Raw genomic sequence first — 461,373 nt, forward strand, 5'->3', positions numbered from 1 at the left:
GGCCCGATATCCTTCACACAATGACAATAATATCGCCGAATTCGGCTCTTTTCTGGAGTCGCGTTGATGATTATAAGAAACAGTAGTGGTCGCCAAAGGTTAACTCTGGCGAGCGTCGTAGTTTGTGCGCTGTTCATCAATACAGCATATGGCTGGCAACAAGAATATATCGTTGATGCGATGTCAGGGCATACGGCTGAACGTTATACATGGGACAGCGATCACCAACCACGTTATAACGACATTCTGGAAGAACGTATTCGCTCCACTCAAAACGTGGCGGGTCCCGTGGTGAATCTGGCGGATGAAACGCCTATGGATGCGACCAGCGGCATGAGTATGGGCTGGAACTTTCCGCTTTCAAGGCAGGTGATGACTGGTCCGGTGGCCGCGCTGCATTATGACGGTTCGACCACGTCTACTTACAACGAATTTGGCGATAGCGTGACGTCGGTAACGCAGAACGATCCGCTGTGGCATGCCAGCGTCAGCACGTTAGGCTGGCGAGTCAATTCTCAGTTCGGTGATGTGCGACCGTGGGCGCAAATCAGCTATAACCAGCAGTTTGGCGAGAATATCTGGAAAGCGCAGTCGGGCCTCAGTCGCATGACGGCGGCGGGTCAAGACGGTAACTGGCTGGATGTTACCGTTGGCGCAGATATGCTGTTGAACCGGCACATGGCGGCTTACGCGGCGCTTTCGCAGGCGGAAAATAGCACCAATAACAGCGACTATATGTACACCATGGGAGTGAGTGCCAAATTTTAACGCAAACAATCATCATATAAACATCTCTGTTACATATTGAGATCAACAATCACACGCCCCTCAGCGATAGCGTGTACTAACTCTTACGATAAAATTCAGTAACCCGACTTTTTGTCTCGTCATTCATTCCGCATTCCAGGCATTTCATTCCGTCCTGGTGGCATTTCATGCCGTTTTCTCCTGGCCATAAAAGCGCTTCGGTATGGTTGTTGGCAGAGAATTTCCCATTTTGCTTATGCAGGAAGACTGCCATGAAAACTTCTGATTATCAGCGCACTCGCTGGCTAACACTGATCGGCACGATTATTACCCAATTTGCTTTAGGTTCTGTTTATACCTGGAGCCTGTTTAATGGCGCGCTCTCTTCTAAGCTCGATGCGCCGGTCAGTCAGGTGGCATTTTCTTTTGGCTTGCTGAGCCTCGGGCTGGCGATTTCCTCTTCCGTTGCCGGCAAGCTGCAGGAACGTTTTGGCGTGAAACGCGTCACCATGGCCTCCGGTATTTTACTCGGCGTCGGTTTCTTCTTAACTGCCCATTCCAACAGTCTGATTATGCTGTGGCTGAGCGCCGGTGTGTTGGTTGGTCTGGCGGATGGTGCAGGTTACCTGTTAACGCTTTCCAACTGCGTAAAATGGTTCCCTGAGCGTAAAGGGCTGATTTCCGCCTTTGCCATCGGTTCTTATGGCCTTGGCAGCCTCGGTTTTAAATTTATCGACAGTCAACTGCTGAGCACCGTGGGCCTGGAAAAAACCTTCATGATTTGGGGCGCGATCGTACTGGTGATGATCGTCTTTGGCTCCACGCTGATGAAAGATGCGCCGAATCAGGAAGTGAAAGCGAAGAATGGCGTAGTTGAGAACGACTACACCCTGGCGCAGTCCATGCGCAAACCGCAGTACTGGATGCTGGCAGTCATGTTCCTGACAGCGTGTATGAGCGGTCTGTACGTCATTGGCGTGGCGAAAGATATCGCACAAAGCCTGGCGCATATGGATGTGGCGACGGCGGCGAATGCGGTTACCGTCATTTCTATCGCGAACCTGTCGGGTCGTCTGGTGCTGGGGATTCTGTCCGATAAAATCTCCCGTATTCGCGTGATCACCATTGGTCAGGTCGTTTCGCTGGTCGGTATGGCTGCACTGTTGTTCGCGCCGCTGAATGACGTAACCTTCTTTATGGCCATTGCCTGTGTCGCATTTAACTTTGGCGGCACCATCACCGTATTCCCGTCACTGGTCAGCGAGTTCTTCGGTCTGAATAACCTGGCTAAAAACTACGGTGTTATTTACCTGGGCTTCGGTATCGGTAGCATTTGCGGTTCCATTATCGCCTCGCTGTTTGGCGGGTTCTATGTGACCTTCTGCGTTATCTTTGCGCTGTTAATCATTTCGCTGGCGCTTTCTACCACTATTCGTCAGCCACAACGTAGCGTCTATACCGAGGCGCACGCCTAAATCTATTAGTAGTATGATTAATACCTGGCGCATATATTTACAAAAATTTATGCGCCATTTTCATTCTCTATAAGCACTTTTGCTCCCTCCTGTGGTCTACTTACCCGCGCCCGTAGACATTTCACCTCTGCTGTTGTCGCATTTTTCCTCTGTCAGGTCTGATTGATCGCTGCTCAGGGTTTTTTATCCCGATTTCCAGGGTTTGTTTGCATGAGATACATTAAGTCGATGACGCAGCAGAAACTCAGTTTCTTGCTGGCAATCTATATCGGTTTGTTTATGAACTGTGCTGTATTTTTCCGTCGCTTTAGCGGATATGCGCACGATTTTACCGTCTGGAAAGGACTCTCCGCGGTTGTTGAATTGGCCGGCACTGTGCTGGTGACCTTCTTTTTACTACGCCTTCTCTCTTTGTTTGGCCGCCGCGCCTGGCGGGTCCTGGCAACCTGTTTGGTGCTGTGTTCTGCCGGCGCCAGTTATTATATGACCTTCCTGAACGTGGTAATTGGTTACGGTATTATCGCCTCCGTAATGACCACGGATATTGATTTATCGAAAGAAGTCGTCGGCTGGCATTTCATCGTGTGGCTGGTTTCGGTCAGTATTATTCCCTTGGTGCTGATTTGGAGTAACCGCTGCCGCTACACGTTGATGAGACAAATTCGTACACCGGGCATGAGGTGGCGTAGCGTAGCGGTAGTTTTACTGGCCGGCCTGATGGTATGGGCGCCGATTCGCCTGCTGAGCATGCAACAGAGAAGCGTAGAGCGAGAAACAGGTATCGATTTACCCAGCTATGGCGGGGTTGTGGCGAACTCTTACTTGCCGTCAAACTGGCTCTCTGCGCTGGGTTTGTACGCCTGGGCACAGGTGGATGAATCCTCAGACAACAAATCGCTGATGAACCCGGCGAAGAAATTTACCTATGTTGAGCCTAAGAACCTCGACGACACCTATGTGGTCTTTATTATCGGCGAAACCACCCGCTGGGACCATATGGGGATTTTTGGCTATGAGCGAAATACCACGCCAAGGCTCGCCCAGGAGAAAAACCTGGCCGCGTTCCGTGGATATTCCTGTGACACGGCGACCAAGCTTTCGCTGCGCTGTATGTTTGTGCGTGAAGGTGGGGCGGAAGAAAACCCGCAGCGTACCCTGAAAGAACAAAACGTCTTTTCCGTGCTCGGTCAGTTAGGGTTCAAGACAGACCTCTACGCGATGCAAAGCGAGATGTGGTTCTACAGCAATACCATGGCGGAGAACATCGCTTACCGAGAGCAGATTGGCGCTGAGCCGCGTAACCGTGGCAAGAACGTTGACGATATGCTGTTGATTACCGAAATGCAGCAGTCTCTGCAACCGACGGATGATGATGGCAAACGTCTGATTATTCTGCATACCAAAGGTTCGCATTTTAACTACACGCAGCGCTACACCCGCGAATATGCGCAGTGGAAGCCGGAGTGTGTCAATGTGGATAGCGGTTGCTCGAAAGCCGAGATGATTAACTCTTTTGATAACTCGGTAACCTATGTTGATCACTTTATTACCAAAGTGTTTGATCAACTGCGGGATAAGAAAGCGATAGTGTTCTACGCCGCCGATCACGGTGAGTCGATTAACGAGCGTGAGCACCTGCACGGTACGCCGCGTAAAATGGCTCCGCCAGAGCAGTTCCGCGTTCCTATGCTGGTGTGGATGTCAGACAAATATCTGGAAGACCCAGACCATGCGAAGGCGTTTGCACACCTGAAGCAAGAAGCTGATATGAAGGTGCCGCGTCGTCATGTGGAACTGTACGACACTATCTTGGGTTGCCTCGGTTATACCTCGCCAAATGGCGGTATTAACGAGAATAACAACTGGTGCCGTATCCCGGACGCGAAGAAGGTTACGGCTCAGTAATTGGGCTGCTGACTTTCTCGCCGATCAAATGGCATTTTGATACTAAGGGATTGACGGGGGCGCGGCTGAGCAGTAAGATGCGCCCCGCATTCGGTGATTGGCGCAGCCTGGTAGCGCACTTCGTTCGGGACGAAGGGGTCGGAGGTTCGAATCCTCTATCACCGACCAAATTCAAAACCCTGCTCAACGAGCAGGGTTTTTTGCATTTGAAACCCACGAGGATGAGAACCTCCGGGGGTAAGAGGTTCGACTCGAGCGCAGCGAGAAAACGTTGCGTTAGCAACGGCCCGTAGGGCGAGCCACGTCAGTGGCGAGTAATCCTCTCTCTCCGACCAAAATTGACCTTCCTTTTATCTGCAAAAATTGTGCACCACTTCCCACTGACTGTTAACGATTCTGTGACATATTCCATTGCCTTTTTTTATATTTGCTTGAAACTTTTTTTGCGCTACTTATGGCTGAACCTGGCATTTTCCGCTGTGCGCTTTAGCGTTCATGGCATTAATCGCTCAGATATGCAGCATTAATTTAGAAAGTTTTAATAATTTGCATAAATGTTAATCACCAAATGTTGCGAAATATGAAGATGTTTATTCTGGCATAGTGCGCGTAGCACAAATTTCCCTGCTGAAAATGTCCTTCTGCACTTTTTTTAATCTTTGTTTGCGAATTCTCACCGTTGGTGTAAATCACGGTTACCTGTATTGACGTTTTCACATTCTGTTGACAGATTGTAGGGCATGAGGGGCATTTCATGGAGAATCCGCACTGCAACTCAGTCGCTTATGTGAACGGAATCCCTATCCTCTTAACGCCGACCCGGCCGGGTAAAAAACAAAAAAGGCCAGGCGGTGCAAACCCACTGCAAAGGGTAAAACAACAAACATCACATTTGGAGCAGAAGAATGAGTATTTCCTTGAAGAAGTCAGGGATGCTGAAGCTTGGTCTGAGCCTGGTGGCTATGACCTGCGCCGCAAGCGTACAGGCTAAAACTCTGGTTTATTGTTCAGAAGGATCTCCTGAAGGCTTTAACCCACAGCTTTTCACCTCTGGCACGACCTATGATGCCAGCTCCGTACCGATCTATAACCGCCTGGTCGAGTTCAAAACCGGTACAACTGAAGTGATCCCGGGCCTTGCTGAGAAGTGGGAAATCAGCGAAGACGGTAAAACCTATACCTTCCACCTGCGCCAGGGCGTGAAGTGGCAGGACAACAAAGATTTCAAACCGACGCGCGATTTAAACGCCGATGACGTGGTGTTCTCTTTCGATCGTCAGAAAAATGCCCAGAACCCGTACCACAAAGTCTCTGGCGGTAGCTATGAATACTTCGAAGGGATGGGTCTGCCAGATCTGATCTCCGAAGTGAAAAAAGTGGACGATAAAACCGTTCAGTTCGTGCTGACTCGCCCGGAAGCGCCTTTCCTGGCTGACCTGGCGATGGACTTCGCTTCTATTCTTTCCAAAGAATATGCAGACAACATGCTGAAAGCCGGTTCCCCGGAGAAAGTGGATCTGAACCCAATTGGGACCGGTCCGTTCCAGCTGCAGCAGTACCAGAAAGACTCCCGTATTCTGTATAAAGCATTCGAAGGTTACTGGGGCACCAAGCCACAGATTGACCGTCTGGTCTTCTCCATTACGCCTGACGCTTCCGTGCGTTACGCCAAACTGCAGAAGAACGAGTGCCAGGTGATGCCGTACCCGAACCCGGCAGATATCGCGCGCATGAAGCAGGATAAAAACATTAACCTGATGGAGCAGGCCGGTCTGAACGTTGGCTACCTCTCTTTCAACACCGAGAAGAAACCGTTTGATGACGTGAAAGTCCGTCAGGCGCTGACCTACGCGGTGAACAAAGAAGCCATCATTAAAGCGGTATATCAGGGCGCTGGCGTTGCCGCGAAAAACCTGATCCCACCGACCATGTGGGGCTATAACGACGACGTTAAAGACTACACCTACGATCCTGAAAAGGCTAAAGCGCTGCTGAAGGAAGCGGGTCAGGATAAAGGCTTCACCGTTGAGCTGTGGGCCATGCCGGTACAGCGTCCTTACAACCCGAACGCCCGCCGTATGGCGGAAATGGTTCAGGCTGACTGGGCGAAAATTGGCGTTCAGGCCAAGATTGTGACCTACGAGTGGGGCGAATATCTGAAACGCGCCAAAGCGGGTGAGCATCAGGCGGTGATGATGGGTTGGACCGGTGACAACGGGGATCCGGACAACTTCTTCGCCACCCTGTTCAGCTGTGCGGCAGCGAAAGACGGTTCCAACTACTCTCGCTGGTGCTACAAGCCGTTTGAAGATCTAATCCAGCCGGCGCGTGCGACCGACGATCACAACAAACGTATTGAACTGTACAAGCAAGCTCAGGTTGTTATGCACGATCAGGCCCCGGCTCTGATTGTTGCTCACTCCACCGTGTATGAACCAGTGCGTAAAGAGGTGAAAGGCTATGTGGTTGATCCATTAGGCAAACATCACTTCGAAAACGTCTCTGTCGAATAATTAAAAGCAAGCCAGGCAGCGCTACGGACCGTTAAGTCGGGTCACCGTAGCGCCACCTGACAGTAATGCTTTATCTCCCTCTCGCTGGAGGGGGAGATAAGATTTGTGAGCAATACAGATTCACGGTTCCAGGCCGTGCGTCATTAGAGAGAATCCGGGTTATGTTGCAGTTCATTCTCCGACGTTTGGGACTCGTCATCCCCACGTTTATCGGTATCACTCTTCTCACCTTTGCTTTCGTTCATATGATCCCCGGCGATCCGGTAATGATCATGGCGGGTGAGCGTGGAATTTCCCCTGAGCGTCATGCTCAACTGTTGGCTGAACTCGGTCTGGATAAACCGATGTGGCAGCAGTACCTCCATTACATCTGGGGGGTTATGCATGGTGATTTAGGTATCTCGCTGAAAAGCCGATTACCGGTGTGGGAAGAGTTCGTTCCTCGCTTTAAAGCAACGCTGGAACTTGGCGTCTGCGCGATGATTTTCGCCGTTGCGGTGGGTATTCCGGTGGGTGTACTTGCTGCCGTTAAGCGCGGCTCCATTTTCGATCACACTGCCGTTGGCCTGGCGCTGACGGGTTACTCCATGCCGATTTTCTGGTGGGGCATGATGCTGATCATGCTGGTTTCCGTGCAGTGGAACCTGACGCCGGTTTCCGGTCGGGTGAGCGACATGGTGTTCCTTGATGATTCCAATCCCCTGACCGGTTTTATGCTGATTGACACCGCCATTTGGGGTGAAGAGGGCAACTTTATCGATGCGCTGGCGCATATGATCCTGCCGGCAATGGTGCTTGGTACCATTCCTCTGGCGGTAATTGTGCGTATGACTCGTTCATCGATGCTGGAAGTACTGGGTGAAGATTACATTCGTACCGCACGCGCCAAAGGCCTGACCCGTATGCGCGTCATCATCATTCACGCTCTGCGTAACGCGATGCTTCCCGTTGTGACCGTTATCGGCCTGCAGGTCGGTACGTTATTGGCTGGGGCGATCCTGACCGAGACTATTTTCTCGTGGCCGGGACTGGGACGCTGGTTGATCGATGCGCTACAACGCCGTGATTATCCAGTGGTACAGGGCGGGGTGCTGCTGGTCGCGACGATGATTATCCTCGTCAACCTGCTGGTAGACCTGCTGTACGGCGTGGTGAACCCGCGTATTCGGCATAGGAAGTAAGGGGCCATCATGTCACAGGTTACTGAAAATAAAGTTATTGCTGCACCGGTGCCCATGACCCCGATGCAGGAGTTCTGGCACTATTTTAAACGCAACAAAGGTGCGGTTGTTGGGCTGGTGTACGTTGTCGTGATGATCCTGATTGCGGTTTTTGCCAACGTCCTCGCGCCGTACAACCCGGCAGAGCAGTTCCGCGATACGCTGCTGGCCCCTCCTGCGTGGCAGGAAGGCGGTACCATGGCGCATCTGTTTGGTACTGATGATGTGGGCCGCGATGTGCTGTCCCGCCTGATGTACGGTGCGCGTTTGTCTCTGTTGGTCGGCTGTCTGGTGGTGGTGCTCTCCCTGCTGATGGGCGTGATTCTCGGGCTGATTGCCGGTTACTTTGGCGGGATTGTCGATAACGTCATCATGCGTGTGGTCGATATCATGCTGGCACTGCCGAGCCTGCTATTGGCGCTGGTGCTGGTGGCGGTATTTGGGCCCTCGATTGGCAACGCCGCGCTGGCGCTGACGTTCGTGGCATTGCCGCACTATGTGCGTCTGACGCGCGCCGCCGTCCTGGTGGAGGTTAACCGCGACTACGTTACCGCATCCCGCGTGGCCGGAGCCGGTGCGATGCGCCAGATGTTCGTCAATATTCTTCCTAACTGTCTTGCGCCGCTGATTGTTCAGGCGTCGCTTGGCTTCTCTAACGCCATTCTCGATATGGCTGCCCTCGGCTTCCTGGGGATGGGCGCACAGCCGCCTACGCCGGAATGGGGCACCATGCTCTCTGACGTGTTGCAATTTGCCCAAAGCGCCTGGTGGGTCGTGACCTTCCCGGGGCTGGCAATCCTGCTGACGGTGCTGGCATTTAACCTGATGGGTGACGGTCTGCGTGACGCGCTCGATCCCAAACTGAAGCAGTAAGAGGTTCGAGATGGCGTTATTAAATGTAGATAAATTATCGGTGCACTTCGGCGATGTGGGGTCCGAATTTCGTGCCGTAGACCGCATTAGTTACAGCGTGAACCAGGGTGAAGTGGTTGGCATTGTAGGGGAGTCCGGCTCTGGTAAGTCCGTCAGCTCGCTGGCGATCATGGGACTGATTGACTACCCAGGTCGCGTTATGGCCGAAAATCTGGAATTTAATGGTCGTGACCTGAAGCGCATCTCTGAGAAAGAGCGTCGCCAGTTAGTGGGCGCGGAAGTGGCGATGATCTTCCAGGACCCGATGACCAGCCTTAACCCGTGCTACACCGTCGGCTACCAGATTATGGAAGCCATTAAGGTGCACCAGGGCGGCAACAAAAAAACGCGTATTCAGCGGGCGATTGACCTGCTGACGCTGGTGGGGATCCCCGATCCGGCCTCGCGTCTGGATGTCTATCCGCACCAGTTGTCCGGTGGGATGAGCCAGCGCGTGATGATCGCGATGGCGATTGCCTGTCGTCCAAAGCTGTTGATTGCCGACGAACCGACAACAGCGCTGGATGTGACCATTCAGGCGCAGATCATCGAGCTACTGCTGGAATTGCAGCAAAAAGAGAACATGGCGCTGGTCCTAATCACGCACGACCTGGCGCTGGTGGCCGAAGCGGCGCACAAGATCATTGTGATGTACGCCGGGCAGGTAGTGGAAGCCGGGGCCGCGCAGGATATTTTTCGCGCGCCGCGTCATCCGTATACCCAGGCGTTGCTGCGCGCGTTGCCGGAGTTCGCTCAGGATAAAGCGCGTCTGGCTTCGTTACCGGGCGTGGTGCCAGGTAAATATGACCGCCCGACCGGCTGTTTACTGAACCCGCGCTGCCCCTATGCGACTGACAAATGCCGCGCTGAAGAACCTGAACTGAACCTGCTGGAAGGCGGTCGTCAGTCGAAATGCCATTACCCACTTGATGATGCCGGGAGGCCTGGGCTATGAGTACGCAAAAGGCCGCTTTGCCACAGCCGCTGTTGCAGGCAATTGACCTGAAAAAACACTATCCGGTGAAGAAGGGGATGTTCGCCCCGGAACGCCTGGTGAAAGCGCTGGACGGCGTCTCCTTTACCCTGGAACGCGGCAAAACGCTGGCGGTGGTAGGCGAGTCGGGCTGTGGGAAATCCACCCTTGGCCGCCTGCTGACGATGATTGAAGTCCCGACCGGCGGCGAGCTGTATTACCAGGGGCAGGATCTGCTTAAGCACGACCCGCAGGCGCAGAAGCTGCGCCGGCAGAAAATCCAGATTGTGTTCCAGAACCCTTACGGTTCCTTGAACCCGCGCAAGAAAGTAGGGCAGATTCTGGAAGAGCCGCTGCTGATCAACTCCACGCTAAGTAAAGAGGAGCGTCGTGAAAAAGCGCTGGCGATGATGGCGAAAGTGGGGCTGAAAACCGAGCACTACGACCGCTATCCGCACATGTTCTCCGGCGGTCAGCGTCAGCGTATTGCTATCGCTCGCGGGCTGATGCTTGATCCAGACGTGGTGATCGCCGACGAACCGGTCTCGGCGCTGGATGTTTCTGTTCGTGCGCAGGTGCTGAACCTGATGATGGACTTGCAGCAGGAACTGGGGCTGTCATACGTCTTTATCTCGCATGACCTGTCGGTGGTAGAGCACATTGCCGATGAGGTGATGGTGATGTATTTAGGCCGCTGCGTGGAAAAAGGAACGAAGGATCAGATATTCAATAATCCGCGTCATCCGTATACGCAGGCGCTGCTCTCCGCGACGCCACGCCTGAACCCGGACGATCGCCGCGAGCGTATCAAGCTGACCGGTGAGCTGCCAAGCCCGCTGAATCCACCGCCGGGCTGTGCGTTCAATGCCCGCTGCCGTCGGCGTTTTGGTCCGTGTACCCAGCTTCAGCCGCAGTTGAAGGATTACGGTGGACAACTCGTGGCCTGTTTCGCTGTTGACCAGGATGAAAATCCACAGCAATAAACGTGGGTTATGACCTGATAACCGGAGCCTTGTGCTCCGGTTTTTTTATATTTTGTTTTTACGTCCACAATGTGAGTCCTCTGGCAGAACATTATTCCACAGCGTCTAAAATGTAGTCAGATTTCCTCTCGTCACAGAAATATCTATTTCGCAGTTGCTAACTGTCAGGAGCAAATGTGGTCACGATACGCTGGGATATTAAAACAATTGATCGTCTGTCGATGGTTGAGGATGTCCTGAAGGAATTTTCCTGCTGCGATATCAATATCATCTCCATGAAAGTCACGCCTGGACGGATCCTGATTAAATCCTGGTGCCGCCAGTTACAGGATATTTCCTGCGTGCAATCCTGTTTAGGCCGGCGCGCCGATATTATTAACGTCGCTTACCTGTGTGAAGAGATAAGCGAACTGTCAACGCCTGAGCCGGAACGCCCGCGCTATTTCTCTGACATTATTTGTAGCAGCCAGAGCATGCACTCGCTTATCGAAAAGGCGATAAAAATTGCCGACAGCAAATATACCGTTTTGATCCGCGGCGATACGGGTACTGGCAAAGAACTTCTGGCCCGAGCTATCCATAATTCCGGGCAGCGACGTTTTTATCCGTTTATTCCGATCAACTGCTCTGCGCTACCTGAGTCGTTGATGGAGAGTGAATTCTTTGGCTATGAGAAAGGGGCTTTTAGCGGTGCAGATTGTAAAGGCAAAAAAGGGCTGTTTGAAATGGCCGATAAAGGCACCCTTTTTCTCGATGAATTTGGTGAAATGTCGCTGAGCTTACAGGCTAAATTACTGCGCGTACTTCAGGATGGCGGGATCCGTCGCGTTGGCGGGGCGCAAATTATTCCGGTCAATGTGCGCATTATTGTGGCAACCAACGCCAATCTGGAAGAGATGGTGGAACAACGTCTGCTGCGCGCCGATCTCTATTACCGCATTAATGTACTTTCACTGACCATTCCGCCCCTGCGGGAGCGCCCGCAGGATATCAGCCTATTGATTCGCCACTTTGTGCAGAAATACGCGAAGGAATTCCAGCGACGGATCATTCTGGATAAAGCCTGCTTTGATGCCCTGCATCATCACACCTGGCCGGGAAACGTTCGCGAACTGGAAAATACCATCATTCGCCTGATGCTGATGGCGGAATCCGATGTCATTACGCGGGAAGAATTAGGGATGGTGAATTTGCCTACCGTTGAGCTGACGCCGACAGAGCGTCCTTTTAAAGAACAGGTTTTGTGTGCTGAACGCCAGCTTATTGAACAGATGGTGGAAGAGAATGTGTCGTCGCGGCATATCGCTAAAGCGCTGGGGGTGTCACATACCACGGTACTGAATAAAATTCGCAGCTATCAACTGGAGAGTGTGAGTTAAGCGCCGTCAGTGACTGACGGCGCTGTAAACGGATTATTCAATCAGCTTCAATAATGGCGACAGGCACAGCAGGATCCCGTACAACAGGATTAGCCAGGTTTTCAGCCCGCGTAGTTTTTCCAGTTGCGTTACTTTATAAATCAGGAAAAACGGAATAATACACGACACAATCCCGTAAAGTGGGCTACCCAACTGGAAGAACACCAGTACCGATACACGAAATGACACCCAGATTACCAGGGTGATAACAATAAAGGTGCAAATACCCAGCGTAAGCACCAGGGGATTAATTTTCTCCACATCAATAACGCGGCTCAGAACATTAAGAATAATACCCTTAATCGCCTCGTGGAACCCCAGATAAATACCAAAGAATGCGGTTAATACGGCGAAGATATTTAGCACCGTTGAGGTGATATGAATAATTTGCCCAGGAATGACTTGCGCTGCCAGCGCCAGTGCGGAAATATTTTGTTCGAAGGCCGAAACGGCCTCTTCATGACTAATAGAAAAGGTAAAAGAGAATGAGAAAAACAGAATGACCGCAATCAGCGTAATGTAACTGATGCGATGTGTGCGTATTGCCATGCGGGTGGCCAGAACCCGGTCCGCTACCCGCTTGCGGTAGGCGATGTTCATTGGGTTCAACACCTGAATAAACACCGCCGAGAAGAAGCAGAACGGGATGGTCAGCAGCACGTCGCGAAAGAAGACCGATGCTTCAGGGAATGCGCTGATATTAGCGAAGTTCCAGTGCGGAACCATCGCAAAACCAAACACGATGATGATCCCCACTTTGACTACCACCATCGGGCCGGAGATTTTAAACAGCAGCTTTTCTCCCCCGGAAGCAATGGCCACCAGCACGGCAAAAATGGCCACTTTATAGATTATCGATTGTGAAAGATCGGCATCGGTTAAGCCGAAGGTTTTGATATATGAGGCACTGTCAAAAACCACGGATAAGGAATAGATAAATATGCCGTGAATAATCATCAAAAAATAGATGACGCCAAGAAATACACCCCAGTTTTTTCCCAGGTAATGACTGATAATATCGGTATAGTCATTACAAGTTTCACTTTCTGATAATGTTTTTAAATAAATATCCTGCACAATATAGGTTGCTGGATAGGCAATAATAAAGGCGACGATAAATACCCAAATGCCTGTTAAGCCTATTTGTACCGGCATCAGTACCGTTCCGGCACCAATTGCCATACCGATACACAGTAATACCCAGCCAAAGTCATATTTCGTAAACGGTATTTTCTTTGAGAATGGTACGGTGGTTGCTGTATTGTTGCTTAGTTGTAATGTGTCGTCCTGCATAGAACCCCCTGCCCAAAATACGCGCTCTCCCCGAAACAGGATTGCGCGTATTACCAGACTGTTGTGCCTTGATTCTCAACAACCTGAACCGATCGGCGTCGGTTCAGGTCATAATGGTCAGAATGTTGCCTTTCTGATGGCGTGTTCAAGGTCGTTAATAATATCTTCTGGATCTTCAAGACCCACAGAAAGACGGATAAGCCCGTCGGTAATACCTGCTTTAAGCCGTTCCTCTGGCGCAACGGGCGAATGTGTCATAGACGCTGGGTGCTGAATGAGGGTTTCGGTATCACCGAGACTGACCGCGAGGAGGCACAATTCTACAGAATTGATCATCCGTCTGCCAGCCTCGAGGCCGCCAGCGATTTCGAAGCTGATAATTCCTCCTGGCAGGCTCATCTGTCGCTGGCCCAGCTCATACTGCGGGTGTGAAGACAAGCCAGGATAATAAACGCGGGTAATGGATGGATGCCCCTCGAGGAAGCGGGCGATTTTCAATGCGTTTTCACAGTGGCGTTCCATACGTATACCCAGTGTTTTAACGCCGCGTAGCGTCAACCACGCGTTGAAAGGACTCATGCAGCCGCCGGTGATATCTTTCAGACCAACAAACCGCGCCTGGTCAATAAACTCCTGCTTACCAACAATGATCCCGCCAATCACGTCTCCGTGACCGTTGATATATTTAGTGACGCTGTGCGCCACAATATCCGCGCCTAGCTGTAAAGGCTGCTGGCAGTACGGTGACATAAAGGTGTTATCCACCACCAGCAATGCGCCTTGTTGATGGGCGATACCGGCTACCGTTTCAATGTCGACCAGCGACAGCGTCGGGTTAGCGGGTGTTTCGATATACACTACTTTGGTTTCCGGGCGCATGGCGGCGCGGATTTCTTCAGGCTTTGCCGCATCGACGAAGCTGACGTTAATCCCAAACTTCGGCATGCTGTGCGACAAAAACGCGTGGGTGCAGCCGTAAATCGCGCTGGCGGAAACGATATGGTCGCCCTGCTGGCACAACGTCAGCAGCGTGGTGGTGATGGCAGAAATACCGGATGCGGTTGCCAGCCCGGCTTCACCTCTTTCCAGTACCGCCAGCTTTTTCTCCAGCGCATCGGTGGTGGGGTTACCCAAACGGGTGTAAATGTACCCGGACTCCTCGAGCGCAAAGCGGGCGGCACCTTGTTCGGCGCTGTCAAAAACAAACGTTGAAGTCTGGAAAATAGGCGTACTGAGCGCGCCAGTAGAAGGGTCGGGTTGTTGCCCCGCGTGAACGATCTGGGTGTTGAATCCGTAAGTACGACAGTCAGACATGATATCTCCTTTGATTCGGAACAGAACAGCTCACAGTCAAATAGCAATCGCTGTGCCAGAAAATGAAGGTATAGATATCAATGAGATATGTCTTTTTCTGTATTGAAGAGTGGCAGGAATGTTGCCAACTGGCAAGAATCTTTCCAGCGCAATGGTGAGAAAACAGGTGAAGTGCGAGGCGCTACGCAGAGCCGTATATTGCGCAGTGATATGGCAAGTAGGCTACCGTAGAATCAGCGGCAAGCCGGGAATTCCCGGTGAGGCGCAATGTTGCGGGGGCTTGATCCCCGGCGGCATAGGTTGCTGGAAAGAGAAAACCCCCGCACGTTGTTCGGTATAAACCTGGCAACAAAACGGGGGCTAACTTGAACCTGAACAACTCAAGAATAGCCGCGAACAGTTGCCATTGCAACACAGGCGGCTATATGACGCTCGCACAGTTAGGCGTGGCCTTCTGGCACGATTTAGCGGCTCCGATCATCGCTGGCATTATTGCCAGCCTGATTGTGAGCTGGCTGCGTAACAGGAAGTAATGCACCTTGCGGGCGTCTGTCTGCCGTGATGGCAACATGCGCCCGAACCAGGCCGCAGGGGGAAACCTTGCGGCCTTTTTCGGCTTAAATGCAGATAAATCTCGTCGCCAGGTGCCTATCCTGTCGGGATAATGCATGCTGGGAAGTTTTCAGATACCGCCTCTCTTAATACCGCTACGATCGGGTATACTCTGACGGCAGTTTCGTCTATCCGTGGAGAGTCAGTTTGCGTGTCAGTCGCTCGTTAACAATTAAGCAGATGGCAATGGTTGCGGCCGTTGTCATGGTGTTTGTGTTTATTTTTTGCACCGTTTTGTTGTTCCATCTGGTCCAGCAGAATCGCTACAACACGGCTACGCAACTGGAAAGTATCGCTCGCTCCGTCCGTGAGCCTCTGTCGGGCACGATCCTGAAAGGGGATATTCCCGAAGCAGAAGCTATTTTAAGAAGTATTCGACCAGCAGGCGTGGTCAGCCGCGCCGATGTGGTGCTTCCCAATCAGTTTCAGGCGCTGCGGATGAGCTTTATTCCTGAACGCCCGGTTCCGGTTACGGTGACTCGCCTGTTTGAACTTCCGGTACAAATTTCGCTGCCGGTCTATTCTCTTGAGCGTTCAGCGAATCCGCAACCGCTGGCGTATCTGGTGCTACAGGCGGATTCGTACCGTATGTACAAGTTCGTGATGAGTACGCTCTCAACGTTAGTGACCATTTACTTACTTCTCTCGTTAATACTCACGGTAGCCATCTCATGGTGTATTAACAGATTGATTTTGCATCCATTACGTAAAATAGCGCGTGAGCTGAACGACATTCCCCAGCAGGATCTGATTGGCTATCAGCTGGCATTGCCGCGTTTGCATCAGGACGACGAGATTGGCCTGCTGGTGCGTAGCTACAACCTCAATCAGCAACTGATTCAGCGCCGCAGTGAAGAGCAAAGCGACCATTCAATGCGGTTCCCGGTTTCTGAGCTGCCCAACAAGTCGTTTCTGATGGCGCTGCTGGAGCAGGTTGTGAACCGCCAGCAGACAACGGCGTTGATGATTGTCACTTGCGAAACCCTGCGTGACACCGCGGGTGTGTTATCCGAGACCCAGCGGGAAATCCTGCTGCTTACGCTGGTTGAAAAGCTGAAGTCAGTATTGGCCCCCAGAATGGTGCTTACCCAGGTGAGCGGCTATGACTTTGCCATCATCGCACATGGTGTGAAAGAACCCTGGCACGCTATTACGCTAGGTCAGCAAGTGCTCACTATCGTTAACGAGCGATTACCGATTCAGGGCATTCAACTCCGTCCAACCTGTAACATTGGGGTGGCGATGTTTAATGGCGATTTGACCGCAGAACAGCTTTACCACCGCGCACTCTCAGCCGTGTTAACGTCGCGTCACAAGGGTAAAAACCGGATTCAGTTCTTTGACCCGTTGCAGATGGAAGAGGCGCAACAGCGTTTGACGGAAGAGAACGATATTCTTACCGCGCTGGATAACCATCAGTTTGCGCTCTGGATGCAGCCGCAGGTGGAGATGTCCAGCGGTAAAGTATTGAGCGCAGAAGCATTATTGCGAATGCAGCAGCCAGATGGAAGCTGGGAGCTGCCAGAAGGGTTAATCGACAGGATTGAGTCCTGTGGCCTGATGGTGACGGTCGGTTACTGGGTGCTGGAGGAGACATGCCGCCAGCTGTCAGCCTGGCAGGAACGCGGCCTGATGCTGCCGCTCTCGGTGAACCTGTCTGCGCTACAGCTGATGCATCCGAGTATGGTGTCGGATCTGCTGGAATTGCTAAACCGCTATCGCATCAAGCCTGGGACGTTGATTCTGGAAGTGACCGAAAGCCGGCACATTGATGATCCTAACGCCGCCGTGGCTATTTTACGCCCGCTGCGCAACGCGGGCGTGCGTATCGCGCTGGACGATTTTGGTATGGGGTATGCGGGCCTGCGGCAGCTGCAGCACATGAAGTCGCTCCCGGTGGATGTACTCAAAATCGATAAGATGTTTGTTGATGGCGTCCCTGAAGATTGCAGCATGATCTCCGCCATCATTCAGTTGGCGCATAGCCTCAATTTGCAGATGATCGCTGAGGGCGTCGAAACCGAAGCGCAACGCGAATGGTTATCACAAGCGGGGGTAGAAGTGGCACAAGGGTTCCTGTTTGCCCGGCCGGTTCCGGCGAATATCTTCGAAGAACGTTATCTGACGCCGAAAAACGCTGATTACAAAAGTTAAAAAAGGTCTCGCTTGTGCGAGCCAGCTCAAAATTTTTAACATTTCTGTATCAATTATGATCCAGGCGCATTTCTGTCATGTTGTGTGGGTGTTACTTTAAGGCCGCAGGTTAAACAAAACCTTACAAGACCTGTGGTTTTTACTTTAAGGACACCCTATGAAAACCTCTATATTCAAAAGCCTTTACTTTCAGGTCCTGACAGCAATTGCCATAGGTATCCTCCTTGGCCATTACTACCCTGAATTAGGCGCCCAAATGAAGCCACTTGGTGATGCTTTCGTGAAGCTCATCAAAATGGTCATCGCACCTGTCATCTTCTGTACTGTCGTCACCGGCATTGCAGGCATGGAAAGTATGAAAGCCGTAGGCCGCACCGGTGCGGTTGCACTGCTTTATTTTGAAATTGTCAGTACGATTGCGCTGATCATCGGCCTTATCATCGTCAACGTGGTGCAACCCGGTGCCGGTATGAACGTCGATCCGGCGACGCTGGATGCCAAAGCGGTTGCGATTTACGCCGAACAGGCAAAAGACCAGGGGATCGTAGGCTTCCTGATGGATATTATCCCGGGTAGCGTCATTGGCGCGTTCGCCAGTGGCAACATCCTGCAGGTATTGCTGTTTGCGGTTATGTTTGGTTTTGCGCTGCATCGTTTAGGTAGCAAAGGCCAGATGATTTTCAACGTGATTGAAAGCTTCTCGCAGGTTATTTTTGGCATCATCAACATGATCATGCGCCTGGCGCCGATCGGTGCTTTCGGTGCCATGGCCTTTACCATCGGTAAATATGGCGTCGGGACGCTGGTGCAGTTGGGTCAGTTGATCATCTGTTTCTACATCACCTGTATTCTGTTTGTGGTTGTGGTGTTGGGCTCGATTGCGCGCGCAACCGGCTTCAGCATTTTCAAATTCATCCGCTATATCCGTGAAGAACTGCTGATCGTTCTGGGCACCTCTTCTTCTGAGTCCGCGCTGCCGCGTATGCTCGATAAGATGGAAAAACTGGGCTGTCGCAAGTCGGTTGTCGGGTTGGTTATACCCACGGGCTACTCGTTTAACCTCGATGGGACATCAATCTATCTGACGATGGCAGCGGTGTTTATCGCTCAGGCCACCAACAGCCATATGGATATCTTCCATCAGATAACCCTGCTGGTGGTGCTCCTGCTCTCTTCAAAAGGTGCTGCGGGTGTGACCGGGAGTGGCTTCATTGTTCTGGCCGCGACTATCTCCGCTGTGGGCCATTTGCCGGTTGCTGGTCTGGCGCTGATTCTCGGTATTGACCGCTTTATGTCTGAAGCCCGTGCGCTGACTAACCTGGTCGGTAACGGTGTGGCAACTGTTGTAGTAGCGAAATGGGTGAAAGAACTGGACCATAAAAAGCTGGATGATGTGCTGAATAATCGTGCGCCGGATGGCAAAACGCACGAAATATCCTCTTAATCTCTCCACTTATGCCCGTAGTCCCTTCCAGGACTGCGGGCGTTTGCGCATAATTAACCCCTGTGCCTGAAACCGCCGATTCGGCGGCGTCGGGATTTTTTCACTTCCTCCGTGACATTTTTATGTTCTTGCGGTCTAACACGAAGTGTTTTTAACGTCATATTCAGAGAGTCCTCTCGCGGGCTGTCTTTTTATTTCCAGGATAGTTGATCAGGGGTTCACATGCAGGGCACAAAAATTCGACTTTTAGCGGGCGGCTTGCTGATGATGGCCACTGCCGGCTATGTGCAGGCAGATGCGCTCCAGCCTGACCCGGCGTGGCAACAGGGCACGCTGGCAAATGGTTTACAGTGGCAAGTCTTAGCCACTCCCCAGCGCCCCAGCGACCGTATTGAGGTTCGCCTGCTGGTCAATACCGGTTCACTCACCGAAAGTACACAACAGAGTGGTTTCAGCCATGCGATCCCGCGTATCGCGCTGACGCAAAGCGGTGGCCTCGATGCTACGCAAGCCCGTTCTCTGTGGCAGCAGGGGTTCGATCCCAGTCGTCCCATGCCGCCCGTTATCGTTTCCTATGATTCCACGCTGTATAACCTCAGTCTGCCTAACAGCCGCAACGATCTGCTGAAAGAGTCACTTTCTTATCTGGCGAATATTTCCGGTAATCTGAGCATCACCCCTGAATCGGTCAATCATGCGCTGAGTAGCGAAGATATGGTTGCAACCTGGCCGTCAGATACCAAAGAGGGATGGTGGCGCTATCGTCTGAAGGGATCGACTCTGCTGGGTCACGATCCTGCCGATCCGCTGAAAACGCCTGTTGATGCGACGAAAATCCAGTCCTTCTACCAGAAATGGTATACCCCGGATGCGATGACGCTGATTATCGTCGGTAACGTAGATGCGCGCAGCGTGGCTGATCAAATCAATAAAACCTTTGGCGAATTAAAAGGTAAACGTGAAACGCCTGCGCCGGTACCCACGCTCTCTCCGCTGCGTGCAGAGGCCGTAAGCATAATGACCGATGCGGTACGTCAGGATCGCCTGTCTATTATGTGGGATACGCCGTGGCAGCCGATCCGTGAATCTGCCGCGCTGTTACGTTACTGGCGCGCTGATTTAGCCCGTGAAGCGTTGTTCTGGCACATTCAGCAGGAGCTCACCAAAAACAATGCCAAAGACATTGGCCTTGGCTTTGACTGTCGGGTGCTGTTCCTGCGCGCGCAATGTGCCATTAACGTTGAATCACCGAACGGTAAGCTGAACGCGAACCTCAGCACGGTTGCGCGTGAGCTGGCCAAAGTGCGCGATAAGGGGCTGCCGGAAGAAGAGTTTAATGCGCTGGTGGCGCAAAAGAATCTGGAACTGCAGAAGCTGTTTGCCACCTATGGTCGCACCGATACCGATATTTTGATCAGCCAGCGTTTGCGCTCGCTGCAAAACCAGGTCGTAGATATTGCGCCTGAACAGTATCAGCGTTTACGTCAGAGCTTCTTGAACAACCTGAGTGTTGAGATGCTGAATCAGGACCTGCGTCAGCAACTGTCGCAAGATATGGCGTTAATTCTGTTGCAGCCGAAGGGTGAACCTGAATTCAATATGAAGGATCTGCAGGCGACGTGGGATAGCATTATGGCGCCGGTTACCGCCGCGGCAACGTCGGTAGAAACGGATGAATCACATCCTGAAGTGACGGACATCCCGCCGGTGCAATAAGGGAATCGTGACCTGCAGGCCGGACGCGACGTTAACGTCTAATCCGGCCTGCCAGAACGCCAGATTACTGCGGCATGGCGTCGCGAGGAATAATCGCCCCGCGATGCTGAATAACGGTGCTTGCCGTCAGGTGCCCGCGTTTTGCGGCATCAGCGGCATCGCCACCGGTCAGACGTACCGCCAGATACCCGGCGCTGAAGGAGTCTCCCGCAGCGGTCGTATCGATAACCTTCTCTTTCGGTAGTTTTACGGCCGGAACGTCGATGAGTTCTTCGCCTGCGATGGAAACCAGGCAAGAGTCTGCACCGCGTTTCACAACCACTTCCTGTACGCCAGCCGCGTGAGTACGGGCAATCACCTCGGCAACCGGTTTTTCACCCCACAGCGCGTCTTCATCATCCAGCGTCAGAAACGCGATATCGGTGCATTCCAGCATTTGCTGATACACCTGCTGGGTCTCTTCTTTACTGCTCCACAGACGTGGGCGGTAGTTATTGTCAAAAATGACCTTTCCACCGTTGGCGCGGCATTCTTGCAGCAGCGACAGCAGCTTGTCACGACTTGCCGGGCTTAAAATAGCCAGGCTGATTCCGCTCAGATACAGATAGTCAAATGTCGCCAGTTCTTCGCAAATAGCGGCGGACTGTTCGCTCTCAAGCCAGAATTTTGCGGCGGCTTCATTACGCCAGTAATAGAAGGTGCGCTCGCCGGTGCTATCGGTTTCAATGTAATAGAGGCCCGGCAGGCGGTTTTCCATGCGTTGGGTTAATGAGGTATCCACATTTTCGCTCTGCCAGGATTCCAGCATTTGTTGGCTAAAACTGTCGGTACCCAGCGCAGTCACATAGTGTACGGAAAGTGCCGCAGCATCGACCTGACGGGCGATATAAACGGATGTATTCAACGTGTCGCCACCGAATCCGCGCTGAACGTCAGCGCCTTTCTGTGACAGCTCAATCATGCATTCGCCAATCACGGCAATCTTTCTGGACATAGTCGTAACCTGCTCTGAAAAAAATTAGCGTTAGTGTGCGCTGTGGGTGTTAAGTGGTCAACTATATTAAAACATCGTTCCATTATTTTTTTGAGCCAGCACGTGTTCTGCGTCGTTTTTTGCCGCTTAGTTTCTATTTTGCGTAGGGCTGAACGTAAAGTTCTTCGCCTGAGCGCCGATAACCTTTGACGAGTCCGGTCAGTCACACTCTTATTTACAGGACATCTCAGATGATAAAGCAGGTTACCCAGCAGCTAATTACGCTCGATGCGAGTATTGAAAACTTGCAGGAGAGACGCTATTGGCTGCAGTGCGAGCGTGCTTACACCTACCAGCCGATTTATCAGACCAACGGACGGCTGATGGCCGTTGAGCTGCTGACCGTCGTGAGCCATCCTGAAAACCCCTCCCAACGTATCGCGCCGGACCGCTATTTCGCCGAAGTGGCCGTACGACATCGTGTAGATGTGGTGAAAGAGCAGCTTGTACAGCTTGAACAAAAAGGGGCGTTTTTCAAAGCCCACGATCTGCTGGCATCCGTGAATGTCGACGGGCCAACGCTGATTGCAATGCGCCAGGATCCCGAAATCCTGAAAATCATCGAATGTCTGCCGTGGCTGCGCTTTGAACTGGTGGAGCATATCCGCTTGCCGAAGGGATCGTCGTTCGCCTCAATGTGCGAGTTTGGCCCGCTCTGGCTGGATGATTTTGGTACCGGAATGGCAAACTTCTCGGCTCTGAGTGAAGTGAGTTACGACTATATCAAAGTGGCGCGGGATCTATTTGTCATGCTGCGCCAGACGCCGGAGGGCCGCAATCTCTTTACGCTGCTGTTACAGCTGATGAACCGCTATTGCCGCGGTGTGATTGTCGAAGGCGTTGAAACGCTGGAAGAGTGGCGTGATGTGCAAAACTCACCGGCTTTCGCTGCGCAAGGCTATTTTCTCTCTCGTCCAGTGCCTCTGGATACCCTTGAAGACGTAATTCTGTCGCTTTGATAAGGATGTAGAACGCCTCCTTTTCCTCTGCTGGACTATCTTTAGGACAGGCAAGGAAGAAAGTAAGGAGGTTAAACATGACGAGAACAGGCAAAATAACCACTTCAGTAATAGGGGTTTTCTTGTTGTTGATCGTCGTACTCATCATCGTGATTGCGACATTTGACTGGAACCGGCTCAAACCGACCATCAACCAGAAAGTCTCTACAGAACTCAACCGGCCCTTCGCCATACGGGGTGACCTGGGCGTGGTTTGGGAACGCCAAAAACAGGAAACCGGCTGGCGTAGCTGGGTTCCGTGGCCGCATGTTCATGCTGAGGATATCATCCTCGGCAACCCGCCGGACATTCCTGACGTCACCATGGTGCATCTCCCGCGCGTTGAAGCCACGCTCGCCCCACTGGCATTGCTGACAAAAACCGTCTGGCTCCCGTGGATCAAGCTGGTCAAACCCGATGCACGGCTTATCCGCCTGTCGGAGAAAAACAATAACTGGACCTTTAACCTGGCAGGGGATGAAAACCGCGATCCCAAAGCGCCGCCATCAGCCTGGTCTTTCCGGCTGGATAACATTCTGTTCGACCAAGGGCGCATCACCATTAACGATAAGGTGACGAAGTCAGAGATTGAGATCCTGGTCGATCCGCTGGGTAAGCCGTTGCCCTTTAGCGAAGTGACTGGCGCAAAAAGTAAAGAGAGCAACGCCCACATTGAGGACTACGTGTTTGGTCTGAAAGCGCAAGGCCGATATAACGGCGAACCGCTAAGCGGTCGCGGGAAGATAGGCGGAATGCTGGCGCTGCGCGGTGAAGGAACCCCTTTCCCGATTCAGGCTGATTTCCGTTCGGGTAATACGCGTGTGGCGTTTATGGGTACGATAAACGATCCGATGAATATGGGCGGGGCGGATCTGCGGCTTAAATTCTCGGGAGATTCGCTAGGGGATTTGTACGATTTGACCGGCGTGCTGCTCCCGGATACGCCGCCGTTTGAAACCGACGGACATCTGGTCGCGAAAATTGACCCGGAAAAATCCTCTGTTTTTGATTACCGCGATTTTAATGGCCGAATTGGCGACAGCGATATTCACGGAACGCTGGCCTATACCACCGGTAAGCCGCGCCCAATGCTGAAAGGGGATGTTGAGTCACGCCAACTGAGGCTGGCTGATTTGGGGCCGCTGATCGGTGTGGATTCAGGCAAAGGGGCGGAGCGGGCCAAACAATCTGAACAGCGCAAAGGTGAGAAGAGCGTCCAGCCCGCGGATAAGGTCTTGCCGTATGACCGTTTTGAAACCGACAAATGGAACGTGATGGACGCTGACGTACGTTTCAAAGGACGGCGTATTGAGCACGGCAGTAGCCTGCCAATCAGCGATCTCTCCACCCATATCATCCTGAAAAATGCCGACCTGCGCCTGCAGCCGCTGAAATTTGGCCTCGCGGGAGGCAGCATTGTCTCCAGCATCCATCTGGAAGGGGATAAAAAGCCGATGCGGGGGCAGGCGGATATCCAGGCTCGCCGCCTGAAGTTAAAAGCGCTGATGCCGGATGTGGAGCTGATGCAGAAAACGCTCGGTGAAATGAACGGTGACGCCAGGTTTAGCGGGAGCGGAAACTCGGTAGCGGCGCTGCTTGGTAACAGCAATGGCAACCTGAAGCTGCTGATGAACGACGGTTTGATCAGCCGGAATCTGATGGAAATTGTTGGCTTGAATCTGGGCAACTATCTTGTTGGACAGATATTTGGTGATGACGAGGTGCGGGTGAACTGCGCGGCAGCGAATCTGGATATTGTTAACGGCGTAGCCCGCCCGCAGATTTTTGCCTTCGACACGGAAAACGCGGTCATTAATGTCACTGGTACGGCGAGTTTTGCGTCGGAGCAACTGGATTTAACCATCGATCCGGAGAGCAAAGGCATTCGTATTATTACCCTGCGTTCGCCGCTGTATGTTCGCGGCACCTTTAAGAATCCGCAGGCCGGTGTGAAGGCCGGGCCGCTGATTGCGCGCGGTGCGGTTGCTGCCGCGCTGGCAACGTTAGTGACGCCCGCGGCGGCCTTGCTGGCGCTGATTTCACCTTCTGAAGGAGACGCTAATCAATGCCGGACCATTTTGTCGCAAATGAAGAAGTGATTTTTGCCGTTGTCGGATGGTGCTAACGCGTCTCCGGCCTACATACATTTCATGCTCAACGTAGGCCGGAGACGGTGGTTACAGCCAAAGAATCACAATGACTGATGGCGGGTTTCGTGGGTTAACAGCAGCGCAATCAGCGTTAACGCCGCCATTGATGCCAGATACGTACCGACCGCCGCCAGGCCGTAATTCGCCTGCAGCCATGCGGCAATGTAAGGGGCAACGGAAGCACCAAGAATCGATGAAACGTTGTACGAGAACGACGCCCCCGTGTAGCGCACTTCGGTCGGGAACAGCTCCGGCAATAGCGCGCCCATCGGACCAAATGTCAAACCCATCAGGCTCAAACCAAGCAACAGGAAGGCGAACACCAGCACCGGATTGCCAGAGCCGAGCAGCGGTTTAAAGGCAAACAGCGCAAACAGAATAATAAGCGTGGTGATGATGAGCATGCTCTTGCGACGACCAAACGCATCGGCCAGCAGGCCCGCCACCGGCACCATGACGCCAAAGCCAATAACCGCCATCATCAGCATCCACAACACTTCATTACGCGGTAGGCCAAGCCCTACAGGCGCCGCGGCGGTGCTGAACGTCATGGAATAGACGGTCATGATATAGAACAGCGTATAGGTCGCCAGCATGATGAACGTGCCGAGGATCGTCACGCGGACATGTTTTGTCAGCAGGGTACCCAGCGGGATTTTCACCTGTTTTTTCGCCGCAGCCACTTTGGCAAAGACCGGGGATTCATGCAGCGAAACGCGAACGTACAGACCGATAATCACCAGCACCGCAGAGAAGATGAACGGTACGCGCCAGCCCCAGCTCATAAACTGCTCGTCGGTCAGCAGCCAGGAGAGCAGCAGGAAAGTGCCGTTGGCGAAGAAGAAGCCGATAGGTGCGCCCAACTGCGGGAATGATCCGTACAGCGCGCGTTTACGCGGCGGTGCGTTTTCCGTCGCCAGTAACGCCGCGCCGCCCCATTCCCCGCCCAGTCCTAAACCCTGACCAAAACGCGCCAGCGCCAGCAGCAGCGGGGCGAAAATACCGATAGTTTCATAACCCGGCAGCAGGCCAATGACAACCGTCGAGATCCCCATAGTGAGCAGTGAGGCAACCAGCGTGACTTTACGCCCTACGCGATCGCCAAAATGCCCGAACACAGCAGAACCGATAGGCCGTGCCACAAAGGCGATGGCAAAGGTGGCGAGGGACTGCAGCGTTGCCGCGGTCGGATCCCCCTGCGGGAAGAAGATATGGGGGAACACGATCACCGCGGCGGTGGCGTAGATATAGAAGTCGAAGAACTCAATGGCAGTGCCAATGAGTGAGGCGACGACGACTTTATTGCGCGAGTTGACCGGGGTGTGTTCCTGTTCGTTGTCGAGCGTTGTGGCTGTTGCTTGCATAATATTTTCTTATTTTTGGTCGAACGAAAGGTCATATTACGCACAGCAAAAGAGACATTTCAATCTGTAACAAACCTTGCGATTGGTCAAAAACAGAGCAAAAAGGGGATAATTTTTAGGCTGGAGATTTCACTTCCATGAAATGCTTCACATAATTTAAAACTTGGATGATAAAACTGGTTTTGGGTTAAACAAAAGTTACGGGCTGGATTTTAATTCTGATAATGCGCAGAATTTCGACGTAAGCATTGGGTTGGCCGGATAAGCGCAACGTTATCCGGCAGTTAACAAAGATTAGCGGTGGGTTTTCCCCGGCATACGCGGGTCGTCTTTGTATTCTGCTGTGGCAATCCAGGCAGCGCAAAACAGAGTCAGACGGGCGAAGAAGTAGAAGAACGCCATTAAGCCAAGTACGGAACCAAACGCCGCGCCTGACGGCGATTGCACCAGTGATGGCAGCGTGTACGTCATGATCATTTTGATGACTTCAAACCCCAGTGCCGCGATAAATGTGCCGCGAATGAGCGCTTTTTTGCGCGGTCGGTGACGCGGTAGCCGCCAGAAAATCCAGAAGAACAGCAAGTAGTTGGCGAAAATAGAGATGGTCAGGCCGATCAGCCGCCAGGCGGGCTTCAGCCATTCGATGCCGTCGAGATACAGCGCAGAGATAATCATCTGCTGGGCGGAACCGGCGATGGAGGTAATGGACAGCGTAACAATCAGCGCAATCAGTAAGCCAATCAATGAGACAAAATCACGCAGATATTTGACCCAAATTTTTTCCTGATCCTGTGGGGTCCGCTCCCAGACATCCCGCGACTGGGCACGAATAGCTTCGCGCAGGTTTCCCATCCAGTTAATTCCGGAATAGAGCGCGATGGCAAGACCCACCAGACCGACGGTGGTTCGTTGCTGAACGGCGGTATTGATGGTGTTTTTCAGCGTGGAGGCGAGCGTCGGATCGCTGACGTTGAGCAGGATTTTGCTGAAGATATCCTGCAACAGCGTAGGGTGCGAAGCGAGAATAAAACCCGCGGCGGCAAACGACACCATCAGGATAGGGATCATCGACAGAAACGAGAAGTAGGTAATGGCGGCGCCAAACTGATTTCCCATACGATCGTTAAATCTCTCCGCGGCGCGAATCAGATGGGCAATCATGGGCTGGCGTTGAATTTTATCGGCGAAGGTCAGGGCGGTTTTCAGCGCCTGGTTGGTCTTACCGTTGGTTTCTGTATTCTTACGCTCCAGGGTCTCAATTTTTGGGATTGGTGCGTGCTCAAGTTCCTGAATGGGGCGTTTAATCTCTTTTTCCTGCGTCATCAGGGCAGTAATCCTTGTTCTGTTCATTCTCAGGACAGTATAGCTTGTCAGTCCACATAGTCTTTCATCACGCCGGTCAGCCATTCCATAAACAGATGTACGCGGCGGGAGAGGTTACGGCGATGCGGATAGATCAATGAAACCGGTAATGGTTCGGCGCGATATTGCGGCAATACTTCAATCAGCGTACCGGCGCGCAGGGCATCACGCACGCCCACGCGCGGTACCTGAATAATGCCCAGACCGGCAAGACATGCCGCATGATACGTTTCGGTACTGTTCACCGTCAGCATGCCGCCGGTTTTAACCCATTTAGCTCCGTTGTCTGTCGCCACTTCAAAGCCTTGCGCACGCGTTCCCAAATTGACTGAGTAGTGCACCACCGCATGCGAGGCTAAATCCTCCAGGCTTTCCGGATAACCAAATCGGGCGAGGTATTGCGGGCTGGCGCAGTTAATCTGCGTGAGTTTCCCCAGCGGGCGCGCAATCAGCCCTGAATCTTTCAGAGTCCCCACGCGTACCACACAGTCGAAGCCTTCGCGGATCAAGTCCACCAGGCGGTCGCTGCTGCTAAGTTCGAGCTCAAGCCCCGGATACTGATGCAAGAAGGCCGGTAAGCGGGGCATCACCAGATTTCTCGCCACACCAACCGGCATATCGACGCGCAGCTTGCCGCTGATGCTGGCCGGGTCATGATGGAATAACCCATCCAGTTCATCGAGATTGCTCAACAAATCTTTCGCTCGTTCGTAATAGATCATGCCGTCTTGCGTGAGCTGAACGCGGCGGGTTGTGCGGTGCAACAACTGTGTGCCCAGGTGATTTTCCAGGGCCTGGATTTGACGCGATACGCTACCTTTAGGAAGTCCGAGGGTGTCTGCCGCGCGCGAAAAGCTCTCCAGTTCTGCGACGCGGATGAACAACTGCATTGCGTGAATTTTATCCATTCTCATGCCCTATTGTTGTTCTAAATGAAACAGTAATGCGCAGTTAGCGGTATTTATTGTTTTTCTACCACCTAATAAGCTTTGTCTCAATCTTCACAACACCTGAAATGAGGTTTCTTATGACGCAACGTATCGCATTGGTGACCGGCGGCGGCCGTGGACTCGGTAAAAACGCGGCGCTAAAGCTGGCGAGTAAAGGCATTGGTGTCATCCTGACGTGGAACAGCAATGAAAAAGAAGCGCAGCAAGTTGTGGATGAAATTCGCCAATCTGGCGGTAAAGCTGTAGCATTACCGTTGAACGTCGGAAATATTTCCACTTTCCCTCAGTTTGTCAAACAGGTGCAGGAAACCCTACAAACGCACTGGCAAAGCGACACCTTTGATTATTTATTGAACAATGCCGGAGTTGGCATTAACGCGCCTTATCCGGCGTTCACTGAAGCGCAATTTGACCAGCTTTTGGACATCCATTTTAAAGGACCTTTTTTCCTGACACAGAACCTGCTGGCGCTGATCAACAACGGCGGACGCATTCTTAATGTCTCAACCGGATTGTCGCGCTTTGCGCTACCGGGTTACAGCGCTTACGCTGCCATGAAAGGGGCGATGGAGGTGTTAACCCGTTATCAGGCGAAAGAGCTGGGAGAGCGCGGCATTACGGCGAATATTATTGCGCCTGGGGCAATCGAGACGGATTTTAGCGGCGGAAACGTGCGGGATAATGCGCAATTGAATGCCTACATTGCATCGCAGACGGCGCTGGGGCGTGTTGGGTTACCGGATGATATTGGCGACGCCATTGCTGCGTTGCTCAGCGATGAGCTGGCCTGGATGACGGCACAGCGTATCGAAGTCTCTGGCGGGATGTTCCTGTAATCGACTGCCTCTTACTTAGCCTTTTGAGCAATCGAAAACTGGCGCGCCATCAGAGGTCAAAATATAGCTGATGGCGTTTGCCGGTATTATTTGGAATCTGATACCGCAATCGCGGTGCTGAAAGAGATCGGGGATAAACGTTCTGAAGAGTTCATTCTTCTTCGGGAGTGGATTTGTTGCATCAGAAACTATGATCACCTCCCCATTCTCATGCCCGAATGATCATTTAATGCGATATTTTGTTTTGTAACATATTTGTCTGTTATCGTGAGTTTCTTATTTTTAGCTAAGAATATAAACTCCGGGTTATTAATATTAGTAATCCAGGGTTGAACATCAAATATTAAGGATTTTCTGAACATTTAACCCCGATTTTGATCCTTTGTGTGATTCTTTGGTTTCAGCTGTAACTATTTATAACGTCTGCTTCTTTCTTCTCCGTCTATCGGTAAAATGGCCTCCGCCAAATGGTGACTTCATATTTTGCCCCTCGGATAATACCCTTCCGCGTGTTAAGGCTAATATCTTATTCAGACGGAGATAAATAATGCAGTTAATAATGTTTGACAGGCAGTCAATATTTATTCATGGAATGAATGTAATTTTACAAGAGCGTATTCCAGGAGTGAATGTTCAGGGTGTCAGTCAGGCAGATGATCTTTGGCGGACGCTGGAAGACAATCCTGATGCACTGGTAATGCTGGATGGAGATTTTGACGCTGAGTTCTGCCGTAGCTTGCTGCAACAGATAGCAGAGCGCTTTGCGAAGGTAAAAGTGCTGGTAACCGCAACGGACTGCCGTAAAAAATGGCTACAGGAAGTCACGCAATTAAACGTGCTGGCCATTGTTCCGCGCGATTCTGATGCGGAAACCTTCACGCTGGCACTCAATAGCGTCGCGATAGGTATGATGTTTATCCCCAGAGATTGCATCGCAGCGACCGAATGTGGCGGGCAAAATATTAGATTGCTCAGCGCGCGTCAGCGGGAGATTCTGACGATGCTGGCCGCCGGAGAATCTAATAAACAAATTGGTCGATTATTAAATATCAGCACTGGAACGGTAAAAGCCCATCTTGAATCGCTGTATCAGCGCCTGGAGGTAAAAAACCGTACGCAGGCGGCAATGATGCTAAACGACACCCTATAATGGGAAAATATTTCACAGTCAGACTGTTTCTGGCTGTGAAATAGCCCCAGGCCAGAATTCAGCAGTGCAAAACCGGCTAATCCCCACGCTGAGCATCCATGCAATTAACGCTTCCTGTTGAAACCGATCTTGTATTTGCGGCATTTCCTTATGGATGAATGCCTCGCAGATATTTATATCCGCGAGCAGCAATGTTTCGGCCTGCATCAGCATAATTGGGGCATCAAAGGATTCATCTGCGGTGATTTCGTGCCCGTAGCCAATGACCCAGATCCCCTTTTTGTCCTGATACTTTTCCAGCGACAGGCCCTGCCATTGCTTAATAAATGCGATACAGGCGGGCGTGAAATGCGTCGAATGCAGCTGCATAATAATCTCTGTACAAAAAGACCTATTTTAAGAAACACACCCCGTTACGCCAGCCGCCATCCAGCCATTTTTTACAGCAAAACGCCTGATGGCGCGGGCGGCTGATATTCCTGTTTTAACAGGCCGAAAATCCAGTCATCATGCCAGGTTTGATGTAGCCAGTAGCTTTCTCGCAGCGTGCCTTCGAGAATGAACCCGACCTTTTCCAGTAGACGCCGTGAGGCATCGTTTCCTGCGGTGACGCAGGCCGTCAGTCGGCGTAGTCCTCCGGCGGTAAACGCATAATCGCAAACGGCATGCAGGGATTCAGCGCCATAACCTTTGCCCTGCGCCTCGGGAGTGAGCAGAAAGCCGACCTCGGCACATTCATTTTTATCCTGAATATATCCGGTTACCCCAAGCGGTACGCCCGATGCCTTATCGCACAGGACCAGGCACAGCCAGTGTGGACTGCCGGGAGACCATTCAGGCAAGCGGGAGTCAAAGACTGTCCGTATCTCCTCTTCGGTACGCGAGTCAGCGACAAAGCGCATCACATCTGCGTTCTTCTGTAACGTTAAGAAAAACGCCCAGTCGTCATGTGTGAGCGGGCGGCAGATCAAACGCGAGGTTTTCAGTACAGGCACAGGCTTATCTCCAGAATAATTTTCAATGATTGTGCGGAAGTCACTGTAAAACATATTTATTTGCTATATGAATGTGTTTTAGTCTATGGCGGCACAGCGCTGCATTTAAAAAAGATAACTACACACCATTGTGAGGCCGCACTTTTTGGGTCCTTTTAGGGAAGATAATGACCAATAGCGCGTTACAGGCGACATGTACACCATTCGAACATTGTTTGGGGATAATCCGGCAGGCCTCGGTAGAAATTTTACTGATGCTTGGCGTGCGCGTCGCAGAGGGTAAAGATCCACGCTGGTTTCTCGAGCAGCTTGACCAGGCGCGATTGAATCTGGGAGGTTGGGGTGTTGTCGCCAGGCGGTTGCAGATGAATGACGCGCAATTGAGTCAGTTCACGTTGCGGCTACGCCATCTTCAGCAGAGCGTGCCGCAATATGAAAATGGCCAGGACGTCAGTGAAAACCAGCTGATTTCTGCGCTGCGCTTTGTCGCTTCTCTGGAACAGTTGCGCCAGCAACAGCCCCTCCTGAAGTATCCAACCGAGATTGAACGTGCAGAGCCGGATGCGCAGATGCGGGCGCAGCGTCAGCTTCGCGCAATAGAATTAACCCTCAAATCGCTGATTGCGCGAGTATGGCCGGATCAACATCCGCTCAACAGCTTCCTGAAACAGCACTTTGGCGGTGAACGTCTGCGTCGCTGGTTAAAGCTGGGGGAAAGTCGGGATGCGCTGGACGGCATGATGTTTAGCGAACTGGCGCTGATGGTTGTCGATAAGAAGTTATTCGTTCGGCATTTTAGCGAGATTTTTAACGATACCTCGGTGCTCATGTCGTTTGTTGAGCCACGTATCACGCTGAGGATGTTCCTGGATGACTGCCGCCTGGCCCGTAACTGCGTTATCGCGCAGCAGCCGCTAACCTCAGTACAACTGCTGTTGCTGGATTGCCAGTACCGACAGATTACTCACCCTGTGCAGCGGGCATTTGAAGAACGGCGTACGCGCATTAATCCTGCGTCGTATCTGGCGTCCGATGAGGCGACGGTTCGCCAGTTTTGGGAAAACGCAAAGCAAAAAGACGAGCAGGCAGGGGGCGATAAACAGGAAATCGCAGACAGTATCGATCCGCCGGAGAAGCGGGCCAGGCGCACGGCGGAAGAACGTGAACAGCTGATTTCCGGCATGTTGTGGGTAGCGGTCGGTGTGATGGTGCTGGTGATTTCGCTGGGCGCGTTCTGGTTATTCACTTCGCCAGCGCCACAAGCGTCTTCCGGGCTATCCGTTGAAATCGTGCAGGAGGAGCCACGGCGTGATGCCCCTGGTGCGCGGGAGTCGGTGACCCGAATGGGCATCACCTGGGATGCCTTTAACATGCGCGCGGCTATCGAGCGCAACGACACCCGTGTGACGTCACTTTTCCTACAGGGCGGGATGGACTGGAAGCTGGCGTGGACGGAGCAGGCATTCTCGGCAGGCAATACCGAGGTGTTGAGGCTGCTGCTGCGTTACCCTTCGCAGATGAGTGAGAGTAAGCCATGTCGGCAGTTTATGACCACGGTCAGCCATGCGATGGCGAATGGGGCGTCACTCACATCGCTGCATAAAAGCTATCTGCAAAGTTTTTGTTCGGTGCCGGCGGTTGTCGCGCGTCAGCAGTATGACCTTGAACAGGCCGAGCTACGCGTTCGCGCGCAGCCAAGCCCAGAGAACAAGAAATGGCAGAAAATTCACGCCGAACTGTACGATGCGATTAACTGACCGTCTGATAATTCAGACCGTCAGCTGCTAGGGTTCGCCATACAGACCGATGAGTCGGCGCACCACGCCATTGGTCCAGCCAAAGCCGTCCTGCAACGGATATTCTCCGCCGCCGCCTTCGCGCGGCGCGGCGTCGGCGATGTGGTATTTTTCGATAAGCTTGTGGTGTTCCTGATAAAAGAGATTCACCGTTTTCAACCAGTTACGGGCGATTTCATCCCCGAGATGGTCGTCGCCGTAAAGTTTGAAACCTTGGATCGCCATCCACTGCAGCGGCGCCCAGCCGTTGGGTTTATCCCATTGCTCACCCGTTTCATGCTCCGTGGCTAAAATCCCTCCGGGGGTTAGCAGGCGACTGCGGACCGCATTGGCAAGTCGGTCGGCTTGTTCATGTGTTGCCATGCCGACATACAGCGGCACAATACTGGCGGCAGAGAACAGGGCCATTTGTTCGCGCCGCCAGTCGTAATCGCGATAGCAGCCGTTTTCATCGTCCCAAAGATAGCGATTCACCGCATCGCGGCGGTCATTGGCTTTCTGGCGAAACTGCGCTTCAGTGTCTTTGTCGCCTTTCAGTGCGGAAATATTGGCGATAGTGCTCTCCAGCTTGTAGAGGAACGCGTTCAGGTCAATAGGGATGAACTGAGTGGTGCGTATGCTGGCAAGACGGCCTGCATCGCGTAGCCAGCGCGAGGAGTAATCCCAGCCGGAGGCCGCGCCCGCGCGCAAATCCCGATACACTTCATTGGGTGGGCGACCCGAATGCTTGGCGGTCTCGACGTCTTCAAGCCACGACTCATCGCGCGGCGTATCACGATCGTCCCAATAGCGGTTGAGCAGGGAGCCGTCCGACATTCTGATCACGTGACGGTAGGCCTGGTTGAGTACCAGGGAATCTGCGCCATCCATCCAGAACGCGTACTCCATTTTTAGATGATCAAGGTAACGACGCGCGCCGCGTACGCCATCCTCTTCAAACAGTTCGACCATTAGCGCAAAGACCGGCGGCTGCGAGCGACTCAGGTAGTAAGTACGGTTACCGTTCGGGATATGACCATAGTTTTCAATCATCCAGGCAAAGTTATCCGCCATACATTTCAGCAGATCTTCGCGACCGCTCTCCGCCAGACCCAGCATGGTGAAGTAGGAATCCCAGTAGTAGGTTTCACTAAAACGCCCGCCGGGCACAATATATGACTGCGGTAACGCCAGCAGCGAGGACCAGGGAATGTGATCCTGTGGCTCGCGCGTCAGCACCGGCCACAGTTGATCGATATGCTCTTTCAGCGAATTTGCCGGGTCAGAAACATATTCACTGGAGGGCGTTTCCGGGAGCCAGAAGTGGTTCTCGACGAAGCGTCGCAGATCAAAGTCGCGGTGGCGTTTAACCTTGCGATAGCGGATCAAAATATCCAGCGGATCCATTTTCGGCGCACAGTCGGGGAAGGTTTTGCTATCGGCAAACAGTTTCGACGACTGAACGTGTTCGAACAGCTCGAGGTAACGATCGGCGGGAGTTAACGCATCTGAGGCGGGTAACCCTTCAATCATCTCCGGTTCAGGCTCCGCCTCAATCATTTCATCCAGCTTTAACTCGCACGGATCCATTTCATAAAGCAGATCGATGTCGATCGTCATTTCTTCAGAAGGGGCGTGGGGTAGTTTCTGGTTGAGCATAATGCGAAAGACCTCCGATGGACGTTGAAAGATTAAGGCTATTGCCCGCTCGTCAATTAAGCGTAGACATTCGCTTCGGTATCTGGTGAGTAAAGCGTGCGGTCGATCACATTTTAGTGCTGCGCAATATCCAAAAAATAAATCTATCCCAATGAAAATAATGAATAATTCCGAATTCTGCACAACCTGAGGATATTCCATTTTCAGAACATTCGATTGCAACGAGGTGTGAACACAACCTGGTAACGTTTAACTCTATAATAGGCACAGGCTATTCTATCGATAGTTCTCCTCCATGTAATTGCTTGATACTTATCAAAATAGTAATCCCCTCATTTCCTATGATGGTCAGGTCTGACAAAGACTGTCTATTAATTATTCTAATTTTCTGGGTCACAATAACTCACAACGGTGAGGGTAAAATAATGAAAATCATTACCCGTCTTACCGTGATTGCCATAGCTGGCGTCGCGATTTGTTATTTTGGATTATCCGGTTATGTGTGGTATCACGATAATCAACGGAGTAAACAGGCTGATGTTCAGGCCTCTACGCTGGAAGAAAATAATAAAGTACTAGGGTTCTTACGTGAAAAAGGATGCGATTATTGTCACACTCCTTCGGCTGAATTACCTTTCTATTCTTCTTTTCCCGTCGCTAAGCAGTTGATGAATTACGATATTCAACTGGGATACAAATCATTCAATCTGGAGGCCGTTCGTGCGGCGCTGGTCGCGGATAAACCCGTTTCGCAAAGCGATCTGAATAAAATTGAGTGGGTGATGCAGTACGAGACCATGCCGCCGACGCGTTATACCGCACTGCACTGGGCTGGCAAGGTAAGCGATACGGAGCGAGCAGAGATCCTGGGCTGGATTGCGAAACAGCGTGAGCAGTACTACGCCAGTAACGATACTGCCACGCAGCATCGTAATGAACCTGTACAGCCGATACCGGAAAGCATCCCGACCGATGCCCGCAAAGTAGCGCTTGGTTTTACGCTTTACCATGACCCGCGTATTTCTGGCGACAGCACGATTTCTTGTGCGCACTGTCACGCCCTGAATGCGGGCGGCGTGGATGGCCGGAAAACGTCAATCGGTGTCGGCGGCGCGGTTGGCCCTATCAATGCGCCAACGGTATTTAACTCGGTCTTTAACGTTGAGCAATTCTGGGATGGCCGTGCGCCAACACTGCAGGCGCAGGCCGGTGGTCCACCGTTGAACCCTATCGAAATGGCGTCAAAATCCTGGGATGAAATTATCCAGAAACTGGACAAGGATCCGCAACTTAAGCAAGAGTTCATTGCCGTTTATCCGCAGGGATTCAGTGGGGATAATATTACCGATGCGATTGCTGAATTTGAGAAAACGCTGATTACGCCAAATTCGCCGTTTGATAAATGGCTGCGTGGTGATGAAGCGGCCTTAACTGCTCAGCAAAAACATGGCTATCAGTTGTTTAAAGATAATAAGTGCGCGACCTGTCATGGCGGTATTATTTTAGGCGGACGGTCATTTGAGCCATTGGGTCTGAAAAAGGACTTTAATTTCGGTGAGGTCACTGCCGCAGATATTGGCCGCATGAACGTCACCAATGAATTACGTGACAAGCTGCGTCAGAAAGTCCCTGGATTGCGTAACGTTGCGCTGACTGCGCCTTATTTCCATCGCGGTGATGTGCCTACGCTCGACGGTGCGGTAAAACTGATGCTGCGTTATCAGGTGGGTAAAGAACTACCGCAGGAAGATATCGACGATATCGTGGCATTCCTCGAAAGCCTTAATGGGGTATATACACCGTATATGCAGGGTAAATAATTTCTCTCTAGTCCAGATTCGGACGTAAAAAAACCGACTTCGCGTCGGTTTTTTTACGCTTCAGCCCGAGTTGGTGGTTCTGGCCGAAGTGAGAGTTCCATCATCTAACGCTTCAATCGTATTACCTTACCGGTAGTATTGCAAGAATACGCTGGTTGTTTTGATTAAAACAACTGTATACTTATCCAGTTAGCTCTGAAGCATTTTCATTCCGGACGCGCGCTAAACGCTTTCTAAGTCCTGATCGGCTGTACGGGTGGTGCCGTTGGCCGATGCTCTGGCCGGAGTGAGAGTTCCATCATCTAACACTGGGACATGCGCCGTGACAGGCAATGGATGAGTAAGCGGATGCATTCTCACTCCATCTGATGGAGAAGACGGGTGATTGATAAAGCAATCATCGTTCTGGGAGCGTTAATCGCGTTGCTGGAGCTGATCCGCTATCTGCTGCAACTGCTGAACTGATAGCGGAAACGTAACTAAGGGCAAAGAGCTAACCCCTCTTTGCCCTTTAACATTCCTGAAGTGCGATTAACGCATGGTCACGAACTCTTCAGATGCCGTTGGGTGAATGGCAACGGTGTTATCAAAGTCTTTCTTGGTTGCACCCATTTTCAGAGCGACCGCGAAGCCTTGCAGCATTTCATCCATCCCAAAACCAATGCCGTGAATACCGACAATCTTCTCTTCCGGGCCGACGCAAACCAGCTTCATGCGGCACGGCTGACGGTGGGTGGTGACAGCGGTATACATCGCGGTAAACGATGATTTATACACTTTCACCTGATCATCGCCGTGCTGTTCGCGAGCCTGCTGCTCGGTCAGGCCCACGGTACCAATAGGCGGATGGCTGAAGACCACGGTCGGGATGTTGCTGTAGTCCAGATGTTCGTCCGGCTTATTGTTAAACAGACGCTCGGACAGACGACGGCCCGCGGCAACGGCAACCGGCGTCAGCTCAACGGCCCCGGTGTTATCGCCGACGGCATAAATACCCGGCACGCTGGTGTTCTGGAATTTATCAACGACGATGTAGCCTTTTTCGTTGGTTTTCACGCCAGTAACCGCCAGGTTGAAGTTGTCGGTGGCAGGTTCACGACCGATCGCCCAAATCAGGCAATCTACCGTTTCGCTACGACCATCTTCCAGTTGCAGGGTCAGGCTACCATCAGCGTTTTTAACGACCGCTTTTGGAATCGCGTGAGTATGCAGAGTCGGGCCTTCGGCGTTCATCACCTCAACGAGCGTGTCGACGATCATTGGGTCGAAGCTGCGCAGCGGCGCGTGTTTACGCACGAACAGATGCGTTTCTGCGCCCAGACCGTTAATTACGCCCGCCAGTTCAACGGCGATGTAGCCTGCGCCAACAACGGCTACGCGTTTTGGCAGCGCGGGCAGCTCAAAGAAACCGTCGGAGTCGATACCGTATTCCACACCCGGAATGCTCGGATGGCTCGGGCGACCACCGGTAGCAATCAAAATATGATCGGCAGTAATGGTTTCACCGTTCACTTCAATGGTTTTGGCATCCACAAAGCGGGCAAAGCCTTTAATCACATCGACATTATTTTTGCCCAGCACGTTGTCGTACGAGGTATGAATGCGATCAATATAAGCGGTGCGCGTGGCGATCAGTTTATCCCAATCGAATTTATTGATGGTGGTGTCGAAACCGTAATCCGGCCCGTACATGTGGATTGCTTCGCGGACCTGTGCGGCATGCCACATCACTTTTTTCGGTACGCAGCCAACGTTAACGCAGGTGCCGCCTAGCTCTTTAGCTTCAATCAGCGCGCATTTCTGGCCGTACATTGCTGCACGGTTAATGGAGGCAATACCACCGCTGCCGCCGCCAATAGCGATGTAATCATAGTGCTTGGTCATGACCGCTCCTTCATGTTCATTGTAGGGCGGAGAAGCGTTACGCCATCCGCCAAAATATTCGCGATTGTATACCTGAAATTAAAAGGTTCCACCGATGACTGCGATTACTCCGGCACGATCCAGCTTACCGACGTATGACCGGTTCCTGCCGGAACCAGTTTGCTGTGCAACCACGGCAGGACACTGTTCATCTGCTGCTCCAGCTTCCACGGCGGGTTTATTACAATCATACCGGACGCCGTCATGCCGCGCTGATCGCTGTCCGGACGCACCGCCAGCTCAATCTGCAGAATTTTGCGGATACCGGTGTCTTCCAGGTCGTGGATCATGCGTTTGATTTGCTGGCGCAGAACTACCGGATACCACAGCGCATAGGTGCCGGTTGCGAAACGCTTATAGCCTTCGTTAATACCGGTCACCACCGCCTGGTAGTCGCTTTTGATTTCGTAGGGGGGATCGATAAGGATCAGCCCGCGACGGGAAACCGGCGGTAATTTTGCTTTTAGCTGCTGATAACCATCGGCTTTGGCCACGCGTGCGCGCTCATCTTTCTGGAATTCGCCGCGCAGCAAAGGAAAGTCGCTCGGGTGCAGTTCCGTTAATTGCAGGCTATCCTGTTCTCGCAGCAGCTGGCGAGCAATTAATGGAGAGCCGGGGTAGTAGCGCAGTTGGCCGCTACGGTTGAAGTGCTTCACCACGCCAATGTAGGGTTCCAGTTCGGCAGGCAAATCGTCCTGCTGCCAGATACGGGCGATCCCTTCCAGATATTCACCGGTACGTTCGGCATGCTCACTGCTCAGCTGATAACGGCCTGCGCCAGCATGGGTATCCAGATAGAGAAACGGTTTTTCTTTCTCTTTAAGCGATTCGATGATCAGGCTCTGGACGGTGTGTTTAAGGACGTCGGCGTGGTTGCCAGCGTGATAACTGTGGCGATAACTCAGCATGGGTAAACGTGTTCCAGGTTATAAACGTAGGCCCGAAAACAGCGCAATATCGGGCGAAAATAAAGCGTATCACCACAGTATACAGAAAAGTCGTCACTGCCGCGAAAGCGCAACGCCTGGCATTGAAATCCTCTACACTTAACCCCATTGTACAAATTAATATGCACAGCGCCGGATACGCGCTTCATTCACTCTTTTCAACAGGACCGCGCTAATGACCAATCCATTGCTGACCCCCTTCGAACTGCCGCCATTTTCTAAAATTCAGCCTGAGCACGTCGTGCCTGCCGTGACTAAGGCGCTGAACGATTGCCGCGAAAACGTTGAGCGAGTGGTTGCGCAGGGCGCGCCGTACACCTGGGAAAATCTTTGCCAGCCGTTGGCGGAAGTTGACGATGTGCTGGGGCGTATTTTCTCTCCGGTTAGCCACCTGAACTCGGTGAAGAATAGCCCGGAATTGCGCGAAGCCTACGAACAAACGCTGCCGCTGCTGTCTGAATACAGCACCTGGGTTGGGCAACATGAAGGTCTGTACAAAGCGTACCGCGACCTGCGTGACGGCGATCATTACGCCACCCTGAACACCGCACAGAAAAAAGCGGTCGATAACGCGCTGCGCGATTTTGAGCTTTCTGGTATTGGTCTGCCGAAGGAAAAACAGCTGCGCTATGGTGAGATTGCCACCCGCCTGTCTGAGCTGGGCAATCTCTACAGCAATAACGTCCTCGATGCCACGATGGGCTGGACTAAGCTGGTGACTGATGAAGCGGAACTCTCCGGCATGCCGGAAAGCGCGCTGGCGGCTGCAAAAGCCCAGGCTGATGCTAAACAGCAGGAAGGCTACCTGTTAACGCTGGATATCCCAAGCTACCTGCCGGTGATGACCTACTGTGATAACCAGGGGCTGCGTGAGGAGATGTATCGCGCTTACTCCACTCGCGCGTCTGATCAGGGGCCAAACGCTGGTAAATGGGACAACAGCCCGATAATGGAAGAGATCCTCGCGCTGCGCCACGAGCTGGCACAGCTGCTGGGCTTTGAAAGCTACGCTTTTAAATCTCTGTCCACCAAAATGGCGGAAAACCCGCAGCAGGTACTCGACTTCCTGACGGGCCTGGCGAAACGTGCCCGTCCTCAGGGCGAGAAAGAGCTGGCTCAACTGCGCGCCTTCGCGAAAGCGGAATTTGGTGTCGATGAGCTGCAGCCGTGGGATATCGCTTACTACAGCGAGAAACAAAAACAGCACCTCTATAGCATCAGCGACGAGCAGCTGCGTCCATACTTCCCGGAAAACAAAGCCGTTAACGGCCTGTTTGAAGTGGTTAAACGTATTTACGGTATTACTGCTAAAGAGCGCACTGATGTTGACGTCTGGCACCAGGAAGTACGTTTCTTCGAACTGTATGACGAAAACAACGAACTGCGCGGCAGTTTCTATCTTGACCTGTATGCCCGTGAACATAAACGTGGCGGGGCGTGGATGGACGACTGCGTCGGCCAGATGCGTAAAGCCGACGGTACGCTGCAAAAGCCTGTTGCCTACCTGACCTGTAACTTTAACCGCCCGGTGAACGGCAAACCCGCGCTTTTTACCCACGATGAAGTGATCACCCTGTTCCACGAGTTCGGCCACGGTCTGCACCATATGCTGACCCGTATCGAAACCGCCGGTGTTTCAGGTATCAACGGCGTGCCGTGGGATGCGGTCGAACTGCCGAGCCAGTTTATGGAAAACTGGTGCTGGGAGCCCGAAGCGCTGGCATTTATCTCTGGTCACTTTGAGACCGGTGAGCCGCTGCCCAAGGAGTTGCTGGATAAAATGCTGGCGGCGAAAAATTACCAGGCGGCGCTGTTTATTCTGCGTCAACTGGAGTTTGGCCTGTTTGATTTCCGTCTGCATGCGGAGTTTAACCCACAGCAAGGGGCGAAAATCCTCGAAACGCTGGCGGAAATTAAAAAGCAGGTCGCCGTGGTGCCGGGACCAACGTGGGGCCGCTTCCCGCATGCCTTCAGCCACATTTTTGCTGGTGGCTATGCGGCGGGTTACTACAGCTACCTGTGGGCCGACGTGCTGGCGGCGGATGCATTCTCTCGCTTTGAAGATGAAGGGATTTTCAACCGTCAAACCGGACAATCGTTCCTCGATAACATTCTCACCCGTGGTGGTTCTGAAGAGCCGATGGAACTGTTCAAGCGCTTCCGTGGCCGTGAGCCGCAACTGGATGCAATGCTGGAGCATTACGGGATTAAAGGCTGATTATTCACGTGAAAATCTGCTTAGTAGATGAAACAGGCGCCGGAGACGGCGCCTTATCTGTTCTTGCCGCCCGCTGGAATCTTACGCACGATGAAGATAACCTGATGGCGCTGGTGATGACACCGGAACATCTGGAACTGCGCAAACGTGATGAGCCCAAACTCGGCGGTATCTTCGTGGATTTCGTTGGCGGTGCGATGGCTCATCGGCGGAAATTTGGCGGTGGTCGCGGCGAAGCAGTGGCGAAGGCGGTTGGCATCAAAGGCGATTACCTGCCGGATGTGGTTGATGCGACTGCAGGGCTGGGGCGCGATGCGTTTGTGCTGGCCTCAGTAGGCTGCCGCGTGCGAATGCTGGAACGTAACCCGGTCGTGGCGGCGCTGTTGGATGATGGCCTGGCGCGAGGGTATGCTGACCCGGAAATCGGTCCGTGGCTGCAGGAACGTTTGCAACTGATCCACGCTTCAAGCCTGACGGCGTTAACCGATATCACGCCGCGTCCGCAGGTGGTGTACCTCGACCCGATGTTCCCGCATAAGCAGAAAAGCGCGCTGGTGAAAAAAGAGATGCGCGTGTTTCAGTCGTTGGTGGGGCCGGACCTGGATGCGGATGGGCTGCTGGAGCCTGCGCGTCAGCTAGCCACTAAACGTGTGGTAGTGAAGCGCCCGGATTACGCACCGCCGCTGGCGAATGTCGCCACGCCGAACGCGGTAGTTACGAAAGGGCATCGGTTTGATATTTACGCGGGGACTCCTGAATAGCCTTTCCACTTAACTCGATCATGGGTGGTGGTCATCATAATGCTCCCAAATCTTCGGATGTTGGCGCTTATTTAAAAATAAGCGCCAATGATATTAGCTTATTCACCTAAACCATTTTCGATTTCGGCGCTAAGTTTTTGTAATGCAATTTGGGCATCTTCACCCAGGAATACGATATTGACTTCATGGCCTTTTTTTATACCCAGGGACATGAGAGCCATTAGACTCTTTGCATTTACGTATTTATCACTTCTTGCAAGATTTGCGATCTTAACTTCACATTTAAAGGGTTTTAATGTCGCAACCAGGTTTGCTCCTGGACGAGCATGTAGACCATGCTCATTTTTTATGATGAAACGAGCATTGCAATTGGCATCAGGCATCATAATTAACACTGTGTCGTTGGAATTAAATTTTCAGCATCCAGCGCTAAATATTGCTGTGCAACATTAAGCGTCACAGGGTGATTTTTAGGTAAGCCAATGATTTCGGCAGCGGTAGTCAGCAATCCCATTCGTTGCATTTTCTGTTGCAGTTTGACAGAGGCTTGATCGTCTTCGGCATAATAAGCAAGGCCGCAAGCGATCGCTTTTGTGAGGGGGGTGTAATCGAGGTCGTGTTTAAGACAAAGTTGCACGACACCCATTAAGCGATCCTGATAAGCCAATTTCCGAATAGGATCATAGGCGACACGATGAATCGAATCCGGGAGTTCGTTTTTAGCTTTAGGTAAGTACTCCAGATCTTTTAATGCTTCACGCGTGATTTGTGGGTATTCGGTCATTACCGCAGTAATTGTGACATCGTGTACCGCATTGGCCAAATCTGAAACCTGAGGATCGGCTGAGGCATCAGGAATGGTTTTGTAACCTTTCAGGTGTCCATACCAGGCGGTAGTAGCGTGAGGGCCATTGATGGTAAATACTTTGATGTCTTTAAGCATTTCCAGATGTTCGCGTGGCTCTAGCCATTCCACACCACTGATGTCGTTATAAAGAGGAGTTTGAATGATCAATGAGGCAACGGCGGTGCTGTCTATCTGGGTTGCGTAGTGCGTTTTGGCATCGGTGGAGCGTCTGACAATTGAGTCGCGGATCGCTACGTGGGTGTCGAACCATTGACGCGCTTCAGCAGATGGGATTGCGTCACGGTACCAGCCTTCAATATCTTTAATAATATGATTTTTATTTGTCAGGCAAATTAATGACATTTTTTTGTTTGGGTCGATATGATATTGATGCTCAAAACATTTGCCAAGATACTGAGCGGATTCTGCAAAATCCTCTGGATAAAGTGGACACATAATGACAGACGACTCAAGAAAGTCATTCATGACAGAATAGTTGTCATCGGTCAAAAAAGCATTAAAGTTGGTGATCTCGTGTAAAATGATGTCATCAGTACGAAAAACCTGAACGGTATATTTGTTTTCACGGTTCAGTTCATCAATAACTCTTTGGTCTTTATCCAGAAATGTTATATCCCAGCCAGCATTGTCAAATGTTTCGCCCACAAAGCCTTTACCAAGGCGGCCAGCGCCTATAATTAATACGCGTTTCATTATAACTCCTCATATTATTAGATATCCTTGCTCGTGAATATATGATTTATATCCTTGAGTGAGGACACCACGAAATTAGATCTGGTCTCAAGTTTTTCTTCGGTTACAAGAATGGCAACTTCATTAGAGACTTCAGCCATTTTTTGTTTGGTATAACACTCATCCAGATCGGGAATAGTTACACCGACTTCACTGTCAACATGCGCAACACCCATAAAGTATATATCCGGGCGAATAGCATTTAATTCGCGAATAGTTTCAGCACCAATTAAAACCAAAGAGTTTTTATAAAGCCTGCCCCCTAATCCTATAACCTCTACATTCTTGTAATCACTTAATAAATGCAGAATAGGGATGTTATTAGAAACAACAGTGCATTTTAAATCTTTGGGTATTAGCTTTATGAGTTCGTAGTTAGTTGTTCCTCCGTCAATTAAAATGACGCTATTTTCTTTAATTAAATGTACGGCTTTCTTTGCCAGCTTTACTTTCTCATTGGTGTTCAGATCCTGCCGGACATTAAACTCAGTGATGGCAGGCCCGACGCGTATTGCGCCACTATGAACACGATGAATTACTCCTTGATTCGCAAGCTCATTTAAGTCGCGTCTTATGGTGTCCTCAGAAACCTTAAGACGCTCACTTAATTTACTGACAACAATCTTTTTCTCTTTCTCAAGTATTTGAAGAATAATATCTTGTCTTGCCGCTTTCATCGTAATGACTCATTTTATTCAGAGAATAATGAGTATATCTTAGATGTTTAGCACTTGTAAAATATATTCTATAGAGTTAGCGGTTCGTAATGCCTGAACATTCTTTTCTTCAATGCAAATTAAGGCGATTTTATTTAACAAGTCCATATGTTCGCCTTCTTTACCCGCGATACCTATGGTTATATAGGCAGTATTTCCATCACCAAAGTCTATACCGTCAGGAAACTGTACTAAAGAAATGCCTGACTTAATGATTTCGCAATCTGAACCATCCGTACCATGTGGTATTGCTAAACCATTGCCTAAATAAGTTGAAACAATCTCCTCTCTGAGTTTCATTCTCTGAACGTATTTATCTGTCACATAGCCATTCATTTTCAGAATATTTCCAGTAAGGGTTATAGCTTCAAATTTATCGTTGGCATGTGCATTAAGAATAATGTTCTCGGGGATAAAGATGTCACTCATGCTGGCACCTCTTCATGGTTTTCATGATTATGCGATTTTATAAACGCAACTGTTTCGTCATAATCACTCAACTTAATAAAGTTATTAACGGTCATAAACACAGTATCGGTGTTTTCACAGCTTAATTTTGCGCGCTCAAGGAGCCCAGATAAAGTAATTACCATATCGTAGTCTCTACCCACTCGGTTTGCTGAATCGTTAATAACCTTAATATAGCCGAGCCCTTCTTCTTGTAGTCGTTTACGTAGAACAGAAGCGCCCATTGCGCTAGAACCCATCCCGGAATCACATGCGACCAATATACGTTGCACCTTTTTTACGCTGGTATTGGATAAGCCTGGGACAAAATCAGCCACAGATTTAACCTGACGCCCGCCGACAGTCACTGGGCTTTCATCATCATCTTCTGAACCGGGGCTGATTTTAAGTATTAACCAGCCCAGCGCGCATGACACGATAAATCCTGCGCTGATGGACACCAGATTGGCAACGATGGCGCTTTTCGGCGTCATCATGGCGATAGCGATTAAACTGCCTGGAGATGCAACGCCGATCAACCCGCCTTCCATGATGACTTGTAAGAATAAGGAGACGGCAAGTCCTCCCATTGTGGCGAATACCAGTAATGGATTTGCCAGCACAAACGGAAAATAGACTTCACCGATCCCCGCTATACCTGCAATAAACATCGCCATCGGTGCTGTTTTCTTCGCGCGTCCACGTCCAAACAGGGCTATCGCCATTAATGTTCCGAGCAGTGGGCCATTATTGGTATCTACCAGGAACATGATTGATTTACCCAGTTCGGGAACCTGGGCGAAACCAATTGGTGCGAGAATGCCGTGGTTAACCACATTATTCAGGAACAGAACCTGAGCGGGCGCCATAAACACTGACAGTAAAGGGAGTAAATTATTGCTGGTACACCAGTTTACCCCTGACGTGATAATGACAATCAGCAGGCGGATAACCGGCCCAACGGTCATATAGGCGAAAATAGCGCAGATCAGGCCAATAATTCCGAGACTGAAATTATTGACGAACATTTCAAATCCCGGCTTAATTTTGTCCTGCACTTTTTGGTCAAATTTCTTCAACAGCCAGGAAGAGAGTGGCCCCATGACCATCGCCCCACTGATCATCGTGATTTCTGACCCGACGATAACGCCCATTGTCGCGAATGCAGCAATGACCCCTCCACGTTGACCGTGGATGTTATATCCTGCGGTATAGCCAATCAGTAATGGAAAAAGGTAATTTAGGATTGGGCCAACCATTTCACCTAATTTTTCATTAGGGAACCAGCCATTAGGGATAAAGATGGCGGCCATTAAACCCCATCCCACAAACGCTCCCAGATTCGGCATAACCATGCCGCTCATAACTCCACCAAACTTTCTAATTTTTGCTAACGCAGGGCTATTGGCAATTCGACTGTTCCCCATGGTCGGCTCCATTCTTATATTGATGAGTGATTAATGATGCGATTTACCGCCGGTAATATTGATTACGGACCCGGTGATATAAGAAGAATGATCGGAAACCAGGAAAGAGATCAGGTCGGCAATCTCTTCAAGTTTCCCCGGACGACCAAGAGGAATAATGCCTTTATAGTCTTTATGAACATGATTTGGATCGGTTCCTCGTGTGTAAGCCAGCGCCCGGAAATTGGCTTCGCTGTTCATTGGCGTTGGTACATTGATGGCTGGCTCAACGCTAACAACGCGCACATTGTGGGGGCCCAACTCTTTCGCCCATGAAAATGTGAAGGCGTTAACGGCGGCTTTCGTTGCGGAATAGCAGCTCTGCCCGCGTGAACCCTGAACACCTGCTTCGGAAGTCATATTGATAATGACGCCTGATTCTTGTTCGACCATCTGGCGCCCAATGGACTGCGATACCAGAAAAACAGCTTTCTGGTTAACATTGACCATAAAGTCGAAATCATCTTCGCTCAGTTCATATTCTGGTTTTTCTTTAAATACATCGACTAACAGGCGTGGACGGCTGACACCAGCATTGTTGACTAAACCGTCTATATGACCAAACCTCTTTACCACTGAGGCCGTGAGCTGCTCAACTTCTGTTTTTTTGGTCACATCGCATTTGATGAAGATGATGTCGTCGAACTGGCTGAAGTTTTTATTGGGTGATAAATCGGCATAAACCACGGTTGCACCGTTGGCGTAGAGATTCTCAACCATTTTTTCACCCAGGCCCATACTGCCACCCGTCACGACCACGACTTTACCGGAAAGATCCAACCACTTTGTTGCTTGATCCATTTACGTTCTCCCACTTTTCACGATTGACTGACAGCAGCTGCCTGGGTATTTGACATTCGATGCCCGCAGCATATTGTTTACATGTTGATGCGGTTTTTTGCGTGTTTATAATCTATGCGCAGAAAAACGCATTGCCTACGAAGATCGTTGATTTTTGCGATGCTAATCACAGGATACATTTTAAATTCTTTTAATTCAGTTGGTTGCTTATATTTCTTGTGTTTTGCGTAAAGGATCGCATTTCTGGCGTGTACGATTGTTAATCGATTCATTAATGCGTTTATTTGCACGTTTGCTTTTTTAATGCGTCTTTATGCGTGATTAAAATTGAGGGGAATAATTGATAAAGAACCATGTATATAAATGATGGGGCATTGCTGGGGAGGTTGTATGGCACTGGCGACTTCCTGACAGAGTGATTGTCCGTCAGGAAGACTATGTTTACTGGAGGTTAGACAAACGGTGCGTATGGGTCAGCCATCTCAAATGCGACGGCTCTTTCTGCTTTCGGCGGATAAATCAGTTCACTGACAATCGAGACTTTCAGTTTCTTCGCTTCTGCGCGAGTGAGTTTGACCTGCTGATCCCATCCTTCGGTATACACCGCGCCCCACGCGCCGAGATCCAGACAGGTGACGTACATCTCCTGACGGTACGGTGAAGGTTCTACACCCAGCAGGCTTGCAGCGGCGTTATTACCGGCAAATTTACCCAACAAAATAGCGTGCTGGCAGGTCATTAACGCATGGTTGCCTTTGTCATCGGTGGCGGCGTAGGCCACATCGCCAGTGGCGTAGATATCATCATGACCCACGACCTGCAGATTGGCATTCACATGCAGGCGGCCCTGTCGATCGCGCGGGGCGTTAATCTGTGCTGTCAGGCTATTGGCCTGCACGCCGACGGTCCAGATAACTGTTTGAGAGGCAATAACCTGCCCATCTTTCAGCGTTACGCCCCCGGCATCCACGCTTTCTACTTCTGCATTTACCAACCATTCGATGCCCAGTTCAGCGGAGGCTTCGATTATCACGTCGCGTAATTCCTGGCTCCAGCGCCCGGCAGGCTGAGCACCGCGTTCAACTACGACCACTCTGGTCTTAGCATCGGCACCCAGAATCTCACGCAGACGACCAGGTAATTCCAGCGCCATCTCAATCCCGGTAAAGCCGCCGCCACAGACCACCACCGTATTGCGAGCCTCACTTTCCGGCTGTAATGCCAGGTCTGTAATGTGCTGCTCCAGTGCGGTGGCGCTCTCGAGCTGGTCGAGGTCAAACGCATGCTCGGCTGCACCGACAACGGCGTCGCGGTTAACGTGACTCCCGCTGGCGAGTACCAGGCGGTCGTAGCGGCGCAGATGAATTTCTCCGTTGGCATCTTTCCAGCTCACCTCTTTAGAGTCCGGGATGATCTGCTCGACGTGACCTTGCAGGAAGTTGACGCCGGTAACGTCAAACAAGGGTTGCAGCGGGGCGACCAGGGTTTGTACGGCGCGTTCATAAAAGCGTGGGCGGACACGCAGCTCTGGCTGTGGTGCAATTACTGTAATATCAATGGCCTGCTGATGTTTATCCGCCAGTCGTGCGGCGCTTAATGCTGCCCACATACCGGCAAAGCCGGCGCCCACGATCAGAATTCGTTTACGCATTGGGGGGTTCTCTCTGGTGACTACGAATAATTTACTCGGATTTTATTTGTCGTAGTTAAGAATTGCAATGCGATCAGGATCCTTTTTGTCCTGATGTCGTAGGGTGTTTGATTATCTATTTGATAAATATATGATTAAAGTTTTTATATAAATATGGGTTGTGCTGCTGTCTGGAATGAATGAGACGAAAAAGCTACAATTAACTCAGATTCATTTTGGCTGAGATAAGAGAATGGCATTTTACAGTTCCGGGGTTGAGTACGGCATTCATAGCCTGATGTGTATGGTCGACAGCAAGGGCGACGCGCGGGATATGAGCGTGCGGGAAATTGCCGAGCTGCAAAGCGTGCCGTACGACTACCTGGCGAAAATTTTCACCCGTTTGTCGAAAGCGGGCCTGGTGCGCAGCATTGAGGGAAAGGGCGGCGGTTTCCAGTTGGCTAAACCTGCTGAACACATTACGGTGCTGGACGTGGTGAATGCCATTGATGGCGATAAGCGCATCTTTGAGTGTCGTGAGATTCGCCAACGGCTGGCGGTATTTGAGGAGCATCCGCCGGAGTGGGCCTGTGAAGGCATTTGTGGTGTGCGCTCGGTAATGGATATGGCTCAGCAGCGAATGGAAGAAGCGCTCGGTCAGCATACGATTCTGGATTTGGCACGCAAAATGTACCGTAAAGCGCCGGACACTTTTGTGGTCGAAGTTCAGGAGTGGATTAACGCGCGCAAAGGGTAGCGATTGAAAATGCCCGGTGCTTATCCTCGGTGAGAAGCGTTTTCCACTGGCGTGATAAAACTGAAGTCTTAATCAACGCAATATCGTTCATGGTCATGTCCATGCATGATGACCTGTTTGTATAAACTACGCTCTTACAATGCAGGACTTAAAAGGCAAAAAAAACCGCGATGTGACTCGCGGTTAATGATAAAAAAAGCTTATTTACTGCTATCTGGCGTATTAATCATTCGGTTCAGCCAGGGCACCATAATCGCCATCACCACCGTGACAGCCAGGGTGACCAGGCCTATCTTACTGAAGACGTTGGTGTAGATCGGCAGCGTTTGCAGCGGGTCGGTGATGTTCTCCGGTACGGCAGTAAACGTGGCGACATACCCGCCCATCAGGAAGGCGGCGGCTTGCGTCAGGAACCACATCCCGAGAATAAAGCCCATCAGGTGCTGCGGCACGAGAGCGGCGACCATCGCCAATCCCAGGGCACTAATCAGCAGTTCACCCAGGCTCTGGAACAGATATACCAGCACGATAAACCACGGCGACGTCAGCCCCTGCGCATCCGCAAACCACATCCCGGCAGCGGCTGCCGTCAGGAAGCCCAACGAGCACAGGAACATACCGAGCGTAAATTTCATCGGCATAGTCAGGTCTTTGCCTTTGTTTCCCAGACGGGTATAGATCGCGGCCAGTACCGGACTTGCCAGCACCACCCAGAACGGGTTCAGCGCCTGGAAGCTCACTGGGTTAATGGCGAAACCGAGAATTTCATGGTGCACGTTATTGATAGCAAAGAAGTTCAGCGATGTCGGCATCTGCGCGTACAGCACGTAGAACACAACCGCTTCCAGCATCAGGATGAAGGCCACGAACATCTTGTTGCGCCCGGTTTTATCCAGTTTGAATGCCTGACGGAAGAAGATGATAGTCACGGCAATCGACAAGACGATCAGCACCAGGTTGGCAATCTGCACGTTGTGCATCAGCCAGGCGCAGATAAATACCATCACTACCGTACCGGCCAGCACGTACAGTAGGTTACGGAAATTCAGCGGTTTATGGTCTGGCTCAGAACCGATATTTTTTACCATCCCACGGCAGGCAAAGTAGACCAGCAGCGCGACGATAAGCCCGGCCCCGCACAGGTTGTAGGTCACCGCGTAGCCAAACTTATCGGCAATCACCGGCGCCAGCGACAGCGACAGCAACGAACCGATGTTAATCGACATATAAAACAGGGTGAAAGCACCGTCCAGACGGGCGTCTTTTGGTGGATAGCATTTTGACAACAGGCTTGCCGGGTTGGCTTTAAACAGCCCGTTACCGACGGCAATGGTACCCAAAGCAATAAAGATCAGATCGGGCTTGAGCAGCGACATCCCGGTCATGAAGTAGCCGATTGCCAGCACAATGGCACCGAGAACCAGCGTGCGCTTGGTGCCTAACAGGTGGTCGCCGACGTAGCCGCCGATCGAGATCAGGCCGTAGACCAGCGCAGCAAAGGCACCAAAGGTGACAAATGCCTGTTCCTGTGAAAATCCTAGCTGCTTAACAAAGAATACCGCCAGGATGCCCTGAACGCCGTAATAGCCAAATCGTTCCCATAATTCCACAAAGAAGATCATGAAGAACGGACGAGGTTGCTGCAGCAAGCCCGTAGGTGCAGTTTTATTCATATTCCATCGCCTTTCAAAGCCATCCCGAAAAGTATGAACGCGTATGCTTAAACGCGCCGAAAAAGTCTTATTTTGTTATAGACTGCGGCTATTGGCCGCGAGAGTAGAGTATTATAGAGATGGTTTTCGATCCAATTAGTTGATCACACTAATTATGATTTGTTTGTTGGATTGATGTACTAATTGTGTCCGAATAATAAAAACAAAAACGCCCGCACAGGCGGGCGTTTACAGGCTTAACTACTTGCAGCAGGCCGGGCTATATCCCGGCGGCAAGTATTTTATGCTTCTTCGTCGTCACGCAGCGGAACAATCAACATGTCGACGTGGACGGTGTTGATCAGTTGGCGCGCGGAGGACATCAGTTTGCTCCAGAAATCCTGGTGGTGACCACAAACGACCAGATCCATGTCGTATTTTTTGATGGCATCAACCAGAACCTGACCCAGGTCGCCGCTACCGCTCAGGGTTTCGGTGATAGGGTAGCCTGCGTTGGTGGACAGCTCGGTTAACGCGTGGTGGGTTTCTTCAGAAATGCGTTTCTGCATGTCGCCCAGATTCACGTCGATAAGGCCGGTGTACAGGTCGGAATAGTTTACGTCAACGTGGATAAGGGAAACTTTAGCATTGTAAGGCCGCGCCATAGAGACCGCTTTTTCAACCAGAACTTTGCTTTCCGGAGAAAGATCAACCGCGATAAGAATGTGTTTATAAGCCATAGTGTTACTCCTTCCATAAGTTGTCGATGACTAGCCTGCTGGCGTTTCTCTGCCGCCGCGTCATCCGCGTCCTGCGAACCTTGTGCGCGGGGCTAGCCCAGTCGTAAAAACGTACCATATAAGGACTATCCTTACATTATAGCGACCAGAATAATCCGTCAATCCGCCTTGCTTGCCAAGCAGTTAAACAAATTTTTTAGTTAATTGCATTGATAGCGATTAACCTTCTGGCAAAAAAATTAACTAATCTCCTACACTATCTAGAGGGGCGTTCGAATGCGTGATACTAATACGAACGGTTTCTTCAGTACTCTTCACTGAATGGTTTGGCAGGGTATCGGGGAGCGGTAGTCCCGGAAAGGAGTTCCGTGGGCGGGTCGCCGGGGAGGGGGTATGATAAGCACCATTGCATTGTTCTGGGCTTTATGTGTCGTTTGCATTGTTAATATGGCGCGCTATTTTTCTTCGCTACGCGCACTGCTAGTAGTACTTCGTGGTTGCGATCCATTGCTTTACCAGTATGTAGATGGAGGGGGCTTTTTTACCTCGCATGGGCAACCGAACAAGCAGATGCGTCTGGTGTGGTATATCTACGCTCAGCGTTACCGCGATCATCATGATGATGAATTTATTCGCCGCTGTGAGCGGGTTCGCGGTCAGTTCATTCTCACCAGCGCGCTATGCGGCCTGGTGCTAATCAGCATGGTTGCGCTGATTATCTGGCACTGATTCCAACGACAGATACAAAAAAAGCGGGCCAGTTTCCTGACCCGCTTTTTTACCGCGCATTCGCTTAGATAAGCTTCAGGGAGAGCCAGTACAGCCCGCCGGAAAGAAGAATTGCTGCTGGCAGGGTGAAGACCCAAGCCATCAGAATGCTGGTCACCGTTTTACGCTGCAAACCGCCGCCATCAACAACCATCGTTCCCGCAACGGAAGAGGAGAGAACGTGTGTGGTGGAAACGGGCATACCGGTGTAGCTGGCAAGACCGATAGAGACTGCGGCGGTCATCTGCGCCGACATCCCCTGGGCATAGGTCATGCCTTTCTTACCGATTTTCTCACCGATAGTGGTTGCCACGCGACGCCAGCCAATCATCGTACCAATACCCAGCGCCAGTGCGACGGCCATAATGATCCAGATAGGCGCGTACTCAATGGTGCTCAGCATGTCAGATTTCAGTTTCTTCAGCAGACGCTGATCGTCAGCGCTTACGCCAGGCAGCTTAACCACTTTATCGGTGGTATCAGAGATGCACAGCATAATACGGCGCAACTGACCACGCTGTTCGACGCTTAACTTGTCGTAGGTTTCCAGATTCGCCAGCATACCTTTCGCACGTTCCAGCGCGTTGATGGTATTCGCCGGGTGGCAATGGAACTCGGTCGGCGTCGCTGGTGCCGCGTCCGTCGGGGACGGAATCAGCTGGTCTACGCCTGTGGCCTGTTTAAGCAGGTCAGGGCGCTGCTGGAAGAAGACTTCGACGTTATTGATTGCATCGCGGGTACGGGTAATTTCGTAACCGGAAGCATTCATATTCACCACGAAACCTGCTGGCGCTACGCCAATCAGCACTAGCATCACCAGACCAATGCCTTTCTGACCATCGTTCGCGCCGTGAGAGAACGCCACGCCGATAGCGGAGAGGATCAGTGCAATACGCGTCCAGAACGGCGGCTTTTTCTTTCCATCTTTCTTTTCACGTTCTGCCGGCGTCAGGTGGATACGGGCACGTTTTTTCGTACCGCTCCAGTAGCGACGCAGAATGAAAATAAGACCACCTGCAACCACCAGACCGACAATGGGTGAGATGATAAGCGAGGCAAAAATACCGATAACTTTCGGGATGTTAAGTGCATCCACAACCGAGGTGCCGTTCATCAGCGCATTGGTTAAACCAATACCGATAATGGCGCCAATCAGCGTGTGGGAGCTGGATGCAGGCAGACCAAAGTACCAGGTACCCAGGTTCCAGATAATTGCCGCCAGCAACATGGAGAACACCATGGCGAGGCCATGTGACGATCCCATATTAAGCAGCAGATCCGTTGGTAACATATGCACGATGGCATACGCCACGCTGAGACCACCCAGCAAAACACCAAAGAAGTTGAACACCGCAGCCATGACCACCGCCAATTGCGAACGCATTGCACGGGTATAGATCACAGTTGCGACAGCATTGGCTGTATCATGGAAGCCATTAATTGCTTCGTAGAACAGCACGAAAGCCAGAGCAAGCAATAGTAAAAGCCCGGTATGTAAATCCAGGCCAGCAAACAAATGTAGCATAGGACGTTACGCCATTTTGAGGACATGAACGCGGCGCATTATCAGTGACTTTGGCGGCGCGGGCAAAGTGAAATATAGAGTTTTTTTGATTTGTCTCCTGCTTTGTTTTACACCACTAAAGAATTATCCTATATATTTCAGATAAATACCCTTTATCGGTAGTTTGGTGCTGGTGCGACCACTGAGGAATCTTTACAATTCACTCCCGCTTTTTAGAGAGGATCGCAACGTGGAAAGGTTTGATACCGTTATTATAGGCGCTGGCGCAGCGGGTATGTTTTGTGCCGCGCAGGCAGGACAGGCAGGTAGTCGCGTACTGCTGATTGATAATGGTAAAAAGCCCGGGCGCAAGATTCTCATGTCTGGCGGGGGCCGCTGCAACTTTACCAACCTTTATGTCGAGCCGGCTGCGTATTTGAGTCAAAACCCGCATTTTTGCAAATCGGCGCTGGCGCGTTATACACAGTGGGATTTTATCGATCTGGTGGGTAAGCACGGTATTGCCTGGCATGAAAAAACGCTAGGCCAGCTTTTCTGCGATGATTCCGCCCAGCAAATTGTCGATATGCTGGTGGATGAGTGTGAAAAAGGTAACGTAACTATGCGGTTACGTAGCGAAATCCTGAGCGTTGAGCGAGATGGTGACGATTTTATCCTGGAATTGAATGGGATGAGTGTCGGCACGAAAAAGCTGGTTATCGCCTCCGGTGGTCTCTCTATGCCGGGTCTGGGCGCGACGCCGTTTGGTTATAAAATTGCGGAACAGTTCGGCCTGAACGTTTTGCCTACGCGCGCAGGGCTGGTGCCTTTCACCTTACATAAGCCGCTACTGGAGCAGCTTCAGGTGCTCTCTGGCGTATCCGTTTCTTCCGTTATCACCGCCGAGGACGGCACCGTATTTCGTGAAAATCTGCTCTTTACGCACCGCGGGCTTTCTGGCCCGGCCGTGCTGCAAATTTCCAGTTTTTGGCAGCCAGGTGAATTTGTCAGCATTAATTTGTTGCCGGATGTTGACCTCGCGAGCTTCCTCGATGATCAACGTAGCGCACACCCTAATCAAAGCTTAAAGAACACCCTGGCAATGCAGTTGCCAAAGCGTCTGGTGGAATGCTTACAGCAGTTAGGGCAAATCCCGGATGTCTCGCTGAAGCAGCTTAATGTGCGCGATCAGCAAACGCTGGTTGAGACGCTGACCGAATGGCGGGTGCAGCCGAACGGTACGGAAGGGTATCGTACCGCTGAAGTCACGTTGGGCGGCGTCGATACCAACGAGCTGTCATCGCGCACGATGGAAGCGCGCAAAGTGCCGGGACTCTACTTTATCGGCGAAGTCATGGACGTCACCGGCTGGCTGGGCGGCTATAACTTCCAGTGGGCGTGGTCGAGCGCCTGGGCATGCGCGCAGGATTTGACACCTGCCTGACCGTGGTGCCCGACAACCTGGGCTGCCGGGCGTTATCATTAGTTCAGACCAAGAAAATACTGGGCGATTTTAAAGTAGATAATCAACCCGGTACCGTCGATAAGCGTGGCGATAAACGGGGCGGAAACCACGGCGGGATCAATGCCGATACGCTTGAGCACCATGGGGATCACTGATGACACCACGGCGCTCCACAACGTAATGCAAACCAGCGTCAGGCTAACGATTAGCGTGATTTCCACTCCGATACCCATCATCCACGCGCGCAAGCAGCCTGCCAGACCCAGCGTCAGGGCGATCAGCAGCGAAGTTGAAACTTCTTTGCGGATCACCCGACCCATATCGCGCAGCCGTACTTCTCCCAGCGCCATTGAACGTACCAGCGTTGAGGTGATCTGCGTACCGCTGTTGCCGCCAGTACCAATTAATAGTGGAATAAAAAAGGCCAGTGCAATAGCAGATTCCAGCGCCTCTTCAAAATGTTGAAGAACGCTGCTGGTATAGGCCTCTGCGACAAAAAGTAGCAGGAGCCAGACAGAACGTTTTTTCCACAATGTCCACGGGCTAATCTCCAGGTAGGGTTTTTCCAGCGGCAACGTTGCCCCCTGAAGCTGAACATCTTCGGTAACATCATCTTCCTGTAGATGAGCGATCTCTTTTTCCATCAGACAACCGACCAGCTCACCTTTCTCAACGACAGCCACCAGATCGAGTTCGCGTTCGGCTAACTCGGCAACGACCTGTGCCCGTTCATCATCAGGCTTTACATGAAACAAACAACTGTCCGTAAGATGGTTGATGCTCAACGATGTATCTTTTTCCTGCAATAAGCGCTTGATGGATAACACCCCGCGCAGCGCTTTTCCAGCTACAACAAAGACCTGGCCTGGAATATCATCCGTTGTGAGCTGGGAGACAAAGTATTCGCGAGCGCCGTTCACGCTGAGATGATCCGGCAGGGTAATAAAATCGGTGCGCATATATTGCGCGATAGCATCGCCATTGAAATCCGGCATAGGATGATGGGCGGCGCAGAGTGGCATAGATGACATGGTGTAATTCCCTATAAAAATCTCTCATAGGGGCGAACAAGACAGGGTTAGCGCAGGCGGATCCCTACGTCCTGGTTTTAGCACTGAACAACGTATCTGCCCGATGGTGAAATCGTCAGAAGTTACCTTGGCAACACCTTGATTCGATGGATGCCTGTATTTCCCTGAGTGGCCTCTCTCGATACCAGCAGGGCGGTAACTTGTATTTGTACAGGAGCCTCGCCATAACGAGATCGGTAAATGAGCCACTATTATAGCGATGTCTAATTATTGATTATGTTTATAGTTGTGAATGTTTATCAATCGTTGATATACGAAATATTCCCTATGCCAGAGCGCGATAGGGCTGAAGTGGAAACTACAACCGAATAGACATATTGAATCCAGGTGTTAGTATTCAATAGACAGCAGTTATGAGTATGCGTGTTTCATTTCCGGCCAGGAACGCTGATGATGACAACATTACTACCCGATTTCACAGCATTTTCGTCATTCACTTCCTGCGCGGCGCAGGTTGCCTTAACGCCTGTCCGCTCTCTGGCCATGGTTTCTTATTCCTTCTCATCCCGGATGGAATCTCCCGCTGAATAGCTATTCAGTGGGCTTTGTGACACGCATCGTTTGATAACAGGGATTACGGCGGGTCGAATATGGATAAGTTTAAGCGTCATGTGATGTGGTGGGGGGCGGGCACCCTGGTCGTGGTGGCTGCGATAGCATGGTGGATGCTCCGTCCTGCCGGAATACCGGAGGGGTTCGCAGCCAGCAACGGCAGAATTGAAGCCACCGAAGTGGATATTGCTACCAAGATTGCCGGGCGAATTGACACGATCCTTGTGTCGGAAGGGCAGTTCGTTCGTCAGGGCGAGGTGTTGGCGAAAATGGATACTCGCGTGCTGCAGGAGCAGCGGCTGGAAGCGATCGCGCAAATCAAAGAGGCCGAAAGCGCGGTGGCGGCGGCGCGAGCGCTGCTGGAACAGCGGCAAAGTGAAATGCGCGCCGCGCAGTCGGTAGTAAAACAGCGCGAGGCGGAGCTGCAGTCGGTTTCTAAACGCCACGTGCGTTCCCGTTCGCTATCCCAGCGTGGGGCCGTGTCTGAGCAACAACTGGATGACGATCGGGCCGCGGCAGAAAGCGCACGCGCCGCGCTGGAATCCGCAAAGGCGCAGGTCTCAGCGGCAAAAGCCGCAATTGAAGCCGCTCGCACCAGCATCATTCAGGCGCAAACCCGTGTAGAAGCTGCGCAGGCCACCGAACGTCGTATTGCGGCTGATATTGATGACAGCGAGCTGAAAGCCCCGCGCGATGGTCGCGTGCAGTACCGCGTTGCTGAGCCGGGTGAGGTGCTTTCTGCGGGTGGGCGCGTCCTGAATATGGTCGATCTCAGCGATGTCTACATGACGTTCTTCTTGCCTACCGAACAGGCTGGCTTACTGAAGATTGGCGGCGAAGCGCGCCTGGTGCTGGATGCCGCAACGGATCTGCGTGTTCCGGCGACCATCAGCTTTGTGGCAAGCGTCGCGCAGTTCACACCGAAAACGGTCGAAACCAGCGATGAGCGGCTGAAGCTGATGTTCCGCGTTAAAGCGCGTATCCCGCCAGAGCTGTTGCAGCAGCATCTCGAGTACGTGAAAACCGGTCTGCCGGGCATGGCGTGGGTGCGTATCGATGAAAATCGAGCCTGGCCTGACGACCTGATGGTGAGGTTGCCGCAATGACGCATCTGGCGCTGGTTCCCGTTCCTCCCGTGGCGCACCTTGACGGCGTGAGTCAGCATTACGGGAAAACGGTAGCGCTGAACAATATCACGCTGGATATCCCCGCCCGCTGTATGGTGGGGCTGATTGGCCCGGATGGCGTCGGAAAATCAAGCCTGCTGTCGCTCATCTCCGGCGCGCGAGTCATTGAACACGGTAACGTGATGGTGCTGGGCGGCGATATGCGCGACCCGAAACATCGCCGGGATGTCTGCCCGCGCATTGCCTGGATGCCGCAGGGGTTGGGGAAAAACCTGTACCACACGCTGTCGGTGTATGAGAACGTCGATTTCTTTGCCCGGCTGTTTGGCCATGACAAAGCGGAGCGCGAAGCGCGGATTACCGAGCTGCTGAACAGCACCGGACTGGCGCCGTTTCGCGATCGTCCGGCCGGGAAACTCTCGGGTGGGATGAAGCAAAAGCTGGGGCTGTGCTGCGCGTTAATCCATGACCCGGAACTGTTAATTCTCGATGAACCTACCACCGGGGTCGACCCGCTGTCCCGCGCCCAGTTTTGGGATCTGATTAACAGCATTCGCCAGCGGCAGACCAACATGAGCGTGCTGGTTGCGACCGCCTACATGGAAGAAGCCGAGCGCTTTGACTGGCTGGTGGCGATGAACGCCGGGGAGGTGCTGGCCACCGGGAGCGCGCAGCAGCTACGCGAAAAAACCAACTCCGACACGCTGGAGCAGGCGTTTATCGCGCTGTTACCCGAAGCCCAGCGTCAGGCGCATAAGCCAGTGGTGATCCCGCCGTATCACGCTGAGCAGGAAGAGATTGCCATCGAGGCGAAAGATCTGACCATGCGCTTCGGCAAGTTCGTGGCCGTTGACCACGTTAACTTTCGTATTCCGCGCGGGGAAATCTTCGGTTTTCTCGGCTCCAACGGCTGCGGTAAATCCACCACCATGAAAATGCTCACCGGGCTGCTACCCGCAAGTGAAGGTGAGGCGTGGCTGTTTGGGCAAGCGGTTGACCCGAAGAATATCGATACCCGTCGCCGGGTAGGCTATATGTCGCAGGCGTTTTCGCTCTACAGCGAGCTGACCGTACGGCAAAACCTCGAGCTACACGCGCGGTTGTTCCATATCCCCGAAGCAGAAATCCCGGGGCGGGTACAAGAAATGAGTGAGCGCTTTTCGCTGACCGATGTCGAAGACGCGTTGCCTGGCGCGCTGCCGTTGGGGATCCGTCAACGCCTGTCGCTGGCGGTGGCGGTGATCCATCGCCCGGAGATGCTCATTCTCGATGAACCAACCTCCGGGGTCGATCCGGTGGCGAGAGACATGTTCTGGCAACTGATGGTCAATCTGTCGCGTCAGGATAAAGTGACCATTTTTATCTCCACCCATTTTATGAACGAAGCGGAGCGCTGCGACCGTATGTCGCTGATGCACGCCGGAAAAGTCCTGGCCAGCGGTACGCCGCAGGAGCTGGTGAAACAGCGTGGTGCCGCCAGTCTGGAAGAAGCGTTTATCTCCTGGTTACAGGAAGCGGCAGGTCCGGCGCCGGAGGCTCAGTTACCGCCAGCCAATGTCCCGGCAGTGCATGAAAACAGTCAGCCGCCGCACCAGGGATTTAGCCTGCGGCGCTTGTTCAGCTACAGCCGCCGCGAAGCGCTGGAGCTGCGACGTGATCCGGTACGTTCAACGCTGGCGCTGATGGGCACGGTGATCCTGATGTTGATCATGGGCTACGGCATCAGCATGGATGTGGAAAACCTGCGTTTTTCGGTGCTCGATCGTGACCAGACAGTCAGCAGCCAGGCGTGGACGCTGAATCTGGCGGGATCGCGCTATTTTATCGAGCAGCCGCCGCTCACCAGTTATGACGAGCTGGACAAACGGATGCGCTCGGGCGAAGTCGCGGTAGCCATAGAGATCCCGCCTAATTTTGGCCGCGATATCGCGCGTGGAACGCCGGTGAAGATTGGCGTCTGGGTCGATGGCGCAATGCCGAGCCGTGCGGAAACGGTCAGAGGTTACGTGCAGGCGATGCACCAGACCTGGCTGCAGGATGTGATGGCGCGTCAGCCAAATAGCAGCGGGCAAAACGGACTGATGACCATTGAAACTCGCTATCGTTACAACCCGGATGTGAAAAGCCTGCCAGCGATTGTTCCGGCGGTGATCCCGCTGCTGTTGATGATGATCCCCTCCATGCTCAGCGCTCTGAGCGTGGTGCGTGAGAAAGAGCTGGGGTCGATTATCAACCTGTACGTGACGCCCACTACCCGCAGCGAGTTTTTACTCGGCAAACAGTTGCCTTACATCGTGCTGGGCATGCTGAACTTCCTGCTGCTGTGCGCGCTGTCGGTGTTTGTATTCGGCGTCCCGCATAAGGGGAGTTTTGTGACCCTGACGCTGGCCGCGCTGCTGTACGTCACCATTGCCACCGGGCTGGGATTGTTAATTTCCACGTTTATGAAAAGTCAGATCGCCGCCATTTTTGGTACGGCGATTATTACGCTGATCCCGGCGACGCAGTTTTCCGGGATGATCGACCCGGTCGCCTCGCTGGAAGGGCCGGGACGGTGGATTGGCGAAATTTACCCGACCAGCCATTTTCTGACCATCGCGCGCGGGACGTTCTCTAAAGCGCTGGATCTGACCGATCTCTGGCCGCTGTTTATTCCACTGGCGGTAGCCATTCCAGTGGTCATTGGTCTGAGCGTATTGCTGCTGAAAAAACAGGAGGGGTGATGCGCCGATTACGGAATATTTATAACCTCGGCATCAAAGAGTTACGCAGCCTGCTGGGTGACAAAGCGATGCTGACGCTGATCGTCTTCGCCTTCACGGTCTCGGTTTACTCTTCCGCGACCGTTCTGCCAGGGTCGCTGCACCTGGCGCCGATTGCCATTGCCGATATGGACCAGTCGCAGTTGTCGAATCGCATTGTGAACAGTTTTTATCGTCCGTGGTTTTTACCACCGGAGATGATTACCGCCGATGAGATGGATGCCGGGCTGGATGCCGGGCGCTATACCTTCGCCGTGAACATTCCGCCTGATTTTCAGCGCGATGTACTGGCCGGGCGGCAGCCGGATATTCAGGTTAACGTCGATGCCACGCGGATGAGCCAGGCCTTTACCGGCAACAGCTATATCCAGAATATCATCAGTGGCGAGGTGAACAGCTTTGTGTCGCGTTACCGCGATAACAGCGAGCTGCCGGTGGCGCTGGAAATGCGTATGCGCTTTAACCCTAATCTGGAACCCGCCCGCTTTGGCGCAGTGATGGCGATTATCAACAACATCACCATGCTGGCGATTGTGCTTACCGGGTCGGCGCTGATTCGCGAGCGTGAACATGGGACCATTGAGCACCTGCTGGTGATGCCGGTGACGCCGTTTGAAATCATGATGGCAAAAATCTGGTCGATGGGGCTGGTGGTGCAGGTGGTTTCCGGTCTGTCGTTGATGCTGATGGTAAAAGGTGTGCTTGGCGTACCGATTGAAGGCTCGATACCGCTGTTTATGCTGGGAGTGGCGCTGAGCCTGTTCGCCACCACGTCAATCGGCATTTTTATGGGCACGCTGGCGCGCTCCATGCCACAACTGGGGTTGCTGATGATTCTGGTACTGCTGCCGTTACAGATGCTCTCCGGCGGCTCTACACCGCGTGAAAGCATGCCGCAGGCGGTGCAGGACATTATGCTGACGATGCCGACTACCCATTTTGTTAGCCTTGCGCAGGCGATTCTTTACCGCGGCGCAGGATTTAATATTGTCTGGCCGCAGTTCCTGACGCTGCTGGCGATTGGCAGTACGTTCTTCGTGATAGCGCTGCTGCGTTTCAGAAAGACGATTGGCACGATGGCGTAAATATTATTGCCGGAAGGCGGCTGCGCCTTACCCGGCCTACAAACGGGAACGAATGTAGGCCGGGCAACAAAACAAGCAATTACTCTTCTTTCGGCAGGCACTGCAGATGACCGTGGCGCACGCCGCGCTGGGAAATCACGTCATCGGCAAAATGCTGCACATCGCCCATGTCACCTTTTAGCACAGCGATTTCCAGACAGTCGTCATGGTTGATGTGCACGTGCAGCGTGGCGACTGATAAATCGTGGTGGTGATGTTGGGTGGAAACAATACGGCTCGCCAGGTCACGCTTCTCATGCTCATAAACATACGAGAGCACTGCGAATCCCTGAGTGCCGTGCTCCTGGGTGGTTTCCTGCGCCAGTGCGCCGCGCAGAATATCGCGGATCGCTTCGGAACGGTTGTTATAGCCACGGCGCTGGCTCAGGCTGTCGAGCGTTTCCAGTAAATCGTCATCGAGGGTAATGGTGACTCGTTGCATCTGCAATTAACCTTTCATGTGGCGCGTGGGCGCACAGGGAGTAAGGGGAATAGCGTATTTTGTAACACACGTCCGGCATCCGGGGAAAAGGTTAATGTTCTCGCAATAAACGCAGCAGGGTTGTTACCTGTTCATCCAGCGGCGCGAGCGTGTCTTTGACGATCAGATGCAGCGGGGTGGCACGGCGAGCGCCATGGCTTAACGGCAGCAGTCGTAATAGCCCCTGCTCAAGCTGCTGCTGAATTCGCTCCTCAGGCAACCAGCCATAACCGACCTGATGCATCACCGCCTCAATCGCGGCATCAATGGTCGAGAAGGTCCAGGCATCGCGCACCGCTTGCTGCGGGTTGTCGCGATCGGCAATGCGAATCAGCGGCCACGCGCGTAACGCGTCTTCATCCAGCGGCGCATCCAGCATGCAGAGCGGGTGATCGCGGTGGGCAACGGCCACGAAGTCAATATTCATCAGCCATTCGCCGCGGCCGGTGATATCCTGGCGTCGGGTCAGGACCATCACGTCCGCATCGGCATGCGCCGCCAGTCGATCGTCAGCATTCTCCAGTACTTCGGTCAAACGTACCTGCGTCTGCGGCCACGCCTGCTGAAACTGCTTGAGGATCGCGAACAGGCGTTTGCGTGGGAAGATGCTATCTACCATGAAATCCAGCCGCGTTCGCGTGCCGTTTTGCAACGTTGCTGCCCGGGTTTCTACCCATAAAAAGGCCTTCAGTAACGGTTTGACCTGGCCCAACAGTAGCTCTCCCGCAGGGGTTAATACCGCCCTGCGACCTTCCGGCGTCAGCAGCGTCACGCCAAGCCGCTCCTGCAGTAGCGCCAGATTGTAGCTCACCGAAGACTGGCTACGGTTGGTCTCTTCCGCAGCTTTAGCAAAGCTGCCCAGCTCCACCACTTTCTCCAGTAAGGCCCATTGCTCCAGCGTTGTCTTGTGCATAACTCATCTAAAAATTGAATGAATATGATGTAAACATAGCGTTATTCATCCAATTTTTGAAGCGGTAAGATCCTCGCATCAAGTAAGAGGAGAACGAATATGAGCACTTTTGATAAACATGATTTGAGCGGCTTTGTCGGCAAACATCTGGTCTATACCTACGATAATGGCTGGAATTACGAGATCTACGTGAAAAACGACACCACTCTGGATTACCGTATTCACAGCGGCATTGTGGGGAATCGTTGGGTGAAGGATCAGCGGGCGTACATTGTGCGGGTTGGCGAGAGTGTTTATAAAATTTCATGGACCGAACCGACCGGGACCGACGTCAGCCTGATCGTAAATCTGGGCGACAAACTCTTTCACGGCACCATCTTTTTCCCACGCTGGGTGATTAACAATCCGCAAAAAACGGTCTGTTTCCAGAATGACCATATTCCGCTGATGATGTCATATCGCGATGCGGGTCCGGCATATCCAACTGAGGTGATTGACGAGTTTGCGACCATCACCTTCGTGCGTGACTGTGGGGCGAATAATGACAGCGTTATTGCCTGTGCGGCCAATGAATTGCCGGAAAACTTCCCGGAAAATTTACGCTAAGTCTTCCAGACGCTGCACGGCGTCGGCGGTCAGGGTAAACGGCGTGGGGGTACACACCGCCAGGCTCAGGGTATCGAGCTGGCACTGGCTGACTGAGAGTGAGGAGGTTAGCGCGGTGCTGTCGACGCTGACAATTTGCCAGGCGCTGCCGCCACGCTGTTTCACGATAGCTTCTTTACGCGTCCAGATGCGCCAGAACGCCGCCAGCTGTTGCTCCGGGCGTTCGGCCTCAACTTCGGCATGTTCCCTGAGACTGAACACCGTATTTGCCAGTGTCTGCCAGTTATCGCGCGGGCGAACGACTTCAATATCACAGCCGACTTCCCCTTCGTCGCTGAGCAGCAGGGCAATATCATCACCGCTGTGGCTGAGATTGAACCACAGCGGTGTGTCGGCGGAAAAGGCCGGTTTTCCTTGCTCGCTGTAGACGATGTCCGGTAATGGCGAAAGAGTATGGGAAAGCAGCACGCGACCTGCCAGCCAGCGCGCACGACGAGCGCCTTGCGGGGCCTGCTCACGCAGTGCGGCAGGCAGTGTGCCAGCGCTTAAAACAGAAACTTTCCCAAGAACGATCCGGTACATATCAGGGCCAACGTTTAATGATGATAGAAGTATTTATGCCGCCAAACGCAAAGTTATTGCTCTGCAAAAATTCGCAATCAATCTTGCGGGCTTTACCCATAATGTAATCCAGCGCTCCACAATTAGCATCTGGCTGACTCAAATTTAGCGTAGGCGCAAACCAGCCTTCTCGCATCATTTGCAGACTCATCCAGGCCTCTAGTGCGCCACAAGCGCCAAGGGTATGTCCAAAATAGCTTTTAAGCGAGGATAGCGGCACATTATCACCATAAATTGCAGCGGTTGCCTGACTTTCTGCAATATCACCGCGATCGGTTGCGGTACCGTGCGCTGAAATATATCCGATATCGCGGGCGCTAATACCGGCCATATTCAGCGATTTTTCCATGCAAATCTGCATTGTTTCGCGCTGTGGCTGGGTGATATGGGCAGCATCGCAGTTAGTGGCAAAGCTAACGATTTCACCATAAATCGTTGCTCCGCGCGCTTTAGCGTGTTCCAGCTCTTCCAGCACCAGCGTACCTGCGCCTTCTCCGATGACCAGACCATCGCGATTTTCATCGAACGGGGAGGGGGTGGTTTTCGGCTCGTCGTTGCGCTGGCTGGTAGCGAACAGTGTATCAAACACGGCGGCTTCGGAAGGACACAGTTCTTCTGCACCGCCGGCGACCATCACTGTTTGATAACCGTGCCGAATGGCTTCCCATGCGTAACCAATTGCCTGGCTACCGGATGTGCAGGCGCTGGATGTCGGAATGACTCGCCCCCGCAGCCCAAAAAATAATCCAGTGTTAACGGCAGTGGTGTGCGGCATCATTTGCACGTAGGTCGTGCCGGTGATGTTATTAGTATGCTTCTCGGTCAGCATGGTCGCGAACTCGCTCACTGGACCGGTACTACCGGTTGATGAACCATAAGCGATCCCGGTTTCACCATTAGTCAGTACCCGATCGCCAATCAGCCCAGCCTGCTCAAGCGCCAGCTCTGTTGCGCGGGTGGACATCAGCGATACGCGACCCATGGCGCGAATTCGCTTGCGGGTATAGTGTTCCGGTAGAGTGAAGTCGTCGATCGGCGCACCCAGCAGTGTGTGCAGTCCGTCATAAACCTGCCACTCCGGCATTTTGCGTACCGCATTTTCATATGCCAATAACCTGGCGGAGACAGCCTGCCAGTTTTCCCCAAAGGCGGTGACGCCGCCCATGCCTGTAATCACGACACGACGTGTCATAACATCCCTCCATTGATGGAAATCACCTGGCGAGTTACATAGCCCGCCACATCCGACATTAAATAACTGGCAAGCCCGGCCACTTCTTCAGCCTGACCTATCCGTTTCATGGGGATCATCGACATCGCCTCTTTCAATGCGGCTTCTTCCATCTCGATCATCCCGGTATCAATGAGTCCCGGTGCAATGCAGTTTACGGTAATTTTGCGTTTTGCCAGTTCGATGGCCAGCGCTTTAGTGGCACCAATAATTCCGGCTTTTGCCGCACTGTAATTGACCTGACCGCGGTTGCCCATCACGCCCGAAACCGAAGACAGTGTGATGATACGGCCCCCCTTGCGTGCGCTGATCATCGGCATAATGCACGGATGAATGACGTTGTAAAAGCTGTCGAGGTTGGTATGGATCACCGCATCCCAGTCGTTATCACTGAGCGCAGGGAAAGCGGCATCACGAGTGACCCCAGCGTTGCTAACAATGCCGTACCATGCGCCGTTTGCCTCAATATCTTGCGACAGTATTTCACGGCACTGCTCGCGATTGGCAACATCAAATGTCAACAGGCGCCCTGCGCCGCCAGCGGCGAGGATAGCATCCAGCGTTTCTTGTGCTCCTTGCACATCGCGATGATAGTGTATGCCGACCACAAAACCGTCCGCGGCCAGTTGTCTGGCGATGGCGCGACCGATACCTTTGCTGGCACCCGTAACTAAAACTGAACGGCTCATGTGGACGCTCCTTGTTGAAATAGCGTGTTAATTTCTTCTGATGTCGGCTGGAAGGTGTTGACGCGACCGGTCGCCAACGTCTCGTTGTCTGCCTGGATGGCACATTCAAAGCTACCGAATCGTGCATCCTGCATCAGCAATTTGACATGGATGCTCAGCTTCTTCCCTGCAGGCAGAACACCTGTGGCACAGACTAACTCACGTGCGCCCAGTACCATGCCTAACGTAATACTCGCCTGACCTTGTTGCTGGCGGTGCCAGCCAGACCAGACGCCAATGGTCTGCGCCATCAGTTCCAGTGCGAACCAGCCAGGTAGATTGCCATCGGGGTCGAGGAAAGGGGCCAGTACGCTGTTTGCTGATACCGTCACGTGGCAGATGGCGGTTTCGTCCGCCACACTGACGACCTCTTCAAGGAGCAGCATCGGCGCATCATGCGGCAAATAGTCGCCCGGTGATAAATAGTGGCTCATGAGATTCTCCCGAGCAGGATGCTGGCATTATTACCGCCAAAGGCAAACGAATTTGACAAGATAACCGGGCGAGTCAGCGACTGCGGCTGTTCAATGATGCCGCAGGCTGGCAATGTTTCATCGCGTGGTGACTGGCTAAAATCCTGCGGTGGTAGCGGCAGGTCGCGTTGCAGAATCAACACACCGATAGCTGCTTCGGTGATCCCCGCGGCGCCCAGTGTGTGCCCGGTCAGGTGTTTGGTTGAACTGCACGGGACCGTTTCGCCAAATAGCGCGCTCACGACGTTGGACTCAATCTGATCGTTTAGCGGTGTAGCGGTACCGTGCAGATTGATATAGCCCACATGTTCCGGCGTCATTCCTGCGTCGTTAAGCGCCTGGCCGATGGCGCGAATGGCACCTTCCCCCTGTGGATGGGGAGCCGAAATATGGTACGCGTCGCTGGATTCGCCGACGCCAAGGAGCGCGATAGGCTGTGGCTCGCGGGTTAATACCATCAAGGCGGCGCCTTCGCCAATGGTGATCCCACAACGGTCGCGGCCAAACGGCTGACACAGTGTTGGGGAGAGTGATTCCAGACTGTGGAATCCGTTAATTGGCATTCGGCTTAGCGTATCCGCACCGCCGACAATGGCGATATCGACCAGACCAGATTCGATCAAACGACGTCCGCTCATGATAGCCCTTGCACTGGACGAGCAGGCGGTTGAGAGCGTAAAGGCCGGGCCATCCAGCGCCAGCCAGTGGCTAAGAAAACGCGACGGATCGCCCAGTTCCTGTTGCGGATAGCGCCAGTCAGTGCTCTCTTTGCCGTTGAGCATCAAATCAACGTGAACGTCACCCTCATCCAGGCCGGAGGTGCTGGTGCCGAGAACAACAGCAATACGATCGCGACCAAATCGGGCGATAGCGTCGTCCACCTGCGGCTGGATTTGCATCAGTGCTGCCAGCAATAGCTGGTTGTTGCGCGAACGATGAGCGCTAAAGTGCTGAGGAATAGCGGGTAACTCACCGTCAACGCCTGCTAACACGGCGGATGGGTGTCCTTGCAGCCAGCCCGTGCGCGGGCGCATTCCCGGCGCTATGCCACGAGTGAGGTTGGCTGCGATTTCATCAGTGTTATTGCCCAACGCGTTAATCATGCCAACGGCAGAAATGTAGATCATCTCAGTCACCCAGATATTGAATGGTGATGTGGTATTTAAAAACGTGCTGCTCAATGCTGATCGGTTCGCGTTTTCCTCTTCGATTCAGATACGTGATTTCCGTGACCACTTTGCCGCGTGCATTGCGCAGCTCACGCTTATCACCCGTATCGACGAGCGTCCAGCCTGTGGGTAATTGCGGTTGCCAGGTGCTAATCGGCCAATGGCTAAGCATCACGTCAGCCAGCACCTGGCTGGCTGGCGGCAATTGTGGAACGATGATCGATTGCTCGGTGTGCAGTCCTTTTTCATCGTAAGTCACGAGGAACAGGCGAATGCCGACTGATGACAGCCCGGCAAGTGTGATTTTCTTGTCATCAGCATTGAGCATGACCAACAGTGACTGAGTTTTGCCGTTAAAACTACCGGTTAGTAGTTGTTGCGAATTCACCGCGGGAGAAATCCCCGGAGCAGGTAGCGTTACACGAATACCCGGCTCTAACCAGGCTTGCGGGCGGCCTTTCTGTTCCGGCTGTGAGTGGCTGCAACCTGCCAGCAGCAACGTGGCGACGAGCAGGCCCTGTCGGATGGCGCTGCGCTTATCCGGTCTACAAATGGTGTGCTGACGTAGATCGGATAAGGCAATGCCGCCATTCTGCAAAAGCCCACTCAACCAACGAAATATCGGTTTACTCATCGTTTTTTCTTCTCTCTTTTCGTTGGCATCGCCAGCGGTGACAGCAAAAATGCGGTGAAAATACCGCTTACTAGCACAATGCCAAAACTGCTGATTGCCTGAGTGGCACTAAAGACCAGCATGCCGAGCGTCAGGAGCGTGGTCATCATCGCCAGCGTGATAGCCAGCAGCGACGTCAGTGGCGTACCGCGTGGATTACTGAAAAACAGCGTGTAGTTAATGCCAATTCCCAGTACCAGCACCAGTGCCAGCAGCGAGAACAAGTTGAGCGCATGACCGCTCAGGGCCAGTACTGCCAGACCACAACCTAAAGACAGCACTGAGGGCACCAGGCTAATTAAGCCCTTACGCCAGCCAAGCCGAATGACAGCGCCACAGGCAATCACCGCCAGCGCAATGCACAGCAGGCCGGTCAGAATATGGCGATAAAGGGCAAACAGGTTGTCAAAGCTGCTCTTGCGATCCACCCACGCCACGCCGGAATATTTCGCGCTGAGCGTATTTAAAGCATCACTTTGTTTCACCCCTTCAACGGGAACCAATACGCTGCTTTCGCCATCAGCCAGAGACAGCCATAGCAAGCGCCAGCCTTCACTGGCTGGGCTGGCAAGCCAGGCATCGACGGTTACAGGCATGGCGCTAAGATCGGGGTTCACCGTTGCCAGCCCGGCGTTGTTTAGGGCTTTCGTGATGGCGGGAGAAGCATCTTTTAGCAGAGAGAGATCCTGGTGTTGCCGGGCGAGTGAATTGAGCGGAATAGTGCGATATCCGCTGAGTAATCCGTCTTTTTTTGCCTGTTCCAGCGCGGGGGTAAAGGTTTCCAGCCGCTCCAGCGTTTGCTGAGCGGATTTGCCGTACACCACAAACCACTTCTGGTCGACGCTTTGCCCGGTCAGGGCGGTAATCGCTTTTTCCTGAGCGAGAATTTCCTGCGGCAACGCCTGTAACTGGGAGATATCATCATCTACGCGCAGCGTCGCTATTCCTGCCAGCGAGAACAACGCCAGTGCCAGCGGCAGGCCAACGGAGAGTTTTTTATTGCGTCGCCATGCAGCAAGCCAGCGTAGCATGAGTACCATTGCCGGCACCGGGCGTACCGGCAACCGACGACACAACCACGGGTGCCAGAAAATGACCGTCAGGCAGGAGGCGCTCAGACCTACCGCCGCGAATACCGCCATCTGGCGAATACCGGGGAAGGGGGCCAGCATCATAATCAGATAAGCCGCTACGGTGGTGAATAGCGCCAGGAGCAGGGCATTGCGCACTTTGGCAAGGCTTTGCCATGGCGATGTTTCCGCACCGTGCACCATTCGTTCGGTCAAATAGTAGAGCGTATAGTCGGCGGAAATACCGATGATGCTCATGCTCATCACCAGCGTCATCAGATGGAGCTCGCCAAAAATCAGCAGCGTGACGACGGTCCCCGCCAGCGCACCAATGCCAATCGAAATCAGGCACAGCAGCAGCGGACGCAGCGAACGAAATACAGCCACGATGAGCAGGATCACCCCGAGCACAGTGGCTATGCCGAGAGTAGAGATATCTTTTTTCGCCTGCTGGCTGGCGTAATCGCTATAGAACAGCGTCCCGCGAGACAGCAGTTGAGCCTGTGGATAGTGGGCTTTGAGCTCACCTTCCAGCGTATTCAACGTGGTGACCAATTGGTGCGTCTGTTGCATATCAAACGATGAACCGGTCAGTTCGCCATGTAACAGATACCAATAGTTGCCTTGCTCATCCTGGGTGACCAGCCAGCCGTCCATCAGGCGCAGACGCTGCCCAGTTTTGGCCATGGCCAGCTGCGAGCCACGCATCAGCATGAAGGGATCGTTTTGTAGCTCTTTGCCACTGACGCCGGAGAATGCGGAGTAAAGTTGGGACAGGATCCACTGGCCCTGCGCTTCGCCGCCGTTTTGCAGCCGGGCGCGGGTCTCGTTATCTATCAGGCCGTTACGATGTTGCCAGAAGAATGCCCCCCAGGCCTGCTGGCTGTCGGCATCCATTGGACCTTTTACCTGGGCTAGCGCGTGCGATTTTTGCAGTAAAGCCAGCCAGTCCCGGGCTATCGCTGGGTCCGGTTGCTTACCGGGACTCACCAGCCAGACCACCTGACGGTCAAGGCGCTGCATAAATCCCTCGTTCAGACCCGGAGGTATAGCGCCCAGCGTCTGCTTTGGCAACATGGCCAGCACGCTGCTGTTAAGGCGGGCCTGAGGTAGCAGCGTCAGAAAGATGCCCAGCAGAAGCAGGCAGATGACTCCCCATAACAGCGCGGGACGTTTACTGGGCGGCAAAGCGTTGGCGTTCGTCATCGGTCAGTTGCGCTGGCGTTAGTTGGTGTTGGGAAAGCGCGATATCGGTGCGATCGCCCTGTTTATCATTGAGCTGAATGCTCTCCAGGTAGGTCTTTCCTGCTAAATCAATCGTCGCAAAAATCTTATCCAGTGGTGTGGTGATTGGCGTCAGGCGTAGCGTCCAGCGACCTTCTCCTAAGTCTGCGAACTCCACGCGGAAGTTTTGCTCCAGCACTTTACGATCCGCCTGGAATAACGCCCGTAGCAGATGATTAAACTGGAACATTTGCGGGTTATTCTCAGCGGTAACGGTCTGCGGTGGTTGACCGTTAATTGCCTGAACCATCCGTTTGTCATCCAGCAGCAGCTGCATCGGGAACGGGGACGTTTGATCCCACAGCAACCCCTTGTCGCGGGCGATCAACATCTTGCCCTGAGATCGCAGCGGTTGTGGTAGATCCTTTATCGTCCGGGTTTGATCGAAGTGGGCGCGAACCACCGGTTGTTCGGTAAAACGCTGTTGTAGGGAGTCGAGCGTCAGGGCACTGACGAAAGGGCTGACGAGCAGCACGAGCAATGGCCATAATTTCATGGTGTCACTCCCATCCGTTCAAACAGAATATCCGGGCTGACAAAGCACAGTTCACGGCTTTTTTCGTCGACGGCGACCTGGATGGTGTAGCCTGTTGTAGCACGTTTACCTGTTTCGGCATCAAAAATTTCGTAGCCGATTCGCAGGCGATTTTCGTACTCTTTAATTTGGGCGCGTACACGGATACGCTGCTCGAAAGTCAGCGCATTGCGATACTTCACCCGAGTGTCGACCACGGGCCACAGATAGCCAGATTCTTTCATCTGCCGATAGCCATAATCGAATTGGTTCAGCAGTGCCTCACGGGCAATCTCGAAGTAACGGAAGTAGTTACCATGCCACGCTACGCCCATCATATCGACGTCGTGAAACGGAATAGTTAGCTCGACTTCAGCCGTAAAACGGGGATCGTTAAGCACCCTTTACTCCTTGTCATTGGTGTCCGGCAGTTGCCAGAAATCGAAAAAGTTAAACCAGTCGAGGGGCGACTGAAGCGCATAGTGCTCAAGGCGTTCGGCGTATCGATCGACAGTATTCTGTAATGCCTGTTGTCGTGTGGCGCGCGGTAAGAGCAGCGGGTCGGCAAACGGTTCGCAGTAGATGTGGAGTTTATCCTGCTGGCGCAGGGCAAAAATCAGATCTACAGGGCAGCGTAAAATAGACGCAAGAATAAACGGGCCCTGAGGGAATGGCGCGTTTTGCCCCATAAAGCGGCTCCAGCACACACGCCACTCGCCGCCGCGTTGGGGATTGACTGCGATGCGATCGCCTACGATGGCTACCCATTCACCGCGCTCCAGTTTCTCTTTGAGCAGAATGGCAGTATCTGGACCAATACTGTTCACCGGGAGCAGATTTAATCCAGCCTGCGGCGCCATCTCTTGCATGATCTGTTTAAAGCGTTGGGCGTTATCGCTAAATACCAGCGCATTGATTGTTTTACTGCCCTGTAGCTGGGCCAGTGCCCGACAGGCTTCGACATCGCCAAGATGTGAAGCCAGCAGCAGTTTTCCCCGAGGATCGCTGACATTTAGCGTTTTTTCTGCGCCTGGTGCAAAAATCACATCGCGACCGAAGTGCAGTTCACCGCGCCAACTGGCAATCTTATCCAGCATCGCGCCGCCAAAACGCAGGAAATGCTGATAACTGGTCAGGTTTGGCGGTACTGGCATCCGGCGTGTGATCAGTTGCGCTCTTACGCGGCTAATCCAGCGTTGAGAGGCTTTTCGGGCAGTTGAAGCGCTGAGCCAGTATACGCCGACGACCGGATACAGCAGCAGGGAGAAGGCTTTGCGACCCAGTACACGCCAGACCAACAGCATCAGACGCATTCCCCACAACCCTTTGACTTCCTGCTGCTGCGCCCAGTGTGTCGATGAACGACGACACAGCAGGGAGGGGATGCGCGGCAACATGCCAAAGAACAGGCGAGTGTGCATCAATGAAATGTGCAGATTGTCTTTAAGCGCGTCGAAATGGGATAGCCCGTCCTGCGGATAGGTGACTCGCGTGGGGATAAAATAGCTGGTGTTGCCTTGCCAGTAGAGGCGCACCATCACTTCAGTATCAAAATCCATCCGTTTGCCGAGCGTTACGCGCTGTGCCAGTTGCAGCGTGGGAGCCACCGGATACACCCGGAAGCCGCACATACTGTCTTTGAGCTGCAACGAGAGCGTTTCTATCCACACCCAGATATGGGTTACCCAACGACCGTACAGGCGCGAGCGAGGAACCGAATCATCGTAAATCGGTTGTCCGGAAATCAGTGCTGTCGGATGTTCTTTTGCCAATGCAAGCAGCCTGGGAATATCTTCAATGGCATGTTGCCCGTCGGCATCGACCTGCACTGCATGACTGAACCCGGCATCTGCTGCCGTCTGCATTCCGCGAATAACCGCCGCGCCTTTGCCTGCGTTGATGGGCAGGCGAATTAACGTCAAATTGCTGTATTCTGCCGCCAGGCGTGCCAGTTCATCTCGTGTAGTCTCGTCGCTGCCATCGTCCACCACAATGCAGGGGAGATTGAACGGCCGAAGACGATCCAACACGTCCGACATCATCGCGCCGTGGTTGTAGCAGGGGATCAACACGCATGGGGAAAAGGTCAACGGCATAACCGAATCTTCCCGCTGCTGGCGGTATGGCGCACGTCACCGTCGTGGCGCTGGTAGCTAAAAGTGAGCATCTGACGCGCTTCCTGCCAGCTCAGACTCAGGGTGACGGTGGCCTCTGGCAATAGTGGTGACTGGAACTTCACGTTTTGAATACTGTGGAAACGCCAGCCAGGGACCAGCAGCGTGGTGGCGTAATCCATCGCCCAGTTTAGCTGTGCAACGCCCGGCAGCAGTGGCTGTACGCTAAAATGCCCGCTGAACCAAAACAGAGAAGGGTCGAGTTGTAAAACAATCTCAGCCTGATGAGGCAGTGCCTGATGGCGCTCGATTTCATGGGGTTTCATGAAATAACTCCTGTAATTGCGCATAGACACGCTTGTTCATACTGTTGACCGGAATCTCATCAATCACCCGCCAGTAGCGGGGAACAGCGACCGGCTCCAGCCAGGGCAGCAGCGAACGTCGCCAGGTCAGTTCTTGCGGTTTACCACCGCACTCAAGCCAGCGTTGCCGGGCTTCGTCATCCAGTACCAGCAGGACACCAACGCCCTGACGTCCTCCGCGTGAGACGGGCAATGCTGCGACTTCACGGATACCGTCCAGTGCCAGTAAACGTTGCTCCACTTCGCTGAGTGAAATGCGTTTCTCTTCAATCTTGACCACCCGCCCGCGTCTGCCCATCAGGCGGAACTGTCCGTTTTCGATAAACTGAAGAATATCATCGAGTAACAGGCCATCATCAGCTGCAATTAGTGGTGAAAACACACGAAACGCGTCGTCTTCTGACTGGAATCTGACTCCGGGAAAAGGCAGCCATGTCACATCATCCTGATGGCGATAGCGCCACGCGAGGATTCCGGTTTCAGTGCTGCCGTAGATCTCATCGGGCCAGACATTCAGCCAGTCAGCAGCCTGCTTGACGTCCTGCCAGGACAGCATGCCGCCCGCGGAAAGAATCAACTCGATTGGCGGCGGTGTCAGGTGGTGGTCGAGGCGTTTCAGAAACGCCGGACTGCTGATAAACGCATACCGATGATCAGGGCTCAGTGCCGCCAGTTGTTCGGCATACCAAAGCATCGCCGCATGCAGCGGGAGGCCTAAAGCCATCGGCAAGAAGATACGAAACGTCAGACCATACAGGTGTTGCGGTACCACTGACGCGACGACCCGGCAACCTGCCAGACGATCAGCAAAACGCGTAGCGAGCAATGCTGCTTCGCTATCCAGACGAGCAATCGGTTTGATTACGCGTTTCGGCTGGCCGGTCGAACCGGAAGTGAATAGCTCCACAAAGGCGTCACTGCGTATTATCGGGAACGTGATGTCGTGGGCCACAGATGTCATGGCAGAGCTGACCACTCGCAGCGTTCCCTGCCAGTCCAGCGCTTTATCGCTCAGTACGCCATCAAACAGCAAGTGCTGCTCGTTTAACAACGAAACGCGACAATGTCCCGGGATCACCGGTGTTTTGCCAGCATGGAGCGTTGCCAGCAACGCGACGATGAATAAATAGCTGTTCTCGAAGCATAATGCCCAGCGTTCACCTTCCTGCTGCTGCAGTTGCGTTATCAACTGGGCCACATCATGGCGCAGATGGCCAAGTGTCCACGTATGATCTTCTTGCCACGCAACAGGAATGTCGTCCGGTCGTGGGGCACAGAGCCATTGAGCAAGTGTGAGGGGCTGCTTCATTGGGTATCTCGCTTTATCACCAGTTGGCGAACTAACCACTCGCCTACCATCAATGTTCCCATCAGCAGATAGGAAACCATACCGTTCCAGGTCGTCCACAGGGTCATATCGCCATTCAGTGCAGTAAAGAGCGCAACGCTGCCATTGATGATGAAAAAGGCGCACCAGATTAGTGTCACAAGGTACGTGTAGCGCACGCCTGCTTCGGGCAGATTTGGTTCGCGCAGCCGCGCCAGACGTTCAACGATGGGCATCGCTGACCACAGAGAACCACCAAAAACCGACAGCATGACGGCGTTTACCACTACGGGATAAAACAGCAGCAGTTGGTGTGTTTTGAGCAGATAACTGGCAATGCATAAGGTGATACCCGCGATCACCACCATCTGTGTCACGACGCGCAACGGTCCCGCCTGTCGCCGGACCTGGCGAAAGCGTAAAAAAAGGAGTAGCGCCATTAACGGCAGCAACCAGTGCAGACTGTTATGCGCCAGGCCAAACCAGATCAAAAACGGCCAGGCCAACAACAGTAGACCTGTCAGCAGTTGTACGACTGGCAGGGAGCGAGTGCCTGACACGGTGAATTACGCTTCTATGAGAAGGCGTTCAACCGCATCGACGACATCTTGTACGGTGCGTACTGCTTTGAACTCTTCCGGCTTGATTTTCTTACCGGTTTTCTTTTGAAGATGCACGATCATGTCGACTGCGTCGATGCTGTCGAGTTCCAGATCTTCGTACAGGCGCGCCTCAGGCTTAATATCTTGCGGGTCAACTTCAAACAGCTTGACCAGCAGTGAGGAGACTTCTTCGTAAATGGCTTTTTGTTCGGTCATAACGGACTATCCTCAGGCACGTTGCGCGTGAATGAAAGATGCCAGCGTGGCGACGGAGAAGAAGTGCTGACGCATTTCTTCGCTCTCCGCTGAGAGGACCACGCCATACTCGTTTTTCACCGCCAGACCCAGCTCCAGGGCATCGATTGAGTCCAGGCCTAAGCCATCGCCAAAGAGTGCCGCTTCGGTTTCAATATCGTCAGCTGTTAGTTCGTCGAGATTCAATGTCGTTATAATGAGATTTTTGATTTCAAGATAAAGCGCTTGCATCATTAATTCCTGAAAGAGGTAAAGTACCTGGTTGTAATTGAAGCAAAAGATGCCGGTTCAACTGCCTTGCGGCCAGCGCCGGTTCTTGTGAATTTGCGTCGTAAAATTGGTCGATCTTAACCCGCTCGTGTACTGAAATGGTAAACATGGGTTTTACCGATGGGACGTCGTACCATTGGCTTTCTTTGTTCAGCATTTGTTCGCTGCATTTAATGGTCACTATGCGTAAATCACTGCTGCAGCGCACGGCGATATTCGCCGCACCACGCTGTAACGTCATTTCCTCTCCGGGGCGTGTACGGGTTCCCTCGGGGAAAATTAAAATAGTATCGCCTTGTTCCAGACGTTGCTGGCACGCGGGCAATAGCGCGTCAGCCTGGCTGTTAATCAGATAATCTGCCGCCCGGACCACGCCGCTGAGGAACGGATTTTTTAGTAGTGCACTTTTCACCAGACAGTCGGTTTCGGGCATTACCGATGCCAGTAGCACGTAATCGATGAGCGTCGGGTGGTTGGCGACGACCAGGCATCCTTGTTCATTGCGTAAAATATCTCGTCCTTCAATTTGGTAGTCCAACACACCAAGCCGTTTCGCCACCGTTAAAAAGAGGCGAAAACTGGCGGCGATGCTGCGTCTGGCGATACGCCGACGTCGGGCTTTATCCCATATCGCGATCAGCAAGACGTTAAACCAGAACGTAGAAAGAAGGAGTCCGCCGAGGCCAAACAGGGCAAAGCAAAGACCGGTCATCACCAGTCGCCATACCCGGTTAAGCCGCAGGAGCATCGTGTTCATCCCTGACTCCACTGCCATTGTACGCGTTCGCCAGACAGGGTAAACGCCTTGGTATCTTGCAAGTAATGTTGTAAAAACAATAGGCTTTGCGGCAACGTTGTCTCACCCCGCCCGCAGTGCGGACGGGTTTCACATTGCCAGCTATCACCGGATTCAATGACCAGCGCGACGGCAAACGGCCATGTTGGCATGTCAGGTGGTAACTGTGGGTGATAAAACTCGGGCAGAAAACCGTCGAAATCGACCATCAATACGCGCTGATATCCCGCCTGCAACAGCCCGATGACTTCACATAGCCCTTGCTGGAACGTATCCCTACCAGCAGAAAGCGAGGAGGAGGCAATCGGTTTTTTCGCAGCGATCGTCAGGTTACCCACAGCAGAGTTATGTACAGAGAGGGCAAAATCGGTTGGTGAGAGTGCCTGCCCAGTCGCCAGGGCGTGCAGGATCCTGTAGTTACGCTCCAGTTCACCATGGCGGCTTGTATACAAAACAGCATTGATATCATGGCGGCGTAGCATCGCCAGCCCACAATCGACGGCCAGTTTGCTGCCGGAACTGAGGCGGCGAGCCGTCATCATCGGTAACTCGTTGAGCTTAGCCAATGGCGCAGTGGGATCGATGGCGTGCGAAAGCCGTGACCATTCATGCCACTGTTCTGTTTCGCTTAACCCTGGCGCCCTGGCCTGCCAGTCTATAATGTTGAAAGCAAATTTCATCAACGCGTATCCGCGGTAAATCGGTTGTTCCGATTGTTTCTTATTTTTTCTTCTGACATATCAATAAAGTATGCCCAACACCTAAGTTGTCGTGGCGTTCATCTACCTGAAAACCTGCCAGATTCAGATAGTGATAAAACCTCTCTACGCTGTAGAAACGGCTGTTGCCATTCGCCATACAGGTAAAATAAAGCGAAGACGCATTCAGGCTAAATGAGGCCGCTTCAAATTTTTGGGCATCCCAAAACAGTTCCATAATGAACAGCTTCGCGCCCGGTTTCATCACCCGGGCAACGTTGCGCAGCATAGCGATAATTTGTTCCGGAGAAAAACAGTCCAGAAATTGACTCATCCACCAGATATCAGCGCCGGCAGGTAAAGGCGAGTCGCTAAGCATATCCACAGCATGGAAATTTATGCGATGAGATAATCCTGCATTTTCTATATTTTCGCGGGCAAGTGCAATTTGTTGCGGCAAATCTAATAGGGTGACAGTAATATTGTCATCATGTTGACAACAACGTAATGCCCATTTCCCGGTATTTCCGCCGACATCGTACAGGGTTGCAGGGGCGCTGGCGAATACATATGGCAATGCGGCATCAAATGCTCCATCTGAATAGTAATGATCGAAAGCAAACCAACTTTCACGCGCAGCCAGCGGTAATTGTGATAGTGCAGGATAGATTGTTGACCAGTCGCCAAAAGTTTTTAACCCTGCGGGTTTTCCTTCTTTCAGTGCATTTTCCAGATAGAACAGCCCCTGATAACAAACATCCTGGGTGAAGTCCATATTCACACGCGTCATCGTGTCATGTAAAAGAAAATGACCGACTTTAGCGAGGTAATAATATCCCTCTTTGTGGGTAATGATGCGCCCACTTAACCCCATATCCAACAGGATGCTGGCGGCATATTCGTTGATGGTGCTGTTTTCGGTAATCTCGTCGAGCGTGGCGCCGCGTTTACCTTGCTTGTCCAGCCAGGTGAGTACTCCAGCATTTCGCAGACACAACGCGGTTTGAAATAGCATAGGGGCAAAGGCGATACGTTGTGCTTCAGTAATGGCATCCAGTGCGCTAAGCGAATCCTGTTCGTACATGTGGGGACAACCTGTTAAATGGCAGATAGTAAGAGTATCGGGCCTTTTCGGCCCGACTTTAGGCGTAATTACAGATTGGCGCCGGCTGACAGATTAAGCTGGATGTCTTTATCCAGATTGCGTACCCAGCGGTTGTAGTTTTTGTGAATCTTTCCACCAGAAGCCTGCAGGTTGAGGCTGCTGTCATATTTGATGTCATAGCTGGTGGCGGTATAAGTGATACGGACTTCAGCCACATGATCGCGGGTTTGTTGGCGAGCTTTAATAATACCTGGTCCGGCTTCGGACATGACCCATTGGCGTTGAATACCGGCTTTCAGGATCGCGGTTTTAACCTGGTCCTGAGTATGTCCCGCGCTCACACTGGTGTGAACTTGATCAATCGGCGCAGTACGTGCACAACCCGCCAGTGCACCGACAACGGCAATGGCTGCAAACCACTTAATATACTGTTTCATTAAAACTCCCTCTCAAAGTACCGTTTATACATGTTAACTTATAAGCTCCGGAATCATGATGCACCCTTTATCACCTGCAATTTTATTTAAACTAAATTAGCGTTTTATTTCACTCTGTTGATAGCGAGGCAATGAGATGACCGGATGATAATATTCTATCACTTTCTTCAACAGAAACTTTTCAGCATCATCATCGGCGAGAAGTATAGATTTTTAGAGAAAACGTATCAAATAAAATAACCTTTAAATCTAAGTGGATAGTTTAAGTTAAATGCTTTGGATGTGTTCATTACTTTTATGTTTTTTGGCAAAGAATAATGCATGTGGATTATATATTTCCTTTATAAAAGAATGAATTCCTTTTCACTCTTTATTTAAGATAAGCCACTGTATATAGCTGTGTTGACGTCATTTTAACGTCAATATGGAAATATAATAACTACCTCGGTTGGTAGTTTTCAGGGTAGCCGACTTTTGGGCCTGCCGGGTCCCAGCAAAATTGCCAGTTTGCTACCGCCTGTGGTGGTTTCCATCCAGATTTTACACACGCTGGTTAACGGCACGGAGAGCAGCATACCTACCGGACCAAGCAGCCATCCCCACACCAACAGAGAGAGAAAGACGATTAGCGTCGATAATCCCAGCCGGTGCCCCATCATGCGGGGCTCAAGGATGTTGCCAATTACCATATGCACCACCAGAAACAGCGCCCCAACCAGCACGCATTCGTAAACGCCGTTGAACAGCAGCGCCTGGATCATGGGTGGAACGGCGGAAATGACCGAGCCAATGTTGGGCACGTAGTTTAGCAGGAATGCCAGCACACCCCACATCAGAGCAAACTGAATACCCATTAGCGCCAGCCCCAGCCAGACGATGGCTCCGGTCCATAAGCTGAGCAACGTTTTCAGCGCCAGATAGTGAGAAACACCTTTCAGTGCCCGATGCAGCCCCGCAATATGGATTTGTGGGTTGTTCAGCGCAAAGCGCAGCTTATAGGGGACATGACGCACCTCAAACAACATAAAGACCACCGTCATCACCAGCAGAACGACGCTGGCCATGGCACCGGAAAGACTTGTCATCAGCGTGGTTGTGAAGGTCATCAGCTTGTCGGAGTCCATACGTTGCAGCATGCGCTCCGGGGACATATGCAGATTTAGAAAAGGCACCATCTCTTGCAGATACAGAACCTTGCGCGTCAGCTCCTTATTGTATTTTGGCAGCATGGCCATGAATTCAGTGATGGATGACGCCAGAACGCCGATTAACGCCGTAAGAACGATCAGCATCACCACCACGACTAACGTTATCGCGACCGGCCGACGTACACCCCGGCGAATAAACCAGATGACCAGCGGATTCAATACAATGGCAAAAAAAAGGGCCAGCAGAAGCTGTACGATGATATCCGCCGCGGCATGAATACCCGCGAGGATCACCACCAGAGCGGCCAGTTTGAGCAGAATGTGCAAACCCGTTTTATCGGGCTGGGCGGTTGTCATGTCGTCTTCCTGTTTGCGTTTTTGCATTAAGTGTAGCGGCTGGCTTGCGACTGATATTCCGAAACTGACTACTGATTTCTGCCCGGCAACATGGTAGAAATGAAACACTGTTGTGAAAACGTGGTGATCCTCCATGCCCGAACCCGTCGCTGAACCGACGCTTAGCGGTTTACGCCTTAATCTGCGTATTGTCTCTGTGGTGATGTTTAACTTCGCCAGCTACCTGACCATTGGTCTGCCGCTCGCTGTATTGCCAGGCTATGTCCATGATGTGATGGGATTTAGCGCTTTTTGGGCAGGGCTGGTCATCAGCCTGCAATATTTCGCTACGCTGCTGAGCCGTCCACATGCCGGTCGCTATGCCGACCTGCTGGGGCCAAAGAAGATTGTGGTATTCGGACTGTGTGGCTGTTTTTTAAGTGGTCTGGGCTACTTCCTGGCGGGCTTCACGAATGGCTGGCCGCTGGCCAGCCTGCTGCTGTTATGCCTGGGGCGCGTGATTCTAGGGATCGGGCAAAGCTTTGCCGGGACTGGCTCTACGCTGTGGGGGGTTGGGGTCGTTGGTTCAATGCACATCGGACGGGTGATTTCGTGGAACGGCATCGTGACCTATGGCGCGATGGCGATAGGCGCTCCGCTGGGCGTTCTGTTTTATGCCTGGGGTGGCTTACAGGGATTGGCGCTGACCGTGATGGGCGTGGCGCTGTTGGCAATACTGCTGGCGCTCCCTCGTCCGGCGGTGAAGGCCAGCAAAGGCAAACCATTGCCGTTTCGCGCGGTGCTTGGGCGTGTTTGGTTGTACGGCATGGCGCTGGCCCTGGCCTCAGCCGGATTTGGCGTGATCGCCACTTTCATTACCCTGTTTTATGATGCCAAAGGCTGGGACGGCGCCGCTTTCGCGCTGACGCTTTTTAGCTGCACGTTTGTGGGGACCCGCCTGTTATTCCCAAATGGTATCAACCGTTTAGGTGGACTAAATGTGGCGATGATCTGCTTTAGCGTCGAGATTGTTGGGTTGCTGCTGGTCGGGATGGCTTCCATGCCGTGGATGGCGAAAAGCGGCGTCCTGCTGGCCGGTGCAGGGTTTTCGCTGGTGTTCCCGGCGCTGGGCGTGGTGGCGGTAAAAGCCGTCCCGCAGCAAAATCAGGGCGCTGCGCTGGCGACGTATACGGTGTTTATGGATTTATCACTGGGAGTTACGGGGCCGCTGGCTGGGCTGGTCATGACCTGGGCGGGCGTGCCGGTTATCTATCTGGCGGCGGCAGGGCTGGTGGCGGTGGCGTTATTGCTGACCTGGCGATTAAAAAAACGGCCTCAGGTGGTGTCACCGGAGGCCGAGTCATCGTCTTAACCGTTACTGGATAACCAGCGTGTTAATGATGTTTTCTGCGGTAGTCTGCGCTTTTTGCTGATCGTCAGCAGGCAGCGTGATTTGCAGAGTCAGCAGTTGGTTATCGACTTTACCCAACACCACGGAAGAGTAAGCGGTCTGGCCTTTGGCCGAGATGATGCTGTCTAACTGCTGCAGCGTGTGGCCTTTCAGCTCAATCGATTTATTGGTGACGACCTGCAACTGCGGGTCGCGGCTACGCTGCTGATCTTCCAGGCGTTTTGCCAGCACAGCCAGGTCTTCGTTGGTATTGTCGCCAACAATCACAATCACCGCTTTCTGGCCGGTTGCGTCAGAATAAACGTGCATATTGTTCGCCTGGGTGCCCAGTTTGCCGCTCTGATCGGTCATATCCGCTGGCAGGGAAAAACTGAGTTTACCGTCCAGCAAGCTGACCGGTTGTCCGGTGGCGCTACTTTCTGCGGCAGCACCCTCTGCTGGCGCTTTTGTATCGCTATTATCACAGGCCGCAAGCCCCATAACCAGCAGGCCAATACCGACATATTTAACCAGATTGCGCATTGACTTCTTCCTTTCGATAAACGGCCATAACGGCTCATTCGTCCATCTTATCACAACTCGGAAAATGAACCTTTAACTCGTCTGCAATGCAGCGATTTCGGATTTATCTGCCAGCCTTTTCAGTAACATATTCAGCAGCACGCCGTACATCGGCAGGAAGAAAATAATGCTGATCAGCACTTTGAAGCAGTAGTCAACCAGCGCGATTTCCATCCAGTGCTCGGCCATAAAGGCATCTGGGCTGCGCCAGAAAGCGATAAAGAAGAAGGCTAACGTATCGCTGATGTTGCCAAACAGCGTGGAAGCCGTTGGCGCCAGCCACCAGCGACGGTTCTGACGTAGGCGGTTAAAGACATGCACATCCAGAATTTGACCCAGCGCGTAAGCCATAAAGCTGGCGGCGGCGATACGGGCGACAAACAGATTAAAGTGCAGCAGTGCGCCGAATCCCTGCCACGATCCCATATAGAACAGTGATGAAACGACATAGGAGATCAGCAGCGCGGGGATCATTACCGCAAAGATGATACGTCGTGCCAACGGTGCGCCAAAAATACGCACGGTCAGATCGGTCGCGAGGAAAATAAACGGAAAGCTGAAAGCGCCCCATGTGGTATGGAAACCAAAAATGGAGATCGGTAGCTGCACCAGATAGTTGCTGGAGGTGATCACCAGCAGATGAAATAGCGATAGCCAAAACAACGCTTTTACGCGTTGAGATTGTGTAAACGGAGTCATATTGTGACCTTTTTGTTGGATGGGGTGAGGGAACCCAATAAAAAACCGTCGCATGATACTGCTTTAAGAGCACATTGCAATGGTTGTTTTTCACGCAATCGTTAACCTGATTGGCTTACGCCACAACAGAGCGTAAAATAACGCCGTTTTTGAATGAACGAGACTACGATGAGCGATCTGTTTACCTCTCCCGACCATACTCTTGATGCCCAGGGGCTGCGCTGCCCGGAACCCGTAATGATGGTGCGTAAAACCGTGCGCGGCATGCAAGCGGGTGAAACGCTGCTGATTGTCGCCGACGATCCGGCGACAACCCGTGACATTCCTGGCTTCTGTACCTTTATGGAGCATGAGCTGGTGGCAAAAGAGACAGACTCTCTGCCGTACCGCTATCTGGTGCGCAAAGGCCAGTAATCTTAGCCGGATGGCGCTAATGCAACTGCCGTCCGGCACAGACGCATTATCCTTTACGTAGTAACCGCAGCGCGTTAGCGGTCACCAGTACCGTCGCCCCCGTATCTGCCAGCACCGCCAGCCACAGTCCGGTTATCCCGAGCAGCGTGGTGACGAGGAAAATCCCCTTCAGGCCTAGCGCAATCGCAATGTTCTGGCGAATATTGGCGTGGGTGGCGCGGGCTAACTGAATCATTTGCACCAGACCACGCAGGCGGTTGTGGGTCAGGGCGGCATCGGCGGTTTCCAGGGCGACATCGGTCCCGCTTCCCATCGCAATGCCAATGGTGGCTGCTTTCATTGCCGGAGCGTCGTTGATGCCGTCGCCGACCATCGCCAGCGGCGACTGTTGGTTAAGATGAGTAACGGCCTGTACTTTATCTTCCGGTAATAGACCCGCTTTGAATTCGAGACCCAATTCACTGGCAATAGCTGCCGCCGCTCGCGGGTTATCACCCGTCAGGATCACCCCTTTCACGCCAATCTGATTAAGCTCGCTGATGGCGCTACGGGCATCGTCGCGCAGCGTGTCCTGTAGGGCCAGCACGCCGAGAACGGCATCGTTACGCAGCACCAGCACCACCGTTTGACCCGCGCTTTCCAGCTCGCTTATCTGCTTGGCAAAAGCATCGGCAGGCTGCTTACCGGCGGCGCAAATCAGCACGCGTTCGCCGTTGACCAGTGCTTCAATGCCAGAGCCAACCAGCGCCCGCTGATCTTTTGCGACAGGGATAGTCAGTTCGCGCGTTTGGGCTTCCCGAACAATCGCCTGCGCCAGCGGGTGCGTCGCGCCTTGCTCTACTGCTGCCGCCAGCGCCAGCAGTTCTGCCTCGCCAATACCGCTTGCCGGGTGAATCGCCGTGACGCGCGGTTTACCGACGGTCAGGGTGCCGGTTTTATCAAACGCGACCTGCGTTACCCTACCCAACTGCTCCAGCGCGGCCCCGCCTTTGATTAACGCGCCACGACGTGCCGCGGCGGCAAGGCCAGAGGTAATGGCGGCGGGTGTGGAAATCACCAGCGCACATGGGCAGCCAATCAGCAGCAGCGTCAGCCCTTTATAAATCCACTCCTGCCAGGATGCGGCAAACAGCAGCGGTGGTACAAGGGTGACCAACAACGCAACCGCCATAATGGCTGGGGTGTAAATCCGGCTGAAACGGTCAATAAAGCGCTCAATGGGGGCGCGGCGTTCTTCCGCTTCTTCAATCAATTTCAGAATACGGTCAATGGCGCTGGCACCCGGTTCGGAGAGTACTTCCAGCGTTACCAGACGGTCCACGCTGGTGGCGCCCGCCGGGACTTTCTCGCCGGTGGCGCGCTCAACCGGTATCGATTCGCCGGTCAGGGCGCTTTCATCAAAGCTGGCAAACCCGGAGACCAGCTTGCCATCGGCAGGTAAACGCCCACCCGCGGCAACCTCGATAACATCGCCTGGCTGGAGAGTATTGATAGCAACCTCTTCGCGCTCGCCGTTACGCAGGCGCGTGGCGGTTTCCGGCTTGAGCGCCATCAGTGCGCTGACCCCTTTACGGGCGCGGCTGGCGGCCCATCCTTCCAGGCGTTCGCCAATTAAAAACAGCAGCAGCACCATGGCGGCTTCTGCCGTCGCGCCGATAAACAGTGCGCCAATGGCGGCCACGCTCATCAACGTTTCAATGGCAAAGTAGCTGCCGGTTTTCATCAGACGCAGGGCCTGACGGGCAATGGGATACAGACCTACCAGAGTGGTGGCGATAAATGCTATCTGGCCAAAGGGGTGATTGAACTGCTCCAGCCCCCAGCTAATCGCCATCAAGATAATCAGCGAAATCAGCGGCAGGTTCTCTTTAAACCGCGACTCGGGGGCGGCGTCTGGCGCTTGCTCATCGCGCAGGGTATAGCCTGCCTTTTGCACTGCGCTTTCAACTTGCAGGCGGATATCGGAACCCGCGTCGACTACCAGTTTTTCGGTGGCGAACAGAACCTGGACCTGGTTGACGCCGTTGACCTGGCGGACCGCATTCTCCACTTTTCGGGCGCAGGCTGCACAGTCCATGCCTGCCACTTTCCAGGAGTAGCGGGTACCCATTACGGTACCGGATACGGGTGGTGGGGTGGCGCAACTTCCTTCGCAGCAGCAGTCGTCAGTCTTTTGTGGCGCAGGCGCTAGCTTGAAAGAAGAAAATTGTGGGGCTTTTTTGCCACTGGAATTGGGTGTCGACATGGCATCCTCCGGTTGATAATCATTTCATATTAACCGGAGGATACACTCTGGAGTCGACTCCAGAGTCAAGCGTTTTAAAGATACAACGAACGAACAATCAGGAAATGTCCGGCGAAGTAGCAGGCGGCAGCAATTGCGTTATCGGCGCGGAAGCGGCGACGGTAATGGCTACCCAGCCAGACAATGTTGCCGATGAACAGGAGTGATGCGCCCATAAAGGCCGACAGCGCCGGAGCGGTCGGGCGGAAGAACCACAGCTCACCAGCCATCCAGACCATCATCAGCGTGATACCAATAAAGGTACAGATAGCGATGCGTAGCTCTTCCAGTCGCGTCCAGATCACGGCAATCAGCAACGCCCCCAGCACCACCAGCACCAACGGCAAAGGCCAGAAGAACGACAGCGTCATTTGGCTGGCGAAGTAAATGGTATACAGCAGATGCGACAGGAAGAATGCCCCCACGGCATACAAAAGGCGTTGGCGTGGTAACAGCGTCAGCGCATCGCCCAGCAGCGAGGCAAGCAGGCCAGCCAGCACCAGATAGCTGACAGCATTAAACATTGGCGCCTGCCAGGCCAGCAGCGCCAGCAGGAGTAAGGTTAGGGGTTTAAAGACCCAGCGTTGCCAGGCGGGCCCACGATAAGAAGCATCCACGAACAACCATGCGGAAAGGCAGACAGCGATAAACGACCAAAGCATCTTAGTTCCTTGAATTCGTTATTTTTTCGTAAGCGGGGTGCTCACGGCTCTACTGTTCAGTGTAGAGGTCGACACTGCCAGATGACAACACCATAACAGGCAATGTATGCTTATTTCCGCATTTTCTGATGGGTTAATAATATGAGCAAACCACCACTTTTCTTCATTGTTATCATTGTATTAATCGTTGTTGCTGCGTCGTTTCGCTTCGTTCAGCAGCGGCGTGAAAAAGCCGATAATGATACTGCGCCGTTAGTGCAAAAGCCGGTGGTGGTGAGTAACAAACGGGAAAAACCGCTTAACGATCGGCGATCCCGCCAGCAGGAAGTGAGCCCGGCGGGGACCAGCATGCGCTATGAAGTCAGTTTTAAGCCACAAAGTGGTGGCTTCGAGCAGACGTTTCGTCTGGATGCCCAGCAGTACCATGCGTTAACGGTCGGGGATAAGGGAACGCTGAGTTACATAGGTTCGCGTTTTGTTGATTTTACAGTGAACGCTAAGGTTTCATCTGACTGATGCCGGATGGCGGCTTACGCTTTGTCCGGCCTGGAGATTTTGTCGCCCCGGCCTGCTAAGCGCCGCCGGGCGAAAAGATTACAGTTACTTTTTCAACTGATCTTTAATCTTCTTCTGCCAAATCAGTAACTCAAAGACGCCGAACAGAAAAATACGGATTTTCTCTCCGCGGGTCATCTGCGGGCCATCTTTAGGCATGGTGCTTTTTAACAGCGCCAGTTGCATGCCATGCATCAGCACCATAAAAATCAGTGCGACGTTAACGAAGATGTTAAGCGGGCGTGGAAAGGGTTGGAAAATATTGAGTAGTAAAAATGCCCAGACGCACAACATCAGCAGGCGTCCCAGGTTAATCAGCATCGTGTTCTCCTCGTGCTTCACGTTGGTAAAGGCGATAGGCGACCTGTCCGGCGACTTTTTCACGGTACAGCGACCAGTTCACCGGAACCGGCGGCAAACCGTTTTCTACTTCGCTTTCAACGTAAATATACGCTTCATTTGCCAGCCAGCCATGAGTTTCCAGAAGAGTTAATGTTTCTTCCAGTAATCCTTTGCGAAACGGCGGGTCAACAAACACCACGTTATGCGGCGTACCCGTCTGGGCCAAAAATGTCAGGGTATTGGTGTTGACGACCCGGGCATGGGGAGCTTTCAGCGTGGCGAGATTGTTTTGTAGCTGCTGTGATACCGCGCGATCCATTTCCAGAAGCGTCGCATTTGCCGCATAGCGAGAGAGGGCTTCCAGCCCCAGCGCGCCGCTGCCGGCGAAGCAGTCCAGGCAGTGAGCATCGACCATTACCGGGGCCAGCCAGTTAAATAAGGTTTCGCGTACGCGGTCGGTGGTTGGGCGCAGACCGGGACTATCCGGAACCGGGAGTTTACGGCCACGCCATTGACCACCAATAATGCGGATCTGGCCGCTACCAGAGTGATTCGGTTTTTTCATTTCAATTATTGCTCAATCCGCTGCTGACGTGTCATTCCAGGCGGTGATGTGAGTTAAGTTAACCCGTCGCCTTTCAAGTTACCTCTTCGTTGGCTGTACTTACTCACCCGAATCACTTACTAAAAGTAAGCTCATCGGGATTCGTGCGCTTGCCGCCTTGACGTAACTCGAAATTCATTGGGTATAAGTGATAGACTATTTCATCATTTTTTTAGCTGCTATGTACATAGCGTTGACGCTGTGCCATGAAGCAACAGCGGGGGAGTGTAGTCGCAAATGGCGAAAGAGAAAAAACGTGGCTTTTTTTCCTGGCTGGGCTTTGGTCAAAAAGAGCAGGCACCGGAAAACGAGACAGAATTAAAAAACGAAGAACAACAACCGGTTGCTGAAGAAACTACCGTCGTTGACGAACCGCCGCACGCCGAGGAAACCCGTAGCGAGGCGGAAACGGAAGCTTTTGCAGCTGAAGTTGTTGAAGTGACTGAACAGGTTGCGGAAATCGAAAAACTGCAGCCGGAAGCAGAACCTGTTGCCAAACAACCGCAGCCGGAGATTGAGCGGGTTGCTGAACCTGCAGCTGAACCCGTTGTGGAAACGCCAGCGGCGACGGTTATCGAACGCGAAGAATTGCCGCTGCCGGAAGAGGTGAAAACCGAAGAGGTTTCTGCCGAAGAGTGGCAGGCCGAAGCGGAAACCGTGGAAATCGTTGAGGCGGTTGAAGAAGAAGCCGAAAACGAACCGCACCTGACTGATGAAGAGCTGGAAGCGCAGGCGCTGGCTGCTGAGGCTGCTGAGGCTGCTGAAGAAGCTGTGATGGTGGTGCCGGTAGAAGAACCTGCCGTAGAAGCACCGACAGAAGAAGGGGGAGTCCAGGAGCAGGAAAAACCAACGAAAGAAGGTTTCTTTGCGCGTCTGAAACGCAGCCTCCTGAAAACAAAAGAAAACCTTGGTTCCGGATTTATCAGTCTGTTCCGTGGTAAAAAGATCGACGATGATCTGTTTGAAGAGCTGGAAGAGCAACTGCTGATCGCCGACGTGGGCGTAGAAACGACCCGCAAGATTATTGCGAATCTGACGGAAGGTGCCAGCCGTAAGCAGCTCAAAGACGCGGAAGCGCTGTACGGCCTGCTGAAAGAAGAGATGGGCGAGATTCTGGCGAAGGTGGAAGAACCGCTGAATGTTGATGGCAAGACGCCGTTTGTTATCTTAATGGTTGGCGTCAACGGCGTGGGTAAAACCACCACTATCGGAAAGCTGGCGCGTCAGTTTGAGCAGCAGGGTAAATCGGTGATGCTGGCGGCGGGCGATACCTTCCGTGCGGCGGCGGTAGAGCAGCTGCAGGTCTGGGGTCAGCGTAACAACATCCCGGTGATTGCTCAGCATACCGGCGCGGATTCCGCGTCCGTCATCTTTGATGCTATCCAGGCGGCGAAGGCGCGTAATGTAGATGTGCTGATCGCTGATACCGCAGGGCGTTTGCAGAACAAATCGCACCTGATGGAAGAATTGAAAAAAATCGTTCGCGTCATGAAGAAGCTCGACGAAGATGCGCCGCATGAAGTTATGCTGACTATCGACGCCAGCACCGGGCAGAATGCGATAAGCCAGGCCAAACTGTTCCATGAAGCCGTGGGCTTAACCGGTATCACCCTGACTAAGCTGGACGGTACAGCGAAGGGCGGGGTCATCTTCTCGGTTGCCGATCAGTTTGGCATCCCTATCCGCTATATCGGTGTGGGCGAACGTATCGAGGATTTACGTCCGTTTAAAGCGGACGATTTTATAGAGGCACTTTTTGCCCGAGAGGATTAACAATGATTCGCTTTGAACATGTCAGCAAGGCCTATCTCGGTGGGAGACAAGCGCTGCAGGGAGTTACCTTCCATATGCAGCCTGGCGAGATGGCATTTCTGACCGGCCACTCCGGCGCGGGGAAAAGTACCCTGCTGAAGCTGATTTGTGGAATTGAACGGCCCAGCGCCGGGAAAATCTACTTCAGCGGGCATGACATCAGCCGTTTGAAAAACCGTGAAGTGCCGTTTCTGCGTCGTCAGATTGGCATGATTTTTCAGGATCACCACCTGTTGATGGACAGAACCGTGTTTGACAACGTGGCAATCCCGCTGATCATCGCGGGCGCCAGCGGGGACGATATTCGTCGTCGCGTGTCAGCGGCGCTGGATAAGGTCGGACTGTTGGACAAAGCGAAAAACTTCCCTATTCAGCTCTCCGGCGGTGAACAACAGCGCGTGGGCATCGCCCGTGCGGTGGTGAATAAACCGGCGGTATTGCTGGCGGATGAACCAACAGGGAACCTGGATGACGCGTTGTCGGAAGGGATCCTTCGCCTGTTTGAAGAGTTTAACCGCGTCGGGGTCACGGTATTAATGGCCACGCACGATATTGGCCTGATCTCCCGTCGCTCCTATCGCCAAATGGTTCTGAGCGATGGACATCTGCATGGAGGCCTGGCCCATGAATAGACGTGACGCTATTAATCAAATCAAACAGTTCGGTGGCCGACTGGATCGCTTCCGTAAATCGGGCGGCGCGCCGGGAGATGGCGGTCGTAACGCGCCAAAGCGGGCGAAAGCCGCGCCAAAGCCGAACTCGCGTAAAACCAATGTCTTTAACGAGCAGGTACGCTACGCGTTCCAGGGCGCGTTACAGGACCTGAAAAGCAAGCCGCTGGCGACGTTCCTGACGGTGATGGTTATTGCCATCTCCCTGACGCTGCCAAGCGTATGCTACATGGTTTATAAGAACGTCGACCATGCGGCAAGCCAGTATTATCCTTCTCCGCAGATCACCGTTTACCTGCAAAAAACGCTGGATGATGATGCAGCGGCGCGGGTGGTTGGTCAGTTGCAGGCCGAGCAGGGCGTGGAGAAAGTGAATTACCTTTCCCGCGATGACGCGCTGGGCGAATTCCGTAACTGGTCCGGCTTTGGCGGCGCGCTGGATATGCTGGAAGAGAACCCGCTACCGGCCGTGGCGGTAGTTATCCCGAAACTGGACTTTCAGGGTACGGAGTCGCTGAACACGCTGCGCGACCGTATCGCACAAATCAACGGTATTGATGAAGTGCGCATGGATGACAGCTGGTTTGCCCGTCTGGCGGCTCTGACGGGCCTTGTCGGACGCGTCTCCGCGATGATTGGCGTGCTGATGGTAGCGGCGGTCTTCCTCGTCATTGGTAACAGTGTGCGCCTGAGTATTTTTGCGCGTCGCGATACCATTAACGTGCAGAAACTGATTGGCGCGACGGATGGGTTTATCCTGCGTCCGTTCCTCTACGGCGGTGCGCTGCTCGGTTTTTCCGGCGCATTTCTTTCACTGATTTTGTCAGAAATTTTGGTGATGCGCCTGTCGTCAGCGGTTACTGAGGTGGCGCAGGTTTTTGGAACTAAGTTTGATATCAACGGCTTATCATTCGACGAATGCCTGTTATTGCTGCTGGTGTGCTCGATGATTGGCTGGGTGGCAGCCTGGCTTGCCACGGTTCAACATTTACGCCACTTTACCCCCGATTAAAAAATCTCTGGTATAATCTTTCCCTGCACTGAGTAGTTCGCTCTGCAGGGAAAGAGTCCCTGTTATCTCTTCCCAGCGTATTCATTGTGATGTCACATTTTGTGCGTAATCTATACACATTACGACATGGAACTTGTGGATAAAATCACTGTCTGATAAAAGATTGAATGATATTCTCGTTGCTCATAAGCTCTGGCATGGTTGTTGCTATTGGTTTTAGCCAACGCGTCAGATGAAAAGATTGAGAGGATTTGAATGACCAAAGAAATGCAAAATTTAGCTTTAGCCCCTGTTGGTAACCTGGAATCTTACATCCGGGCTGCGAACGCGTGGCCGATGTTGTCGGCTGACGAGGAGCGGCTACTTGCTGAAAAGCTGCATTACCAGGGCGATCTGGAAGCAGCTAAAACGCTGATCCTGTCTCACCTGCGCTTTGTTGTTCATGTTGCTCGTAATTATGCGGGCTATGGCCTGCCGCAGGCGGATCTGATTCAGGAAGGTAATATCGGCCTGATGAAAGCCGTGCGCCGTTTCAACCCGGAAGTGGGTGTGCGCCTGGTTTCTTTCGCCGTGCACTGGATCAAAGCTGAGATCCACGAATACGTTCTGCGTAACTGGCGTATCGTAAAAGTCGCGACCACCAAAGCGCAGCGTAAGCTGTTCTTTAACCTGCGTAAAACCAAGCAGCGTCTGGGCTGGTTCAATCAGGACGAAGTTGAAATGGTTGCTCGTGAGCTGGGTGTTTCCAGCAAAGACGTGCGCGAAATGGAATCCCGTATGGCGGCGCAGGACATGACGTTTGACATGTCTTCAGACGACGAGTCTGACAGCCAGCCGATGGCGCCGGTTCTGTACCTGCAGGATAAATCATCTAACTTTGCCGACGGCATTGAAGAAGATAACTGGGAAGATCAGGCCGCGAATAAACTGACCCACGCAATGGAGGGTCTGGACGAGCGTAGCCAGGACATCATTCGCGCCCGTTGGCTGGACGAAGACAACAAGTCGACGTTGCAGGAACTGGCCGATCGCTACGGCGTCTCTGCTGAACGTGTTCGTCAGCTTGAAAAGAACGCCATGAAAAAACTGCGTGCGGCGATCGAAGCGTAATCTTCCGCCGACCTGGAAATGCTGATAAACCCTGGATGAAAATCCGGGGTTTTTTGTTTTTATCTCTCCCTCTCCTCTGACGTTTATGCTATTTGTCATCAGGTTGTTATCTGCATGTCAAATTTAGCTATTCCAAAATAATAAAAATCGGGTATGTTTTAGCAGAGTATGCTGCTAAAGCACGGGTGGCTATCCAATAATCGAAATAAAGTGCTGAACAACAACATCACAACACACGTAATAACCACAATAATGGGGATTGTCAGGATGAATATGAAGGGTAAAGCGTTATTGGCAGGATGTATCGCCCTGTCTTTGAGCAATATGGCGTTTGCTAAGGATATTAAAGTTGCCGTCGTCGGGGCGATGTCTGGCCCGGTAGCACAATATGGCGATCAGGAATTTACCGGCGCAGAGCAGGCAATTGCGGATATCAACGCCAAGGGCGGCGTGAAAGGTGACAAACTGGTCATGGTGAAATATGACGATGCCTGTGACCCGAAACAAGCGGTAGCGGTTGCGAACAAAGTGGTCAACGACGGGATTAAATACGTAATCGGTCACCTTTGCTCTTCTTCCACTCAGCCTGCGTCAGACATCTATGAAGACGAAGGTATTCTGATGATCACTCCAGCGGCAACGGCGCCGGAGCTGACCGCGCGCGGCTATAGCCTGGTAATGCGTACCACTGGTCTGGATTCCGATCAGGGCCCAACGGCCGCCAAATATATCGTTGAAAAAGTGAAGCCGCAGCGCATCGCGATTATTCATGATAAGCAGCAGTACGGTGAAGGTCTGGCCCGCGCGGTGCAGGATGGCCTGAAAAAGGGTAACGCCAACGTGGTGTTCTTTGACGGGATCACCGCCGGGGAAAAAGATTTCTCTACGCTGGTAGCGCGTTTGAAGAAAGAGAACATCGATTTCGTTTACTACGGCGGTTACCACCCGGAAATGGGGCAAATCCTGCGCCAGGCACGCGCCGCGGGTCTGAAAACCCAGTTTATGGGGCCAGAAGGTGTAGCGAACGTGTCGCTGTCTAATATCGCTGGTGAATCTGCAGAAGGCTTACTGGTAACGAAACCGAAGAACTACGACCAGGTTCCGGCGAACAAACCCATCGTAGATGCTATCAAAGCCAAGAAACAGGATCCGAGCGGCGCATTCGTATGGACCACCTACGCCGCGCTGCAATCTTTGCAGGCCGGTCTGAACCAGTCTGACGATCCGGCTGAAATTGCCAAGTATCTGAAAGCAAACTCGGTGGAAACCGTCATGGGACCACTGTCCTGGGATGCGAAGGGCGATCTGAAAGGTTTCGAATTCGGTGTGTTTGACTGGCATGCTAACGGGACGGCGACCGACGCCAAGTGATCGAGTGCCGGGTAAGCGTTAACGCCACCCGGCTTTTTTTAGCGCTTTTCCCAGCCATTCTCCTGGGCCGTAAACCCTAACACCTGCATAAATGCGGCCATCACGCTGCGGTCTTCAACGCCGACGTCGGCCATCCACCACGAACTCACGTCAGGGTTTTCCCGGATCACTTCTTCGATCAAATACTGCCCGACGCCGCGACGGCGGGTGATATCGCGCACGCGCAATGAATCCAGTGCGCCTTGTGTGCCGCTCAGGGTTACCCGCACGGCGCCTAACAGACGCTCGTTAAAGCGTGCGGCGTAGATCCGGTGCGTTTCATCTACGCTTAATGATGAGGCGGAATATTCCGGCCAGATTTTGCCCAGATCAATCAGGTCCTGGTCGCTAAAGTTATCTAAACGAACGATGGTCAGCTTCATTAACAGCATGTCCAAATCACAAAAGATGGAATCAGTGTACCGAAATAATTCGCCCGGATGCTTTCTCTTTTTAATGCGATTAACCAGGTTAATAGTTTTGTAACAACGACAATGACAGATTGAAACAGTAGAGATTGAAAAACAGGCAGGATAATACCCTGGAATGCAGCATTTTATTCCGCTCTTTGTGCCGTTATTTTATGCTGACAAATGCACTTTTTTTTGTTTATCTATAGTGAAAAGCAGAATATTATCTTTTCTTAATCGACTGAAAAATAGAGATTTTAGCCGTAATTTGCTTAAAAAACTGCGCTAAACCATTAACGAGACTGGTAAAAATAGTACAGTTCAAAAAAAGCACAGTCTGCTTTTTAACCACATAAATACAAAATATATACATCATCACGAATGGGGATTCAGGAAAATGAAACGGAATGCGAAAACAATCATCTCAGGGGTGATAGCACTGGCAATGTCACACGCGGTCATGGCGGAGGATATCAAGGTCGCTGTTGTCGGGGCGATGTCAGGTCCGGTCGCGCAGTGGGGTGATATGGAGTTTAATGGCGCACGTCAGGCCATTAAAGATATCAATGCCAAAGGCGGGGTCAAAGGCGACAAACTGGTTGCCGTCGAATATGACGACGCCTGCGATCCGAAACAGGCCGTTGCGGTAGCGAACAAAATCGTCAATGACGGCATTCAGTACGTTATTGGTCATCTGTGCTCATCTTCCACGCAGCCCGCATCAGATATCTATGAAGACGAAGGCATTCTGATGATTTCCCCGGGCGCGACCAACCCGGAACTGACCCAGCGCGGTTACGCACACATTATGCGTACAGCGGGCCTGGACTCCTCTCAGGGGCCGACCGCCGCGAAATACATTCTGGAGAAGGTGAAGCCGCAACGCATCGCCATCATTCACGATAAACAGCAATACGGTGAAGGCCTGGCGCGTTCAGTGCAGGAGAGCCTGAAAGCGGGCAAAGCCAATATCGTCTTCTTTGACGGGATCACTGCCGGGGAAAAAGATTTTTCTGCGCTGATCGCCCGCCTGAAAAAAGAAAATATCGATTTTGTTTATTACGGCGGCTACTACCCGGAAATGGGACAAATGCTGCGCCAGGCACGCTCCGTCGGGCTGAATACCCAGTTTATGGGACCTGAGGGCGTGGGCAATGCGTCGCTGTCTAACATTGCCGGTGATGCCGCGGAAGGCATGCTGGTGACCATGCCAAAACGCTATGACCAGGATCCGGCGAATAAAGCTATCGTCGATGCGCTCAAAGCTGACAAGAAAGATCCAACCGGACCGTACGTGTGGATCACTTATGCAGCCGTCCAGTCATTGGCGACAGCAATGGATCGCAGCGGTAGCAAAGAGCCGTTGGAGCTGGTGAAAGATCTGAAAGCACACGGGGCTGACACCGTGATTGGGCCGCTGAAATGGGACGAAAAAGGCGATTTGAAGGGATTTGAGTTTGGTGTCTTCCAGTGGCACGCGGACGGATCATCGACCGTCGCGAAGTAATAGCTGAAGACGAGTTATCCCACCGCCCGTGCAAAACGGGCGGGTTAAGAAAGGTTACCTTATGTCCGAGCAGTTCCTCTATTTCTTGCAGCAGATGTTTAACGGCGTCACGCTGGGAAGCACCTACGCGCTGATCGCTATCGGTTACACGATGGTGTACGGCATTATCGGCATGATCAACTTCGCCCACGGCGAGGTGTATATGATCGGCAGCTATGTCTCCTTTATGATCATCGCTGCGCTAATGATGATGGGTATTGATTCCAGCTGGCTACTGGTCGCGGCGGGCTTTGTCGGCGCGATTGTGATTGCCAGCGCCTACGGCTGGAGCATTGAACGCGTAGCGTATCGGCCCGTGCGCAGCTCTAAGCGCCTGATCGCGCTGATTTCCGCTATCGGGATGTCCATCTTCCTGCAAAACTACGTCAGCCTGACGGAAGGTTCGCGCGATGTGGCGCTGCCCAGCCTGTTTAACGGCCAGTGGACCGTCGGCAGTAGCGAAAACTTCTCTGCTTCCATCACCACCATGCAGTTGGTTATCTGGATTGTAACCTTCCTGGCGATGCTGGCGCTGACGCTGTTTATCCGTTACTCCCGTATGGGCCGTGCCTGCCGTGCCTGCGCGGAAGACCTGAAAATGGCCAGCCTGCTCGGCATAAATACCGATCGCGTGATTGCGCTGACCTTTGTGATTGGCGCGGCAATGGCGGCGGTAGCGGGCGTACTGCTCGGCCAGTTCTACGGCGTAATTAACCCCTATATCGGCTTTATGGCCGGAATGAAAGCCTTTACTGCGGCGGTACTGGGCGGCATCGGCAGCATTCCTGGGGCGATGATCGGCGGTCTGATTCTGGGTGTCGCGGAAGCGCTCTCCTCTGCTTATCTGAGTACCGAATACAAAGACGTGGTTTCATTCGCGCTGCTGATTCTGGTGCTGCTGGTGATGCCGACCGGTATTCTGGGTCGCCCGGAGGTAGAGAAAGTATGAAACCGATGCATTTTGCAATGGCGCTGCTCTCTGCCGCTATGTTCTTCATCCTGGCGGGCGTCTTTATGGGCGTCCAGTTGGAGCTTGACGGCACCAAACTGGTGGTGGATACCGCCGCGGATATCCGCTGGCAGTGGGTGTTTATCGGCACTGGCGTGGTCTTTCTCTTCCAACTGTTGCGTCCAGCTTTCCAGAAGGGCCTGAAGAGCGTCTCCGGACCGAAGTTTATTCTGCCGGCGATTGATGGCTCCACCGTTAAACAGAAGCTGTTCCTGGTCGCGCTGCTGGTGATTGCCGTGGCGTGGCCGTTTATGGTGTCGCGCGGTACGGTTGATATTGCCACGCTGACGATGATTTATATCATCCTCGGCCTCGGCTTAAACGTGGTGGTGGGGCTTTCCGGTCTGCTGGTGCTGGGCTACGGCGGCTTCTATGCCATCGGTGCTTACACCTTCGCGCTGCTGAACCACTATTACGGACTCGGCTTCTGGACCTGTCTGCCGCTGGCGGGGCTGGTTTCCGCTGCTGCGGGCTTTATGCTCGGCTTCCCGGTACTGCGCCTGCGCGGTGACTATCTGGCGATTGTGACTTTAGGCTTCGGCGAAATCGTCCGTATCCTGCTGCTCAACAACACCGAAGTGACCGGTGGTCCGAACGGTATCAGCCAGATCCCGAAACCGACCTTTTTCGGTCTGGAGTTCAGTCGTACTGCCCGTGAAGGTGGCTGGGATACCTTCAGCAACTTCTTTAACGTGAAGTACGATCCCTCTGACCGCGTGATTTTCCTCTATCTGGTGGCGCTGCTGCTGGTGGTCTTCTCGCTGTTTGTCATCAACCGTCTGCTGCGTATGCCGTTGGGTCGTGCGTGGGAAGCGCTGCGCGAAGATGAAATTGCCTGTCGCTCGCTGGGCTTAAATCCTACGCGTATCAAGCTGACCGCTTTTACCATCAGCGCCGCGTTTGCCGGTTTTGCCGGTACGTTGTTTGCCGCGCGTCAGGGTTTTGTCAGCCCGGAATCCTTCACCTTTGCCGAGTCGGCCTTTGTGCTGGCGATTGTGGTACTGGGCGGAATGGGCTCACAGTTTGCAGTGATCCTCGCGGCCATCCTGCTGGTGGTGTCACGCGAGCTGATGCGTGATTTCAATGAATACAGCATGTTAATGCTGGGTGGTTTAATGGTACTGATGATGATCTGGCGTCCGCAGGGCTTGTTGCCGATGACCCGTCCGCAGTTGAAGCTGAAAAACGGGGAAGCAAAAGGAGAGCAGGCATGAGTCAGCCATTATTATCCGTCAACGGCCTGATGATGCGCTTCGGCGGTCTGCTGGCGGTAAACAACGTTGAACTGGAGCTGAGACCACAGGAGATCGTCTCGTTAATCGGGCCAAACGGCGCGGGAAAAACCACGGTCTTTAACTGCCTGACCGGTTTTTATAAGCCGACGGGTGGGACGATTAAGCTGCGCGACCAACATCTGGAAGGGCTGCCGGGTCAGCAAATTGCGCGGATGGGTGTGGTGCGTACTTTCCAGCACGTGCGTCTGTTTCGCGAGATGACGGTGATTGAAAACCTGCTGGTGGCGCAACATCAGCAGCTGAAAACCGGCGTCTTCTCCGGCCTGTTGAAAACCCCGTCGTTCCGTCGCGCGCAGAGTGAAGCGTTGGATCGCGCCGCCACCTGGCTGGAGCGTATTGGTTTGCTGGAGCACGCCAACCGTCAGGCCAGTAACCTGGCCTACGGCGACCAGCGCCGTCTGGAGATTGCACGTTGCATGGTGACCCAGCCGGAAATCCTGATGCTCGACGAACCCGCCGCAGGCCTCAACCCGAAAGAGACCAAAGAGCTGGACGAGCTGATTGCTGAACTGCGTAACCATCACAACACCACCATTTTGTTGATTGAGCACGACATGAAGCTGGTGATGGGTATTTCCGACCGTATTTACGTGGTGAATCAGGGCACGCCGCTGGCGAACGGGACGCCGGAACAGATTCGTAACAACCCGGACGTGATCCGCGCCTATTTAGGTGAAGCATAATGGTGGTGACGCATAATATGGAAAAAGTCATGTTGTCCTTTGACAAAGTCAGCGCCCACTACGGCAAGATACAGGCGCTGCACGACGTCAGCTTGTATATCAATCAGGGTGAAATCGTGACGCTGATCGGCGCCAACGGCGCGGGAAAAACCACGCTGCTTGGTACGCTGTGCGGCGATCCGCGAGCGACAAGTGGGCGAATTGTCTTTGATGGTAAAGACATTACCGACTGGCAGACGGCGAAAATCATGCGCGAAGCGGTAGCGATTGTTCCGGAAGGGCGTCGCGTGTTTTCCCGCATGACGGTGGAAGAGAACCTGGCGATGGGCGGCTTCTTTGCCGAAAAGGACCAGTTTCAGGAACGCATCAAGTGGGTGTATGACCTGTTTCCCCGCCTGCATGAACGTCGAATTCAGCGTGCGGGCACGATGTCCGGCGGTGAACAGCAGATGCTGGCGATAGGCCGTGCGCTGATGAGTCAGCCGCGGCTGCTGCTGCTTGATGAACCGTCGCTGGGTCTGGCGCCGATTATCATCCAGCAGATCTTCAACACCATCGAACAACTGCGCGAGCAGGGGATGACAATCTTCCTCGTCGAACAGAACGCTAACCAGGCGCTGAAGCTCGCCGATCGCGGCTACGTGCTGGAAAATGGTCATGTGGTGCTGGAAGACACCGGTGATGCGTTACTGGCTAACGAAGCAGTGCGCAGCGCGTATCTGGGCGGTTAACATTCTCTGAATGGACAAGGGGGCCTGATATGGCCCCTTTTTATTGCTCTATGTTATTATTGAGAATAGTTATCAATAATAACAGTGAACATGGAGAAAGGATGATACGTTCCGGTATCTGCATGATGATTGGCGGTTTGTTTTTGACGCTTTCATCAAATACCCTGGCCTTAACACCGCCAGCGTTCGACCCGCGCGACCCTTCAATCTGGGAAGAGAAACCGGACAACTCGTTAGCGCAGTCCAGCTCGCCCTGTGAAGTGTTCACCTCCTCTGTCTGCCCGGGCTGGGAAGATGAGAAATCGGATATTCAGCGCGAACGTGAGCGGCGGGAACAGCAGCGTTTACAGAATGAATATGAACGACGCTGGCGTAAAGATTAATGTTCTTTGCTGGCTGCAACAGATAACGTCATCCTGGCCGGGTAAGACATAGCGTTACCCGGCTTTGTTGTGCACCACCCCGCATTTTCCTGTCACTACGCTTTCACCGCCTTGCCATCTGTTTGTCGCCTTACTATCTTTTTTTTGTAATAAAAAAGTTATTTTTCTGTCATTCGAGCATGTCATGTTACCCCCGCGAGCATAAAACGCGTGATATCGCGCATCCGGCACAACAAGAGAGATAACCGATGATATCGTTACGACATACAGCTTTAGGACTGGCACTTAGCCTGGCGTTTGCAGGTCAGGCTCTGGCCGTCACCACTATCCCGTTCTGGCATTCAATGGAAGGTGAACTGGGTAAAGAAGTTGATTCACTGGCGCAACGTTTTAATGCCGCCAATCCCGACTACAAAATTGTTCCGCAGTACAAAGGCAACTACGAGCAGAGCCTGAGCGCAGGTATTGCGGCTTTCCGTACCGGAAACGCACCTGCGCTACTGCAGGTTTATGAAGTGGGCACGGCAACGATGATGGCCTCGAAAGCCATTAAACCGGTCTATGAAGTATTCAAAGAGGCTGGTATTAACTTCGATGAGTCTCAGTTCGTGCCGACGGTTTCCGGTTATTACACCGACTCTAAAAGCGGACACTTACTCTCCCAGCCGTTTAACAGCTCCACGCCGGTGCTGTACTACAACAAAGATGCCTTCAAAAAAGCCGGTTTAGATCCTGAGCAGCCGCCAAAAACCTGGCAGGATCTGGCGGAATACACCGCGAAGCTGAAAGCAGCAGGCATGAAGTGCGGTTACGCCAGCGGCTGGCAGGGATGGATTCAGATTGAAAACTTCAGCGCCTGGAATGGTCTGCCGGTGGCCACCAAAAACAACGGCTTTGACGGTACTGACGCGGTGCTGGAATTCAATAAACCGGAACAGGTGAAACATATCGCCCTGCTGGAAGAGTTGAACAAAAAAGGGGATTTCAGCTACTTCGGGCGTAAAGACGAGTCTACCGAGAAGTTCTATAACGGGGATTGTGCCATTACCACCGCCTCTTCCGGTTCTCTGGCTGACATCCGCCACTACGCCAAATTCAACTATGGCGTCGGCATGATGCCGTACGATGCCGATGTGAAGGGCGCGCCGCAGAACGCGATTATCGGGGGAGCCAGCCTGTGGGTGATGCAGGGTAAAGACAAAGCAACCTACGAAGGCGTGGCGCAGTTCCTCAACTTCCTGGCGAAACCTGAAATTGCTGCTGAATGGCATCAGAAGACCGGCTACCTGCCCATTACCACCGCCGCGTACGACCTGACACGCGAGCAGGGCTTCTATGATAAGAACCCTGGGGCTGATATCGCCACCCGCCAGATGCTGAACAAGCCACCGTTGCCGTTCACCAAAGGGCTGCGTCTGGGCAACATGCCGCAGATCCGCACCATCGTAGATGAAGAACTGGAAAGCGTCTGGACCGGGAAGAAAACCCCGCAGCAGGCGCTGGATGCTGCCGTTGAGCGTGGCAATCAGTTACTGCGCCGCTTTGAGCAATCGACTAAATCGTAATGTGAAATGCCGGGTGGCGGCTGCGACTTACCCGGCCTACAAATGCGTGTAGTTTGTAGGCCGGATAAGGTGTTTGCACCGCAATCTGGCACCTTCCAGGAAAAGAACCTACATGTCTTCATCCCGTCCGGTGTTCCGCTCGCGCTGGCTTCCCTATTTGCTGGTGGCCCCGCAGTTGGTTATCACCGTTATTTTCTTTATCTGGCCCGCCGGTGAAGCGCTGTGGTACTCACTACAATCTGTTGATCCGTTTGGTCTTTCTAGCCAGTTTGTCGGACTGGAAAACTTTATCGCGCTGTTTCATGACCCGTACTACCTTGATTCATTCTGGACCACCATTAAGTTCAGTACGTTAGTCACGGTAAGCGGTCTGCTGGTGTCGTTATTTTTTGCGGCGCTGGTGAATTACGTGGTACGCGGCAGCCGTTTTTACCAGACGCTGATGCTGTTGCCTTACGCCGTCGCGCCCGCCGTCGCCGCCGTATTGTGGATCTTCCTGTTTAACCCAGGGCGCGGGCTGATTACCCATTTTCTCGGTGAGTTTGGCTATGACTGGAACCATGCGCAAAACAGCGGTCAGGCGATGTTTCTGGTGGTGTTTGCGTCGGTCTGGAAGCAGATTAGTTACAACTTCCTGTTCTTCTTTGCCGCACTACAGTCTATTCCGCGGTCGCTGATTGAAGCCGCCGCGATTGATGGTGCGGGACCGGTTCGCCGCTTCTTTAAGCTGGCGCTGCCGCTGATTGCACCGGTCAGCTTCTTTCTGCTGGTGGTGAATCTGGTTTATGCCTTCTTTGATACCTTCCCGGTGATCGATGCCGCCACGGCGGGTGGGCCGGTACAGGCGACCACTACGTTGATTTATAAGATCTATCGCGAAGGCTTTGTCGGGCTGGATCTCTCCGCCTCGGCCGCCCAATCGGTAGTGCTGATGTTCCTGGTCATTATTTTGACGGTGGTGCAGTTCCGCTATGTGGAAAGTAAGGTACGTTACCAATGATTGAGAATCGTCGTGGGCTGACAATATTCAGCCATGCCATGTTGATTATGGGGATCATGGTGATCCTGTTTCCGCTGTACGTCGCGTTTGTCGCGGCGACGCTGGATAACAAAGCAGTCTTTGAAACGCCGATGACGCTGGTTCCCGGCACACAGCTGCTGGAAAACATGAAATACATCTGGGTCAACGGCGTGGGCGTTAACAGCGCGCCGTTCTGGCTGATGATGCTCAACAGTTTCATCATGGCGTTCAGTATTACAGTAGGGAAAATCACCGTCTCTATGCTCTCCGCATTCGCCATCGTCTGGTTCCGCTTTCCACTGCGTAACCTGTTCTTCTGGATGATTTTTATCACGCTGATGCTGCCGGTCGAGGTGCGTATTTTCCCGACGGTGGAAGTGATCGCCAACCTGAAAATGCTCGACAGCTATGCGGGTCTGACGCTGCCGTTAATGGCATCGGCGACTGCGACGTTCCTGTTCCGGCAGTTTTTTATGACCCTGCCGGATGAACTGGTTGAGGCGGCGCGTATTGACGGCGCGTCACCGATGCGTTTTTTCCGCGATATTGTACTACCGCTGTCAAAAACCAATCTGGCGGCGCTGTTTGTGATCACCTTTATCTACGGCTGGAACCAGTATTTGTGGCCGTTGTTAATTATTACCGATGTCAATTTGGGCACTGCGGTGGCAGGTATCAAAGGCATGATTGCTACTGGTGAAGGCACCACGCAGTGGAATCAGGTAATGGCAGCCATGCTGCTGACGCTCATCCCTCCGGTAATCATCGTGTTAGCCATGCAGCGTGCCTTCGTACGTGGCCTGGTCGATAGTGAGAAATAAAAATGGCTGGTTTAAAACTACAGGCAGTAACCAAAAGCTGGGACGGCAAAACCCAGGTGATTAAACCGCTGACGCTGGATGTCGCGGACGGAGAATTTATCGTGATGGTTGGCCCATCCGGCTGCGGTAAGTCAACGCTGCTACGGATGGTAGCCGGGCTTGAACGGGTGAGCGGCGGCGATATCTGGATTGATAATAAACGCGTCACCGAAATGGAGCCTAAGGATCGCGGCATTGCGATGGTCTTTCAGAACTACGCGCTCTACCCACATATGAGCGTGGAAGAAAATATGGCCTGGGGGCTGAAAATCCGTGGGATGGGCAAGGAGCATATTGCCGAACGGGTGAAAGAGGCGGCGCGTATTCTCGAGCTGGGTGAACTGCTCAAGCGTCGTCCGCGCGAGCTTTCCGGCGGTCAGCGCCAGCGTGTGGCGATGGGGCGGGCGATTGTCCGTGATCCAGCGGTGTTCCTGTTCGATGAGCCGCTGTCTAACCTCGATGCCAAGCTGCGCGTACAGATGCGTCTGGAGTTACAACATCTGCATCGCCGACTGAAAACCACCTCACTGTATGTGACGCACGATCAGGTAGAAGCGATGACCCTCGCCCAGCGGGTGATGGTGATGAACAAAGGTATTGCCGAGCAGATCGGCACGCCGGTTGAGGTATATGAAAAGCCGGCCAGCCGCTTTGTGGCGAGTTTTATCGGCAGCCCGGCGATGAATCTGCTGGACGGGCGCATCAGCGCCTCGGGCACCCATTTTGAACTGGATGACGGCATGACGTTGCCCCTCGGCAGAAGCGCGAGGGAGTCTGGTGGGCGCAACATGACGTTGGGTATCCGCCCGGAGCATATTGCGCTAAGCTCGCAGGCCGAAGGCGGCGTGCCGTTGGTCGTCGACACGCTGGAAATGCTGGGAGCGGATAACCTGGCACACGGACGTTGGGGTGAGCAAAAGCTGGTGGTGCGACTGGCGCATCAGCATCGCCCGACGGCAGGCAGCACGCTGTGGCTGCATCTGCCAGAAAATCATCTGCATCTTTTTGATGGCGAAACAGGACAACGCGTATGAGTAACTGGCCTTACCCCCATATCGTCGCCCATCGCGGCGGCGGTAAGCTGGCACCGGAAAATACCCTGGCGGCGATCGACATGGGGGCGCGATACGGGCATACCATGATTGAGTTTGACGCTAAATTGTCGAAAGACGGTGAGATCTTCTTGCTGCATGACGACAACCTGGAACGCACCAGCAATGGTTGGGGTGTGGCAGGCGAGCTGAACTGGCAGGATTTATTGCGCGTGGACGCCGGTGGCTGGTTTAGCGGTGAGTTTAAAGGCGAACCGCTACCGCTGCTCTCGCAAGTGGCCGAGCGCTGCCGTCAGCACGGTATGATGGCGAATATTGAAATTAAACCCACCACCGGCACCGGAACGTTAACCGGCAAAGCCGTAGCGCTGGCCGCTCGGGAACTGTGGGCGGGAATGACACCACCGCTGTTGTCATCCTTTGAAATTGACGCGCTTGCAGCGGCGCAGCAGGCGGCGCCTGAACTGCCGAGAGGCTTACTGCTTGATGAGTGGTGCGAAGACTGGCGTGAGCTGACAACGCGGCTGGGTTGCGTCTCTATTCATCTTAATCACAAGCTGCTGGATGAAGCGCGCGTGGATGCGCTGCGCGACGCAGGACTGCGTATTCTGGTGTATACCGTCAACCGACCCCAGCGCGCGGCGGAGCTGCTACGCTGGGGAGTGGACTGCATCTGTACCGATGCCATTGATACGATTGGTCCGGATTTCCAGCCCTGTTAAGGCCCAATTGTTTTTAACGGAACGTTAGGCTGCGGCGTGCTGGAGGGCTTCAGCATGTCGCCGTTCTTTTTCTCCGACAGCATATGTTGCTTATTCAGCGAGCTGTCCGGGTTACGGGGTCCACTTAACATCCCACCGTTGCTGTTGGGCAGCATTTGCTGCTGGCTGGAATTAAACTCGCCAGGCTGAGACTGAAGGACGCGCTGGGAGTTGGAATTGATTTGGTTTTCCATATGCTGTTGTTGCATACGCGTCTGCGTTTGCAACTGCTGATTGAGCATCCCTTTCTGCTGAATCTGCTGCGATTGCATTTGGGTTTGCATACGCTGCTGGCTCGGGATCTGATAACCGGGTTGATTCGGGTTATTCATGGTGTTGATGGGCTGTGCAAAGCCTGCAAACGGCAACAGCATGGCTAAAAGTAAGAGTCGTTTCATCGCTTTTCTCCTCTCGGGGATCTCTTAAGTTTACTCCTTTCTCGCCGTTACGATGATTATTTCAGAGTTATGCACCAGGCTTAGTGGGGGCTGACCCCCATACATCTGGAGAATAACGATGATAAAACCGACGTTTTTACGCTGGGTAGCCATTGCTGCTCTGCTCTCAGGAAGTTGTTTTAGCGTTGCTGCCGCTCCGGCTGCACCGCCGCCGGTATCATACGGTGTTGAGGAGGATGTGTTCCATCCCGTGCGTGCGCAGCAGGGGATGGTGGCCTCCGTGGATGCGCTTGCCACTCAGGTGGGGGTGGATATTCTTAAACAGGGTGGGAATGCCGTCGATGCCGCCGTGGCCGTTGGCTACGCGCTGGCGGTGACGCATCCCCAGGCGGGCAATCTGGGTGGTGGCGGTTTTATGCTGCTGCGTACCAAAGACGGTAACACCACGGCGATTGATTTTCGCGAAATGGCCCCTGCTGGCGCGACCCGCGACATGTTCCTTGATGAGCAGGGCAACGCCGATGCGAAAAAGTCCCTGACGTCGCATCTGGCATCCGGTACGCCGGGTACCGTCGCGGGTTTCTCGCTGGCGCTGGAGAAATACGGCACGATGCCGCTGAACAAAGTGGTACGTCCGGCGATGAAGCTGGCGGAAGAGGGCTTTGTGGTTAATGACGCACTGGCCGACGATCTGAAAACCTATGGCAGTGAAGTGCTCCCTAATCACGAGAACAGCAAAGCCATTTTCTGGAAAGACGGCGAGCCACTGAAAAAAGGCGATAAGCTGGTACAAAAGAACCTGGCGAAAAGCCTGGAAATGATTGCCGAAAGCGGCCCGGATGCGTTTTATAAAGGGGCTATTGCCGATCAGATCGCCGGGGAAATGCAGAAGAACGGTGGGCTGATGACCAAAGAGGACTTAGCCAGCTATAAAGCCGTGGAGCGTACGCCGATTAGCGGTGACTATCGCGGGTATCAGGTCTTCTCCATGCCGCCGCCGTCCTCTGGCGGTATTCACATCGTGCAGATCCTCAATATTCTTGAAAACTTTGATATGAAGAAGTACGGGTTTGGCAGCGCCGACGCCATGCAGGTCATGGCTGAAGCGGAGAAATATGCCTACGCTGACCGCTCGGAGTATCTGGGCGATCCCGATTTTGTGAAAGTGCCATGGCAGGCACTGACCAACAAAGCCTATGCTAAAACGCTTGCCGATCAGATTGATATCAACAAGGCTAAGCCTTCCAGCCAGATTAAACCTGGCAAGCTCGCCCCGTATGAAAGCAATCAGACCACTCACTTCTCGGTGGTGGATAAAGACGGCAATGCCGTGGCGGTGACCTATACCCTGAATACCACCTTCGGGACCGGTATTGTGGCGGGTAACACTGGCATTCTGCTCAATAATGAAATGGACGACTTCTCTGCCAAGCCGGGCGTACCGAATGTATACGGTCTGGTAGGCGGCGATGCCAACGCGGTCGGACCGAAGAAGCGTCCGCTGTCATCTATGTCGCCGACTATCGTGGTAAAAGATGGGAAAACCTGGCTGGTTACCGGCAGCCCAGGCGGGAGTCGAATTATCACTACTGTGCTGCAAATGGTGGTCAACAGCATTGATTTCGGGATGAACGTCGCCGAAGCGACCAACGCACCACGCTTCCATCATCAGTGGTTGCCGGATGAGCTTCGTATTGAGAAGGGCTTCAGCCCGGATACAATTAAGCTGCTGGAGCAAAAAGGACAGAAAGTGGCGCTGAAAGAAGCGATGGGCAGCACTCAGAGCATTATGGTTGGACCGGATGGCGCACTGTATGGCGCATCCGACCCGCGTTCCGTGGATGATTTAACGGCGGGTTACTGAGGATAATGGCCCTCTTCGCTGGAAGAGGGCCGGTTTGGAAGGCCCAATGGCAGTTATTATAATTCATTGTCTCCAGGTAACCTTAGCTTCGTGTTGTTTTGCTCTCTTCATAGTCTTGTAAATATTTCTCCAGCGGCCAGGCAGTGCCTAAACCAACGATTTACCGCTATCTTTTATCGATGATGAATGGCGCATATCGCTGCAGCGATTCAGACCAGCGGAATATTTGGCTGCTTTTATCCTGCAGGTTTACGCGCTCTAAATCATAAAACCCGTGCGTTTTTGCCGAACGCATTTTGAGGATATATTTACTCTCGCTGATGTCGTGCTGTCTTGTACCGTCTTTATTCCACTCTCCGGCGATGTCCGTATATTGATAAACAAGGTCGGAATACACGTTGATTATCCTGTTATCTTTGATCGCATAGAGCTCCAGAACTTCATAAAATGCGCCGCCGCCGGAATACGCCTCAGAGTATCCACCGCGCACCCCAAACGCCAGCGTATCGGGTGCGATCCGGTATGGTGCCAGATCCAGTTTTGTGTAATAGGCCAGTGGTCTGACGGACTCATCATCGCTCTCTTTTTCGGCGGTTTTATTCCACTCAGAGAGTTGGTTTAATGGTTTTTCCGAGCGTGCAATCGGCGTTAGCTGTTGGTTCTGCCAGGAAAAAACGCCGAGATATAATTTATTGGCGCGCCCGTTGCTGTAGTTTTCCGGACAGTTGTTATCCGCGTATTTCTTTGCCTGCCCGGCGTCGGCCGGATTGGCGGCGAAACAGGCGACACCGATATATTTGCCGTCTTTGCCCCAGGCTTTGGCACCCGTGAGGATCAGGTTGTCAGGATCTTCATTCGGCGCAACCCAGGCAATCCACGCGTTCTCAGATAATCCCTGTGGAAGCTCGCCAAATCCTTTGGCTGGGGTTGCTCCCGCCATTTGCTCAGCAAAAATCTGTTTACCTTCCGGGTGTTGAATAGCGCTGGGCACGGAATCGAGATTTTGTACGGTAGTGGCGAAAGCAGGGGAGAGTGCTGCCAGCAACACCAGGAGAAGGTACTTTTTCACTCTTGCGTCCTTTCAATAAGAAGGGCGATAAAACTCGCCCTTAATTTTATTTCACGCGAGCCATAAAGTAGGCATCAACGTATTCACCGTTGCGCAGGCCGTATTTCTTACCTGTGCCTTCGATTTCAAAGCCGTATTTCTTATACACCGCCACGGCCGGCTCATTATCAACAAATACCGTTAGCTCAATACGCTCGACGCGCAGCCAGTTGTCGCACATGTCGATCATCGTGCGAATCAACGCGCTGGCAACGCCGCGATTGTGCCACCGTGCATCCACGCAGATACCAAAATCAGCCACGTGGCTGCGACGCGGGCGTTGCGCGACCTCAATACAGAGATGCCCCACGACGATATCGTCAATACAGGCAACCAGTTGTTTGACCCCGGCTTGCTCGGTTAGCCTCGCTTGCCACATCTCGAGGGAAGGATGAGGAACCTGTAGCGTGTTGTGGTACACCTCCGGCTGGGCGTGGATCTGACGAATTGCGTCGTAATCTTTCGGTTCAGCGTGGCGTATCACTATCTCACTCATTCCTTATCTCCAGCAGGGTTAATTGTGTATTTACACTCGCTGAGAAAGAAAATTCCGTCAACTGCATTTTTTTGCAAAAAGAAGTAGACAAGTGCGAATGAGAATGATTATTATTGCTCTGCGTTCAGGGGAACCCCTACGGAGAACCTGAAAGCACGACATTGCTCACATTGCTTCCAGTATTACTTTAGCCAGCTTTTGCTGGCTTTTTTTTTGAGGTTTTGTGTCTGCCTGGCTTACTTGCCATTTCGTCCCCGGGAAGTGCTCGTGCTCCTCACGTACATTTAGTACGCTCCGGGCCCTGCGCGCTTGCCGTGAACAAACTGCCTGCGACGCCGACGGCCGATCCTGTCGCCCTGTGGTGCAGTTCAAGCGCCATCCGGCAAAGAATCCAACATTCAGTCTCCAGCCGCTTTGCGCTATGGTGTAGACAATCACCTTCGAAAGGATCGTCTCATGACCTTACACTGCGCATTTATTGGTTTTGGTAAAAGCACCACTCGCTACCATTTGCCGTACGTCCTCAACCGCAAAAATAGCTGGCATGTCGCGCACATTTTTCGCCGCCACGCCAAGCCGGAAGAGCAGGCGCCACAATATTCACATATTCACTTCACCAGTGACCTTGACGAGATCTTAAACGATCCGCAGGTGAAGCTGGTGATCGTCTGTACCCATGCTGACAGCCATTTTGAATACGCCAAACGCGCGCTGGAAGCGGGTAAAAACGTGTTGGTTGAGAAACCTTTCACGCCGACGCTTGCGCAAGCAAAAGCACTGTTCGAACTGGCGCAAAGCAAAGGACTGACCGTTACGCCATATCAGAACCGTCGTTTTGATTCCTGCTTCCTCACCGCTAAAAAAGCGATTGAGAGCGGCAAGCTCGGTGAAATTGTTGAGGTTGAAAGCCATTTCGATTACTACCGCCCCGTGGCGGAAACCAAGCCGGGACTGCCGCAGGACGGCGCATTCTATGGTCTGGGCGTACACACCATGGATCAGATTATCTCGCTGTTCGGTCGTCCCGATTGCGTGGCCTATGACATCCGCAGCCTGCGCAACAAAGCGAACCCGGACGATACCTTTGAAGCACAGCTGTTCTACGGCTCTCTGAAAGCCATTGTTAAAACCAGTCACTTGGTGAAAATCGACTATCCGAAGTTTATCGTTCACGGTACCAAAGGCTCGTTTGTGAAGTACGGCATCGACCAGCAGGAAACCAGCCTGAAGGCCAATATCATGCCAGGTGAGCCAGGTTTCGCTGCTGACGATTCCATTGGGATGCTGGAGTACGTCAATGATGACGGCCTGACGGTAAAAGAAGAGGTGCAGCCGGAAGTGGGGGATTACGGTCGCGCCTATGATGCGCTTTACCAGACGCTAACAGCCGGTACGCCTAATTACGTCAAGGAATCTGAAGTTCTTACCAATCTGGAACTCCTCGAACGCGCCTTTGAACAGGCTTCTCCGGCGACGATAACTCTCGCCAAATAGCCTGCGCAGACTCCTCTGGGCTTGTTCATTTTTTTTGAACAGAGGAGTCAATTTTCACCCTCTATGATCCCCGGCGGATTGAGTCCACACTTACTCCATCGAAAACATCTGGGGGTGAACACAATGATCTACTTACGCAAAGCTAATGACCGTGGCCACGCTAATCATGGCTGGCTCGATTCCTGGCATACCTTCTCTTTTGCCAACTACTATGACCCAAACTTTATGGGGTTCTCGGCACTGCGCGTGATTAACGATGACGTGATCGACGCAGGTCAGGGCTTTGGTACTCATCCCCATAAAGACATGGAAATCCTGACTTACGTGCTGGAAGGCGCGGTGGAACATCAGGACAGCATGGGGAATAAAGAGCAGGTTCCGGCCGGTGAGTTCCAGATAATGAGCGCCGGGACGGGGATCCGTCACTCGGAGTACAACCCGAGCAATACTGAGAAGCTGCATCTGTATCAGATTTGGATCATGCCGCAGGAAAACGGTATTACCCCACGCTATGAGCAGCGCCGTTTTGATGCCGCTCAGGGTAAACAACTGGTGCTGTCGCCAGATGCCCGTGATGGTTCGCTGAAAGTGTACCAGGATATGGAGTTGTACCGTTGGGCACTGGTCAAAGATGAGCAGTCGGTGCATCAGATTGCCGCTGAACGCCGCGTCTGGATCCAGGTAGTAAAAGGTAACGTGACAATTAACGGGACCAAAGCGACCACCAGTGATGGTCTGGCAATCTGGGATGAGCAGGCCATTTCTATTCATGCCGACAGCGACAGCGAAGTGTTGTTGTTTGATCTGCCGCCAGTATAAAAATACACGGCATCCTTCAAGCTGCATCTGTGTTGGCTTTCCTCGCTCACCCCGGTCGCGTACTTAATGTACGCTCCCGGGGATTTACTGCGTCGCCGCCTTGATGCAACTCGAATGATTTTGTGTATTTCTCACAATAAAAAACTCCTTTTTTTCTCTGCGAAGGTTCACGCACGTCCGTGGTAAACTGGGTGAATCTATCCCTTTTTAACGCTTCAGGACGATGAAAAAGAAAAGACCCGTACTTCAGGATGTAGCCGACCGCGTGGGCGTGACCAAAATGACGGTTAGCCGCTTTTTGCGTAACCCGGAGCAGGTCTCCGTGGCGCTGCGGGGCAAAATTGCCGCTGCACTTGATGAGCTGGGTTATATTCCCAATCGCGCTCCTGATATCCTTTCTAACGCCACCAGCCGCGCTATCGGCGTGCTGTTACCGTCTCTCACCAACCAGGTTTTTGCTGAAGTGCTACGCGGCATTGAGGCTGTCACTGACGCTCATGGTTATCAAACCATGCTGGCGCACTACGGTTATAAGCCTGAGATGGAACAAGAGCGTCTGGAATCGATGCTGTCGTGGAATATTGATGGCCTGATCCTCACCGAACGTAGCCATACGCCCCGTACGCTGAAAATGATTGAGGTTGCCGGTATCCCGGTGGTTGAGCTGATGGACAGCCAGTCCCCATGCCTTGATATTGCCGTGGGCTTCGACAACTTCGAAGCCGCGCGTCAGATGACAGCCGCTATCATCGCCCGCGGGCACCGTCATGTTGCCTATCTTGGCGCACGCCTTGATGAACGTACTATCATCAAACAGAGAGGCTACGAGCAGGCAATGCGCGATGCCGACCTGGTGCCGTACAGCGTGATGGTGGAGCAGTCTTCTTCCTACTCCTCCGGTATTGAACTTATCCGTCAGGCGCGGCGTGAATACCCGCAGCTCGATGGTGTCTTTTGTACCAACGATGACCTGGCGGTAGGGGCGGCCTTCGAATGCCAGCGTTTAGGGCTGAAAATCCCTGATGACATGGCGATTGCCGGATTCCACGGTCACGACATCGGGCAGGTGATGGAGCCGCGTCTGGCGAGCGTGCTCACGCCGCGTGAACGCATGGGCAGCATTGGCGCAGAACGTCTGCTGGCGCGCATCCGCGGTGAGGCCGTCACACCTAAAATGTTAGATTTAGGTTTCACCTTGTCACCGGGCGGATCTATTTAAGCCAACAAGTTTGAAGTAGCTCACACTTATACACTTCGAGCACGAATGGATATTGCTTCTCTATTTATCCGGCTGGACAATGTTACCGATAACAGTTACCCGTAACAATTTCCTGATTCTTGTACCAGTGGGGGCAACGCTTTGAGCACGACTAATCATGATCACCACGTTTACGTTCTGATGGGCGTATCGGGCAGCGGTAAATCTGCTGTCGCCAGCGAAGTGGCGCATCAACTGCAGGCCGCGTTTCTTGATGGCGATTTTCTCCATCCGCGCAGCAACATCATGAAAATGGCTTCTGGTGAGCCACTCAACGATGACGACCGCAAACCGTGGTTACAGGCGTTGAATGACGCCGCCTTTGCGATGCAGCGTACCAACAAGGTTTCGCTGATCGTCTGTTCCGCCCTGAAAAAAGTCTACCGCGACCAGCTACGCGACGGTAACCCGAACCTCTCTTTCATCTATCTGAAAGGGGATTTTGACGTTATCGAAAGCCGCCTGAAAGCGCGTAAAGGCCACTTCTTCAAAACGCAGATGCTGGTAACCCAGTTTGAAGCGCTGGAAGAACCGGGTGCGAATGAAAACGATGTACTGGTGGTCGATATCGATCAACCACTGGACGGTGTGGTCGCCAGCACCATTGAGGTTATTAACCAGGGCAGTAAGTAGTGAGTACATTAACGCTTGTTTTAACAGCAGTAGGGTCCGTTTTATTACTGCTGTTTTTAGTGATGAAGGCGCGTATGCACGCCTTCGTTGCTTTGATGGTGGTATCCATTGGTGCAGGTCTCTTTTCCGGTATGCCGCTCGATAAAATCGCGGCGACCATGGAAAAAGGAATGGGAGGCACGCTCGGTTTCCTGGCGATTGTTGTGGCGCTGGGGGCGATGTTCGGCAAGATTTTGCATGAGACCGGAGCTGTCGATCAGATTGCCGTCAAAATGCTGAAATCCTTCGGTCACAGCCGCGCACATTATGCGATTGGCCTGGCCGGTCTGATTTGCGCGCTGCCGCTATTCTTTGAGGTGGCGATTGTGCTGCTGATTAGCGTGGCATTCTCAATGGCGCGCCATACGGGGACAAACCTGGTTAAGCTTGTGATCCCGCTGTTTGCGGGCGTAGCGGCTGCTGCGGCATTCCTGCTGCCTGGGCCTGCGCCGATGCTGCTGGCCTCTCAGATGCACGCCGACTTTGGCTGGATGATCCTGATTGGCCTGTGTGCCGCGATTCCGGGCATGATTATCGCCGGGCCGCTGTGGGGGAATTTCATCAGCCGTTACGTCGAGCTGCACGTACCGGAAGATATTTCCGAGCCGCATTTGGGCGAAGGCAAAATGCCATCCTTTGGCTTCAGCTTATCGCTTATCCTGTTGCCGCTGGTTCTGGTGGGGCTGAAAACTATCGCCGCACGCTTTGTTCCGGTCGGTTCTACAACCTATGAATGGTTCGAGTTTATCGGTCACCCGTTTACCGCGATTCTGGTTGCCTGTCTGGTGGCGATTTACGGTCTGGCGGTGCGCCAGGGCATGCCAAAAGACCGCGTGATGGAGATCTGTGGCCATGCGCTGCAGCCGGCGGGGATTATTCTGCTGGTGATTGGTGCGGGCGGTGTGTTCAAACAGGTTCTGGTTGATTCTGGCGTCGGTCCGGCGCTGGGCGAAGCGTTAACCGGTATGGGCCTGCCGATTGCCATCACCTGCTTCGTGCTGGCGGCGGCGGTGCGTATCATTCAGGGTTCCGCGACTGTGGCCTGCTTAACGGCGGTTGGTCTGGTGATGCCGGTGATTGAGCAACTGAACTACTCCGGTGCCCAGATGGCGGCACTGTCTATCTGTATCGCGGGCGGCTCTATCGTGGTCAGCCACGTTAACGACGCTGGTTTCTGGTTGTTCGGTAAATTTACCGGTGCGACCGAAGCGCAAACGCTGAAGACCTGGACGATGATGGAAACCATCCTCGGCACGGTCGGTGCGATTGTCGGTATGATTGCCTTTCAGCTGTTGAGCTGATGGCATTGCCCGGTGGCGCTTGCGCTTACCGGGCCTGGAAACGAGCACACATCCACATCGTAGGCCGGGTAAGCGCAAGGATGCGCGGCGAGGGCGCCGTTTGCATGGACGCTACCTGCGCCCGTCCCCGGAAGCGGGAAGGAATAAGGCGAGGGAACCGCGACGCGGCGATTTTCATGCCGGAGAGCCTGGATTGTTAAGGGGGCTGCGTAGCCCCCTTAACACGTTCACTGGTGACGAGATCTCAGAGAAGCAATGAGCATGACGTGAACGGAACTGTTCTCCGGGTAACATGCTATCTGAGCCAAAAAGGGGAGATTACCCCTTCATCCACATCCTTACGCCGTCGAGGAACATCTGGGTAGCCATCATCACCAGAATCAGCCCCATCAGGCGCTCCAGTGCGTTCACCCCTTTCTCGCCCAGCAGACGCAAAAACAGCGACGACTGCAGCAAAATCACAAAAGTACCACCCCAGGCGATCAGCAGCGCAATCACCAGATGCCCCATCTGGTTCGGATACTGATGTGATAACAGCATTAATGAAGCCAGGATTGTTGGACCCGCTACCAGCGGGATCGCCAGTGGCACGATAAACGGCTCTTCGCCTGCCGGAAGCCCGGTGCTATTCCCGGTGGCGCTGGGGAAAATCATCTTAATGGCGATCAGGAACAAAATGATGCCCCCGGAGATCGAAACGGTTTCCGCGCGCAGGTTAAGAAATGCCAGTATTTTCTCGCCAGCAAACAGGAATATCAGCATCACCAACAGCGCAATAAACAGCTCGCGAATCATAATCGCGCGGCGGCGTTTTGGTTCGGTATGTTTCAATACGGACATGAAAATGGGCAGATTTCCGAGCGGATCCATAATAAGGATCAATAAAACTGCCGCTGAAATGATTTCATTCATAACTCAAATTCCCTGATAATTACTGCGGACTTTCTGCTTGCTTGCGCAGCGGGATAAGTCGCATTACTGATGGCTTCGCTATCATTGATTAATTTCACTTGCGACTTTGGCTGCTTTTTGTATGGTGAAGGATAGGCCAGTAGGATACTGGTTAGCATACACAGCACACATCTCTGCAGGAAAAAAACGCTATGAAAAATGTTGGTTTTATCGGCTGGCGCGGTATGGTCGGCTCTGTTCTCATGCAACGCATGGTTGAGGAGCGTGACTTCGACGCCATTCGCCCTGTTTTCTTTTCTACTTCCCAGCTCGGGCAGGCGGCACCGACATTCGGTGGAACCGCGACCGGCACGCTTCAGGACGCTTTTGATCTGGATGCGCTGAAGGCGCTCGATATCATCGTGACCTGTCAGGGCGGCGATTATACCAACGAAATCTATCCAAAGCTTCGTGAAAGCGGTTGGCAGGGTTACTGGATTGACGCGGCCTCTTCGCTGCGTATGAAAGACGATGCCATCATCATTCTCGATCCGGTTAACCAGGATGTCATCACTGACGGCCTGAACAAAGGTATTAAGACCTTTGTCGGCGGTAACTGTACCGTTAGCCTGATGCTGATGTCCCTCGGTGGCCTGTTTGCCAATGACCTGGTTGACTGGGTTTCTGTGGCGACCTATCAGGCGGCCTCCGGCGGCGGCGCGCGCCATATGCGCGAACTGCTTTCCCAGATGGGTCATCTGTATGGCCATGTGGCCGATGAACTGGCAACCCCTTCCTCTGCTATTCTCGATATCGAACGTAAAGTGACGACCCTGTCCCGCAGCGGTGAACTGCCGGTTGATAACTTTGGCGTACCGTTGGCCGGTAGCCTGATTCCGTGGATCGACAAACAACTTGATAACGGTCAGAGCCGCGAAGAGTGGAAGGGACAGGCTGAAACCAACAAAATTCTTAACACCTCTTCCGTGATCCCGGTTGATGGTCTGTGCGTGCGCGTCGGTGCGCTGCGCTGCCACAGCCAGGCGTTCACCATTAAACTGAAAAAAGATGTGTCTATTCCGACCGTGGAAGAACTGCTGGCAGCGCACAATCCGTGGGCCAAAGTCGTGCCAAACGATCGGGATATCACCATGCGTGAGTTAACCCCGGCGGCCGTTACCGGCACGCTGACCACGCCAGTAGGCCGTCTGCGTAAGCTGAATATGGGACCGGAGTTCCTGTCAGCCTTTACCGTGGGCGACCAGTTGCTGTGGGGTGCTGCAGAGCCATTGCGCCGTATGCTGCGTCAGTTGGCGTAATGTGGGACGGCCTGATGACGCCACGTTAATCAGGCCTACAAACGACGCGAATCACCTGGCCGGATCAGTCAATACGGCTTTCCGGCAGAGGGATTGCGTGTTTTAACAATGGGTGCTGAGTCACCCATTTTTTTGCGTAATACAGGAGTAAGCGCAGATGTTTCATTTTTTACCAGGAGTAAGATAAAGCATTGGCTATTCTTTAAGGGTGACTTAGTACCGGAGGTATTAAGTTGTTGCCTGAAGGTGGGACGACGCAGAGAGGATGCACAATTGTGCTGCGCCGTTCAGGTCAAAAAAAGTGTCACTACCTGATGTCGAAGATCAGTTGGAAGGCGTGACACCATAAAACAGGATGACAACCATGTCCGTTCGTATCGATAGAGACGTGATTAATGCGCTAATTGCAGGCCATTTTGCGGATCCTTTTTCCGTACTCGGTATGCACCAAACTGACGCTGGACTTGAAGTCCGCGCCCTATTACCTGACGCCACCGAAGTGTGGGTGATCGAACCCAAAACCGGACGCAAAGTCGGCAAGCTGGACTGCCTCGACTCTCGCGGTTTTTTCTGTGCTGTACTTCCCCGCCGTAAAAATTTCTTTCGCTATCAGTTAGCTGTTGTCTGGCATGGACAGGAGAATCTGATTGATGACCCTTATCGTTTTGGCCCGCTGATCCAGGATATGGATGCCTGGCTGTTATCTGAAGGTACGCACTTGCGACCTTACGAAACGCTGGGCGCGCATGCGGATACCATGGATGGCGTAACCGGTACGCGCTTCTCCGTCTGGGCGCCTAACGCTCAACGCGTGTCAGTGGTTGGGCAGTTCAACTACTGGGATGGCCGTCGCCACCCGATGCGCCTGCGTAAAGAAAGCGGTATCTGGGAGCTGTTTATCCCCGGCGCGCAGCATGGTCAACTGTATAAATACGAGATGATCGATGCGAACGGTAAGCTGCGAATCAAAGCGGACCCTTACGCCTTCGAAGCGCAAATGCGTCCGGAAACCGCGTCGCTTATCTGCGGTCTGCCGGAAAAAGTGGTGCAAAGCGAGGAGCGAAAAAAAGCCAACCAGTTTGATGCGCCGATCTCTATCTATGAAGTGCACCTGGGCTCATGGCGTCGTCATACCGATAACAACTTCTGGCTGAGCTACCGCGAACTGGCGGATCAACTGGTGCCTTACGTCAAGTGGATGGGCTTTACCCATCTCGAACTGTTGCCGATTAATGAGCATCCGTTCGACGGTAGCTGGGGCTACCAACCTACCGGTATGTATGCGCCGACCCGTCGTTTCGGGACGCGTGATGATTTCCGCTATTTTGTGAATGCCGCGCATCAGGCCGGACTGAACGTCATTCTCGACTGGGTGCCGGGCCATTTCCCGTCGGACGACTTTGGTCTGGCAGAGTTTGATGGCACCAATCTGTATGAGCACAGCGACCCGCGCGAAGGGTATCACCAGGACTGGAACACGCTGATTTACAACTACGGTCGCCGTGAAGTCAGTAACTATCTGGTAGGCAATGCCTTGTACTGGATTGAACGTTTTGGTATCGATGCGCTGCGCGTAGATGCCGTGGCGTCGATGATTTATCGCGACTACAGCCGTAAAGAAGGGGAGTGGGTCCCGAACGAATTTGGCGGTCGTGAAAACCTCGAAGCCATTGAGTTTTTACGCAATACCAACCGTATTCTTGGCGAGCAGGTGCCGGGGGCCGTGAGCATGGCGGAAGAGTCCACCGACTTTGCCGGCGTTTCAAGGCCACAGGATATGGGCGGTTTAGGGTTCTGGTATAAGTGGAACCTCGGCTGGATGCACGACACGCTGGACTACATGAAGTTGGATCCGGTTCATCGTCAGTTCCATCACGATAAGCTGACCTTCGGCATGCTGTACAACTACACCGAAAACTTTGTCCTGCCGCTGTCGCACGATGAAGTGGTACACGGTAAAAAATCAATTCTCGATCGCATGCCGGGGGACGCATGGCAGAAGTTTGCCAACCTGCGCGCCTACTACGGCTGGATGTGGGCCTTCCCGGGCAAGAAACTGCTGTTTATGGGCAACGAGTTTGCTCAGGGGCGTGAGTGGAACCATGACGCCAGCCTCGACTGGCATCTGCTGGAAGGCGGCGATAACTGGCACCACGGCGTACAGCGTTTGGTGCGCGATCTGAACCTTACCTATCGTCATCACAAAGCGCTGCACGAGCTTGATTTTGACGCCTATGGCTTCGAGTGGCTGGTGGTAGATGACAAAGAACGTTCGGTGCTGGCTTTCGTTCGTCGTGACAAAGTCGGTAATGAAATCATCGTTATCAGCAACTTTACGCCAGTGCCTCGCCACGGCTATCGCTTCGGTATCAATCAGCCGGGCAAATGGCGCGAAATCCTCAATACCGATTCGATGCATTATCACGGTAGCAATACCGGTAACGGCGGCGCGGTGCACAGCGATGAAATCGCCAGTCATGGTCGTCAGCACTCACTGAGCCTGACGTTGCCACCGCTGGCAACGATCTGGCTGGTGCGGGAGGGATAATGACGCAACTGGCAACCGGCAACGCCACCCCCCATGGTGCAACGTATGACGGCCATGGCGTCAATTTCACCCTCTTTTCGGCCCACGCTGAACGCGTTGAATTATGCGTATTCGATGAGCAAGGCTGCGAACTCCGCTACGACCTGCCGGGGCGTAGCGGCGATGTCTGGCACGGCTATCTGGCCAACGCCCGTCCCGGTCTACGCTATGGCTATCGCGTACATGGTCCGTGGCAACCGCAGCAGGGCCACCGGTTTAATCCGGCGAAACTGCTGCTTGACCCTTGCGCGCGTCGGGTGGATGGCCAGTTAAAAGATAACCCACTGCTGCACGGTGGGCTGAATGAACCGGATCATCATGATAATGCCGCCATCGCGCTGAAGGGCGTGGTGGTGTCCGACCATTATGACTGGGAGGATGATGCCCTGCCGCGCACGCCGTGGGGCAATACCGTAATTTACGAAGCGCATGTCAAAGGGCTGACGTATTTGCATCCTGACCTGCCGGAAGAAATTCGCGGGACCTACAAAGCGCTGGGTCATCCAGTGATGATCGACTATTTCAAGCGCCTCGGCATTACCGCACTGGAGCTGTTACCGGTGGCGCATTTCGCCAGCGAACCGCGGCTTCAGCGACTGGGCCTGTCAAACTACTGGGGCTACAACCCGGTGGCGATGTACGCGCTGCATCCGGCCTATGCCAGCTCGCCGGAGAGTGCGCTTGATGAGTTTCGCGACGCGGTAAAAGCGCTGCATAAAGCGGGTATTGAGGTCATTCTCGACATCGTTTTAAACCACAGCGCCGAGCTGGATCTCGAAGGACCTGTCTTCTCGCTGCGCGGAATTGATAACCGTAGCTATTATTGGATCAGAGATGATGGCGATTACTACAACTGGACCGGTTGTGGGAACACCATCAATCTGAGCCATCCTGGCGTTGTGGAATACGCATGCGAGTGTCTGCGCTACTGGGTTGAAACCTGCCATGTGGATGGTTTTCGTTTTGATTTGGCTTCCGTCATGGGGCGTACGCCTGAGTTTCGTCAGGATGCTCCGCTGTTTACCGCGATCCAAAACTGTCCGCTGCTCTCACGCGCCAAGCTGATTGCGGAACCGTGGGATATTGGTGAAGGCGGGTATCAGGTGGGGAATTTCCCCCCGCCGTTTGCCGAGTGGAATGACCATTTCCGCGATGCAACGCGACGTTTTTGGCTCCAGCGTAATCTTTCGTTGGGCGAGTTTGCCGGACGTTTTGCTGCATCCAGCGACGTGTTTAAACGCCCGGGCCGCAATCCCAGCGCCACGGTCAATCTGGTGACCGCGCATGACGGTTTTACGCTACGCGACTGCGTTTGCTTCACAAATAAGCACAATGAAGCGAATGGTGAGGAAAATCGCGACGGCACTAGCAATAACTACAGTGACAATCATGGTAAAGAAGGATTAGGCGGCTCGCTGGACCTGATTGAGCGGCGGCGCGACAGCATTCATGCGCTGTTAACCACGCTGTTGCTCTCCCAGGGGACGCCGATGCTGCTGGCGGGTGATGAGCATGGTCATAGCCAGCACGGTAATAATAACGCTTACTGCCAGGATAACGCCTTAACCTGGCTGGACTGGCAGCAGGCAAACAGTGGGCTAACCACATTTACCGCCGCGTTGATTCATCTGCGTCGGCAAATACCTGCATTAACAGGCGATTGCTGGTGGGAAGAGGGCGATGGCAATGTTCGTTGGCTGAATAAGTACGCACAACCCTTAAGTGCGGATGAGTGGCATAACGGCCCGAGGCAGATGCAAATCCTGCTTTCAGATCGTTTCCTGATTGCAATAAACGCCACGCTTGAGGTGACAGATATCGTTTTACCTGAAGGGGAATGGCACGCCATTCCCCCATTTGCCGGAGAGGATAATCCGGTGCTTACGGCGGTCTGGCAGGGACCTGCGCACGGACTGTGTGTGTTCCAGAGAAGATAAAAAGGAGTTAGTCATGGTAAGTTTAGAGAAGAACGATCGTGTAATGTTGGCGCGCCAGCTGCCATTAAAATCTGTTGCCCTGATCCTGGCCGGTGGCCGCGGTACTCGCCTGAAAGATTTAACCAATAAGCGTGCCAAGCCTGCCGTGCACTTTGGCGGTAAGTTCCGCATTATCGATTTTGCCTTATCCAACTGTCTTAATTCCGGGATCCGCCGTATCGGCGTGATCACTCAGTACCAGTCACACACGCTGGTGCAGCATATTCAGCGCGGCTGGTCGTTCTTTAGTGAAGAGATGAACGAGTTCGTCGATCTGCTGCCTGCCCAGCAGAGGATGCAGGGTGAAAACTGGTATCGCGGTACGGCGGATGCGGTGACCCAAAACCTGGACATCATTCGACGCTATAAAGCGGAATATGTGGTGATCCTCGCGGGCGATCATATTTATAAGCAGGACTACTCACGCATGCTGATCGACCACGTTGAGAAAGGCGCGCGTTGCACAGTGGCCTGTATGCCAGTGCCTATTGAAGAGGCCAGCGCGTTTGGCGTAATGGACGTGGACGACACCGATAAAATTATCGAGTTCGTTGAAAAACCTGCCAACCCGCCAGCGATGCCTAATGATCCGACCAAATCGCTTGCCAGTATGGGGATCTACATCTTCGACGCCGATTATCTGTATGAACTGCTGGCGGAAGATGACCTCGATGAAAAATCCAGTCACGATTTTGGCAAAGACATCATCCCGAAAATCACCGAAGCTGGCATGGCATATGCACATCCATTCCCATTGTCCTGCGTACAGTCTGACCCGGAATCCGAGCCGTACTGGCGCGATGTGGGAACGCTGGAAGCCTACTGGAAAGCAAACCTCGATCTGGCTTCGGTGACGCCTGAACTGGATATGTACGACCAGGACTGGCCAATCCGTACGCATATGGAATCACTGCCGCCGGCGAAATTTGTTCAGGACCGTTCCGGTAGCCACGGAATGACGCTGAACTCGCTGGTTTCCGGCGGCTGTATTATTTCTGGTTCGGTGGTAGTGCAGTCCGTTCTGTTCCCGCGAGTGCGGGTGAATTCATTCTGTAACATTGATTCGGCAGTGTTGTTACCTGAAGTGTGGGTGGGACGTTCGTGCCGCTTACGTCGTTGCATTATCGACCGCGCCTGCGTTATTCCTGAAGGCATGGTGATTGGTGAAAACGCGGAAGAAGATGCTCGTCGTTTCTACCGTTCAGAGGAAGGTATTGTACTGGTCACGCGTGAAATGCTGCGCAAACTGCAGATCAAACAGGAGCGATAATGCAGGTTTTACACGTTTGTTCAGAGATGTTCCCTTTGTTAAAAACCGGGGGACTGGCGGATGTTATTGGGGCGTTACCCGCAGCGCAAATCGCGGACGGTGTGGATGCCCGCGTGCTGCTCCCGGCGTTTCCTGATATCCGTCGCGGCATTCCCGATGCGCAGGTAGTGACGCGTCGCGATACCTTCGCCGGACGTATTACGCTGTTGTTCGGGCATTTCAACGGTGTGGGCATTTACCTGATTGACGCGCCGCATCTCTATGACCGTCCCGGTAGCCCGTATCACGACACTAATCTGTTTGCGTATACCGATAACGTGCTGCGTTTTGCGCTGCTGGGCTGGGTCGGCAGTGAAATGGCCTGTGGCTTTGACCCATTCTGGCGCCCGGATGTGGTGCATGCGCACGACTGGCATGCCGGTCTGGCCCCGGCGTATCTGGCGGCGCGCGGCCATCCGGCGAAATCGGTGTTCACCGTGCACAACCTGGCGTATCAAGGCATGTTTTATGCAAAGCATATGGATGACATCCAATTGCCATGGTCGTTCTTTAACGTGCACGGACTGGAGTTTAACGGGCAGATTTCTTTCCTGAAGGCCGGGTTGTACTACGCCGACCACATTACGGCGGTCAGTCCGACCTACGCGCGGGAAATTACCGAGCCGCAGTTTGCCTACGGCATGGAAGGTCTGTTGCAGCAGCGTCATCGTGAAGGACGTCTTTCCGGTGTGCTGAACGGCGTTGATGAAAAAATCTGGAGCCCGGAAACCGATCTGCTGCTGGCGTCGCGGTATACGCGTGAAACGCTGGAAGAGAAAGCGGAGAACAAACGCCAGCTACAGATCGCGATGGGACTTAAGGTTAACGACAAAGTGCCGTTATTTGCCGTAGTCAGCCGCCTGACCAGTCAGAAAGGGCTGGATCTGGTGCTGGAAGCGCTACCGGGGTTGTTAGAGCAGGGTGGACAGCTGGCATTGCTTGGTGCGGGCGATCCGGTTTTACAGGAAGGTTTCCTCGCCGCGGCGGCGGAACATCCTGGACAGGTGGGCGTACAGATTGGCTATCACGAAGCCTTCTCGCACCGCATCATGGGTGGGGCCGACGTTATATTGGTTCCCAGCCGTTTTGAGCCGTGTGGCTTAACGCAGTTGTATGGACTGAAGTACGGCACGCTGCCGCTGGTGCGGCGCACCGGTGGGCTGGCTGATACGGTCTCTGACAGTTCGCTGGAAAACCTGGCGGATGGTATCGCCAGTGGGTTTGTATTTGAAGATAGTAATGCCTGGTCGCTGCTACGCGCGATTCGGCGTGCTTTCGTATTGTGGTCCCGGCCTTCGCTGTGGCGGTTTGTACAACGTCAGGCCATGACCATGGATTTTAGCTGGCAAGTCGCGGCGAAGTCATACCGTGAGCTTTACTATCGTTTGAAATAGATATCCAGGAATCACCTATATGAATGCTCCATTTACTTATGCATCGCCCACACTCAGCGTAGAGGCACTTAAGCATTCTATCGCCTACAAGCTGATGTTCACGATTGGTAAAGACCCGGTCATTGCCAATAAACATGAGTGGCTGAACGCCACGTTGTTCGCGGTGCGCGATCGTCTCGTGGAGCGCTGGCTGCGTTCTAACCGTGCGCAATTATCCCAGGAAACTCGACAGGTTTATTATCTGTCAATGGAGTTTCTGATTGGCCGCACACTTTCCAATGCACTGTTATCGTTGGGTATTTATGACGATGTCAAAAATGCGCTGGAAGGTATGGGGTTGGATCTTGAAGATCTGATCGATGAAGAAAACGACCCTGGTCTTGGCAACGGTGGCCTCGGGCGCCTGGCGGCCTGCTTCCTGGACTCACTGGCTACGTTGGGTCTGCCGGGACGCGGCTACGGTATTCGTTATGACTACGGCATGTTCAAACAGAACATTGTTGATGGCCGACAGAAAGAGTCTCCGGACTACTGGCTGGAATACGGTAACCCGTGGGAATTCAAACGCCACAATACGCGCTACAAAGTGCGCTTTGGCGGGCGTATTCAGCAGGAAGGCAAGAAAACGCGCTGGATAGAAACTGAAGAGATCCTCGCGGTAGCCTACGACCAAATTATTCCCGGTTATGACACAGACGCCACCAATACGCTGCGCTTGTGGAATGCCCAGGCCAGTAGCGAAATCAACCTCGGTAAATTTAACCAGGGCGACTACTTTGCGGCGGTGGAAGATAAAAACCACTCCGAGAACGTCTCCCGCGTGCTGTATCCGGATGACTCCACCTATTCAGGACGCGAGCTGCGTTTGCGCCAGGAGTATTTCCTGGTCTCCTCCACGGTGCAGGACATCCTGAACCGTCATTATCAACTGCACAAAACCTACGACAACCTGGCAGATAAGATCGCCATTCACCTCAACGACACCCATCCGGTACTGTCGATTCCTGAGCTGATGCGTCTGCTGATCGATGAGCACAAATTCAGTTGGGATAATGCGTTTGAGGTCTGCTGCCAGGTCTTCTCGTATACCAACCACACCTTGATGAGCGAAGCGCTGGAGACCTGGCCTGTCGATATGCTGGGCAAAATTCTGCCGCGCCATCTGCAAATCATCTTTGAGATTAACGACTACTTCCTGAAGACGTTGCAGGAACAGTATCCGAACGATACCAGTCTGCTGGGACGGACGTCGATTATCGATGAATCCAACGGCCGCCGGGTGCGTATGGCATGGCTCGCAGTGGTGGTGAGCCACAAGGTTAACGGCGTTTCTGAGCTGCACTCCAACCTGATGGTGCAGTCGCTGTTTGCTGACTTTGCGAAGATTTTCCCGACTCGCTTCTGTAACGTCACCAACGGCGTGACGCCGCGCCGCTGGCTGGCGCTGGCTAACCCATCGCTCTCTGAGGTACTGGATGAGAACATTGGCCGCACCTGGCGAACCGATCTCAGCCAGCTAAGCGAGCTTGAACAGCACTGCGATTACCCGCTGGTAAATCAGGCGGTGCGCCGTGCGAAACTGGAGAATAAAAAGCGTCTGGCAACGCTCATTGCCCAGCAGCTTAACGTGGTGGTGAACCCGAAATCGCTGTTTGATGTGCAGATCAAGCGTATTCACGAGTACAAACGCCAGTTGATGAACGTGCTGCATGTGATCACCCGCTACAACCGCATTAAGGCCGAACCTGATGCCGAGTGGGTGCCGCGCGTGAATATCTTCGCCGGTAAAGCGGCTTCGGCCTATTACATGGCGAAGCACATTATTCACCTGATCAACGACGTCGCGAAAGTGATCAACAACGATCCGCAAATTGGTGACAAGCTGAAAGTGGTGTTTATTCCTAACTACAGCGTCAGCCTGGCGCAGGTGATTATTCCTGCTGCCGACCTGTCTGAGCAGATTTCGCTGGCCGGGACCGAAGCCTCTGGTACCAGTAATATGAAGTTTGCCCTCAACGGCGCGCTGACCATTGGGACGCTGGACGGTGCCAACGTCGAGATGCTGGAGCATGTGGGCGCAGAAAATATCTTTATCTTTGGTAATACGGCGGAAGAGGTCGAAGCCTTACGCAGCCAGGGCTACAAGCCGCGTGAGTATTACGAGAAAGACGAAGAGCTGCACCAGGTGCTGACGCAGATTGGCAGCGGTGTATTCAGCCCTGAGGAGCCGGGGCGCTATCGTGACCTGGTTGACTCGCTGATCAACTTTGGCGACCACTATCAGGTTCTGGCGGATTATCGCAGCTACGTTGACTGCCAGGATAAGGTTGACGAACTGTATCGCCACCCGGAAGAGTGGACCACCAAGTCGATGATTAATATCGCCAACATGGGCTACTTCTCGTCGGACAGGACGATCAAAGAGTACGCCGAAAACATCTGGCATATCGACTCGGTGCGGTTGTAACAAGGGCAGGACGATCTGTAGGCCGGATGGATAAGGCGTTAGCCGCCATCCGGCAAAAGGCCCGGTAGCGCTGACGCTTACCGGGCCTACAGTTTTATATCGAGTGTCTTAAGACGCCAGCGACAGCTGCTGTTTCTCAATGTACTCCACCAGCCACTGGGTCATGCGCGACTGCTGTTCAGCGTTCAGCCACATACCTTCTTTCGTGCGACGCCACAGCGCATCTTCCGCACGGCGCACCCATTCGTGATCGACCAGATATTTCAGCTCGGCCTCATAGAACTCATGGCCGAAGTCTTCACCTAACTCGGCAAGCGAGGTGGCTTCCCCGATAATCCATTCGGTGTTACTGCCGTAGGTGCGCGAATAATGGCGCGCCAGCGACTCGGTCAGGAACGGGTAGCGACGGCGCAGTTTGGCCGCGTAATCTTCACGATCGCCGCCGATGTCACCGCCTGGCAGAATGCAATCTTTTGTCCACGCCGGACCGATTCCCTGATAGTACGACGCCAGTTTTTCCATCGCGTGTTCGGCCAGCTTACGGTAGGTCGTCAGCTTACCGCCAAAGACCGACAGCAGCGGCGCTTTGCCGTTTTCATCGTGGATATCCAGCGTGTAATCACGGGTGATAGCCTGCGGCGAGTCGGACTCGTCATCGCACAGCGGACGTACGCCCGAGTAGGTCCAGACGATATCGTCACGGCCCAGCTGTTTCTTAAAGTGCGCGTTGTAGACCTTCAGCAGGTAATTGATTTCACTCTCATCAATTTTTACCGCTTTCGGGTCGCCTTTGTATTCGACGTCAGTCGTCCCGATGATCGAGAATTCGTCCATCCATGGGATGACAAACACAATACGTTTATCTTCGTTTTGCAGAATATAAGCTTGCTTCTGGGTATGGACGCGCGGCACTACGATGTGGCTGCCTTTAATCAGACGAATACCGTACGGCGATGGCAGATGCATGCCGTCGTCGAAGAACTCTTTCACCCATGGGCCGGTGGCATTGACCAGACCACGCGCCTGCCAGGTGTGCTTTTTACCGGTATCGATATCTTCAGCTTCAACAATCCACAAACCGTTTTCACGGCGAGCGGAGGTAGCGCGAGTGCGGGTTAACACCTCTCCGCCTTTGCGTACGACCATTTGGGCGTTTGCCAAAACCAGTCGCGCATCGTCTACCCAGCAGTCAGAATATTCGAAACCGCGCACAATCTCAGGTTTCATTACGGAATCTGCGCCAAAACGCAAACCGGTCGAACTCGGCAAACTGGTGCGTTTGCCCAGATGATCGTACATAAACAGACCAATGCGGATCATCCACGCTGGACGCAGGTGCGGGCGATGGGGCAGACGAAAGCGCATCGGGAAGGCGATATGCGGTGCCATTTTCAACAACACCTCACGTTCGGCCAGCGCTTCGCTCACCAGGCGAAATTCGTAGTGTTCCAGGTAGCGCAGGCCACCGTGGATGAGTTTGGAGCTAGCGGAAGAGGTGGCGCAGGCTAAATCCTGCGCTTCCAGCATCAGCACGGATAAACCGCGTCCAGCGGCATCTGCCGCGATACCGGCACCGTTGATGCCTCCACCTATCACAATCAGATCTTTGGTTTCCATGCTGGCCTCTCGCACTTTCGTTATAGCTCATTAATGTTCGTTATCGAGCATAATAGCAAAGAATCGCGCCATTGGTAACATCGGATAAACAATTTACAGTGATACATATAACATTATGGCGTTTAACTGCCGTCGGGACGTACACTAAGAAGTAACATGTCTGAAAAGCGTCACCTGCAATATAAAGAAGAGAGAGCAATGGATCAGTTTGAATGTATTAATGTCGAAGAAGCGCATCAGAAGCTGCACCAGGGGGCCGCGGTGTTAGTGGATATCCGCGACCCGCAAAGCTATGCGATGGGTCACGCCCCGCAGGCGTTTCATCTGACGAACGACACGCTGGGGTCATTTATGCGCGAGCATGATTTCGACACCGCCGTGTTAGTAATGTGTTATCACGGCAACAGCAGTAAAGGCGCGGCGCAATATCTTCTTCAGCAGGGCTATGACGCGGTTTACAGTGTTGACGGCGGCTTCGACGCCTGGCATCGACATTTTCCGGCAGAAGTGGCATACGGTTCGTAAGACTATACCCAAATTAATTCGAGTTGCATCGCGACGGCGACGCAGCAAATCTCCGGGCGCGTACGAACAGTATGTGACCGGAGTGAGTGAGGAAAGCCAACAAAGATGCAGCTCGAAGTAAGAAGGGTATATATACTGTCCTCTTTTGTGTGGAATAAGCGACAGCAACCATGTTGATGATTACCTCTTTTGCTAACCCCCGCGTGGCGCAGGCATTTGTTGATTATATGGCGACACAGGGCGTTATCCTGACGATTCAACAACATCAGCAAACGGATGTCTGGCTGGCGGATGAGTCCCAGGCTGAGCGCGTGCATGCTGAGCTGGCGCGGTTTCTGGAGAATCCAGGCGATCCGCGTTACCTCGCGGCAAGCTGGCAGTCGGGTCATACCGACAGCGGTCTGCGCTATCAGCGTTATCCGTTCCTGGCAACTTTGCGCGAACGCGCAGGCCCGGTAACCTGGGTGGTGATGGCCGCGTGTGTGCTGGTGTTTATTGCGATGAACACGCTGGGCGACCAGACTGTGATGCTCTGGCTGGCATGGCCGTTTGACCCTTCGCTGAAATTTGAATTCTGGCGTTATTTCACCCACGCTTTTATGCACTTCTCGCTGATGCATATTCTGTTCAACCTGCTGTGGTGGTGGTATCTCGGCGGTGCGGTAGAAAAGCGTCTGGGCAGCGGAAAACTGATTGTAATTACCGTGATCAGCGCCCTGCTAAGCGGCTACGTTCAGCAGAAATTTAGCGGTCCGTGGTTTGGTGGGCTGTCTGGCGTGGTATATGCGCTGATGGGTTATGTGTGGTTGCGCGGCGAGCGCGATCCACAAAGTGGTATTTTCCTGCAGCGTGGTTTGATTATCTTTGCTTTGATCTGGATTGTTGCCGGCTGGTTTGATGTGTTCGGCATGTCGATGGCGAACGGCGCACATATCGCCGGGCTGGCCGTGGGTCTGGCAATGGCGTTTGCCGATACTATGAATGTACGAAAACGAACGTAATTTCAGGGAACAATAATGAAGCAAACACAACGACATGACGCGATCATCGAGCTGGTAAAGAAACAAGGATACGTCAGTACTGAGGAGCTGGTGGAGCATTTCTCCGTCAGTCCGCAGACGATTCGCCGCGATCTTAACGATCTGGCCGATCAGAACATGATTTTGCGCCATCACGGTGGCGCGGCGCTGCCCTCCAGCTCGGTCAACACCCCGTGGCATGACCGTAAAGCGACACAGACGGCGGAAAAAGAGCGCATTGCCCGCAAAGTTGCCACGCAGATCCCGAACGGTTCTACGTTGTTCATTGATATCGGCACCACGCCGGAAGCGGTGGCTCACGCGCTGCTCAATCACAGCAATTTACGCATTGTGACCAACAACCTCAATGTGGCGAATACGCTGATGGCGAAAGAGGATTTTCGCATCATACTCGCCGGTGGCGAACTGCGTAGCCGCGACGGCGGTATTATGGGCGAAGCGACCCTCGACTTTATTTCTCAGTTCCGCCTGGACTTCGGCATCTTAGGGATTAGCGGTATCGATAGCGATGGCTCCCTGCTGGAGTTTGATTATCACGAAGTTCGCACCAAGCGCGCGATTATTGAGAATTCACGGCATGTGATGCTGGTGGTGGATCACTCGAAGTTTGGGCGTAACGCGATGGTGAATATGGGCAGTATCAGCATGGTGGATGCGGTGTATACCGACACGCTGCCGCCAGCTGGCGTGATGCAGGTTATTGCGGACCATCATATTCAGTTAGAGCTGTGCTAAGTTAATTCCAGGCCTGATAAGCGTAGCGTATCAGGCATTAACTAAACCCCATACCCCATCATTTTCAGCAGTTTCTGCGCATGTTGCACTGCATCCTGGCGGTGTGCGACGCCGAGCTTTTGATACAAATTGCGGATGTGCGTCTTGATGGTCGTTGCCGCGACGGCCAATTCTCCGGCGATCTGCTCGTTGCTGTAGCCCGAATAAATCAGTCCCAGAACCTGCCATTCGCGCTGGGTCAGCGGGCTGGTCCGGATAAGCTCCGGTACTTCCGGGTGAGTAAGCAGACGCTCAACGAACCCTTCATCGAAGTGGGCGAATTTATGGCGGTGATGCTGGTTAATCTCACGCAAAATACGCTGGGCGCGGTGCTGATCGAGTTCCGGTAAGGTATTGAGCTGAATCAGCTGACGCAGTTGCTGCGCCATGGCCTCACCTTCAATGACAAAGTGACTGATAAATCCGGTGCGGTTCGCCAGCTGTAGCGCGTCGAGTAACACACGCTGTGCGTCATTTTTGCGCCCTGCCTGCCAGTAGAGCTGATTAAGCAGCAGCAGGTTACGGTTCAGATCGCTCATCAGGCGCAAATTGCGCGCATTTTCATTCAACTCTTCCAGCACAATCTCAGCCGGTTCAAACTCGCCCAGCAGGATCTGCGCGCGGGCGATGTTGCGCCACTGGCTTTGCAGAAAGTGGTTATTGGCGAATTCCGGTTTCGGCGTGTGGCGCAGCCAGTTGGCGGCCGAATTTTTGTCGCCCACCATTTGCCAGTAAATCACCCGTACTTTATCGGCGTTCGAGATCCAGTCACTGTGATAGTGACCGTTACCCAGCAGGTTTTCCAGGCGGTTGAGCAGGCTACGCGCATTGTCCAGATCCCCCCGGGCCAGCGAACATTGAATCAGCAGCGCCAGGCACTGTAGCTGTTGCTGCGGCTGGAATGTGGAAAGCAGTTCAATACCCGCGCGGGCAGACGCTTCCGATTCGTCCAGGCGCGCCCATGCCCACAGCAGTTGCGCGCGAATACGCACCAGGAACTCGTGCATCGGCAACTGTTCCAGATGCTGCTCTTTGATCAGCTGAAACGCTTTTTCCTGAGTCTCCCAGGCGGCCTGTAAAAAGCCCTGGGCAAACAAAATTTCGCTTTGCTGGATTAAACTCCACAACGCGTAATGCCAGACGTCATGATGGCGCGCCATTTGCTCGGTTTGCTGCATCAACGCCAGAGAACGCGTGAGATCGCCCTTACAGTGCAGGACTTCACCATGTACCGACGTGGCGACGATACGGCTATAGAACCAGGCGATGGGTAACTCATCCAGCGCCAGCTTTGCCAGGCGCTCGGCTTCGTCAGGATTTCCGTCGTTAATCGCGACCTGCGCACGCAGGGCGTTAAATTCGGCGTGCAGCGTCGGTTCCATGTCGCCTTTCATTTCCTGCTCAGCGCGCGCCAGCAGGGTATTAACCTCGCCGTAGCGGTGCTGGCTTTGCATCAGCCAGGCTTGCAGCAGAACCAGACGCGGATTTTCCAGCAGACTTTCCCACGGCAGGGCTTTCAGCGACTCTTCCAGTAATGTCAGTTCGCTGTGGTTAAACAGTCCCCACGCATGGTTAAGCAGGATATCGCGTAGCATATGGGCGTCGCCGGCCGCCAGCGCGTGGTGGATAGCTTCGCTGGGGAAGCCTTGCGCCATCCAGCTTTCAGCGGCGGCGCGGTGTATTTCGGGCAGTTCGCTTGCCAGCTCCCACTGACAGCGCTGGCGTAAAAAGCTGCCAAACAGCGGGTGGTAGCTGAACCACTCACCGACGTCATCCATCCGCTGCAAGAATAATCCCTGGCGCTCAATCTCCTCCAGCCGCATCTGGCCGTTTTCTTCCCCGGTGACCCGGACGATAAGTGCGTCGTTCATTGAGCGCAGAATGGCGCTTTTCAGCAGGAAGTGACGGGTGCCGAGGTCGACGCTGTCCAGCACTTCATCAACCAGATAATCGGACAGATGGCTGGCGTTGATCCCGGCGAGGCGGCGTGCGGACTGGTGTGCAGAGTGGTTGTTCTGGCGGGCGGAGAGGGCAATCAGCTGTAACGCCGTGGCCCAGCCAGCAACGTCATCGCACATCCGGCTGCTTTCTGCCGCTTCGATAGGTGAGGACAAACGTCTATCGAAAAATTGTTTGGCTTCCTGGTGGTTAAACGCCAGCTGTTGGCTGCCTATCTCCAGCAATTGATCGCGTACTCGCAGGTTGGCAATACCCAACTGCGGCAGGTTGCGCGACAGCACGACCAGCGTGAGGTTCTCAGGCTGATGACGCAGGAAGAAACGCATCGCTTCGTGAATTGCCGGATTGGAGATGAGATGATAATCATCCACTACCAGGTAGAGCGGGCGATGCCACTCGGCCAGTTCAATAAATAGCTGCGCAAACAGTGACGTCAGGCTGGTGTATTGGCGCTTTTGCACCATCGCTTCGCTGGTGGTGCAGTGTCCACCGGTTGCCTGCTGGATAGCGGCGATCAGATAGCTGGCAAAGCGCTCTTGCTGATTATCGCCTTCATCCAGAGAGTACCAGCCTAAGTCGTTCTTCCCCGCTGCCCATTGTGAAACCAACGTTGTTTTTCCATAACCAGCAGGACTTGTTATCAGGGCAAGCCTGAAATTGTTCGCGCCGGAAAGTTTAGCCAACAGGCGCTCACGAACCACCGTATGGTCGAGTCGAACCGGACGACTTAATTTAGACGGAATCAACATAAGTTAGTCACTTCACTGTGTGAAAATGGGGAAAAATGATTTTTTTTGCGCTTCGTAATTAATAGATATAAGGTCGGCCAGATTAGTGTTTTATGCAAGCTAAGCGGACTTTTTGTGTGTCTGATTTTGCACTATGTCACAAATCTATACATCTATTACATTAATTGCTTTAAAGAGTCACAACAGGCGTGGCGACTGGATCCGTCGGTATTTTGGCTGAGCCGAAAAATACCTCCCTTTTTATAAGGTTACTCAGTTGCTTAATGTAAAGAGCCGAATTTTGTGGCCGACTTAAAAGTTTTATGTGAATTATCTTATCCACCTTGGATATTTCAGGTTAGAAACTATTTCTCTGTTTACAGATTGTTTCCCATCGTCACCCCTCTATTTGATATTGTCGATTTATCTCTTGTTATTAATGCGCCGTCCGTTGGGCATTACAGGGGCGTTATGCCGGGTTTACGCGAATTTACGGGCGATAACACCCCCTTTAAGTGGCAGCGATCACACTTTTATGCTCATCCCCGCTCCTCCTCCCTGCCTAATCCGTGCCAGGATGAGGAAGGTCAACAACGAGCCTGGCAAACTAGCGATAACGTTGTTTTATTACCTAAGGATCTGGAACCCCTATGTCACAGCCTACTTTCAACAAAGATCAATTTCAGGTTGCCCTGACGCGTCAGTGGCAGCGCTTCGGTTTACTGTCGGCTCAAGAAATGACGTCGCGCCAGTGGTGGCAGGCAGTGAGTGGGGCGTTGGCTGAGTTACTCAGCGCCCAGCCTGCGGCGAAACCGGCAAAAAATCAGCGCCATGTTAACTACATCTCGATGGAGTTTTTGATTGGCCGTCTGACCGGCAACAACTTACTCAATCTCGGCTGGTATCAGGCGGTGAGCGATGAGCTGAAAGCGCATGACGTTAACCTGACCGACCAGCTGGAAGAAGAGATCGACCCGGCGCTGGGTAACGGTGGATTGGGGCGCCTGGCGGCCTGCTTCCTTGATTCGATGGCGACAGTCGGTCAATCGGCGACGGGCTATGGTCTCAACTACCAGTACGGCCTGTTCCGTCAGTCGTTTGCCGATGGGCAGCAGATGGAAGCCCCGGATGACTGGCATCGCGGCAGCTATCCGTGGTTCCGTCACAACGAGGCACTGGATGTGCAAGTAGGGATTGGCGGCAAGGTCACCAAAGAAGGGCACTGGGAGCCGGGGTTTGTTATCACCGGCCAGGCCTGGGATCTACCGGTTCTCGGCTACCGTAACGGCGTGGCGCAACCGCTGCGTCTGTGGCAGGCCAGTCACGCGCATCCGTTTAACCTGACCAAATTTAATGACGGCGATTTCCTGCGCGCAGAGCAGCAGGGCATCGACGCTGAAAAACTCACCAAAGTGCTGTACCCGAACGACAACCACACCGCGGGTAAAAAGCTGCGCCTGATGCAGCAATACTTCCAGTGCGCTTGCTCCGTAGCTGACATTCTGCGCCGCCATCATCTGGCAGGGCGTAAACTGCATGAGCTGGCTGATTTTGAGGTGATTCAGCTCAACGATACTCACCCGACCATCGCCATCCCTGAGCTACTGCGTGTACTGATTGATGAGCACCAGATGAGCTGGGACGATGCGTGGGCTATTACCAGCAAGACCTTTGCTTATACCAACCACACTTTGATGCCAGAGGCGCTGGAGTGCTGGGACGAGAAGCTGGTGAAAGCACTACTGCCGCGCCATATGCAAATCATCAAAGAGATTAACGACCGCTTTAAGAAGCTGGTCGATAAAACCTGGCCGGGTGACGCTGAAGTTTGGGCGAAGCTGGCGGTGGTGCATAACAAACAGGTGCGTATGGCCAACATGTGTGTGGTCAGCGGCTTTGCGGTTAACGGCGTGGCGGCGCTGCACTCCGATTTGGTGGTGAAGGATCTGTTCCCGGAATATCATCAGCTCTGGCCGAACAAATTCCATAACGTCACTAACGGGATTACTCCGCGTCGCTGGATTAAGCAGTGCAACCCGGCACTTGCCGCGCTGCTGGATAAATCGCTGAAAAAAGAGTGGGCCAACGACCTCGATCAGTTGATTAACCTGGAAAAATACGCCGACGACGCGAAGTTTCGTCAGCAGTATCGTGACATCAAGCTGGCGAACAAAGCGCGTCTGGTGAAGTTTATTAAAGCGCGTACCGGTATTGAGATAACGACTAACGCTCTCTTTGATATTCAGATTAAACGCCTGCATGAGTACAAGCGTCAGCACCTCAACTTGCTGCATATTCTGGCGTTATACAAAGAAATCCGTGAGAACCCGCAGGCCGATCGCGTGCCGCGCGTATTCCTGTTTGGCGCGAAAGCCGCTCCGGGTTACTACCTGGCGAAAAATATCATCTTCGCCATTAACAAGGTTGCAGAAACCATCAATAACGACCCGCAAGTGGGCGACAAGCTGAAGGTCGTATTCCTGCCGGATTATTGTGTCTCGGCGGCGGAAATGCTGATCCCGGCGGCAGATATCTCTGAGCAAATCTCCACCGCAGGGAAAGAGGCTTCCGGCACCGGTAACATGAAGCTGGCGCTGAACGGTGCGTTAACCGTCGGTACGCTGGATGGCGCAAACGTCGAAATCGCCGAGAAGGTCGGTGACGAGAATATCTTTATCTTTGGTCATACCGTGGAAGAGGTGAAGGCGCTCAAGGCCAAAGGGTACGACCCGGTGAAATGGCGTAAGAAAGATAAAGTGCTGGATGCTGTTCTGAAAGAGCTGGAAAGCGGGAAGTACAGCGACGGCGATAAACATGCCTTCGACCAGATGCTGCACAGTATCGGCAAGCAGGGCGGTGACCCGTATCTGGTAATGGCGGACTTCGCGGCCTACGTTGAAGCCCAGAAGCAGGTTGACGTGTTGTATCGTGACCAGGAAGCCTGGACCCGGGCGGCGATTCTGAATACCGCGCGTTGCGGCATGTTCAGTTCGGATCGCTCCATCCGCGATTATCAGACTCGTATCTGGCAGGCGAAACGTTAAGGAATCGCGATGGAAAGCAAACGTCTGGATAATGCCGCGTTGGCGGCGGGGATCAGCCCCAATTACATTAATGCCCACGGTAAACCGCAGTCTATTGGCGTCGAAACCAAGCGGCGTTTGCTTGACGCTATGCATCGCTCCACCGCCACCGCTCAGGTGGCGGTGACCCCGGTGCCGAATGTCATGGTTTATACCGCTGGTAAGAAAATGCCGCTGGCAGTTGAGGGACGCGGAGAGTTTACCTGGCTGCTGACCACCGAAGAGGGCGTGCAGCACAAAGGGCATGCCGTCGGCGGTAAATCGTTCAACCTTCCGGCGAAGCTGCCGGAAGGGTATCACACGCTTACCCTCACCCAGGGGGAGTTGCGTACCCATTGCCGCATCATCGTCGCGCCGAAACGCTGCTATGAGCCGCAGGCTCTATTAGCCGGGCAGAAGCTGTGGGGCGCATGCGTTCAGCTCTATACCCTGCGTTCAGAAAAAAACTGGGGGATTGGCGACTTTGGCGATCTCCGTGCCATGCTGGTGGATGTGGCGCAACGCGGCGGCGCGTTTATCGGCCTGAATCCGATTCACGCGCTGTATCCGGCGAACCCGGAGAGTGCCAGTCCGTACAGCCCGTCGTCACGCCGCTGGCTGAACGTTATTTATATAGATGTGAACGCAGTAGACGATTTTCGCCTGAGTAAAGAGGCGCAGGCCTGGTGGCAGAAACCCGCGACTCAGCAAGCTCTGCAACGCGCGCGTGATACCGAGTGGGTTGATTATTCTGCCGTTACCGCATTGAAGATGACAGCGCTGCGTATGGCGTGGAAAAGCTTCTCTGCACGTGACGATGAACAGATGGCGGCATTTCGCCAGTTTGTGACTCAGGAAGGGGATAGCCTGTACTGGCAGGCGGCCTTTGACGCGCTGCATGCGCATCAGGTGAAAGAGGACGCACTGCGCTGGGGCTGGCCGGTGTGGCCGCAAGCTTTCCAGTCGGTGGATTCGCCAGAGGTAAAACGCTTTTGCGAAGAGCATCGTGATGAAGTGGATTTCTACCTGTGGTTGCAGTGGCTGGCGTATACCCAGTTTGCTGATTGCTGGAAAACCAGCCAGGGCTTTGCGATGCCGATTGGATTATATCGCGATCTGGCTGTCGGCGTGGCCGAAGGCGGGGCGGAAACCTGGTGCGACCGCGAGTTGTATTGCCTGAAAGCCTCGGTTGGCGCACCGCCGGATATTCTCGGTCCGCTCGGGCAAAACTGGGGATTGCCGCCGATGGATCCGCATATCATCACGGCACGCGCTTACGAACCGTTTATCGAACTGCTGCGTGCCAATATGCAGAACTGCGGTGCGTTGCGTATCGACCATGTTATGTCGATGCTGCGTCTGTGGTGGATCCCTTACGGTGAAACTGCCGATCACGGCGCCTACGTGCATTATCCGGTCGACGATCTGCTTTCAATTCTGGCGCTGGAAAGTAAACGTCATCACTGCATGGTAATTGGTGAAGATCTGGGGACTGTGCCGGTAGAGATCGTCAGCAAGCTGCGTGACAGCGGCGTGTACTCATACAAAGTGCTTTATTTTGAGAATGACCATGAGAAAAACTTCCGCGCGCCGAAAGCGTACCCGGAACAATCAATGGCAGTCGCGGCGACGCATGACCTTCCTACGCTTAAAGGTTATTGGGATAGTGGCGATCTGACGCTGGGTAAGGCGCTGGGTCTGTACCCGGATGAAGTCGTGCTGCGTGGGTTGTATCAGGACAGAGAACTGGCGAAACAGGGGCTGCTGGACGCGCTGCACAAATACGGGTGCCTGCCAAAACGTGCTGGTCACAAGGCGTCACTGATGTCGATGACGCCGATTCTTAATCGCGGCATGCAACGCTACATCGCTGACAGCAACAGTGCGCTGTTGGGCCTGCAACCGGAAGACTGGCTGGATATGGCTGAGCCGGTCAATATTCCGGGGACCAGCGACCAGTACAAAAACTGGCGGCGTAAGCTCACCGCCACGCTGGAGCAGATGTTTGCCGATGACGGTGTGAACAAGCTGATTAAGGATTTGGATAAGCGCCGAAAAGCGGCCGCGAAGAAGAAGTAAAAAAGCCGGGGATTTCCCCGGCTTTTTTAGGGTGATAGCAGGTAGGCCGGGTAAGCGAAGCGCCACCCGGCACAGTTTTATCAGACCACCATACCCAGCAGCAGACACCCTACCAGACCGCAGACGGAGATAATGGTTTCCAGCATTGACCATGACTTGATGGTTTCACCGATGGTCAAGTTGAAGTACTCCTTGAACAACCAGAAGCCTGGATCGTTCACGTGGGAGAAAATGACGGAACCGGAACCAACCGCAATAACCATTAGCTCAGGGCTTACGCCGGTCGTTGCAATCAGCGGTGCCACAATCCCACCAGCGGTGATCGCTGCAACGGTTGCGGAGCCCAGTGCGATACGCAGTACCGCAGCGATAGACCATGCCATCAGCAGCGGAGAAACGTTTGAACCGTGCATCATTGACGCGATGTACTTGTCCACGCCGCTATCCACCAGGACCTGTTTGAAGGCACCGCCACCACCAATGATCAACAGCATCATCGCGATGATTTTGATGGAGGACACCAGCGTGTCGTTGATCTGATCCATCGAACGTCCACGGTTCAGACCAAAAGTGAACATCGCAATCAGCACCGCGATAAGCGTTGCCATAACCGGGTCACCCAGGAATTCTGCCACCGTCAGGAAAGCGTGGCCTTTTGGCAGAATCATCTCCGCCACGGCGCGCATCGCCATCAGGATAACCGGTACCAGGGAGGTCCAGACGCTGACGCCAAAGCCAGGCATCTCTTCTTCGGTAAACGTTTTCGCGCTGTACAGACCTTCCGGGATTGGCTTATCGATACCTTTCAGGAAGCGAGCGTACACCGGACCGGCGAGAATAACGGTCGGGATTGCCAGAATCGTACCAAACAGCAGGGTTTTACCCATATCTGCGTGGAAAATGGTGGCAATAGCGGTCGGACCTGGGTGCGGCGGCAGGAAGCCGTGAGTTACGGACAGCGCAGCAGCCATCGGCACGCCAACATACAGCAGCGGGATGTTGGCAGCAGCGGCGATGGTGAACACCAGCGGCAGCATCAGCACGAAGCCGACTTCGTAGAACAGGGCAAAACCGACGGTGAAGCCGGTTAATACCACCGCCCACTGAATATGTTTTTTGCCGAATTTAGCAATCAGGGTGGTTGCGATGCGCTGTGCGCCGCCGCAGTCCGCCAGCATTTTGCCCAGCATGGCGCCAAAACCCATAATCAGGGCGAGGCTGCCAAGGGTTCCGCCGACGCCGGCTTTAATCGAACCGATGACTTTATCCAGTGGCATCCCTTGCATCAATCCGACAGCAAGCGCCACCAGGACGAGAGCGATGAAACCGTTCATTTTGAAACGGATCATCAGGAGGAGTAACAAGATTACACCGATAGCAACGATGACTAATGGCATGATTTACCTGGCCTTTACTTTGTTATGGGTAACGTCAGTGTTTAGATGACAAATTCCGATTGTCCCGACCGGGAACAGAGCATTCTCAGCACCAATGCTGGTTGCCTTCAAAACTAATCAGTTTAGCTGGCTGTTATGTGTGTGTTAGGTGCTGATGCGAATGATACGGGTAACATACGGCGCTTGAAAATCACCTGGGCAGGCAAAATTTAAATTATGAGAGGCTGGTCAAATTATGAGGGGGATTGTTGCAGGAAATATGCGGAGAAATGCAAGGTTGTAGGCCGGATAACGCGATTACGCTGCCATCCGGCATCAATGCCCGATGGCGGCGCGGATGCGTCTTAACGGGCCTACGGAGATTCTACAGGTTGAGGCGTTAGTAGTAAGAGTGCTCGCCGCGCTGGTGTTCGGTTAAATCGCGAACGCCTTTCAGTTCAGGGAATTCAGCCAGCAGCTGCTTCTCGATACCTTCTTTCAGCGTTACATCCACCATTGAACAGCCGTTACATCCGCCGCCAAACTGCAGAATAGCGTAGCCTTCATCGGTGATTTCCATCAGAGAGACGCGACCACCGTGACCTGCCAGCTGTGGGTTGATCTGCGATTGCAGCATGTACTCCACGCGTTCCATCAGCGGCGCATCATCGGCAACTTTACGCATTTTGGCGTTTGGTGCTTTCAGGGTCAGTTGGGAGCCTAACTGGTCGGTAACGAAATCGATTTCTGCATCTTCCAGATACGGTGCGCTCAGTTCATCAACATATGCGGTCAGCAAGTCAAATTTAATGGCGGTGTCGGTTGCTTCCACGGCGTCCGGCGGACAATAAGAAACGCCGCATTCAGCGTTAGGCGTGCCGGGATTAATCACAAATACGCGGATTTGTGTCCCTTCTTCCTGATTTGCCAGCAGTTTGGCAAAGTGCGCTTGTGCAGCATCGGAAATATGGATCATAGTAATGGCCTAATAGTTGACTATTTTACTTGGTTATAATACGCCCATCATCGAGGCTCTACAAGGTTCGACACAGGCACCATACCTGGACAGTCGCCGCGCCGTTGCGTAAAAGCAGCTGCGCGATTTCCGCGACGGTACTTCCGGTAGTGACGACATCATCCACAATGACCATATGGAGTCCCTGCACTGGCAATTCAAGGCGAAAGGCGTTTTTCAGGTTACGTTTACGTAATCGGGCGCTGAGATGGTGCTGTGTGGCGGTTGCCCGAACCCGCGTGATGGCCCGGCTGTCCCAGTCGCAGCCTAGCCAGCGTGCCAGGGGACGACACAGTAAGTCGCTCTGATTAAACCCTCTGCGCCAGTGCCGGCGTTGCCAGAGCGGGACGCTGACGAGCTTGTCCGGCAGAGGAAGACCGCTGACGCGCCGGGCCTGTAATACCTCCAGCAACAACAAGCGTGAAAGAGCGGGGGCCATTTCGCCACGTCGGGAAAACTTGAGCTGGTGGATAAGCCCGCTCAATGGCGGAGCATAGTCGCTGACGGTAACTAGTCGCTGCCACGGCGGTGGTTTTTGCAGACAGCGCCCGCAGGGAACGACGGTATGTGCGGCAGGGAGTCCACATTGAGGGCACCGGCTGACGTGCTGATGCGTTGCCCGTGTGCAGACTGAACAGATCCCCCAATGCCCTAACGTCAGGGGCATTCGGCATAGCCAGCACAATCCCGGTACTGTTAGCATAGAAGCATCCTTTCAGGCTAAAAGAGAACAATAACTGATGAATGACATCTGGTGGCAGACCCAGGGTTCGGGAAATTGCCATCTTGTGCTGCTGCACGGATGGGGACTGAATGCGCAAGTGTGGCATTGCATAAGCGAGGAATTGAGTTCGCATTTCACGCTGCATCTTGTCGACTTACCGGGATTTGGTCGCAGCCAGGGGTTCGGCGCAATGTCGCTGGAAGAGATGGCTGAGCGGGTAGTAAAACAGGCACCGGAGAAAGCCATCTGGCTCGGCTGGAGTCTGGGCGGGCTGGTCGCAAGCCAGGTGGCGTTAACCCATCCTGAACGTGTTCAGGCGCTGGTGACCGTGGCGTCTTCCCCTTGCTTTAGCGCGCGTGACGAGTGGCCGGGTATCAAGCCAGAAGTGCTGGCAGGTTTCCAGCAGCAGTTGAGCGAAGATTTCCAGCGTACGGTGGAACGTTTTCTGGCGTTGCAGACGATGGGCACGGACACCGCGCGTCAGGATGCGCGAGCACTGAAGAAAACAGTGCTGGCGTTACCCATGCCGAAGGTCGAGGTGCTCAATGGCGGACTGGAGATCCTGAAAACGGTCGATCTGCGTGAGCCTCTGTGCGCTGTGGACATGCCTTTTCTGCGGTTGTACGGCTATCTCGATGGACTGGTTCCGCGCAAAGTGGTCCCAATGCTCGATGCCCTGTGGCCGCATAGCGAGTCATTGATATTTGCTAAAGCGGCGCATGCACCGTTTATCTCGCATCCTGCAGAGTTCTGCGCAGCGCTTGTAGCGTTAAAAAAACGCCTATAAATCTGTTGTGTTGCCCGGTAGAGCCGCGCTTACCGGGCTTGAGATTAATGGCTGCGCGTAGCCAGATCCTCAGCGGTCAGTCCGGTAATTCTGAAGATGGTCAGCGGGTCGATACCATCAGCCTGCAGGGTTGATGCAATACGTAAAGCTTCCTCTCGTTTACCTTGTTGCAAGCCCGTTTGTAGCCCTTCTTGTAATCCCTCTTGTAACCCTTTCATATGACCTTCCTGAAGACCATTAAGATGCCCTTCTTGTCGTAATCTTTCGGCGATAGTCATCAACTTTTCCTTATGTTGGGGTAAACGTTCGGCGACCTCATGAAGAAACTCGGTAAAATGTGCGGTGTCCCCGACCTGCATTAGATAATTAAACAAGGCTTTCAACTGGCTGTCATTAGCGTGTCCTTTAATAATCAGGATGGCCAGTTTTTCTACCAGCCCCATCAAATCGCGTTTACGAATATGTTTTTGGATGAGTTCCAACAGCGCCATCCGGCGATGCTGCATGATCTCGTCATCGGGAACCACGGTGATATCGATCAGTGGAAACGCTGCGGTATAAAGTTGTCTGGCAGCCTTTGGGTCGTCAAATTCGTCCAGCCAGCAGAGTGAGTAGGGGTATGGACTAGCCGCGCCATGATAAAAAAGCATGGGTATCACCAGCGGGAGTTTCTTGTGACCTGTAGCCAAATGACGATGCATAACCGCAATAGCATAACGCATCAGCCGAAATGCCATATGGGTATCGGCGGTGCTCTGATGCTCAATGATGGTGTAAATATAGCCATCGCCTTCGCGGGTTTTTAATGACCACAGCACATCGGAATAGTACGCGCGCAAATCGTCCTCAATAAAGCTGCCCGATTCCAGTTGTAGCGTGTTCAAATCGCACAGTTTTTGCAAAGAGGCTGGAAGATGGAGCCGAAGAAAGTCGCGTGCGGTAGCAGGGTGGTTTAAGAACGTTTTAAAAATCGCGTCATGCGGCGTAGCAGTCGTGTCAGTATTCATGGCGATCCGTCACCTGAGAAACAAGATGACGAGACTCTACTTCCCTGGTCGCCAGTAATCATCCACGAGTTGATAACGATGCGCGCCAGGCTGGAGGATAGATCTGCTTTGCTGAAACAGAGACATCTTTGTGGAATCCATTACGCAAAAAGCCGGATATCAGCATAAACGCTTTATCCGGCCAGGACGTTTGCAGTCATTTTTAGACCGGAAGCGTAGCGCCATCCGGCATCGAACTAGCGCAAAGCCCACCACTCGCGCAGGCAGGCTTTACCTTCCGGGCAGCTCTTGCAGCTTCCGGAAAGACACCCGTCGGCATCTTCCTGAATCCGCACCGCTTTGCCCATCTTTTCTAACTGATTCAGCATGGCGTCAATCATGGGCTGCGGGGTGTGCAGCGTGTGGCTAATTTGAGTTGCCTCCATGCGTCCCCGCAAAGCCAATAAATCACGAACCTGAATAAGCGATGCCATTGTCGATAACCTTAGTGGCAGTCGCCAGTGGTGCTGGAACAGCAGGAGCTTGCCGTCCTGTTGGTCGCCAGCAGTGCGAGATCCACGCGACTGCGAGCTCGACGCAGCAGGCCCAGCAACACAATGTTAAACAGGATGACAGCTAAAATGCACACCAGGCTGTAGGTCGGGTGCTCTTTGTAGCTGACCGCCTGATAAAACAGCGTCGACAGAGAGTAGGCGATGTTCAGGCCCCACAGAATCGAGAAGCTCATCCAGCCACGGCTGGATTCACGTGCAATAGCGCCCATTACCGAAATACACGGCACATACAGCAGCACGAAAATCAGGTAGCTGTAAGCGGCGGCAGCGCTGCCAAATTTTTCGCCCATCACGCCCATTGCACCCGTAGCCATTTCACCGTCGCCCTTGCTGGCTTCAATAGGGTTAGCCAGTACGCTCAGGCTGAAGGTGTCTTTCAGGCTTTGCCAGGTCTCATCTACCGCGCCGAGCAGCTCGTCACCGAGGTGGAAATCTGCCGGGTTGAACTCTTCTTCCTGAATGTTTTCTGCGGTATAGAGCGTGTTCAGCGTACCGACAACCACTTCTTTCGCCATCGCGCCGGTGAACAGACCTACGGTTGCCTGCCAGTTATCTTCGTGAACGCCAATCGGCTTGAAGACCGGCGTGATTACGCGGCTGACGGAAGCCAGAGCAGAGTCGTTGATGTTGTCGACGATTTTTCCGCTCAGCGAGAAACTGTTAAACGCGCTGAGGAAAATGCTGACGATGATGATGACTTTACCCGCACGCAGAACGAAGCCTTTCAGGCGTTGCCAGGTCTGAATAATCAGACTCTTAATGTGCGGCACGTGGTACACCGGCAGCTCCATCACGAACGGCGTTGCTTCGCCACGCATGATGGTGTGTTTGAGCATCAGGCCGGTCAATACCGCCATAACGATGCCCAGTACGTACAGTGAGAAGACCGCCAGCGCACCGTTCTGACCAAAGAACGCAGCGGCAAAGACGGCGAAAATCGCCAGGCGAGCGCCACAAGACATAAATGGCGCCATCATGATGGTCATCAGACGTTCACGCGGGGCGTCCAGCGTACGTGCGCCCATCACGGACGGTACGTTACAGCCAAAGCCGACGATCAGCGGGACAAACGATTTGCCCGGCAGTCCCAGCGCCTGCATCAGACGGTCCATTACAAACGCGGCGCGCGCCATGTAACCGGAGTCTTCAAGGAAGGAGAGGAACAGGTACATCATGCCGATTTGCGGTACCAGTGGCAGCACGGTGTTAATCCCGCCGCCAAGACCTTGCGCCAAAAAGATAGTGAGCCAGTCCGGGAAGTGCAGCGTGTAGCCAATCCACTGAATCCCATGGATAAAGAGCGCTACGGAGCCGACGTCAAACAACGGTTGCAGCGCGCCGCCAATGTTGATGGCGAGCAGGAACATCAGGTACATCACGAACAGGAAAATCGGCAGCCCGAGGAAGCGGTTGAGGACGATTTTATCTACTGCGGTGGTGAAGCGGCTCGGCTCTGCCGTCAGGGTGTTGCTGACGGTATCGCAGATAGCGGCAATGCACTGATAGCGCGCATCGGCGATATGCAGTGCCGGATCGTCCATTGTCTCGCTCAGACGTGCAATGGCGGCATCAAGGTTTTGCGCGGCATCACCCGCGTAGGCCCGGCTGTAGATATCGCCTTCCAGCATCTGCAGGCCCAGCCAGCGGCGCTGTTTTAACGGCATATCTTTGGCCATCGCATCGGCGAGGGAATCCGCTTCCTGCAGCAGCGGCTGGGCATAATGAACCAGCTCGACGGTGTCGTTTTCTTTGTAGCGATCGATAGCCAGCTTTAGCGCTTCAATGCCGCGGGCGCGGGTGGATACCAGCGGAACCACCGGGCAACCAAGGCGAGCGGAGAGGGCATCGATATCGATACGGATTTGCTGCTTCTCGGCAATATCCAGCATATTCAACGCGACGATGCAGGGGATGCCCAGCTCAAGCAGTTGCAACGTCAGGTAGAGGTTGCGTTCAAGGTTTGAAGCATCGACCACGTTGATCAACAGATCCGCGTCGCCGCTTAAAATATAGTGACAGGCGATCTGCTCATCGAGAGAGGTCTGGGATGAGATTGTCGTCAGAGAATAGGTGCCGGGTAAATCAACCAGCGTGACCTGGTGGTCCGTCGTTGCGAAATGACCTTCTTTACGCTCAACGGTAACGCCTGCCCAGTTGCCTACACGCTGGCGTGCGCCGGTAAGCTGGTTGAATAAAGTTGTCTTGCCGGAATTAGGATTGCCAATTAAACCAATGGTTAGTTTTTTCATTTTTATAGACTCACTGTATTAACAGGAAACCGCTTCCACTTCTAATAACGCCAGATCTTTCTTACGCAATACCAGACTTACGCGACGCGTTTCGATATGGATAGGATCGCCGAGTGGGGCGACGCGTACCACGTTGAAAGAGGAGCCGGGTAGCATGCCAAGTGACAACAGTTTCTGACGATAAGCCGGGCTGATTTCACGGGCAAAACCGGTAATTTTCCACGCACTGTCAGGAGTGAATTGCATAGGGACCTACTTATATCTCGCTAACTGGATGATTACCTCATGGGGCGGCAAGGCGGCATGAGGCCAGATGATTAGCCAACGTAAGGAAAGAGTAAATAATCAACAGATCAATGATAATGAGAATGGTTTCTATCATCAATAGAATAAATGTGACGGAATGTACAATTGGATAATAATTTGCGCCAATTTTGATATTCCTCAATATTTATTCTGGTTGAGAACGAATGATTCGCGGAAATAATTAGTGAAGATCTTAATGTTTAATTAAGGTTTCATCTGTTAATGAAGTGATAAATATATGGCGGTAGAAAGCGGGAAATAGACTAAATATGCCGGATGGCGACGCTCACGCGTGTTATCCGGCTTACAAATTAATTGCAACAAGTTAGCCGGATAAGGAGGTTACACCCCCCATCCGGCACAAAAGTCACACTAGCGTTTTTTACCCATTGCCGCCGCCAGCGCATCCATCATGGCGCTGTTACCCGCAGGCTGTGCGTCACGACCACGAGGTTTCGCGGCTTTTGGCGCCGGGCGATTGCTTTGAGTGCGATCGTTATTCCCGCCGCCGCGACGCGCATTGGTTTCACCCGGCTGCTCGTCCAGACGCATGGTCAGTGCGATACGCTTACGTTGTAGGTCAACTTCCAGCACTTTCACTTTCACAATGTCGCCCGCTTTCACCACGGTGTGTGGATCTTCGACGAACTTATTCGACAATGAAGAGATATGCACCAGACCATCCTGATGAACGCCAATATCAACAAACGCGCCGAAGTTCGTGACGTTAGTGACTGCCCCTTCCAGAATCATTCCCGGCAGCAGATCGTTCATGGTTTCTACGCCATCAGCAAACTGCGCGGTTTTAAATTCAGGACGCGGGTCGCGGCCTGGTTTTTCCAGCTCTTTGATGATGTCGGTGACGGTCGGCACCCCGAAGCGTTCGTCGGTAAAATCGGCTGCTTTCAGATTGCGCAGTTCGTTGCTGTTGCCCATCAGGTCACGCAGCGATTGCTCGGTTGCGGCCAGAATGCGTTCCACAATCGGATAAGCTTCCGGGTGAACGGTAGAAGCATCCAGTGGGTTATCGCCATGGTTGATACGCAGGAAGCCCGCGCATTGTTCAAAGGCTTTTGGCCCCAGGCGGCTAACTTTTAGCAGTTGCTGACGGTTCTGAAACTGACCGTTCTCATCGCGCCAGGCGACGATGTTTTGCGCCATCATGCGCGTCAGGCCGGCAACGCGGGTCAGCAGCGGCACGGAAGCGGTATTCAGATCGACGCCGACGGCGTTCACGCAGTCTTCCACCACCGCATCCAGCTTGCGCGCCAGTTGCGTCTGGCTAACATCGTGCTGATACTGGCCCACGCCGATAGATTTCGGATCGATTTTCACCAGCTCCGCCAACGGATCCTGCAAACGACGGGCGATAGACACCGCGCCACGCAGCGAAACATCGAGATCCGGGAACTCCAGCGCCGCCAGCTCGGAAGCAGAGTAAACCGATGCCCCGGCTTCGCTGACGATCACCTTCTGCGCGGTCACTTTCGGGAATTGTTTCTGCACGTCGAGGAAGAAACGCTCGGTTTCGCGCGACGCCGTACCGTTACCAATCGCGACCAGCTCAACGTTGTATTTTTCACACAACGCCGCCACGGCAACGGCGGCTTTGGCTGCCTGGCCGGTATGCGGATAAATAGTGTCGGTCGCGACCAGCTTGCCGGTACCGTCAACCACCGCCACTTTTACACCGGTACGCAGACCCGGATCGAGACCCATTGTGGCGCGCAGCCCGGCCGGGGCGGCCATCAGCAGGTCATGCAGGTTACGGGCAAAGACGTTGATTGCTTCATCTTCCGCACGTTCACGCACGGTACCCATCAGCTCAGTTTCAAGGTGCATCAGCACTTTGATGCGCCACGTCCAGCTAACAACGCCTTTACGCCAGCTGTCAGCGGGGGCGTTGTTCAGGCGCAGTCCCAGGTGATCCTGGATAATCTGCTCGCCGTGGCTCTCTTTTGGCGGCTCATCGAATTGCGGATCGGCATTTAGTGAAAGCTGCAACACGCCTTCGTTACGACCACGGAACATGGCCAGCGCACGGTGGGATGGAACGGTAGAAATAGGTTCGTGGTGATCGAAGTAATCGCGGAACTTAGCGCCTTCCTCTTCTTTCCCACTAACCACGGCGGCAACCAGATGGGCGTTTTTCCACAAATAATCACGCACTTTTGCCAGCAGCGCAGCGTCTTCGGCGAAGCGCTCCATCAGAATGTAGCGTGCGCCATCGAGGGCGGCTTTGGTATCGGCCACGCCGTTTTCGGCGTTGAGATATTTTGCAGCTTCGGTTTCCGGGTCATGGGACGGTTCGTTCCACAGCAGATCTGCCAGCGGCTCCAGTCCGGCCTCAATGGCTATCTGCCCACGAGTGCGGCGCTTAGGTTTGTACGGCAGATAGAGATCTTCGAGTTCGGTCTTACTTAACGTGCCGTTGATCGCGTTCGCCAAATCGTCGGTCAGTTTGCCTTGCTCGCCGATAGATTTCAGGATTGCCTGACGGCGGTCTTCCAGTTCACGCAGATATCCCAGACGGGTCTCCAGATTACGCAGTTGCGTATCGTCCAGACCGCCGGTGATTTCCTTACGATAACGTGCGATAAACGGCACGGTGTTCCCTTCGTCAAGCAGGCGAACGGCAGCTTCTACCTGTTCAGCACGAGCCTGAATTTCACCTGCGATAATGCGGCAGAAAGAATCATTCATCATGGATAGCTTCGTCTATAGGATAAAAAATCAGGGGATAGTTATACGGATTGACTGGCAAAAATGCCAGTCATCTACCGGGGCTTCGGATTGTTCCGGTCTCACTTAACATATTCAATTTCGTTCACGTACCAGCTGGCTTCACCACCAGGGGTGTTGACTATCGCGAGATCGCCGACCTCTTTTTTCAGCAGCGCCCGCGCCATCGGTGAGTCGATAGAAATGTAATCTTTACGACCGAAGATCTCATCGTAGCCGACAATACGGAATTTACGGATGTCGCCATCGTCATTTTCAATCTCGACCCACGCGCCAAAGAAGACTTTGCCCTCTTGCTGCGGGGAGTAATCGACGATTTTCAAATTCTCCATGCACTTGGTCAAATAACGGACACGGCGGTCGATCTCACGCAGACGCTTTTTATTATACTGGTAGTCGGCATTTTCGCTGCGGTCACCCAGACTTGCGGCCCAGGTAACCTTTTTAGTGACTTCCGGGCGCTCTTCACGCCAGAGGTAATTCAGCTCTTGTTTGAGTTTTTCATACCCTTCGCGGGTTATCAGGGGCGTTTTCATCTTATTGTTTTACCTTCGACTCTGTGATGATGCGCACAATTAGTATTACGCGAGCATATCAACAGAATAAATAATGTATTGCGAGAAACATTGTATACTTAAGCTGCTGTTTAATATGCTTTGTAACAATTTAGCCTGGAATTCATACCAGAATTCGCTGGTGACTCACGTTAGCTTTCTTAAGAATATACACTTAATTGTTGCGAACCTTTGGGAGTAATAACAATGCAAGAGAACTATAAGATTCTGGTGGTCGATGACGACATGCGCTTGCGTGCGCTTCTGGAGCGTTATCTGACCGAGCAGGGCTTCCAGGTTCGAAGCGTCGCTAACGCTGAGCAGATGGATCGTCTGCTGACCCGTGAGTCCTTTCACCTGATGGTGCTGGATTTAATGCTGCCGGGAGAAGATGGCCTGTCTATTTGCCGTCGCCTGCGCAGTCAAAGCAACCCGATGCCGATCATTATGGTCACGGCGAAGGGTGAAGAAGTCGATCGTATCGTTGGGCTGGAAATCGGCGCTGACGATTACATTCCGAAACCGTTTAACCCGCGAGAACTGCTGGCGCGTATTCGCGCTGTACTGCGTCGTCAGGCGAACGAACTGCCGGGCGCGCCTTCTCAGGAAGAAGCGGTCATTGCTTTTGGTAAGTTTAAACTGAACCTCGGTACGCGTGAAATGTTCCGTGAAGATGAGCCAATGCCGCTCACCAGTGGGGAATTTGCGGTACTGAAAGCGCTGGTAAGCCACCCGCGCGAGCCGCTGTCCCGCGATAAGCTGATGAACCTGGCCCGTGGTCGTGAATATTCGGCGATGGAGCGTTCTATCGATGTCCAGATTTCTCGTCTGCGCCGTATGGTGGAAGAGGACCCGGCGCATCCGCGCTACATTCAGACCGTGTGGGGTCTCGGCTACGTCTTTGTTCCGGACGGTTCTAAAGCATGAGGCGAATGCGCTTCTCGCCACGAAGTTCGTTTGCCCGCACGTTATTGCTCATCGTCACCTTGCTGTTTGCCAGCCTGGTGACGACTTACCTGGTAGTGCTGAACTTCGCGATACTGCCGAGCCTCCAGCAGTTTAATAAGGTCCTGGCCTACGAAGTTCGTATGCTGATGACCGATAAACTGCAGTTGGAGGACGGTACGCAACTGGTGGTGCCGCCCGCATTCCGCCGGGAAATTTATCGTGAGCTGGGTATTTCCCTCTATTCCAACGAGGCCGCTGAAGAAGCTGGACTGCGTTGGGCGCAACACTATGAATTCTTAAGCCATCAGATGGCGCAGCAGCTGGGCGGTCCGACGGAAGTCCGCGTTGAGGTGAACAAAAGCTCGCCGGTCGTATGGCTGAAAACCTGGCTGTCGCCCAATATCTGGGTACGCGTGCCGCTGACGGAGATCCATCAGGGCGATTTCTCACCGCTGTTCCGCTATACGCTGGCGATTATGCTGTTGGCTATCGGTGGCGCGTGGCTGTTTATCCGTATCCAGAACCGACCGCTGGTGGATCTTGAACATGCGGCGCTGCAGGTGGGGAAAGGTATCATTCCGCCGCCGCTGCGTGAGTATGGCGCTTCAGAGGTGCGCTCCGTTACCCGAGCCTTTAACCATATGGCTGCGGGTGTGAAGCAACTGGCCGATGACCGTACGCTGTTAATGGCGGGCGTGAGCCACGATTTACGTACTCCGCTGACGCGTATTCGCCTGGCGACCGAAATGATGGGCGAAGAGGATGGTTATCTCGCGGAGTCCATCAATAAGGACATCGAAGAGTGTAATGCCATTATCGAGCAGTTCATCGATTATCTGCGTACCGGTCAGGAGATGCCGATGGAGATGGCGGATCTGAACTCGGTGTTAGGCGAAGTGGTCGCAGCGGAAAGCGGCTATGAACGTGAAATCGAAACTGCGCTGCTGCCGGGCAGCATTCAGGTGAAAATGCACCCGCTGTCGATCAAGCGTGCGGTTGCCAATATGGTGGTTAACGCCGCCCGTTACGGCAACGGCTGGATTAAGGTCAGCAGCGGTACGGAAACGCATCGCGCCTGGTTCCAGGTAGAAGATGATGGTCCGGGCATCAAGCCGGAGCAGCGTAAACACCTGTTCCAGCCATTTGTCCGTGGCGACAGCGCACGTAGTACCAGCGGCACGGGCCTGGGTCTGGCGATTGTGCAGCGTATTATCGATAACCATAACGGTATGCTGGAAATTGGCACCAGTGAACGAGGAGGGTTGTCGATCCGCGCCTGGCTTCCGGTTCCCTTCACTCGCGCGCAGGGCATCACGAAAGACGCATAAGAAAGGGAGGCGAAATGCCTCCCTTTTTTTGCTGTAGGCCGGATAAGGCGAAACCGCCATCCGGCTCTCTTTGTTACAGCTTCGGTCCGGCGCTAACCAGCGCTTCACCTGCAGGGGTATCGGTGTATTTCTCGAAGTTCTCGATAAACAGTTTTGCCAGCGCGTTGGCTTTTTCCTGCCACTGCTCCGGAGAAGCATAGGTATTACGCGGATCGAGAATGCGAGTATCCACGCCCGGCAGCTCGGTTGGGATAGCCAGGTCAAACATCGGCAGACGGAACGTTTCTGCGTCATCCAGCGAACCGTTCAGGATAGCGTCGATAATCGCGCGGGTATCTTTGATAGAGATACGCTTGCCGGTACCGTTCCAGCCGGTGTTAACCAGATATGCCTGCGCACCTGCCGCCTGCATACGTTTCACCAGTACTTCTGCGTACTGCGTTGGGTGCAGTGACAGGAATGCTGCGCCAAAGCAGGCTGAGAAGGTTGGGGTCGGTTCGGTGACGCCACGTTCGGTACCGGCCAGTTTGGCGGTGAAGCCAGACAGGAAGTGGTACTGGGTTTGGTCTGCCGTCAGGCGAGAGACCGGCGGCAGCACGCCAAACGCATCGGCGGTCAGGAAGATCACTTTGGTGGCGTGACCCGCTTTTGACACCGGCTTAACGATGTTATCGATGTGATAAATCGGGTAGGACACGCGGGTGTTTTCGGTTTTGGAACCGTCGTCGAAGTCGATGGAACCATCTGCGCGCACGGTGACGTTTTCCAGCAGCGCGTCACGACGGATTGCGTTGTAGATTTCCGGCTCGGCATCTTTAGACAGTTTGATGGTCTTCGCGTAGCAACCGCCTTCAAAGTTAAACACGCCGTCGTCATCCCAGCCGTGTTCGTCATCGCCAATCAGGCGGCGTTTCGGATCGGTGGACAGCGTTGTTTTACCTGTACCGGACAGGCCAAAGAAGACTGCCACATCACCTTTTTCCCCGACGTTTGCCGAGCAGTGCATGGAGGCAATGCCTTTCAGCGGCAGCAGGTAGTTCATTACGGAGAACATACCTTTCTTCATTTCGCCGCCGTACCAGGTGCCACCAATCAACTGGATACGCTCAGTCAGATTGAAAGCCACGAAGTTTTCGGAGTTCAGACCCTGCTCTTTCCACTGCGGGTTAGTGCATTTAGCGCCGTTCATCACGATGAAATCAGGTTTGAAATCAACCAGCTCTTCGTCGCTTGGGCGGATGAACATGTTTTTAACAAAATGCGCCTGCCAGGCTACTTCGGTAATGAAGCGTACGGAAAGGCGGGTATCGGCGTTAGCGCCGCAGAATGCATCAATGATAAACAGACGCTTACCGGAAAGCTGCTGGGTGACTAATCCTTTCAGATGCTGCCAGGTTTCCGGGGAGAGCGGTTTGTTGTCGTTCTTACCTTTACCTTTGTCGGACCACCAGAGCGTGTCGCGCGTGGTGTCGTCACGGACAATATACTTATCCTTTGGCGAACGTCCGGTAAAGATACCGGTATCAACGGCAACGGCGCCCAGGTTTGTTAACACGCCACGCTCATAACCTTCCAGGTTTGGATCAAGTTCCTCCTGGAAAAGCGTGTCGTAGTCTGGATTGTAAACGATATCCTGAACGTCATTGATACCATAAGCCTTGAGATCTTGCGGGGTTAAACTGTTGTTCACACGCATTTCACTGCTCCTTAGCCAATATGTATTACCTGGAATAGTAAGGTTTTTTAGGGATTGCTAACCGCGACAAGGCTCATAGATTTACGCATCCGGGAAAATCACGGATAACCGAATGCGCTGCGACTCCTGTCACAAAGAGGCGGATATTATGGCAGGAAACCCTTTTTTGTTGTGGAAAATGTTCTTAAAACGTTAATAGAGAGTGTTTTTGGCGGGAAACTTGTGAGTGTAATCGCATTCACGTAAGAAAATAACGTAACTCATTCATAAACAATATCGATTCACTTCCCGTCGCAGTGGTCCGGGATCGGCCTATCAATGCTCAAAATTGTGAAGTTGATGCAATAATTACCTTTTCTCTTCATTCTGGGTGACGACATGGATAGTGTTGAACTTTCACGTACTACTCGCTGGGGCATGATATCTATCGGCCTGTTACAGGGGATATTGTGCTACCTGCTGATGACATATCTGGTGCCGCATAATGACGGCTGGCTGTTCTATGGCATGCCCGCGACAATTGCTCTCTCCTCGGCGCTTTTGCTCACCGTTGTCTCTTTTAAACAACGTGCGCTGTGGTACTGGATGGCGCTGATCTTTGTTGTCGTGCTGGCGATGAGCGTCTGGCTAAAGTGGCAAGTCGAGGGCAGTGATAAGTGGCGGCAAAATGATATTTTTATGTTGTACGGCTGGCGCTTACTGCTGATGGCGATGCTGGCATTGCCATGGATTCAGTACTCGCTCCACGCATCCCGCCAGCAGGCGCGCTATGCGCAGTTTTATACGAGTTTGTGGCTTAATGCGCTGACGTTACTGATTGTCTTTGTCGCCAACGGTCTGTTCTGGATGGTGCTCCTGCTATGGAGCGAGATGTTTAAGCTCGTTGGTATTACCTTCTTCGACACGCTTTTCTTTGATACCGACTGGTTTGGCTACGTGGCCTTTGGCCTGGTTACCGCACTGGCGGTGGTACTGACCCGCACGCAGTCGCGTTTGGTTGCGGCGGTCCAAAAGTTACTGACTTTGATCGCCACCGGTCTGTTACCCCTGGTCGCGCTGCTGGCGCTGATGTTTGTACTGACCTTGCCCTTCACCGGCCTGGAGGCTATCTCGCAGCGGGTATCTGCGGCTGGGTTGATGTCAACGCTGGCGCTGCTCCTGCTGCTGTTGATGGCTATCGTTCGCGAGCCGCAGAAAGAGGCGCTTCCCTATCCAGCCGCGTTACGCTACCTGATCAAATGCGCCCTGGTTGTCGCGCCCATCTATATGCTGATTGCCGGTTGGTCACTGTGGGTGCGAATTCAACAGTACGGTTGGACGCCCGAGCGCTTATATGGCGTGCTGGTGGTCTGCGTGCTGCTGCTCTGGTCGTTTGGCTATCTGGCGAGTATTTTACGCCGTGGGCGCAATCCGCTTGAGCTTCAGGGGAAGGTGATTCTTTGCGTGTCGTTGCTGGCGTTGGGGCTGTTGATTTTGCTGTCGTCGCCGGTTATTGATGCCTGGCGCATCAGCGTCAACAGCCATATGGGGCTGTATCACAGCGGCAAAATTAAGCCGGATCAAGTCAGCCTGTATATGTTGGGTAATAGCGGAAAACCGGGACGTGCGGCGTTGGAGGCATTACAAAAAGATGCGGCGTTTAACCAAGACAGTAAGCGTCGGCGCGACTTAAATTCTCTGCTGCAAGGACGTCGCGATCCCATGCAGAACCTGACTGCCACTCAACTAGCGCCGAAAGTGATGATAGCTCCAGGTAGCAGGCAACCCGATGAGACCTTCTGGGCGTTTGTCAAAGGGCAGAGCTACCGCATTACATCCTGCGTTGAGCAGGATGCTTGCGTCCTGGTCGATCAGGACCTCAATGCGGATGGTAAGCCTGAGCAGGTGCTGTATGCTTTTGGCGATGGTGAGAGTCTGGTCTTTGCCAGGAAAGAGGATAAATGGGAACTCATCGCATCAGGTCAGCTACCTGCAGAATTCAATAAGGATAAACTGCTGCAGGCGGTGGCGAATCATCAACTGGATTCAGCCCCCAGAGTTTGGCGTGATATCACAATTAATGGCACTCGATTGCCGATGAATTATTACAACGAGTGAGCGTGTTCCGGATAGCGTTTTGATGGATGGCGGTGCGAACGCCTATCCGGTCGACGATTGTGGGCCGGATAGGCAGTGGTGATTAATGTACCTGCGGGTCCGCCGGGGAAGCGTTGCTGCGGATCTCAGCAATGTCCATGGCATTAAACAGATAGTGGCTCCCGCAGTAATCGCAGTGCATATCGATCTCGCCTTCTTCCGCCAGAATGCTGTCCACTTCTTCGTCCGGCAGCGTTTTCAGTGCGCCAGCGCAGCGTTCGCGTGAACAGGTGCATTTGAACTCAACGTCCTGCGGATCGTAGAGAGTAACCTCTTCTTCGTGGTACAAGCGCCACAGCACTTCGTTGGCCGGGAGCGTTAACAGCTCTTCAGTTTTGATGGTTTCGGTCAGGGCTGTCAGGTGATCGAAATCATCTGCCTGCGCGTTTTGCGCCGGCATTACCTGCAGAAGCATCCCGCCAGCAGCGGGTTTGCCATCGACGTCGCCAGTACGGATAAACAGACGTGTCGGCAGCTGTTCAGAACGCATGAAGTAATCTTCCAGACAGGCGGCCAGCGTGTCGCCTTCCAGACCAACCACGCCCTGATAGCGCTCGCCTTCTTCTGGGGTAATGGTGATCACCAGGTAGCCGTTGCCTACCAGCGTTTTGAGATCAGCGCCTTCAGGGATATCGCCCTGCATACGGGCCACGCCGCGCATCTGCTGATTGTTGTTGCCGTTAATGACGGCCAGGCTCAGCGGACCATCGCCCTGCAGCTGTACGGTGATATCACCGGCAAACTTCAGCGTGGCGGTGAGCAGGCTGGTGGCGACCAGCAGTTCAGCCAGCACGTTCTTGACCGGCTGCGGGTAAGTATGATTTTCGAGGATCTGTTGCAGGGTTTCCGAAACGGTCACCAGCTCGCCGCGCACGGCAAAGTTTTCAAACAGATAACGATGTAATTGGTCATGTTGCGGCATAATCATCTCTCTTGCAGGTGACAGTCACTCGCTGTCGCCATGTTTAAATCGTAACAGGTCGCGGCGCTCTTTCTTGTCCGGTCGCCTGTCCGGGTGCGGCATGGTTAACGCGTTAAGTTTACGCGCCAGCGCCACTTTTTCGCGTTTTTCTACGCTTTCCGCGGTTTCTTCATACAGCGTAACGGCTTCCGTGGCTGGGCGACGCTGCTCGGTAATAGCCTTGATAATGACCGTTCGCTCGTCATTTCCCTGGCGCAGGGTGAGGGTGGCGTTCAGCTCGACAATCTTGCTCGGTTTGCTGCGCTGGCCGTTGTAATGCACCTTACCGCCTTCAACCATTTCGCGGGCTAGCGCACGCGTTTTGTAAAAGCGTGCAGCCCACAGCCATTTATCCAGCCTGACTTCAGCAGAGGGCTTTTCTTTCATGGCGTCTCCTTCACATCAGTGAGGGGATCAGTCGGCGGTAGTCATTCAGTGACGGATGGCGTGCGTACTGTTTTTCCGCGATGCCTGAGTCGGGATTGGTCACGCCGAGGCAGTAACGAATACCGTACAGAGCAGCGGCGTCGAGAATGGGTTCGCTGTCGTCAATAAACAGCGTCTTCTCTGCACTCATTCCCGTTTCTTCAGCCACAGCGTGCCATAACCGCTGATCCTCTTTGGGATAACCAAATGTGTGGGTGGAAAGTAATAAATCAAGGTGTGAGGCCAGACCGGTATGCTCCAGCTTCACCGCCAGGTTATGGGGATGCGCGTTGGTGAGCAAAATACGGCGCTTGCCGCTGGCTTTTAAGGCATCAAGAAACGGTACAGTATCTTCACGCAAAACGGCGCGCGGTCCCTGTTCCGTTGTCATGGCGCAAATATCAAGATCCAGGCATTCGCTCCAGTAATCCAGGCAGTACCAGTTTAGCGTATGCTGCACGGCATGATACTGCTGACGAATATAGTCCTGGGCTTCCTGGGGAGAGATACCCTGTTTCGCGCCATAGGTTTCCGGCACCAGTTTTTGCCAGAAATAGTTATCGAATGCCAGGTCGAGCAGCGTGCCGTCCATATCTAACAACACGGTATCGACATCGTGCCAGGCAATATTGATCTGCATGGAAACTCCCCAGAAGAAAACATGATGCGCGACAGGGTAGCATATCCTGTCGCGCGAGCGTGTTATCGAATCAGGCTTTCTGGGTTGTCAATCAGCGTTGGATTCAGGCAACTTTCGTAGTAGCTCTGAATTTCCGTGATGCGGGAGCGGTGACGCTGGTAGCGTCTGAAAGCCTGTATGCTGTTGTAGACAGCACATCCGAGCATGGAGAACATCAGCAGCGTTGTGCCAAGGTAGCGCCATAATCCTGAACGATCCGGGATACGGTGCAGGCCAATGTGCTGGGTGCCATTGGCGTCGGTCGAAATATTGGTGACGATCCCCTCCGCGCGAAACGGCGTCTGCATCAGCATCTGCGCCAGACGCTGGAAGGCGTTCCACTGTTCCTGTGGGGGATAGTCATATAGCGAGGTTGTCGGCCACGGCTGATCGACCAGATCGCTGCCTTCGTCGCTGATAATCAGGAAACCGCCAGGGGCTGGGCTATTCAGCGTCTGGGCCGCTCGCGCAGTCTCGCGTGAAATAAACGGCGCCGTAGAGGTATTCACCAGATTATCCAACGACTCCGCGCTTACCGGACGCAGCAGCACGTTCACGCCATCCAGTTTGCCTGCGTTTGCCCGTTTCACCAGTGCCGTCCAGTCTTTACTGTTACCAAGGTTAACCAGTGCATTTTTTAAACGTACACATTCATCTTTGGCCGCGCACAGATCAGCCGTTTTCAGGACGATCTCGCCAAAATCGTCCAGTAACACCATTCCGGACTTTTGGATTGCCGAGCGTAACGATGCGCTGACGCGAGAGTCATCATCCGCTTTGGGGTGCAGTTGGCGGTTCACCGCCTGCGTGAGCGCGGTGGCTTTATTCACCAGATCGGACTCAGGCAGCGGTAATGCGCGCGCGTCATTCCAGATAATTTGCGTGCAATCGAAAGGCATAAACGGCGCGGAAGGCTGCGCATTCCAGCTCCCTTGGGTATGAATGTTACACATACCCGTACCGCTCAGATGCAGCGTGTCACCCACGCGAACGCCCGCGTTTTCAAGCTGTTTAACGCTGGTGGCTTCGATAGTTTGTGCGCCCTTCATCCAGGAAAGCGTAAGCTTTATCGGCATATCCAGCGGGATCCAAAACAGCAGCATCAGCAGCACCAGCAACGAGCCGCCCGCGATGACGGCGTTGCGCAGCCAGTGCTGTAACGGGAAGTTTTTGACTTCGTCATGCAGCGATAAAAAACGTCCCTGGCGAACAACGTGGCGATCGAGATAAATATCAATATCCGTTTGCTGGCCAAGATCTTGTGCGATGTAAGGTTGCCAGTGCGGTGGATAAATCAGATCAATAATACCTAGCGAGATATTATTAATTTGCTCCTGGTCGTTTTCGCCAAACAGCCCCCAGCGACGCGGCGTACCGCGCAGACAATGAATTTCCCGCAGGGCGGTTTTAGACGGTGGGGCAAACAGCCCCCACAGACCCGCAGCCAGTAGCAGCACCGCGCCACCAACTGTCCACGGAACAAACGTATCCGGGATTATCAAACAGAAAAAGAACAGCAGGAACGATGCGGCAATCAGTAACGCCTCGCGCAATCCCGATGGGCGGCTAAGCGCATATTCTTCATGGGTTTCCTGGCGAATATTCAGCAGTTCAATCTGCTCGCTTTCTTCACCGCGAATAGACGCCTGGGTAGAGGCGGTGTGCTGTAACGCATAGCCACGCGCTTCCTGCATATATTCCTGCAGCGTATGGCCGTTCAGGGAGATAACCAGCGGTATCGTATTGGTGTGGATTAGCTCAACGCTGTTTTCGTCATTGATGTATTGTTCCCAGAAAGGGGGAAGATGTACCTCAACGGAATCAAGATAGTAACGCCATTTGTTAGGATCGTCGGTAGTAATGCCGTAACGTGTAATCGCGTGCGTAAGTACGATGACGCTATTACTTTGGGCATTCAGCGTTAATGACACCGGCGCGGAGCTGGCGCCCGTTGGACCAGGTACCTGCTGAATTTGACTAAGGCTTTCGAGATAGTTTTCGACTGCACTGCGCTCTTCAGGCGTGAGTTTACGCTTCGAGGCGTCTGAGAAGACGTTGCTCAAGGGTAAATTTTTCCGTCTGGATTTCGTTCTGAGTAGCCATCCTGCAAGCAATGAGCAGGCCAGCAAAGCAGCTAAAAAAATCAGAATGGTGCTCATGCTTTCCCCATCTTACTTAGTCTGTCAGGCGTGGTCAGTCGCACCCTGTTCAATATTCGTGATTCTGTGGTTGGCTATCGGCAAGTGTGGAGTCGAACTTGAGCATCTTTAAGTACAGCCCAGTAAATGCGAATCATAGCAAAATCACTAAAAATGGAATATCAGCAAATTCCTGGAGTTATTTCAACCTATTGACTTTTAATTTGAAATAGGGATTAACTTTTAGTACGTTACATAAATGTAAATAAACGGCAATTCACATTGCCGAAACCGTGCGGTATATCGCACAATAACCCCAGATTTCACAGCAAAGATCCTCACAATGAGCAAATCATTACAGAAACCCACGATTTTGAAAGTGGAAACCGTCGCCCAATCCCGGCTGTTTAAAGTCGAAAGCGTGGACCTTGAGTTCAGCAATGGCGTACGCCGCGTTTATGAACGTATGCGCCCGTCCACGCGTGAAGCGGTAATGATTGTGCCGATTGTGGACGACCACCTGATCCTCATCCGCGAATACGCGGTCGGGACCGAATCTTACGAACTGGGTTTTTCCAAGGGGTTAATCGATCCTGGCGAAAGCGTGTACGAAGCGGCGAATCGGGAGCTGAAAGAAGAGGTGGGGTTTGGCGCAAAAGATCTGACGTTTTTAAAGAAACTCAGCATGGCGCCGTCCTATTTCTCCAGCAAGATGAACATCGTGGTGGCGGAGGACTTATATCCTGAATCGCTGGAAGGTGATGAGCCTGAACCATTACCGCAGGTGCGCTGGCCGCTGGCGCATTTGATGGACCTGCTGGAAGATCCTGATTTTCACGAAGCGCGTAATGTGAGTGCGCTGTTCCTCGTACGCGAATGGCTGAAAGGACAGGGGCGGCTTTAATTTCTCTTCACGAATAATAAAAAAGGCGCCGAAGCGCCTTTTTTTGAACGGTCAGGGATCAGAACAGTTCGTGCGTCTCACCATTATCGATAATGGTCGTCCCCACCTCATGCACCGCCTGTTGCGTCGGCTGAGTGCCTTCAATGAAGTATTCTGCGCGGCTGTTGCCACCGCTTGCCAGTTGACCGGTGCTGCGATCGATATTGACCGTCACGATACCCGGCGGCGGCGTCAGAGGCTGCTCAGGCACGCCTTCCAGCACGGACTTCATATAGGCATCCCATGCAGGCTGTGCGCTCTTTGCGCCGCCTTCGTAGCCGGAGATCTGGTCTTTGATCGCCCCTGAAGCCGTCGTGTGTCCGAGATTGCGGCGATGGTCATCAAACCCGATCCATACCGACGTCACCACGCCTGGCCCGTAGCCGGAGAACCATGCATCTTTAGAGCTGTTGGTGGTCCCGGTTTTCCCGCCGATATCATGGCGCTGTAAATCGCGACCTGCACGCCAACCGGTTCCCATCCAGCCCGGCTCACCAAAGATATTGGTGTTCAGGGCGCTTTTAATCAGGAAGGCCAGCGGCGTGTTGATCACGTGTGGAGCGTACTCCTGCGTTCCGCTTTGCGCGACCAGCGCCTGGTTTGCCTGCTCAAGCTGAGGCATAGGCACGGCGGCATTCTGCTGTTCCTGCGAGACGGCGACATCTTCGACGTTACTGTTTTCCAGCACGTTAGATTTCTGGGTATCACCATAAATCACCGGAATATCGCATTCCGGACAGGCAATTTTCGGCTTCGCCTCGAAGATAACGCCGCCCATATCGCTTTCGATTTTACTGATGAAATACGGATCGACCAGGAAGCCGCCGTTAGACATCACTGCATAACCGCGCGCCACCTGCAACGGCGTGAATGAGGCAGAACCCAGCGCCAGCGACTCGGTGTGCACAATGTTCTGTGCCGGGAAGCCGAAACGTTGCAGATACTCTGCCGCGTAATCCACGCCCATCGCGCGCATGGCGCGTACCATCACCACGTTTTTCGACTGACCCAGCCCCTGACGTAAGCGGATAGGACCGGCGTATTGCGGCGGTGAGTTCTTCGGCTGCCAGTCGGAACCCGCGCCGGCATCCCAGCGGGAGATCGGCACGTCGTTGAGCATGCTCGCCAGCGTCAGACCTTTATCCATCGCGGCGGTATACAGGAATGGTTTGATGTTGGAACCCACCTGGCGTAACGCCTGGGTTGCACGGTTAAACTTGCTCTGGTTGAAGTCAAAACCACCGACCAGCGCCAGCACCGCGCCGTTTTGCGGATTGATGGAGACCAGTGCGGAGTTGACGTCCGGTACTTGCGCCAGCCACCAGGCATCGCCAACCTGGCGTACCCAGATTTGCTGCCCGGTTTGCACCACATCAGTCACTTTGCGCGGCGTCGGGCCTTGCTGGGTATCCGAGCGGTAAGGACGCGCCCAGCGCATGCCATCCATCCGTAATGACACTGACGTACCATCCGCCAGCGCGGCAATGGCTTCCTGCGGATTGGCGCTGGTAACAACCGCCGGTAGCAGGGGACCATAAGTCGGTAGCGCTTTCAGCGTATCGGTGATTTTCTTGCTGTCCCAACTGCTTTCGCCCACTTTCCACAGCACGTTCGACGGGCCGCGGTAACCGTGGCGCATGTCGTAATCCATTACGTTGTTACGTACTGCCTGCTGAGCAGCCTGCTGTACTTTGCGCGTAATGGTGGTGGTGATGCGATACCCGTCCTCATAGGCTTTCTCACCATAACGGTTATACATCTCCTGGCGCACCATCTCAGAGAGATACGGCGCGGAGAAGGCGATTTCCGGCGCGTGGTAGTTGGCGTCAATGGCTTCGCCGCGCGCCTGATCGTACTGGGCCTGCGTGATGTAGTTTTCGCTCAACATACGCGACAGTACGACGTTACGTCGCGCGGTTGCCCTTTCCATCGAATAGAGGGGGTTGAAGGTTGACGGCGCTTTTGGCAGACCGGCAATCACCGCAATTTCACTTAAGCTGAGCTGATCAACTGTCTTACCGAAATAGACCTGCGCGGCAGCACCTACGCCATAAGCGCGATACCCCAGGTAAATCTTGTTCAGATACAGTTCGAGGATCTCATCTTTACTCAGCAGTTGTTCAATGCGGATCGCCAGGAACACTTCTTTGATCTTACGCATCAGCGTACGTTCCGGGCTCAGGAAGAAGTTTCTCGCCAACTGTTGGGTGATGGTGCTGGCCCCTTGTGATGCATGGCCGGAGAACAGCGCGACGCTGGCAGCACGGAAGATCCCCACCGGGTCTACCCCGTGGTGCTCATAAAAACGACTGTCTTCGGTAGCGATAAAGGCTTTAACCATTACCGGCGGCATCTGATCCAGGGTGACCGGGATTCGACGTTTCTCGCCATATTGCGCGATCAGCTCGCCATCAGCGCTGTAAACCTGCATCGGGATCTGTAAACGCACATCTTTGAGCGTCGCGACGTCAGGTAATTGCGGCTCAATATAGCGATAGAGGCCATAAATCGAGCCTGCTCCCAGCAGGATGCAACATACTGCAAGGATTAATAAATACTTTACGAACTTCACTGGAGATTTCCCATTTAGTGGCATTTGGGCAGTTTATAAACAAACGCGCGGTAGTATAAAGGCAAGCCAGACGCATTGATATACCCGTTAAAGCAACGGGTGATAAGGAGATCATCAGCAATGGCTTTCAATATCTGGAAAATTGGTCTGCATATTCAGCAACATGAAGCGCTGGCTGTCGCCGTAGTTCACGACGCATCCGGTTGGTTTCTCCAGCGCTGGTGGCGTATACCGCTGACGCCTCAGGTTATCGTCGATGGCCACATTCGCGAGCCTGAACAGCTTGTCGCAGCGCTACTGCCGTGGAGCCGGGAACTTCCTCGCCGACACCATATTCATCTCTCTTTTCCTGCCAACAGGACGTTACAAAAAAAGTACCCTCGTCCGGAAATGATGCTGCGCGAGCCGGAGCAAGCCGCATGGTTATCCGGCTCGATGGCGCGTGAACTGGATATGGCGCCGGATGCGCTGCATTTTGATTATAGCGAAGACACGTTAAGCCCGGCGTTTAACGTCACTGCCGCGCAAAGCAAAGAGATTTCAGCGCTTCTGACGCTTATCCAAACGTTGAAGGTACAGGTTACGGCGATTACGCCGGATGCCAGCGCGTTACAGCGATTTATACCTTACCTGCCAGAACGTCATCAGTGTCTGGTATGGCGTGATGACACCCAGTGGCTATGGGCGACCCGTTCGGCATGGGGGCGTAAATCAACGGGCGATATTGGCTGTATCGACGAGCTTGCCGCGACATTATCGCTTTCCACGACAGCCATTGCGCTATGCGATCCCAGCGGCTTCGATCCTTTAAGCGTGGTGTCTGTACGCCAGCCGCCAATTCCAACGCAAAGCCATCGCTTCACCATTGCACTGGGACTCGCTATGGGAGGCACATGTTGATGATAGCGACCATCAATCTTCTGCCCTGGCGCCAGGCGCGACGTCGCGCCTGCCTACGCTTCTGGAGTGTTTTATTTGGCGCTTCGCTACTGCTTAGTAGCGGCGTGTTGTTGCGCTATTACAGCGTTTTGAGCGTAGAAAACCAGGTCGAATTGTTGTTAGCGGATGCCGAAAAGACGCGGGCCGAGGCTTTAATGGCGCTAAAGCCGCGTGTGCAGCAGCGCCAGCAACGATGGCAACAGGTTCAAGCGCGGAACAAACAGCGTGAGCAGACCCGAAGCTGGCAGCGGGTTTTGCAAGGGCTGGCGGAATTACTGCCGGAGCAGGCGTGGTTAACAAAAATAACCTGGCAGCAGGAGACACTGGAACTGACGGGAAACACGCTGAGCTTTGCCGCGCTGAAGGCGCTGGAAGCGCAATTACGCCAGCTGCCGCTATTTAAATTGGGTAGCCCTGGCGAAACGCAGCAGGATGCGCAGGGACGCTGGCAATTCCACTATCGACTGATGTGGAGCGGTGCGCATGAAAACGCTTTGTGATAGCTGGTTAGCGCAGTCGCCGCGCTTTCGGCTCATCTGCGGCGGTGGCTGGATGCTGGGACTGCTCATCGTCGTCATGTTATGCCTCAGCTCCACTGCGCAGAAACGAGTTATGCAACAAGAGGCGCTAAATCAGCAACGAGCGGCCATTCAGGCACAATGGCGAAATTTATATCTGCTGGTGGCATCGCCAGAAGAGCCTGAAGAGACGCTGATTCCGTTCTCTCCACTGCTGTTTCAGACTCCTCTTGCACATCTTATCCACTGGCAACCCTCCGCACAGGGCGGAGAAATGACGCTGAAGCCAGGCTGGGATGTCATCCCGCCGATGTTTGACCAATTGGCGGAGCAAGGGATGAACGTCAGCCGGTTTTCTCTTTACGCAGAAGGTGCGGAGCTGCTGTTAACACTACAACTGGAGCGCCTGAATGATGGTTGAACGCTGGCTGTTGGCGTGCGTAAGCGTACTGATACTCACCGGTATGCGTAATCCCTTCCTGCCGCCGGAGGACCGTTGCCAAATTGCTGAGCTGTCGGCATGGCGCTATCAGGGAATATTGAGCCAGGGCGCGCGACCCATTGGCATTGTTCAGGATAGCCAGAAAAAATGGCAGCGGGTTGAGCGAAATGATGTCCTGAAAAACGGTTGGACGGTTACGCAGATAACGGCCCAGAGCGTAACCCTCGACACAGGGAAAAACTGCGAGCCGTCGCAGTGGCAGTGGCAACGACAAGGAGCGATAAATGAAGCGATGGATGGCATGGATAGTACTCGTACTGGTGGTCGGGATTCAGAGCGTACTGGCGGCGAAATCACAAAACGTGACGCTGGTGGTCGATGATGTGCCGGTTGTGCAGGTATTGCAGGCGCTGGCCGAACAGGAAAAGAAAAACCTGGTAGTTTCACCGGATGTCAGCGGTGTGCTGTCACTGCATTTGACGGATGTGCCCTGGAAGCAGGCATTGCAAACGGTGGTGAAAAGCGCCGGGCTGGTATTACGCCAGGAAGGCAACATTCTGCATGTGCATTCTGTTCAATGGCAGAGTGAAAATGCGGCTCGTCAGGACAATGAGCAGGCACGGCTTCAGGCCAGCCTGCCGTTGGAACATCGCAGTATCATTTTGCAATATGCTGATGCCTCCGAGCTGGCAAAAGCCGGAGAAAAGCTGCTCAGCGCCAAAGGAAGCATGACGGTGGATAAACGCACCAACCGCTTACTGCTGCGTGATAATAGCGTTGCGCTTAACGCACTGGAAACGTGGGTGGCGCAAATGGATCTGCCGGTTGCACAAGTCGAACTGGCGGCGCATATCGTGACGATTAATGAAAAAAGCTTGCGTGAGCTGGGGGTGAAGTGGTCGCTGGCTGACGCACAGCAATCGGGGGCGGTGGGGAACGTCACAACGCTTGCCAGCGATCTTTCTGTACCCACAGCCACATCCCGTGTGGGATTTAACATTGGCCGTATTAACGGTCATTTACTCGAGCTGGAGCTGTCTGCGCTGGAGCAAAAACAGCAGTTGGACATCATCGCCAGTCCACGCTTACTGGCTTCTCACCTGCAACCTGCCAGTATTAAGCAGGGTAGTGAGATCCCTTATCAGGTCTCCAGCGGTGAAAGCGGCGCGACATCCGTCGAGTTCAAGGAAGCTGTATTAGGGATGGAAGTCACGCCCACCGTATTGCAGAAAGGACGAATCAGACTGAAACTGCATATAAGCCAGAATGTTCCCGGGCAGGTGCTACAGCAGGCGGATGGCGAAGTTCTGGCTATTGATAAGCAGGAGATTGAAACCCAGGTCGAGGTAAAAAGCGGCGAGACGATTGCGCTGGGCGGGATTTTTTCACATAAGAATAAATCCGCAGCCGACAGCGTGCCGCTGTTAGGCGACATCCCCTGGCTTGGCTCTCTCTTTCGCCATGATGGTAAAGAAGACGAACGGCGTGAATTAGTGGTTTTTATTACGCCCAGACTGGTTTCAACGCAATAACTTATGCATGAAAAGCCGTTGTTTTTGCACTGAACACGTTTCAGAGATTTGACGTGCGGGTGTATTTAGCATACAAGGAGTACCGATTTGAGTGTCGGTACTTTTCTTTACTTATGCGGCAGTAAATACGCTTTGCCTTTCTGGTGGTGTGTCATAGGCTTATTTGGTGTCATTTGGCTGCGCGATACGTCGCCAGGTCTGATGTTTGCAGGGTAGCATGCCTGCCACGACCAGAAATGCGTAAGGTTTGGTGATTTATTCAGTTGCCAAACCCGCTTGAGTATTGAGATAATTTTCAGTCTGACTCTCGCAATATCTTATGAGGTTTCAGTTCATGTCCTGCTGCGCTGAGTGTCTGCGAAGCGGGTTTACCATTAACGAATAGTCTTAGTAGTACCGAAAAAATGGCAGAGAAACGCAATATCTTTCTGGTTGGGCCTATGGGTGCCGGAAAAAGCACTATTGGGCGCCAGTTAGCTCAACAACTCAATATGGAATTTTACGATTCTGATCAAGAGATTGAGAAACGAACCGGAGCTGATGTGGGCTGGGTCTTCGATGTAGAAGGTGAAGACGGCTTCCGTGATCGCGAAGAAAAAGTCATCAACGAGTTGACGGAAAAACAGGGTATTGTGCTGGCAACTGGCGGTGGCTCTGTTAAATCACGTGAAACACGTAACCGTCTTTCCGCGCGTGGCGTCGTGGTCTATCTTGAAACGACAATTGAAAAACAACTTGCGCGAACTCAACGTGACAAGAAACGCCCGCTGCTGCAGGTAGAATCGCCGCCTCGTGAAGTTCTGGAAGCGTTGGCTGACGAACGCAATCCTCTGTACGAAGAGATTGCTGACGTGACCATTCGCACCGACGATCAGAGCGCAAAAGTCGTAGCAAACCAGATTATTCATATGTTGGAAAGCAACTAATTCTGGCTGAATACACACTCGTCTGCGGGTACAAGTAACTAAGGTGGATGTCGCGTAATGGAGAGGATCACAGTCACTCTCGGGGAACGTAGTTACCCTATCACCATCGCGGCTGGTTTGTTTAATGAGCCAGCTTCATTCTTACCGCTGAAATCGGGCGATCAGGTTATGTTGGTGACCAACGAAACCCTGGCTCCCCTTTATCTCGATAAGGTTCGCGGCGTACTTGAACAGGCGGGTGTTAACGTTGATAGCGTTATCCTTCCCGATGGCGAGCAGTATAAAAGCCTGACGGTTCTGGATACGGTTTTCACTGCGTTACTGCAAAAACCGCACGGTCGTGATACCACGTTAGTCGCACTTGGCGGCGGCGTGATAGGCGATCTGACCGGTTTTGCGGCAGCCAGCTATCAGCGTGGTGTTCGTTTTATTCAAGTCCCGACAACCCTGTTGTCGCAGGTCGACTCCTCCGTTGGCGGCAAAACCGCCGTAAACCATCCCCTCGGTAAAAACATGATTGGCGCGTTTTACCAACCGGCGTCCGTGGTGGTGGATCTCGATTGTCTGAAAACGCTTCCTGCGCGTGAGCTGGCATCGGGGCTGGCGGAAGTGATCAAATACGGCATCATCCTTGACGGTGAATTTTTCAGTTGGCTGGAAGAAAATCTGGATGCGTTATTGCGTCTGGATGGTCCGGCGATGGCGTACTGTATTCGTCGTTGTTGTGAGCTGAAAGCAGAAGTTGTCGCAGCGGACGAGCGTGAAATGGGCTTACGTGCTTTACTGAATCTGGGACACACGTTTGGCCATGCGATCGAAGCTGAAATGGGTTATGGCAATTGGTTACATGGTGAAGCCGTTGCAGCAGGTATGGTAATGGCTGCTCGTACGTCAGAACGTCTTGGACAGTTTACCTCCGCTGATACGCAGCGCATCATTACGCTGCTGCAGCGAGCGGGCTTGCCGGTCAATGGACCGCGTGAAATGTCCAGCGAGGCTTATCTGCCGCACATGCTGCGAGATAAAAAAGTGTTAGCGGGAGAGATTCGTTTAGTGCTTCCGCTGGCATTAGGGAAGAGTGAAGTGCGCGGCGGAGTGTCGCACGAGGTGGTTCTTAACGCTATTGCTGATTGCCAGCCGGCGTAACAACAAGAAAGGTCTGGCTTGCGTTGCGAAACGTAGGTCTTTTAGCTTCAGGTTATGTGCAAAGTCGTAAGCATTAACCTTTGAGTGGGGTGTTAAATGGATGAATTCAAACCAGAAGACGAGCTGAAACCCGATCCCAGCGATCGTCGTACTGGTCGTTCTCGTCAATCGTCTGAACGCGATAATGAGCCGCAAATCAATTTTGATGATGTTGATCTGGATGCTGACGATCGCCGTCCTGCGCGCGCACGTAAAGAGCGTGAAGAAGAACGGGACATTGAAGAAGAGTATGAATCTGATGACGATGACGTGGATGAAGAGCGTGTAGAACGCCGTCCGCGCAAGCGTAAGAAACCCGCCAGCAAGCCTGCCTCTCGTCAGTATATGATGATGGGTGTCGGTGTCCTGGTGCTGTTGCTGCTGATCATCGGTATCGGTTCCGCGCTGAAAGCCCCATCATCATCTCCCAGTGAGCAGGCTGGATCTGGCGAGAAGAGCATCGATCTTTCTGGCAATAACGCGACGGATCAGGCGAGCACGACTACGCCTGCAGCAGGCGCTGAGCAGACCGCTGGCAATACCCAGCAGGATGTTTCCCTACCGCCGATTTCCTCTACCCCAACTCAAGGTCAGACACCTGCGGCAACTGAAGGCCAGCAGCGTGTTGAAGTGCAGGGCGATCTGAACAACGCTCTGACGCAACCGCAAGGCCAGGAGCAGGTTAACAATGTAGTGGTTAACTCTACGCTGCCGACCGAACCGGCGACCGTTGCGCCAGTTCGTAATGGTAATGCTGTGCGCCAGACTGCGAAAACGGAAACGGCTGAACGCCCTGCTGCGACACACCAGGAACGTAAACAGGCCGTTATTGAGCCGAAGAGCAAACCGCAAACTACGGTGAAAGCGACGCAGACAGAGCCGAAACCTGTTGCTCAGGCAAAACCAACTGCAACTGCGCCGACGACCACAACCAAAGCACCTGTGGTTACCGCTACGCCGAAGGCGACCGTTGAGCCGAAAGCAACCGCGACTACAACGCCTGCGCCAACTGCGACGGCAACAACGTCAACACCTGTTGCTGGTGGAGCGAAAAGTGCAGGAAATGTCGGAGCGTTAAAATCTGCGCCGTCCAGCCATTACACGCTGCAGCTCAGCAGTTCTTCTAACTACGACAACCTTAACGGTTGGGCGAAGAAAGAAAACCTGAAAAACTACGTGGTGTATCAGACGACGCGTAACGGTCAACCGTGGTATGTTCTGGTAACAGGCGTGTATGCGTCTAAAGAAGATGCGAAACGTGCAGTGTCTACGCTACCCGCCGATATTCAGGCGAAAAATCCGTGGGCAAAACCGCTGCACCAGGTTCAGGCCGATTTGAAGTAAGATAGGATATGTTCTGCAATGGTTTGCTGTTTCGCCCAATTGCGGGACAAAGACTAAAGCGCAGGATGCTGTCGGAGCTTTCTCCACAGCCGGAGAAGGTGTAATTAGTTAGTCAGCATGAAAAAAAATCGCGCTTTTTTGAAATGGGCAGGGGGAAAATACCCCCTGCTTGATGATATCAAACGGCATTTACCTCAGGGTGAATGCCTGATTGAACCTTTCGTGGGTGCCGGGTCGGTGTTTCTCAACACCGACTTTTCTCGTTATATTCTTGCCGATATCAACAGCGACCTCATCAGTCTCTATAACATCGTGAAGACACGTACCGATGAGTATGTGCAGGCTTCGCGTGAGCTGTTTATGCCTGAAACTAATCAGGCTGAGGTGTACTATCGGTTCAGAGAAGAATTTAATGCCAGTCAGGATCCGTTCCGCCGTGCAGTGCTGTTCTTGTATCTGAACCGCTTTGGTTACAACGGATTGTGCCGTTATAACCTGCGCGGCGAGTTTAATGTACCGTTTGGTCGTTATAAAAAACCTTACTTCCCGGAAGCCGAGTTGTACCATTTTGCTGAAAAAGCGCAGAATGCGGAGTTCCATTGTCTCTCCTATGAAGAGTGCATGGACCGTGCGGATAGCAACTCTGTGGTCTATTGTGACCCGCCTTATGCACCGCTTTCGGCGACGGCAAATTTCACCGCGTATCATACCAACAGCTTTAGCCCAAAAGAGCAGGCACATCTGGCCGAGATGGCAGAAAAGCTGGTCAGTAAGCAGATCCCGGTGTTAATTTCGAACCATGACACGCCCGATACCCGCGAATGGTACCGATCGGCGAAACATTTTCAGGTCAAAGTGCGGCGCAGCATTAGCAGCAATGGCGGCACGCGTAAAAAGGTGAACGAACTGCTGGCACTGTATAAACCAGGAGTTGTAACGCCTGCGAAGAAATAATTCTCAAGGAGAAGCGGATGAAACAGTATTTGATCGCCCCCTCAATTCTGTCGGCTGATTTTGCCCGCCTGGGTGAGGACACCGCGAGAGCGCTGACTGCCGGTGCCGACGTCGTGCACTTCGATGTCATGGACAATCACTACGTACCAAACCTGACCATCGGCCCGATGGTACTGAAATCGCTGCGTAAATATGGCATTACTGCCCCGATTGACGTTCATCTGATGGTGAAACCGGTCGATCGTATTGTCCCGGACTTCGCCGCCGCCGGCGCGAGCATCATTACTTTTCACCCGGAAGCCTCCGAGCACGTCGATCGCACTTTACAGCTGATCAAAGAGCATGGCTGTAAAGCGGGCCTGGTGTTTAACCCGGCAACACCGCTGAGCTATCTGGACTACGTCATGGATAAGCTCGATGTGATCCTGCTGATGTCCGTTAACCCAGGCTTTGGCGGGCAGTCCTTTATCCCACAAACGCTGGATAAGCTGCGCGAAGTGCGTCGTCGTATTGATGAATCTGGCTACGATATCCGCCTCGAAGTGGACGGCGGCGTCAAGGTGAACAACATTGGTGAAATCGCGGCGGCGGGTGCAGATATGTTTGTCGCAGGCTCTGCTATTTTCGACCAACCAGACTACAAAAAAGTCATTGATGAAATGCGCAATGAACTGGCGAAGGTAAGTCATGGATAAGTTTCAGGATATTCGGGGCGTGGCATTTGACCTCGACGGTACGCTGGTCGACAGCGCGCCGGGATTAACCGCAGCGGTGGATATGGCGCTGTATGCGCTGGAACTGCCGATTGCCGGTGAAGAACGCGTTATCACCTGGATTGGCAACGGTGCAGATGTACTGATGGAGCGCGCGCTGGCGTGGTCGCGTCAGGAGCGCGCCACACTACGTAAGACAATGGGTAAACTGCCCGTTGATGATGATATCCCCGCTGAAGAACAGGTGCGTATTTTGCGTAAGCTGTTCGACAGATACTACGGCGATGTCGCAGAAGAGGGGACATTCCTGTTCCCTGATGTTGCCGACACGCTGGGCGCGATGCATGCGAAAGGATTGCCGCTGGGTCTGGTGACCAACAAACCGACCCCGTTTGTCGCGCCATTGCTTGAGGCGTTAGATATCGCCAAATACTTTAGCGTGGTCATCGGTGGTGACGACGTGCAGAATAAAAAACCGCATCCGGATCCGCTACTGCTGGTAGCAAGCAAGCTTGGCATTAAGCCTGAGCAATTGCTCTTCGTAGGGGATTCACGTAATGATATTCAGGCGGCAAAAGCTGCTGGCTGTCCGTCCGTTGGTCTGACTTATGGCTACAACTACGGCGAGTCGATCGCGCTGAGCCAACCCGACGTTATTTACGACCGTATTAATGAACTACTGCCCGTTCTCGGGCTTCCGCATAGCGAAAATCAGGAATCAAAAAATGACTAAGCCCATCGTTTTTAGTGGCGCACAGCCCTCAGGTGAATTGACCATTGGCAACTATATGGGTGCGCTGCGTCAGTGGGTGAGCATGCAGGATGACTACCATTGCATCTACTGCATCGTTGACCAACATGCCATCACCGTTCGTCAGGATGCTCAGCAGCTGCGTAAAGCAACGCTCGATACGCTGGCGCTGTATCTGGCATGCGGTATCGATCCTGAAAAAAGCACCATTTTCGTCCAGTCTCATGTACCGGAACACGCACAATTAGGTTGGGCGCTGAACTGCTACACCTATTTCGGCGAGCTGAGCCGTATGACCCAGTTCAAAGATAAATCCGCACGCTATGCGGAGAACATCAACGCCGGTCTGTTTGATTATCCGGTGCTGATGGCGGCAGACATCCTGCTGTATCAGACCAACCAGGTACCGGTTGGCGAAGATCAGAAACAGCATCTGGAACTAAGCCGCGATATCGCCCAGCGCTTCAACGCCCTGTATGGCGACATCTTCAAAGTGCCTGAGCCGTTCATTCCTAAATCCGGTGCGCGCGTGATGTCGCTGCTGGAGCCGACGAAGAAAATGTCCAAGTCGGATGACAACCGCAACAATGTGATCGGCCTGCTGGAAGATCCGAAATCCGTGGTTAAGAAAATCAAACGTGCGATGACCGACTCCGAAGAGCCGCCTGTTGTACGCTACGACGTGCAGAATAAAGCGGGTGTTTCCAACCTGCTGGATATCCTCTCTGCCGTCACCGGCCAGAGCATTCCGGAGCTGGAACAGCACTTTGAAGGCAAGATGTATGGTCATCTGAAAGGTGAAGTCGCAGAGGCCGTTTCCGGCATGCTGACCGAGCTTCAGGAGCGTTATCACCGTTTCCGTAACGATGAAGCTTTCCTGCAGCAGGTGATGAAAGATGGCGCGGAAAAAGCCAGCGCACGCGCGTCTGTTACGCTGAAAGCGGTTTACGAAGCGATTGGTTTTGTCGCCAAGCCGTAATGCGCTCTGCGTTGCTGAAGAAACCGGGTTCTACCCGGTTTTTTTTCGCCTGTTCGCTGGTGAATCTCAAAAAATATGAAGCGCCTCGCCGTTTGCATATTTCCTTATATCAATCACTTTAATGAAGATATAAATATTCAATTTACTGAAGATATAAAATGCGTCGGATATTTAAAAGAGGAGGGGACTGACAACCCTGGCCCGCTACCTGCTCGGCGAGAAGTGCGGTAACGTGTGAATGAGCATTTAACCTATAAATATAAAAACCGGGGATTTCCCGGTTTTTTTGTATCTGCGCAATCGCTTCTGTTACAGATCTGCAGCCGGGCCACAGCCACCAATAATTTTAGAAATAGAAATTGCCGGATGCAGGAAGTAATCGTAGGTGCAGTTATCTTTTTTGTTATCGACATGACCAGTACACGCGGTCAGCGTAGCCAGAACACCAGCAACGATAGTGATTTTTGCAAATTTCAGCATGTTAAAATCCTTGTAAGATATCTATTTTTAAATGGATGAAATCCATTTCTCGGCGGTTAAGATATCAACTAAAATAAACTTAAAGTAGTCCGGATTAGGACATAACAAGTTTTATATAAAATATTATTTCAATGAATTTAAATGTTTTAAAGATATATTTAATTAATGATTAACGGTTGGGCTACTGAGGCGAGTATATAGCGTGTATCGGTTTTTGATTTATTTCTATCGGAAGATAAATAAATGCCCTGAATATGAACTGTCCAACTTTATAGGGGCAGTCCAATATCAGGGCATTTTTGAGCATTCAATTAATGGTTCGAGAACCAGTTCAGCTTATCGCGTAGTCCAACCACGCGGCCGACGATAATCAGCGCCGGGCTTTCAACCTGCTGCGCCAGTTCGCCGAGTTGCGAAAGCACCCCGTTAACAACGCGTTGCTTCACGGAGGTACCGTTTTCTACCAGCGCGACAGACATATCGGGTTGCATGCCAAATTCGATCAGTTTTTCCTGGATAGTAGCCGCCTGATTGAGGCCCATGTAGAACACCAGCGTCTGTTTCTCTGCCGCCAGGTTTTCCCAGTCCAGCTCGCCGCCGGTTTTCAGGTGCCCGGTGACCAGACGTACACTCTGGGCGTAATCTCGATGGGTCAGTGGAATGCCGGAATAGGCGGAACAACCGGATGCTGCGGTAATACCTGGCACAACGGAGAATGGAATACCGGCATGACACAGGGTTTCCAGCTCTTCGCCACCACGGCCAAAGATGAACGGGTCGCCACCTTTCAGGCGCACGACGCGTTTGCCCTGTTGCGCTTCACGCAGCAGGATCTGGTTAATTTCTTCCTGCGGTACACAGTGGTAGCCCGCGCGTTTACCGACGAACACCCGGTCGGCATCGCGGCGTACAAGGTTCATGATGTCGTCGGATACCAGACGGTCATAAACCACGACATCCGCTTGCTGGATCTGCTGTAGACCTTTCAGCGTCAGCAGCCCGGCATCGCCAGGACCGGCGCCAACCAGCACTACTTCGCCTCGATGGTCCAACGGTTCACTGAGCAACTGCTCGGTGGTTTCCTCGACGGCTTTCTGGTCACTGTTCGCCAGCGACTGCGCCAGGCGGTCATTCACGAACAATTTTTCCCAGAAGCGGCGACGTTCACCCATGCTGGCAAACTGTTCTTTCACTCGGGCGCGTAACTTGCCTGCATATTGCGCGACCTGGCCCAGATGCTGAGGCAGCACAGATTCAAGTCTTTCACGTAGCAGACGGGCAAGCACCGGCGATGTACCGCCGGAGGAGACCGCCACCATCAGCGGCGAGCGGTCGATAATGGAGGGCATGATAAAACTGGCTGCTTTTGGCGCATCGACCACGTTGCAGAAAATACGACGTGATTCTGCGGCGGTGCTGACGCTTTGGTTGACGGCATCGTCATCGGTGGCGGCAATAGCCAGCCAGCAGGTGTCGAGCAGGGACTCGTCGAACGGTCCCTCAACCAGCGTCAGCATGCCTTCATCTGCCCATACGGTGAACTGCGGAATAAACGCCAGCGCATTAACCGTTATACGGGCGCCCGCTTCCAGCAGTAACCGCGCTTTGCGTTCTGCGACATCACCACCGCCGACGATCAAGCAGTCGCGGTCACGTAGTTGACAAAATATAGGCAAATGATCCACGACATTACCCCTTAATTATTGGCAGTAGCCTCTGGCTGGTTGATTTTTGCCGGAGCAGGACGCTCCGATTTTGGCGTAGCATACCAATAACCCAATCCCATGAATACGACACCGGACAAAGTATTACCGAGTGTCACCCACAACAGGTTATGACCAATTCCTGACAGGGTATAGGCTTCGCTGTGGTGGCCGAACCAGGAGAGGGCAAACAGCGTCATGTTGGCAACCGAGTGCTCGTAACCGGAAGCGATAAACGCCAGTAGACACCACCAGATAGCGAGGAATTTTGCTGCGCCCTCGGTACGAATTGCCATCCAGATTGCCAGACAAACCAACCAGTTACACAGCGCGCCTTTAAAGAACAGGACCGTTGCTGGCGCGGTCGTTTTCGCCAACGCCACCGAATGGACGATGCTGGTATCGACCGGCAGCAGGCTACCGCCGCCCCAACTGTAAAGCAGAGCGACAAACACGGATCCGACCAGGTTACCCAGCCAGGTTTTTGGCAGGATTGCCCACATCTGACCGTGACTGATGGTGCCCGCTTTAACGCCAAGCGTCAGGAACATGGTGTGACCGGTAAACAGTTCCGAACCGGCAATAATGACCAGCGTTAAAGCGATACCAAAGGTTGCACCCATTACCAGAGGACGAACGGACGGGTCGAGCAGATTACCGAGGGTGAAAATAAGAATGATGCCGAGACCGACGTAGGCCCCTGCCATTGCCGAACTGACCCAGAATCCGAGCGGGTTATTAGCCGAGAGGCGTGCGATGCGCGCAGCGTTAGCCGCACACTTATTAATAGTGTCTGTGAACATGTGTTGATTATCCTTGAAGTACAAACAATAAAAAGAAATCGTAACCGTAGGCCGGATAGCGCTACGCTTATCAGGCCTACAAATAAAAGACCTACAAATACGTCAAAAAAGGGGAGGCGTTGCGCCTCCCAAAAAGTTATTAACCGCGCAGTTGCACCGTGCCGTCTTTCACTCGCGCTTCGTAATGTTTCACGGAGAACTGTTCGTCTTCCATGCACAGACCATCGCTTAAGCGAAAGCGCTGTTTTTTCAGCGGGCTGGCGACCCACAATTCGCCCTGATGTTCAGCAATCAGTCCACGAGAAAGCACGCTGGACTCGAAGAACGGGTCGATGTTGCTGATCGCAAACACCTGGTCGCTGTGATACGGGCGGAAAATCGCAACTTGCTCGCTACCTAACAGGGCGCAGACGCCTGTTGCAGGCAGAATGTCATCGATTTTGCAGATGTTTTTCCACTGGCTCATGCGTTTTCCTCCACCAGAGTCACCGGGATACGCTCATAGGGCGTGGCCGGGCGATGTTGTTCACGTTCAGGCACAACCTGGACATTCGGATCGCGTTGATCGCTGTTGATAAAGTGTTTGAAGCGAACCTGTGCGGATGGGGTGTTAACCGTCTCTGTCCACTCGCAGACCACCGCTTCACGCAGACGGGCCATCTCTTCTTCCAGGTGCTGGTTTAGCCCCAGTTTGTCGTCGATGATGACCGATTTCAGATATTCGATACCGCCTTCCAGGTTGTCTAACCATGGTGCGGTTCGGGTCAGTTTGTCGGCGGTACGGATGTAGAACATCATGAAACGATCAAGGTATTTGAGCAGCGTTTCGCGGTCGATATCCGCTGCCAGCAGGTCTGCATGACGAGGTTTCATCCCGCCGTTACCGCAAACGTACAAGTTCCAGCCTTTCTCAGTGGCGATGATACCCACGTCTTTGCCCTGTGCTTCCGCACATTCACGGGTACAGCCGGAGACGCCGAATTTCATTTTGTGCGGGGTACGAATGCCCTTGTAGCGGTTTTCCAGCTCCACGCCGAATCCGACGCTATCGCCGACGCCATAACGGCACCAGGTACTGCCTACGCAGGTTTTCGCCATACGCAGCGCTTTGGCGTATGCGTGACCGGTTTCAAAGCCCGCTTCAATCAGCTGACGCCAGATTTCCGGCAGGTCATCTTTTTGCGCGCCGAACAGGCCGATACGCTGAGAACCGGTGATTTTGGTATACAGGTTAAATTCACGCGCGATACGGCCCACGGCCACCAGGCCTTCAGGAGTAATTTCTCCGCCCGCAGAGCGCGGGATCACGGAGTAGGTACCGTCTTTCTGGATGTTCGCCAGGAAGTTGTCGTTAGTGTCCTGCAGCGGCGTGTGCTGTGGTTTGAGGATGTACTCATTCCAGCAGGAGGCCAACAGGGAACCTACGGTTGGTTTACACACTTCACAGCCGTAGCCTTTCCCGTGTTTTGCCAGCAGCTCTTCGAAGGTTTTAATTCCTTCTACACGGATCAGATGGAACAGTTCCTGACGCGAGTACGGGAAGTGTTCACACAGGTTGTTGTTAACTTCGATCCCCTGTTTCGCCAGTTCAGCGTTCAGGACCTGCGTTACCAACGGGATACACCCGCCGCAGCCGGTACCAGCTTTGGTTTCAGCTTTCAGCGCCGCAACGGTGTGGCAGCCTTTGTTGATAGCGGCGATCAGCATGCCTTTGGTGACGTCGAAGCAGGAGCAAATCTGCGCGCTGTCCGGCAGTTTATCGACACCGATAGACGGCTTACCGCTGCCCGCGTGAGCTGGCAGAATCAGTGAGTCTGGGTTTTCCGGCAGTTCGATGGCGTTCAGCACCAGCTGCAGCAGGTTGCCGTAATCGCTGGTGTCACCGACTAAAACCGCCCCGAGCAGGGTTTTGTTATCTTCGCTAACGATGAGGCGTTTGTAGACTTCTTTGCTTTCGTCGAGATAGACGTAGCTACGGGCGCCCGGCGTGCGCGCATGCGCGTCGCCAATCCCGCCGACGTCAACACCAAGTAGCTTCAGCTTGGCGCTCAGATCCGCGCCTTCAAAGGCGTTTTCGGTTTCGAGAATATGGTCAACGGCAACCTGCGCCATTTTGTAGCCTGGAGCGACCAGACCATACACGCGGTTGTTCCAGCTGGCGCATTCGCCGATGGCATAGATGTCCGGATCAGAAGTCTGGCAGGTATCGTTAATCACAATACCACCGCGCGGCGCAACGTCGAGACCGCATTGGGTGGCCAGTTTGTCGCGTGGGCGAATACCGGTAGAAAAGACGATGAAATCGACTTCCAGTTCGCTACCGTCGGCAAAACGCATAGTTTTGCGCGCTTCGGTGCCTTCCTGGACGATCTCTTTAGTGTTTTTGCTGGTGTGGACACGCACGCCCATGCTTTCAATTTTGCGACGTAACTGCTCGCCACCCATGTGATCCAACTGTTCGGCCATCAGCATCGGGGCAAATTCAATCACGTGGGTTTCAACGCCGAGGCTTTTCAGCGCACCGGCGGCTTCCAGACCCAGCAGGCCACCGCCGACGACGGCACCGCGTTTGCTACGGCGCGCGCAAGACTCAATGGCGTTGAGGTCTTCGATGGTGCGGTAAACGAAGCAGTCTTGGGTTTCCGAACCTTTAATCGGCGGGATCCACGGATAAGAGCCTGTCGCCATGATCAGCTTATCGTAATAGACCGTACGACCCGCGCTGGAGTGGATCACCTTCTCCTGGCGGTTGATGGTGATTGCGCGCTCGCCCACTAACACCTTAACGCCATGCTTCTCGTAGAATCCTTCACGCACCAGAGAAAGTTCTTCGGCGGTGTGGTGGGAGAAGTAGGACGACAGGTGGACACGGTCGTACGCTTTGCGGGGTTCTTCACAGAAGACGGTAATATCAAAATTGGCAGCGTCGGATTTATCAAGAAGATCCTCAATAAAGCGATGGCCGACCATACCATTACCGATAATAGCGAGTCTGACTTTGCTCATTTTTGCCTCGATTTCTTTTCTATTACTGCCTACCTTAACGATTCAGCAACCCCGCTTATTGATGCAAATCAAATTCGCCTTTATATACTCCTTAAGAGGTATATGGCTGATTTAACTGCATTTTTATAAGTTACGGAATTAACAGGCTTTTCGTATTTGTATAAATAGCGTACAAATTAAGGGGTTTTTGTAAGAATTGGCCTACAGCACCAGAGAAAGAAGAGGGCGCGGGAATAGGCCGGAGAAGATACGTTAGCATCGCCATCCGGCACTCAGATTAATGCGTTGCGGGTGCGTTATGCTGGCGATGACGCGTGACGAACCCAAGAATAAAGCACATCACGAATACGACCGCATACAAGCCGTTAGCCGTCTGCAATGCCGCCAGCGGACCGCTGTGCGCCACGATAGGGCCAGTGACCACGAAGGTGAGCATAGTACCGATGGTGCCACAGGTCAGAACGAAGTTAACCAGTTTAGGTGATGCGACCTTCGTCTGCTGGGAGCCGAGGGTAATGATGGTGGTATAAATCGCGCTGGAGAAGAAGCCCAACGTCAGAATGAACCACGGCATATGCTCCGGCGTACCGGTGATAAACAGATACATCAGGACGGTAGCCACACCCGCCAGTACGGTCAGGATGCGCTGCAAATCGAAGAAACGCAGGATAAAGCTAAATGCCCACATGCCAACCATGTAAGACATCCAGAAGTCACTGACCAGTTTACCTGCGTCGTTCAGGCTCATGCCCAGACTTTTGGCGTATTCCGGCACCCAGGAGATAAAGCCCAACTGACCGAGGATGTAGCACAGCGCGGCGATCGCCAGGAACAGCACGCCAATGCCCCATTTTTCTTTTACCACAGGCGCGTCCGGTTGCTGCGCGTGTTTACCCAGCGCCGGGAATTCGCAACCGAAGGTCAGCAGGAAAATGGCGACGTATACCAGGCCGATGCAGGCATAAACCCAATACCATTCGATGCTGCGCGCTAACAGGAATGCTGCCACCATCGGAAAAATCATGCCGGCCATGCTGAAGAAGGAGTCAGTAAACAGCAGGCGGGAACCGCGCTGGCGACCTTCGTACATCTGAGTCACCAGGAACGTACCAATCGACATGGTGATACCGCTCACCAGACCCAGTACAAACATGGCGGCTGAGAACAAGGCCAGGCTATGGCTGAGCATCAGTCCGGCGACCGCCAGAACCATCAGGATAAAGCCAAAGCGCAACTGGGTTTTCAGTGGCACAATTTCCATCAGCCATGCATTCAGAAAAATAGAGATCAGAATGCCGGCATTCAGAAAGGTGAAGGTGTTACTCATACTGGAAACGGGCAAATGGAAGTAATCTGCGATGTTTCCCATCACCATCCCGGTGACAATTACCAACGCGCCTGTCAGGGCGTAGGAGAGAAAGCTAATCCATGTGAGCTTGATGCGATTGCTGTTAGTCATGACTGGCCTGTATAGAAGTGTTAGGCGCATTGACTGCGCCGTGAGCGGGCAGATTTTAGGCGCTTTAGTGATGCATTTAAATGTTTATTGGTAATTACTTGCTACGTTACATTTTTTTATGTGATCTAGATCGCATTGAATCTTGAGGCTATAAGGTTACATTTGTTTCAAGTACGTAAAATTAAGTAAAGGGATGGCCTTGTTCTTGAAGGCTCTTTAGAATCAATTCACTTGCTTCATTTCTGCTCTTGTTAAGGAATTCTCATGCTCAAATCGACTCTGGCGGCTGTTGCAGCTGTTCTCGCTCTTTCTGCTCTTTCTCCCGCAGCACTGGCAGCAAAAGGTGACCCGCATGTCCTGCTGACAACCTCTGCCGGTAACATTGAGCTGGAGCTGAACAGTCAGAAAGCCCCAGTTTCAGTGAAAAACTTTGTCGATTATGTCAACAGCGGTTTCTATAACAACACCACGTTCCACCGCGTGATCCCTGGCTTCATGGTGCAGGGCGGCGGTTTTACCGAGCAGATGCAGCAGAAGAAACCTAACCCGCCAATCAAGAATGAAGCTGATAACGGACTGCGTAATACCCGCGGCACGATTGCCATGGCGCGTACAGCAGATAAAGACAGCGCGACCAGCCAGTTCTTTATCAATATTGCAGACAATGCGTTCCTCGATCACGGCCAGCGCGACTTTGGGTACGCGGTCTTCGGTAAAGTTGTGAAAGGTATGGATGTCGCGGATAAGATCTCTCAGGTGCAGACCCATGATGTTGGTCCTTACCAGAATGTCCCGTCAAAACCGATTGTTATCCTGTCTGCCAAAGTCCTGCCGTAAACGTCTTTTACGCGGGCAGTTCCTGTCCGCGTTCTTTCCCTTCTCTGCGTAACCTGAAATTGCCGCTTATACTTGTGGCAAGTGTCGGCTCATTCAGGGAGGTCACGTGAAAAAACTCACCGATAAACAAAAGTCCAGACTCTGGGAACAACGGCGAAATGCCAATTTCCAGGCCAGTCGGCGGCTGGAAGGCGTGGATATTCCACGGGTGACTTTGAGCACGGAAGACGCCCTGGCGCGTCTTGAAGAGTTGAGGGGGCACTATGAGCGATAAATTCGGTGATGGACGCGATCCCTATTTGTATCCGGGCCTGAATGTCATGCGTAACCGTCTGGGGATTCATCAGGCACAGCGCCTGGCGCAGGCGGCGTATGAACTGACGGCGCTGCGTGCGGCCACTATCGAATTAGGCCCGCTTAAACGGGGCTTGCCGCATCTGTGCGCCATTCATCGCCAACTGTATCGGGATATTTTTGACTGGGCGGGACATCTGCGAGAAGTGGATATTTACCAGGGCGATACCCGCTTTTGTCATTTCGCTTATATCGAGAAAGAGGGCAATGCGCTGATGCAGGACCTGGAAGACGAGTCCTGGTTGGTGGGGTTACCGGAAGATAAGTTTGTGGATCGTCTTGCGCACTATTATTGCGAAATCAACGTGCTGCATCCGTTTCGTATTGGCAGCGGTCTGGCACAGCGAATTTTTTTCGAACAGTTAGCGATTCATGCCGGGTATATATTGAGCTGGGATGACATTCCGGTTGAGGAGTGGAACCTGGCTAATCAGAGTGGGGCGATGGGTGACCTGTCTGCGCTTAGGGCGATATTTCGTAAAGTGGTAAGCGAAGCCCCGGAAACTGAGTAGAATAGCGCGGTTCTTATGTACCGGAGCCGCCATGATCCTGCTTATCGATAACTATGATTCTTTTACCTGGAACCTGTACCAATACTTCTGCGAACTGGGCGCTGATGTCCTTGTCAGGCGCAACGACGAACTGACGCTGGCGCAAATCGACGCGCTAAGCCCGCAAAAAATCGTAATATCCCCAGGCCCCTGCACGCCGGATGACGCTGGGATCTCATTGGATGTTATTCGTCATTTCGCGGGCAAGACGCCCCTGCTGGGTGTTTGTCTGGGACATCAGGCTATGGCGCAGGCCTTTGGCGCGACAGTGGTTCGGGCAGCTAAAGTGATGCACGGTAAAACCTCGCCAATTACGCATAACGGGCAGGGTGTTTTTCAGGGGCTCGCCAACCCATTAACGGTGACGCGCTACCATTCTCTGGTGGTTGCCCCCGCGACGCTTCCTGACTGCTTTGAGGTGACAGCCTGGAGTGAAACGCAGGAGATTATGGGCATTCGTCACCGCGAGTGGGATATGGAAGGGGTGCAGTTTCACCCGGAGAGTATTCTCAGCGAACAGGGGCATCAACTGCTGGCTAATTTCCTCAACCGGTGATTTGTGGTTGCTATTCAGTGATTTTTTATTCATATTTTGTGATTATAATTTCACTAACATTTCTGCTTAACAGGGTGGCAATGACATGGCAACTGAACAAACTGCAATTACGCGCGCGACATTCGATGAAGTGATTCTGCCGATTTATGCACCGGCTGAGTTTATCCCGGTAAAAGGGAAAGGGAGTCGAGTCTGGGATCAACAGGGCAAAGAGTATGTTGATTTCGCGGGCGGCATTGCAGTTACTGCACTAGGGCATTGCCATCCGGCCCTGGTGGAGGCGTTAAAAACCCAGGGTGAAACCCTGTGGCATACCAGCAACGTTTTCACCAACGAACCGGCGTTGCGCCTGGGTCGTAAAATCATTGATGCGACCTTCGCCGAGCGCGTGCTGTTCATGAACTCGGGTACCGAAGCTAACGAAACCGCCTTTAAGCTGGCGCGCCACTATGCCTGCGTGCGCCATAGCCCGTTCAAAACCAAAATCATTGCCTTCCATAATGCGTTTCACGGCCGTTCGCTGTTTACAGTGTCCGTCGGCGGGCAACCGAAATACTCTGACGGCTTTGGACCAAAACCAGCGGATATCATCCATGTACCGTTTAACGATCTGCATGCGGTCAAAGCGGTGATGGACGATCACACCTGTGCGGTGGTGGTTGAGCCTATTCAGGGGGAAGGTGGCGTCACTGCGGCAACGCCGGAATTCCTGCAAGGTTTGCGTGAACTTTGCGACCAACACCAGGCGCTATTGGTATTGGATGAAGTGCAGAGCGGGATGGGCCGTACCGGCGATCTGTTTGCCTATATGCACTACGGCGTGACGCCGGATATCCTCACCAGCGCGAAGGCTCTCGGCGGCGGCTTCCCGGTGAGCGCGGTGCTGACCACCCAAGAGATTGCCTCCGCATTTCACGTGGGTTCGCACGGTTCCACTTATGGTGGCAATCCGCTGGCCTGCGCAGTTGCGGGGGCCGCGTTTGATATCATCAACACGCCGGAAGTGTTGGAAGGTATTCAGGCTAAACGTCAGACGTTTGTCCAACATTTGCATAAAATTGATCAACAGTTCGACATTTTCAGCGATATTCGCGGGATGGGGCTGCTGATTGGCGCCGAGCTGAAGCCGCAGTTTAAAGGCCGGGCGCGCGATTTCCTGTATGCCGCCGCGCACGAAGGGGTGATGGTACTCAACGCCGGACCGGACGTGATGCGTTTCGCGCCGTCGCTGGTAGTTGAGCAGGCGGATATCGATGAAGGGATGCAGCGTTTCGCACAAGCGGTAGCGAAAGTCGTTGCCTGATTACCTGTTGACGGATAAGCACAGCGCATCCGGCAGTCGATCTTAACCTTTCATGTCCCGCAGACGGCGGCTCAGCCAGATTCCGTGGTGCGGTCGCTGACGCCATGCTACCGACGAAATGGTGTGCATGGTGTTCAGATGCCCCAGTATCCGTTGCAGATGCTGCTCAAGGGTGCTTAACGGACCGTGGGACAGCATCTCTGGCGCTTCGAGAATATTCACATCGCCTGAGCTTCCCGGTCCGTCATATTCCAGCCGCTGCTGACAGCGCTGGAGCGCAATTTCACAGGATTCCAGATACCGCTGCGCTAAATCCGGCGTCAGCATTGTGTGTTCCCTTGCCAGTGTGGTCATCGCGTTGATGTGCTCGACGATGAACTGGCTGTGCGTGACCCACAGTTTCATGTCCGCCAGGTAGTGCGAGTTGAATCCTGGCTCCTGCATCGCCTGGTTCAGTGAGTTGAACAACGTGTTATGTGCCTGATTGACCCGCATGCGTTGATACGCCAGCGGCGTGGCCTGCGGATCGTTGCTGAGGATCAGTCGAATGGCCTCCTGATCGGCTTCTAACGCATCATGGGCGTTCTTACGCAGCAGGCCGCTCTGCCACTGCGGCCACAGCCAGAGTGTACCGCCAAAGGCGATTAAGCAGCCAATAACCGTATCGACAAACCGCGGCACGATAAACTGTTCTCCGTTCAGCGTCAGCAGTTGCAGGGTGTATACCGCCGTGACCGTAAAGCCGACGGTAGCCCAGCCGTAGTTTTTGCGCATGATCAGATAGCTACCCAGGGTAATCAGCAGCATGCCTGCCAGCGTGTAACCTTCCTGAATATGAAAGTGCAGGGTGACTCCGGCAATGACCAGTCCAACGAGCGTTCCTGCTGAACGGTGTAAAATACGTACCCGGGTTGCTCCGTAGCCATTTTGCGTGACGAACAGGATCGTCATCAAAATCCAGTAAGGCTTTGGCAGGTGTAAAGCGCTGCCCATCAGGCTGGCGATACTTAGCATGACACTGATGCGTCCGGCATTACGCAGCGCCGGCGATTTCAACGACAGATAGTTTTTCAGGGCCGGGATCAGCGGCAACCGACGCTGCTTGTCCGCCATTAAATCTCGGGCGTACAGCGGTCGCTGGGTGCGTAGCACGCGGGCAATACGGCTGAAGTGCCAGTAGCAAAATTGTCCCACCGGATTGTCCGGATGCTGGTTGGCGATTTTCTCCAGCGTGCCAATCTGCTTGTCCATCGAGAAACGGGTCGGCAAGCGGTGATACAAAATATCATCGGCCAGTACCCGGAGGCGTTCGGCGACGGTGCGCGCATTCCAGCGAATCACCTGTTCGGCGTGGCTGCGTTCGACCAGCTTTTGCACCTCTTCCGGCTGGTGAAGGCTGACGGAAATATGCTCCTGCAAGTCCAGCGCCTCCTGAAAGGCACGCAGCAGGCGCTTGTAATCGTTGTTGCGATGCGCCGACAGCATATGCATTTGCTGGTAGCACTGGGTTATCAGATCCACCGCTTTCTGCTGGCGAACCAGCAGGGGAGGCAGCGCTTTTTCCGGATCGGCATGCTGGGTCAGCAGGCTGTACTTGGCCTCACAGTAATCGGCTAATTCACGGTACAACAAGCTGAGCGATTCACGGAGCGGCTGCTCGCGCCACATCCAGAACCAGAACCAGTTGAACAGGCCGTACCATAACGTGCCCAGCGCATAGATCAGCAACGGTTCCCAGACGGGCATGTTCCCGACCAGGCTTAGCGTGAAAATCGCGGCGATAAGTGAGGCCGGTAACAGTCGGGCATGCAGAGGGCTTAGCTCGGCGGTTACGCCAAGAATCAGCGTCAGTCCGGTGAGGATAAGCGGCAGCGGTATGGCCTGTGCCAGCAGCAACTGCATGATCAGACTGCAACCGGCAAACAAAGACGCGCCAATAGCTAAACGTTTGAAAAAGCGCTTATGCGGGGTATCAAGACCGGCAATGTTGCAGCAGGCAGGGACCAGGGAGAAGAGGAGTCCCAGATGAAGCTGACCGATGATCAGACCAACAGCCACAGGTAAACATAGCACCAGCGTCTGCCGTAGTGCGTAGTTGATCTCTGGGTGGTATATCAGTCTTCGCCACATCGGTGTAAACAAAAGTGGCGCATCACTGAGTAACGCGCCACTTCGATGGGGTTAACGGGTGCCGTAGACGACGATGGTCTTACCGTGTGCGGAGATCAGGTTTTGATCTTCCAGCATCTTCAGAATACGACCAACGGTCTCACGGGAGCAGCCAACGATCTGGCCGATTTCCTGACGGGTGATTTTAATCTGCATGCCGTCCGGGTGGGTCATCGCATCAGGCTGTTTCGCCAGATTCAGCAGAGTCTGCGCGATACGACCCGTTACGTCGAGGAAGGCTAGGTTGCCGACTTTTTCAGACGTGACCTGCAGGCGACGAGCCATCTGTGAAGACAGGCGCATCAGAATATCCGGGTTGACCTGGATTAATTGGCGAAATTTTTTGTAGGAAATTTCAGCGACTTCACATGCGGTTTTGGCACGTACCCAGGCGCTACGTTCCTGACCTTCTTCGAAGAGGCCTAATTCACCAATAAAATCGCCCTGATTCAGATAAGAAAGGATCATTTCTTTCCCTTCTTCATCTTTGATCAGCACTGCCACTGAGCCTTTAACGATGTAATACAACGTTTCCGCTTTTTCACCCTGGTGAATCAGCGTGCTCTTCGATGGGTACTTATGAATATGGCAATGAGACAAGAACCATTCGAGAGTCGGGTCTGTTTGCGGTTTGCCAAGCACCATGCGCGGTTATCCTCTGTTATAAGCTGTCTCCAGAGCCAGAAAACGACGCTGCCTCTGGGTTTGCAAAAATATGCTTCCCGCTACCTGGGAAAGGGGCTGTCAAAAATTAACTGCAGCCTGTAATGTGATGTCCTCTGCATACATGCAGTACGTCAATGTATTACTGTAGCATCCTGACTGTTTTAGCATAGCTTTCGCCGTGTGTCTCCTGGTGTCTCGCTTCAGCATGACGCAGGTCGCCTTCCGTTGCGAGAATTGTTATGTACGCGTAATCTGTCAGGAAAATTGAAACATTGGAGTTACGAAATATGCAAGCGCGTGTAAAGTGGGTTGAGGGGTTAACCTTCCTCGGTGAGTCCGCCTCTGGTCACCAAATTTTGATGGACGGTAACTCCGGTGATAAAGCGCCGAGCCCGATGGAAATGGTATTAATGGCTGCGGGTGGTTGCAGCGCAATTGATGTGGTTTCGATCCTGCAAAAAGGTCGTCAGGATGTGACCAACTGCGAAGTGAAACTGACCTCAGAGCGTCGTGATGAAGCGCCGCGCCTGTTTACCCACATCAACCTGCATTTCATCGTAACGGGTAACGATCTGAAAGATGCGTCCGTTTCGCGCGCAGTCGATCTCTCTGCGGAAAAATATTGCTCTGTGGCGCTGATGCTGGAAAAGGCGGTGAACATTACCCACTCCTATGAAGTGGTTGCTGCTTCGTGATGTCATACCTGATGGCGTTTCACTTATCAGGCCTACAGGATATAAACGCGTAGGCCGGATAAGGCATCAGCCGCCATCCGGCAAAATAACACCTTACTCTATCTTTTTGCCTTCCATCAGTCGCTGGACCAGCGGCAGCATAATCAATTCCATCGCCAGACCCATTTTCCCGCCCGGAACAACCAACGTATTGATATGGGAAATGAATGATCCCTGCAGCATGGCCAGTAGCCACGGGAAGTCGATCCCTTCCAGGTTCCGAAAATGAATCACGACAAAGCTTTCATCCAGGGATGGAATACTTTTGGCGGCAAAGGGGTTGGAGGTATCAACGGTCGGTACGCGCTGGAAGTTAATATGCGTACGGGAAAACTGCGGCGTAATGTAATTGATGTAATCGTCCATTGAGCGCACCACCGAGTCCATCACCGCTTCGCGCGAGTGTCCTCGCTCGCTGGTATCGCGGGTCAGCTTCTGAATCCATTCCAGGTTCACGATCGGCACAACGCCAACCAGCAGATCGACATGCCGGGCCACGTTTTGCTGTGGGGTTACGACGCCGCCGTGCAGTCCTTCATAGAACAGGACATCCGTCGGTTCAGGCAGCGGCTGCCAGGGCGTAAATGTACCCGGAACCTGATTCCACGGTACGGCCTCATCGTAGGTGTGCAGATATTTTCGCGACTGACCTTTGCCCGTCTGGCCGTATTCGATGAAGGTTTGCTCCAGCAGACCGAAGTCATTAGCTTCGGGGCCGAAATAGCTGATATGCCGCCCGGCATCGCGCGCTTTGCGAATCGCCATGTCCATTTCCGGACGGGTATAACGATGAAAACTGTCACCTTCCACCTCGGCGGCGCGCAGATTTAACTGCGCGAAAATTTTACGAAACGCGAGGCTGGTGGTGGTGGTCCCCGCGCCGCTGGACCCTGTTACCGCAATCACCGGATGTTTGGCAGACATAACAACTCCATGAATAGGTTGAATTTTTATTATAGTCGGCCGTCGGCTACGGATTACTCGTGAATCTGCTTCCTCGGCATAATGTTGACCGTTTCATGCAGTTCGGACCATACCAGCACGGCTTCACCAGATTGTAGTTGGCGTTTGACGTCGGCGACTTTTTGTTCGAGCGAGCGTTCATGTTCACCATAATCGGTGCCTTCGCGCAAGACAAAGCTTTCAATCAGATTGTCCAGTGCGTCCGGGGAGATATCTTGCCAGGGGATGATCATGATGATGCCTCCAGATACGTTGTCAGCCAGTCCGGGATTCTGGATTCCAGCCACATCTCAGGACGGCGCACCGTGCCGCCAATGAATCCGACGTGGCCGCCGTGTTCCGTCAGTTGATACTCTACCTGTGAGGGCAGATTTTCCGGTTTAGGGATCACGTGATGATCCATAAACGGATCGTCTTTGGCATGGATAATCAGCGTGGGTTTGGCGATCTGGTTGAGCAATGGCATAGCGCTACACTGACGGTAATAGTCTATAGCATCGGCAAAACCATGGATTTTGGCGGTGATCAGATCGTCAAAATCGCGAATGCGACGCAGAGATTTCAACTGGCCCAGACTCACCGGCAGCGATCCTGGATACGCCTCTAGCTTACGCGAGGCATTGGCTTTCAACAGGTTTAGCAGGTAGCGCTGATAGACCCGGGAGAATCCCTTGTCCATATGGTAACTACAGGCTTCCAGCACGAAAGGCGCGGAAACGATAACCGCGGCATCAATTGGAATCTCAGTACCTTCTTTTGCCAGCAGACAGGCCAGCATGTTTCCACCGAGCGAATAGCCTACCGCCGCGGTCGGCACGCGACCGAACTCACGTGCCAGCCAGTGTAAAAACCAGGTGCCATCTTCTGTTTCACCGGAGTGATAAATACGGTTCAGACGATTGGGTTCGCCGCTGCAGCCGCGAAAATGCATCACCACGCCCAGCCAGCCGCGCTTTTGCGCTGCTTCAATCAGGCCATGTGCGTACGGGCTGTTCAGACTGCCTTCCAGACCGTGAAAAACCACCAGGCGCGGTTTATGTTTCGCCTGCTGCGGATCTTCACTCCATGCCAGATCGACAAAATCACCGTCGGGCAATTCCAGACGCTGCCAGTGGGCGTCGAACTTCACCTTGCGGCGAATTAAACGCGGCAGCATCGTCTGCAGATGGCGGTTACTGATACCGCGCATCGGGCGGAATTCTCGCGAATCGTCGGTAGGTGGAGTTATTTCTGTGGACGTGATTTCAACCATAACACCAGAGCAATTAATAATCGGAAAGAATAACTATACCGCGCACAGCGCGTGCGGGTTAGCCAATATGTGATTTTGTCGCGAGTCAGTCAGCAGGCAATCATCGGCTATAGTGCCGGATGGCGGCTTCGCCTTATCCGGCACTCATGATTACTCGGCCAGCATCTGCTCAAGCTGTTCCTGAGCCTCCAGCCAGGCCATCTCGCACTCTTCCAGTCCGGATTTCGCACTGGCCTGCTGCTGCAAGCATGCCGTGAGTTCGGCTTTGCGGCTTTGGTCGTACAGCTCGCTATCGCCGAGTTTTTCTTCCGCCTGTGCCAGCTGTGCGTGCAGTTTCTCCATCTCTTTTTCCAGACGGGTAATCTCTTTACGTAGCGGTTGCGTCAGGGTGCGTAGTTCAGCTTCGCGACGCTTCTGGTCTTTACGTGCCTGGGCGCTGTTAACGCTCTCTTTTGCCGGTTCGTCGCTCTGGTTTTCCTGTTTTTGCACATCGCTCAGCCACTGCTGATAATCCTCAAGATCGCCATCAAACGGCTCGACTTTCTTGTCGTGCACCAGATAGAGGTCATCGGTAGTGGAGCGAATCAGGTGACGGTCGTGCGAGACCACAACCAGTGCGCCTTCGAAATCGATCAGCGCTTCGGTCAGCGCCTGACGCATATCCAAATCCAGGTGGTTGGTCGGTTCATCAAGCAGCAGCAGGTTCGGGCGCTGCCAGACGATCAATGCCAGCACCAGACGCGCTTTTTCACCTCCGGAGAAGCGGCGAGTCTCTTCGCTGACTTTATCGCCCTGGAAGCCGAATCCGCCGAGGTAGTCTCGCAGTTTCTGCTCCAGCTCCTGCGGCGCCATGCGCGCCAGGTGCTGAATCGGTGATTCATCGGCGCGCAAAAACTCCAGCTGGTGCTGTGCGAAGTAACCCAGCTTGATGCCTTTTGCCAGGCCAATCTCGCCGTTGATGGGGGCCAGTTCGCCGGCCAGCAACTTAATCAGCGTAGATTTACCCGCGCCGTTGCGTCCGAGCAGGCCGATGCGAGACCCCGGTACCAGATTCAGTTTGATCGAATCGAGAATGACGCGGTCGCCGTAGCCGGCGCTGACCTTTTCCATCTTTAACAGCGGGTTCGGCAGGCTTTCCGGCTCGCGGAAGCTGAAGTGGAACGGGTTGTCCACGTGCGCAGGGGCAATCAGCTCCATGCGTTCCAGCATTTTGATACGGCTCTGCGCCTGCTTTGCTTTGGTGGCTTTAGCGCGGAAACGATCGATATAGCTTTGCAGATGCGCCACGCGCTCCTGCTGGCTTTCGTACATTGCCTGTTGCTGTGCGAGGCGGGTCGCTCGCTGGATTTCAAACGCACTGTAGTTACCGGTGTACTCGAACATCGTTTGCTGTTCGATATGAATAATTTTATCCACCACCGGATCGAGGAAGTCGCGGTCGTGGGAGATCAAAATCAGCGTGCCCTGATAGCTTTTCAGCCATCTTTCCAGCCAGATCACCGCGTCGAGATCGAGGTGGTTGGTCGGTTCATCGAGCAGCAGCAGGTCTGAACGGCAAATCAGCGCCTGAGCCAGGTTGAGACGCATACGCCAGCCACCGGAGAAATCGCTGACGGGACGTTCAAGCTGTTCGTTGGAGAAGCCGAGGCCATGCAGCAGGCTGGCGGCGCGTGAGCGCACAGTCCAGGCGTCGATGGCATCCAGCTTGCCATGGACGGTGGCAATGGCGTGTCCATCGTTACGTTCGTTGGCATCGTTCAACTGTGCTTCCAGTTGACGATACTCGCGGTCGCCGTCAATCACATACTCCAGCGCCGGCTGTGGCAACGCAGGCGTTTCCTGATTAACCCACGCGAGCTGCCAGTTTCCCGGATAGGTAAATCCTCCAGCGTCGGCGCTGAGTTCATTTTTCAGCAATGCCAGCAGGGTAGATTTACCGCAGCCATTTTTACCTACCAGGCCAACTTTCTGCCCTGGATTAATGGTGGCCGTGGCATTTTCCAGCAAGACGCGCACGCCGCGACGAATTTGTAACGATGAGAAAACAATCATAAGGCGCCGTATGTTCAGACTATGTTAATTTATCATTATGATAATGTAATGTGTGGGCCATTTGCCGCACCGAGGCGCAATGGTAGCCCAAAACGTCGAAAATAGACAAAAGACAAAACCGGGAGGGGGATGATGTTCCAGCCAGCGAAAGTCTTGCTGCTGTATGCCCATCCGGAATCTCAGGACTCGGTCGCGAACCGGGTACTGCTTAAACCGGCCATGCAGCTCAGCAATGTTACCGTGCACGACCTGTACGCGCACTATCCTGACTTTTTTATCGACATTCCGCATGAGCAGGCGCTGCTGCGCGAGCATGATGTGATTGTTTTTCAGCACCCGCTCTACACCTATAGCTGCCCGGCGTTGTTAAAGGAGTGGCTTGACCGCGTACTGAGCCGAGGATTTGCCAGCGGCCCCGGGGGGAATCAACTGGCGGGAAAGTACTGGCGGAGCGTTATCACTACCGGCGAGCCGGAAAGCGCCTACCGCTATGACGCGCTAAACCGTTATCCAATGAGCGATGTACTGCGCCCTTTTGAGCTAACGGCCGGTATGTGCCGCATGCACTGGATGAGCCCTATCATTGTCTACTGGGCCAGACGGCAAACGAAGCAGGAGCTGGACAGCCATGCGAAAGCGTATGGTGACTGGCTGGCGAATCCGATCCCTGTGGGAGGCCACTGATGGAAGGTTCTGATTTATTGACTGCCGGCGTGTTGTTCCTCTTCGCGGCGGTGGCTGCAGTTCCTCTGGCCTCAAAACTGGGTATCGGTCCGGTGCTGGGTTACTTGCTGGCGGGGATTGCTATCGGCCCATGGGGATTAGGGTTCATCAGCGATGTGGATGAAATCTTACACTTTTCCGAACTGGGCGTAGTTTTTCTGATGTTCATCATTGGGCTGGAACTTAATCCAGCCAAACTGTGGCAATTGCGGCGTTCAATTTTTGGCGTCGGTGCCGCGCAGGTGATGCTAAGCGCGGTCGTGCTGGCAGGGCTACTGATGCTTACAGCGTTCTCCTGGCAGGCGGCAGTGGTTGGCGGCATTGGTCTGGCGATGTCATCGACCGCTATGGCGCTACAGTTGATGCGCGAAAAAGGCATGAATCGCAGTGAATCCGGACAACTGGGCTTTTCGGTGCTGCTATTTCAGGATCTGGCGGTGATCCCCGCATTGGCGCTGGTTCCGCTGCTGGCGGGGTCTGCTGACGAACATTTTGACTGGATCAAAGTGGGGATGAAGGTGCTGGCCTTTGCCGGCATGCTGATTGGCGGGCGCTATTTGCTGCGTCCGGTTTTCCGCTTTATTGCGGATTCTGGCGTGCGGGAAGTGTTCACCGCCGCCACGCTGCTGTTAGTGCTGGGTTCTGCTTTATTTATGGATGCGCTGGGTCTGTCGATGGCGCTGGGGACCTTTATCGCGGGCGTTCTGCTGGCGGAAAGTGAATACCGACATGAGCTGGAAACGGCAATCGATCCGTTTAAAGGCCTGTTGCTTGGCCTGTTTTTTATCTCCGTAGGTATGTCGCTTAACCTTGGCGTGCTCTATACCCATATTTTGTGGGTGGCGGCGAGCGTGATAGTGCTGGTGGTAGTAAAAATGCTGGTGCTGTATGTACTGGCGCATCTTAACGGCATGAGAAGCTCAGAACGGATGCAGTTTGCCGGGGTTTTAAGCCAGGGCGGTGAATTCGCTTTCGTGCTGTTTTCAACGGCCTCTTCTCAACGGCTGTTTCAGGGTGACCAAATGGCGCTGTTGTTGGTGACCGTCACGCTATCGATGATGACCACGCCGCTGGTGATGAAGTTGATTGATAAATGGCTCTCTCGCCAGTTTAACGGTACGGATGAAGAAGATGAAAAACCTTGGGTGGAAGATGATAAACCGCAGGTGATTGTGGTGGGTTTTGGGCGCTTTGGTCAGGTTATTGGTCGTCTGTTGATGGCCAATAAAATGCGTATTACCGTCCTGGAAAGAGATATCAGCGCAGTGAATCTAATGCGCAAATATGGCTATAAGGTCTATTACGGTGATGCCACGCAGGTGGATCTGTTGCGTTCAGCGGGTGCAGAAGCCGCACAGTCTATTGTTATTACCTGTAATGAACCTGAAGACACTATGAAGCTGGTGGAGCTGTGCCAACAGTATTTTCCGCATTTGCATATTCTTGCGCGTGCGCGCGGACGTGTAGAGGCGCATGAGTTATTACAGGCTGGTGTGACGCAGTTTTCCCGCGAAACGTTTTCCAGTGCGCTGGAGTTAGGGCGAAAAACGCTGGTTACGTTAGGCATGCATCCGCACCAGGCTCAGCGCGCTCAGCTGCATTTTCGGCGGCTGGATATGCGCATGTTGCGGGAACTGATCCCCATGCACACGGATACGGTACAAATCTCCCGAGCCAGGGAAGCCCGGCGCGAGCTTGAGGAGATTTTCCAACGAGAGATGCAGCAAGAGCGACGTCAACTGGATGGCTGGGATGAATTTGAGTAGAGGTAACCATGGCAATTCGTAAACGTTTTATCGCAGGCGCAAAATGTCCGTCCTGCCAGGCGCAGGATACGCTGGCGATGTGGCGCGAAAATAATATCGATATTGTTGAGTGTGTTAAGTGCGGTCATCAGATGCGGGAAGCCGATAAAGAGGCGCGCGAGCACGTTCGCAAAGAAGAGCAAGTGATCGGGATTTTTCATCCGGACTAGCGATATGGCGCAGCTTTTTTTAAGCTAGAGGGTACACGGGTGCAGAATTCCGCTACAATCTGCGCCACTATTCTTTCCATGCTCAGGAGATATCATGAAAGTAGCAAAGGACCTGGTGGTCAGCCTGGCCTATCAGGTACGTACAGAAGACGGTGTGTTGGTTGATGAGTCTCCGGTGAGTGCACCGCTGGACTACCTGCATGGTCACGGTTCCCTGATTTCTGGCCTGGAAACAGCGCTGGACGGTCATGAAGTTGGCGACAAATTCGATGTTGCTGTTGGCGCAAACGACGCATACGGTCAGTACGACGAAAACCTGGTGCAGCGCGTTCCTAAAGACGTCTTCATGGGCGTTGACGAACTGCAGGTTGGCATGCGTTTCCTGGCTGAAACTGACCAGGGTCCAGTACCGGTAGAAATTACCGAAGTGGAAGACGACCACGTTGTGGTTGACGGTAACCACATGCTGGCTGGCCAGAATCTGAAATTCAACGTAGAAGTTGTCGCTATCCGCGAAGCGACCGAAGAAGAGCTGGCTCATGGCCACGTTCACGGTGCGCACGGTCACGACCACGATCATGACCACGGTCATGACGGTTGCTGCGGTGGTCACGGTCACGACCATGGTCACGAGCACGGTGGCGAAGGCTGCTGCGGCGGTGGCGGTAAAGGTAACGGCGGCGGTTGCGGTTGCCACTAATCGGTATATGGCATAAAAAAAAGCGGGAATATCCCGCTTTTTTTATGTCTCAATAATGTGGCGGCGGGGTCTCTTCAGACTGCGACGCGATGTGGGACGGCTGCGTTGCCTTGAGCTTCTCCGTCAATAAACGCAGATGGTCGCGGAGTTTTGCCATTTCCAGTTCATGCGCGGTCACCGTCACGTTGAGCTCTTCAATGGTTATCTCCTGAAATGCCAGGCGACTTTCCAGTTCAGCCAGGCGAGTTTCCATTGTTGTATCCTGCATGATTCACCTCTTTCTTTTTTCTCCGGCAGATCGCGGACTGCGGCGAATTCTACTTAACTTTGCCTGTTTGCACAGCACTCAATCTTCGGTCACGAAACTAATTTAAACAAAAAGAGTCTGAAAAGTGGTGATAATAGGGCGTGCCCGTATGTTGATTTGTTCTGCAACGCTTTATAGTACATTTTTATGTTAGCTAACCTTGGGGTGAGATGCCCCGGCCCTGGAGATATGGATGAAATCACTGTTTAAAGTAACGCTGCTGGCGACCACAATGGCTGTTGCTCTGCATGCCCCGATCACCTTCGCTGCTGACGCTGCGAAACCAGCCGCTACTGCTGACAGCAAAGCAGCATTCAAGAATGACGACCAAAAAGCCGCTTACGCGCTGGGCGCGTCCCTGGGTCGTTATATGGAAAACTCTCTGAAAGAGCAGGAAAAACTGGGCATCAAACTGGATAAAGATCAGCTGATCGCTGGCGTTCAGGATGCGTTTGCAGACAAGAGCAAACTGTCTGACCAGGAAATCGAACAAACTCTGCAGGCGTTTGAAGCACGCGTGAAGAGCTCCGCTCAGGCGAAAATGGAAAAAGACGCGGCTGACAATGAAGCCAAAGGTAAAGTTTACCGCGAGAAATTTGCTAAAGAGAAGGGCGTTAAAACCTCTTCTACTGGCCTGGTCTATAAAGTAGAGAAAGAAGGTACCGGCGCTGCACCGAAAGATAGCGATACCGTGGTAGTCAACTACAAAGGTACGCTGATTGATGGTAAAGAGTTTGATAACTCTTATACTCGCGGTGAGCCGCTCTCTTTCCGTCTTGACGGTGTTATCCCGGGCTGGACCGAAGGCCTGAAAAACATCAAGAAAGGCGGCAAAATCCAGCTGGTTATCCCGCCGGATCTGGCTTACGGCAAAACCGGCGTACCGGGCATTCCGGCTAACTCTACGCTGGTCTTTGATGTTGAACTGTTAGACATCAAACCGGCACCGAAGGCCGATGCGCAGCCAGATGCTGCACCGGCAGCTAAAGCTGCGGACAGCAGCAAAAAGTAAGTAACCAGATACCGCCGCCCACAGGGCGGCGGTTTTTTATTATCGACAGGATATAATTAATACTGGAAAGCGCCTTGTGCGCTGTATTACTTTAGATGCCCCTATAATAGTGATGAGCCTGCCCTGACAACATAACGACAGGCTCCTGAAAAGGAGTGCTTTTTTTCATGTCCAGGTCGCTTTTAACCAACGAAACCAGTGAGCTAGATTTACTGGATCAACGTCCTTTCGATCAAACCGATTTCGATATCCTCAAATCCTACGAAGCGGTTGTGGACGGGTTGGCGATGCTCATTGGTTCCCATTGTGAAATCGTATTGCACTCTTTGCAGGATTTGAAATGCTCGGCCATCCGCATTGCTAACGGTGAACACACGGGCCGCAAAATTGGCTCGCCGATTACTGACCTTGCGTTGCGTATGCTGCATGATATGACGGGTGCGGATAGCAGCGTGTCGAAGTGTTACTTCACACGTGCGAAAAGCGGTGTCTTGATGAAGTCGGTGACGATTGCCATTCGCAACCGTGAGCATCGCGTGATTGGTCTGCTGTGCATCAACATGAACCTAGATGTTCCATTCTCGCAGATAATGAATACCTTTATTCCACCGGAAACCCCGGAAGTGGGTTCTGCCGTTAACTTCGCTTCTTCGGTGGAAGACCTGGTTACCCAAACGTTGGAATTCACGATTGAAGAAGTGAATGCCGATCGTAATGTTTCCAACAATGCCAAGAATCGCCAGATTGTCCTGAATCTGTATGAGAAAGGTATCTTCGATATTAAAGATGCCATTAACCAGGTCGCCGATCGGCTGAACATCTCCAAGCACACGGTTTACCTCTATATTCGTCAGTTCAAAAGCGGCGATTTCCAGGGGCAAGACAAGTAATGCGTTTTGCCATTATGGTGACGGGGCCAGCTTATGGCACGCAGCAGGCGAGCAGCGCGTTGCAATTTGCTCATGCGTTACTCAAAGAAGGGCATGAGCTATGCAGCGTCTTTTTCTATCGTGAAGGTGTGTATAATGCCAACTTCCTGACTTCGCCCGCCAGTGATGAATATGATCTGGTGCGGGCCTGGCAACAGCTGAACCAGCAGCATGGCGTGACGCTGAATATCTGTGTAGCTGCGGCGCTGCGTCGCGGCGTCGTTGATGAAACAGAAGCGAAGCGACTGGGACTGGCAGGGGCTAATTTACAATCAGGTTTTAACCTCAGCGGGCTGGGTTCGCTGGCTGAGGCATCCCTGACCTGCGATCGCGTGGTGCAGTTTTAATGAAACGTGTTGCTTTTGTCTTTTCTACCGTGCCGCATGGCAGTTCGTCTGGCCGCGAAGGGTTAGATGCCTTACTGGCGACATCGGCGTTAACGGAAGACCTCGGCGTATTTTTTATCGGCGATGGCGTTTTTCAAATCCTCCAGGGACAACAACCGGATGTCGTGCTGGCTCGCGACTATATCGCAACCTTCAAGCTGTTAGGGTTGTACGATATCGATCAATGTTGGCTTTGTGCCGCCTCATTACGCGAGCGGGGCCTCCAGCAGGGGGGTAATTTTGTGGTCGATGCGACAGCGTTAGAACCGGAAGATTTACGCCGTGAGCTAGGCAACTATGACGTCATTTTAAGGTTTTGAGATACTCATGCTGCACACATTACATCGTTCCGCGTGGCTTACCGATTTCTCCTCTCTTCTTCGCCTGATTGATAAAGACGATGAACTTTTATTGCTTCAGGATGGCGTGACCGCGGCAATAGAAGGAAGCCGTTTCCTTGAAAGTCTGCAAAATGCCTCCATTAAGGTCTATGTACTGGAAGAAGACATTAAAGCTCGCGGCTTAGGTGGTCAAATTTCAGACAGTGTCGTCAGGGTTAGCTATACTGACTTCGTCAGACTTACGGTGAAGCATCCCAGCCAGATGTCCTGGTAATTGTGGGATCGTTGTATATTTCTTGACACCTTTTCGACACCGACCTAAAATTCTGCGTCCTCATATTGTATGAGGTCGTTTTATTACGTGTTTACGAAGCGAAAGCTACAACCAGGAGCTATTTAATGGCAACAGTTAACCAGCTGGTACGCAAACCACGCGCACGCAAAGTTGCAAAGAGCAACGTGCCTGCACTGGAAGCATGCCCGCAGAAACGTGGCGTATGTACTCGTGTATATACTACCACTCCTAAAAAACCAAACTCCGCACTGCGTAAAGTATGCCGTGTGCGTTTGACTAACGGTTTTGAAGTGACTTCCTACATCGGTGGTGAAGGTCACAACCTGCAGGAGCACTCCGTGATCCTGATCCGTGGCGGTCGTGTAAAAGACCTCCCGGGTGTTCGTTACCACACCGTTCGCGGTGCGCTTGACTGCTCCGGCGTTAAAGACCGTAAGCAATCACGCTCCAAGTATGGCGTGAAACGTCCTAAGGCTTAATGGTTCTCCGTTAAGTAAGGCCAAACGTTTTATATTAATGTCAAACTAAACTCGTAGAGTTTTGGACAATCCTGAATTAACAACGGAGTATTCCCATGCCACGTCGTCGCGTCATTGGTCAGCGTAAAATTCTGCCGGATCCTAAGTTCGGATCAGAGCTGCTGGCTAAATTTGTAAATATCCTGATGGTAGATGGTAAAAAATCTACTGCAGAAACCATCGTATACAGCGCGCTGGAGACCCTGGCTCAGCGTTCTGGTAAAGATGGCCTGGAAGCTTTTGAAGTAGCCCTTGAAAACGTGCGTCCGACTGTCGAAGTTAAGTCTCGCCGCGTTGGTGGTTCTACTTATCAGGTTCCAGTTGAAGTCCGTCCGGTTCGCCGTAATGCCCTGGCAATGCGTTGGATCGTTGAAGCTGCTCGTAAACGCGGTGATAAATCCATGGCTCTGCGCCTGGCGAACGAACTTTCTGATGCTGCAGAAAACAAAGGTACTGCAGTTAAGAAACGTGAAGACGTTCACCGTATGGCAGAAGCCAACAAGGCGTTCGCACACTACCGTTGGTAATCCCTTCGGAGTTTTAGTCACCAGGCGGGCGCTTCTAGTAAGCAGCCCGCTTTGGGCTACTTAAATTGAACGCCTAAAAGATAAACGAGGAATCAAATGGCTCGTACAACACCCATCGCGCGCTACCGTAACATCGGTATCAGTGCGCACATCGACGCCGGTAAAACCACTACTACCGAACGTATTCTGTTCTACACCGGTGTAAACCATAAAATCGGTGAAGTTCATGACGGCGCAGCCACCATGGACTGGATGGAACAGGAGCAGGAGCGTGGTATTACTATCACCTCCGCAGCGACTACTGCATTCTGGTCTGGTATGGCTAAGCAGTATGAACCGCATCGCGTAAACATCATCGACACCCCGGGGCACGTTGACTTCACTATCGAAGTAGAACGTTCCATGCGTGTGCTTGATGGTGCAGTAATGGTTTACTGCGCAGTTGGTGGTGTTCAGCCTCAGTCTGAAACCGTATGGCGTCAGGCAAACAAATATAAAGTTCCACGCATTGCGTTCGTTAACAAAATGGACCGTATGGGTGCGAACTTCCTGAAAGTTGTTGGTCAGATCAAAACCCGTCTGGGCGCGAACCCTGTTCCGCTGCAGTTGGCGATTGGCGCTGAAGAAGCGTTCACCGGTGTTGTTGACCTGGTGAAAATGAAAGCCATCAACTGGAACGAAGAAGATGCAGGCGTAACCTTCACTTATGAAGATATCCCGGCTGACATGCAGGAACTGGCTGAAGAATGGCACCAGAACCTGATCGAGTCCGCTGCGGAAGCTTCAGAAGAGCTGATGGAGAAATACCTGGGTGGTGAAGAACTGACTGAAGAAGAGATCAAAAAAGCTCTGCGTCAGCGCGTTCTGAACAACGAAATCATCCTGGTAACCTGTGGTTCTGCGTTCAAGAACAAAGGTGTTCAGGCGATGCTGGATGCGGTAATTGATTACCTGCCATCCCCAGTCGACGTACCTGCGATCAACGGTATTCTGGACGACGGTAAAGATACTCCGGCTGAGCGTCATGCTAGCGATGAAGAGCCGTTTGCTGCTCTGGCATTCAAAATCGCTACCGACCCGTTCGTGGGTAACCTGACCTTCTTCCGCGTGTACTCTGGTGTGGTTAACTCCGGTGACACCATCCTGAACTCAGTGAAAACTGCACGCGAGCGTTTTGGCCGTATCGTACAGATGCACGCTAACAAACGTGAAGAGATCAAAGAAGTTCGCGCGGGCGATATCGCTGCTGCTATCGGTCTGAAAGACGTGACCACTGGTGACACTCTGTGTGACCCGGATCACCCGATCATTCTGGAGCGTATGGAATTCCCTGAGCCGGTAATCTCCATCGCGGTAGAACCGAAAACCAAAGCTGACCAGGAAAAAATGGGTCTGGCTCTGGGCCGTCTGGCTAAAGAAGACCCGTCATTCCGCGTTTGGACTGACGAAGAATCTAACCAGACCATTATCGCCGGTATGGGTGAGCTGCACCTCGACATCATCGTTGACCGTATGAAGCGTGAATTCAACGTTGAAGCGAACGTCGGTAAACCTCAGGTTGCTTACCGTGAAGCGATTCGCGCGAAAGTTACCGATATCGAAGGTAAACACGCTAAGCAGTCTGGTGGTCGCGGTCAGTACGGTCATGTTGTTATCGACATGTACCCGCTGGAGCCGGGTTCAAACCCGAAAGGCTACGAGTTCATCAACGACATCAAAGGTGGTGTAATTCCTGGCGAATACATCCCGGCCGTTGATAAAGGCATCCAGGAACAGCTGAAATCTGGCCCGCTGGCTGGTTACCCGGTTGTTGATCTGGGCGTGCGTCTGCACTTCGGTTCTTACCATGACGTTGACTCCTCTGAGCTGGCGTTTAAACTGGCCGCTTCTATCGCCTTCAAAGATGGCTTTAAGAAAGCGAAACCAGTTCTGCTTGAGCCTATCATGAAGGTTGAAGTAGAGACTCCGGAAGAGAACACCGGTGACGTAATCGGTGACTTGAGCCGCCGTCGTGGTATGCTTCGTGGTCAGGAATCCAACGTCACTGGCGTTGTTATCCATGCTGAAGTTCCGCTGTCTGAAATGTTCGGATATGCAACCCAGCTGCGTTCTCTGACCAAAGGCCGTGCTTCTTACTCCATGGAGTTCCTGAAGTACGACGATGCGCCGAACAACGTTGCTCAGGCCGTTATTGAAGCCCGTGGTAAATAAACCACAGGATTAAAACCTAAGTCCCGTGCTCTCTCCCCAGGGGAGAGCACTATAGTAAGGAATATAGCCGTGTCTAAAGAAAAATTTGAACGTACAAAACCGCACGTTAACGTCGGCACCATCGGCCACGTTGACCACGGTAAAACTACCCTGACCGCTGCAATCACCACCGTACTGGCTAAAACCTACGGCGGTGCTGCTCGTGCATTCGACCAGATCGATAACGCGCCGGAAGAAAAAGCTCGTGGTATCACCATCAACACTTCTCACGTTGAATATGACACCCCGACTCGCCACTACGCACACGTAGACTGCCCGGGCCACGCCGACTATGTTAAAAACATGATCACCGGTGCTGCGCAGATGGACGGCGCGATCCTGGTTGTTGCTGCGACTGACGGCCCGATGCCGCAGACTCGTGAGCACATCCTGCTGGGTCGTCAGGTAGGCGTTCCGTACATCATCGTGTTCCTGAACAAATGCGACATGGTTGATGACGAAGAGCTGCTGGAACTGGTAGAAATGGAAGTTCGTGAACTTCTGTCTCAGTACGATTTCCCGGGCGACGACACTCCAATCGTTCGTGGTTCTGCTCTGAAAGCGCTGGAAGGCGAAGCAGAGTGGGAAGCGAAAATCATCGAACTGGCTGGCTTCCTGGATTCTTACATCCCGGAACCAGAGCGTGCGATTGACAAGCCGTTCCTGCTGCCTATCGAAGACGTATTCTCCATCTCCGGTCGTGGTACCGTTGTTACCGGTCGTGTAGAGCGCGGTATCATCAAAGTTGGTGAAGAAGTTGAAATCGTTGGTATCAAAGAGACTGCTAAGTCTACCTGTACTGGCGTTGAAATGTTCCGCAAACTGCTGGACGAAGGCCGTGCTGGTGAGAACGTTGGTGTTCTGCTGCGTGGTATCAAACGTGAAGAAATCGAACGTGGTCAGGTACTGGCTAAGCCGGGCTCTATCAAGCCGCACACCAAGTTCGAATCTGAAGTGTACATTCTGTCCAAAGACGAAGGCGGCCGTCATACTCCGTTCTTCAAAGGCTACCGTCCGCAGTTCTACTTCCGTACTACTGACGTGACTGGTACCATCGAACTGCCGGAAGGCGTTGAGATGGTAATGCCGGGCGACAACATCAAAATGGTTGTTACCCTGATCCACCCAATCGCGATGGACGACGGTCTGCGTTTCGCAATCCGTGAAGGCGGCCGTACTGTTGGTGCGGGCGTTGTTGCTAAAGTAATGAGCTAATTATTGATTAATTAGCTTTGAGCTTAAAAAGGGCGCTTCGGCGCCCTTTTTGCTGTCCGCGATTTAGCAGTTGTCATATTTATTCGCATTTTTCATTCATTCTCCCGCTGCGTAAATAGCGTTGTGCTATTGTAATCATAACTATTCTCATTTACACTTTGCGCAGAAATTGAACGGGAGCGATCATGTACGTTTGTTTGTGTAATGCGATAAGTGATAAAAAAATACGTCAGGCTGTTCGCCAGTTTCATCCTCAGTCCTTTCAGCAATTGCGTAAATTTATTCCTGTTGGAAATCAATGTGGTAAGTGCATTCGTGCTGCCCGCGAAGTCATGCAGGATGAATTAACGCAAATGCCAGAATTTAAAGAGATCGCCTAAGTCACACTCTTTTTTTTGACATCCCTGTAGCCCCATCTACGCTCTAAGAGTGGAAGCGGAGGGACTATAAAATGAAAGGTGATGTTAAAATCATAAATTATCTCAATAAACTATTGGGAAATGAGCTTGTCGCAATCAACCAGTATTTTCTCCATGCTCGTATGTTCAAAAACTGGGGACTGACTCGCCTCAATGATGTTGAGTACCATGAATCTATCGATGAGATGAAACACGCTGATAAATATATCGAGCGTATTTTATTCTTAGAAGGGCTCCCAAACTTACAGGATCTTGGTAAGTTGGGTATAGGCGAAGATGTTGAAGAGATGCTGCAATCCGATCTTCGACTCGAACTCGATGGAGCTAAAGATTTACGTGAAGCCATTGCCTATGCCGACAGCGTCCATGACTACGTTAGCCGGGATATGATGATCGAAATCCTTGCTGATGAAGAAGGTCACATTGACTGGCTGGAAACGGAACTGGATCTGCTCCAGAAGATGGGACTCCAGAACTATCTTCAGGCACAGATTCGCGAAGCGTAGACGCAAACTTTGCAGAGCGGCAGGCCTGCCGCTCCTTTCAGTACCCGATAACACCTGAGCTTTGCGCGCTGAAAATCAACCAGCCTGCCAGTCCAAGCCACGGACCGAACGCGATAAGCGGTATCGACGTCCTTCGGGTAAGGCGTAGGATCAGCCACCAGACAATGCCCAGCAATGATGCAGCGAGTAAAATGGGCGGTAGCGCTGGCCATCCACACCAGGCACCCATCGCCGCCAGTAGCTTAGCGTCACCCAGGCCGATGCCCTCTTTTCCCGCGAGTATTTTGCATCCCCACCAGACCAGCCATAGCGTCAGATAGCCAGCGACAGCGCCGTACAGCGCGTCGGGTAACATCTCTCTGTCGTAAACGCTGTGATATAGCAGACCGAGCCAGAGCAGCGGCTGCGTCAGCACATCCGGCAGCAGGTACGTCCGGAGATCAATTTGCGCCAGCGCGAAAATAAACCAGAACAGCGTCATGATGGCAATCGCATCTGATATTGAAGAGACAAACGCGGCGCTAAGCGCAAAAACACAAGAACACGCCAGTTCAGTCAGTGGGTAACGCCATGAAATGGGCTGAGCGCAGGCCTGGCAACACCCCCGCTGCCACAGCCAACTGAATAGTGGAATAGTGTTACGCACCGATAGCCTGTGCTGGCAGTGCGGACAGTGCGACGGAGGCCAGGCGATATTCCATGTTTCGCTGTGCCGATGCTCAATCATGATCGGCAGTCGATAAACCACTACATTCATAAAGCTGCCGACTATCAGCCCGACAAGCGCCATTGCTGCAATGTTAATGAGTTCCGTCATTTTCCCACCGGATAGAGTTCAAGGGCTTCCACCGCAATCTCCCCGGCGACCGGGCGGGCGCTAAACGTGAGTTGCGAAACCTGTATTCCCTCATTTTGTAGGGCATTAAGCCACGCAAATAATGGTTCGGTTTTAACAACGGGAAGCGAGATCGCAAAATGATCGGGAGTGGATGTCACAACGCTGATATTCAGACCTGCCTGCTGCGCGCTATGTTGTATCAGTGCCGGATCGGTCTTTGTGCCCGGTCTACTGGCAACTAATCCGCGACGCTGAATCGCCTCATTTACCCAATGGATCTCACTCCTGAGACGATCATTTTCCTGCCTCTGCTGTGCAATAGCGTTATCCAGGGGCTGAACCACGCCGTACCAGAATCCCGCCAGCAGACAGAAAATGGCGAGGAATATCAGACTGCGTTGCTCTCTGCCGTTTTTTTCGCTCCACCAGCTATTCATATTCATTTGCGCTCCTTCAGGGTCAGCCGGACGCTATCTGTCGTCCCTTCTGGCGGTTGAGTCAGGATAAATTCGTCGTTTGTCTGCACCATAAAGCGGCGAAGATGTTCCGGATCGCGAACGTTGAGCGTCAAGGTAAAAAGGCGTTGTTCGAGCCGGTAGCTGACCTCGCGGATGGTAAGCCCCGGCAATGTGCTTAATCGGGCCTGAAGCTGAGTCAGTAACGTCAGCACATCCGGATAGCGATCCCTCGCGGACGATTCGAAGAAATATTTAAAATTGCTGTTGCGGTTATCACCTGGGAAATAGCGGTTCCACAGGGTGGCACCTTCCGCTGAGAGCGCCTGTTTCTGTTGATGAAGCTGCCAGAGCATCACCCCTTTCAGCCCTGAGAAGAGCGCTATCGCCAGGGCAAATGTTGCTATGGCGGCATATTTCAGCAGACGCGGGGTCGGTTGTGTCGGGGGCAAAGGGCGGAAGCTGCCGTGTAATACGTTAATGTCCTGAATATTATCGCCATTGCAGGCGCACGCCAGCGGCGGCTGCCAGTCAAGGTATTCGACATAAGCGTGAGGCACAGGAAGCGGGCTGGCGCTGATGATTTTTTGCTCTGTATGGCTGGCGAGTAAATGCGTGAGCAGTGCTTCACTCAGCACGCCTGTTTTCCACGCGTCGTAACGGATTAACCATCGCTCATCTTGTTTTAGCAGACTCCAGCTATCCGTGACATACGGCAGCCAGAAACCATCCGGAACGATATACGTCAACGTCACGCCAGCTGTGCGGAAAGTCGTCAATAGCTCGTTCAGCGTGGTCCTGGCGATCCCGGCGAGATGGAGCGTGTTTTCTTCTCTGGCGAGAACCGTCCAGTGCAGGCTATCTGTATCACCGACAACGGCGTCCTCCACCAGCCAGCCCAGCGTTTGTTCACTGATTTTGTAGTTTTCCGTCGGTAATTCGACGCGACGAAAACAGAAATAATCAGGTGACAGGAACAGGCAGGCGTTACCGGCATCCGGCAGGTCGGCCAGCGCGTTTGGCTGGAGGTAATCCGCCTGTTCAACAATAACCGGAAGTTGTGCCTCGTTGGGGCAGCACCATTCCAGTTTTCCCGGCAGCGGACGTAGCAGTAATGTGTCTGGCGTCATTTAGTTCCCTTTAATGGTCGCGCGCCACGCTTTTGCGGGCTGTAATAAACAGAGCCTTTCTTTTGGGATCGTATTCCAGCTGGCTGATGGTGCTCCCGGCGCTATCGCCCTGTTCGATAGTCGTTTCAAGGCGGAAGTAACGACTGGTCGCCACCGCAATGCTTTTGAATGTGGACTGCGACAGCTTATGAGCTGGATTATCCTTATCGAATGTCTTTAACAGCGTCTCAATGCTGATTTTGCGTCCTTTGCGCGGGGTATCAAAAAAGCGCTCAATCTCGCGTGGCGGGACAGCATTACTGAGCATCGCCGCAATCAGCGGTGCATCCCGGCGCGTCAGGGTGTTGATGTTGATTTTTAGCTCATCATCAGGCAGCGCGCAGAGTAGCGGGGAGATTTGCTGGTAAAGAGAAAGCGTCATCCCTTTGATTTGTTTGAGCTCACTGATTGAACAGATACGTCGTCCGCCAATGGTGTGGGGGTCGTTACTTGTCTGGTAATACTCATTTTCGGCACCGGAGGCGCGTGGAATATCGTCGTTATCGACGTAGTCGGCGATAGCGTCAACCAGCGCCTCAGCCTGGGCATTGGTGACGCCAACATTGTCCAGCAGTGCCAAAAAGACGCTCACGCTGGCGGGCGGCTCTTTCATTCGATCGGTCGGGACGTTAATCAGCGCATTAATGTTGTAACAGGCCTGCTCGTCAGATAGCTGCCAGCTAACAACATCGCCGCTGGCGAGCTGAATACGCTGCGGCTGCGCCCAGAGCTGCTCGTGAGTGAGGTATTTCTCATTATCCCGCAGATCCTGTTCAAGAATGCGCATGGCCTGGCTTTCAGCCAGCTCTGCCAGCCAGTTTTGCTGTAGCCGCATCCGGGTGTAGCTGGTGCGTTTGAGGTTGATCTGGTAGCGCACGGTCATTTCGCTGGCCAGCGCTGCCATAATCGCCAGGATCATCAGTACTACCAGCAGCGCCACGCCCTTTTGCCGGGTCATTGCTGTTCTCCTGGCTGGCGGTTCTCTGGCAACAGCGTCAGACGAGTTATCGTGCCGGAATCAGCAAGTTTAAGAGTGACTTCCATCGCGCCAGGAGATGGGGTTGTCGCCGTGTCCATCCACGCTTTCTCTTTACTGTTGTAATAACGCAACGTGAAGGCGTTCACACCATTGAGCATCGGCTGAGTGATGGCCGCGGTTGCATCTTCCGGGTAGCGCCAGAGCGTGCGGTATAAAGTATGATCCTGCAGATACCACTGAACTCGCTGGATATCGGGCGCGCAGCAGGCGCCAGGATAACTGTTACTGCTGGCTGTCGTCAGCATCAGCGTCTCTTTTTCGCCCTGCAATTGGGTTACTGGCACCCGCTGTCGGATATCTTTATCCAGCAAATTGACGGTACGCACGATGGCGGAAAAACGCTGCTGATGCTTTTTGGTCTGTTCGTTACTGTCAATTGTTGTCGTCAGCATCTGCGCCGTCAGCAGGCTGAGCATGGCGAACAGGGCAATAGCCAGTAAAACTTCCAGCAGGTTAAAGCCGTGCTGTTTCTCAGGGCCGGGAGACATTTTGCGGTCCTCCTTGTGGCGAGGGAATAAAGCGCTGCAGGCGGATCTTCTGCTTGTCCTCAAGGGCGACGTCAACTGTCCAGGTGCTGAGGCCAGAAGCATCGGCGGGTGAGACTGTTAACAACCAGTCCCAGCGGCGTTTACCCATAATGCTGCTGCCTGTCGCTGTTTTAGCGGGGCTCTGCCCGGCCAGTTGATAGGTTTTGAGCACATTATCCGCTACCCAACCGGCAAGCACCTGTTCTTCCATTTTTGCGGTGGCACTAACCTGACCGTGCAGGCTGTTGAGTAGCGCGAGAGAGCAGGTGGCGAAAATGAATATCGCCAGTAGCACTTCCAGAAGCGTCATTCCTGATTGCCTTTGGCTCATCGGCTTTCGCCTCGGGTGAGCACCAGCGGCAGCCCGCCGGTACTGGCGAGCGTGAACAGCAGCGTATTATTTTTACGGCTGCGGATGTGTAGCGTAAACGGCGTAATTTCACCGTCCGGGTGAATCAGAATTTGCGGCGTGCCGACGGATTGCCTGGCGAGCGACGCCGGGAACAGAGCCACCTGCCAGTCACTTTCCCACTTGCCCTCGGTCGCCAGGCGATAGAACTGGGTTGGCGTCTGCCAGCGATCGCCAATCGGTGTGACGATGCGCCAGCCTTGTTCGCGGATCTCAATACCGGTACTGCGGTCCTCCATGGTTGACCAGTCAGCGGCATATTCAGTCAGCGCCGCCAGCTGTTCGGCTGCAGTAATAGCTTTCGCGGTATCATTTTGTCGCCCGTAGGTCATCATCACCAGCGAGGCGCCAAGCGCGATAATCGTTATCACCAGAATGACCTCCAGTAGCGTGAATCCCTTCTGCCTCATTCCGATTATTTCGCTTTACCCAGTTCCCAGTTAGTAATGTCGTCAGCGGTGCCGGGTTCACCGTCCTGACCTGCGGAGAGAATATCGTAATCGCCGTGTTCGCCAGGGCTTACCAGCAGATACTCATTACCCCAGGGATCCTGTGGCAGACGCTTGATATAGCCCTTCGCGTTGTAATTTTCCGGGATTGGGCTGGCGGTCGGTTTTTCGACCAGCGCCTTTAGCCCCTGCGCCGTCAGCGGATAGCGATAGTTATCCAGTTTGTACATATCTAGCGCATTCTCCAGCGCCACGATGTCGCTGACGGCTTTCTGGTGATCGGCTTTGTCTTTATTGCCCATTAAACTGGGGACGACCAGGCTTGCGAGGATGCCCAAAATAACCAGCACCACCATCATCTCCAGCAGCGTAAATCCTCGCTGCTTATGTGTATCACTATTCACGTTTTATCCTTAACTTACCAATGAGTTGAGTTGCAAAATGGGTTGCAGAACCGAGACGATGATGAACAGCACAATCATCGCCATCGTAATAATCAGCGCGGGTTCAAACAGCGCCAGCGTCAGCGCAATGCGGTTTTGTAGCAGTGTTTCCTGCTGGTCGGCGGCGCGCGCCATTAGCTCGCTGAGCTGGCCGCTTTTTTCCCCGGAGGCAATCATGTAGAGCATCATCGGCGGGAAGATATCGCATTTTTCCAGAGCGAGATGAAAGCCTGAGCCCTGGCGCACGCGCTCCGCGGCCTGACCCAGCCGCTGACTGATTTCTCGGTTACCGATGCCTTCGGTTGCCAGCGTCATCCCTTCCAGCAGCGGAACGCCGCTGATATTAAGAATGCTCAGGGTGCGCAAATAACGGGCGCAGTGGATAGCGCGCAGCAGGGCGCGACTGAGTTTGAAATCAAGAAGCCAGCGGTCAAGCAGATGCCGTTTGCCGGGGCGGGTGAGCCAGTGGCGAAACAGGAAAAAGGCAATCAGCAGCAATGCGATTACCCACAATCCGTAGTGGCGCATGGCACCACTGATTGCCAGCAACACGCGCGTGGACATCGGCAGCGCTTCTTTCATATGCAGAAACTGCTCCACGATTTTGGGCACTACTGTGGTGAGCAGGATAGCGACGACGGCGATCGCCACGCTGGTCAGCAGAGAAGGATAAATCAGTGACTGGATGAGTTTACTGCGTGTTGCCTGGCGTAACTCATTGTAGTCAGCCAGCTTTTCCAGCACACAGCCGAGCTGTCCGCTTTTTTCACCGGCTTTCACCAGCGTGCGGTAAACGGAATCGAAGATCCGCGGCCAGGCGGCCAGCGATTCGGAAAGCGTATGTCCGGCGAGGATCCGTTCGCGCAGGTCGTGTAGCACCAGCCCCAGTTTATTATTTTTGTTCTGCCGGCCAATAACGAACAGCGCCTCTTCAAGCGGTAGTGAAGCGTTGGCCAGTGTGGCGAGCTGGCGGGTGAACAGCGCCAGTTCACTGCCGCTAAGCCGTAAACGAGGCGTTTTTTTTATCGTCCGGAACAGCGAAATGACCTTTTTCTCATTTAACACCAGCGGGTGCAGACCCTGGGCGCGCAGCGCCTCGCGCGCCTCTTTGCTGCTGGCGGCATCCAGCGTTCCATGGTGAGTCGTGCCGCTGTCATCCATTGCCTGCCACTGATATTTCATCGTGTATCCTCTTGGGCAGAGGTGACGCGCATGACTTCCTCAAGCGTGGTTTCGCCTGCCAGCACGCGCAGCAGGCCGTTCTCCCGCAGGCTCCGGCTTTGCTGGCGCAGGCACTGCTCCAGGGCGTGTTCATCGGCGTCGCGATGGATGATGCTGCGCATAGTTTTATCCACCAGCATAATTTCATGAATCGCCAGTCGCCCCTGGTAGCCAGTTCCCCGACATTCGCCGCATCCGCAAGCCTGCCAGATTGTCTGAGCGGTGGGATCGAGCGCGTGCAGGGGGGATTTCTGAGAGTCAGGAATGGGAGCATGCGCGCGGCAGGCCGGACAGAGGCGACGCACCAGGCGTTGGGCGATAACGCCGCTTAGCGATGATGAGAGCAGGAACGGTTCGACACCCATATCCCGTAATCGGGTAATTGCACCGCAGGCGCTGTTAGTGTGCAGGGTGGAAAGCACCAGGTGTCCGGTGAGCGATGCCTGAACCGCTATCTGCGCGGTTTCGGCGTCACGAATTTCGCCGACCATGACGATGTCCGGATCCTGGCGCAGGATGGCGCGCAGTCCCCTGGCGAAAGACATATCCACCCGGCTGTTTACCTGGGTTTGTCCGACGCCTTCCAGCTCGTACTCGATGGGATCTTCGACGGTCAGGATATTACGCTGGGGGGAATTCAGCTCGGCGAGAATCGCATACAGCGTGGTGCTTTTTCCCGACCCCGTCGGGCCGGTGACGAGAATGATGCCGTGCGGCTGCTGTACTAAACCCTTCAGCCGCAGGCTATCCACCGCCGATAGCCCCATATTCTCCAGCGTCAGGCGCAGACTGTTTTTATCCAGCAGACGCAATACAGCTCTTTCGCCGTACTGCGAGGGCAACGTCGAAACGCGGACGTCAATATTTTTGCGTCCGAGGCGCAGGGAAATACGCCCATCCTGCGGCAGTCGTTTTTCGGCAATATCCAGTCGCGCCATGACTTTGATACGCGAAATCAGCAGCGGCGCCAGTTTTTTAGCGGGCTGAAGGACTGGCTTAAGGACGCCGTCGATACGAAAACGCACCACCAGAGATTTTTCGAAGGTTTCGATATGCACATCCGACGCGCCTTCCCTCACGGCTTCATGAAGGACCGCGTTGATCAGGCGGATAACCGGTGCGTCGTTTTCATCACTGAGCAGATCGGCGTTGTCGGGTAACTCCTCGCTCAGCGCCGTCAGGTCGATCTCCTGATCGATATCCTGGGCAATCTGCCGGGACTCTCCGGCGCCGTGCTGGAAAAGTTGCTCCAGGTGGTCGTCAAATTGCGCTGGCGTCAGGCGGCTGAAGCGCTGACAGGCAACGCTGGCCTCAAGCACGTTTTCCAGCGGCGTGTCGGTGCGGTAGAACAATTCATCCACCGCGACCGCGATACCAAATTTTTGCCCCTGTGCGTAATTAAGCGGCAGAGGATGCTGGGGAGGAATGCGCGTCCATAAGTCAGTCATGTTGGATCATTCCCGGAAGGGATTGCGCGATGGCTGGTCGTTGGGCGCGTCGGTCGGCACATCGAAATTCAGCTCTTTAAGCATCGGGCGTTCTTCGTCCTTCACGCCGACCAATCCACTGGATTGCTTATCAATACGCTGCTGCTGTAAATCACGAAATCGGGTGTACTTATCCTTTGAGAGCGAACGATAAACCTCGTCGTCGCGAATAATGGTCGGCCTGATAAAGACCATTAAATTACGCTTCGCATTTTCCGTTGAGGTGTAGCGGAATAGCTGTCCGAGAACAGGGATATCGCCCAGCAGCGGTACTTTGGAAACCTGCTCTTTGCTTGAATCATCCAGCAGGCCACCCAGCACCACGGTTTCGCCACTTTTGACCAGCACGGCATTCTGGATAGTACGGGTGTTGAACGTCGGACCGAGATCGCTGGCGTTACCGGAGGCGGTATCGACGCTCGACACCTCCTGCTCGATCTCCATCAGCACCGCGTCGCCTTCGTTGATTTGCGGTGTGACCTTCAGTTTGGTGCCGACGGTTTTACGTTCGACCGTATTAAAGACGTTGTCGCCGGAGGTCGTTTGCGAGCCGGAAAGCACCGGCACATCCTGGCCGACATTAAACGATGCTTCTTTGTTATCCAGCGTCACAATGCTGGGGGTGGCGAGGATATCGTTTTTGTTGTCGGAGGAGATCGCGGTGAGCAGGACGCTCCAGTCCCCCTCAAAGAAGCCCGTCGCCAGGCCGTTAAAACTGCTTAACGCGCTGGCAATAGGGTTGTCACTGGTCATCGAACCGTTTTTATCAAACTGGCGCGCGCCTCTTGAGGCGTCGAAAATCGGCAGCCCCGTTTTAGTAAACTGCTGACCGCCGACGTTGCTGTTGGCCCATTGCACGCCAAGATTCAGGCCGTTGCCATCCTGGACTTCCACAATGATGGCTTCAACCAGTACCTGTGCGCGGCGAATATCCAGACGAGCGATGACTTTTTCCAGCTCCTGCATGGTGCTCTGGTCTGCGGTAATGACCACCGAGTTGGTTTGTTCATCGGCGTTAATCGAGACATCCCGGGAAGGGGTAGCCACGCTCTGCGAAGACGACTGCTTGTCTTCCGTCAGTTTGGTTGACACGCCGGTCAGCACTTCAACGATTTTAGTGGCTTTGGCGTATTTCAGATAGAACACGCGGGTATTGCCCTGCGTGGTCTGTTCGATATCCAGTTTAGCGATTAAAGATTTCATCCGCTGGCGCACATTGTCCGGCCCGCTGATAAGAAGGGCGTTGGTGCGCTTGTCGGCGACAATTTTAGGCAGCAGGATCTGCGTTGGGTTTTCCTTTGACTCTTCGCGAATCAGGCTGTTAATTACGTCAGATAAATCAACTGCCGAGGCGTAGCGCAGTTTGATAAGCTCACGTTCCTGAGTACCGATAACATCGACCCGCTTCACAACCTCAAGGATGCGATTGACTATATTGGCTTTACCGGTGATCAACAGCGCATTAGATGGATCATAGTGTACGACGTTGCCGATGCCGCCGCTGTCCATCATCTGGCGTAATAGCGGAGCCAGATCGCGTACCGGGACATTTTTCAGCGCCACAACGCGGGTGATAAATTCATCGCCGACCGCCGGTTGCGACTGTGCCAATACTTTTCCCGGCGCGGTCTTAAGCGTTGCGGAGCGAACAACCTTCAGCAGGCCGTTATCCAGGGTGATAACCGAGTAGCCGTAGATATCGAGAACGCTGAGAAAAAACTGGTAGTATTCCTCCTCGTTGAAACTGTCAAAGCTGCGAACGGAGATTTTTCCCTGGACGGACGGATCGATCAGAATGGTTTTGCCCATTTGCTTACTGACCGAGGTAATAAACTCCCGGAGATCCGCATCCTGGAAGTTTGCCGAATATTGCGCTGACATGGTTTGAAATGGAAAGGAGCAAAACTGTAGCGCCAGTATCCATGCAGCCGTTTTTTTAATTCCTTTGCGCAATTTTGTCGTCCTTAAGGTTAATCATTCTCAGTAACGGATACATTCACCAGCGCTTCCTGACCGTTTCGTATTACGGTGAACTGGGCAGAGTTTAAGGTTACAAATTCCTGTAGTGCCGCTTTTGCTGACGCTTCCTGAGTTAGCGGATGGTTGTTCATTTTGATCGCAATATCGCCAGGCCTGAGTCCGGTTGCTATAAAACGTTCAACCGGACCACGGGCGTTTAATCTGACGCCCTGTAGCGCTTCCTGCTGATAGATAAAGTTAGTAATAATGATGTCGCTGAGGGAATGTGGCGCGCTGTCATGTGGCAGCGATGGTGCCGGTGCCCTGGAGGATATATCAGGCTCATCAATAAAAACGATGCGTTGCCGGGCTCCATTGTTATCAATCGTCACGCTATTATTATCAATATCCGTAATTTTTACGTCAGGGAGGTCGTCAAGCTTATCTCCGGTACTGTAAAATTTTGCTTTCTCATTAATGGTGATAATAGCCTGTGAACGTGTTTTTAGCGTGCTCGCAATAATGCCATTTAGCTGGAGATCGAGCATCGAATTTTTAATTGAGACATCTTCTTTATTATCAGTCGCGTTTTCCCTACTGTTTTTCGGTAAATTCATTGGCAGCCTGAGGACAACGGACGTTATTGATTGACTGGTTTTGTTTTTTGTATTGATAAAATCAATAAATAATCTATAGGCATATAACGAATGAATAATAACAATGACACCGACAAAAAACATAACGCAGTACAGCACATCGTTACGCTTTCTCTTAAATATAAAGGTAAATTGCTTCGCGATAACATCCATTGTTAATAGCACGCCTGTTCTTTTCGGGAGAAGCATGATATAGGCTTACTTTCAGGTTTTCAATTTAATCGTCGGAACATGTCGTTTAATTCAAATATAAAAAATTGATAATATTTACCTGGCATATAATAAGTTAAATACCCGCATCAATTACTGGAACTTATCGATGACTGAACGCGAATTACCGTATGCAATTTACTCTTTTTCGCAACATACCCTTATCAAGAATATCTTTATTCATGAGTTGGGCGCTGGCGATGTGGGCGTATTATGCGGCAAACCGGGGTGTGGTAAATCGACGCTTATTTATCAGTTAGGTAAGAATTTTCCCGGCAGGGTAGTGGTGTTTACCGCCACCGGTTTCTCTGGTTTCTGTCAATTGACACACACGGCGTGTACGCACGGAAAACTCCAGCCAGACTGGCGAGATGTGAGAATTAGCCGTTTCTGGTCAACGCTGATGCCTGCCCTTAGTCCGGCAGCGCAACCAATAATAATTGTCATTGATAATGCTGACGCACTCGCCAGACATCTTCCGGCATTTGTCGATAATTTCCGTCATCTGGCGGCTTCATTTGACGCTGGCGCCAGCTTGCTACTGGTGGGGGGCGAAGCGCTCAGGCGTAACCGACGACTTAAACGGCGTATTACGCTGTCGGCGATCATCGCTGCGCCGACGGACGATGAATATCTTGATTTTATGCATCAACAGCAACTGCGTGAGGCGGATGGCGAGCCTGTGCGGATGCGTCATGAATTTGTGCGCAAAGCGGTTCGGGCAGTGCAGGGAAACCTGCCGTTGTTGGGGCGCATCGCCCGGGCGGCGAGAAAAATGGCAACGGACAGGCAAGCGGATGTGTTAACCGCTCAACAGGAAAAATTGTTGCTGGAAACATTTACTCTCCGCTCTTGCGTATTGCGCAAGGGAATATTGCCCGGACTTTACGCTGCGCTGGCTTTGACGTTCGGCTGGCTGGCGGTCGATGTTTTTCCCCTTCAACTTCCTGTGCCCGCCGGGTTAACGGTGGCGATGACGCAAAAAAAGGAAAACCTGCCGGATATTAGCGATGCACGGGGAGGATTACGCGACGCCATGCAGCAATTATTCAGCGTCTGGGGATTCGACACAGCGCATGACGAGGCATGGTGTGACCAGGCCGATCGCGCTGAGTTGGTGTGCGAAAGCGGTAAGGAACGTTTAGATAACCTCATCAGGCGCGGGTTGCCGTGGATCGCGCATTTGAATATCGATAAACAACCGGTCTACGGTGTTGTGATGCGTGTATCAGGAAACGAGCTGGATCTTATCATTGATAATAAAACCTGGATCGTCAGTCAGGAGTGGCTGGCGAAGCACTGGCAGGGAAATTATACCCTGATGCTCAATTTAACGCCTGACAGGAAAATGCAGATCGGTGAAAAGAGTCCGGCGGAAACCATCATCTGGTTTGATACGATGCTGAGCCGCGCGCTGGGCGTTCCCGGCGATAAATCAGGCTCATGGACGCCATGGTTAATCGAAAAGGTCAAAGCATTCCAGCAGCGGGAGAATTTGCCTGTGGATGGTAAGCCGGGAAAAGAGACGCTGATAAGGCTACGTCAGAGTCTTGGAGACGCGCCGGTATTAATCAATGAGGCGGCACCTGTGCTCACACATGTGTCATCTAAGGAGCGTATGTGATGATGCACATCTATCAACCCATTGATGCGAAAACAGTGTCGAGTTGCCGCTGGCGGCAGGCGCTGCATTCCTGTTGCTGGCTGTTGTGGGTCAGCCTGATGCTAATGTGCGGCTACTACGGACATTATGTCTGGTTGGTGCGCCATCCGACAACCGCCACGCAGGGAGTGCCCGATTCTCAGGCGTATCGACTCTCGGATGTGCATTACATTTTTAAGCGGAAACCTCTGCCGATACGCATCGATTTACCCACCCAGAACGAAGAGGGTGACAGTATGCTGGAAGAGATACCCTATGATGAAGCATCCGGGCAGGAAGCGCCGGATGGCGAAGTATTGCGCTCACGTGTGCAACAAGCGCTGAGAGAAATCGATGGCAAATAGCCATAATCACTTGCATCCGTACCGGCTATACGTATAATACGCCAGCCTGTCAAATCTGACGGGTAGTTCGATATGAACTGTGGCGGTTTACCGTCAACAACGCTCCCAATCAGGGGGCTACGTAAGAACGGTTACACTCTCCCATCAATCGTAATGGGTTTGAGGAGTAACTATTTCGTCTATAAAATAATTGGAGCTCTGGTCTCATGCAGAACCAAAGAATCCGTATCCGTTTGAAAGCGTTTGATCATCGTCTGATCGATCAATCAACCGCGGAAATCGTCGAGACTGCCAAGCGCACTGGTGCGCAGGTTCGTGGTCCGATCCCGCTGCCGACCCGCAAAGAGCGTTTCACCGTTCTGATCTCCCCGCACGTCAACAAAGACGCGCGTGATCAGTACGAGATCCGTACTCACAAGCGTCTGGTTGACATCGTTGAGCCAACTGAAAAAACCGTTGATGCTCTGATGCGTCTGGACCTGGCTGCCGGTGTAGACGTGCAGATCAGCCTGGGTTAATCAGGTCATCGAGCGATTGAGAGGTTGATACAATGATTGGTTTAGTCGGTAAAAAAGTGGGTATGACCCGCATCTTCACTGAAGATGGCGTATCTATCCCAGTAACCGTTATCGAAGTTGAAGCAAACCGCGTTACTCAGGTTAAAGATCTGGCTAACGATGGCTATCGCGCTGTTCAGGTTACCACCGGTGCTAAAAAAGCTAACCGCGTAACTAAGCCGGAAGCTGGTCACTTTGCTAAAGCTGGCGTAGAAGCTGGCCGCGGCCTGTGGGAGTTCCGCCTGGCAGATGGTGAAGAATACACCGTTGGTCAGAACATTAGCGTTGAACTGTTTGCTGACGTTAAAAAAGTTGACGTAACCGGTACCTCTAAAGGTAAAGGTTTCGCTGGTACCGTTAAGCGCTGGAACTTCCGTACCCAGGACGCTACTCACGGTAACTCCTTGTCCCACCGCGTTCCGGGTTCTATCGGTCAGAACCAGACTCCGGGCAAAGTGTTTAAAGGCAAGAAAATGGCAGGTCAGCTGGGCAACGAACGTGTAACCGTTCAGAGCCTGGACGTAGTACGTGTTGACGCTGAGCGCAACCTGCTGCTGGTTAAAGGTGGTGTTCCGGGTGCGACCGGTTGCGACCTGATCGTTAAACCAGCTGTGAAGGCGTAAGGGGATAGCAATGGAATTAGTATTGAAAGACGCGCAGAGCGCGCTGACTGTTTCCGAAACTACCTTCGGTCGTGATTTCAACGAAGCGCTGGTTCACCAGGTTGTTGTTGCTTATGCAGCTGGTGCTCGTCAGGGTACTCGTGCTCAGAAGACTCGTGCTGAAGTAACTGGTTCAGGCAAAAAGCCGTGGCGCCAGAAAGGTACCGGCCGTGCGCGTTCAGGTTCTATCAAGAGCCCGATCTGGCGTTCAGGTGGCGTGACCTTCGCTGCTCGTCCACAGGACCACAGTCAAAAAGTTAACAAAAAGATGTACCGCGGCGCGCTGAAAAGCATTCTGTCCGAACTGGTACGTCAGGATCGTCTGATCGTTGTCGAATCATTCTCTGTAGAAGCGCCTAAAACTAAGCTGCTGGCACAGAAACTGAAAGACATGGCTCTGGAAGATGTGCTGATCATCACCGGTGAGCTGGACGAAAACCTGTTCCTGGCTGCGCGCAACCTGCACAAGGTTGACGTACGCGATGCAACTGGTATCGACCCGGTTAGCCTGATCGCCTTCGACAAAGTCGTAATGACTGCTGATGCTGTTAAGCAAGTTGAGGAGATGCTGGCATGATTCGTGAAGAACGTCTGCTGAAAGTGCTGCGCGCACCGCACGTTTCTGAAAAAGCGTCTACTGCGATGGAAAAAACTAACACCATCGTTCTCAAAGTTGCTAAAGACGCGACCAAAGCAGAAATCAAAGCTGCTGTGCAGAAACTGTTTGAAGTCGAAGTCGAAGTCGTTAACACCCTGGTAGTTAAAGGGAAAGTTAAACGTCACGGACAGCGTATCGGTCGTCGTAGCGACTGGAAAAAAGCTTACGTCACCCTGAAGGAAGGCCAGAATCTGGACTTCGTCGGCGGCGCTGAGTAAGTCGGAGGAGTAATACAATGGCAGTTGTTAAATGTAAACCGACATCTCCGGGTCGTCGCCACGTTGTTAAAGTGGTCAACCCAGAGCTGCACAAGGGCAAACCTTTTGCTCCGCTGGTTGAAAAAAACAGCAAATCCGGTGGTCGTAACAACAATGGCCGCATCACCACTCGTCACATCGGTGGTGGTCACAAGCAGGCTTATCGTATTGTTGACTTCAAACGCAACAAAGACGGTATCCCGGCAGTTGTTGAACGTCTTGAGTACGATCCGAACCGCTCCGCGAACATCGCGCTGGTTCTGTACAAAGACGGTGAACGCCGTTACATCCTGGCCCCTAAAGGCCTGAAAGCTGGCGACCAGGTTCAATCTGGCGTTGATGCTGCAATCAAAGCAGGTAACACCCTGCCGATGCGCAATATCCCGGTTGGTTCTACTGTTCATAACGTAGAAATGAAACCAGGTAAAGGCGGTCAGCTGGCACGTTCCGCTGGTACTTACGTTCAGATCGTTGCTCGTGATGGTGCTTATGTCACCCTGCGTCTGCGTTCTGGTGAAATGCGTAAAGTCGAAGCAGACTGCCGTGCAACTCTGGGCGAAGTTGGCAATGCTGAGCATATGCTGCGCGTTCTGGGTAAAGCAGGTGCTGCACGCTGGCGTGGTGTTCGTCCTACCGTTCGCGGTACTGCGATGAACCCAGTCGACCACCCACATGGTGGTGGTGAAGGTCGTAACTTTGGTAAGCACCCGGTAACTCCGTGGGGCGTTCAGACCAAAGGTAAGAAGACCCGCAGCAACAAGCGTACTGATAAATTCATCGTACGTCGCCGTAGCAAATAATTTTAGAGGATAAGCCATGCCACGTTCTCTCAAGAAAGGTCCTTTTATTGACCTGCACTTGCTGAAGAAGGTAGAGAAAGCGGTGGAAAGCGGAGACAAGAAGCCCCTGCGCACTTGGTCCCGTCGTTCAACGATCTTTCCTAACATGATCGGTTTGACCATCGCTGTCCATAATGGTCGTCAGCACGTTCCGGTATTTGTTTCCGACGAAATGGTCGGTCACAAACTGGGTGAATTCGCACCGACTCGTACTTATCGCGGCCATGCTGCTGATAAAAAAGCGAAGAAGAAATAAGGTAGGAGGAAGAGATGGAAACTTTAGCTCAACATCGCCATGCTCGTTCTTCTGCTCAGAAGGTTCGCCTTGTTGCAGACCTGATTCGCGGTAAGAAAGTGTCGCAGGCTCTGGATATTCTGACCTACACCAATAAGAAAGCGGCTGTACTGGTCAAGAAAGTCCTGGAATCTGCCATTGCTAACGCTGAACACAACGATGGCGCTGACATTGACGATCTGAAAGTTACGAAAATTTTCGTAGACGAAGGCCCGAGCATGAAGCGCATTATGCCGCGTGCAAAAGGTCGTGCAGATCGCATCCTGAAGCGCACCAGCCACATTACTGTGGTTGTGTCCGATCGCTGAGACTCTGGAGACTAGCAATGGGTCAGAAAGTACATCCTAATGGTATTCGCCTGGGTATTGTAAAACCATGGAACTCAACCTGGTTTGCGAACACCAAAGAATTCGCTGACAACCTGGACAGCGATTTTAAAGTACGTCAGTACCTGACTAAGGAACTGGCTAAAGCGTCTGTATCTCGTATCGTTATCGAGCGTCCGGCTAAGAGCATCCGTGTGACCATTCACACCGCTCGCCCGGGTATCGTTATCGGTAAGAAAGGTGAAGACGTAGAAAAACTGCGCAAAGTCGTAGCGGATATTGCTGGCGTTCCTGCTCAGATCAATATCGCCGAAGTGCGTAAACCTGAACTGGATGCAAAATTGGTTGCTGACAGCATCACTTCTCAGCTGGAACGTCGTGTTATGTTCCGTCGTGCTATGAAGCGTGCTGTACAGAACGCAATGCGTCTGGGCGCTAAAGGTATTAAAGTTGAAGTTAGCGGCCGTCTGGGCGGCGCGGAAATCGCACGTACCGAATGGTACCGCGAAGGTCGCGTACCTCTGCACACTCTGCGTGCTGACATCGACTACAACACCTCTGAAGCGCACACCACTTACGGTGTAATCGGCGTTAAAGTGTGGATCTTCAAAGGCGAGATCCTGGGTGGTATGGCTGCTGTTGAACAACCGGAAAAACCGGCTGCGCAACCTAAAAAGCAGCAGCGTAAAGGCCGTAAATAAGGAGCGTCGCTGATGTTACAACCAAAGCGTACAAAATTCCGTAAAATGCACAAAGGCCGTAACCGCGGTCTGGCGCAGGGTACGGATGTTAGCTTCGGCAGCTTCGGTCTGAAAGCTGTTGGCCGTGGTCGTCTGACTGCCCGTCAGATCGAAGCAGCACGTCGTGCTATGACCCGTGCAGTTAAGCGTCAAGGTAAGATCTGGATCCGTGTATTCCCGGACAAACCGATCACTGAAAAGCCGCTGGCAGTGCGTATGGGTAAAGGTAAAGGTAACGTGGAGTATTGGGTTGCCTTGATTCAGCCGGGTAAAGTCCTGTATGAAATGGACGGCGTACCGGAAGAGCTGGCCCGTGAAGCATTCAAGCTGGCAGCAGCGAAACTGCCGATTAAAACCACCTTTGTAACTAAGACGGTGATGTAATGAAAGCAAAAGAGCTGCGTGAGAAGAGTGTTGAAGAGCTGAACACCGAGCTGCTGAATCTGCTGCGTGAGCAGTTCAACCTGCGTATGCAGGCTGCAAGTGGCCAGCTGCAACAGTCTCACCTGTTGAAGCAAGTGCGTCGTGATGTCGCACGCGTTAAGACTTTACTGACTGAGAAGGCGGGTGCGTAATGACCGATAAAATCCGTACTCTGCAAGGTCGCGTTGTTAGCGATAAAATGGAGAAATCCATCGTTGTTGCTATCGAACGTTTTGTGAAACACCCGATCTACGGTAAATTCATTAAGCGTACGACCAAACTGCACGTACATGACGAGAACAACGAATGCGGTACTGGTGACGTGGTTGAAATCCGCGAATGCCGTCCGCTGTCCAAGACTAAGTCCTGGACGCTGGTTCGCGTTGTAGAGAAAGCCGTTCTGTAATACAGTAGGCATTCTCAACGAATAAACGGCTCAGCGATGAGCCGTTTATTTTTTCTACCCATATCGTTGAAGCGGTGTTATAATGCCGCGCCCCCGATATGGGGCTTTTTTAACGACCTGATTTTCGGGTCTCAGTAGTAGTTGACATTAGCGGAGCACTAAAATGATCCAAGAACAGACTATGCTGAACGTCGCCGACAACTCCGGTGCACGTCGCGTAATGTGTATCAAGGTTCTGGGTGGCTCGCACCGTCGCTACGCAGGCGTCGGCGATATCATCAAGATCACCATCAAGGAAGCAATTCCGCGTGGTAAGGTCAAAAAAGGTGATGTGCTGAAGGCGGTAGTGGTGCGCACCAAGAAGGGTGTTCGTCGCCCGGACGGTTCTGTCATTCGCTTCGATGGTAATGCATGCGTTATTTTAAACAATAACAGCGAGCAACCTATCGGTACGCGTATTTTTGGGCCGGTAACTCGTGAACTTCGTAACGAGAAGTTCATGAAAATTATCTCTCTGGCACCAGAAGTACTCTAAGGAGCGAATCATGGCAGCGAAGATCCGTCGTGATGACGAAGTTATCGTGTTAACCGGTAAAGATAAAGGTAAACGCGGTAAAGTTAAGAATGTCCTGTCTTCCGGCAAGGTCATTGTTGAAGGTATCAACTTGGTTAAGAAACATCAGAAGCCGGTTCCGGCCCTGAACCAACCAGGCGGCATTGTAGAGAAAGAAGCAGCTATTCAGATCTCTAACCTTGCTATCTTCAACGCGGCAACCGGCAAGGCTGACCGTGTAGGCTTTAGATTCGAAGACGGCAAAAAAGTCCGTTTCTTTAAATCTAACAGCGAAACTATCAAGTAATTTGGAGTAGTACGATGGCGAAACTGCATGATTACTACAAAGACGAAGTAGTCGCTAAACTCATGACTGAGTTTAACTACAATTCTGTCATGCAAGTCCCTCGGGTCGAGAAGATCACCCTGAACATGGGTGTTGGTGAAGCGATCGCTGACAAGAAACTGCTGGATAACGCAGCAGCTGACCTGACAGCAATCTCCGGTCAAAAACCGCTGATCACCAAAGCACGCAAATCAGTTGCAGGCTTCAAAATCCGTCAGGGCTATCCGATCGGCTGTAAAGTAACTCTGCGTGGCGAACGCATGTGGGAGTTCTTTGAGCGCCTGATCACTATTGCTGTTCCACGTATCCGTGACTTCCGTGGCTTGTCCGCTAAGTCTTTCGACGGTCGTGGTAACTACAGCATGGGTGTCCGTGAGCAGATCATCTTCCCAGAAATCGACTACGATAAAGTCGACCGCGTGCGTGGTTTGGATATTACCATTACCACTACTGCGAAATCTGATGAAGAAGGCCGTGCTCTGCTGGCTGCCTTTGACTTCCCGTTCCGCAAGTAAGGTAGGGTTACTGAATGGCTAAGCAATCAATGAAAGCACGCGAAGTAAAGCGCGTAGCTTTAGCTGATAAGTACTTCGCAAAACGCGCTGAACTGAAAGCTATTATCTCTGATGTGAACGCGACCGACGAAGATCGTTGGAACGCAGTTCTCAAGCTGCAGTCTCTGCCGCGTGATTCCAGCCCGTCCCGTCAGCGTAACCGCTGCCGTCAAACAGGTCGTCCGCATGGCTATGTGGGCAAGTTCGGGTTGAGCCGTATCAAACTGCGTGAAGCCGCTATGCGCGGTGAAGTACCAGGCTTGAAAAAGGCTAGCTGGTAATTACCAATTGAATCACGGGAGTAAAGACAGATGAGCATGCAAGATCCGATCGCGGATATGCTGACCCGTATCCGTAACGGTCAGGCCGCGAATAAAGCTGCGGTCACCATGCCTTCCTCCAAGCTGAAAGTGGCAATTGCCAACGTGCTGAAGGAAGAAGGTTTTATTGAAGATTTTAAAGTTGAAGGCGACACCAAGCCGGAACTGGAACTTACTCTTAAGTATTTCCAGGGTAAAGCTGTTGTAGAAAGCATTCAGCGTGTCAGTCGCCCAGGTCTGCGCATTTATAAGCGTAAAGACGAGCTGCCGAAAGTTATGGCTGGCATGGGTATCGCAGTTGTTTCTACCTCTAAAGGTGTTATGACTGATCGTGCAGCGCGCCAGGCTGGTCTTGGTGGCGAAATTATCTGCTACGTAGCCTAATCGGAGGAAAAAATGTCTCGTGTTGCTAAAGCACCGGTCGTTATTCCTGCCGGCGTTGATGTAAAAATCAACGGTCAGGTTATTACGATCAAAGGTAAAAACGGCGAGCTGACTCGTACTCTCAACGATGCTGTTGCAGTAAATCATGCAGATAATGCACTGACCTTCGGTCCGCGTGATGGTTACGCAGATGGATGGGCTCAGGCTGGTACCGCGCGTGCCCTGCTGAATGCAATGGTTGTCGGTGTTACCGAAGGCTTCACTAAGAAGCTACAGCTGGTTGGTGTAGGTTATCGTGCAGCGGTTAAAGGGAATGTAGTAAACCTGGCTTTAGGTTTCTCTCACCCTGTTGACCATCAGCTGCCTGCGGGTATTACTGCAGAATGTCCGTCTCAGACTGAAATCGTGCTGAAAGGCGCTGATAAACAGCTGATCGGTCAGGTTGCAGCAGATCTGCGCGCCTACCGTCGTCCTGAGCCTTATAAAGGCAAGGGTGTTCGTTACGCCGACGAAGTCGTGCGTACCAAAGAGGCTAAGAAGAAGTAAGGTAACACTATGGATAAGAAATCTGCTCGTATCCGTCGTGCGACCCGCGCACGCCGCAAGCTCCAGGAGCTGGGCGCAACTCGCCTGGTGGTACATCGTACCCCGCGTCATATTTACGCACAGGTAATTGCACCGAACGGTTCTGAAGTTCTGGTAGCTGCTTCTACTGTAGAAAAAGCTATCGCTGAACAATTGAAGTACACCGGTAACAAAGACGCTGCTGCAGCTGTAGGTAAAGCTGTTGCTGAACGCGCTCTGGAAAAAGGCATCAAAGATGTTTCTTTTGACCGTTCCGGGTTCCAATATCATGGTCGTGTCCAGGCACTGGCAGATGCTGCCCGTGAAGCTGGCCTTCAGTTCTAAGGTAGAGGTGTAAGATGGCTCACATCGAAAAACAAGCTGGCGAACTGCAGGAAAAGCTGATCGCGGTTAACCGCGTATCTAAAACCGTTAAAGGTGGTCGTATTTTCTCCTTCACAGCTCTGACTGTAGTTGGTGATGGTAACGGTCGCGTTGGTTTTGGTTACGGTAAAGCGCGTGAAGTTCCAGCAGCGATCCAGAAAGCGATGGAAAAAGCCCGTCGCAATATGATTAACGTCGCGCTGAACCACGGCACCCTGCAGCACCCGGTTAAGGGTACTCACACGGGTTCTCGTGTATTCATGCAGCCGGCTTCCGAAGGTACCGGTATCATCGCCGGTGGTGCAATGCGCGCCGTTCTGGAAGTCGCTGGAGTTCGTAACGTTCTGGCTAAAGCGTATGGTTCTACTAACCCGATTAACGTGGTTCGTGCAACTATCGATGGCCTGGAAAATATGAAATCTCCGGAAATGGTCGCTGCCAAGCGTGGTAAATCCGTTGAAGAAATTCTGGGGAAATAAACCATGGCAAAGACTATTAAAATTACTCAAACCCGCAGTGCAATCGGTCGTCTGCCGAAACATAAGGCAACGCTGCTTGGCCTGGGTCTGCGTCGTATTGGTCACACCGTAGAGCGCGAGGATACTCCTGCTGTTCGTGGTATGGTCAACGCGGTTTCCTTCATGGTTAAAGTTGAGGAGTAAGAGATGCGTTTAAATACTCTGTCTCCGGCCGAAGGCTCTAAAAAAGCGGCTCGCCGCCTGGGTCGTGGTATCGGTTCTGGCCTCGGTAAAACCGGTGGTCGTGGTCACAAAGGTCAGAAGTCTCGTTCTGGCGGTGGCGTACGTCGTGGTTTCGAGGGGGGTCAGATGCCTCTGTACCGTCGTCTGCCGAAATTCGGCTTCACTTCACGTAAAGCAGCGATTACAGCCGAAGTTCGTCTGTCTGATCTGGCTAAAGTTGAAGGCGGTGTTGTAGACCTGAACACGCTGAAAGCAGCTAACATTATCGGTATCCAGATCGAGTTCGCGAAAGTGATTCTGGCTGGTGAAGTCACTACTCCGGTAACTGTTCGTGGCCTGCGTGTTACTAAAGGCGCTCGTGCTGCTATCGAAGCTGCTGGCGGTAAAATCGAGGAATAAGTAGCAGATGGCTAAACAACCGGGATTAGATTTTCAAAGTGCCAAAGGTGGCTTAGGCGAGCTGAAACGCAGACTGCTGTTTGTAATCGGCGCGCTGATTGTGTTCCGTATTGGCTCTTTCATTCCGATCCCTGGTATTGATGCCGCTGTACTTGCCAAACTGCTTGAGCAACAGCGAGGCACCATCATTGAAATGTTTAACATGTTCTCTGGTGGTGCTCTCAGCCGTGCTTCTATCTTTGCTCTGGGGATCATGCCGTATATTTCGGCGTCGATTATTATCCAGCTGCTGACGGTGGTTCATCCAACGCTGGCAGAAATTAAGAAAGAAGGGGAGTCTGGTCGTCGTAAGATCAGCCAGTACACCCGCTACGGTACTCTGGTGCTGGCAATATTCCAGTCGATCGGTATTGCTACCGGTCTGCCGAATATGCCTGGTATGCAGGGCCTGGTAATGAATCCAGGCTTTGCATTCTATTTCACCGCTGTTGTAAGTCTGGTTACAGGGACGATGTTCCTGATGTGGTTGGGCGAACAGATTACTGAACGTGGTATCGGCAACGGTATCTCAATCATTATCTTCGCCGGTATTGTCGCGGGACTCCCGCCAGCCATTGCCCATACTATCGAGCAAGCGCGTCAAGGCGACCTGCACTTCCTCGTGTTGCTGTTGGTTGCAGTATTAGTATTTGCAGTGACGTTCTTTGTTGTATTTGTTGAGCGTGGTCAACGCCGCATTGTGGTAAACTACGCGAAACGTCAGCAAGGTCGTCGTGTCTATGCTGCACAGAGCACACATTTACCGCTGAAAGTGAATATGGCGGGGGTAATCCCGGCAATCTTCGCTTCCAGTATTATTCTGTTCCCAGCGACCATCGCGTCATGGTTCGGGGGCGGGACTGGTTGGAACTGGCTGACAACAATTTCGCTGTATTTGCAGCCTGGGCAACCGCTTTATGTGTTACTCTATGCGTCTGCAATCATATTCTTCTGTTTCTTCTACACGGCGTTGGTTTTCAACCCGCGTGAAACAGCAGATAACCTGAAGAAGTCCGGTGCATTTGTACCAGGAATTCGTCCGGGAGAGCAAACGGCGAAGTATATCGATAAAGTAATGACCCGCCTGACTCTGGTTGGTGCGCTCTACATTACCTTTATCTGCCTGATCCCGGAGTTCATGCGTGATGCAATGAAAGTACCGTTCTACTTCGGTGGGACCTCACTGCTTATCGTTGTTGTCGTGATTATGGACTTTATGGCTCAAGTGCAAACTCTGATGATGTCAAGTCAGTACGAGTCTGCATTGAAGAAGGCGAATCTGAAAGGCTACGGCCGTTAACAGTCGCCCGAGAAGTTACGGAGAGTAAAAATGAAAGTTCGTGCTTCCGTCAAGAAATTATGCCGTAACTGCAAAATCGTTAAGCGTGATGGTGTCATCCGTGTGATTTGCAGTGCCGAGCCGAAGCATAAACAGCGCCAAGGCTGATTTATTCGCATATTTTTCTTGCAAAGTTGGGTTGAGCTGGCTAGATTAGCCAGCCAATCTTTTGTATGTCTGTGCGTTTCCATTTGAGTATCCTGAAAACGGGCTTTTCAGCATGGTGCGTACATATTAAATAGTAGGAGTGCATAGTGGCCCGTATAGCAGGCATTAACATTCCTGATCAGAAACATGCTGTGATCGCATTAACTTCGATCTACGGCGTCGGCAAGACCCGTTCTAAAGCCATTCTGGCTGCCGCGGGTATCGCTGAAGATGTTAAGATCAGTGAGCTGTCTGAAGAACAAATCGACACGCTGCGTGACGAAGTTGCCAAATTTGTCGTTGAAGGTGATCTGCGCCGTGAAGTTAGCATGAGCATCAAGCGCCTTATGGACCTTGGTTGCTATCGCGGTTTGCGTCATCGTCGTGGTCTCCCGGTTCGCGGTCAGCGTACCAAGACCAACGCACGTACCCGTAAGGGTCCGCGCAAACCGATCAAGAAATAATCGGGGTGATTGAATAATGGCAAAGGCACCAATTCGTGCACGTAAACGTGTAAGAAAACAAGTCTCTGACGGCGTGGCTCATATCCATGCTTCTTTTAACAACACCATCGTTACCATTACTGATCGTCAGGGTAACGCACTGGGTTGGGCAACAGCCGGTGGTTCCGGTTTCCGTGGTTCTCGCAAATCCACTCCGTTTGCAGCTCAGGTTGCAGCAGAGCGTTGCGCTGAAGCCGTAAAAGAATACGGTATCAAGAATCTGGAAGTTATGGTCAAAGGACCGGGTCCAGGTCGCGAATCTACTGTTCGTGCTCTGAACGCCGCTGGTTTCCGCATCACTAATATTACTGATGTGACTCCGATCCCTCATAACGGTTGTCGTCCGCCGAAAAAACGTCGCGTATAACGCTGTCGTTTCTAGGATTGTTGGAGAAAGAAAATGGCAAGATATTTGGGTCCTAAGCTCAAGCTGAGCCGTCGTGAGGGCACTGACTTATTCCTTAAGTCTGGCGTTCGCGCGATCGATACCAAGTGTAAAATTGAACAAGCTCCTGGCCAGCACGGTGCGCGTAAACCGCGTCTGTCTGACTATGGTGTGCAGTTGCGTGAAAAGCAAAAAGTTCGCCGTATCTACGGTGTGCTGGAGCGTCAGTTCCGTAACTACTACAAAGAAGCAGCACGTCTGAAAGGCAACACCGGTGAAAACCTGTTGGGTCTGCTGGAAGGTCGTCTGGACAACGTTGTATACCGTATGGGCTTCGGTGCCACTCGTGCAGAAGCACGTCAGCTGGTCAGCCATAAAGCAATTATGGTAAACGGTCGTGTTGTTAACATCGCTTCTTATCAGGTTAGTCCGAATGACGTTGTTAGCATTCGTGAGAAAGCGAAGAAGCAGTCTCGCGTGAAAGCCGCTCTGGAGCTGGCTGAGCAGCGTGAAAAGCCAACCTGGCTGGAAGTTGATGCTGGCAAGATGGAAGGTACGTTCAAGCGTAAGCCGGAGCGTTCTGATCTGTCTGCGGACATTAACGAACACCTGATCGTCGAGCTTTACTCCAAGTAAAGCTTAGTACCAAAGAGAGGACACAATGCAGGGTTCTGTGACAGAGTTTCTAAAACCGCGCCTGGTAGATATCGAGCAAGTGAGTTCGACGCACGCCAAGGTGACCCTTGAGCCTTTAGAGCGTGGCTTCGGCCATACTTTGGGTAACGCACTGCGCCGTATTCTGCTCTCATCGATGCCGGGTTGCGCGGTGACCGAGGTTGAGATTGATGGTGTACTACATGAGTACAGCACCAAAGAAGGCGTTCAGGAAGATATCCTGGAAATCCTGCTCAACCTGAAAGGGCTGGCGGTGAGAGTTCAGGGTAAAGATGACGTTATTCTTACCTTGAATAAATCTGGCATTGGCCCTGTGACTGCAGCCGACATTACCCATGATGGTGATGTCGAAATCGTCAAGCCACAGCACGTGATCTGCCACCTGACCGATGAGAATGCATCTATTAGCATGCGTATCAAAGTTCAGCGCGGTCGTGGTTATGTGCCGGCTTCTACCCGAATTCATTCGGAAGAAGATGAGCGCCCAATCGGCCGTCTGCTGGTCGACGCATGCTACAGCCCTGTAGAGCGTATTGCCTACAATGTTGAAGCAGCGCGTGTAGAACAGCGTACCGACCTGGACAAGCTGGTCATCGAAATGGAAACCAACGGCACAATCGATCCTGAAGAGGCGATTCGTCGTGCGGCAACCATTCTGGCTGAACAACTTGAAGCTTTCGTTGACTTACGTGATGTACGTCAGCCGGAAGTTAAAGAAGAGAAACCAGAATTCGATCCGATCCTGCTGCGCCCTGTTGACGATCTGGAATTGACTGTCCGCTCTGCTAACTGCCTCAAAGCAGAAGCTATCCACTATATCGGTGATCTGGTACAGCGTACTGAGGTTGAGCTTCTTAAGACGCCTAACCTTGGTAAAAAATCTCTTACTGAGATTAAAGACGTGCTGGCTTCCCGTGGACTGTCTCTGGGCATGCGCCTGGAAAACTGGCCACCGGCAAGCATCGCTGACGAGTAACCGGATCACAGGTTAAGGTTTTACTGAGAAGGATAAGGTCATGCGCCATCGTAAGAGTGGTCGTCAACTGAACCGCAACAGCAGCCATCGCCAGGCTATGTTCCGCAATATGGCAGGTTCACTGGTTCGTCATGAAATCATCAAGACGACTCTGCCGAAAGCGAAAGAGCTGCGTCGCGTAGTTGAGCCGCTGATTACTCTTGCCAAGACTGATAGCGTAGCTAATCGTCGTCTGGCATTCGCCCGCACTCGTGATAACGAGATCGTGGCAAAACTGTTTAACGAACTGGGCCCGCGTTTCGCGAGCCGCGCCGGTGGTTACACTCGCATTCTGAAGTGTGGCTTCCGTGCAGGCGACAACGCGCCGATGGCATACATCGAGCTGGTTGATCGTTCAGAGAAAACAGAAGCTGCTGCAGAGTAATCTGTAGCAACGTAAAAAAACCCGCCTCGGCGGGTTTTTTTATATCCGTCATATCCCCATTTACCTACAATATCTGTACTCTTTTTGTTCATCACTGGAGTGTTGTATGTGGTTACTGGACCAGTGGGCAGAGCGCCATATTACTGATGCGCAGTCTAAAGGTGAGTTTGATGGTTTGCCTGGTACAGGCGAACCGTTGGTTCTTGACGATGATTCCCACATTCCGCCTGAACTTCGAGCCGGATTCCGTTTATTAAAAAATGCGGGATGTCTTCCTCCTGAGCTAGAGCAGCGCAGAGAGGCAATACAGCTGCTTGAAATACTCGCAGGGATCCGCAAAGATGATCCCCATTATCAGGAAGTGAATCGAAGACTGTCACTACTGGAACTGAAACTTCGGCAGGCTGGACTCAGCACCGAGTTTTTACACGGTGAATACGCAGATAAGCTGCTACAGAAGATCAACGACGAATAGCGGAGATAGCATGTACCGTATTGGTGAATTAGCGAAACTGGCTGACGTGACGCCTGATACTATCCGCTACTATGAAAAGCAGCAGATGATGGAACATGAAATACGTACAGAAGGCGGGTTTCGTCTCTATACGGAAAGCGATCTTCAGCGTCTAAAGTTTATTCGCTATGCCCGTCAGCTTGGTTTCACTCTGGAATCGATCCGCGAACTGCTTTCGATCCGCATCGATCCCGAACACCATACCTGCCAGGAATCAAAAGGGATCGTCCAGGAAAGATTGCAGGAAGTGGAAGCGAGAATAGCTGAGCTTCAGGCGATGCAACGGTCGCTGCAGCGATTGAATGACGCGTGTTGTGGTAAGGCACACAGCAGCGTGTACTGCTCTATCCTTGAAGCACTTGAGCAAGGCGCCAGTGGATCACCATCAGGCTGTTGATTTATTGAACGGTCAGGTCTACACTCGCGGCGTAAATTACGATAACTGGAGGTATTATGAGTCGTTATCAGCACACTAAAGGGCAGATAAAAGATAACGCCATTGAGGCGCTTCTACATGACCCACTGTTCAGGCAGCGCGTTGAGAAAAATAAGAAAGGGAAAGGAAGTTATCTACGTAAAGGTAAACATGGTAATCGGGGTAACTGGGAGGCCAGTGGCAAGAAAGTCATTCACTTTTTTACCACTGGCCTTCTTGTTTCAGTGAGTGCTTAAGAGCGGTTATTCTGTTCTTTCAGCAGGTCACGAATTTCACTCAGCAATACTTCTTCTTTCGATGGCGCCGGCGGTGCTGCTGGCTCTTCCGCTTTTTTACGGTTCAGTTTGTTGATCAGCTTGATTGCCATAAAGATAGCAAACGCAACAATAACGAAATCAAAGATATTCTGAATAAATACACCGTAATGCATAACGACTGCAGGGATATCTCCCTGTGCATCACGTAGTGTTAAAGCAAACTGTTTAAAATCAATTCCACCAATTAACAACCCCAGCGGCGGCATGATGATATCGGCAACCAGTGATGAAACAATCTTCCCAAATGCCGCACCAATAATGACACCCACTGCCAAATCGACAACATTCCCGCGCATCGCGAATTCACGAAATTCTTTAATAATGCTCATCTTATTCTCCCTATGCAGCTGACGTTTATAAGTTTAACAAATGTTTAGGCAATTTCCATTTATGTATTGCCTAAATAGAAATTTATTAAACCATGAAAAATAGAGGGAAATAATTTAGGCGCAGTTTCAGCGCCCAAATTATTACAGGAAGAACGGACTTGGCTGGAATAGTCGCTCGACGTCGGTAATAAACTTTTTATCTGTCAGGAACATAATTACGTGATCGCCCTGTTCAATACGCAGGTTATCATTGGCAATCATCACATCGTTACCACGCACAACGGCGCCAATAATGGTTCCTGGTGGAAGTTTAATTTCATCAATTGAGCGACCCACAACCCGTGACGTCGTTTCATCACCGTGTGCAACGGCTTCAATGGCTTCCGCGACGCCACGGCGCAGTGAAGATACACCAACAATATCCGCTTTACGCACATGACTGAGCAGCGCAGAGATGGTTGCCTGCTGCGGTGAAATCGCAATATCGATCACGCTGCCTTGCACCAGATCGACGTATGCTCTGCGTTGGATCAACACCATCACTTTCTTGGCGCCCATCCGTTTGGCAAGCATCGCCGACATGATATTCGCTTCATCATCGTTGGTTACCGCAATGAACAGATCAACCTGATCGATATGTTCTTCCGCCAGCAGCTCTTGATCCGAGGCATCACCAAAAAAGACGATCGTATTTTGCAGTTTCTCTGCAAGCTCGGATGCGCGCTGTTGATTACGTTCAATCAGTTTGACGCTGTAATCTTTTTCTAGTCGCCGTGCCAGCCCCGCGCCAATATTCCCACCGCCCACTAACATAATGCGTTTGTAAGGCTTTTCCAGACGCTGTAATTCGCTCATTACGGCGCGAATATGCTGCGAGGCCGCGATGAAGAAAACTTCATCACCCGCTTCAACAATGGTAGAACCTTGCGGACGGATCGGTCGGTCATGACGGAAAATCGCCGCAACGCGGGTATCGATGTGCGGCATATGCTCACGCATTGTCGACAGCGCATTACCAATCAGCGGCCCACCGTAATAGGCTTTCACCACGGCCAGGCTGACTTTTCCTTCGGCAAAATTCACTACCTGCAATGCGCCCGGATATTCAATCAGGCGATAAATGCTATCGATAACCAGTTGCTCAGGCGCAATCAGGTGATCGATAGGCACCGCATCAGATTGAAATAGCTTGTCCGCATCACGAACGTAATCCGGTGAACGAATACGAGCGATACGATTAGGCGTGTTAAACAGTGAATAAGCTACCTGGCAGGCAACCATATTTGTTTCATCTGAGCTGGTTACGGCAACCAGCATATCGGCATCGTCAGCACCGGCTTCACGTAGAACGCGGGGATGCGAACCATGCCCTTGCACGACACGGAGATCAAACTTGTCCTGCAGGCTACGCAGGCGCTCACCATTGGTATCGACTACCGTGATATCGTTGTTCTCTCCGACCAGGTTTTCAGCCAGCGTACCGCCAACTTGCCCTGCGCCCAGAATGATAATTTTCATCAGTCGCGACCCGTTATCTCATCACTTTTTGATTAGCTTAGCGTAAAAGAAGCCATCACCATCTTCCGCACTCGGTAAATTCTGACGTCCAGGTTTTTCCGGCGTACCAGTGACGCTTAATACCGCATCTGGCGTGCGTGCAAGGAAGGCGGCAATTTGCTGTTGGTTTTCTTCTGGCAGGATAGAGCAGGTTGCATAAACCAGCGTGCCGCCAGGTTTAAGATGTGGCCAGGTTGCATTCAGGATTTCAGCCTGCAACTGGGCAAGTTCAGCAATATCCCGGTCGCGACGCAGCCATTTGATATCCGGATGGCGACGGATCACTCCGGTGGCAGAACACGGAGCGTCCAGCAAAATACGGTCAAACTGTTGTTCACCGCACCACTGCTGTGGATAGCGGCCATCACCCTGTTTTACGGTTGCCTTCATACCCAGACGTTTTAGATTGTCGAAAACGCGCGATAAGCGTTTTTCATCAACATCGACAGCCATTACGTTAGCGTGCGGAGCAACTTCCAGAATGTGAGTGGTTTTGCCCCCCGGTGCACAGCATAGGTCGAGGATCTGTTCACCGTCCTCCGGCAACAGATAATTTATGCATCCTTGAGCGGAAGCATCCTGGACGGTTACCCAGCCTTCATCAAAACCAGGGAGGGCGTGCACAGGAGCTGGCGTTTCCAGACGCACTGCATCCGGGTAATCTGGATGCGGGAAACCGGTTAATCCCGCTTCGGTCAGCAGGTCCAGCCAGGCATCGCGCGTATGATGGTTACGATTGACACGTAACCACATCGGCGGTCGCTGGTTATTGGCTTCAAGAATGGCTTCCCACTGCTGCGGATAAGCGGTCTTAATACGTTTCACCAGCCAGGAGGGGTGTAAGAAACGTAAATCGCTTTGAGAGAATTCAGCCAGTAGCTCTTCTTGACGGCGCTGAAACTGGCGCAGCACGCCGTTGATCAGCCCTTTAAGCTGCGGACGCTTAATAACGACTGCACCTTCTACGGTCTCTGCCAAAGCAGCATGCGGTGGAATACGAGTATGCAGCAGTTGGTAGAAGCCCACCATGATCAGATAGTGAACAGTGCGCTGTTTGCCCGTCATTGGACGTTCCATCAACTGCTGGATCATCCACTCCAGTTGGGAGAGTGTACGCAACACGCCGAAGCAAAGCTCCTGCAACAGTGCTTTGTCTTTATCGGCAACTTTTTGCTGCATGGCGGGCAGCACGTTGCTTAATGATTGTCCCTTTTCGACAACCTGTTCGATGGCCTGGGCCGCCATACTGCGTAAATTAAGATGTTTTTTCATAAGCGCAAAAATAAAAATGCCCGGAGATACCGGGCTTAACGAGATGAACCGTCATACCAGACGGTTACCGGGTACAAACCATTCCCGGCGCGAATTAAGCAGATCCTGCGCGCTCATGGCTTTTTTACCGGCAGGTTGCAAAGAGACGAGATTCAGGATGCCGTCGCCCGTTGCGACCTGGATACCCTGTTTTGTCGCCTCAAGAATAGTGCCTGGTGCGGCCTGTGTGTTCGCTGTAATAACCGTAGCTTGCCAGACTTTCACTGGCTGGCCGTCGATTTCAAGCCAGCTCATTGGCCACGGGTTAAAGGCGCGGATGCAGCGTTCCAACTGAGCGGCTGAAAGCGACCAGTCGATACGGGCCTCTTCTTTGCTGAGTTTTTCTGCATGCGTAACCAGTGATTCATCTTGTACAACGGGTTTTATGGTGCCAGCCGCCAGCTGTTTTAGCGTTTCAATCAGCCCCTGAGGTCCTAAATCTGCCAGCTTATCGTATAACGAACCGCTGGTATCTTCTGCAGTTATCGGGCAGGACAGCTTAAGCAGCATATCACCAGTGTCGAGGCCAACATCCATCTGCATGATGGTCACACCAGTTTCGGCGTCGCCTGCCCACAGTGAGCGCTGGATTGGGGCTGCGCCACGCCAGCGTGGAAGCAGGGAACCGTGAACGTTGATACAACCCAGACGCGGCATTTCCAGTACGGCTTTTGGCAGTATCAGGCCATATGCTACCACTACCATCACGTCTGCGCGTAAATCAGCAACCAGCTGCTGGTTTTCCTGAGGACGAAGAGAGACGGGTTGGAAAACCGGTATCCCTTTTTCTTCCGCCAGCACTTTTACCGGGCTGGGCATCAGCTTTTTACCGCGTCCCGCCGGACGGTCCGGTTGGGTAAACACGCCAACGACGTTATGTCCAGAAGACAACAGCGCGTCGAGATGACGCGCTGCAAAGTCAGGTGTACCCGCAAAAATAATACGTAGTGAGTCTGACACGTTGATTCTTGTCCTTAAGCTCGGGCGTTCAGGCGGTCGAGTTTTTCAACTTTCTGACGAATGCGTTGTTGCTTCAACGGAGACAGATAATCGATAAACAGTTTACCGACCAGGTGATCCATTTCATGTTGAATGCAGATAGCCAGCAGGCCATCGGCTTCCAGTTCAAAAGATTTGCCGTTGCGATCGAGCGCACGAATTTTTACTTTCTCTGCGCGCGGTACTAACGCACGCTGTTCGGGAATAGACAGGCAGCCTTCTTCAATACCTGTTTCGCCGTCTTTTTCCAGCAGCTCTGGGTTAATGAGTACCAACTGCTCGTCGCGATTTTCAGAGACATCAATAACAATGATGCGCTGATGAATATCGACCTGAGTTGCTGCCAGACCGATACCTTCTTCGGCGTACATCGTTTCGAACATATCATCAACGATACGCTGAATTTCTGCATTCACTTCTTCGACCGGTTTTGCGACTTTGCGAAGGCGCTCGTCCGGAATATGTAACACTTGCAAAACTGACATAGTTATCCAGAGTTGTGTTCAGGAGTTGAAAAGATTATTACCTCTATTCTAGACAAAACCCCCTCTGATTGACAGCATCAGTGACCAATCGCAAAGATTGCCAGGACTGCTTGTGGCAGGGGAACAGGGATGACCAAAATCGAAATTTGGCTACGTTTAGTACAAGTGAATGAACTGTATGGTGATGAGATGGTGCGCGTTGCCCACTGGCTCAATACTCAGCCATGTATTAACAACGTGGTACTTCATCATGCTGGGCTCTCCCCCCGCCAGGCTCGGCGCTTTTTAACCTTTCCAGATCAGACGCTGGAAAAAACGCTGCGCTGGCTTGAACAGCCCAATCACCATTTTGTGGTTGCCGACAGCGAGCATTATCCGGCACAGCTCCGTGCAATTGAGGATTATCCTGGGGTGCTTTTTGTGGCAGGAAATCCCATATGCCTTAGCTCGTTTCAGGTTGCCGTCGTCGGTAGCCGACAGCACTCCTGGTATGGCGAACGCTGGGGGCGGCTGTTTTGTGAAAAGCTTGCAGCATGCGGCGTGACGATCACCAGCGGCCTGGCCCGGGGGATTGATGGTGTGGCGCATAATGCTGCGATAAACCGAGAAGGCACGAGTATTGCGGTGCTGGGAAATGGGCTTGAGACCATTCATCCACGACAGCATGTCAGTCTGGCTAAACGACTGATTGAGGCTGGAGGCGCACTGGTGTCTGAGTTCCCATTAGATACGCTTCCTTTGCCGCGCAATTTTCCCCGACGAAATCGCATTATTAGTGGTCTAAGTAAAGGAGTTCTGGTTGTAGAAGCTGCTCAGCGTAGCGGGTCACTGGTCACTGCGCGTTGTGCACTGGAACAAGGGCGGGAGGTTTTTGCGTTGCCTGGACCGATTGGGAGTCCGGGAAGTGAAGGTCCACATTGGCTTATTCAGCAGGGAGCCACGCTTGTGACGGCCCCAGAAGAAATTCTGGAAAATTTGCAATATGGGTTGCAATGGTTGCCAGATGAACCTGAAAAATCAATTTATTCGCCAGATCACGAAGAGGTGGCATTGCCATTTCCGGAGCTCCTGGCTAACGTAGGAGATGAGGTAACACCTGTTGACGTCGTCGCTGAACGTGCCGGCCAACCTGTGCCAGAGGTAGTGGCTCAACTGCTCGAACTGGAGTTAGCAGGATGGATCGCAGCTGTACCCGGCGGCTATGTCCGATTGAGGAGGGCATGCCATGTTCGACGTACTAATGTATTTGTTTGAGACATATATCCATAACGAAGCTGAGCTGCGTGTGGATCAGGACAAACTGGAACGGGATCTTACCGACGCTGGTTTTGATCGTGAAGACATCTACAACGCGTTACTTTGGCTGGAAAAGCTTGCTGATTATCAGGATGGTCTTGCCGAACCTATGCAACTGGCATCCGATCCTCTTTCTATACGTATTTATACCGCAGAAGAGTGCGATCGACTGGATGCAAGCTGTAGAGGGTTCCTGCTATTCCTGGAACAGATTCAGGTGCTAAACCTCGAAACACGAGAAATGGTCATTGAGCGCGTACTCGCGCTGGATACGGCAGAGTTCGATCTGGAAGACCTGAAGTGGGTGATCCTGATGGTGCTTTTCAATATTCCAGGTTGTGAAAATGCCTATCAGCAAATGGAAGAATTACTCTTTGAAGTGAATGAAGGTATGCTGCATTAATCAATCTTCATTCAGTATGAGTTGTTATGGCTAAATCAGCACTGTTTACGGTGCGTAAAAACGAGCCCTGCCCACAATGCGGGGCTGAACTGGTTATTCGTTCCGGGAAACACGGTCCGTTTCTCGGTTGTTCACACTATCCAGAATGCGATTACATCCGTCCGTTGAAATCTTCCGCGGACGGACATATTGTCAAAGTTCTGGAGGGTAAGCTTTGTCCTGCATGTGGCGCCGAGCTGGTGCTGAGACAGGGAAGATTCGGGATGTTTATTGGATGCAGCGATTATCCAACGTGTGAACACACCGAACTTATCGACAAGCCAGATGAAACAGCAATAGTCTGTCCTCAATGCCAGACTGGCCACCTGGTCCAGCGGCGTTCCCGTTATGGCAAAACGTTTTACTCCTGCGATCGCTATCCGGAGTGCCAGTTTGTCATTAACTTCAAACCGTTAGCCGGAGAGTGTCCTGAGTGCCATTATCCGCTACTCATCGAAAAGAAAACCGCGCAGGGTGTGAAGCATTTCTGTGCCAGTAAACAATGTGGAAAGCCGTTCTCGGCGGAATAAAAAAGTGAATAATAACCTGCCCACAGGCCCTATTGCTGCTGCGATAGCGGTTCTGAAACAAGAAAAAGTCATCGCCTATCCAACAGAAGCTGTATTTGGTGTCGGCTGCGATCCCGACAGCGAAACGGCTGTTACCCGTCTGTTGGAGCTAAAACAACGCCCAGTCGATAAAGGCTTAATTTTGATTGCGGCTAATTTTGACCAGCTTAAGCCCTATATTGACGATAGCAGCCTTACTGATGCTCAACGTGAGGCTGTGTTCGCTCGCTGGCCTGGTCCTGTCACCTTCGTTTTCCCTGCGCCTGCGACTACGCCCCGTTGGCTGACCGGTCGTTTTGACTCGCTGGCCGTGCGAGTCACCGATCATCCGCTGGTGGTTGCATTGTGCCAGGCTTATGGCAAACCGTTAGTCTCCACCAGTGCTAATTTGAGTGGCTTACCGCCTTGCAGAACGGTAGAGGAAGTCCGCGCGCAGTTTGGTACAGACTTTCCCGTAGTTGAAGGGGAGACCGGAGGGCGTTTGAATCCTTCGGAGATCCGTGATGCTCTGACCGGTGAACAGTTTCGACAGGGGTAATATGAAAGAAGCCTATGCTGTTTTTGGTAATCCGATAGCGCACAGTAAATCGCCCTTTATTCATCAGCAATTTGCAGAGCAGTTGAAAATTGATCATTCCTATGGACGTGTACTGGCACCTATCAATGATTTTGTGAATGCGCTGAATGCCTTTTTTGCTGAGGGCGGGAAGGGGGCAAATGTCACAGTGCCTTTTAAGGAAGAGGCGTTTGCGCGTGCCGATGAATTAACGGAGCGAGCATCGCTTGCTGGAGCGGTCAACACTCTTAAACGACTCGAGGATGGGCGTTTACTGGGAGATAACACGGATGGTATCGGCTTATTAAGCGATCTTGAACGTTTATCTTTCATTCGTCCCGGATCGCGAGTTCTGTTGATTGGCGCCGGTGGCGCATCCCGTGGGGTTTTATTACCTCTTCTTTCTCTGGATTGTGCGGTAACCATCGTTAACCGTACTGCTTCGCGCGCAGAAGAACTGGCGCAAATCTTCTCCCATACCGGCAGCGTGCAGGCGGTGGGAATGGACGAGCTTGATAATTACAGTTTTGATTTAATTATTAATGCGACATCCAGCGGAATTAGCGGTGAGGTACCTGCCATTCCGACATCGCTTATTCACTCATCTGTCTATTGCTATGACATGTTTTATCAGCAAGGGAATACACCGTTCCTTTCCTGGTGTGCTGAACATGGGGCGAAACAGTATGCCGATGGTCTGGGGATGCTGGTGGGACAAGCAGCGCACGCCGTTTTACTCTGGCATGGTGTATTGCCACAGATTGAGCCCGTCATCAAAAGCATGCAACAGGAAATGTCGGTATGAATCAGGCGATCCAGTTTCCCGATCGAGAAGAATGGCGGACGGATATTAGCGCCGTTGTTTTCCCTGCGTTGGTCCATGGTATGCAGTTAACATGCGCTATATCAGGGGAGACGTTGGCGTCCCGCTTTGGCGGCTGCACGCCTGAACAATGGCTGGAAATCTTTCAACAGCATCGCTGGGACCTGGAAGAAGAGGCCGAAGCATTGATCCAGGACCAGCAGGAAGACTCTCAGGGTTGGGTTTGGTTACTCTGATTTAAATACTCATCTTTCCATTTAACGTAGTTGTTAGCAGAGTATTTTAAGCCTGCTTTCTCTTCGTCACTTAATGGCCGGATCTGTTTAACCGGGCTACCCAGGTACAGATATCCACTCTCCAGGCGTTTGTTTTGCGGCACCAGGCTTCCTGCCCCAATCATAACGTCGTCTTCTACCACTACGCCGTCCAGTAAAATTGATCCCATACCGACCAATACGCGGTTGCCAACGATGCAGCCGTGTAGCATGACTTTATGACCGACCGTCACATCCTCACCCACGATCAATGGATTACCTTGCGGATTAGATGTGGATTTATGTGTGACATGGAGAACGCTGCCGTCCTGAATGTTTGTACGGGCGCCGATTTGTACATAGTTGACGTCGCCACGAATCGCAACCAACGGCCAAATCCCGACGTCATCAGCCAAACGAGTATCACCAATGACGACGCTACTGGTGTCGATCATCACGCGTTTTCCGATCTGTGGGAAAAGATCCTTATAAGGACGTAATACATCAGACATGTTTACCTCAACAAAAATAGAGCAGTAATGAAGACTTTGGTTGGATTATCGAGACTGTGCAAGTGATTTAGCTATCAAAAATCAGCCAAATTGTGCAGGAATATAGCGAAAGGGGTGAAAAACAAGCACTCAGCAAAAAAGATCCAAAAAATACTTGTGCTAAAAAATGGGATCCCTATAATGCGCCTCCATCGACACGGCGGATGTGAATCACTTCACGCAAACAGCCGGTTCGGTTGAAGAGAAAAACCTGAAAATGAGGGTTGACTCTGAAAGAGGAAAGCGTAATATACGCCACCTCGCGACAGAGCGCTAAAGCGCGTCGCAACTGCTCTTTAACAATTTATCAGACAATCTGTGTGGGCACTCGAAGATACGGATTCTTAACGTCGCAAGACGAAAAATGAATACCAAGTCTCTGAGTGAACACGTAATTCATTACGAAGTTTAATTCACGAGCATCAAACTTAAATTGAAGAGTTTGATCATGGCTCAGATTGAACGCTGGCGGCAGGCCTAACACATGCAAGTCGAACGGTAGCACAGAGGAGCTTGCTCCTTGGGTGACGAGTGGCGGACGGGTGAGTAATGTCTGGGAAACTGCCCGATGGAGGGGGATAACTACTGGAAACGGTAGCTAATACCGCATAACGTCGCAAGACCAAAGAGGGGGACCTTCGGGCCTCTTGCCATCGGATGTGCCCAGATGGGATTAGCTAGTAGGTGGGGTAACGGCTCACCTAGGCGACGATCCCTAGCTGGTCTGAGAGGATGACCAGCCACACTGGAACTGAGACACGGTCCAGACTCCTACGGGAGGCAGCAGTGGGGAATATTGCACAATGGGCGCAAGCCTGATGCAGCCATGCCGCGTGTATGAAGAAGGCCTTCGGGTTGTAAAGTACTTTCAGCGAGGAGGAAGGTGTTGTGGTTAATAACCGCAGCAATTGACGTTACTCGCAGAAGAAGCACCGGCTAACTCCGTGCCAGCAGCCGCGGTAATACGGAGGGTGCAAGCGTTAATCGGAATTACTGGGCGTAAAGCGCACGCAGGCGGTCTGTCAAGTCGGATGTGAAATCCCCGGGCTCAACCTGGGAACTGCATCCGAAACTGGCAGGCTAGAGTCTTGTAGAGGGGGGTAGAATTCCAGGTGTAGCGGTGAAATGCGTAGAGATCTGGAGGAATACCGGTGGCGAAGGCGGCCCCCTGGACAAAGACTGACGCTCAGGTGCGAAAGCGTGGGGAGCAAACAGGATTAGATACCCTGGTAGTCCACGCCGTAAACGATGTCGACTTGGAGGTTGTGCCCTTGAGGCGTGGCTTCCGGAGCTAACGCGTTAAGTCGACCGCCTGGGGAGTACGGCCGCAAGGTTAAAACTCAAATGAATTGACGGGGGCCCGCACAAGCGGTGGAGCATGTGGTTTAATTCGATGCAACGCGAAGAACCTTACCTACTCTTGACATCCAGAGAACTTAGCAGAGATGCTTTGGTGCCTTCGGGAACTCTGAGACAGGTGCTGCATGGCTGTCGTCAGCTCGTGTTGTGAAATGTTGGGTTAAGTCCCGCAACGAGCGCAACCCTTATCCTTTGTTGCCAGCGGTTCGGCCGGGAACTCAAAGGAGACTGCCAGTGATAAACTGGAGGAAGGTGGGGATGACGTCAAGTCATCATGGCCCTTACGAGTAGGGCTACACACGTGCTACAATGGCATATACAAAGAGAAGCGACCTCGCGAGAGCAAGCGGACCTCATAAAGTATGTCGTAGTCCGGATTGGAGTCTGCAACTCGACTCCATGAAGTCGGAATCGCTAGTAATCGTGGATCAGAATGCCACGGTGAATACGTTCCCGGGCCTTGTACACACCGCCCGTCACACCATGGGAGTGGGTTGCAAAAGAAGTAGGTAGCTTAACCTTCGGGAGGGCGCTTACCACTTTGTGATTCATGACTGGGGTGAAGTCGTAACAAGGTAACCGTAGGGGAACCTGCGGTTGGATCACCTCCTTACCTTAAAGAAACGTTCTTTGTAGTGCTCACACAGATTGTCTGATGAAAATTAGCAGTAAGAAAATCTCTGCAGGCTTGTAGCTCAGGTGGTTAGAGCGCACCCCTGATAAGGGTGAGGTCGGTGGTTCAAGTCCACTCAGGCCTACCAAATTCGCCTCCGTGCTGTGTTACGGCGATGCTCGCATACTTCAGTATGCTTCGCACCACCGCGCCTTGCCCGGAAACGAATTAGGGTACAGAGATTAGCATTTACGATGGGGTTATAGCTCAGCTGGGAGAGCGCCTGCCTTGCACGCAGGAGGTCTGCGGTTCGATCCCGCATAGCTCCACCATCCTTTACTGCAAAAAAACAAGAAAACTTCAGAGTGTACCTGAAAAGGTTCACTGCGAAGTTTTGCTCTTTAAAAATCTGGATCAAGCTGAAAATTGAAACGACACACTGTTTCATTTCTCCGTAATAAGAAATGAAAAGCGGTGTGTCCGAGTCTCTCAAATTTTCGCAACACTGAAGTGTTTTACGAAACATCTTCGGGTTGTGAGGTTAAGCGACTAAGCGTACACGGTGGATGCCCTGGCAGTCAGAGGCGATGAAGGACGTGCTAATCTGCGATAAGCGTCGGTAAGGTGATATGAACCGTTATAACCGGCGATTTCCGAATGGGGAAACCCAGTGTGATTCGTCACACTATCATTACGTGAATACATAGCGTAATGAAGCGAACCGGGGGAACTGAAACATCTAAGTACCCCGAGGAAAAGAAATCAACCGAGATTCCCCCAGTAGCGGCGAGCGAACGGGGAGCAGCCCAGAGTCTGAATCAGCATGTGTGGTAGTGGAACGGTCTGGAAAGTCCGACGGTACAGGGTGATAGTCCCGTACACAAAAGTGCATGTGTTGTGAACTCGAAGAGTAGGGCGGGACACGTGGTATCCTGTCTGAATATGGGGGGACCATCCTCCAAGGCTAAATACTCCTGACTGACCGATAGTGAACCAGTACCGTGAGGGAAAGGCGAAAAGAACCCCGGCGAGGGGAGTGAAAAAGAACCTGAAACCGTGTACGTACAAGCAGTGGGAGCCTCTTTATGGGGTGACTGCGTACCTTTTGTATAATGGGTCAGCGACTTATATTCTGTAGCAAGGTTAACCGAATAGGGGAGCCGAAGGGAAACCGAGTCTTAACTGGGCGTTAAGTTGCAGGGTATAGACCCGAAACCCGGTGATCTAGCCATGGGCAGGTTGAAGGTTGGGTAACACTAACTGGAGGACCGAACCGACTAATGTTGAAAAATTAGCGGATGACTTGTGGCTGGGGGTGAAAGGCCAATCAAACCGGGAGATAGCTGGTTCTCCCCGAAAGCTATTTAGGTAGCGCCTCGTGAATTCATCTTCGGGGGTAGAGCACTGTTTCGGCTAGGGGGTCATCCCGACTTACCAACCCGATGCAAACTGCGAATACCGAAGAATGTTATCACGGGAGACACACGGCGGGTGCTAACGTCCGTCGTGAAGAGGGAAACAACCCAGACCGCCAGCTAAGGTCCCAAAGTCATGGTTAAGTGGGAAACGATGTGGGAAGGCACAGACAGCCAGGATGTTGGCTTAGAAGCAGCCATCATTTAAAGAAAGCGTAATAGCTCACTGGTCGAGTCGGCCTGCGCGGAAGATGTAACGGGGCTAAACCATGCACCGAAGCTGCGGCAGCGACACTATGTGTTGTTGGGTAGGGGAGCGTTCTGTAAGCCGTTGAAGGTGTGCTGTGAGGCATGCTGGAGGTATCAGAAGTGCGAATGCTGACATAAGTAACGATAATGCGGGTGAAAAACCCGCACGCCGGAAGACCAAGGGTTCCTGTCCAACGTTAATCGGGGCAGGGTGAGTCGACCCCTAAGGCGAGGCCGAAAGGCGTAGTCGATGGGAAACAGGTTAATATTCCTGTACTTGGTGTTACTGCGAAGGGGGGACGGAGAAGGCTATGTTAGCCGGGCGACGGTTGTCCCGGTTTAAGCATGTAGGCGGAGATTCCAGGTAAATCCGGAGTCTTGTTAACGCTGAGGTGTGATGACGAGGCACTACGGTGCTGAAGTAACAAATGCCCTGCTTCCAGGAAAAGCCTCTAAGCATCAGGTAACACGAAATCGTACCCCAAACCGACACAGGTGGTCAGGTAGAGAATACCAAGGCGCTTGAGAGAACTCGGGTGAAGGAACTAGGCAAAATGGTGCCGTAACTTCGGGAGAAGGCACGCTGATATGTAGGTGAAGTGATTTACTCATGGAGCTGAAATCAGTCGAAGATACCAGCTGGCTGCAACTGTTTATTAAAAACACAGCACTGTGCAAACACGAAAGTGGACGTATACGGTGTGACGCCTGCCCGGTGCCGGAAGGTTAATTGATGGGGTTATCCGTAAGGAGAAGCTCTTGATCGAAGCCCCGGTAAACGGCGGCCGTAACTATAACGGTCCTAAGGTAGCGAAATTCCTTGTCGGGTAAGTTCCGACCTGCACGAATGGCGTAATGATGGCCAGGCTGTCTCCACCCGAGACTCAGTGAAATTGAACTCGCTGTGAAGATGCAGTGTACCCGCGGCAAGACGGAAAGACCCCGTGAACCTTTACTATAGCTTGACACTGAACACTGGTCCTTGATGTGTAGGATAGGTGGGAGGCTTTGAAGTGTGGACGCCAGTCTGCATGGAGCCAACCTTGAAATACCACCCTTTAATGGCTGGTGTTCTAACGTAGACCCGTGATCCGGGTTGCGGACAGTGTCTGGTGGGTAGTTTGACTGGGGCGGTCTCCTCCTAAAGAGTAACGGAGGAGCACGAAGGTTAGCTAATCCTGGTCGGACATCAGGAGGTTAGTGCAAAGGCATAAGCTAGCTTGACTGCGAGAGTGACGGCTCGAGCAGGTGCGAAAGCAGGTCTTAGTGATCCGGTGGTTCTGAATGGAAGGGCCATCGCTCAACGGATAAAAGGTACTCCGGGGATAACAGGCTGATACCGCCCAAGAGTTCATATCGACGGCGGTGTTTGGCACCTCGATGTCGGCTCATCACATCCTGGGGCTGAAGTAGGTCCCAAGGGTATGGCTGTTCGCCATTTAAAGTGGTACGCGAGCTGGGTTTAGAACGTCGTGAGACAGTTCGGTCCCTATCTGCCGTGGGCGCTGGAGAATTGAGGGGGGCTGCTCCTAGTACGAGAGGACCGGAGTGGACGCATCACTGGTGTTCGGGTTGTCATGCCAATGGCATTGCCCGGTAGCTAAATGCGGAAGAGATAAGTGCTGAAAGCATCTAAGCACGAAACTTGCCCCGAGATGAGTTCTCCCTGACCCTTTAAGGGTCCTGAAGGAACGTTGAAGACGACGACGTTGATAGGTCGGGTGTGTAAGCGTAGCGATACGTTGAGCTAACCGATACTAATGAACCGTGAGGCTTAACCTTACAACGCCGAAGATGTTTTGGCGAAGAGACACGATATTCAGCTTGATGACAGATTACATCGACATGCGAAAAGCGTGTTGATAAACAGAATTTGCCTGGCGGCTGTAGCGCGGTGGTCCCACCTGACCCCATGCCGAACTCAGAAGTGAAACGCCGTAGCGCCGATGGTAGTGTGGGGTCTCCCCATGCGAGAGTAGGGAACTGCCAGGCATCAAATTTAGTGTGCTGATATGGCTCAGTTGGTAGAGCGCACCCTTGGTAAGGGTGAGGTCCCCAGTTCGACTCTGGGTATCAGCACCAGTTTTTCGGTTAAAGTTTGGCACTTAGAAAAGAATTTGTCTGGCGGCTGTAGCGCGGTGGTCCCACCTGACCCCATGCCGAACTCAGAAGTGAAACGCCGTAGCGCCGATGGTAGTGTGGGGTCTCCCCATGCGAGAGTAGGGAACTGCCAGACATCAAATAAAAACAAAAGGCCCAGTCGAAAGACTGGGCCTTTTGTTTTATCTGTTAAACGCCGGGTTGTATCCGGCGCATGACTTTAATGAATAACCTGCGACAAAAACGCACGAGTGCGTTCAGATTTGGGGTGAGCAAAAAACTCATCCGGTGCTGCCTGTTCAACAATCTCGCCAAGATCCATAAAGATCACCCGGTCGGCCACTGTGCGGGCAAAGCCCATTTCATGGGTAACACACAGCATGGTCATGCCTGATTGCGCCAGACCTATCATGGTATCAAGCACTTCTTTTACCATTTCAGGATCCAACGCTGATGTGGGTTCATCGAATAACATAATTTTAGGTTTCATGCACAGTGAGCGTGCAATGGCTACGCGCTGTTGCTGCCCACCAGAGATTTGCCCAGGATATTTATGCGCATGTTCAGCAATGCGAACTCGTTCAAGGTAGTGCATTGCCAGAGCCTCAGCCTCTTTTTTTGACATCTTTTGCACCCAGATCGGTGCCAGCGTGCAGTTTTGCAGGACCGTCAAATGAGGAAAGAGATTAAAGTGCTGAAAAACCATGCCAACTTCTTGTCTGACGCGCTCAATATTGCGGATATCTTCATTGAGTTCGATCCCATCCACCACAATACGTCCTTGCTGATGCTCTTCCAGATGGTTGATACAGCGGATAGTTGTCGATTTACCCGAACCAGAAGGTCCGCATAATACGATGCGTTCTCCCTGCTTTACCTTCAGGTTGATGTTTTTCAGGACGTGAAACTGTCCGTACCATTTGTTGACGTTTTCCAGCGTAATCATCGCGTCGGTAGACGGCATTAATAATTGGCTCATAAATTCCTCAGTGCGGTGTACGCCCGGTATTAAAACGTTTTTCCAGATGTTGGCTGTAACGCGACATGCTAAAACAGAAGATCCAGTAAATCAGTGCAGCGAAAACATATCCTTCCGTCGACATACCCAACCATGCAGGGTCCACAGTTGCCTGCTGCACGCTACTGAAGAGATCAAACAGGCCGATGATGATGACCAGACTGGTATCCTTAAACAGGGCGATAATCGTGTTAACCAGACCCGGAATAACCAGCTTGAGGGCTTGCGGAAGAATGACCAGCCCTTGCGTTTTCCAGTACCCTAACGCCAGTGATTCAGCGGCTTCATACTGACCTTTTGGTAGGGCCTGTAACCCTCCGCGAACCACTTCTGCGACATACGCCGACTGGAAAAGAATCACGCCGACCAGCGCCCGGATAAGTTTGTCGATACTGGCCCCTTCGGACATAAACAGAGGAAGCATGACCGAGGACATAAAAAGGACGGTAATCAACGGCACACCGCGCCAGAACTCAATGAAAATGACGGATAAAATCCGCACGACTGGCATATGAGACCGGCGTCCAAGCGCCAGTAAAATACCCCACGGAAGCGCGCCCGCAATCCCCACGGATGCAATGATAAGCGTCAGTGTTAATCCGCCCCACTGTCGGGTTTCTACGCGCTCAAGTCCGAAAAAACCACCGTACATCAACCACCAGACCACCACGGGATAAACGACGGCCCAGACGGCGATATAGCGGCCACGGTGGGGAATAGATTTCCAGAACATAGGGACGATAGAGGCCAGGCCAATGATCAGGGCCAGATTTACGCGCCAGCGCTGATCGTGGGGATAAAGTCCATACATGAATTGCCCAAAGCGTTCATGAATGAACACCCAGCAAGCCCCTGCTTTGGTGCAGTCTGCGCGGGTTGAACCGACCCAATTGGCCTGAAAGAATACCCAGTTCATCAGTGGCGGAAGAAATGACCAAATCAGCCAAACGCACAGCAGCGTGAGCAGGCTATTTGACCAACTGGAGAACAGGTTTTTACGCATCCAGAGTAGACTGCGGCTTGCCGGGTTACTGTTCTGACGCGAGGGGTGAGACAGCAGTGCTTTTGTCATCATGGCTCCTTAGCGCTCAATCAGTGCAATACGGCGGTTATAAATATTCATCAGCAGAGAAATGCTCAGGCTGATGATCAGGTACACCGACATCGTGATAGCAATAGTTTCAATGGCTTGCCCTGTTTGATTGAGTACCGTGCCGGCAAACAGTGAAACCATATCCGGGTAGCCAATGGCGGCCGCAAGAGAGGAGTTTTTGACGATATTCAGATACTGGCTGGTTAATGGGGGAATGATGACGCGCAGCGCCTGTGGGATGATCACCTGGCGCAGTGTCACCGGATTTGGGAGGCCCAGCGAGCGTGCTGCTTCATGTTGGCCATAAGGAACGGCCTGGATTCCCGCTCGAATAATTTCTGCAATAAACGCCGAGGTATACACTGAAAGCGCCAGCGTCAGGGCAGCCAGTTCGGGAATAAGCACCATACCGCCACGGAAGTTAAAACCGCGAAGGGCGGGGATATCCCAGTGAAGCGCTGCGCCAAACAGCCACTGTGAGATCATCGGTAAAAGCACGATCAGCGCCAGAGCTGTGGGCCAGGTCCGGCGTAGCTGACCGGTTTTAGTCTGGTGCATTCTGTTGTAGCGAAATAGCCCGATAGTGACGACGATAGCGATAATTACAGCGCCGCAAAAGGCAAAAAATCCTTCTCCTATTTGCGGTGCCGGAATATAGAGTCCCCGGTTACTCAGAAACATCAAGTCCAGCGCGTTAACGGCCTGACGTGGGCCGGGCAGGTTACGTAATACGGCGAAATACCAAAAGAAGATCTGCAGCAGCGGCGGTATATTGCGGAACGTTTCGATGTAGATCGTCGAGAGCTTTCGTAATAACCAGTTATCTGACAGGCGTGCCAGTCCGAGAAAGAAACCAAGAATTGATGCGAAAACAATGCACAGTGCAGAAACCAATAGCGTATTGAGCAGGCCAACGATAAAGACACGGCCATACGTATCGCCTTGCTCGTAATCGATCAGATGCTGGACAATACCAAATCCGGCGCTGCGATCGAGAAAAGAGAATCCCGAGGTAATACCGCTATTGTTCAGGTTATTTATTGTGTTATGAATGAGATAGACCGCAATACTGATGACCGCAATGACGGCAAGTATTTGAAATAACCAGGCGCGGACCGCAGGGTTAGAAAAGGATAACGATCCTTTTACGATTGAGCGGCGATGGAACATAAGAAAACCTCGGTAACTATGACTCTGGACTGAGCGCCGCAGTCGCGGCGCCCGTTACATCACTACGCATTAGCGCACCGGTGGCGCATATTGAATGCCACCGTTATTCCAGAGGTTGTTCTGTCCACGTTTGATCTTCAGTGGGCTTTCCGATCCCACGTTACGCTCAAAGATCTCCGAGTAGTTACCTACCTGCTTGATAATGTTGTAAGCCCATTTGTTATCAAGCTTTAGATCCTTGCCATAATCCCCTTCTTTGCCTAACAGGTGTGCCATATCCGGCGTTGCAGGATTAGCCGCTTTTTCATCGACGTTTTTCGAGTTAACGCCCATTTCTTCCGCATTCAGCATGGCGAACAGCGTCCAGCGAACAATGGAGAACCACTCATCGTCCCCACGACGTACAACAGGTCCCAGCGGTTCTTTAGAAATAACTTCTGGCAGGACAATCCACTCCGCAGGATTACTCAGCTTGATTCGCAGGGCGTACAACTGAGACTGGTCGGAAGCCAGCGTGTCGCAGCGTCCAGATTCCAGAGCTTTAGCTGATTCATCCGAGCGGTCAAAGGTGACAGGGGTGTACTTCATGTTGTTGGCTTTAAAGTAGTCAGCCACGTTCAGTTCGGTATCTGTTCCTGCCTGGATACAAACCGTTGCGCCATCCAGCTCTTTAGCACTCTTGAGACCCGCTTTATTGTGGGTAAGAAAACCAATGCCGTCGTAATACGTTACGCCAGTGAAAGACATTCCCATTCCTGCGTCACGAGAGGAGGTCCAGGTGGTATTACGAGAGAGCATGTCGACTTCACCAGATTGTAGTGCGGTAAAGCGTTCCTTGGCGGTGAGCGGGGTATATTTTACTTTGCTATCATCGCCAAATACGGCGGAGGCAACGCCACGACATACGTCGACATCAATACCTGAGAACTTACCGCTTGCATCGGCATAAGAAAAGCCAGGCAACCCGTCACTGATCCCACACTGTACAAAACCTTTTTTCTTTACGGCATCAAGTGTTGCGCCGGCATGTGCCTGATTTGCAACCGCAAGCAGCACGCCGGCCGCAGCCAGGCTGGCTATTATCATCTTTTTCATAGAGCATCCTGTGTGGAGGAATTATTGTTATGGAAACGTTCTGAAAACGTCTTTTACCTGTCTGTGGCTATGGCCATACTCTTTTAAGCAAAGGTAGTGCCAGGTTTTTGCGCACGATTATTCGACGCAATATTCAGAGTGTAGACAGGAAAAAATAGTTGCAGCGCCCTGAAGTGGTGCAAAATTGAAACGTAAGCCACATTTCGGCGCAAAAAATTTAAAAATCAAACCGGACGCGTGATAACGATTTCGTACGTTAATATTGATGACGTGAGAATAATGAAAAGAAAGCGCGCTGTTACGAAGAACTGAAAAAATGCTAATTTCAAATCGTGGATATGTGAGGAAAATCTATAATAATTTTATTATACGTTGAGTGCTATATACCAACGTTTTGTCTTATATGAAGATTTAATTCTTATTGCAAAAAGCGCGGTACCCACCGCGCTTTTAAGAAGATTTATTTGGTCAGGGCGACTATCCCAAGCGTCAGCCCGGCAACGGCTGCTGCGCCACCGGCGATGGCACCGGCTGTTTCCCAGTTATCCTGCGTGGTGCCTTTCATACAGGTATTGGTATGAACCAAGCGCCCCTGATCGTCGTATACAGGTACGCAAGGAGAATCGTGTGCACAGCCGGCCAGGAATACGGTAAGCAATGCAACGGATATTAATCTTTTCATGGTGTTACCTCAAAAATAAGCGTTTCGCTAATTGAGCAAAGACAAACGCTAAGCCATCTGCGAACTCGGCGATTATTTTACCACTTCTTAAAAAAATACTGACATGAGGAATAATCTCAATTCATGTGGATTGTAAAAATAATGGATAAAAAGAAAGGTGACTGGCGAGTTTTTCAGGAAGGGTTTATTAGAAATAAATGGCTATCTTATTAATAAATAAAGAGGGGCATCTTGGGTTAAAAAGGCGTCCTAAGACGCCTTTATTTTACAAATTAAACGTTGCGCCGACTAAAACGGCGTCTGACGACAACGAAGAAGACGGGGACGAAGAAGATTGCCAACAATGTCGCGGTCAGCATGCCTCCCATTACGCCTGTACCAACCGCATTCTGCGCCCCGCTACCTGCTCCGTGGCTGATAACCAGAGGCATAACCCCCAGAATAAACGCCAGAGATGTCATCAGGATTGGACGAAGACGCATGCGTGACGCCTCCAGTGTGGCTTCAATCAACCCTTTACCTTCTTTATCCATCAGGTCTTTGGCAAACTCCACGATAAGGATAGCGTTTTTGGCGGAAAGACCGATGGTAGTCAGCAGACCTACCTGGAAGTAAACGTCGTTATTCAGACCGCGTATGGACGCCGCCAGAAGCGCACCGACCACGCCGAGCGGTACAACCAACATGACTGAAAATGGAATAGACCAGCTCTCATACAATGCGGCGAGACACAGGAAGACGACGATTAACGAAATAGCGTATAACGCAGGTGCCTGATTGCCGGAGAGCCGTTCCTGATATGACATCCCCGTCCAGTCATAGCCGATACCGGTTGGCAGCTGTGCTGCCAGGTTTTCCATGAGCGCCATGGCTTCACCGGTGCTTCGACCCGGCGCGGCCTCTCCCAGTATTTCCATTGATGGCATACCGTTGTAACGCTCCAGGCGGGGTGAACCATAAATCCAATGCGACGAACTGAACGCAGAGAATGGCACCATTTCACCATTCCCACTACGTACGTAGAGATTGTTGATGTCGTTGGGTAACATACGGAACGGCGCGTCAGCCTGAACGTATACCTTTTTCACTCGGCCATGATCGATAAAATCGTTCACATAAGTGCCGCCAAGGGCCGTAGAAATCGTTTGGTTTATATCCGACAGACTTACGCCTAACGCCTGGGCTTTTTCCTGATCAATATCCAGCTTAAATTGCGGGGTATCTTCCAGACCGTTAGGGCGCACGCGCACCAGTAAATCTGGATGCTCTCTCACCATACCCAGCAACTGGTTCCGGGCTTTCGTCAGTTCTGTATGACCGAGGTTAGCCTGATCAATTAACTGAAAATCAAAGCCGGTCGCGGTACCCAGTTCAAGAATGGCAGGCATGTTGAACGGGAACACCAGTCCATCTTTAATCTGGCTGAACGCCCTGGTCGCACGTTCGACGATAGCCGTCACGCCGTTTTCATCGCCCGAACGCTCTTCCCATGGTTTGAGGCTAATAAAGACGATACCGGAGTTCTGTCCCTGGCCGCTAAAGCTGAATCCATTAACGGTGAATACCGATTTTACGTTAGCTTTTTCCTGGTTCAGGTAGTAATTCTGAATCTGATCCAGCACCTGCTGTGTGCGCGTCTGTGTCGCACCGGCAGGAAGTTGTACCATTGTCATAAAGACCCCCTGATCCTCTTCGGGCAAGAAGGAGGTAGGGAGGCGTAAAAACAGAACAGCCATTCCGCCGACGATAAGAACATATAGCAACAAGTAGCGTCCGGTTTTGCGCAGAATACCGCTGATACTATTGCTGTAATGCCCGACGCTTTTATCGAACAGGGCGTTAAACCATCCGAAAAAACCGCCTTTCTTTTCAACATGTCCGGCGGAAACGGGTTTTAGCAGCGTTGCACAAAGCGCTGGCGTAAGAATGAGGGCGACCAGAACAGAAAGCGCCATCGCTGAAACAATGGTCAGAGAGAACTGGCGGTAAATGGCGCCGGTCGAGCCGCCAAAGAACGCCATGGGGATAAATACCGCCGAGAGCACCATCGCGATCCCGACCAGCGCGCCCTGGATCTGGACCATGGATTTCTGCGTCGCCTCTTTGGGCGGCAGTTTCTCTTCCGCCATGACGCGTTCGACATTTTCTACTACCACGATGGCGTCATCGACCAGCAGGCCGATGGCCAGCACCATTCCGAACATCGTTAGCGTATTGATGGAGAATCCGAATGCTGCGAGGATCGCGAATGTACCCAACAGCACGACAGGCACTGCGATAGTTGGAATCAGCGTGGCGCGCAGATTTTGCAGGAACAGGTACATCACCAGGAAGACGAGGATGATGGCTTCAAACAGCGTTTTCACCACCTCGTTAATCGAGATTTTTACAAATGGTGTAGTGTCATAGGGGTAAACCACTTGCAAACCTTGCGGAAAGAAAGGTTGTAACTCAGCCAGCTTTGCTTTGACGCCTGCAGCAGTATCCAGCGCGTTTGCACCGGTCGCCAGCTTAATGCCCAGACCTGTTGCGGGCTGACCATTAATTTTCGTCACCATGTTATAGTTTTCGCCGCCGAGTTCGATGCGGGCTACATCTCTGAGGTGAACCATTGAGCCATCCTGGCCCACCTTCAGCGTTATGCGGCCAAACTCTTCCGGCGTTTTCAGGCGTGTCTGAGCAATAATGGAGGCATTAAGTTGTTGACCCTGGACGGATGGTGCGCCTCCCAGTTGGCCTGCGGCAATCTGATTGTTTTGCGTTCTCAGTTGATTGATAACGTCCAGAGGAGTCAACTGATATTTGTTCATTGCGTTGCTGTCGAGCCAGATGCGCATTGCGTACTGTGCACCAAACATCTGGACATCGCCGACACCGGCTGTTCGGCTTATTGCGTCTTTAACGTTAGACGCCACATAGTCGGAAATATCATCCTGCGTCAGATTGTTATTATCGGAGACAAAACCCGCCACCATCAGGAAACCGCTACTGGATTTCTCGACGCTGATTCCCTGCTGCTGTACTTCCTGAGGCAGTAAGGGCATCGCTAACTGTAATTTGTTTTGCACCTGGACCTGTGCGATATCCGGGTCAGTACCCGACTCGAAAGTCAGAGTAATGGTGACGCTCCCGGAGGAATCGCTGGTGGAGGACATATACATCAGGTTATCGATACCGTTCATATTCTGTTCGATAACCTGCGTAACCGTGTCTTGTACCGTCTGCGCATCCGCACCTGGGTAGGTGGCAGAAATAGCGACCGCAGGAGGTGCAATGGTCGGATACTGTGCAACGGGCAGTTGCATGATTGCCAGAGCCCCTGCCATCATCAGAATGATGGCCAGAACCCAGGCAAAAATAGGGCGATTGATAAAAAAGTTAGCCATGTCCGGTTACCTTATTGCGCAGTTTTTGCGGCTGGAGTTTCGGTATCGGTGGTTGCTTTAACCTTTACGCCGGGACGCGCTTTCTGCAATCCGCTGACGATAACCTTATCGCCAGGCTGTAAGCCCTCGCTGATTAACCACTTATCACCTATCGCCTGAGTGGCAACGACGGTGCGAGCCTCGACCTGACTCTTGTCATTGACAACCATCACCGTTGCATCGCCGCGTGGCGTACGCGTTACCCCTTGTTGGGGAACGAGAATGGCATTCGGCTGGACGCCTTCATCAATACGAGCACGCACAAACATGCCCGGCAGCAGCGTGTGCTGTGGGTTAGGGAATACGGCCCTGAGGGTGATGGATCCGGTACTTTCATCAACGGTGACATCAGAGAACTGCAACGCACCTTTCAGCGGGTACGACTGACCATTTTCCATCACCAGTTCGACGGTACTGCTGGCGCTGTCTTTATGCAGGCTCCCTTGCTTAACGGACTGTTTGAGGCGCATAAAGTCATTACTGGACTGTGTTACGTCGACGTAAATAGGATCAAGTTGTTGCACGGTAGCAAGCTCAGTTGCCTGGCCATTCGTGACTAATGCGCCTTCGGTGACGTTAGATTTACCGATACGTCCGCTAATGGGCGATGTCACTTTGGTGTAGGCCAGGTTGATACGAGCGCTTTCGACCGCCGCTTTTGCCGCGATAACGGAGGCATCGGCCTGGCGAGCATCAGCAATGGCCTGATCGTACTCTTGCTGGCTGATGTACTTAGTGCCAACCAGCGGGACATAACGTTTTACCGTTAAATGTGCGATAGCTGCTGCCGCTTCACTCTTTGCCAGTTCGCCTTTGGCGCTGTCGTAGTCGGCCTGGTAAGTCGCGGGATCGATCTGATAAAGCGACTGACCGGCTTCAACATCGCTTCCCTCGGTGAAATTCCGTTTAAGTACAATCCCGCTGACCTGAGGACGGACTTCAGCAATACGAAATGCTGTTGTGCGCCCTGGTAATTCGGTCGTCACGGCTAAAGGCGCCTTTTCGACGACATGGACAGTCACCTGCGGCTCTGCGGGGTGAGCTTGTGTTTCTCCCTGATCGTTACAACCGGCGAGTAATACAGCGGACATGATGATGAATGAGGGCAGGAGTGAAAACCTGGCATTTTTCGTCATTTCTATTCCTTAAAAAACCGAACGCTCGTTATTAACCGGGTAACGCAGAGGCGATAACGCGCACAAGTAAAAATAATGGTTGGCTATCCTACAAATTATTAGCTTGCGATGTAAGTAATACTTATTTATGGGCGCGATACACGGCACGTAAAAACAAAAAAGGATTAATCTTCGGTTGTTTCATTATGGTTTTAATAGTAATGCTATGATGCGCATAAACACATATTGAAATAAGTATTTGGTTGGTGAATATATTTGTGGTTGTTATTTGTTTTGTTTATTCGTGTGCAATGTCCATAATTAACTGTTTTAGAACTCGTCTAAATAAACGCTAAGTGATACATTTGTTCCGTTTAGCAAATATTAGATAAGAAAGTTAATCATTCTCTACCTTACCTCAGACAGTCGAAACCATGGCCAGAAAAACGAAAGCTGATGCCCTCAAAACACGACAGCACCTGATAGAAACAGCGATTATGCAGTTTGCCGTGCGTGGTGTTAGCAATACGACGTTAAACGACATTGCGGATGCCGCCAGCGTGACGCGGGGGGCGCTCTATTGGCATTTTGAAAATAAGACGCAATTGTTCAATGCGCTATGGTTACAACAACCTTCATTACGCGATCTTATTCAGGATAAGCTTATTGGTCGTTGGGGGGATAATCCTTTACAGCGACTGCGTGAAAAGTTTGTGGTGGGATTGCAATATATTGCACAGAATCCTCGCCAGCAGGCATTAATGCAAATTTTATATCATAAATGTGAATTTCATAACGATATGATATCAGAACAGACCATTCGCGATAAAATAGGTCTCAGTCATCAAAGCATTCGTGATTCACTGCAAAAGTGCGTGGATGAAAATCTGATTGCTACCAGTCTGGATTTAGATGTCATCATCATTATTCTGCACGGTAGCTTTAGCGGAATAATAAAAAACTGGTTAATGAATCCAGTGAGTTATGATTTGTATGGGCAAGCACCAGTATTAGTTGATAACGTATTAAAAATGTTAAGCCCAGATGGCTGTGTAATGCAATTAATGCAGAGTGAAAATCAGCCAGGGGAGTTTTAGCCGCCAAGGCCTGACGGCTGTCGATGTATTTTTCGTCGTGCTATTCGAGGTCGACGCAGTTGACCAGCTTGAGGGGGTTTACAGAATTCATATTCCGGCACTTATCGTGCTCCGTTGTCATCAGCTCTATCCACTGAATGAGCAGCGCATCAAAGAGAAAAACGAAGACCGCAAAAACAACCAGCCACCAATACTTGCGAATCATTACCAAACCCTGTGTATTCATGCCCAAGCGTGCAGGGAATATACACGAAATCTGCAAGCTGAAAAGCAGACTTACAATGCCTTTACTTTGCTGAAAGATCGCCGCTCTTTGCTGTTAATCGACTCTTTTTAGACAGATTTTTTGTCTTCCGCTTTTTCACCTTTGCAAGTTCATTCTCTGAAAAATGCGAACCAATGCTCATTCTTCTGAGCCCCATTTTTACGTACTCGGCATTGATTTCAATCCCGACAAACTTGCGACCTAATTCCACGGCAGTGGCACCGGTCGTGAAGCTACCGGCAAACGGATCCAGCACGCTGTCATCTGGACTGGAGGAAGCCAGAATGATGCGTTCAAGGAGGGCTTTGGGTTTTTGAGTCGGGTGATTTTCGTATTCGTCCATCAGATAACGAACGCGTGGAAACTCCCAGACATTGCCTGGTACTTTTTTCTGGTTGTAAGGTTGGGGCGGGTTCTTTCTGTAGTCTATCAGTGCACGTTTAGCGCCCGTTTTGGCTTCAACCAAAATATCATCACGATTAAACGTGTAGTTTTTCTGATCTTTTACCATCATCAGAAGCGGTTCATACATCGAACCAAAGTGATTTTTGGCCTGCACCCCGGAGCTATCGTATGACCACACGATACGGCTCTTGATGGTAAAGAGCTGGCGGCATTTGAGATCGATGTACGGCATGTTCTCCGTACTGTTCATGATGTACATGGTGCCGTGTGGTTTGAGAATGCGATGGCACTCGTCAATGCACTCAAACAGCCATGCCAAAAATGCCTCTTCGTCCCAGGATTCCACCATCCCGTCAAAGTCTTTACCGATGTTATAAGGTGGGTCGGCGAAAATGAGATCGACGCTTTCTGACGGCAGCTTTTTCAGTTCGGTCAGAGCATCACCCAGGATTATCTTTTTAGATTCATCGCCAAAATAGACAGGTTCACATCTTGCGTTCATCGCCAAAGCCTCCCGTGTGACGTTAATAAAAAAGGCGCTTCCCCATGCCGAGTAGCGCCTTTTAAAACAAACATTTCGCTGATTAGTATCAGTTCATGCCGTATTTTTTCAGTTTTTTACGCAGCGTACCACGGTTGATGCCCATCATCAGGGCAGCACGGGTCTGGTTACCGCGGGTGTATTGCATCACCATGTCCAACAGGGGCTGTTCTACTTCAGCCAGTACCAGCTCATAGAGATCGTTAACATCCTGACCATTCAATTGAGCAAAATAGTTCTTCAGTGCCTGTTTAACCGAGTCACGCAGGGGCTTTTGAGTTACCTGATCCTGAGAGTTAACGGTAGAAACGGTCAGTACGTCAGAATTTACGCGTTGTTCGAACATAGTTCTGTCAGCTCTTTATTTCTGTTTACGCAAAATTTTCGAAGTATGCCTCCAACGCCGCCAGCTGTTCGCTGGAATCTTCAATGGCGTTGAATGTGCGCCGAAACTGGTCATCCGGAGCGTGTTCCTGGAGATACCAGGATACGTGTTTACGCGCAATTCGGTACCCTTTTGCCTGACCATAAAAGTCGTGCAGTTCCCGAACGTGCGCACAAAGCAAGCGCTTCACCTCTGCCAGAGGCAGCGGGGGCAGCAGCTCCCCAGTGTCCAGATAATGCTGGATTTCCCGAAAGATCCAGGGTCTTCCCTGAGCTGCACGTCCTATCATCAGGGCATCCGCCCCCGTATAGTCGAGTACAGCTCTGGCTTTATGCGGGTCAGTAATGTCGCCATTCGCGATAATCGGAATGGAAACTTTCTGCTTAACTGCCCGAATACTGTCGTACTCAGCATCTCCATTGAACAAACAGGCGCGGGTGCGTCCATGAATGGTCAGAGCCTGAATGCCACAGTCTTCAGCCAGTTGGGCAATCTCTACGCAGTTACGGTGTTCCGGAGCCCAGCCGGTGCGAATCTTGAGTGTGACAGGAACGTCCACTGCATTGACGACCTCGGTTAGTATTGATTTCACTAGATCCGGGTACTGCAAGAGGGCTGAACCTGCGAGCTTGCGATTCACTTTTTTAGCCGGACACCCCATATTGATATCAATAATCTGGGCGCCGCTTTCCACGTTAATACGTGCGGCATCGGCCATCTCAACAGGGTCGCTACCGGCAATTTGCACCGTGCGAATTCCTGGCTCATCAACGTGCACCATCCGTAAACGAGACTTGTCACTTTCCCAAACCTGCGGGTTAGAAGACATCATCTCGGATACCGTCAATCCTGCTCCCATCTCATAGCACAGCGTCCTGAATGGTCTGTCAGTGATGCCAGCCATAGGTGCTGCGATCAGGCGATTTCTGAGCTGGTATTGTCCGATGCGCATGAGTTAAGAAATGACCATACTGTGACTGCAAGGCGGCGTATATTACGCATTTTTCGCACGAGATGAAAGGCCAAACTTTGACCAATCCACTGAGGTGGATCAATGAATTGCTGGTTAAGTACACAGTTTCAAATTAAAATCTTTAATAATCAGTTTGATACGTGGTTGTGCTAATTTTTCATCCGTTTATAAATTCCGAAAACTTCTCTTTTTTTATTACGGCCAGCCTCAGGTTATCAGGATAAAAAGCTGTTTTTGTGAGCAAATAGTGGCTTTGTAATGCGATCTCGCTCTCATTTCCGCAAATCCTTTTGCGAAAAAAAGAGCGATTATTGCGTTACCAACGGTAACGAGAGGGGATTATTTTTTCTGACCGGTAATGCGGCACCACTCTTCTTTCTCGATAACCGGATCGAGCGTAAAGAGTTCGGCATAGGCCTCACAGACTCTTTCCGCCTGGCTGGCAAGAATGCCAGAAAGACCCAGTAAACCGCCCTCAACGGGCAGTACGCTGATTAACGGTGCCAGTTCACGTAATGGGCCTGCGAGGATGTTTGCGACCACCACGTCGGCTTTCATCGCCTCTGGCTGGTCTTTCGGCAGATAAAGCTCCAGACGCTCAGAAACGCCATTACGCTGGGCGTTATCACGGCTGGCCTGAATTGCTTGCGGATCGATGTCTACGCCGATGGCTTTTGCCGCACCCAGCTTCAGTGCCGCAATGGCAAGAATGCCGGAGCCGCAGCCAAAGTCGATAACCGTTTTGCCGTTAAGATCGAGACCGTCCAGCCATTGCAGGCATAGGGAGGTGGTGGGGTGAGTGCCGGTACCAAACGCCAGACCCGGGTCCAGCATCACGTTGACGGCATTCTCATCTGGGACATCGCGCCAGCTTGGGCAAATCCACAAACGTTCACCAAAGCGCATCGGGTGGAAGTTATCCATCCATTCGCGTTCCCAGTCTTTGTCTTCGAGCTGTTCGATTTTATGCGCGAAGCCTGCACCCAGCAGCGGATGCTGCTCCAGGATGGCAACCACTTCTTTCATGTCGGTTTCTGCATCGAACAAGCCGATAACGTCGGTATCTCCCCACAGGCGAGTCTCGCCCGGCAGAGGCTCAAATACCGGCGTATCATGCGTGTCCTGGAAAGTAATGGAAACGGAGCCCGCTTCCATCAGCGCATCGCTCAACTCTTCAGCGTTGGCACCGGTCGTGTTCAGTTTCAGTTGGATCCATGGCATGGCAAAACTCTTTTATTTATCAGTAGTCAATATGGCGGCTTGCGGGACGGCAGAACCGAAACGGTTGCCGATCAGGAAAGCCAGCAAGCTTATCAGTAACGCGGGCACAATCGGGTGGAAACCCAGGTACTGAATGTTAAATGTAGCGAGTACTGCATAAAGAACGCCGCCGATAATCATCGCGCTCAAAGCGCCCGCCGCGTTTGCCCGCTCCCAGTACAGGCCCAGTACCAGCGGCCACAGGAAGACAGCTTCCAGCCCGCCAAACGCCAGCAGGTTAAGCCAGATAATCATTTCTGGTGGTTTCCAGGCAGCTAGTAGCAGTAACGCGCCGAGCAACAGGGTAATCACTGCCGACATGCGCTTCAGCCGGGTTTCGTTTTTCAGCTGTTCCGGACGCAGGTTCAGGTACAGATCCTTAATGATCGTAGCGGAACTTTGCAGCAATTGGGCATTGATCGTCGACATGATCGCGGCCATGGGGGCCGCGAGGAAGATCCCAGCAGCTACCGGCGGCAACACTTTGACCATCAGCGTAGGGATAACCAGATCCGGCACTGTCAGATCAGGGATCACCGCACGCCCCAACGCACCTGCCAGATGCATACCAAACATCAGGATCGCCACTACGATGGTGCCGATGATAATGCCGCGGTGTACAGCTTTGCTGTCTTTATAAGATATGCAGCGTACTGCTGTATGCGGCAGCCCAATTACGCCAAAGCACACCAGTACCCAGAATGAGGTCATGAACGTGGGTGACAGAATGTCATCCGCGCCTTGCGGCGAGACCAGTTTAGGGTCGATAGTTTGCAGGGTTACCACCGCATTGCTGAGGCCACCGGCAGCATGAACGACGCCGACCAGCAGAACAATAGTACCAATCAGCATCACCATACCCTGCATGGTGTCGTTCAGTACGCTGGCGCGAAAACCGCCGAACGCCGTATACAATGCGATACTGACGCCAAAAATAAGCAGACCGGTTTCGTAAGGTATACCCGCAGCGGTTTCAAGCAAACGTGCGCCGCCAATAAACTGTACGGTCATTGCACCGACAAACGCGACCAGCAGGCTAAGGCTTGCCAGCCACACAAGCAGGCGACTCTGGTAGCGGGCAAACAGCATATCGTTGAGGGTAACGGCATTATAACGGCGCGCCAGAATCGCGAATTTCTTACCAAGAATCCCCAAAGAAAGCCAAACGGCGGGCAACTGGATCATCGCCAGCAGCACCCATCCCAGCCCGTATTTGTAAGCGGCGCCAGGACCGCCAATAAACGAACTGGCGCTAATGTAGGTTGCCGTTAGCGTCATGGCTAATACGACCCCGCCCATCGAGCGGCTGCCGAGGAAATATTCATTCAGGAAAGTGCCGGTCGATCTCTTACGCATGGCGTAAACGGAAAGACCGAAGACCACCAACAGATAGGCGACCAGCGGCAAAATAACTTCAAGCTGCATCGTCATCCTCCAACGGAATGTCGCGATAGATAAACTTCACCATCGCCCAGCACAGCACGATGAAAACCAGCGGCGTTAGCAGGCAGGCCATTTCGAACCAGTGTGGTAAGCCGGTAAAACCGAGCGTGGAATCTGGTAAGTAAGCGGCCACTAACCATGTGGCAAGATATAAAAGGGTCAGCCACAGCGCCCAGCGCGCCTCTTTATGGGCCTGAACAAAACGAGCGTCCATTTTTTGTCCCTTGTGGATAAAGAAAGCGGGGATTGTACCTTATGGCACGTGCGGGAGGGGAGAAAAACAAAAGGCCGGAATTTCCGGCCTTTTCAGTTAACGCACGCTTACTTTTCCTGAAGTCCGAGTTTTTTCTCCAGATAGTGGATATTGGTTCCACCGTGCTGGAAATGCTCGTCATTCATGATGCGGATCTGCAGATCAACGTTGGTTTTGATACCGTCGATGATCAGTTCCTGCAACGCGTTTTTCATACGGGCGATTGCTACGTCGCGGTTTTCGCCATAGCAGATCAGCTTACCGATCATTGAGTCATAGTACGGAGGTACGGTGTAGCCTGCGTAAATATGAGACTCCCAGCGCACACCAAAGCCACCTGGCGCGTGGAAACGCGTGATTTTACCCGGGCTTGGCAGGAAGGTGTTCGGGTCTTCGGCGTTGATACGGCATTCTACCGCATGGCCTTTAACCACAACTTCATCCTGCTTGATGGACAGCGGTTGTCCCGCAGCGATGCGCAGCTGCTCTTTGATCAGGTCAACGCCGGTGATCATTTCGGTTACCGGGTGTTCAACCTGAATACGGGTGTTCATTTCAATGAAGTAGAACTCGCCGTTTTCGAACAGGAACTCGAAAGTACCTGCCCCGCGATAGCCGATATCAACGCACGCTTTGGCGCAACGCTCGCCGATGTAGCGACGCAGTTCCGGAGTAATGCCCGGTGCTGGTGCTTCTTCGACGACTTTCTGGTGACGACGCTGCATGGAGCAGTCACGTTCTGCCAGATAAATCGCGTTACCCTGACCGTCTGCCAGCACCTGAATTTCGATGTGGCGTGGGTTTTCCAGGTACTTCTCCATGTAAACCATGTCGTTGTTGAAAGCCGCTTTCGCTTCCGCTTTGGTCATGGAGATGGATTGTGCCAGTTCGGCATCGCTGCGCACGACGCGCATACCGCGACCGCCGCCGCCGCCGGAGGCTTTGATAATAACGGGATAACCGATGCGTTTAGCATGAGCGCGGTTAGCGTCCATGTCGTCGCCCAGCGGGCCGTCAGAGCCTGGGACTGTCGGTACGCCAGCTTTCTTCATCGCGGTAATTGCGGACACTTTGTCGCCCATCAGGCGGATGGTGTCGGCTTTCGGGCCGATGAAGATAAAGCCGGAACGTTCTACCTGTTCAGCAAAGTTGGCATTCTCAGAGAGGAAGCCATATCCCGGGTGAATTGCCACTGCGCCGGTGATTTCAGCAGCGCTAATGATAGCCGGGATGTTCAGATAGCTTTTTACGGACGGAGCCGGGCCAATACAGACCGTCTCATCCGCCAGCAATACGTGTTTTAAATCGCGATCCGCGCTTGAATGCACAGCGACAGTCTTGATGCCCAGCTCTTTACAGGCACGCAGAATACGCAGGGCGATCTCACCGCGGTTGGCGATAACAATTTTATCCAACATGTTCGCCTCGTTATTCGATGACGACCAGCGGCTCGTCAAATTCTACCGGTTGACCGCTTTCTACCAGAATCGCTTTCACTACGCCGGATTTGTCGGCTTCGATCTGGTTCATCATTTTCATGGCTTCAACGATGCACAGGGTATCGCCCGCATTCACTTTCTGGCCGATTTCGATGAACGCTTTCGCATCTGGGCTCGGGGTGCGGTAGAACGTACCAACCATTGGGGAGCGTACGATGTGACCACTGATTTCCGCTGCTGCCGGAGCTTCCATACTTGGAGAGGCAGTTTGTGCGACAGCGTTAGACAGAGCTGGCTGCTGCATCACTGGTGCAGCATAAGCCTGTTGCATCATTGGAAAACTTGCAGTTGGCGCCGCACGGCTGATGCGTACAGACTCTTCGCCTTCAGAAATTTCCAGTTCGGAGATGCCTGATTCTTCAACCAGCTCGATCAGTTTTTTAATCTTACGAATATCCATGAGTGGGTTCCGTACTCTTTGTTTAGTGAGATTGTGACAAGCGTTTTACCGCCGTCTGTATAGCATTTTTATAACAGTGAGTGACAAGATGCCACGCATCTCAGGCATTGCACTGGGTGCGGTTGCCATTAAGTGAGATTGCCAGACTTGTTAGTCATTGTGCGGCTATCTTCTGCCATTTTCGGGTAAAAGACAAAATATACCTTCAACATGCGAATGTCACCCTTTCAGCGCTCTAAAAACGCTACCGGGGATAGCAAAGTCGCACATTATAACTATTTCGTAGCAATTGGCAGCTAAATACTGGTCTTATCAGGGAAGATAATCAACCGTTAACATGTAAAGAAAATCGGATCGTCCACATTTTGTAACGCACTGCACATAACGTGAAACTACCGCCACCACTGGCGAAACTTCTTGTAACGGCAGGCTAACAACACCACAGCGAGTGCTGCATAAATAATCGGTTGAGGGGAGATAATTTTTACCGACCACAGATAATGTATGGGTGCCAGGATCGCCACAAGATAGACGAAGTTGTGCAAATACTGCCAATTTTTGCCCAGTTTTCGCTGAGCCGACTGGGTGGAGGTTAACGTGAGGGCGAATAATATGCCCCAACTGGCAATGCCCAGCATCAAATAAGGTCGCGTGATTAATTCCCGTCCTAACAGCGCCAGATTATGAATGCCCAGTTCCAGGAGTGCGTAGCTGGTTAAATGCAACGTTGCCCAGGCGAAACACCATAGCCCTAACAGGCGCCGTGTGCGTATCAATAATGGCTGTTTAGCGTAGCGCGCGAGGGGAGAGACCAGCAAGGTCGCCAGCAAGAATTTCAGAGCTGTCCTACCGGTAAAGTGCTGGATATCTTTGACCGGGTCTGCGCTCAGACCACCGTGATTCACCGCCCAAAATAGCCAGACAAACGGTAAAAAGCCGGCAAGATGCAGGCAAACTTTCAGTCCGGTAATGTGCTTTGCAGTCAGGCGCACTTAAAAATTCTCCTGCAGGTTAAGACCACGGTACAGCGAAGCGACCTCGTCGGCGTAACCGTTAAACAGCAGCGTGGGTTGGCGCTGAACGTCCAGAATACCGCCTGCGCCAATAAAACGCTCAGTGGCCTGGGACCAGCGCGGGTGATCGACATGCGGATTCACGTTGGCATAAAATCCATATTCATTGGGGGCGGCCAGGTTCCAGGTTGTCGGGGGGCGTTCGCGAGTTAGTTTAATACTCACGATCGACTTAATGCCTTTAAATCCGTATTTCCACGGCACAATTAAGCGAATGGGCGCGCCATTTTGTGGGGGAAGAGCTTTTCCATAAACCCCCACGGTAAGCAGAGTGAGTGGATGCATAGCTTCATCCAGACGCAGTCCTTCGATATAGGGATACTTGAGCCCGCCGCCAATAAAGCGATCTTTTTGTCCGGGCATTTCATCCGGTGCGTAGATCGTTTCGAAGGCGACATATTTTGCGTTGCTGGTGGGTTCAACCTGCGCCAGCAGTTTATGTAACGGAAAACCAATCCACGGCACGACCATTGACCAGGCTTCCACACAGCGCATCCGGTAAATCCGTTCTTCCAGTGGGAAACGGGCGGTCAGCGCATCGTGATCGAGGGTGAGTGGCTTTGCCACCTCACCACTGATTTTTAACGTCCACGGATCGGTTTTCAGACTGCCAGCATTGGCTGCCGGATCCGCTTTATCGAGACCGAACTCATAGAAGTTGTTGTAGCCAGAAACTTTATCCGCTGGCGTTAAAGGAAGCGAATTTTGCCAGGCGGCGGGTTTACTGAAATCAAGCGGCTTACCCGCGGGCGCGGGCGGGCGGTCATTCCCCTTAAACCAGCTAAGAAGGTCAGCCTGCGCAGAGAGGGGGAAAGACAACGCGGCGGCGCTGATTCCTAATGCTTTCAGTACCTGGCGGCGTTGCATAAAAAAAGCCGACTCGTCAGTGACGTCGGCTTCTGTAAATGGACGTAATTTCTTCATAACAGACTCCCGGCTTACGCGTCATAACTGACAGGGGACGCGTAGTTAATATGGCAGGGAGTCTGTAGATATGCCGCGAAATTTCGTTAATTAAGTGTAAATTTCTGCGCCAGAGCTTGTTACTTCACCTTCACCAGCGTACGACCTTGCACCTGGTTATTGATGATGGCATCGGCAAACTTCGGCGCATCCGCCAGCGTAATCTCCGTGGCGGCCTGAGCATAGAAAGAGTCCGGTAGATCCTTAACCAGACGCGCCCAGGCTTCTGCCCGGCGTGCCGGCGGGGTCATCACCGAGTCCACCCCTTGCAAACGAACGTTACGCAAAATGAATGGCATCACCGTCGTCGGCAGAGCGAAACCGCCAGCCAGGCCGCAGGCAGCAACGCAGCCACCGTAGTTCATCTGTGCCAGGACTTTTGCCAGAACTTTGTCGCCAACGGTATCAACCGCACCAGCCCACAGCTGTTTTTCCAACGGGCGAGATTCAGCAAATTCATCGCGGCTAAGGATACGGTTAGCGCCCAGGCTCTTCAGGTAGTCGTGAGTGCTTTCGCGACCCGAAACCGCCGCAACCTGATAACCCAGCTTATGCAGTAATGCCACGGCCGTGCTGCCCACGCCGCCGCTGGCGCCGGTGACGACAATCTCACCGTCTTGCGGGCGAATACCTGCATCTTCAAGCGCCATGACGCACAGCATGGCGGTAAAGCCAGCGGTACCGATGACCATGGCTTTACGTCCGTCCAGCCCTTGTGGCAGCGCAACCAGCCAGTCGCCTTTCACGCGTGCGCGTTCGGCCAGTCCACCCCAATGATTTTCACCCACGCCCCAGCCGGTCAGTAAAACTTCCTGACCTGCATGAAAACGGGGATCTTCGCTTGCGCGCACGGTACCGGCGAAATCGATACCAGGAATCATCGGAAAATTGCGAATGATTTTACCCTTGCCGGTGATAGCCAGGGCGTCTTTATAGTTCAGGCTTGACCAGTGGACATCCACCGTCACATCGCCTTCCGGTAGCTGATTTTCGTCGAGGGGTTGAACGGATGCGAGGGTTTTTCCGTCCTGCTGTTCTAAGATCAAAGCCTGCATAACCTGTCCTCAATTCGTATAGTGGATTGGAAAATTATTAATGAAGACTATACTCGCTAATCAAAACATGATGCCGATTCCGCGCAATAAATTGCCAGATATACCTAATTTGGTAGTATGCCCACACTGTTTGTATAAATGGACAGATTTTGCGTTCAGTTTTGCATTTTCGCGCCGCTTTATCACTTTCATGCCTGTTTCATAACTGTCGGAGTTAACACAAGGATGCGATTAACGACGAAATTTTCAGCTTTTGTGACGCTGCTTACAGGGTTAACGATCTTCGTTACTCTGATCGGCTGCTCGCTGAGTTTCTATAACGCGATTCAATATAAGTTCACCACCCGTGTTCAGGCGGTGGCGACGGCGATTGATACGCACCTTGTCTCCCGCGATGTCGTTGCGCTAACCCCGCAAATCGATGAACTGATGGTTTCGGTTGATATCGTGCGCGTCGAACTGCTACAGGGCGAACACGTGGTGTATGACCACTCCCGAACCAGCAGCTACCGCCCGGCGGGGACGAACAATCTGTATCGTGATGTTACCGTCCCGTTGGTCAAACACCCGGGCATGTCGCTGCGTCTGGTTTATCAGGATCCAATGGGCAACTATTTCCATTCGCTGATGACTACCGCGCCGCTCACGTTGGCGATTGCTTTCATTATACTGATGCTCTTTTTGTCTGTGCGCTGGCTTCAGCGTCAGCTTTCAGGTCAAGAGTTGCTGGAGATTCGTTCAACGCGCATTCTTAACGGCGAACGTGGACCTAACGTGCGGGGGACTGTTTATGAATGGCCTGCGCGTACCAGTAGCGCGCTCGATATGCTGCTGACCGAAATTCAAAGTGCCCGCGAGCAACGTAGCCGACTGGATACGCTGATTCGTTCCTATGTGGCGCAGGATACAAAAACCGGGCTAAGCAACCGCCTGTTCTTTGATAACCAACTGGCAACGCTGCTGGAAGATCAGGAAAAAGTGGGATCGCATGGCGTCGTGATGATGGTACGCCTGCCGGACTTTACGCTGCTGCGCGATAGCTGGGGAATTACCCTTGCTGAAGAACAAATTTCAACGCTAATCAATTTGTTGTCGACTTTTATGACGCGCTATCCGGGCGCGTTGCTGGCGCGCTACCACCGTAGCGATTTTGCCATCCTGTTGCCACACCGCACGCTGAAAGAGGCGGAAAGTATTGCCGGGCAATTATTAAAAGCGGTAGATGCGCTTCCGGCTAATAAAATGATCGACCGTGCCGATATGGTTCATATTGGCATTTGTGTTTGCCGCAGCGGTCAGTCGACGGAACAAGTGATGGATCACGCCGAAGCCGCCACGCGGAACTCGGTATTGCAGGGTGGGAACAGCTGGTCGGTCTATGATGACTCACTACCGGAAAAAGGTCGGGGTAACGTACGCTGGCGAACGCTGATCGAACAGATGCTCAGCCGGGGTGGACCCAGAATTTATCAAAAGCCTGCGGTAACCCGTGAAGGACGGGTGCACCACCGGGAGCTGATGTGCCGTATTTTTGATGGCAGCGAAGAGGTTATTTCGGCGGAATATATGCCGATGGTCCTGCAGTTTGGCCTGGCTGAAGAATATGACCGTCTGCAAATCAGCCGTCTGATCTTACTGTTGGGCTATTGGCCGCAGGAAAACCTGGCGATGCAGACAACGGTTGAATCGCTAATTCGCCCACGTTTTCAGCGCTGGCTACGTGATACGCTGATGCAGTGCGAAAAATCATTACGCAAACGCATAATTATTGAACTTGCTGAGGCAGATGTCTGTCAACATATCAGCCGGTTACAGCCCGTCATCAGATTGATGAATGCGCTGGGTGTGCGAATTGCCGTTACGCAGGCGGGTTTAACGCTGGTGAGCACCAGTTGGATCAAAGAGCTTAACGTTGAGTTATTGAAGCTGCATCCAAGCCTGGTGAGGAATATTGATAAGCGAACCGAAAACCAGCTCCTGGTGCAAAGCCTGGTGGAGGCTTGTTCTGGAACACCAACGCAGGTTTACGCCACGGGCGTTCGTTCGCGTAGCGAGTGGCATACGCTGACGGAACGCGGAGTTGCGGGTGGGCAAGGGGATTTTTTTGCCGCATCACAGCCACTTGACACTAACGTGAAAAAATATTCGCAAAGATACTCGGTTTAACCTGCCGTTTAATTCGTTTTCACGTAGAATAACGCGCGCTGTGCCTTCTGGGGGTGTGCTTGTCTGCTCGCCAGGTTGTAACAGCAAACATGCAGGTGAATGACCTTTGACAGGTTGCAAACAAAAGCGAGGAGTGCTGCTGATTTATTCAGCCCTGATGGACTCAGGCCGATTTTGTAACAAAGGAAACGAACTGCACTAATTTTCACCGTAGCAGATGATTTTTGCGCCTTGTCGCTGCTGCGTGTGGTTGGTAAAGTAAGCGGATTTTGTTTTCCGCCCCAGCTTTCAGGATTATCCCTTAGTATGTTGAAAAAATTTCGTGGCATGTTTTCCAATGACCTGTCCATTGACCTGGGTACCGCGAATACCCTTATTTATGTGAAAGGACAAGGCATCGTATTGAATGAGCCTTCTGTTGTGGCCATTCGTCAGGATCGTGCCGGCTCGCCAAAAAGCGTAGCCGCAGTGGGCCATGACGCGAAGCAGATGCTGGGTCGTACACCGGGCAATATCGCTGCCATTCGCCCAATGAAAGACGGCGTTATCGCTGACTTCTTCGTGACTGAAAAAATGCTCCAGCACTTTATCAAACAAGTGCACAGCAACAGCTTCATGCGCCCAAGCCCGCGCGTACTGGTATGTGTACCGGTTGGAGCAACTCAGGTTGAACGCCGCGCGATCCGTGAATCCGCTCAGGGCGCAGGCGCCCGTGAAGTATTCCTGATCGAAGAGCCGATGGCGGCTGCGATCGGGGCGGGTCTGCCAGTTTCTGAAGCAACCGGTTCTATGGTTGTGGATATCGGTGGTGGTACAACTGAAGTTGCCGTTATCTCCCTGAACGGCGTGGTTTACTCCTCTTCTGTACGTATTGGCGGTGACCGCTTCGACGAAGCCATCATTAATTATGTTCGTCGTAACTACGGTTCTCTGATCGGTGAAGCCACCGCAGAACGTATTAAACACGAAATCGGTTCCGCTTATCCGGGCGACGAAGTACGCGAGATCGAAGTTCGCGGCCGTAACCTGGCAGAGGGTGTTCCACGCGGCTTTACCCTGAACTCCAACGAGATTCTGGAAGCCCTGCAGGAACCGCTGACCGGTATCGTGAGCGCGGTGATGGTTGCACTGGAACAGTGTCCGCCAGAACTGGCGTCTGACATCTCCGAACGCGGCATGGTACTGACCGGTGGCGGTGCTCTGCTGCGTAACCTTGACCGTCTGTTAATGGAAGAAACCGGTATTCCAGTTGTTGTTGCTGAAGATCCGCTGACCTGCGTGGCGCGCGGTGGCGGCAAGGCGCTGGAAATGATCGATATGCACGGCGGCGACCTGTTCAGCGAAGAGTAATCGGATGCAGGTAGGGTAGCCCGCGGGTTGCCCTTCCGCTCTGATACGAGAATACGCATAGACTATGAAGCCAATTTTTAGCCGTGGCCCGTCGCTACAGATTCGCCTTATTCTGGCGGTGCTGGTGGCGCTCGGCGTTATTATTGCCGACAGCCGCCTGGGTACGTTTAGTCAAATCCGAACGTACATGGATACCGCCGTCAGTCCTTTCTACTTTATCTCAAATGGTCCTCGTGAATTACTCGACGGCGTTTCGCAAACGCTGGCTTCGCGTGACCAACTCGAACTTGAAAATCGGGCGTTGCGTCAGGAACTGCTGCTGAAAAACAGCGAGCTGCTGATGCTGGGGCAATATAAACAGGAGAACGCGCGTTTGCGTGAGCTGCTGGGATCGCCGCTGCGTCAGGACGAACAAAAGATGGTGACGCAGGTCATCTCAACGGTTAATGACCCTTACAGCGATCAGGTGGTGATCGACAAAGGGAGCGTTAATGGTGTCTACGAAGGTCAGCCGGTTATTAGCGACAAAGGCGTTGTGGGTCAGGTCGTAGCGGTGGCTAAACTGACCAGCCGCGTGCTGCTGATTTGCGATGCGACGCATGCTCTGCCCATTCAGGTACTGCGTAACGATATCCGCGTGATCGCTGCCGGTAACGGCTGCACCGACGATCTTCAGCTCGAACACCTGCCGGCCAACACCGACATTCGCGTTGGCGATGTGCTGGTTACCTCGGGTCTGGGGGGGCGTTTCCCTGAAGGCTATCCGGTTGGTGTTGTTTCTTCCGTTAAGCTGGACACTCAGCGCGCTTATACCGTGATTCAGGCACGCCCGACCGCGGGTCTGCAGCGTCTGCGTTATCTGCTGCTGTTGTGGGGCGCCGATCGTAACGGCGCAAATCCGATGACGCCAGAAGAAGTGCACCGCGTTGCCAATGAACGTCTGATGCAAATGATGCCGCAAGTTCTGCCTGCACCAGATGCCATGGGGCCGCCTGCGCCAGTGCCAGCTCCCGCCACAGGCGTGACTCCAGCGCCTGCGGGTACCACGCCGCCACAACCTGCTCCGCGTAAGCCGGGAGGACAGTAAGTGGCAAGCTATCGTAGCCAGGGACGTTGGGTGATTTGGCTCTCGTTCCTTATTGCACTGTTGCTGCAAGTCATGCCCTGGCCGGACGATATTCTGGTTTTCCGGCCAAACTGGGTACTGCTCATCTTGTTGTACTGGATCCTGGCGCTGCCGCATCGCGTAAATGTGGGCACGGGGTTTGTGGTGGGTGCCATACTGGATCTCATCAGCGGCTCCACGCTTGGCGTGCGCGCATTGTCGATGAGTATCATTGCTTATCTGGTCGCGCTGAAATTCCAACTATTCCGTAACCTCGCGCTCTGGCAACAGGCGCTGGTGGTCATGTTGTTATCACTGGTCGTGGATATTATTGTTTTCTGGGCCGAGTTTTTAGTGATCAATGTCTCTTTCAGACCCGAAGTGTTCTGGAGTAGTGTAGTGAATGGTGTGCTTTGGCCATGGCTATTCTTACTGATGCGTAAGGTCCGTCAGCAGTTTGCGGTGCAATAAGGTTGATATGAATACTCTGTATCTTGCTTCTGGTTCTCCACGTCGTCAGGAACTGCTCGCTCAGCTTGGTGTTACCTTTGAACGGCTGGTGCCTGGGATTGAAGAACAGCGACACCCGCAGGAGAGCGCGCAGCAGTATGTTTCGCGTCTGGCACGCGAAAAAGCGCAGGCTGGCGTGGCGCTGGCGCAGCGTGATTTGCCTGTATTGGGTGCGGATACCATTGTTATCCTTAATGGCGAAGTGCTGGAAAAACCACACGACGCCGCCCATGCCGCAGTAATGCTGCGCAAACTGTCGGGCAAAACGCATCAGGTCATGACCGCCGTGGCATTGGCCGACCGCCGGCACAGTCTGGACTGTCTGGTGGTGACGGAAGTGACGTTCAGAGCACTAACCGATGAGGACATCGCGGGCTATGTTGCCAGCGGTGAACCAATGGATAAAGCAGGTGCATACGGTATTCAAGGGTTGGGTGGCTGTTTTGTCAGGAAGATCAATGGCAGCTATCACGCCGTAGTCGGCTTACCGCTGGTAGAAACGTATGAGTTGCTGACCAATTTTAACGCACTGCGTGAGAAAAGGGATAAACATGACGGCTGAATTGTTGGTAAACGTAACGCCATCGGAAACTCGGGTGGCTTACATTGATGGCGGTATTCTGCAGGAAATTCATATTGAACGTGAGGCGCGACGCGGAATCGTAGGCAATATCTACAAAGGTCGTGTAAGTCGTGTACTTCCGGGTATGCAGGCGGCTTTTGTAGATATTGGACTGGATAAAGCCGCATTTCTTCACGCTTCAGACATCATGCCGCACACCGAATGCGTGGCGGGTGAAGAACAAAAACAGTTCACCGTGCGCGACATTTCTGAACTGGTGCGCCAGGGCCAGGATCTGATGGTGCAGGTAGTAAAAGATCCGTTGGGAACTAAGGGCGCACGCCTGACGACGGACATCACGCTTCCTTCCCGTTACCTCGTCTTTATGCCGGGTGCTTCGCACGTTGGCGTTTCCCAACGTATCGAAAGCGAAACCGAACGCGAACGCCTGAAAAAAGTGGTGGCGGATTACTGCGATGAACAGGGCGGATTCATCATTCGCACAGCGGCGGAAGGCGTCTGCGAGGAGGATCTAGCCTCGGATGCTGCCTACCTGAAGCGCGTCTGGACTAAAGTCATGGAGCGTAAAAAGCGCCCGCAAACGCGCTACCAGATGTACGGCGAACTGGCGCTGGCGCAGCGCGTGTTGCGTGATTTTGCGGATGCCCAGCTTGACCGGATCCGCGTTGACTCTCGTCTGACCTATGAAGCGTTGCTGGAGTTCACAGCGGAATATATCCCCGAGATGACCAGCAAGCTGGAACATTACAGCGGGCGCCAGCCCATTTTTGATCTCTTTGACGTTGAGAATGAAATCCAACGCGCGCTGGAACGCAAGGTTGAACTGAAATCCGGCGGCTATCTGATCATCGATCAAACTGAAGCAATGACCACCGTCGATATCAATACCGGAGCGTTTGTTGGGCATCGTAATCTCGACGACACTATCTTTAATACTAATATTGAAGCAACGCAGGCCATTGCTCGTCAGCTGCGTCTGCGTAACCTCGGCGGCATTATCATTATCGATTTTATCGACATGAATAATGAAGATCACCGTCGACGGGTGCTGCACTCTCTGGAACAGGCGCTGAGCAAGGATCGCGTAAAAACCAGCATCAACGGTTTTTCACAGCTGGGCCTGGTGGAGATGACGCGCAAACGCACGCGTGAAAGCGTGGAACATGTGCTGTGCAACGAGTGTCCGACCTGTCATGGGCGCGGTACGGTGAAAACCGTGGAAACTGTATGCTATGAAATCATGCGCGAAATCGTGCGGGTACACCATGCATATGACTCCGATCGTTTCCTGGTTTATGCATCTCCGGCAGTGGCTGAAACCCTGAAGGGGGAAGAGTCACATGCGTTGGCGGAAGTGGAAATCTTTGTCGGCAAACAGGTTAAAGTACAAGTCGAACCGCTGTATAACCAGGAGCAGTTCGACGTTGTCATGATGTAATCTGGCCTGGTAAACGCCCAATGGCGATACCTTGCAGGCCGGAGAAGGCGTTCACGCCGCCATCCGGCAAGACGGTTTTGTGAGTCACATTTTTTGGTAGACAAGGAGAGGCGCGTGAGGCGATTGCCGGGGATATTACTGCTCACTGGAGCCGCATTCGTTGTCATCGCAGCGCTGCTGGTCAGTGGGCTGCGCCTTGCGCTGCCTCATCTTGATAGCTGGCGTCCGGCCATCCTTGACAAGATTGAATCCGCTACCGGTCTGCCCGTCTCCGCCAGCCAACTTTCCGCTAGCTGGCAAAATTTCGGTCCTACTCTTGAAGCGCGCGATATCCATGCGCAGCTTAAAGATGGCGGTGAATTTTCGGTAAAGCGGGTCACATTAGCGCTGGATGTCTGGCAAAGCTTGCTGCACATGCGCTGGCAGTTTCGCGATCTCACCTTCTGGCAGTTGCAACTGCGTACCAATACCCCCATCCAGCGCAGCGAAAGCGGTGATGGAATTGAAGCCGGCCACCTGAGCGATCTCTTCCTGCGTCAGTTTGATCATTTCGATCTACGCGACAGCCAGATTAGCTTTTTAACCCTCTCAGGCCAGCGTGCAGAACTGGCGATCCCACAGCTTACCTGGCTTAACGGTAAAAACCGACATCGCGCTGAAGGCCTGGTCAGTCTCTCCAGTTTGACCGGGCAGCACGGTGTTATGCAGGTGCGAATGGATCTGCGTGATGACAACGGGCTGTTGAATAACGGTCGGGTCTGGCTGCAGGCCGACGATATCGACGTCAAGCCGTGGCTGGGTAAATGGATGCAGGATAATGTCGCGTTGCAAACCGCGCGTTTTAGCCTGGAAGCATGGATGACGATCAGAAAAGGTGTCGTTTCCGGCGGCGATGTCTGGCTGAAAAAAGGTGGGGCAAGTTGGCTGGGAGAGAGTCGTACGCACACGCTCTCCGTCGATAACCTGACGGCGCACATCAGCCGCGAACAGTCGGGCTGGCAATTCTCCATTCCCGATACCCGTATCACGATGGATGATAAACCCTGGCCAAGCGGGGCGTTAACGCTGGCCTGGATCCCTGAACAGGAAGTCGGCGGCGAGAATAACAAACGCAGCGACGAGCTACGCATCCGCGCCAGCAATCTGGAGCTGGCCGGGTTAGAAGGGCTGCGTCCGATGGCGGCCAAGTTATCGCCTGCGCTGGGTGATATCTGGCGGGCCACGCAGCCGAGCGGCAAAATAGATGTGCTGGCGCTGGATATCCCGTTACAGGCAACAGAAAAAACTCGCTTCCAGTCCTCGTGGACCAATCTGGCCTGGAAACAGTGGAAGCTGCTGCCAGGGGCAGAACATTTCTCCGGTACGCTCGCGGGCAGCGTTGAAAACGGGGCGCTCACTGCTTCCATGAAGCAAGCTAAAATGCCGTATGAAACCGTCTTTCGCGCACCGCTGGAAATAGAGGATGGCGTAGCGACGCTAAGCTGGCTGAAGAATGATAAAGGTTTCCAGTTAGATGGGCGCAATATTGATGTTAAAGCGAAAGCGGTACACGCACGCGGTGGTTTTCGCTATCTGCAGCCCGCCAATGATGAGCCATGGTTGGGCATTCTGGCAGGTATCAGCACCGACGATGGCTCTCAGGCCTGGCGTTACTTCCCGGAAAACCTGATGGGCAAAGAGCTTGTTGATTACCTCAGCGGCGCTATTCAGGGCGGCGAAGCGGATAACGCCACGTTGGTGTATGGCGGCGACCCGCATCTGTTCCCGTATCTACACAATGAAGGGCAGTTCCAGGTACTGGTGCCGCTTCGCAATGCGAAGTTTGCTTTCCAGCCCGACTGGCCCGCGCTGACTGACCTTAATATTGAACTGAACTTCATTAACGACGGTCTGTGGATGAAGACCGATAGCGTTAATCTGGGCGGTGTGAAGGCCAGTAATCTGACGGCTAACATCCCCGACTATGCCAAAGAAAAACTGCTGATTGATGCCGACATCAACGGGCCGGGCAAGGCGGTTGGACCTTATTTTGATGAGACGCCATTGAAGGATTCACTCGGCGCTACGCTTGAGCAGTTGCAGATTGACGGCGATGTGAATGCTCGCTTACATCTTGATATTCCGCTAGACGGCTCGCTGGTTACCGCCAAAGGTGACGTCAACCTGCGTAATAACAGCCTGTTTATTAAACCGCTCGACAGCACGCTGAAGAATTTGAATGGTAATTTCAGCTTTATCAACGGTGATCTGAAGAGCGAGCCGATGACCGCGAACTGGTTTAATCAGCCGCTGAACGTCGACTTTTCCACGACCGAAGGGGCGAAAGCCTATCAGGTAGCCGTGAATCTGCAAGGTGACTGGCAGCCAAGCCGCATGGGGATTTTACCGGCGCAGGTCAACGACGCGTTGAACGGTAGCATAGCGTGGAATGGCAAGGTAGGAATCGATCTTCCGTATCATGCCGGGCCAACCTACAACGTTGAGTTAAAGGGCGACCTCAAGAATGTAAGTAGTCACTTACCTTCTCCACTGAATAAGGCGGCCGGTGAGGCGTTGCCGGTGAACGTTAAGGCCAACGGCAATCTGCGCAGCTTTGATCTGACCGGCAACGCTGGCAGTAAAAATCATTTTAACAGCCGCTGGCTGCTGAATCAGAAACTGACGCTTGACCGCGCAATCTGGGCGTCGGAAAGCCGCACCGTGCCAGCGTTACCCGATCAACAAGGCATAGAGCTTAATCTTCCCCCTATGGATGGCGCGCAATGGCTGGCGTTATTCCAGAAAGGCGCTGTGGATAACGTGGGCAGCAACGCTAACTTCCCGCAGCGCATCACGGTGCGTACGCCATCGTTATCCCTGGGCGGTCAACAGTGGAATAATTTGAGTATCGTTTCTGAGCCTGCGAGCAATGGCTCCACCGTGCAGGCGCAGGGCCGTGAAATTAACGCCACGCTGGCTATGCGCAATAATGCGCCGTGGCTGGCCAATATTAAGTATCTTTATTACAACCCAAGCGCGGCAAAACCGTCACAAAATAGTACGCCAGCCTCGCCGTTCTCAGCCATCGACAACGTCAGCTTCCGTGGCTGGCCGGACCTTCAGCTGCGCTGTGCCGAGTGCTGGATGTGGGGACAGAAATACGGGCGCATTGACGCCGATGTAGCGATTAAAGGCGACACGCTGACCTTGAGTAACGGTCTGTTGGATACGGGTTTTGCCAGACTGACCACCGACGGCGTGTGGGTGAATGCGCCGGGCAAGGAGCGAACGTCGCTGAAGGGTAAACTGAGCGGCAATAAAATTGACTCCGCAGCCGGTTTCTTTGGCGTATCAACGCCGATTCGCAATTCTTCATTCAACGTGGAGTATGATCTGCATTGGCGTAATCCGCCGTGGGATCCTGATGTAGCCTCGCTGAATGGTATTTTGCGTACCCGGCTGGGCAAAGGCGAACTTACCGAACTCAGTACCGGACATGCTGGGCAACTGTTACGTCTGCTAAGCTTCGATGCGTTACTGCGTAAACTGCGCTTTGATTTTAGCGACACCTTCAGCGAAGGCTTCTATTTCGACTCGATTCGCAGCACGGCGTGGATCAAAGATGGTGTGATGCATACCGACGACACGCTGGTGGACGGTCTGGAAGCCGATATTGCGATGAAAGGTTCAGTGAATCTGGTACGCCGGGATCTGGACATGGAAGCCATCGTTGCACCAGAAATATCTGCCACCGTAGGCGTTGCCGCCGCGTTTGCCGTCAACCCGATTGTTGGTGCGGCGGTGTTTGCCGCCAGTAAGGTGCTGGGGCCGCTGTGGAGCAAAGTCTCGATTCTGCGCTATCGCATCACCGGTCCGGTCGATAAGCCGCAAATTAACGAAGTTCTGCGTCAGCCGCGCAAAGAAAGCCAGCAATGATTTGACGGGGGCGAGTAATTGCCCCAATCTCAGTACATAGTATTGCCGGATGGCGCAGCGCTTATCCGGCCTACAGCAGCCTAACAACGTAGGCCGGATAAGGCGTTTTTTTCCGCTATCCGGCAGAATTAAATGAGTAATCAAAACGATGAGTCTGAACCTGGTAAGTGAACAATTGCTAGCGGCAAATGGCCTGAAACATCAGGATCTGTTTGCCATCCTGGGCCAACTGGCCGAACGCCGTCTTGATTACGGCGATCTCTATTTTCAGTCGAGCTATCACGAATCCTGGGTTTTAGAAGACCGCATCATTAAAGATGGTTCTTACAATATCGATCAGGGCGTTGGCGTGCGCGCCATCAGCGGCGAGAAAACAGGGTTTGCCTATGCAGACCAGATTAGCCTGTTGGCGCTGGAACAAAGCGCTCATGCCGCGCGTACTATCGTGCGTGACAACGGTGACGGCAAAGTAAAAACGCTGGGGGCCGTGGAGCATCAGGCCCTTTACACCTCGGTTGATCCGTTGCAGAGCATGAGCCGTGAAGAAAAACTCGATATCCTGCGCCGCGTAGACAACGTGGCCCGTGCCACCGACAAACGCGTCCAGGAAGTGACCGCCAGCCTGACCGGTGTTTATGAACTGATCCTGGTGGCCGCGACTGATGGTACGCTGGCCGCTGACGTCCGCCCGCTGGTACGTTTGTCCGTAAGCGTACAGGTCGAAGAGGACGGTAAGCGTGAGCGCGGCGCCAGCGGTGGCGGCGGTCGTTTTGGCTATGACTATTTCCTTGGCGACCTCGATGGTGAAGTCCGTGCCGACGCGTGGGCGAAAGAGGCCGTACGCATGGCGTTAGTCAATCTGTCCGCGGTAGCAGCGCCTGCTGGTACGCTGCCGGTGGTACTCGGCGCTGGTTGGCCTGGCGTTCTGCTGCATGAAGCGGTCGGTCATGGTCTGGAAGGTGATTTTAACCGCCGTGGCACCTCGGTATTCAGTGGTCACATGGGTGAACTGGTGGCATCAGAACTGTGTACCGTTGTGGATGATGGCACAATGGCGGACCGTCGTGGTTCTGTGGCTATCGATGACGAAGGGACACCGGGTCAGTACAACGTGCTGATCGAAAACGGCATTCTGAAAGGCTACATGCAGGACAAACTGAATGCGCGTCTGATGGGCGTAGCGCCAACGGGTAACGGTCGCCGTGAATCTTACGCGCACCTGCCGATGCCGCGTATGACCAACACCTATATGCTGCCGGGGAAATCCACGCCGCAGGAAATCATCGAATCCGTTGAATACGGTATTTATGCGCCTAACTTTGGCGGCGGTCAGGTAGATATCACCTCCGGGAAATTTGTATTCTCGACGTCCGAAGCGTACCTGATTGAAAACGGTAAAGTGACCAAACCGGTGAAAGGCGCAACGCTGATTGGCTCCGGTATCGAAGCGATGCAGCAGATTTCGATGGTGGGTAACGACCTGAAACTGGATAACGGGGTTGGCGTTTGCGGTAAAGAAGGACAGAGCTTGCCGGTGGGCGTGGGCCAGCCGACGCTGAAGGTGGATAACTTGACCGTAGGTGGCACCGCGTAACGACCCGGTCGCCGGATAGCGCTCAGCGTATCCGGCCTGGAATGTGCGCTGGCACTGAATGTAGGCCCGGTAAGCAAAGCGCTACCGGGCTTTTTTATTTCTCTTTGCCCCGGCCGTACATCCCCTGAAACAGCTGCGCCACATCGACAAAATAATCCGTCAGATAGTTAATCACCACCTGGACCTTGAGCGGTAGTTTGTCTTTTTCGGTATACAGTGCATAGACCGGACGTGGATCCGACTGGTAGCGGGGCAACAGGATCTCCACTTCGCCACGATTGATCTCATTGATCACCCACATCAGCGGCACATAGGCAATACCCGCGCCTGCGGCCAGCCAGCGCACCAGCGTCATCGGATCGTTAGTCACGAAGCGCCCTTCTGGGATCAGGCGGGTAGAGATCCCCTCCGGAGCGATAAGTTCGAATTCATTATCCGGGCGCACGCTGTATTCCAGCCACGAGTGGTTACTGAGATCGGCGGGTTTTTCCGGCACGCCAAACTGCGCGAGATAGCTTTTAGCGGCGCAGACTACCATCGGCATGGTTCCCAGGCGACGTGAAAACAGGCTGGAGTCCTGCAACGCGCCGACGCGAATAACCACGTCCAGACCGTCGGCGATTAAATCCGGTGCCGGGATGCCTGTTACCAGATTTACCGTCAATCCTGGATACTCTTTCAGCATCGTTGCGGTCAACCCAGCGAGGACATTTTGTGCCATGGTTGAAGAACAGCCAATGCGCAAGGTGCCGATGGGCGTGTTGTTAAAGGCATAAAGCTGTTCGTGAACATCCTGTGCTTCGTGCAGCATCCGGCGGCAGCCCTGATAATAAATTTTACCGGCTTCGGTTAGCCCAATGCTGCGTGTGCTGCGGTTTAGCAGCTTGACCTGTAGCTCATCTTCCAGTTTAGAGACCGTCTGGCTTATCGATGAAACGCTCATTTGTAACTGTCTTGCGGCGGCGGTGAAGGAGCCCAGTTCGACAACTTTGGCAAACACCGACATACGTTTTAATCGTTCCATTGTTCACTCTGACTTAAAAGTGATTTAGATCACATAATATAGATAACAGCATAACAGTTACGTTAATATATTATTATTCAAATAACAGCTATGTCGCTCTCGCCTGGCTCATCCTTGCCCTTCTCTGCGGTGGCATACGCTAGAAAATCTATCACCTGCACTCTCTTAAGCTACCAAGGTCAACATGAGTCTGTTTCCCGTTATCGTGGTGTTTGGTCTGTCCTTCCCACCGATTTTTTTCGAATTACTTTTGTCACTGGCGATTTTCTGGCTGGTGCGCCGGGTTCTGGTTCCAACTGGCATCTATGATTTTGTCTGGCACCCGGCTCTGTTTAACACCGCGCTGTATTGCTGCCTGTTCTATTTAATAACGCGCCTGTTCGTTTGAGGTTGAAGTGAAAACACTAACAAGAAAACTCTCCCGTACGGCCACGACTCTCGTACTGGTCATTCTGGCCTTCATCGCCATTTTCCGCGCATGGGTGTTCTACACCGAGTCGCCGTGGACGCGTGATGCGCGCTTCAGCGCCGACGTTGTGGCAATAGCCCCGGATGTCGCCGGGCTTATCACTAACGTCAACGTTCATGATAATCAACTGGTGAAGAAAGACCAGGTTCTGTTTACCATCGATCAGCCGCGCTATAAAAAAGCGCTCGAAGAAGCGGAAGCAGACGTCGCCTACTATCAGGTGTTATCGCAGGAAAAACGCCAGGAGGCCAGCCGTCGTAATCGGCTGGGCGTGCAGGCTATGTCTCGTGAAGAGATTGACCAGTCAAACAATGTCCTGCAAACCGTATTACACCAGCTTGCGAAGGCGCAGGCGACCCGCGACCTGGCGAAATTAGATCTGGAACGTACCGTCATTCGCGCGCCAGCAGATGGCTGGGTGACTAACCTGAACGTCTACAGCGGCGAATTTATTACTCGCGGCTCTACGGCGGTGGCGTTGGTCAAACAGCATTCTTTTTATGTGCTGGCCTATATGGAAGAAACCAAGCTGGAAGGCGTCCGCCCTGGGTATCGCGCAGAGATCACCCCGCTGGGCAGTAATCATGTGCTGAAGGGCACCGTTGATAGCGTGGCGGCTGGCGTAACGAATGCCAGCAGCACGCGGGACGCAAAGGGTATGGCGACCATTGATTCCAATCTCGAATGGGTGCGCCTGGCGCAGCGTGTACCGGTGCGAATTCGTCTTGATGAGCAGCAGGGAACCCTGTGGCCTGCGGGGACTACGGCTACCGTCGTCATTACCGGCAAGCAGGATCGCGATGCAAGCCGGGAATCCTTCTTCCGTAAAATGGCGCATCGCCTGCGCGAGTTTGGCTAATCGTGATGGGCATTTTCTCTATTGCCAACCAGCATATCCGCTTTGCGGTAAAACTGGCGTGCGCGATTGTACTGGCGCTGTTCGTTGGCTTTCACTTCCAACTTGAGACCCCGCGCTGGGCGGTGCTGACCGCCGCCATTGTGGCGGCTGGCCCGGCCTTTGCCGCTGGCGGAGAGCCCTATTCTGGTGCTATACGCTATCGCGGCATGCTGCGTATTGTCGGGACATTTATCGGCTGTATTGCTGCACTGATCATTATCATCAGCATGATCCGCGCCCCGTTATTGATGATCCTGGTGTGTTGTATCTGGGCCGGTTTTTGTACCTGGATCTCGTCGCTTGTGAAGATCGAAAACTCCTATGCCTGGGGACTTTCGGGCTATACGGCGCTGATCATCGTCATTACCATCCAGGCTGAACCACTGCTGACGCCGCAATTTGCGCTCGAACGCTGTAGTGAAATAGTGATGGGGATTGTCTGTGCTATTGTGGCCGATCTGCTCTTTTCGCCCCGTTCGGTGAAACAGGAGATTGATGTCGAACTGGACAGCCTGCTGGTGGCGCAGTATCAGCTTATGCAGTTGTGCATTAAGCATGGTGACAGTGAAGAAGTGGACAAAGCCTGGGGCGATTTAGTCCGGCGTACGGCGGCACTGGAAGGCATGCGAAGTAACCTGAATATGGAGTCCTCACGCTGGGGGCGGGCTAACCGCAGACTCAAAGCATTGAACACGCTGTCACTCACGCTCATCACGCAGTCCTGCGAAACCTATCTTATTCAGAACACTCGACCCGAACTGATCACTGATACCTTCCGCGAGTTGTTCAATATGCCGGTTGAAACGGTGCAGGATGTTCATAAACAGTTGAAGCGGATGCGGCGGGTGATTGCCTGGACCGGCGAACGCGAAACGCCGATCACGATATATAGTTGGGCAGGCGCCGCGACGCGCTACCTGTTGCTCAAACGCGGTGTAGTGAGTAATACCAAAATTAGCGCCACGGAAGAAGAGATCCTGCAAGGTGAGCCAGTAGTGAAGGTGGAGTCTGCCGAGCGCCATCATGCGATGGTCAACTTCTGGCGCACCACGCTTTCTTGTGTGCTGGGAACTTTATTCTGGCTGTGGACCGGATGGACCTCCGGCAGCGGCGCAATGGTGATGATTGCGGTTGTCACTTCGCTGGCAATGCGTTTGCCCAACCCGCGCATGGTGGCGATAGACTTTATTTACGGTACGTTGGCGGCGTTACCGCTCGGGGCGCTCTATTTCCTGGTGATTATCCCCAATACGCAACAAAGCATGTTGTTACTGTGCCTGAGCCTGGCGGTGCTGGGGTTCTTTCTGGGTATAGAGGTACAGAAACGACGACTGGGATCAATGGGGGCTCTGGCCAGCACTATTAATATCATCGTGCTGGATAACCCGATGACCTTCCACTTTAGCCAGTTCCTTGATAGTGCGCTGGGGCAAATTGTTGGCTGCGTGCTGGCATTTATCGTCATTCTGTTGGTGCGCGATAACTCTCGTGACAGAACGGGTCGCGTGTTGCTCAACCAGTTTGTCTCGGCGGCGGTTTCAGCGATGACCACCAACGTGGTACGTCGTAAAGAAAACCATCTCCCGGCGCTTTATCAGCAGCTATTTTTGCTGATGAACAAATTTCCCGGCGACCTGGCGAAGTTTCGCCTGGCTCTGACGATGATCATTGCGCATCAGCGCCTGCGCGATGCGCCGATACCGGTAAACGAGGATCTATCCGCGTTCCATCGCCAGCTTCGTCGCACTGCGGATCACGTGATTTCCGCAGGAAACGACGACAAGCGCCGACGCTACTTTAGCCAGCTGCTGGAAGAGCTTGAGATCTATCAGGAGAAATTAATCATCTGGCAAGCGCCGCCGCAGGTGACCGAGCCGGTAAAACGACTTAGCGGGATGCTGCACAAATACCAGCATGCGCTAACAAGTAATTAAGAGTTGGAAACCGACGCTAAAAGCGTCGGTTTTTTTATGGCTATACTTACCTGAAAATGCAGGAGGTTCCTGCATATTGATGGTCTGTAGAGTGACTGGCGTCGGGATGGTGGCTATAGATGAACATCTATACATTTGATTTTGACGAGATAGAAGACCAGGGGGATTTCTACCGTGAGTTTACGCGCGCGTTCGGTCTCGCCCGGGAAAAGGTGGTTGATTTAGATTCTCTGTGGGAGGTGGTTATCGGGGACGTTTTACCGCTGCCGCTGGAGATTGAATTTGTTCATTTGCCGGACAAGCTACGCAGGCGATACGGCGCGCTGATTTTACTGTTCGATGAAGCGGAAGAAGAGCTGGAAGGACAGCTGCGCTTTAACGTTCGTCACTCAATGTAAGGCATAAAAAAGCCCCCGGCAGGCGGGGGCAAGTCGTCGGACTAGACGACGAGGGTTTATTTGTAGAGTTCTGCAGTCGCGTGCCAGTGAGCGCCTTCACGGAGTTCGGTGACGCGATAGCTGCTGGCACCCGCTTTTTCAGCTTTAGCGGCGATGGCCTGACGCATGTCCATTGGTGAGCTACCGATCTGAGATACGGAGATGCTGCCCATGGATTGCAGGTTCTGTGCTTCTTGTGAGTTCACCTGAGTCACTGCGGCGCTTGCACCGAAAGAGAGAACAGAAAGAAGGCTTAAGGTTGCAATAGTTGTTTTGATTTTCATGATATTTACCTCGTCGAATTCTTTTATTGGGGTCTGCGTTTCGTGACCCTCATCACAAAATCAAGTATACACTAATCACTCGATAAATTAATACCACGCTAATTGTTTCCGTGCGGGTTAAGTATTAAGAAAAATATTTTTTATAACAAAACGGAATTAAAAATAGGGTTTTAAGCATCGGTTTTATAATAAATTCAATTAAATCATTGAGATATGTATTTTTGCAAAATGTGCGTTTTTAACTCTTCATATTCGCTATGTGAATGACTTTTGACGGTTAAACGCACCATTTGTTAAATCAATGACAGTGGATAATAGAGGGAGGAGGGTGGATACAGAGGTTTTTCCCCCGCCGCGAGGCGACGGGGAGGAAGTATTACAGTTCTTGTTCGAACAGTTCCAGAATGGCTTCGTACAAATCTTTTACCGTAAAACCCTTAGCTGGGGTGGTGAAGATGGTATCGTCACCGGCAATTGTACCCAGAATACCTTCCGCTTTACCTAATGAGTCCAGCAGACGTGCAATCAACTGAGCAGCGCCAGGGCTGGTATGAATAACCACAACTGCATCGTTGTAATCGATATCCAATACCAGATTTTTCAGTGGACTGGATGTTGTAGGTACCCCTAACTCTGCCGGCAGGCAGTACACCATTTCCATTTTCGCATTGCGGGTACGCACGGCGCCGAACTTGGTCAGCATGCGAGAAACCTTGGACTGATTGATATTATCAAAGCCCTGATCCTGCAACGCGAGGACGATTTCGCCCTGAGAGCTGAACTTTTCTTCTTTAAGCAGCGCTTTAAACGCCTTTACTAATTCTTCTTGTTTTGCCGAGCTTCGCATAAGTCACCCGTAATATGGCGGTAGAAACAACATTATTGTGCATACAGATGAATTTTTATGCAAACAGTCTGCCTTGTTCAAGGCTGAAATAATGTTATGAAAGAGCGGAATTTTATCAAATTTCGTTATCAAGAAACATGCCTGTGTCACGGCTCGCGAATAAGGTTAAAAGTAAATTAAATGTTATCAAATTGATGTTGTTTTGAGAGGTGGGTAGGGTATATTGTCAGCACCTGTTGGAAAGTTGCTCTACTGTGCGGGTGGTTTTGAATTACGTAACTTAGGTTTTATTTTACGTAAGTTAAATGCATAAAAGCCAAATTTGCGTGACTACGCATTCTTGACGCGTGGTTGTTGTATTCGTTGGATTTGTGAATTAAGGTCGCCGCCGCGGAGCAATAGACACTTTGCTTATCAATATAATAAGGAGTTTAGGATGAAAGTTGCAGTCCTCGGCGCTGCTGGTGGTATCGGTCAGGCGCTAGCATTACTGTTAAAAACCCAACTGCCTTCAGGTTCAGAACTCTCCCTGTACGACATCGCTCCAGTAACGCCTGGCGTGGCCGTTGATTTGAGCCATATCCCTACTGCTGTGAAAATCAAAGGCTTCAGCGGCGAAGACGCTACCCCTGCACTGGAAGGTGCTGATGTGGTACTGATCTCTGCGGGTGTCGCACGTAAACCGGGTATGGATCGTTCCGACCTGTTCAACGTTAACGCCGGTATCGTGAAGAACCTGGTGCAGCAGGTTGCTAAAACCTGCCCGAAAGCATGTATCGGTATCATCACCAACCCAGTGAACACGACCGTTGCTATCGCTGCAGAAGTGCTGAAAAAAGCAGGCGTATACGATAAGAACAAACTGTTTGGCGTGACCACGCTGGACATCATCCGCTCCAACACCTTTGTTGCGGAACTGAAAGGCAAGCAGCCTGGTGACGTTGAAGTCCCGGTTATTGGCGGCCACTCTGGCGTGACCATTCTCCCGCTGCTGTCACAAATCCCTGGCGTGAGCTTCACTGAGCAAGAAGCGGCTGACCTGACCAAACGTATCCAGAATGCAGGTACTGAAGTTGTGGAAGCTAAAGCCGGTGGCGGATCTGCAACCCTGTCTATGGGTCAGGCTGCAGCACGTTTCGGCCTGTCACTGGTTCGCGCGCTGAGCGGCGAAAAAGGCGTGGTTGAATGTGCTTACGTTGAAGGCGACGGCCAGTATGCTCGCTTCTTCTCTCAGCCGCTGCTGTTGGGTAAAAACGGCGTAGAAGAACGCCAGTCTATCGGCAAGCTGAGCGCATTTGAGCAGAGCTCACTGGAAGGTATGCTGGATACGCTGAAGAAAGATATCACCCTGGGTGAAGAGTTCGTTAAATAATGCCTTTATGTAGGCCGGATGGCGGTGTTTAACGCTTTATCCGTCCTACAAATATCGCGAATTTGACGCATAAAAAAACCGGAGCTATCTCCGGTTTTTTTACATCATTTCGTTTGTGATTTAGTTTGTAGCCGGGTATTCCTGAATCGTTACCTGCAGCGTCAACTGCTTGTCATCACGCATCACGACAACAGAGATAACCGAACCAGGGCGAATCTCTGCCACCTGGTCCATGGTCTCCAGCGCAGATACCGCCGGTTTGTTATTGACCGAAATAATCAGATCGTTAACCTGAATTCCAGCCTGTGCTGCCGGACCGTCTGGGGCTACTTCGTTAACTACAATCCCCTGAATTTGATCCATCCCGCCGCCCTGGGCGTGCAGTGGCGCAATTTCGCGACCGCTGATGCCGATGTAGCCACGAATCACGCGCCCGTCACGAATCAGCTTATCCATGATTTTGGTTGCCAACTGAAACGGAATAGCAAAGCCGATCCCTTCCGGGGTTTCACCATCGTTGCTCTTATCAAATGACAGCGTGTTAATACCCATTAACTCGCCCAGCGAGTTGACCAACGCGCCGCCGGAGTTGCCGTGGTTGATGGAGGCATCCGTTTGCAGGAAGTTTTGCCGTCCAGTCGGGTTCAGGCCAATACGACCGGTGGCGCTGATAATCCCCTGAGTGATGGTTTGCCCAAGGTTGTACGGGTTACCAATGGCGAGGACGACATCGCCGATGTGCGGCACGCGTTTGTTATTAATTGGAATTGTCGGCAGTCCGCCAGTCGCGTTGATTTTCAGCACCGCAAGATCGGTTAACGTATCAGAACCCACAAGCAGCGCTTCGAATACACGCCCATCCTGCAACGCGACGATGATTTGGTCGGCATCATTAATGACGTGCTTATTGGTAATGATATAGCCGCGCTGATCCATGATAACGCCTGAGCCGAGTGTGCGGATCTCAAGCTGGTTATGTGCTGTGCTGTTCATACTACGGTTATAAACGTTAACGACAGCAGGCGCTGCACGGCGAACCGCCGGGTTATAGCTGGCGGGCGTTTCATCTGCACTGTCGAACTGTGGCGCGGTAAGCGTATTTATTTTTCGCAGAGAGGGCATCGCGGCCAGCAGAATAGCGCCGACGATTAAACCAATCGCGACCGAACGTAAAAGCTTCACAAACATGATGGCGGCGTCATTAATAAAGGGAACGGCAGCAGCATATCACGAGTTTACCGGACATCACACGGGGGGCTGATGTCCGGTTGCATGCGTTAACGCAGGAGCAGGTAAATACTCTCGTTACCACGCACTACCTGCAGAGCAATGATCGACGGTTTCGTTTCCAGCACTTTACGCATTTCGGCGATCGAATTTACACGATCGCGGTTAACGCCAATGATAACGTCATCTTTATGCAGACCGGCCTGCGCGGCTGGGCTGCTTTTTTCAACGTTATCAATTTTGATGCCTTTGGTGCCGTCTTTAAGCTGACCGTCACTGAGCGTAGCCCCTTGCAACGCAGGAGCAATCATCTCCGCGCTGGCGGACGATGATGTACTGGTATCCAGGGTTACTTCAACCTCCAGCGGTTTACCGTTACGCAGCAGGCCCAGTTTGACTTTGGTCCCTGGTTCGGTTGTCGCTATGCGTGAACGCAGTTCGGCGAAGCTGTTGAGCGGTTTGCCGTTGAGGCTGGTAATGATATCACCAGACTTCACACCTGCTTTTGCGGAGCCAGAGTTAGGCAGAACCTCGCTGACAAACGCGCCGCGCTGTACGTCCAGTTTGAACGCTTTGGCGATATCGGCGGTCATTTCGGTGCCTTTAATTCCCAGCAGACCACGTTTGATTTCACCAAACTGCATCAGTTGCTGCGCCAGCGTGCGTGCCATATTGCTCGGGATCGCAAAACCAATACCGATGCTACCGCCGCCGGGCGCCAGAATCGCGGTGTTAATGCCAATCAGCTCACCATTGAGGTTTAGCAACGCGCCGCCGGAGTTACCCCGGTTGATGGAGGCGTCGGTCTGAATAAAGTTTTCCAGACCTTCCAGGTTCAACCCGCTGCGACCCAAAGCCGATACGATGCCGGAGGTGGCCGTTTGCCCCAAACCAAACGGGTTACCTACGGCCACCGCGAAATCACCGACGCGGAGTTTGTCGGAGTCGGCAATGGCAATTTGCGTCAGGTTGCTGGGGTGTTGAATTTGCAGCAGAGCGATATCGCTCTGGTCGTCGCTGCCGATAAGCTTAGCGTCGAACTCACGGCCATCGTTAAGCTGGACGCTGATTTTTTGCGCCTGATTGATGACGTGATTATTGGTCAGGACGTAGCCTTTGGCGGCATCAATGATGACCCCGGAACCCAGCCCTTCAAAAGGTTGTGCAGGTTGATCGGGAAGTTCATCACCAAAAAACTTTTTGAACTCTTCCGGGACTTTCTGCCCCTGAGCGGCGGTGCCTTCGACCCTTACGCTCACCACGGCAGGTAACACTTTCTCCAGCATCGGGGCGAGGCTGGGGAGCGCAGCCTGACCGGGAACCTGGCCGGGAATCGACGCTGCGGCTGGGAATGGCGCCGAGAGAGTTAACCCGACACTTAACGCTAATGCACTCAACAGCTGGGTGTGTTTTTTCATGGATCCTGCTCTCGTACCTTGAGTAAACGGAAGATGATTCAAAACAGTTTGATGTTATTGAATTTTCGGTTTGGTCACAATGAGGCTAACGACTAAATAATAGCTGGGACAGGAAGAGAAGCGGAGGGCGCAATTGCTGCGCCCAATAAATTTCTTAACGATGTGCAGTTAGTCGCGCTTTGCGCCACTACGCAGCAAGCCAGATGCGCCTTCAGAATAGTCACGCGGCATCTGAACCGGCGCCTGATCGTTACCCGCTTCGGACTCTGCCAGACGATTACGGAACGGATTATTTTCCGGTGACATACCCGGCAGCAGGTTGCTGGAGCTTTTAGCCATATGCTGATAGATCTGACGATAATCGTCCGCCATGTTATCCAGCAGTTCAGCGCTGCGGGCAAAGTGGCTCACCAGCTCTTCGCGGTACTCTTCCAGCTCAGCTTTATTTTTTTCCAGTTCGTACTGCAATGCCTGCTGTTGGCGTAATTTACGATTACCAAAACGCATGGCTACAGCACCAATAATGATACCGACGACTAACCCAATTAGCGCATATTCCCAGGTCATGAACATCTCCCGTTGTCTTGTGTTTCCGTAGGGTGTTGGCTTTAGGCTCCATGCCCGCGCCTGATTATGCCACTATAACCGCTAATCCCGTAGAAGTGGAATCCCGTGTTTATATCACGTAATGTAGAACGGCCTTTTTTTCGTCAACCGTGAGCGACGGCACATCGATTCTCAAGGAATAACAATAACATCATGCAAAGCCTTTCCCCGACATCGCGTTACCAGCAAGCCCTCAAAGACGGCAGTCATCAGCCCGACAACGTACAACAAGAAGCAGTGAATCGACTGGAAACAATTTTCCAGGCGCTTTCGACGCCAGCACGTCCTGCGCCGCAGGAGAGCGGACTGATGGCGCGTTTTGGCAAATTGCTGGGAAAACGTGGGTCACCGACCAATGCGCCGGTGCGTGGTCTGTATATGTGGGGCGGAGTCGGGCGCGGAAAAACGTGGCTGATGGATCTGTTCTTCCATAGCCTGCCGGGCGGGCGTAAACAGCGTTTGCACTTTCACCGTTTTATGCTGCGCGTCCATGAAGAGCTTACGGCCCTGCAGGGGCAGAGCGATCCGCTGGAAATCATTGCCGACCGCTTTAAGGCTGAAACGGACGTGCTGTGCTTTGACGAATTTTTTGTTTCTGACATCACCGACGCCATGCTGCTCGGCGGTCTGATGAAGGCGCTGTTTGCCCGTGGTATTACGCTGGTGGCAACCTCCAATATTCCGCCTGATGAGCTGTATCGCAACGGTTTGCAACGCACGCGTTTTCTTCCTGCCATTGATGCCATCAAACAGCATTGTGACATCATGAATGTCGATGCTGGCGTCGATTATCGTCTGCGCACCTTAACGCAGGCGCATTTGTGGTTGTCGCCACTGAATGAGGAAACCCGCCAGCAGATGGACAAGCTCTGGCTGGCATTAGCGGGAACGAAAGGTGAACACGCTCCGACGCTGGAGATCAATCATCGTCCGATGCAGACGCTGGCCGTCGAAAACCAAACGCTGGCGGTGTCGTTCACCACGCTCTGTGTCGATGCACGTAGTCAGCATGACTACATTGCGCTATCGCGTCTGTTTCATACGGTGCTGTTGTCTGATGTGCCGGTCATGACGACGCTGATGGAGAGTGAAGCGCGGCGTTTTATCGCACTGGTGGATGAGTTCTACGAACGCCACGTTAAGCTGGTGGTCAGTGCGGCCTCACCTCTTTATGAAATCTATCAGGGCGAGCGTCTGAAGTTTGAATTTCAGCGTTGTTTGTCGCGTTTGCAGGAGATGCAAAGCGAAGAGTATCTGAAGCGGGAACATTTAGCCGGTTAAACCTGCCGCAAATCACATAAAGGGGTCGATCTTTGACCCTGACTTCTCTATAATCTTGCGACCCCACGTTACGAGAGAGTTTTTTTCCCAAAACTTTCTATGCGCCGGCATAGGCTATTCGAAGGGGTAGGTTTGCTGGACAATGTCGTGTGAACCTCAACTGACAAAACGTTTGGGTGTTCACCAACGTGTAACTTATTTATTTGGGTAAGCTTTTAATGAAAACTTTTACAGCTAAACCAGAAACCGTAAAACGCGACTGGTATGTTGTTGACGCGACCGGTAAAACTCTGGGCCGTCTGGCTTCCGAACTGGCTCTGCGCCTGCGCGGTAAGCACAAAGCGGAATATACTCCGCACGTAGATACCGGTGATTACATCATCGTTCTGAACGCTGACAAAGTTGCTGTAACTGGCAACAAGCGTACTGACAAAGTGTACTATCACCACACCGGTCACATCGGCGGTATCAAACAAGCGACCTTTGAAGAGATGATTGCTCGCCGTCCTGAGCGTGTGCTTGAAATCGCGGTTAAAGGCATGCTGCCAAAAGGCCCGCTGGGTCGTGCTATGTTCCGTAAACTGAAAGTTTACGCTGGCAACGAGCACAACCACGCGGCACAGCAACCGCAAGTTCTTGACATCTAATCGGGATTATAGGCAATGGCTGAAAATCAATACTACGGCACTGGTCGCCGCAAAAGTTCCGCAGCTCGCGTTTTCATCAAACCGGGCAGTGGTAAAATCGTAATCAACCAACGTTCTCTGGAACAGTACTTCGGTCGTGAAACTGCCCGCATGGTAGTTCGTCAGCCGCTGGAACTGGTCGACATGGTTGAGAAACTGGATCTGTACATCACTGTTAAAGGTGGTGGTATCTCTGGTCAGGCTGGTGCGATCCGTCACGGTATCACCCGCGCTCTGATGGAGTACGACGAATCCCTGCGTGGCGAACTGCGTAAAGCTGGCTTCGTTACCCGTGATGCTCGTCAGGTTGAACGTAAGAAAGTCGGTCTGCGTAAAGCACGTCGTCGTCCTCAGTTCTCCAAACGTTAATTGTACTCTGCTTCGGCAGACAACAATTTGCGAAAAAACCCGCTTCGGCGGGTTTTTTTATCGTTACTGCTCTCCGTATAACCACGGTAATCCGCTGATTGCCACCTCTTTTTCCCCATTTCAAGAATCGACTCACCACAAAGGTCACAAAATCTGGTAAACTATCATCCAATTTTCTGCCCAAATGTCCGGTATCGTTCATTTTTTGTTTGTATTTTGAACAGTAATGGCTTTCCCGAATATGGGTGACATCACTTCTGGCTGGCCACTTAGTGGCTGGTAGCAGTAAAAATTCTGAATATACCTGGAGGTTTTCATGGCTGTCGCTGCCAACAAACGTTCGGTAATGACGCTGTTTTCTGGTCCTACTGACATCTATAGCCATCAGGTCCGCATTGTGCTGGCTGAGAAAGGTGTTAGTTTCGAGATTGAGCATGTGGAGAAGGACAATCCACCGCAGGATCTGATCGACCTCAACCCGAATCAGAGCGTACCGACACTGGTGGATCGTGAGCTGACCCTGTGGGAATCTCGCATCATTATGGAATACCTGGATGAGCGCTTCCCGCATCCGCCGCTGATGCCGGTTTACCCGGTTGCGCGTGGTGAAAGCCGCCTGTACATGCAGCGTATTGAAAAAGACTGGTACACGCTGATGAACGTCATCGTGAACGGTTCTGCTTCTGAAGCCGAAGTCGCGCGTAAGCGTCTGCGCGAAGAACTGCTGGCAATTGCACCAGTATTTGGCCAGAAACCTTACTTCCTGAGCGATGAGTTCAGCCTGGTAGACTGCTACCTGGCGCCGCTGCTGTGGCGTTTACCGCAGCTGGGCATTGAATTCAACGGTGCAGGTTCGAAAGAACTGAAAGGGTACATGACTCGCGTCTTTGAACGTGATTCTTTCCTGGCTTCTCTGACTGAGCCTGAACGTGAAATGCGTCTGGGCCGGGGTTAACCTGTATGGATTTGCCACAGCTAACACCACGCCGTCCGTATCTGCTGCGCGCATTCTATGAGTGGTTGTTAGACAACCAGCTTACGCCGCACCTGGTGGTGGATGTGACGCTTCAGGACGTGCAGGTTCCTATGGAATATGCGCGTGACGGGCAAATTGTTCTGAATATCGCACCGCGTGCGGTGGGTAACCTGGAACTGGCTAACGATGAAGTGCGCTTTAACGCGCGCTTCGGTGGTGTGCCGCGTCAGGTTTCTGTACCGCTGGCGGCAGTTCTGGCAATTTATGCTCGTGAAAATGGTGCCGGTACTATGTTCGAGCCGGAAGCCGCCTACGACGAAGATGTCGCCAGCTTAAATGATGACGACAACGACGCACCTGGTTTTGAGAGTGAAACGGTCATGTCGGTCATTGATGGCGATAAGCCTGACAATGGCGACGACAACGATCCGGATGACACTCCGCCGCCGCCTCGCGGTGGGCGTCCAGCGCTACGCGTAGTGAAATAAAAAAACAGGCCCTTTGGGGCCTGTTCTGTTTTCTGCCTTCGGGATCAGTAAAACAGCGTGATGGTGGCTATCATATTGACCACAAATCCCACCGCCATCGGAATGGCCGTACGTTTTACCACTTCAAAGGGCGATACGCCCGCAATACCTGATGTCACCACAATGACCGCTGTAATGGGGGATACCGCCCGGGCCAGCGTAGTAGCAAAATGCATCGGCATAATCATCACTACCGCAGGAATATGTAGTCCGGCGGCAATATCTGGAATCAGGCTGGCAAAAGACATAAACGGCGCGTTACCTGACCCCATGACAATCGCACAGGCGGCAATGACCACGGCCATGATGATCATCACGCCGATACCGCCAAGGCCGGAATGCTCTGCACCTTTTATTACGGCGTCGACAGTCCCGATAGTCGTCAACCCTTTCGCAAAGATCTCACCGGCGACCACCAGCGTGACAACGTTGGCAAACTGGGTTCCCATGCCGTCAAAGAAGGCCTGCACATCATCCATCGTTTCGCGCAGATTATGTTTATGCAGGAACTCGACAAACATCGTCAGCGTCATGCTCATCAGCATGACCACCACCAGATTCAGCTCTGTTTTCATTAACCCCATATGTGCCAGGGCAAGCGAGCCCAACATCAGAAGCAGCGGCATGACGGGTAGAATGGCGTAATAGAGAGGTGGCACGTTTTCCAGCGTCTTTTGTTCAGCGAATCCGTTGCTTTCCGGGAATGCTTTTTTATCAAACTGCCGCTGAACGAAAAAATGTGCAATAGCGACGGCGACGATAACGCACGATGCGACGGGTAACTGATAGTGAAAGAAGTAGGTAGCGATTTTCATGCCCGCCACCTGCGCGGCAAAAATAGAGTTGGTTTCCAGAATGCCCCATTCAATTGACATTGAAGTGGCAATGACCGCCACCGCGGATAAACGGCTCACGCCAAGACTGACCAGCGTCGGGAACAGCGTCACCATCAGCAGCATGCCTAAACCGGAAGCGCTGGTGATGAACTGCGCCATGATCTGACCAATCACATAGGTGGCGGCAAGAACAACATAGGGTGAGCGGATTAGCTTAAGCGGGCGGCTTAACAGGCTAACCATCGCTCTGCTGGCCCCCATCCTGTCCATATAACGGGCATAACCACCTACCGCCATGATTGATAACCCTAGTCCGGCCGCCCGATTGGAAAGCATACGCAGAATTTCGTTGTAAATATCGACCAGTAGATAGCCGCTGCTCTTGTCGTTAGCGACCAGCGCGCCGTAGCCTAGCCAGACGCCGCAGATCATCAGGAAGATCCCCGCGGCTGCCAGCACTACCTGCGGTTTGTAGTTTTTGAGGATCAGGTAACCCATCGTTAATAAAACGATGACAGAGATAATGATGCCGAACATTGTTTCACTCCATGCCAGAGAAGAAGATAAATCCGGTAATAACGCTGTTGTCCAAACGGATGTTATATTTTTTCGGGCGATTTTTATGGAGTGAATATCTTATTTTTAATTCGATGTTTAAATTATTTATCGTTATAAAATAGATGGTTATGATAATTTATCACGTTCATATTCATAAATTTCACGAAGCGAATATGATTGTTTTCAATTAAAGATAAGCTGAATGTTTTAGCATAAAAAAATATCCGGATGCGTTAGACCGCCAATAAGCCCGACAGTCTGATTGACCATCATTTCACCCTGCTTTCGATCCTGTGTTAGGATAAACCCGCTGTTATTTGTCACCACGACTTAGCTGAATGGGCCCTATGAACGCATTTGATTCGCAAGCTGAAGACTCTCCATCCACCATTGGCCGTAGCTTACGCAACCGCCCGCTGGCGCGTAAAAAGCTGTCTGAAATGGTTGAAGAAGAACTGGAGCAGATGATTCGTCGTCGGGAATTTGGCGAGGGCGAACAGTTGCCGTCTGAGCGGGAGCTGATGGCCTTCTTTAACGTGGGCCGTCCTTCTGTACGAGAAGCGCTGGCAGCGTTAAAACGCAAAGGTCTGGTGCAAATCAACAATGGCGAGCGCGCCCGCGTTTCGCGTCCTTCAGCTGATACCATTATCAGCGAGCTGTCCGGTATGGCGAAAGATTTCCTCGCGCATCCCGGCGGCATTGCCCACTTCGAACAGCTGCGACTGTTCTTTGAATCCAGCCTGGTACGATACGCCGCAGAACATGCGACGGATGAGCAAATCGACAGACTGGCGAAAGCACTGGAGATCAACAGCCAGTCGCTCGATGACAATACGCTGTTCATTCGCTCGGACGTTGATTTTCACCGCATACTGGCGGAGATCCCGGGCAATCCCATCTTTATGGCTATCCATGTTGCGCTGTTAGACTGGCTGATTGCCGCCCGTCCGACCGTAGCCGACCAAGAGTTGTATGAGCACAATAACGTGAGTTATCAGCAGCATATCGCTATTGTCGACGCGATTCGTCAGCGCGACCCTGAGGAAGCTGACCGCGCACTGCAAGAACATCTCAACAGCGTTTCCGCTACCTGGCACGCCTTCAGCAAAAGTAAAAAATTGCGTAAGTAATCGCGATCCTGACGATCGTTTAGTGAGGCAGATCGCACTATAAGCGTTCTGTATTGTATTGCTGCTTATTTGATCTGGTATAACAGGTATAAAGGTATGCAGTCAGATAACACTAATCATCATCAGAGGTAGCTATGGCAAGAGATTTAAAAGGCGTAATGCCAGCGTTGTTAACCCCATTCGATAGCCAACAGCGACTGGACATTGAGAGCCTGCGCCGCCTGGTGCGTTTCAACATTGGGCAAGGGATCGACGGGCTCTATGTCGGTGGGTCTACGGGTGAGGCATTTGTCCAAAACCGCGTTGAGAGAGAGCAGGTACTGGAAATTGTTGCCGAAGAAGCGAAAGGCAAGGTGACGCTGATCGCTCACGTTGGCACAGTGAGTACCGAAGAGAGCCAACAGCTGGCGAGTGCCGCGCATCGCTACGGCTTTGATGCGGTTTCAGCCGTCACACCGTTTTACTATCCGTTCAGCTTTGAAGAGCACTGCGATCACTACCGTGCAATTATTGATTCCGCTGATGGCTTGCCGATGGTGGTCTATAACATCCCGGCGCTGAGCGGCGTAAAACTGACGCTGGATCAAATCAACACGCTGGTGACGTTGCCGGGCGTTGGCGCGCTGAAGCAAACCTCAGGCGATCTCTATCAGATGGAACAGATCCGCCGCGCTCACCCCGATCTGGTGCTTTATAACGGTTATGACGAGATCTTCGCTTCTGGTCTGCTGGCGGGCGCAGATGGCGGTATCGGTAGCACTTACAACATTATGGGATGGCGTTATCAGGGAATTGTGAAAGCGCTCAAAGAAGGCGACATCCAGACGGCGCAAAAGCTGCAAACCGAGTGCAATAAGGTTATCGATCTGCTCATTAAGGTTGGCGTGTTCCGCGGCCTGAAGACGGTATTGCACTATATGGACGTGGTTTCTGTTCCGCTGTGCCGTAAACCATTTGCCCCGGTAGATGAACAATATCTGCCGGAACTGAAAGCGCTGGCCCAGCAATTAATGCTGGAACGCGACTGATCGGACGCCGGATAGCACAATGCTTATCCGGCCTGCAAAAACAAGACTCGTAGGCCGGATAAGGCGAATCCGCCATCCGGCACCACAACGAAAATAAAGATCGTCGGGAGAGTAAAATGAGTACTTCTACCCAGAGCATCCCGTGGTATCGCCATCTCAATCGGGCGCAATGGCGGGCATTTTCCGCCGCCTGGCTGGGATATTTGCTTGATGGTTTTGATTTTGTATTAATCGCCCTTGTGCTGACGGAAGTACAAGGCGAATTCGGACTGACGACGGTGCAGGCGGCCAGTCTGATCTCGGCCGCTTTTATCTCCCGCTGGTTTGGTGGGTTAATGCTGGGCGCGATGGGCGACCGTTATGGACGCCGCCTGGCGATGGTCACCAGTATCATTCTGTTCTCTGTGGGGACGCTGGCCTGCGGCTTCGCGCCGGGCTACACCACCATGTTTATCGCCCGCCTGGTTATCGGTATGGGGATGGCTGGTGAGTACGGCTCCAGCGCAACTTATGTTATTGAAAGCTGGCCCAGGCACTTGCGAAACAAAGCCAGCGGCTTCCTGATTTCCGGCTTCTCTGTAGGCGCAGTGATCGCCGCGCAGGTCTACAGCCTGGTGGTCCCGGTCTGGGGATGGCGCGCGCTGTTCTTCATCGGCATTTTGCCGATTATCTTCGCCCTCTGGCTGCGTAAAAATATTCCGGAAGCGGAAGACTGGAAAGAGAAACACGAAGGCAAAGCGCCGGTACGCACGATGGTGGACATTCTCTACCGGGGCGAACATCGGGTTATCAATATTGTGATGACTCTCGCCGCCGCAACCGCGCTGTGGTTCTGCTTTGCAGGCAACCTGCAAAATGCGGCTATCGTGGCGGTCCTTGGCCTGATATGCGCGTTTATCTTCATTAGTTTTATGGTGCAAAGCAGCGGGAAACGCTGGCCGACGGGCGTCATGCTGATGGTGGTTGTGCTGTTTGCCTTCCTTTACTCGTGGCCGATTCAGGCGCTGCTGCCAACCTATCTGAAAACCGAATTGCTGTATGACCCTTCCACTGTCGCCAGGGTGCTCTTCTTTAGCGGCTTTGGCGCGGCGGTCGGTTGTTGCGTCGGTGGTTTTCTTGGCGACTGGCTGGGCACGCGTAAGGCCTATGTCTGCAGTCTGCTGGCTTCGCAGTTGCTGATTATTCCAGTGTTTGCGATTGGCGGCTCAAACGTCTGGGTACTGGGTTTACTGCTGTTTTTCCAGCAAATGCTCGGTCAGGGGATCTCCGGGATCTTACCAAAACTGATTGGCGGCTATTTCGATACCGACCAGCGTGCGGCGGGTCTGGGCTTCACCTACAACGTGGGTGCACTGGGCGGGGCGCTGGCACCGATCATCGGTGCGCTGATTGCCCAACGACTGGATCTGGGCACCGCGTTGGGATCGCTCTCTTTCGGCCTGACATTTGTGGTGATCCTGCTGATTGGTCTCGATATGCCGTCTCGCGTACAGCGCTGGCTGCGGCCTGAAGCATTGCGTACGCATGATGCCATTGATGGCAAACCGTTTAGCGGGGCCGTGCCGTTCGGCGGCGACAAAAGCACCATGGTGAAATCCAAAAGTTAATCCGTTTGCCCGGTCTTGCGCCGGGCAATAGTCATAAGGGAATAAGCATGTCGTTACTTGAACAACTGGATATCAAGATTTCCGCGAACGGCGGGCTGATTGTCTCCTGCCAGCCTGTTCCTGACAGCCCGTTAGATAAACCGGAAATTGTTGCGGCGATGGCGCTGGCCGCAGAACAGGCTGGCGCGGTGGCGTTACGCATTGAAGGGGTGGAAAACCTAAAAGCGACCAGGGCGGTAGTTTCGGTGCCGATTATCGGCATTCTCAAACGTGACCTTGATGACTCTCCGGTCCGCATCACCGCATATCTGGAGGATGTTGATGCGCTGGCGCAGGCAGGCGCTGACATCATCGCCATCGACGGTACCGATCGCGTACGTCCGGTACCTGTAGAAACCTTACTGGCACGTATTCATCATCACCAACGCCTTGCGATGGCTGACTGTTCGTCCATGGCGGATGGCATGGCCTGCCAGAAACTCGGTGCCGAAATCATTGGCACTACCCTTTCTGGTTATACCACGCCAGAAACGCCCGAAGAACCGGATCTGGCTCTGGTGAAGTCTTTAAGCGACGCGGGTTGTCGGGTGATTGCTGAAGGACGTTACAACACGCCAGCGCAGGCCGCTGAGGCGATGCGTCATGGCGCATGGGCGGTGACAGTCGGCTCAGCCATTACCCGGCTGGAGCACATTTGCCAGTGGTACAACACAGCGCTTAAAAAGGCGGTGCTATGACCACGCTGTCGATTGATATTGGCGGCACCAAACTGGCTGTCGCACTGGTAGACAGCAGCCTGCAAATTCAAGATCGTCATGAATTGCCGACGCCCGCCAGCAAAACACCGGATGCTCTGCGTGCCGCGTTACAAGCACTGGTTGCGCCGCTACAGGGGCAGGCAACGCGGGTGGCGATCGCCTCAACGGGGATTATCCGCGACGGTTCTCTACTGGCGCTGAACCCGCACAACCTCGGCGGGCTGCTGCATTTTCCTCTGGTGCAAACGCTAAAAGATCTCACCGCTTTGCCGACGCTGGCAGTCAATGACGCGCAGGCCGCGGCGTGGGCTGAGTATCATGCGCTTGGCGGAGAGTACCGCGATATGGTGTTTATCACCGTCTCCACCGGTGTAGGCGGCGGGGTGGTAAGTGATGGGAAGCTGCTGACCGGGATTGGCGGTCTGGCCGGGCATCTGGGACATACGCTGGCTGATCCGCATGGGCCGGTGTGCGGTTGCGGGCGTGTGGGTTGTGTCGAGGCGATCGCTTCCGGTCGTGGGATCGCGGCGGCTGCCGAAGGCGCGCTTGCTGGATGCGACGCCAAAACCATTTTTAGCCGCGCCGGGCAGGGTGATGAGCAGGCCAGTCGGTTGATCCATCGTTCGGCACGTACTTTGGCAAGGCTTGTCGCCGATGTGAAGGCCACGATCGATTGCCAGATTGTGGTGATTGGCGGCAGCGTGGGGCTGGCAGAAGGGTATCTGGCGCTGGTGGAAAACTATCTGGCACAAGAGCCTTCGGCTTACCACGTAGAATTACGGGCGGCGCATTACCGTCATGACGCTGGATTACTGGGGGCCGCGCTGTTGGCCCAGGGAGATTGATTATGATGTCAGATGAGTTGCGTTCATTGCCTTCTGCCGGATTACATCCGGTCTTGCAGCAGGCGTTAACGCTGGCTGTTGCGGCGAATCCGCAGGAGAAAACGCCAGGGCGCTACGAGTTGCAGGGCGATAATATTTTTATGAATGTTATGCAATTTGCAACGCAGAGCCCGGAGCAAAAGAAAGCGGAACTGCACAGGGAGTACATTGATATTCAGGTGCTGTTATCCGGTGAAGAACGCATTCTGTTCGGGATGACTGATTCTGCTCGTCAGTGCGAAGAGATGCACGTTGAGGATGATTATCAGCTGTGTAGCCAGATTGCCGATGAGCAGGTGATGGTACTGAAGCCGGGAAGATTTGTGATTTTTATGCCGGGCGAGCCGCATAAGCCGGGCTGCGTGGTACAGGCTCCGATGGACATCAAAAAGGTGGTGATCAAGGTGCGCGCCAGTTTATTACACACCTGACGATGAGAGCGACGGTGTCGGATGGCAAGGCTTGCGCCATCCGACACCGGATATTACAACCTAGCGCTTAAACGTCACCGCTTCCGGCTGCGTCAGATGCAGCGTCGTTTGGCTCGGCACAGTCTCGGCAATGATTCGCCCGTGACGAATGGAATAACGTGCAGGCGTCTGGCGACGAACCGCGTCAAACCCATTCTCTGCCGGTAAAATCACCAGGTTCGCGGAATTCCCCACGCTCAGACCGTAGTCCTGCAGGTGCAGGGTTTTCGCGCTGTGGGTGGTGATCAGATTCAGGCCATCGTTAATTTGTCCGTATCCCATCAGCTGACACACATGTAACCCCATGTGCAGTACCTGCAGCATATTCGCGGTGCCCAGCGGATACCACGGATCGAAGACGTCATCATGGCCGAAGCAGACGTTGATCTCCGCCTCCAGCATCTCTTTGACGCGTGTGACGCCGCGGCGTTTAGGATACGTGTCAAAGCGCCCTTGCAGGTGAATATTCACCAGTGGATTCGCGACAAAGTTAATGCCGGACATTTTCAACAGGCGGAAAAGACGGGAAGCATACGCGCCGTTATAGGAGTGCATTGCCGTAGTATGGCTGGCGGTCACGCGCTCGCCCATATTGTCGCGATGGGCCAGCGCCGCGACGGTTTCAACAAAGCGTGATTGCTCATCGTCAATTTCGTCACAGTGCACGTCGATAAGTCTGTCGTATTTTTGCGCGAGGGCGAAAATTTTGTGCAACGACTCCACGCCATATTCACGCGTAAATTCAAAGTGGGGGATAGCGCCAATGACGTCGGCCCCCAAACGCACGGCTTCCTCTAATAACGCTTCACCGTTGGGATAAGAAAGAATGCCCTCTTGCGGGAACGCGACAATCTGTAGCTCTACCCACGGAGCGACTTCTTGCTTCACCTCCAGCATGGCTTTCAGCGCGGTCAGCGTTGGGTCGGAAACGTCAACGTGAGTGCGGACATACTGGATGCCGTTGGCCATCTGCCACTTAAGAGTCTGCATGGCGCGCGCTTTCACGTCATCGTGAGTGAGCATTGCCTTACGTTCGGCCCAGCGCTCAATGCCTTCAAATAACGTACCTGACTGGTTCCAGCTCGGCTCCCCCGCGGTTTGCGTGGTATCCAGGTGGATATGTGGCTCTACGAACGGTGGGATTGCCAGGCCACCTTCGGCATCAAGCACTTCCCCCTGCGGCAACGTAGCGGCGTCCTGAGTCTCAATTCGGCTGAAGCGCCCGTTTTCAACCGTGAGCTGCCACAATCCTTCGCGTCCCTGTAAACGCGCCTGACGAATGGTGATGTTATTATTCTGCATGGCTGACCTCTGGTGATTTAGCAAGGCTGCGATTGAAAAGTGGGTTCAGCAGGATATAGCTGAATACGCCGCCGAGTACGGCGTTGACGGGTACAATACCGGGAATATAGTGACCGGCGGCAATGCCCAGTGCAACGGACAGGATAGCTATCCAGTTTACGGAAATAAATTGTGCTTTGCTGAAGTCGGCATATCGGCGATGGTTCAGCAGATAGTCGGCGATAATCACTCCACCAATTGGAGGAATCGCTGCCGACAAAAATGTCAGCCAACCGACAAAGTTATTGTAAAGCCACAGTGCGCACAGTGTGCCGATAATACCGTTAGCCACCGACAGCGAACGGCTGGAAAGGCCGGTAATATTGGCAAATCCCAAACCTGAAGCGTAGAGCGCATTGTCGTTGGTGGTCCAGATATTCAGGCCGAGCACCACAATCGCGGGCAGCAGCAGGCCCTGAGCAATCATCACGTCAGAGATGTCCGCCTGTCCAACAGCGGCGGCACCCGCAGCGCCGAAGATAAACATCAACGAGTTGCCAAGGAAAAATGCCACCATGGCAATCAGTACCGCACCTTTGGCGTTGCGGCCAAAGCGGACAAAGTCGGCGGTTAACGTGCCTGCGCTGATAAATGAGCCGACCACCAGCGCCAGTGCGGTGGAGAAATTCAGCGGTGTCTGCGGCACTATCGCTTTTAAATGGTCTAAACCGCCAACATCGCTCACCGCCAGCCAGACGGAGTAGCTGCCAAGAACGACGATGGCAGGTACGGCGATGATAGATAAAACGGTCAGCGCCGAGATGCCAAAAAAGATAGTCAGGGTCATCAACAGACCGGAAACCGCAATCAGAACATTGACGTCAATCCCCGTCGCTTTGCCAACCGGGATAGCAAACATGGCCACACCAACGCCAAACCAGCCTACCTGTGTACCGCCTAAGAGCAGTGAGGGAAGCCATGAACCTTTCAAACCAAATGAGTAACGTGCCAGAAGGTGGGTTGAGAGCCCTGTTTTTGCGCCGATAAAACCGAGAAATGCAGTGTAAATACCGAGGAGAAGATTACCGAAGAGAACTGCCAGGAAGAAATCATTATAGGAAAGACCAGTACCGAGAGTGCCACCGGTCCACATACTGGCGGAAAAAAATGTGAGTCCCAACATGACAAACGTTAGTGGAATCACGCCCTTCCGCGCCGCCAGAGGGACGGGGCCCTGGCTATAATTGTTGTCCTGCGACACAACGCCTCCATGAATTTTGCCCAAAAAATCCGCCGCATAATATACAGTTCTCAGAATAAAGCAAACGTTTCCGTATCTTTTTTTAGTTCTCTTTCACGGTGTTGATAGAGGGGAGGGGGCAGGGGTATTGCGAGGAATCTGGCATCTCATCAGCGTTTGAAGATGAGATGCCAGAGGACGCTTACTTACACTTCCAGGTAGTTCAGGATACCGTCTGCCGCTTTACGACCTTCGGCAATCGCGGTGACTACAAGATCCGAACCACGCACGATGTCGCCACCAGCGAAGATTTTTGGGTTGCTGGTCTGGAAGGCGTTATCGCTGCGTTCCGGAGCAATAATACGGCCCTGAGAATCCAGCTCGACGCTGTGCTCTTTCAGCCACTCCATACTGTGCGGGCGGAAGCCAAACGCCAGTACCACCGCATCAGCTGGAACAACGTGCTCGGAACCGGCGACGATCTCCGCGCGGCGACGCCCCTTCGCATCCGGTTCGCCCATTTCGGTGCGCGCCATTTTCACGCCGCACACTTTACCGTTGGCATTCACTTCCACGCCTAAAGGCTGGACGTTGAACTGGAACTCGACGCCTTCTTCACGCGCGTTTTTCACCTCGCGTTTGGAACCCGGCATGTTCTCTTCGTCGCGGCGATAGGCGCAGATTACGTGTGCCGCGTTCTGGCGAACCGAGGTCCGCACGCAGTCCATCGCGGTATCGCCACCGCCGAGAACAACAACGCGTTTGCCTTCCATGCTGATGTACGGCTCGTCACTGCTTTCGCCAAATCCCATCAACTGTTTGGTATTGGCGATCAGGAACGGCAGGGCATCAAATACGCCGGAAGCGTCTTCGTTTTCCAGCCCACCGCGCATCGACTGATAGGTACCTACACCAAGGAACACGGCATCGTAATCCTTCAGCAGATCGTTGAGCTGCACGTCGCGGCCCACTTCCACGTTTAGTTTGAACTCAATACCCATACCGGTGAAGATTTCACGGCGACGGGTCATGACCTCTTTCTCCAGCTTGAACGCCGGGATCCCGAAGGTCAGCAGACCGCCGATTTCCGGGTGGCGGTCAAATACCACCGCCTTCACGCCGTTGCGGGTCAGCACATCAGCACAGGCCAGGCCCGCCGGACCTGCACCGATGATCGCCACGCGCTTGTCCGTCTGGCGAACGCCAGTCATATCCGGACGCCAGCCCATCTCGAACGCCTTATCATTGATATAGCGCTCGATGTTGCCGATAGTCACCGCACCGAACTCATCGTTTAGCGTGCAGGATCCTTCACAAAGACGATCCTGCGGGCACACTCGACCACACACTTCCGGCAGAGTGTTAGTCTGGTGCGACAGTTCTGCCGCTTCAAAAATACGTCCCTCATTCGCCAGCTTAAGCCAGTTCGGGATGTAGTTATGTACCGGGCACTTCCACTCGCAGTACGGGTTGCCGCAGGAAAGACAGCGATCTGCCTGTGCTTTGGCCTGGCCTTCGGAAAACGGCTCGTAGATCTCGATAAATTCGATCTTACGGATCTTCAGCGGTTTCTTCGGTGGATCAACGCGCTGCAGGTCGATAAATTGGTATACGTTCTGACTCATTGCTGCTACCCCTTACTGCGCCTGCACACGCAGCTCTGCTGCGCTACGACTACGGTGACCCAACAGTGCTTTCACATCACTGGATTTCGGTTTTACCAGCGCGAATTTCGCCGAGAATGCTGGCCAGTTCGCCAGGATCTCTTCGCCGTGTGAAGAACCGGTATGTTGTACGTGCTCGGTAATCAGACCGCGCAGGTGTTCCTCATGAATAGCCAGCGAGTCCACGCTCAGTACTTCTACCAGTTCCGGGTTCACGCGTTTGCGGAATTCACCGTCTTCGTCGAGCACGTAGGCGAATCCGCCGGTCATGCCCGCACCGAAGTTGACGCCGGTTTTGCCGAGAATACACACGATGCCGCCGGTCATATATTCACAGCCGTTGTCGCCAATACCTTCAACCACGGTAATAGCGCCGGAGTTACGCACCGCAAAACGCTCACCCGCACGACCCGCAGCAAACAGGCGGCCACCGGTAGCACCATACAGGCAGGTGTTACCAATGATGCTCGCCTCATGGCTACGGAAAGCAGAGCCAACCGGAGGACGCACTGCCAGCAGGCCGCCCGCCATGCCTTTACCGACATAGTCGTTGGCATCGCCGGTCAGATACAGCTCCACGCCGCCCGCGTTCCACACGCCGAAGCTCTGGCCTGCGGTACCGCTGAAGTGCGCTTTAATCGGGTCAGATGCCAGCCCCTGATCGCCATGCGTCTGAGCGATATAGCCCGACAGCGATGCGCCGACGGAACGGTCGGTGTTGCGGATATCGAACCAGAAGGTTTTGCTCTGGCGCTCATCGACAAACGGTTTCGCCTGCTGTAACAGCTGGGCGTTCAGCACGCCGTTATCAAACGGCGGATTGTTTTCAGTGCAATGCAGCGCTTTACCTGGATGCGGTTCAGCGGTTTCCAGCAGACGAGACAGCTCCAGCTTCTGCTGCTTGGCGGTAAACCCTTCCAGCTCTTTGAGCAGGTCGGTACGACCAATCAGATCCACCAGACGTTTCACGCCCAGTTGCGCCATCAGCTCGCGGGTTTCGCGGGCGATAAATTCAAAGTAGTTAGTCACTTTGAACGGCAGGCCGTGATAGTGGTTCTTACGCAGTTTGTCATCCTGAGTTGCCACGCCGGTTGCGCAGTTGTTCAGATGGCAAATACGCAGGTATTTACAGCCCAGCGCAACCATGGGGCCGGTGCCGAAACCGAAGCTTTCTGCACCCAAAATTGCCGCTTTAATGATATCGACGCCGGTTTTCAGACCGCCATCGACCTGCAGACGGATCTTGTGACGCAGACCGTTAGCCACCAGCGCCTGCTGGGTTTCCACCAGACCGAGTTCCCACGGGCAGCCCGCATACTTCACGGATGAGAGCGGACTTGCACCGGTACCGCCATCGTAGCCGGCAATGGTAATCAGATCCGCATAGGCTTTCGCCACGCCGGTCGCAATAGTACCGACGCCCGGTTCGGAAACCAGCTTCACCGAGATCATCGCTTTCGGGTTGACCTGTTTCAGGTCGAAAATCAGCTGCGCTAAGTCCTCGATAGAGTAGATATCGTGGTGCGGCGGCGGGGAGATCAGCGTCACGCCCGGCACCGAATAACGCAGTTTGGCGATGTACGGGGTGACTTTATCACCCGGTAACTGGCCGCCTTCGCCCGGCTTCGCGCCTTGAGCGACTTTAATCTGAATGACATCAGCATTGACCAGGTACGCTGGGGTTACGCCAAAGCGACCGGAAGCCACCTGCTTAATGCGCGACACCTTGTTAGTGCCGTAGCGTGCCGGATCTTCGCCGCCTTCACCGGAGTTCGAGTTACCGCCGATGCTGTTCATGGCTTCGGCCAGCGCCTCGTGTGCTTCCGGGCTTAATGCCCCGATAGACATCGCTGCGGTATCAAAGCGTTTAAACAGTTCGGTTGCGGGTTCTACTTCGCTAATGCTTACGGCTTCATCGCCAGGTGTAATCGCCAGCAGATCGCGCAGCGTGGCCGCCGGACGCTCATTGACCAGTTTTGCATATTCCTGATAGTCGCTGTACTCGCCGCTTTGTACTGCCTGTTGCAGCGTGCGCACCACGTCCGGGTTGTAGGCGTGGTATTCGCCGCCGTGGACGTACTTCAGCAAACCGCCCTGGCTGATAGGCTTACGCGCCAGCCAGGCATGTTTGGAGAGGTTCAGCAGATCCTGCTGGAAGTCGGTAAAACCCGCGCCGCTGATGCGACTGACCACGCCCTGGAAGCATAAAGCCACAACATCATCGTGCAGACCAACGGCTTCAAACAGCTTCGAGCAGCGGTAAGAGGCGATGGTCGAGATGCCCATTTTGGACATGATTTTGTACAGACCCTTGTTGATGCCGTTACGGTAGTTCAGCATCACGGTCCGGTAATCTTTGGCAATCGCCTGAGTGTCGATCAGACGTCCCAGCGTTTCATACGCCAGATACGGATAAATGGCCGTCGCGCCAAAACCGAGCAGAACGGCAAAATGGTGCGGGTCACGGGCGCTGGCGGTTTCAACGATGATGTTGGCATCGCAACGCAGGCTTTGTTCTACCAGACGTGTTTGTACTGCGCCAACGGCCATCGGTGCCGGAACTGGCAAGCGGTTTTTTGCGATATTACGGTCAGAGAGCACCAGCAGCACCGTGCCGTTACGCACCATCTGTTCAGCCTTATCGCACAATGCTTTGACGGTCTCTTCGAGCGTGGTTTCCGTCACGTCGAAGGTGATATCCAGTCGGTCAGCGCGATAATGCTCCTCTTTCATGGTGGTGAGCTGGGTGAAATCGGAGTACAGCAGGATCGGCGACTTAAAGCTCAGACGGTGCGCCTGACCTTCGGCTTCGCAGAAGACGTTCATCTCACGACCGATGCTGGTGGCCAGCGACATGACGTGCGCTTCACGCAGCGGGTCGATCGGCGGGTTGGTGACTTGGGCAAACTGCTGGCGGAAGTAGTCATAAATGATGCGCGGCTGGCTGGAGAGCACGGCAAACGGGGTATCATCACCCATTGAACCGACCGCTTCCTGACCATTTTCACCGAGCACGCGGATAACGGAATCCAGCTCTTCAGCGCTGTAGTTAAACTGTTTCTGGTAGCTGGCGAGGGTGTCATCGTCCAGTTCACGGCTGCCGACCTGATCGTCAGCCAGGTCTTCGAAAGGCACCAGACGGCGGACGTTCTTCTCCATCCACTCTTTGTAGGGGTGGCGGCTTTTCAGATCGTCATCGGTTTCAGCCGAATGCAGAATGCGCCCGCTGCGGGTATCGATAACCATCAACTCCCCAGGGCCGACGCGACCTTTCTCAACCACTTCATCCGGCTGATAATCCCAGATCCCGACTTCAGAAGCGCAAGTAATCAGCTTGTCTTTGGTGATGACGTAGCGCGCCGGACGCAGGCCGTTGCGGTCAAGGTTACAGGCGGCAAAGCGACCGTCGGACATAACGATACCCGCCGGACCATCCCACGGCTCCATGTGCATGGAGTTAAAGTCGAAGAACGCGCGCAGCTCCGGGTCCATATCCGGGTTGTTCTGCCAGGCCGGCGGCACCAGTAGACGCATGGCGCGGATGATATCCATCCCACCAGCCAGCAGCAGTTCCAGCATGTTATCCATTGAGCTGGAGTCGGAGCCGGTTTCGTTAACGAACGGTGCGGCGTCGTGCAGATCAGGGATCAGCGGCGTCTGGAATTTATAGGTACGAGCGCGCGCCCACTGGCGGTTGCCGGTGATGGTGTTGATTTCACCATTGTGCGCCAGGTAGCGAAACGGTTGCGCCAGCGGCCAGCGTGGTACGGTGTTGGTGGAGAAGCGCTGGTGGAACAGGCAGATGGCCGATTCCAGACGCAGGTCCGCCAGGTCCAGGTAAAAGCGCGGCAGATCCGCCGGCATACACAGACCTTTATAGATATTGACCAGGTTCGACAAGCTACAGACGTAGAAGTCTTTATCTTCCTGGAGGCGTTTTTCGATACGACGGCGCGCGATGAACAGGCGACGCTCCATATCACGCGGACGCCAGCCCGCAGGGGCATTAACAAAAATTTGCTCGATACGAGGCAGGGAGGAGAGCGCAATTTCACCGAGAACACCTTCGTTAGTCGGCACGTCGCGCCAGCCGACAATCGACAGGGTCTCCTGCTGTAATTCTTCTTCTACAATGCGACGAGAAGCCGCTGCCAGCTCAGCGTCTTTATTTAAAAAGATCATGCCGACGGCGTAGTTTTTGGCTAAACGCCAGCCGCGCTCTTGCGCTACGATGCGGAAAAAGCGGTCAGGTTTTTGTAACAGCAGGCCGCAACCATCGCCGGTTTTTCCATCGGCAAGAATTGCGCCACGGTGCTGCATGCGGGCCAGTGCGTGTATGGCGGTACGCACTACCTTGTGGCTAGGTTCGCCTTCTATGTGGGCGATCAGGCCGAAACCACAGTTATCCCTCTCAAGGGATTTATCGTACAACATATCAGTGAACCTCCCCAGGCTCTGCGGGATTCCCATCTGGACCGTTGCGCACGGGCACACCAAGAGCATGGCGACGGGGTTTGCGTGTCATACGCTTACCTCGCATTCGCCCTCTTTATCCTTTTCGCACAGGTCAAACAAGTTTGAGGACTTGCTTCAGAGGGAATCTCAATTACTGCATAAATATGATGAGCAGACTGCTCATCCAGAAAGCTTCCAGCGGATTTCCAAGTTATCGGGAATCCACACACAGGTCAAATGGCAATCTTATTTATGCAAAAATGTGCTATTGGGCAATTAACTTTATGAAAATATTGAAATAAAAGGGTTTTATACATTGATATAACCTGAGGAGGATGCCCTGGGAAGTGTGATCTGTCTCACTGTAAGAGAGGCCGGATATCTCTCGTCCTCCCTTTGTTTATCGATATACTTGGCATTTTATGCTGGTTTTTAGAGTTTTGGCGTCTTAAAGATACTGTTTTTACGCTGAGAGTATAAGAAGATAAAAAAAACAGCTGGATATAAGGAAAAGTAATTATATTTTGAGTGAATGAAATTTCGATTATTTTGATTTGTTATGCAATAAATAAAGGCTCGCCAGGGCGATTGATCCAGGTCATCGCCGACTGGGGCAAAAAATGGCAGGCTTTGGCCTCTTTTCAAGGCGCGGTCTACCAGATTATGCAGTTACAGAAATTAGTCAATATGTTTGGTGGGGATCTTTCTCGCCGTTATGGGCAAAAGGTTCATAAACTCACGCTGCACGGCGGCTTTAGCTGTCCAAACCGTGATGGCACCATCGGACGCGGCGGATGTACTTTCTGTAATGTCGCCTCGTTTGCCGATGAAGCACAGCAGCACCATTCAATTGCCGAGCAGCTTGAGCATCAGGCGCAGTTGGTCAATCGCGCCAGACGCTATCTGGCCTATTTCCAGGCTTATACCAGCACCTTCGCGGAAGTACAGGTGCTGCGTTCGATGTATCAACAGGCGGTCAGCCAGGCCAACATCGTCGGGTTATGCGTTGGGACGCGCCCCGACTGCGTGCCGGATGCGGTACTCGATCTGCTTTGTGAGTATAAAGACCTCGGCTATGAGGTATGGCTGGAGCTCGGTCTGCAAACCGCGCATGACAAAACTCTGCACCGGATTAACCGCGGCCATGATTTTGCCTGCTATCAGAACACCACGCGGCTGGCGCGCGAGCGCGGGCTGAAAGTGTGCTCACACCTGATTGTTGGCCTGCCGGGAGAAGGACAGGCAGACTGTCTGCAAACCATGGAACGTGTGGTGGAGACGGGCGTTGACGGTATTAAGCTGCATCCGCTGCATATTGTGAAAGGCAGTACGATGGCAAAGGCCTGGGAAGCTGGACGGCTGAACGGAATTGAACTGGACGACTACACGGTTACCGCCGGGGAGATGATCCGCCATACGCCGCCAGAGGTGATTTATCATCGAATCTCTGCCAGCGCGCGTCGCCCAATGCTGTTGGCTCCGCTATGGTGTGAAAACCGCTGGACCGGGATGGTCGAACTGGATCGCTATCTCAATGCTCATGGTGTTCAAGGCTCTGCGCTTGGCACTCCGTGGATTCAGCCTGGGAGCTAACCATCCGGCAATCTGCGCCTGCTTGCCTGATGACGCTACGCTTATCAGGCCCACGTTGAATCTCTCCTCGGTCATTTCACCGATAACCTCCGCATTTCTTGCACAATCTTCAACGTCACGCTGAGAATTGAGTATTATTGTGCCAAGTTGTCGTGAAGGAACCCTCTATGAAGCAAATCCGTATGCTGGCGCAATATTACGTCGACCTGATGATGAAATTGGGTCTGGTGCGCTTTTCGCTGTTATTGGCGCTGGCGCTGGTCGTGTTGGCGATTGTGGTGCAGATGGCTGTCACCATGGTGCTGCATGGCCAGGTAGAAAGCATTGATGTTATCCGCTCTATCTTTTTTGGTCTGTTAATTACCCCCTGGGCCGTCTATTTTCTGTCAGTGGTGGTGGAGCAACTGGAAGAGTCCCGGCAACGCTTGTCACGACTGGTACAAAAGCTGGAAGAGATGCGCGAGCGCGATCTCAAGCTCAATGTGCAGTTGAAAGATAATATTGCCCAGCTTAATCAGGAAATTGTTGAGCGCGAAAAAGCCGAAGCGGAGCGCCAGGATACGTTCGAGCAGTTGAAGGTTGAAATCAAAGAGCGCGAAGAAGCGCAGATTCAGCTTGAGCAGCAGTCTTCCTTTTTACGCTCTTTCCTTGATGCCTCGCCGGATCTGGTTTTTTATCGTAATGAAGATAAAGAATTTTCCGGCTGTAACCGTGCCATGGAACTGCTGACCGGCAAGAGCGAAAAGCAGTTGGTGAATTTAAAACCGGCTGATGTTTACTCCCCTGAGGCGGCAGAAAAGGTCATTGAAACCGACGAGAAGGTGTTCCGTCATAACGTCTCACTCACCTACGAACAGTGGCTGGACTATCCGGACGGGCGCAAAGCCTGCTTTGAAATTCGCAAAGTGCCTTACTATGACCGCGTAGGTAAGCGGCATGGTCTGATGGGTTTTGGGCGCGATATTACCGAGCGTAAGCGTTATCAGGACGCGTTAGAGCGTGCCAGCCGCGATAAGACCACCTTCATTTCTACCATCAGCCACGAACTGCGCACTCCGCTTAACGGCATTGTCGGCTTAAGCCGGATCCTGCTGGATACGGATCTGACCGCTGAGCAGGAAAAATACCTGAAAACAATCCACGTCTCTGCCGTGACGCTGGGGAATATTTTCAACGATATTATCGACATGGATAAGATGGAGCGACGTAAAGTTCAGCTCGATAACCAGCCGATCGATTTCACCAGCTTTATGGCGGATCTGGAAAACCTCTCTGGCCTGCAGGCGCAGCAAAAAGGGCTGCGTTTTGTGCTTGAGCCGACGTTACCACTACCGCATAAGGTCATTACCGACGGCACGCGTTTGCGCCAGATTCTGTGGAATCTGATCAGCAACGCCGTGAAGTTTACCCAGCAGGGGCAGGTAACCGTGCGGGCGCGCTATGACCAGGGGAATATACTGCATTTCGAGGTTGAAGATTCCGGGATCGGTATTCCGCAGGATGAGCAAGATAAAATCTTCGCCATGTATTATCAGGTGAAGGACAGCAATGGCGGCAAACCGGCAACGGGAACCGGGATTGGACTGGCCGTATCGAAGCGTCTGGCGAAAAATATGGGCGGTGATATTACGGTCTCCAGCCAGGCTGGCAAAGGCTCCATCTTTACGCTGACCGTGCATGCGCCTGCGGTAGCGGAAGAGATTGAGGACGCCTTTGAAGACGACGACATGCCGCTGCCAGCCCTGAATGTGCTGCTGGTGGAAGATATCGAACTGAACGTTATTGTCGCGCGTTCAGTGCTGGAAAAACTGGGCAACAGCGTGGATGTCGCCATGACCGGGAAAGCCGCGCTGGAAATGTTCACGCCGGGCGAATATGACCTGGTGCTGCTGGATATTCAGCTACCGGATATGACCGGTCTGGATATCTCGCGCGAGCTGACGCAAAAATACGCCCGTGAGGACCTGCCGCCGCTGGTTGCGCTTACCGCCAACGTTCTGAAAGATAAAAAAGAGTATCTGGACGCGGGAATGGACGATGTGCTGAGTAAGCCGCTGTCGGTTCCGGCGTTAACCGCCATGATCAAAAAATACTGGGATACCCGAAACAAAGAGGAGAGCACTGTGACATCTGAAGAGAGCAGTAAATCGCAAGCGCTGTTAGATATTCCTATGTTGGAACAATACCTCGAGCTGGTGGGACCGAAGTTAATAACCGACGGGCTGGCGGTGTTTGAGAAGATGATGCCGGGATATTTGAGCGTGCTGGAGTCCAATCTGACCGCACGGGATAAAAAAGGCGTTGTTGAGGAAGGCCATAAAATTAAAGGCGCGGCAGGTTCCGTGGGGCTGCGCCACCTGCAACAGTTAGGTCAGCAAATCCAGTCGCCAGACCTTCCAGCCTGGGAAGATAATGTTGCTGAATGGATTGAAGAGATGAAGCAGGAGTGGCAGCACGACGTGGCGGTATTGAAGGCCTGGGTGGCGAGCGTGGAAAAAAAATGACCCCGGCTTGACCGGGGTGCGCGAATACTGCGCCAACACCAGGGAAATCGTGGCTGCGCCGTAAATTATTATCATTGTTTACAAGGGCGCAGCCCTAATTTTCAGGCCGCACGCAGTTAAGATAGCAAATCTTAAATAATTTGTTACATGAATCAGTTAAATGTGTGAAGCGTAGCATTTAAATCATAATAACTAATATGTTTCAGCCAGTTGAGAAAGGAGTATCACGATGAAAAAAGTGGGTGTAGTGCTCAGCGGATGCGGCGTGTATGACGGCGCAGAGATCCATGAAACTGTTCTCACGCTTCTGGCGATTGCCCGCAACGGTGCTCAGGCCGTATGTTTCGCACCGGATAAACAACAAGCGGATGTGATTAATCATCTGACCGGCGAGCCGATGCAGGAAACGCGTAATGTGCTGATTGAAGCCGCCCGTATAACACGCGGTGATATTCGCCCACTTGCTCAGGCAGTCTCAACGGAACTGGATGCGTTGATCGTGCCAGGCGGGTTTGGCGCGGCCAAAAATCTGAGCAATTTTGCCAGCCAGGGCAGTGAGTGCCGGGTTGATAGCGACTTAGCTGCGCTGGCGGTGGCTATGCATCAGGCGGGTAAGCCGCTGGGATTTATGTGCATTGCGCCTGCCATGTTACCTAAAATTTTTGACTTTCCGCTGCGTCTGACCATCGGTACTGATATTGATACGGCAGAGGTGCTGGAAGTGATGGGCGCTGAGCATGTGCCTTGTCCGGTTGATGACATTGTCGTTGATGAAGACAACAAAATCGTCACTACTCCCGCCTATATGCTGGCGCAGGACATCGCTCAGGCCGCGAGTGGTATCGATAAACTGGTATCACGTGTGCTGGTGCTGGCTGAATGAGAAAAGGAGTTACCGCCTTTCTGCGACGTATCTTTCTGCGGGCGGTCGTTGTCCTCGCCGTATTCTGGGGCGGGGGCATCGCACTTTTCAGCGTGATGCCAGTCCCTTTCTCTGCCGTGATGGTCGAGCGGCAACTGAGCGCATGGCTGTCCGGTGATTTCGGTTATGTGGCGCACTCAGACTGGGTGAGCATGGATGAGATCTCACCGTGGATGGGACTGGCGGTGATCGCCGCGGAGGACCAGAAGTTTCCCGAGCACTGGGGATTCGATGTTTCCGCCATAGAGAAAGCGCTGGCGCACAACGAACGTAATGAAAACCGTATTCGCGGGGCGTCGACGTTATCGCAACAGACGGCAAAAAACCTCTTTCTGTGGGATGGACGTAGCTGGGTGCGTAAAGGTCTCGAAGCCGGGCTAACGCTGGGTATGGAAACCGTCTGGAGCAAGAAGCGTATTCTGACCGTTTACCTGAATATTGCTGAGTTTGGTGATGGGGTTTTCGGCGTGGAGGCAGCGGCGCAGCGCTATTTCCATAAGCCAGCCAGTCGGCTGAGTCTGTCTGAAGCGGCCTTGCTGGCTGCGGTATTACCCAATCCTTTGCGTTTTAAAGCGAATGCGCCTTCTGGTTATGTACGTAGCCGTCAGGCGTGGATTATGCGCCAAATGCGCCAGCTAGGCGGTGAGTCGTTTATGCGGGAAAATAAGCTGTATTAATGGGTTTATTGCCGGATACGGATCCGGCCTACGGGAGAGTGACGTTGCCGTGTAGGCCTGATGAGCGCAGCGCTTCAGGTACTCGGCTAATCTTCATCAAACCCTGAATTAAACAGGGCAATCACCGCTGCCAGGGCTTCCACTTCCTGTGGACCCGTGGCTTCAACTTCTATCTGACGCCCTTTGGCAGAATCAAGCATCAGCAGAGCGATAACACTGTTTGCCTCGGCTTCCGTTCCTTCATCATTACGCAGCAAAACTTCTGCTTCAAAACCCTGCATCAATTCAAACAGTTTCATGGCTGGGCGAGCATGCATACCCAGCTTATTCGTGATTTCAACGGTTTGCTTCACGGTCATGATTTACGTTTTTCCAGCGTACGATGGCGTGACTGTACGTTTTTACCGCGTGAGCGGAAGTAGTCTGCCAGCTGCTCTGCAATATACACCGAACGGTGTTTCCCGCCGGTACAGCCGATAGCTACGGTGAGGTAGCTGCGGTTGTTGGTCTCCAGCATGGGTAACCATAGCTCAAGATAGCTGCGAGTCTGGTAGATAAAATTGTGTACTTCTGTGTGCCTGTCAAGGAAGGCGGCAACGGGGCGGTCAAGACCGGTCATCGGGCGCAGCTTCGGATCCCAGTGCGGGTTAGGCAGGAAGCGCACGTCAAAGACGTAATCCGCGTCAATTGGGATACCGTGTTTGAAACCAAAGGATTCGAATACCATCGTCAACTCGCGTTCGCGCTTGCCTAGCAGGCGAGTACGCAACATTTCCGCCAGTTCGTGCACGGACATTTCGGAGGTATCCACGATTAGGTCAGCACGAGAGCGCAGAGGCTCCAGCAAATCGCTTTCCTTATCGATAGCGCTCTCCAGAGATAAGTTCTTGCTGGAAAGAGGATGCAGGCGACGCGTGTCGCTGTAGCGGCGAATCAGGGTGTTACGATCGGCGTCAAGGAACAGCAACTGTGGTGAGAAGCCTTCAGGCAGATTGTTCATTGCCTGCTCGAAAATCTCTGGGGACTCAGGCATGTTGCGCACATCAATGCTGACGGCCGCAGAAATCTGGCGATCGGCCAGAGTACGAGCCAGATCGGGCAACAGCACTACGGGAAGGTTATCCACGCAGTAAAAACCCATATCTTCCAGCGCTCGCAGGGCGACAGATTTTCCTGACCCCGAACGACCGCTGACGATCATCAGTACCATGTACTGTTTCTCCTCACAACGACAAAAAAGGATGCCATTGGGTTGTTATGCTTCATCCAGTCCACCTTCGGTGTCCGTGATGATTTGATACAACTCCTGGTCACTCTGTGCTGCGCGCAGGCGGCGGCAGATGGTTTTATCGGCCAGACGTTTGGCGACCAGCGACAACGTATGCAAATGCGTCTTGGTTTGGTCTGCCGGAACCAGCAGGGCGAAAAGCAGATCGACGGGTTGATTATCAATGGCGTCGAAAGCAATAGGCGTTTCAAGTTGCACAAACACGCCAACTGCGCGCATCGTGTCTTCTTCCAGCTTTCCGTGCGGGATAGCAATTCCATTACCGATGCCGGTACTGCCCATTTTTTCACGCGTCAGAATGGCTTCAAATACCACCTGAGAGGGCAAGCTGAGCTGTTTTGCCGCCAGTTCGCTGATGATTTCCAGCGCGCGTTTCTTGCTTTGGCAGTGAACGCCAGCGCGTGTACATTCCTGGTTAAGAACATTGCTCAGTTGTAGAGTCGTATCGTTATTTGTCATAATTTCACCTAAGCGCTAACTGTACAAATGGCCCGTTGTGCTACACAACAGGCCGTCCTGCACCCGCTAACTGCCCGGACAAGTTAGTGCTGTTTCAGTTTATCTTTATGTTTTGTTAACTGCCGAGCCAGTTTATCAATTAAACCGTCAATGGCGGCGTACATATCCTGACCTTCCGCGCTGGCATGAATTTCGCCACCGTTCACATGCAGTGTTGCATCCGAGATATGTGTCACCTTCTCCACTTTCAACACAATATAGACCTGATTAATCCGGTCGAAATATTGTTCTAGCTTGGCGAATTTTGTATTAACAAAATCGCGTAAGGCTTCAGTGATTTCGACGTTGTTTCCAGTGATGTTGAGCTGCATAGTGTCTTCCTTATCGGTTGGGTCAGACCAGCTGTTTGCGCTGGTTCGACGGCGGAATGGATAAAGACTCTCGGTACTTCGCAACAGTGCGGCGTGCCACCATGATACCCTGTTCTGACAGCATAGAGGTTAACTTGCTGTCACTCAGCGGTTTCGCGGGGTTTTCCGCAGCAATTAATTTCTTCACCAGTGCACGTATAGCTGTGGATGAGGCTTCGCCTCCGCCTTCAGTGTTAACGTGACTGGAAAAGAAATACTTCAATTCAAAAATGCCGCGCGGACTGTGCAGATACTTTTGCGTGGTCACTCGGGAAATGGTCGATTCGTGCATCTCGACGGCCTGGGCGATATCCGCCAGCACCATCGGTTTCATAAACTCTTCGCCTTGATCAAAGAAGGCTTGCTGCTGTTCAACGATACAGCGACTGACGCGCAGCAGCGTATCATTGCGACTTTCCAGGCTTTTAATCAGCCACTTTGCATCCTGCAGATTGCTACGAATAAACTGGCTGTCAGCATCGTTGCGCGCGCTGTTGCACATGGCGGCGTAGTGCTGGTTAATCTGCAACCGTGGAATGCTGTCGCCGTTGAGTTCGACCACCCAGCGATCGTTATGCTTACGCACCAGTACATCCGGAATAACGTATTCTGGCTCCCCGGTCTGGATAGACTGCCCAGGTCTGGGGTCCAGGGACTGAATAAGATTGACGGCTTCTTTCAGCACATCTTCTTTCAGCCGGGTTACGCGCATCAGCGTGCGGAAGTCATGGTTGGCTAACAGATCGAGGTGATCGCTGATGATCAGGCGCGCTTCTTCCAGCCACGGCGTGGCTTTATCAAACTGTGAAAGTTGGATCAATAAGCAGTCGCGGAGATCTTTGGCCGCCACGCCCACGGGATCAAAACGCTGAATGCGTTTAAGCACGGCTTCGATTTCGTCCATACCGACGTCGTCATCGCCCATGCTTTCGAGAATATCGTCCAGGGTTACGGTGAGATAACCGGTTTCGTCTACCGCATCAACAATGGATGTCGCAATCGCGCGATCGGTATCCGAGAACGGGGTCAGCTCTACTTGCCACATCAGGTAATCCTGCAGTGATTGCGTGGTCTCCCCCTGATACACAGGCAGTTCGTCGTCGATGTAATCCCCGCTGGTGCCAGAAGGTGTACCGGCGGTGTAAATTTCATCCCAACTGGCGTCAAGTGGCAGCTCCTCTGGCATCTCTTTTTGTTCGAGAGCATCTGCGGTGTCGAGGGATTCGCTGTCCTGTTTTTCCTGGGTATCAATTTCGTCGTGAAGATCGGTTTGCTCGAGCAGTGGGTTACTTTCCAGCGCTTGCTGAAGTTCTTGCTGAAGTTCCAGCGTGGACAGCTGCAACAGACGGATAGCCTGTTGTAGCTGAGGCGTCATCGCCAGTTGTTGGCTAAGCCTGAGTTGCAAACCTTGCTTCATGTTCAGAGTTGTTCTCTCCTGCGGTGACGTGAAGTCTTCTACCCTATCAGAGTCTGAAGTCTTCCCCAAGGTATACGCGTTTAACGTGCTCATCCTGCAGTATTTCTGTTGGCGTGCCATGCGCGATCAGGTGGCCCTGACTCACGATGTAGGCGCGCTCACACACTGCCAGCGTTTCGCGAACGTTATGGTCGGTAATCAGCACCCCAAGCCCGCTGTCGCGCAGGTGTTCGATGATCCGTTTGATATCAATAACGGAAATCGGGTCAACACCGGCAAACGGTTCATCCAGCAGGATAAATTTCGGATTCGCGGCCAGTGCGCGGGCGATCTCCACGCGGCGTCGTTCACCACCGGAGAGCGACTGCCCCATGCTGTCACGCAGGTGTTCGATGTGGAACTCTTCCATCAGCTCGTTGGCGCGATCTTCCCGCTGCTCGCTGGTAAGATCGTCACGAATTTGCAGCACCGCCATCAGGTTATCAAACACGCTCAGGCGACGGAAAATAGACGCTTCCTGCGGCAAGTAGCCGATGCCGCGACGCGCGCGCGCATGCAGAGGCAGTAGGCTGATGTCTTCGTCATCAATGATAATGTTGCCCGCATCACGTGGGACAATGCCGACCACCATGTAAAAGGTCGTTGTCTTGCCCGCACCGTTAGGACCGAGCAGACCGACGATCTCCCCGGAGTTGACGGTCAGACTGACATCTTCCACCACACGGCGGCCCTTATAGGCTTTTGCAAGGTTCTTTGCAGTTAATGTTGCCATAACGAATCAGTTACCTTTTTTCTCTGCCGGAGCCTTGTTTTTGTCCTGCAACTGCGACGGTACCAGAACGGTGGTGACGCGTTTGCCTTTATCGCTGAAGGCCTGCATTTTCTGCTCTTTCACCAGATAGGTGATCTTATCGCCCGTGATGTTGCTATCGAGCTGTTCCAGGTAAGCCTTACCGGTGAGAACGACGAAGTCTTTCGCCAGTTCATAATGCATGTGTGAGGCGTGGCCTTTAACCGGTTTACCGTTGTCCTGCATCTGGTAAAAGGTTGCAGGATTACCGTAGCCATCAATGACTTCTTTACCGTCTTCACCGCCAGGGCGGGTTACGACGACTTTATCGGCGTTAATTTTGATGGTGCCCTGAGTCACAATCACGTTGCCAGTAAAGGTCACCACGTTGCCTTGCATATCAAGAGACTGCTGGTCCGACTCAATGTGAATCGGCTGCTCGGTATCGCCGGTGACGGCGAATGCCGGGATGCTGGCGGCCAGAAGTGAGCTGGCAAGCACAAGATTAAGGCTGAGTTTGTTTGTTTTGGATTTCATATGAGGTTCTAACCTTTTCAATCAGCTCGGCGTTCTTGCTGCGTAAGTTGCCGCGCATCTTCAGTCCGCTGGAGTTAAATGTTGTGCCATATAACGTGACGAGATCATCGGAAGTGACGTCTTGTGTCACCAGGTTAATCTGTGCGTTATCGGTCGTCATTCTGCGTAGTTGAGAGTCGGGCACCAGGGCGTTGACCTCAACATGGCCGTACAGATATAGCATCCGATCGTTGGTCAATTTGGCTTTATCAGCCTTGATCGTCCAGGTCGGTACTTTATCCTTATCAAATGTGGTTAATACCGGTTGAGTAAACCACGAAACCGCTTGTTCCGAATAATATTCAACGTTTTGCGCGATCAAGTGATAGCTCAGTGCGCCTTCGGGACTATACACAACGGTATCAGTATGTTCGCTCTTATAGGTTGGCTCGTTGTTATTTACGACGACCTCAGCGGTGTCGTCTTTGTCTGCCAGATTAATACCAATCATCACAAGGACAGCCAGCGACAGTAGAATGATAACCCAACGTCTGGTTTTGCTCATATCGATTGCCCTTTGGCCTCGTCCAGTTTGCCCTGCGCCAGGAGTAATAAATCGCAGACTTCACGTACCGCGCCGCGTCCCCCATCGATGCGGGTGACATAATCAGCCCGCGGGATCAGCAAAGGATGAGCATCCGCCACCGCCACGCTTAATCCCACTTGTGCCATCACCGGCCAGTCGATCAGATCATCGCCAACGTACGCAACATTTTCAGGAGCGATCGCCAGTTTGCTAAGGAGATCGTTAAAGGCGACCAGTTTGTCTGACTGCCCCTGATACAAATGCGTGATCCCCAATGTGGCACAGCGATCTTCTACAAGTTTAGCCTTTCGTCCGGTAATAATGGCAACCTCGATACCGGAAGTGAGCGCACAGCGAATTCCGTAACCATCGCGGACGTTAAAAGCCTTCAGCTCTTCACCGTTGTTGCCCATATAAATCAGACCATCAGACAGTACGCCATCCACATCCAGGATCAGCAAACGGATGTTCTCTGCCCGGGTGATAACGTCTGTGCTGACGGGTCCATAACAGGTCGCAAGCGACGCACCTGCTTTACTCATTTTCTTTATCCTTGAGTTTCTTACACTACACCTGCACGCAGCAGATCATGCATATGTAACACACCAAGTAACCGGTCGCCATCAGCAACCATTACCGAGGTGATATGGCGGGACTGCATTAAGTTCAGGGCATCGACGGCAAGAATGCCCGGACGCACGCGAATGCCGCCAGGGGTCATCACATCGGCAATGCCTAACTGGCGAACATCAACGCCCATATCGAAGACGCGACGTAAATCGCCATCGGTGAAAATACCGTCAATCTTCATGTCATCATCGCAAATGACGGTCATGCCGAGATTTTTACGCGTGATCTCAAGTAAGGCGTCACGCAGGCTGGCGCTTTTAGTCACATACGGGATCTCATCGCCCGTATGCATAATATCGTTAACGCGCAGTAAAAGCTTACGGCCTAGTGCGCCACCGGGATGAGATAACGCAAAATCTTCCGCGGTAAAGCCACGCGCTTTTAATAATGCCACGGCTAGCGCATCGCCCATCACCAGCGTTGCGGTCGTGCTGCTGGTCGGCGCCAGGCCTAACGGGCAAGCTTCCTTGGGCACTTTAACACACAGATGCACATCTGCCGCACGCGCCATGCTGCTTTCCGGACGACCGGTCATGCAGATAAGCGGTACATGAAGGCGTTTTAACACCGGGATTAACGCCGCTATCTCATTGGATTCACCGGAGTTAGAGATGGCGATGACTACATCCTGCGGCGAGACCATGCCCAGATCGCCATGTGCGGCTTCGCCTGGATGCACGAAAAATGAGGGGGTGCCGGTGCTGGCAAATGTGGCCGCCATTTTCCGCCCGATATGTCCAGATTTCCCCATCCCCATCACTACAACTTTGCCCGGGCAGCTGAATATTTTCTCGCAGGCGAGAGTAAAATTTTGGTTGATGTACTGATCAAGCTCCGCCAGGCCTTCACGTTCAATTGCCAGGACTTCCTTGCCTGCTTGCTGAAAGTCAAAACCCGGTTGCAACTCTAAGTGCGACATAATGCGTTTCCAGTTATCCAACGAGAAGTGGCGATAACCAATACAGCATCGCCAGCCATATGATAAAACCGCCGGTCAGCAGCGCACCCGCGCCGCGACCAATCTGGCGCGGACGTCGCCAGCAGAGTAGTGCAAAAATTACGCTCACCAGCAGCATGACGCTATAGTCACGGGTGAAGGCCATCGGATTGACTTCCCCCGGCGTAATCAGCGCCGGCAGTCCGAGGACGATAACAATATTAAAAATGTTCGCGCCGATGATGTTGCCGACGGCAATATCGTTTTCACCTTTACGCAGACCCGCAATTGCCGTTGCCAGCTCCGGCAGGCTGGTACCAATGGCGACAACCGTCAGCCCGATGGTGAGTTCGCTCATGGCGAAGTAGTTCGCCAGTACGGTTGCGTTATCTACCACCATACGCGTTGCCATTGGCATAATAATTAGCGCAATACCCAACCACAAAAACGCGACCGGTAACCCGCCTTCGCGCGGCAGTTCCGCGATCTGCTCGCGGGTCAGGCTGTCGTTACCTTGTCGCTCAGCCAGACGGGCGATTTTAACAATGAATAACAGCCATAGCACGGCCAGAAGCAGAAGAAAGAAACCATCGCTGCGACTCAATTGCCCGTCATACAGGACCGATGCGGCTAAGATGCTTACCAGCAACATTAGCGGTAATTCACGACGCAGAACATCAGAATGCACGGTAAAAGGATGAATCAGCGCCGACAGGCCTAAAATAAGCAGAATGTTGGTAATGTTAGAGCCGATGGCGGTACCGACGGCTAAATCAAGCTGCCCGTTCATCGATGCGGCAACGGAGACAATTATCTCGGGTAACGATGTACCAATGCTGACCACGGTCATCCCGATGATAATGGGGGGAATACCGAAGTTTCGACATAAAATGGATGCGGCAAATACCAGTCGGTCGGCACCGTAGACCACCAGAAGTAAACCAATTATTAACAGCGCCGTCGCTAAAAGCATCTAAAGTCCTTTCTTCAGGTATACTCGCCGGTCCACTTGAAGGATTTCTGGAAGCCGTCACGAATTCTTAATTTTGACTTTATGCGGCTAAAAAGTAAAACAAATGCCAGCTTTCGCTAACCAGGACAGGTAATAATCTGTAAATATGTTGGGTTCAGGGCTAAATTGAGCGCCAAACTCTTCGATCAACGAGGCAATAGTAAAGGATGAATCAATGGGTCAGTCTGTGGCGAATCTAATCGATATGCGCGATGTCAGCTTTTCCCGAGGCGACCGCTGCATCTTTGATAATATTTCCCTGACGGTGCCGCGTGGTAAGGTGACGGCGATCATGGGGCCATCAGGCATCGGCAAAACGACGCTGTTGCGTCTGATCGGCGGACAAATCTCCCCCGATAAGGGCGAGATCCTGTTTGACGGCGAAAATGTCCCGGCCATGTCCCGTTCGCGTTTATTTACCGTGCGTAAGCGCATGAGCATGCTATTCCAGTCTGGTGCGCTGTTTACTGATATGAATGTGTTTGACAACGTTGCATACCCGTTGCGCGAGCATACAACACTGCCTGCGCCGCTGCTGAAAAGCACGGTAATGATGAAGCTCGAGGCCGTTGGCCTGCGGGGCGCGGCAAAATTAATGCCTTCTGAATTATCCGGTGGGATGGCGCGTCGTGCCGCGTTAGCACGTGCTATCGCGCTGGAGCCAGACCTTATTATGTTTGATGAGCCGTTCGTCGGCCAGGATCCCATCACCATGGGCGTGCTGGTGAAGCTGATTTCTGAACTGAACAGCGCACTGGGCGTCACCTGCGTGGTGGTTTCCCATGATGTGCCAGAAGTGCTGAGTATTGCGGATTACGCCTATATTATGGCGGACAAAAAAATAGTGGCCTACGGTAGTGCTCAGGCGCTGCAAGAAAATGCCGATCCGCGTGTGCGTCAGTTCCTCGATGGCATTGCCGATGGACCGGTTCCGTTCCGTTACCCGGCGGGCGACTACCACATCGATTTACTCAAAACAGGGAGTTAAGCCACCCATGTTGTTAAATGCGCTGGCATCACTCGGACATCGGGGAATAAAAACCCTCAGGACGTTCGGGCGAGCCGGATTAATGTTGTTCAATGCAGTTGTCGGCAAGCCGGAGTTTCGCAAACATGCGCCGCTGCTGATACGCCAGCTCTATAATGTCGGTGTCTTATCGATGCTGATCATTATTGTTTCTGGCGTGTTCATCGGCATGGTGCTGGGGTTGCAGGGATACCTGGTGCTGACGACCTACAGTGCGGAAACCAGCCTCGGTATGCTGGTGGCGCTGTCATTGCTACGTGAGCTGGGGCCGGTGGTTGCGGCGCTGTTGTTTGCCGGGCGGGCCGGATCGGCCTTAACCGCAGAGATTGGCCTGATGCGGGCGACCGAGCAGCTTTCCAGCCTGGAAATGATGGCCGTCGATCCACTGCGCCGAGTGATCTCCCCGCGTTTTTGGGCCGGTGTCATTTCATTGCCGCTGCTGACGATTATATTTGTCGCGGTGGGGATCTGGGGTGGGTCGTTGGTTGGCGTAAGCTGGAAAGGTATTGATGCAGGCTTTTTCTGGTCGGCTATGCAAAATGCCGTCGACTGGCGTCTGGATCTGGTCAACTGCCTGATTAAGAGCGTGGTTTTTGCCATTACGGTCACCTGGATTGCATTGTTCAATGGTTATGATGCTATCCCGACCTCTGCCGGGATTAGCCGGGCAACGACACGCACCGTAGTGCACGCCTCTCTTGCCGTTCTGGGGCTGGATTTTGTGCTGACCGCACTGATGTTTGGGAATTGAGTTCATGCAAACGAAAAAAAATGAAATTTGGGTCGGGTTATTCCTGCTGGTTGCGCTGCTGGCCGCGCTGTTTGTCTGCCTGAAGGCGGCGAACGTCACCTCAATGCGTACTGAACCGACTTATACGATTTATGCGACCTTTGATAATATCGGCGGTCTGAGAGAGCGCTCTCCGGTGCGGATTGGCGGGGTCGTGGTAGGACGCGTATCGGACATCTCGTTAGATCAGAAAACGTACCTGCCGCGCGTGACGCTGGAAATTGAATCGCGTTTTAACCATATTCCTGACACCAGTTCTCTGAGCATCCGTACTTCCGGTCTGTTGGGCGAACAGTATCTGGCATTGAACGTAGGTTTTGAAGATCCTGAGCTGGGAACGTCTATCCTCAAAGATGGCGGTACGATTCAGGACACGAAATCTGCGATGGTGCTGGAAGATATGATTGGTCAGTTCCTTTACAACAGCAACAGTAAAGGTGATGACAATAAGAATTCTGGCGATGCGCCAGCCGCAACTGAAGGCAATAATGAAGCCACTACGCCTGCGGGCGCAACGAAATAATCTCAGGAGAATCGACGTATGTTTAAACGATTGATGATGGTGGCTATGCTGGTGATTGCTCCACTTAGCGCGGCAACCGCAGCGGACCAGACGAACCCGTACAAACTGATGGATGAGGCGGCGCAGAAGACGTTTGACCGTCTGAAGAACGAGCAACCTAAAATCCGTTCCAACCCGGATTACCTGCGTCAGGTGGTCGATCAGGAACTGCTGCCTTACGTGCAGGTTAAGTATGCAGGCGCACTGGTACTGGGCCGCTACTACAAAGATGCGACCCCGGCTCAGCGTGACGCCTATTTCGCCGCATTCCGTGAATATCTGAAGCAGGCTTACGGTCAGGCGCTGGCGATGTACCACGGCCAGACCTATCAGATTGCCCCTGAGCAGCCGCTGGGTGATGCGACCATCGTGCCTATCCGCGTAACCATCATCGATCCAAACGGTCGTCCTCCGGTACGTCTGGATTTCCAGTGGCGTAAAAATTCCCAGACGGGTAACTGGCAGGCGTATGACATGATTGCTGAAGGCGTAAGTATGATCACCACCAAACAGAATGAGTGGAGCGACCTGCTGCGTACGAAAGGTATTGATGGCCTGACGGCACAGCTGAAATCTATTTCTCAGCAGAAAATCACGCTGGAAGAGAAAAAATAATGACGCAGTCACTCACCTGGATGCGTGAAGGCGACAAGCTGGTGCTGGTGGGAGAGCTGGATCAGGACGTGTTAAACCCATTATGGGATGCGCGAGTTGAGGCGATGAAAGGGGTATCCTGCATCGACCTGAACCAGATTTCCCGGGTGGATACCGGTGGTCTGGCATTACTGCTGCACCTGATTAATGAGGGCAAGCAGCAGGGGAACAGCGTTTCGCTCGCTGGCGTTAACGATAAAGTGTACACGCTGGCGCAGCTTTACAATTTGCCTGACGACGTTCTTCCGCGTTAATTTTTGTAAGCCGGATAAGGTCTTGTGCCGCCATCCGGCAACTCCTCTGCGGGGGATCTGCCACTAAAGCCTTGTCTGATTTATCAGCGGGGCTTTTTGCTTATTTATGACAGCGCCACTTTGCTCTAAGATGTTGGGCTGTTTTCACTATCTGACGAATGAAGAGCCCATGGAAAATAATGAAATTCAGAGCGTGCTGATGAATGCACTCTCCCTCCAGGAAGTCCACGTTTCTGGCGACGGCAGTCACTTTCAGGTTATTGCCGTGGGTGAGATGTTTGAAGGCATGAGCCGGGTCAAGAAACAGCAATCGGTCTATGGCCCGTTGATGGAGTACATTGCGGACAACCGCATTCATGCCGTGTCGATTAAGGCGTTTACTCCAGCGGAATGGGCGCGCGATCGCAAACTTAACGGTTTTTGAGCTACGGGTGATATGCCGGTAGCGAAGATAAATTCTTAACAGAGAACAGAATAATGGATAAATTTCGTGTTCAGGGGCCAACCAAGCTCCAGGGCGAAGTCACAATTTCAGGCGCTAAAAACGCCGCGCTGCCGATCCTGTTTGCGGCGCTGCTGGCGGAAGAACCTGTAGAGATCCAGAACGTCCCGAAACTGAAGGATGTTGACACCTCAATGAAGCTGCTGAGCCAGTTGGGGGCGAAAGTTGAGCGTAATGGTTCTGTGCACATTGATGCGCGTGACGTGAACGTCTTCTGTGCGCCGTACGATCTGGTCAAAACCATGCGTGCATCCATCTGGGCGCTTGGGCCACTGGTTGCCCGCTTTGGCCAGGGCCAGGTTTCACTGCCGGGCGGCTGCACCATCGGCGCGCGTCCGGTTGACCTGCACATTACTGGTCTGGAGCAGTTAGGCGCGACTATTAAGCTTGAAGAAGGCTATGTGAAAGCGTCCGTTGATGGCCGCCTGAAAGGCGCGCATATCGTCATGGATAAAGTGAGCGTCGGCGCGACGGTCACTATCATGTGCGCAGCAACGCTTGCCGAAGGCACTACCATCATCGAAAACGCCGCGCGTGAGCCGGAGATCGTGGATACCGCGAACTTCCTGATTGCGCTGGGCGCAAAAATCACAGGCCAGGGTACCGATCGTATTACTATCGAAGGCGTTGAGCGCCTCGGCGGCGGTGTGTATCGCGTTCTGCCTGACCGCATCGAAACCGGTACTTTCCTGGTCGCAGCGGCAATTTCTCGCGGCAAAATTATCTGTCGTAATGCACAACCTGACACGCTGGATGCCGTTCTGGCGAAGCTGCGTGATGCGGGAGCGGATATCGAAGTCGGTGACGACTGGATCAGCCTGGACATGCACGGTAAACGTCCGAAAGCGGTCAATGTGCGCACGGCGCCGCACCCGGCGTTCCCTACCGATATGCAGGCCCAGTTCACGTTGCTGAACCTGGTGGCAGAAGGTACGGGCTTCATCACGGAAACCGTGTTTGAGAACCGCTTTATGCACGTGCCTGAGCTGAGCCGTATGGGCGCTCACGCAGAAATCGAAAGCAATACCGTGATTTGCCACGGCGTGGAAACGCTCTCCGGCGCACAGGTTATGGCGACCGATCTGCGCGCATCTGCAAGCCTCGTGCTGGCAGGGTGTATTGCTGAAGGTACGACGGTAGTCGATCGTATTTATCACATCGATCGCGGCTATGAGCGCATCGAAGATAAACTGCGCGCGCTGGGTGCAAACATTGAGCGCGTGAAAGGCGAGTAATCGTCTACGTCTCTTGTAACCCCCAGTTCTGTGAACCGGGGGTTACTACTCATCAGTGTTCATTCAGGATTCTGTTTCTCTTTGCGTCCCCTCATCATCCGCGTTCTGTCGATAAACTCATGTGTTTTTGCATCGTGATAGCGTGACGGCCAAATCACCCACGGGTCGGTTCCCAACGATCGGGCGATAATCAACTCACCTTTTGGCCATGGGCGTGTTAACGCATTGGCCAGCGTTGATGAGCTTAATCCATTTTTACGTGATTCAGCGGCCATTGAGGTCCCTTTCTTGCGCAGTCCGGCGATGATATCGGCCGGATGCCAGTCAATCAGCTTGTTTTCCATAAACTCATCTCTCCTTTGGTTATCGACTTATGGTTCCACGATCGGTTGTGGAGATACTATAACGCCCGGAGAACGAATGTTCTAAAATGTTCATGTAAAGTGTGGGTATATTCAGAATATGCCAAATTCATGCGAAGATTGCTGGATAGGGGGAAGTGTTTATTGGAATTTATAAAAGCATCCCGTGCAGGGCACGGGATGATGAAAGATGCCGCAGGGTATTAACGGTCGCGCTGTACGGCGATATGCGCCAGACCAATCAGCGCTTCTCTCCACGGCGTATCAGGCAGTACCTGCAGCGCAGCGATGGCCTTATCAGCCTCTTCTTCTGCACGTTGGCGAGTCCACTCCAGGGAACCACAGGCGTTCATCGCTTCCAGAACAGGCTCCAGAAGGTGACGGCCATTACCCTGCTCAATAGCCTGGCGGATCATTTGTGCTTGTTCAGGGGTGCCGTGGCGCATGGCATGCAGCAGCGGCAGCGTTGGTTTGCCCTCGTTGAGGTCATCACCGACGTTTTTACCCAGTTGCTCACCATCCGCGTTGTAATCCAGCAAATCGTCAATTAACTGGAAAGCAGTACCGAGATAACGGCCATAATCCTGCAACCCTTTCTCTTGTTCTTCGCTGCAACCAGCCAGAATGCCAGAGCATTGGGCAGCCGCTTCAAACAAACGCGCGGTCTTACTGTAGATAACGCGCATATAGTTTTCTTCAGTGATGTCCGGGTCGTTGACGTTCATCAACTGTAAGACTTCACCTTCGGCGATGACGTTGACCGCTTTCGACATGACTTCCAGCACTTTCAGCGAACCGAGGCTGGTCATCATCTGAAAAGCGCGGGTATAGATAAAATCGCCGACCAGCACGCTGGCCGCATTGCCAAACGCCGCATTCGCCGTGGCTTTTCCGCGGCGCATGTCGGACTCATCCACAACATCGTCGTGCAACAGGGTCGCGGTGTGGATAAACTCGATGAGGGCTGCAATCGTAACGTGTGCATTTTGCTGGTAGCCAACTGCACGCGCGGCGAGTACGGCGATCATTGGGCGAATGCGTTTTCCGCCGCCGCTAACGATGTAGTACCCCAGTTGATTGATCAGCTGCACGTCGGAATTGAGCTGTTCAAGGATTGTCGCATTGACCCCCGCCATATCTTGCGCGGTTAACTCATTGATTTTTTCTAAATTCATCGCAAAAGCCGGGCTTCTCGCCCCGATTACCTCACTGTATCGGAAGGTAACGTCGGGTTTAGGGTTATAAATATATGCTGATTGTACTGAAAAAACGCCATAGATAAACGTTACCGTACGTGTTGTGTTTTTTTTCTTCATGTATTGACGTAGCACTTGTCAAAGGCTCGCGTTTTGCGTAATATTCGCGCCCTATTGTGAATATTTATAGCGCACTCTGAATCATCAAAAAGGTGTGCGCGGAAGCGGAGTTTTTTATGTACGCGGTTTTCCAAAGTGGTGGTAAACAACACCGAGTAAGCGAAGGTCAGACCGTTCGCCTGGAAAAGCTGGACATCGCAACTGGCGAATCTGTTGAATTCGCAGAAGTTCTGATGATCGCAAACGGTGAAGAAGTCAAAATCGGCGTTCCTTTCGTTGATGGCGGCGTTATCAAAGCTGAAGTTGTTGCTCACGGTCGTGGCGAGAAAGTTAAAATTGTTAAGTTTCGTCGTCGTAAACACTACCGTAAGCAGCAGGGCCATCGTCAGTGGTTCACTGATGTAAAAATCACTGGCATCAGCGCTTAAGTTAAGGGGAGCAGATTAAATGGCACATAAAAAGGCTGGCGGCTCGACTCGTAACGGTCGCGATTCAGAAGCTAAACGTCTGGGCGTAAAACGCTTCGGCGGTGAAACAGTTCTGGCTGGTAGCATCATCGTTCGTCAACGTGGTACTAAATTCCACGCTGGTTCCAACGTTGGTTGCGGCAAAGACCACACTCTGTTTGCTAAAGCAGACGGTAAAGTGAAATTTGAAGTGAAAGGCCCGAAAAACCGTAAATTCATCAGCATCGTTGCTGAATAAGTTTTTCGCGTCCCGGTAACGGATAAAAGCCCCGCAACACGTTGCGGGGCTTTTTACATTCGACGGCCGGTAAATACGCTCGTCGCGCCGTGATAACCCGGAAACGAGCCCTTGCAGGGAATACGGCATGAAGCAGCAGGCAGGTATTGGTATTCTGTTAGCACTCACAACGGCAGTATGTTGGGGCGCTTTGCCAATAGCGATGAAGCAAGTGCTGGAGGTGATGGAGCCTCCTACCGTGGTGTTCTACCGTTTTTTAATGGCAAGCATTGGCCTTGGCGCTATTCTTGCGGTTAAAAAAAAGCTCCCTCCGTTGCGTATTTTTCGCAAAGCGCGTTGGCTGATCCTGTTGGCTATCGCTACCGGTGGGTTGTTCGGTAACTTCATTCTGTTTAGTTCATCCTTGCAATATTTGAGCCCAACGGCTTCGCAGGTTATCGGTCAGCTGTCACCGGTTGGTATGATGATTGCCAGCGTCTTTATCCTGAAAGAAAAGATGCGCGGTACGCAGGTGATTGGCGCCATTATGCTTCTGAGCGGCCTGGTTCTGTTTTTTAATACCAGTCTGATCGAAATTTTTACCCGTCTCACCGATTACACCTGGGGCGTTATCTTTGGTGTTGGTGCGGCGATGGTCTGGGTGAGCTATGGGGTCGCGCAAAAGGTGTTATTGCGCCGCCTGGCATCACCGCAGATCCTGTTTTTACTGTACACTTTATGTACGATTGCGTTGTTGCCGTTGGCTAAACCCAGTGTCATCACGCAGCTCAGTGACTGGCAGCTGGCATGCCTTGTATTCTGCGGCCTGAATACGCTGGTAGGATACGGTGCTCTCGCGGAAGCGATGGCGCGTTGGCAGGCGGCACAGGTGAGCGCCATTATTACGCTCACTCCGCTGTTTACGTTGTTATTTTCAGATTTATTATCACTGGCCTGGCCCGATTTCTTCGCCAGACCGATGCTAAACCTATTAGGTTATCTCGGTGCGTTTATCGTGGTTGCGGGCGCGATGTATTCCGCCATTGGTCATCGAATTTGGGGCGGTTTACGTAAGCATGAAACGGTGGTTTCGCAGCCCCGCTCAGGCGAATGATTTACGGAGAGTAAAATGAAGTTTGTTGATGAAGCATCGATTCTGGTCGTTGCAGGTGATGGCGGTAATGGTTGCGTCAGCTTCCGCCGCGAAAAGTACATCCCAAAAGGCGGTCCGGACGGTGGAGACGGTGGTGATGGTGGTGACGTTTGGCTGGAAGCCGACGAAAACCTGAACACGCTGATCGATTACCGTTTTGAAAAATCATTCCGCGCGGAACGTGGACAGAATGGCGCGAGCCGTGATTGCACCGGCAAGCGTGGTAAAGATGTCACGATTAAAGTGCCTGTAGGTACGCGTGTAATCGATCAGGGCACGGGCGAAACCATGGGCGACATGACCAAACACGGTCAGCGTCTGATGGTCGCTAAAGGCGGCTGGCACGGTCTGGGCAACACCCGTTTCAAATCCTCAGTCAACCGTACTCCGCGTCAGAAAACGATGGGTACACCGGGCGATAAACGCGATCTGATGCTGGAGCTGATGCTGCTGGCGGACGTCGGGATGCTGGGCATGCCAAACGCCGGTAAATCGACGTTTATCCGTGCGGTGTCCGCGGCGAAGCCGAAAGTCGCTGACTATCCGTTCACCACTCTGGTTCCGAGCCTGGGTGTGGTACGTATGGACAACGAAAAGAGCTTCGTGGTTGCCGACATTCCGGGTCTGATTGAAGGCGCGGCTGAAGGCGCAGGCTTGGGTATCCGCTTCCTGAAACACCTGGAACGCTGCCGCGTACTGCTACACCTCATTGATATCGATCCGATTGACGGTTCCGATCCGGTTGAAAATGCCCGTATCATAATTGGCGAGCTTGAAAAATACAGCCAGGATCTGGCGTCTAAACCGCGTTGGTTAGTGTTCAACAAAATTGATTTGCTGGACAAGGCTGAAGCGGAAGAGAAAGCGAAAGCGATCGCCGAAGCGTTGGGCTGGGAAGGTAAATATTACCTGATCTCCGCCGCCAGCCAGTTGGGCGTGAAGGATCTCTGCTGGGATGTGATGACCTTTATCATCGAGAACCCGATTGTTCAGGCGGAAGAAGCGAAACAGCCAGAGAAAGTCGAGTTCATGTGGGATGATTATCACCGCCAGCAACTCGCTGAAGTCGAAGACGAAGCAGAAGATGACTGGGATGACGATTGGGACGAAGACGACGAAGAAGGCGTTGAGTTCATCTACAAGCGTTAATCACATTAAAAACCCCGGCCATGTTGCCGGGGTTTTGTTTCCAGGTTTCAGAAGGCCGGATTAGGTGCGTTAGCGCTGCCATCCGGCAAACATACTCAGTTATTCTGATAAATATCCTTGTATAACCGGCTTTCGAAGCGGACCAGTGGAATACGGCGATTACGCTGATCAGCTGGCTCTACCGCATAACCAGACAGATACTGCACAAATGCCATGCGCTGACCGCTTGCCGTGGTGATGAAGCCTGCCAGGTTATAGACCCCCTGCAGTGAGCCTGTCTTCGCCGATACTTTGCCATCTACGCCAGCCTGATGCAGACCCGCACGGTATTGCAAAGAGCCGTCATGGCCTGCCAGCGGCAGCATGGTGATAAAGTTCAGCTCGTTATCGTGCTGAGCGATATATTGCAGCACCTGCATCATGGTCGCCGGGGCAATCAGGTTATGGCGGGAGAGCCCAGAACCGTCGGCAATAATGGTGTTGCCGATATCAATACCCGCTTGCTGACGCAGAATCTGGCGTACGGCATCAGAACCTGCTCGCCAGGTACCTGGCACGTTAAATCGTGCATGGCCAATCATACGGAAAACGGTATCGGCAATCATGTTGTCCGATTTTTTCAGCATAATCTTAAGCAAGTCGTGCAGCGGCGCCGACTGCTTACTGGCTACCACGGTCCCCGGCTCGTTGACCAGCGTCTGGCGCAGCAGAGTCCCGCTGTAAGTGATACCGGCTTGTTTTAGCTCATCTTTGATAATCGCCCCGGCATAGCTGGCGCCGTCCTGAATAGCGAATGCCAGCGGCAGCGGATCGGCTCGTTGGGGCAGGCATCCGGTCAACGTAAAGCGGTTGAGATCGCCTGGAACCACGTCCAGTTCACAATATTGCGCTTCGGCAGAGCCACGAGCGAGAGTACGCACCTGACTGAACATGGTGACCGGGTAGTAAGATGCCACGCGGATAAAGGCGAGATCGTTAGGTTTTTGCGCGCTATAGAGTGAAACCGAGAAACAGTTACGATCGACAATGGCTGCCGCGGGCGGTGCGCTAAAACACTGCGTCATGTCGTTCCAGGGCCAGCCCGGCGCTTTATCATGGCTGGCGAAAATGGAGGTGTCGATCAAGACATTTCCGGCAATTTGCGTCACGCCTGATTTTTTCAGGGTTGCCACCATATTGCGAATATCCTGACGTTTTAGCGTCGGATCGGCACCAAATCGCGCCACTAAGTCACCTTTCAAAACGCCGCCTTCCACGTTGCCTTTAGTCTCAAGCGTGGTGGTAAAACGAAAGTCAGGCCCGAGCTGAATCAATGCCGCCAGCGCGGTGATCACTTTCTGGGTACTGGCCGGCAGCGCCATCTGCTGGCTATGGTAATCAATAGCAGGAGCAGGTGCGCCAACCTTCTGTACCATAAGGGCGAGGTTGGCCCCGGCAGGGAGCTGATTGATATACTCGTCGACGTTCGCAGCCTGAACGCTGAACGCTATACTGGCAGTCAATCCAATGGTAAATCTGGAAAATCGCATAATCTCGCGCTAACAACCTGGAAACAGGCCGTCATACTACGGCGCAACGCCCCAAAAAGTAAACGATGACCCATAGGGAACTCCAGGGTAAAATGATCATCAAATAGAGAATTGTAGCTGACCTGGGACCCTGAGCCCCGGGTCGGTATTTTTTTGCTTCTGACTCTGGCATGGCGTATGCCAGAGTGGGCTTAGCAGCCGGGGTGAGAGCAGCCGCCCCCTACAGGAATGTTCAAGAGGTATAACAAATGCAAGCTATCCCAATGACCTTACGTGGTGCTGAAAAACTGCGCGAAGAACTGGATTTTCTGAAATCGGTGCGCCGTCCTGAAATCATTGCCGCTATCGCAGATGCGCGCGAGCATGGCGACCTGAAAGAAAATGCAGAGTATCACGCGGCGCGCGAACAGCAGGGTTTCTGCGAAGGGCGCATTAAAGATATCGAAGCTAAACTGTCCAACGCGCAGGTTATCGACGTCACAAAAATGCCGAACAATGGTCGCGTAGTTTTCGGCGCGACGGTTACCGTGCTGAATCTCGATAACGACGAAGAGCAGACCTGGCGTATTGTCGGCGATGATGAAGCCGATTTTAAACAGAACCTGATTTCGGTGAACTCGCCTATTGCTCGTGGCCTAATCGGTAAAGAGCAGGATGACGTGGTGGTTATTAAAACGCCGGGCGGTGAAGTTGAATATGAAGTAACGAAGGTAGAATACCTGTAATTCGCATCTTGGTTAAGATGTTGATACATTGTAAAGAAAGGAAAAAGGCCGCTTAGCGGCCTTTTATCAACGAAGAGAGCGTGGCATTTTGCTCTCCTGCTAGCGGAAAATCCCGCGTTTTACACAAACTTCGTGTGCAACTTTGGGATATTCTTAGCGTGGCAGCGAGATTTTACGTTCTTTAGTCGGGCGATACAGTACCAGCGTTTTACCGATGACCTGTACATTGCAGGCGCCGGTTTCGCGTACGATAGCTTCCACGATCAAGGTTTTAGTATCGCGATCTTCCGAGGCGATTTTCACCTTGATAAGTTCATGGTGCTCTAACGCTTGTTCAATCTCGGCCAGTACCCCTTCGGTCAAACCATTGTTGCCAAGCATAACTACAGGCTTGAGCGGATGTGCCAGACCTTTCAGGTGCTGTTTTTGTTTAGTACTCAGATTCATCGTATATTTTTGCTTACGTTGGGATTGAAAACGGGTCATTCTACCGCCATCTCCCATATATCGCCAAATAGCTGTGTAGAAATTTACACCATTGGTTACGATGAACTGCCCTTTGGGAATGTGAAATGACAGGTAAAAAGCGTTCTGCCAGCTCGAGTCGCTGGCTTCAGGAACACTTTAGCGATAAATATGTTCAGCAGGCGCAGAAAAAGGGGTTACGTTCCCGTGCCTGGTTTAAACTTGATGAAATACAGCAAAGTGACAAAATTTTTAAACCGGGGATGACGATTGTTGATCTCGGTGCTGCACCCGGTGGCTGGTCGCAATATGCGGTTACGCAGATCGGCAACACTGGCCGCATTATCGCTTGCGATCTTTTACCTATGGATCCAATCGTTGGTGTGGACTTCCTTCAGGGCGACTTTCGTGATGAATTAGTCCTGAAAGCGTTACTTGAGCGCGTAGGTGACAGTAAAGTACAAGTTGTCATGTCTGATATGGCGCCAAATATGTGTGGAACACCGGCGGTGGATATTCCCCGGGCCATGTATCTGGTAGAGCTGGCGCTTGGAATGGCTCGTGATGTATTAGCGCCAGGTGGTAGTTTTGTAGTGAAGGTGTTCCAGGGCGAAGGCTTCGATGAGTATCTAAGAGAGATTCGCTCCCTGTTTACGAAGGTCAAAGTTCGTAAGCCGGACTCTTCTCGCGCCCGTTCGCGTGAAGTGTATATTGTAGCGACCGGGCGTAAACCATAACCGGTAGATTTCAAACGAAAGTTTGAAAGAAACTGGATATAGAGTATCCTGACGCTGTTTTTAACACAGTTGTAATATGAGGTTAATCCCTTGAGTGACATGGCGAAAAACCTAATTCTCTGGCTGGTCATTGCCGTTGTGCTGATGTCAGTATTCCAGAGCTTTGGGCCCAGCGAGTCTAATGGCCGTAAGGTTGATTACTCTACCTTCCTGCAAGAGGTCAATCAGGACCAGGTTCGTGAAGCGAAGATCAACGGACGTGAGATTAACGTTACCAAGAAAGATAGTAACCGTTACACGACCTACATTCCGGTTAACGATCCGAAGCTGCTTGATAACCTGCTGACCAAAAACGTCAAGGTTGTTGGTGAACCGCCTGAAGAGCCGAGCCTGCTGGCTTCTATCTTCATTTCCTGGTTCCCAATGCTGCTGCTGATTGGTGTCTGGATCTTCTTCATGCGTCAAATGCAGGGCGGTGGTGGCAAAGGTGCCATGTCGTTCGGTAAGAGCAAAGCGCGCATGCTGACGGAAGATCAGATCAAAACGACTTTTGCGGACGTTGCTGGTTGCGACGAAGCAAAAGAAGAAGTTGCTGAGCTGGTTGAGTATCTGCGCGAACCGAGCCGTTTCCAGAAGCTGGGCGGTAAAATCCCGAAAGGCGTTCTGATGGTCGGTCCTCCGGGTACGGGTAAAACCCTGCTGGCGAAAGCTATCGCAGGTGAAGCGAAGGTTCCTTTCTTCACCATTTCCGGTTCTGATTTCGTGGAAATGTTCGTGGGTGTCGGTGCATCTCGTGTGCGTGACATGTTCGAACAAGCCAAGAAAGCGGCACCGTGCATCATCTTCATCGATGAAATCGACGCCGTAGGCCGCCAGCGTGGTGCAGGTCTGGGCGGTGGTCACGATGAACGTGAGCAGACACTGAACCAGATGCTGGTTGAGATGGACGGCTTCGAAGGTAACGAAGGCATTATCGTTATCGCGGCAACTAACCGTCCGGACGTTCTTGACCCTGCGCTGCTGCGTCCAGGCCGTTTCGACCGTCAGGTTGTGGTTGGTCTGCCGGATGTCCGCGGTCGTGAACAGATCCTGAAAGTGCATATGCGTCGCGTACCGCTGTCTCCGGATATCGATGCGGCAATCATTGCACGTGGTACGCCTGGCTTCTCCGGTGCAGATCTCGCGAACCTGGTCAACGAAGCGGCGCTGTTTGCAGCTCGTGGCAACAAGCGTGTTGTATCGATGGTTGAATTCGAGAAAGCGAAAGACAAAATCATGATGGGTGCGGAACGTCGCTCCATGGTGATGACGGAAGCGCAGAAAGAATCTACCGCGTATCACGAAGCAGGCCACGCGATTATCGGTCGCCTGGTACCGGAACACGATCCGGTGCACAAAGTGACGATTATCCCGCGCGGTCGTGCGCTGGGTGTGACCTTCTTCCTGCCTGAAGGCGACGCAATCAGCGCCAGCCGCCAGAAACTGGAAAGTCAGATCTCCACGCTGTACGGCGGTCGTCTGGCCGAAGAGATCATCTACGGTGTTGAACATGTTTCTACCGGTGCGTCGAACGATATTAAAGTCGCGACTAACCTGGCGCGTAACATGGTTACTCAGTGGGGCTTCTCCGAGAAACTCGGTCCGTTGCTGTACGCTGAAGAAGAAGGCGAAGTGTTCCTGGGACGTTCTGTGGCGAAAGCTAAACATATGTCCGATGAAACGGCTCGTATTATCGATCAGGAAGTTAAACTGCTGATTGAGCGTAACTATGACCGTGCGCGTCGTCTGCTGAACGAAAACATGGACATTCTGCACTCGATGAAAGATGCGCTCATGAAATATGAGACCATCGATGCGCCGCAGATTGATGATCTGATGGCTCGCCGCGAGGTACGTCCGCCAGCGGGTTGGGAAGAACCGGGTTCTTCTAACAACAACTCTGGCAGCACCGGCAAGCCAAGTGCGCCGCGTCCGGTTGATGAACCGCGTGCGCCGGACTCTGGCACCATGTCAGAGCAACTGGGCGACAAATAAGTTATCGTTGATGATGACCGTGTTTTAATTTAAAACCCTGGGGCTTGCCCCGGGGTTTTTCTTATTTGTATATTCAAGATGTTATCAGGGATAAAACTATGAAACTCTTTGCTCAGGGGTCTTCACTGGATCTCAGCCATCCACACGTCATGGGGATTTTGAACGTCACGCCAGATTCCTTTTCCGATGGTGGTGCGCACAACTCTCTGGTTGAGGCGGTAAAACACGCAAACCTGATGATTAACGCTGGGGCGACTATCATTGATGTGGGTGGTGAATCCACGCGTCCAGGCGCGGCCGATGTGAGCGTGGAAGAAGAGTTGCAGCGAGTGATCCCGGTGGTGGAGGCGATTGCTCAACGTTTTGAAGTGTGGATTTCGGTCGATACTTCAAAAGCAGAAGTGATTCGCGAGTGCGCCAGAGTCGGCGCACATATCATTAATGACATTCGCTCACTCTCGGAGCCTGGGGCGCTGGAAGCCGCAGCAGAAACCGGATTACCGGTTTGTCTGATGCATATGCAGGGTCAGCCGAAAACCATGCAGGAAGCACCAAAGTACGAGGATGTTTTTGCTGATGTAAATCGTTACTTTGTTGAACAAATAGCACGCTGCGAGCGGGCTGGAATCACAAAAGATAAATTGTTGCTCGACCCCGGGTTCGGATTCGGTAAAAATCTCACTCACAACTACACATTACTGGCACGTTTGGCTGAGTTTCATCATTTTAATCTGCCATTGCTGGTTGGGATGTCACGAAAATCAATGGTTGGCCAGTTGCTGAATGTGGGGCCATCCGAACGCCTGAGCGGTAGCCTTGCGTGTGCGGTCATTGCCGCAATGCAAGGGGCGCATATCATTCGTGTCCATGACGTCAAAGAAACCGTAGAAGCGATGCGTGTGGTGGAAGCCACATTGTCTGCAAAGGAAAATAAACGCTATGAGTAATCGTAAATATTTTGGCACCGATGGGATCCGTGGTCGCGTAGGCGACGCCCCAATTACCCCTGACTTTGTACTCAAACTGGGTTGGGCTGCAGGAAAAGTGCTGGCACGTCATGGTTCACGTAAAATTATTATCGGCAAAGATACGCGTATTTCCGGCTATATGCTGGAGTCCGCACTGGAAGCGGGTCTGGCTGCCGCCGGACTGTCGGCTTCTTTCACAGGCCCAATGCCAACACCTGCTGTTGCATATCTGACGCGTGCCTTCCGTGCTGAAGCTGGGATTGTTATCTCCGCTTCGCACAACCCGTACTATGACAACGGAATTAAATTCTTCTCCATCGATGGGACCAAACTGCCGGATGCGGTTGAAGAAGCTATCGAAGCCGAAATGGAAAAAGCGATCACCTGCGTGGACTCGGCTGAACTGGGTAAAGCTACCCGCATCGTTGATGCTGCCGGTCGTTATATCGAGTTTTGCAAAGGCACCTTCCCGAATGAATTGAGTCTGAGTGAGCTTAAAATTGTGGTGGATTGCGCTAATGGTGCGACGTACCACATTGCGCCAAATGTACTGCGTGAGCTGGGCGCAAACGTGATTGCTATTGGCTGTGAGCCAAACGGTGTGAATATCAATGAAGAAGTCGGCGCTACCGACGTTCGTGCCCTGCAGGCGCGCGTGATGGCGGAAAAAGCCGATCTGGGTATTGCGCTGGATGGTGACGGCGACCGTGTCATTATGGTTGACCACGAAGGCAATAAGGTCGATGGCGATCAGATCATGTACATCATTGCCCGTGAAGCCCTGCGTCAGGGGCAACTGCGCGGTGGTGCGGTAGGTACGCTGATGAGCAATATGGGCCTCGAGCTGGCGCTGAAACAGCTGGGTATTCCGTTTGCCCGTGCGAAAGTCGGCGACCGCTACGTACTGGAAAAAATGCAGGAAAAAGGCTGGCGTATCGGTGCTGAAAACTCAGGCCATGTGATCCTGCTGGACAAAACCACCACCGGTGACGGTATCGTGGCGGGCCTGCAGGTACTGGCGGCGATGGTGCGCAACCATATGAGTTTGCACGATCTGTGCAGCGGCATGAAAATGTTCCCGCAACTGCTGGTTAACGTACGTTACACCGCAGGTAGCGGCGATCCGCTGGAACATGAAAACGTGAAAGCGGTGATGGCTGAAGTTGAAGCTGCACTGGGCAATCGCGGACGTGTTCTGCTGCGTAAGTCAGGTACTGAACCGTTAATTCGCGTGATGGTTGAAGGTGAAGATGAAGCGCAGGTGACTGAATTCGCTCACCGTATTGCCGATGCCGTCAAAGCGGTGTAATCACTAAAGACAGTGAAAACCGGAGTCTGGGACTCCGGTTTTTTTTTACTGTACGGGAAGCGACTGTTTATGTCGGCGCTGCCAGAAGTAACCACCGATCATTAATATTACAAGGACTGCCAGCCACGGCAGAACCGCCAGCAAATGCCCTGACCGGGCAAAGGTCAGCGCAATCATCAGTAACCAACCGCCCAGCATCGGAATCGCGGTGCGCTTAACAATATCCACAGGCGAGACGCCTGCAATTCCCGCGATAGCAATTATGACGCCGGCAATGGGGGATAACGTACGACCAATACCCGCCGATATCTGGATAGGCAACATCATGACTGCGATGTCGCTACCGATATGACGGCTGATGTCCGGTACCATTGGGGCGAAGGAGAAAAACGCCGCATTTCCGGAGCCCATTAGCGCTGAAATTGCAAAGGTGATAAGGGTCATCAGCAGGATAATAGAGGCGGCGCTGAGGCCAAATTCACCGGAAAGCGACAGCAGCGCATCGACGGCGCCAATGGCTTTCAGTCCGGCTGAAAAGACTTCACCGGCGATAATCAGCGTGACGACGGTAGCAAAAACGCTTCCCATGCTGTCGAAGACTTTTTGTACGCCTGCCATCACCTCGCGCGCCTTACGATGACGGCAATACTCACAAACCAGGGTAATGGCGAGGCTTATCAGTACGGCGGTATCCAGCGTAATTTTGAGCGAACTGAATACTAAATCACTGCACACCAGCATCAACACCAGAGGTAGCATGGGCAGAAAAAGCCAGGCGATCGGTGCTTCAGTTTCATCGGTCGACGTTAATGTCTGCATCTGCTGAGCCACACCGTCACTGCTTTCCCGATGGTCGAAAAAGCGTTGCACAACAATATGTAACAGGGCGATGAACAGAATAACGGGGACGACGATCGGCAACTGATCCTGCACGAAATAGTTCACCACCTCGATGCCTGCGGTTTTGGCGGCGAGAACCGAGTTGCCGGAACCTGGACCAAATTCAACCGCACAGGTACTGGCGATAACGGCGGCAACGGCAGCGCGGCTACAGCCAAGACGGGTCAGCAGAGGGTAGAGCGTCGCCATCAACAGCAGACCCAGCCCGGTGGCGCTGCTGATAAACAGCGACAGGAATTGACCCAGCAACAGCGCCAGCCCCAACAGCAGATACGGTGAGTTCAGGCGTTGCAAAGGGCGAGATGTCACCCGAACCAGCACCTGGCTTGCGCCAATGGCCGACATATATGTAGCGAAACCACCAATCAGCATAATTTGCAGCCCAAGGCCGCCGAGGCGCACGCTCAGGGTATCGCGAATAAACTCGAAGGCATCAAAGGGGCCGAATCCGGTACTTTTTTTCACCAGGTCACTGAGCGTGGTCATCCCGCTAAAATGCGCGATAAGCAGCAGCACAATCCCGGTCAACAGCAACACTGACTGGGGGTGATATTTTTTGAGGATCAGACGTCCGGCAAAAATGATGGCAATTAGCGCCAGTAATAATGACATTCTTGCCCCCTTACTCGAAGTTGCCAGTAACCAGGCACTCGCCATCCCGCAGCAACGGCTTACCCGCAGCGAACAGATGGGCCAGCGAGAGGTCATCATTGAGTACACAGATATCAGCACGTTCCCCGGCGCAGAGCACGCCGCCGGAAATACCCAACGAGCGAGCAACGTTTGCCGTCAACATCGCGATCGCTTGTGGCACAGGGATCCCCACATCAATCAAGCGAGGAAGAAGATTAAGGTTACCTGCGACCGGTGCCGCGCTTAAGCCTTCCACAATACCCTGGGCGTTAAAGCGCGGAACGCTGCCATTACCATCAGAGCTGATCGTGATGCGATCGGCTGGAACCTGGGCTTCCAGAGCGTGGAGGATTGCCTGCTCCTGAGGCATAAAGCGACTACCGCCAGACGTAACGTCGATATGGCCGCCACGATGAGCGAACGCAATCGCCTGTTCGAACAAGGGCGCTGTTCTCGCAACATGGGTCGGTGAAATGTGGTGAATCGGAATGCCTGCATCACACAGCTCAATAAGCTGTGACATCCCTTCCGGCAGATTCCCCAGATGTACATGCAGTAACCCTTTTTTGCCTGCCAGCAGGGAAGCCACGCGGATATCGCTTACTATTCTCAGCAATTCCTGGAAAGAGGGGTAAGAACCACGGTGATCGGCGAGGGCGATTTTGACGCCAAGAATCGCCGGAATGAAGGTCATGTCATCGCGGATGGATCGCGTAATGGTTGGGCTGGGTACCGCGTAGGCTCCCGTATGCATAAATGCGCGTAATCCCTCAAGGTTGAGAGACTGCATTTTGGCGTAGAGGTCTTTGGGCGAACGAGAAATGGCATCGGTACCTAACACGCCGACAACCGTGGTAATACCTGCCTGAATCAGATCGCGTAGCTTGACGGCTGGCGTTCGGCTGGCAAATCCAGCCTCGCCACCGCCACCGGTAAGATGGACATGTTGATCTATTATGCCTGGGATAACCCATTTGCCATGACAATCGATGACCTCGTCGACGCCATCAAACAGGGAAAGATCTTTTTCTACCGCCACAATTCGGTCGGCATGAATGAGCAGGGAGCAGAGGCCTAAATCCTCGGGAGAAAAAACACGGGCATTGGTCAATAAAGTAAACATATCGGTCCTGTCAAACGTCGTGGGTGAGAGTCGGCAGGTGAAAAGGAATATTGTTGTTATGATGCCCACCATAAAGCCATTACTATAACTATGACTATTACCGATTTGGTATTGGAGGATGCGGTTATGGCATGGTGGAGAGTTCAACGTGGATTGTAAGTGGCTGGAAGATTTTCTGGCATTGAGTCAGCATGGAAACTACTCTCAGGCCGCGGCGCAGCGACATATTACTCAACCCGCACTCAGTCGGCGTATAAAGGCGCTGGAAGAGGTGTTAGGGGTGCCGTTGTTTGACCGGACCACGACCCCCGTTACGCTGACACGCTATGGTGAACGCTTTGAACCCTATGCCCGGCACGTCCTCAGTACACTAACAGAGGCGCGCCACGAGCTATCGGCGATGACGCCAGCAACGGACAATACGCTGGTGATGGTTAGCCTGCATACGCTGTCGGTGAATATCCTGCCGGATATGATCAACTATCTGCGACAGAGTGAACCGCAGTTAAATTTTACGGTTAATGCCAGTATTCAGGGGATAGACAACCATTTTAACGCCTTGATAGATCGGCAAATCGATCTGCTGGTGACCTACGATTTACCATCTTCGCAGCCGGGGCTGGAGATTGCCGGAGGGTTAAAACGTTCACTATGGCGGTATGAGCGATTTATACCGGTTATTTCTGCGCAGTTGGCTAATACGCTTAACGATCCGCATGCGCCGATCCCATGGCTATGCTATAGCGACTACACCTTTGTCAGACGCATTATTGAGCCAGCTGAACAACGCGTCCGCCCACGTCTGAAAAAAGTGTTTGAGAGTGGTTTAAGCGAAACGATACGAGAAATGGTGCTGCGGCATATGGGGATGGCATGGTTACCCGAATCGATGGTGGCGGAAGAGTTGGTGAACCAGCAAATTATTCACTGCTGGCCAGAAAACGCTGACCTGATTTGTGAAATCCCCGTTGTGGTATGGGCGAATCTTGACGATCAACGCACCGTCATGCAGAGATGCTGGGAGAAGTTGCTGCGTTTTTGATTGATATGGCGATTTTTTCCGCAGTTGATACAATGCCAACAAATTGCCCTTGCGAAGGTTATTCGCTTTGGTTAGTATTCACACCCGCTTCAGTGGGAAACAGTAAACATTCCCGCTTTAATGGTCGAAGCATTGTACGCGGCAACTCCGCAAGGAACAGGTTGATTATGCACGAAGCTCTTTTAGTAGTTTTCCTTATTGTGGCAATTGGCCTGGTAGGCTTGATCATGCTGCAGCAAGGCAAAGGCGCTGATATGGGAGCCTCTTTTGGCGCAGGCGCTTCTGGTACTCTGTTTGGTTCAAGTGGTTCTGGTAACTTCATGACCCGCATGACAGCTGTATTGGGAACCTTGTTCTTCATCATCAGTCTGGTGCTGGGTAATATGAACAGCAATAAGACCAATAAAGGAAGTGAGTGGGAAAATCTGAGTGCACCGGCGAAAACCGAGCAAACTCAGCCAGCTGCTCCGGCTCAGCCGACCAGCGATATCCCACGCTAAGTATTCTGTACCGAGGTGGTGGAATTGGTAGACACGCTACCTTGAGGTGGTAGTGCCCTAACGGGCTTGTGGGTTCGAGTCCCATCCTCGGTACCAAATTCCAAAAAAAAAGACGCTGCAAAGCGTCTTTTTTTTCGTCTGTCATTTGTGGTGGTTCTGTAGGTCGGATAAGACATTTAGGACGCCGTCCGACTATTACAATACCTGATGATGTCTGGCTTATTAGGCCTCAGGGTAACAGAACATCCCTATTTTCTGCGCATAAAAAAGGCCGCTTTCGCGGCCTTAAGATGATGAATATTTACTTCGCCTTGTTTTCCAGATTCTCAACCTGCGGCAGGCCGGTTGTGGAAGAGGCGGTCAGCAGACCAGACTGCGCATAACCGAACAGCTTCTCGCGGGTATCAGTGATATCCAGATTACGCATGGTCAACTGACCGATACGATCATCCGGAGAGAATACCGAGTCGCCTTTTTCCATCGTCAGACGTTCTGGTTTGTAAGTCAGATTGTCAGACACGGTGTTGAGGATGGAGTAATCATTACCGCGACGCAGTTCCAGCGTCACTTCACCCGTAATCTGGCTGGCAACCCAACGCTGCAGACCGTCACGCAGCATCAGCGCCTGAGAGTCAAACCAGCGGCCCTGGTACAACAGACGACCAAGCTGGCGACCGTGCGCGTGATACTGCTCGATGGTGTCTTCGTTGTGAATCCCGGTCAGCAGACGCTCATAGGCGATGTGCAGCAATGCCATCCCCGGAGCTTCGTAGATGCCCCGGCTTTTCGCTTCAATGATACGGTTTTCAATCTGATCGCTCATACCCAGACCGTGACGACCGCCGATACGGTTGGCTTCCAGCATCATCTCAACGTCGTCGCTAAAGGTTTTACCGTTCAGCGCAACCGGATGACCCTGCTCAAAACGCACGGTGACTTCTTCTGCCGGGATCTTCACGCTCTCATCCCAGAATTTCACGCCCATAATCGGGTTGACGATTTTGACGCTGGAGTTCAGAAACTCGAGGTCTTTTGCTTCGTGGGTCGCCCCGAGCATATTGGAGTCCGTTGAGTACGCTTTCTCAACGGACATCTTGTAGTCGAAACCACAGGCAATCATAAATTCGGACATCTCATGGCGACCACCGAGTTCATCGATAAAATCGGTATCCAGCCATGGTTTGTAAATCTGCAGTTCGGCGTTGGTCAGCAGACCGTAACGATAGAAGCGTTCAATATCGTTACCTTTATAGGTGCTACCGTCACCCCAGATATTAACGCCATCTTCTTTCATGGCCGCAACCAGCATGGTGCCGGTGACAGCACGGCCCAGCGGAGTGGTATTGAAATAGGTCAGTCCGCCGGTGGTGTTGTGGAATGCACCGCACTGAATCGCAGCGATCCCTTCGGCAACCAGCTGCTTACGGCAATCTACCAGGCGAGCATTCTCAGCACCATATTCCATTGCACGGCGAGGAATGGCGTCATAGTCATCCTCATCCGGCTGGCCCAAATTCGCAGTATATGCATATGGGACAGCCCCTTTTTGTCGCATCCACAGCAGTGCTGCACTGGTGTCCAGGCCGCCGGAAAAAGCGATACCAATACGTTGACCTACCGGGAGATGCTTGAGAATCGTCGTCATAAAATAAAACCCTGCTTGATAGACTGGTGAAGAGGTCGGCTTATTATACTAATTGCATTTTTATGCAAAATAAGTGAGTTTTCATTTAATCATCTTTTCTGGATGACAGGAAGAGTTTAGTGATAATTTCGTTAAATAACGGCGCGGGTGACACATTTATCTGGTCGAATATTCGCTGGACAGCATTCATTGATTTGCATAGTCGTAACAAGGTTGACATACCGCATAGTGAATCAATATACTGTGCGCAGATTTTACGTCCCGTCCTCGGTACCAAATCCCAGCAGTATTTGCATTTTTTACCCAAAACGAGTAAAATTTGCCACGTTTCAGGCGCGGGGTGGAGCAGCATGGTAGCTCGTCGGGCTCATAACCCGAAGGTCGTCGGTTCAAATCCGGCCCCCGCAACCACTTTCCCTTAGAGTTCTTTTTCAAATATACTGTGAAGACTTAGGCCTTCGTAGCTGGATTTGAAAAAAATTCTTTCGGAAGGTTTTCCGAACCGCAGGTGCGGTTATAGGGTTCAGTTATATAAAGCCCCGATTTATCGGGGTTTTTTGTTATCTGACTACAGAATAACTGGGCTTTAGGCCCTTTTTTTATGTCTTGGGGGTGGGCTTGTCCACATTAGAGCAAAAATTAACAGAGATGATTACAGCGCCAGTTGAAGCCCTGGGCTACGAGTTGGTCGGCATCGAATTTATTCGTGGTCGCACATCCACACTGCGCATCTATATTGATAGTGAAGATGGCATCAATGTTGATGATTGTGCTGATGTGAGCCATCAGGTAAGCGCCGTGATGGATGTCGAAGACCCAATCACCGTTGCCTACAACCTGGAAGTCTCCTCTCCGGGTCTCGACCGTCCTCTGTTCACAGCTGAACACTACGTGCGTTTCCTGGGTGAAGAAGTGACGCTGGTTCTTCGTATGGCGGTACAAAACCGTCGTAAATGGCAGGGCGTTATCAAAGCGGTGGATGGTGAGATGATCACGGTCGCAGTCGAAGGTAAAGATGAAGTGTTCGCGCTGAGTAATATCCAGAAGGCGAACCTGGTTCCCCACTTTTAACAGTCTGGATTGAGGTGAAAAGCCCGCGATGAACAAAGAAATTTTGGCTGTTGTTGAAGCCGTATCCAACGAAAAAGCGCTGCCACGCGAGAAAATTTTTGAAGCGCTGGAAAGTGCGCTGGCTACAGCAACAAAGAAAAAATATGAGCAAGAGATCGACGTTCGCGTAGAAATCGATCGTAAAAGCGGTGATTTCGATACCTTCCGTCGTTGGGTAATCGTAGAAGAAGTTACTCAGCCGACCAAAGAAATTACGCTGGAAGCGGCACGCTTCGAAGACGAAAGCCTGAACGTGGGCGAATATGTTGAAGATCAGATTGAATCTGTCACCTTTGACCGTATCACCACCCAGACCGCGAAACAGGTTATCGTACAGAAAGTACGTGAAGCCGAACGCGCAATGGTTGTCGATCAGTTCCGCGAACACGAAGGCGAAATCGTCACCGGTGTGGTGAAGAAAGTTAACCGCGACAACATTTCTCTGGATCTGGGCAGCAATGCTGAAGCCGTGATCCTGCGTGAAGACATGCTGCCGCGTGAAAACTTCCGCCCAGGCGACCGTATTCGTGGCGTTCTTTACTCTGTACGCCCGGAAGCGCGCGGTGCCCAGCTGTTCGTAACCCGTTCCAAACCGGAAATGCTGATAGAGCTGTTCCGCATTGAAGTGCCGGAAATTGGCGAAGAAGTGATCGAAATTAAAGCGGCTGCTCGCGATCCGGGTTCACGTGCGAAAATCGCCGTTAAGACCAACGACAAGCGTATTGATCCGGTCGGCGCCTGTGTGGGTATGCGCGGTGCGCGCGTTCAGGCGGTTTCTACTGAACTGGGTGGCGAGCGTATCGATATCGTCCTGTGGGATGATAACCCGGCGCAGTTCGTGATTAACGCAATGGCGCCAGCAGACGTCGCTTCTATCGTGGTGGATGAAGACAAACACACCATGGATATCGCGGTTGAAGCCGGTAACCTGGCTCAGGCGATTGGACGTAATGGTCAGAACGTCCGCCTGGCTTCACAACTGAGCGGTTGGGAACTCAACGTGATGACCGTTGATGACCTGCAGGCGAAGCATCAGGCTGAAGCACATGCAGCCATTGATACCTTCACCAAATATCTCGATATCGATGAAGATTTCGCGACGGTTCTGGTAGAAGAAGGTTTTGCGACGCTGGAAGAACTGGCCTACGTGCCAATGAAAGAGCTGCTGGAAATTGACGGCCTGGATGAACAGACCGTTGAAGCGCTGCGCGAGCGTGCTAAAAACGCACTGACCACTCTGGCACTGGCCCAGGAAGAAAGTCTCGGTGATAACAAACCGGCTGACGATCTGCTGAATCTGGAAGGATTGGATCGTGAGATGGCTTTCAAACTGGCTGCCCGTGGTGTTTGTACGCTGGAAGATCTCGCTGAACAGGGCATTGATGATCTGGCTGATATCGAAGGGTTGACCGACGAAAAAGCCGGTGAGCTGATTATGGCTGCCCGTAATATTTGCTGGTTCGGCGACGAAGCGTAATAAACTGTAGCAGGAAGGAACAGTATGACAGATGTAACCGTAAAAACGCTGGCTGCAGAGATACAGACCTCCGTGGATCGCCTGGTACAGCAATTTGCTGATGCAGGTATCCCGAAGTCTGCTGACGACTCTGTGTCCGCACAAGAGAAACAAACCTTACTGGCGCATCTGAACCGTGAAAACGGCTCAGCGCCCGATAAGTTGACATTGCAGCGTAAAACGCGCAGTACTCTCAATATTCCAGGTACCGGTGGAAAAAGCAAATCGGTACAAATCGAAGTCCGCAAGACACGCACCTTTGTGAAACGCGATCCGCAAGAGGCTGAACGCCTTGCCGCGGAAGAGCAGGCGCAGCGTGAAGCGGAAGAGCAAGCCCGTCGTGAGGCAGAAGAAGCTGCCAAACGCGAGGCGCAACAAAAAGCCGAACGTGAGGCCGCAGAACAAGCTAAGCGTGAAGCCGCTGATAAAGCGAAACGTGAAGCTGCGGAAAAAGACAAAGTGAGCAATCAACAGACCGACGATATGACTAAAACCGCCCAGGCCGAAAAAGCCCGCCGTGAAAATGAAGCCGCAGAACTGAAGCGTAAAGCGGAAGAAGAAGCACGTCGCAAGCTTGAAGAAGAAGCGCGCCGCGTAGCGGAAGAAGCTCGCCGTATGGCGGAAGAAAACGAGAAGAATGGTGTGAATAACGCTGAACCTGTTGAAGATACCAGCGATTATCACGTCACCACCTCTCAGCATGCTCGCCAGGCAGAAGACGAGAACGATCGTGAAGTAGAAGGCGGTCGTGGTCGTACTCGCAGCACGAAAGCAGCGCGTCCGGCGAAGAAAGGTAACAAACACGCTGAATCTAAAGCTGACCGTGAAGAAGCGCGTGCAGCGGTTCGCGGCGGTAAAGGCGGTAAGCAGCGTAAAGGTTCCGCTCTGCAGCAGGGCTTCCAGAAGCCGGCTCAGGCCGTTAACCGTGACGTTGTGATCGGCGAAACCATCACCGTTGGCGATCTGGCGAACAAGATGGCAGTCAAAGGTTCTCAGGTCATCAAAGCGATGATGAAGCTGGGCGCAATGGCGACCATTAACCAGGTCATCGACCAGGAAACCGCACAGCTGGTTGCCGAAGAGATGGGCCACAAAGTTATCCTGCGTCGTGAAAACGAGCTGGAAGAAGCAGTAATGAGCGACCGTGACACCGGCGCTGCGGCAGAACCGCGCGCACCGGTAGTGACCATCATGGGTCACGTTGACCACGGTAAAACGTCTCTGCTGGACTACATTCGCTCCACGAAAGTTGCCTCTGGCGAAGCGGGCGGCATTACTCAGCACATCGGTGCGTACCATGTTGAAACTGACAACGGTATGATCACCTTCCTGGATACCCCGGGTCACGCCGCGTTTACCTCCATGCGTGCTCGTGGTGCTCAGGCAACGGATATCGTTGTTCTGGTTGTTGCAGCAGATGACGGCGTGATGCCGCAGACTATCGAAGCTATCCAGCACGCGAAAGCGGCAGGTGTGCCGGTAGTGGTTGCAGTCAACAAAATCGATAAACCAGAAGCGGATCCAGATCGCGTTAAAAACGAACTGTCCCAGTACGGCATCATGCCGGAAGATTGGGGCGGCGAGAGCCAGTTCGTCCACGTTTCTGCGAAAGCGGGTACCGGTATCGACGAACTGCTGGATGCTATCCTGCTGCAGGCCGAAGTACTGGAACTGAAAGCTGTGCGTAAAGGTATGGCGAGCGGTGCGGTTATCGAATCCTTCCTGGATAAAGGTCGTGGTCCGGTTGCTACCGTGCTGGTACGTGAAGGTACGCTGAACAAAGGCGACATCGTACTGTGTGGTTTCGAATACGGCCGCGTTCGTGCGATGCGTAACGAACTGGGTCAGGAAGTACTGGAAGCGGGTCCATCCATTCCGGTGGAAATCCTGGGTCTGTCCGGTGTTCCGGCTGCGGGTGACGAAGTTACCGTTGTTCGTGACGAGAAGAAAGCCCGTGAAGTTGCACTGTACCGTCAGGGCAAATTCCGTGAAGTTAAACTGGCTCGTCAGCAGAAATCTAAACTGGAGAACATGTTCGCCAACATGACCGAAGGCGAAGTTCACGAAGTGAACATCGTTCTGAAGGCCGATGTTCAGGGTTCTGTAGAAGCGATTTCCGACTCTTTACTGAAACTGTCTACCGATGAAGTAAAAGTGAAGATTATCGGTTCTGGCGTAGGTGGTATCACCGAAACCGACGCGACCCTGGCTGCGGCATCCAACGCGATTCTGGTTGGCTTCAACGTCCGTGCTGATGCCTCTGCACGTAAAGTTATCGAATCAGAAAGCCTGGATCTGCGTTACTACTCCGTCATCTATCATCTGATCGACGAAGTGAAAGCAGCGATGAGCGGCATGCTGTCTCCGGAACTGAAACAGCAGATCATTGGTCTGGCTGAAGTTCGTGATGTGTTCAAATCACCGAAATTCGGCGCTATCGCAGGCTGTATGGTTACCGAAGGCACGATTAAACGTCACAACCCAATCCGCGTACTGCGCGACAACGTGGTTATCTATGAAGGCGAGCTGGAATCCCTGCGCCGCTTCAAAGATGACGTCAACGAAGTCCGTAACGGCATGGAATGTGGTATCGGCGTTAAGAACTACAACGACGTTCGCGTTGGCGATATGATCGAAGTGTTCGAGATTATCGAGATCAAACGTACCATCGCATAATCTTCGTCGTCTTTTGGGCCGCAACTGCGTTGGCTGCGCTCGCTCACCCCGGTCACATAGTTATCTATGCTCCCGGGGATTTACGAGTTTGCCGCCTTGCTGCAACCCAAAATCCTTAGAAGATGATTAAGTGTAGGCTGGGGAAGCGAAGCGCCACCCGGCAAGAAATTTAAAAAGGGGCTTATGGCCCCTTTTTTGTCTTTATTCTGGAGAATTTATTATGGCGAAAGAATTTGGTCGCCCACAGCGTGTCGCGCAGGAGATGCAGAAAGAAATCGCACTCATCCTGCAACGCGAAATCAAAGACCCGCGTGTTGGTATGATGACCACCGTATCGGGTGTTGAGATGTCCCGAGACCTGGCATACGCTAAAGTGTTCGTGACTTTCCTCAACGATCAGGACGAAGCTGCCGTGAAAAACGGCATTAAGGCACTGCAGGAAGCCTCTGGTTTTATCCGCTCTCTGCTGGGTAAAGCAATGCGTCTGCGTATCGTGCCTGAGCTGACCTTCTTCTACGACAATTCGTTAGTTGAAGGGATGCGCATGTCCAACCTGGTGACCAGCGTGGTGAAACATGACGATGAGCGTCGTGTGAACCCAGCGGACGACAGCAAGGAGGACTGATGAGTCGTCCTCGTCGTCGTGGTCGCGACATTCACGGTGTTCTGCTGCTGGATAAGCCGCAGGGCATGTCCAGCAATGACGTACTGCAAAAAGTAAAGCGCATCTACAATGCCAACCGCGCGGGACATACCGGCGCGCTGGATCCGCTGGCGACAGGCATGCTGCCTATCTGCCTCGGTGAAGCGACTAAGTTTTCCCAGTATTTGCTGGATTCTGACAAACGCTATCGTGTGGTTGCCCGTCTGGGCCAGCGTACCGACACCTCCGATGCCGATGGGCAAATCGTGCAGGAGCGTCCGGTAACCTTCAGCGCAGAGCAGCTTGCCAGCGCGCTGGAGACTTTCCGCGGCGATATCGAGCAGATTCCGTCAATGTATTCGGCGCTGAAGTACCAGGGTAAAAAGCTGTACGAATATGCGCGTCAGGGCATTGAAGTGCCGCGTGAAGCGCGCCCGATTACCGTCTATGAGTTGCTGTTTATTCGCCACGAAGGTAACGAGCTGGAGCTGGAAGTTCACTGCTCCAAAGGCACTTATATTCGCACCATCGTTGACGATCTCGGTGAGAAGCTGGGCTGCGGCGCGCACGTAACGTATCTGCGTCGTCTGACGGTCAGCAAGTATCCGGTGGATCGTATGGTTACGCTGGAACATCTGCATGAGCTGGTTGAACAGGCCGAACAGCAGAACATTCCGGCGGCGCAGCTGCTTGATCCTTTGCTGATGCCAATGGACAGTCCTGCATCGGACTACCCTGTTGTTAATTTGCCTTTAACATCGTCGGTTTACTTTAAAAATGGTAACCCGGTACGGACGTCAGGTGCGCCGCTTGAAGGGCTGGTGCGCGTGACGGAAGGCGATGACGGCAAGTTTATCGGCATGGGGGAGATGGACGATGAAGGTCGTGTCGCCCCTCGTCGCCTGGTGGTTGAGTATCCTGCATAGCGCTCTCTGTCTTGCGATAAAAGGGCGCTGCGAGTAGAATACTGCCGCTTAACGTCGCGTAAATTGTTTAACAATCTGCGTGACGTGTACACAAAATCATTCGAGCTGCATCAAGGCGGCAGGTCTGAGGATCCTCAGGAGCTTACTCAGGTAAGTGACCGAGGTGAGCGGACACAGCCAGCGCAGGGTCAGTTTGAAGAAGGCGTGTATACACTGGGATAGCTGAATTAGAGATCGGCATCCTTTCATTCTTAACACTTTGGAGTTTTAAAATGTCTCTAAGTACTGAAGCTACCGCTAAAATCGTTTCTGAGTTTGGTCGTGATGCAAACGACACCGGTTCTACCGATGTTCAGGTTGCTCTGTTGACTGCACAGATTAACCACCTGCAGGGCCACTTTGCAGAGCACAAAAAAGATCACCACAGCCGTCGTGGTCTGCTGCGCATGGTTTCTCAGCGTCGTAAACTGCTCGACTACCTGAAACGTAAAGATGTTGCACGTTACACCGCGCTGATCGAGCGTCTGGGTCTGCGTCGCTAATTCTTTCGAGTTTCAGAAAGAGGGGGCCTTCATGGCCCCTTTTTTCCAGCAGATGGCAGCAATTCGCTGGAAACTAATGTATTGTTGCTATGAATGATCTTCCGTTGCAGAGGTTCGCGCGGCTAATGAGAGGCTTTACTCATGCTTATGGGTTAGGGTTGTCATTAGTCGCGAGGATGCGCAGAAGATCGGGTATTAACGATGGCGCAAAAATGTGCCGTCAAAAAATAGAGAAAGGATATTAATTTGCTTAATCCGATCGTTCGTAAATTCCAGTACGGTCAGCATACCGTTACGCTGGAAACCGGCATGATGGCGCGTCAGGCGACTGCCGCTGTTATGGTTAGCATGGATGACACTGCGGTATTCGTTACCGTTGTTGGCCAGAAAAAAGCGAAACCAGGCCAGGACTTTTTCCCACTGACCGTTAACTATCAGGAGCGTACCTACGCTGCTGGCCGTATCCCGGGTAGCTTCTTCCGTCGTGAAGGCCGTCCGAGTGAAGGCGAAACTCTGATCGCGCGTCTGATTGACCGCCCGGTTCGCCCGCTGTTCCCGGAAGGCTTCGTTAACGAAGTTCAGGTTATCGCGACCGTTGTTTCCGTTAACCCGCAGGTTAACCCGGATATCGTGGCAATGATTGGTGCATCTGCTGCGCTGACTCTGTCTGGTATCCCGTTCAACGGCCCGATCGGTGCTGCACGTGTTGGTTACATCAATGACCAGTACGTACTGAACCCGACTCAGGACGAACTGAAAGAAAGCAAGCTGGACTTGGTTGTTGCTGGTACTGAAGCTGCCGTACTGATGGTTGAATCCGAAGCTGAACTGCTGAGCGAAGACCAGATGCTGGGCGCTGTAGTATTCGGCCACGAACAGCAGCAGGTTGTTATTCAGGCTATCAACGAGCTGGCGAAAGAAGCTGGCAAACCGCGTTGGGACTGGCAGCCAGAAGCCGTCAACGAAGCGCTGAACGCACGCGTTGCCGCACTGGCAGAAGCTCGCCTGAGCGATGCTTACCGTATCACCGACAAACAAGAGCGTTACGCTCAGGTTGACGTGATCAAATCTGAAACCATCGCGACTCTGGTGGCTGAAGACGAAACCCTGGACGCTAACGAACTGGGTGAAATCCTGCACGCTATCGAGAAAAATGTTGTTCGCAGCCGCGTACTGGCAGGCGAGCCGCGTATCGATGGTCGTGAAAAAGACATGATCCGTGGTCTGGACGTGCGTACTGGTGTTCTGCCGCGTACCCACGGTTCCGCACTGTTCACCCGTGGCGAAACTCAGGCGCTGGTTACTGCGACCCTGGGCACCACTCGTGATGCGCAGAACCTTGACGAGCTGATGGGCGAGCGTACTGACAACTTCCTGTTCCACTACAACTTCCCTCCGTACTGCGTAGGTGAAACCGGTATGGTCGGTTCTCCGAAGCGTCGTGAGATTGGTCACGGTCGTCTGGCGAAGCGTGGCGTACTGGCAGTGATGCCGGAACTGGATAAATTCCCGTACACCGTACGTGTGGTTTCTGAAATCACCGAATCTAACGGTTCTTCTTCCATGGCTTCCGTATGTGGTGCTTCTCTGGCGCTGATGGACGCAGGCGTGCCGATCAAAGCTGCCGTTGCGGGTATCGCGATGGGTCTGGTGAAAGAAGGCGACAACTTTGTTGTTCTGTCTGACATCCTGGGCGACGAAGACCACCTGGGCGATATGGACTTCAAAGTGGCGGGTTCCCGCGACGGTATCTCTGCACTGCAGATGGATATCAAAATTGAAGGTATCACCAAAGAGATCATGCAGGTTGCTCTGAACCAGGCTAAAGGTGCGCGTCTGCACATCCTGGGTGTGATGGAACAAGCGATCAACGCACCGCGTGGTGACATTTCTCAGTTCGCTCCGCGTATCCACACCATCAAGATCAGCCCGGACAAGATCAAAGACGTTATCGGTAAAGGCGGTTCTGTTATCCGTGCTCTGACCGAAGAAACCGGCACCACCATTGAAATTGAAGATGATGGTACTGTGAAGATTGCTGCGACCGACGGCGAGAAAGCGAAATATGCTATCCGTCGTATCGAAGAGATCACCGCAGAGATCGAAGTAGGCCGTATCTACAATGGTAAAGTGACCCGTATCGTTGACTTTGGCGCATTCGTTGCCATTGGTGGCGGTAAAGAAGGTCTGGTACACATCTCTCAGATCGCTGACAAACGCGTTGAGAAAGTGACCGATTACCTGCAGATGGGCCAGGAAGTACCGGTCAAAGTTCTGGAAGTAGATCGCCAGGGCCGTGTACGTCTGAGCATTAAAGAAGCAACTGAGCAGTCTCAGCCTGCAGGCGAACCGGAAGCTCCGGCAAGCCAGGGCGAGTAAGGTTGCCATTGCCCTCCGTGAAAGCGGAGGGCTTTTAACCCGGCAGGACGCCTTGTTAGCAACCGGGGAACCTGGACGTTCATTCAATCGTTGTCTTCGGGAGTGGGAAATGAAGCCTTTTTTGCGCTGGTGTTTCGTTGCGACAGCACTCACGCTGGCTGGATGCAGTAATTCCGCCTGGCGTAAGAGTGAAGTCCTCGCAGTACCATTGCAACCGACTTTGCAGCAGGAAGTGATTCTGGCACGTATGGAACAAATTCTTGCCAGTCGGGCTTTAACCGATGACGAACGCGCACAGCTTTTATATGAGCGCGGAGTGTTGTATGATAGTCTCGGTCTGAGGGCACTGGCGCGAAATGATTTTTCACAAGCGCTGGCAATCCGACCAGATATGCCTGAAGTATTCAATTACTTAGGTATATATTTAACGCAGGCAGGCAATTTTGATGCTGCCTATGAAGCGTTTGATTCTGTACTTGAGCTTGATCCAACTTACAACTACGCGCACTTAAATCGCGGTATCGCATTGTATTACGGCGGTCGCGACAAGTTAGCGCAAGATGATCTGCTAGCGTTTTATCAAGACGATCCCAATGATCCTTTCCGTAGTCTGTGGCTTTATCTCGCCGAGCAGAAGCTCGATGAGAAGCAGGCTAAAGAAGCGTTAAAGCAACGCTTTGAGAAATCGGATAAAGAGCAATGGGGATGGAACATTGTCGAGTTCTACCTGGGCAACATTAGCGAAGCAACGCTGATGGAACGCCTAAAGGCGGACGCAACGGATAACACCTCGCTCGCTGAGCATCTCAGTGAAACCAACTTCTATTTAGGTAAGTACTACCTAAGTCTGGGGGATTTGGACAACGCTACGGCATTGTTCAAACTGGCGGTGGCTAACAACGTTCATAACTTTGTTGAGCACCGATACGCATTGTTGGAATTATCGCTCCTGGGCCAGGACCAAGATGACCTGGCAGAATCGGACCAGCAATAGCTGACGTACACATCAGCCCGTAATCTTTTTTGATTGCCATCACCTTCACGGGTGAGGGCGTTGTTGTTCGTTAATACACCTACTTTGAGCCGGTTCACACTTTTCAATGAAAATTGCAGATCAATTTCATGATGAGTTATGTAGACTGGCCGCCATTAATTTTGAGGCACACGTACTACATGGCTGAATTCGAAACCACTTTTGCAGATCTGGGCCTGAAGGCTCCTATCCTTGAAGCCCTTACCGATCTGGGTTACGAAAAACCATCTCCAATCCAGGCAGAGTGCATTCCGCATCTGCTGGGCGGCCGCGATGTTCTGGGTATGGCCCAGACGGGTAGCGGCAAAACTGCAGCGTTCTCTTTACCGCTGCTCAACAATCTTGATCCTGAGCTGAAGGCACCTCAGATTCTGGTGCTGGCACCGACCCGCGAACTGGCGGTTCAGGTTGCAGAAGCCATGACGGATTTTTCTAAACACATGCGCGGCGTGAACGTGGTTGCCCTGTACGGCGGCCAGCGTTATGACGTGCAATTACGTGCCCTGCGTCAGGGACCACAGATCGTTGTCGGTACGCCGGGCCGTCTGCTGGATCACCTGAAGCGCGGTACTCTGGACCTCTCCAAACTGAGCGGTCTGGTACTGGACGAAGCTGATGAAATGCTGCGTATGGGCTTCATCGAAGACGTTGAAACCATCATGGCGCAGATCCCGGAAGGTCATCAGACCGCTCTGTTCTCCGCGACTATGCCGGAAGCGATTCGTCGTATTACCCGCCGCTTTATGAAAGAGCCGCAGGAAGTACGCATTCAGTCCAGCGTAACTACCCGTCCTGACATCAGCCAGAGCTATTGGACCGTCTGGGGCATGCGTAAAAATGAAGCGCTGGTGCGTTTCTTGGAAGCAGAAGACTTTGATGCGGCGATTATCTTCGTTCGTACCAAAAATGCGACCCTGGAAGTGGCTGAAGCGCTGGAGCGTAGCGGTTATAGCAGCGCTGCACTGAACGGCGACATGAACCAGTCCCTGCGTGAGCAGACTCTGGAGCGTCTGAAAGATGGCCGTCTGGATATTCTGATTGCTACCGACGTTGCGGCCCGTGGCCTGGACGTTGAGCGTATCAGCCTGGTTGTTAACTACGACATCCCGATGGATTCCGAATCTTACGTTCACCGTATCGGCCGTACCGGTCGTGCGGGCCGTGCGGGTCGTGCGCTGCTGTTCGTTGAGAACCGTGAGCGTCGTCTGCTGCGTAACATCGAACGCACCATGAAGCTGACTATTCCGGAAGTAGAACTGCCGAACGCAGACCTGCTGGGCAAACGCCGTCTGGAAAAATTCGCCGCTAAAGTACAGCAGCAGCTGGAAAGCAGCGATCTGGATCAGTACCGTGCTCTGCTGGCGAAAATGCAGCCGGAAGAAGAACTGGATATCGAAACGCTGGCAGCCGCACTGCTGAAAATGGCTCAGGGCGAACGTCCGCTGATCCTGCCGCCAGATGCGCCGATGCGTCCGAAACGCGAATTCCGCGACCGTGACGATCGTGGTCCGCGTGACCGCAACGATCGTGGCCCGCGTGGTGACCGTAATGACCGTGGTGGTGAAGACCGTCCGCGTCGTGAACGTCGTGACGTTGGCGATATGCAGCTGTACCGCATTGAAGTGGGCCGTGATGACGGTGTTGAAGTCCGTCATATCGTTGGTGCGATTGCTAACGAAGGCGATATCAGCAGCCGTTACATCGGTAACATCAAGCTGTTTGCTTCCCACTCAACCATCGAGCTGCCGAAAGGTATGCCGGGCGACGTGCTGCAGCACTTTACCCGTACTCGCATCCTGAACAAGCCGATGAACATGCAGCTGGTTGGCGATGCAGTTCCGCACACCGGTGGTGAGCGTCGTGGCGGTGGCCGTTTCAGCGGTGAGCGTCGTGAAGGTGGTCGTGGCGAAGGTCGTGGTTTCAGCGGTGAGCGTCGTGAAGGCGGTCGTAGCGAAGGTCGTCGTTTCAGCGGCGAACGTCGTGAAGGCAACCGCGGTCCGCGTCGTGACGATTCTTCTGCTCCGCGTCGTGATGATTCCGCTGGTCGTCGTCGTTTCGGCGGTGATGCGTAATCCATGCGAAATTACGGTTTAATACCGTAAAGTAAAATATACAGCCCCGATCTCAACAATCGGGGCTTTTTTTATTTCATTTGTACTCGCGTACTGGTACAGTGCAGCACATTGAAATGTAGTCACAATATAAATGACTGGAGAGATGGCTAAATGGCAACACTAACCACCACCCAAACGTCACCTTCGCTGCTTGGCGGCGTGGTGATCATCGGCGGCACCATTATTGGCGCGGGGATGTTTTCTCTGCCAGTGGTCATGTCCGGGGCGTGGTTCTTCTGGTCAATGGCGGCGCTGATCTTCACCTGGTTTTGTATGCTGCACTCCGGGCTGATGATCCTTGAAGCTAACCTCAATTACCGCATTGGTTCCAGCTTTGACACCATCACGAAAGATCTGCTGGGCAAAGGCTGGAACGTTGTGAACGGCATCTCGATTGCTTTCGTTCTCTATATCCTTACCTATGCGTATATCTCGGCGAGTGGTTCGATCCTGCATCACACCTTCTCGGAGATGTCGCTGAACGTTCCGGCGCGCGCGGCGGGTCTTGGTTTTGCGCTGCTGGTGGCGTTCGTGGTGTGGTTAAGCACCAAAGCGGTTAGCCGCATGACGGCGATTGTGCTGGGCGCGAAGGTGATTACTTTTTTCCTGACCTTCGGCAGTCTGCTGGGGCATGTTACGCCTACTACGCTGTTTAACGTGGCGCAGAGCAACGCTTCGTATACTCCGTACCTGCTGATGACGTTACCGTTCTGCCTGGCCTCATTCGGCTATCACGGCAACGTCCCGAGCCTGATGAAGTATTACGGCAAAGATCCGAAGACCATCGTTAAGTGCCTGGTGTACGGCACGCTGCTGGCGCTGGTGCTGTATACCGTATGGTTGCTGGGGACGATGGGTAACATCCCGCGTCCGGAATTTATCGGTATTGCGCAGCAGGGCGGTAACATTGATGTGCTGGTACAGGCGCTGAGCGGCGTGCTGAACAGCCGCAGTCTGGATCTGCTGCTGGTGGTGTTCTCCAACTTTGCTGTGGCGAGTTCATTCCTCGGGGTCACGCTCGGTCTGTTTGACTATTTGGCGGATCTGTTTGGCTTTGATGACTCGGCAATGGGACGTTTTAAAACGGCATTGCTGACGTTTGTCCCGCCGATTGTCGGTGGCCTGCTGTGGCCGAACGGTTTCCTGTACGCCATTGGCTATGCAGGGCTTGCCGCGACCATCTGGGCCGCCATTGTTCCGGCGCTGCTGGCCCGTAAATCTCGCGAGCGTTTCGGCAGCCCGAAATTCCGTGTCTGGGGCGGCAAGCCGATGATTGCGCTGATCCTGGTATTCGGTATCGGCAACGCGGTTATCCATATTCTGTCGAGCGTGAATTTGTTGCCTGTGTACCAGTAACCTTTTAGTGCCGGATGGCGGTTGCGCCTTATCCGGCCTATACGATCTCGTAAGCCCGGTAAGCGAAGCGCCACCGGGCAAAACAACGATTACCCCACCAACTCTTCTTTCACCTGCATCGTCAGGTCAAACGAATGTAGCCGTGCCTGATGATCAAAAATCTGGCCGTTAACCATAATTTCATCGGCCTGGGTTTCACGCAAAATGGCGTCGAGACCGTGTCGCACTTTCGCCTTATCACCAACCAGCGACATGCTCAGAGCCTGTTGTACGCCGTACTGCTCGGAAGCGGACCACAGCTGATGCATATTCTCTACCGGTGGCGGTAGCTGGCCGGTTTCGCCACGACGCAGTTTCACAAACGCCTGCTGCATTGAGGTGAAAAGAAATTCGGCATCGCGGTTGCTGTCGGCGGCAATGATGTTGATGCACACCATCGCATACGGCTTTGCCAGCCGTGCTGAGGGCTTGAACTGGGTGCGATACAGATGCAGCGCCTGATGCAACATATCCGGAGCAAAGTGCGAGGCGAAGGCAAATGGCAGGCCGAGCTGGGCTGCCAGCTGTGCGCTGTACAGGCTGGAGCCTAATAACCAGACCGGGATCTGCTCGCCGTAGCCGGGAACCGGGCGTACATGAGGATTTGGATCGCGGGCGTCGAACCAGTCCACCAGTTCAGCTACGTCGCGCGGGAAGTTATCGATATCACCACTCATATGGCGGCGCAACGCGCGCATGGTCGGTTGGTCGCTACCCGGCGCGCGGCCAAGCCCGAGATCGATTCGTCCCGGATACAGCGTATTCAGGGTACCGAACTGCTCGGCGATCACCAGCGGCGAATGGTTGGGCAGCATAACGCCGCCAGAACCAAGATGCAGCGTGGTGGTATTGGCAGCCAGATAGCCAATCAGCACAGAGGTCGCCGCGCTGGCGATGCCGGTCATGTTGTGATGTTCTGCCAGCCAGTAGCGGTGGTAGCCGCGCTTTTCAGCCAGTCGAGCGAGATCAAGCGAGTGTGTGAAGGCCTCTTTTGCCGAAGATCCTTCAGGGATCGGCGCCAGATCCAGCACCGAGAACGGAATAGTTTTGTCAGTCATAACGGCTCACTTTGTTACCGGTTAATCTTTTAATACTGCATTAAAGATTAGCGAATGTTGTTAACAAAGTGAGCTATTAATCACGGCTGTAGTTCAAGACCTGCCAGCCGTTTCCAGTAGCCGTTGCAGTCGCTGTGGGCAGCAAGCGGTAATGGGGCAGTGCCATTTTCATTGTCGCGGAAGGCATCGAGCATAGCGAACGTGTCGCTGCCTGAAGGGGACAGACGCACAATATCAACCAGACCCTGCATCGATGTCAGCTCGTTGCCGAGGTTGTAAACATAGCCGCTCATAGTCTGGATGCCGTTGAGGACAAAGACCTGCTGATTCTCCTGCGACAGCACATCGCGCCCATTCGGGTATTTGATGCAGCAGGTTTCACACTCGTCTTTTGGACGGTCTTCAGAGCGTGCGGTAAAGCAGCGGGCAGAGTACGCCAGCGGCAGATGCCCGTAGCTCAGCACCTCTACTTCAAACTGATTGCGAATACCCAGCTCTTCACACTGGTTAAGCAGATTGACCAGCCAGTCACGGGACAGTTCTACCGGCATACACCAGCGCACCATGCCCTGCCTGAGCAGCAAACGCAGGGTTACCGCGTTGTAGCAGTTGAGTGCATGCCCGGCGACAAACGGCAGCTTACGCTCGGCACACATGTTTACCACGCCGAGATCGCTGGCTTCCAGCAGGAAGTCGCCGTTTTCGACATAGCGCTTCAGCTCTCCCAGTTCAGAGGAGGCCTGCACCAGCGCCAGCGTTGACAGCACCACCTGTTTACCGCTGCCAGCGAGCGATTTCGCCATATCGATCCAGTCGCCTACTTTGGTGGCGCGGCGTTTACTGCACACCGCTTCGCCAAGATAGATAACGTCGGCCTGGCTGGTGGCGGCCTGCTGATAAAAATCTTCCAGCGTTTCTTTCGGCCAGTACCACAGCACCGGCCCTAAGGAATATTTCATTGCTTCTCTCACTGCCATTTACGGTGATACGCGCCAAGCGTGGTCTGCGTGCCTTCGGACATTGAACCGAGCGTTTCCATCCACGCGGCCTGTGGGGCGTAGTTTTGCGGGTCGGCCATACAGCGGTCGATCGCCTGGCGCCACACTTTCGCCACCTGGCTGACGTAGGCCGGGCTACGCTGACGCCCTTCGATTTTCACCGAGGCAATATTGGCCGCCAGCAGTTCTGGCAGCAGCTCCAGCGTATTCAGGCTGGTGGGTTCTTCCAGCGCATGATAGCGCTCGCCATCAACCAGATAGCGGCCTTTACACAGCGTCGGATAACCGGCGTTTTCTCCGTCCTGATAGCGGTCGATCAGCACTTCATTAAGACGGGATTCCAGCCCTTGTTGGGTCTGCTGCCAGCGAACAAAACGGGCAGGAGAGCAGGCGCCAACCGTATTAGGAGACTCGCCCGTCAGATAGGATGAAAGATAGCAGCGGCCTTCCGCCATAATGCACAGACTGCCAAAGGCGAACACTTCCAGGGGAACTGGCGTGACGCGAGCGAGCTGCTTCACCTGGTGAATAGACAGTACGCGCGGCAGTACCACGCGGGCGACATCAAAGTTGCGATGATAGAAATTAATCGCCTCTTCATTGGTTGCAGATGCCTGAACAGAGACATGACGCTCAATATGCGGGTAGCGCTCTGCGGCATACTCAAGCATGGCGAGGTCGGCGAGGATCAGCGCATCCGCACCCAGTTGCGCCGCCATATCTACGGCACGTTGCCAGCGCGCGTAACCATCCGGATGCGCAAAGGTGTTAATCGCGATGTGCAGCTTACGGCGGTGCTGATGGACAAAACTCACCGCTTCCTGCAATTTTTTCTCGGTAAAATTAAGGCCGGCGAAATGACGGGCGTTGGTATCATCTTTCAGCCCGATGTAGACCGCATCAGCGCCGTTCTCGATGGCCGCCTTAAGCGCCGGGAGGTTTCCGGCAGGGCAGAGCAGCTCCATAATTTATCCTGAACGTTGCGCCGTAAAGGGCGCAGAAATGTTAACGAAGAGGGATTTTAGTTAACCTTGCTGAGACAATTTTTGATTTGAGGCAGTTAAAGTCGTATTGGTGATACCAATAAGAGGTAACAATTTCGTAGCGAATTGTTGATTTATGCCGCTATGTCGTTTATTTGATATGGCAAAATAGCAGGATAATTGAAACAGGGAGTAAAGCTCGTGTTGGATAAACTGCGTTCACGCTTAGTACATTTTGGTCCTTCTCTGATGAGTGTACCGGTTAAACTGACGCCCTTTGCGCTGAAGCGCCAGGTTCTGGAGCAGGTCCTGAGCTGGCAGTTTAGTCAGGCGCTGGCCGATGGGGAGCTGGAGTTTCTCGACGGTCGCTGGCTGAGCATTCATGTGCGTGACATTGGCCTTAAATGGTATACCTCTGTTGAGAACGATAAACTTATCGTCAGCCAGAATGCAGAGGCGGATGTGAGTTTTAGCGCGGATGCCAGCGATCTCCTGATGATCGCGGCGCGTAAGCAGGATCCGGATACGCTGTTCTTCCAGCGTCGCCTGGTGATTGAAGGTGATACAGAATTAGGGCTGTATGTAAAAAATCTGATGGACGCCATCGAACTGGATCAGATGCCTAAAGCGTTGCGCGTCATGCTGATGCAGTTGGCGGATTTTGTTGAGGCGGGGATGAAAACGTCGCCAGAAACCAAACAGACTTCGGTAGGTGAGCCATGCTGATTCGAGTTGAAATTCCCATTGATGCCCCAGGTATTGATGCATTGCTGCGTCGTTCATTTGAGAGCGATGCGGAAGCGAAATTAGTGCACGACCTGCGTGAAGACGGTTTCATAACGCTGGGTCTGGTTGCTACCGATGACGAAGGTCAGGTAGTGGGTTACGTCGCGTTCAGCCCTGTCGATGTCCAGGGCGAAGACCTGCAATGGGTAGGCATGGCGCCGCTCGCGGTGGATGAAAACTACCGTGGGCAGGGCCTGGCGCGTCAGCTGGTCTATGAAGGACTCGATTCCCTGAACGAGTTTGGTTACGCCGCGGTGGTTACGCTGGGCGATCCGGCGCTGTACAGCCGCTTTGGTTTTGAGCTGGCTGCCCATCATGACCTGCGTTGCCGCTGGCCGGGCACCGAAAGCGCGTTCCAGGTTCATCGCCTGGCGGAAGATGCGCTGGAGGGTGTGACGGGCCTTGTGGAATACCACGACTACTTCAATCGTTTTTAAGCGCCGGGGGTTTGCAGGCTGCTCAGTAGTGCCTCAAGCCCTTCGCCTTCAACAAGGCGCTCTTTCTGCCGCTTTGTAAGCTGTTTGACGCGATATTCTAAGCGTAGGGCCAGCGAACGGTCGCCGACCTGAGCCGCAAATGCCAACGTGAGTTCCCCCTTTCCGCGCAGCGCCTTCGCGCCTTTCCCACTTTGATGCTGCTTATAGCGGCGCTGCACATCGGTGGTTATTCCGGTGTATAAGGCGTTGTCCGCAGTACGGATCAGGTACAGATACCAGGGTGTCATTGTCACCATCGACGTGATAATTTTCAGGCCTACAGTATAAAAGAGAACAGAAATGGAAACACTGACTGCGGTGACCCGCTGGCTGGCAAAGCAGCACGTCGTGACCTGGTGTGTACATCATGACGGTGAATTATGGTGCGCCAATGCGTTTTACCTGTTTGATGCGCAGAAGATGGTGTTCTATGTGCTGACCGAAGAGAAAACGCGCCATGCGCAGATGTCCGGGCCGCGCGCGCCGATAGCCGGAACGGTAAATGGTCAGCCCAAAACGGTCGCCCTGATTCGTGGCGTACAGTTTAAAGGGGAAATCCGGCGTCTTGAAGGGCAGGAGAGTGAAGCCGCGCGTAACGCCTACAACCGCCGTTTCCCGGTCGCCAGAATGCTGCCTGCGCCCGTGTGGGAGATTCGACTGGATGAAGTCAAATTCACGGACAACACGCTGGGTTTTGGTAAAAAAATGCACTGGCAACGTGATCTATAGTTAATAGAGTGATTAAAGAGTCAGGGGAAGATTAGCGATGAGTCAGGTGTTAATAACAGGCGCAACGGGGCTGGTAGGCGGAAATTTGCTGCGTATGCTGCTCAATGAACCCCGGGTCAATGCCATCACGGCACCGACGCGTCGACCGCTGGCTGATACGGCTGGCGTCTATAATCCCTATGATCCGCAGCTAACCGATGCGCTGGCGCAGGTCACCGATCCGGTAGATATTGTCTTTTGTTGTCTGGGAACCACTCGGCGAGAAGCGGGTAGTAAAGAAGCGTTTATCCATGCTGACTATACGCTGGTGGTGGACACGGCCCTGACGGGGCGTCGGTTGGGCGCTCAGCATATGCTGGTGGTCAGTTCGATGGGTGCCAATGCCAATTCACCGTTTTTTTATAACCGGGTGAAAGGGGAAATGGAGCAGGCGCTGATCGCGCAAAATTGGCCGCGGCTGACGATTGTTCGGCCTTCAATGTTACTCGGAGAACGGGATAAACAGCGGGCGAATGAGAGGTTTTTAGCGCCGTTATTTCGGCTGCTGCCGGGGAACTGGAAGTCGATTGAGGCGCGTGATGTAGCCCGGGCTATGCTGGCGGAGGCACTGGCACCTGGACATGAAGGCGTTTCGATCCTGACCTCTTCCGAACTGCGCGAAAGAGCCAAATAAAATGCCGGAGAGGACGCTCTGGCGTCCCCATCCGGCATTTGTAGCAGTCTTACTTAATAAACGTAAAAGCCGTCGTGACGCGTTTCACGCCGCTTACCCGGCTGGCGATGTCTGCCGCAGCCTTCGCTTCACGTTCAGTTACCAGACCCAACAGGAACACTTCCCCGTTTTCGGTGGTGACTTTTACGTTAGAGGATTTCACCTGATCGCTGGTCAGCAACTGGGAACGTACTTTAGTGGTTATCCAGGTATCGTTAGACGCATCGCCCAGGCCGATTGGCTGACCCTGACGGATCTCGTTAAAGACCTCAGTGGTACCTTCTACGCCCATCGCAATCTGTTTTGCTCGCGCAGACAGTTCGCTATTTGGCGACTGACCGACCAGCAGCACTTTACCCTGATACGCGCTCACGTTGATACGCGCCTCTTTCTTGATCTGGGCATCTTTCGACAACGCGGTATTGACGCGTAATTCCAGGGTTCCGTCATCTACCTGGGTGCCTACACTGCGAGGATCCGTCGCGGCTTTGGTGCCGACAGCAGCAGTTCCGACAACGGCGGCAGCGACACAGCCTTGCAGTAGCAGGGCAGCGATAATCACAGCAAGCGGCGAAAATGCCTTCATGTGTACTCCTTAATCATCCTGGTGAGGGAAAAGCGTGTTATCGATGAGATCGCAAAGGCAGTTGACCGTCAGCATATGCATTTCCTGAACGCGGGCGCTGTGGTGTGAAGGGATACGGATTTCAACATCCTGCGGCCCCAGTAACCCGGCCAGCTCCCCTCCGTCATACCCGGTCAGTGCGACAATTGTCATGTCGCGTGTCACGGCAGCTTCAACGGCTTTTACGATATCGCGGCTATTACCACGCGTAGAGATTGCCAGTAGAACATCACCTGCATGTCCCAGCGCACGGACTTGTTTTGCATAAACTTCGTCGTGCAGGCGATCGTTGGCAATCGCAGTTAAGACCACATTATCAGTATTTAGTGCAATCGCAGGTAAACTTGGGCGTTCTGTTTCAAAACGATTGATCATGCTGGCAGCAAAATGCTGTGCGTTGGCAGCGGACGTCCCATTACCACAACAGAGAATTTTGTTGCCATTGAGCAGGGACTGAACCAGCGTCATGGCTGCACGGGAGATCGCATCCGGAAGTGCTTCAGCCGCAGCTATCTGAGTTTGAATGCTTTCTGTAAAGCAGACTTTAATTCTATCTAACACGCTAATCCTTAAGAACCAGGCTCTGAATCTTCAACTATGAGCGGTCGTTGAACGCGTCCTTAAACCACTCAACATCATTTCCGGTGAAGGCTAACACATCGAACCGGCAATCCACAGTATCAAAACTTCCATTGTGGCGCGCAAGCCACAAGCGGGCAGTCTGTAATAATTTGTGTTGTTTGCTCCGGGTCACACTCGCCGCTGCACCGCCAAACTGGGCTGAGCGCCGATAGCGAACCTCAACAAATACGGTGGTGTTGCCTTCACGCATTATCAGGTCGATTTCGCCGCCACGCTCACGCACGTTGGCGGCGATAAAATGCAGTCCCTTGCTCTGCAGCCAGTCACGCGCGGTGGATTCCCACGCGTCACCGGTCTGTTTACTCGTTAACTGGCGGGGACGACTTGTCCTTGCTGGTATTTGAGCCATGATAACTTCCTGTTAATCACACAATCCTGCGTTGCGGTTAAGGCTCCGGTGTTGCCGTTAATTTCGAAACCCTGCACCTGACGCATTTGCGAGAAGTGGTTGGCAAGCGACCAGGCATCGACGCCCATCGCGTACATACGTGCCAGCGAGTAGTCGTTACGAACCGCGCCCAGCGCCTGCTGCATGAGAGGGGCGTTAGCGCCTGCCAGCATCGGAATTTCGCTGTACTGCAAGCCTTCCATCTCCAGACGGAAATCCGGGCCGGCAGTTCCCTGCGCGCTACGGGAGCTGGCGTACAGCGTGGCACCGCTCTGGCTACCGTTGCGCATGGCGATCATCGGCTTTATAAATGCAATTTCTTCCGGCGTTGCCAGAATATATACGGCATCAACACGACCGCTGCCGCCGGTGATTTGCGCATCGGTAGGCGCTGCCGGGATGGTCAGACCGCCAATCGTCACGCCAGGCTGCGCGGGTACAGAAGAGGCCACCGGGCTACCCGTCAGGGAAATCCCCGAGCCGCCGTTGACGCCCATTTTCAGCTCAGCGGTGGAGCCGAACTTCTGCTGCAGCACCACGCCGCCACCCAGTTTTTGCCACTCCTGTGCAAAGGCGTTGGCAACGCGATCGCCTAACGAACTCCGCGGGATCAACAACAGCGGCGTCTGTTTTCCTTGATCGCGAATGTGGCGTGCTGCGTCGCGCGCTTCATCTTCTGGCGACAGAGCGAAGTAGCAGACGTTCGGCAGGTTTTTCACCGACTCCGGCTGATTAAGCGCCAGGACGTTTAATGGCGTGTTGCTTTTCATCAGCTCTTCAACATTGTTCTTCAACAGTGGGCCAACCACGATGCTGGCGCCATCCTGCTGAACCTGAGTCAGGATCTGATTCAGCGGCTGTGATGACGTGTCGTAGATTTTCAGCTCCGCGGACGGATTCGCTGGTGCGCTGGCGGTTGTTGGCTGCGCAGGCGCTGTTGGTTGTGGAGCTGTAGCTTCTGGCTGTGCTGGCGTCTCGTTGGTCAGATCGCTTACTGACGCCTGAGCCGGGCTGGCAACACCGTCAGTCGTTTGCGGCTGTTCCGTGGTCGTCGCAGCCGCTGTATCCGCAGCAGGCGCGGCAACAGCAGGGTCCGCTACGGGTTGAGTACCCATATTTTTCGCAGCTTCAAAGCCTTGCTGAATAGTACGGCCAAATACAGCGGCCTGACCGTTCAGCGGTAGCAGCAGAGCAATTTTGCTGGTGGAAGCAGGTTTAAAGCTCTGCACGTTAACCAACTGCGTTGGCAACAGTTTTGCCCCCGGGTTTTGTGGATAACGTTTCTGCCAGTCAGCAATACCGGCTTTCATCATGTCTGGATCGTTACGGTTATCGAACCAGACGCGCTGGAGATCTAACCAGCCTTGCAGCACGTTTTCATCCGCATTGATGACCAGCGTCTGCGCTTGCTCCTGGGTCATGGATGACAGCGCCTGCCAGGTGGCATCCATGTTTTTCTGCTTAGCGTTCGCGGCCAGCAGCGGTTCCTGGGCGATCAGGGCGCGCAGTAAAGTCAGCGATGGACGACCCTGGTTGACGTCGATTTGCGCCTGCCAGTATCTCGCCTGCTGGTTTTGATCAAAATCGGCGGGGGTTAGCTTATCCAGCAGGGCCTGTGCGCCAGCGACATCTTTCTGCGCGAGCTTAATTTCGACGGCCAGCAGTGACTGCTCACGACGCTGGGTATCGCTTAGCTTCTGTGGTAGCTGGTTGAACAGCTCGAAAGCCTGCTGGCTCTTGCCTTCTTTCAGCAGTGCACGAATGGCGAGTAATTGCCAGTTGGTCTTGCTATCATCTGAGCTTTGCTGCATTTGTTGCAGATAAAAGCCGGAATCAGCCTGCGCAGTGCCCTGCATATGGGCTGCACTCTGGTCTGGCGCCTGGGTGCCACAGCCTGCGAAAATCAGTGCAGCCAGAATGACTGGTAGCGCGCGTGCGGCTTTCAAACGAGAAAATGTTGAGGGTACCATACTGTATCCAGTGATATTTTTTTACTCAATGCTCAATATTAAATCGGCAATACGGACGACACAATGAAACAACACGAATCGGCGGATAATTCTCAAGGCCAACTCTTTATTGTACCTACTCCTATAGGAAATTTGGCTGATATTACCCAACGAGCGCTCGAAGTTTTACAAGCCGTTGATTTGATTGCCGCTGAAGACACTCGTCATACAGGACTCTTGTTACAACACTTCGCGATTAACGCGCGTTTGTTCGCTTTACATGATCACAACGAGCAGCAAAAGGCCGAAACGCTGGTGGCGAAGCTTAAAGAAGGGCAAAACATTGCGCTGGTTTCCGATGCCGGAACGCCGCTGATTAACGATCCTGGCTACCATCTGGTACGGACCTGTCGCGAAGCAGGGATCCGCGTTGTTCCCCTGCCAGGCCCTTGCGCGGCGATTGCTGCCCTGAGCGCTGCAGGTCTGCCTTCAGACCGCTTTTGCTATGAAGGTTTTCTGCCTGCCAAATCGAAAGGGCGTCGTGATGCGATGAAAGCCATTGAGGCTGAACCGCGTACGCTTATTTTTTATGAATCCACCCACCGTTTGCTGGATAGCCTGGAAGACATGGTTGCCGTCTGGGGCGAATCCCGCTACGTGGTGTTGGCGCGTGAGTTGACCAAAACCTGGGAAACCATTCACGGTGCGCCGGTCGGCGAACTGCTGGCGTGGGTCAAGGAAGATGAAAACCGTCGTAAAGGCGAAATGGTGCTGATTGTCGAAGGACACAAAGCGCAAGAAGACGACCTTCCGGCTGATGCGCTGCGTACGTTGGCCTTATTGCAGGCAGAGCTGCCGCTGAAAAAGGCCGCCGCACTGGCCGCTGAGATCCACGGCGTGAAGAAGAATGCGCTGTATAAGTACGCGCTGGAACAGCAGGGGGAGTAAGAAGGCCTGGATTAATCACCGGCTTGTCGGAAGAAATGTCGGAAGAAATGTCGGAAGAAATCGCTGAAAGCGTTGCAGTTAAAAGGCAAACTGCAACGCGTTGCTGCGTCAGGGGGATGTGGCGGTTGCTGTAAATTTTATTTATCAGGATATTGTGAGCCGTCAATCAGGCAACTGACATTGCGGTGCAACCATAAAAATGAAGCAGGAATAGTAGTAGTAACGGAGGCGGCTAGGTATTTTTCTACCGCATCGTGCTTCCCTTCACCTGCTATCAGCAACAAAATCTCTTTTGCATTCAGGATGTCTTTCAATCCCAGCGTAATGCCGTGAGTCACACGACTACCAGCTGTTTTTAACATGTCATGATGGCGCGTTTTCTCCTCAAGTACGCTGATATGGCAAAACGGCTCCAGGAGCTCTGTGGGTTCATTCAATCCCAAATGGCCATTTTTGCCTATTCCGAGCAGACATAAATCGAGGCCGCCTCGGCTGGCAATAATCTCTGTGATGCGCTCGCATTCCTGCTCGTTAACATTTTCAGATTGAAAACCAACCAACTGTTCAGCTCGTAAACCCAGCGGTTGAGCGATGTGTTGTTGCAGGAAAGATTCACACGTTGCAGGAGAGTTCAACGGAATACCGACCCACTCATCCAATTTCACGAAAACCACTCGATTAAAATCGATATTACGTTGGTTAATTTTCTCGACAAAGTAGCGATATGTGAGAAGGGGGGTGCCTCCTGTTGCCAGACAGATGGTTGCATCAGGTTTATTCTGTATCAGCGTAATTAACTGTTCGCTGGCGCGATCGCTCAATACGTCATAATTGTCGCAATACTGAATATATTGCATTTTTCGAGTCCTTTTGAAGTAGGGTGTTGCAGGCTGCTTCACCCTTATTTCGTTTAAAGTATGCCGAGTGCTGAAGAGATAATTGACAGTACAAACGTCACGCCGATTAACAGTACTGGATGTGCTTTTTTCACCCGCAACAGGTAGTACATCAGTAACGTGTAGCCCATCGGTAAAATATTCGGGAATACTTTATCGAAAAAATCCTGCTGTAATGCCACGCTGTGGGTACTGTCGATTGCAAAAGAAGTTACAACGTTAATGTGCACATAGGATGCGATAAGCCCGCCAATAACTGTGATCCCGAGGATCGTTGCTGAGCGGGCGATCATCTGCGAATTTTCTCGTACTTTGTCGATAGCTTTAACACCTACCGAGTAACCGACATGCGTCTAGCCGACGCGCAAGAAAAAGATCATCAAATAAACGGCGAAAAACAAAATTGGTCCCAGTATGTTTCCCTGGCTGGCGAAAGATGAACAGATCCCCGCCATAATAGGCAGTAAGGTGAACCAGAAAATGGCATCGCCGATCCCGGCGATAGGTCCAAATAGCGCCACTTTCAAGCCTTTAATTGTGTCGCGGTTTTCCCTCTTTTCTTCCATTGAGATCAATAATCCCATTAGAAAACCGACCAGATTAGGATGGGTATTGATAAATTCTAAATGGTCTTTCATCGCCGCGCTTAGACCGGCTTTATCATCCTTATAAATTTTTTTTAGTACCGGGAGCATAGCCCAGGTAAAACCACCTGCCTGCATCCTTTCATAGTTAAAGCTGGCCTGAAGAAATGACGAGCGAAAGCCAAGGCGAGTAATGTCTTTTTTACTGATTTCAGATCCCATTGCTATAGTCCTCTTCTTCATTGTTTTTATTAGTGGCAAGTTGAGCCTGCTGTTTGGCTTTCGCATTGAAAAATTCATATACGGCGAAGCCTGCGCCCAATACGGCGACGGGCAGTAGGTTGTTAACCTGGATGTAGCAGACGAAGAGGAAGCCAGCAATCAGGTAAGGTATGTACTGTGCTTTGAACATCACGCGGAGCAACAAACCAAAACCAACAGCAGGCAAAATGCCCCCCGCCACTTCAAATCCATGTGTTAACCAGGCGGGCATGGCTTTTACCAGTGACTGCATAGCGCCCTGTGCCAGATACGTACACAGGAAGGCGATGATGGCGTATGAAGAAGCAACAATCAGTGTTGTCAGCCAGTTCAGACGCGTAAATGCGCTTGTGTTTGCTTCTCTCGCACAGTTATCGGCTTTTGCCATAAACAGAGAGAATGCTGAGTAAAAGAACAATATTACGTATTGCATTAGAAGGCTGAAGGGCAAACCAAGACCGATGGCTGTTTTGGCATCCACGCCGGTAGACCATGCGATAACAGTGGTCATTAAACCGGCCATTATTGGATTGGGTGGCTGTACGCCTCCTGCGGGGGTTAGGCCAGCAAATGCCAGCTCGGTCAAACCACCTGTTATTAGGCCAATATGAATATCACCCAGAATAGCGCCGGTTAAAGTACATACAATAATCGGTCTGAATAAAAACAAGGCTTCCAGCCAAAAGTCGATTCCAAGAAAGAAAACTAATGCAGCCAGGGATATACCCTGAATAAGGGTTATTTCATGCATATATATCACCTCAAGAAAATAAATCCTTTTATTATGAAAAAGTTGTTTAGCCTTTTAATCAGGAATCTGTTCTTTTTGATCTCCAGGGACATCCTGAATAAAAATATGAACACCCTGTTTTTTTATAAAATGCAGGTCATCAAGATCTTGTTCATTAACGTAAACTTTGCTGCTTATCTGTTTTTTGCCTTCAGAGAAATGCATGTTACCCACATTGACATCGTTCAGTTGAATACCTCCTTCGAGCAATCTTCTTACTGTTTGTGGCGTCCGACAAATAAGAAAAATTTTCTGATGTGGTGCGGCCTTACCGATAACGTTTATGGTTTTATCTATGGAAAAAAAGCGGATGCCAAAACCGTAAGTTTCAGCAGTGATGCTCATTAATTTCTGCTGAATCTCATCTTGAGCAACGTCATCATCAATAACGACCAACAAGTTAGCACCAATTGTGGATGTCCATGTGACACCAACCTGTCCATGTACTAATCGGTTATCAATGCGGGTTAACAGAATTTTTGGACCACTCATATTTTAATCCTCACCATAAAAAGATTGAATTACATAGATTATTGAAATATATTATTATTGCAGTATCAAGTTTGTGAATTTATTCAGCGTAATTTAAACGCTATATATCTCTATTATTCGAATAATGAGTGCTAAAAGACATTATGCAGATAGCACTCAAGAATAAAAAAGAAATATAACGATGGTCACGATAATTCGCGGACAGCCATCAATTTGTTTGCTGAGCCGCATACATTAATTTTGCTACGCACCACTTCTTTCATCGCATCCATACCGACCCGCATATAATAACGGGGATCATTACCTTGTGGATTTTCCGCAAACCACGCTTTGACTGCATCGGCAAAGGCAATCTTCAGCTCGGTAGCAACGTTAACTTTGCACACACCAAGTTCGATCGTGCGGCGGACGTATTCGTCAGGGACATCGCTTGCGCCATGTAGTACCAGTGGAACGTCGACTACTTCACGAATTTCACCCAGCCGTTGGAAATCGATTTTAGGCGTTTTGGTGTAGAGGCCGTGAGCCGTACCAATGGCGACTGCAAGGCTGTCTACGCCGGTACGCTCAACAAACTGTTTGGCTTCTTGTGGATCGGTGAGGAAGGCACTTTCGGCATCCACGCTCATGTCATCTTCAACACCGCCGAGGCGACCTAACTCTGCTTCGACGCTGCAATCTTTGGCATGGCAAAAATCTACGACGGATTTAACCAGTTTCACGTTTTCTTCAAACGGGAAATGGCTGCCGTCGATCATTGCGCTGCGTACTCCTGCATTTACTTTGCGGCGAATATCGTCCAGAGACTCATGATGATCGAGATGTAACGCCAGCGGCATGTCGTAGCTGGTGGAATAAGCGCTGCACAGTGCATAGATCTCTTCCAGTGCAATATGCTTAAAGGTACCTGGGGTTCCGGCGAGGATCACGGGCGATCGCATTTCATTGCATACTTCAAGGATCGCCTGGATCGTCTCGGCGTTGTGAATGTTGAAGGCGGGGACGGCGTAGCCTTTTTTTTGTGCATCCAGCAGGAGATATTTTGTGGAAATAATGCTCATATAACGATCCTTTTAGGCGTTCCAGGGATGAATAACAACGCCCTGTACAACGCGGTTCACAGTGCCGCTGGCAGAAGGCGTATCCGGTGTATTGCCGATGTTAATGGATTGCGTCAAAGCAAAGACCTGGGCGTAAATCAGGAAGCAGAACGCTAATTCCATATCAATGAAAGAGCGTGCTGGCGGCAGCAGAATATGTGGGCCAGCTTCAATCACTTCATGGGTTTGTGCGGCAATTGCGACAACTCGTAGCGCCTGACGATCGCGGCGTAACTCTGCCAATAGATCGAGATCGTACTGACGTGTATAGGGGTGGCTGGAAACAAAAACCACTACCAGCGTTTCGTTATCAACCAGCGACTTTGGACCGTGACGAAAGCCGGTCGGGGAGTCATAAAATGCAGCCAGTTTACCCGCAGTCAGTTCCAGAACTTTCAGTGCCGATTCACGCGCAGCTCCCTGTAATCCACCGCTACCAAGGTAGACGATCCGTTTCCACGGATCATTGCCGAACACACCGTCGCTGAAATCGCCCAGTGAAGTCAGGATCGCCTGGCACCGATCGGCTACGTCGTGGAAGGTCTGACTATTGATTTTCTCTGGGGCGAATACTGCCAGGCAACTGGCCATCATGGTGGTAATGCTGCTGGTCATGGCAAAACCACGGTCATGTGTCTCTGCGGGCATTAACAGAGCAAAGGCATTGTCGCTTGCGACTGCGTTTTGATACAGGCAACCAGCTTCGTTACAGGTGATTGGCAGGTGATAACACTCAGATACAAACTGATTAGCCAGTTCTACTGCAGCAACGCTTTCTGGGCTGTTACCTGAGCGAGCGAAAGAAACTAGCAGCAGTGGATGTGCGGGATTCAGATAATCCATCGGATTGGTGACCAGGTCAGTGGTCGGAACGGCAGTGATGTTTTTTCCGGTGTAGCTTGCCAGCCACGGGGCGATGATGTCGCCAATGAATGCTGAGGTCCCGGCCCCGGTTAGTACGATCCGCAGATCGTTTTTGCGCAACAATGGCGCAAGAAAGCTATCAATGGCGGATCGAATATTGTCGATATTGGTGAGAGAACGGATCCAACTGGCAGGTTGTTGACGGATCTCTTCTTCGGTCCAGGTGCCCGTTACCGCAGTAACAGGGGTATAGGTTTCTGGCATAACTTAAGTCCTTAGTCTTGTAAAATCCACATAAGACGCTGGCGAAAATATCGCTATCTTTCGTTTCGTTTCACTTGCTCATATAATCTATTAATTAAAATCTATAGAAAAGAAATCGAAAGGTCAATAAGATGAAATGAAATAAAACGAAAATTGTGATCGTGAGAGCGAAGGATGTAATTATCTTATTGATCTATAAAGATAAGAGTTGTTATAAGGTGGTTGAGTATTTCCTTAATCGAAAGGAAAAGAAAGGCCTTACGATCAAGGTTCGCAGGCCAACACAAGACAAAATGAAAGGTCAAAGGGGGAGAGCCTGACCCTGAATCCAGATCTGTTGTAAATGCAGCCCGCTATTAAGCGCGATCGCGTCGGCACGTTTACCCACTGCTAACGATCCCAGTTGGCGATCGATTCCCAACAGACGTGCAGGGTGGAGAGAGGCCATATGAATTGCCTCTTCTGCCGTTATCCCGGTGAACTCGATCATATTTCGTACGGCTGCATCAACCGAGAGCGTGCTGCCAGCCAGGCCACCGGACGTGGTACGCACAATTCCGCTGCGCATTTCCACTTGCTCACCGCAGAGCGAATAGCGCCCGTCAGGCATTCCTGCTGCCTGCATGGCATCTGTGATCAGCACCAGTCTCTCTTTCGCGCAACAGCAGCACAGCTTCATGGCCGCCGGGTGGACATGGTGTCCGTCAGCGATAAGCTCCAGCCAGGCGCGAGGGTCGGTTAACCCTGCGCCAACCATACCGGGCTCCCGGTGATGTAAGCCAGTCATACCGTTATAGCAGTGAACTAATCCGTCAGCACCTGCATCAAAGGCCGCGCGGGTTTGTTCCCAGTTGGCTGCGCTGTGGCCCAGCATCACTCGGACGTTGCGCCGCTTCAGATATTCGATAGCCTGCAATGCGCCAGTTTTTTCTGGTGCCAGCGCAACGACGCGCAATGTGTGCTGGGAAACCGTAATCAGTTCAGCCAGTTCACTGAGCTCCAGTTCCCTGAAAAGCTCAGGCGGGTGCGCCCCTTTGTTCTGCGGCGTAAAATATGGGCCTTCAAGATAACTGCCCAGCACCTGTGCGCCAGGCCCGCCGCAATGGTAGCGACGGGCAATACGCTCCAGCGCATTGTGAATATCCGGTAGTGGAGCGGTGACGGTAGTGGGTAGCCAGTTGGCTACCCCTTCACGCGCCTTGTGCATCGCCAGTTTGTCGAGCGTATCCGGTGCCTCATCCATAACATCGACGCCCGCACCACCGTGTACGTGGGTATCAATGTAAGCTGGACAAAGCAGTTCAGCGTCGCGCTCCATAACACCGGATGGGATTGGCTCTATTGCTGCAATGATACCGTCTTTAATATGTAATTGATGATCATCCAGCCATCCCTGTTCGGTTAGTAGACGCCTGGCGCGCAATCGCTTTGTCATATCCCTTCCTCAACGGGGTTTTCCTCGCGACAGCGTCCCAGCTCGTCCACCAGACTGGTTAAACCCCTGTGTCCGCACTCCAACGCCTGCACACGAAACGCTTCGCTGCTCAGGCCGTCGCGCTCCAGCACCATCTCCAGTAGCAGTTGTAGATTGGTACCGGTGATCACTTCAGTACCTTGCCTTTGCATGGCCAGTGTGGAAGCTACGCGAAATGGCGTCCCGCCCAACAGGTCTGTTAGAAACACGATGTCTTGCTGAGCATCCAGTTCACTCACTGCCTGTTCAAGTTGCGAGGTGAGTAAGGCCGTGGTTGAGGTTTCCGGAAAGTCGATGGCGATGAACTGAGTCTGTTCACCCAAAATCTGTTTCATCGCTTTTTCCATTCCGCTGGCAAACCCGCCATGGCCCGTCAAAATAATACCTAACATCTACAACCCCTTATATTTACAGGAAGTGACAGAACTTACCTACGACGCCAAGCACCACGGTAATGGCGATAAGACGAAGAGGACTCCAGCCACGCCGGACCAGCCAGAACATAGTCAATGTGTAGACCAGCGGTAAAAATGCTGGCATCAATTTGTCTATAACGTCTGTTTGCAGTTTCACAACCGCGTCGCCAGCAGTAATTTCCAGCGTAGTGCTCAGGCGAACATAGGTCGCTACCAGCGCGCCGATCACCGTCATCCCAACGATGGATGCAGCATGTCCAACCTTTTTGGTGTTAGCTTTAATTAGCGGGATGGCAGCAACGCCCATTCGATAAGCATAGTGTGCTAGCCCAAAGCGCAGACCAAGATGAACCACGTTAAACATAACAATAAAGACAACTGCGCCAAGAATAGAACCTTGCAGCGCCAGACTGGCCCCGATACCACCGCAAATAGGCAATAACGTTAACCAGAACATGGCATCACCGATACCGCCAAGTGGAGCGCCTACGGCAATCTTGGTGCTTTGAATACTGTTTACATCCTGCTTGGAGCGTTCCATCGCAAGGATAATCCCGATAACAAACGTGACCAGGAACGGGTGCGTGTTGAAGAAGCCCATATGGCCTTTCATCGAACGCGCCAGATCGCGCTTGTTGGTATGGATCTTTTTCAGTGCAGGTAACAGGCCGTACAACCATCCTGATGCCTGCATACGTTCGTAGTTAAAAGAGGCTTGTAATAACATTGAACGCCAGGCAACACGGTTGATATCTTTTTTCGTCAGCTCGGCACCGATATTCTGGTCTTCGTAGACGTTTTCATTGGTGCCGGACAGCAGCGTTTCTTCGGTTTCGGAAACGTTCGGCAGAGCCGTTTGATTAGATGCCATCTTCGAATTCCTCTTTTTGTGCTGCGGGAGCTGTAGGTTCAGGTGATTTACGCAGAAAATCGATCAGCGCCATTGCCAGTGCTGCTGCTGCGATCGCCAGCACAGGGAGTTTGAGCCAGGCTGCGGCTACAAAACCCAGGATGAAGTAGGGGATATAGACGTTTTTCATCATGATTTTCAGCAGTACGGCGAAGCCGATAGCTGGCATGATGCCGCCTGCCACGCCGAGGCCGTCAATCAGACGAGTCGGCAGAACATCTATAGCGGTTTTGGCATGTTCCGCACCAAAGTAAATCGGCAGGAACGCGCATAAAAAATAGAAGGTCCCCAGCGCCAGCAACGCCAAATAGTTGACCCGCTCAATTCCTGCGGTATCGGCATTTGCTGCCATGCGATCGCACCGAGCCATCACCCCTGACATCACAGAGAACAGGAAGGTAATCCCCATCTGTACCGCTACGGCGAACGGTACCGCCACTCCTACGGCAACTTCGGGTTTTACTCCTGTCGTTATGGCAAACGTGGTTCCCACGATAGTGCCGATAATCACGTTTGGTGGCTGAGCTCCAGCCAGCGGGGCCAGGCCCATCCACACCAGTTCCAGCGTACCACCTGTCAAAATACCGGTATGCAGATCGCCCAGAATCAGGCCGACCAGCGGCCCGAGAACAACCGGGCGGTGCATGTGCGTTAACCCGTTGAACATATCCAGGCCTGCAATAAAGGCGAGAATACCCAACGCAAAAGCCTGCAACAGACTAATTTCCATTGTGAATACCTCAGAGAAGTTTATAGAGGTCCTGGGCGGCTTCTGTTGGAACGCCCTGAACGAAGCACTCCACCCCAGCGGCTTTTAGCCCGTTGAACGCCGTAATATCGGCAGCGTCTACAGAAACCGTTTTGGCGATTTGTTGCTTGCCGTTGGCATAGTGCATATTGCCAACGTTGATACGGTTAACAGGAACACCGCCTTCAACCAGACGGAAGAAATCCGCAGGCGATTTGCAAACCAGCAGAATTTTCTGGCGATCGGCGGCACGGTGAATATTGTCGATCACTTTTTGTAGTGACCAGAAGCGTACGGCGATCCCTTCTGCCAGTACCATTTCCATCAGGTTTTGCTGTACTGGGTCTTCAGCCACTTCATCGTTAGCGACCAGCACCAGATTTGCCCCCGCAAATCCGACCCATTGCACACCAACCTGACCGTGAATCAGACGTTCATCAATGCGACTTAATACAATGTTTGGCATGGTATTTTTCTCTTTTTTGTTATTCGTTACGATCTGGAGCACCCAGGCAGGCGCAGTGATATTGCTGCAGTATGTCCTGAATATGGTTAATGATGAGTTCTCGCGGTGTGGCGCTGAGATCTCCCCCGCGCACTTTTACGTACTGCAAGGGTAAATACTGGCTAATTAGCGGCAGTGGAATGGGGTCATCCGCCAGATTACGCACCAGACGTTCGAATGCTTCATCAATCTGGTTGTCCGGCCAGTAGTAACGAACCCGATCGGAGTAGCTATAACCGCGGGCCAAACGGCGCGCGTTGCCATCGCCGTGATAGTGGCTCTGCCAGTATTCTGGTCGATCAAGCATCACGCTTTCCAGCACATGTCGCAGGCCTGAACTGGCTTTTGCTGGCAGCAATTCTTCTTCAATAGCGGCTAACGAAAACAGTGCTTCGCGCAGGGCGAATGTCAGCGCGGGTCCCACTTTCAGAATGGCGAAGTGATCTATCACCAGTTGGCGCAAGGACTGTGGCGTTTGGTAATCGGTAGAATGCGCTTCAAAAACCAGCGTGTCGTAGTCTTCCACCATTTTGCTGAGTGCCACGGCTTTCTGCGGTTGATAATCAATGATGTGTGTGTGGTCGAATTCAACGCCAGGTTGTACCACCAGGGCGATAATACGCGGCCAGATACCTTCCAGCCCGCGCTTTTCAAAGGCGTGATAATGGGCCTGTAACGTTGCACGTGCGGCATCCGGCGTTGTTACCGCCAGTTCGGTTAACGCTTCGTGAGCGCCACCAGGAACCGGAACTTCTGTGCCGATCACATAGACCAGGTCAGACTCACCAAAATGTGCCATACAGGTTTCTTCGGCTACTTTTGCCAGGCGTGCGGCGCGCTCGGCGACGATTTCATCAGTCAGGGGAACCGGGTCGTTAGTACACGACATGCTGCAATCGAGGTGGATCTTTTTAAAGCCTGCGGCGACATAACTCTTGATCAGATCGTCAGCGTTGGCCATTGCCTCTTCTGCTGGCAGATTTTGCCAACGGTTTGGCCCAAGATGGTCCCCGCCGAAAATCAGCATATCCTGAGAAAAATTAAGCGAGTCGGCTAAACGGCAGACAAAACTGCGAAAATCGGCTGGAGTCATCCCCGTATAGCCGCCAAACTGGTCAACCTGATTAGAGGTTGCTTCGATCAACAGCGGTGTATGATTGGCATGGGCGTAGCGTATTGCGGCTTCCAGTACGATTGGATGTGCGGAACAAACGGCATAAATCCCGTTTGCCTTCCCCCATTTATGCTGCTCGACCATTTTAGTTAGATGTTTCACTTTCCTCTCCAGGTCAGATAACTGCGACATCATTCTTTCGTTTTGTTTCATTTAATACTGCATCATGGTGGTATAAAAATAAAACGAAAGATAATGGTTTTCCGATCTGTTTCACAAAAGAAACGCAATGAAAGGTTTCAGCGTAAGTCTGTCTGGCTCTTACCCGTTTACGGGGCTTGCATTCACGTAAAAGAAAGGCGTTAATAGACAAAACGAAATAAAACGAAAGATTCAACTAAAGGATTTCATATGAGTAACACCGAGTCCTCTGCAGACAAGCGCGTTATCGGCACTAGCGAAAGACGTGAGCAGATCATCCAGCGATTACGGCAGCAGGGAAGCGTTCAGGTTAACGATCTTTCTTTATTTTTTGGCGTCTCCACGGTCACTATTCGTAACGACCTCGCCTTTCTGGAAAAACAGGGGATTGCGGTACGCGCCTATGGTGGAGCACTGATTTGCGAAAGCAATGCGCTTGTTGTGGAGCCTTCTGTTGAAGATAAGAGCTCACTCAATACGGCGGTAAAACGCAGTATTGCCAGAGCCGCCGCGGAGTTGATCAAACCGGGGCACCGCGTGATTCTCGACTCCGGTACCACGACGTATGAAATTGCCCGCCTGATGCGCCAGCAAACCAACGTCATTGCTATGACTAACGGTATGAATGTCGCCAATGCGTTACTGGAAGCCGAAGGGGTTGAGCTGCTGATGACCGGCGGCCATTTGCGTCGTCAGTCGCAATCATTTTATGGCGATCAGGCAGAGCAATCGCTACAAAATTATCACTTCGACATGCTGTTTCTTGGCGTTGATGCCATCGATTTAGAGCGTGGTGTTAGCACACACAACGAAGATGAAGCGCGTCTCAACCGTCGGATGTGTGAAGTGGCTGAGCGTATCATTGTCGTTACTGACTCGACGAAGTTTAACCGCTCCAGCCTGCATAAGATCATTGATACCCAGCGGATTGATATGATTATTGTTGATGAAGGTATTCCAGAGGATAGTCTGGAAGGTTTACGTAAACATGGGATTGAGGTTGTTCTGGTGAGTATCTGATAAAAAAGTCGGGAAGTTTGCGAACTCCCCGACCTGTAATCGAATTTAGCTTTCAGGAATCAGGTCACTGGCGCCGGGTTAAACACCGCCAGTTGGTTATGCAGTCCCCATTGATCCGAGAAGGTTTTCTTACGCCCGCTGGCGACGTCGAGAATAAACTCGAACAGTTTCAGACCCACGTCTTCAATGGTTTCTTCGCCGGTAGCGATGGTGCCTGCGTTGATGTCCATCAGGTCAAACCAACGGTTGGCCAGCTCGGTACGGGTCGCCATTTTTATCACCGGCACGGCCATCAGGCCGTACGGCGTACCGCGACCGGTGGTGAACACCTGCACGGTGATCCCGGAAGCGACCTGCTGCGTACCGCAGACAAAATCACTGGCGGGTGTAGCCGCGTAAATCAGGCCGCGTTTGGTTGGGCGTTGACCCGGCGACAAGACTTCGACAATCGCGCTCTTGCCAGACTTGGCAATAGAACCCAGCGCTTTTTCCACCACGTTTGCCAGACCGCCTTTCTTGTTGCCAGGAGAAGGGTTGGCGCTGCGATCCGTTTTGCCCATATCAAGGTAGTTATCGTACCAGGCCATCTCTTCGAGCAGGCGTTTACCTACTTCTTCGTTAATCGCACGTGGGGTCAGAAGATGGATGGCATCGCGCACTTCGGTAACCTCAGAGAACATTACAGTGGCGCCGCAGCGTACTAACAGGTCGGAGGCATAACCGACCGCCGGGTTGGCCGTCACGCCTGAAAACGCATCGCTGCCGCCGCACTGCATGCCGACCACCAGTTCTGACGCCGGGCAGGTTTCACGCTGGCGTTGATTGAGTTTTGCCAGATGGCGTTCGGCCACCTGCAAAATATCGGCAACCATCGATTGAAAGCCAACGTGTTTTTCATCCTGCAGGCTGACGATGCTGGCGCTGTCGACCGGAATACTTTTCACGTCGTGCGTGCCTTCCAGCAGGCGCTCTGGCTGCAGTTTTTCGCAGCCGAGGCCAATGACCATCACTTCACCGCCAAAGTTCGGGTTTAGCGCAATATTGTGAATGGTACGAATCGGCACGATGGCGGCTGGGGCATTAATCGCCACGCCGCAGCCGTACAGATGATTGAGTCCGACCACGCCGTCAACGTTCGGGTATTTGGGCAGCAGATCGCGCTCAATGATTTTCACCACATAATCCACCACGCCCGCCACGCAGTGCACGCTGGTGGAAATACCGAGCAGATTCTTGGTGCCGACACTACCGTCCGCATTGCGATAACCTTCGAAGGTGTAACCTTCAAGAGGCGGCAGCGGCTCTGGCACTTTGGTTGCCAGCGGCAGCGTCTCCAGCGGCGGGGCCTTGGGTAGCTCAACCATTGATTCATCAATCCAACTGCCGCGAGGGATATCGCGAACGGCATAGCCTATCACTTCGCCATAACGCACGATTTCGCCGCGAACAGGAATATCCAAGAGCGCCACTTTATGTCCCTGAGGAATATGTTCAATGAGTTCCAGTCCGTCTGGAAAACGCGTCCCAGCTTTCAGACCATTGTCATTGACAATTATCGCCACATTATCTGTTTCGTGAACTTTAATATAAAACGCCGTTGGCGATTCTTGTCTGATTTCGATGTCGGCCATTGTCCAGTATTCTCCAACAAGGTGGTGATAATAGTGTGGATATTTATATTTTGAATCTAATTATAAGTAATAAAGATTCGGTATCGTGAAATAAGAATGTCAGGAGTTTATCGCCAAGAATGTGATGATGATCACTTAAACTCAGCAAGGCCGCCCCACCAGGGGTAGCAATACGTAAATGTGTGCATTAGCGCCCATGTATGTGTGCATATGCCCAAAACATTATTTTAATAACGCATGTTTAATGAGCGCTTGCACAATGATTAACGTGGCGCTGCTGATTATACTAAATCACGGTTTCATAACGTCTGATAAATTATTATGCGTTCTTATTATCAGTAATTTATCACCAGGAATATCTACCCAATAATAATAAAAATTTAATGTACCCGAGGTAATTAGAATGATTCTGGATACAGTTGTCGAGAAAAAGAAAGGCACGCACACCCGTTACTTAATATTGCTGATAATATTTATCGTTACAGCCGTTAACTATGCGGACCGTGCAACGCTGTCAATTGCCGGCACGGAAGTGGCGAAAGAGTTACAGCTCAGTGCCATCTCAATGGGGTACATATTCTCTGCTTTCGGCTGGGCTTACCTGTTAATGCAAATCCCCGGCGGCTGGCTGCTGGATAAGTTTGGTTCAAAGAAAGTCTACACCTACAGCCTGTTCTTCTGGTCGCTGTTTACCTTCCTGCAGGGCTTTGTAGACATGTTCCCGCTGGCCTGGGCGGGTATTTCAATGTTCATCATGCGCTTTATGCTGGGCTTCTCGGAAGCGCCGTCCTTCCCGGCGAATGCCCGTATCGTGGCGGCCTGGTTCCCGACGAAAGAGCGCGGTACGGCGTCCGCAATTTTTAACTCCGCACAGTATTTCTCTCTGGCGCTGTTTTCGCCGCTGCTGGGCTGGCTGACCTTCGCCTGGGGCTGGGAACATGTCTTTACCGTGATGGGCGTGATTGGTTTTGTGCTCACCGGGCTGTGGGTAAAGTTTATTCATAACCCAACCGATCACCCGCGTATGTCGCAAGAAGAGCTGAAGTTTATCTCTGAAAACGGCGCGGTCGTGGATATGGACCATAAAAAGCCGGGTGATGTGAAGTCAGGCGGTCCTAAATTGCATTATATCAAGCAGTTGCTCACTAACCGTATGATGCTCGGCGTGTTCTTCGGACAGTATTTTATCAACACAATTACCTGGTTTTTCCTCACCTGGTTCCCGATTTACCTGGTACAGGAAAAAGGCATGTCGATCCTGAAAGTGGGCCTGGTGGCTTCGATTCCTGCGCTGTGCGGATTTGCCGGTGGCGTACTCGGCGGCGTGTTCTCTGATTATCTGATTAAACGTGGCTTCAGCATCACTCTGGCACGTAAGCTGCCGATTGTGCTCGGAATGCTGCTCGCCTCGACCATTATTCTGTGTAACTACACCGATAACACCACCCTGGTGGTGGCGCTGATGGCGCTGGCGTTCTTCGGTAAAGGCTTCGGGGCGCTGGGATGGCCGGTGATTTCCGATACTGCGCCGAAAGAGATTGTCGGTCTGTGCGGTGGGGTATTTAACGTATTTGGCAATGTGGCTTCCATCGTCACCCCGCTGGTGATTGGGTATCTGGTGAGCGAGCTGCACTCATTTAATGCTGCGCTGATGTTTGTAGGGTGCTCGGCGCTGATGGCAATGGTTTGCTACCTGTTTATTGTCGGTGACATTAAACGTATGGAATTGCAGAAATAAACAAAGGTGTAAGCGATGAATAACACGATTTTTCCGAATAAGTTTAAAGCGGCTCTCGCGGCGCAACAGATTCAGATTGGCTGCTGGTCTGCATTAGCCAGCCCAATCAGTACCGAAGTTTTAGGCCTGGCGGGTTTTGACTGGCTGGTGCTGGACGGCGAACACGCGCCGAACGACATATCGACGTTTATCCCGCAATTGATGGCGCTGAAAGGCAGCGCCAGCGCGCCGGTAGTGCGCGTACCGACCAACGAGCCGGTAATTATCAAACGCCTGCTGGATATCGGATTTTACAACTTCCTGATCCCGTTCGTGGAGACGGAGGAAGAGGCGGTGAACGCCGTGGCGTCGACCCGCTATCCGCCGGAAGGTATTCGCGGTGTGTCCGTATCCCATCGCGCCAATATGTTTGGCACCGTACCGGACTATTTTGCGCAGTCGAATAAGAACATCACCATCATCGTGCAGATCGAAAGTCAGCAGGGCGTTGATAACGTTGACGCAATCGCGGCGACAGAAGGCGTCGACGGGGTCTTCGTCGGCCCAAGCGATCTGGCTGCGGCGTTAGGCCACCTCGGCAATGCGTCACACCCTGATGTGCAGAAAGCTATCCAGCACATTTTTGCCCGCGCGAAAGCACACGGCAAACCAAGCGGCATTCTGGCCCCGGTAGAGGCGGATGCGCGTCGTTATCTGGAGTGGGGCGCGACGTTTGTTGCCGTTGGCAGCGATCTTGGCGTGTTCCGTTCAGCCACGCAAAAATTGGCTGATTCTTTTAAGAAATAACCACCCTCGACAGTAGAGAGAGATAAAGACATGACAATGAAAGTTGGTTTTATTGGCCTCGGTATTATGGGTAAACCAATGAGTAAAAACCTCCTCAAGGCAGGTTACTCGCTGGTGGTTGCTGACCGTAACCCGGAATCCATTGCGGAAGTAATTGCCGCAGGCGCAGAAACCGCCGCTACGGCGAAAGATATTGCCGAGCAGTGCGATGTGATCATCACCATGCTGCCGAATTCTCCGCATGTGAAAGAAGTGGCGCTGGGAGAGGGCGGCATTATTGAAGGGGCGAAACCGGGGACAGTGCTGATCGACATGAGCTCCATCGCGCCGTTAGCCAGCCGTGAAATCAGCGACGCGCTGAAAGCGAAAGGCGTGGATATGCTGGACGCGCCGGTAAGCGGTGGCGAACCGAAAGCCATCGACGGTACTTTGTCGGTGATGGTTGGCGGTGATAAAGCGATTTTTGACAAATATTACGATCTGATGAAGGCGATGGCAGGTTCCGTGGTACATACCGGTGATATCGGCGCAGGTAACGTCACCAAGCTGGCGAATCAGGTGATTGTGGCGCTGAACATTGCGGCGATGTCGGAAGCGCTGACGCTGGCGACCAAAGCGGGCGTAAACCCGGATCTGGTGTATCAGGCGATCCGTGGTGGGCTGGCGGGAAGCACCGTACTGGATGCGAAAGCGCCGATGGTTATGGACAGAAACTTTAAGCCGGGTTTCCGTATCGACCTGCATATTAAAGATCTGGCGAACGCGCTGGATACCTCTCATGGCGTTGGCGCTCAGTTACCGCTGACTGCTGCAGTCATGGAGATGATGCAGGCGCTACGCGCTGATGGGCTGGGCACCGCCGATCATAGCGCACTCGCATGCTACTACGAAAAACTGGCGAAAGTGGAAGTCACTCGCTAACAAGAAGGGCGCGGATGCGCGCCCTGTATTTCTTGCCTTGCGCGGCACTGTCAGGCTACATAACTATGAAAATCGTAATTGCCCCAGACTCTTATAAAGAAAGCCTTTCTGCCACCGAGGTAGCTCAGGCAATAGAAAAAGGATTTCGGGAAATTTTCCCCGATGCGCAATATGTTTCTGTCCCGGTTGCCGATGGCGGTGAAGGAACGGTCGAAGCCATGATTGCCGCTACGCAGGGGAGTGAACATTCAGCGTGGGTGACAGGGCCGCTGGGCGAAAAAGTGAATGCCTGCTGGGGCATGTCTGGAGATGGTAAAACCGCGTTTATCGAAATGGCGGCAGCCAGCGGTCTGGCGTTGGTTCCACCTGAAAAGCGTAACCCGTTAGTCACCACGTCGCGCGGCACCGGGGAGTTGATTTTGCAGGCGCTGGATAGCGGTGCGCAGAGCATCATTATTGGTATTGGCGGCAGTGCGACCAACGACGGCGGCGCGGGTATGATGCAGGCGCTGGGGGCGAAACTCTGCGACGCCAACGGGACAGAGATTGGCAACGGTGGTGGAAGCCTGGAGAGTCTGAACACCATCGATATAACGGGCCTGGATCCGCGCTTAAAAACCTGCTCAATTCGCGTGGCCTGCGATGTAACCAATCCACTCACCGGCGATACTGGCGCTTCGCGCATTTTTGGCCCGCAGAAAGGGGCGACGGAAGAACGCATTATCGAACTGGACCGCAATCTGTCTCACTATGCCGACATCATTAAAAAATCGCTGCGGGTTGATGTGAAAGACGTTCCTGGCTCTGGTGCGGCTGGCGGAATGGGCGCCGCGTTAATGGCTTTTTTAGGTGCGGAGTTGCGCAGTGGTATTGAGATTGTGACCCAGGCGCTCAATCTGGAAGAGCATATTCATGACTGTACGCTGGTGGTGACCGGAGAAGGGCGGATTGACAGCCAGAGCATTCACGGCAAAGTGCCGGTGGGGGTGGCGAATGTCGCGAAGAAGTACCACAAGCCGGTAATTGGTATTGGCGGCAGCCTGACGCGCGATGTGGAGGTGGTGCATCAATATGGTATCGATGCGGTGTTTAGCGTATTAACCACCATCAGCACGCTGGAAGAGGCCTTTCGTGGGGCATTTGATAATATTTATCGCGCTTCAAGAAACATCGCCGCCACGTTGGCGATAGGAATGCGCAGTGCGGGGTGACAATGCCCCGCAAACCCTCTATACTGCGCGCCGAAGCTGACCAGACAGTCGCCGCTTCGTCGTCGTCCTCTTCGGGGGAGACGGGCGGAGGGGAGGAAAGTCCGGGCTCCATAGGGCAGGGTGCCAGGTAACGCCTGGGGGGGAAACCCACGACCAGTGCAACAGAGAGCAAACCGCCGATGGCCCACGCAAGTGGGATCAGGTAAGGGTGAAAGGGTGCGGTAAGAGCGCACCGCGCGGCTGGTAACAGTCCGTGGCACGGTAAACTCCACCCGGAGCAAGGCCAAATAGGGGTTCACAAGGTACGGCCCGTACTGAACCCGGGTAGGCTGCTTGAGCCAGTGAGCGATTGCTGGCCTAGATGAATGACTGTCCACGACAGAACCCGGCTTATCGGTCAGCTTCACCTCCTTATAAAACCCCGCTTCGGCGGGGTTTTTGCTTTGTAGGCAGACTGTCCACGACGCTATACTCAAAAGAACGCGGCTTATCGGTCAGCTTCACCTCTTTATAAAAAACCCGCTTCGGCGAGGTTTTTTGCTTTATAGGCAGACTGTCCACGACGCTATGCTCAAAAGAACTCGGCTTATCGGTCAACTTCACTCTTTATAAAAACCCCGCTTCGGCGAGGTTTTTTGCTTTATAGACTGGATAAGACGTTTACACTGCCATCCGGCAGACGTTTTTCCTGTCGTGTTGTAGTTGGTTCACCACGAATCTGGCCTTTATTTCCCATTCATCTCATCGTTATTTGACCTTTATTTACGCGCTGAACTTCTTTTATCTAAGGGAATGGCTTGCGGGATATTTCCTTTTTTGTGATGACTAGCACAAAACGCTGCGCGATACGTTTTTATCGAGAATAATCGAACGCAATCGATCGCCATCACAAAATTACTGGCTGATAAATTGTACAAAACTACTGTTAATGCAATGTTGCATGTGATGATTATTTGTATGTTTTGGTTTAAATATTAATAAATGCAATGTTTCTTTACAAACAAATAAGGCTAAAAAACGTGATGCATAACGTTATTTGACCACTATAAACGATCAAATATAATTATATTTGATAAGTTGCTTATTAAATTTAAGCGCTGTTTTGCCTGGTAATTACTCTGTAATTGATTGAAATATAGCCTTTCGTGGTTTTAAGAAATAGCAGGGAAAATGGTGTTGTTATAGCCATAAAAAATCGTTATCCCCCCATCTTTTTTTGATTAAAGTCAGGATAAAGTGAGATCGATATTTCATATCTATATGATTATTAAGTGATTTCAATTTAAATAATAGTCTTACAAAATGTAAGTCAAGGGGATTTGTGAGTGGTAGCACATATCCTCGTTCGCTTAATTTGGTACACTTCCTGCCGTCAACAAAGTAATTAGCGCAGGTCGATATGAATACTATTACACTCCCTAAAACACAGCACTTAGTGGTCTTTCAGGAAGTCATTAGAAGTGGTTCTATCGGCTCAGCTGCAAAAGAATTAGGTTTAACTCAACCGGCTGTCAGCAAAATCATTAATGATGTAGAAGCTTATTTCGGTATTGAGTTAGTCGTACGCAAAAATACTGGTGTGACTTTAACTCAGGCAGGTCAGGTTATGCTCTCATGGTCTGAATCTATTACCCGTGAAATGAAGAACATGGTTGATGAGATGAACAGCATGACGAGCAATGCGGTCGTTGATGTGTCGTTTGGCTTTCCTTCACTGATTGCCTTCACCATCATGTCCGGCATGATTAAAAAATTCAAAGAAGTGTTCCCGAAAGCGCAGGTTTCCATGTATGAAGCTCAGCTCTCCTCGTTCTTACCTGCGATTCGTGACGGGCGTCTGGACTTCGCGATCGGTACGCTGAGTGATGAGATGAAACTGCACGATCTGCATGTTGAACCGCTCTTTGAGTCAGACTTCATCCTGGTTGCCAGCAAGTCCCGAACATGCACCGGCATCACCTCGCTGAGCGCGTTGAAAAACGAACAGTGGGTGTTGCCACAAACGAATATGGGGTACTACAGTGAACTTCTAACCACGTTACAAAATAATGGCATCAGCAGTGAAAACATCGTTAAAACAGACTCCGTCGTTACGATTTATAATCTTGTTCTCAATGCTGATTTCTTAACAGTAATTCCCTGCGATATGACCACACCATTTGGCTCAAACCAGTTTATTACTATCCCGGTAGAAGAAACCTTACCCGTCGCGCGTTATGCCGCCGTATGGTCGAAAAATTATCGAATTAAAAAAGCAGCATCTATTTTGGTGGAATTAGCCAAAGAGTATTCATCATATAATTGTCGGAGACGAAGGCAATTAATTGAAATTGATTAAAGATTGAATTTGTTTTAACACGAAATCAACGCCATCTGTCTATATCTGACAATGGTCACGGCTATCTATTTACTTTAATACCCTAGTAAGAGGTTCTAATGCACATTACATACGATCTCCCAGTTGCAATTGAAGATATCCTCGAAGCGAAAAAAAGACTGGCGGGGAAAATTTATAAAACGGGAATGCCTCGCTCTAACTATTTTAGTGAACGTTGCAAAGGGGAAATTTTCCTCAAGTTTGAAAATATGCAGCGTACCGGTTCATTTAAAATCCGTGGTGCGTTTAACAAGCTCAGTTCATTAACCGAAGCTGAAAGATGTAAGGGCGTGGTGGCTTGCTCTGCAGGTAACCATGCGCAAGGGGTTTCTCTCTCCTGCGCCATGCTCGGAATCGACGGCAAAGTGGTCATGCCGAAAGGCGCGCCGAAGTCTAAAGTTGCTGCAACCTGCGATTATTCCGCAGAGGTTGTGCTGCACGGCGACAACTTCAACGACACCATCGCTAAGGTTAGCGAGATTGTGGAAACTGAAGGCCGTATCTTTATTCCGCCATATGATGACCCGAAAGTGATTGCTGGTCAGGGCACTATTGGTCTGGAAATTCTGGAAGATCTGTACGATGTCGATAACGTGATTGTGCCAATTGGCGGTGGCGGACTGATTGCTGGTATTGCGGTGGCAATTAAATCTATTAACCCGACTATTAAAATTATTGGCGTACAGTCTGAAAATGTTCACGGCATGGCGGCTTCTTTCCACGCTGGAGAAATAACCACGCACCGAACGACCGGCACCCTGGCGGATGGTTGTGACGTTTCCCGCCCGGGTACTTTAACGTATGAAATTGTTCGTGAGTTGGTGGATGACATTGTCCTGGTCAGCGAAGATGAAATTCGCAACAGCATGGTGGCATTAATTCAGCGAAATAAAGTTGTGACTGAAGGTGCCGGCGCGCTGGCTTGCGCAGCATTATTAAGCGGGAAATTAGATAGCTATATCCAGAACAGAAAAACAGTCAGCATTATTTCTGGCGGTAATATCGACCTTTCTCGTGTATCTCAAATTACTGGTTTAGTTGACGCTTAATATACTTCGTTGAGGATAGGATATGAGTACTACTGATAGCATTGTATCCAGCCAGACAAAACAGTCGTCCTGGCGCAAATCGGACACCACCTGGACACTGGGTTTATTTGGTACAGCCATCGGCGCCGGGGTGCTGTTCTTCCCTATCCGCGCAGGTTTTGGCGGACTGATCCCCATTCTGATAATGCTGGTGTTAGCATACCCCATCGCCTTCTATTGCCACCGTGCGCTGGCACGCCTGTGTCTTTCCGGTTCTAACCCTTCCGGTAACATCACAGAAACGGTTGAAGAGCACTTTGGTAAAACAGGCGGCGTGGTTATCACGTTCCTCTACTTCTTTGCGATTTGTCCGCTGCTGTGGATTTATGGCGTCACCATTACCAACACCTTTATGACCTTTTGGGAAAACCAGTTGCAGATGCCAGCGTTAAACCGTGGCTTCGTTGCACTGTTCCTGCTGCTGCTGATGGCATTCGTCATCTGGTTTGGTAAGGATCTGATGGTTAAAGTGATGAGCTACCTGGTATGGCCGTTTATTGCCAGCCTGGTGCTGATCTCTCTGTCTCTGATTCCTTACTGGAACTCTGCGGTTATCGATCAGGTTGATCTCAGCAATATCGCTCTGACTGGCCATGACGGCATCCTGGTTACCGTGTGGCTGGGTATTTCCATCATGGTGTTCTCTTTCAACTTTTCACCAATCGTTTCTTCCTTCGTGGTCTCTAAACGTGAAGAGTATGAGAAAGATTACGGCCGCGAATTTACCGAGCAGAAATGTTCAAAAATCATCTCCCGCGCCAGTATGCTGATGGTTGCCGTGGTGATGTTCTTTGCCTTTAGCTGCCTGTTCACGCTCTCTCCGGCAAACATGGCGGATGCGAAAGCGCAGAACATTCCAGTACTGTCTTACCTGGCGAACCACTTCGCTTCACTGTCCGGTTCGAAGTCCACCTTCGCGACCGTTCTGGAGTACGGCGCTTCAATCATCGCACTGGTTGCTATCTTCAAATCTTTCTTCGGCCACTACCTGGGCACGCTGGAAGGTCTGAACGGTCTGGTGCTGAAGTTTGGTTACAAAGGCGATAAAACTAAGGTTTCCGCTGGCAAACTTAATACCATCAGCATGATCTTCATCATGGGCTCCACCTGGGTTGTGGCTTACGCCAACCCGAACATCCTGGACCTGATTGAAGCAATGGGCGCGCCGATTATTGCCTCTCTGCTCTGCCTGCTGCCGATGTATGCCATCCGTAAAGCGCCGTCACTGGCGAAATACCGTGGCCGTCTGGATAACGTGTTTGTTACCGTGATTGGTCTGCTGACTATCCTGAACATTGTCTACAAACTGTTTTAATCCTTAAGCTCAGGATGAGCGGAGTAGTGAAATGAATGAGTTTCCGGTAGTACTGGTTATTAACTGTGGTTCGTCTTCCATTAAATTCTCAGTGCTGGATGCAGCGAACTGTGAAGTTTTAATGGCGGGAATCGCGGACGGTATTAACTCTGAAAATGCGTTCATAGCAATTAATGGAGGAGAGCCAGCTAAGCTGGCTCACCACAGCTACGAAGACGCATTAAAAGCAATCGCCGTTGAACTGGAAAAACGTAATTTAATGGACAGCGTGGCCTTAATTGGCCACCGCATTGCCCACGGTGGAAATATCTTTACCGAATCAGCAATTATTACTGACGACGTTATCGATAATATTCGCCGGGTATCGCCTTTAGCACCGTTACATAATTATGCGAACCTCAGTGGGATTGAATCAGCACAGCACCTTTTCCCAGGCGTGCAGCAGGTTGCGGTATTTGATACCAGCTTCCACCAGACGATGGCCCCAGAGGCCTATCTTTACGGTCTACCGTGGAAATATTTTGAGGAGTTAGGCGTTCGTCGTTATGGCTTCCACGGCACGTCGCACCGCTATGTATCTCAGCGAGCGCATGAGCTTCTTGAGCTGCAGAGTGATGACTCCGGTCTGGTTGTGGCTCACCTGGGGAACGGCGCGTCAATCTGCGCGGTGCGTAACGGGCAGAGCGTTGATACCTCAATGGGCATGACGCCGTTGGAAGGGTTGATGATGGGCACACGCAGCGGCGACGTCGATTTCGGCGCCATGGCGTGGATTGCCAGCGAAACCAACCAGACGCTGAGCGACCTTGAGCGCGTTGTGAATAAAGAGTCCGGTTTACTGGGTATTTCCGGTTTGTCCTCTGACTTACGTACGTTAGAAAAAGCCTGGCACGAGGGACATGAGCGTGCGCAGTTGGCGATTAAAACGTTTGTGCATCGTATCGCGCGCCATATCGCCGGACATGCCGCTTCGCTGCATCGTCTTGATGGGATTATTTTCACCGGTGGAATAGGTGAGAACTCGGTATTAATTCGTCGTCTGGTTATTGAACATCTCGCCGTTTTAGGGGTGAATATCGACAGCGAGATGAATAGCCTGCCAAATTCCCATGGCGAAAGAATTATCTCTAATAAAGATGCTCGTGTTATTTGTGCGGTTATTCCCACAAATGAAGAGAAAATGATTGCGCGTGATGCCATTGCGTTAGGCAAAATTAATATACCAGTAGAATTTGCATAATTAATTTTCAGCAGAGAGATTATTTTTCATGAAGGTAAATATCGATACCAGCGATATGCTGTATGCCGAAGCCTGGAATGGCTTTAAAGGTACGGACTGGAAAGAAGAAATTAATGTCCGTGATTTTATTCAGCACAACTATACGCCTTATGAAGGGGATGAATCTTTCCTCGCCGAAGCAACGCCAGCGACCACTGCATTGTGGGAAAAAGTCATGGCGGGCATCCGTATTGAAAACTCGACGCACGCGCCGGTTGATTTCGATACCAATATTGCCACCACGATAACCGCACATGATGCGGGTTATATTGAACAAGAACTGGAAAAAATCGTTGGTCTGCAAACGGATAAGCCGCTCAAGCGCGCTCTGCATCCGTTTGGCGGCATCAACATGATCAAAAGCTCTTTTGATGCTTATGGTCGTGAGATGGATGCTGATTTTGAATACCAGTTTACTGAACTGCGTAAAACCCATAACCAGGGCGTATTCGACGCCTACTCTCCGGATATGCTGCGCTGCCGTAAATCCGGCGTGCTGACCGGTCTGCCGGACGGCTATGGCCGTGGTCGTATCATCGGCGACTATCGCCGAGTCGCGCTGTACGGTATCCGCTACCTGGTACGCGAGCGTGAACTGCAGTTTGCCGATCTCCAGTCGAACCTGGAGTGGGGCCAGAATCTTGAAGCCACGATTCGCCTGCGCGAAGAACTGTCTGAGCACCGTCGCGCCCTGCTGCAGATGCAGGAAATGGCAGCGAAGTACGGCTGCGATATCTCCCGCCCGGCGCGTAATGCGCAGGAAGCGGTGCAGTGGGTTTACTTTGCTTACCTGGCTGCGGTGAAATCTCAGAACGGCGGCGCAATGTCGCTGGGCCGTACCGCATCGTTCCTCGACATCTACATTGAGCGCGATTTCAAAGCGGGAATTTTAAACGAGCAGCAGGCGCAGGAGCTGATCGACCACTTCATTATGAAGATCCGTATGGTGCGCTTCCTGCGCACGCCGGAATTCGACACCCTGTTCTCAGGCGACCCTATCTGGGCGACTGAAGTTATCGGCGGCATGGGGCTGGATGGTCGCACGCTGGTGACGAAAAACTCGTTCCGCTACCTGCATACGCTGCACACCATGGGACCGGCGCCTGAGCCGAACCTGACGGTGCTGTGGTCTGAAGCACTGCCGATTGCCTTCAAAAAGTACGCCGCCCAGGTGTCTATCATCACCTCGTCTTTGCAGTATGAAAACGACGATTTGATGCGTGCCGACTTTGACAGCGATGACTATGCCATTGCCTGCTGCGTAAGCCCGATGGTTATCGGCAAACAAATGCAGTTCTTCGGTGCGCGTGCCAACCTCGCCAAAACGTTGCTGTACGCAATCAACGGCGGCGTGGATGAGAAGCTGAAAATTCAGGTTGGGCCGAAAACGGCACCGCTGATGGATGACGTGCTGGATTACGATACGGTGATGGAGAGCCTGGACCACTTTATGGACTGGCTGGCTGTGCAGTACATCAGCGCGCTGAACATCATCCACTATATGCACGACAAGTACAGCTATGAAGCTTCGTTGATGGCGCTGCACGATCGTGATGTCTATCGCACGATGGCTTGTGGTATGGCGGGTCTGTCCGTGGCGGCGGATTCTCTGTCGGCTATCAAATACGCCCGCGTGAAACCGATTCGTGATGAAAACGGTCTGGCTGTCGATTTCGAAATCGAAGGCGACTATCCGCAATACGGCAACAACGACGAGCGAGTAGACAGCATTGCCTGCGACCTGGTCGAACGCTTCATGAAGAAAATTAAAGTGTTGCCAACCTACCGTAACGCGGTGCCGACGCAGTCCATCCTGACCATCACCTCCAACGTGGTGTACGGACAGAAAACCGGTAACACACCGGACGGACGTCGCGCAGGTACGCCGTTTGCGCCGGGGGCTAACCCGATGCACGGCCGCGATCGTAAAGGCGCGGTTGCGTCGTTAACCTCAGTGGCCAAACTGCCGTTTACCTATGCCAAAGACGGTATCTCGTACACCTTCTCCATTGTGCCGGCTGCACTGGGCAAAGAAGATGGGGTGCGTAAAACCAACCTGGTTGGTCTGCTGGATGGTTACTTCCACCACGAAGCGCATGTGGAAGGTGGGCAGCATCTGAACGTTAACGTTATGAACCGTGAAATGTTGATGGATGCCGTTGAGCACCCGGAAAACTATCCGAACCTGACGATCCGCGTGTCTGGCTATGCGGTGCGCTTCAACGCGTTGACCCGTGAACAGCAGCAGGATGTTATTTCACGTACTTTCACCCAGGCGCTCTGACGCCGGAGGGATTATGAGAAAAGTTATTGCAACCGAATGTGCGCCAGGGGCGATTGGGCCTTACGTACAGGGCGTGGATCTGGGCAGCATGGTGTTGACGTCAGGTCAAATCCCGGTGTGTCCACAGACCGGTGAAGTGGCAGAAAACGTGGCCGATCAGGCACGTCAAAGCCTGGAAAACGTGAAAGCGATCGTCGAGTCCGCAGGTTTGAAAGTGAGCGATATCGTGAAGACTACCGTTTTCGTATCCGACCTGAACGACTTCGCCACCATTAACCAGGTGTACCAGCAGTTCTTTGATGAGCATCAGGCTATCTACCCCACGCGCAGTTGCGTACAGGTCGCCCGCTTACCAAAGGATGTGAAGCTGGAGATTGAAGCCATCGCCGTACGTGGCGACACGCTGTAATCCCTTGCGGGGCGATCTCAGGATCGCCCCAATCCTTAATGAGTGTGAAACCTGGTCTTCACTGAACGGCAATCCGAGGGTGTGGATATGATTAGCGCATTCGATATTTTCAAGATTGGCATTGGACCTTCCAGCTCCCATACCGTGGGGCCAATGAACGCAGGTAAAAGCTTTATCGATCTGTTGGTCAGCAGCGGCGAACTCCCCAGAACCACGCATATTGTGGTCGATCTTTACGGGTCGCTTTCCCTGACCGGGAAAGGTCATGCGACAGATGTCGCGATCATGATGGGGTTGGCCGGTAATAGTCCGCAAAACGTTAATATAGACTCAATCGCTGGTTTTACTCAGGAAGTAGCCCGTACCGGACGTTTGCCGGTTGCTGAGGGCACGCATGTTGTCGATTTCTCTCCAGATGAAAATATTCTCTTTCATACCGAAACCCTGCCGCGCCATGAAAATGGCATGCGTATCACCGCGTGGAACGGCACCGAGAGGCTATTAAGCAAAACCTATTACTCCGTCGGCGGTGGTTTTATCATTGAAGAGGAGCAATTTGGGCAGGTGCATGATGTTGAAGCACACGTGCCCTACAATTTTCATTCCGCCAGCGAACTGCTGAAACTGTGCGAGCGCAATGGGCTGTCTGTTTCCGGCTTGATGATGCAAAACGAGCTGGCGATGCGCAGCAAAGAGGAAATCGATGCTGGCTTTGCCGCCATTTGGGACGTCATGCACGCCGGGATTGAGCGCGGCATGAACACCGAAGGCGTCCTGCCGGGGCCGCTTAACGTTCCGCGTCGCGCCGTGGCGTTACGTCGGTTGCTGGTTTCCAGCGATAATCTGTCCAGCGACCCGATGAACGTTATTGACTGGATCAACATGTTCGCGCTGGCCGTGAGCGAAGAAAACGCCGCCGGGTGCCGGGTTGTGACGGCGCCGACCAACGGTGCATGTGGGATTATTCCCGCCGTATTGGCCTATTACGACAAGTTCCGCCGTCCGGTGAATGCGAACTCCATTGCCCGCTATTTGCTGGCCGCGGGGGCGATAGGCGCGCTGTATAAGATGAACGCCTCTATTTCTGGTGCTGAGGTGGGCTGCCAGGGTGAGATTGGCGTAGCCTGTTCAATGGCGGCTGCCGGGCTGACAGAACTGCTGGGCGGTAGCCCGTCGCAGGTCTGCATTGCAGCGGAAATCGCCATGGAGCATAACCTGGGGCTGACCTGCGATCCGGTAGCCGGACAGGTGCAAATACCGTGCATTGAACGTAATGCGATCAACGCAGTAAAAGCCGTCAACGCCGCGCGCATGGCGCTACGTCGAACGTCAGAACCACGCGTTTCGCTCGATAAAGTGATCGAGACCATGTATGAAACGGGCAAAGATATGAACGACAAATACCGTGAAACCTCACGCGGTGGGTTGGCAATTAAAGTGGTTTGTACCTGATGTGAAAAGACGTGCCTGGTCAGCGCAGCGCTATCCAGCAATAAATTAATCAATATGGCATGATAAAAAAGGTGCACGTTAGTGCGTAATGCTTGTCAGTTAGCGAGGATGAGTGGCCGTAGCGATAATGGAAAGTGGCACATACGGAGGTAATGAATCTGTTGCCTCCGGCGTATTGCTACGTTCACCTTAGTGATATCACTTCTCTGAGACAATACGACCTGTGAACGTGTTAAGGGTGCTATCGCCGTACCCTTAACAATCCCGGCTCCCGGCGGGAAAATTGCCGCTCCGCGGTCCCCTCCGTTTATTCCTCCAGGCTACCGGGCCGGGCGCGAGGTAGCGTCCCTGCAAAACGCGCCCTGAACCCGCATCCCTGCGGGTTCTCCCGGCCTTACGGAAACACGTCGGCAATTTTCAGCCGGACCAGCCCACACCTGACCACCTGCGTTTTTTATCTGAACAGCAAAACAGAGTTAACTGGAAGTCAGTGCACCGTGCACGTTCACGGGTATCAGCGCTTCAGAAAAGTGATACTACTGAGGTGAACGGAACCCTGAGCCGAAATCACATGTTCTCCATAATGCTTAACTGACTGGCATTACATGTTAGTGCGCCTTTTTTGTTGTGATCTGCTTCAAATATAGAAATTCAATTCTTTATATGGAAATAAAAGAGAAAATATTTCTTAACTTTTAGAAATTACAGGGGTTTGTTTGTGAAGTTTTTCTCTGATCCTGCGCGTATGATTTCCTCATTACTCCAATAGCTCACCTGCACCGTAGTACTGCGTATCGCATTGAGGCAGTACGAAAAAAATATAAAAACCTCTACCTACACATTGAGCGGAAAATTATGGAAACGGCAACGAATGACAGCGTAATACTCGACGCATCTGCTCCGGCACGTCGGGCGGGAATGACCGAAAGTGAATGGCGCGAAGCCATTAAATTCGACAGCATGGACACCGGCTGGGTCATTATGAGTATCGGTATGGCAATTGGTGCGGGGATTGTTTTTCTTCCCGTCCAGGTGGGTTTGATGGGGCTGTGGGTGTTTTTGCTCTCCTCTATCATCGGTTACCCAGCCATGTATCTGTTCCAGCGTCTGTTTATTAATACGCTGGCTGAGTCCCCAGAGTGTAAAGACTACCCGAGCGTAATCAGCGGCTATCTGGGTAAGAACTGGGGCATCCTGTTAGGTGCGTTGTATTTTGTGATGCTGGTTATCTGGATGTTCGTCTATTCCACCGCCATCACCAACGATAGCGCCTCCTACCTGCATACTTTTGGTGTTACTGAAGGGTTACTGTCCGACAGCCCGTTCTATGGCCTGGTGCTGATTTGCATCCTGGTGGCTATCTCGTCCCGCGGGGAAAAACTGCTGTTTAAAATCTCCACCGGTATGGTACTGACCAAGCTGCTGGTGGTGGCGGCGCTTGGCGTGTCGATGGTTGGGATGTGGCATTTATATAACGTAGGTTCACTGCCGCCGATGGCACTGTTGATCAAAAACGCGATTATCACGCTGCCGTTTACCCTGACTTCGATTCTGTTTATTCAGACCTTAAGCCCGATGGTTATCTCCTATCGTTCTCGCAATAAATCCATTGAAGTGGCACGCCATAAAGCCCTGCGAGCCATGAATATTGCGTTCGGTATTCTGTTTGTGACCGTCTTTTTCTACGCCGTTTCCTTCACGCTGGCGATGGGCCATGACGAAGCGGTTAAAGCTTATGAGCAGAACATTTCCGCTCTGGCGATTGCCGCGCAGTTTATCAGCGGCGCGGGTGCTGGCTGGGTGAAAATCGTCAGCGTTATTCTGAACATCTTTGCCGTAATGACCGCTTTCTTCGGCGTTTACTTAGGGTTCCGTGAAGCCACTCAAGGGATCGTGATGAACGTGCTGCGCCGCAAAATGCCAGCCGAGAAAATCAATGAGACCCTGGTTCAGCGCGGCATTATGGTTTTCGCTATCCTGCTGGCGTGGGGAGCCATTGTGCTCAATGCGCCGGTACTGAGCTTCACTTCTATTTGTAGCCCTATCTTCGGCATGGTGGGATGTCTGATCCCGGCCTGGCTGGTCTACAAAGTTCCTGCACTGCACAAATACAAAGGCGCTTCCCTGTATCTGATTATTGTCACGGGCCTGCTGCTGTGCGTTTCTCCGTTCCTGGCATTTTCCTGAGATATCTGAGCAAAGGTTGTTGTTATGTTTGAGACTACATTGAATCCATTATGGGATAGTTTTATCCGCGCGGTGCAGGAAGAAGTTAAGCCTGCGCTGGGCTGCACGGAACCTATCTCTCTGGCTCTGGCGGCAGCGGTCGCCTCCTCTGAGCTGGACGGCGCGGTTGAACGCATTGATGCGTGGGTCTCACCGAACCTGATGAAAAACGGCATGGGCGTTACCGTGCCGGGTACCGGAATGGTCGGGCTGCCTGTCGCGGCGGCACTGGGTGCGCTGGGGGGAAATGCCCACGCCGGTTTAGAGGTACTGAAAGACGCCTCGCCTCAAGCGATTGCCGATGCGAAAGCGATGCTTACCGCCGGGAAGGTCGCAGTGATGCTGCAGGAGCCATGCGAGGACATTCTCTTCTCCCGTGCGAAGGTTTATAGCGCTGAGGGATGGGCGTGCGTGACGATTGTTGGTGGTCATACCAACATTGTGCACATTGAGACCAATAAGGGCGTGGTGTTCACGACAGAACAGAACGCTCAGGAAGAGGAGCAAGAGTCACCGCTGGCGGTATTGTCCCACACGTCGCTGGAAGAGATTCTGGCGTTCGTGAACGCGGTACCGTTTGAGTCAATCCGCTTTATTCTCGATGCGGCGAAACTGAACGGTGCGCTGTCCCAGGAAGGGCTGCGCGGTAACTGGGGCTTGCACATCGGAACCACGCTTGAGAAGCAGTGCGCGCGTGGCCTGCTGGCGAACGATCTCTCTACCTCTATTCTGATCCGCACCAGTGCTGCATCGGATGCGCGAATGGGGGGAGCGACGCTTCCGGCAATGAGCAACTCGGGCTCTGGAAATCAGGGGATTACCGCGACCGTTCCGGTAATGGTGGTGGCTGAGCACTTTGGTGCGGATGAAGAAAAACTGGCGCGTGCGCTGATGTTGTCTCACCTGAGCGCTATCTACATCCATCATCAGCTTCCGCGTTTGTCTGCACTGTGTGCGGCAACCACGGCGGCGATGGGCGCCGCGGCGGGGATGGCGTGGATTGTTGATGGTCGCTACAACACCATCGCGATGGCAATCAGCAGCATGATTGGCGACGTGAGCGGAATGATTTGCGATGGTGCCTCAAACAGCTGCGCGATGAAAGTTTCAACCAGCGCATCTGCGGCGTGGAAAGCGGTGCTGATGGCGCTGGATGATACCGCTGTGACCGGCAATGAAGGGATTGTGGCGCACAACGTGGAGCAATCTATCACGAACCTGTGTGCGCTGGCGTGTCGCTCGATGCAGGAAACCGACAAGCAGATCATTGAGATCATGGCCAGTAAGGCACATTAATCTGCAGGCCGGGTAAGGCGGAATCGCCCCCGGCATAACTCTAAGCCGCCTTTTCAGGCGGCTTCTTCGTCTTCCAGCCGTAGCTCGGCATCCGCCACAATCGCTTCCAGCTCTGTCAGCATTTCTTCATAGCCGAAGGTCACAGTATCCTGTTTTTTCGGCTCAACCTGCGGCTGGCGTTTTTTTGATGATTTCTTGCTCAATAGTCGTACTCCATTGTTTTCCCTGACTATACGGGCAAATCTATCAGCAAAGCGCGCAGCGCGGTATCGGCGACTAACGTTATGTTAGTTTCGTCACGAATAAATGCGCCATCGCCGCAGGTGAGCGCTTCCTTTTCGGCGCCAGATGTCACCGCATGGAATCTGCCGTGGATCGACTGTAAGTAAGCCCGCGGCCCATGTAACTGAAAACTCAGCGATTCACCTTGTTGCAGTTCAACGTGGTGCACCCATACCTGTTGACGCAGATGCAGGCTGCCTTGTTCTCCATCCGGCGAGGCGAGCAACTGATGCTTACCGGCATTCAGCGTGGCTTTCTGTACGCAGGCGTTTTCGCGCTGCGGGCAGGCATCCAGCCAGAGCTGCATTCGGGTTAACGGTTTATCTTTGCTGATATTGTGTTCGCTGTAGCTAATTCCCGGCTGTGTGGCGAGCAGTAAAACTTCTCCTGCCTTGGCCTGGATATGGTTGCCTTCACTGTCGCGGTACTCCGCTTCCCCTTCGAGGATCAGATTGACGATATCCACCTTCGGATAGGTACGTGGCTGGAAAGAGGCTCCCGGTGCCAGAACTTCCTGGTTCAGAACACGCAGCGAGGCATAACCCAGCAGTTTAGGATCAAAATAGTGTCCAAAGGAGAAGGTATAACGGGCCTGCAGCCAGCCGTAGTCTGCTTGCCCGCATTGTTTGGCTGTACGGGTAGTAATCATAGTTCTTGACCTCTCTTTACTTCCTTTTATGTTAAATGGCTAGACGCTGCATTGTTAGCCAGATATTCTGCCCGGTATGTTCAAATTTCCTGAATGAGAACGAGATGGCCAAAGAAAGGGCTTTAACGCTTGAGGCGTTACGCGTCATGGACGCAATAGACCGGCGTGGCAGCTTTGCCGCCGCGGCGGACGAACTGGGGCGCGTTCCTTCCGCGCTCAGCTATACCATGCAGAAGCTGGAGGAAGAGCTGGACGTCGTGCTGTTCGACCGTTCAGGTCATCGCACAAAATTCACCAACGTCGGGCGTATGCTGCTGGAACGTGGGCGTGTACTGCTGGAAGCTGCGGATAAGCTGACCACCGATGCCGAAGCGCTGGCTCGCGGTTGGGAAACGCATCTGACCATCGTCACCGAAGCGCTGGTGCCGACGGCGGCGTTTTTCCCGCTGATCGACAGACTTGCCGGGAAGGCCAATACCCAGCTTTCCGTTATTACCGAAGTTCTGGCCGGGGCGTGGGAGCGTCTGGAGCAGGGGCGGGCGGATATCGTGATTGCGCCGGATATGCATTTTCGCTCATCTTCGGAAATCAACTCGCGCAAGCTGTACTCGCTGATGAACGTATATGTGGCGGCCCCGGATCATCCAATTCATCAGGAGCCGGAACCGTTATCGGAAGTCACCCGCGTGAAGTACCGTGGAATCGCGGTGGCGGACACGGCCCGCGAACGCCCGGTGCTGACGGTTCAACTGCTGGATAAACAGCCGCGTCTGACGGTGAGTTCGATAGAAGATAAACGCCAGGCGCTGTTGGCCGGCCTTGGCGTGGCGACGATGCCATACCCGCTGGTGGAAGAGGACATTGCGGCGGGTCGGTTGCGTGTGGTTAGCCCGGAATCGACAAGCGAAATTGATATTATTATGGCCTGGCGTCGAGACAGCATGGGCGAAGCGAAATCCTGGTGTTTGCGGGAAATTCCCAAGCTGTTTGCGGGTAAATAGCAGGGCTGTTACGCCGGATACGGTGCAAATGCACCTTATCCGGCCGACAAGATGGTGTATTACATCAGGACAGTTGTTTAGGGTCAGCGCCGAAGCGGTTGCTCCCCTGAGTCCCATTTTGACAGTTGAAAATGATGATTACCAACCAGCCTACGATCGGGATCAGCAGCACCAGTAGCCACCAGGCCGAGCGGTCGGTGTCATGTAAACGCCGGAACTGCACCGCCCACCACGGGATAAAGACCAGAACCCCATAAATCGTCGTTAATATGCCTTCCCCTCCGGCGCGTTCCCAGCCAAGCATTCTGTCCAGAATGCCCAGCACGAACGTAAAGATGATGTTGACCAGCACAAACATCCAGTATTCTTTACGACGCGCGCGGCCCCCAAAACCAAAGTAGTTCTTTAATACGTTTAAATACCAATCCATTTTTGCCTCGTTCTGTATTCAATTACTTGTTTTTAAAGCAATCAAATTAAGAATAGCTGCGAATGGAATACTGGTAAATATTTGCAGTATTAATTATTTGGCCCCCAAAGGGGACCCGTGTCATTCAGGCAAAACGGTCATCACGCCCGTGGGGTTCGTTGAGGTCCTGCCACGGTCCGACAGAAATAATGCCGGTCGGGTTAATGGTTTTGTGGCTACGGAAGTAGTGATTGCGGATGTGATCGAAATTAACGGTCTCCGCAATGCCTGGCATCTGGTAGATATCGCGCAGGAAACCGTACAGGTTCAGATAGTCGCTAATCCGGTGTTTGTCGCACTTGAAGTGCGTCACATACACAGGATCAAAGCGCACCAGCGTGGTCCACAGGCGAATATCGGCCTCTGTTAACTGGTCCCCGGTCAGGTAGCGATGTTGCCCAAGGATCTGCTCCAGTCGCGCCAGAGATTGAAAGACTTTTTCTACCGCGTCGTCGTAGGCTTCCTGACTGGTAGCAAATCCGGCTTTATACACGCCGTTATTGACGTTGTCATAAATCCAGCCGTTGAGCTCGTCGATTTTAGTTTGCAGAGCGGGTGGATAGTAATCCCCGGCTTTCGCGCCCAGCGCATCAAACGCAGTGTTAAACATACGGATGATATCTGCAGATTCGTTGCTGACAATGGTGTGGTTCTTTTTGTCCCACAGCACCGGAACGGTCACCCGACCGCTGTAGTGCGGATCGGCGTGTAAATAGAGTTGATAAAGAAATTCGTGCTGATACAGGGTATCGCCGGTTGCCGCCGGGAAGTTATCGTCAAAGGTCCAGCCGTTTTCCAGCATCAGCGGATGCACAACGGAAACGGAAATAAACGGTTCCAGCCCTTTGAGTTTACGCAAGATCAGCGTGCGATGCGCCCACGGACAGGCCAGAGAAACGTAGAGATGATAGCGGTCTTTTTCGGCGGCGAAACCCCCTTCGCCCGTTGGACCGGGTGCGCCATCCGCAGTGAGCCAGTTACGGAAAGCTGATGCAGAGCGTTGAAATTTTCCCCCGGTTGATTTGGTGTCATACCAGGTGTCATGCCATACGCCGTCAATGAGTTGTCCCATGATTTTCGCCTCCTCAGATAGCAAAAGCGAGGAGATGTCTCCTCGCTTTTTGATGCGTTTAGTATAGCTCGCTTACCATTTTTTATTCAGTACACGGTCGATGCTGAATGCGCCCGGACCGGTGATAGCCAGCAGCAGGAAGCCGCCTGCGATGGTCAGGTTTTTCATAAACATCAGAGAGTTCACACCTTCCGCAAAGTTGCTGTGGAAGAGGAACGCCGTCAGCAGCGTGAAGCCCGCGGTGAACAGCGCGGTAGTGCGGGTCAGGAAACCAAACAGGATGGCCAGACCGCCGCCAAACTCAAGCAGGATAACCAGCGGTAACATAAATCCTGGGACGCCCATGGCTTCCATGTACTGTTGGGTACCCGCATATCCGGTGATTTTTCCCCAACCTGCGGTAATAAACAGGATTGGCATCAGAATGCGCGCTACCAGTACACCAACATCTTCTAATTTCTTCATCATACTCTCCAGGAAACCACTCAGGCGGCTTATTGTGTTTTTTTGTGCAACGACGTCGCAGAGTGCGTCGTTGCTGTCGATGGAGAGAATCATAAACGCGGCTAATGACAATTGTTAGCAAGGAAAACTGTCAGAAATTTTCAAAAAATTTGAGGTTAGGGGGGGAGAGGTGATTAGCCGCGCAGTTGCTGTTGTCTGATGGTCGATTTAACCAGACGCCAGATGCTCCACACGCTGAAGCCGCGTTTAGCCCAGCGTACCAGCAGATTCGGGTTACGAATGGTGCGAACCGCCATAATACTGCTTCCGACCAACACCCAGCCACGCAGGTTCAGCAGCGTCTTCCAGCCACGATCGTAGACTTCGGTGGCTTCCAGCCAGTCGCGGCGAGTGGCAGACAGATCCAGCCTTTGCTGCTGGATCTGTCCAAGCAGTTGCGCCTTACGTTGTTGACGTTCGACTTTACTGCTCATTATGCATCATCCTCCAGGGCCTGCCTGTCGTTAGCGAGTTCATTGCGCGTATGGCGTAGCAGCGTTGTTTTACGCGCTTTACTCAGCGTCCATAGCCCGCCGATAAGCGCTAAAAGCAACAGCACAACGGTGGTGGCAATCATGGCGTTCAGGCGATACTGCGGGTCTATGGCCCAGATGATAAGCACCATCAGACTCATCAGACCAAACGCCGCGAACAGCATGGTCAGCCCAAGCATCAGCAGGATCTGGATGAGATTGGCTTTTTCCTCTTCCAGCTCAACGACGGCCAGCCGCAGCCGCGTCTCTACGATCTCAACGAGAATCGTCAGGATCCGCTGTCCAATACCCAGTACGCCTTTGCCTGGACCTTGTGCGTGTTGAGAGTCTGCCATTATTAACGGCGCGACAGCAGTACACCAAGCACCACACCGACTGCTGCGCCAATGCCGACGCCTGTCCATGGGTTTTCGCGTACGTAGTTATCGGCTTTTGCCGCGGCCTCACGGGTCTGTTTGGCAATCACATCGCTGGTTTCGCTCAGACGATGGCGGCTCTCGCGTAACGCATGTTCGGCTTTGCTGCGAATTTTACTCATCTCTTCCTTCGACTTATCGCCAGAGGAGCTAAGTACTTCTTCAAGCGTATCCGCAAGAGATTTCAGCTCAGCGCGCAGGTTTTCCGTAGCATTATCTTTCGACATAGTTTTCTCCAGTTGAGTGGCTAGTTACCGTACTTAGTAATCGCGTGTCTCGAGTTCTTTCAGCTCTTGCTGAGCTTCAGCAAGCTTATGTTCGCGCTTGGCTATCTTATCCGCATCGCCTTTTTGCTTCGCCTCGGCCAAATCACGTTGACGCTCGGCTATCTCATTTTTCTGCTCGGCGATTTTTTTCTGATGGTCGGCGCGCAGTTTGCTGTCAGTACAATTTGCCCGAACTTCGCTCAGCGCTTTGTTCAGACCATTGATGCGGTTTTGATTGTTGTGCTTTTCGGCATAGCTTATCTCCCGCTGAATATCCTGTTCTTTTTCCTGACAGAGGGTGGAGGCGTAACTGCCGGCACTGAGAGCGAAAAGACTAATTGCTAAAGCGATGCGGTATTTCATTCTTGAACCTTCCATTGTGATTCGACCTTGTGGCTTTGGCCGATGCTCCAGAATAATAAAGCAATGGGTCATAAACCCAGTTTATTAATCATAGGCGCTAAATGATGAAATCACCAAAGTGAGTGATCTAATTCAGATTCCTGGAGATTAACCAAAACGGTGCGGGGTATCACGTAAGCGGGATAACCACTGTACCGCCTGATTATCATCATCCTGCTGAGCAATAACGAAACCGTGCGGTAACGTTCGGTCCAGCACGACCTTTGCGGCTGCGCTTTGCGCGCTGGAATCAAAGGTGATCAGCAGCGCGTCATTTTGCGGAGTAATGCTTTTAAAGCGAATGCCGTTGGCGTCCAGGTGATGCCAGATAGAGAAGCCATCAGGCATGGTGGCTCCCTGGTTTACAGCACGAATGGCAAGCGTTGACTCCTGCTGGCGGATGACCGACCAGGTCAGGAGCAGCGCGCCGATAAACAGCATAAAAGTAGTCGTCCAGGCCAGTCGTCGGAGTGTTATGCATGATTTCAGCATAATTTACCCTCGGTTCCCGTATTTCTTTTTCCAAAGCACAACCAGTGAACCTGCCAGACCAAACACCAGTAACACCACGGGAAGCAGCATCAGACAAGACATCAGCTGATCTTCATATTTGAGAAACACTGGCGTTTTGCCCAGCAGATAGCCAAGCGTTGTGAGAATCAGAACCCAAAGCAGTCCGCTCATCCAGTTAAAGAACTGAAAGCGCGCATTGTTCAGACCGGACAATCCTGCGATGGTCGGCAGTAATGTTCTGACAAACGCGATAAAGCGACCGACCAGCAGGGCAGACAAGCCATGCTTATGGAACAGATGATGTGCGCGCTGATGGTAGTGCGCGGGTAGATGAGATAGCCAGTTTTGAACGGTGCGGGTATTTCCCAGCCATCTCCCCTGGATATAACTGAGCCAGCAACCCAGGCTGGCCGCGGTGGTGAGCAGCAGTACCGTTTGCGGAAAACCCATCGCGCCTTTAGCGATAAGTACGCCGACCAGTACCAGTAGACTGTCGCCAGGTAAAAAGGCTGCTGGCAGCAGTCCGTTTTCCAGAAACAAAATGGTAAACAGTACGAAATAGAGCATGCCAATCATGGAGGGATTGGCCAGCGTTTCAAAATCCTGAGCCCATAAAGCATTCAGTAATTGAGTCAGTAGTTCCATTCAATATTCCTGGAGAATCGGTTGTCGTCATGCCGGTATTCTGGAGTTTGTAACGCCGCAATTTTATTGGTGTTTTTTACATGGATCGCGGTCTGACACAAATTCACGGCCTGAACTATTCCCTGTAAAGTTGTGAAGTAAGCAAGCTCTCAAACACAAAAATTCAAATAACAACTAATTGTAACAAAGGTCAACGTAGTCCGTTATAGAAATTACGGGTGTTGTCCTGTGATTTTGCTTATCGCAATGGAGGGAGGCGAGAGGATTTACACAGGCTGACACTTTATACCTAATGCTTACCAAGCGTCAGAAACAGGCGCTTTGTCGCGCCTGCATCGTTAAGATTGTTTATTTTGCGCCGTTAGCTGCCGTATCGAGATGAATGACGGGATTATCGGTAAAAAGATAACGGTCTGCGTTGAATTCAAAATCATCGCTGGTTTCGTTAAACAGCATCTGCTTTGTGTTCTCAAGATGCTGCCACATCGCCAGTTTGGCGGCGTGTGGATCTTTGCGAATCAGCGCCCGCAGGATCTGGTCATGGTCGTCGCACCAGTTATCTACCGTACGCAGGTCGATGTGGTCGTGCAGCTTCTTCCAGTAGGGGTTGTGAATACGCTGAGTCCACATTTTTTCAACAATCGCGGCCAGGGCAGAGTTCTGTGTTGCCAGCGCGACCTGCACATGGAACAGGAGATCCCACTCGGAGTCACGAAAGCTTTTTTCGTTACGCGACTTCTCCTGAATTTCCATCAGTTTCATGATGTCCTGTTTGGTCACCTGGGTGGCGGCAAACTCGGCAATGTTGCTTTCTATGAGCTGGCGAGCCTGGAGCAGCTCAAACGGACCGTAGCTGGCGAACTCCAGACTTTCATCTGGCGCGACATAGTGTTTGGGTTGGTTTGAAATGACGTGGATCCCCGATCCTTTACGCACTTCAACATAGCCCTCAACCTCGAGCATGATAATCGCTTCACGAACCACGGTGCGGCTGACATTTTTTTCATCGGCGATAAAGCGCTCGGCGGGGAGTTTGTCACCCACCAGGTAGACACCCTGCTCAATGCGTTCTTTCAGATCAGCGGCAAGTTGTTGGTACAAACGTCGTGGTTCGGTGATTTCCATATGCGCTCCAGGCATGATACGGCAGACTCTATTTGTTATACCACTTTTGCGATTACGGCTCCACTCGCGGCGATAAAAAAGCCGCCAGATGACTGGCGGCTTAGCATTACATAACCTTGTTAAATCGTGTCTGGTTAACTTTGCGCAGCGGGATCGCCAGTTTGCGAAGCCGACTCTACCTCGCTGGCCGATTTGTTCTGCAATACCGTCCAGATGACTAACGCGCCGAGCAGGTCGAATACCGCCAGTACGGCGAACAGCGGGCTGAAGCCGATGGTGTCAGCCAGCGCGCCAACGACCAGCGCAAACAGCGTACTTGCAAGCCAGGCGGACATACCGGTCAGACCGTTCGCGGTTGCCACTTCATTACGACCAAATACGTCAGAAGAGAGCGTGATCAGCGCACCGGACAGCGCCTGGTGAGCAAAGCCGCCGACGCACAGCAGGGCGATAGCAATGTACGGGCTGGTGAACAGACCGATCATCCCTGGGCCAATCATCAGCAATGCGCCCATGGTGACGACCATTTTACGGGAAACGATCAGGTTAACGCCGAACCAGCGCTGGAACAGCGGCGGTAAGTAACCCCCTACGATACAACCCAGGTCAGCAAACAGCATCGGCATCCAGGCAAACATCGCAATCTCTTTCAGGTTAAAGCCGTAGACTTTAAACATGAACAGCGGGATCCAGGCGTTGAAGGTGCCCCAGGCCGGCTCTGCCAGGAAACGCGGCAGCGCGATGCCCCAGAACTGGCGGTTACGCAGGATCTGACCGAGAGACATTTTCTTGGCGGTGCTGTTTTTATGCTGTGATTCCTGACCATTCAGAATGTAATCACGTTCTTCATCAGACAGTTTTTTCTGGTCGCGTGGGTGTTTGTAAAATACCAACCAGCACATGGCCCAGATAAAGCTCAGGGCACCGGAAATAATGAAGGCCATCTGCCAGCTGTGCATGACGATAGCCCAGACGACCAGCGGCGGAGCAATCATCGCGCCGATAGAGGAACCGACGTTAAAGTAACCCACTGCGATTGAACGTTCTTTTGCCGGGAACCATTCAGAACTGGCTTTCAGACCCGCAGGGATCATCGCAGCTTCAGCGGCACCGACTGCGCCTCGCGCTAGCGCCAGTCCACCCCAGCTACCAGCCAGTGCGGTCGCGCCACAGAAGACGGCCCACAGAACGGCGAACATCGCGTAACCAATTTTTGTGCCGAGCACATCGAGCACATAGCCGGCAACGGGTTGCATTACGGTGTAAGCAGCAGAATACGCTGCGATGATATAGGAATACTGTTGGGTGGAGATGTGTAACTCTTCCATCAGAGTTGGCGCAGCTGCCGCCACAGTGTTACGTGTCAGGTAACCCAGCACGGTGCCAAGCGTCACCAGTGCGATCATGTACCAACGTAACCCTTTAATTTTACGCATGTAAAACCTCATCGTTTTGTTATGTCCGCGAACGAGCGGTCATCTTCCAGTTCAGGGAGGAGGATGTTCTTTTACGAGGGGGTAACCGAAAAAAAGCCGGTACTCCCCGAACTCTGCCATGTCAATATTTGTGCTAATTCGGTTTCCGTACCGGTTAATCCGATGGTGATACATCGGTAATTTGCATTCCGTCGGCTTATGTATCGCGACGGCAAAAAGATAACTTGTCATACAGCTTTAAAAGGTGAGTGCCATCACAAAAGTGTGAATCTTCGTGTGGTCATTATTTCGATTCAGCAAAGCCAGTGCTGGTGCGGCTTGGCGCGCGGTTTACCTCTTTGAGAGTAATTTTTTTGTCGCCATTTGTTGATCTAACTCACGAAAATATCTTCAGTGTATGGAAATTGGTGTGATAACTTTGTCAACATCAAAACATAAGCAATCTGACGCACTCGCTGAGAGGAAGACGATAATGACCCCGTTTATGACTGAAGATTTCCTGTTGGACACCGAATTTGCCCGCCGTCTGTATCATGATTACGCCAAAGACCAGCCAATCTTCGACTACCACTGCCATTTGCCACCGCAACAAATCGCGGAAAACTACCGTTTTAATAACCTGTATGACATCTGGCTGAAGGGTGACCACTACAAGTGGCGTGCGATGCGTACTAACGGCGTCGCTGAGCGCCTGTGTACCGGCGATGCCTCCGATCGTGAGAAGTTTGACGCCTGGGCCGCCACGGTTCCGCACACAATCGGTAACCCGCTGTACCATTGGACCCACCTCGAATTACGTCGCCCGTTTGGTATTACAGGTAAGCTGTTGTCTCCGGCAACGGCTGACGAAATCTGGAACCAGTGCAATGAACTGCTGGCGCAGGACAAATTCTCCGCGCGCGGCATCATGCAGCAGATGAATGTGAAAATGGTCGGTACTACCGATGACCCAATCGACTCTCTTGAGCATCACGCGGCCGTTGCTAAAGACGCAAGCTTTGATGTGAAAGTGCTGCCGAGCTGGCGTCCGGATAAAGCCTTTAACATTGAGCAGGCGACCTTTAATGACTATATGGCGAAGCTCGGTGAGGTGTCTGACACGGATATCCGCCGCTTCAGCGACCTGCAAGCTGCGCTGACCAAACGTCTGGATCACTTTGCGGCTCACGGCTGTAAAGTCTCTGACCACGCGCTGGACGTGGTGCTGTTTGCTGAATCTAACGAATCTGAACTGGATAGCATTCTGTCACGCCGCCTGGCGGGTGAAACGCTGAGCGAGCATGAAGTTGCCCAGTTTAAAACCGCGGTGCTGGTGTTCCTCGGTGCGGAATACGCGCGTCGTGAATGGGTACAGCAGTACCATATCGGCGCGCTGCGTAATAACAACCTGCGTCAGTTCAAACTGTTGGGTGCGGATGTCGGCTTCGACTCCATCAACGATCGCCCGATGGCCGAAGAGCTGTCCAAACTGCTGAGCAAGCAGAACGAACAGAACCTGCTGCCGAAAACCATTCTCTACTGCCTGAACCCGCGCGATAACGAAGTGCTGGGCACCATGATCGGCAACTTCCAGGGCGAAGGTATGCCGGGCAAGATGCAGTTCGGTTCCGGCTGGTGGTTCAACGATCAGAAAGACGGTATGGAACGTCAGATGACGCAGCTGGCCCAGCTCGGTCTGCTGAGCCGTTTCGTCGGCATGCTGACCGATAGCCGTAGCTTCCTTTCATATACGCGCCATGAATACTTCCGCCGCATCCTGTGCCAGATGATTGGCCGTTGGGTTGCTGCAGGTGAAGCGCCGGCAGATATCCAGCTGTTGGGTGAAATGGTCAGAAATATTTGCTTCAACAATGCGCGTGATTATTTCGGCATTGAACTGAACTAAGGCCTGGGTGAAGGTATGCAATACATCAAGATCCATACGCTGGATAACGTCGCGGTAGCGCTCGCTGATTTGGCTGAAGGAACCGAAGTCACCGTTGATGGGCAAGCGGTAATCCTGCGCCAAGCGGTTTCTCGTGGCCATAAATTCGCTTTATGCGATATTGCGCAAGGCGAAAACGTCATTAAATACGGTTTGCCAATCGGTCATACATTGGTGGACGTGGCGGCGGGTGAGCATATTCATGCTCACAACACGCGCACGAATCTGAGCGACCTGGACACGTATAGCTACCACCCTGATTTTCAGGCAGAGCTTGTTCAACCCGCCGATCGCGATGTACAGATCTACCGTCGCGCCAACGGCGAGGTCGGCGTGCGCAACGAACTGTGGATCCTGCCGACGGTCGGCTGCGTCAACGCTATGGCGCGTCAGATGCAGACCCGCTTTCTGAAAGAGACCAACGACGCCGAGGGTATCGACGGCGTGCATCTTTTCAGTCACACCTACGGCTGTTCGCAACTGGGTGACGACCACATCAACACCCGTACCATGCTGCAAAATATGGTGCGCCACCCGAATGCGGGTGCGGTGCTGGTGGTCGGCCTGGGCTGTGAAAACAACCAGGTTGATGCCTTCCGCGAAACTTTAGGTGAGTACGATCCTGAGCGTGTTCACTTTATGGTCTGCCAACATCAGGAAGACGAAGTGGAAGCGGGGATTGAACATCTCCATCAATTGTACAACGTGATGCGTAACGATAAGCGTGAGCCGGGTAAGCTGGGCGAGCTGAAGTTTGGTCTGGAATGCGGCGGCTCTGACGGCCTGTCCGGTATTACCGCCAACCCGATGCTGGGGCGTTTTTCCGACTACGTGATTGCCAACGGCGGCACCACCGTGCTGACTGAAGTACCGGAAATGTTCGGTGCCGAGCAGCTGCTGATGGACCACTGCCGTGACGAAGAAACCTTCGGCAAGCTGGTGACCATGGTCAATGACTTTAAGCAGTACTTCATTGCTCACGACCAGCCGATTTACGAGAATCCATCGCCGGGCAACAAAGCGGGCGGGATCACCACGCTGGAAGATAAATCTCTGGGCTGCACGCAAAAAGCGGGCTCCAGCCAGGTGGTGGACGTACTGCGCTACGGCGAACGCCTGAAGACACACGGCCTGAACTTACTGAGCGCGCCGGGTAACGATGCGGTTGCTACCAGTGCCCTCGCGGGCGCGGGCTGTCATATGGTGCTGTTCAGCACCGGCCGCGGTACGCCGTACGGCGGTTTTGTGCCGACGGTGAAAATTGCGACCAACAGCGAGTTGGCGGCCAAGAAAAAACACTGGATCGATTTTGACGCCGGACAGCTGATCCACGGTAAAGCGATGCCTCAGCTGCTGAGCGAGTTTGTCGATACGATCGTTGAGTTCGCCAATGGCAAGCAAACCTGCAACGAGCGCAACGATTTCCGGGAACTGGCTATTTTCAAAAGCGGCGTAACATTGTAATTACCCTTCATCTTTCGCGTGACAGCCGCGTTGGCTGCGTCCATTCACCCCGGTCACTTACTCCAGTAAGCTCCCGGGGATGTCTGAACTTACCGCCTTGCGGTAGCACGAAATCTATTGGGTAATCGAAATGGAGTGGATTTTAAAAACGGCGTTTCATAATATGGGGCGCCGTTTGTTTTTGCGTTTCCTCACAAGGATCTCCCATGACCGCGTATTGGCTGGCCCAGGGCGTAGGTGTCATCGCCTTTTTGATCGGCATTACCACCTTTTTCAATCGAGATGAGCGCCGGTTCCGGCTGCAACTCGCCGTCTACAGCGCCACCATTGGCGTGCATTTTTTTCTGATGGGCGCCTGGCCTGCGGGAATGAGTGCAGAGCTAAACACCATCCGCACACTCGTCTCGATGCATACCCGCAAACTATGGGTAATGACCGTTTTTATTATCCTCACCCTGGTTCTCGGGCTGGCGAAATTACAGCATGCGATGGAGCTGTTGCCGATTATCGGCACGCTGGCCAGCACCTGGGCGCTGTTTCGCTGCCAGGGGCTGACCGTGCGCTGCGTAATGTGGTGCGCAACCGCCTGTTGGGTTATCCATAATTTCTGGTTGGGATCGATTGGTGGGACGATGATCGAAGGTAGTTTTCTGGTGATGAACGGCCTGAACATTATTCGCTTCCGGCGGATGCAAAAACGCGGAATTGATCCATTCAAAATTGAAAAAAGCGTACAAGAAGAGAACCCCTCCGTCCGGTGACAGAGGGGCAGAGATTAGCCGCGCAGGGCGTTATTTGCCAGACGTTCGTCTTCAGCCTGGCAGGCCGCAGCGGTAAACAGGACGTCTGTAGAAGAGTTCAGCGCCGTTTCACAGGAATCCTGCAATACGCCGATGATAAAGCCAACGGCAACGACCTGCATGGCGATGTCATTCGGGATACCGAACATATTACATGCCAGTGGGATCAGCAGCAGAGAACCGCCCGCCACGCCCGATGCGCCGCAGGCGCACAGCGAAGCCACCACGCTCAGTAACAGCGCCGTCGGTAAATCGACCGGAATACCCAACGTATTTACCGCCGCCAGCGTCAACACGGTAATGGTGATCGCCGCGCCAGCCATATTGATGGTAGCTCCCAGCGGGATAGACACCGAATAGGTATCACGATCCAGGTTCAGCTTCTCACACAGCGCCATATTCACCGGAATGTTTGCCGCGGAGCTGCGGGTAAAGAAGGCGTACACGCCGCTTTCACGCAGACAGGCCAGCACTAACGGATATGGGTTGCGGCGAATTTTCCAGAATACCAGCAGCGGGTTGACCACCAACGCTACCAGCAGCATACAGCCTACCAGCACGGTCAGCAGATGTGCGTAGCCCCAAAGCGTGGCGAAACCGGTGGTTGCCAGCGTGGAGGAGACCAGGCCGAAGATACCGATCGGCGCGAAACGAATCACCAGCTTCACCATAAAGGTAACAGCGTTGGACATATCGTTGACCAGATTTTTGGTCGTTTCATTACCGTGACGCAGCGCAAAGCCCAGACCGACGGCCCAAACCAGGATGCCGATGTAGTTGGCGTTAAGCAGTGCATCAATTGGGTTAGAAACCATGCTCATTAGCAGGCCACGCATCACTTCAATAATGCCGGACGGCGGTACGATATCGCTGGCGCTGCTGGAAAGATGCAGTGTCGATGGGAAGGCGAAGCTGAAGACAACGGCCGCTAACGCTGCGGAAAATGTTCCGAGCAGGTAGAGGAACAGGATTGGGCGGATATTGGTTTTTTGCCCGTGCTGGTGGTTGGCGATAGAAGCCATTACCAGCATCAGAACCAGAATTGGTGCGACGGCTTTTAACGCGCCGACGAACAGAGTACCCAGTAAACCAACGGCTTCTGCCGCAGGTTTTGACACCAGTGCCAGTAAAATCCCCAGAACCAAACCGATCAAAATTTGTTTAACCAGGCTCCCTTGCGCCAGGCGCGAGAATAGCCCCGATGAACGTTGCGTAGTCATGTAGTAATCCTTTCATTGTGTTGTTGCCCTGCCTTTGTGCGTTCTGTAGACGCATCTTTCAGGATGAGGCAAATGTTTGCATGGCTGAGTATAAGGAAAGAACAGGGTTCTGGAAGCGAAATATCCTGGATTTCGCGTTGAGATCATATTTTATAACTTTGAGTTAACATTATTTTGACATGATAAACAAAAAGCCCGACGCACGCAGTGTGCTGTCGGGCTTTTCAGCTAGCAGATGAAACTTACTGTATTTGCTGCTTTTTATCGTGCTGGTGGTTGACCCAGGCGTTCACAATCAGCGTCACAAACAGAATGCCAAATACCACGCCTAACGAGATAGCGATCGGGATATGGTAGAAATCGACGATCAGCATCTTAATACCGATAAACACCAGAATGACCGACAAACCGTACTTCAGCATGGAGAAACGCTCCGCCACGCCCGCCAGCAGGAAGTACATTGCGCGCAGACCTAAAATAGCAAACAGGTTTGAGGTCAACACGATGAACGGGTCGGTAGTGACGGCAAAGATAGCCGGAATACTGTCGACGGCGAAAATGACGTCGCTCAGCTCAACCAGAATCAACACCAGCATCAGCGGCGTAACAAACAGCAGGCCGTTTTTACGCACGAAGAATTTTTCATCTTCGATGGTATCGGTCATGCGCAAATGACCGCGCAGCCAGCGTACTAACGGTCTGTCGCCAATACCGGAAGCATCTTCTTTCGCCAGCGCCATCTTCACGCCGGTAAACAGCAGGAATGCACCGAACACGTACAACAGCCACTCAAATTGGGTGATAAGCCAACTGCCGGCGAAGATCATGATCGTACGCAGAACAATGGCTCCCAGCACGCCATACACCAGTACCCGACGCTGCAACGCAGGCGGTACGGAGAAGTAGCTGAACAGCATCAACCAGACAAAGACGTTATCTACTGCCAGCGATTTTTCGATCAAATAGCCGGTAAGGAACGCCAGCGCCTGTGGGTCGGCAACGGCGCGGCCCTGGGTTTGTGCCAGGTACCACCAGAAGACGGCGTTAAACAGTAACGACAGCGTTACCCAAACGATTGACCAGGCCGCAGCCTGCTTCATCGACATCGTATGCGCGCCACGACGACCCTGCAACAGCAGGTCGATGGCCAGCATAATTACCACCACGACAGCGAAGCCACCCCATAACAACGGTGTGCCGACAGTATTCATTGTATTTCCCCATGCATAAAAAAAACGGCCAACGCCGAATGACGTTAGCCGCTGCTTTTTATGCATAGACCTTGCCATTCGGCAAGGTCTCACTTACAACAACAAAGGAATACGATGGCGTATTCCTTTGTTATCGCCCGGCGACCGGATGTGGTTTTTCACACATCGTAATGACGATCAACCGACAACGAAGTTACTCCCCTTTGCGGGTTACAAAATATTACAGGCCATGCATTCAGTCAATGGCCTGCAACATTCGTTTTACATACCTTTACGCAGTCAGCGATGTTACCGCTTCATCTGCCGGGAAAATCACGCCGGTCTGGCGGCGAATCTCTGTTTGCAGTTTGGCGGTGATACGGCTGACGGCCAGTGCGGGGTGATCCACTTCGCCGGATTCAACCAAATGAGCAAAAGCCTCTGCCTCATACAGCATAGTATTGATGTGCTGAGGCGTCGTCAGATCCTGGGTTTTCCCCCCGCGAGGAACGAAGCACACTTTCTGACACTCGGAGATATGCTCGATCACCAGCGATCCCTGCTCGCCCTGAATTTCACTGGCTAACACCGAGTCGCTTACTTTTGAGTGCTGGAGTGTGACGCTGAAATCACCGTAATTCATCACCACCACGCCGTGGGCATCTACGCCGCTTTCCAGCAGACTGGCGCTGGCCTGAACGCTTTGCGGTTCACCCCACAGCGCAACCGCTGAGGCCAGGCAGTAAAAACCGATATCCATGATCGAGCCATTTGAGAACGCCGGATTAAACGTGTTCGGATTTTCACCGTCCAGATAGCGCTGGTAACGCGAGGAGTACTGGCAGTAATTAATAAACGCTTTCCTGATTCTTCCGACTTTGGGTAGAGATTGCTGCAACAGCAGGAAGTTAGGCAAGCTGGCGGTCTTAAACGCTTCAAACAGCACGACCTGATTTTCGCGCGCGCAGGCGATAGCGGCTTCGGCTTGCGCCAGGTTTGAGGCCAGCGGCTTTTCGCAAATAACATGCTTTTTGTGCCGCAAAAACAGCTCGGTCTGCGGGAAGTGCAGGGAGTTTGGACTGGCGATGTAGACGGCGTCGATCGCCTCGCTTTGCGCCATCGCTTCCAGTGAGGTAAACAGATGCTCGACGGGGTAATCGTTGGCGAAGGTCTGCGCCTGTTCAAGGCTACGGGAATAGACCGCGGTTAACTTATATTTGCCGGTTTCATGGGCGGCATCGACAAACTGGCGGGTGATCCAGTTTGTGCCAATTACTGCGAAACGTATCATAATGGCCTTCAGGCTGCGAAAAGGGATCCTTTCGTCAATTTAGCATGCTCTGAAGACAAAGCCAGTGCGCGACTACGCAGTTTGCTTTAACGATTGTTGCGTTAACCACAGGCGGGTATCGAACTCCAGTTGATGATACTGAGGCTCCATATGACAGCACAGCTGGTAAAACGCTTTGTCGTGCTCTTTTTCTTTCAGATGCGCCAGTTCATGAACGACGATCATGCGTAAAAAAGGTTCAGGGGCATTGCGAAACACGGTGGCAACGCGGATCTCCGCTTTGGCTTTTAACTTACCGCCCTGCACGCGAGATACGGCGGTATGCAGCCCCAGCGCATTCTTCAGAACATGTATCTTGCTGTCATACATGACTTTATTCAGCGGCGGGGCATTACGCAGGAACTGATTTTTCAGATCCTGAGTATATTGCCAGAGCGCTTTGTCGGTCGCGAAATCATGCGTCCCCGGATAGCGCTTCTCCAGCACTGCGCCCAGACGCTGTTCAGCAATCAGCGTTCTCACCTGAGAAAGTAAATGTTCCGGGTAGCCCTGGAGATAAGTTAGTTGGTTCATCTTTGCCCATGCCAATCATAAAAAGTGTATACTCACGCACCCTTTTCAGGGATACGCCGAAATTTTACCATTCAGGAGGGCCGATGAGCCACATAGACAACGGTTTCCGTTCGCTGTCACTTAAACGTTTCCCGGAAACGGATGACGTTAACCCGCTGCTGGCGTGGGAAGCGGCAGATGAATATCTGCTGCAACAGCTGGACGATACCGAGATTAGCGGCCCGGTGCTAATCCTGAATGATACCTTTGGCGCACTGGGCTGTGCGCTGGCGCAACATTCGCCGTACAGCATTGGCGACTCCTATCTCAGCGAGCTTGCCACACGCGAGAACCTGCGTCATAACGATATTGCCGAGTCGAGCGTCAAGTTCCTCGACAGTACGGCTGACTACCCGCAGGCGCCGGGCGTGGTGCTGATTAAGCTGCCAAAAACCATGGCGCTGCTGGAGCAGCAACTGCGCGCGCTGCGCGAAGTGGTAACGCCGCAAACGCGTATCATCGCCGGGGCAAAAGCGCGTGATGTGCATACCTCGACGCTGGAGCTGTTTGAAAAAGTATTGGGTCCAACCACCACGACGCTGGCCTGGAAAAAAGCCCGTTTAATCAACTGTACGTTCAGCAAACCTGAGCTGGCCGCTGCCTCGCAAACGCTAAGCTGGAAGCTGGAAGGTACCGAATGGACTATCCATAACCACGCCAACGTCTTCTCCCGTACCGGACTGGATATCGGCGCGCGCTTTTTTATCGAGCATCTGCCGGAAAACCTCGAAGGGGAGATTGTTGACCTCGGCTGTGGTAACGGCGTCATCGGTATGACGCTGTTGGCGAAGAACCCGGAAGCCAGCGTGGTATTTGTTGATGAATCGCCGATGGCGGTGGCTTCAAGCCGCTTGAACGTGGAAAGTAACATGCCTGAAGCGCTGGATCGCTGTGAGTTTATGATCAACAACGCGCTGTCGGGCGTCGAACCGTTCCGCTTTAACGCCGTGCTGTGTAACCCACCGTTCCACCAGAAGCACGCGCTGACGGATAACATTGCCTGGGAGATGTTCCACCACGCTCGCCGCTGCCTGAAAATCAACGGTGAGCTGTACATTGTGGCTAACCGTCACCTTGACTACTTCCACAAGCTGAAAAAGATTTTCGGCAACTGCGTGACCATCGCCACCAATAATAAATTCGTGGTGCTAAAAGCGGTCAAAACCGGTCGCCGCCGCTAATCGTGTGTGCCGGATGGCGGCGTGACCGCCTTATCCGGCCTACGAAATACATACTGTTAAATTTCCAGCGCCAGCATCGTCCCTTGGGCAATAGCGCGTCGGGCATCCAGCTCCATCGCCACATCGCAGCCGCCGATCAGATGCACCGTTTTACCTGCCGCGTGGAGTGGATCAACCAGTTCACGGCGCGGCTCTTGTCCGGCGCAAATCACCACGTTATCCACGTTAAAGATCACCGGTTCGCCGTTCAACACGACGTGCAACCCATCATCATCAATTTTCTGATAGCTAACTGCCGGGATCATTTTCACGCCGCGTGAGAGCAGGGTGGCGCGATGGATCCAGCCCGTCGTTTTCCCTAAACCTTGTCCCGGTTTGCTGGCTTTGCGCTGCAACATCACTATCTGGCGCGGGCTGCGGGATAAGTGCGGGCCTTCCAGGCGTAAGCCGCCAGGCTGTTGCAGGCTGGTGTCGATCCCCCATTCCACGCAGAATTCCGCAATGTTTTGGCTGGTGGGCTCACCGGGCTGGCTCAAATACATGGCGGTATCAAAACCGATCCCGCCGCAGCCAACAATCGCCACGCGTTTGCCCACCGGCATTTTATCGCGCAGGACGTCGAGATAGCTCAGCACTTTAGGATGCGCGATCCCCTCGATCGGTGGCATACGTGGCTCGATCCCGCTGGCGAGGATCACTTCGTCGAAGGGGTACAGATCGCGTGCGCTGACAAAGTGATTCAGCTTCAGCGACACGCCAGTCACATCGATCATCCGGCGGTAGTAGCGCAGGGTTTCATAAAATTCTTCTTTGCCGGGGATCTGCTTAGCGATATTAAACTGCCCGCCAATCTCGCTATGCGCGTCAAACAACGTCACGTGATGACCGCGTGCGGCGGCATTTATGGCGAAGGCGAGGCCTGCAGGACCTGCTCCGACAACCGCCAGATTTTTCGGCACAGTGGCGGCAACGATCGGCATTTCGGTCTCATGGCAGGCGCGCGGATTCACCAGGCAAGAGGTGACTTTGCCGACGAAAATCTGATCCAGGCAGGCCTGGTTACAGCCGATACAGGTATTGATCTCATCCGCTCGTCCGGTTTGCGCTTTTGACAGCAGTTCGGCATCGGCGAGGAACGGACGGGCCATCGACACCATATCGGCATCGCCACGGGCCAGAATGTCATCGGCGACTTGAGGATCGTTAATGCGGTTGGTGGTGACCAGTGGGATCGTCACATGCCCTTTCAGCTTACGTGTCACCCAACTAAACGCACCGCGCGGCACCGGGGTGGCAATAGTGGGAATACGCGCCTCATGCCAGCCAATACCGGTGTTAATAATGGTCGCCCCTGCGGCTTCTATCGCCTGCGCCAGTTGGACGGTTTCGTCGAAGGTTCCGCCGTTTTCCACCAGATCGAGCATCGACAGGCGGAAGATAATAATAAAGTCATTACCGGCACGCTGGCGTACCGCGCGCACCACTTCCACGGCAAAACGCATGCGGTTGGCATACTCGCCGCCCCATTCGTCATTGCGCTGATTGGTACGCAGAGTCAGGAATTCGTTGATGAGATAGCCTTCCGAGCCCATCACTTCGACGCCATCATAGCCTGCTTCCCGCGCCAGTTGAGCGCAGTGGGCAAAATCTTCAATCAACTGCAGTACCTCATCGTGCGTCAGCTCATGCGGCGTAAAGCGGTTGATTGGCGCCTGAATGGCAGAAGGTGCCACCAGATGCGGCTGGTAGCTGTAACGCCCGGTATGCAGGATTTGCAGGGCGATTTTGCCGCCTTCGTCATGCACGGCGTCGGTAATGACACGATGATGTGCAAGCTGGCTGGTGTCGTTCAGCATCGCGCCGCCTTCCATCCCCACGCCGGAAAGCGCAGGCGCAATACCTCCGCTCACAATTAACGCTACGCCGTGACGGGCGCGTTCGGCGTAGAACGCGGCCAGCCGTTCTGCACTGTCGGGATACTCCTCCAGCCCGGTATGCATTGAACCCATCAGCACGCGGTTTTTAAGCGTGGTGAAGCCTAAATCGAGCGGGGCGAACAGCGACGGAAAGCTCATAAAGGTGTCCAGTATGTAAAATTATTGTTATGTGGTCGGATGAGTTAATAATTTAGCCGTCGCCGCGTAAAAGGGAAAAGGGGAATGCCGTGATTGTGATGGGATTCAAAAAATGCCCCTGCGGACGCAAGGGCGAGTGGGTCAGAACGCCAGTCGTTTACCCAGACCGTCAAAGAGATGCAGGTGCGACTCTTGTACGGTGAGCGTAAGTGGTGTATCCGGCATGAAGCTAAGCTGTTGAAAAGACTTCAGGCACACGGGGTGGCCGGCTAAATCCAACCACACCAGCGTGGAGTCGCCCTGTAATTCACACAGCCGGGTACGACCTTGCAATGTGAAATCCCCGGTCTGCTGGTACTGCATATGCTCCGGGCGGATGGCGACAAACAGTTTGTCCCCGTCGCTAACGCCTGCGGGCTGACCGGTGAGGCGGAAGACGAGGTTATCGGCGATATGCAGCGCGCCTTCACGCCATACCGCTGGCAGAACATTGATTTTCGGCGTGCCGATAAACTCAGCGACAAACAGGTTTGCCGGGGTGTTATACAGCTCCAGCGGCGTGCCCACCTGCTCAATTTTTCCCTTGTAAAGCACCACGATGCGATCGGCCAGCGTCATCGCCTCCACCTGATCGTGCGTTACATAAATCATGGTGTTTTTCAGGGTGTTATGCAGTTGCTGGATCTCCTGGCGCATCCCGACCCGCAACGCGGCATCCAGGTTAGACAGCGGTTCATCAAACAGAAACAGTTCCGGTTGCTGGACAATAGAACGCCCGATCGCCACACGTTGGCGCTGCCCGCCGGACAGATTCTGCGGCAGCCTGTCCAGCATCTCTTCCAGCTTCAGCATGCTGGCGGCGTGAGCGACCCGCTTATCAATTTCGGCGGCGGGCGTGTTGATATTACGTAAACCGAATGACAGATTTTCCCTGACGGTCATATGCGGGTAGAGGGCGTAGGACTGAAACACCATCGACAGGTTGCGTTTGCCCGCCGCAAGCCTGGTGACCTCTTTTCCCCCCATCACCAGTTTACCGCCGTCGGGGATTTCCAGTCCGGCGATGATCCGCAGCAGCGTGGATTTCCCGCATCCGGAAGGGCCAACCAGCACAATGAACTCCCCGGAGGCGATCTCCAGCGACAGATTTTCAATGATGGTGTTCTTGCCCCAGGCTTTATGAATATTACTCAGGCTTAGCGCGGTCATAACCTCTCCTTGTCAGAATCCCAGGCTGCAATCAGCGTTAAAAGTTCATCGGTTTTGCGCGCCAGCAGTGCCGTATCCGCGCGGGTTTCCACGTTCAGGCGCAGTAGCGGCTCGGTGTTGGACGCGCGTAAGTTGAAGCGCCAGTCAACGAAGTCGATGCTCAACCCGTCGCAATCGTCACGCAGGCCGCCGGCTTGCAGATAGTGAGCGGCGATGGATTGCATGACCGATTGCGGATCGGCCACCGTCAGATTGATTTCGCCGGAAACCGGAAAGCGCACCTGGGCGTGTTCGATATACGCCGACAGCGGACGGCTGTCGCTGCCGATAATTTGCAGCAGCAATACCAGTGGGATCATCCCGCTGTCGCAATAGCCAAAATCGCGGAAGTAGTGGTGGCCGCTCATTTCTCCGCCGTAGACCGCGTCCTCTTCGCGCATTCGCGCTTTGATAAAGGCGTGCCCGGTTTTGCTGATGACCGGGATTCCGCCGCAGCGAGTTACAACGTCCAGCGTATTCCACGTCAGGCGCGGGTCGAGAATGATGTGACTGCCTATGGAGCGTTGCAGGAAGTGCTCGGCGAACAGGCCAACCAGGTAGTAGCTCTCAATAAAGCGGCCACACTCATCAAAGAAGAAGCAGCGATCGAAATCGCCGTCCCAGGCGATGCCGAAATCAGCCTGATTCTCGATAACCGCCTGCTGGGTGATGAGGCGGTTTTCCGTCAGCATCGGATTCGGCACGCCCGCCGGGAAATGACCGTCCGGCTGATGGTGCAGGCGAATAAACTCAATCTGAACGCCCGCACGGGCTAGTCCGTCGGCGATCGCGTCAAGCGCAGGCCCGACGGTGCCATGTCCGGCGTTGGTCACAATACGTAGCGGGCGAGTCGGCGGATGCTGAAGGAAGCGCAGCAGGCAGGCAATCCAGGCGGGGCGATTATCATAAGGGATGAGGCTGCCACGATGGACAATCGGAGCAAAGTCATTGCGCTCCGCCAGCGCTTTTATCTCCAGCAGGCCGTTGTCGTTACTGATCGGACGCGCCTCTTCGCGCACCAGTTTCATACCATTGTACTGCGCCGGGTTATGGCTGGCGGTAATCTGAATGCCGCCGTCGGCACGCAGTTCCCGGGTGGCGAAATAGATCTCTTCGGTGCCTGACAGCCCAAGGTCGATAACATCCACGCCGCTGGAAATCAGCCCGTCGGTCACGGCGGATTTTAACGATTCCGAGCTAAGGCGAATGTCGGCGCCGATCACTACCCGGCGCGGATGGCGCCAGGCGGCGTAAGCGCGACCGATGCGAAAGGCGATATCCGGCGTCAGGTTGACGCCAACCTCACCGCGAATGTCGTAGGCTTTAAAACAGGTTAGTTCATCCATAATCTACTCTTCTGTAATTAATGAGTCAGGCTGACTCCCGAATGATGAGCTGGTAAGGCAATTCATAGTGGGTCACCGGTCCTCTGGTGAGCAGCAATTTGACGGCCATTTCCCCTTTCTTTTCCGCGTCTTGCGCGATGGTGGTCAGGCGTATTCCCGCCACCTCAACGGCGAGATTATCGAAACCGGTAACGGCAACCCGCTGCGGAACCGCCAGCTGCTGCCGTTGGCAGTAGTGGATCGCGCCGACGGCGAAGCGATCGGAAAGGCAGATAAGCGCAGTGATCTCCGGATGGGTTTCCAGTAACGCTTTGGCCGCCTGTTCGCCGTGTTCTTCATCGTGTCGGGTTTGATACAGCCAGCACGTATCAAGGGCGAAGCCGCGCTGCTGGAAAACCTCCCGGCAGGCATTCACGCGGGAGAGCATCAGCAGGTTGTCGCCGGTGACGGGGGCGGTCAGATCGCACATTCCCTGCGCGGAGGGCTGTGACGGAAAGGCGATGATGCCGAAATGTCGATGACCTTTATCGGCCAGATAGCGGGCAATATCGCGCATGGCGCAGGCGTTATCGATGGAGACGCTGCTGTGGTCGGGAAACTGAAAATCGAGCGTGACCACCGGACGCCCATGAGCCAGCGCGTGCTGGATCATGGCCGCATTGTTATGCGTGGCGTTGAGAATATAGCCATCAACCAGGGTGTTGAGCGGCGTCTGTTGCCGCTTACGCAAAGGGATCAAGACCAGATTGACGTTTTGTTCTTCACACTGGACGGCGATCCCCCGCATCAGTGCAATGTCGTGGGGATCGATAAACACGTAACTCATAGAGTCGTTGAATATCACGCCGATGGTGTCAGATTTGCCGGTACGCAGCGCGCGCGCCAGCTTGTCCGGTCCCTGAAAGCCAAGCTCGCTGGCGTATTGCAAAATTCGCTTGCGCAGCTCCGGAGATAATTTTTCCGGATTATTCCATGCGTTCGACACCGTGGTATGGGAAATACCCATAATCTTGGCCAATGATTTTATCGTAATACGTTTCTTATCTTTATTATCATTAACGTTTATTTTCATGTTTAATATATTTGCTTGGTTTATATATTGGCGTGAATTATTTATTTCTATCGTCCATTGCGTTGAACGTTGATGCAAAGTTTAACGTTAAACAAAAATCGTTTTGTGATTTGTTTAACGTTAAACATAAAAAGGGGATGTTAATTTACGCTCCATTCAATAGCAGGGTAGCGGTAAATCAATACTTATTGAAAGTAAATGGAGAGTTATCGTGAGAATTGTAATATTAGCTAAATTAACAGCCTGTGTACTATTCGCGTTTTGTATTTCTGGCTGCGGTCCGGATGATAAAAAATCCGCAGAGACAGCAAAAACGCCAATTAAAATGTGGGTGGCACCAAACGAAAATGAAGAAGCCTTCTGGAATACTATGGTTAAAGAATGGAATAAAGACCCGGCGCATACCCCGGTCGAATTTACGCCCATTCCTGCCGCCAGCAGTTCTGAAGAGGCAATAATGAACGCGCTGGCTTCCGGCACGGAACCCGATATTTCCAGTAATATCTTTATCGGTTTTGCCAGCCAGTTGGTGGAAATTGGTCAGCTTGAAGACCTGTCTAAAATGAGTGGTTTTAATGAACTCGTTAATAACCGACAGATGGGCAAAATTATTCCTGCCTGGCAATTAAACGGCGAGCAACACGTTCTGCCAATCTATATTAATCCTATCGTCTGGTGGTGGCGGGGCGATTTACTCAAGCAGTATGGTTTTGACCATGTTCCGACCCGTTATGATGAGCTTTATCAGCTGGCAGAGCGCCGGGCGGCGGATAATAACGGCTATGTTATCCAGATGACCGCCGGGAAAAACTGGTGGGAACGCTGGTTCGATTTTATTCCGCTTTATTATGCGCAAAACGGCGGTAAACCTTACCTCGCGGGTCATCAGGCGACGTTTGCCGATCCTGCCGGACAGGCGGTACTGACCTTTATGGGGAAAGTTTTTAACAGCAAGTGGAGCAGCTACGACTTCACCGCCGCCGACGATCCGTTAGCGACCGGACAGGTGCTGGCATCCGCGCGCGGTCCGTGGGATATCGCTCGCTATCACAAGCAGTATCCGGAGATCCTCAAAACGCTGAAAATTGGGCCGATGCTCACCGAGAAAGGCGACGCGCACCCGTATACGTTCGGCGACAGCAAAGGGGTGGTGATCTTCAGTTCCAGCAAGCGCAAAGCGCAGGCGTGGGCGTTTATTCAGTGGGTCTTTAACAACGCCGAGCACGACCGGAGCTGGCTGGAGCTGACCGGTATGCCGCCAGCACGCAGTGATTTAATGAGTAATCCGCTGTTTGTGAATTACTTTGAGAAAAACCCGCTGGAGAAGGCGATCGCTTCTTACGTGGACGTCGCGCTGCCGCCAGCGGCCACTACGCAAACCACGGAGATTCAGCGCAGCATGACGCAGATGCTGGAGCAGGTCATTTTCAACCACGCCGATCCGGCAGCCACCCTCGATAAATCCGCGCAGGAAATTAACACGTTGCTGGCGAAATAAGGGGAAAAAATGGCTGGATATGAATCCCGCACCGGAGGCCTGCTGGCCTCCACGTGGATCGGTTATTCGTTGCTGTTCTGGTTTTATCCGCTGTGCTGGCTGGTCGTGCTTAGCGTGACGAACTGGCAATTTATTGGCACGCCGACGTTTAGCGGATTACAGAATATCATTGGCGTGTTTCATGACGCGTTATTCTGGCAGTCGATGTGGAACGTGTGCCGTTTTTTAATGTGGTATATCCCGATTGTCTTTCTTGCCTCGCTGCTGTTTGCCGCGGGATTACGAAAAATTAAGTACGGGAAAAGTTTTATTGCCCTGAGCTTTTTACTGGCGAATATCTCTTCGGGGGTGGCCTATTCCATTGTCTTTGCAAAACTGTTCAGCGAATACGGGCCGGTCAATCAATTTTTACAGGCCAGTTTCGGCATCTCTGTGCCCTGGTTTACCAACCCTGACTGCGCCATGTTATCCATTGCGTTAATTGTTACCTGGAAATTCGTCGGTTATTACGGGCTGATTCTCTATTCCGGGATGGTGGCGATCCCCGCGGATATTTACAGCGCGGCGCAGTTGGATAAAACCGGGAAGTTTAAGCAAAGTTGGGCGATTACCCTGCCGATGATGAACGCGCAAATCGTGATGGTGATGGTGCTGGCGATTACCGTGGCGTTCAGCATCTTTACCGAGCCGTATCTTATCACCGGCGGTGGACCGCTCAACAGCACCACCAGTCCGATGGTAGTGATGTATGAAGTGGCGTTCCAGAAAATGAAGCCAACCTGGGCGGCGACCATGTCGATTATCGTTGCGGCATGCAGTTTCCTCGCCATCTGGGTCTTCCGCAAAGTATTCGAAAAACATATCGAGATTGTGTGAATGAAGAAACTGACTCCCTTAACGCTGCTCATTCACGCCGTGATGTTTTTGCTGGCGCTCACCTGGCTTTATCCTTTTATCTGGATGGTGATCTCCTCGTTGAAACCGACGGCGCAAATCTACACGACCGGGCTGTTTTCCGGTCATCTGACGCTGGAGAATTACGCTTTTCTGTTCGATAACAGCAACCGGGCGGACAAACCTTTTTTGCGCACCCTGGTTAACTCGCTGTTCGTGTCGCTCACCATTACCGTCTGCGTCACGCTGACCTCAATGCTGGTGGGATATGCCGTCGCGAAAACCGAGTTTCGCGGCAAAAATGCGTTTCGCAACCTGTTGATTGTGCAGATGGTTTTCCCGGTCTTTATGTTCATCATTCCACAGTTTGTCCTGATGCGTGAACTGGGGCTGATCAACAGCTACGGGGCGATGATCCTGCCGTATGCGATGAGCGCCTGGGGCATTTTTATGGTTTCGCAGAGCTTTAAAGGCACGCCGAATGATTACCTGTACGCCGCAAGGCTCGATCACGCCAGCCTGTGGGGGATCCTGCGGCATGTGATGATGCCGCTCAATAAATCCATTCTGGCGATTGTCGCGCTGTTCACCTTTTCCAGCTCATGGGACAACTTCCTCTGGCCGCTGATCGTGATGCGCGAAGTGGACAAAATGCCGTTTTCGGTGCTGCTCGCCACCTTCAGCAAATCCTATGGCATCTACCTGGGACCGGTGCTGGCGGGGTCGGTGGTGCAGATGCTGCCAATCGTTGTCCTGTTTATTCTGTTCAGAAAGTACTTCCTCGAAGGCATGTCGTTATCACTGAAATAAGGAACGTGACGGTGAAAAAGCAACCGTGGTGGCAGGCGTGTACCTGCTATCAAATTTATCTGCCTTCGTTTTGCGACGGCAATAACGACGGGCTGGGCGATTTTCCGGGCCTGATTTCCCGGCTGGATTATTTGCAGGCGCTGGGCATCGGCGCGGTGTGGATCACGCCGTTTTATCCCTCTCCGCTGGTGGATAACGGCTACGATATCAGCGATTACTACGCCGTTGACGCCCGTTTCGGCACTCTCGACGATTTTCGCCGGGTGGTTGACGGCTGCCACGCCAGAGGCATTCGGGTGATTATCGATCTGGTGGTCAATCACGTCTCCTCAGAACATCCCTGGTTTTGCGATGCGTGGAATAATCCGGACAGCCGCTATCGTGATTATTTCCTTTTTCGCCGCCAGCCGAATAACTGGCGTTCTTTCTTTTCCGGCAGCGCGTGGACCGCGGAGCCTGACACCGGCGAATTTTATTACCATAAATTCGCGCCCGGCCAGGTGGATCTCAACTGGGCCAACCCCGCGGTGGAACAGGAAATTTACCGGGTGGTGGATTTCTGGGTTACGCAGGGGGTGGACGGTTTTCGCTTTGACGTCATCAACTTTCTTACTACCGACGGCATTGGGCCTGATAACCCGGAAGAGAACGGCGAGCAGCGCCATGAATTTGACATCAATCAGCCGCGACTCCCGGAGACGCTGCAACGGCTGTGTGCCCATGTTCGGGCGCAGGGTGACTATTTCCTGATTGGCGAAATCGGCAGCGAAGACCCTGACGTGCTCAGCCGCTATCAAAGCCCTCAGCTGATGGACGTGGTGTTTAATTTCAATATCGGCAGCCAGAAAACCTTTGATGTTTCCCGTCTTTTCAGCCAGTTAAAAACCACGCTGGCTGCGCAGTCGGGTTTACCGACGCTGTTTTTCTCCAGCCATGATATGTCGCGGATGATCAGCCGCTTTGGCGAAAACGAGCGCGATACCGGGCGGGCGCTGGCGGTGCTGGCGCTTCAGCTAACGGTGAGCGGCGTGCCGTTTATCTTCCAGGGAGAAGAGCTGGGGGTGACCGACTACCATCCGCAAACGGCAGAGCAGCTTTTTGATATTCAGGGAAAAACCCATTACCGCACCGCCCTTGCCGCAGGCAGCAGCCCACAGCAGGCACTGGCGCTGGCTATTGAACATTCGCGGGATGGTTCGCGTGCGCCGCTGCCCTGGCGCGACGCCCCCTTTGGCGGATTTTCCTCCGTCGCGCCGTGGATGCCCGTCGGCGGCGATATCGCCCTGATTAACGCGGAGCGCCAGCAGCAGGATGAAACATCGTTCTGGCATCAGTACCGACGGCTGATCGCCCTGCGCCGCCGCGTTGCGGCGCTGCATCAGGGACAGCAGGACTCGCTCGACCTCACTGACGAATGCGTCTGGTTTACCCGTTCGACGGCGGCGGAGCAGGTCTGGGTCGCCATCAACTTTGGTGCGCCCGTTCGCAATCCGTGGCAGGAGATTGAGGCTGAAGTGCTGTACGGAGAGGACGCGCAATGGATTGGCAAGAATCAATGTTTGATCAAAAGGAGAGTACATGGACAGGCACAGTAAAAACCCGTTGATTACCCCGGTGGACGTGACGCCTTCACTGCCCGGCAGGAAGGTCGATTGTGTTTTCAATGCTGGCGTAACGGAGTGTGACGGGGAGATCGTTTTGCTGCTGCGAGTGGCGGAAAGCGTGATCAATTCCGACCCGCAGCAGCGTGTCGTACCGCTGTTGGAAAAAACCGATGCGGGCTGGGTACAGGCCACCGCGAGTTTCGATCGTCGGGATGAACGCTATGATTTCAGCGATCCGCGGGTGATCGTGCTGAAAAGCGATCCGGCGCGGGTGTGGCTGACCTCCATGTCGCATCTGCGTCTGGCGCGCAGCCGCGACGGGGTGAACTTCCGGATTGACAGCCAGCCGTTTATCATCGCCGATACGCAATATGAAGAGTTCGGCTGCGAAGATGCGCGGATCACCCGCATCGATGATACCGCGTACATCAACTACTCGGCGGTGTCGTCGCTGGGGATTTCTACCGCGCTGGCGGTGACCAAAGATTTTGTCACGGTGGAGAAAAAAGGGTTGATCCTCTGCCCAGACAACCGCGACGTCTGCTTTTTCCCGGAAAAGATCGCCGGTAAATATCACGCCCTGACCCGTCCGGCCCCGTGCCACTTCGGTCATCCGGAAATCTGGATTTGCGAGTCGCCGGATATGCTGCACTGGGGCAACCATCGCCACCTGCTGGGACGGTCCGGCGATGCCTGGGACTGCCGTAAATCAGGCGGCGGCGCGCCGGTATTAAAAACCGATCGCGGCTGGCTGGAGATCTACCACGGTGTGGATGCCGATCAGCGATACTGCCTCGGCGCGCTGCTGCTGGATCTCAACGATCCGACCCGCATTCTGGCGAAATCACCGGTGCCGCTGCTGGAGCCAGATGCGCCCTACGAGCGCGAAGGCTTCTTCGGCAATGTGGTGTTCACCTGTGGGGCGCTGATCCGCGATGAGACGCTGCACGTCTGGTACGGTGCCGCCGATGAGTGTGTGGCGCTGGCGACAATGCCGCTGGACAAACTGTGGCGGCATCTGGGGGTTAAATAAATGCCGCAGAGTGTCCTGGGTTGCTAAACCTCCTTCTGGCTGGGGGGACGATTCACACGTTGCGGCCGCTGGTGGACGAATCTTTGCTGCAAATAATGAAAGTACACAACAGAAGAGCAGGGCAATAAATGCCCTGCAAGTCTGTATATTTAATTTCACATTGTATTTCAGGTGAGCAAGAAAACAGACCGCTCTAATCGTTATTAATATTTTAATTAATATCTGACGCGGGAGCCGCCTCAATAGCTTTTTCTTCTTTGGTTAGCCCTTTGATGTATTTACTGTATTTCCACCAGGCAAAACCGAGAAAAATAACAATCCCCCCGACGTTATAGAATATAATTGTCATGATGTTACCGCCGGTCGGGAAGGTCGAGGCAATAAACCCGATGGTGAAAAGGACAATCAGCATCGATACCACAATAATGCCGGTTTTTTGCGAACCCATACGGAAGTCGCGCGGTAAGTGGTCCAGTTTTGCGCGCAGATTCAGGTAAGCCAGCATAATAAACAGCGGCGGCAGCATCGATGCGGCGGCTGTCATGTTGATGATGGTGTTCATTAAATCCTGCACGGTATTGGAGCCGAGCGTTGGGATAATCATCAGCGGGATAACAATCAGGAACTGAATCCAGGCTGCGCGGGCCGGAACGCCATTTTCATTCAGTTCGACGGTTTTTTTACCGAAAATACCTGCCGGAATTTCAGAGAAGAAAATTTTCACCGGCGTTGCGGTCCACATCAGCAGAGAGCCGAACATCGCGGTAAAGGAGACCAGGCCAACAAAGCGGTTAACGATCAGTTCCGGCAGGCCAAAGTATGCCGCCAGACCGTGGAATACCTGTACCGAACCACCGGTAAATTTCAGCTCTTTGCTGCTCACGAAGACGTTGATCAGTACCGAGGAGATGGAATAGAGCACGCCAATAAAAATCCCGGCAATAATAATAACCTTCACGAACGATTTGGACCCGCCCTTGACGTCGTTGACGTACACTGCCACCGACTCCGCACCGCCTGCCGCCATAAAGATCCAGGTGGTGATACCGAGGAAGGCCCAGTTAAAATTCGGGATCATTGCGTCTACGGTGATAGGGTCAGCAGGCTGTACGCCGCCAACCAGCGCAGTACCCGCCAGCAGGATGTAGGACAGGGTCAGCAGCAGCATCAATGTGGAGGTGACCGAAGTAATTGGTCCTAACATTTTTGCGCCGTTGGTCGAAACCCAGGTGGAGAAGGCAAACAGCACCATACTTAATACAGTGGTTGCGAACGGCGTCAGAATGTATTCGTAGCCTAAAAAAGCATATGAGGCGTAGGCGATAACACGGGGTAACAGCGAGGTAAAAAAGAACAGGTTAACGAACCAATAGGTGTAGGCGGTAATAAATGCCCAACGTCCGCCCAGCGAACTTTTCACCCATGCATAGACACCGGCTTCGGAGTTTTTATTCAGCGAAACAAATTCAGCGATGATTAAGCAGAACGGAATAAAGTAGAAGATCGTCGCGAGGAAAAACATCGGTGCGGATGCCAGACCCAGCTCAATATTATTGTTGATAACGTTATTAAAACTATAAACCGCGGCAAAGGTGAGTGAAAGTAAGCCGAACTTGCCGATGGTATTACGTTTGGTATCAGACATAGCACATCTCCGATTCCTGATTATTATAGGGTACTGGCGGCGCAACGTCGGCGCCGCCTGTGTTTTTATTTATTATGAAAATAACCATCTTCGATGGTGACTTTGAGTACGACTTTCTTCACTGCGTTATTACAAATAAAACGATAGGCTTCATGGTTGTCACAAATAACCATTTGTCCTTCGCGCACTTCTACGGTTTTTCCACAGCCTTTCAGATATTCGCGATCGGTTTCATCGCGATAATATTCAACCACCTGGAGATCCTCTTTGGCGGCATACTCTATTTTTTGCTGTCCTTGCAGGTAGTAATGGATTTCAAAATAACGACGATGACCGGTAAACAGTGCATCGGTCGCGGAGTCTGTCTCCACGCGATAGCTCAGGGAATCACCGATAGAGTGGGCAACGCCTGGTTGAATATTATCAATATTTTCAATCGCTTCGACGCAGCGCTGCCACTTCTTCCCGGATGCGTAAATTTGTTGGAACTGCGCTAAGTTGTCGATGATCCTCATTTTGTATTCTCGCTGTGCAAATTCGTGGAAAAGAACCCGGTACCAAAGACGCGGCTGGCGGCGGTTTGAGCGCTAGATTCGCTACCGGAAACCGGCAACAACGTGAAGCCGTAGCTGAACGAACGGAACCAGACGCGCCAGGAATCAAGCACCTCGCTTCCCCACGAGTTGGAGCCTAAGCCCAGCACCTGGTGGTCCAGATTCAGGGTGATGTCATCGCTGCGCTGCAGCGCATTACAGTGCTGTGCGGCAAAGATATTTTCTGGCGTATAGCGCCAGGCGCTCAGGTTGACAGGGCGCTGCGGAACCACCAGCAGACCGTTGCCGTGGCGGTTGGTTAGCGTTGCCCAGCGCACGTCCTGACGATTGCCGTTGTTTTGCGGGAACGGATAGTTTTCGAACATCTCATCCACGCTGCTGCGCCAGATATCGATGATGTTGGCCTGCTGGCTATCGGCATAGTTTTCACCGGGACCACGTCCGTAATACGCCACCTGCCCCAAATCGCCGTTGATGCCCATCGTGAAGCCGATGCACGGAATAATGTCCCGGTACTCGCCGTAAGGCTGGCCGGAAAGCTCCACGTTCAACTGACCGTCTGCGGCAATCCGCCAGCGGTAGGTACAGCGCATACCGAAATCAAATACCGGCGGGGCGATAATCGTCTGGCTGGTTATCAACAGCGCGTCATCGGTTTGCTCAATGGCAAAATCGCGCAGATGCTCCTGCATAATCTGTAAATGATTTGGTTGCCAAAGGCCTTCGAACTCTTGTTTGTGGTTATCAATGGTTGGTTTGAAGAAATTAATCTTCGGCTCGCGGGTAATCAGCTCCTCACCGTTAACGGTCCAGCTAATGGGCTTACCGTTCAGTTTTGAGAAGGTCAGATGGAAGTTATAACCGCGTATGGTGCAGCTCTGGGGGCTGTCTTCCAGCGTCAGAGGGGTAGCGTTTTTCAGGCTAAACGGTACGGCAGCCGCCGTTCTGGCCTTCAGCGGGAACTGATAAGTCGCGATGTGGTGCCCGGCTTCGCTGTATAACGTGCGGGAATCTTTCGTCACGATGACGTTGAGGAACGCTTCGCGCGCATCCAGCTCCGGCAGTGTGCATTGCACCAGGGTATCGCTATTAGGAGGGACGTCGCGCAGTTTTATCTGCTGAGCAGAAAGCGTATCTCCTTCGGCGCGAACCTCAATATGCAAGGTGTAGTCGTCAAGCGTGGTAAACCACAGTTTGTTTTCTACCCGTAGCTCGCCGCGAGCCAGATCCTGTGCGCGTACTTTTACTGGCGCAATCACCTGCTTGTACTCTTGCAGACCCGGCCCCGGGGTTTGATCGGAATAAATCAGGCCATCAAGGCAGAAGTTGTAGTTGTTCGGATAGTCGCCGTAGTCGCCGCCATATTTGTACCAGACGTTGCCGTCGTCATCTTTGGCCTGAATCCCGTGATCGCACCACTCCCAGACATAGTGTCCCTGAATGCAGTCATGCTGATAAAAGACGTTCTGATATTCCGTCAGCCCGCCGGGACCGTTGCCCATGGCGTGAGCATATTCGCAGATGATGCGCGGCTTAGGATGTGGATATTCGCCAAACTCATTCATCAGCGGCACACGGGTGTACATGGTGGAGATGATATCCACCACTTCGGCGTCACGATCTTCTTCGTAATGGATCAGACGCGTGTCATCCAGCGCTTTCGCGGCGTGATACATGGCGCGGATGTTACAGCCGTATCCGGATTCGTTGCCGAGCGACCAGATGACGATCGACGGGTGGTTTTTTTGTGCATGGATGTGGCGCACGATGCGCTCAACGTAGACGTTTTCCCACAGCGGATCGTCGGTTATCCGGCTGATATCGCCGATATTGGCGAAGCCGTGAGATTCAACGTCGGTTTCGGCCATCACGAACAGACCGTAGATATCGCACAATTCATAGAAACGCGGATCGTTCGGGTAATGGGCGGTACGCACGGAATTGATGTTGTGCTGCTTCATTAACAGCAGATCTTTTTCAACGCGATCCATGCCAACCGCGCGGCCTTTAAGATGATCGTTATCGTGACGGTTAACGCCATGCAGCATCACGTAGCGGTTATTGATGTAAAACAGACCGTCGCGAACTTTGATATCGCGGAATCCGACCCGCTGTGGCACGACCTCAAGGAGATTGCCGTTGGCATCTTTCAGCGTCATCACCAGATGATAAAGATACGGCGATTCCGCTGACCACTGCTGCGGCGCGCTAACCTTGAAATTAAAAGCGGTGCGGGTGTGTTGATCCACTGCCAGATTGTTAATCACGCCGCTATGCAGCGCCTGCTCACCGTCAAACAAGGTGTATTCGAGTGACGCCATCGCTGGCGTGGAACCCAGGTTTTCCAGCGCAATGTCGCAGGTGAGGGTGGCGTCGCGATAGTCATCATCGAACTCGGTGCGAACGGTAAAATCCTGAATATGGGTCGCCTGTTTGCCTACCAGATAGACGTCGCGGAAAATTCCCGCCGACCACCACATGTCCTGGTCTTCAACGTAAGTGGAATCAGCCCATTGCATTACGCGAACGCACAGCAGGTTGTCACCGGTCTTTACCACCGCGCTGATATCAAATTCAGCCGTCAGGCGGCTGCCTTTGCTGAAACCGACGTACTGACCATTCACGTAAACTTCGAAGTAGGTTTCTACGCCATCAAATTTAATCAGCGTTTGTTTGCCCAGCCAGCCTTCGCTGAGGGAGAAAATGCGCTGGTAGGCTCCGGTGGGGTTATTGGTTGGAACGTAGGGGACATCAATCGGGAAAGGAAAACCTTCGTCGGTATACTGCAGTTTGCCATGTCCTTCCATCTGCCACATGCCTGGGACGGTGATGCTGCCCCAGTCATTCATCAACTGCGACGTAAAGGTTTCCGGCACCTGCAGCGGATGCTCAAAGAACTGAAAATTCCACTGACCGCTTAGCAACTGAAAGAGGCTGCTGGTTTCGCGGGCAAACGAGCGAGCCTGCGCAACGGAGTCATAAGAGAAAAAATATGCGCGTGGCGCCAGTCGATTTTCGTGGGTGAGCTGAATGTTTTCCCAGCGATTCATAAGGCCTCCCGGTGGAGAAAAATCGGAACCATTCATTGTAATGGTGAGTAAGTGTAATTGATGGTGATTTTAGTAAAAATTTTACTAAAATATAGTGAGTGAGGTGATTTACTTTAACTGGATCACGAAAATAATGGGGCGCAGAAAATAATGCATGACAATGCGCGCCCGGCATCAGAAGAAACCGGGCGTGTTTACTGGGGATTTTAGCGGGTGGTGCCGCGCAGTTTCAGCTTGCTGGGAACAAAAACCAGCAGAGGAAGCGCACGCCCATCGCGGGCTTTCTCAAACAGCAGGTTGACGCCCTGACTGCCCATCATTTCTGAATGGATGCGAACGGTGGAAAGCGGAGGAAAGGTGAAGCGCGCTGTCGGGATATCATTAACGCTAATCAGCGAAATGTCCTGCGGAATGTTCAGGCCACGCTCGTGAATGGCGCGCAGAACGCCAATAGCAATCGAGTCTGAAGCCACAAACAGGGCACCGGGATAGTCGGCTTTCGCCAGCATTTTTTTGGCCAGTTCATACCCTGATGAACTGGAGAAACCGCCGCGATAGATGTCCTGTTCAGAAACGACCTGCTGCAGACGACCGTATTCGACAAACGCGGCTTCACGGATATCAGCCTTGCCGGGTTCGTCTTCACCGCCGATGAAGCCAATGCGAGTGACGCCCTGGGCGATGAAGTAGTCGATACTCTCTTTACTGATGCGGGCCAAATCGATATCGACGGCGTCATATTCGCTGCCGGGTTCATGGAAATCGATAAAGCAGATGTTGTCGGTAAGCGCTGCTGCTGCATTACGCAAAGCCGAAGAAGGCTTGCCGACAATAAGAATGCCGGTAATGTTTTTGCTCTCCGGTAGCCCACTGTGCTCATAGCAGTTGGTCAGTTCGATCCCCAGCTTCTCACACTGGGTTTCTATTCCGTGACGGATCGCGAGATAGTAAGGATCGTTGATTTCCAAATCCTGCTGGTAGCTGTAGAGCGCCAGAATATGCTGGGGGCCGAGCGCGCTGGTCTGGTTTTTACGAGCACTGCTGGTTTTGTACTCCAGTTTTTCCGCGATCTCCAGAATGCGATGCTTGGTCTCTTCTTTTACATTCAGCGTGGGGTCATCGTTTAAAACCCGGGACACTGTCGCCAGGGACACGCCAGCTTCGATTGCGATGTCTTTAAGTGTTGCCATGTTTGCCTTTTCCCTGAGTTACCTGCGCATTGTAAATGAAGTGCTTATCTATTCATCTGTTTTCAGTAAAAAAAGTACGTTTAATTGACATGCCTGGGGTAAAACTGGGCTTTCAGAGTGTGATGACTACGTCATTTTCCCGCTTTTGAGAACCATTCCCGGAAAATATTTTGCTATTATTTAGTAAAATTTTACCAAAGGAGAACACAATGGATACCGTCGCATTTGCTGATTTTGCCCGAATGGAAATACGTGTTGGAAAAATCGCACAGGCAAAGCGCCATGACAATGCTGATAAGCTGTATATCGTGCAGGTGGATGTGGGAGAGCGTACGCTGCAAACCGTGACCAGCCTGGTGCCTTATTACAGCGAAGAAGAGCTGATGGGGAAAACGGTGGTGGTGCTGTGTAATCTGCAAAAGGCCAAAATGCGCGGGGAAACGTCAGAATGCATGTTGCTGTGCGCTGAGACGGACGATGGCAGCGAAAGCGTGCTGCTGACGCCAGAACGCCTTATGCCTGCGGGTGTGCGGATTGTTTAAGTTGTGCTAATTGCCGGATGGCCGCTACGCTTTTAGCCGACCTACATTTGATCCCGTAAGCCTGAGATGCGCAGCGCCATCCGACATGTATTACACCTGCTCCACGCTCACCCGTAATGCTGCCAGGGCTTTGCGCGTCGATCGCAATACCAGATCGCATTGCTCGATCGTTAACGTTAACGGCGGTTCGATACGGATCGTCTTTGCATTGTTTAGCGTGCCGGCAACCAGTACCCGCTGGCGGAACATCTCACTGGCAAAGTTGTAGCCGATTTCATTATCGACAAACTCAATTGCCATCAGCATGCCTTTACCGCGTACATCATGCACGAGGTCTGGGTACTCCCGCGCAAGCTGGCGGAAACCATCCAGCAACATATCGCCTTTCTGCTCCGCCTGAGCCGGTAAATTTTGCTCCAGCAGGACGTTAATGGTGGCTAGCGCAGCCGCACAAGCGAGCGGGTTGCCGCCAAACGTGGTGGTATGCAAGAAGGGATTGTCGAACAGAACGGAAAACACCTCTTCAGTGGCAATAGTTGCGCCAATTGGCATCACGCCGCCGCCCAGCGCTTTGGCCAGACACATAATGTCGGGCTGCACGTTTTCGTGCTCACAGGCGAACATTTTGCCGGTACGACCCATGCCGGTCTGCACTTCATCAAGGATCATCAGCGCGCCAAACTCATCGCAAAGTTTACGCACGGCGGGCAAATACCCTTGCGGTGGCAGGATCACGCCCCCTTCACCCTGGATAGGTTCGAGGATCACGGCTGCGACGTCGTCACCGGTCTTTTTACACTCGCTGAGCATGGTGCGCATCGCGTTAATATCGCCAAACGGCACATGGCGGAAACCCGGCAGCAGCGGCATAAACGGTTTGCGGAAGGTTGATTTAGCCGTAGCGGATAGTGCTCCCAATGATTTGCCGTGGAATGCGCCGCTGGTGGCAATGAACGTAAATTTACCGCGCGGCGATTGATACGCTTTCGCCAGCTTCAGAGCGGCTTCAACCGACTCGGTCCCGCTGTTACAGAAAAAACTGTATTTCAGTTTACCTGGCGCCAGCGCGGCGAGGGTTTTTGCCAGCATGGCCCGCAGAGGGTCAAGTAGCTCCTGGCTGTGCAGAGGTTGTTTCGCGAGTTGATTCTGTACGGCGGAAACCACGACTGGATTACGGTGCCCCACGTTGAAAATTCCAAATCCACCCAGGCAATCGACGAACTCCTGCCCCTGGGTGTCGACAAGCGTATTCAGGCTTCCCGCTTGCCACTCTACGGCTCCGTAATCCCCGCCTGCAGTTACAGATTTTCGATACTCTAAGAACCCCGGATTGACATGCTCCTTGAAGTATTCAATCACCTCTCGGTTTAATGATTTCATTTCCTCATGATCAAGCGTGCGCTTTTCGATGAGATTCAGTGCGTGTGCGCTGCAGGCCAGGGCCGATGCGCTGGAAGGTAACCTGTTCAAAATATGCTCCCGGAGCTCGCGTATCACATGATACTGATTTAAGTATTGCAGTGATTGCGCCATTCCGGCGCGCTTAGCAAAAATCGGGATAAACACCAGGAAACATCTCATTCACGCAACATTTAATGCTGATGTTTAACATTTGCTGGCATTTTGCCCAGGTTAAGACCGCGAAAACAGATCGGAAAAGCACTTTTCTGCGCTAAAAGTGAGCAATATTTGCACTGTGACGGTGCGTTGGTAGAAGTGTAGTTGAATAGTTACTGGATGAAAGTATTTTAAATCAATGGATTAGAATGCGTACAGATTTTGAGGTTTAATCGCAAATTGCGATCTAAATCAAATTTAACAACTAAAGATAAAAAAATTATCGCCGAAATAACATAAGCCGAAAGAGTTAACAACCAGATAACCTGCACAGGACGCAATCATGTCTTCTCATCCCTACGTTAGTCAGCAAAATACACCGCTGGATGATGATATCACCCTCATGTCGACCACCGATTTACAAAGCTATATCACCCACGCGAACGATACTTTTGTCCAGGTCAGTGGCTATCAACTGAATGAATTGCTCGATAAGCCGCACAATCTGGTTCGTCATCCGGATATGCCAAAAGCGGCGTTTGCGGATATGTGGTACACCCTGAAACAGGGTGAGCCATGGAGCGGGATTGTGAAAAACCGGCGTAAGAATGGCGATCACTACTGGGTAAGGGCCAATGCGGTGCCGATGGTACGGGAAGGTCGTGTCACCGGATATATGTCGATTCGTACCCGGGCCACTGACGAGGAGATTGCGGCGGTAGAGCCTTTATATAAAGCGCTGAATGAAGGGCGTTGCAACCGACGTATCCATAAAGGACTGGTGGTACGCAAAGGCTGGCTGGGTAAACTCCCGGCGCTGCCGATTCGCTGGCGAGTGCGCAGCGTAATGGCAATTATGTTTATCGTACTGGCGGCCGCATTGCAGCAAATGGGCGCCGAATGGCCGTTACTGCTGATAAGCGCGCTGGTGATGATGTTGGGAACGGCTATTTTCGAATGGCAGATTGTGCGTCCTATTGAGAATGTCGCTCGTCAGGCGCTAAAAGTGGCGACCGGTGAACGAAACAGCGTGTCGCATCTTAACCGCAGTGATGAACTGGGCCTGATGCTGCGAGCGGTTGGGCAACTGGGGCTAATGTGCCGTTGGCTCATCCATGATGTCTCCAGTCAGGTGAGCTGTGTGCGCAGCGACAGCGAAACGCTGGCGAAAGGCAGCGATGATTTAAACAAGCATACGCAGCAGACCGTAGAGAACGTGCAGGAAACGGTGACCACCATGAATCAGATGGCGGCATCGGTGAAGCAAAACTCAGAGACCGCCGCCGCGGCCGACAAGCTCTCCATTGCAGCCAGCAGCGCGGCGACGCACGGCGGCGAGGCGATGGATACCGTCATCAAAACTATGGACGATATCGCCAACAGCACCCAGCGGATCGGCACCATTACCACGCTGATTAACGATATTGCTTTCCAGACTAATATTCTGGCCCTGAACGCCGCTGTTGAAGCCGCACGGGCGGGTGAGCAGGGGAAAGGGTTCGCCGTGGTGGCGGGAGAAGTGCGTCATCTTGCCAGCCGCAGCGCCAGTGCAGCCAATGATATCCGCAAGCTGATTGATGCCAGCGCCGATAAGGTGCAGTCCGGATCCGACCAGGTTCACGCCGCAGGGCGCACGATGGATGATATTGTGGCGCAGGTGCAAAACGTGACGCAGTTGATTGCCCAAATCAGTCACTCAACGCTGGAACAGTCAGATGGTCTTTCGAGCCTGACTCGCGCAGTGAATGAATTAAGCAACATTACGCAGAAAAACGCCGAACTGGTTGAAGAGAGCGCCCAGATTTCCGCGATGGTGAAACATCGCGCTGGTCGTCTGGAAGATGCGGTTACGGTGCTGCATTAATATTAACGATAAAGGCGGAACGCAGGGTGAACGCGTTCCGCCTGCTCTGTAGATTAATCCAGTTGAGTAATATCCAGCGCAGCGCGATCGATAATACCGATGATTTTTTTGATCTGCGCATCGCTGGTATCACCATGATTGACCCGTAGGTCCAGCACGGCTTTGAAGTTCTCCAGCGCGCGTTTCATCTGCGGGTTCTTGCGTAATTCAAAACCCACGCAGCGGGCTTTAATACGTTCGTGGATATGTTCCAGATGCTCACGGTTTTCATCCAGCCACTGCTGGCCCTGGGTTGTGATCGCAATCTGTTTACGCCCGCCTTCCTCGTCGCTGATGGTGATCAGCTCTTGATCCTGCAAGAAATCCAGCGTCGGATAGACGACGCCCGGGCTCGGGGTATAGTTGCCCTGAGTCAGGGTTTCAATCGCTTTAATCAGCTCATAGCCGTGGCTGGCGTCGCGGGTCAGGATATCCAGAATGACCAGGCGTAATTCTCCGTGACCGAAGAAGCGCTGGCGACGACCGCCGCCGCGACCGTGGCGGTGTCCACAACCCTGTTCGTGGTGATGTTCTTTGGTGCAGCCTTCATGGCGATGTTCTTCACCTTTGCAGCAACCTGCATGGTGTTCGTTGTGGCGGCCTTCGTGGTGATGCCCTTCACCCTTGCAGCAGCCTTCGTGTTGGTGCTCTGTATGCTTGCAGCAACCTTCATGATGGTTTTGCATCATCGTCTCCTGATGTGTTTTAGATATATCTAATTTATATCTAAATATTGTTTTGGTGCAAGCCTATAAAATGTTTTTTGTTTAAATTGATGATTTTTATCTGTTTTAAAGGGGTTGTGTTAGCCGATTAATCAGAAGTCGACTATATCAAAAAAGTGCTTGCAATCTTGCTGATTAGCAATCATTATCATTTAAAAATTAATTTAGATATATCGTATTATCTTTCCGAAGGCGAAAAAATGACAAAAAACACCTCACGCTACCCGCAGCGCGTTCGCAATGAACTGCGTTTTCGGGAACTTACCGTCCTGCGCGTCGAACGTATTAGCGCGGGCTTTCAGCGCATTGTACTGGGCGGTGACGCTCTGGATGGTTTTAGCTCACACGGCTTTGACGACCATACCAAGGTCTTTTTCCCTGAACCGGGCAGCCACTTTGTGCCGCCGGTTGTCACCGATGAAGGTATTGTCTGGGCTGACGGCGTGCGTCCGATATCCCGTGATTACACGCCGTTGTATGACGAAGCACGCCATGAGCTGGCACTGGATTTCTATATTCATGACGGTGGCGTGGCAAGTACGTGGGCGATGAATGCCCGCGAGGGTGACAAGCTGACGGTAGGCGGACCGCGCGGTTCTTTGGTGGTGCCAGAGGACTATGCGTATCAGGTTTACGTGTGTGATGAATCGGGAATGCCTGCGCTGCGCCGACGCCTGGAGTCGCTCAGCCGTTTAGCGGTACGTCCGAACATCACGGCGCTGGTAAGCGTGCAGGATGCCGCGTACCAGGACTATTTTGCCCATCTTGACGGATTTACTATTCAGTGGTTTATCGGCCATGACGAACAGGCGGTGAATGAACACTTATCGCAGCTAAGCGTACCCGCAGATGATTACTACATCTGGATTACCGGCGAAGGTAAGGTGGTCAAAAACCTGAGTGCTCGCTTTGAAACCGAGGCGTTCGATCAGCAACTTGTTCGCGCAGCGGCTTACTGGCATCAGCGCCGTTAATCAGTAATTAGATGGCGGCACGCCAAACGCCTGGCGGAATGCGTAGCTAAATGCCGCGGTGCTTGAATACCCTACGTCGAGCGCCACGGCGGTCACGCTTTTATTTTTCTTCAGCATTAATACGGATTCCAGAATACGCATTTTTTGCTTCCAGACGCTGAAAGGCAATCCGGTTTCTTTTTTGAAATGGCGTGAAAAGGTACGGGCAGACATACCCAGATGCTGCGCCCAGTATTCAAGCGAATGCTCCAGCGCCGGGGATTCTTGTATTGTTCGACAAACTTTAGTTAATTCGCGATCCTGCGGCCAGGGTAATACAAAAGCGACTTCCGGAAGCTGCAGAATAATGTCGACCAGGACGCTAACCAGCTTGCCCTCTTTTGACTGGCTATCATAATGGCCCGAAATTAAATTCGTGGCGTAATGAATAAACTCTCTGGCGAAATCACTGATAGCCACCACTTTACATTCATTGATGCTCTCTTCAAGAAAGCTCGGTTTAATATCCAGATTCTCTAAATACACATCATCCAATGCCCAAACCGCATGCTCCGTATGATTCGGGATCCAGATGCCATAATGCGCCGGGATTATCCAGCACTTGCCGGCAACATCAATACGCATACTGCCTTTGCGGGCGAAATGAAACTGCATAAAAGAGTGTGAATGCTGTGGAACATGATGATTGGCTTCCAGGACATAAGAGCGAAAGTAAACATCCTGCGGCAGTTCCGTCATGGAGTTATCCGGGAAGGAGTTCCACTGTTTTTGCACGAGAGTTTCCATAAATAGATCGTCAATGCTCCCGATGGTGTGTCCGCTGCTCGATAGATCTTGTCCGCGGATCATAATACATACACTCTGTTTTCCATAATAATCTTGCGTAAGAATTTTTAGCCCACCTTTGGTAAATACCATGAACTCGCTTTGTTCAGATGCTGTCATCGTCAATGAAACAAATGATAACTGGACCCGAATGGGAAAAGAGCTGCTTTCGCAAGCGGATATCAGGATTAATGGCTCCCGTGCCTGGGACATTCAACTTCATCATGCCGGTTTCTTTAAACGGGTACTGCAACAAGGTTCATTAGGGCTTGGCGAAAGCTATATGGAAGGCTGGTGGGACTGCGAGCGGCTCGATATTCTGTTCTGCAAAATCCTGAAAGCAAAACTTGACCAGCAGATGCCGGGTAACCTGAAAGATATTTTACGTATTGCCAGCGCACGCCTGTTTAATTTGCAGTCGCGGAGCCGCGCGTGGATTGTTGGCAAAGAACATTATGATATTGGTAACGATCTCTTTGCACTGATGCTTGATCCGCATATGCAATATTCCTGCGCTTACTGGAAAGACGCAACCACACTAGACGATGCGCAAAATGCCAAATTAAAAATGATCTGTGAGAAGCTACAACTGAAACCGGGCATGCGTTTACTCGATATTGGTTGTGGCTGGGGTGGGCTGGCGGAATATGCGGCGCGTCATTATGGCGTGGCGGTAGAAGGCGTCACCATTTCCAAAGAGCAGCAAAAAATGGCGCAGCAGCGCTGTGAAGGACTGGACGTTAACATTCTGCTGCAGGATTATCGCGACCTCGATAAACACTACGATCGCATTGTCTCGGTGGGGATGTTTGAACATGTCGGGCCAAAAAACTACGACACTTATTTCAGCATCGCCGACCGTTGTTTAAAACCGGACGGACTGTTCCTGCTACATACCATTGGTAGCAATAAAAAAGGGATGAGCGTCGATCCGTGGATCAATAAATACATTTTCCCGAACGGCTGCTTACCGGCGATCTCCCATATTGCCGAAGCCAGCGAATCACGGTTTGTGATGGAAGACTGGCATAACTTTGGCAGCGATTACGATAAAACGCTGATGGCGTGGCACGAGCGCTTTAATCAAGCATGGCCGGAGCTGTCATCACGTTATTCCGCCACCTTCAGAAGAATGTTTAACTACTATTTATGCGCCTGCGCCGGGGCTTTCCGCGCCAGAGATATTGAACTTTGGCAGGTGCTGTTTAGTCGCGGCGTAGAGGGCGGGATCCGCGTGTATCGTTAACGTTCTGCCTGATAAGCGAAGCGCCATCAGGCAGTAATACCTGAGAAGCGCTCCTTGTTACATCTTAGCCCAGCTCACTCTCCGCCAGCGCTTTAAACACCATCGCTACGGCGTGCGCGCCGGGGTCCATATTTCCGAATAGGCTTTCGCTGCTCAGATACGATGCGCGACCCGCATTGGCTTTGCTCGACAAACAGGTTCGTTCGGCTCCCGCTTGCGCGGCGTCGAATGCGGCCTGCAGATTTTTCGGCTGTGTGAGCAGCGAGGTCAGGGCCGGTTGCAGCGCATCAATCATTGTGCGATCGCCTTCGTCTGCGCCGCCGTAGAACTTCATCTGCGCCAGCCCCGTATTTAGCGCTTCGACAACGTTAGCGCCCTGTTCCAGTTTCTGCCCGGCGGCGGTAAAGAAGATTGACATCAGCACACCGCTGGAACCGCCCATCACCACGGTCAGACGTTCGCCAATCAGCGCGAACAGCGTGGCAAGGTTATCCAGCGGCAGCTGCTGGCGATGCAGCAGGCTGGCAATTTCACGTGCGCCGGCGGCAAAGGTCGAACCGGTATCGCCATCGCCGACTTTGGCGTCCAGCGCATTCAGATGAGTCTCCAGATCGGAAAGGGTTGCGGTGACCAGCTCCACAATCCCGGCCACCAGGGCGTTTGCCGAAGGCTGGAATTCCACGCGGGCGCTACGCTGAGATGACACTACGCAGGTGATTTCACGCGGTGGGACCGGCGTCGGCCAGTTGCTGGTTTCCACTTCGGTGAGCAGTGCTTTTTCGATGCTCTCTTCCAGCACGATGGCCGTCAGTGAGAAGCCTTTCATATCCAGCGCAGTGACCAGCGAGGCCGGGCCAATTAGCCAGTCGATACGCGAGTGCAGCGGGCTGCTGGCGAGTTCGCGGGTGATGATGGCCATTTCGGCCACGGAAACGCCGCCAAGGTTATTAATCATCACCGCCAGACGACCGGTTTCAGGCAGGGCGGCCAGCAGTTTATCCACCATCAGGTTCACCACTTGCGCACTGTTTTGGGTGTCGATAACCGATGCGCCTGGTTCACCGTGAATGCCCATACCCAGCTCCGCATGACCCGGATGATGACGAGGGGCTGCGTCGGTTTCTTGCGGCAAATGACAGCTGGAAAGCGCTACGCCCAGACTAAAGGTGTTGCTGGCTGCGTACTGCGCTTCACGCAGGACGGTGGCGAGGTTATAGCCGCGTTCGGCAAAATAGCCTGCGATTTTATGCACCAGGATAGTTCCCGCAATGCCACGTGGGTGTTTGTTATCCGGCAGGGAGATGTCGTCGCCGACAATCAGCATTTCAACGTTATAGCCAAGGCGACGCGCCTTCTCGGCGGCGAGACCGAAATTAAGACGGTCACCGGTGTAGTTTTTCACAATCAACAAACAGCCAGCCTCACCGGTCACCGCCTGAATGGCGGTCAGTACTGCATCCACGCTCGGGGAGGCGAAAACATCGCCGCAGACCGCAGCGGTTAGCATGCCTTTACCGATAAACCCAACGTGCGCGGGTTCGTGTCCCGAACCGCCGCCGGAAATGACCGCTACGTTATTTTTATTAAGGTCACGACGGACCACGATGCGAATGGCCGGATCGCTTTCCAGACGCGCCAGGTTATTCCATGGGCTGGCGATAATCGCCCCGTCGATGACGTCGCTCACAAGATGGGTGCGTTGGTTAAAAAAGAATTGAGACATAACGGCTCCTCGAGGTTGAGTGAAAGACAAACCCCCGAATGTAGGATCATGGTGCGGAGGCAATGAAGAGATTCTGGCGAAGTCAGCGTGGAAAAAAACAACGCTAAAATGAGTTTCATTACGGAACGTTGATGCTGTTTTTTGTTCCGAAATGAAACTTAAAAAAGCGGGGAATGATCATAATGCGAGCTCGCTCGACTTTTTTCTCCTGCGATCAGCGCCGCTCATACGGCGCAGCCAGCCTTTTTTTTGCCGGTTTTAATACAACTGCATGAGTAAAAGAGGAACTGAGCTTCGTGTTTGCCGGAGATTTGGGGGAAATGTACGGATCGGGATCGCAAACCTTATCATTTTTGTGGATAAGTGTTCCAGAATGGAACGTGCGTCGTTTTTATCTGTTTCATATCAGAACAAAATGACGAAAGATTTTTTTGTTCACGCCTCGCCATACAGTTATTGCATCGCTCCGGTACCTCCTGTTTTTGCCGACAGCAACAGGCCAAACAGGTTAACGCCAGGGCTCACCATGTAAAAACATGTACTTATTTGAGGATGAAAGGAATGCTAAAAGTTATTCAATCTCCAGCCAAATATCTCCAGGGCCCTGACGCTTCCACCTTATTTGGTCAATACGCTAAAAATCTGGCGGACAGCTTTTTCGTGATTGCGGATGACTTCGTGATGAAGCTGGCGGGAGAGAAGGTACTCAATGGCCTGCACAGCCACGACATTAGCTGCCACGCGGAACGCTTCAACGGTGAATGCAGCCATATTGAAATTAATCGCCTGATTGCCATTCTGAAACAGCACGGTTGCCGCGGCGTGGTTGGGATTGGCGGCGGGAAAACGTTGGATACCGCCAAAGCGATTGGTTACTACCAGAAGCTACCGGTGGTGGTGATCCCGACTATCGCCTCTACCGATGCACCAACCAGCGCGCTGTCCGTTATCTATACCGAAGCCGGTGAGTTTGAAGAGTATCTGATCTACCCGAAAAACCCGGATATGGTGGTGATGGACACCGCAATCATTGCCAAAGCGCCGGTACGCCTGCTGGTGGCCGGGATGGGCGATGCACTCTCAACCTGGTTTGAAGCGAAAGCCTGTTATGACGCCAGAGCGACCAGCATGGCGGGCGGACAGTCCACCGTAGCGGCGTTGAGCCTGGCGCGCCTGTGCTATGATACCCTGCTGGCGGAAGGCGAAAAGGCACGCTTTGCCGCGCAGGCTGGCGTGGTGACTGATGCGCTGGAGCGTATTGTCGAAGCGAACACTTACCTCAGCGGCATCGGCTTTGAAAGCAGCGGTCTTGCAGGGGCGCATGCTATCCACAACGGTTTTACGATTCTGGAAGAGTGCCACCATTTGTACCACGGTGAAAAAGTCGCCTTTGGTACGCTGGCGCAGCTGGTGCTGCAAAACAGCCCGATGGAAGAGATCGAAACCGTGCTGAATTTCTGTCAGAAAGTAGGCCTGCCGGTAACGTTAGCGGAAATGGGCGTGAAAGACGACATTGACGGCAAGATCATGGCCGTGGCCAAAGCGACCTGCGCGGAAGGTGAAACCATCCACAATATGCCGTTCCCGGTGACGCCTGAGAGCGTACATGCCGCGATTCTGACGGCAGACCTGCTGGGACAGCAGTGGCTGGCGCGTTAATCAGTCGTCGGTAAGTTTTTATCCGGCATCTTCTCCCCCCTCTGACAGTCTCTGCCGGAGGGGTTGTCTATGGTAAAACAGCGGAAAGGGATATGACGACGCACACTCAGGACATTGGGAAGGAAGTCTCTTCGGTCATTGCCCAGTCATGGCATCGTTGCAGCAAGTTTATGCAGCGGGAAACCTGGCAGGCGCCGCATCAGGCGCAGGGCCTGACCTTTGAGTCGATCTGTCGTCGCAAAACGGCGCTGCTGACGATTGCTCAGGCCGCGCTGGAAGATGCCTGGGAGTTTATGGACGGCCGTCCGTGCGCGCTGTTAATTCTGGATGAATCGGCCTGTATTCTCAGCCGTTGCGGCGATCCGCAGACGGTGGAGCAACTGGCGGAGCTCGGTTTTCGCGACGGCAGCTACTGTGCAGAAAGCATTATTGGCAGCTGCGCGTTGTCGCTGGCGACGATGCCGGGGCAGCCGACAAAAACCTCTGGCGATCAACACTTTAAACAGGCGTTGCATCCGTGGTCGTTCTGCTCTACGCCAGTATTCGATAACCATGGTCGACTGTTTGGCTCCATCTCGCTGTGCTGTCTGGTAGAGCATGAGTGCGTTTCTGATTTATCCCTGACGCTGGCGATTGCCAGAGAAGTCGGCAACTCATTGCTGACTGACAGCCTGCTGGCTGAATCCAACCGCCATCTGAACCAGATGTACGGGCTGCTGGAGAGTATGGATGATGGCGTGATGGCCTGGAACGAACAGGGCGTATTGCAGTTCCTCAATGCGCGCGCGGCTCTGCTTTTGCATCTCGACGCGCAGGCCAGCCAGGGGAAGAATATTAACGACCTGCTCAATCTCCCCATGCTGCTGCGTCGGGCGATCAAACATGCCCGCGGCCTGAATCATGTCGAAGTCACCTTTGAAAGCCAGCACCAGTTTGTTGATGCCGTCATCACCCTGAAACCGATTGTTGAAGAGCAGGGCAACAGCTTTATCCTGCTGCTGCATCCGGTGGAGCAAATGCGTCAACTGATGACCAGCCAGCTCGGCAAGGTGAGCCACACCTTTGAGCAGATGTCGACAGACGATCCAGAAACCCGACGTTTGATCCACTTTGGTCGTCAGGCGGCGAGGGGAAGTTTCCCGATCCTGCTGTGCGGGGAAGAGGGCGTCGGTAAAGAGCTACTGAGTCAGGCCATTCACAATGAAAGCGAACGCGCCAGCGGGCCGTATATCGCCGTGAACTGCCAGCTGTATGCCAACAGCGTACTGGGGCAGGATTTTATGGGCAGTGCGCCCACTGATGATGAAAACGGTCGGCTGAGCCGTCTTGAACTGGCGAACGGCGGCACGCTGTTTCTGGAAAAAATTGAATATCTGGCGCCGGAGTTACAATCCGCGCTGCTGCAGGTGATCAAGCAGGGGGTTTTAACACGCCTGGATGCCCGGCGGCTGATTCCGGTGGATGTCAAAGTGATCGCCACCACCACGGTTGATCTCGCTAATCTGGTGGAGCAAAACCGCTTTAGCCGTCAGTTGTATTACGCGCTGCACTCTTTTGAGATCGTAATCCCGCCGCTGCGGGCGCGGCGTAACAGTATTCCATCGCTGATTTATACGCGGTTGAATAGCCTGAAAAAACGCTTTTCATCCAGCCTGAAGATCGACGACGACGCGTTGGCACAACTGGTGGCCTATTCGTGGCCGGGTAATGATTTTGAGCTGAACAGCATTATTGAAAACATCGCTATCAGCAGTGATAACGGCCATATTCGGCTGAGCAATCTGCCGGATTATCTGTTTGCCGAACGCCCTGGTCTGGAGACGGCATCTTCACTGCTGCCCGCCAGCCTGACCTTTACCGCCATCGAGAAAGAGGCGATTATCCATGCCGCCCGCGTGACCAGTGGGCGTGTTCAGGAGATGTCGCAACTGCTGAATATTGGTCGCACCACCTTGTGGCGTAAGATGAAGCAGTACGACATTGATGCCAGCCAGTTTAAGCGCAAACATCTGGAGTAGTTTCTTCGATTCTGGCCATCGAGAACAGCGCATCCGACAGCCGGTTGATATAACGCCTGGCCTCATCGCGTAACGTCAGCGTTCTGCCCATCGCGATGAGGATCCGCTCCAGCCGACGCGTCAGGGTTCGCGCAACGTGCAGCTGTGCCGATGCCAGATTTTTCCCCGGAATAACAAACTCTTTGAGCGGGCCGCTTTGCGCCATATTGCGGTCAATAAGCTGCTCCAGCGCCTGAATATCCTCTTCGCCAATACGCTGTTTTAAGCGTGTGAGTCCTTTCTGATCGCTGGCGAGTTCCGCCCCCAGTACGAACAGCATCTTCTGCATAGCGTGCAATTCCTGGCGTAGCTCGGCCTGGCGCGTGCTGGCATAGCAGACGCCAAGCTGGGAAATCAGTTCATCCACCGTGCCGTAGGCCTCAACGCGGATGTCGTCTTTATCGATACGGCTGCCGCCAAACAGCGCGGTCGTGCCGTTATCGCCGGTTCGGGTATAGATGCGGTACATTTATTTTATCTCGCTGAGAGGAAGAACTTTAACCAGTTGACCGGCATTGGCGCCGAGCGTGCGGATCTGTGCTGTCCCGACGCGGGTATGCCCGCAGACCAGCGCCCGATCCTCGGGCAACTGGGCATGGGTTAAGGCAATATCACCGGTGGCGTTGAGACCGAGACCCACGCGCAGCGTCGAACTTTTGGCCGCCAGTTTGCCGAGCGCCAGCGCGCAGTCATGATCGTCGCAACAGATTGCCCGGCAGGGAACGCCTTGCTCTTCCAGCCCCCAACACAGCTCATCAAGCACGCGAGTACCCTGCCAGCGTGAGTGATAAAACAGATGTACACCCGGTGATGAAAGTGACATTGCGCCCCCTGCGTTATCAGAATGCCTGACGGAAGATCTCGGCAATTTCTTTCTCGTTCCCTTTGCGCGGGTTGGAGAAGGCGTTGCCGTCCTTCAGCGCCATTTCCGCCATATACGGGAAATCGGCTTCTTTGACGCCCAGATCGCGCAGATGCTGCGGAATACCGATGTCGGCGGAGAGGCGGGCAATAGCATGAATGGCCAGCTCGGCGGCATCCATGGTGGAGAGTCCGTCCGTGTTTTCGCCCATAAACTCTGCAATGTCGGCAAATTTTTCCGGATTAGCGATCAGGTTATAGCGCGCCACGTGCGGCAGCAGTACGGCATTCGCCACGCCGTGCGGCATGTCGTAAAGACCGCCAAGCTGATGCGCCATCGCGTGAACGTAGCCGAGGTTGGCGTTGTTGAAGGCCATACCCGCCAGCAGGGAGGCGTAGGCCATGTTCTCGCGAGCTTTCAGGTTGCTGCCCAGCGCCACGGCCTGACGCAAGTTACGGGCGATCAGGCGGATCGCCTGGATAGCGGCAGCGTCGGTGACCGGGTTGGCATCTTTGGAAATGTAGGCTTCCACGGCGTGGGTCAGGGCGTCCATCCCGGTGGCCGCAGTCAGTGGAGCTGGTTTGCCGAGCATCAGCAGAGGATCGTTAATAGAGACCGACGGCAGGTTGCGCCAGCTGACAATCACAAACTTCACTTTGGTTTTGGTATTGGTCAGCACGCAGTGGCGGGTGACTTCGCTGGCGGTCCCGGCAGTGGTATTCACCGCAACGATCGGCGGCAGCGGGTTGGTCAGGGTTTCAATCCCGGCATAGCTGTAGAGATCCCCTTCGTGAGTCGCGGCGATACCGATGCCTTTACCGCAATCATGCGGGCTACCGCCGCCAACGGTAACGATGATGTCGCAATGCTCTTTCCGAAAGACCTCCAGGCCGTCGCGCACGTTGGTGTCTTTGGGGTTTGGCTCAACGCCGTCAAAAACCACGACGTCAATACCGGCTTCACGCAGATGTGTGAGGGTTTTATCTACCGCGCCGTCTTTAATCGCCCGCAGACCTTTATCAGTGACCAGCAGCGCTTTTTTACCGCCCAACAGTTTGCAGCGTTCACCGACCACGGAAATAGCATTGGGGCCAAAGAAGTTCACATTTGGCACCAGGTAATCAAACATACGATAGCTCATAATATACCTTCTTAGATTTAAATTATAATTCAGAGAAACAATTCAATGCGGTTTCTGCTAATAATCTGTCTTGTTCGACGGTACCGCCACTTACGCCAACGGCACCGATTAATTCGCCGTTTAATATGACAGGTAAACCGCCGCCAAAAATAACAATTCGTTGTTGATTGGTGAGCTGCAAGCCATATAGAGAGGCACCTGGTTGTACCGCATCGGTAATTTCATGGGTACCCTGTCGCAGGCAGCAGGCGGTATAAGCTTTATTAAGAGAGATATCACAGCTGGTGACAAACGCGTCGTCCATACGTTGCATTAGCAGCGTGTTCCCGCCGTGATCCACCACGGAAAACACCACCGGAACGTTGATTTCAAGCGCTTTAGCCTCGACGGCCTGCGCCATTTTCTTTGCAGCCGCCAGCGTAATGGTGGCGATTTGTTGGCTCTTATTCACAGTCTCTCCTGAAAAGGTTGTAGGGCTGAGGTCACGAAAATATCGCGCAACAGCTATTTTTATCATTGGCTTTATCTTATTTTCTCGCCCCGCGTTATTAAGTCAATAGGGTGGGAATTTCAAAAATATTACGTTCAGTTTCCTGTTGCGGTGTTTATTGATAATGATCATTTAACCTCGTCACAATTCGCGGTGAATATTCCTGAGCCGCGTTTCAATATGAAACGATGGTTTTTTATTACGTGCCAAATTGGAACGAAATTAATTTTATTTTTTTATTGTCCTGCTCATTTAGAGTTCGGCTATTGCTGATGAAAGGCGAATGCCGGGTGTTGTGTCCCCGGCAATACGGCCCGGCGTCCCTATTTTTTATCTTTTGAGTCCATAAACTATGAGAAGATCAAAACGATTCGAAGTGCTTGCCCAGCGGCCTGTAAATCAGGATGGGCTAATTGGCGAATGGCCTGAAGAGGGGCTGATCGCAATGGAAAGCCCTTACGATCCGGCTTCGTCGGTGAAGGTGGAAAATGGTCGTATTGTTGAGCTGGACGGCAAGAGCCGCGCCGAGTTCGACATGATTGACCGGTTCATTGCCGATTACGCGATTAACGTGCCCGAGGCCGAGCGCGCCATGCAGCTCGACGCGCTGGAGATCGCCAGAATGCTGGTGGATATCCACGTCAGTCGGGAAGAGATCATTGCCATTACGACTGCCATCACCCCGGCGAAAGCGGTGGAGGTGATGGCGCAAATGAACGTGGTGGAGATGATGATGGCGCTGCAAAAAATGCGCGCCAGACGCACCCCCTCCAATCAGTGCCACGTGACCAACCTGAAAGATAACCCGGTACAGATTGCTGCCGACGCTGCTGAAGCGGGGATCCGTGGCTTTTCCGAACAGGAAACAACGGTCGGGATCGCCCGCTATGCGCCGTTTAACGCCCTGGCGCTGCTGGTGGGGTCCCAATGCGGTCGCCCCGGCGTGCTGACGCAATGCTCCGTTGAAGAGGCCACGGAACTGGAACTGGGAATGCGCGGGCTAACCAGCTACGCCGAAACGGTGTCGGTATATGGCACGGAGTCGGTGTTTACCGATGGCGATGATACGCCGTGGTCAAAAGCGTTTCTTGCCTCGGCTTATGCTTCTCGTGGCCTGAAGATGCGCTACACCTCCGGCACCGGCTCGGAAGCGCTGATGGGCTATTCCGAAAGTAAATCGATGCTTTATCTGGAGTCGCGTTGCATTTTTATCACCAAAGGCGCGGGCGTACAGGGGTTACAAAACGGCGCGGTCAGCTGTATCGGCATGACCGGCGCTGTGCCGTCGGGGATTCGCGCGGTGCTGGCGGAAAACCTGATTGCCTCGATGCTCGACCTTGAAGTGGCCTCCGCCAATGACCAGACCTTTTCCCACTCCGATATTCGTCGTACTGCCCGCACCCTGATGCAGATGCTGCCGGGCACCGACTTTATCTTCTCCGGCTATAGCGCGGTACCGAACTACGACAACATGTTTGCCGGGTCGAACTTCGACGCTGAAGACTTCGATGATTACAACATTCTGCAACGCGATCTGATGGTTGACGGGGGACTGCGTCCGGTCACGGAAGAGGAGACAATCGCCATCCGCAATAAGGCCGCGCGCGCCATTCAGGCGGTGTTCCGCGAACTGGGCCTGCCGCTGATTAGCGATGAAGAGGTGGAGGCCGCCACTTACGCTCACGGCAGCAAAGATATGCCCGCGCGCAATGTGGTGGAAGATTTGGCTGCCGTGGAAGAGATGATGAAGCGCAATATCACCGGGCTGGATATCGTCGGCGCGTTGAGTTCCAGCGGCTTCGAAGACATCGCCAGCAATATCCTCAACATGCTGAGGCAGCGTGTTACTGGTGATTATCTGCAAACGTCGGCCATTCTGGATCGT

The 461,373-nt window shown here is 52.7% G+C and carries 440 protein-coding genes, 6 tRNA genes, 4 rRNA genes, 2 other RNA genes, 3 pseudogenes and 1 riboswitch (1 of these 456 cut by a window edge); of the genes and pseudogenes, 249 read left to right on the forward strand and 206 right to left on the reverse strand.

Annotation, left to right across the window (positions count from 1 at the left end; all coding sequences use genetic code 11):
- Positions 1–66: 66 nt before the first annotated feature.
- The 12 genes from HV352_RS00835 (at position 67) to HV352_RS00890 (ending at position 12,107) form a co-directional block, all read left to right on the forward strand.
- A complete protein-coding gene (locus HV352_RS00835; RefSeq protein WP_016154907.1) occupies positions 67–768 on the forward strand; it encodes an autotransporter outer membrane beta-barrel domain-containing protein in 702 nt (233 codons plus the stop codon).
- Positions 769–1,019: 251 nt separating this feature from the next.
- The gene (locus tag HV352_RS00840; RefSeq protein ID WP_016154906.1) at positions 1,020–2,222 is read left to right on the forward strand and encodes an MFS transporter; all 1,203 of its coding nucleotides are present in this window, start codon (positions 1,020–1,022) and stop codon (positions 2,220–2,222) included.
- 210 nt (positions 2,223–2,432) lie between these two features.
- Positions 2,433–4,127, forward strand: coding sequence for a kdo(2)-lipid A phosphoethanolamine 7''-transferase (gene eptB / locus HV352_RS00845; protein ID WP_016157716.1), 1,695 nt, complete (start codon positions 2,433–2,435; stop codon positions 4,125–4,127).
- A gap of 91 nt (positions 4,128–4,218) precedes the next feature.
- Positions 4,219–4,295: transfer RNA gene (locus tag HV352_RS00850), tRNA-Pro, on the forward strand.
- 33 nt (positions 4,296–4,328) lie between these two features.
- A non-coding RNA gene (locus HV352_RS00855) (RtT sRNA) lies at positions 4,329–4,462 on the forward strand.
- A gap of 419 nt (positions 4,463–4,881) precedes the next feature.
- Positions 4,882–5,118, forward strand: coding sequence for a hypothetical protein (locus HV352_RS00860; protein WP_137398959.1), 237 nt, complete (start codon positions 4,882–4,884; stop codon positions 5,116–5,118).
- Positions 5,033–6,640 carry a dipeptide ABC transporter periplasmic-binding protein DppA gene (gene dppA, locus HV352_RS00865; RefSeq protein ID WP_016154904.1) on the forward strand — a complete coding sequence of 536 codons (1,608 nt, stop codon included), beginning with the start codon at positions 5,033–5,035 and terminating at the stop codon, positions 6,638–6,640. The genes HV352_RS00860 and dppA overlap by 86 nt, the downstream gene beginning before the upstream one ends.
- A gap of 161 nt (positions 6,641–6,801) precedes the next feature.
- On the forward strand, positions 6,802–7,821 hold the full coding sequence (gene dppB / locus HV352_RS00870) for a dipeptide ABC transporter permease DppB (RefSeq protein ID WP_016154903.1): 1,020 nt from the start codon (positions 6,802–6,804) through the stop codon (positions 7,819–7,821).
- 9 nt (positions 7,822–7,830) lie between these two features.
- Positions 7,831–8,733 (forward strand): dipeptide ABC transporter permease DppC, encoded by a 903-nt coding sequence (dppC, locus tag HV352_RS00875; RefSeq protein WP_046275775.1) that lies wholly within the window; start codon positions 7,831–7,833, stop codon positions 8,731–8,733.
- A 10-nt stretch (positions 8,734–8,743) separates the two neighbouring features.
- Positions 8,744–9,727 (forward strand): dipeptide ABC transporter ATP-binding protein, encoded by a 984-nt coding sequence (gene dppD / locus HV352_RS00880; protein WP_016154901.1) that lies wholly within the window; start codon positions 8,744–8,746, stop codon positions 9,725–9,727.
- A complete protein-coding gene (gene dppF, locus HV352_RS00885) occupies positions 9,724–10,728 on the forward strand; it encodes a dipeptide ABC transporter ATP-binding subunit DppF (protein ID WP_003827418.1) in 1,005 nt (334 codons plus the stop codon). Before dppD ends, dppF begins: the two co-directional genes overlap by 4 nt.
- A 176-nt stretch (positions 10,729–10,904) precedes the next feature.
- On the forward strand, positions 10,905–12,107 hold the full coding sequence (locus tag HV352_RS00890; protein WP_172860394.1) for a sigma 54-interacting transcriptional regulator: 1,203 nt from the start codon (positions 10,905–10,907) through the stop codon (positions 12,105–12,107).
- A 33-nt stretch (positions 12,108–12,140) separates the two neighbouring features.
- Here HV352_RS00890 and HV352_RS00895 read toward each other — a convergent pair whose 3' ends face one another.
- Together HV352_RS00895 and megL are read right to left on the reverse strand one after the other, a co-directional pair.
- On the reverse strand, positions 12,141–13,439 hold the full coding sequence (locus tag HV352_RS00895) for an amino acid permease (RefSeq protein WP_016157712.1): 1,299 nt from the start codon (positions 13,437–13,439) through the stop codon (positions 12,141–12,143).
- 117 nt (positions 13,440–13,556) lie between these two features.
- Positions 13,557–14,753 carry a methionine gamma-lyase gene (gene megL, locus HV352_RS00900; protein ID WP_181635134.1) on the reverse strand — a complete coding sequence of 399 codons (1,197 nt, stop codon included), beginning with the start codon at positions 14,751–14,753 and terminating at the stop codon, positions 13,557–13,559.
- Positions 14,754–15,178: 425 nt separating this feature from the next.
- Between megL and HV352_RS00905 the strand changes: the two genes are divergently transcribed.
- The 4 genes from HV352_RS00905 to HV352_RS00920 all read left to right on the forward strand — a co-directional run bounded on the left by HV352_RS00905 (position 15,179) and on the right by HV352_RS00920 (position 20,679).
- Positions 15,179–15,286 (forward strand): type I toxin-antitoxin system toxin Ldr family protein, encoded by a 108-nt coding sequence (locus tag HV352_RS00905; protein WP_016154898.1) that lies wholly within the window; start codon positions 15,179–15,181, stop codon positions 15,284–15,286.
- Between the two features lie 226 nt (positions 15,287–15,512).
- Complete coding sequence (gene hmsP, locus HV352_RS00910; RefSeq protein ID WP_032931922.1) at positions 15,513–17,519, forward strand: biofilm formation regulator HmsP; 2,007 nt, start codon at positions 15,513–15,515, stop codon at positions 17,517–17,519.
- A gap of 157 nt (positions 17,520–17,676) precedes the next feature.
- A complete protein-coding gene (gene dctA / locus HV352_RS00915) occupies positions 17,677–18,963 on the forward strand; it encodes a C4-dicarboxylate transporter DctC (RefSeq protein ID WP_003023301.1) in 1,287 nt (428 codons plus the stop codon).
- Positions 18,964–19,185: 222 nt separating this feature from the next.
- Positions 19,186–20,679, forward strand: a complete 1,494-nt coding sequence (locus HV352_RS00920; RefSeq protein WP_016157710.1) for a pitrilysin family protein — start codon at positions 19,186–19,188, stop codon at positions 20,677–20,679.
- 64 nt (positions 20,680–20,743) lie between these two features.
- On the opposite strand, the gene HV352_RS00925 is transcribed toward HV352_RS00920, so the two are convergent.
- The gene (locus HV352_RS00925; protein WP_016157709.1) at positions 20,744–21,673 is read right to left on the reverse strand and encodes a sugar kinase; all 930 of its coding nucleotides are present in this window, start codon (positions 21,671–21,673) and stop codon (positions 20,744–20,746) included.
- 230 nt (positions 21,674–21,903) lie between these two features.
- Here HV352_RS00925 and pdeH point away from each other — a divergent pair, with 230 nt between their 5' ends.
- Together pdeH and HV352_RS00935 are read left to right on the forward strand one after the other, a co-directional pair.
- Positions 21,904–22,671 carry a cyclic-guanylate-specific phosphodiesterase gene (gene pdeH / locus HV352_RS00930; RefSeq protein ID WP_016157708.1) on the forward strand — a complete coding sequence of 256 codons (768 nt, stop codon included), beginning with the start codon at positions 21,904–21,906 and terminating at the stop codon, positions 22,669–22,671.
- A gap of 77 nt (positions 22,672–22,748) precedes the next feature.
- On the forward strand, positions 22,749–24,809 hold the full coding sequence (locus HV352_RS00935; RefSeq protein WP_181635135.1) for an AsmA family protein: 2,061 nt from the start codon (positions 22,749–22,751) through the stop codon (positions 24,807–24,809).
- 92 nt (positions 24,810–24,901) lie between these two features.
- On the opposite strand, the gene HV352_RS00940 is transcribed toward HV352_RS00935, so the two are convergent.
- From HV352_RS00940 to HV352_RS00950, 3 genes are all read right to left on the reverse strand, one after another.
- Complete coding sequence (locus HV352_RS00940; RefSeq protein WP_003023312.1) at positions 24,902–26,224, reverse strand: MFS transporter; 1,323 nt, start codon at positions 26,222–26,224, stop codon at positions 24,902–24,904.
- Positions 26,225–26,518: 294 nt separating this feature from the next.
- A complete protein-coding gene (yhjD, locus tag HV352_RS00945; RefSeq protein ID WP_016154892.1) occupies positions 26,519–27,547 on the reverse strand; it encodes an inner membrane protein YhjD in 1,029 nt (342 codons plus the stop codon).
- Positions 27,548–27,594: 47 nt separating this feature from the next.
- On the reverse strand, positions 27,595–28,494 hold the full coding sequence (locus tag HV352_RS00950; protein WP_181635136.1) for a LysR family transcriptional regulator: 900 nt from the start codon (positions 28,492–28,494) through the stop codon (positions 27,595–27,597).
- A 119-nt stretch (positions 28,495–28,613) separates the two neighbouring features.
- Between HV352_RS00950 and HV352_RS00955 the strand changes: the two genes are divergently transcribed.
- Both HV352_RS00955 and HV352_RS00960 read left to right on the forward strand, forming a co-directional pair.
- The gene (locus HV352_RS00955) at positions 28,614–29,372 is read left to right on the forward strand and encodes an SDR family oxidoreductase (protein WP_016154890.1); all 759 of its coding nucleotides are present in this window, start codon (positions 28,614–28,616) and stop codon (positions 29,370–29,372) included.
- Positions 29,373–29,919: 547 nt separating this feature from the next.
- Positions 29,920–30,522 (forward strand): response regulator transcription factor, encoded by a 603-nt coding sequence (locus HV352_RS00960; protein WP_046274486.1) that lies wholly within the window; start codon positions 29,920–29,922, stop codon positions 30,520–30,522.
- A gap of 18 nt (positions 30,523–30,540) precedes the next feature.
- On the opposite strand, the gene HV352_RS00965 is transcribed toward HV352_RS00960, so the two are convergent.
- Entirely contained in the window at positions 30,541–30,891 is a 351-nt protein-coding gene (locus HV352_RS00965) for a lysozyme (RefSeq protein WP_103283344.1), read from the reverse strand.
- Positions 30,892–30,962: 71 nt separating this feature from the next.
- Positions 30,963–31,517, reverse strand: a complete 555-nt coding sequence (locus HV352_RS00970) for a GNAT family protein (RefSeq protein WP_181635137.1) — start codon at positions 31,515–31,517, stop codon at positions 30,963–30,965.
- 167 nt (positions 31,518–31,684) lie between these two features.
- Between HV352_RS00970 and HV352_RS00975 the strand changes: the two genes are divergently transcribed.
- Positions 31,685–33,274: an STY4199 family HEPN domain-containing protein gene (locus HV352_RS00975; protein ID WP_016154886.1), complete on the forward strand. Its 1,590-nt coding sequence runs from the start codon at positions 31,685–31,687 to the stop codon at positions 33,272–33,274.
- 27 nt (positions 33,275–33,301) lie between these two features.
- On the opposite strand, the gene HV352_RS00980 is transcribed toward HV352_RS00975, so the two are convergent.
- Positions 33,302–34,951 carry an alpha,alpha-trehalase gene (locus HV352_RS00980; protein WP_029139724.1) on the reverse strand — a complete coding sequence of 550 codons (1,650 nt, stop codon included), beginning with the start codon at positions 34,949–34,951 and terminating at the stop codon, positions 33,302–33,304.
- 425 nt (positions 34,952–35,376) lie between these two features.
- Here HV352_RS00980 and HV352_RS00985 point away from each other — a divergent pair, with 425 nt between their 5' ends.
- Together HV352_RS00985 and dinQ are read left to right on the forward strand one after the other, a co-directional pair.
- Positions 35,377–36,771, forward strand: a complete 1,395-nt coding sequence (locus tag HV352_RS00985) for a cytochrome-c peroxidase (protein ID WP_016157700.1) — start codon at positions 35,377–35,379, stop codon at positions 36,769–36,771.
- A 381-nt stretch (positions 36,772–37,152) separates the two neighbouring features.
- Complete coding sequence (gene dinQ / locus HV352_RS00990) at positions 37,153–37,236, forward strand: damage-inducible type I toxin DinQ (protein ID WP_003837776.1); 84 nt, start codon at positions 37,153–37,155, stop codon at positions 37,234–37,236.
- 66 nt (positions 37,237–37,302) lie between these two features.
- Here the strand turns inward: dinQ and gorA are convergent, their stop codons facing one another.
- Both gorA and HV352_RS01000 read right to left on the reverse strand, forming a co-directional pair.
- Positions 37,303–38,655, reverse strand: coding sequence for a glutathione-disulfide reductase (gene gorA, locus HV352_RS00995; protein ID WP_016154882.1), 1,353 nt, complete (start codon positions 38,653–38,655; stop codon positions 37,303–37,305).
- A 104-nt stretch (positions 38,656–38,759) separates the two neighbouring features.
- A complete protein-coding gene (locus HV352_RS01000; RefSeq protein WP_016154881.1) occupies positions 38,760–39,602 on the reverse strand; it encodes a 23S rRNA (adenine(2030)-N(6))-methyltransferase RlmJ in 843 nt (280 codons plus the stop codon).
- 214 nt (positions 39,603–39,816) lie between these two features.
- Here HV352_RS01000 and prlC point away from each other — a divergent pair, with 214 nt between their 5' ends.
- A complete protein-coding gene (prlC, locus tag HV352_RS01005) occupies positions 39,817–41,859 on the forward strand; it encodes an oligopeptidase A (RefSeq protein WP_104652229.1) in 2,043 nt (680 codons plus the stop codon).
- An 8-nt stretch (positions 41,860–41,867) separates the two neighbouring features.
- A complete protein-coding gene (rsmJ, locus tag HV352_RS01010; RefSeq protein WP_094761590.1) occupies positions 41,868–42,620 on the forward strand; it encodes a 16S rRNA (guanine(1516)-N(2))-methyltransferase RsmJ in 753 nt (250 codons plus the stop codon).
- A gap of 98 nt (positions 42,621–42,718) precedes the next feature.
- On the opposite strand, the gene HV352_RS01015 is transcribed toward rsmJ, so the two are convergent.
- From HV352_RS01015 to HV352_RS01045, 7 genes are all read right to left on the reverse strand, one after another.
- Positions 42,719–43,006: an HPr family phosphocarrier protein gene (locus HV352_RS01015; RefSeq protein WP_029139725.1), complete on the reverse strand. Its 288-nt coding sequence runs from the start codon at positions 43,004–43,006 to the stop codon at positions 42,719–42,721.
- Between the two features lie 2 nt (positions 43,007–43,008).
- Positions 43,009–44,181 (reverse strand): mannitol dehydrogenase, encoded by a 1,173-nt coding sequence (locus HV352_RS01020; RefSeq protein ID WP_019078100.1) that lies wholly within the window; start codon positions 44,179–44,181, stop codon positions 43,009–43,011.
- Positions 44,182–44,198: 17 nt separating this feature from the next.
- A complete protein-coding gene (locus HV352_RS01025; protein ID WP_016157694.1) occupies positions 44,199–44,897 on the reverse strand; it encodes a DeoR/GlpR family DNA-binding transcription regulator in 699 nt (232 codons plus the stop codon).
- A gap of 39 nt (positions 44,898–44,936) precedes the next feature.
- Positions 44,937–45,365: a PTS sugar transporter subunit IIA gene (locus HV352_RS01030; RefSeq protein WP_016157693.1), complete on the reverse strand. Its 429-nt coding sequence runs from the start codon at positions 45,363–45,365 to the stop codon at positions 44,937–44,939.
- A complete protein-coding gene (locus HV352_RS01035) occupies positions 45,362–46,810 on the reverse strand; it encodes a PTS mannitol transporter subunit IICB (protein WP_016157692.1) in 1,449 nt (482 codons plus the stop codon). The genes HV352_RS01030 and HV352_RS01035 overlap by 4 nt, the downstream gene beginning before the upstream one ends.
- Positions 46,811–46,840: 30 nt before the next feature.
- The gene (locus tag HV352_RS01040) at positions 46,841–47,650 is read right to left on the reverse strand and encodes a sorbitol-6-phosphate dehydrogenase subunit (protein WP_016157691.1); all 810 of its coding nucleotides are present in this window, start codon (positions 47,648–47,650) and stop codon (positions 46,841–46,843) included.
- A gap of 451 nt (positions 47,651–48,101) precedes the next feature.
- Positions 48,102–49,301, reverse strand: a complete 1,200-nt coding sequence (locus tag HV352_RS01045) for an NAD(P)/FAD-dependent oxidoreductase (protein WP_019078102.1) — start codon at positions 49,299–49,301, stop codon at positions 48,102–48,104.
- 232 nt (positions 49,302–49,533) lie between these two features.
- On the opposite strand from HV352_RS01045, the gene HV352_RS01050 reads away from it, so the two are divergent.
- Positions 49,534–50,037, forward strand: coding sequence for an Rrf2 family transcriptional regulator (locus HV352_RS01050; RefSeq protein WP_016154877.1), 504 nt, complete (start codon positions 49,534–49,536; stop codon positions 50,035–50,037).
- A 200-nt stretch (positions 50,038–50,237) separates the two neighbouring features.
- Here HV352_RS01050 and dtpB read toward each other — a convergent pair whose 3' ends face one another.
- Positions 50,238–51,710: a dipeptide/tripeptide permease DtpB gene (gene dtpB / locus HV352_RS01055; protein ID WP_019078104.1), complete on the reverse strand. Its 1,473-nt coding sequence runs from the start codon at positions 51,708–51,710 to the stop codon at positions 50,238–50,240.
- Between the two features lie 281 nt (positions 51,711–51,991).
- Complete coding sequence (uspA, locus tag HV352_RS01060; protein ID WP_003023368.1) at positions 51,992–52,429, reverse strand: universal stress protein UspA; 438 nt, start codon at positions 52,427–52,429, stop codon at positions 51,992–51,994.
- Positions 52,430–52,822: 393 nt separating this feature from the next.
- Here uspA and uspB point away from each other — a divergent pair, with 393 nt between their 5' ends.
- Positions 52,823–53,158 (forward strand): universal stress protein UspB, encoded by a 336-nt coding sequence (gene uspB, locus HV352_RS01065; RefSeq protein ID WP_003023371.1) that lies wholly within the window; start codon positions 52,823–52,825, stop codon positions 53,156–53,158.
- Positions 53,159–53,222: 64 nt separating this feature from the next.
- On the opposite strand, the gene pitA is transcribed toward uspB, so the two are convergent.
- Positions 53,223–54,722 (reverse strand): inorganic phosphate transporter PitA, encoded by a 1,500-nt coding sequence (gene pitA / locus HV352_RS01070; protein WP_016154875.1) that lies wholly within the window; start codon positions 54,720–54,722, stop codon positions 53,223–53,225.
- A gap of 229 nt (positions 54,723–54,951) precedes the next feature.
- On the opposite strand from pitA, the gene HV352_RS01075 reads away from it, so the two are divergent.
- Positions 54,952–56,145: an NAD(P)/FAD-dependent oxidoreductase gene (locus HV352_RS01075; protein ID WP_046274493.1), complete on the forward strand. Its 1,194-nt coding sequence runs from the start codon at positions 54,952–54,954 to the stop codon at positions 56,143–56,145.
- 38 nt (positions 56,146–56,183) lie between these two features.
- Here the strand turns inward: HV352_RS01075 and HV352_RS01080 are convergent, their stop codons facing one another.
- Positions 56,184–57,197, reverse strand: a complete 1,014-nt coding sequence (locus HV352_RS01080; protein ID WP_046274494.1) for a magnesium transporter — start codon at positions 57,195–57,197, stop codon at positions 56,184–56,186.
- 55 nt (positions 57,198–57,252) lie between these two features.
- Positions 57,253–57,436, reverse strand: a riboswitch (M-box (ykoK) riboswitch).
- Between the two features lie 411 nt (positions 57,437–57,847).
- On the opposite strand from HV352_RS01080, the gene HV352_RS01085 reads away from it, so the two are divergent.
- The 3 genes from HV352_RS01085 to HV352_RS01095 are packed head-to-tail and all read left to right on the forward strand — an operon-like array spanning position 57,848 to position 62,783.
- Positions 57,848–58,915 (forward strand): HlyD family efflux transporter periplasmic adaptor subunit, encoded by a 1,068-nt coding sequence (locus HV352_RS01085; protein ID WP_181635138.1) that lies wholly within the window; start codon positions 57,848–57,850, stop codon positions 58,913–58,915.
- Complete coding sequence (gene rbbA, locus HV352_RS01090; RefSeq protein WP_181635139.1) at positions 58,912–61,659, forward strand: ribosome-associated ATPase/putative transporter RbbA; 2,748 nt, start codon at positions 58,912–58,914, stop codon at positions 61,657–61,659. Before HV352_RS01085 ends, rbbA begins: the two co-directional genes overlap by 4 nt.
- Positions 61,659–62,783, forward strand: coding sequence for an ABC transporter permease (locus tag HV352_RS01095; protein WP_181635140.1), 1,125 nt, complete (start codon positions 61,659–61,661; stop codon positions 62,781–62,783). The genes rbbA and HV352_RS01095 overlap by 1 nt, the downstream gene beginning before the upstream one ends.
- Before the next feature lie 79 nt (positions 62,784–62,862).
- On the opposite strand, the gene nikR is transcribed toward HV352_RS01095, so the two are convergent.
- The 3 genes and pseudogenes from nikR to HV352_RS01105 form a co-directional block, all read right to left on the reverse strand.
- Entirely contained in the window at positions 62,863–63,264 is a 402-nt protein-coding gene (gene nikR / locus HV352_RS01100) for a nickel-responsive transcriptional regulator NikR (protein ID WP_005121550.1), read from the reverse strand.
- 14 nt (positions 63,265–63,278) lie between these two features.
- A pseudogene (gene nikE, locus HV352_RS23625) lies at positions 63,279–63,359 on the reverse strand (nickel import ATP-binding protein NikE); the annotation flags it as partial.
- Complete coding sequence (locus HV352_RS01105; RefSeq protein WP_149382046.1) at positions 63,356–64,216, reverse strand: LysR family transcriptional regulator; 861 nt, start codon at positions 64,214–64,216, stop codon at positions 63,356–63,358. The pseudogene nikE and the gene HV352_RS01105, both read right to left, overlap by 4 nt.
- Positions 64,217–64,315: 99 nt before the next feature.
- Here HV352_RS01105 and HV352_RS01110 point away from each other — a divergent pair, with 99 nt between their 5' ends.
- A complete protein-coding gene (locus HV352_RS01110; RefSeq protein ID WP_019078109.1) occupies positions 64,316–64,822 on the forward strand; it encodes a phenolic acid decarboxylase in 507 nt (168 codons plus the stop codon).
- Here HV352_RS01110 and acpT read toward each other — a convergent pair.
- The 20 genes from acpT to HV352_RS01210 form a co-directional block, all read right to left on the reverse strand.
- On the reverse strand, positions 64,814–65,404 hold the full coding sequence (gene acpT, locus HV352_RS01115; RefSeq protein ID WP_181635141.1) for a 4'-phosphopantetheinyl transferase AcpT: 591 nt from the start codon (positions 65,402–65,404) through the stop codon (positions 64,814–64,816). The genes HV352_RS01110 and acpT overlap by 9 nt on opposite strands.
- 1 nt (position 65,405) lies before the next feature.
- Positions 65,406–66,635: a beta-ketoacyl-ACP synthase gene (locus HV352_RS01120; RefSeq protein ID WP_047415909.1), complete on the reverse strand. Its 1,230-nt coding sequence runs from the start codon at positions 66,633–66,635 to the stop codon at positions 65,406–65,408.
- Positions 66,632–67,363 (reverse strand): 3-ketoacyl-ACP reductase FabG2, encoded by a 732-nt coding sequence (locus HV352_RS01125; protein WP_047415911.1) that lies wholly within the window; start codon positions 67,361–67,363, stop codon positions 66,632–66,634. The genes HV352_RS01120 and HV352_RS01125 overlap by 4 nt, the downstream gene beginning before the upstream one ends.
- Complete coding sequence (locus tag HV352_RS01130) at positions 67,360–67,836, reverse strand: hypothetical protein (RefSeq protein ID WP_016154864.1); 477 nt, start codon at positions 67,834–67,836, stop codon at positions 67,360–67,362. Before HV352_RS01130 ends, HV352_RS01125 begins: the two co-directional genes overlap by 4 nt.
- Positions 67,833–69,002: a beta-ketoacyl-[acyl-carrier-protein] synthase family protein gene (locus HV352_RS01135; protein WP_019078112.1), complete on the reverse strand. Its 1,170-nt coding sequence runs from the start codon at positions 69,000–69,002 to the stop codon at positions 67,833–67,835. Before HV352_RS01135 ends, HV352_RS01130 begins: the two co-directional genes overlap by 4 nt.
- Position 69,003: 1 nt before the next feature.
- Complete coding sequence (locus tag HV352_RS01140; RefSeq protein ID WP_016157676.1) at positions 69,004–69,678, reverse strand: DUF3261 domain-containing protein; 675 nt, start codon at positions 69,676–69,678, stop codon at positions 69,004–69,006.
- Positions 69,675–71,993 carry an MMPL family transporter gene (locus HV352_RS01145; RefSeq protein ID WP_104652221.1) on the reverse strand — a complete coding sequence of 773 codons (2,319 nt, stop codon included), beginning with the start codon at positions 71,991–71,993 and terminating at the stop codon, positions 69,675–69,677. The genes HV352_RS01140 and HV352_RS01145 overlap by 4 nt, the downstream gene beginning before the upstream one ends.
- The gene (locus tag HV352_RS01150; RefSeq protein ID WP_019078114.1) at positions 71,962–72,567 is read right to left on the reverse strand and encodes an outer membrane lipoprotein carrier protein LolA; all 606 of its coding nucleotides are present in this window, start codon (positions 72,565–72,567) and stop codon (positions 71,962–71,964) included. The genes HV352_RS01145 and HV352_RS01150 overlap by 32 nt, the downstream gene beginning before the upstream one ends.
- Positions 72,564–72,986 carry a thioesterase family protein gene (locus HV352_RS01155; protein WP_003827529.1) on the reverse strand — a complete coding sequence of 141 codons (423 nt, stop codon included), beginning with the start codon at positions 72,984–72,986 and terminating at the stop codon, positions 72,564–72,566. Before HV352_RS01155 ends, HV352_RS01150 begins: the two co-directional genes overlap by 4 nt.
- A gap of 3 nt (positions 72,987–72,989) precedes the next feature.
- A complete protein-coding gene (locus HV352_RS01160) occupies positions 72,990–74,681 on the reverse strand; it encodes a glycosyltransferase (RefSeq protein WP_075848090.1) in 1,692 nt (563 codons plus the stop codon).
- The gene (locus HV352_RS01165) at positions 74,672–75,025 is read right to left on the reverse strand and encodes a hypothetical protein (RefSeq protein WP_016157672.1); all 354 of its coding nucleotides are present in this window, start codon (positions 75,023–75,025) and stop codon (positions 74,672–74,674) included. The genes HV352_RS01160 and HV352_RS01165 overlap by 10 nt, the downstream gene beginning before the upstream one ends.
- Positions 75,012–76,373 (reverse strand): AMP-binding protein, encoded by a 1,362-nt coding sequence (locus HV352_RS01170; RefSeq protein ID WP_016154857.1) that lies wholly within the window; start codon positions 76,371–76,373, stop codon positions 75,012–75,014. Before HV352_RS01170 ends, HV352_RS01165 begins: the two co-directional genes overlap by 14 nt.
- Positions 76,370–76,951, reverse strand: coding sequence for a hypothetical protein (locus tag HV352_RS01175; RefSeq protein ID WP_181635142.1), 582 nt, complete (start codon positions 76,949–76,951; stop codon positions 76,370–76,372). The genes HV352_RS01170 and HV352_RS01175 overlap by 4 nt, the downstream gene beginning before the upstream one ends.
- Positions 76,952–76,957: 6 nt before the next feature.
- Positions 76,958–77,209, reverse strand: a complete 252-nt coding sequence (locus HV352_RS01180) for an acyl carrier protein (RefSeq protein WP_016154855.1) — start codon at positions 77,207–77,209, stop codon at positions 76,958–76,960.
- Between the two features lie 12 nt (positions 77,210–77,221).
- On the reverse strand, positions 77,222–77,479 hold the full coding sequence (locus HV352_RS01185; protein WP_016154854.1) for a phosphopantetheine-binding protein: 258 nt from the start codon (positions 77,477–77,479) through the stop codon (positions 77,222–77,224).
- A complete protein-coding gene (locus HV352_RS01190; protein WP_016154853.1) occupies positions 77,460–78,275 on the reverse strand; it encodes a lysophospholipid acyltransferase family protein in 816 nt (271 codons plus the stop codon). The genes HV352_RS01185 and HV352_RS01190 overlap by 20 nt, the downstream gene beginning before the upstream one ends.
- Positions 78,272–78,994 (reverse strand): beta-ketoacyl synthase chain length factor, encoded by a 723-nt coding sequence (locus tag HV352_RS01195; protein WP_019078117.1) that lies wholly within the window; start codon positions 78,992–78,994, stop codon positions 78,272–78,274. Before HV352_RS01195 ends, HV352_RS01190 begins: the two co-directional genes overlap by 4 nt.
- A gap of 40 nt (positions 78,995–79,034) precedes the next feature.
- Positions 79,035–80,096, reverse strand: a complete 1,062-nt coding sequence (locus HV352_RS01200; protein WP_016157670.1) for a class I SAM-dependent methyltransferase — start codon at positions 80,094–80,096, stop codon at positions 79,035–79,037.
- 68 nt (positions 80,097–80,164) lie between these two features.
- Positions 80,165–80,542: a hypothetical protein gene (locus tag HV352_RS01205; RefSeq protein WP_029139728.1), complete on the reverse strand. Its 378-nt coding sequence runs from the start codon at positions 80,540–80,542 to the stop codon at positions 80,165–80,167.
- A gap of 470 nt (positions 80,543–81,012) precedes the next feature.
- On the reverse strand, positions 81,013–82,059 hold the full coding sequence (locus HV352_RS01210) for an AI-2E family transporter (RefSeq protein ID WP_019078118.1): 1,047 nt from the start codon (positions 82,057–82,059) through the stop codon (positions 81,013–81,015).
- A 133-nt stretch (positions 82,060–82,192) separates the two neighbouring features.
- Between HV352_RS01210 and HV352_RS01215 the strand changes: the two genes are divergently transcribed.
- Positions 82,193–83,410: an MFS transporter gene (locus HV352_RS01215; RefSeq protein ID WP_047358184.1), complete on the forward strand. Its 1,218-nt coding sequence runs from the start codon at positions 82,193–82,195 to the stop codon at positions 83,408–83,410.
- Positions 83,411–83,413: 3 nt separating this feature from the next.
- On the opposite strand, the gene HV352_RS01220 is transcribed toward HV352_RS01215, so the two are convergent.
- Both HV352_RS01220 and HV352_RS01225 read right to left on the reverse strand, forming a co-directional pair.
- Positions 83,414–83,971 carry a DcrB family lipoprotein gene (locus tag HV352_RS01220; protein ID WP_016154847.1) on the reverse strand — a complete coding sequence of 186 codons (558 nt, stop codon included), beginning with the start codon at positions 83,969–83,971 and terminating at the stop codon, positions 83,414–83,416.
- Between the two features lie 72 nt (positions 83,972–84,043).
- Complete coding sequence (locus HV352_RS01225) at positions 84,044–84,709, reverse strand: 7-cyano-7-deazaguanine/7-aminomethyl-7-deazaguanine transporter (protein WP_016154846.1); 666 nt, start codon at positions 84,707–84,709, stop codon at positions 84,044–84,046.
- A gap of 168 nt (positions 84,710–84,877) precedes the next feature.
- Here HV352_RS01225 and tusA point away from each other — a divergent pair, with 168 nt between their 5' ends.
- Positions 84,878–85,123, forward strand: coding sequence for a sulfurtransferase TusA (tusA, locus tag HV352_RS01230; RefSeq protein WP_003827551.1), 246 nt, complete (start codon positions 84,878–84,880; stop codon positions 85,121–85,123).
- A gap of 46 nt (positions 85,124–85,169) precedes the next feature.
- Here the strand turns inward: tusA and zntA are convergent, their stop codons facing one another.
- Complete coding sequence (zntA, locus tag HV352_RS01235) at positions 85,170–87,368, reverse strand: Zn(II)/Cd(II)/Pb(II) translocating P-type ATPase ZntA (RefSeq protein WP_181635143.1); 2,199 nt, start codon at positions 87,366–87,368, stop codon at positions 85,170–85,172.
- Between the two features lie 74 nt (positions 87,369–87,442).
- Entirely contained in the window at positions 87,443–88,069 is a 627-nt protein-coding gene (locus tag HV352_RS01240; protein ID WP_016154844.1) for a lysoplasmalogenase, read from the reverse strand.
- 141 nt (positions 88,070–88,210) lie between these two features.
- Here HV352_RS01240 and HV352_RS01245 point away from each other — a divergent pair, with 141 nt between their 5' ends.
- Positions 88,211–88,585: a DUF2500 domain-containing protein gene (locus HV352_RS01245; RefSeq protein WP_153646702.1), complete on the forward strand. Its 375-nt coding sequence runs from the start codon at positions 88,211–88,213 to the stop codon at positions 88,583–88,585.
- Positions 88,586–88,669: 84 nt separating this feature from the next.
- Here HV352_RS01245 and HV352_RS01250 read toward each other — a convergent pair whose 3' ends face one another.
- Positions 88,670–88,945, reverse strand: a complete 276-nt coding sequence (locus HV352_RS01250) for a DUF1145 family protein (RefSeq protein ID WP_181635144.1) — start codon at positions 88,943–88,945, stop codon at positions 88,670–88,672.
- Positions 88,935–89,531 carry a 16S rRNA (guanine(966)-N(2))-methyltransferase gene (gene rsmD / locus HV352_RS01255; RefSeq protein WP_016157666.1) on the reverse strand — a complete coding sequence of 199 codons (597 nt, stop codon included), beginning with the start codon at positions 89,529–89,531 and terminating at the stop codon, positions 88,935–88,937. Before rsmD ends, HV352_RS01250 begins: the two co-directional genes overlap by 11 nt.
- Before the next feature lie 276 nt (positions 89,532–89,807).
- On the opposite strand from rsmD, the gene ftsY reads away from it, so the two are divergent.
- The 5 genes from ftsY (at position 89,808) to livJ (ending at position 95,546) form a co-directional block, all read left to right on the forward strand.
- Positions 89,808–91,343, forward strand: coding sequence for a signal recognition particle-docking protein FtsY (gene ftsY, locus HV352_RS01260; RefSeq protein ID WP_181635145.1), 1,536 nt, complete (start codon positions 89,808–89,810; stop codon positions 91,341–91,343).
- A 2-nt stretch (positions 91,344–91,345) separates the two neighbouring features.
- On the forward strand, positions 91,346–92,014 hold the full coding sequence (gene ftsE / locus HV352_RS01265; protein ID WP_003023420.1) for a cell division ATP-binding protein FtsE: 669 nt from the start codon (positions 91,346–91,348) through the stop codon (positions 92,012–92,014).
- Positions 92,007–93,065 carry a permease-like cell division protein FtsX gene (gene ftsX / locus HV352_RS01270; RefSeq protein WP_016154839.1) on the forward strand — a complete coding sequence of 353 codons (1,059 nt, stop codon included), beginning with the start codon at positions 92,007–92,009 and terminating at the stop codon, positions 93,063–93,065. The genes ftsE and ftsX overlap by 8 nt, the downstream gene beginning before the upstream one ends.
- A 255-nt stretch (positions 93,066–93,320) precedes the next feature.
- A complete protein-coding gene (rpoH, locus tag HV352_RS01275; RefSeq protein WP_005121585.1) occupies positions 93,321–94,175 on the forward strand; it encodes an RNA polymerase sigma factor RpoH in 855 nt (284 codons plus the stop codon).
- 267 nt (positions 94,176–94,442) lie between these two features.
- Positions 94,443–95,546 carry a branched chain amino acid ABC transporter substrate-binding protein LivJ gene (gene livJ, locus HV352_RS01280; RefSeq protein ID WP_029139730.1) on the forward strand — a complete coding sequence of 368 codons (1,104 nt, stop codon included), beginning with the start codon at positions 94,443–94,445 and terminating at the stop codon, positions 95,544–95,546.
- Between the two features lie 38 nt (positions 95,547–95,584).
- On the opposite strand, the gene panM is transcribed toward livJ, so the two are convergent.
- Entirely contained in the window at positions 95,585–95,968 is a 384-nt protein-coding gene (gene panM / locus HV352_RS01285) for an aspartate 1-decarboxylase autocleavage activator PanM (protein WP_016154837.1), read from the reverse strand.
- A gap of 424 nt (positions 95,969–96,392) precedes the next feature.
- On the opposite strand from panM, the gene livK reads away from it, so the two are divergent.
- From livK to ugpQ, 11 genes are all read left to right on the forward strand, one after another.
- Positions 96,393–97,502 carry a high-affinity branched-chain amino acid ABC transporter substrate-binding protein LivK gene (gene livK / locus HV352_RS01290; RefSeq protein ID WP_181635146.1) on the forward strand — a complete coding sequence of 370 codons (1,110 nt, stop codon included), beginning with the start codon at positions 96,393–96,395 and terminating at the stop codon, positions 97,500–97,502.
- A gap of 61 nt (positions 97,503–97,563) precedes the next feature.
- The gene (gene livH, locus HV352_RS01295) at positions 97,564–98,490 is read left to right on the forward strand and encodes a high-affinity branched-chain amino acid ABC transporter permease LivH (RefSeq protein WP_003023435.1); all 927 of its coding nucleotides are present in this window, start codon (positions 97,564–97,566) and stop codon (positions 98,488–98,490) included.
- Positions 98,487–99,764: a branched chain amino acid ABC transporter permease LivM gene (livM, locus tag HV352_RS01300; protein ID WP_016154835.1), complete on the forward strand. Its 1,278-nt coding sequence runs from the start codon at positions 98,487–98,489 to the stop codon at positions 99,762–99,764. Before livH ends, livM begins: the two co-directional genes overlap by 4 nt.
- Complete coding sequence (gene livG, locus HV352_RS01305) at positions 99,761–100,528, forward strand: high-affinity branched-chain amino acid ABC transporter ATP-binding protein LivG (RefSeq protein WP_003023438.1); 768 nt, start codon at positions 99,761–99,763, stop codon at positions 100,526–100,528. The genes livM and livG overlap by 4 nt, the downstream gene beginning before the upstream one ends.
- 17 nt (positions 100,529–100,545) lie before the next feature.
- Positions 100,546–101,259 carry a high-affinity branched-chain amino acid ABC transporter ATP-binding protein LivF gene (gene livF, locus HV352_RS01310; RefSeq protein ID WP_085951092.1) on the forward strand — a complete coding sequence of 238 codons (714 nt, stop codon included), beginning with the start codon at positions 100,546–100,548 and terminating at the stop codon, positions 101,257–101,259.
- Between the two features lie 101 nt (positions 101,260–101,360).
- Positions 101,361–101,642, forward strand: coding sequence for a hypothetical protein (locus HV352_RS01315; protein ID WP_095715580.1), 282 nt, complete (start codon positions 101,361–101,363; stop codon positions 101,640–101,642).
- Positions 101,643–101,890: 248 nt separating this feature from the next.
- The gene (gene ugpB / locus HV352_RS01320; protein WP_016154831.1) at positions 101,891–103,207 is read left to right on the forward strand and encodes a sn-glycerol-3-phosphate ABC transporter substrate-binding protein UgpB; all 1,317 of its coding nucleotides are present in this window, start codon (positions 101,891–101,893) and stop codon (positions 103,205–103,207) included.
- A gap of 112 nt (positions 103,208–103,319) precedes the next feature.
- On the forward strand, positions 103,320–104,207 hold the full coding sequence (ugpA, locus tag HV352_RS01325; RefSeq protein WP_016154830.1) for a sn-glycerol-3-phosphate ABC transporter permease UgpA: 888 nt from the start codon (positions 103,320–103,322) through the stop codon (positions 104,205–104,207).
- Complete coding sequence (gene ugpE, locus HV352_RS01330; RefSeq protein WP_003023450.1) at positions 104,204–105,049, forward strand: sn-glycerol-3-phosphate ABC transporter permease UgpE; 846 nt, start codon at positions 104,204–104,206, stop codon at positions 105,047–105,049. The genes ugpA and ugpE overlap by 4 nt, the downstream gene beginning before the upstream one ends.
- A gap of 2 nt (positions 105,050–105,051) precedes the next feature.
- Positions 105,052–106,122, forward strand: a complete 1,071-nt coding sequence (locus tag HV352_RS01335) for a sn-glycerol-3-phosphate import ATP-binding protein UgpC (protein ID WP_016154829.1) — start codon at positions 105,052–105,054, stop codon at positions 106,120–106,122.
- Positions 106,119–106,862: a glycerophosphodiester phosphodiesterase gene (gene ugpQ / locus HV352_RS01340; RefSeq protein WP_047358179.1), complete on the forward strand. Its 744-nt coding sequence runs from the start codon at positions 106,119–106,121 to the stop codon at positions 106,860–106,862. The genes HV352_RS01335 and ugpQ overlap by 4 nt, the downstream gene beginning before the upstream one ends.
- Here ugpQ and HV352_RS01345 read toward each other — a convergent pair.
- Complete coding sequence (locus HV352_RS01345; protein ID WP_016154827.1) at positions 106,859–107,299, reverse strand: DUF2756 family protein; 441 nt, start codon at positions 107,297–107,299, stop codon at positions 106,859–106,861. The two genes, ugpQ and HV352_RS01345, sit on opposite strands and share 4 nt — an antisense overlap.
- A 118-nt stretch (positions 107,300–107,417) precedes the next feature.
- On the opposite strand from HV352_RS01345, the gene ggt reads away from it, so the two are divergent.
- Positions 107,418–109,163 carry a gamma-glutamyltransferase gene (gene ggt, locus HV352_RS01350; protein WP_181635147.1) on the forward strand — a complete coding sequence of 582 codons (1,746 nt, stop codon included), beginning with the start codon at positions 107,418–107,420 and terminating at the stop codon, positions 109,161–109,163.
- A gap of 166 nt (positions 109,164–109,329) precedes the next feature.
- Here ggt and HV352_RS01355 read toward each other — a convergent pair whose 3' ends face one another.
- Together HV352_RS01355 and yhhY are read right to left on the reverse strand one after the other, a co-directional pair.
- Positions 109,330–110,232 carry a hypothetical protein gene (locus HV352_RS01355; protein WP_049040640.1) on the reverse strand — a complete coding sequence of 301 codons (903 nt, stop codon included), beginning with the start codon at positions 110,230–110,232 and terminating at the stop codon, positions 109,330–109,332.
- A 46-nt stretch (positions 110,233–110,278) separates the two neighbouring features.
- Positions 110,279–110,767, reverse strand: coding sequence for an N-acetyltransferase (gene yhhY, locus HV352_RS01360; protein WP_019078130.1), 489 nt, complete (start codon positions 110,765–110,767; stop codon positions 110,279–110,281).
- 456 nt (positions 110,768–111,223) lie between these two features.
- On the opposite strand from yhhY, the gene HV352_RS01365 reads away from it, so the two are divergent.
- The 5 genes from HV352_RS01365 (at position 111,224) to gntU (ending at position 116,311) form a co-directional block, all read left to right on the forward strand.
- The gene (locus tag HV352_RS01365; protein ID WP_181635148.1) at positions 111,224–112,261 is read left to right on the forward strand and encodes an oxidoreductase; all 1,038 of its coding nucleotides are present in this window, start codon (positions 111,224–111,226) and stop codon (positions 112,259–112,261) included.
- 123 nt (positions 112,262–112,384) lie between these two features.
- Positions 112,385–113,080, forward strand: coding sequence for a quercetin 2,3-dioxygenase (yhhW, locus tag HV352_RS01370; RefSeq protein ID WP_003023472.1), 696 nt, complete (start codon positions 112,385–112,387; stop codon positions 113,078–113,080).
- Positions 113,081–113,303: 223 nt separating this feature from the next.
- Positions 113,304–114,299 (forward strand): gluconate operon transcriptional repressor GntR, encoded by a 996-nt coding sequence (gene gntR, locus HV352_RS01375; protein ID WP_016157654.1) that lies wholly within the window; start codon positions 113,304–113,306, stop codon positions 114,297–114,299.
- Between the two features lie 141 nt (positions 114,300–114,440).
- Entirely contained in the window at positions 114,441–114,971 is a 531-nt protein-coding gene (gene gntK, locus HV352_RS01380) for a gluconokinase (protein ID WP_003023475.1), read from the forward strand.
- Entirely contained in the window at positions 114,971–116,311 is a 1,341-nt protein-coding gene (gene gntU, locus HV352_RS01385) for a gluconate transporter (protein ID WP_016154820.1), read from the forward strand. Before gntK ends, gntU begins: the two co-directional genes overlap by 1 nt.
- Positions 116,312–116,629: 318 nt before the next feature.
- Here the strand turns inward: gntU and yhgN are convergent, their stop codons facing one another.
- Positions 116,630–117,223 (reverse strand): NAAT family transporter YhgN, encoded by a 594-nt coding sequence (yhgN, locus tag HV352_RS01390; RefSeq protein WP_003023480.1) that lies wholly within the window; start codon positions 117,221–117,223, stop codon positions 116,630–116,632.
- Between the two features lie 191 nt (positions 117,224–117,414).
- On the opposite strand from yhgN, the gene asd reads away from it, so the two are divergent.
- The 6 genes from asd (at position 117,415) to glgP (ending at position 128,254) form a co-directional block, all read left to right on the forward strand.
- On the forward strand, positions 117,415–118,521 hold the full coding sequence (asd, locus tag HV352_RS01395; protein WP_016157652.1) for an aspartate-semialdehyde dehydrogenase: 1,107 nt from the start codon (positions 117,415–117,417) through the stop codon (positions 118,519–118,521).
- A gap of 364 nt (positions 118,522–118,885) precedes the next feature.
- Positions 118,886–121,069 (forward strand): 1,4-alpha-glucan branching enzyme, encoded by a 2,184-nt coding sequence (gene glgB, locus HV352_RS01400; RefSeq protein ID WP_016154817.1) that lies wholly within the window; start codon positions 118,886–118,888, stop codon positions 121,067–121,069.
- A complete protein-coding gene (glgX, locus tag HV352_RS01405) occupies positions 121,069–123,045 on the forward strand; it encodes a glycogen debranching protein GlgX (RefSeq protein ID WP_181635149.1) in 1,977 nt (658 codons plus the stop codon). Before glgB ends, glgX begins: the two co-directional genes overlap by 1 nt.
- A gap of 13 nt (positions 123,046–123,058) precedes the next feature.
- Positions 123,059–124,354, forward strand: a complete 1,296-nt coding sequence (gene glgC / locus HV352_RS01410; protein ID WP_016154815.1) for a glucose-1-phosphate adenylyltransferase — start codon at positions 123,059–123,061, stop codon at positions 124,352–124,354.
- Complete coding sequence (gene glgA, locus HV352_RS01415) at positions 124,354–125,787, forward strand: glycogen synthase GlgA (protein WP_016154814.1); 1,434 nt, start codon at positions 124,354–124,356, stop codon at positions 125,785–125,787. The genes glgC and glgA overlap by 1 nt, the downstream gene beginning before the upstream one ends.
- Before the next feature lie 19 nt (positions 125,788–125,806).
- On the forward strand, positions 125,807–128,254 hold the full coding sequence (gene glgP, locus HV352_RS01420) for a glycogen phosphorylase (RefSeq protein WP_181635150.1): 2,448 nt from the start codon (positions 125,807–125,809) through the stop codon (positions 128,252–128,254).
- 108 nt (positions 128,255–128,362) lie between these two features.
- On the opposite strand, the gene glpD is transcribed toward glgP, so the two are convergent.
- The gene (glpD, locus tag HV352_RS01425) at positions 128,363–129,871 is read right to left on the reverse strand and encodes a glycerol-3-phosphate dehydrogenase (protein WP_109017926.1); all 1,509 of its coding nucleotides are present in this window, start codon (positions 129,869–129,871) and stop codon (positions 128,363–128,365) included.
- A 198-nt stretch (positions 129,872–130,069) separates the two neighbouring features.
- Here glpD and glpE point away from each other — a divergent pair, with 198 nt between their 5' ends.
- The 3 genes from glpE (at position 130,070) to HV352_RS01440 (ending at position 132,171) form a co-directional block, all read left to right on the forward strand.
- On the forward strand, positions 130,070–130,396 hold the full coding sequence (gene glpE, locus HV352_RS01430; protein WP_003023495.1) for a thiosulfate sulfurtransferase GlpE: 327 nt from the start codon (positions 130,070–130,072) through the stop codon (positions 130,394–130,396).
- 170 nt (positions 130,397–130,566) lie between these two features.
- Entirely contained in the window at positions 130,567–131,397 is an 831-nt protein-coding gene (gene glpG, locus HV352_RS01435; protein ID WP_016154811.1) for a rhomboid family intramembrane serine protease GlpG, read from the forward strand.
- Between the two features lie 15 nt (positions 131,398–131,412).
- The gene (locus HV352_RS01440; RefSeq protein WP_003023499.1) at positions 131,413–132,171 is read left to right on the forward strand and encodes a DeoR/GlpR family transcriptional regulator; all 759 of its coding nucleotides are present in this window, start codon (positions 131,413–131,415) and stop codon (positions 132,169–132,171) included.
- Between the two features lie 41 nt (positions 132,172–132,212).
- Here the strand turns inward: HV352_RS01440 and malT are convergent, their stop codons facing one another.
- Positions 132,213–134,918: an HTH-type transcriptional regulator MalT gene (gene malT / locus HV352_RS01445; RefSeq protein ID WP_075848103.1), complete on the reverse strand. Its 2,706-nt coding sequence runs from the start codon at positions 134,916–134,918 to the stop codon at positions 132,213–132,215.
- Between the two features lie 629 nt (positions 134,919–135,547).
- Here malT and malP point away from each other — a divergent pair.
- Complete coding sequence (malP, locus tag HV352_RS01450; RefSeq protein WP_181635151.1) at positions 135,548–137,941, forward strand: maltodextrin phosphorylase; 2,394 nt, start codon at positions 135,548–135,550, stop codon at positions 137,939–137,941.
- A 9-nt stretch (positions 137,942–137,950) separates the two neighbouring features.
- Complete coding sequence (gene malQ, locus HV352_RS01455) at positions 137,951–140,038, forward strand: 4-alpha-glucanotransferase (protein ID WP_016157648.1); 2,088 nt, start codon at positions 137,951–137,953, stop codon at positions 140,036–140,038.
- An 80-nt stretch (positions 140,039–140,118) separates the two neighbouring features.
- On the opposite strand, the gene gntT is transcribed toward malQ, so the two are convergent.
- The 3 genes from gntT to gntX all read right to left on the reverse strand — a co-directional run bounded on the left by gntT (position 140,119) and on the right by gntX (position 143,132).
- Entirely contained in the window at positions 140,119–141,435 is a 1,317-nt protein-coding gene (gntT, locus tag HV352_RS01460; RefSeq protein WP_003023507.1) for a gluconate transporter, read from the reverse strand.
- Positions 141,436–141,814: 379 nt separating this feature from the next.
- The gene (nfuA, locus tag HV352_RS01465) at positions 141,815–142,390 is read right to left on the reverse strand and encodes a Fe-S biogenesis protein NfuA (RefSeq protein WP_003023509.1); all 576 of its coding nucleotides are present in this window, start codon (positions 142,388–142,390) and stop codon (positions 141,815–141,817) included.
- Between the two features lie 58 nt (positions 142,391–142,448).
- Entirely contained in the window at positions 142,449–143,132 is a 684-nt protein-coding gene (gene gntX, locus HV352_RS01470) for a DNA utilization protein GntX (RefSeq protein WP_109017930.1), read from the reverse strand.
- Positions 143,133–143,169: 37 nt separating this feature from the next.
- On the opposite strand from gntX, the gene bioH reads away from it, so the two are divergent.
- Positions 143,170–143,940 (forward strand): pimeloyl-ACP methyl ester esterase BioH, encoded by a 771-nt coding sequence (gene bioH / locus HV352_RS01475; RefSeq protein ID WP_016157646.1) that lies wholly within the window; start codon positions 143,170–143,172, stop codon positions 143,938–143,940.
- Positions 143,941–143,984: 44 nt separating this feature from the next.
- On the opposite strand, the gene HV352_RS01480 is transcribed toward bioH, so the two are convergent.
- From HV352_RS01480 to greB, 6 genes are all read right to left on the reverse strand, one after another.
- Positions 143,985–144,947 carry an Rpn family recombination-promoting nuclease/putative transposase gene (locus HV352_RS01480; protein WP_181635152.1) on the reverse strand — a complete coding sequence of 321 codons (963 nt, stop codon included), beginning with the start codon at positions 144,945–144,947 and terminating at the stop codon, positions 143,985–143,987.
- A 236-nt stretch (positions 144,948–145,183) separates the two neighbouring features.
- A complete protein-coding gene (gene feoC / locus HV352_RS01485) occupies positions 145,184–145,420 on the reverse strand; it encodes a [Fe-S]-dependent transcriptional repressor FeoC (RefSeq protein WP_003023516.1) in 237 nt (78 codons plus the stop codon).
- A gap of 11 nt (positions 145,421–145,431) precedes the next feature.
- Positions 145,432–147,750 (reverse strand): Fe(2+) transporter permease subunit FeoB, encoded by a 2,319-nt coding sequence (gene feoB, locus HV352_RS01490; RefSeq protein ID WP_016157644.1) that lies wholly within the window; start codon positions 147,748–147,750, stop codon positions 145,432–145,434.
- An 18-nt stretch (positions 147,751–147,768) separates the two neighbouring features.
- The gene (feoA, locus tag HV352_RS01495) at positions 147,769–147,996 is read right to left on the reverse strand and encodes a ferrous iron transporter A (RefSeq protein WP_003023519.1); all 228 of its coding nucleotides are present in this window, start codon (positions 147,994–147,996) and stop codon (positions 147,769–147,771) included.
- A gap of 432 nt (positions 147,997–148,428) precedes the next feature.
- The gene (locus tag HV352_RS01500) at positions 148,429–150,762 is read right to left on the reverse strand and encodes a Tex family protein (protein WP_016154803.1); all 2,334 of its coding nucleotides are present in this window, start codon (positions 150,760–150,762) and stop codon (positions 148,429–148,431) included.
- Positions 150,763–150,860: 98 nt separating this feature from the next.
- Positions 150,861–151,334, reverse strand: a complete 474-nt coding sequence (gene greB / locus HV352_RS01505) for a transcription elongation factor GreB (protein WP_016154802.1) — start codon at positions 151,332–151,334, stop codon at positions 150,861–150,863.
- Positions 151,335–151,559: 225 nt separating this feature from the next.
- Between greB and ompR the strand changes: the two genes are divergently transcribed.
- Both ompR and envZ read left to right on the forward strand, forming a co-directional pair.
- Entirely contained in the window at positions 151,560–152,279 is a 720-nt protein-coding gene (gene ompR / locus HV352_RS01510) for a two-component system response regulator OmpR (RefSeq protein WP_001157751.1), read from the forward strand.
- Positions 152,276–153,628 carry a two-component system sensor histidine kinase EnvZ gene (gene envZ, locus HV352_RS01515; RefSeq protein ID WP_029139732.1) on the forward strand — a complete coding sequence of 451 codons (1,353 nt, stop codon included), beginning with the start codon at positions 152,276–152,278 and terminating at the stop codon, positions 153,626–153,628. Before ompR ends, envZ begins: the two co-directional genes overlap by 4 nt.
- Before the next feature lie 73 nt (positions 153,629–153,701).
- On the opposite strand, the gene pckA is transcribed toward envZ, so the two are convergent.
- The gene (pckA, locus tag HV352_RS01520) at positions 153,702–155,324 is read right to left on the reverse strand and encodes a phosphoenolpyruvate carboxykinase (ATP) (protein WP_016154801.1); all 1,623 of its coding nucleotides are present in this window, start codon (positions 155,322–155,324) and stop codon (positions 153,702–153,704) included.
- Between the two features lie 378 nt (positions 155,325–155,702).
- Between pckA and HV352_RS01525 the strand changes: the two genes are divergently transcribed.
- On the forward strand, positions 155,703–157,421 hold the full coding sequence (locus HV352_RS01525; RefSeq protein ID WP_181635153.1) for a DUF4153 domain-containing protein: 1,719 nt from the start codon (positions 155,703–155,705) through the stop codon (positions 157,419–157,421).
- Between the two features lie 82 nt (positions 157,422–157,503).
- Here HV352_RS01525 and hslO read toward each other — a convergent pair whose 3' ends face one another.
- The 4 genes from hslO to igaA form a co-directional block, all read right to left on the reverse strand.
- Entirely contained in the window at positions 157,504–158,382 is an 879-nt protein-coding gene (gene hslO / locus HV352_RS01530; RefSeq protein ID WP_016157640.1) for an Hsp33 family molecular chaperone HslO, read from the reverse strand.
- A gap of 24 nt (positions 158,383–158,406) precedes the next feature.
- Positions 158,407–158,808 (reverse strand): ribosome-associated heat shock protein Hsp15, encoded by a 402-nt coding sequence (gene hslR, locus HV352_RS01535; protein ID WP_016157639.1) that lies wholly within the window; start codon positions 158,806–158,808, stop codon positions 158,407–158,409.
- A 10-nt stretch (positions 158,809–158,818) separates the two neighbouring features.
- A complete protein-coding gene (gene yrfG / locus HV352_RS01540) occupies positions 158,819–159,487 on the reverse strand; it encodes a GMP/IMP nucleotidase (RefSeq protein ID WP_019078147.1) in 669 nt (222 codons plus the stop codon).
- Between the two features lie 62 nt (positions 159,488–159,549).
- The gene (igaA, locus tag HV352_RS01545) at positions 159,550–161,685 is read right to left on the reverse strand and encodes an intracellular growth attenuator protein IgaA (RefSeq protein WP_019078148.1); all 2,136 of its coding nucleotides are present in this window, start codon (positions 161,683–161,685) and stop codon (positions 159,550–159,552) included.
- 322 nt (positions 161,686–162,007) lie between these two features.
- Here igaA and nudE point away from each other — a divergent pair, with 322 nt between their 5' ends.
- A complete protein-coding gene (gene nudE, locus HV352_RS01550; protein WP_016154795.1) occupies positions 162,008–162,568 on the forward strand; it encodes an ADP compounds hydrolase NudE in 561 nt (186 codons plus the stop codon).
- 58 nt (positions 162,569–162,626) lie between these two features.
- Here the strand turns inward: nudE and mrcA are convergent, their stop codons facing one another.
- Positions 162,627–165,179: a peptidoglycan glycosyltransferase/peptidoglycan DD-transpeptidase MrcA gene (gene mrcA, locus HV352_RS01555; RefSeq protein ID WP_016157635.1), complete on the reverse strand. Its 2,553-nt coding sequence runs from the start codon at positions 165,177–165,179 to the stop codon at positions 162,627–162,629.
- A 120-nt stretch (positions 165,180–165,299) separates the two neighbouring features.
- On the opposite strand from mrcA, the gene HV352_RS01560 reads away from it, so the two are divergent.
- From HV352_RS01560 to trpS, 12 genes are all read left to right on the forward strand, one after another.
- Entirely contained in the window at positions 165,300–166,079 is a 780-nt protein-coding gene (locus HV352_RS01560) for a hypothetical protein (protein ID WP_016157634.1), read from the forward strand.
- Positions 166,079–166,618, forward strand: a complete 540-nt coding sequence (locus HV352_RS01565) for a PilN domain-containing protein (protein ID WP_181635466.1) — start codon at positions 166,079–166,081, stop codon at positions 166,616–166,618. The genes HV352_RS01560 and HV352_RS01565 overlap by 1 nt, the downstream gene beginning before the upstream one ends.
- Complete coding sequence (locus HV352_RS01570) at positions 166,602–167,057, forward strand: hypothetical protein (protein WP_075848119.1); 456 nt, start codon at positions 166,602–166,604, stop codon at positions 167,055–167,057. The genes HV352_RS01565 and HV352_RS01570 overlap by 17 nt, the downstream gene beginning before the upstream one ends.
- The gene (locus tag HV352_RS01575) at positions 167,047–167,460 is read left to right on the forward strand and encodes a HofP DNA utilization family protein (protein ID WP_016154790.1); all 414 of its coding nucleotides are present in this window, start codon (positions 167,047–167,049) and stop codon (positions 167,458–167,460) included. Before HV352_RS01570 ends, HV352_RS01575 begins: the two co-directional genes overlap by 11 nt.
- Complete coding sequence (gene hofQ / locus HV352_RS01580) at positions 167,363–168,610, forward strand: DNA uptake porin HofQ (protein WP_029139733.1); 1,248 nt, start codon at positions 167,363–167,365, stop codon at positions 168,608–168,610. The genes HV352_RS01575 and hofQ overlap by 98 nt, the downstream gene beginning before the upstream one ends.
- Positions 168,611–169,014: 404 nt before the next feature.
- Positions 169,015–169,536 (forward strand): shikimate kinase AroK, encoded by a 522-nt coding sequence (aroK, locus tag HV352_RS01585; RefSeq protein WP_003023552.1) that lies wholly within the window; start codon positions 169,015–169,017, stop codon positions 169,534–169,536.
- A gap of 57 nt (positions 169,537–169,593) precedes the next feature.
- A complete protein-coding gene (gene aroB, locus HV352_RS01590; RefSeq protein WP_016154788.1) occupies positions 169,594–170,682 on the forward strand; it encodes a 3-dehydroquinate synthase in 1,089 nt (362 codons plus the stop codon).
- A gap of 96 nt (positions 170,683–170,778) precedes the next feature.
- On the forward strand, positions 170,779–172,065 hold the full coding sequence (gene damX / locus HV352_RS01595) for a cell division protein DamX (RefSeq protein ID WP_103766934.1): 1,287 nt from the start codon (positions 170,779–170,781) through the stop codon (positions 172,063–172,065).
- A 117-nt stretch (positions 172,066–172,182) separates the two neighbouring features.
- The gene (dam, locus tag HV352_RS01600) at positions 172,183–173,019 is read left to right on the forward strand and encodes an adenine-specific DNA-methyltransferase (RefSeq protein ID WP_016154786.1); all 837 of its coding nucleotides are present in this window, start codon (positions 172,183–172,185) and stop codon (positions 173,017–173,019) included.
- Positions 173,020–173,036: 17 nt separating this feature from the next.
- Positions 173,037–173,714 carry a ribulose-phosphate 3-epimerase gene (gene rpe / locus HV352_RS01605; protein WP_003023561.1) on the forward strand — a complete coding sequence of 226 codons (678 nt, stop codon included), beginning with the start codon at positions 173,037–173,039 and terminating at the stop codon, positions 173,712–173,714.
- The gene (gene gph / locus HV352_RS01610) at positions 173,707–174,465 is read left to right on the forward strand and encodes a phosphoglycolate phosphatase (protein WP_016157629.1); all 759 of its coding nucleotides are present in this window, start codon (positions 173,707–173,709) and stop codon (positions 174,463–174,465) included. The genes rpe and gph overlap by 8 nt, the downstream gene beginning before the upstream one ends.
- The gene (gene trpS, locus HV352_RS01615) at positions 174,458–175,462 is read left to right on the forward strand and encodes a tryptophan--tRNA ligase (RefSeq protein WP_016154784.1); all 1,005 of its coding nucleotides are present in this window, start codon (positions 174,458–174,460) and stop codon (positions 175,460–175,462) included. Before gph ends, trpS begins: the two co-directional genes overlap by 8 nt.
- A 309-nt stretch (positions 175,463–175,771) precedes the next feature.
- Here the strand turns inward: trpS and HV352_RS01620 are convergent, their stop codons facing one another.
- The 6 genes from HV352_RS01620 to tsgA all read right to left on the reverse strand — a co-directional run bounded on the left by HV352_RS01620 (position 175,772) and on the right by tsgA (position 182,913).
- Positions 175,772–175,942 carry a YhfL family protein gene (locus HV352_RS01620; protein WP_016154783.1) on the reverse strand — a complete coding sequence of 57 codons (171 nt, stop codon included), beginning with the start codon at positions 175,940–175,942 and terminating at the stop codon, positions 175,772–175,774.
- A 311-nt stretch (positions 175,943–176,253) separates the two neighbouring features.
- Positions 176,254–177,627, reverse strand: coding sequence for a siroheme synthase CysG (gene cysG, locus HV352_RS01625; protein ID WP_016157628.1), 1,374 nt, complete (start codon positions 177,625–177,627; stop codon positions 176,254–176,256).
- An 11-nt stretch (positions 177,628–177,638) separates the two neighbouring features.
- Positions 177,639–178,448: a nitrite transporter NirC gene (gene nirC / locus HV352_RS01630; protein ID WP_047415976.1), complete on the reverse strand. Its 810-nt coding sequence runs from the start codon at positions 178,446–178,448 to the stop codon at positions 177,639–177,641.
- Between the two features lie 139 nt (positions 178,449–178,587).
- Positions 178,588–178,914, reverse strand: a complete 327-nt coding sequence (nirD, locus tag HV352_RS01635) for a nitrite reductase small subunit NirD (protein ID WP_016154780.1) — start codon at positions 178,912–178,914, stop codon at positions 178,588–178,590.
- Positions 178,911–181,454: an NADPH-nitrite reductase large subunit gene (gene nirB / locus HV352_RS01640; protein WP_016154779.1), complete on the reverse strand. Its 2,544-nt coding sequence runs from the start codon at positions 181,452–181,454 to the stop codon at positions 178,911–178,913. The genes nirD and nirB overlap by 4 nt, the downstream gene beginning before the upstream one ends.
- A 277-nt stretch (positions 181,455–181,731) precedes the next feature.
- Positions 181,732–182,913: an MFS transporter TsgA gene (gene tsgA, locus HV352_RS01645; protein WP_016154778.1), complete on the reverse strand. Its 1,182-nt coding sequence runs from the start codon at positions 182,911–182,913 to the stop codon at positions 181,732–181,734.
- 264 nt (positions 182,914–183,177) lie between these two features.
- On the opposite strand from tsgA, the gene ppiA reads away from it, so the two are divergent.
- From ppiA to HV352_RS01670, 5 genes are all read left to right on the forward strand, one after another.
- Positions 183,178–183,750 (forward strand): peptidylprolyl isomerase A, encoded by a 573-nt coding sequence (ppiA, locus tag HV352_RS01650; protein ID WP_019078158.1) that lies wholly within the window; start codon positions 183,178–183,180, stop codon positions 183,748–183,750.
- 106 nt (positions 183,751–183,856) lie between these two features.
- On the forward strand, positions 183,857–184,024 hold the full coding sequence (locus HV352_RS01655) for a YhfG family protein (RefSeq protein ID WP_016157626.1): 168 nt from the start codon (positions 183,857–183,859) through the stop codon (positions 184,022–184,024).
- Positions 184,014–184,616: a putative adenosine monophosphate-protein transferase Fic gene (locus HV352_RS01660; protein ID WP_104652066.1), complete on the forward strand. Its 603-nt coding sequence runs from the start codon at positions 184,014–184,016 to the stop codon at positions 184,614–184,616. Before HV352_RS01655 ends, HV352_RS01660 begins: the two co-directional genes overlap by 11 nt.
- Positions 184,617–184,647: 31 nt before the next feature.
- Positions 184,648–185,211, forward strand: coding sequence for an aminodeoxychorismate synthase component 2 (gene pabA, locus HV352_RS01665; RefSeq protein ID WP_016154776.1), 564 nt, complete (start codon positions 184,648–184,650; stop codon positions 185,209–185,211).
- Positions 185,212–185,296: 85 nt separating this feature from the next.
- Positions 185,297–186,514 (forward strand): aspartate aminotransferase family protein, encoded by a 1,218-nt coding sequence (locus tag HV352_RS01670; protein WP_019078160.1) that lies wholly within the window; start codon positions 185,297–185,299, stop codon positions 186,512–186,514.
- 42 nt (positions 186,515–186,556) lie between these two features.
- On the opposite strand, the gene HV352_RS01675 is transcribed toward HV352_RS01670, so the two are convergent.
- Positions 186,557–188,644, reverse strand: coding sequence for a YccS/YhfK family putative transporter (locus tag HV352_RS01675; protein ID WP_016154774.1), 2,088 nt, complete (start codon positions 188,642–188,644; stop codon positions 186,557–186,559).
- Between the two features lie 51 nt (positions 188,645–188,695).
- The gene (gene crp, locus HV352_RS01680) at positions 188,696–189,328 is read right to left on the reverse strand and encodes a cAMP-activated global transcriptional regulator CRP (RefSeq protein ID WP_000242758.1); all 633 of its coding nucleotides are present in this window, start codon (positions 189,326–189,328) and stop codon (positions 188,696–188,698) included.
- A 308-nt stretch (positions 189,329–189,636) separates the two neighbouring features.
- Here crp and HV352_RS01685 point away from each other — a divergent pair, with 308 nt between their 5' ends.
- Entirely contained in the window at positions 189,637–190,044 is a 408-nt protein-coding gene (locus HV352_RS01685; protein WP_016154773.1) for an OsmC family protein, read from the forward strand.
- Positions 190,045–190,137: 93 nt separating this feature from the next.
- On the opposite strand, the gene HV352_RS01690 is transcribed toward HV352_RS01685, so the two are convergent.
- The 4 genes from HV352_RS01690 to HV352_RS01705 form a co-directional block, all read right to left on the reverse strand.
- Positions 190,138–191,007, reverse strand: coding sequence for a phosphoribulokinase (locus HV352_RS01690; protein WP_003827751.1), 870 nt, complete (start codon positions 191,005–191,007; stop codon positions 190,138–190,140).
- 53 nt (positions 191,008–191,060) lie between these two features.
- Positions 191,061–191,279 (reverse strand): YheU family protein, encoded by a 219-nt coding sequence (locus HV352_RS01695; protein WP_003023615.1) that lies wholly within the window; start codon positions 191,277–191,279, stop codon positions 191,061–191,063.
- Positions 191,276–192,298 carry a hydrolase gene (locus tag HV352_RS01700; protein WP_016154772.1) on the reverse strand — a complete coding sequence of 341 codons (1,023 nt, stop codon included), beginning with the start codon at positions 192,296–192,298 and terminating at the stop codon, positions 191,276–191,278. Before HV352_RS01700 ends, HV352_RS01695 begins: the two co-directional genes overlap by 4 nt.
- A gap of 150 nt (positions 192,299–192,448) precedes the next feature.
- A complete protein-coding gene (locus tag HV352_RS01705) occupies positions 192,449–194,350 on the reverse strand; it encodes an ABC transporter ATP-binding protein (RefSeq protein WP_049271910.1) in 1,902 nt (633 codons plus the stop codon).
- Positions 194,351–194,482: 132 nt separating this feature from the next.
- On the opposite strand from HV352_RS01705, the gene kefG reads away from it, so the two are divergent.
- The 4 genes from kefG to slyD all read left to right on the forward strand — a co-directional run bounded on the left by kefG (position 194,483) and on the right by slyD (position 197,748).
- Entirely contained in the window at positions 194,483–195,034 is a 552-nt protein-coding gene (gene kefG, locus HV352_RS01710) for a glutathione-regulated potassium-efflux system ancillary protein KefG (protein WP_137379857.1), read from the forward strand.
- The gene (kefB, locus tag HV352_RS01715) at positions 195,034–196,839 is read left to right on the forward strand and encodes a glutathione-regulated potassium-efflux system protein KefB (RefSeq protein WP_101700382.1); all 1,806 of its coding nucleotides are present in this window, start codon (positions 195,034–195,036) and stop codon (positions 196,837–196,839) included. The genes kefG and kefB overlap by 1 nt, the downstream gene beginning before the upstream one ends.
- 8 nt (positions 196,840–196,847) lie before the next feature.
- Entirely contained in the window at positions 196,848–197,048 is a 201-nt protein-coding gene (locus HV352_RS01720; RefSeq protein ID WP_016154768.1) for a YheV family putative zinc ribbon protein, read from the forward strand.
- Between the two features lie 94 nt (positions 197,049–197,142).
- On the forward strand, positions 197,143–197,748 hold the full coding sequence (gene slyD / locus HV352_RS01725) for a peptidylprolyl isomerase (protein WP_003023634.1): 606 nt from the start codon (positions 197,143–197,145) through the stop codon (positions 197,746–197,748).
- A gap of 49 nt (positions 197,749–197,797) precedes the next feature.
- On the opposite strand, the gene HV352_RS01730 is transcribed toward slyD, so the two are convergent.
- Positions 197,798–198,016, reverse strand: a complete 219-nt coding sequence (locus HV352_RS01730) for a protein SlyX (RefSeq protein ID WP_003023639.1) — start codon at positions 198,014–198,016, stop codon at positions 197,798–197,800.
- A gap of 232 nt (positions 198,017–198,248) precedes the next feature.
- Between HV352_RS01730 and fkpA the strand changes: the two genes are divergently transcribed.
- The 11 genes from fkpA (at position 198,249) to bfr (ending at position 206,453) form a co-directional block, all read left to right on the forward strand.
- Positions 198,249–199,067, forward strand: coding sequence for an FKBP-type peptidyl-prolyl cis-trans isomerase (gene fkpA / locus HV352_RS01735; protein WP_016154767.1), 819 nt, complete (start codon positions 198,249–198,251; stop codon positions 199,065–199,067).
- A 167-nt stretch (positions 199,068–199,234) separates the two neighbouring features.
- Positions 199,235–199,957: a transcriptional regulator gene (locus HV352_RS01740; RefSeq protein ID WP_003023643.1), complete on the forward strand. Its 723-nt coding sequence runs from the start codon at positions 199,235–199,237 to the stop codon at positions 199,955–199,957.
- A complete protein-coding gene (gene tusD / locus HV352_RS01745; RefSeq protein WP_016154766.1) occupies positions 199,957–200,343 on the forward strand; it encodes a sulfurtransferase complex subunit TusD in 387 nt (128 codons plus the stop codon). The genes HV352_RS01740 and tusD overlap by 1 nt, the downstream gene beginning before the upstream one ends.
- Complete coding sequence (tusC, locus tag HV352_RS01750) at positions 200,343–200,702, forward strand: sulfurtransferase complex subunit TusC (RefSeq protein ID WP_047415984.1); 360 nt, start codon at positions 200,343–200,345, stop codon at positions 200,700–200,702. Before tusD ends, tusC begins: the two co-directional genes overlap by 1 nt.
- Before the next feature lie 7 nt (positions 200,703–200,709).
- On the forward strand, positions 200,710–200,997 hold the full coding sequence (gene tusB / locus HV352_RS01755; RefSeq protein ID WP_016157620.1) for a sulfurtransferase complex subunit TusB: 288 nt from the start codon (positions 200,710–200,712) through the stop codon (positions 200,995–200,997).
- Positions 200,998–201,122: 125 nt separating this feature from the next.
- On the forward strand, positions 201,123–201,497 hold the full coding sequence (gene rpsL / locus HV352_RS01760) for a 30S ribosomal protein S12 (RefSeq protein ID WP_003023654.1): 375 nt from the start codon (positions 201,123–201,125) through the stop codon (positions 201,495–201,497).
- A 95-nt stretch (positions 201,498–201,592) separates the two neighbouring features.
- Complete coding sequence (rpsG, locus tag HV352_RS01765; RefSeq protein ID WP_016154763.1) at positions 201,593–202,063, forward strand: 30S ribosomal protein S7; 471 nt, start codon at positions 201,593–201,595, stop codon at positions 202,061–202,063.
- A 96-nt stretch (positions 202,064–202,159) separates the two neighbouring features.
- Complete coding sequence (gene fusA, locus HV352_RS01770) at positions 202,160–204,274, forward strand: elongation factor G (protein ID WP_016154762.1); 2,115 nt, start codon at positions 202,160–202,162, stop codon at positions 204,272–204,274.
- A gap of 69 nt (positions 204,275–204,343) precedes the next feature.
- Positions 204,344–205,528 (forward strand): elongation factor Tu, encoded by a 1,185-nt coding sequence (tuf, locus tag HV352_RS01775; protein WP_003031109.1) that lies wholly within the window; start codon positions 204,344–204,346, stop codon positions 205,526–205,528.
- Between the two features lie 185 nt (positions 205,529–205,713).
- Positions 205,714–205,908 carry a bacterioferritin-associated ferredoxin gene (gene bfd, locus HV352_RS01780; RefSeq protein WP_003031111.1) on the forward strand — a complete coding sequence of 65 codons (195 nt, stop codon included), beginning with the start codon at positions 205,714–205,716 and terminating at the stop codon, positions 205,906–205,908.
- Positions 205,909–205,979: 71 nt separating this feature from the next.
- A complete protein-coding gene (gene bfr / locus HV352_RS01785) occupies positions 205,980–206,453 on the forward strand; it encodes a bacterioferritin (RefSeq protein ID WP_016154761.1) in 474 nt (157 codons plus the stop codon).
- A gap of 37 nt (positions 206,454–206,490) precedes the next feature.
- Here the strand turns inward: bfr and HV352_RS01790 are convergent, their stop codons facing one another.
- From HV352_RS01790 to gspC, 12 genes are read right to left on the reverse strand one after another with little or no spacing between them, the layout of a single operon-like run.
- On the reverse strand, positions 206,491–207,270 hold the full coding sequence (locus HV352_RS01790; RefSeq protein ID WP_181635154.1) for an A24 family peptidase: 780 nt from the start codon (positions 207,268–207,270) through the stop codon (positions 206,491–206,493).
- A complete protein-coding gene (locus tag HV352_RS01795) occupies positions 207,267–207,734 on the reverse strand; it encodes a type II secretion system protein M (RefSeq protein WP_047414904.1) in 468 nt (155 codons plus the stop codon). The genes HV352_RS01790 and HV352_RS01795 overlap by 4 nt, the downstream gene beginning before the upstream one ends.
- Positions 207,731–208,876: a type II secretion system protein GspL gene (gene gspL, locus HV352_RS01800; protein ID WP_075849204.1), complete on the reverse strand. Its 1,146-nt coding sequence runs from the start codon at positions 208,874–208,876 to the stop codon at positions 207,731–207,733. Before gspL ends, HV352_RS01795 begins: the two co-directional genes overlap by 4 nt.
- 10 nt (positions 208,877–208,886) lie before the next feature.
- On the reverse strand, positions 208,887–209,873 hold the full coding sequence (gene gspK / locus HV352_RS01805; protein ID WP_181635155.1) for a type II secretion system minor pseudopilin GspK: 987 nt from the start codon (positions 209,871–209,873) through the stop codon (positions 208,887–208,889).
- Complete coding sequence (locus tag HV352_RS01810) at positions 209,870–210,442, reverse strand: type II secretion system protein GspJ (protein ID WP_181635156.1); 573 nt, start codon at positions 210,440–210,442, stop codon at positions 209,870–209,872. Before HV352_RS01810 ends, gspK begins: the two co-directional genes overlap by 4 nt.
- Complete coding sequence (gene gspI / locus HV352_RS01815) at positions 210,426–210,812, reverse strand: type II secretion system minor pseudopilin GspI (protein ID WP_029139735.1); 387 nt, start codon at positions 210,810–210,812, stop codon at positions 210,426–210,428. The genes HV352_RS01810 and gspI overlap by 17 nt, the downstream gene beginning before the upstream one ends.
- The gene (gene gspH, locus HV352_RS01820) at positions 210,809–211,300 is read right to left on the reverse strand and encodes a type II secretion system minor pseudopilin GspH (RefSeq protein WP_019078172.1); all 492 of its coding nucleotides are present in this window, start codon (positions 211,298–211,300) and stop codon (positions 210,809–210,811) included. Before gspH ends, gspI begins: the two co-directional genes overlap by 4 nt.
- Positions 211,301–211,305: 5 nt before the next feature.
- A complete protein-coding gene (gspG, locus tag HV352_RS01825; RefSeq protein WP_047358922.1) occupies positions 211,306–211,698 on the reverse strand; it encodes a type II secretion system major pseudopilin GspG in 393 nt (130 codons plus the stop codon).
- A 54-nt stretch (positions 211,699–211,752) separates the two neighbouring features.
- A complete protein-coding gene (gene gspF / locus HV352_RS01830) occupies positions 211,753–212,964 on the reverse strand; it encodes a type II secretion system inner membrane protein GspF (RefSeq protein ID WP_181635157.1) in 1,212 nt (403 codons plus the stop codon).
- The gene (gene gspE / locus HV352_RS01835) at positions 212,961–214,451 is read right to left on the reverse strand and encodes a type II secretion system ATPase GspE (protein WP_016157611.1); all 1,491 of its coding nucleotides are present in this window, start codon (positions 214,449–214,451) and stop codon (positions 212,961–212,963) included. Before gspE ends, gspF begins: the two co-directional genes overlap by 4 nt.
- Positions 214,452–214,457: 6 nt before the next feature.
- Positions 214,458–216,410, reverse strand: coding sequence for a type II secretion system secretin GspD (gene gspD / locus HV352_RS01840; protein ID WP_225622916.1), 1,953 nt, complete (start codon positions 216,408–216,410; stop codon positions 214,458–214,460).
- A 50-nt stretch (positions 216,411–216,460) separates the two neighbouring features.
- Positions 216,461–217,258, reverse strand: a complete 798-nt coding sequence (gspC, locus tag HV352_RS01845) for a type II secretion system protein GspC (RefSeq protein ID WP_153647291.1) — start codon at positions 217,256–217,258, stop codon at positions 216,461–216,463.
- A gap of 166 nt (positions 217,259–217,424) precedes the next feature.
- On the opposite strand from gspC, the gene HV352_RS01850 reads away from it, so the two are divergent.
- The 33 genes from HV352_RS01850 to arfA all read left to right on the forward strand — a co-directional run bounded on the left by HV352_RS01850 (position 217,425) and on the right by arfA (position 234,364).
- On the forward strand, positions 217,425–218,939 hold the full coding sequence (locus HV352_RS01850; protein WP_181635158.1) for an AAA family ATPase: 1,515 nt from the start codon (positions 217,425–217,427) through the stop codon (positions 218,937–218,939).
- A complete protein-coding gene (locus tag HV352_RS01855; RefSeq protein WP_181635159.1) occupies positions 218,939–219,322 on the forward strand; it encodes a hypothetical protein in 384 nt (127 codons plus the stop codon). The genes HV352_RS01850 and HV352_RS01855 overlap by 1 nt, the downstream gene beginning before the upstream one ends.
- A 206-nt stretch (positions 219,323–219,528) precedes the next feature.
- Positions 219,529–219,840 carry a 30S ribosomal protein S10 gene (rpsJ, locus tag HV352_RS01860; protein ID WP_001181005.1) on the forward strand — a complete coding sequence of 104 codons (312 nt, stop codon included), beginning with the start codon at positions 219,529–219,531 and terminating at the stop codon, positions 219,838–219,840.
- Positions 219,841–219,872: 32 nt separating this feature from the next.
- Entirely contained in the window at positions 219,873–220,502 is a 630-nt protein-coding gene (gene rplC, locus HV352_RS01865) for a 50S ribosomal protein L3 (protein ID WP_003031117.1), read from the forward strand.
- A gap of 10 nt (positions 220,503–220,512) precedes the next feature.
- Positions 220,513–221,118 carry a 50S ribosomal protein L4 gene (gene rplD, locus HV352_RS01870; RefSeq protein ID WP_003031119.1) on the forward strand — a complete coding sequence of 202 codons (606 nt, stop codon included), beginning with the start codon at positions 220,513–220,515 and terminating at the stop codon, positions 221,116–221,118.
- Positions 221,115–221,417: a 50S ribosomal protein L23 gene (rplW, locus tag HV352_RS01875; protein WP_000617546.1), complete on the forward strand. Its 303-nt coding sequence runs from the start codon at positions 221,115–221,117 to the stop codon at positions 221,415–221,417. The genes rplD and rplW overlap by 4 nt, the downstream gene beginning before the upstream one ends.
- Before the next feature lie 17 nt (positions 221,418–221,434).
- Positions 221,435–222,256: a 50S ribosomal protein L2 gene (gene rplB / locus HV352_RS01880; RefSeq protein ID WP_016154746.1), complete on the forward strand. Its 822-nt coding sequence runs from the start codon at positions 221,435–221,437 to the stop codon at positions 222,254–222,256.
- Positions 222,257–222,272: 16 nt separating this feature from the next.
- Complete coding sequence (rpsS, locus tag HV352_RS01885) at positions 222,273–222,551, forward strand: 30S ribosomal protein S19 (protein WP_001138115.1); 279 nt, start codon at positions 222,273–222,275, stop codon at positions 222,549–222,551.
- Positions 222,552–222,565: 14 nt separating this feature from the next.
- Positions 222,566–222,898: a 50S ribosomal protein L22 gene (rplV, locus tag HV352_RS01890; RefSeq protein WP_000448832.1), complete on the forward strand. Its 333-nt coding sequence runs from the start codon at positions 222,566–222,568 to the stop codon at positions 222,896–222,898.
- Between the two features lie 17 nt (positions 222,899–222,915).
- Entirely contained in the window at positions 222,916–223,617 is a 702-nt protein-coding gene (gene rpsC, locus HV352_RS01895; RefSeq protein ID WP_000529945.1) for a 30S ribosomal protein S3, read from the forward strand.
- Positions 223,618–223,629: 12 nt separating this feature from the next.
- Complete coding sequence (rplP, locus tag HV352_RS01900; RefSeq protein ID WP_000941212.1) at positions 223,630–224,040, forward strand: 50S ribosomal protein L16; 411 nt, start codon at positions 223,630–223,632, stop codon at positions 224,038–224,040.
- On the forward strand, positions 224,040–224,231 hold the full coding sequence (rpmC, locus tag HV352_RS01905; RefSeq protein WP_000644742.1) for a 50S ribosomal protein L29: 192 nt from the start codon (positions 224,040–224,042) through the stop codon (positions 224,229–224,231). The genes rplP and rpmC overlap by 1 nt, the downstream gene beginning before the upstream one ends.
- Positions 224,231–224,485, forward strand: a complete 255-nt coding sequence (gene rpsQ, locus HV352_RS01910; protein WP_003031120.1) for a 30S ribosomal protein S17 — start codon at positions 224,231–224,233, stop codon at positions 224,483–224,485. The genes rpmC and rpsQ overlap by 1 nt, the downstream gene beginning before the upstream one ends.
- A 163-nt stretch (positions 224,486–224,648) precedes the next feature.
- The gene (gene rplN / locus HV352_RS01915) at positions 224,649–225,020 is read left to right on the forward strand and encodes a 50S ribosomal protein L14 (RefSeq protein WP_000613954.1); all 372 of its coding nucleotides are present in this window, start codon (positions 224,649–224,651) and stop codon (positions 225,018–225,020) included.
- A gap of 10 nt (positions 225,021–225,030) precedes the next feature.
- On the forward strand, positions 225,031–225,345 hold the full coding sequence (rplX, locus tag HV352_RS01920) for a 50S ribosomal protein L24 (protein ID WP_003031122.1): 315 nt from the start codon (positions 225,031–225,033) through the stop codon (positions 225,343–225,345).
- 14 nt (positions 225,346–225,359) lie between these two features.
- Entirely contained in the window at positions 225,360–225,899 is a 540-nt protein-coding gene (gene rplE / locus HV352_RS01925; RefSeq protein WP_003031123.1) for a 50S ribosomal protein L5, read from the forward strand.
- A gap of 14 nt (positions 225,900–225,913) precedes the next feature.
- Complete coding sequence (gene rpsN / locus HV352_RS01930; protein WP_003031125.1) at positions 225,914–226,219, forward strand: 30S ribosomal protein S14; 306 nt, start codon at positions 225,914–225,916, stop codon at positions 226,217–226,219.
- Positions 226,220–226,249: 30 nt separating this feature from the next.
- Positions 226,250–226,642 (forward strand): 30S ribosomal protein S8, encoded by a 393-nt coding sequence (gene rpsH, locus HV352_RS01935; protein WP_003031127.1) that lies wholly within the window; start codon positions 226,250–226,252, stop codon positions 226,640–226,642.
- A gap of 12 nt (positions 226,643–226,654) precedes the next feature.
- Positions 226,655–227,188 (forward strand): 50S ribosomal protein L6, encoded by a 534-nt coding sequence (rplF, locus tag HV352_RS01940; RefSeq protein WP_003031129.1) that lies wholly within the window; start codon positions 226,655–226,657, stop codon positions 227,186–227,188.
- A gap of 9 nt (positions 227,189–227,197) precedes the next feature.
- A complete protein-coding gene (gene rplR, locus HV352_RS01945; protein WP_000358960.1) occupies positions 227,198–227,551 on the forward strand; it encodes a 50S ribosomal protein L18 in 354 nt (117 codons plus the stop codon).
- Between the two features lie 14 nt (positions 227,552–227,565).
- A complete protein-coding gene (gene rpsE / locus HV352_RS01950) occupies positions 227,566–228,069 on the forward strand; it encodes a 30S ribosomal protein S5 (protein WP_003031131.1) in 504 nt (167 codons plus the stop codon).
- A gap of 3 nt (positions 228,070–228,072) precedes the next feature.
- A complete protein-coding gene (rpmD, locus tag HV352_RS01955; protein ID WP_001140434.1) occupies positions 228,073–228,252 on the forward strand; it encodes a 50S ribosomal protein L30 in 180 nt (59 codons plus the stop codon).
- A 3-nt stretch (positions 228,253–228,255) separates the two neighbouring features.
- A complete protein-coding gene (rplO, locus tag HV352_RS01960; RefSeq protein ID WP_003031132.1) occupies positions 228,256–228,690 on the forward strand; it encodes a 50S ribosomal protein L15 in 435 nt (144 codons plus the stop codon).
- A 7-nt stretch (positions 228,691–228,697) separates the two neighbouring features.
- Positions 228,698–230,029 carry a preprotein translocase subunit SecY gene (secY, locus tag HV352_RS01965; RefSeq protein WP_001118864.1) on the forward strand — a complete coding sequence of 444 codons (1,332 nt, stop codon included), beginning with the start codon at positions 228,698–228,700 and terminating at the stop codon, positions 230,027–230,029.
- A gap of 30 nt (positions 230,030–230,059) precedes the next feature.
- Positions 230,060–230,176, forward strand: a complete 117-nt coding sequence (gene rpmJ, locus HV352_RS01970; protein ID WP_000868187.1) for a 50S ribosomal protein L36 — start codon at positions 230,060–230,062, stop codon at positions 230,174–230,176.
- Positions 230,177–230,322: 146 nt separating this feature from the next.
- Complete coding sequence (rpsM, locus tag HV352_RS01975; protein ID WP_003031135.1) at positions 230,323–230,679, forward strand: 30S ribosomal protein S13; 357 nt, start codon at positions 230,323–230,325, stop codon at positions 230,677–230,679.
- Positions 230,680–230,695: 16 nt separating this feature from the next.
- Positions 230,696–231,085 (forward strand): 30S ribosomal protein S11, encoded by a 390-nt coding sequence (rpsK, locus tag HV352_RS01980; RefSeq protein WP_003031137.1) that lies wholly within the window; start codon positions 230,696–230,698, stop codon positions 231,083–231,085.
- 33 nt (positions 231,086–231,118) lie between these two features.
- Positions 231,119–231,739, forward strand: a complete 621-nt coding sequence (gene rpsD / locus HV352_RS01985; protein WP_003031138.1) for a 30S ribosomal protein S4 — start codon at positions 231,119–231,121, stop codon at positions 231,737–231,739.
- A gap of 25 nt (positions 231,740–231,764) precedes the next feature.
- On the forward strand, positions 231,765–232,754 hold the full coding sequence (gene rpoA / locus HV352_RS01990; protein ID WP_003031139.1) for a DNA-directed RNA polymerase subunit alpha: 990 nt from the start codon (positions 231,765–231,767) through the stop codon (positions 232,752–232,754).
- A gap of 40 nt (positions 232,755–232,794) precedes the next feature.
- Positions 232,795–233,178, forward strand: a complete 384-nt coding sequence (rplQ, locus tag HV352_RS01995) for a 50S ribosomal protein L17 (protein ID WP_001216370.1) — start codon at positions 232,795–232,797, stop codon at positions 233,176–233,178.
- 106 nt (positions 233,179–233,284) lie between these two features.
- Positions 233,285–233,653, forward strand: coding sequence for a DUF1992 domain-containing protein (locus tag HV352_RS02000; RefSeq protein WP_181635160.1), 369 nt, complete (start codon positions 233,285–233,287; stop codon positions 233,651–233,653).
- A 10-nt stretch (positions 233,654–233,663) separates the two neighbouring features.
- Entirely contained in the window at positions 233,664–234,089 is a 426-nt protein-coding gene (gene zntR, locus HV352_RS02005) for a Zn(2+)-responsive transcriptional regulator (RefSeq protein ID WP_016154744.1), read from the forward strand.
- A gap of 56 nt (positions 234,090–234,145) precedes the next feature.
- Entirely contained in the window at positions 234,146–234,364 is a 219-nt protein-coding gene (arfA, locus tag HV352_RS02010) for an alternative ribosome-rescue factor ArfA (RefSeq protein ID WP_016157605.1), read from the forward strand.
- Here the strand turns inward: arfA and mscL are convergent.
- The 5 genes from mscL to def all read right to left on the reverse strand — a co-directional run bounded on the left by mscL (position 234,361) and on the right by def (position 239,126).
- Entirely contained in the window at positions 234,361–234,774 is a 414-nt protein-coding gene (mscL, locus tag HV352_RS02015; protein ID WP_016154742.1) for a large-conductance mechanosensitive channel protein MscL, read from the reverse strand. The two genes, arfA and mscL, sit on opposite strands and share 4 nt — an antisense overlap.
- A 141-nt stretch (positions 234,775–234,915) precedes the next feature.
- Positions 234,916–236,292: a Trk system potassium transporter TrkA gene (gene trkA / locus HV352_RS02020; RefSeq protein WP_003031153.1), complete on the reverse strand. Its 1,377-nt coding sequence runs from the start codon at positions 236,290–236,292 to the stop codon at positions 234,916–234,918.
- Positions 236,293–236,313: 21 nt separating this feature from the next.
- A complete protein-coding gene (gene rsmB, locus HV352_RS02025) occupies positions 236,314–237,603 on the reverse strand; it encodes a 16S rRNA (cytosine(967)-C(5))-methyltransferase RsmB (protein ID WP_181635161.1) in 1,290 nt (429 codons plus the stop codon).
- A gap of 51 nt (positions 237,604–237,654) precedes the next feature.
- Entirely contained in the window at positions 237,655–238,602 is a 948-nt protein-coding gene (gene fmt / locus HV352_RS02030) for a methionyl-tRNA formyltransferase (RefSeq protein ID WP_047501513.1), read from the reverse strand.
- A gap of 14 nt (positions 238,603–238,616) precedes the next feature.
- The gene (gene def, locus HV352_RS02035) at positions 238,617–239,126 is read right to left on the reverse strand and encodes a peptide deformylase (protein WP_003031159.1); all 510 of its coding nucleotides are present in this window, start codon (positions 239,124–239,126) and stop codon (positions 238,617–238,619) included.
- Positions 239,127–239,255: 129 nt separating this feature from the next.
- Between def and dprA the strand changes: the two genes are divergently transcribed.
- From dprA to HV352_RS02065, 6 genes are read left to right on the forward strand one after another with little or no spacing between them, the layout of a single operon-like run.
- On the forward strand, positions 239,256–240,380 hold the full coding sequence (gene dprA, locus HV352_RS02040) for a DNA-protecting protein DprA (protein WP_181635162.1): 1,125 nt from the start codon (positions 239,256–239,258) through the stop codon (positions 240,378–240,380).
- A complete protein-coding gene (gene smg / locus HV352_RS02045) occupies positions 240,352–240,825 on the forward strand; it encodes a DUF494 family protein Smg (protein WP_003031162.1) in 474 nt (157 codons plus the stop codon). Before dprA ends, smg begins: the two co-directional genes overlap by 29 nt.
- Positions 240,826–240,851: 26 nt before the next feature.
- Positions 240,852–241,394, forward strand: a complete 543-nt coding sequence (locus HV352_RS02050; protein ID WP_016154737.1) for a type I DNA topoisomerase — start codon at positions 240,852–240,854, stop codon at positions 241,392–241,394.
- 4 nt (positions 241,395–241,398) lie between these two features.
- Positions 241,399–241,971 (forward strand): L-threonylcarbamoyladenylate synthase type 1 TsaC, encoded by a 573-nt coding sequence (gene tsaC, locus HV352_RS02055; RefSeq protein WP_047358919.1) that lies wholly within the window; start codon positions 241,399–241,401, stop codon positions 241,969–241,971.
- Position 241,972: 1 nt separating this feature from the next.
- Positions 241,973–242,794 carry a shikimate dehydrogenase gene (aroE, locus tag HV352_RS02060; RefSeq protein ID WP_047358920.1) on the forward strand — a complete coding sequence of 274 codons (822 nt, stop codon included), beginning with the start codon at positions 241,973–241,975 and terminating at the stop codon, positions 242,792–242,794.
- The gene (locus tag HV352_RS02065) at positions 242,791–243,048 is read left to right on the forward strand and encodes a DUF1488 domain-containing protein (protein ID WP_047358921.1); all 258 of its coding nucleotides are present in this window, start codon (positions 242,791–242,793) and stop codon (positions 243,046–243,048) included. The genes aroE and HV352_RS02065 overlap by 4 nt, the downstream gene beginning before the upstream one ends.
- On the opposite strand, the gene HV352_RS02070 is transcribed toward HV352_RS02065, so the two are convergent.
- Positions 243,024–243,578, reverse strand: coding sequence for a gamma carbonic anhydrase family protein (locus HV352_RS02070; protein ID WP_016154733.1), 555 nt, complete (start codon positions 243,576–243,578; stop codon positions 243,024–243,026). The two genes, HV352_RS02065 and HV352_RS02070, sit on opposite strands and share 25 nt — an antisense overlap.
- Before the next feature lie 469 nt (positions 243,579–244,047).
- Here HV352_RS02070 and HV352_RS02075 point away from each other — a divergent pair.
- The 7 genes from HV352_RS02075 to rrf (HV352_RS02105) all read left to right on the forward strand — a co-directional run bounded on the left by HV352_RS02075 (position 244,048) and on the right by rrf (HV352_RS02105) (position 249,489).
- Positions 244,048–245,589 (forward strand): 16S ribosomal RNA (locus HV352_RS02075).
- Positions 245,590–245,660: 71 nt separating this feature from the next.
- Positions 245,661–245,737 (forward strand) — tRNA-Ile (locus tag HV352_RS02080).
- 108 nt (positions 245,738–245,845) lie between these two features.
- A tRNA-Ala gene (locus HV352_RS02085) sits at positions 245,846–245,921 on the forward strand.
- A 207-nt stretch (positions 245,922–246,128) separates the two neighbouring features.
- A 23S ribosomal RNA gene (locus HV352_RS02090) occupies positions 246,129–249,035 on the forward strand.
- A gap of 94 nt (positions 249,036–249,129) precedes the next feature.
- Positions 249,130–249,245: ribosomal RNA gene (gene rrf, locus HV352_RS02095) — 5S ribosomal RNA — on the forward strand.
- Positions 249,246–249,259: 14 nt separating this feature from the next.
- Positions 249,260–249,335, forward strand: a tRNA-Thr gene (locus HV352_RS02100).
- Positions 249,336–249,373: 38 nt separating this feature from the next.
- Positions 249,374–249,489, forward strand: a 5S ribosomal RNA gene (gene rrf / locus HV352_RS02105).
- Together the 16S, 23S and 5S rRNA genes with 3 tRNA genes alongside form the textbook arrangement of a ribosomal RNA operon.
- Before the next feature lie 84 nt (positions 249,490–249,573).
- On the opposite strand, the gene HV352_RS02110 is transcribed toward rrf (HV352_RS02105), so the two are convergent.
- The 7 genes from HV352_RS02110 to HV352_RS02140 form a co-directional block, all read right to left on the reverse strand.
- Entirely contained in the window at positions 249,574–250,332 is a 759-nt protein-coding gene (locus HV352_RS02110; RefSeq protein ID WP_047413929.1) for an amino acid ABC transporter ATP-binding protein, read from the reverse strand.
- 7 nt (positions 250,333–250,339) lie between these two features.
- Positions 250,340–251,443: an amino acid ABC transporter permease gene (locus tag HV352_RS02115; protein WP_181635467.1), complete on the reverse strand. Its 1,104-nt coding sequence runs from the start codon at positions 251,441–251,443 to the stop codon at positions 250,340–250,342.
- Positions 251,444–251,452: 9 nt separating this feature from the next.
- Entirely contained in the window at positions 251,453–252,634 is a 1,182-nt protein-coding gene (locus HV352_RS02120) for an amino acid ABC transporter permease (protein ID WP_181635163.1), read from the reverse strand.
- 69 nt (positions 252,635–252,703) lie between these two features.
- The gene (locus tag HV352_RS02125; protein WP_003025295.1) at positions 252,704–253,729 is read right to left on the reverse strand and encodes an amino acid ABC transporter substrate-binding protein; all 1,026 of its coding nucleotides are present in this window, start codon (positions 253,727–253,729) and stop codon (positions 252,704–252,706) included.
- Between the two features lie 460 nt (positions 253,730–254,189).
- Positions 254,190–254,411, reverse strand: coding sequence for a lipoprotein (locus tag HV352_RS02130; RefSeq protein ID WP_046275048.1), 222 nt, complete (start codon positions 254,409–254,411; stop codon positions 254,190–254,192).
- Between the two features lie 272 nt (positions 254,412–254,683).
- On the reverse strand, positions 254,684–257,797 hold the full coding sequence (locus HV352_RS02135; protein ID WP_016157598.1) for an efflux RND transporter permease subunit: 3,114 nt from the start codon (positions 257,795–257,797) through the stop codon (positions 254,684–254,686).
- An 11-nt stretch (positions 257,798–257,808) separates the two neighbouring features.
- A complete protein-coding gene (locus tag HV352_RS02140) occupies positions 257,809–258,972 on the reverse strand; it encodes an efflux RND transporter periplasmic adaptor subunit (protein WP_181635164.1) in 1,164 nt (387 codons plus the stop codon).
- Positions 258,973–259,385: 413 nt separating this feature from the next.
- Here HV352_RS02140 and envR point away from each other — a divergent pair, with 413 nt between their 5' ends.
- Positions 259,386–260,048: an acrEF/envCD operon transcriptional regulator gene (gene envR, locus HV352_RS02145; RefSeq protein ID WP_016157596.1), complete on the forward strand. Its 663-nt coding sequence runs from the start codon at positions 259,386–259,388 to the stop codon at positions 260,046–260,048.
- Between the two features lie 40 nt (positions 260,049–260,088).
- Here envR and HV352_RS02150 read toward each other — a convergent pair whose 3' ends face one another.
- The 12 genes from HV352_RS02150 to HV352_RS02205 form a co-directional block, all read right to left on the reverse strand.
- On the reverse strand, positions 260,089–260,253 hold the full coding sequence (locus HV352_RS02150; protein ID WP_003025279.1) for a DUF2556 family protein: 165 nt from the start codon (positions 260,251–260,253) through the stop codon (positions 260,089–260,091).
- 82 nt (positions 260,254–260,335) lie between these two features.
- Positions 260,336–261,220: an adenine-specific DNA-methyltransferase gene (gene yhdJ, locus HV352_RS02155; RefSeq protein ID WP_047413935.1), complete on the reverse strand. Its 885-nt coding sequence runs from the start codon at positions 261,218–261,220 to the stop codon at positions 260,336–260,338.
- Between the two features lie 88 nt (positions 261,221–261,308).
- The gene (gene fis / locus HV352_RS02160) at positions 261,309–261,605 is read right to left on the reverse strand and encodes a DNA-binding transcriptional regulator Fis (RefSeq protein WP_000462905.1); all 297 of its coding nucleotides are present in this window, start codon (positions 261,603–261,605) and stop codon (positions 261,309–261,311) included.
- A 25-nt stretch (positions 261,606–261,630) separates the two neighbouring features.
- Complete coding sequence (gene dusB, locus HV352_RS02165) at positions 261,631–262,596, reverse strand: tRNA dihydrouridine synthase DusB (RefSeq protein WP_003025224.1); 966 nt, start codon at positions 262,594–262,596, stop codon at positions 261,631–261,633.
- 360 nt (positions 262,597–262,956) lie between these two features.
- The gene (prmA, locus tag HV352_RS02170) at positions 262,957–263,838 is read right to left on the reverse strand and encodes a 50S ribosomal protein L11 methyltransferase (RefSeq protein WP_181635165.1); all 882 of its coding nucleotides are present in this window, start codon (positions 263,836–263,838) and stop codon (positions 262,957–262,959) included.
- A gap of 12 nt (positions 263,839–263,850) precedes the next feature.
- The gene (gene panF, locus HV352_RS02175; RefSeq protein ID WP_049268923.1) at positions 263,851–265,302 is read right to left on the reverse strand and encodes a sodium/pantothenate symporter; all 1,452 of its coding nucleotides are present in this window, start codon (positions 265,300–265,302) and stop codon (positions 263,851–263,853) included.
- Positions 265,292–265,534: a YhdT family protein gene (locus HV352_RS02180; protein WP_016154721.1), complete on the reverse strand. Its 243-nt coding sequence runs from the start codon at positions 265,532–265,534 to the stop codon at positions 265,292–265,294. The genes panF and HV352_RS02180 overlap by 11 nt, the downstream gene beginning before the upstream one ends.
- Before the next feature lie 107 nt (positions 265,535–265,641).
- Positions 265,642–266,991, reverse strand: coding sequence for an acetyl-CoA carboxylase biotin carboxylase subunit (gene accC, locus HV352_RS02185; RefSeq protein ID WP_003828838.1), 1,350 nt, complete (start codon positions 266,989–266,991; stop codon positions 265,642–265,644).
- Positions 266,992–267,001: 10 nt separating this feature from the next.
- A complete protein-coding gene (gene accB / locus HV352_RS02190; protein WP_181635166.1) occupies positions 267,002–267,472 on the reverse strand; it encodes an acetyl-CoA carboxylase biotin carboxyl carrier protein in 471 nt (156 codons plus the stop codon).
- 392 nt (positions 267,473–267,864) lie between these two features.
- The gene (gene msrQ / locus HV352_RS02195) at positions 267,865–268,464 is read right to left on the reverse strand and encodes a protein-methionine-sulfoxide reductase heme-binding subunit MsrQ (RefSeq protein WP_016157592.1); all 600 of its coding nucleotides are present in this window, start codon (positions 268,462–268,464) and stop codon (positions 267,865–267,867) included.
- Complete coding sequence (gene msrP / locus HV352_RS02200; protein WP_046275076.1) at positions 268,465–269,469, reverse strand: protein-methionine-sulfoxide reductase catalytic subunit MsrP; 1,005 nt, start codon at positions 269,467–269,469, stop codon at positions 268,465–268,467.
- A gap of 119 nt (positions 269,470–269,588) precedes the next feature.
- Positions 269,589–270,563: an MDR family oxidoreductase gene (locus tag HV352_RS02205; protein WP_047358541.1), complete on the reverse strand. Its 975-nt coding sequence runs from the start codon at positions 270,561–270,563 to the stop codon at positions 269,589–269,591.
- Positions 270,564–270,788: 225 nt separating this feature from the next.
- On the opposite strand from HV352_RS02205, the gene csrD reads away from it, so the two are divergent.
- From csrD to tldD, 8 genes are all read left to right on the forward strand, one after another.
- The gene (gene csrD, locus HV352_RS02210) at positions 270,789–272,729 is read left to right on the forward strand and encodes an RNase E specificity factor CsrD (RefSeq protein WP_016154717.1); all 1,941 of its coding nucleotides are present in this window, start codon (positions 270,789–270,791) and stop codon (positions 272,727–272,729) included.
- Between the two features lie 306 nt (positions 272,730–273,035).
- Positions 273,036–274,079: a rod shape-determining protein MreB gene (gene mreB, locus HV352_RS02215; RefSeq protein WP_000913396.1), complete on the forward strand. Its 1,044-nt coding sequence runs from the start codon at positions 273,036–273,038 to the stop codon at positions 274,077–274,079.
- A gap of 64 nt (positions 274,080–274,143) precedes the next feature.
- Positions 274,144–275,166 carry a rod shape-determining protein MreC gene (gene mreC / locus HV352_RS02220; RefSeq protein ID WP_016154716.1) on the forward strand — a complete coding sequence of 341 codons (1,023 nt, stop codon included), beginning with the start codon at positions 274,144–274,146 and terminating at the stop codon, positions 275,164–275,166.
- Entirely contained in the window at positions 275,167–275,655 is a 489-nt protein-coding gene (mreD, locus tag HV352_RS02225) for a rod shape-determining protein MreD (protein ID WP_003025196.1), read from the forward strand.
- Positions 275,656–275,662: 7 nt separating this feature from the next.
- Positions 275,663–276,256 carry a nucleoside triphosphate pyrophosphatase gene (locus HV352_RS02230; protein WP_016157589.1) on the forward strand — a complete coding sequence of 198 codons (594 nt, stop codon included), beginning with the start codon at positions 275,663–275,665 and terminating at the stop codon, positions 276,254–276,256.
- Positions 276,246–277,715 (forward strand): ribonuclease G, encoded by a 1,470-nt coding sequence (gene rng / locus HV352_RS02235; RefSeq protein WP_003828822.1) that lies wholly within the window; start codon positions 276,246–276,248, stop codon positions 277,713–277,715. Before HV352_RS02230 ends, rng begins: the two co-directional genes overlap by 11 nt.
- Positions 277,716–277,829: 114 nt before the next feature.
- On the forward strand, positions 277,830–281,630 hold the full coding sequence (yhdP, locus tag HV352_RS02240) for an AsmA2 domain-containing protein YhdP (RefSeq protein ID WP_181635167.1): 3,801 nt from the start codon (positions 277,830–277,832) through the stop codon (positions 281,628–281,630).
- A 148-nt stretch (positions 281,631–281,778) separates the two neighbouring features.
- Positions 281,779–283,224, forward strand: a complete 1,446-nt coding sequence (gene tldD, locus HV352_RS02245; RefSeq protein WP_019077799.1) for a metalloprotease TldD — start codon at positions 281,779–281,781, stop codon at positions 283,222–283,224.
- Positions 283,225–283,318: 94 nt separating this feature from the next.
- On the opposite strand, the gene aaeR is transcribed toward tldD, so the two are convergent.
- Positions 283,319–284,248 (reverse strand): HTH-type transcriptional activator AaeR, encoded by a 930-nt coding sequence (gene aaeR, locus HV352_RS02250; protein WP_016157586.1) that lies wholly within the window; start codon positions 284,246–284,248, stop codon positions 283,319–283,321.
- A 184-nt stretch (positions 284,249–284,432) separates the two neighbouring features.
- On the opposite strand from aaeR, the gene aaeX reads away from it, so the two are divergent.
- The 4 genes from aaeX to HV352_RS02270 all read left to right on the forward strand — a co-directional run bounded on the left by aaeX (position 284,433) and on the right by HV352_RS02270 (position 287,947).
- A complete protein-coding gene (gene aaeX / locus HV352_RS02255; RefSeq protein ID WP_003025177.1) occupies positions 284,433–284,636 on the forward strand; it encodes a p-hydroxybenzoic acid efflux pump operon protein AaeX in 204 nt (67 codons plus the stop codon).
- Positions 284,637–284,643: 7 nt separating this feature from the next.
- Positions 284,644–285,576: a p-hydroxybenzoic acid efflux pump subunit AaeA gene (gene aaeA / locus HV352_RS02260; RefSeq protein WP_016154711.1), complete on the forward strand. Its 933-nt coding sequence runs from the start codon at positions 284,644–284,646 to the stop codon at positions 285,574–285,576.
- A 5-nt stretch (positions 285,577–285,581) separates the two neighbouring features.
- The gene (gene aaeB / locus HV352_RS02265) at positions 285,582–287,549 is read left to right on the forward strand and encodes a p-hydroxybenzoic acid efflux pump subunit AaeB (protein ID WP_016157585.1); all 1,968 of its coding nucleotides are present in this window, start codon (positions 285,582–285,584) and stop codon (positions 287,547–287,549) included.
- 119 nt (positions 287,550–287,668) lie between these two features.
- Complete coding sequence (locus HV352_RS02270) at positions 287,669–287,947, forward strand: barnase inhibitor (RefSeq protein WP_016154709.1); 279 nt, start codon at positions 287,669–287,671, stop codon at positions 287,945–287,947.
- A 56-nt stretch (positions 287,948–288,003) separates the two neighbouring features.
- Here HV352_RS02270 and yhcN read toward each other — a convergent pair whose 3' ends face one another.
- On the reverse strand, positions 288,004–288,270 hold the full coding sequence (yhcN, locus tag HV352_RS02275) for a peroxide/acid stress response protein YhcN (RefSeq protein WP_003025165.1): 267 nt from the start codon (positions 288,268–288,270) through the stop codon (positions 288,004–288,006).
- A 376-nt stretch (positions 288,271–288,646) separates the two neighbouring features.
- On the reverse strand, positions 288,647–289,117 hold the full coding sequence (argR, locus tag HV352_RS02280; RefSeq protein ID WP_003025162.1) for a transcriptional regulator ArgR: 471 nt from the start codon (positions 289,115–289,117) through the stop codon (positions 288,647–288,649).
- 436 nt (positions 289,118–289,553) lie between these two features.
- Here argR and mdh point away from each other — a divergent pair, with 436 nt between their 5' ends.
- Positions 289,554–290,489 carry a malate dehydrogenase gene (gene mdh, locus HV352_RS02285; RefSeq protein ID WP_008785953.1) on the forward strand — a complete coding sequence of 312 codons (936 nt, stop codon included), beginning with the start codon at positions 289,554–289,556 and terminating at the stop codon, positions 290,487–290,489.
- Between the two features lie 120 nt (positions 290,490–290,609).
- Here the strand turns inward: mdh and degS are convergent, their stop codons facing one another.
- From degS to zapG, 3 genes are all read right to left on the reverse strand, one after another.
- Complete coding sequence (gene degS, locus HV352_RS02290; RefSeq protein WP_003025154.1) at positions 290,610–291,677, reverse strand: outer membrane-stress sensor serine endopeptidase DegS; 1,068 nt, start codon at positions 291,675–291,677, stop codon at positions 290,610–290,612.
- Between the two features lie 89 nt (positions 291,678–291,766).
- Positions 291,767–293,134, reverse strand: coding sequence for a serine endoprotease DegQ (degQ, locus tag HV352_RS02295; RefSeq protein WP_181635168.1), 1,368 nt, complete (start codon positions 293,132–293,134; stop codon positions 291,767–291,769).
- A gap of 168 nt (positions 293,135–293,302) precedes the next feature.
- Entirely contained in the window at positions 293,303–293,701 is a 399-nt protein-coding gene (gene zapG / locus HV352_RS02300; protein WP_003025147.1) for a Z-ring associated protein ZapG, read from the reverse strand.
- A 192-nt stretch (positions 293,702–293,893) separates the two neighbouring features.
- Here zapG and zapE point away from each other — a divergent pair, with 192 nt between their 5' ends.
- The 5 genes from zapE to sspB all read left to right on the forward strand — a co-directional run bounded on the left by zapE (position 293,894) and on the right by sspB (position 297,540).
- Positions 293,894–295,021: a cell division protein ZapE gene (gene zapE, locus HV352_RS02305; protein WP_101700715.1), complete on the forward strand. Its 1,128-nt coding sequence runs from the start codon at positions 293,894–293,896 to the stop codon at positions 295,019–295,021.
- A gap of 218 nt (positions 295,022–295,239) precedes the next feature.
- The gene (gene rplM / locus HV352_RS02310; protein WP_003025141.1) at positions 295,240–295,668 is read left to right on the forward strand and encodes a 50S ribosomal protein L13; all 429 of its coding nucleotides are present in this window, start codon (positions 295,240–295,242) and stop codon (positions 295,666–295,668) included.
- Between the two features lie 15 nt (positions 295,669–295,683).
- Positions 295,684–296,076 (forward strand): 30S ribosomal protein S9, encoded by a 393-nt coding sequence (gene rpsI, locus HV352_RS02315; RefSeq protein ID WP_003025138.1) that lies wholly within the window; start codon positions 295,684–295,686, stop codon positions 296,074–296,076.
- Between the two features lie 316 nt (positions 296,077–296,392).
- Positions 296,393–297,031 (forward strand): stringent starvation protein SspA, encoded by a 639-nt coding sequence (gene sspA, locus HV352_RS02320; RefSeq protein WP_003025132.1) that lies wholly within the window; start codon positions 296,393–296,395, stop codon positions 297,029–297,031.
- Between the two features lie 5 nt (positions 297,032–297,036).
- Positions 297,037–297,540 (forward strand): ClpXP protease specificity-enhancing factor, encoded by a 504-nt coding sequence (gene sspB, locus HV352_RS02325; RefSeq protein WP_016154706.1) that lies wholly within the window; start codon positions 297,037–297,039, stop codon positions 297,538–297,540.
- Positions 297,541–297,584: 44 nt separating this feature from the next.
- On the opposite strand, the gene dcuC (HV352_RS02330) is transcribed toward sspB, so the two are convergent.
- Positions 297,585–298,952 (reverse strand): anaerobic C4-dicarboxylate transporter DcuC, encoded by a 1,368-nt coding sequence (gene dcuC, locus HV352_RS02330; protein WP_019077796.1) that lies wholly within the window; start codon positions 298,950–298,952, stop codon positions 297,585–297,587.
- Positions 298,953–299,311: 359 nt separating this feature from the next.
- Between dcuC (HV352_RS02330) and nanR the strand changes: the two genes are divergently transcribed.
- From nanR to nanQ, 6 genes are all read left to right on the forward strand, one after another.
- A complete protein-coding gene (gene nanR / locus HV352_RS02335) occupies positions 299,312–300,103 on the forward strand; it encodes a transcriptional regulator NanR (RefSeq protein WP_016154704.1) in 792 nt (263 codons plus the stop codon).
- A gap of 134 nt (positions 300,104–300,237) precedes the next feature.
- Positions 300,238–301,131 carry an N-acetylneuraminate lyase gene (gene nanA / locus HV352_RS02340; protein ID WP_181635169.1) on the forward strand — a complete coding sequence of 298 codons (894 nt, stop codon included), beginning with the start codon at positions 300,238–300,240 and terminating at the stop codon, positions 301,129–301,131.
- A 116-nt stretch (positions 301,132–301,247) separates the two neighbouring features.
- Positions 301,248–302,738 carry a sialic acid transporter NanT gene (nanT, locus tag HV352_RS02345; protein WP_016154702.1) on the forward strand — a complete coding sequence of 497 codons (1,491 nt, stop codon included), beginning with the start codon at positions 301,248–301,250 and terminating at the stop codon, positions 302,736–302,738.
- Positions 302,739–302,785: 47 nt separating this feature from the next.
- Positions 302,786–303,475: an N-acetylmannosamine-6-phosphate 2-epimerase gene (locus HV352_RS02350; protein ID WP_115190117.1), complete on the forward strand. Its 690-nt coding sequence runs from the start codon at positions 302,786–302,788 to the stop codon at positions 303,473–303,475.
- A complete protein-coding gene (gene nanK / locus HV352_RS02355) occupies positions 303,472–304,341 on the forward strand; it encodes an N-acetylmannosamine kinase (RefSeq protein ID WP_103767061.1) in 870 nt (289 codons plus the stop codon). Before HV352_RS02350 ends, nanK begins: the two co-directional genes overlap by 4 nt.
- Positions 304,342–304,343: 2 nt before the next feature.
- Positions 304,344–304,811: an N-acetylneuraminate anomerase gene (gene nanQ / locus HV352_RS02360; protein ID WP_181635170.1), complete on the forward strand. Its 468-nt coding sequence runs from the start codon at positions 304,344–304,346 to the stop codon at positions 304,809–304,811.
- A 60-nt stretch (positions 304,812–304,871) separates the two neighbouring features.
- On the opposite strand, the gene HV352_RS02365 is transcribed toward nanQ, so the two are convergent.
- The 4 genes from HV352_RS02365 to gltB form a co-directional block, all read right to left on the reverse strand.
- Complete coding sequence (locus HV352_RS02365; RefSeq protein WP_181635171.1) at positions 304,872–306,152, reverse strand: cytosine deaminase; 1,281 nt, start codon at positions 306,150–306,152, stop codon at positions 304,872–304,874.
- The gene (gene codB, locus HV352_RS02370) at positions 306,142–307,392 is read right to left on the reverse strand and encodes a cytosine permease (protein WP_016154697.1); all 1,251 of its coding nucleotides are present in this window, start codon (positions 307,390–307,392) and stop codon (positions 306,142–306,144) included. The genes HV352_RS02365 and codB overlap by 11 nt, the downstream gene beginning before the upstream one ends.
- Positions 307,393–307,577: 185 nt before the next feature.
- Positions 307,578–308,996 (reverse strand): glutamate synthase small subunit, encoded by a 1,419-nt coding sequence (locus tag HV352_RS02375; RefSeq protein WP_016154696.1) that lies wholly within the window; start codon positions 308,994–308,996, stop codon positions 307,578–307,580.
- A gap of 12 nt (positions 308,997–309,008) precedes the next feature.
- Positions 309,009–313,469 carry a glutamate synthase large subunit gene (gltB, locus tag HV352_RS02380; RefSeq protein WP_049040924.1) on the reverse strand — a complete coding sequence of 1,487 codons (4,461 nt, stop codon included), beginning with the start codon at positions 313,467–313,469 and terminating at the stop codon, positions 309,009–309,011.
- Between the two features lie 684 nt (positions 313,470–314,153).
- On the opposite strand from gltB, the gene HV352_RS02385 reads away from it, so the two are divergent.
- From HV352_RS02385 to mtgA, 4 genes are all read left to right on the forward strand, one after another.
- Positions 314,154–315,083 carry a TIGR01212 family radical SAM protein gene (locus HV352_RS02385; protein ID WP_049040958.1) on the forward strand — a complete coding sequence of 310 codons (930 nt, stop codon included), beginning with the start codon at positions 314,154–314,156 and terminating at the stop codon, positions 315,081–315,083.
- Positions 315,084–315,250: 167 nt separating this feature from the next.
- Positions 315,251–317,587 (forward strand): aerobic respiration two-component sensor histidine kinase ArcB, encoded by a 2,337-nt coding sequence (gene arcB / locus HV352_RS02390; RefSeq protein WP_016154693.1) that lies wholly within the window; start codon positions 315,251–315,253, stop codon positions 317,585–317,587.
- A 229-nt stretch (positions 317,588–317,816) separates the two neighbouring features.
- Complete coding sequence (gene elbB, locus HV352_RS02395; RefSeq protein WP_047358524.1) at positions 317,817–318,470, forward strand: isoprenoid biosynthesis glyoxalase ElbB; 654 nt, start codon at positions 317,817–317,819, stop codon at positions 318,468–318,470.
- Positions 318,467–319,186 (forward strand): monofunctional biosynthetic peptidoglycan transglycosylase, encoded by a 720-nt coding sequence (mtgA, locus tag HV352_RS02400; protein WP_016157575.1) that lies wholly within the window; start codon positions 318,467–318,469, stop codon positions 319,184–319,186. Before elbB ends, mtgA begins: the two co-directional genes overlap by 4 nt.
- A gap of 86 nt (positions 319,187–319,272) precedes the next feature.
- On the opposite strand, the gene npr is transcribed toward mtgA, so the two are convergent.
- The 11 genes from npr to HV352_RS02455 form a co-directional block, all read right to left on the reverse strand.
- The gene (gene npr, locus HV352_RS02405; protein WP_003828770.1) at positions 319,273–319,545 is read right to left on the reverse strand and encodes a PTS phosphocarrier protein NPr; all 273 of its coding nucleotides are present in this window, start codon (positions 319,543–319,545) and stop codon (positions 319,273–319,275) included.
- Complete coding sequence (gene rapZ / locus HV352_RS02410; RefSeq protein ID WP_003025085.1) at positions 319,542–320,396, reverse strand: RNase adapter RapZ; 855 nt, start codon at positions 320,394–320,396, stop codon at positions 319,542–319,544. The genes npr and rapZ overlap by 4 nt, the downstream gene beginning before the upstream one ends.
- A 45-nt stretch (positions 320,397–320,441) precedes the next feature.
- Positions 320,442–320,933: a PTS IIA-like nitrogen regulatory protein PtsN gene (ptsN, locus tag HV352_RS02415; protein WP_016154690.1), complete on the reverse strand. Its 492-nt coding sequence runs from the start codon at positions 320,931–320,933 to the stop codon at positions 320,442–320,444.
- Between the two features lie 83 nt (positions 320,934–321,016).
- Complete coding sequence (gene hpf, locus HV352_RS02420; protein ID WP_003025078.1) at positions 321,017–321,304, reverse strand: ribosome hibernation promoting factor; 288 nt, start codon at positions 321,302–321,304, stop codon at positions 321,017–321,019.
- 22 nt (positions 321,305–321,326) lie between these two features.
- Positions 321,327–322,760 (reverse strand): RNA polymerase factor sigma-54, encoded by a 1,434-nt coding sequence (rpoN, locus tag HV352_RS02425; protein ID WP_016154689.1) that lies wholly within the window; start codon positions 322,758–322,760, stop codon positions 321,327–321,329.
- Between the two features lie 46 nt (positions 322,761–322,806).
- On the reverse strand, positions 322,807–323,532 hold the full coding sequence (gene lptB, locus HV352_RS02430; RefSeq protein ID WP_003025073.1) for an LPS export ABC transporter ATP-binding protein: 726 nt from the start codon (positions 323,530–323,532) through the stop codon (positions 322,807–322,809).
- Positions 323,533–323,538: 6 nt separating this feature from the next.
- Positions 323,539–324,087, reverse strand: a complete 549-nt coding sequence (lptA, locus tag HV352_RS02435; protein WP_047358523.1) for a lipopolysaccharide ABC transporter substrate-binding protein LptA — start codon at positions 324,085–324,087, stop codon at positions 323,539–323,541.
- The gene (lptC, locus tag HV352_RS02440; RefSeq protein ID WP_047358522.1) at positions 324,056–324,631 is read right to left on the reverse strand and encodes an LPS export ABC transporter periplasmic protein LptC; all 576 of its coding nucleotides are present in this window, start codon (positions 324,629–324,631) and stop codon (positions 324,056–324,058) included. Before lptC ends, lptA begins: the two co-directional genes overlap by 32 nt.
- Positions 324,628–325,194 (reverse strand): 3-deoxy-manno-octulosonate-8-phosphatase KdsC, encoded by a 567-nt coding sequence (kdsC, locus tag HV352_RS02445; protein WP_046276014.1) that lies wholly within the window; start codon positions 325,192–325,194, stop codon positions 324,628–324,630. The genes lptC and kdsC overlap by 4 nt, the downstream gene beginning before the upstream one ends.
- 20 nt (positions 325,195–325,214) lie before the next feature.
- A complete protein-coding gene (kdsD, locus tag HV352_RS02450) occupies positions 325,215–326,201 on the reverse strand; it encodes an arabinose-5-phosphate isomerase KdsD (protein WP_080859548.1) in 987 nt (328 codons plus the stop codon).
- A gap of 13 nt (positions 326,202–326,214) precedes the next feature.
- Positions 326,215–327,192 (reverse strand): calcium/sodium antiporter, encoded by a 978-nt coding sequence (locus HV352_RS02455; RefSeq protein WP_016154684.1) that lies wholly within the window; start codon positions 327,190–327,192, stop codon positions 326,215–326,217.
- A gap of 214 nt (positions 327,193–327,406) precedes the next feature.
- On the opposite strand from HV352_RS02455, the gene mlaF reads away from it, so the two are divergent.
- The 7 genes from mlaF to murA all read left to right on the forward strand — a co-directional run bounded on the left by mlaF (position 327,407) and on the right by murA (position 332,255).
- A complete protein-coding gene (mlaF, locus tag HV352_RS02460) occupies positions 327,407–328,219 on the forward strand; it encodes a phospholipid ABC transporter ATP-binding protein MlaF (RefSeq protein ID WP_016154683.1) in 813 nt (270 codons plus the stop codon).
- A 7-nt stretch (positions 328,220–328,226) separates the two neighbouring features.
- Positions 328,227–329,009 carry a lipid asymmetry maintenance ABC transporter permease subunit MlaE gene (gene mlaE, locus HV352_RS02465; RefSeq protein ID WP_003025053.1) on the forward strand — a complete coding sequence of 261 codons (783 nt, stop codon included), beginning with the start codon at positions 328,227–328,229 and terminating at the stop codon, positions 329,007–329,009.
- Positions 329,010–329,013: 4 nt separating this feature from the next.
- Positions 329,014–329,571 (forward strand): outer membrane lipid asymmetry maintenance protein MlaD, encoded by a 558-nt coding sequence (gene mlaD / locus HV352_RS02470; protein ID WP_016154682.1) that lies wholly within the window; start codon positions 329,014–329,016, stop codon positions 329,569–329,571.
- An 18-nt stretch (positions 329,572–329,589) separates the two neighbouring features.
- Complete coding sequence (gene mlaC, locus HV352_RS02475; RefSeq protein WP_016154681.1) at positions 329,590–330,225, forward strand: phospholipid-binding protein MlaC; 636 nt, start codon at positions 329,590–329,592, stop codon at positions 330,223–330,225.
- Positions 330,225–330,518 carry a lipid asymmetry maintenance protein MlaB gene (gene mlaB, locus HV352_RS02480; RefSeq protein ID WP_016154680.1) on the forward strand — a complete coding sequence of 98 codons (294 nt, stop codon included), beginning with the start codon at positions 330,225–330,227 and terminating at the stop codon, positions 330,516–330,518. Before mlaC ends, mlaB begins: the two co-directional genes overlap by 1 nt.
- 169 nt (positions 330,519–330,687) lie before the next feature.
- The gene (gene ibaG / locus HV352_RS02485) at positions 330,688–330,942 is read left to right on the forward strand and encodes a BolA family iron metabolism protein IbaG (protein ID WP_003025040.1); all 255 of its coding nucleotides are present in this window, start codon (positions 330,688–330,690) and stop codon (positions 330,940–330,942) included.
- Positions 330,943–330,995: 53 nt separating this feature from the next.
- Positions 330,996–332,255, forward strand: a complete 1,260-nt coding sequence (murA, locus tag HV352_RS02490; RefSeq protein ID WP_003839949.1) for a UDP-N-acetylglucosamine 1-carboxyvinyltransferase — start codon at positions 330,996–330,998, stop codon at positions 332,253–332,255.
- A gap of 59 nt (positions 332,256–332,314) precedes the next feature.
- Here murA and sfsB read toward each other — a convergent pair whose 3' ends face one another.
- Positions 332,315–332,599 carry a DNA-binding transcriptional regulator SfsB gene (gene sfsB, locus HV352_RS02495; RefSeq protein ID WP_016154679.1) on the reverse strand — a complete coding sequence of 95 codons (285 nt, stop codon included), beginning with the start codon at positions 332,597–332,599 and terminating at the stop codon, positions 332,315–332,317.
- A gap of 221 nt (positions 332,600–332,820) precedes the next feature.
- Positions 332,821–333,792, reverse strand: a complete 972-nt coding sequence (ispB, locus tag HV352_RS02500) for an octaprenyl diphosphate synthase (RefSeq protein WP_046276012.1) — start codon at positions 333,790–333,792, stop codon at positions 332,821–332,823.
- A 257-nt stretch (positions 333,793–334,049) separates the two neighbouring features.
- Here ispB and rplU point away from each other — a divergent pair, with 257 nt between their 5' ends.
- The 4 genes from rplU (at position 334,050) to cgtA (ending at position 336,919) form a co-directional block, all read left to right on the forward strand.
- The gene (gene rplU, locus HV352_RS02505; RefSeq protein ID WP_003025032.1) at positions 334,050–334,361 is read left to right on the forward strand and encodes a 50S ribosomal protein L21; all 312 of its coding nucleotides are present in this window, start codon (positions 334,050–334,052) and stop codon (positions 334,359–334,361) included.
- A gap of 19 nt (positions 334,362–334,380) precedes the next feature.
- Positions 334,381–334,638, forward strand: coding sequence for a 50S ribosomal protein L27 (rpmA, locus tag HV352_RS02510; protein WP_003025030.1), 258 nt, complete (start codon positions 334,381–334,383; stop codon positions 334,636–334,638).
- Between the two features lie 127 nt (positions 334,639–334,765).
- A complete protein-coding gene (locus HV352_RS02515) occupies positions 334,766–335,731 on the forward strand; it encodes a DMT family transporter (RefSeq protein WP_049040918.1) in 966 nt (321 codons plus the stop codon).
- 15 nt (positions 335,732–335,746) lie between these two features.
- Complete coding sequence (gene cgtA / locus HV352_RS02520) at positions 335,747–336,919, forward strand: Obg family GTPase CgtA (protein ID WP_016154676.1); 1,173 nt, start codon at positions 335,747–335,749, stop codon at positions 336,917–336,919.
- Between the two features lie 95 nt (positions 336,920–337,014).
- Here the strand turns inward: cgtA and dacB are convergent, their stop codons facing one another.
- Positions 337,015–338,448 carry a serine-type D-Ala-D-Ala carboxypeptidase gene (gene dacB, locus HV352_RS02525; protein WP_016157571.1) on the reverse strand — a complete coding sequence of 478 codons (1,434 nt, stop codon included), beginning with the start codon at positions 338,446–338,448 and terminating at the stop codon, positions 337,015–337,017.
- A 248-nt stretch (positions 338,449–338,696) separates the two neighbouring features.
- On the opposite strand from dacB, the gene greA reads away from it, so the two are divergent.
- Entirely contained in the window at positions 338,697–339,173 is a 477-nt protein-coding gene (gene greA / locus HV352_RS02530) for a transcription elongation factor GreA (RefSeq protein WP_016154674.1), read from the forward strand.
- Between the two features lie 153 nt (positions 339,174–339,326).
- Here greA and yhbY read toward each other — a convergent pair whose 3' ends face one another.
- Entirely contained in the window at positions 339,327–339,620 is a 294-nt protein-coding gene (gene yhbY, locus HV352_RS02535) for a ribosome assembly RNA-binding protein YhbY (RefSeq protein WP_003025016.1), read from the reverse strand.
- A gap of 125 nt (positions 339,621–339,745) precedes the next feature.
- On the opposite strand from yhbY, the gene rlmE reads away from it, so the two are divergent.
- From rlmE to glmM, 4 genes are all read left to right on the forward strand, one after another.
- The gene (rlmE, locus tag HV352_RS02540; RefSeq protein WP_003025015.1) at positions 339,746–340,375 is read left to right on the forward strand and encodes a 23S rRNA (uridine(2552)-2'-O)-methyltransferase RlmE; all 630 of its coding nucleotides are present in this window, start codon (positions 339,746–339,748) and stop codon (positions 340,373–340,375) included.
- 99 nt (positions 340,376–340,474) lie between these two features.
- Entirely contained in the window at positions 340,475–342,409 is a 1,935-nt protein-coding gene (gene ftsH, locus HV352_RS02545; protein ID WP_019077783.1) for an ATP-dependent zinc metalloprotease FtsH, read from the forward strand.
- 98 nt (positions 342,410–342,507) lie between these two features.
- Positions 342,508–343,356, forward strand: a complete 849-nt coding sequence (gene folP / locus HV352_RS02550) for a dihydropteroate synthase (RefSeq protein ID WP_016154672.1) — start codon at positions 342,508–342,510, stop codon at positions 343,354–343,356.
- Positions 343,349–344,686: a phosphoglucosamine mutase gene (gene glmM, locus HV352_RS02555; RefSeq protein ID WP_016157569.1), complete on the forward strand. Its 1,338-nt coding sequence runs from the start codon at positions 343,349–343,351 to the stop codon at positions 344,684–344,686. Before folP ends, glmM begins: the two co-directional genes overlap by 8 nt.
- 45 nt (positions 344,687–344,731) lie before the next feature.
- On the opposite strand, the gene dcuC (HV352_RS02560) is transcribed toward glmM, so the two are convergent.
- Together dcuC (HV352_RS02560) and iadA are read right to left on the reverse strand one after the other, a co-directional pair.
- Entirely contained in the window at positions 344,732–346,198 is a 1,467-nt protein-coding gene (dcuC, locus tag HV352_RS02560; RefSeq protein WP_016157568.1) for a C4-dicarboxylate transporter DcuC, read from the reverse strand.
- Positions 346,199–346,208: 10 nt separating this feature from the next.
- Positions 346,209–347,342 (reverse strand): beta-aspartyl-peptidase, encoded by a 1,134-nt coding sequence (iadA, locus tag HV352_RS02565; RefSeq protein ID WP_046275529.1) that lies wholly within the window; start codon positions 347,340–347,342, stop codon positions 346,209–346,211.
- Positions 347,343–347,490: 148 nt separating this feature from the next.
- Between iadA and HV352_RS02570 the strand changes: the two genes are divergently transcribed.
- The 3 genes from HV352_RS02570 to HV352_RS02580 all read left to right on the forward strand — a co-directional run bounded on the left by HV352_RS02570 (position 347,491) and on the right by HV352_RS02580 (position 348,980).
- Positions 347,491–348,384: a LysR family transcriptional regulator gene (locus HV352_RS02570; protein WP_181635172.1), complete on the forward strand. Its 894-nt coding sequence runs from the start codon at positions 347,491–347,493 to the stop codon at positions 348,382–348,384.
- A 167-nt stretch (positions 348,385–348,551) separates the two neighbouring features.
- A complete protein-coding gene (gene secG / locus HV352_RS02575) occupies positions 348,552–348,884 on the forward strand; it encodes a preprotein translocase subunit SecG (RefSeq protein WP_003025000.1) in 333 nt (110 codons plus the stop codon).
- Between the two features lie 9 nt (positions 348,885–348,893).
- A tRNA-Leu gene (locus tag HV352_RS02580) sits at positions 348,894–348,980 on the forward strand.
- A 205-nt stretch (positions 348,981–349,185) separates the two neighbouring features.
- Here the strand turns inward: HV352_RS02580 and argG are convergent.
- Positions 349,186–350,529 carry an argininosuccinate synthase gene (gene argG, locus HV352_RS02585; protein ID WP_003024998.1) on the reverse strand — a complete coding sequence of 448 codons (1,344 nt, stop codon included), beginning with the start codon at positions 350,527–350,529 and terminating at the stop codon, positions 349,186–349,188.
- Between the two features lie 334 nt (positions 350,530–350,863).
- Between argG and HV352_RS02590 the strand changes: the two genes are divergently transcribed.
- The 12 genes from HV352_RS02590 to mtr all read left to right on the forward strand — a co-directional run bounded on the left by HV352_RS02590 (position 350,864) and on the right by mtr (position 364,824).
- A tRNA-Met gene (locus tag HV352_RS02590) sits at positions 350,864–350,940 on the forward strand.
- Between the two features lie 207 nt (positions 350,941–351,147).
- Positions 351,148–351,600: a ribosome maturation factor RimP gene (rimP, locus tag HV352_RS02595; protein ID WP_181635173.1), complete on the forward strand. Its 453-nt coding sequence runs from the start codon at positions 351,148–351,150 to the stop codon at positions 351,598–351,600.
- A gap of 28 nt (positions 351,601–351,628) precedes the next feature.
- Positions 351,629–353,116 carry a transcription termination factor NusA gene (gene nusA / locus HV352_RS02600; RefSeq protein WP_003024992.1) on the forward strand — a complete coding sequence of 496 codons (1,488 nt, stop codon included), beginning with the start codon at positions 351,629–351,631 and terminating at the stop codon, positions 353,114–353,116.
- A 24-nt stretch (positions 353,117–353,140) separates the two neighbouring features.
- Entirely contained in the window at positions 353,141–355,831 is a 2,691-nt protein-coding gene (infB, locus tag HV352_RS02605) for a translation initiation factor IF-2 (RefSeq protein ID WP_016154667.1), read from the forward strand.
- Positions 355,832–356,051: 220 nt separating this feature from the next.
- Positions 356,052–356,456, forward strand: a complete 405-nt coding sequence (gene rbfA / locus HV352_RS02610; RefSeq protein WP_003024988.1) for a 30S ribosome-binding factor RbfA — start codon at positions 356,052–356,054, stop codon at positions 356,454–356,456.
- Complete coding sequence (gene truB / locus HV352_RS02615; RefSeq protein ID WP_047358518.1) at positions 356,456–357,400, forward strand: tRNA pseudouridine(55) synthase TruB; 945 nt, start codon at positions 356,456–356,458, stop codon at positions 357,398–357,400. The genes rbfA and truB overlap by 1 nt, the downstream gene beginning before the upstream one ends.
- Positions 357,401–357,672: 272 nt before the next feature.
- Positions 357,673–357,942, forward strand: a complete 270-nt coding sequence (gene rpsO, locus HV352_RS02620; RefSeq protein ID WP_000059465.1) for a 30S ribosomal protein S15 — start codon at positions 357,673–357,675, stop codon at positions 357,940–357,942.
- Between the two features lie 246 nt (positions 357,943–358,188).
- Positions 358,189–360,321, forward strand: coding sequence for a polyribonucleotide nucleotidyltransferase (pnp, locus tag HV352_RS02625; protein WP_008785911.1), 2,133 nt, complete (start codon positions 358,189–358,191; stop codon positions 360,319–360,321).
- Positions 360,322–360,430: 109 nt separating this feature from the next.
- Positions 360,431–361,315: a lipoprotein NlpI gene (gene nlpI / locus HV352_RS02630; RefSeq protein WP_003024982.1), complete on the forward strand. Its 885-nt coding sequence runs from the start codon at positions 360,431–360,433 to the stop codon at positions 361,313–361,315.
- A 106-nt stretch (positions 361,316–361,421) separates the two neighbouring features.
- Entirely contained in the window at positions 361,422–361,502 is an 81-nt protein-coding gene (gene yrbN, locus HV352_RS02635) for a protein YrbN (protein WP_010723222.1), read from the forward strand.
- Positions 361,495–363,426 (forward strand): DEAD/DEAH family ATP-dependent RNA helicase, encoded by a 1,932-nt coding sequence (locus HV352_RS02640; protein ID WP_016157565.1) that lies wholly within the window; start codon positions 361,495–361,497, stop codon positions 363,424–363,426. Before yrbN ends, HV352_RS02640 begins: the two co-directional genes overlap by 8 nt.
- A 153-nt stretch (positions 363,427–363,579) precedes the next feature.
- Positions 363,580–364,824 carry a tryptophan permease gene (mtr, locus tag HV352_RS02645; protein WP_016154664.1) on the forward strand — a complete coding sequence of 415 codons (1,245 nt, stop codon included), beginning with the start codon at positions 363,580–363,582 and terminating at the stop codon, positions 364,822–364,824.
- Positions 364,825–364,913: 89 nt separating this feature from the next.
- Here the strand turns inward: mtr and HV352_RS02650 are convergent, their stop codons facing one another.
- The 3 genes from HV352_RS02650 to HV352_RS02660 all read right to left on the reverse strand — a co-directional run bounded on the left by HV352_RS02650 (position 364,914) and on the right by HV352_RS02660 (position 367,884).
- Complete coding sequence (locus tag HV352_RS02650) at positions 364,914–365,921, reverse strand: luciferase-like monooxygenase (RefSeq protein ID WP_080859546.1); 1,008 nt, start codon at positions 365,919–365,921, stop codon at positions 364,914–364,916.
- Between the two features lie 80 nt (positions 365,922–366,001).
- Entirely contained in the window at positions 366,002–366,880 is an 879-nt protein-coding gene (locus HV352_RS02655) for a U32 family peptidase (RefSeq protein WP_137380255.1), read from the reverse strand.
- A gap of 8 nt (positions 366,881–366,888) precedes the next feature.
- Positions 366,889–367,884, reverse strand: coding sequence for a peptidase U32 family protein (locus tag HV352_RS02660; protein WP_016154661.1), 996 nt, complete (start codon positions 367,882–367,884; stop codon positions 366,889–366,891).
- Positions 367,885–368,103: 219 nt separating this feature from the next.
- Between HV352_RS02660 and HV352_RS02665 the strand changes: the two genes are divergently transcribed.
- Positions 368,104–368,628: an SCP2 domain-containing protein gene (locus HV352_RS02665; protein ID WP_016154660.1), complete on the forward strand. Its 525-nt coding sequence runs from the start codon at positions 368,104–368,106 to the stop codon at positions 368,626–368,628.
- The gene (locus tag HV352_RS02670) at positions 368,622–369,125 is read left to right on the forward strand and encodes an N-acetyltransferase (RefSeq protein WP_016154659.1); all 504 of its coding nucleotides are present in this window, start codon (positions 368,622–368,624) and stop codon (positions 369,123–369,125) included. The genes HV352_RS02665 and HV352_RS02670 overlap by 7 nt, the downstream gene beginning before the upstream one ends.
- Here the strand turns inward: HV352_RS02670 and HV352_RS02675 are convergent.
- Positions 369,112–369,421: pseudogene (locus tag HV352_RS02675) on the reverse strand (GIY-YIG nuclease family protein). The gene HV352_RS02670 and the pseudogene HV352_RS02675 overlap by 14 nt on opposite strands.
- Before the next feature lie 43 nt (positions 369,422–369,464).
- Here HV352_RS02675 and HV352_RS02680 point away from each other — a divergent pair.
- The gene (locus HV352_RS02680; protein WP_016157562.1) at positions 369,465–369,893 is read left to right on the forward strand and encodes a YhbP family protein; all 429 of its coding nucleotides are present in this window, start codon (positions 369,465–369,467) and stop codon (positions 369,891–369,893) included.
- 37 nt (positions 369,894–369,930) lie between these two features.
- Positions 369,931–370,566 (forward strand): NAD(P)H-binding protein, encoded by a 636-nt coding sequence (locus HV352_RS02685; RefSeq protein WP_016154656.1) that lies wholly within the window; start codon positions 369,931–369,933, stop codon positions 370,564–370,566.
- 49 nt (positions 370,567–370,615) lie between these two features.
- On the opposite strand, the gene dolP is transcribed toward HV352_RS02685, so the two are convergent.
- Genes dolP through HV352_RS02705 form a run of 4 tightly spaced genes read right to left on the reverse strand, consistent with a single transcriptional unit; the run spans position 370,616 to position 374,230 of the window.
- A complete protein-coding gene (gene dolP, locus HV352_RS02690; protein ID WP_003024954.1) occupies positions 370,616–371,191 on the reverse strand; it encodes a division/outer membrane stress-associated lipid-binding lipoprotein in 576 nt (191 codons plus the stop codon).
- A gap of 9 nt (positions 371,192–371,200) precedes the next feature.
- Positions 371,201–371,791: a DnaA initiator-associating protein DiaA gene (gene diaA, locus HV352_RS02695; RefSeq protein WP_003024948.1), complete on the reverse strand. Its 591-nt coding sequence runs from the start codon at positions 371,789–371,791 to the stop codon at positions 371,201–371,203.
- A 34-nt stretch (positions 371,792–371,825) separates the two neighbouring features.
- Complete coding sequence (locus HV352_RS02700; RefSeq protein WP_016157561.1) at positions 371,826–372,221, reverse strand: YraN family protein; 396 nt, start codon at positions 372,219–372,221, stop codon at positions 371,826–371,828.
- On the reverse strand, positions 372,179–374,230 hold the full coding sequence (locus HV352_RS02705; RefSeq protein WP_046275524.1) for a penicillin-binding protein activator: 2,052 nt from the start codon (positions 374,228–374,230) through the stop codon (positions 372,179–372,181). The genes HV352_RS02700 and HV352_RS02705 overlap by 43 nt, the downstream gene beginning before the upstream one ends.
- A gap of 63 nt (positions 374,231–374,293) precedes the next feature.
- On the opposite strand from HV352_RS02705, the gene rsmI reads away from it, so the two are divergent.
- Positions 374,294–375,157 carry a 16S rRNA (cytidine(1402)-2'-O)-methyltransferase gene (gene rsmI / locus HV352_RS02710; RefSeq protein WP_016154652.1) on the forward strand — a complete coding sequence of 288 codons (864 nt, stop codon included), beginning with the start codon at positions 374,294–374,296 and terminating at the stop codon, positions 375,155–375,157.
- A gap of 137 nt (positions 375,158–375,294) precedes the next feature.
- Here rsmI and HV352_RS02715 read toward each other — a convergent pair whose 3' ends face one another.
- From HV352_RS02715 to kbaZ, 12 genes and pseudogenes are all read right to left on the reverse strand, one after another.
- Positions 375,295–376,014, reverse strand: coding sequence for a galactosamine-6-phosphate isomerase (locus HV352_RS02715; RefSeq protein WP_016157559.1), 720 nt, complete (start codon positions 376,012–376,014; stop codon positions 375,295–375,297).
- Between the two features lie 53 nt (positions 376,015–376,067).
- Positions 376,068–376,859: pseudogene (gene agaD / locus HV352_RS02720) on the reverse strand (PTS galactosamine transporter subunit IID).
- Positions 376,849–377,649 (reverse strand): PTS galactosamine transporter subunit IIC, encoded by an 801-nt coding sequence (agaC, locus tag HV352_RS02725; RefSeq protein WP_016157557.1) that lies wholly within the window; start codon positions 377,647–377,649, stop codon positions 376,849–376,851. The pseudogene agaD and the gene agaC overlap by 11 nt, the downstream one beginning before the upstream one ends.
- Positions 377,650–377,703: 54 nt before the next feature.
- Positions 377,704–378,180, reverse strand: coding sequence for a PTS galactosamine transporter subunit IIB (gene agaB, locus HV352_RS02730; protein ID WP_016157556.1), 477 nt, complete (start codon positions 378,178–378,180; stop codon positions 377,704–377,706).
- 185 nt (positions 378,181–378,365) lie between these two features.
- The gene (gene kbaY / locus HV352_RS02735) at positions 378,366–379,241 is read right to left on the reverse strand and encodes a tagatose-bisphosphate aldolase subunit KbaY (protein ID WP_016157555.1); all 876 of its coding nucleotides are present in this window, start codon (positions 379,239–379,241) and stop codon (positions 378,366–378,368) included.
- 12 nt (positions 379,242–379,253) lie between these two features.
- Positions 379,254–380,408, reverse strand: coding sequence for an AgaS family sugar isomerase (locus tag HV352_RS02740; RefSeq protein WP_137379509.1), 1,155 nt, complete (start codon positions 380,406–380,408; stop codon positions 379,254–379,256).
- Between the two features lie 301 nt (positions 380,409–380,709).
- Entirely contained in the window at positions 380,710–381,843 is a 1,134-nt protein-coding gene (nagA, locus tag HV352_RS02745) for an N-acetylglucosamine-6-phosphate deacetylase (RefSeq protein ID WP_016157553.1), read from the reverse strand.
- Positions 381,840–382,274 carry a PTS galactosamine/N-acetylgalactosamine transporter subunit IIA gene (agaF, locus tag HV352_RS02750; protein ID WP_016157552.1) on the reverse strand — a complete coding sequence of 145 codons (435 nt, stop codon included), beginning with the start codon at positions 382,272–382,274 and terminating at the stop codon, positions 381,840–381,842. The genes nagA and agaF overlap by 4 nt, the downstream gene beginning before the upstream one ends.
- Positions 382,275–382,290: 16 nt before the next feature.
- On the reverse strand, positions 382,291–383,169 hold the full coding sequence (agaE, locus tag HV352_RS02755) for a PTS N-acetylgalactosamine transporter subunit IID (RefSeq protein WP_003024929.1): 879 nt from the start codon (positions 383,167–383,169) through the stop codon (positions 382,291–382,293).
- A complete protein-coding gene (agaW, locus tag HV352_RS02760) occupies positions 383,159–383,938 on the reverse strand; it encodes a PTS N-acetylgalactosamine transporter subunit IIC (protein ID WP_003839998.1) in 780 nt (259 codons plus the stop codon). The genes agaE and agaW overlap by 11 nt, the downstream gene beginning before the upstream one ends.
- 10 nt (positions 383,939–383,948) lie before the next feature.
- Positions 383,949–384,422 (reverse strand): PTS N-acetylgalactosamine transporter subunit IIB, encoded by a 474-nt coding sequence (agaV, locus tag HV352_RS02765; protein WP_016157550.1) that lies wholly within the window; start codon positions 384,420–384,422, stop codon positions 383,949–383,951.
- Between the two features lie 19 nt (positions 384,423–384,441).
- Positions 384,442–385,719: a tagatose-bisphosphate aldolase subunit KbaZ gene (kbaZ, locus tag HV352_RS02770; protein WP_032931839.1), complete on the reverse strand. Its 1,278-nt coding sequence runs from the start codon at positions 385,717–385,719 to the stop codon at positions 384,442–384,444.
- Between the two features lie 267 nt (positions 385,720–385,986).
- Between kbaZ and HV352_RS02775 the strand changes: the two genes are divergently transcribed.
- Entirely contained in the window at positions 385,987–386,796 is an 810-nt protein-coding gene (locus tag HV352_RS02775; protein ID WP_016157548.1) for a DeoR family transcriptional regulator, read from the forward strand.
- A 59-nt stretch (positions 386,797–386,855) separates the two neighbouring features.
- Here HV352_RS02775 and garD read toward each other — a convergent pair whose 3' ends face one another.
- A complete protein-coding gene (gene garD / locus HV352_RS02780) occupies positions 386,856–388,427 on the reverse strand; it encodes a galactarate dehydratase (RefSeq protein WP_016154637.1) in 1,572 nt (523 codons plus the stop codon).
- Between the two features lie 403 nt (positions 388,428–388,830).
- On the opposite strand from garD, the gene garP reads away from it, so the two are divergent.
- From garP to HV352_RS02850, 14 genes are all read left to right on the forward strand, one after another.
- A complete protein-coding gene (garP, locus tag HV352_RS02785; protein ID WP_003024898.1) occupies positions 388,831–390,165 on the forward strand; it encodes a galactarate/glucarate/glycerate transporter GarP in 1,335 nt (444 codons plus the stop codon).
- A 15-nt stretch (positions 390,166–390,180) separates the two neighbouring features.
- Positions 390,181–390,951 carry a 2-dehydro-3-deoxyglucarate aldolase gene (garL, locus tag HV352_RS02790; RefSeq protein ID WP_005131731.1) on the forward strand — a complete coding sequence of 257 codons (771 nt, stop codon included), beginning with the start codon at positions 390,181–390,183 and terminating at the stop codon, positions 390,949–390,951.
- Between the two features lie 30 nt (positions 390,952–390,981).
- Positions 390,982–391,872 carry a 2-hydroxy-3-oxopropionate reductase gene (gene garR, locus HV352_RS02795; protein ID WP_016154635.1) on the forward strand — a complete coding sequence of 297 codons (891 nt, stop codon included), beginning with the start codon at positions 390,982–390,984 and terminating at the stop codon, positions 391,870–391,872.
- Between the two features lie 65 nt (positions 391,873–391,937).
- A complete protein-coding gene (gene garK / locus HV352_RS02800; protein WP_181635174.1) occupies positions 391,938–393,083 on the forward strand; it encodes a glycerate 2-kinase in 1,146 nt (381 codons plus the stop codon).
- Between the two features lie 32 nt (positions 393,084–393,115).
- Positions 393,116–393,492, forward strand: an RNA gene (rnpB, locus tag HV352_RS02805) — RNase P RNA component class A.
- Between the two features lie 990 nt (positions 393,493–394,482).
- A complete protein-coding gene (gene tdcA, locus HV352_RS02810) occupies positions 394,483–395,421 on the forward strand; it encodes a transcriptional regulator TdcA (protein WP_003828596.1) in 939 nt (312 codons plus the stop codon).
- Positions 395,422–395,519: 98 nt separating this feature from the next.
- The gene (tdcB, locus tag HV352_RS02815) at positions 395,520–396,509 is read left to right on the forward strand and encodes a bifunctional threonine ammonia-lyase/L-serine ammonia-lyase TdcB (protein ID WP_003828594.1); all 990 of its coding nucleotides are present in this window, start codon (positions 395,520–395,522) and stop codon (positions 396,507–396,509) included.
- Positions 396,510–396,531: 22 nt separating this feature from the next.
- Positions 396,532–397,863, forward strand: a complete 1,332-nt coding sequence (gene tdcC / locus HV352_RS02820; protein ID WP_016154633.1) for a threonine/serine transporter TdcC — start codon at positions 396,532–396,534, stop codon at positions 397,861–397,863.
- A 31-nt stretch (positions 397,864–397,894) separates the two neighbouring features.
- A complete protein-coding gene (gene tdcD, locus HV352_RS02825) occupies positions 397,895–399,103 on the forward strand; it encodes a propionate kinase (protein WP_016154632.1) in 1,209 nt (402 codons plus the stop codon).
- A gap of 28 nt (positions 399,104–399,131) precedes the next feature.
- The gene (gene pflB / locus HV352_RS02830) at positions 399,132–401,426 is read left to right on the forward strand and encodes a formate C-acetyltransferase (protein ID WP_181635175.1); all 2,295 of its coding nucleotides are present in this window, start codon (positions 399,132–399,134) and stop codon (positions 401,424–401,426) included.
- A gap of 13 nt (positions 401,427–401,439) precedes the next feature.
- The gene (locus HV352_RS02835; RefSeq protein ID WP_016157544.1) at positions 401,440–401,835 is read left to right on the forward strand and encodes an enamine/imine deaminase; all 396 of its coding nucleotides are present in this window, start codon (positions 401,440–401,442) and stop codon (positions 401,833–401,835) included.
- A gap of 87 nt (positions 401,836–401,922) precedes the next feature.
- On the forward strand, positions 401,923–403,287 hold the full coding sequence (gene tdcG / locus HV352_RS02840) for an L-serine ammonia-lyase (RefSeq protein WP_019077758.1): 1,365 nt from the start codon (positions 401,923–401,925) through the stop codon (positions 403,285–403,287).
- Between the two features lie 855 nt (positions 403,288–404,142).
- A complete protein-coding gene (locus HV352_RS02845; protein ID WP_047414102.1) occupies positions 404,143–405,474 on the forward strand; it encodes an amino acid permease in 1,332 nt (443 codons plus the stop codon).
- Between the two features lie 24 nt (positions 405,475–405,498).
- Positions 405,499–406,809 carry a serine dehydratase subunit alpha family protein gene (locus HV352_RS02850; RefSeq protein WP_016154627.1) on the forward strand — a complete coding sequence of 437 codons (1,311 nt, stop codon included), beginning with the start codon at positions 405,499–405,501 and terminating at the stop codon, positions 406,807–406,809.
- Between the two features lie 53 nt (positions 406,810–406,862).
- Here HV352_RS02850 and HV352_RS02855 read toward each other — a convergent pair whose 3' ends face one another.
- Both HV352_RS02855 and HV352_RS02860 read right to left on the reverse strand, forming a co-directional pair.
- Complete coding sequence (locus tag HV352_RS02855) at positions 406,863–407,012, reverse strand: hypothetical protein (RefSeq protein WP_016157540.1); 150 nt, start codon at positions 407,010–407,012, stop codon at positions 406,863–406,865.
- A 26-nt stretch (positions 407,013–407,038) separates the two neighbouring features.
- Positions 407,039–407,740, reverse strand: coding sequence for a pirin family protein (locus HV352_RS02860; RefSeq protein ID WP_103284269.1), 702 nt, complete (start codon positions 407,738–407,740; stop codon positions 407,039–407,041).
- 104 nt (positions 407,741–407,844) lie between these two features.
- Here HV352_RS02860 and yhaJ point away from each other — a divergent pair, with 104 nt between their 5' ends.
- Entirely contained in the window at positions 407,845–408,741 is an 897-nt protein-coding gene (gene yhaJ, locus HV352_RS02865; RefSeq protein ID WP_016154624.1) for a DNA-binding transcriptional regulator YhaJ, read from the forward strand.
- 64 nt (positions 408,742–408,805) lie between these two features.
- Here the strand turns inward: yhaJ and HV352_RS02870 are convergent, their stop codons facing one another.
- The 11 genes from HV352_RS02870 to HV352_RS02920 form a co-directional block, all read right to left on the reverse strand.
- Positions 408,806–409,171, reverse strand: coding sequence for a DUF805 domain-containing protein (locus tag HV352_RS02870; RefSeq protein WP_016154623.1), 366 nt, complete (start codon positions 409,169–409,171; stop codon positions 408,806–408,808).
- A 124-nt stretch (positions 409,172–409,295) separates the two neighbouring features.
- Complete coding sequence (gene yqjG, locus HV352_RS02875; RefSeq protein WP_016154622.1) at positions 409,296–410,282, reverse strand: glutathionyl-hydroquinone reductase YqjG; 987 nt, start codon at positions 410,280–410,282, stop codon at positions 409,296–409,298.
- A 72-nt stretch (positions 410,283–410,354) separates the two neighbouring features.
- Positions 410,355–410,747, reverse strand: a complete 393-nt coding sequence (locus tag HV352_RS02880) for a DoxX family protein (RefSeq protein ID WP_003024847.1) — start codon at positions 410,745–410,747, stop codon at positions 410,355–410,357.
- A gap of 173 nt (positions 410,748–410,920) precedes the next feature.
- Positions 410,921–411,220 carry a YqjK-like family protein gene (locus HV352_RS02885; RefSeq protein WP_003024845.1) on the reverse strand — a complete coding sequence of 100 codons (300 nt, stop codon included), beginning with the start codon at positions 411,218–411,220 and terminating at the stop codon, positions 410,921–410,923.
- On the reverse strand, positions 411,220–411,615 hold the full coding sequence (locus HV352_RS02890) for a phage holin family protein (RefSeq protein WP_016157537.1): 396 nt from the start codon (positions 411,613–411,615) through the stop codon (positions 411,220–411,222). Before HV352_RS02890 ends, HV352_RS02885 begins: the two co-directional genes overlap by 1 nt.
- 2 nt (positions 411,616–411,617) lie before the next feature.
- Positions 411,618–411,923, reverse strand: coding sequence for a YqjD family protein (locus HV352_RS02895; protein ID WP_003024832.1), 306 nt, complete (start codon positions 411,921–411,923; stop codon positions 411,618–411,620).
- 33 nt (positions 411,924–411,956) lie between these two features.
- Positions 411,957–412,325, reverse strand: coding sequence for a DUF1090 domain-containing protein (locus HV352_RS02900; protein ID WP_016154619.1), 369 nt, complete (start codon positions 412,323–412,325; stop codon positions 411,957–411,959).
- A gap of 147 nt (positions 412,326–412,472) precedes the next feature.
- The gene (gene mzrA, locus HV352_RS02905; RefSeq protein WP_029139667.1) at positions 412,473–412,841 is read right to left on the reverse strand and encodes an EnvZ/OmpR regulon moderator MzrA; all 369 of its coding nucleotides are present in this window, start codon (positions 412,839–412,841) and stop codon (positions 412,473–412,475) included.
- An 18-nt stretch (positions 412,842–412,859) separates the two neighbouring features.
- Positions 412,860–413,522, reverse strand: a complete 663-nt coding sequence (gene yqjA, locus HV352_RS02910) for a DedA family general envelope maintenance protein YqjA (RefSeq protein ID WP_003024820.1) — start codon at positions 413,520–413,522, stop codon at positions 412,860–412,862.
- 348 nt (positions 413,523–413,870) lie between these two features.
- Entirely contained in the window at positions 413,871–414,647 is a 777-nt protein-coding gene (exuR, locus tag HV352_RS02915; RefSeq protein WP_016157536.1) for a transcriptional regulator ExuR, read from the reverse strand.
- A gap of 134 nt (positions 414,648–414,781) precedes the next feature.
- Positions 414,782–416,083, reverse strand: a complete 1,302-nt coding sequence (locus HV352_RS02920) for an MFS transporter (RefSeq protein WP_016154616.1) — start codon at positions 416,081–416,083, stop codon at positions 414,782–414,784.
- A gap of 472 nt (positions 416,084–416,555) precedes the next feature.
- On the opposite strand from HV352_RS02920, the gene uxaC reads away from it, so the two are divergent.
- The 3 genes from uxaC to HV352_RS02935 all read left to right on the forward strand — a co-directional run bounded on the left by uxaC (position 416,556) and on the right by HV352_RS02935 (position 420,232).
- Entirely contained in the window at positions 416,556–417,968 is a 1,413-nt protein-coding gene (gene uxaC, locus HV352_RS02925; RefSeq protein ID WP_181635176.1) for a glucuronate isomerase, read from the forward strand.
- Between the two features lie 15 nt (positions 417,969–417,983).
- The gene (locus HV352_RS02930; protein ID WP_016154614.1) at positions 417,984–419,471 is read left to right on the forward strand and encodes an altronate dehydratase family protein; all 1,488 of its coding nucleotides are present in this window, start codon (positions 417,984–417,986) and stop codon (positions 419,469–419,471) included.
- Between the two features lie 206 nt (positions 419,472–419,677).
- Positions 419,678–420,232, forward strand: coding sequence for a YgjV family protein (locus tag HV352_RS02935; RefSeq protein ID WP_016154613.1), 555 nt, complete (start codon positions 419,678–419,680; stop codon positions 420,230–420,232).
- 14 nt (positions 420,233–420,246) lie between these two features.
- Here the strand turns inward: HV352_RS02935 and sstT are convergent, their stop codons facing one another.
- The 4 genes from sstT to HV352_RS02955 form a co-directional block, all read right to left on the reverse strand.
- The gene (gene sstT, locus HV352_RS02940; protein ID WP_016154612.1) at positions 420,247–421,491 is read right to left on the reverse strand and encodes a serine/threonine transporter SstT; all 1,245 of its coding nucleotides are present in this window, start codon (positions 421,489–421,491) and stop codon (positions 420,247–420,249) included.
- Between the two features lie 242 nt (positions 421,492–421,733).
- A complete protein-coding gene (locus tag HV352_RS02945) occupies positions 421,734–422,702 on the reverse strand; it encodes a TerC family protein (protein ID WP_016154611.1) in 969 nt (322 codons plus the stop codon).
- A gap of 271 nt (positions 422,703–422,973) precedes the next feature.
- Positions 422,974–423,972, reverse strand: coding sequence for a Gfo/Idh/MocA family oxidoreductase (locus tag HV352_RS02950; protein WP_016154610.1), 999 nt, complete (start codon positions 423,970–423,972; stop codon positions 422,974–422,976).
- A gap of 72 nt (positions 423,973–424,044) precedes the next feature.
- Positions 424,045–424,545, reverse strand: a complete 501-nt coding sequence (locus tag HV352_RS02955) for a M48 family metallopeptidase (RefSeq protein ID WP_016154609.1) — start codon at positions 424,543–424,545, stop codon at positions 424,045–424,047.
- 83 nt (positions 424,546–424,628) lie between these two features.
- Between HV352_RS02955 and rlmG the strand changes: the two genes are divergently transcribed.
- Complete coding sequence (gene rlmG / locus HV352_RS02960) at positions 424,629–425,765, forward strand: 23S rRNA (guanine(1835)-N(2))-methyltransferase RlmG (protein ID WP_016157532.1); 1,137 nt, start codon at positions 424,629–424,631, stop codon at positions 425,763–425,765.
- A 56-nt stretch (positions 425,766–425,821) separates the two neighbouring features.
- On the opposite strand, the gene HV352_RS02965 is transcribed toward rlmG, so the two are convergent.
- The 4 genes from HV352_RS02965 to HV352_RS02980 form a co-directional block, all read right to left on the reverse strand.
- Positions 425,822–427,840 carry an NADPH-dependent 2,4-dienoyl-CoA reductase gene (locus HV352_RS02965; RefSeq protein WP_181635177.1) on the reverse strand — a complete coding sequence of 673 codons (2,019 nt, stop codon included), beginning with the start codon at positions 427,838–427,840 and terminating at the stop codon, positions 425,822–425,824.
- Between the two features lie 141 nt (positions 427,841–427,981).
- A complete protein-coding gene (ugpC, locus tag HV352_RS02970; RefSeq protein WP_047414093.1) occupies positions 427,982–429,049 on the reverse strand; it encodes a sn-glycerol-3-phosphate ABC transporter ATP-binding protein UgpC in 1,068 nt (355 codons plus the stop codon).
- Positions 429,046–430,434, reverse strand: coding sequence for a phosphomannomutase CpsG (locus tag HV352_RS02975; protein ID WP_181635178.1), 1,389 nt, complete (start codon positions 430,432–430,434; stop codon positions 429,046–429,048). Before HV352_RS02975 ends, ugpC begins: the two co-directional genes overlap by 4 nt.
- Positions 430,435–430,459: 25 nt before the next feature.
- Positions 430,460–431,506 carry a LacI family DNA-binding transcriptional regulator gene (locus HV352_RS02980; protein ID WP_181635179.1) on the reverse strand — a complete coding sequence of 349 codons (1,047 nt, stop codon included), beginning with the start codon at positions 431,504–431,506 and terminating at the stop codon, positions 430,460–430,462.
- 211 nt (positions 431,507–431,717) lie between these two features.
- Here HV352_RS02980 and HV352_RS02985 point away from each other — a divergent pair, with 211 nt between their 5' ends.
- Genes HV352_RS02985 through HV352_RS03005 form a run of 5 tightly spaced genes read left to right on the forward strand, consistent with a single transcriptional unit; the run spans position 431,718 to position 437,345 of the window.
- Entirely contained in the window at positions 431,718–433,004 is a 1,287-nt protein-coding gene (locus HV352_RS02985) for an ABC transporter substrate-binding protein (protein WP_181635180.1), read from the forward strand.
- Between the two features lie 9 nt (positions 433,005–433,013).
- Positions 433,014–433,880 (forward strand): sugar ABC transporter permease, encoded by an 867-nt coding sequence (locus tag HV352_RS02990; RefSeq protein ID WP_016154602.1) that lies wholly within the window; start codon positions 433,014–433,016, stop codon positions 433,878–433,880.
- The gene (locus HV352_RS02995; protein ID WP_016154601.1) at positions 433,881–434,708 is read left to right on the forward strand and encodes a carbohydrate ABC transporter permease; all 828 of its coding nucleotides are present in this window, start codon (positions 433,881–433,883) and stop codon (positions 434,706–434,708) included. It begins immediately after the preceding gene.
- 11 nt (positions 434,709–434,719) lie between these two features.
- The gene (locus tag HV352_RS03000; protein ID WP_181635181.1) at positions 434,720–436,303 is read left to right on the forward strand and encodes an alpha-glucosidase; all 1,584 of its coding nucleotides are present in this window, start codon (positions 434,720–434,722) and stop codon (positions 436,301–436,303) included.
- Complete coding sequence (locus HV352_RS03005) at positions 436,287–437,345, forward strand: glycoside hydrolase family 130 protein (protein WP_181635182.1); 1,059 nt, start codon at positions 436,287–436,289, stop codon at positions 437,343–437,345. Before HV352_RS03000 ends, HV352_RS03005 begins: the two co-directional genes overlap by 17 nt.
- A 211-nt stretch (positions 437,346–437,556) precedes the next feature.
- Here HV352_RS03005 and HV352_RS03010 read toward each other — a convergent pair whose 3' ends face one another.
- The 4 genes from HV352_RS03010 to ebgR all read right to left on the reverse strand — a co-directional run bounded on the left by HV352_RS03010 (position 437,557) and on the right by ebgR (position 443,784).
- Positions 437,557–438,990, reverse strand: a complete 1,434-nt coding sequence (locus HV352_RS03010) for an amino acid permease (protein ID WP_016154598.1) — start codon at positions 438,988–438,990, stop codon at positions 437,557–437,559.
- A 65-nt stretch (positions 438,991–439,055) separates the two neighbouring features.
- Positions 439,056–439,505 (reverse strand): beta-galactosidase subunit beta, encoded by a 450-nt coding sequence (locus tag HV352_RS03015; protein ID WP_016154597.1) that lies wholly within the window; start codon positions 439,503–439,505, stop codon positions 439,056–439,058.
- Positions 439,502–442,594 carry a beta-galactosidase subunit alpha gene (gene ebgA, locus HV352_RS03020; protein ID WP_181635183.1) on the reverse strand — a complete coding sequence of 1,031 codons (3,093 nt, stop codon included), beginning with the start codon at positions 442,592–442,594 and terminating at the stop codon, positions 439,502–439,504. The genes HV352_RS03015 and ebgA overlap by 4 nt, the downstream gene beginning before the upstream one ends.
- A gap of 206 nt (positions 442,595–442,800) precedes the next feature.
- Entirely contained in the window at positions 442,801–443,784 is a 984-nt protein-coding gene (gene ebgR, locus HV352_RS03025; protein WP_016157523.1) for a transcriptional regulator EbgR, read from the reverse strand.
- A gap of 209 nt (positions 443,785–443,993) precedes the next feature.
- Here ebgR and HV352_RS03030 point away from each other — a divergent pair, with 209 nt between their 5' ends.
- Positions 443,994–444,326, forward strand: a complete 333-nt coding sequence (locus HV352_RS03030; RefSeq protein WP_047414075.1) for a tRNA-binding protein — start codon at positions 443,994–443,996, stop codon at positions 444,324–444,326.
- Between the two features lie 90 nt (positions 444,327–444,416).
- Here HV352_RS03030 and ygjG read toward each other — a convergent pair whose 3' ends face one another.
- The gene (gene ygjG, locus HV352_RS03035) at positions 444,417–445,796 is read right to left on the reverse strand and encodes a putrescine aminotransferase (RefSeq protein WP_049259762.1); all 1,380 of its coding nucleotides are present in this window, start codon (positions 445,794–445,796) and stop codon (positions 444,417–444,419) included.
- A 430-nt stretch (positions 445,797–446,226) separates the two neighbouring features.
- Between ygjG and HV352_RS03040 the strand changes: the two genes are divergently transcribed.
- On the forward strand, positions 446,227–447,747 hold the full coding sequence (locus HV352_RS03040) for a PAS domain-containing methyl-accepting chemotaxis protein (protein WP_016154592.1): 1,521 nt from the start codon (positions 446,227–446,229) through the stop codon (positions 447,745–447,747).
- A 53-nt stretch (positions 447,748–447,800) separates the two neighbouring features.
- On the opposite strand, the gene HV352_RS03045 is transcribed toward HV352_RS03040, so the two are convergent.
- Entirely contained in the window at positions 447,801–448,475 is a 675-nt protein-coding gene (locus tag HV352_RS03045) for a PadR family transcriptional regulator (RefSeq protein WP_165499988.1), read from the reverse strand.
- 236 nt (positions 448,476–448,711) lie between these two features.
- Between HV352_RS03045 and HV352_RS03050 the strand changes: the two genes are divergently transcribed.
- The gene (locus HV352_RS03050) at positions 448,712–449,485 is read left to right on the forward strand and encodes a siderophore-interacting protein (protein WP_153647239.1); all 774 of its coding nucleotides are present in this window, start codon (positions 448,712–448,714) and stop codon (positions 449,483–449,485) included.
- On the opposite strand, the gene HV352_RS03055 is transcribed toward HV352_RS03050, so the two are convergent.
- A complete protein-coding gene (locus tag HV352_RS03055) occupies positions 449,486–450,334 on the reverse strand; it encodes a helix-turn-helix transcriptional regulator (RefSeq protein ID WP_049259761.1) in 849 nt (282 codons plus the stop codon).
- A gap of 67 nt (positions 450,335–450,401) precedes the next feature.
- Here HV352_RS03055 and cfa point away from each other — a divergent pair, with 67 nt between their 5' ends.
- Positions 450,402–451,556, forward strand: a complete 1,155-nt coding sequence (gene cfa, locus HV352_RS03060) for a cyclopropane fatty acyl phospholipid synthase (RefSeq protein ID WP_046276244.1) — start codon at positions 450,402–450,404, stop codon at positions 451,554–451,556.
- Between the two features lie 64 nt (positions 451,557–451,620).
- Here cfa and HV352_RS03065 read toward each other — a convergent pair whose 3' ends face one another.
- Positions 451,621–453,279 (reverse strand): glycerone kinase, encoded by a 1,659-nt coding sequence (locus HV352_RS03065; RefSeq protein ID WP_181635184.1) that lies wholly within the window; start codon positions 453,277–453,279, stop codon positions 451,621–451,623.
- Positions 453,280–453,840: 561 nt separating this feature from the next.
- On the opposite strand from HV352_RS03065, the gene HV352_RS03070 reads away from it, so the two are divergent.
- Positions 453,841–454,938 (forward strand): glycerol dehydrogenase, encoded by a 1,098-nt coding sequence (locus HV352_RS03070; RefSeq protein ID WP_016154586.1) that lies wholly within the window; start codon positions 453,841–453,843, stop codon positions 454,936–454,938.
- Positions 454,939–455,030: 92 nt separating this feature from the next.
- On the forward strand, positions 455,031–456,956 hold the full coding sequence (gene dhaR, locus HV352_RS03075) for a dihydroxyacetone kinase operon transcriptional regulator DhaR (RefSeq protein ID WP_016154585.1): 1,926 nt from the start codon (positions 455,031–455,033) through the stop codon (positions 456,954–456,956).
- On the opposite strand, the gene HV352_RS03080 is transcribed toward dhaR, so the two are convergent.
- From HV352_RS03080 to HV352_RS03095, 4 genes are read right to left on the reverse strand one after another with little or no spacing between them, the layout of a single operon-like run.
- Positions 456,934–457,464 carry a cob(I)yrinic acid a,c-diamide adenosyltransferase gene (locus HV352_RS03080; RefSeq protein WP_016157513.1) on the reverse strand — a complete coding sequence of 177 codons (531 nt, stop codon included), beginning with the start codon at positions 457,462–457,464 and terminating at the stop codon, positions 456,934–456,936. The two genes, dhaR and HV352_RS03080, sit on opposite strands and share 23 nt — an antisense overlap.
- A complete protein-coding gene (locus tag HV352_RS03085) occupies positions 457,465–457,818 on the reverse strand; it encodes a glycerol dehydratase reactivase beta/small subunit family protein (protein WP_046276246.1) in 354 nt (117 codons plus the stop codon).
- Between the two features lie 16 nt (positions 457,819–457,834).
- Positions 457,835–458,998: a 1,3-propanediol dehydrogenase gene (gene dhaT, locus HV352_RS03090; protein WP_016157511.1), complete on the reverse strand. Its 1,164-nt coding sequence runs from the start codon at positions 458,996–458,998 to the stop codon at positions 457,835–457,837.
- A 22-nt stretch (positions 458,999–459,020) separates the two neighbouring features.
- Positions 459,021–459,449 (reverse strand): heme-binding protein, encoded by a 429-nt coding sequence (locus HV352_RS03095; protein ID WP_047358664.1) that lies wholly within the window; start codon positions 459,447–459,449, stop codon positions 459,021–459,023.
- Positions 459,450–459,840: 391 nt separating this feature from the next.
- Between HV352_RS03095 and HV352_RS03100 the strand changes: the two genes are divergently transcribed.
- A protein-coding gene (locus HV352_RS03100; protein ID WP_016154580.1) for a propanediol/glycerol family dehydratase large subunit crosses the window boundary here: on the forward strand, positions 459,841–461,373 show its 5' portion. The gene runs 135 nt beyond the window's last position; the window shows 1,533 of its 1,668 coding nt (coding positions 1–1,533); its start codon is at positions 459,841–459,843; its stop codon lies beyond the right edge, outside the window.

Origin of the sequence: Citrobacter sp. RHBSTW-01044, from assembly GCF_013781945.1 — a bacterium.
Lineage (GTDB): Bacteria > Pseudomonadota > Gammaproteobacteria > Enterobacterales > Enterobacteriaceae > Citrobacter > Citrobacter braakii.

Bases quoted from the DNA above. Each gene is read 5' to 3' on its own strand.
- murA (WP_003839949.1), top strand. From the start codon at position 330,996: ATGGATAAATTTCGTGTTCAGGGGCCAACCAAGCTCCAGGGCGAAGTC.
- HV352_RS03045 (WP_165499988.1), bottom strand. From the start codon at position 448,475: ATGATGCAAAACCATCATGAAGGTTGCTGCAAGCATACAGAGCACCAA.
- HV352_RS01195 (WP_019078117.1), bottom strand. From the start codon at position 78,994: ATGAAATTTGCTTTCAACATTATAGACTGGCAGGCCAGGGCGCCAGGG.
- kdsC (WP_046276014.1), bottom strand. From the start codon at position 325,194: ATGAGTAAAGCAGGTGCGTCGCTTGCGACCTGTTATGGACCCGTCAGC.
- asd (WP_016157652.1), top strand. From the start codon at position 117,415: ATGAAAAATGTTGGTTTTATCGGCTGGCGCGGTATGGTCGGCTCTGTT.
- rplE (WP_003031123.1), top strand. From the start codon at position 225,360: ATGGCGAAACTGCATGATTACTACAAAGACGAAGTAGTCGCTAAACTC.
- ggt (WP_181635147.1), top strand. From the start codon at position 107,418: ATGATAAAACCGACGTTTTTACGCTGGGTAGCCATTGCTGCTCTGCTC.
- HV352_RS02880 (WP_003024847.1), bottom strand. From the start codon at position 410,747: ATGAAGAAATTAGAAGATGTTGGTGTACTGGTAGCGCGCATTCTGATG.
- gltB (WP_049040924.1), bottom strand. From the start codon at position 313,469: ATGTTGTACGATAAATCCCTTGAGAGGGATAACTGTGGTTTCGGCCTG.
- HV352_RS01675 (WP_016154774.1), bottom strand. From the start codon at position 188,644: ATGTGGCGAAGACTGATATACCACCCAGAGATCAACTACGCACTACGG.
- nikR (WP_005121550.1), bottom strand. From the start codon at position 63,264: ATGCAACGAGTCACCATTACCCTCGATGACGATTTACTGGAAACGCTC.
- rpoA (WP_003031139.1), top strand. From the start codon at position 231,765: ATGCAGGGTTCTGTGACAGAGTTTCTAAAACCGCGCCTGGTAGATATC.
- HV352_RS01345 (WP_016154827.1), bottom strand. From the start codon at position 107,299: ATGAAACGACTCTTACTTTTAGCCATGCTGTTGCCGTTTGCAGGCTTT.
- rpsO (WP_000059465.1), top strand. From the start codon at position 357,673: ATGTCTCTAAGTACTGAAGCTACCGCTAAAATCGTTTCTGAGTTTGGT.
- rapZ (WP_003025085.1), bottom strand. From the start codon at position 320,396: ATGGTACTGATGATCGTCAGCGGTCGTTCGGGGTCAGGAAAATCTGTC.
- aroK (WP_003023552.1), top strand. From the start codon at position 169,015: ATGGCAGAGAAACGCAATATCTTTCTGGTTGGGCCTATGGGTGCCGGA.
- lptA (WP_047358523.1), bottom strand. From the start codon at position 324,087: ATGAAATCCAAAACAAACAAACTCAGCCTTAATCTTGTGCTTGCCAGC.
- gntX (WP_109017930.1), bottom strand. From the start codon at position 143,132: ATGCTAACAGTACCGGGATTGTGCTGGCTATGCCGAATGCCCCTGACG.
- HV352_RS03065 (WP_181635184.1), bottom strand. From the start codon at position 453,279: ATGTCTCAATTCTTTTTTAACCAACGCACCCATCTTGTGAGCGACGTC.
- HV352_RS02655 (WP_137380255.1), bottom strand. From the start codon at position 366,880: ATGAAATATTCCTTAGGGCCGGTGCTGTGGTACTGGCCGAAAGAAACG.
- ebgR (WP_016157523.1), bottom strand. From the start codon at position 443,784: ATGGCAACACTTAAAGACATCGCAATCGAAGCTGGCGTGTCCCTGGCG.
- livJ (WP_029139730.1), top strand. From the start codon at position 94,443: ATGAATATGAAGGGTAAAGCGTTATTGGCAGGATGTATCGCCCTGTCT.
- tsgA (WP_016154778.1), bottom strand. From the start codon at position 182,913: ATGACTAACAGCAATCGCATCAAGCTCACATGGATTAGCTTTCTCTCC.
- HV352_RS02140 (WP_181635164.1), bottom strand. From the start codon at position 258,972: ATGACGAAAAATGCCAGGTTTTCACTCCTGCCCTCATTCATCATCATG.
- hpf (WP_003025078.1), bottom strand. From the start codon at position 321,304: ATGCAGCTCAACATCACTGGAAACAACGTCGAAATCACTGAAGCCTTA.
- HV352_RS03015 (WP_016154597.1), bottom strand. From the start codon at position 439,505: ATGAGGATCATCGACAACTTAGCGCAGTTCCAACAAATTTACGCATCC.
- tdcG (WP_019077758.1), top strand. From the start codon at position 401,923: ATGATTAGCGCATTCGATATTTTCAAGATTGGCATTGGACCTTCCAGC.
- livF (WP_085951092.1), top strand. From the start codon at position 100,546: ATGGAAAAAGTCATGTTGTCCTTTGACAAAGTCAGCGCCCACTACGGC.
- rpmC (WP_000644742.1), top strand. From the start codon at position 224,040: ATGAAAGCAAAAGAGCTGCGTGAGAAGAGTGTTGAAGAGCTGAACACC.
- mlaC (WP_016154681.1), top strand. From the start codon at position 329,590: ATGTTTAAACGATTGATGATGGTGGCTATGCTGGTGATTGCTCCACTT.
- lptB (WP_003025073.1), bottom strand. From the start codon at position 323,532: ATGGCAACATTAACTGCAAAGAACCTTGCAAAAGCCTATAAGGGCCGC.
- yhhY (WP_019078130.1), bottom strand. From the start codon at position 110,767: ATGAGTGAGATAGTGATACGCCACGCTGAACCGAAAGATTACGACGCA.
- fis (WP_000462905.1), bottom strand. From the start codon at position 261,605: ATGTTCGAACAACGCGTAAATTCTGACGTACTGACCGTTTCTACCGTT.
- rplC (WP_003031117.1), top strand. From the start codon at position 219,873: ATGATTGGTTTAGTCGGTAAAAAAGTGGGTATGACCCGCATCTTCACT.
- envZ (WP_029139732.1), top strand. From the start codon at position 152,276: ATGAGGCGAATGCGCTTCTCGCCACGAAGTTCGTTTGCCCGCACGTTA.
- nanQ (WP_181635170.1), top strand. From the start codon at position 304,344: ATGATGTCAGATGAGTTGCGTTCATTGCCTTCTGCCGGATTACATCCG.
- igaA (WP_019078148.1), bottom strand. From the start codon at position 161,685: ATGAGCACCATTCTGATTTTTTTAGCTGCTTTGCTGGCCTGCTCATTG.
- mlaE (WP_003025053.1), top strand. From the start codon at position 328,227: ATGTTGTTAAATGCGCTGGCATCACTCGGACATCGGGGAATAAAAACC.
- HV352_RS02950 (WP_016154610.1), bottom strand. From the start codon at position 423,972: ATGATACGTTTCGCAGTAATTGGCACAAACTGGATCACCCGCCAGTTT.
- arcB (WP_016154693.1), top strand. From the start codon at position 315,251: ATGAAGCAAATCCGTATGCTGGCGCAATATTACGTCGACCTGATGATG.
- aroE (WP_047358920.1), top strand. From the start codon at position 241,973: ATGAAAGAAGCCTATGCTGTTTTTGGTAATCCGATAGCGCACAGTAAA.
- HV352_RS01185 (WP_016154854.1), bottom strand. From the start codon at position 77,479: ATGCAAGCGCTTTATCTTGAAATCAAAAATCTCATTATAACGACATTG.
- HV352_RS01720 (WP_016154768.1), top strand. From the start codon at position 196,848: ATGGCAATTCGTAAACGTTTTATCGCAGGCGCAAAATGTCCGTCCTGC.
- HV352_RS01080 (WP_046274494.1), bottom strand. From the start codon at position 57,197: ATGTCATCTATGCCACTCTGCGCCGCCCATCATCCTATGCCGGATTTC.
- HV352_RS01135 (WP_019078112.1), bottom strand. From the start codon at position 69,002: ATGATCTACATTTCTGCCGTTGGCATGATTAACGCGTTGGGCAATAAC.
- HV352_RS00840 (WP_016154906.1), top strand. From the start codon at position 1,020: ATGAAAACTTCTGATTATCAGCGCACTCGCTGGCTAACACTGATCGGC.
- ftsX (WP_016154839.1), top strand. From the start codon at position 92,007: ATGAATAGACGTGACGCTATTAATCAAATCAAACAGTTCGGTGGCCGA.
- yhhW (WP_003023472.1), top strand. From the start codon at position 112,385: ATGATCTACTTACGCAAAGCTAATGACCGTGGCCACGCTAATCATGGC.
- HV352_RS01670 (WP_019078160.1), top strand. From the start codon at position 185,297: ATGGCAACTGAACAAACTGCAATTACGCGCGCGACATTCGATGAAGTG.
- HV352_RS02740 (WP_137379509.1), bottom strand. From the start codon at position 380,408: ATGCCAGAAACCTATACCCCTGTTACTGCGGTAACGGGCACCTGGACC.
- HV352_RS02920 (WP_016154616.1), bottom strand. From the start codon at position 416,083: ATGCGTAAAATTAAAGGGTTACGTTGGTACATGATCGCACTGGTGACG.
- agaF (WP_016157552.1), bottom strand. From the start codon at position 382,274: ATGTTAGGTATTATTTTGACGGGCCATGGCGGGTTTGCCAGCGGAATG.
- rbbA (WP_181635139.1), top strand. From the start codon at position 58,912: ATGACGCATCTGGCGCTGGTTCCCGTTCCTCCCGTGGCGCACCTTGAC.
- elbB (WP_047358524.1), top strand. From the start codon at position 317,817: ATGAAAAAAGTGGGTGTAGTGCTCAGCGGATGCGGCGTGTATGACGGC.
- dusB (WP_003025224.1), bottom strand. From the start codon at position 262,596: ATGCGCATCGGACAATACCAGCTCAGAAATCGCCTGATCGCAGCACCT.
- HV352_RS02850 (WP_016154627.1), top strand. From the start codon at position 405,499: ATGTTTGAGACTACATTGAATCCATTATGGGATAGTTTTATCCGCGCG.
- zntA (WP_181635143.1), bottom strand. From the start codon at position 87,368: ATGTCGACACCCAATTCCAGTGGCAAAAAAGCCCCACAATTTTCTTCT.
- HV352_RS01565 (WP_181635466.1), top strand. From the start codon at position 166,079: ATGATAGCGACCATCAATCTTCTGCCCTGGCGCCAGGCGCGACGTCGC.
- rplM (WP_003025141.1), top strand. From the start codon at position 295,240: ATGAAAACTTTTACAGCTAAACCAGAAACCGTAAAACGCGACTGGTAT.
- garD (WP_016154637.1), bottom strand. From the start codon at position 388,427: ATGGCCGACATCGAAATCAGACAAGAATCGCCAACGGCGTTTTATATT.
- tusB (WP_016157620.1), top strand. From the start codon at position 200,710: ATGCTGCACACATTACATCGTTCCGCGTGGCTTACCGATTTCTCCTCT.
- rpsS (WP_001138115.1), top strand. From the start codon at position 222,273: ATGCCACGTTCTCTCAAGAAAGGTCCTTTTATTGACCTGCACTTGCTG.
- glgC (WP_016154815.1), top strand. From the start codon at position 123,059: ATGGTAAGTTTAGAGAAGAACGATCGTGTAATGTTGGCGCGCCAGCTG.
- gspH (WP_019078172.1), bottom strand. From the start codon at position 211,300: ATGAGGCAGAAGGGATTCACGCTACTGGAGGTCATTCTGGTGATAACG.
- aaeB (WP_016157585.1), top strand. From the start codon at position 285,582: ATGGGCATTTTCTCTATTGCCAACCAGCATATCCGCTTTGCGGTAAAA.
- rpsL (WP_003023654.1), top strand. From the start codon at position 201,123: ATGGCAACAGTTAACCAGCTGGTACGCAAACCACGCGCACGCAAAGTT.
- pckA (WP_016154801.1), bottom strand. From the start codon at position 155,324: ATGCGTGTGAACAACAGTTTAACCCCGCAAGATCTCAAGGCTTATGGT.
- HV352_RS02135 (WP_016157598.1), bottom strand. From the start codon at position 257,797: ATGGCTAACTTTTTTATCAATCGCCCTATTTTTGCCTGGGTTCTGGCC.
- HV352_RS03005 (WP_181635182.1), top strand. From the start codon at position 436,287: ATGGACAGGCACAGTAAAAACCCGTTGATTACCCCGGTGGACGTGACG.
- envR (WP_016157596.1), top strand. From the start codon at position 259,386: ATGGCCAGAAAAACGAAAGCTGATGCCCTCAAAACACGACAGCACCTG.
- HV352_RS01440 (WP_003023499.1), top strand. From the start codon at position 131,413: ATGAAGCAAACACAACGACATGACGCGATCATCGAGCTGGTAAAGAAA.
- garP (WP_003024898.1), top strand. From the start codon at position 388,831: ATGATTCTGGATACAGTTGTCGAGAAAAAGAAAGGCACGCACACCCGT.
- rpsK (WP_003031137.1), top strand. From the start codon at position 230,696: ATGGCAAAGGCACCAATTCGTGCACGTAAACGTGTAAGAAAACAAGTC.
- HV352_RS02365 (WP_181635171.1), bottom strand. From the start codon at position 306,152: ATGCAGAATAATAACATCACCATTCGTCAGGCGCGTTTACAGGGACGC.
- ugpC (WP_047414093.1), bottom strand. From the start codon at position 429,049: ATGACCGCGCTAAGCCTGAGTAATATTCATAAAGCCTGGGGCAAGAAC.
- glmM (WP_016157569.1), top strand. From the start codon at position 343,349: ATGAGTAATCGTAAATATTTTGGCACCGATGGGATCCGTGGTCGCGTA.
- rpmA (WP_003025030.1), top strand. From the start codon at position 334,381: ATGGCACATAAAAAGGCTGGCGGCTCGACTCGTAACGGTCGCGATTCA.
- HV352_RS03030 (WP_047414075.1), top strand. From the start codon at position 443,994: ATGGATACCGTCGCATTTGCTGATTTTGCCCGAATGGAAATACGTGTT.
- mscL (WP_016154742.1), bottom strand. From the start codon at position 234,774: ATGAGCATTATTAAAGAATTTCGTGAATTCGCGATGCGCGGGAATGTT.
- yhaJ (WP_016154624.1), top strand. From the start codon at position 407,845: ATGGCCAAAGAAAGGGCTTTAACGCTTGAGGCGTTACGCGTCATGGAC.
- nanA (WP_181635169.1), top strand. From the start codon at position 300,238: ATGGCAAGAGATTTAAAAGGCGTAATGCCAGCGTTGTTAACCCCATTC.
- glgP (WP_181635150.1), top strand. From the start codon at position 125,807: ATGAATGCTCCATTTACTTATGCATCGCCCACACTCAGCGTAGAGGCA.
- HV352_RS01095 (WP_181635140.1), top strand. From the start codon at position 61,659: ATGCGCCGATTACGGAATATTTATAACCTCGGCATCAAAGAGTTACGC.
- rsmD (WP_016157666.1), bottom strand. From the start codon at position 89,531: ATGAAAAAACCGAATCACTCTGGTAGCGGCCAGATCCGCATTATTGGT.
- prmA (WP_181635165.1), bottom strand. From the start codon at position 263,838: ATGCCATGGATCCAACTGAAACTGAACACGACCGGTGCCAACGCTGAA.
- rbfA (WP_003024988.1), top strand. From the start codon at position 356,052: ATGGCGAAAGAATTTGGTCGCCCACAGCGTGTCGCGCAGGAGATGCAG.
- HV352_RS02900 (WP_016154619.1), bottom strand. From the start codon at position 412,325: ATGAAATACCGCATCGCTTTAGCAATTAGTCTTTTCGCTCTCAGTGCC.
- dppD (WP_016154901.1), top strand. From the start codon at position 8,744: ATGGCGTTATTAAATGTAGATAAATTATCGGTGCACTTCGGCGATGTG.
- HV352_RS02975 (WP_181635178.1), bottom strand. From the start codon at position 430,434: ATGGATGAACTAACCTGTTTTAAAGCCTACGACATTCGCGGTGAGGTT.
- HV352_RS02230 (WP_016157589.1), top strand. From the start codon at position 275,663: ATGAATACTCTGTATCTTGCTTCTGGTTCTCCACGTCGTCAGGAACTG.
- HV352_RS01215 (WP_047358184.1), top strand. From the start codon at position 82,193: ATGCCCGAACCCGTCGCTGAACCGACGCTTAGCGGTTTACGCCTTAAT.
- yhdJ (WP_047413935.1), bottom strand. From the start codon at position 261,220: ATGAACGCAAGATGTGAACCTGTCTATTTTGGCGATGAATCTAAAAAG.
- HV352_RS00975 (WP_016154886.1), top strand. From the start codon at position 31,685: ATGACCAATAGCGCGTTACAGGCGACATGTACACCATTCGAACATTGT.
- livK (WP_181635146.1), top strand. From the start codon at position 96,393: ATGAAACGGAATGCGAAAACAATCATCTCAGGGGTGATAGCACTGGCA.
- rplQ (WP_001216370.1), top strand. From the start codon at position 232,795: ATGCGCCATCGTAAGAGTGGTCGTCAACTGAACCGCAACAGCAGCCAT.
- mlaB (WP_016154680.1), top strand. From the start codon at position 330,225: ATGACGCAGTCACTCACCTGGATGCGTGAAGGCGACAAGCTGGTGCTG.
- rpmD (WP_001140434.1), top strand. From the start codon at position 228,073: ATGGCAAAGACTATTAAAATTACTCAAACCCGCAGTGCAATCGGTCGT.
- HV352_RS01210 (WP_019078118.1), bottom strand. From the start codon at position 82,059: ATGACAACCGCCCAGCCCGATAAAACGGGTTTGCACATTCTGCTCAAA.
- HV352_RS01035 (WP_016157692.1), bottom strand. From the start codon at position 46,810: ATGGGGAACAGTCGAATTGCCAATAGCCCTGCGTTAGCAAAAATTAGA.
- ftsE (WP_003023420.1), top strand. From the start codon at position 91,346: ATGATTCGCTTTGAACATGTCAGCAAGGCCTATCTCGGTGGGAGACAA.
- damX (WP_103766934.1), top strand. From the start codon at position 170,779: ATGGATGAATTCAAACCAGAAGACGAGCTGAAACCCGATCCCAGCGAT.
- HV352_RS01125 (WP_047415911.1), bottom strand. From the start codon at position 67,363: ATGAGCCGTTCAGTTTTAGTTACGGGTGCCAGCAAAGGTATCGGTCGC.
- slyD (WP_003023634.1), top strand. From the start codon at position 197,143: ATGAAAGTAGCAAAGGACCTGGTGGTCAGCCTGGCCTATCAGGTACGT.
- HV352_RS02205 (WP_047358541.1), bottom strand. From the start codon at position 270,563: ATGCAGGCTTTGATCTTAGAACAGCAGGACGGAAAAACCCTCGCATCC.
- dolP (WP_003024954.1), bottom strand. From the start codon at position 371,191: ATGAAGGCATTTTCGCCGCTTGCTGTGATTATCGCTGCCCTGCTACTG.
- HV352_RS00905 (WP_016154898.1), top strand. From the start codon at position 15,179: ATGACGCTCGCACAGTTAGGCGTGGCCTTCTGGCACGATTTAGCGGCT.
- HV352_RS01160 (WP_075848090.1), bottom strand. From the start codon at position 74,681: ATGCCGTTGACCTTTTCCCCATGCGTGTTGATCCCCTGCTACAACCAC.
- HV352_RS02000 (WP_181635160.1), top strand. From the start codon at position 233,285: ATGTGGTTACTGGACCAGTGGGCAGAGCGCCATATTACTGATGCGCAG.
- rpsE (WP_003031131.1), top strand. From the start codon at position 227,566: ATGGCTCACATCGAAAAACAAGCTGGCGAACTGCAGGAAAAGCTGATC.
- HV352_RS02715 (WP_016157559.1), bottom strand. From the start codon at position 376,014: ATGCAATATATTCAGTATTGCGACAATTATGACGTATTGAGCGATCGC.
- rplR (WP_000358960.1), top strand. From the start codon at position 227,198: ATGGATAAGAAATCTGCTCGTATCCGTCGTGCGACCCGCGCACGCCGC.
- HV352_RS01560 (WP_016157634.1), top strand. From the start codon at position 165,300: ATGGCTTTCAATATCTGGAAAATTGGTCTGCATATTCAGCAACATGAA.
- panF (WP_049268923.1), bottom strand. From the start codon at position 265,302: ATGCAGCTTGAAGTTATTTTGCCGCTGGTCGCCTATCTGTTGGTGGTC.
- kefB (WP_101700382.1), top strand. From the start codon at position 195,034: ATGGAAGGTTCTGATTTATTGACTGCCGGCGTGTTGTTCCTCTTCGCG.
- gntR (WP_016157654.1), top strand. From the start codon at position 113,304: ATGAAAAAGAAAAGACCCGTACTTCAGGATGTAGCCGACCGCGTGGGC.
- HV352_RS02990 (WP_016154602.1), top strand. From the start codon at position 433,014: ATGGCTGGATATGAATCCCGCACCGGAGGCCTGCTGGCCTCCACGTGG.
- rpsI (WP_003025138.1), top strand. From the start codon at position 295,684: ATGGCTGAAAATCAATACTACGGCACTGGTCGCCGCAAAAGTTCCGCA.
- HV352_RS02680 (WP_016157562.1), top strand. From the start codon at position 369,465: ATGGAAACACTGACTGCGGTGACCCGCTGGCTGGCAAAGCAGCACGTC.
- arfA (WP_016157605.1), top strand. From the start codon at position 234,146: ATGAGTCGTTATCAGCACACTAAAGGGCAGATAAAAGATAACGCCATT.
- kefG (WP_137379857.1), top strand. From the start codon at position 194,483: ATGTTCCAGCCAGCGAAAGTCTTGCTGCTGTATGCCCATCCGGAATCT.
- hslO (WP_016157640.1), bottom strand. From the start codon at position 158,382: ATGCCGCAACATGACCAATTACATCGTTATCTGTTTGAAAACTTTGCC.
- HV352_RS01190 (WP_016154853.1), bottom strand. From the start codon at position 78,275: ATGAACACGATGCTCCTGCGGCTTAACCGGGTATGGCGACTGGTGATG.
- dhaT (WP_016157511.1), bottom strand. From the start codon at position 458,998: ATGAGCTATCGTATGTTTGATTACCTGGTGCCAAATGTGAACTTCTTT.
- mreC (WP_016154716.1), top strand. From the start codon at position 274,144: ATGAAGCCAATTTTTAGCCGTGGCCCGTCGCTACAGATTCGCCTTATT.
- dprA (WP_181635162.1), top strand. From the start codon at position 239,256: ATGACCAAAATCGAAATTTGGCTACGTTTAGTACAAGTGAATGAACTG.
- HV352_RS00920 (WP_016157710.1), top strand. From the start codon at position 19,186: ATGCAGGGCACAAAAATTCGACTTTTAGCGGGCGGCTTGCTGATGATG.
- HV352_RS01015 (WP_029139725.1), bottom strand. From the start codon at position 43,006: ATGATGCCTGATGCCAATTGCAATGCTCGTTTCATCATAAAAAATGAG.
- HV352_RS01695 (WP_003023615.1), bottom strand. From the start codon at position 191,279: ATGATCATCCCCTGGCAAGATATCTCCCCGGACGCACTGGACAATCTG.
- HV352_RS01045 (WP_019078102.1), bottom strand. From the start codon at position 49,301: ATGCGTAAACGAATTCTGATCGTGGGCGCCGGCTTTGCCGGTATGTGG.
- rplU (WP_003025032.1), top strand. From the start codon at position 334,050: ATGTACGCGGTTTTCCAAAGTGGTGGTAAACAACACCGAGTAAGCGAA.
- panM (WP_016154837.1), bottom strand. From the start codon at position 95,968: ATGAAGCTGACCATCGTTCGTTTAGATAACTTTAGCGACCAGGACCTG.
- feoC (WP_003023516.1), bottom strand. From the start codon at position 145,420: ATGGCATCGCTTATTCAGGTTCGTGATTTATTGGCTTTGCGGGGACGC.
- HV352_RS02150 (WP_003025279.1), bottom strand. From the start codon at position 260,253: ATGATTCGCAAGTATTGGTGGCTGGTTGTTTTTGCGGTCTTCGTTTTT.
- gspF (WP_181635157.1), bottom strand. From the start codon at position 212,964: ATGAAATATCAGTGGCAGGCAATGGATGACAGCGGCACGACTCACCAT.
- HV352_RS01120 (WP_047415909.1), bottom strand. From the start codon at position 66,635: ATGACACGTCGTGTCGTGATTACAGGCATGGGCGGCGTCACCGCCTTT.
- feoA (WP_003023519.1), bottom strand. From the start codon at position 147,996: ATGCAATTCACTCCTGACAGTGCGTGGAAAATTACCGGTTTTGCCCGT.
- HV352_RS02945 (WP_016154611.1), bottom strand. From the start codon at position 422,702: ATGAATACTGTCGGCACACCGTTGTTATGGGGTGGCTTCGCTGTCGTG.
- kbaZ (WP_032931839.1), bottom strand. From the start codon at position 385,719: ATGGTCGAGCAGCATAAATGGGGGAAGGCAAACGGGATTTATGCCGTT.
- nanT (WP_016154702.1), top strand. From the start codon at position 301,248: ATGAGTACTTCTACCCAGAGCATCCCGTGGTATCGCCATCTCAATCGG.
- nirC (WP_047415976.1), bottom strand. From the start codon at position 178,448: ATGTTCACAGACACTATTAATAAGTGTGCGGCTAACGCTGCGCGCATC.
- garK (WP_181635174.1), top strand. From the start codon at position 391,938: ATGAAAATCGTAATTGCCCCAGACTCTTATAAAGAAAGCCTTTCTGCC.
- HV352_RS03070 (WP_016154586.1), top strand. From the start codon at position 453,841: ATGCTAAAAGTTATTCAATCTCCAGCCAAATATCTCCAGGGCCCTGAC.
- HV352_RS02930 (WP_016154614.1), top strand. From the start codon at position 417,984: ATGCAATACATCAAGATCCATACGCTGGATAACGTCGCGGTAGCGCTC.
- HV352_RS02895 (WP_003024832.1), bottom strand. From the start codon at position 411,923: ATGTCGAAAGATAATGCTACGGAAAACCTGCGCGCTGAGCTGAAATCT.
- rlmE (WP_003025015.1), top strand. From the start codon at position 339,746: ATGACAGGTAAAAAGCGTTCTGCCAGCTCGAGTCGCTGGCTTCAGGAA.
- HV352_RS03040 (WP_016154592.1), top strand. From the start codon at position 446,227: ATGTCTTCTCATCCCTACGTTAGTCAGCAAAATACACCGCTGGATGAT.
- pitA (WP_016154875.1), bottom strand. From the start codon at position 54,722: ATGCTACATTTGTTTGCTGGCCTGGATTTACATACCGGGCTTTTACTA.
- accB (WP_181635166.1), bottom strand. From the start codon at position 267,472: ATGGATATTCGTAAGATTAAAAAACTGATCGAGCTGGTTGAAGAATCA.
- nudE (WP_016154795.1), top strand. From the start codon at position 162,008: ATGAGCAAATCATTACAGAAACCCACGATTTTGAAAGTGGAAACCGTC.
- gspK (WP_181635155.1), bottom strand. From the start codon at position 209,873: ATGACCCGGCAAAAGGGCGTGGCGCTGCTGGTAGTACTGATGATCCTG.
- rsmI (WP_016154652.1), top strand. From the start codon at position 374,294: ATGAAACAACACGAATCGGCGGATAATTCTCAAGGCCAACTCTTTATT.
- folP (WP_016154672.1), top strand. From the start codon at position 342,508: ATGAAACTCTTTGCTCAGGGGTCTTCACTGGATCTCAGCCATCCACAC.
- HV352_RS01790 (WP_181635154.1), bottom strand. From the start codon at position 207,270: ATGACGGAACTCATTAACATTGCAGCAATGGCGCTTGTCGGGCTGATA.
- garR (WP_016154635.1), top strand. From the start codon at position 390,982: ATGACAATGAAAGTTGGTTTTATTGGCCTCGGTATTATGGGTAAACCA.
- HV352_RS02885 (WP_003024845.1), bottom strand. From the start codon at position 411,220: ATGAGCAGTAAAGTCGAACGTCAACAACGTAAGGCGCAACTGCTTGGA.
- HV352_RS02455 (WP_016154684.1), bottom strand. From the start codon at position 327,192: ATGCTTTTAGCGACGGCGCTGTTAATAATTGGTTTACTTCTGGTGGTC.
- mtgA (WP_016157575.1), top strand. From the start codon at position 318,467: ATGAGAAAAGGAGTTACCGCCTTTCTGCGACGTATCTTTCTGCGGGCG.
- trpS (WP_016154784.1), top strand. From the start codon at position 174,458: ATGACTAAGCCCATCGTTTTTAGTGGCGCACAGCCCTCAGGTGAATTG.
- agaW (WP_003839998.1), bottom strand. From the start codon at position 383,938: ATGGAAATTAGTCTGTTGCAGGCTTTTGCGTTGGGTATTCTCGCCTTT.
- nanK (WP_103767061.1), top strand. From the start codon at position 303,472: ATGACCACGCTGTCGATTGATATTGGCGGCACCAAACTGGCTGTCGCA.
- rpsD (WP_003031138.1), top strand. From the start codon at position 231,119: ATGGCAAGATATTTGGGTCCTAAGCTCAAGCTGAGCCGTCGTGAGGGC.
- zapG (WP_003025147.1), bottom strand. From the start codon at position 293,701: ATGACCTGGGAATATGCGCTAATTGGGTTAGTCGTCGGTATCATTATT.
- argG (WP_003024998.1), bottom strand. From the start codon at position 350,529: ATGACGACGATTCTCAAGCATCTCCCGGTAGGTCAACGTATTGGTATC.
- gspE (WP_016157611.1), bottom strand. From the start codon at position 214,451: ATGACTGACTTATGGACGCGCATTCCTCCCCAGCATCCTCTGCCGCTT.
- rpmJ (WP_000868187.1), top strand. From the start codon at position 230,060: ATGAAAGTTCGTGCTTCCGTCAAGAAATTATGCCGTAACTGCAAAATC.
- tldD (WP_019077799.1), top strand. From the start codon at position 281,779: ATGAGTCTGAACCTGGTAAGTGAACAATTGCTAGCGGCAAATGGCCTG.
- trkA (WP_003031153.1), bottom strand. From the start codon at position 236,292: ATGAAAATTATCATTCTGGGCGCAGGGCAAGTTGGCGGTACGCTGGCT.
- HV352_RS02775 (WP_016157548.1), top strand. From the start codon at position 385,987: ATGAGTAACACCGAGTCCTCTGCAGACAAGCGCGTTATCGGCACTAGC.
- HV352_RS01500 (WP_016154803.1), bottom strand. From the start codon at position 150,762: ATGATGAATGATTCTTTCTGCCGCATTATCGCAGGTGAAATTCAGGCT.
- ugpB (WP_016154831.1), top strand. From the start codon at position 101,891: ATGATATCGTTACGACATACAGCTTTAGGACTGGCACTTAGCCTGGCG.
- aaeX (WP_003025177.1), top strand. From the start codon at position 284,433: ATGAGTCTGTTTCCCGTTATCGTGGTGTTTGGTCTGTCCTTCCCACCG.
- exuR (WP_016157536.1), bottom strand. From the start codon at position 414,647: ATGGAAATCACCGAACCACGACGTTTGTACCAACAACTTGCCGCTGAT.
- HV352_RS02270 (WP_016154709.1), top strand. From the start codon at position 287,669: ATGAACATCTATACATTTGATTTTGACGAGATAGAAGACCAGGGGGAT.
- HV352_RS01795 (WP_047414904.1), bottom strand. From the start codon at position 207,734: ATGAATATGAATAGCTGGTGGAGCGAAAAAAACGGCAGAGAGCAACGC.
- HV352_RS01730 (WP_003023639.1), bottom strand. From the start codon at position 198,016: ATGCAGGATACAACAATGGAAACTCGCCTGGCTGAACTGGAAAGTCGC.
- rpsJ (WP_001181005.1), top strand. From the start codon at position 219,529: ATGCAGAACCAAAGAATCCGTATCCGTTTGAAAGCGTTTGATCATCGT.
- HV352_RS01570 (WP_075848119.1), top strand. From the start codon at position 166,602: ATGAAAACGCTTTGTGATAGCTGGTTAGCGCAGTCGCCGCGCTTTCGG.
- HV352_RS03055 (WP_049259761.1), bottom strand. From the start codon at position 450,334: ATGATCCGCGGACAAGATCTATCGAGCAGCGGACACACCATCGGGAGC.
- crp (WP_000242758.1), bottom strand. From the start codon at position 189,328: ATGGTGCTTGGCAAACCGCAAACAGACCCGACTCTCGAATGGTTCTTG.
- glgA (WP_016154814.1), top strand. From the start codon at position 124,354: ATGCAGGTTTTACACGTTTGTTCAGAGATGTTCCCTTTGTTAAAAACC.
- HV352_RS01130 (WP_016154864.1), bottom strand. From the start codon at position 67,836: ATGAGCCACTATTTATCACCGGGCGACTATTTGCCGCATGATGCGCCG.
- nirB (WP_016154779.1), bottom strand. From the start codon at position 181,454: ATGAGCAAAGTCAGACTCGCTATTATCGGTAATGGTATGGTCGGCCAT.
- rpsN (WP_003031125.1), top strand. From the start codon at position 225,914: ATGGCTAAGCAATCAATGAAAGCACGCGAAGTAAAGCGCGTAGCTTTA.
- livG (WP_003023438.1), top strand. From the start codon at position 99,761: ATGAGTCAGCCATTATTATCCGTCAACGGCCTGATGATGCGCTTCGGC.
- mlaD (WP_016154682.1), top strand. From the start codon at position 329,014: ATGCAAACGAAAAAAAATGAAATTTGGGTCGGGTTATTCCTGCTGGTT.
- gph (WP_016157629.1), top strand. From the start codon at position 173,707: ATGGATAAGTTTCAGGATATTCGGGGCGTGGCATTTGACCTCGACGGT.
- HV352_RS01085 (WP_181635138.1), top strand. From the start codon at position 57,848: ATGGATAAGTTTAAGCGTCATGTGATGTGGTGGGGGGCGGGCACCCTG.
- HV352_RS02350 (WP_115190117.1), top strand. From the start codon at position 302,786: ATGTCGTTACTTGAACAACTGGATATCAAGATTTCCGCGAACGGCGGG.
- ibaG (WP_003025040.1), top strand. From the start codon at position 330,688: ATGGAAAATAATGAAATTCAGAGCGTGCTGATGAATGCACTCTCCCTC.
- HV352_RS02120 (WP_181635163.1), bottom strand. From the start codon at position 252,634: ATGTTCCATCGCCGCTCAATCGTAAAAGGATCGTTATCCTTTTCTAAC.
- pflB (WP_181635175.1), top strand. From the start codon at position 399,132: ATGAAGGTAAATATCGATACCAGCGATATGCTGTATGCCGAAGCCTGG.
- zntR (WP_016154744.1), top strand. From the start codon at position 233,664: ATGTACCGTATTGGTGAATTAGCGAAACTGGCTGACGTGACGCCTGAT.
- HV352_RS01335 (WP_016154829.1), top strand. From the start codon at position 105,052: ATGGCTGGTTTAAAACTACAGGCAGTAACCAAAAGCTGGGACGGCAAA.
- fusA (WP_016154762.1), top strand. From the start codon at position 202,160: ATGGCTCGTACAACACCCATCGCGCGCTACCGTAACATCGGTATCAGT.
- dppC (WP_046275775.1), top strand. From the start codon at position 7,831: ATGTCACAGGTTACTGAAAATAAAGTTATTGCTGCACCGGTGCCCATG.
- HV352_RS02515 (WP_049040918.1), top strand. From the start codon at position 334,766: ATGAAGCAGCAGGCAGGTATTGGTATTCTGTTAGCACTCACAACGGCA.
- mreB (WP_000913396.1), top strand. From the start codon at position 273,036: ATGTTGAAAAAATTTCGTGGCATGTTTTCCAATGACCTGTCCATTGAC.
- ebgA (WP_181635183.1), bottom strand. From the start codon at position 442,594: ATGAATCGCTGGGAAAACATTCAGCTCACCCACGAAAATCGACTGGCG.
- rpe (WP_003023561.1), top strand. From the start codon at position 173,037: ATGAAACAGTATTTGATCGCCCCCTCAATTCTGTCGGCTGATTTTGCC.
- tdcA (WP_003828596.1), top strand. From the start codon at position 394,483: ATGAATACTATTACACTCCCTAAAACACAGCACTTAGTGGTCTTTCAG.
- HV352_RS02860 (WP_103284269.1), bottom strand. From the start codon at position 407,740: ATGATTACTACCCGTACAGCCAAACAATGCGGGCAAGCAGACTACGGC.
- HV352_RS02375 (WP_016154696.1), bottom strand. From the start codon at position 308,996: ATGAGTCAGAACGTATACCAATTTATCGACCTGCAGCGCGTTGATCCA.
- rplW (WP_000617546.1), top strand. From the start codon at position 221,115: ATGATTCGTGAAGAACGTCTGCTGAAAGTGCTGCGCGCACCGCACGTT.
- nanR (WP_016154704.1), top strand. From the start codon at position 299,312: ATGGGCCCTATGAACGCATTTGATTCGCAAGCTGAAGACTCTCCATCC.
- rplD (WP_003031119.1), top strand. From the start codon at position 220,513: ATGGAATTAGTATTGAAAGACGCGCAGAGCGCGCTGACTGTTTCCGAA.
- HV352_RS02070 (WP_016154733.1), bottom strand. From the start codon at position 243,578: ATGTCTGATGTATTACGTCCTTATAAGGATCTTTTCCCACAGATCGGA.
- nlpI (WP_003024982.1), top strand. From the start codon at position 360,431: ATGAAGCCTTTTTTGCGCTGGTGTTTCGTTGCGACAGCACTCACGCTG.
- HV352_RS00860 (WP_137398959.1), top strand. From the start codon at position 4,882: ATGGAGAATCCGCACTGCAACTCAGTCGCTTATGTGAACGGAATCCCT.
- HV352_RS01480 (WP_181635152.1), bottom strand. From the start codon at position 144,947: ATGAATACTGACACGACTGCTACGCCGCATGACGCGATTTTTAAAACG.
- tdcD (WP_016154632.1), top strand. From the start codon at position 397,895: ATGAATGAGTTTCCGGTAGTACTGGTTATTAACTGTGGTTCGTCTTCC.
- nirD (WP_016154780.1), bottom strand. From the start codon at position 178,914: ATGAGCCAGTGGAAAAACATCTGCAAAATCGATGACATTCTGCCTGCA.
- HV352_RS02835 (WP_016157544.1), top strand. From the start codon at position 401,440: ATGAGAAAAGTTATTGCAACCGAATGTGCGCCAGGGGCGATTGGGCCT.
- greB (WP_016154802.1), bottom strand. From the start codon at position 151,334: ATGAAAACGCCCCTGATAACCCGCGAAGGGTATGAAAAACTCAAACAA.
- pabA (WP_016154776.1), top strand. From the start codon at position 184,648: ATGATCCTGCTTATCGATAACTATGATTCTTTTACCTGGAACCTGTAC.
- uspA (WP_003023368.1), bottom strand. From the start codon at position 52,429: ATGGCTTATAAACACATTCTTATCGCGGTTGATCTTTCTCCGGAAAGC.
- rpsC (WP_000529945.1), top strand. From the start codon at position 222,916: ATGGGTCAGAAAGTACATCCTAATGGTATTCGCCTGGGTATTGTAAAA.
- HV352_RS02180 (WP_016154721.1), bottom strand. From the start codon at position 265,534: ATGGACGCTCGTTTTGTTCAGGCCCATAAAGAGGCGCGCTGGGCGCTG.
- HV352_RS00955 (WP_016154890.1), top strand. From the start codon at position 28,614: ATGACGCAACGTATCGCATTGGTGACCGGCGGCGGCCGTGGACTCGGT.
- rpsG (WP_016154763.1), top strand. From the start codon at position 201,593: ATGCCACGTCGTCGCGTCATTGGTCAGCGTAAAATTCTGCCGGATCCT.
- secG (WP_003025000.1), top strand. From the start codon at position 348,552: ATGCACGAAGCTCTTTTAGTAGTTTTCCTTATTGTGGCAATTGGCCTG.
- nagA (WP_016157553.1), bottom strand. From the start codon at position 381,843: ATGACAAAGCGATTGCGCGCCAGGCGTCTACTAACCGAACAGGGATGG.
- HV352_RS02065 (WP_047358921.1), top strand. From the start codon at position 242,791: ATGAATCAGGCGATCCAGTTTCCCGATCGAGAAGAATGGCGGACGGAT.
- HV352_RS01685 (WP_016154773.1), top strand. From the start codon at position 189,637: ATGCAAGCGCGTGTAAAGTGGGTTGAGGGGTTAACCTTCCTCGGTGAG.
- HV352_RS00980 (WP_029139724.1), bottom strand. From the start codon at position 34,951: ATGCTCAACCAGAAACTACCCCACGCCCCTTCTGAAGAAATGACGATC.
- ugpA (WP_016154830.1), top strand. From the start codon at position 103,320: ATGTCTTCATCCCGTCCGGTGTTCCGCTCGCGCTGGCTTCCCTATTTG.
- agaV (WP_016157550.1), bottom strand. From the start codon at position 384,422: ATGCCAAACATTGTATTAAGTCGCATTGATGAACGTCTGATTCACGGT.
- rng (WP_003828822.1), top strand. From the start codon at position 276,246: ATGACGGCTGAATTGTTGGTAAACGTAACGCCATCGGAAACTCGGGTG.
- yhcN (WP_003025165.1), bottom strand. From the start codon at position 288,270: ATGAAAATCAAAACAACTATTGCAACCTTAAGCCTTCTTTCTGTTCTC.
- rplP (WP_000941212.1), top strand. From the start codon at position 223,630: ATGTTACAACCAAAGCGTACAAAATTCCGTAAAATGCACAAAGGCCGT.
- tusD (WP_016154766.1), top strand. From the start codon at position 199,957: ATGCGTTTTGCCATTATGGTGACGGGGCCAGCTTATGGCACGCAGCAG.
- degS (WP_003025154.1), bottom strand. From the start codon at position 291,677: ATGTTTGTGAAGCTTTTACGTTCGGTCGCGATTGGTTTAATCGTCGGC.
- dppA (WP_016154904.1), top strand. From the start codon at position 5,033: ATGAGTATTTCCTTGAAGAAGTCAGGGATGCTGAAGCTTGGTCTGAGC.
- mlaF (WP_016154683.1), top strand. From the start codon at position 327,407: ATGGGTCAGTCTGTGGCGAATCTAATCGATATGCGCGATGTCAGCTTT.
- HV352_RS01220 (WP_016154847.1), bottom strand. From the start codon at position 83,971: ATGCGCAATCTGGTTAAATATGTCGGTATTGGCCTGCTGGTTATGGGG.
- aroB (WP_016154788.1), top strand. From the start codon at position 169,594: ATGGAGAGGATCACAGTCACTCTCGGGGAACGTAGTTACCCTATCACC.
- HV352_RS03080 (WP_016157513.1), bottom strand. From the start codon at position 457,464: ATGTACCGCATCTATACCCGAACCGGCGATAACGGCACGACCGCGCTG.
- HV352_RS03010 (WP_016154598.1), bottom strand. From the start codon at position 438,990: ATGTCTGATACCAAACGTAATACCATCGGCAAGTTCGGCTTACTTTCA.
- accC (WP_003828838.1), bottom strand. From the start codon at position 266,991: ATGTTGGATAAAATTGTTATCGCCAACCGCGGTGAGATCGCCCTGCGT.
- livM (WP_016154835.1), top strand. From the start codon at position 98,487: ATGAAACCGATGCATTTTGCAATGGCGCTGCTCTCTGCCGCTATGTTC.
- HV352_RS02130 (WP_046275048.1), bottom strand. From the start codon at position 254,411: ATGAAAAGATTAATATCCGTTGCATTGCTTACCGTATTCCTGGCCGGC.
- HV352_RS01020 (WP_019078100.1), bottom strand. From the start codon at position 44,181: ATGAAACGCGTATTAATTATAGGCGCTGGCCGCCTTGGTAAAGGCTTT.
- tusC (WP_047415984.1), top strand. From the start codon at position 200,343: ATGAAACGTGTTGCTTTTGTCTTTTCTACCGTGCCGCATGGCAGTTCG.
- truB (WP_047358518.1), top strand. From the start codon at position 356,456: ATGAGTCGTCCTCGTCGTCGTGGTCGCGACATTCACGGTGTTCTGCTG.
- glgB (WP_016154817.1), top strand. From the start codon at position 118,886: ATGTCCGTTCGTATCGATAGAGACGTGATTAATGCGCTAATTGCAGGC.
- mtr (WP_016154664.1), top strand. From the start codon at position 363,580: ATGGCAACACTAACCACCACCCAAACGTCACCTTCGCTGCTTGGCGGC.
- acpT (WP_181635141.1), bottom strand. From the start codon at position 65,404: ATGTACCGGATCGTTCTTGGGAAAGTTTCTGTTTTAAGCGCTGGCACA.
- HV352_RS01170 (WP_016154857.1), bottom strand. From the start codon at position 76,373: ATGAAGCAGCCCCTCACACTTGCTCAATGGCTCTGTGCCCCACGACCG.
- HV352_RS01105 (WP_149382046.1), bottom strand. From the start codon at position 64,216: ATGCACAAGACAACGCTGGAGCAATGGGCCTTACTGGAGAAAGTGGTG.
- agaC (WP_016157557.1), bottom strand. From the start codon at position 377,649: ATGCATGAAATAACCCTTATTCAGGGTATATCCCTGGCTGCATTAGTT.
- rplX (WP_003031122.1), top strand. From the start codon at position 225,031: ATGGCAGCGAAGATCCGTCGTGATGACGAAGTTATCGTGTTAACCGGT.
- HV352_RS00960 (WP_046274486.1), top strand. From the start codon at position 29,920: ATGCAGTTAATAATGTTTGACAGGCAGTCAATATTTATTCATGGAATG.
- dtpB (WP_019078104.1), bottom strand. From the start codon at position 51,710: ATGAATAAAACTGCACCTACGGGCTTGCTGCAGCAACCTCGTCCGTTC.
- sstT (WP_016154612.1), bottom strand. From the start codon at position 421,491: ATGACTACGCAACGTTCATCGGGGCTATTCTCGCGCCTGGCGCAAGGG.
- rplV (WP_000448832.1), top strand. From the start codon at position 222,566: ATGGAAACTTTAGCTCAACATCGCCATGCTCGTTCTTCTGCTCAGAAG.
- HV352_RS02115 (WP_181635467.1), bottom strand. From the start codon at position 251,443: ATGACAAAAGCACTGCTGTCTCACCCCTCGCGTCAGAACAGTAACCCG.
- argR (WP_003025162.1), bottom strand. From the start codon at position 289,117: ATGCGAAGCTCGGCAAAACAAGAAGAATTAGTAAAGGCGTTTAAAGCG.
- lptC (WP_047358522.1), bottom strand. From the start codon at position 324,631: ATGAGCAAAACCAGACGTTGGGTTATCATTCTACTGTCGCTGGCTGTC.
- HV352_RS02955 (WP_016154609.1), bottom strand. From the start codon at position 424,545: ATGAACCAACTAACTTATCTCCAGGGCTACCCGGAACATTTACTTTCT.
- HV352_RS01150 (WP_019078114.1), bottom strand. From the start codon at position 72,567: ATGAAATTATGGCCATTGCTCGTGCTGCTCGTCAGCCCTTTCGTCAGT.
- zapE (WP_101700715.1), top strand. From the start codon at position 293,894: ATGCAAAGCCTTTCCCCGACATCGCGTTACCAGCAAGCCCTCAAAGAC.
- HV352_RS02670 (WP_016154659.1), top strand. From the start codon at position 368,622: ATGCTGATTCGAGTTGAAATTCCCATTGATGCCCCAGGTATTGATGCA.
- nfuA (WP_003023509.1), bottom strand. From the start codon at position 142,390: ATGATCCATATTTCCGATGCTGCACAAGCGCACTTTGCCAAACTGCTG.
- feoB (WP_016157644.1), bottom strand. From the start codon at position 147,750: ATGAAAAAACTAACCATTGGTTTAATTGGCAATCCTAATTCCGGCAAG.
- HV352_RS01240 (WP_016154844.1), bottom strand. From the start codon at position 88,069: ATGCTTTGGTCGTTTATCGCTGTCTGCCTTTCCGCATGGTTGTTCGTG.
- sspA (WP_003025132.1), top strand. From the start codon at position 296,393: ATGGCTGTCGCTGCCAACAAACGTTCGGTAATGACGCTGTTTTCTGGT.
- HV352_RS02845 (WP_047414102.1), top strand. From the start codon at position 404,143: ATGGAAACGGCAACGAATGACAGCGTAATACTCGACGCATCTGCTCCG.
- HV352_RS00985 (WP_016157700.1), top strand. From the start codon at position 35,377: ATGAAAATCATTACCCGTCTTACCGTGATTGCCATAGCTGGCGTCGCG.
- HV352_RS00935 (WP_181635135.1), top strand. From the start codon at position 22,749: ATGACGAGAACAGGCAAAATAACCACTTCAGTAATAGGGGTTTTCTTG.
- hslR (WP_016157639.1), bottom strand. From the start codon at position 158,808: ATGAAAGAAAAGCCCTCTGCTGAAGTCAGGCTGGATAAATGGCTGTGG.
- ispB (WP_046276012.1), bottom strand. From the start codon at position 333,792: ATGAATTTAGAAAAAATCAATGAGTTAACCGCGCAAGATATGGCGGGG.
- ugpE (WP_003023450.1), top strand. From the start codon at position 104,204: ATGATTGAGAATCGTCGTGGGCTGACAATATTCAGCCATGCCATGTTG.
- npr (WP_003828770.1), bottom strand. From the start codon at position 319,545: ATGACCGTGAAGCAAACCGTTGAAATCACGAATAAGCTGGGTATGCAT.
- malT (WP_075848103.1), bottom strand. From the start codon at position 134,918: ATGTTGATTCCGTCTAAATTAAGTCGTCCGGTTCGACTCGACCATACG.
- HV352_RS01705 (WP_049271910.1), bottom strand. From the start codon at position 194,350: ATGATTGTTTTCTCATCGTTACAAATTCGTCGCGGCGTGCGCGTCTTG.
- HV352_RS00950 (WP_181635136.1), bottom strand. From the start codon at position 28,494: ATGGATAAAATTCACGCAATGCAGTTGTTCATCCGCGTCGCAGAACTG.
- HV352_RS02650 (WP_080859546.1), bottom strand. From the start codon at position 365,921: ATGACTGACAAAACTATTCCGTTCTCGGTGCTGGATCTGGCGCCGATC.
- rplN (WP_000613954.1), top strand. From the start codon at position 224,649: ATGATCCAAGAACAGACTATGCTGAACGTCGCCGACAACTCCGGTGCA.
- HV352_RS01000 (WP_016154881.1), bottom strand. From the start codon at position 39,602: ATGCTGAGTTATCGCCACAGTTATCACGCTGGCAACCACGCCGACGTC.
- malQ (WP_016157648.1), top strand. From the start codon at position 137,951: ATGGAAAGCAAACGTCTGGATAATGCCGCGTTGGCGGCGGGGATCAGC.
- HV352_RS02050 (WP_016154737.1), top strand. From the start codon at position 240,852: ATGGCTAAATCAGCACTGTTTACGGTGCGTAAAAACGAGCCCTGCCCA.
- def (WP_003031159.1), bottom strand. From the start codon at position 239,126: ATGTCAGTTTTGCAAGTGTTACATATTCCGGACGAGCGCCTTCGCAAA.
- HV352_RS01855 (WP_181635159.1), top strand. From the start codon at position 218,939: ATGATGCACATCTATCAACCCATTGATGCGAAAACAGTGTCGAGTTGC.
- HV352_RS03050 (WP_153647239.1), top strand. From the start codon at position 448,712: ATGACAAAAAACACCTCACGCTACCCGCAGCGCGTTCGCAATGAACTG.
- gspG (WP_047358922.1), bottom strand. From the start codon at position 211,698: ATGATGGTGGTGCTGGTTATTTTGGGCATCCTCGCAAGCCTGGTCGTC.
- cfa (WP_046276244.1), top strand. From the start codon at position 450,402: ATGAACTCGCTTTGTTCAGATGCTGTCATCGTCAATGAAACAAATGAT.
- tdcB (WP_003828594.1), top strand. From the start codon at position 395,520: ATGCACATTACATACGATCTCCCAGTTGCAATTGAAGATATCCTCGAA.
- fkpA (WP_016154767.1), top strand. From the start codon at position 198,249: ATGAAATCACTGTTTAAAGTAACGCTGCTGGCGACCACAATGGCTGTT.
- yhgN (WP_003023480.1), bottom strand. From the start codon at position 117,223: ATGAATGAAATCATTTCAGCGGCAGTTTTATTGATCCTTATTATGGAT.
- HV352_RS02640 (WP_016157565.1), top strand. From the start codon at position 361,495: ATGGCTGAATTCGAAACCACTTTTGCAGATCTGGGCCTGAAGGCTCCT.
- msrP (WP_046275076.1), bottom strand. From the start codon at position 269,469: ATGAAGAAATTACGTCCATTTACAGAAGCCGACGTCACTGACGAGTCG.
- dppF (WP_003827418.1), top strand. From the start codon at position 9,724: ATGAGTACGCAAAAGGCCGCTTTGCCACAGCCGCTGTTGCAGGCAATT.
- rlmG (WP_016157532.1), top strand. From the start codon at position 424,629: ATGAGCCACATAGACAACGGTTTCCGTTCGCTGTCACTTAAACGTTTC.
- bioH (WP_016157646.1), top strand. From the start codon at position 143,170: ATGAATGACATCTGGTGGCAGACCCAGGGTTCGGGAAATTGCCATCTT.
- kbaY (WP_016157555.1), bottom strand. From the start codon at position 379,241: ATGAGCATTATTTCCACAAAATATCTCCTGCTGGATGCACAAAAAAAA.
- HV352_RS01040 (WP_016157691.1), bottom strand. From the start codon at position 47,650: ATGGATCAAGCAACAAAGTGGTTGGATCTTTCCGGTAAAGTCGTGGTC.
- iadA (WP_046275529.1), bottom strand. From the start codon at position 347,342: ATGTTTACTTTATTGACCAATGCCCGTGTTTTTTCTCCCGAGGATTTA.
- HV352_RS01225 (WP_016154846.1), bottom strand. From the start codon at position 84,709: ATGACTCCGTTTACACAATCTCAACGCGTAAAAGCGTTGTTTTGGCTA.
- ppiA (WP_019078158.1), top strand. From the start codon at position 183,178: ATGCTCAAATCGACTCTGGCGGCTGTTGCAGCTGTTCTCGCTCTTTCT.
- HV352_RS01245 (WP_153646702.1), top strand. From the start codon at position 88,211: ATGAGCAAACCACCACTTTTCTTCATTGTTATCATTGTATTAATCGTT.
- HV352_RS02700 (WP_016157561.1), bottom strand. From the start codon at position 372,221: ATGGCTCAAATACCAGCAAGGACAAGTCGTCCCCGCCAGTTAACGAGT.
- agaE (WP_003024929.1), bottom strand. From the start codon at position 383,169: ATGGCATCTAATCAAACGGCTCTGCCGAACGTTTCCGAAACCGAAGAA.
- garL (WP_005131731.1), top strand. From the start codon at position 390,181: ATGAATAACACGATTTTTCCGAATAAGTTTAAAGCGGCTCTCGCGGCG.
- HV352_RS01525 (WP_181635153.1), top strand. From the start codon at position 155,703: ATGGATAGTGTTGAACTTTCACGTACTACTCGCTGGGGCATGATATCT.
- ompR (WP_001157751.1), top strand. From the start codon at position 151,560: ATGCAAGAGAACTATAAGATTCTGGTGGTCGATGACGACATGCGCTTG.
- rpoH (WP_005121585.1), top strand. From the start codon at position 93,321: ATGACCAAAGAAATGCAAAATTTAGCTTTAGCCCCTGTTGGTAACCTG.
- HV352_RS00940 (WP_003023312.1), bottom strand. From the start codon at position 26,224: ATGCAAGCAACAGCCACAACGCTCGACAACGAACAGGAACACACCCCG.
- dam (WP_016154786.1), top strand. From the start codon at position 172,183: ATGAAAAAAAATCGCGCTTTTTTGAAATGGGCAGGGGGAAAATACCCC.
- HV352_RS00965 (WP_103283344.1), bottom strand. From the start codon at position 30,891: ATGCAGCTGCATTCGACGCATTTCACGCCCGCCTGTATCGCATTTATT.
- HV352_RS00835 (WP_016154907.1), top strand. From the start codon at position 67: ATGATTATAAGAAACAGTAGTGGTCGCCAAAGGTTAACTCTGGCGAGC.
- sspB (WP_016154706.1), top strand. From the start codon at position 297,037: ATGGATTTGCCACAGCTAACACCACGCCGTCCGTATCTGCTGCGCGCA.
- pdeH (WP_016157708.1), top strand. From the start codon at position 21,904: ATGATAAAGCAGGTTACCCAGCAGCTAATTACGCTCGATGCGAGTATT.
- yqjG (WP_016154622.1), bottom strand. From the start codon at position 410,282: ATGGGACAACTCATTGACGGCGTATGGCATGACACCTGGTATGACACC.
- gspL (WP_075849204.1), bottom strand. From the start codon at position 208,876: ATGACGCCAGACACATTACTGCTACGTCCGCTGCCGGGAAAACTGGAA.
- rpoN (WP_016154689.1), bottom strand. From the start codon at position 322,760: ATGAAGCAAGGTTTGCAACTCAGGCTTAGCCAACAACTGGCGATGACG.
- agaB (WP_016157556.1), bottom strand. From the start codon at position 378,180: ATGAGTGGTCCAAAAATTCTGTTAACCCGCATTGATAACCGATTAGTA.
- HV352_RS00925 (WP_016157709.1), bottom strand. From the start codon at position 21,673: ATGTCCAGAAAGATTGCCGTGATTGGCGAATGCATGATTGAGCTGTCA.
- HV352_RS01575 (WP_016154790.1), top strand. From the start codon at position 167,047: ATGATGGTTGAACGCTGGCTGTTGGCGTGCGTAAGCGTACTGATACTC.
- HV352_RS01810 (WP_181635156.1), bottom strand. From the start codon at position 210,442: ATGTCTCCCGGCCCTGAGAAACAGCACGGCTTTAACCTGCTGGAAGTT.
- HV352_RS01050 (WP_016154877.1), top strand. From the start codon at position 49,534: ATGGCATTTTACAGTTCCGGGGTTGAGTACGGCATTCATAGCCTGATG.
- glpG (WP_016154811.1), top strand. From the start codon at position 130,567: ATGTTGATGATTACCTCTTTTGCTAACCCCCGCGTGGCGCAGGCATTT.
- dhaR (WP_016154585.1), top strand. From the start codon at position 455,031: ATGACGACGCACACTCAGGACATTGGGAAGGAAGTCTCTTCGGTCATT.
- glpD (WP_109017926.1), bottom strand. From the start codon at position 129,871: ATGGAAACCAAAGATCTGATTGTGATAGGTGGAGGCATCAACGGTGCC.
- yqjA (WP_003024820.1), bottom strand. From the start codon at position 413,522: ATGGAACTACTGACTCAATTACTGAATGCTTTATGGGCTCAGGATTTT.
- HV352_RS02980 (WP_181635179.1), bottom strand. From the start codon at position 431,506: ATGAAAATAAACGTTAATGATAATAAAGATAAGAAACGTATTACGATA.
- uspB (WP_003023371.1), top strand. From the start codon at position 52,823: ATGATAAGCACCATTGCATTGTTCTGGGCTTTATGTGTCGTTTGCATT.
- HV352_RS02385 (WP_049040958.1), top strand. From the start codon at position 314,154: ATGCAGTTACAGAAATTAGTCAATATGTTTGGTGGGGATCTTTCTCGC.
- sfsB (WP_016154679.1), bottom strand. From the start codon at position 332,599: ATGGAAAACAAGCTGATTGACTGGCATCCGGCCGATATCATCGCCGGA.
- dctA (WP_003023301.1), top strand. From the start codon at position 17,677: ATGAAAACCTCTATATTCAAAAGCCTTTACTTTCAGGTCCTGACAGCA.
- HV352_RS01145 (WP_104652221.1), bottom strand. From the start codon at position 71,993: ATGACGAACGCCAACGCTTTGCCGCCCAGTAAACGTCCCGCGCTGTTA.
- prlC (WP_104652229.1), top strand. From the start codon at position 39,817: ATGACCAATCCATTGCTGACCCCCTTCGAACTGCCGCCATTTTCTAAA.
- HV352_RS02935 (WP_016154613.1), top strand. From the start codon at position 419,678: ATGACCGCGTATTGGCTGGCCCAGGGCGTAGGTGTCATCGCCTTTTTG.
- glpE (WP_003023495.1), top strand. From the start codon at position 130,070: ATGGATCAGTTTGAATGTATTAATGTCGAAGAAGCGCATCAGAAGCTG.
- yhbY (WP_003025016.1), bottom strand. From the start codon at position 339,620: ATGAATCTGAGTACTAAACAAAAACAGCACCTGAAAGGTCTGGCACAT.
- glgX (WP_181635149.1), top strand. From the start codon at position 121,069: ATGACGCAACTGGCAACCGGCAACGCCACCCCCCATGGTGCAACGTAT.
- HV352_RS02685 (WP_016154656.1), top strand. From the start codon at position 369,931: ATGAGTCAGGTGTTAATAACAGGCGCAACGGGGCTGGTAGGCGGAAAT.
- HV352_RS01140 (WP_016157676.1), bottom strand. From the start codon at position 69,678: ATGAGTAAACCGATATTTCGTTGGTTGAGTGGGCTTTTGCAGAATGGC.
- HV352_RS01620 (WP_016154783.1), bottom strand. From the start codon at position 175,942: ATGCTGAAATTTGCAAAAATCACTATCGTTGCTGGTGTTCTGGCTACG.
- HV352_RS02705 (WP_046275524.1), bottom strand. From the start codon at position 374,230: ATGGTACCCTCAACATTTTCTCGTTTGAAAGCCGCACGCGCGCTACCA.
- rplF (WP_003031129.1), top strand. From the start codon at position 226,655: ATGTCTCGTGTTGCTAAAGCACCGGTCGTTATTCCTGCCGGCGTTGAT.
- gntT (WP_003023507.1), bottom strand. From the start codon at position 141,435: ATGCCATTAGTCATCGTTGCTATCGGTGTAATCTTGTTACTCCTCCTG.
- HV352_RS02965 (WP_181635177.1), bottom strand. From the start codon at position 427,840: ATGAGCTTTCCGTCGCTGTTCGCCCCGCTCGATTTAGGCTTCACCACG.
- cgtA (WP_016154676.1), top strand. From the start codon at position 335,747: ATGAAGTTTGTTGATGAAGCATCGATTCTGGTCGTTGCAGGTGATGGC.
- HV352_RS01700 (WP_016154772.1), bottom strand. From the start codon at position 192,298: ATGGTTGAAATCACGTCCACAGAAATAACTCCACCTACCGACGATTCG.
- bfr (WP_016154761.1), top strand. From the start codon at position 205,980: ATGAAAGGTGATGTTAAAATCATAAATTATCTCAATAAACTATTGGGA.
- livH (WP_003023435.1), top strand. From the start codon at position 97,564: ATGTCCGAGCAGTTCCTCTATTTCTTGCAGCAGATGTTTAACGGCGTC.
- HV352_RS02890 (WP_016157537.1), bottom strand. From the start codon at position 411,615: ATGGCAGACTCTCAACACGCACAAGGTCCAGGCAAAGGCGTACTGGGT.
- HV352_RS01660 (WP_104652066.1), top strand. From the start codon at position 184,014: ATGAGCGATAAATTCGGTGATGGACGCGATCCCTATTTGTATCCGGGC.
- degQ (WP_181635168.1), bottom strand. From the start codon at position 293,134: ATGAAAAAACACACCCAGCTGTTGAGTGCATTAGCGTTAAGTGTCGGG.
- greA (WP_016154674.1), top strand. From the start codon at position 338,697: ATGCAAGCTATCCCAATGACCTTACGTGGTGCTGAAAAACTGCGCGAA.
- dppB (WP_016154903.1), top strand. From the start codon at position 6,802: ATGTTGCAGTTCATTCTCCGACGTTTGGGACTCGTCATCCCCACGTTT.
- HV352_RS01315 (WP_095715580.1), top strand. From the start codon at position 101,361: ATGATACGTTCCGGTATCTGCATGATGATTGGCGGTTTGTTTTTGACG.
- yrbN (WP_010723222.1), top strand. From the start codon at position 361,422: ATGAAAATTGCAGATCAATTTCATGATGAGTTATGTAGACTGGCCGCC.
- HV352_RS03085 (WP_046276246.1), bottom strand. From the start codon at position 457,818: ATGTCACTTTCATCACCGGGTGTACATCTGTTTTATCACTCACGCTGG.
- rpsH (WP_003031127.1), top strand. From the start codon at position 226,250: ATGAGCATGCAAGATCCGATCGCGGATATGCTGACCCGTATCCGTAAC.
- mdh (WP_008785953.1), top strand. From the start codon at position 289,554: ATGAAAGTTGCAGTCCTCGGCGCTGCTGGTGGTATCGGTCAGGCGCTA.
- HV352_RS00895 (WP_016157712.1), bottom strand. From the start codon at position 13,439: ATGCAGGACGACACATTACAACTAAGCAACAATACAGCAACCACCGTA.
- HV352_RS02660 (WP_016154661.1), bottom strand. From the start codon at position 367,884: ATGGAGCTGCTCTGCCCTGCCGGAAACCTCCCGGCGCTTAAGGCGGCC.
- HV352_RS01200 (WP_016157670.1), bottom strand. From the start codon at position 80,096: ATGTACGAACAGGATTCGCTTAGCGCACTGGATGCCATTACTGAAGCA.
- rplO (WP_003031132.1), top strand. From the start codon at position 228,256: ATGCGTTTAAATACTCTGTCTCCGGCCGAAGGCTCTAAAAAAGCGGCT.
- tusA (WP_003827551.1), top strand. From the start codon at position 84,878: ATGAGCGATCTGTTTACCTCTCCCGACCATACTCTTGATGCCCAGGGG.
- dacB (WP_016157571.1), bottom strand. From the start codon at position 338,448: ATGCGATTTTCCAGATTTACCATTGGATTGACTGCCAGTATAGCGTTC.
- dcuC (WP_019077796.1), bottom strand. From the start codon at position 298,952: ATGTTCGGCATCATTATCTCTGTCATCGTTTTATTAACGATGGGTTAC.
- rpsQ (WP_003031120.1), top strand. From the start codon at position 224,231: ATGACCGATAAAATCCGTACTCTGCAAGGTCGCGTTGTTAGCGATAAA.
- aaeR (WP_016157586.1), bottom strand. From the start codon at position 284,248: ATGGAACGATTAAAACGTATGTCGGTGTTTGCCAAAGTTGTCGAACTG.
- gspI (WP_029139735.1), bottom strand. From the start codon at position 210,812: ATGAGCCAAAGGCAATCAGGAATGACGCTTCTGGAAGTGCTACTGGCG.
- rplB (WP_016154746.1), top strand. From the start codon at position 221,435: ATGGCAGTTGTTAAATGTAAACCGACATCTCCGGGTCGTCGCCACGTT.
- nusA (WP_003024992.1), top strand. From the start codon at position 351,629: ATGAACAAAGAAATTTTGGCTGTTGTTGAAGCCGTATCCAACGAAAAA.
- uxaC (WP_181635176.1), top strand. From the start codon at position 416,556: ATGACCCCGTTTATGACTGAAGATTTCCTGTTGGACACCGAATTTGCC.
- HV352_RS01025 (WP_016157694.1), bottom strand. From the start codon at position 44,897: ATGAAAGCGGCAAGACAAGATATTATTCTTCAAATACTTGAGAAAGAG.
- yhjD (WP_016154892.1), bottom strand. From the start codon at position 27,547: ATGACGCAGGAAAAAGAGATTAAACGCCCCATTCAGGAACTTGAGCAC.
- hofQ (WP_029139733.1), top strand. From the start codon at position 167,363: ATGAAGCGATGGATGGCATGGATAGTACTCGTACTGGTGGTCGGGATT.
- HV352_RS02870 (WP_016154623.1), bottom strand. From the start codon at position 409,171: ATGGATTGGTATTTAAACGTATTAAAGAACTACTTTGGTTTTGGGGGC.
- ftsH (WP_019077783.1), top strand. From the start codon at position 340,475: ATGGCGAAAAACCTAATTCTCTGGCTGGTCATTGCCGTTGTGCTGATG.
- dcuC (WP_016157568.1), bottom strand. From the start codon at position 346,198: ATGTCATTATTACTGGCGCTAATTGCCATCATTTTTGCCGGACGTCTG.
- HV352_RS01365 (WP_181635148.1), top strand. From the start codon at position 111,224: ATGACCTTACACTGCGCATTTATTGGTTTTGGTAAAAGCACCACTCGC.
- HV352_RS01030 (WP_016157693.1), bottom strand. From the start codon at position 45,365: ATGAGTGACATCTTTATCCCCGAGAACATTATTCTTAATGCACATGCC.
- HV352_RS01250 (WP_181635144.1), bottom strand. From the start codon at position 88,945: ATGCTGATTAACCTGGGACGCCTGCTGATGTTGTGCGTCTGGGCATTT.
- HV352_RS01850 (WP_181635158.1), top strand. From the start codon at position 217,425: ATGACTGAACGCGAATTACCGTATGCAATTTACTCTTTTTCGCAACAT.
- HV352_RS01110 (WP_019078109.1), top strand. From the start codon at position 64,316: ATGAGCACTTTTGATAAACATGATTTGAGCGGCTTTGTCGGCAAACAT.
- HV352_RS01165 (WP_016157672.1), bottom strand. From the start codon at position 75,025: ATGAAACCCCATGAAATCGAGCGCCATCAGGCACTGCCTCATCAGGCT.
- secY (WP_001118864.1), top strand. From the start codon at position 228,698: ATGGCTAAACAACCGGGATTAGATTTTCAAAGTGCCAAAGGTGGCTTA.
- eptB (WP_016157716.1), top strand. From the start codon at position 2,433: ATGAGATACATTAAGTCGATGACGCAGCAGAAACTCAGTTTCTTGCTG.
- HV352_RS02110 (WP_047413929.1), bottom strand. From the start codon at position 250,332: ATGAGCCAATTATTAATGCCGTCTACCGACGCGATGATTACGCTGGAA.
- csrD (WP_016154717.1), top strand. From the start codon at position 270,789: ATGCGATTAACGACGAAATTTTCAGCTTTTGTGACGCTGCTTACAGGG.
- yrfG (WP_019078147.1), bottom strand. From the start codon at position 159,487: ATGCAGATCAATATTGCCTGGCACGATGTCGATACCGTGTTGTTAGAT.
- gorA (WP_016154882.1), bottom strand. From the start codon at position 38,655: ATGACCAAGCACTATGATTACATCGCTATTGGCGGCGGCAGCGGTGGT.
- rsmB (WP_181635161.1), bottom strand. From the start codon at position 237,603: ATGAAAAAACATCTTAATTTACGCAGTATGGCGGCCCAGGCCATCGAA.
- HV352_RS01740 (WP_003023643.1), top strand. From the start codon at position 199,235: ATGTCCAGGTCGCTTTTAACCAACGAAACCAGTGAGCTAGATTTACTG.
- infB (WP_016154667.1), top strand. From the start codon at position 353,141: ATGACAGATGTAACCGTAAAAACGCTGGCTGCAGAGATACAGACCTCC.
- kdsD (WP_080859548.1), bottom strand. From the start codon at position 326,201: ATGTCGCACTTAGAGTTGCAACCGGGTTTTGACTTTCAGCAAGCAGGC.
- HV352_RS01180 (WP_016154855.1), bottom strand. From the start codon at position 77,209: ATGACCGAACAAAAAGCCATTTACGAAGAAGTCTCCTCACTGCTGGTC.
- malP (WP_181635151.1), top strand. From the start codon at position 135,548: ATGTCACAGCCTACTTTCAACAAAGATCAATTTCAGGTTGCCCTGACG.
- ugpQ (WP_047358179.1), top strand. From the start codon at position 106,119: ATGAGTAACTGGCCTTACCCCCATATCGTCGCCCATCGCGGCGGCGGT.
- smg (WP_003031162.1), top strand. From the start codon at position 240,352: ATGTTCGACGTACTAATGTATTTGTTTGAGACATATATCCATAACGAA.
- gspC (WP_153647291.1), bottom strand. From the start codon at position 217,258: ATGGATGTTATCGCGAAGCAATTTACCTTTATATTTAAGAGAAAGCGT.
- tdcC (WP_016154633.1), top strand. From the start codon at position 396,532: ATGAGTACTACTGATAGCATTGTATCCAGCCAGACAAAACAGTCGTCC.
- bfd (WP_003031111.1), top strand. From the start codon at position 205,714: ATGTACGTTTGTTTGTGTAATGCGATAAGTGATAAAAAAATACGTCAG.
- HV352_RS02995 (WP_016154601.1), top strand. From the start codon at position 433,881: ATGAAGAAACTGACTCCCTTAACGCTGCTCATTCACGCCGTGATGTTT.
- megL (WP_181635134.1), bottom strand. From the start codon at position 14,753: ATGTCTGACTGTCGTACTTACGGATTCAACACCCAGATCGTTCACGCG.
- HV352_RS02125 (WP_003025295.1), bottom strand. From the start codon at position 253,729: ATGAAAAAGATGATAATAGCCAGCCTGGCTGCGGCCGGCGTGCTGCTT.
- ftsY (WP_181635145.1), top strand. From the start codon at position 89,808: ATGGCGAAAGAGAAAAAACGTGGCTTTTTTTCCTGGCTGGGCTTTGGT.
- HV352_RS01690 (WP_003827751.1), bottom strand. From the start codon at position 191,007: ATGTCTGCCAAACATCCGGTGATTGCGGTAACAGGGTCCAGCGGCGCG.
- ptsN (WP_016154690.1), bottom strand. From the start codon at position 320,933: ATGACAAATAACGATACGACTCTACAACTGAGCAATGTTCTTAACCAG.